At 60.9% G+C, this 461,373-nt stretch carries 398 protein-coding genes, 14 tRNA genes and 1 riboswitch (2 of these 413 only partly in view); of the genes, 178 read left to right on the forward strand and 234 right to left on the reverse strand.

From position 1 onward, the window contains the following. Both lolA and C4J90_RS15815 read right to left on the reverse strand, forming a co-directional pair. A protein-coding gene (lolA, locus tag C4J90_RS15810) for an outer membrane lipoprotein chaperone LolA (protein WP_124363283.1) crosses the window boundary here: on the reverse strand, positions 1-216 show its 5' end (the start). It extends 408 nt beyond the left edge of the window; only the first 216 of its 624 coding nucleotides appear in the window; the start codon lies at positions 214-216; its stop codon lies beyond the left edge, outside the window. A 54-nt stretch (positions 217-270) separates the two neighbouring features. Continuing rightward, positions 271-2,679 (reverse strand): DNA translocase FtsK, encoded by a 2,409-nt coding sequence (locus C4J90_RS15815; RefSeq protein WP_124363284.1) that lies wholly within the window; start codon positions 2,677-2,679, stop codon positions 271-273. A 498-nt stretch (positions 2,680-3,177) separates the two neighbouring features. Here C4J90_RS15815 and aat point away from each other — a divergent pair, with 498 nt between their 5' ends. From aat to infA, 3 genes are all read left to right on the forward strand, one after another. Beyond that, positions 3,178-3,858 carry a leucyl/phenylalanyl-tRNA--protein transferase gene (aat, locus tag C4J90_RS15820; protein ID WP_124367406.1) on the forward strand — a complete coding sequence of 227 codons (681 nt, stop codon included), beginning with the start codon at positions 3,178-3,180 and terminating at the stop codon, positions 3,856-3,858. 56 nt (positions 3,859-3,914) lie between these two features. Then, on the forward strand, positions 3,915-4,622 hold the full coding sequence (locus C4J90_RS15825; RefSeq protein ID WP_124363286.1) for an arginyltransferase: 708 nt from the start codon (positions 3,915-3,917) through the stop codon (positions 4,620-4,622). A 100-nt stretch (positions 4,623-4,722) separates the two neighbouring features. Beyond that, positions 4,723-4,941, forward strand: coding sequence for a translation initiation factor IF-1 (gene infA, locus C4J90_RS15830; protein WP_002553999.1), 219 nt, complete (start codon positions 4,723-4,725; stop codon positions 4,939-4,941). 246 nt (positions 4,942-5,187) lie between these two features. Here the strand turns inward: infA and clpA are convergent, their stop codons facing one another. Next, the gene (gene clpA / locus C4J90_RS15835) at positions 5,188-7,458 is read right to left on the reverse strand and encodes an ATP-dependent Clp protease ATP-binding subunit ClpA (protein ID WP_124363287.1); all 2,271 of its coding nucleotides are present in this window, start codon (positions 7,456-7,458) and stop codon (positions 5,188-5,190) included. Between the two features lie 29 nt (positions 7,459-7,487). Beyond that, on the reverse strand, positions 7,488-7,856 hold the full coding sequence (gene clpS / locus C4J90_RS15840) for an ATP-dependent Clp protease adapter ClpS (RefSeq protein ID WP_124363288.1): 369 nt from the start codon (positions 7,854-7,856) through the stop codon (positions 7,488-7,490). A gap of 224 nt (positions 7,857-8,080) precedes the next feature. On the opposite strand from clpS, the gene cspD reads away from it, so the two are divergent. Beyond that, positions 8,081-8,347 carry a cold shock domain-containing protein CspD gene (gene cspD / locus C4J90_RS15845; protein ID WP_256658872.1) on the forward strand — a complete coding sequence of 89 codons (267 nt, stop codon included), beginning with the start codon at positions 8,081-8,083 and terminating at the stop codon, positions 8,345-8,347. A gap of 74 nt (positions 8,348-8,421) precedes the next feature. Here cspD and icd read toward each other — a convergent pair whose 3' ends face one another. Beyond that, positions 8,422-9,678 carry an NADP-dependent isocitrate dehydrogenase gene (gene icd, locus C4J90_RS15850; RefSeq protein ID WP_124363290.1) on the reverse strand — a complete coding sequence of 419 codons (1,257 nt, stop codon included), beginning with the start codon at positions 9,676-9,678 and terminating at the stop codon, positions 8,422-8,424. Positions 9,679-10,172: 494 nt separating this feature from the next. Between icd and C4J90_RS15855 the strand changes: the two genes are divergently transcribed. The 23 genes from C4J90_RS15855 to C4J90_RS15970 all read left to right on the forward strand — a co-directional run bounded on the left by C4J90_RS15855 (position 10,173) and on the right by C4J90_RS15970 (position 37,143). Next, on the forward strand, positions 10,173-12,398 hold the full coding sequence (locus C4J90_RS15855; RefSeq protein WP_124420284.1) for an NADP-dependent isocitrate dehydrogenase: 2,226 nt from the start codon (positions 10,173-10,175) through the stop codon (positions 12,396-12,398). 223 nt (positions 12,399-12,621) lie between these two features. Then, a complete protein-coding gene (locus C4J90_RS15860) occupies positions 12,622-13,068 on the forward strand; it encodes an NUDIX hydrolase (RefSeq protein ID WP_124363292.1) in 447 nt (148 codons plus the stop codon). Between the two features lie 59 nt (positions 13,069-13,127). Then, entirely contained in the window at positions 13,128-14,252 is a 1,125-nt protein-coding gene (gene mnmA, locus C4J90_RS15865; RefSeq protein ID WP_124420285.1) for a tRNA 2-thiouridine(34) synthase MnmA, read from the forward strand. Beyond that, positions 14,249-14,872 carry a high frequency lysogenization protein HflD gene (gene hflD / locus C4J90_RS15870; protein ID WP_017137510.1) on the forward strand — a complete coding sequence of 208 codons (624 nt, stop codon included), beginning with the start codon at positions 14,249-14,251 and terminating at the stop codon, positions 14,870-14,872. The genes mnmA and hflD overlap by 4 nt, the downstream gene beginning before the upstream one ends. Before the next feature lie 125 nt (positions 14,873-14,997). Next, positions 14,998-16,368 (forward strand): adenylosuccinate lyase, encoded by a 1,371-nt coding sequence (gene purB, locus C4J90_RS15875; protein WP_124363294.1) that lies wholly within the window; start codon positions 14,998-15,000, stop codon positions 16,366-16,368. Positions 16,369-16,452: 84 nt separating this feature from the next. Next, positions 16,453-17,619 (forward strand): cupin domain-containing protein, encoded by a 1,167-nt coding sequence (locus C4J90_RS15880; protein ID WP_124407556.1) that lies wholly within the window; start codon positions 16,453-16,455, stop codon positions 17,617-17,619. Beyond that, positions 17,612-18,034, forward strand: a complete 423-nt coding sequence (locus tag C4J90_RS15885) for a GNAT family N-acetyltransferase (protein ID WP_124363296.1) — start codon at positions 17,612-17,614, stop codon at positions 18,032-18,034. The genes C4J90_RS15880 and C4J90_RS15885 overlap by 8 nt, the downstream gene beginning before the upstream one ends. A gap of 218 nt (positions 18,035-18,252) precedes the next feature. Then, a complete protein-coding gene (locus tag C4J90_RS15890) occupies positions 18,253-18,990 on the forward strand; it encodes a secretin N-terminal domain-containing protein (RefSeq protein ID WP_124420286.1) in 738 nt (245 codons plus the stop codon). Positions 18,991-19,167: 177 nt separating this feature from the next. Beyond that, entirely contained in the window at positions 19,168-20,493 is a 1,326-nt protein-coding gene (aceA, locus tag C4J90_RS15895) for an isocitrate lyase (protein ID WP_034106845.1), read from the forward strand. Positions 20,494-21,664: 1,171 nt separating this feature from the next. After that, complete coding sequence (locus C4J90_RS15905) at positions 21,665-22,078, forward strand: NADH-quinone oxidoreductase subunit A (RefSeq protein WP_003192109.1); 414 nt, start codon at positions 21,665-21,667, stop codon at positions 22,076-22,078. Between the two features lie 10 nt (positions 22,079-22,088). Continuing rightward, positions 22,089-22,763: an NADH-quinone oxidoreductase subunit B family protein gene (locus tag C4J90_RS15910; RefSeq protein WP_003174719.1), complete on the forward strand. Its 675-nt coding sequence runs from the start codon at positions 22,089-22,091 to the stop codon at positions 22,761-22,763. A gap of 71 nt (positions 22,764-22,834) precedes the next feature. Further along, entirely contained in the window at positions 22,835-24,619 is a 1,785-nt protein-coding gene (gene nuoC / locus C4J90_RS15915; RefSeq protein WP_124420287.1) for an NADH-quinone oxidoreductase subunit C/D, read from the forward strand. 2 nt (positions 24,620-24,621) lie between these two features. Further along, positions 24,622-25,119, forward strand: a complete 498-nt coding sequence (nuoE, locus tag C4J90_RS15920; protein WP_003232080.1) for an NADH-quinone oxidoreductase subunit NuoE — start codon at positions 24,622-24,624, stop codon at positions 25,117-25,119. Next, positions 25,116-26,474 (forward strand): NADH-quinone oxidoreductase subunit NuoF, encoded by a 1,359-nt coding sequence (gene nuoF / locus C4J90_RS15925; protein ID WP_057024316.1) that lies wholly within the window; start codon positions 25,116-25,118, stop codon positions 26,472-26,474. The genes nuoE and nuoF overlap by 4 nt, the downstream gene beginning before the upstream one ends. A gap of 136 nt (positions 26,475-26,610) precedes the next feature. Next, on the forward strand, positions 26,611-29,325 hold the full coding sequence (gene nuoG, locus C4J90_RS15930) for an NADH-quinone oxidoreductase subunit NuoG (protein WP_124420288.1): 2,715 nt from the start codon (positions 26,611-26,613) through the stop codon (positions 29,323-29,325). Beyond that, positions 29,322-30,329 (forward strand): NADH-quinone oxidoreductase subunit NuoH, encoded by a 1,008-nt coding sequence (gene nuoH, locus C4J90_RS15935; RefSeq protein WP_003174724.1) that lies wholly within the window; start codon positions 29,322-29,324, stop codon positions 30,327-30,329. The genes nuoG and nuoH overlap by 4 nt, the downstream gene beginning before the upstream one ends. Before the next feature lie 11 nt (positions 30,330-30,340). After that, the gene (nuoI, locus tag C4J90_RS15940; protein ID WP_003174725.1) at positions 30,341-30,889 is read left to right on the forward strand and encodes an NADH-quinone oxidoreductase subunit NuoI; all 549 of its coding nucleotides are present in this window, start codon (positions 30,341-30,343) and stop codon (positions 30,887-30,889) included. A 9-nt stretch (positions 30,890-30,898) separates the two neighbouring features. Next, positions 30,899-31,402, forward strand: coding sequence for an NADH-quinone oxidoreductase subunit J (nuoJ, locus tag C4J90_RS15945; RefSeq protein ID WP_124420289.1), 504 nt, complete (start codon positions 30,899-30,901; stop codon positions 31,400-31,402). Between the two features lie 2 nt (positions 31,403-31,404). Further along, a complete protein-coding gene (gene nuoK, locus C4J90_RS15950; RefSeq protein ID WP_003174727.1) occupies positions 31,405-31,713 on the forward strand; it encodes an NADH-quinone oxidoreductase subunit NuoK in 309 nt (102 codons plus the stop codon). Then, on the forward strand, positions 31,710-33,563 hold the full coding sequence (nuoL, locus tag C4J90_RS15955) for an NADH-quinone oxidoreductase subunit L (RefSeq protein WP_124414984.1): 1,854 nt from the start codon (positions 31,710-31,712) through the stop codon (positions 33,561-33,563). The genes nuoK and nuoL overlap by 4 nt, the downstream gene beginning before the upstream one ends. Before the next feature lie 55 nt (positions 33,564-33,618). Continuing rightward, a complete protein-coding gene (gene nuoM, locus C4J90_RS15960; RefSeq protein WP_003232072.1) occupies positions 33,619-35,151 on the forward strand; it encodes an NADH-quinone oxidoreductase subunit M in 1,533 nt (510 codons plus the stop codon). 7 nt (positions 35,152-35,158) lie between these two features. Beyond that, positions 35,159-36,622, forward strand: coding sequence for an NADH-quinone oxidoreductase subunit NuoN (gene nuoN / locus C4J90_RS15965; protein ID WP_124367423.1), 1,464 nt, complete (start codon positions 35,159-35,161; stop codon positions 36,620-36,622). A 206-nt stretch (positions 36,623-36,828) separates the two neighbouring features. Beyond that, a complete protein-coding gene (locus C4J90_RS15970) occupies positions 36,829-37,143 on the forward strand; it encodes a DNA-binding transcriptional regulator (protein WP_124420290.1) in 315 nt (104 codons plus the stop codon). Between the two features lie 226 nt (positions 37,144-37,369). On the opposite strand, the gene C4J90_RS15975 is transcribed toward C4J90_RS15970, so the two are convergent. Continuing rightward, positions 37,370-38,122, reverse strand: a complete 753-nt coding sequence (locus C4J90_RS15975; protein WP_124420291.1) for an outer membrane beta-barrel protein — start codon at positions 38,120-38,122, stop codon at positions 37,370-37,372. A gap of 251 nt (positions 38,123-38,373) precedes the next feature. On the opposite strand from C4J90_RS15975, the gene C4J90_RS15980 reads away from it, so the two are divergent. Next, entirely contained in the window at positions 38,374-38,610 is a 237-nt protein-coding gene (locus tag C4J90_RS15980) for a DUF6555 family protein (RefSeq protein WP_124363304.1), read from the forward strand. A 43-nt stretch (positions 38,611-38,653) separates the two neighbouring features. Here C4J90_RS15980 and C4J90_RS15985 read toward each other — a convergent pair whose 3' ends face one another. Together C4J90_RS15985 and C4J90_RS15990 are read right to left on the reverse strand one after the other, a co-directional pair. Next, on the reverse strand, positions 38,654-38,848 hold the full coding sequence (locus C4J90_RS15985; RefSeq protein WP_124407560.1) for a DUF6021 family protein: 195 nt from the start codon (positions 38,846-38,848) through the stop codon (positions 38,654-38,656). 14 nt (positions 38,849-38,862) lie between these two features. After that, a complete protein-coding gene (locus tag C4J90_RS15990) occupies positions 38,863-39,042 on the reverse strand; it encodes a hypothetical protein (RefSeq protein WP_124363306.1) in 180 nt (59 codons plus the stop codon). Between the two features lie 114 nt (positions 39,043-39,156). Here C4J90_RS15990 and C4J90_RS15995 point away from each other — a divergent pair, with 114 nt between their 5' ends. Next, on the forward strand, positions 39,157-39,666 hold the full coding sequence (locus C4J90_RS15995; protein ID WP_124414988.1) for a DUF3087 family protein: 510 nt from the start codon (positions 39,157-39,159) through the stop codon (positions 39,664-39,666). On the opposite strand, the gene C4J90_RS16000 is transcribed toward C4J90_RS15995, so the two are convergent. After that, positions 39,661-41,034: an MFS transporter gene (locus C4J90_RS16000; RefSeq protein ID WP_124420292.1), complete on the reverse strand. Its 1,374-nt coding sequence runs from the start codon at positions 41,032-41,034 to the stop codon at positions 39,661-39,663. The genes C4J90_RS15995 and C4J90_RS16000 overlap by 6 nt on opposite strands. Before the next feature lie 134 nt (positions 41,035-41,168). Next, positions 41,169-42,050, reverse strand: coding sequence for a Dyp-type peroxidase (locus tag C4J90_RS16005; RefSeq protein WP_124420293.1), 882 nt, complete (start codon positions 42,048-42,050; stop codon positions 41,169-41,171). Positions 42,051-42,188: 138 nt separating this feature from the next. Here C4J90_RS16005 and C4J90_RS16010 point away from each other — a divergent pair, with 138 nt between their 5' ends. Together C4J90_RS16010 and C4J90_RS16015 are read left to right on the forward strand one after the other, a co-directional pair. After that, positions 42,189-43,805, forward strand: a complete 1,617-nt coding sequence (locus C4J90_RS16010; RefSeq protein ID WP_124420294.1) for an NADP-dependent glyceraldehyde-3-phosphate dehydrogenase — start codon at positions 42,189-42,191, stop codon at positions 43,803-43,805. 43 nt (positions 43,806-43,848) lie between these two features. Beyond that, the gene (locus C4J90_RS16015; RefSeq protein WP_124363311.1) at positions 43,849-44,910 is read left to right on the forward strand and encodes an FUSC family protein; all 1,062 of its coding nucleotides are present in this window, start codon (positions 43,849-43,851) and stop codon (positions 44,908-44,910) included. 166 nt (positions 44,911-45,076) lie between these two features. Here C4J90_RS16015 and C4J90_RS16020 read toward each other — a convergent pair whose 3' ends face one another. Next, positions 45,077-45,829: a TetR/AcrR family transcriptional regulator gene (locus C4J90_RS16020; RefSeq protein ID WP_124363312.1), complete on the reverse strand. Its 753-nt coding sequence runs from the start codon at positions 45,827-45,829 to the stop codon at positions 45,077-45,079. Positions 45,830-46,181: 352 nt separating this feature from the next. Between C4J90_RS16020 and C4J90_RS16025 the strand changes: the two genes are divergently transcribed. From C4J90_RS16025 to C4J90_RS16040, 4 genes are read left to right on the forward strand one after another with little or no spacing between them, the layout of a single operon-like run. Beyond that, positions 46,182-46,889 (forward strand): ABC transporter ATP-binding protein, encoded by a 708-nt coding sequence (locus C4J90_RS16025; protein ID WP_124420295.1) that lies wholly within the window; start codon positions 46,182-46,184, stop codon positions 46,887-46,889. After that, positions 46,886-48,085: an ABC transporter permease gene (locus C4J90_RS16030; RefSeq protein ID WP_124363314.1), complete on the forward strand. Its 1,200-nt coding sequence runs from the start codon at positions 46,886-46,888 to the stop codon at positions 48,083-48,085. Before C4J90_RS16025 ends, C4J90_RS16030 begins: the two co-directional genes overlap by 4 nt. Next, the gene (locus C4J90_RS16035; protein WP_124420296.1) at positions 48,078-49,556 is read left to right on the forward strand and encodes a TolC family protein; all 1,479 of its coding nucleotides are present in this window, start codon (positions 48,078-48,080) and stop codon (positions 49,554-49,556) included. The genes C4J90_RS16030 and C4J90_RS16035 overlap by 8 nt, the downstream gene beginning before the upstream one ends. Beyond that, positions 49,546-50,790: an efflux RND transporter periplasmic adaptor subunit gene (locus C4J90_RS16040; RefSeq protein WP_124420297.1), complete on the forward strand. Its 1,245-nt coding sequence runs from the start codon at positions 49,546-49,548 to the stop codon at positions 50,788-50,790. The genes C4J90_RS16035 and C4J90_RS16040 overlap by 11 nt, the downstream gene beginning before the upstream one ends. Positions 50,791-50,908: 118 nt before the next feature. On the opposite strand, the gene C4J90_RS16045 is transcribed toward C4J90_RS16040, so the two are convergent. From C4J90_RS16045 to C4J90_RS16095, 11 genes are all read right to left on the reverse strand, one after another. Next, on the reverse strand, positions 50,909-52,303 hold the full coding sequence (locus C4J90_RS16045; protein ID WP_124420298.1) for an FAD/NAD(P)-binding protein: 1,395 nt from the start codon (positions 52,301-52,303) through the stop codon (positions 50,909-50,911). Positions 52,304-52,315: 12 nt separating this feature from the next. After that, a complete protein-coding gene (locus C4J90_RS16050) occupies positions 52,316-53,083 on the reverse strand; it encodes an ABC transporter ATP-binding protein (RefSeq protein WP_124367440.1) in 768 nt (255 codons plus the stop codon). Positions 53,084-53,086: 3 nt separating this feature from the next. Beyond that, complete coding sequence (locus C4J90_RS16055; RefSeq protein ID WP_124420299.1) at positions 53,087-54,427, reverse strand: ABC transporter substrate-binding protein; 1,341 nt, start codon at positions 54,425-54,427, stop codon at positions 53,087-53,089. A gap of 21 nt (positions 54,428-54,448) precedes the next feature. Continuing rightward, positions 54,449-55,498 carry a branched-chain amino acid ABC transporter permease gene (locus C4J90_RS16060; protein ID WP_124420300.1) on the reverse strand — a complete coding sequence of 350 codons (1,050 nt, stop codon included), beginning with the start codon at positions 55,496-55,498 and terminating at the stop codon, positions 54,449-54,451. A 4-nt stretch (positions 55,499-55,502) separates the two neighbouring features. Beyond that, entirely contained in the window at positions 55,503-56,384 is an 882-nt protein-coding gene (locus C4J90_RS16065) for a branched-chain amino acid ABC transporter permease (RefSeq protein ID WP_124420301.1), read from the reverse strand. Beyond that, positions 56,384-57,154, reverse strand: a complete 771-nt coding sequence (locus tag C4J90_RS16070; protein WP_124420302.1) for an ABC transporter ATP-binding protein — start codon at positions 57,152-57,154, stop codon at positions 56,384-56,386. The genes C4J90_RS16065 and C4J90_RS16070 overlap by 1 nt, the downstream gene beginning before the upstream one ends. Continuing rightward, positions 57,151-57,999: an AMP-binding protein gene (locus C4J90_RS16075; RefSeq protein ID WP_124420303.1), complete on the reverse strand. Its 849-nt coding sequence runs from the start codon at positions 57,997-57,999 to the stop codon at positions 57,151-57,153. Before C4J90_RS16075 ends, C4J90_RS16070 begins: the two co-directional genes overlap by 4 nt. A gap of 111 nt (positions 58,000-58,110) precedes the next feature. Then, positions 58,111-59,544 (reverse strand): LLM class flavin-dependent oxidoreductase, encoded by a 1,434-nt coding sequence (locus C4J90_RS16080; protein WP_124420304.1) that lies wholly within the window; start codon positions 59,542-59,544, stop codon positions 58,111-58,113. Then, the gene (locus tag C4J90_RS16085) at positions 59,544-59,870 is read right to left on the reverse strand and encodes an acyl-CoA dehydrogenase (RefSeq protein ID WP_124363325.1); all 327 of its coding nucleotides are present in this window, start codon (positions 59,868-59,870) and stop codon (positions 59,544-59,546) included. Before C4J90_RS16085 ends, C4J90_RS16080 begins: the two co-directional genes overlap by 1 nt. A 12-nt stretch (positions 59,871-59,882) precedes the next feature. Then, a complete protein-coding gene (locus tag C4J90_RS16090; protein ID WP_124420305.1) occupies positions 59,883-61,079 on the reverse strand; it encodes an SfnB family sulfur acquisition oxidoreductase in 1,197 nt (398 codons plus the stop codon). Between the two features lie 154 nt (positions 61,080-61,233). After that, positions 61,234-61,797: a helix-turn-helix domain-containing protein gene (locus C4J90_RS16095; protein WP_124363327.1), complete on the reverse strand. Its 564-nt coding sequence runs from the start codon at positions 61,795-61,797 to the stop codon at positions 61,234-61,236. 92 nt (positions 61,798-61,889) lie between these two features. On the opposite strand from C4J90_RS16095, the gene C4J90_RS16100 reads away from it, so the two are divergent. The 7 genes from C4J90_RS16100 (at position 61,890) to C4J90_RS16130 (ending at position 69,050) form a co-directional block, all read left to right on the forward strand. Further along, on the forward strand, positions 61,890-62,819 hold the full coding sequence (locus tag C4J90_RS16100; RefSeq protein ID WP_124363328.1) for a DMT family transporter: 930 nt from the start codon (positions 61,890-61,892) through the stop codon (positions 62,817-62,819). Positions 62,820-63,007: 188 nt separating this feature from the next. Continuing rightward, positions 63,008-65,932 carry a monovalent cation/H+ antiporter subunit A gene (locus C4J90_RS16105; RefSeq protein WP_124420306.1) on the forward strand — a complete coding sequence of 975 codons (2,925 nt, stop codon included), beginning with the start codon at positions 63,008-63,010 and terminating at the stop codon, positions 65,930-65,932. Beyond that, positions 65,932-66,276 carry a Na+/H+ antiporter subunit C gene (locus tag C4J90_RS16110; protein ID WP_124363330.1) on the forward strand — a complete coding sequence of 115 codons (345 nt, stop codon included), beginning with the start codon at positions 65,932-65,934 and terminating at the stop codon, positions 66,274-66,276. The genes C4J90_RS16105 and C4J90_RS16110 overlap by 1 nt, the downstream gene beginning before the upstream one ends. Next, positions 66,273-67,955, forward strand: coding sequence for a monovalent cation/H+ antiporter subunit D (locus C4J90_RS16115; protein ID WP_124415003.1), 1,683 nt, complete (start codon positions 66,273-66,275; stop codon positions 67,953-67,955). The genes C4J90_RS16110 and C4J90_RS16115 overlap by 4 nt, the downstream gene beginning before the upstream one ends. Then, on the forward strand, positions 67,952-68,440 hold the full coding sequence (locus C4J90_RS16120) for a Na+/H+ antiporter subunit E (protein ID WP_124363332.1): 489 nt from the start codon (positions 67,952-67,954) through the stop codon (positions 68,438-68,440). Before C4J90_RS16115 ends, C4J90_RS16120 begins: the two co-directional genes overlap by 4 nt. Continuing rightward, the gene (locus C4J90_RS16125; protein WP_005789171.1) at positions 68,437-68,715 is read left to right on the forward strand and encodes a K+/H+ antiporter subunit F; all 279 of its coding nucleotides are present in this window, start codon (positions 68,437-68,439) and stop codon (positions 68,713-68,715) included. Before C4J90_RS16120 ends, C4J90_RS16125 begins: the two co-directional genes overlap by 4 nt. Further along, positions 68,712-69,050: a Na+/H+ antiporter subunit G gene (locus C4J90_RS16130; RefSeq protein ID WP_124363333.1), complete on the forward strand. Its 339-nt coding sequence runs from the start codon at positions 68,712-68,714 to the stop codon at positions 69,048-69,050. The genes C4J90_RS16125 and C4J90_RS16130 overlap by 4 nt, the downstream gene beginning before the upstream one ends. A 77-nt stretch (positions 69,051-69,127) precedes the next feature. On the opposite strand, the gene C4J90_RS16135 is transcribed toward C4J90_RS16130, so the two are convergent. Together C4J90_RS16135 and C4J90_RS16140 are read right to left on the reverse strand one after the other, a co-directional pair. Then, entirely contained in the window at positions 69,128-70,246 is a 1,119-nt protein-coding gene (locus C4J90_RS16135; RefSeq protein ID WP_124420307.1) for an acyl-CoA dehydrogenase family protein, read from the reverse strand. 64 nt (positions 70,247-70,310) lie between these two features. Beyond that, positions 70,311-71,075, reverse strand: a complete 765-nt coding sequence (locus C4J90_RS16140; RefSeq protein ID WP_124420308.1) for a GNAT family N-acetyltransferase — start codon at positions 71,073-71,075, stop codon at positions 70,311-70,313. A gap of 329 nt (positions 71,076-71,404) precedes the next feature. Between C4J90_RS16140 and C4J90_RS16145 the strand changes: the two genes are divergently transcribed. After that, on the forward strand, positions 71,405-71,527 hold the full coding sequence (locus C4J90_RS16145; RefSeq protein ID WP_256658873.1) for a winged helix-turn-helix transcriptional regulator: 123 nt from the start codon (positions 71,405-71,407) through the stop codon (positions 71,525-71,527). Positions 71,528-71,606: 79 nt separating this feature from the next. Here C4J90_RS16145 and C4J90_RS16150 read toward each other — a convergent pair whose 3' ends face one another. The 3 genes from C4J90_RS16150 to C4J90_RS16160 all read right to left on the reverse strand — a co-directional run bounded on the left by C4J90_RS16150 (position 71,607) and on the right by C4J90_RS16160 (position 75,352). Next, complete coding sequence (locus tag C4J90_RS16150) at positions 71,607-71,933, reverse strand: nuclear transport factor 2 family protein (RefSeq protein ID WP_124420309.1); 327 nt, start codon at positions 71,931-71,933, stop codon at positions 71,607-71,609. Between the two features lie 317 nt (positions 71,934-72,250). After that, positions 72,251-73,633 (reverse strand): cysteine--tRNA ligase, encoded by a 1,383-nt coding sequence (gene cysS, locus C4J90_RS16155; RefSeq protein ID WP_124420310.1) that lies wholly within the window; start codon positions 73,631-73,633, stop codon positions 72,251-72,253. An 18-nt stretch (positions 73,634-73,651) separates the two neighbouring features. Next, a complete protein-coding gene (locus tag C4J90_RS16160) occupies positions 73,652-75,352 on the reverse strand; it encodes a glutamine--tRNA ligase/YqeY domain fusion protein (RefSeq protein WP_124420311.1) in 1,701 nt (566 codons plus the stop codon). Between the two features lie 248 nt (positions 75,353-75,600). On the opposite strand from C4J90_RS16160, the gene C4J90_RS16165 reads away from it, so the two are divergent. Both C4J90_RS16165 and lpxH read left to right on the forward strand, forming a co-directional pair. After that, positions 75,601-76,107 (forward strand): peptidylprolyl isomerase, encoded by a 507-nt coding sequence (locus C4J90_RS16165; protein ID WP_065877469.1) that lies wholly within the window; start codon positions 75,601-75,603, stop codon positions 76,105-76,107. Then, a complete protein-coding gene (gene lpxH / locus C4J90_RS16170) occupies positions 76,104-76,853 on the forward strand; it encodes a UDP-2,3-diacylglucosamine diphosphatase (RefSeq protein ID WP_124363339.1) in 750 nt (249 codons plus the stop codon). Before C4J90_RS16165 ends, lpxH begins: the two co-directional genes overlap by 4 nt. 154 nt (positions 76,854-77,007) lie before the next feature. Here lpxH and C4J90_RS16175 read toward each other — a convergent pair whose 3' ends face one another. The 7 genes from C4J90_RS16175 to C4J90_RS16205 all read right to left on the reverse strand — a co-directional run bounded on the left by C4J90_RS16175 (position 77,008) and on the right by C4J90_RS16205 (position 88,038). Then, positions 77,008-78,537 carry a DHA2 family efflux MFS transporter permease subunit gene (locus C4J90_RS16175; RefSeq protein WP_124363340.1) on the reverse strand — a complete coding sequence of 510 codons (1,530 nt, stop codon included), beginning with the start codon at positions 78,535-78,537 and terminating at the stop codon, positions 77,008-77,010. Further along, positions 78,537-79,736, reverse strand: a complete 1,200-nt coding sequence (locus tag C4J90_RS16180) for an efflux RND transporter periplasmic adaptor subunit (protein ID WP_124420312.1) — start codon at positions 79,734-79,736, stop codon at positions 78,537-78,539. The genes C4J90_RS16175 and C4J90_RS16180 overlap by 1 nt, the downstream gene beginning before the upstream one ends. A gap of 15 nt (positions 79,737-79,751) precedes the next feature. Further along, a complete protein-coding gene (locus tag C4J90_RS16185) occupies positions 79,752-81,203 on the reverse strand; it encodes an efflux transporter outer membrane subunit (RefSeq protein ID WP_124420313.1) in 1,452 nt (483 codons plus the stop codon). Beyond that, a complete protein-coding gene (locus C4J90_RS16190) occupies positions 81,203-81,673 on the reverse strand; it encodes a MarR family winged helix-turn-helix transcriptional regulator (RefSeq protein ID WP_124371113.1) in 471 nt (156 codons plus the stop codon). Before C4J90_RS16190 ends, C4J90_RS16185 begins: the two co-directional genes overlap by 1 nt. 236 nt (positions 81,674-81,909) lie before the next feature. Then, on the reverse strand, positions 81,910-85,596 hold the full coding sequence (locus C4J90_RS16195; protein ID WP_124420314.1) for a translocation/assembly module TamB domain-containing protein: 3,687 nt from the start codon (positions 85,594-85,596) through the stop codon (positions 81,910-81,912). Further along, positions 85,596-87,323, reverse strand: a complete 1,728-nt coding sequence (locus tag C4J90_RS16200; RefSeq protein WP_124420315.1) for an autotransporter assembly complex family protein — start codon at positions 87,321-87,323, stop codon at positions 85,596-85,598. The genes C4J90_RS16195 and C4J90_RS16200 overlap by 1 nt, the downstream gene beginning before the upstream one ends. A gap of 64 nt (positions 87,324-87,387) precedes the next feature. Then, on the reverse strand, positions 87,388-88,038 hold the full coding sequence (locus C4J90_RS16205) for an N-acetyltransferase (protein WP_124420316.1): 651 nt from the start codon (positions 88,036-88,038) through the stop codon (positions 87,388-87,390). A 169-nt stretch (positions 88,039-88,207) separates the two neighbouring features. On the opposite strand from C4J90_RS16205, the gene xthA reads away from it, so the two are divergent. Together xthA and C4J90_RS16215 are read left to right on the forward strand one after the other, a co-directional pair. Continuing rightward, positions 88,208-89,020, forward strand: coding sequence for an exodeoxyribonuclease III (gene xthA, locus C4J90_RS16210; RefSeq protein ID WP_124363347.1), 813 nt, complete (start codon positions 88,208-88,210; stop codon positions 89,018-89,020). 198 nt (positions 89,021-89,218) lie between these two features. Next, positions 89,219-90,550, forward strand: coding sequence for a substrate-binding domain-containing protein (locus tag C4J90_RS16215; RefSeq protein WP_124420317.1), 1,332 nt, complete (start codon positions 89,219-89,221; stop codon positions 90,548-90,550). Between the two features lie 131 nt (positions 90,551-90,681). On the opposite strand, the gene C4J90_RS16220 is transcribed toward C4J90_RS16215, so the two are convergent. Then, on the reverse strand, positions 90,682-91,911 hold the full coding sequence (locus C4J90_RS16220) for an acyl-CoA dehydrogenase (RefSeq protein ID WP_124363349.1): 1,230 nt from the start codon (positions 91,909-91,911) through the stop codon (positions 90,682-90,684). Positions 91,912-92,062: 151 nt separating this feature from the next. On the opposite strand from C4J90_RS16220, the gene C4J90_RS16225 reads away from it, so the two are divergent. The 3 genes from C4J90_RS16225 to C4J90_RS16235 all read left to right on the forward strand — a co-directional run bounded on the left by C4J90_RS16225 (position 92,063) and on the right by C4J90_RS16235 (position 94,422). Further along, the gene (locus tag C4J90_RS16225; protein ID WP_124404584.1) at positions 92,063-92,998 is read left to right on the forward strand and encodes a LysR family transcriptional regulator; all 936 of its coding nucleotides are present in this window, start codon (positions 92,063-92,065) and stop codon (positions 92,996-92,998) included. A gap of 115 nt (positions 92,999-93,113) precedes the next feature. Then, on the forward strand, positions 93,114-93,506 hold the full coding sequence (locus C4J90_RS16230; protein ID WP_124363351.1) for a MerR family DNA-binding transcriptional regulator: 393 nt from the start codon (positions 93,114-93,116) through the stop codon (positions 93,504-93,506). Between the two features lie 16 nt (positions 93,507-93,522). Then, complete coding sequence (locus tag C4J90_RS16235; RefSeq protein WP_124420318.1) at positions 93,523-94,422, forward strand: hydroxymethylglutaryl-CoA lyase; 900 nt, start codon at positions 93,523-93,525, stop codon at positions 94,420-94,422. A 676-nt stretch (positions 94,423-95,098) separates the two neighbouring features. On the opposite strand, the gene C4J90_RS16240 is transcribed toward C4J90_RS16235, so the two are convergent. Next, entirely contained in the window at positions 95,099-96,730 is a 1,632-nt protein-coding gene (locus tag C4J90_RS16240) for an AMP-binding protein (RefSeq protein WP_124420319.1), read from the reverse strand. A 150-nt stretch (positions 96,731-96,880) separates the two neighbouring features. Here C4J90_RS16240 and C4J90_RS16245 point away from each other — a divergent pair, with 150 nt between their 5' ends. From C4J90_RS16245 to C4J90_RS16260, 4 genes are all read left to right on the forward strand, one after another. After that, a complete protein-coding gene (locus C4J90_RS16245) occupies positions 96,881-98,044 on the forward strand; it encodes an isovaleryl-CoA dehydrogenase (protein ID WP_124420320.1) in 1,164 nt (387 codons plus the stop codon). Positions 98,045-98,149: 105 nt separating this feature from the next. After that, the gene (locus C4J90_RS16250; RefSeq protein ID WP_124420321.1) at positions 98,150-99,754 is read left to right on the forward strand and encodes a carboxyl transferase domain-containing protein; all 1,605 of its coding nucleotides are present in this window, start codon (positions 98,150-98,152) and stop codon (positions 99,752-99,754) included. Between the two features lie 133 nt (positions 99,755-99,887). Continuing rightward, positions 99,888-100,694, forward strand: coding sequence for a gamma-carboxygeranoyl-CoA hydratase (locus C4J90_RS16255; RefSeq protein ID WP_124420322.1), 807 nt, complete (start codon positions 99,888-99,890; stop codon positions 100,692-100,694). Beyond that, positions 100,691-102,622, forward strand: coding sequence for an acetyl/propionyl/methylcrotonyl-CoA carboxylase subunit alpha (locus tag C4J90_RS16260; protein WP_124420323.1), 1,932 nt, complete (start codon positions 100,691-100,693; stop codon positions 102,620-102,622). The genes C4J90_RS16255 and C4J90_RS16260 overlap by 4 nt, the downstream gene beginning before the upstream one ends. Here C4J90_RS16260 and C4J90_RS16265 read toward each other — a convergent pair. Further along, the gene (locus C4J90_RS16265; protein ID WP_124421226.1) at positions 102,619-103,254 is read right to left on the reverse strand and encodes a LexA family transcriptional regulator; all 636 of its coding nucleotides are present in this window, start codon (positions 103,252-103,254) and stop codon (positions 102,619-102,621) included. The genes C4J90_RS16260 and C4J90_RS16265 overlap by 4 nt on opposite strands. Before the next feature lie 129 nt (positions 103,255-103,383). Here C4J90_RS16265 and C4J90_RS16270 point away from each other — a divergent pair, with 129 nt between their 5' ends. Together C4J90_RS16270 and C4J90_RS16275 are read left to right on the forward strand one after the other, a co-directional pair. Next, a complete protein-coding gene (locus C4J90_RS16270; protein WP_124363358.1) occupies positions 103,384-103,734 on the forward strand; it encodes a DUF6124 family protein in 351 nt (116 codons plus the stop codon). 465 nt (positions 103,735-104,199) lie between these two features. Next, positions 104,200-105,351, forward strand: a complete 1,152-nt coding sequence (locus C4J90_RS16275; RefSeq protein WP_124363359.1) for a M14-type cytosolic carboxypeptidase — start codon at positions 104,200-104,202, stop codon at positions 105,349-105,351. 7 nt (positions 105,352-105,358) lie between these two features. Here the strand turns inward: C4J90_RS16275 and C4J90_RS16280 are convergent, their stop codons facing one another. The 4 genes from C4J90_RS16280 to C4J90_RS16295 all read right to left on the reverse strand — a co-directional run bounded on the left by C4J90_RS16280 (position 105,359) and on the right by C4J90_RS16295 (position 110,126). Then, positions 105,359-105,898 (reverse strand): cytochrome b, encoded by a 540-nt coding sequence (locus C4J90_RS16280; protein ID WP_124371126.1) that lies wholly within the window; start codon positions 105,896-105,898, stop codon positions 105,359-105,361. Beyond that, positions 105,895-106,977: a catalase family peroxidase gene (locus tag C4J90_RS16285; protein ID WP_124363361.1), complete on the reverse strand. Its 1,083-nt coding sequence runs from the start codon at positions 106,975-106,977 to the stop codon at positions 105,895-105,897. The genes C4J90_RS16280 and C4J90_RS16285 overlap by 4 nt, the downstream gene beginning before the upstream one ends. A gap of 253 nt (positions 106,978-107,230) precedes the next feature. Next, positions 107,231-108,526, reverse strand: a complete 1,296-nt coding sequence (locus C4J90_RS16290) for a hypothetical protein (protein WP_124415022.1) — start codon at positions 108,524-108,526, stop codon at positions 107,231-107,233. Then, complete coding sequence (locus C4J90_RS16295; protein WP_124420324.1) at positions 108,519-110,126, reverse strand: amino acid adenylation domain-containing protein; 1,608 nt, start codon at positions 110,124-110,126, stop codon at positions 108,519-108,521. Before C4J90_RS16295 ends, C4J90_RS16290 begins: the two co-directional genes overlap by 8 nt. A 194-nt stretch (positions 110,127-110,320) precedes the next feature. On the opposite strand from C4J90_RS16295, the gene C4J90_RS16300 reads away from it, so the two are divergent. The 4 genes from C4J90_RS16300 (at position 110,321) to C4J90_RS16315 (ending at position 114,096) form a co-directional block, all read left to right on the forward strand. Beyond that, positions 110,321-110,827 carry an RNA polymerase sigma factor gene (locus C4J90_RS16300; protein ID WP_124363364.1) on the forward strand — a complete coding sequence of 169 codons (507 nt, stop codon included), beginning with the start codon at positions 110,321-110,323 and terminating at the stop codon, positions 110,825-110,827. After that, complete coding sequence (locus C4J90_RS16305) at positions 110,824-111,561, forward strand: anti-sigma factor (protein WP_124415024.1); 738 nt, start codon at positions 110,824-110,826, stop codon at positions 111,559-111,561. Before C4J90_RS16300 ends, C4J90_RS16305 begins: the two co-directional genes overlap by 4 nt. A gap of 99 nt (positions 111,562-111,660) precedes the next feature. Further along, positions 111,661-112,755, forward strand: coding sequence for a cell division protein ZapE (zapE, locus tag C4J90_RS16310; protein ID WP_124420325.1), 1,095 nt, complete (start codon positions 111,661-111,663; stop codon positions 112,753-112,755). A 39-nt stretch (positions 112,756-112,794) separates the two neighbouring features. Next, positions 112,795-114,096, forward strand: coding sequence for a protein kinase (locus C4J90_RS16315; protein WP_124421227.1), 1,302 nt, complete (start codon positions 112,795-112,797; stop codon positions 114,094-114,096). Between the two features lie 123 nt (positions 114,097-114,219). Here C4J90_RS16315 and C4J90_RS16320 read toward each other — a convergent pair whose 3' ends face one another. Together C4J90_RS16320 and C4J90_RS16325 are read right to left on the reverse strand one after the other, a co-directional pair. Continuing rightward, positions 114,220-114,927, reverse strand: a complete 708-nt coding sequence (locus C4J90_RS16320; RefSeq protein ID WP_124367488.1) for a YebC/PmpR family DNA-binding transcriptional regulator — start codon at positions 114,925-114,927, stop codon at positions 114,220-114,222. 99 nt (positions 114,928-115,026) lie between these two features. Continuing rightward, positions 115,027-115,884, reverse strand: a complete 858-nt coding sequence (locus C4J90_RS16325) for a LysR substrate-binding domain-containing protein (protein WP_124420326.1) — start codon at positions 115,882-115,884, stop codon at positions 115,027-115,029. Between the two features lie 111 nt (positions 115,885-115,995). On the opposite strand from C4J90_RS16325, the gene C4J90_RS16330 reads away from it, so the two are divergent. From C4J90_RS16330 to C4J90_RS16340, 3 genes are all read left to right on the forward strand, one after another. Then, positions 115,996-117,105: a 2-aminoethylphosphonate--pyruvate transaminase gene (locus C4J90_RS16330; protein WP_124420327.1), complete on the forward strand. Its 1,110-nt coding sequence runs from the start codon at positions 115,996-115,998 to the stop codon at positions 117,103-117,105. Positions 117,106-117,133: 28 nt separating this feature from the next. Continuing rightward, complete coding sequence (phnX, locus tag C4J90_RS16335) at positions 117,134-117,961, forward strand: phosphonoacetaldehyde hydrolase (RefSeq protein ID WP_124420328.1); 828 nt, start codon at positions 117,134-117,136, stop codon at positions 117,959-117,961. Between the two features lie 111 nt (positions 117,962-118,072). Further along, on the forward strand, positions 118,073-118,627 hold the full coding sequence (locus tag C4J90_RS16340) for a cytochrome b (RefSeq protein ID WP_124415029.1): 555 nt from the start codon (positions 118,073-118,075) through the stop codon (positions 118,625-118,627). Between the two features lies 1 nt (position 118,628). Here C4J90_RS16340 and C4J90_RS16345 read toward each other — a convergent pair whose 3' ends face one another. After that, entirely contained in the window at positions 118,629-119,519 is an 891-nt protein-coding gene (locus C4J90_RS16345) for a 1-aminocyclopropane-1-carboxylate deaminase/D-cysteine desulfhydrase (protein WP_124420329.1), read from the reverse strand. A 67-nt stretch (positions 119,520-119,586) separates the two neighbouring features. Beyond that, positions 119,587-121,626 carry an NADPH-dependent 2,4-dienoyl-CoA reductase gene (locus C4J90_RS16350; RefSeq protein WP_124420330.1) on the reverse strand — a complete coding sequence of 680 codons (2,040 nt, stop codon included), beginning with the start codon at positions 121,624-121,626 and terminating at the stop codon, positions 119,587-119,589. Between the two features lie 211 nt (positions 121,627-121,837). Between C4J90_RS16350 and C4J90_RS16355 the strand changes: the two genes are divergently transcribed. The 3 genes from C4J90_RS16355 to C4J90_RS16365 all read left to right on the forward strand — a co-directional run bounded on the left by C4J90_RS16355 (position 121,838) and on the right by C4J90_RS16365 (position 125,347). Beyond that, positions 121,838-122,968 carry a carbon-nitrogen hydrolase family protein gene (locus C4J90_RS16355; protein ID WP_124407601.1) on the forward strand — a complete coding sequence of 377 codons (1,131 nt, stop codon included), beginning with the start codon at positions 121,838-121,840 and terminating at the stop codon, positions 122,966-122,968. A 4-nt stretch (positions 122,969-122,972) separates the two neighbouring features. Beyond that, positions 122,973-124,007, forward strand: coding sequence for an AraC family transcriptional regulator (locus C4J90_RS16360; protein ID WP_124420331.1), 1,035 nt, complete (start codon positions 122,973-122,975; stop codon positions 124,005-124,007). Positions 124,008-124,339: 332 nt separating this feature from the next. After that, the gene (locus tag C4J90_RS16365; protein WP_124420332.1) at positions 124,340-125,347 is read left to right on the forward strand and encodes a pyruvate dehydrogenase; all 1,008 of its coding nucleotides are present in this window, start codon (positions 124,340-124,342) and stop codon (positions 125,345-125,347) included. Between the two features lie 16 nt (positions 125,348-125,363). On the opposite strand, the gene C4J90_RS16370 is transcribed toward C4J90_RS16365, so the two are convergent. Beyond that, positions 125,364-125,834, reverse strand: coding sequence for a MarR family winged helix-turn-helix transcriptional regulator (locus tag C4J90_RS16370; protein ID WP_124363377.1), 471 nt, complete (start codon positions 125,832-125,834; stop codon positions 125,364-125,366). 145 nt (positions 125,835-125,979) lie between these two features. Here C4J90_RS16370 and aceE point away from each other — a divergent pair, with 145 nt between their 5' ends. After that, positions 125,980-128,640: a pyruvate dehydrogenase (acetyl-transferring), homodimeric type gene (aceE, locus tag C4J90_RS16375; RefSeq protein ID WP_124420333.1), complete on the forward strand. Its 2,661-nt coding sequence runs from the start codon at positions 125,980-125,982 to the stop codon at positions 128,638-128,640. Between the two features lies 1 nt (position 128,641). Here the strand turns inward: aceE and C4J90_RS16380 are convergent, their stop codons facing one another. Further along, complete coding sequence (locus tag C4J90_RS16380; RefSeq protein ID WP_124371140.1) at positions 128,642-129,466, reverse strand: DUF2242 domain-containing protein; 825 nt, start codon at positions 129,464-129,466, stop codon at positions 128,642-128,644. A 233-nt stretch (positions 129,467-129,699) separates the two neighbouring features. On the opposite strand from C4J90_RS16380, the gene nhaA reads away from it, so the two are divergent. Next, positions 129,700-131,049, forward strand: a complete 1,350-nt coding sequence (gene nhaA, locus C4J90_RS16385) for a Na+/H+ antiporter NhaA (RefSeq protein ID WP_124420334.1) — start codon at positions 129,700-129,702, stop codon at positions 131,047-131,049. A 57-nt stretch (positions 131,050-131,106) separates the two neighbouring features. Here nhaA and C4J90_RS16390 read toward each other — a convergent pair whose 3' ends face one another. Beyond that, positions 131,107-132,000 carry a LysR family transcriptional regulator gene (locus tag C4J90_RS16390; RefSeq protein ID WP_124420335.1) on the reverse strand — a complete coding sequence of 298 codons (894 nt, stop codon included), beginning with the start codon at positions 131,998-132,000 and terminating at the stop codon, positions 131,107-131,109. Between the two features lie 120 nt (positions 132,001-132,120). Here C4J90_RS16390 and C4J90_RS16395 point away from each other — a divergent pair, with 120 nt between their 5' ends. Beyond that, a complete protein-coding gene (locus C4J90_RS16395) occupies positions 132,121-132,447 on the forward strand; it encodes a carboxymuconolactone decarboxylase family protein (protein ID WP_124420336.1) in 327 nt (108 codons plus the stop codon). Between the two features lie 110 nt (positions 132,448-132,557). Further along, complete coding sequence (locus tag C4J90_RS16400) at positions 132,558-132,983, forward strand: cupin domain-containing protein (protein WP_124387221.1); 426 nt, start codon at positions 132,558-132,560, stop codon at positions 132,981-132,983. Between the two features lie 146 nt (positions 132,984-133,129). Here C4J90_RS16400 and C4J90_RS16405 read toward each other — a convergent pair whose 3' ends face one another. From C4J90_RS16405 to C4J90_RS16450, 10 genes are all read right to left on the reverse strand, one after another. Beyond that, positions 133,130-135,004, reverse strand: coding sequence for a SurA N-terminal domain-containing protein (locus C4J90_RS16405; protein WP_124420337.1), 1,875 nt, complete (start codon positions 135,002-135,004; stop codon positions 133,130-133,132). Positions 135,005-135,235: 231 nt separating this feature from the next. Further along, the gene (locus C4J90_RS16410) at positions 135,236-135,508 is read right to left on the reverse strand and encodes an HU family DNA-binding protein (RefSeq protein ID WP_003174819.1); all 273 of its coding nucleotides are present in this window, start codon (positions 135,506-135,508) and stop codon (positions 135,236-135,238) included. 149 nt (positions 135,509-135,657) lie between these two features. Continuing rightward, positions 135,658-138,054, reverse strand: a complete 2,397-nt coding sequence (lon, locus tag C4J90_RS16415; RefSeq protein WP_124363385.1) for an endopeptidase La — start codon at positions 138,052-138,054, stop codon at positions 135,658-135,660. Between the two features lie 190 nt (positions 138,055-138,244). Beyond that, positions 138,245-139,528, reverse strand: a complete 1,284-nt coding sequence (gene clpX, locus C4J90_RS16420) for an ATP-dependent Clp protease ATP-binding subunit ClpX (RefSeq protein ID WP_010209414.1) — start codon at positions 139,526-139,528, stop codon at positions 138,245-138,247. Positions 139,529-139,640: 112 nt separating this feature from the next. Beyond that, positions 139,641-140,276 (reverse strand): ATP-dependent Clp endopeptidase proteolytic subunit ClpP, encoded by a 636-nt coding sequence (clpP, locus tag C4J90_RS16425; protein ID WP_124363386.1) that lies wholly within the window; start codon positions 140,274-140,276, stop codon positions 139,641-139,643. A gap of 91 nt (positions 140,277-140,367) precedes the next feature. Next, positions 140,368-141,678, reverse strand: a complete 1,311-nt coding sequence (tig, locus tag C4J90_RS16430; protein WP_124363387.1) for a trigger factor — start codon at positions 141,676-141,678, stop codon at positions 140,368-140,370. Between the two features lie 400 nt (positions 141,679-142,078). After that, a tRNA-His gene (locus C4J90_RS16435) sits at positions 142,079-142,154 on the reverse strand. A gap of 77 nt (positions 142,155-142,231) precedes the next feature. Beyond that, positions 142,232-142,316: transfer RNA gene (locus tag C4J90_RS16440), tRNA-Leu, on the reverse strand. Between the two features lie 55 nt (positions 142,317-142,371). Beyond that, positions 142,372-142,447, reverse strand: a tRNA-His gene (locus C4J90_RS16445). Between the two features lie 32 nt (positions 142,448-142,479). Then, positions 142,480-142,556, reverse strand: a tRNA-Arg gene (locus C4J90_RS16450). Between the two features lie 274 nt (positions 142,557-142,830). On the opposite strand from C4J90_RS16450, the gene folD reads away from it, so the two are divergent. Beyond that, positions 142,831-143,685, forward strand: coding sequence for a bifunctional methylenetetrahydrofolate dehydrogenase/methenyltetrahydrofolate cyclohydrolase FolD (gene folD, locus C4J90_RS16455; RefSeq protein WP_124420338.1), 855 nt, complete (start codon positions 142,831-142,833; stop codon positions 143,683-143,685). 305 nt (positions 143,686-143,990) lie between these two features. Here the strand turns inward: folD and C4J90_RS16460 are convergent, their stop codons facing one another. Beyond that, positions 143,991-144,197 (reverse strand): hypothetical protein, encoded by a 207-nt coding sequence (locus C4J90_RS16460; protein ID WP_124420339.1) that lies wholly within the window; start codon positions 144,195-144,197, stop codon positions 143,991-143,993. Positions 144,198-144,648: 451 nt separating this feature from the next. On the opposite strand from C4J90_RS16460, the gene C4J90_RS16465 reads away from it, so the two are divergent. After that, entirely contained in the window at positions 144,649-146,694 is a 2,046-nt protein-coding gene (locus C4J90_RS16465) for an acyltransferase family protein (protein ID WP_164488023.1), read from the forward strand. Positions 146,695-146,910: 216 nt separating this feature from the next. Here the strand turns inward: C4J90_RS16465 and C4J90_RS16475 are convergent, their stop codons facing one another. Continuing rightward, positions 146,911-148,092: an acyltransferase gene (locus C4J90_RS16475; RefSeq protein ID WP_124420341.1), complete on the reverse strand. Its 1,182-nt coding sequence runs from the start codon at positions 148,090-148,092 to the stop codon at positions 146,911-146,913. A 464-nt stretch (positions 148,093-148,556) separates the two neighbouring features. Between C4J90_RS16475 and pbpG the strand changes: the two genes are divergently transcribed. Further along, positions 148,557-149,480 carry a D-alanyl-D-alanine endopeptidase gene (gene pbpG, locus C4J90_RS16485; RefSeq protein WP_124420342.1) on the forward strand — a complete coding sequence of 308 codons (924 nt, stop codon included), beginning with the start codon at positions 148,557-148,559 and terminating at the stop codon, positions 149,478-149,480. A gap of 114 nt (positions 149,481-149,594) precedes the next feature. On the opposite strand, the gene C4J90_RS16490 is transcribed toward pbpG, so the two are convergent. Next, entirely contained in the window at positions 149,595-150,257 is a 663-nt protein-coding gene (locus C4J90_RS16490) for a peptidase C39 family protein (RefSeq protein ID WP_124420343.1), read from the reverse strand. A gap of 213 nt (positions 150,258-150,470) precedes the next feature. On the opposite strand from C4J90_RS16490, the gene C4J90_RS26920 reads away from it, so the two are divergent. Further along, positions 150,471-150,632 carry a hypothetical protein gene (locus tag C4J90_RS26920; RefSeq protein WP_164484550.1) on the forward strand — a complete coding sequence of 54 codons (162 nt, stop codon included), beginning with the start codon at positions 150,471-150,473 and terminating at the stop codon, positions 150,630-150,632. Here the strand turns inward: C4J90_RS26920 and C4J90_RS16495 are convergent. After that, positions 150,629-151,039, reverse strand: coding sequence for a hypothetical protein (locus C4J90_RS16495; protein WP_124420344.1), 411 nt, complete (start codon positions 151,037-151,039; stop codon positions 150,629-150,631). The genes C4J90_RS26920 and C4J90_RS16495 overlap by 4 nt on opposite strands. Before the next feature lie 205 nt (positions 151,040-151,244). On the opposite strand from C4J90_RS16495, the gene C4J90_RS16500 reads away from it, so the two are divergent. The 4 genes from C4J90_RS16500 (at position 151,245) to C4J90_RS16515 (ending at position 157,708) form a co-directional block, all read left to right on the forward strand. After that, positions 151,245-154,466 (forward strand): efflux RND transporter permease subunit, encoded by a 3,222-nt coding sequence (locus C4J90_RS16500; RefSeq protein ID WP_124420345.1) that lies wholly within the window; start codon positions 151,245-151,247, stop codon positions 154,464-154,466. After that, positions 154,456-155,625, forward strand: a complete 1,170-nt coding sequence (locus C4J90_RS16505) for an efflux RND transporter periplasmic adaptor subunit (RefSeq protein WP_124371147.1) — start codon at positions 154,456-154,458, stop codon at positions 155,623-155,625. The genes C4J90_RS16500 and C4J90_RS16505 overlap by 11 nt, the downstream gene beginning before the upstream one ends. Further along, positions 155,609-157,027, forward strand: coding sequence for an efflux transporter outer membrane subunit (locus tag C4J90_RS16510; protein WP_124420346.1), 1,419 nt, complete (start codon positions 155,609-155,611; stop codon positions 157,025-157,027). The genes C4J90_RS16505 and C4J90_RS16510 overlap by 17 nt, the downstream gene beginning before the upstream one ends. A gap of 222 nt (positions 157,028-157,249) precedes the next feature. Continuing rightward, on the forward strand, positions 157,250-157,708 hold the full coding sequence (locus C4J90_RS16515; protein WP_124420347.1) for a transposase: 459 nt from the start codon (positions 157,250-157,252) through the stop codon (positions 157,706-157,708). 132 nt (positions 157,709-157,840) lie between these two features. Here the strand turns inward: C4J90_RS16515 and C4J90_RS16520 are convergent, their stop codons facing one another. Both C4J90_RS16520 and C4J90_RS16525 read right to left on the reverse strand, forming a co-directional pair. Next, positions 157,841-159,124, reverse strand: a complete 1,284-nt coding sequence (locus tag C4J90_RS16520) for a Zn-dependent hydrolase (protein ID WP_124363399.1) — start codon at positions 159,122-159,124, stop codon at positions 157,841-157,843. Positions 159,125-159,208: 84 nt separating this feature from the next. Next, the gene (locus C4J90_RS16525; protein ID WP_124420348.1) at positions 159,209-160,696 is read right to left on the reverse strand and encodes an NCS1 family nucleobase:cation symporter-1; all 1,488 of its coding nucleotides are present in this window, start codon (positions 160,694-160,696) and stop codon (positions 159,209-159,211) included. 602 nt (positions 160,697-161,298) lie between these two features. Here C4J90_RS16525 and hydA point away from each other — a divergent pair. The 3 genes from hydA (at position 161,299) to preA (ending at position 165,544) form a co-directional block, all read left to right on the forward strand. After that, the gene (hydA, locus tag C4J90_RS16530; RefSeq protein ID WP_124420349.1) at positions 161,299-162,738 is read left to right on the forward strand and encodes a dihydropyrimidinase; all 1,440 of its coding nucleotides are present in this window, start codon (positions 161,299-161,301) and stop codon (positions 162,736-162,738) included. Positions 162,739-162,902: 164 nt separating this feature from the next. Continuing rightward, entirely contained in the window at positions 162,903-164,270 is a 1,368-nt protein-coding gene (locus C4J90_RS16535) for an NAD(P)-dependent oxidoreductase (RefSeq protein ID WP_124420350.1), read from the forward strand. Further along, positions 164,270-165,544: an NAD-dependent dihydropyrimidine dehydrogenase subunit PreA gene (gene preA, locus C4J90_RS16540; RefSeq protein ID WP_124420351.1), complete on the forward strand. Its 1,275-nt coding sequence runs from the start codon at positions 164,270-164,272 to the stop codon at positions 165,542-165,544. The genes C4J90_RS16535 and preA overlap by 1 nt, the downstream gene beginning before the upstream one ends. A gap of 111 nt (positions 165,545-165,655) precedes the next feature. Here preA and C4J90_RS16545 read toward each other — a convergent pair whose 3' ends face one another. Next, positions 165,656-166,276 carry a TetR/AcrR family transcriptional regulator gene (locus tag C4J90_RS16545; protein ID WP_124363404.1) on the reverse strand — a complete coding sequence of 207 codons (621 nt, stop codon included), beginning with the start codon at positions 166,274-166,276 and terminating at the stop codon, positions 165,656-165,658. A 116-nt stretch (positions 166,277-166,392) separates the two neighbouring features. Between C4J90_RS16545 and copC the strand changes: the two genes are divergently transcribed. From copC to C4J90_RS16590, 9 genes are all read left to right on the forward strand, one after another. Continuing rightward, on the forward strand, positions 166,393-166,758 hold the full coding sequence (gene copC, locus C4J90_RS16550; RefSeq protein WP_124363405.1) for a copper homeostasis periplasmic binding protein CopC: 366 nt from the start codon (positions 166,393-166,395) through the stop codon (positions 166,756-166,758). 3 nt (positions 166,759-166,761) lie between these two features. Beyond that, positions 166,762-167,619, forward strand: coding sequence for a copper homeostasis membrane protein CopD (gene copD, locus C4J90_RS16555; protein ID WP_124420352.1), 858 nt, complete (start codon positions 166,762-166,764; stop codon positions 167,617-167,619). A gap of 273 nt (positions 167,620-167,892) precedes the next feature. Further along, positions 167,893-169,155: an OprD family porin gene (locus tag C4J90_RS16560; RefSeq protein WP_124420353.1), complete on the forward strand. Its 1,263-nt coding sequence runs from the start codon at positions 167,893-167,895 to the stop codon at positions 169,153-169,155. A 226-nt stretch (positions 169,156-169,381) separates the two neighbouring features. Further along, positions 169,382-170,197, forward strand: coding sequence for an NAD(P)-dependent oxidoreductase (locus C4J90_RS16565; protein WP_124363408.1), 816 nt, complete (start codon positions 169,382-169,384; stop codon positions 170,195-170,197). A 30-nt stretch (positions 170,198-170,227) separates the two neighbouring features. Next, positions 170,228-171,103 carry an SMP-30/gluconolactonase/LRE family protein gene (locus C4J90_RS16570; protein WP_124415056.1) on the forward strand — a complete coding sequence of 292 codons (876 nt, stop codon included), beginning with the start codon at positions 170,228-170,230 and terminating at the stop codon, positions 171,101-171,103. A gap of 51 nt (positions 171,104-171,154) precedes the next feature. Continuing rightward, complete coding sequence (locus tag C4J90_RS16575; RefSeq protein ID WP_124363410.1) at positions 171,155-172,117, forward strand: TRAP transporter substrate-binding protein; 963 nt, start codon at positions 171,155-171,157, stop codon at positions 172,115-172,117. A 75-nt stretch (positions 172,118-172,192) separates the two neighbouring features. After that, a complete protein-coding gene (locus C4J90_RS16580; RefSeq protein WP_124363411.1) occupies positions 172,193-172,720 on the forward strand; it encodes a TRAP transporter small permease in 528 nt (175 codons plus the stop codon). Between the two features lies 1 nt (position 172,721). Further along, complete coding sequence (locus tag C4J90_RS16585) at positions 172,722-174,002, forward strand: TRAP transporter large permease (protein ID WP_124363412.1); 1,281 nt, start codon at positions 172,722-172,724, stop codon at positions 174,000-174,002. A gap of 63 nt (positions 174,003-174,065) precedes the next feature. After that, a complete protein-coding gene (locus tag C4J90_RS16590) occupies positions 174,066-174,959 on the forward strand; it encodes an aldose 1-epimerase (protein WP_124420354.1) in 894 nt (297 codons plus the stop codon). 64 nt (positions 174,960-175,023) lie between these two features. On the opposite strand, the gene C4J90_RS16595 is transcribed toward C4J90_RS16590, so the two are convergent. The 5 genes from C4J90_RS16595 to C4J90_RS16615 form a co-directional block, all read right to left on the reverse strand. Beyond that, a complete protein-coding gene (locus C4J90_RS16595; RefSeq protein WP_124415058.1) occupies positions 175,024-176,169 on the reverse strand; it encodes an HlyD family secretion protein in 1,146 nt (381 codons plus the stop codon). Beyond that, positions 176,166-177,812 carry an MFS transporter gene (locus C4J90_RS16600; protein WP_124420355.1) on the reverse strand — a complete coding sequence of 549 codons (1,647 nt, stop codon included), beginning with the start codon at positions 177,810-177,812 and terminating at the stop codon, positions 176,166-176,168. The genes C4J90_RS16595 and C4J90_RS16600 overlap by 4 nt, the downstream gene beginning before the upstream one ends. A 109-nt stretch (positions 177,813-177,921) precedes the next feature. Beyond that, positions 177,922-178,725: a sulfite exporter TauE/SafE family protein gene (locus C4J90_RS16605; RefSeq protein ID WP_124363416.1), complete on the reverse strand. Its 804-nt coding sequence runs from the start codon at positions 178,723-178,725 to the stop codon at positions 177,922-177,924. Next, complete coding sequence (locus C4J90_RS16610) at positions 178,726-179,970, reverse strand: FAD/NAD(P)-binding oxidoreductase (protein WP_124415060.1); 1,245 nt, start codon at positions 179,968-179,970, stop codon at positions 178,726-178,728. A 51-nt stretch (positions 179,971-180,021) separates the two neighbouring features. Continuing rightward, entirely contained in the window at positions 180,022-180,357 is a 336-nt protein-coding gene (locus C4J90_RS16615; protein ID WP_005789341.1) for a helix-turn-helix transcriptional regulator, read from the reverse strand. 94 nt (positions 180,358-180,451) lie between these two features. On the opposite strand from C4J90_RS16615, the gene C4J90_RS16620 reads away from it, so the two are divergent. Continuing rightward, positions 180,452-181,315 carry an MBL fold metallo-hydrolase gene (locus C4J90_RS16620; protein WP_124363418.1) on the forward strand — a complete coding sequence of 288 codons (864 nt, stop codon included), beginning with the start codon at positions 180,452-180,454 and terminating at the stop codon, positions 181,313-181,315. 121 nt (positions 181,316-181,436) lie between these two features. Here the strand turns inward: C4J90_RS16620 and bkdR are convergent, their stop codons facing one another. Then, positions 181,437-181,925, reverse strand: coding sequence for a Bkd operon transcriptional regulator BkdR (gene bkdR / locus C4J90_RS16625; RefSeq protein ID WP_122489983.1), 489 nt, complete (start codon positions 181,923-181,925; stop codon positions 181,437-181,439). Between the two features lie 194 nt (positions 181,926-182,119). On the opposite strand from bkdR, the gene C4J90_RS16630 reads away from it, so the two are divergent. The 5 genes from C4J90_RS16630 (at position 182,120) to C4J90_RS16650 (ending at position 188,301) form a co-directional block, all read left to right on the forward strand. Continuing rightward, positions 182,120-183,355: a 3-methyl-2-oxobutanoate dehydrogenase (2-methylpropanoyl-transferring) subunit alpha gene (locus C4J90_RS16630; RefSeq protein WP_124363419.1), complete on the forward strand. Its 1,236-nt coding sequence runs from the start codon at positions 182,120-182,122 to the stop codon at positions 183,353-183,355. 1 nt (position 183,356) lies between these two features. Then, positions 183,357-184,415 carry an alpha-ketoacid dehydrogenase subunit beta gene (locus tag C4J90_RS16635; protein WP_124363420.1) on the forward strand — a complete coding sequence of 353 codons (1,059 nt, stop codon included), beginning with the start codon at positions 183,357-183,359 and terminating at the stop codon, positions 184,413-184,415. Further along, complete coding sequence (locus C4J90_RS16640) at positions 184,416-185,681, forward strand: dihydrolipoamide acetyltransferase family protein (protein WP_124420356.1); 1,266 nt, start codon at positions 184,416-184,418, stop codon at positions 185,679-185,681. A 4-nt stretch (positions 185,682-185,685) separates the two neighbouring features. Then, the gene (gene lpdA, locus C4J90_RS16645) at positions 185,686-187,065 is read left to right on the forward strand and encodes a dihydrolipoyl dehydrogenase (RefSeq protein ID WP_124420357.1); all 1,380 of its coding nucleotides are present in this window, start codon (positions 185,686-185,688) and stop codon (positions 187,063-187,065) included. Positions 187,066-187,281: 216 nt separating this feature from the next. Further along, on the forward strand, positions 187,282-188,301 hold the full coding sequence (locus C4J90_RS16650) for a branched-chain amino acid aminotransferase (protein WP_124420358.1): 1,020 nt from the start codon (positions 187,282-187,284) through the stop codon (positions 188,299-188,301). Positions 188,302-188,429: 128 nt separating this feature from the next. On the opposite strand, the gene C4J90_RS16655 is transcribed toward C4J90_RS16650, so the two are convergent. The 5 genes from C4J90_RS16655 to C4J90_RS16680 all read right to left on the reverse strand — a co-directional run bounded on the left by C4J90_RS16655 (position 188,430) and on the right by C4J90_RS16680 (position 193,891). Then, the gene (locus C4J90_RS16655) at positions 188,430-189,320 is read right to left on the reverse strand and encodes a GNAT family acetyltransferase (RefSeq protein ID WP_124420359.1); all 891 of its coding nucleotides are present in this window, start codon (positions 189,318-189,320) and stop codon (positions 188,430-188,432) included. A 513-nt stretch (positions 189,321-189,833) separates the two neighbouring features. Then, positions 189,834-190,667: a TIGR03915 family putative DNA repair protein gene (locus C4J90_RS16665; RefSeq protein WP_124420360.1), complete on the reverse strand. Its 834-nt coding sequence runs from the start codon at positions 190,665-190,667 to the stop codon at positions 189,834-189,836. After that, on the reverse strand, positions 190,664-191,884 hold the full coding sequence (locus C4J90_RS16670; protein WP_124371175.1) for a putative DNA modification/repair radical SAM protein: 1,221 nt from the start codon (positions 191,882-191,884) through the stop codon (positions 190,664-190,666). The genes C4J90_RS16665 and C4J90_RS16670 overlap by 4 nt, the downstream gene beginning before the upstream one ends. A gap of 66 nt (positions 191,885-191,950) precedes the next feature. Further along, positions 191,951-193,288, reverse strand: a complete 1,338-nt coding sequence (locus C4J90_RS16675; RefSeq protein ID WP_124420361.1) for a lysine N(6)-hydroxylase/L-ornithine N(5)-oxygenase family protein — start codon at positions 193,286-193,288, stop codon at positions 191,951-191,953. 120 nt (positions 193,289-193,408) lie between these two features. After that, positions 193,409-193,891: a sigma-70 family RNA polymerase sigma factor gene (locus tag C4J90_RS16680; protein WP_124363428.1), complete on the reverse strand. Its 483-nt coding sequence runs from the start codon at positions 193,889-193,891 to the stop codon at positions 193,409-193,411. Between the two features lie 256 nt (positions 193,892-194,147). Here C4J90_RS16680 and C4J90_RS16685 point away from each other — a divergent pair, with 256 nt between their 5' ends. From C4J90_RS16685 to C4J90_RS16750, 14 genes are all read left to right on the forward strand, one after another. Next, entirely contained in the window at positions 194,148-195,317 is a 1,170-nt protein-coding gene (locus C4J90_RS16685) for an efflux RND transporter periplasmic adaptor subunit (RefSeq protein WP_124420362.1), read from the forward strand. Between the two features lies 1 nt (position 195,318). Further along, complete coding sequence (locus C4J90_RS16690; protein WP_124415067.1) at positions 195,319-197,292, forward strand: MacB family efflux pump subunit; 1,974 nt, start codon at positions 195,319-195,321, stop codon at positions 197,290-197,292. Beyond that, on the forward strand, positions 197,285-198,697 hold the full coding sequence (locus tag C4J90_RS16695) for an efflux transporter outer membrane subunit (protein WP_124420363.1): 1,413 nt from the start codon (positions 197,285-197,287) through the stop codon (positions 198,695-198,697). The genes C4J90_RS16690 and C4J90_RS16695 overlap by 8 nt, the downstream gene beginning before the upstream one ends. Before the next feature lie 108 nt (positions 198,698-198,805). Beyond that, a complete protein-coding gene (locus C4J90_RS16700) occupies positions 198,806-199,561 on the forward strand; it encodes an alpha/beta hydrolase (RefSeq protein ID WP_124415069.1) in 756 nt (251 codons plus the stop codon). Positions 199,562-199,669: 108 nt separating this feature from the next. Then, positions 199,670-200,437: a FadR/GntR family transcriptional regulator gene (locus tag C4J90_RS16705; RefSeq protein WP_124367538.1), complete on the forward strand. Its 768-nt coding sequence runs from the start codon at positions 199,670-199,672 to the stop codon at positions 200,435-200,437. A 233-nt stretch (positions 200,438-200,670) separates the two neighbouring features. Further along, a complete protein-coding gene (locus C4J90_RS16710; protein WP_124420364.1) occupies positions 200,671-201,873 on the forward strand; it encodes an ABC transporter substrate-binding protein in 1,203 nt (400 codons plus the stop codon). A 41-nt stretch (positions 201,874-201,914) separates the two neighbouring features. Next, positions 201,915-202,775, forward strand: a complete 861-nt coding sequence (locus C4J90_RS16715) for a branched-chain amino acid ABC transporter permease (RefSeq protein WP_124420365.1) — start codon at positions 201,915-201,917, stop codon at positions 202,773-202,775. A 1-nt stretch (position 202,776) separates the two neighbouring features. Then, a complete protein-coding gene (locus C4J90_RS16720; protein WP_124415073.1) occupies positions 202,777-203,787 on the forward strand; it encodes a branched-chain amino acid ABC transporter permease in 1,011 nt (336 codons plus the stop codon). Beyond that, positions 203,784-204,533 (forward strand): ABC transporter ATP-binding protein, encoded by a 750-nt coding sequence (locus tag C4J90_RS16725; protein WP_124420366.1) that lies wholly within the window; start codon positions 203,784-203,786, stop codon positions 204,531-204,533. Before C4J90_RS16720 ends, C4J90_RS16725 begins: the two co-directional genes overlap by 4 nt. Further along, complete coding sequence (locus tag C4J90_RS16730; RefSeq protein WP_124363438.1) at positions 204,533-205,228, forward strand: ABC transporter ATP-binding protein; 696 nt, start codon at positions 204,533-204,535, stop codon at positions 205,226-205,228. The genes C4J90_RS16725 and C4J90_RS16730 overlap by 1 nt, the downstream gene beginning before the upstream one ends. Positions 205,229-205,241: 13 nt before the next feature. Next, complete coding sequence (locus tag C4J90_RS16735) at positions 205,242-206,510, forward strand: Zn-dependent hydrolase (RefSeq protein ID WP_124415075.1); 1,269 nt, start codon at positions 205,242-205,244, stop codon at positions 206,508-206,510. Beyond that, positions 206,507-207,913, forward strand: a complete 1,407-nt coding sequence (locus tag C4J90_RS16740; RefSeq protein ID WP_124420367.1) for an amidase — start codon at positions 206,507-206,509, stop codon at positions 207,911-207,913. Before C4J90_RS16735 ends, C4J90_RS16740 begins: the two co-directional genes overlap by 4 nt. A 147-nt stretch (positions 207,914-208,060) precedes the next feature. Continuing rightward, entirely contained in the window at positions 208,061-208,924 is an 864-nt protein-coding gene (locus C4J90_RS16745) for a LysR family transcriptional regulator (protein ID WP_124367546.1), read from the forward strand. Positions 208,925-208,982: 58 nt separating this feature from the next. Further along, complete coding sequence (locus C4J90_RS16750) at positions 208,983-209,987, forward strand: LacI family DNA-binding transcriptional regulator (protein ID WP_124420368.1); 1,005 nt, start codon at positions 208,983-208,985, stop codon at positions 209,985-209,987. Here C4J90_RS16750 and C4J90_RS16755 read toward each other — a convergent pair. The 12 genes from C4J90_RS16755 to C4J90_RS16810 all read right to left on the reverse strand — a co-directional run bounded on the left by C4J90_RS16755 (position 209,984) and on the right by C4J90_RS16810 (position 224,628). Next, positions 209,984-210,709, reverse strand: a complete 726-nt coding sequence (locus C4J90_RS16755; protein WP_124420369.1) for an SDR family oxidoreductase — start codon at positions 210,707-210,709, stop codon at positions 209,984-209,986. The genes C4J90_RS16750 and C4J90_RS16755 overlap by 4 nt on opposite strands. A gap of 137 nt (positions 210,710-210,846) precedes the next feature. After that, positions 210,847-212,379 carry an FGGY-family carbohydrate kinase gene (locus C4J90_RS16760; RefSeq protein WP_124420370.1) on the reverse strand — a complete coding sequence of 511 codons (1,533 nt, stop codon included), beginning with the start codon at positions 212,377-212,379 and terminating at the stop codon, positions 210,847-210,849. Positions 212,380-212,381: 2 nt separating this feature from the next. Further along, on the reverse strand, positions 212,382-213,461 hold the full coding sequence (locus tag C4J90_RS16765) for an alcohol dehydrogenase catalytic domain-containing protein (protein ID WP_124420371.1): 1,080 nt from the start codon (positions 213,459-213,461) through the stop codon (positions 212,382-212,384). 26 nt (positions 213,462-213,487) lie between these two features. Then, the gene (locus C4J90_RS16770) at positions 213,488-214,480 is read right to left on the reverse strand and encodes an ABC transporter permease (RefSeq protein ID WP_124367550.1); all 993 of its coding nucleotides are present in this window, start codon (positions 214,478-214,480) and stop codon (positions 213,488-213,490) included. Then, a complete protein-coding gene (locus C4J90_RS16775; protein ID WP_124404652.1) occupies positions 214,446-215,954 on the reverse strand; it encodes a sugar ABC transporter ATP-binding protein in 1,509 nt (502 codons plus the stop codon). The genes C4J90_RS16770 and C4J90_RS16775 overlap by 35 nt, the downstream gene beginning before the upstream one ends. A gap of 63 nt (positions 215,955-216,017) precedes the next feature. Continuing rightward, positions 216,018-216,941, reverse strand: a complete 924-nt coding sequence (locus C4J90_RS16780) for a substrate-binding domain-containing protein (RefSeq protein WP_124363448.1) — start codon at positions 216,939-216,941, stop codon at positions 216,018-216,020. A gap of 330 nt (positions 216,942-217,271) precedes the next feature. Continuing rightward, positions 217,272-218,714 carry a hypothetical protein gene (locus tag C4J90_RS16785; RefSeq protein WP_124420372.1) on the reverse strand — a complete coding sequence of 481 codons (1,443 nt, stop codon included), beginning with the start codon at positions 218,712-218,714 and terminating at the stop codon, positions 217,272-217,274. A gap of 215 nt (positions 218,715-218,929) precedes the next feature. After that, positions 218,930-219,310 (reverse strand): hypothetical protein, encoded by a 381-nt coding sequence (locus C4J90_RS16790; protein WP_124420373.1) that lies wholly within the window; start codon positions 219,308-219,310, stop codon positions 218,930-218,932. A gap of 2 nt (positions 219,311-219,312) precedes the next feature. Beyond that, the gene (locus C4J90_RS16795) at positions 219,313-220,305 is read right to left on the reverse strand and encodes a hypothetical protein (RefSeq protein ID WP_124420374.1); all 993 of its coding nucleotides are present in this window, start codon (positions 220,303-220,305) and stop codon (positions 219,313-219,315) included. Between the two features lie 136 nt (positions 220,306-220,441). After that, the gene (locus C4J90_RS16800; protein ID WP_124420375.1) at positions 220,442-221,506 is read right to left on the reverse strand and encodes a lipocalin-like domain-containing protein; all 1,065 of its coding nucleotides are present in this window, start codon (positions 221,504-221,506) and stop codon (positions 220,442-220,444) included. Next, positions 221,496-223,958: an ABC transporter permease gene (locus C4J90_RS16805; RefSeq protein WP_124420376.1), complete on the reverse strand. Its 2,463-nt coding sequence runs from the start codon at positions 223,956-223,958 to the stop codon at positions 221,496-221,498. Before C4J90_RS16805 ends, C4J90_RS16800 begins: the two co-directional genes overlap by 11 nt. A 1-nt stretch (position 223,959) precedes the next feature. Then, complete coding sequence (locus tag C4J90_RS16810; protein WP_124420377.1) at positions 223,960-224,628, reverse strand: ABC transporter ATP-binding protein; 669 nt, start codon at positions 224,626-224,628, stop codon at positions 223,960-223,962. Between the two features lie 280 nt (positions 224,629-224,908). Between C4J90_RS16810 and C4J90_RS16815 the strand changes: the two genes are divergently transcribed. From C4J90_RS16815 to C4J90_RS16830, 4 genes are all read left to right on the forward strand, one after another. Next, the gene (locus tag C4J90_RS16815; RefSeq protein ID WP_177412855.1) at positions 224,909-225,586 is read left to right on the forward strand and encodes a histidine phosphatase family protein; all 678 of its coding nucleotides are present in this window, start codon (positions 224,909-224,911) and stop codon (positions 225,584-225,586) included. A 187-nt stretch (positions 225,587-225,773) separates the two neighbouring features. Further along, entirely contained in the window at positions 225,774-227,429 is a 1,656-nt protein-coding gene (gene arnT, locus C4J90_RS16820; RefSeq protein WP_124420378.1) for a lipid IV(A) 4-amino-4-deoxy-L-arabinosyltransferase, read from the forward strand. Positions 227,430-227,450: 21 nt separating this feature from the next. Beyond that, positions 227,451-228,968, forward strand: coding sequence for a glycosyltransferase family 39 protein (locus C4J90_RS16825; protein ID WP_124420379.1), 1,518 nt, complete (start codon positions 227,451-227,453; stop codon positions 228,966-228,968). A gap of 577 nt (positions 228,969-229,545) precedes the next feature. Then, the gene (locus C4J90_RS16830; RefSeq protein WP_124420380.1) at positions 229,546-229,851 is read left to right on the forward strand and encodes a DUF6124 family protein; all 306 of its coding nucleotides are present in this window, start codon (positions 229,546-229,548) and stop codon (positions 229,849-229,851) included. A gap of 384 nt (positions 229,852-230,235) precedes the next feature. Here the strand turns inward: C4J90_RS16830 and C4J90_RS16835 are convergent, their stop codons facing one another. Next, positions 230,236-231,096: a hypothetical protein gene (locus C4J90_RS16835; RefSeq protein ID WP_256658874.1), complete on the reverse strand. Its 861-nt coding sequence runs from the start codon at positions 231,094-231,096 to the stop codon at positions 230,236-230,238. Positions 231,097-231,206: 110 nt separating this feature from the next. Continuing rightward, positions 231,207-232,133, reverse strand: a complete 927-nt coding sequence (locus C4J90_RS16840; protein WP_256658875.1) for a type III secretion protein — start codon at positions 232,131-232,133, stop codon at positions 231,207-231,209. A 257-nt stretch (positions 232,134-232,390) separates the two neighbouring features. On the opposite strand from C4J90_RS16840, the gene C4J90_RS16845 reads away from it, so the two are divergent. Beyond that, positions 232,391-232,618: a hypothetical protein gene (locus tag C4J90_RS16845; RefSeq protein WP_124420381.1), complete on the forward strand. Its 228-nt coding sequence runs from the start codon at positions 232,391-232,393 to the stop codon at positions 232,616-232,618. Between the two features lie 28 nt (positions 232,619-232,646). Here C4J90_RS16845 and C4J90_RS16850 read toward each other — a convergent pair whose 3' ends face one another. The 9 genes from C4J90_RS16850 to C4J90_RS16890 all read right to left on the reverse strand — a co-directional run bounded on the left by C4J90_RS16850 (position 232,647) and on the right by C4J90_RS16890 (position 239,538). Beyond that, positions 232,647-233,579, reverse strand: a complete 933-nt coding sequence (locus C4J90_RS16850) for a pyridoxamine 5'-phosphate oxidase family protein (RefSeq protein ID WP_124420382.1) — start codon at positions 233,577-233,579, stop codon at positions 232,647-232,649. 80 nt (positions 233,580-233,659) lie between these two features. Then, on the reverse strand, positions 233,660-234,544 hold the full coding sequence (locus C4J90_RS16855) for a LysR family transcriptional regulator (RefSeq protein WP_124420383.1): 885 nt from the start codon (positions 234,542-234,544) through the stop codon (positions 233,660-233,662). Further along, the gene (locus C4J90_RS16860; protein WP_124415090.1) at positions 234,544-235,464 is read right to left on the reverse strand and encodes a LysR family transcriptional regulator; all 921 of its coding nucleotides are present in this window, start codon (positions 235,462-235,464) and stop codon (positions 234,544-234,546) included. Before C4J90_RS16860 ends, C4J90_RS16855 begins: the two co-directional genes overlap by 1 nt. Positions 235,465-235,480: 16 nt before the next feature. Continuing rightward, complete coding sequence (locus C4J90_RS16865; protein WP_124420384.1) at positions 235,481-236,107, reverse strand: glutathione S-transferase family protein; 627 nt, start codon at positions 236,105-236,107, stop codon at positions 235,481-235,483. Positions 236,108-236,248: 141 nt separating this feature from the next. Further along, positions 236,249-236,410, reverse strand: a complete 162-nt coding sequence (locus C4J90_RS16870; RefSeq protein ID WP_256658876.1) for a hypothetical protein — start codon at positions 236,408-236,410, stop codon at positions 236,249-236,251. A 248-nt stretch (positions 236,411-236,658) separates the two neighbouring features. Then, positions 236,659-237,570, reverse strand: a complete 912-nt coding sequence (locus tag C4J90_RS16875) for a DMT family transporter (protein WP_124415091.1) — start codon at positions 237,568-237,570, stop codon at positions 236,659-236,661. Between the two features lie 7 nt (positions 237,571-237,577). Continuing rightward, positions 237,578-238,243, reverse strand: a complete 666-nt coding sequence (locus C4J90_RS16880; protein ID WP_124420385.1) for a 2OG-Fe(II) oxygenase family protein — start codon at positions 238,241-238,243, stop codon at positions 237,578-237,580. Continuing rightward, on the reverse strand, positions 238,236-239,360 hold the full coding sequence (locus C4J90_RS16885) for a ThiF family adenylyltransferase (protein WP_124420386.1): 1,125 nt from the start codon (positions 239,358-239,360) through the stop codon (positions 238,236-238,238). Before C4J90_RS16885 ends, C4J90_RS16880 begins: the two co-directional genes overlap by 8 nt. A gap of 76 nt (positions 239,361-239,436) precedes the next feature. Next, complete coding sequence (locus tag C4J90_RS16890; RefSeq protein WP_218565837.1) at positions 239,437-239,538, reverse strand: pantocin A family RiPP; 102 nt, start codon at positions 239,536-239,538, stop codon at positions 239,437-239,439. 523 nt (positions 239,539-240,061) lie between these two features. Here C4J90_RS16890 and C4J90_RS16895 point away from each other — a divergent pair. The 3 genes from C4J90_RS16895 to C4J90_RS16905 all read left to right on the forward strand — a co-directional run bounded on the left by C4J90_RS16895 (position 240,062) and on the right by C4J90_RS16905 (position 242,324). Then, the gene (locus C4J90_RS16895) at positions 240,062-241,138 is read left to right on the forward strand and encodes an aldo/keto reductase (protein WP_124415093.1); all 1,077 of its coding nucleotides are present in this window, start codon (positions 240,062-240,064) and stop codon (positions 241,136-241,138) included. A gap of 73 nt (positions 241,139-241,211) precedes the next feature. Continuing rightward, positions 241,212-241,448 (forward strand): hypothetical protein, encoded by a 237-nt coding sequence (locus C4J90_RS16900; protein ID WP_124363466.1) that lies wholly within the window; start codon positions 241,212-241,214, stop codon positions 241,446-241,448. A 39-nt stretch (positions 241,449-241,487) separates the two neighbouring features. Then, complete coding sequence (locus C4J90_RS16905) at positions 241,488-242,324, forward strand: 5'-nucleotidase, lipoprotein e(P4) family (RefSeq protein WP_124420387.1); 837 nt, start codon at positions 241,488-241,490, stop codon at positions 242,322-242,324. 46 nt (positions 242,325-242,370) lie between these two features. Here the strand turns inward: C4J90_RS16905 and C4J90_RS16910 are convergent, their stop codons facing one another. Beyond that, positions 242,371-242,859 (reverse strand): type VI secretion system tube protein Hcp, encoded by a 489-nt coding sequence (locus tag C4J90_RS16910; protein WP_124420388.1) that lies wholly within the window; start codon positions 242,857-242,859, stop codon positions 242,371-242,373. Between the two features lie 184 nt (positions 242,860-243,043). Here C4J90_RS16910 and C4J90_RS16915 point away from each other — a divergent pair, with 184 nt between their 5' ends. Further along, entirely contained in the window at positions 243,044-243,958 is a 915-nt protein-coding gene (locus tag C4J90_RS16915) for an NAD synthetase (protein WP_124420389.1), read from the forward strand. Positions 243,959-244,035: 77 nt separating this feature from the next. Here the strand turns inward: C4J90_RS16915 and C4J90_RS16920 are convergent, their stop codons facing one another. After that, a complete protein-coding gene (locus C4J90_RS16920) occupies positions 244,036-244,320 on the reverse strand; it encodes a hypothetical protein (RefSeq protein WP_124420390.1) in 285 nt (94 codons plus the stop codon). A gap of 425 nt (positions 244,321-244,745) precedes the next feature. Between C4J90_RS16920 and C4J90_RS16925 the strand changes: the two genes are divergently transcribed. Together C4J90_RS16925 and C4J90_RS16930 are read left to right on the forward strand one after the other, a co-directional pair. Then, positions 244,746-245,303 carry a helix-turn-helix domain-containing protein gene (locus C4J90_RS16925; protein ID WP_124420391.1) on the forward strand — a complete coding sequence of 186 codons (558 nt, stop codon included), beginning with the start codon at positions 244,746-244,748 and terminating at the stop codon, positions 245,301-245,303. Positions 245,304-245,388: 85 nt separating this feature from the next. Then, on the forward strand, positions 245,389-245,961 hold the full coding sequence (locus C4J90_RS16930; protein ID WP_124420392.1) for an HD family hydrolase: 573 nt from the start codon (positions 245,389-245,391) through the stop codon (positions 245,959-245,961). Between the two features lie 6 nt (positions 245,962-245,967). On the opposite strand, the gene C4J90_RS16935 is transcribed toward C4J90_RS16930, so the two are convergent. The 17 genes from C4J90_RS16935 to C4J90_RS17015 form a co-directional block, all read right to left on the reverse strand. After that, positions 245,968-246,390, reverse strand: a complete 423-nt coding sequence (locus C4J90_RS16935; protein WP_124420393.1) for a RidA family protein — start codon at positions 246,388-246,390, stop codon at positions 245,968-245,970. Between the two features lie 177 nt (positions 246,391-246,567). Beyond that, positions 246,568-248,151: an FAD-dependent oxidoreductase gene (locus tag C4J90_RS16940; RefSeq protein WP_124420394.1), complete on the reverse strand. Its 1,584-nt coding sequence runs from the start codon at positions 248,149-248,151 to the stop codon at positions 246,568-246,570. A gap of 11 nt (positions 248,152-248,162) precedes the next feature. After that, positions 248,163-249,086, reverse strand: a complete 924-nt coding sequence (locus C4J90_RS16945) for an ABC transporter substrate-binding protein (RefSeq protein ID WP_124420395.1) — start codon at positions 249,084-249,086, stop codon at positions 248,163-248,165. Positions 249,087-249,104: 18 nt separating this feature from the next. Next, a complete protein-coding gene (locus C4J90_RS16950) occupies positions 249,105-249,878 on the reverse strand; it encodes an amino acid ABC transporter ATP-binding protein (protein WP_124420396.1) in 774 nt (257 codons plus the stop codon). Next, the gene (locus C4J90_RS16955) at positions 249,871-250,842 is read right to left on the reverse strand and encodes an amino acid ABC transporter permease (RefSeq protein WP_124415097.1); all 972 of its coding nucleotides are present in this window, start codon (positions 250,840-250,842) and stop codon (positions 249,871-249,873) included. Before C4J90_RS16955 ends, C4J90_RS16950 begins: the two co-directional genes overlap by 8 nt. A 19-nt stretch (positions 250,843-250,861) precedes the next feature. Further along, complete coding sequence (locus C4J90_RS16960) at positions 250,862-253,255, reverse strand: TonB-dependent siderophore receptor (RefSeq protein WP_124420397.1); 2,394 nt, start codon at positions 253,253-253,255, stop codon at positions 250,862-250,864. Between the two features lie 524 nt (positions 253,256-253,779). Further along, positions 253,780-255,903 carry a type II secretion system secretin GspD gene (gene gspD / locus C4J90_RS16965; protein ID WP_124421229.1) on the reverse strand — a complete coding sequence of 708 codons (2,124 nt, stop codon included), beginning with the start codon at positions 255,901-255,903 and terminating at the stop codon, positions 253,780-253,782. 5 nt (positions 255,904-255,908) lie between these two features. After that, positions 255,909-256,409: a general secretion pathway protein GspN gene (locus C4J90_RS16970; RefSeq protein ID WP_124420398.1), complete on the reverse strand. Its 501-nt coding sequence runs from the start codon at positions 256,407-256,409 to the stop codon at positions 255,909-255,911. Continuing rightward, positions 256,406-257,008: a type II secretion system protein GspM gene (gene gspM / locus C4J90_RS16975; protein WP_124420399.1), complete on the reverse strand. Its 603-nt coding sequence runs from the start codon at positions 257,006-257,008 to the stop codon at positions 256,406-256,408. The genes C4J90_RS16970 and gspM overlap by 4 nt, the downstream gene beginning before the upstream one ends. Further along, the gene (locus C4J90_RS16980; protein ID WP_124420400.1) at positions 256,983-257,975 is read right to left on the reverse strand and encodes a type II secretion system protein GspL; all 993 of its coding nucleotides are present in this window, start codon (positions 257,973-257,975) and stop codon (positions 256,983-256,985) included. The genes gspM and C4J90_RS16980 overlap by 26 nt, the downstream gene beginning before the upstream one ends. After that, on the reverse strand, positions 257,972-258,673 hold the full coding sequence (locus C4J90_RS16985; protein WP_124420401.1) for a general secretion pathway protein GspK: 702 nt from the start codon (positions 258,671-258,673) through the stop codon (positions 257,972-257,974). Before C4J90_RS16985 ends, C4J90_RS16980 begins: the two co-directional genes overlap by 4 nt. Then, positions 258,670-259,278: a prepilin-type N-terminal cleavage/methylation domain-containing protein gene (locus C4J90_RS16990; RefSeq protein ID WP_124420402.1), complete on the reverse strand. Its 609-nt coding sequence runs from the start codon at positions 259,276-259,278 to the stop codon at positions 258,670-258,672. The genes C4J90_RS16985 and C4J90_RS16990 overlap by 4 nt, the downstream gene beginning before the upstream one ends. Then, positions 259,275-259,607: a type II secretion system protein gene (locus C4J90_RS16995; RefSeq protein WP_124410344.1), complete on the reverse strand. Its 333-nt coding sequence runs from the start codon at positions 259,605-259,607 to the stop codon at positions 259,275-259,277. The genes C4J90_RS16990 and C4J90_RS16995 overlap by 4 nt, the downstream gene beginning before the upstream one ends. Beyond that, on the reverse strand, positions 259,604-260,029 hold the full coding sequence (locus C4J90_RS17000) for a Tfp pilus assembly protein FimT/FimU (protein WP_124410345.1): 426 nt from the start codon (positions 260,027-260,029) through the stop codon (positions 259,604-259,606). Before C4J90_RS17000 ends, C4J90_RS16995 begins: the two co-directional genes overlap by 4 nt. A 7-nt stretch (positions 260,030-260,036) precedes the next feature. Further along, positions 260,037-260,447 carry a type II secretion system major pseudopilin GspG gene (gspG, locus tag C4J90_RS17005; protein WP_124363483.1) on the reverse strand — a complete coding sequence of 137 codons (411 nt, stop codon included), beginning with the start codon at positions 260,445-260,447 and terminating at the stop codon, positions 260,037-260,039. Between the two features lie 19 nt (positions 260,448-260,466). Continuing rightward, a complete protein-coding gene (gene gspF / locus C4J90_RS17010) occupies positions 260,467-261,663 on the reverse strand; it encodes a type II secretion system inner membrane protein GspF (RefSeq protein ID WP_124420403.1) in 1,197 nt (398 codons plus the stop codon). Then, positions 261,660-263,327 carry a GspE/PulE family protein gene (locus C4J90_RS17015; RefSeq protein WP_124421230.1) on the reverse strand — a complete coding sequence of 556 codons (1,668 nt, stop codon included), beginning with the start codon at positions 263,325-263,327 and terminating at the stop codon, positions 261,660-261,662. Before C4J90_RS17015 ends, gspF begins: the two co-directional genes overlap by 4 nt. 663 nt (positions 263,328-263,990) lie before the next feature. On the opposite strand from C4J90_RS17015, the gene C4J90_RS17020 reads away from it, so the two are divergent. From C4J90_RS17020 to C4J90_RS17040, 5 genes are all read left to right on the forward strand, one after another. Then, on the forward strand, positions 263,991-264,326 hold the full coding sequence (locus C4J90_RS17020; RefSeq protein ID WP_124420404.1) for a hypothetical protein: 336 nt from the start codon (positions 263,991-263,993) through the stop codon (positions 264,324-264,326). Between the two features lie 100 nt (positions 264,327-264,426). After that, positions 264,427-265,362, forward strand: coding sequence for a hypothetical protein (locus tag C4J90_RS17025; protein ID WP_124420405.1), 936 nt, complete (start codon positions 264,427-264,429; stop codon positions 265,360-265,362). A gap of 2 nt (positions 265,363-265,364) precedes the next feature. Further along, complete coding sequence (locus tag C4J90_RS17030) at positions 265,365-268,940, forward strand: hypothetical protein (protein ID WP_124420406.1); 3,576 nt, start codon at positions 265,365-265,367, stop codon at positions 268,938-268,940. Next, a complete protein-coding gene (locus C4J90_RS17035) occupies positions 268,937-270,295 on the forward strand; it encodes a hypothetical protein (RefSeq protein ID WP_124420407.1) in 1,359 nt (452 codons plus the stop codon). Before C4J90_RS17030 ends, C4J90_RS17035 begins: the two co-directional genes overlap by 4 nt. 16 nt (positions 270,296-270,311) lie before the next feature. Continuing rightward, the gene (locus C4J90_RS17040) at positions 270,312-280,724 is read left to right on the forward strand and encodes a peptidoglycan-binding protein (RefSeq protein ID WP_124420408.1); all 10,413 of its coding nucleotides are present in this window, start codon (positions 270,312-270,314) and stop codon (positions 280,722-280,724) included. 418 nt (positions 280,725-281,142) lie between these two features. On the opposite strand, the gene C4J90_RS17055 is transcribed toward C4J90_RS17040, so the two are convergent. The 3 genes from C4J90_RS17055 to C4J90_RS17065 all read right to left on the reverse strand — a co-directional run bounded on the left by C4J90_RS17055 (position 281,143) and on the right by C4J90_RS17065 (position 284,714). Then, complete coding sequence (locus C4J90_RS17055; RefSeq protein ID WP_124415111.1) at positions 281,143-282,015, reverse strand: oxaloacetate decarboxylase; 873 nt, start codon at positions 282,013-282,015, stop codon at positions 281,143-281,145. Positions 282,016-282,134: 119 nt separating this feature from the next. Beyond that, positions 282,135-283,442 carry a C4-dicarboxylate transporter DctA gene (gene dctA / locus C4J90_RS17060; RefSeq protein ID WP_124363493.1) on the reverse strand — a complete coding sequence of 436 codons (1,308 nt, stop codon included), beginning with the start codon at positions 283,440-283,442 and terminating at the stop codon, positions 282,135-282,137. Positions 283,443-283,544: 102 nt separating this feature from the next. Continuing rightward, entirely contained in the window at positions 283,545-284,714 is a 1,170-nt protein-coding gene (locus tag C4J90_RS17065; protein ID WP_124363494.1) for a mandelate racemase/muconate lactonizing enzyme family protein, read from the reverse strand. A 99-nt stretch (positions 284,715-284,813) separates the two neighbouring features. On the opposite strand from C4J90_RS17065, the gene C4J90_RS17070 reads away from it, so the two are divergent. Further along, positions 284,814-285,689, forward strand: a complete 876-nt coding sequence (locus tag C4J90_RS17070) for a LysR family transcriptional regulator (protein WP_124420409.1) — start codon at positions 284,814-284,816, stop codon at positions 285,687-285,689. A gap of 460 nt (positions 285,690-286,149) precedes the next feature. Here the strand turns inward: C4J90_RS17070 and C4J90_RS17075 are convergent. The 9 genes from C4J90_RS17075 to thrS all read right to left on the reverse strand — a co-directional run bounded on the left by C4J90_RS17075 (position 286,150) and on the right by thrS (position 293,605). Next, a tRNA-Pro gene (locus tag C4J90_RS17075) sits at positions 286,150-286,226 on the reverse strand. Positions 286,227-286,316: 90 nt separating this feature from the next. After that, positions 286,317-286,673 carry a MerR family transcriptional regulator gene (locus tag C4J90_RS17080; RefSeq protein WP_003219935.1) on the reverse strand — a complete coding sequence of 119 codons (357 nt, stop codon included), beginning with the start codon at positions 286,671-286,673 and terminating at the stop codon, positions 286,317-286,319. Further along, a complete protein-coding gene (ihfA, locus tag C4J90_RS17085; RefSeq protein ID WP_002553164.1) occupies positions 286,654-286,956 on the reverse strand; it encodes an integration host factor subunit alpha in 303 nt (100 codons plus the stop codon). The genes C4J90_RS17080 and ihfA overlap by 20 nt, the downstream gene beginning before the upstream one ends. Before the next feature lie 3 nt (positions 286,957-286,959). After that, entirely contained in the window at positions 286,960-289,338 is a 2,379-nt protein-coding gene (gene pheT, locus C4J90_RS17090; RefSeq protein WP_124420410.1) for a phenylalanine--tRNA ligase subunit beta, read from the reverse strand. A gap of 26 nt (positions 289,339-289,364) precedes the next feature. Then, a complete protein-coding gene (gene pheS / locus C4J90_RS17095; protein ID WP_034099107.1) occupies positions 289,365-290,381 on the reverse strand; it encodes a phenylalanine--tRNA ligase subunit alpha in 1,017 nt (338 codons plus the stop codon). Positions 290,382-290,490: 109 nt separating this feature from the next. After that, on the reverse strand, positions 290,491-290,847 hold the full coding sequence (rplT, locus tag C4J90_RS17100; protein ID WP_005789679.1) for a 50S ribosomal protein L20: 357 nt from the start codon (positions 290,845-290,847) through the stop codon (positions 290,491-290,493). 29 nt (positions 290,848-290,876) lie between these two features. After that, positions 290,877-291,071 (reverse strand): 50S ribosomal protein L35, encoded by a 195-nt coding sequence (gene rpmI / locus C4J90_RS17105; protein ID WP_002553160.1) that lies wholly within the window; start codon positions 291,069-291,071, stop codon positions 290,877-290,879. Positions 291,072-291,131: 60 nt separating this feature from the next. Then, complete coding sequence (gene infC / locus C4J90_RS17110) at positions 291,132-291,683, reverse strand: translation initiation factor IF-3 (RefSeq protein ID WP_015884933.1); 552 nt, start codon at positions 291,681-291,683, stop codon at positions 291,132-291,134. After that, positions 291,683-293,605 (reverse strand): threonine--tRNA ligase, encoded by a 1,923-nt coding sequence (gene thrS, locus C4J90_RS17115; protein WP_124363569.1) that lies wholly within the window; start codon positions 293,603-293,605, stop codon positions 291,683-291,685. Before thrS ends, infC begins: the two co-directional genes overlap by 1 nt. Before the next feature lie 364 nt (positions 293,606-293,969). Between thrS and C4J90_RS17120 the strand changes: the two genes are divergently transcribed. Together C4J90_RS17120 and C4J90_RS17125 are read left to right on the forward strand one after the other, a co-directional pair. Continuing rightward, positions 293,970-294,284, forward strand: coding sequence for a hypothetical protein (locus C4J90_RS17120; RefSeq protein WP_124363570.1), 315 nt, complete (start codon positions 293,970-293,972; stop codon positions 294,282-294,284). A 289-nt stretch (positions 294,285-294,573) separates the two neighbouring features. Continuing rightward, positions 294,574-294,786 (forward strand): cold-shock protein, encoded by a 213-nt coding sequence (locus C4J90_RS17125; RefSeq protein ID WP_003234260.1) that lies wholly within the window; start codon positions 294,574-294,576, stop codon positions 294,784-294,786. A gap of 72 nt (positions 294,787-294,858) precedes the next feature. Here the strand turns inward: C4J90_RS17125 and C4J90_RS17130 are convergent, their stop codons facing one another. Then, entirely contained in the window at positions 294,859-295,179 is a 321-nt protein-coding gene (locus C4J90_RS17130) for an I78 family peptidase inhibitor (RefSeq protein ID WP_124363571.1), read from the reverse strand. Positions 295,180-295,323: 144 nt separating this feature from the next. Then, complete coding sequence (locus C4J90_RS17135) at positions 295,324-295,629, reverse strand: hypothetical protein (RefSeq protein WP_124420411.1); 306 nt, start codon at positions 295,627-295,629, stop codon at positions 295,324-295,326. Between the two features lie 156 nt (positions 295,630-295,785). Here C4J90_RS17135 and C4J90_RS17140 point away from each other — a divergent pair, with 156 nt between their 5' ends. Further along, the gene (locus tag C4J90_RS17140; protein ID WP_124363573.1) at positions 295,786-295,992 is read left to right on the forward strand and encodes a hypothetical protein; all 207 of its coding nucleotides are present in this window, start codon (positions 295,786-295,788) and stop codon (positions 295,990-295,992) included. 33 nt (positions 295,993-296,025) lie between these two features. On the opposite strand, the gene C4J90_RS17145 is transcribed toward C4J90_RS17140, so the two are convergent. Genes C4J90_RS17145 through C4J90_RS17175 form a run of 7 tightly spaced genes read right to left on the reverse strand, consistent with a single transcriptional unit; the run spans position 296,026 to position 302,993 of the window. Further along, entirely contained in the window at positions 296,026-297,054 is a 1,029-nt protein-coding gene (locus tag C4J90_RS17145) for a nucleoside hydrolase (protein WP_124420412.1), read from the reverse strand. Between the two features lie 26 nt (positions 297,055-297,080). Then, the gene (rbsD, locus tag C4J90_RS17150) at positions 297,081-297,485 is read right to left on the reverse strand and encodes a D-ribose pyranase (protein ID WP_124407677.1); all 405 of its coding nucleotides are present in this window, start codon (positions 297,483-297,485) and stop codon (positions 297,081-297,083) included. Beyond that, a complete protein-coding gene (gene rbsK, locus C4J90_RS17155; RefSeq protein ID WP_124420413.1) occupies positions 297,482-298,399 on the reverse strand; it encodes a ribokinase in 918 nt (305 codons plus the stop codon). Before rbsK ends, rbsD begins: the two co-directional genes overlap by 4 nt. A 23-nt stretch (positions 298,400-298,422) precedes the next feature. Next, positions 298,423-299,445, reverse strand: coding sequence for a LacI family DNA-binding transcriptional regulator (locus tag C4J90_RS17160; protein ID WP_124363577.1), 1,023 nt, complete (start codon positions 299,443-299,445; stop codon positions 298,423-298,425). A 3-nt stretch (positions 299,446-299,448) separates the two neighbouring features. After that, a complete protein-coding gene (locus C4J90_RS17165) occupies positions 299,449-300,426 on the reverse strand; it encodes an ABC transporter permease (RefSeq protein ID WP_003174987.1) in 978 nt (325 codons plus the stop codon). After that, positions 300,423-301,976, reverse strand: coding sequence for a sugar ABC transporter ATP-binding protein (locus C4J90_RS17170; protein ID WP_124420414.1), 1,554 nt, complete (start codon positions 301,974-301,976; stop codon positions 300,423-300,425). Before C4J90_RS17170 ends, C4J90_RS17165 begins: the two co-directional genes overlap by 4 nt. A gap of 57 nt (positions 301,977-302,033) precedes the next feature. After that, a complete protein-coding gene (locus C4J90_RS17175) occupies positions 302,034-302,993 on the reverse strand; it encodes a sugar ABC transporter substrate-binding protein (RefSeq protein ID WP_124363579.1) in 960 nt (319 codons plus the stop codon). Positions 302,994-303,443: 450 nt separating this feature from the next. On the opposite strand from C4J90_RS17175, the gene C4J90_RS17180 reads away from it, so the two are divergent. The 3 genes from C4J90_RS17180 (at position 303,444) to C4J90_RS17190 (ending at position 305,643) form a co-directional block, all read left to right on the forward strand. Further along, positions 303,444-304,532, forward strand: coding sequence for an asparaginase (locus C4J90_RS17180; RefSeq protein ID WP_124367653.1), 1,089 nt, complete (start codon positions 303,444-303,446; stop codon positions 304,530-304,532). A gap of 165 nt (positions 304,533-304,697) precedes the next feature. Next, positions 304,698-304,949, forward strand: a complete 252-nt coding sequence (locus C4J90_RS17185; RefSeq protein ID WP_124404699.1) for a DUF1654 domain-containing protein — start codon at positions 304,698-304,700, stop codon at positions 304,947-304,949. Between the two features lie 4 nt (positions 304,950-304,953). Further along, complete coding sequence (locus C4J90_RS17190; RefSeq protein WP_124371242.1) at positions 304,954-305,643, forward strand: endonuclease; 690 nt, start codon at positions 304,954-304,956, stop codon at positions 305,641-305,643. Between the two features lie 27 nt (positions 305,644-305,670). Here C4J90_RS17190 and C4J90_RS17195 read toward each other — a convergent pair whose 3' ends face one another. Continuing rightward, on the reverse strand, positions 305,671-306,036 hold the full coding sequence (locus C4J90_RS17195; RefSeq protein ID WP_124408649.1) for an SPOR domain-containing protein: 366 nt from the start codon (positions 306,034-306,036) through the stop codon (positions 305,671-305,673). A gap of 260 nt (positions 306,037-306,296) precedes the next feature. Between C4J90_RS17195 and csrA (C4J90_RS17200) the strand changes: the two genes are divergently transcribed. Continuing rightward, on the forward strand, positions 306,297-306,491 hold the full coding sequence (gene csrA, locus C4J90_RS17200) for a carbon storage regulator CsrA (protein ID WP_003192511.1): 195 nt from the start codon (positions 306,297-306,299) through the stop codon (positions 306,489-306,491). A 203-nt stretch (positions 306,492-306,694) separates the two neighbouring features. Then, a complete protein-coding gene (locus C4J90_RS17205) occupies positions 306,695-306,958 on the forward strand; it encodes a hypothetical protein (protein WP_124420415.1) in 264 nt (87 codons plus the stop codon). Positions 306,959-306,962: 4 nt separating this feature from the next. Here C4J90_RS17205 and C4J90_RS17210 read toward each other — a convergent pair whose 3' ends face one another. After that, entirely contained in the window at positions 306,963-307,634 is a 672-nt protein-coding gene (locus C4J90_RS17210) for an HAD-IA family hydrolase (protein WP_124420416.1), read from the reverse strand. Between the two features lie 201 nt (positions 307,635-307,835). Between C4J90_RS17210 and C4J90_RS17215 the strand changes: the two genes are divergently transcribed. From C4J90_RS17215 to C4J90_RS17225, 3 genes are read left to right on the forward strand one after another with little or no spacing between them, the layout of a single operon-like run. Further along, on the forward strand, positions 307,836-308,096 hold the full coding sequence (locus C4J90_RS17215; RefSeq protein ID WP_124420417.1) for a DUF2790 domain-containing protein: 261 nt from the start codon (positions 307,836-307,838) through the stop codon (positions 308,094-308,096). A 42-nt stretch (positions 308,097-308,138) separates the two neighbouring features. After that, positions 308,139-308,810: a heavy metal response regulator transcription factor gene (locus C4J90_RS17220; RefSeq protein WP_124367657.1), complete on the forward strand. Its 672-nt coding sequence runs from the start codon at positions 308,139-308,141 to the stop codon at positions 308,808-308,810. Next, positions 308,807-310,207 carry a heavy metal sensor histidine kinase gene (locus C4J90_RS17225; protein ID WP_124420418.1) on the forward strand — a complete coding sequence of 467 codons (1,401 nt, stop codon included), beginning with the start codon at positions 308,807-308,809 and terminating at the stop codon, positions 310,205-310,207. The genes C4J90_RS17220 and C4J90_RS17225 overlap by 4 nt, the downstream gene beginning before the upstream one ends. Before the next feature lie 12 nt (positions 310,208-310,219). On the opposite strand, the gene C4J90_RS17230 is transcribed toward C4J90_RS17225, so the two are convergent. The 4 genes from C4J90_RS17230 to C4J90_RS17245 form a co-directional block, all read right to left on the reverse strand. Next, a complete protein-coding gene (locus tag C4J90_RS17230; RefSeq protein ID WP_124420419.1) occupies positions 310,220-310,666 on the reverse strand; it encodes an anti-virulence regulator CigR family protein in 447 nt (148 codons plus the stop codon). Positions 310,667-310,730: 64 nt separating this feature from the next. Further along, on the reverse strand, positions 310,731-311,360 hold the full coding sequence (gene pcp, locus C4J90_RS17235) for a pyroglutamyl-peptidase I (protein ID WP_124420420.1): 630 nt from the start codon (positions 311,358-311,360) through the stop codon (positions 310,731-310,733). A 7-nt stretch (positions 311,361-311,367) separates the two neighbouring features. Then, positions 311,368-312,318, reverse strand: a complete 951-nt coding sequence (locus C4J90_RS17240; RefSeq protein WP_124415130.1) for a DUF979 domain-containing protein — start codon at positions 312,316-312,318, stop codon at positions 311,368-311,370. Beyond that, the gene (locus C4J90_RS17245) at positions 312,315-313,031 is read right to left on the reverse strand and encodes a DUF969 domain-containing protein (protein WP_124420421.1); all 717 of its coding nucleotides are present in this window, start codon (positions 313,029-313,031) and stop codon (positions 312,315-312,317) included. The genes C4J90_RS17240 and C4J90_RS17245 overlap by 4 nt, the downstream gene beginning before the upstream one ends. A gap of 155 nt (positions 313,032-313,186) precedes the next feature. Between C4J90_RS17245 and C4J90_RS26925 the strand changes: the two genes are divergently transcribed. Beyond that, complete coding sequence (locus C4J90_RS26925; RefSeq protein ID WP_164488024.1) at positions 313,187-313,549, forward strand: hypothetical protein; 363 nt, start codon at positions 313,187-313,189, stop codon at positions 313,547-313,549. 35 nt (positions 313,550-313,584) lie between these two features. Here C4J90_RS26925 and C4J90_RS17250 read toward each other — a convergent pair. Then, positions 313,585-313,661, reverse strand: a tRNA-Val gene (locus tag C4J90_RS17250). A 184-nt stretch (positions 313,662-313,845) separates the two neighbouring features. On the opposite strand from C4J90_RS17250, the gene C4J90_RS17255 reads away from it, so the two are divergent. Further along, a complete protein-coding gene (locus C4J90_RS17255; RefSeq protein WP_124420422.1) occupies positions 313,846-315,129 on the forward strand; it encodes an FAD-binding oxidoreductase in 1,284 nt (427 codons plus the stop codon). A gap of 160 nt (positions 315,130-315,289) precedes the next feature. Here C4J90_RS17255 and C4J90_RS17260 read toward each other — a convergent pair. The 19 genes from C4J90_RS17260 to leuC form a co-directional block, all read right to left on the reverse strand. Then, positions 315,290-315,366, reverse strand: a tRNA-Asp gene (locus C4J90_RS17260). A gap of 106 nt (positions 315,367-315,472) precedes the next feature. Further along, positions 315,473-315,549: transfer RNA gene (locus tag C4J90_RS17265), tRNA-Asp, on the reverse strand. Between the two features lie 56 nt (positions 315,550-315,605). Continuing rightward, positions 315,606-315,681: transfer RNA gene (locus C4J90_RS17270), tRNA-Val, on the reverse strand. Positions 315,682-315,770: 89 nt separating this feature from the next. Continuing rightward, complete coding sequence (locus tag C4J90_RS17275; RefSeq protein WP_124420423.1) at positions 315,771-316,544, reverse strand: SDR family oxidoreductase; 774 nt, start codon at positions 316,542-316,544, stop codon at positions 315,771-315,773. Positions 316,545-316,555: 11 nt separating this feature from the next. After that, positions 316,556-317,767, reverse strand: a complete 1,212-nt coding sequence (locus tag C4J90_RS17280) for an O-succinylhomoserine sulfhydrylase (RefSeq protein WP_124420424.1) — start codon at positions 317,765-317,767, stop codon at positions 316,556-316,558. Positions 317,768-317,833: 66 nt separating this feature from the next. Beyond that, positions 317,834-319,339: an amidophosphoribosyltransferase gene (purF, locus tag C4J90_RS17285; RefSeq protein WP_124363594.1), complete on the reverse strand. Its 1,506-nt coding sequence runs from the start codon at positions 319,337-319,339 to the stop codon at positions 317,834-317,836. Between the two features lie 40 nt (positions 319,340-319,379). Continuing rightward, positions 319,380-319,937, reverse strand: a complete 558-nt coding sequence (locus C4J90_RS17290; RefSeq protein ID WP_003192538.1) for a CvpA family protein — start codon at positions 319,935-319,937, stop codon at positions 319,380-319,382. 247 nt (positions 319,938-320,184) lie between these two features. Continuing rightward, a complete protein-coding gene (locus C4J90_RS17295; protein WP_124363595.1) occupies positions 320,185-320,844 on the reverse strand; it encodes an SPOR domain-containing protein in 660 nt (219 codons plus the stop codon). Then, positions 320,828-322,135 (reverse strand): bifunctional tetrahydrofolate synthase/dihydrofolate synthase, encoded by a 1,308-nt coding sequence (gene folC, locus C4J90_RS17300; RefSeq protein ID WP_124420425.1) that lies wholly within the window; start codon positions 322,133-322,135, stop codon positions 320,828-320,830. The genes C4J90_RS17295 and folC overlap by 17 nt, the downstream gene beginning before the upstream one ends. Next, positions 322,132-323,052 carry an acetyl-CoA carboxylase, carboxyltransferase subunit beta gene (accD, locus tag C4J90_RS17305; protein WP_005789754.1) on the reverse strand — a complete coding sequence of 307 codons (921 nt, stop codon included), beginning with the start codon at positions 323,050-323,052 and terminating at the stop codon, positions 322,132-322,134. Before accD ends, folC begins: the two co-directional genes overlap by 4 nt. 245 nt (positions 323,053-323,297) lie before the next feature. Continuing rightward, positions 323,298-323,930, reverse strand: a complete 633-nt coding sequence (locus C4J90_RS17310; RefSeq protein ID WP_124420426.1) for a phosphoribosylanthranilate isomerase — start codon at positions 323,928-323,930, stop codon at positions 323,298-323,300. A gap of 64 nt (positions 323,931-323,994) precedes the next feature. Continuing rightward, the gene (gene truA, locus C4J90_RS17315; RefSeq protein WP_124416044.1) at positions 323,995-324,819 is read right to left on the reverse strand and encodes a tRNA pseudouridine(38-40) synthase TruA; all 825 of its coding nucleotides are present in this window, start codon (positions 324,817-324,819) and stop codon (positions 323,995-323,997) included. Between the two features lie 168 nt (positions 324,820-324,987). Then, positions 324,988-327,513, reverse strand: coding sequence for a FimV/HubP family polar landmark protein (locus C4J90_RS17320; protein WP_124420427.1), 2,526 nt, complete (start codon positions 327,511-327,513; stop codon positions 324,988-324,990). A 161-nt stretch (positions 327,514-327,674) separates the two neighbouring features. Next, positions 327,675-328,685, reverse strand: coding sequence for an aspartate-semialdehyde dehydrogenase (locus C4J90_RS17325; RefSeq protein WP_124404722.1), 1,011 nt, complete (start codon positions 328,683-328,685; stop codon positions 327,675-327,677). Between the two features lie 243 nt (positions 328,686-328,928). Beyond that, entirely contained in the window at positions 328,929-330,041 is a 1,113-nt protein-coding gene (gene asd, locus C4J90_RS17330; RefSeq protein ID WP_124363600.1) for an aspartate-semialdehyde dehydrogenase, read from the reverse strand. 64 nt (positions 330,042-330,105) lie between these two features. Continuing rightward, positions 330,106-331,188 carry a 3-isopropylmalate dehydrogenase gene (leuB, locus tag C4J90_RS17335; RefSeq protein ID WP_124415136.1) on the reverse strand — a complete coding sequence of 361 codons (1,083 nt, stop codon included), beginning with the start codon at positions 331,186-331,188 and terminating at the stop codon, positions 330,106-330,108. Between the two features lie 53 nt (positions 331,189-331,241). Beyond that, a complete protein-coding gene (locus C4J90_RS17340) occupies positions 331,242-332,006 on the reverse strand; it encodes a class I SAM-dependent methyltransferase (protein WP_124420428.1) in 765 nt (254 codons plus the stop codon). A gap of 124 nt (positions 332,007-332,130) precedes the next feature. Beyond that, a complete protein-coding gene (leuD, locus tag C4J90_RS17345; protein ID WP_124363603.1) occupies positions 332,131-332,772 on the reverse strand; it encodes a 3-isopropylmalate dehydratase small subunit in 642 nt (213 codons plus the stop codon). Between the two features lie 11 nt (positions 332,773-332,783). Beyond that, on the reverse strand, positions 332,784-334,202 hold the full coding sequence (gene leuC, locus C4J90_RS17350) for a 3-isopropylmalate dehydratase large subunit (RefSeq protein WP_124363604.1): 1,419 nt from the start codon (positions 334,200-334,202) through the stop codon (positions 332,784-332,786). Between the two features lie 140 nt (positions 334,203-334,342). On the opposite strand from leuC, the gene C4J90_RS17355 reads away from it, so the two are divergent. Then, the gene (locus tag C4J90_RS17355) at positions 334,343-335,233 is read left to right on the forward strand and encodes a LysR family transcriptional regulator (RefSeq protein ID WP_124363605.1); all 891 of its coding nucleotides are present in this window, start codon (positions 334,343-334,345) and stop codon (positions 335,231-335,233) included. A 65-nt stretch (positions 335,234-335,298) separates the two neighbouring features. Continuing rightward, entirely contained in the window at positions 335,299-338,577 is a 3,279-nt protein-coding gene (locus C4J90_RS17360; protein ID WP_124420429.1) for a PAS domain S-box protein, read from the forward strand. Between the two features lie 66 nt (positions 338,578-338,643). Here C4J90_RS17360 and C4J90_RS26930 read toward each other — a convergent pair whose 3' ends face one another. The 12 genes from C4J90_RS26930 to uvrB all read right to left on the reverse strand — a co-directional run bounded on the left by C4J90_RS26930 (position 338,644) and on the right by uvrB (position 348,471). Continuing rightward, complete coding sequence (locus tag C4J90_RS26930; protein ID WP_256658877.1) at positions 338,644-339,600, reverse strand: hypothetical protein; 957 nt, start codon at positions 339,598-339,600, stop codon at positions 338,644-338,646. Between the two features lie 85 nt (positions 339,601-339,685). Further along, a complete protein-coding gene (locus tag C4J90_RS17370) occupies positions 339,686-340,690 on the reverse strand; it encodes a hypothetical protein (RefSeq protein WP_124420430.1) in 1,005 nt (334 codons plus the stop codon). Positions 340,691-341,075: 385 nt separating this feature from the next. Then, positions 341,076-342,035 carry a tRNA-dihydrouridine synthase gene (locus tag C4J90_RS17375; RefSeq protein WP_124415141.1) on the reverse strand — a complete coding sequence of 320 codons (960 nt, stop codon included), beginning with the start codon at positions 342,033-342,035 and terminating at the stop codon, positions 341,076-341,078. Between the two features lie 55 nt (positions 342,036-342,090). Next, the gene (locus C4J90_RS17380; RefSeq protein ID WP_124363609.1) at positions 342,091-342,525 is read right to left on the reverse strand and encodes a thioesterase family protein; all 435 of its coding nucleotides are present in this window, start codon (positions 342,523-342,525) and stop codon (positions 342,091-342,093) included. A 39-nt stretch (positions 342,526-342,564) separates the two neighbouring features. Next, positions 342,565-343,398 (reverse strand): alpha/beta fold hydrolase, encoded by an 834-nt coding sequence (locus C4J90_RS17385; RefSeq protein ID WP_124420431.1) that lies wholly within the window; start codon positions 343,396-343,398, stop codon positions 342,565-342,567. Between the two features lie 14 nt (positions 343,399-343,412). Continuing rightward, positions 343,413-343,952 carry a TetR/AcrR family transcriptional regulator gene (locus tag C4J90_RS17390; RefSeq protein ID WP_124363611.1) on the reverse strand — a complete coding sequence of 180 codons (540 nt, stop codon included), beginning with the start codon at positions 343,950-343,952 and terminating at the stop codon, positions 343,413-343,415. Between the two features lie 181 nt (positions 343,953-344,133). Then, a tRNA-Glu gene (locus C4J90_RS17395) sits at positions 344,134-344,209 on the reverse strand. Between the two features lie 78 nt (positions 344,210-344,287). Further along, positions 344,288-344,363 (reverse strand) — tRNA-Ala (locus C4J90_RS17400). A gap of 49 nt (positions 344,364-344,412) precedes the next feature. Next, positions 344,413-344,488 (reverse strand) — tRNA-Glu (locus C4J90_RS17405). A gap of 78 nt (positions 344,489-344,566) precedes the next feature. Next, positions 344,567-344,642: transfer RNA gene (locus tag C4J90_RS17410), tRNA-Ala, on the reverse strand. Positions 344,643-344,789: 147 nt separating this feature from the next. Then, a complete protein-coding gene (gltX, locus tag C4J90_RS17415; protein ID WP_124415143.1) occupies positions 344,790-346,271 on the reverse strand; it encodes a glutamate--tRNA ligase in 1,482 nt (493 codons plus the stop codon). Positions 346,272-346,455: 184 nt separating this feature from the next. Continuing rightward, positions 346,456-348,471, reverse strand: coding sequence for an excinuclease ABC subunit UvrB (gene uvrB / locus C4J90_RS17420; RefSeq protein WP_124363613.1), 2,016 nt, complete (start codon positions 348,469-348,471; stop codon positions 346,456-346,458). Positions 348,472-348,812: 341 nt separating this feature from the next. On the opposite strand from uvrB, the gene C4J90_RS17425 reads away from it, so the two are divergent. Together C4J90_RS17425 and C4J90_RS17430 are read left to right on the forward strand one after the other, a co-directional pair. Beyond that, positions 348,813-350,009: an amino acid aminotransferase gene (locus tag C4J90_RS17425; protein ID WP_124420432.1), complete on the forward strand. Its 1,197-nt coding sequence runs from the start codon at positions 348,813-348,815 to the stop codon at positions 350,007-350,009. A 101-nt stretch (positions 350,010-350,110) separates the two neighbouring features. After that, positions 350,111-350,320, forward strand: a complete 210-nt coding sequence (locus C4J90_RS17430; protein ID WP_124363615.1) for a hypothetical protein — start codon at positions 350,111-350,113, stop codon at positions 350,318-350,320. A gap of 168 nt (positions 350,321-350,488) precedes the next feature. Here the strand turns inward: C4J90_RS17430 and C4J90_RS17435 are convergent, their stop codons facing one another. Further along, positions 350,489-351,361, reverse strand: coding sequence for a LysR family transcriptional regulator (locus C4J90_RS17435; protein WP_124369000.1), 873 nt, complete (start codon positions 351,359-351,361; stop codon positions 350,489-350,491). A gap of 104 nt (positions 351,362-351,465) precedes the next feature. Between C4J90_RS17435 and C4J90_RS17440 the strand changes: the two genes are divergently transcribed. Further along, the gene (locus tag C4J90_RS17440) at positions 351,466-352,857 is read left to right on the forward strand and encodes an aldehyde dehydrogenase family protein (protein WP_124420433.1); all 1,392 of its coding nucleotides are present in this window, start codon (positions 351,466-351,468) and stop codon (positions 352,855-352,857) included. 160 nt (positions 352,858-353,017) lie between these two features. Here the strand turns inward: C4J90_RS17440 and C4J90_RS17445 are convergent, their stop codons facing one another. Both C4J90_RS17445 and C4J90_RS17450 read right to left on the reverse strand, forming a co-directional pair. Beyond that, entirely contained in the window at positions 353,018-353,320 is a 303-nt protein-coding gene (locus C4J90_RS17445) for a protealysin inhibitor emfourin (RefSeq protein WP_124420434.1), read from the reverse strand. A gap of 28 nt (positions 353,321-353,348) precedes the next feature. Then, the gene (locus C4J90_RS17450) at positions 353,349-354,410 is read right to left on the reverse strand and encodes a M4 family metallopeptidase (protein WP_124363619.1); all 1,062 of its coding nucleotides are present in this window, start codon (positions 354,408-354,410) and stop codon (positions 353,349-353,351) included. 134 nt (positions 354,411-354,544) lie between these two features. Here C4J90_RS17450 and C4J90_RS17455 point away from each other — a divergent pair, with 134 nt between their 5' ends. The 4 genes from C4J90_RS17455 to C4J90_RS17470 all read left to right on the forward strand — a co-directional run bounded on the left by C4J90_RS17455 (position 354,545) and on the right by C4J90_RS17470 (position 358,593). After that, entirely contained in the window at positions 354,545-355,474 is a 930-nt protein-coding gene (locus C4J90_RS17455) for a DNA/RNA non-specific endonuclease (protein ID WP_124420435.1), read from the forward strand. A 37-nt stretch (positions 355,475-355,511) separates the two neighbouring features. Then, a riboswitch (cobalamin riboswitch) is annotated at positions 355,512-355,706 on the forward strand. Between the two features lie 114 nt (positions 355,707-355,820). Then, a complete protein-coding gene (locus tag C4J90_RS17460) occupies positions 355,821-356,831 on the forward strand; it encodes an ABC transporter substrate-binding protein (RefSeq protein ID WP_124420436.1) in 1,011 nt (336 codons plus the stop codon). Beyond that, positions 356,828-357,832: an iron ABC transporter permease gene (locus C4J90_RS17465; protein WP_124420437.1), complete on the forward strand. Its 1,005-nt coding sequence runs from the start codon at positions 356,828-356,830 to the stop codon at positions 357,830-357,832. Before C4J90_RS17460 ends, C4J90_RS17465 begins: the two co-directional genes overlap by 4 nt. After that, a complete protein-coding gene (locus C4J90_RS17470; RefSeq protein WP_124420438.1) occupies positions 357,829-358,593 on the forward strand; it encodes an ABC transporter ATP-binding protein in 765 nt (254 codons plus the stop codon). The genes C4J90_RS17465 and C4J90_RS17470 overlap by 4 nt, the downstream gene beginning before the upstream one ends. Here the strand turns inward: C4J90_RS17470 and C4J90_RS17475 are convergent. From C4J90_RS17475 to C4J90_RS17485, 3 genes are all read right to left on the reverse strand, one after another. Continuing rightward, positions 358,585-362,424, reverse strand: coding sequence for an ATP-binding protein (locus C4J90_RS17475; protein ID WP_256658990.1), 3,840 nt, complete (start codon positions 362,422-362,424; stop codon positions 358,585-358,587). The two genes, C4J90_RS17470 and C4J90_RS17475, sit on opposite strands and share 9 nt — an antisense overlap. 93 nt (positions 362,425-362,517) lie before the next feature. Then, positions 362,518-363,483, reverse strand: coding sequence for an alpha/beta hydrolase fold domain-containing protein (locus tag C4J90_RS17480; RefSeq protein WP_124420440.1), 966 nt, complete (start codon positions 363,481-363,483; stop codon positions 362,518-362,520). After that, a complete protein-coding gene (locus C4J90_RS17485) occupies positions 363,483-363,923 on the reverse strand; it encodes a TspO/MBR family protein (RefSeq protein ID WP_124415155.1) in 441 nt (146 codons plus the stop codon). Before C4J90_RS17485 ends, C4J90_RS17480 begins: the two co-directional genes overlap by 1 nt. Positions 363,924-364,133: 210 nt before the next feature. Between C4J90_RS17485 and chrA the strand changes: the two genes are divergently transcribed. Beyond that, positions 364,134-365,333: a chromate efflux transporter gene (chrA, locus tag C4J90_RS17490; protein WP_124415156.1), complete on the forward strand. Its 1,200-nt coding sequence runs from the start codon at positions 364,134-364,136 to the stop codon at positions 365,331-365,333. Here chrA and C4J90_RS17495 read toward each other — a convergent pair. After that, complete coding sequence (locus tag C4J90_RS17495) at positions 365,322-365,894, reverse strand: nucleotidyltransferase family protein (RefSeq protein ID WP_124420441.1); 573 nt, start codon at positions 365,892-365,894, stop codon at positions 365,322-365,324. The genes chrA and C4J90_RS17495 overlap by 12 nt on opposite strands. Before the next feature lie 423 nt (positions 365,895-366,317). On the opposite strand from C4J90_RS17495, the gene C4J90_RS17500 reads away from it, so the two are divergent. The 3 genes from C4J90_RS17500 to C4J90_RS17510 all read left to right on the forward strand — a co-directional run bounded on the left by C4J90_RS17500 (position 366,318) and on the right by C4J90_RS17510 (position 369,013). Continuing rightward, positions 366,318-366,530, forward strand: a complete 213-nt coding sequence (locus C4J90_RS17500; RefSeq protein WP_124420442.1) for a DUF6124 family protein — start codon at positions 366,318-366,320, stop codon at positions 366,528-366,530. A gap of 294 nt (positions 366,531-366,824) precedes the next feature. Continuing rightward, positions 366,825-367,118, forward strand: a complete 294-nt coding sequence (locus C4J90_RS17505) for a hypothetical protein (RefSeq protein WP_124420443.1) — start codon at positions 366,825-366,827, stop codon at positions 367,116-367,118. A 1,172-nt stretch (positions 367,119-368,290) separates the two neighbouring features. After that, positions 368,291-369,013, forward strand: a complete 723-nt coding sequence (locus tag C4J90_RS17510) for a hypothetical protein (RefSeq protein ID WP_124420444.1) — start codon at positions 368,291-368,293, stop codon at positions 369,011-369,013. Between the two features lie 791 nt (positions 369,014-369,804). Here the strand turns inward: C4J90_RS17510 and C4J90_RS17515 are convergent. Then, positions 369,805-370,719, reverse strand: a complete 915-nt coding sequence (locus tag C4J90_RS17515) for a LysR family transcriptional regulator (RefSeq protein WP_124420445.1) — start codon at positions 370,717-370,719, stop codon at positions 369,805-369,807. Between the two features lie 141 nt (positions 370,720-370,860). On the opposite strand from C4J90_RS17515, the gene C4J90_RS17520 reads away from it, so the two are divergent. Together C4J90_RS17520 and C4J90_RS17525 are read left to right on the forward strand one after the other, a co-directional pair. Then, on the forward strand, positions 370,861-371,256 hold the full coding sequence (locus C4J90_RS17520) for a RidA family protein (RefSeq protein WP_124420446.1): 396 nt from the start codon (positions 370,861-370,863) through the stop codon (positions 371,254-371,256). A 255-nt stretch (positions 371,257-371,511) separates the two neighbouring features. Beyond that, a complete protein-coding gene (locus C4J90_RS17525; RefSeq protein WP_124420447.1) occupies positions 371,512-371,922 on the forward strand; it encodes a response regulator in 411 nt (136 codons plus the stop codon). A gap of 184 nt (positions 371,923-372,106) precedes the next feature. On the opposite strand, the gene C4J90_RS17530 is transcribed toward C4J90_RS17525, so the two are convergent. Both C4J90_RS17530 and C4J90_RS17535 read right to left on the reverse strand, forming a co-directional pair. Next, entirely contained in the window at positions 372,107-372,475 is a 369-nt protein-coding gene (locus tag C4J90_RS17530; RefSeq protein ID WP_124420448.1) for a response regulator, read from the reverse strand. A gap of 23 nt (positions 372,476-372,498) precedes the next feature. Then, on the reverse strand, positions 372,499-373,941 hold the full coding sequence (locus C4J90_RS17535) for an ATPase domain-containing protein (RefSeq protein ID WP_164488035.1): 1,443 nt from the start codon (positions 373,939-373,941) through the stop codon (positions 372,499-372,501). Between the two features lie 486 nt (positions 373,942-374,427). Here C4J90_RS17535 and hchA point away from each other — a divergent pair, with 486 nt between their 5' ends. The 3 genes from hchA (at position 374,428) to C4J90_RS17550 (ending at position 376,587) form a co-directional block, all read left to right on the forward strand. Next, positions 374,428-375,303: a glyoxalase III HchA gene (hchA, locus tag C4J90_RS17540; RefSeq protein WP_124420450.1), complete on the forward strand. Its 876-nt coding sequence runs from the start codon at positions 374,428-374,430 to the stop codon at positions 375,301-375,303. Beyond that, positions 375,303-376,022 (forward strand): PA1136 family autoinducer-binding transcriptional regulator, encoded by a 720-nt coding sequence (locus tag C4J90_RS17545; RefSeq protein WP_124420451.1) that lies wholly within the window; start codon positions 375,303-375,305, stop codon positions 376,020-376,022. Before hchA ends, C4J90_RS17545 begins: the two co-directional genes overlap by 1 nt. A gap of 265 nt (positions 376,023-376,287) precedes the next feature. After that, entirely contained in the window at positions 376,288-376,587 is a 300-nt protein-coding gene (locus tag C4J90_RS17550) for a hypothetical protein (RefSeq protein WP_124420452.1), read from the forward strand. Positions 376,588-376,671: 84 nt separating this feature from the next. On the opposite strand, the gene C4J90_RS17555 is transcribed toward C4J90_RS17550, so the two are convergent. The 5 genes from C4J90_RS17555 to C4J90_RS17575 all read right to left on the reverse strand — a co-directional run bounded on the left by C4J90_RS17555 (position 376,672) and on the right by C4J90_RS17575 (position 380,762). Continuing rightward, the gene (locus tag C4J90_RS17555) at positions 376,672-377,043 is read right to left on the reverse strand and encodes a hypothetical protein (protein WP_124420453.1); all 372 of its coding nucleotides are present in this window, start codon (positions 377,041-377,043) and stop codon (positions 376,672-376,674) included. A gap of 529 nt (positions 377,044-377,572) precedes the next feature. After that, entirely contained in the window at positions 377,573-378,028 is a 456-nt protein-coding gene (locus C4J90_RS17560; protein WP_124420454.1) for a thiol-disulfide oxidoreductase DCC family protein, read from the reverse strand. Positions 378,029-378,073: 45 nt separating this feature from the next. Next, positions 378,074-378,307 carry a hypothetical protein gene (locus C4J90_RS17565; protein ID WP_124367724.1) on the reverse strand — a complete coding sequence of 78 codons (234 nt, stop codon included), beginning with the start codon at positions 378,305-378,307 and terminating at the stop codon, positions 378,074-378,076. A 148-nt stretch (positions 378,308-378,455) separates the two neighbouring features. Beyond that, positions 378,456-379,172, reverse strand: a complete 717-nt coding sequence (locus tag C4J90_RS17570; protein ID WP_124420455.1) for a hypothetical protein — start codon at positions 379,170-379,172, stop codon at positions 378,456-378,458. Positions 379,173-379,307: 135 nt separating this feature from the next. Then, the gene (locus tag C4J90_RS17575) at positions 379,308-380,762 is read right to left on the reverse strand and encodes an MFS transporter (RefSeq protein WP_124420456.1); all 1,455 of its coding nucleotides are present in this window, start codon (positions 380,760-380,762) and stop codon (positions 379,308-379,310) included. 133 nt (positions 380,763-380,895) lie between these two features. On the opposite strand from C4J90_RS17575, the gene C4J90_RS17580 reads away from it, so the two are divergent. Next, positions 380,896-382,662: a S8/S53 family peptidase gene (locus tag C4J90_RS17580; protein WP_124420457.1), complete on the forward strand. Its 1,767-nt coding sequence runs from the start codon at positions 380,896-380,898 to the stop codon at positions 382,660-382,662. A 145-nt stretch (positions 382,663-382,807) separates the two neighbouring features. Here the strand turns inward: C4J90_RS17580 and C4J90_RS17585 are convergent, their stop codons facing one another. From C4J90_RS17585 to C4J90_RS17620, 8 genes are all read right to left on the reverse strand, one after another. Further along, positions 382,808-384,214 (reverse strand): amino acid permease, encoded by a 1,407-nt coding sequence (locus C4J90_RS17585; protein ID WP_124420458.1) that lies wholly within the window; start codon positions 384,212-384,214, stop codon positions 382,808-382,810. A 180-nt stretch (positions 384,215-384,394) separates the two neighbouring features. Further along, positions 384,395-386,971: a hypothetical protein gene (locus C4J90_RS17590; protein WP_124420459.1), complete on the reverse strand. Its 2,577-nt coding sequence runs from the start codon at positions 386,969-386,971 to the stop codon at positions 384,395-384,397. A gap of 52 nt (positions 386,972-387,023) precedes the next feature. Beyond that, positions 387,024-387,425 (reverse strand): hypothetical protein, encoded by a 402-nt coding sequence (locus C4J90_RS17595; protein WP_124363651.1) that lies wholly within the window; start codon positions 387,423-387,425, stop codon positions 387,024-387,026. A gap of 160 nt (positions 387,426-387,585) precedes the next feature. After that, positions 387,586-389,319, reverse strand: coding sequence for an OPT family oligopeptide transporter (locus C4J90_RS17600; protein WP_124420460.1), 1,734 nt, complete (start codon positions 389,317-389,319; stop codon positions 387,586-387,588). A gap of 84 nt (positions 389,320-389,403) precedes the next feature. Continuing rightward, positions 389,404-390,030, reverse strand: coding sequence for a glutathione S-transferase family protein (locus tag C4J90_RS17605; protein WP_124420461.1), 627 nt, complete (start codon positions 390,028-390,030; stop codon positions 389,404-389,406). Positions 390,031-390,098: 68 nt separating this feature from the next. Then, the gene (locus tag C4J90_RS17610) at positions 390,099-392,156 is read right to left on the reverse strand and encodes a methyl-accepting chemotaxis protein (protein ID WP_124420462.1); all 2,058 of its coding nucleotides are present in this window, start codon (positions 392,154-392,156) and stop codon (positions 390,099-390,101) included. Positions 392,157-392,396: 240 nt separating this feature from the next. After that, a complete protein-coding gene (locus tag C4J90_RS17615; protein WP_124420463.1) occupies positions 392,397-393,092 on the reverse strand; it encodes a tRNA (adenine(22)-N(1))-methyltransferase TrmK in 696 nt (231 codons plus the stop codon). Between the two features lie 13 nt (positions 393,093-393,105). Beyond that, entirely contained in the window at positions 393,106-393,816 is a 711-nt protein-coding gene (locus tag C4J90_RS17620; RefSeq protein ID WP_124407756.1) for a FadR/GntR family transcriptional regulator, read from the reverse strand. 337 nt (positions 393,817-394,153) lie between these two features. On the opposite strand from C4J90_RS17620, the gene C4J90_RS17625 reads away from it, so the two are divergent. Further along, on the forward strand, positions 394,154-395,515 hold the full coding sequence (locus C4J90_RS17625) for an MFS transporter (RefSeq protein ID WP_124420464.1): 1,362 nt from the start codon (positions 394,154-394,156) through the stop codon (positions 395,513-395,515). Between the two features lie 18 nt (positions 395,516-395,533). Then, positions 395,534-396,859 carry a glucarate dehydratase gene (gene gudD / locus C4J90_RS17630; protein WP_124420465.1) on the forward strand — a complete coding sequence of 442 codons (1,326 nt, stop codon included), beginning with the start codon at positions 395,534-395,536 and terminating at the stop codon, positions 396,857-396,859. A 44-nt stretch (positions 396,860-396,903) separates the two neighbouring features. Here the strand turns inward: gudD and C4J90_RS17635 are convergent, their stop codons facing one another. Then, on the reverse strand, positions 396,904-397,281 hold the full coding sequence (locus C4J90_RS17635) for an addiction module antidote protein (protein ID WP_124363659.1): 378 nt from the start codon (positions 397,279-397,281) through the stop codon (positions 396,904-396,906). A gap of 1 nt (position 397,282) precedes the next feature. Next, on the reverse strand, positions 397,283-397,585 hold the full coding sequence (locus C4J90_RS17640; protein WP_124420466.1) for a type II toxin-antitoxin system RelE/ParE family toxin: 303 nt from the start codon (positions 397,583-397,585) through the stop codon (positions 397,283-397,285). A 387-nt stretch (positions 397,586-397,972) separates the two neighbouring features. Between C4J90_RS17640 and C4J90_RS17645 the strand changes: the two genes are divergently transcribed. Together C4J90_RS17645 and C4J90_RS17650 are read left to right on the forward strand one after the other, a co-directional pair. Continuing rightward, the gene (locus C4J90_RS17645; RefSeq protein WP_124420467.1) at positions 397,973-398,584 is read left to right on the forward strand and encodes a transferase; all 612 of its coding nucleotides are present in this window, start codon (positions 397,973-397,975) and stop codon (positions 398,582-398,584) included. An 81-nt stretch (positions 398,585-398,665) separates the two neighbouring features. After that, the gene (locus C4J90_RS17650) at positions 398,666-398,836 is read left to right on the forward strand and encodes a DUF2986 domain-containing protein (RefSeq protein WP_124363663.1); all 171 of its coding nucleotides are present in this window, start codon (positions 398,666-398,668) and stop codon (positions 398,834-398,836) included. On the opposite strand, the gene C4J90_RS17655 is transcribed toward C4J90_RS17650, so the two are convergent. From C4J90_RS17655 to C4J90_RS17675, 5 genes are all read right to left on the reverse strand, one after another. After that, positions 398,808-399,803 carry a GlxA family transcriptional regulator gene (locus tag C4J90_RS17655; RefSeq protein WP_124363664.1) on the reverse strand — a complete coding sequence of 332 codons (996 nt, stop codon included), beginning with the start codon at positions 399,801-399,803 and terminating at the stop codon, positions 398,808-398,810. The genes C4J90_RS17650 and C4J90_RS17655 overlap by 29 nt on opposite strands. Positions 399,804-399,807: 4 nt before the next feature. Further along, positions 399,808-400,350 carry a cysteine hydrolase family protein gene (locus C4J90_RS17660; RefSeq protein ID WP_124420468.1) on the reverse strand — a complete coding sequence of 181 codons (543 nt, stop codon included), beginning with the start codon at positions 400,348-400,350 and terminating at the stop codon, positions 399,808-399,810. A 163-nt stretch (positions 400,351-400,513) separates the two neighbouring features. Beyond that, positions 400,514-401,725 (reverse strand): YeeE/YedE family protein, encoded by a 1,212-nt coding sequence (locus C4J90_RS17665; RefSeq protein ID WP_124420469.1) that lies wholly within the window; start codon positions 401,723-401,725, stop codon positions 400,514-400,516. Positions 401,726-401,863: 138 nt separating this feature from the next. Further along, positions 401,864-401,939: transfer RNA gene (locus tag C4J90_RS17670), tRNA-Asn, on the reverse strand. Positions 401,940-401,993: 54 nt separating this feature from the next. Then, positions 401,994-402,896, reverse strand: a complete 903-nt coding sequence (locus C4J90_RS17675) for a LysR family transcriptional regulator (protein ID WP_124420470.1) — start codon at positions 402,894-402,896, stop codon at positions 401,994-401,996. A 99-nt stretch (positions 402,897-402,995) separates the two neighbouring features. On the opposite strand from C4J90_RS17675, the gene lldD reads away from it, so the two are divergent. Next, positions 402,996-404,150: an FMN-dependent L-lactate dehydrogenase LldD gene (lldD, locus tag C4J90_RS17680; protein WP_124363668.1), complete on the forward strand. Its 1,155-nt coding sequence runs from the start codon at positions 402,996-402,998 to the stop codon at positions 404,148-404,150. A gap of 286 nt (positions 404,151-404,436) precedes the next feature. Next, positions 404,437-405,363, forward strand: coding sequence for a GGDEF domain-containing protein (locus C4J90_RS17685; RefSeq protein ID WP_124363669.1), 927 nt, complete (start codon positions 404,437-404,439; stop codon positions 405,361-405,363). 21 nt (positions 405,364-405,384) lie between these two features. Here C4J90_RS17685 and C4J90_RS17690 read toward each other — a convergent pair whose 3' ends face one another. The 6 genes from C4J90_RS17690 to C4J90_RS17715 form a co-directional block, all read right to left on the reverse strand. After that, positions 405,385-406,158 (reverse strand): TenA family transcriptional regulator, encoded by a 774-nt coding sequence (locus C4J90_RS17690; RefSeq protein ID WP_372237506.1) that lies wholly within the window; start codon positions 406,156-406,158, stop codon positions 405,385-405,387. 76 nt (positions 406,159-406,234) lie between these two features. Continuing rightward, a complete protein-coding gene (locus tag C4J90_RS17695) occupies positions 406,235-408,697 on the reverse strand; it encodes an EAL domain-containing protein (RefSeq protein WP_124415185.1) in 2,463 nt (820 codons plus the stop codon). A gap of 71 nt (positions 408,698-408,768) precedes the next feature. Next, positions 408,769-410,586, reverse strand: coding sequence for an ABC transporter ATP-binding protein (locus tag C4J90_RS17700; RefSeq protein WP_124363672.1), 1,818 nt, complete (start codon positions 410,584-410,586; stop codon positions 408,769-408,771). Next, positions 410,579-411,214: a DsbA family protein gene (locus tag C4J90_RS17705; protein ID WP_124363673.1), complete on the reverse strand. Its 636-nt coding sequence runs from the start codon at positions 411,212-411,214 to the stop codon at positions 410,579-410,581. Before C4J90_RS17705 ends, C4J90_RS17700 begins: the two co-directional genes overlap by 8 nt. Before the next feature lie 3 nt (positions 411,215-411,217). Then, complete coding sequence (locus C4J90_RS17710) at positions 411,218-412,159, reverse strand: rhodanese-related sulfurtransferase (RefSeq protein ID WP_124363674.1); 942 nt, start codon at positions 412,157-412,159, stop codon at positions 411,218-411,220. A gap of 155 nt (positions 412,160-412,314) precedes the next feature. Beyond that, complete coding sequence (locus tag C4J90_RS17715; RefSeq protein ID WP_124420471.1) at positions 412,315-415,221, reverse strand: RHS repeat domain-containing protein; 2,907 nt, start codon at positions 415,219-415,221, stop codon at positions 412,315-412,317. A 193-nt stretch (positions 415,222-415,414) separates the two neighbouring features. On the opposite strand from C4J90_RS17715, the gene C4J90_RS17720 reads away from it, so the two are divergent. The 4 genes from C4J90_RS17720 to C4J90_RS17730 are packed head-to-tail and all read left to right on the forward strand — an operon-like array spanning position 415,415 to position 427,645. After that, positions 415,415-418,243 (forward strand): Tc toxin subunit A, encoded by a 2,829-nt coding sequence (locus C4J90_RS17720; protein WP_124420472.1) that lies wholly within the window; start codon positions 415,415-415,417, stop codon positions 418,241-418,243. Positions 418,244-418,245: 2 nt separating this feature from the next. Continuing rightward, positions 418,246-422,775 (forward strand): neuraminidase-like domain-containing protein, encoded by a 4,530-nt coding sequence (locus C4J90_RS17725; RefSeq protein WP_256658878.1) that lies wholly within the window; start codon positions 418,246-418,248, stop codon positions 422,773-422,775. Next, positions 422,670-423,065: a hypothetical protein gene (locus C4J90_RS27190; RefSeq protein WP_256658992.1), complete on the forward strand. Its 396-nt coding sequence runs from the start codon at positions 422,670-422,672 to the stop codon at positions 423,063-423,065. Before C4J90_RS17725 ends, C4J90_RS27190 begins: the two co-directional genes overlap by 106 nt. Next, the gene (locus C4J90_RS17730; RefSeq protein ID WP_124420473.1) at positions 423,062-427,645 is read left to right on the forward strand and encodes a SpvB/TcaC N-terminal domain-containing protein; all 4,584 of its coding nucleotides are present in this window, start codon (positions 423,062-423,064) and stop codon (positions 427,643-427,645) included. The genes C4J90_RS27190 and C4J90_RS17730 overlap by 4 nt, the downstream gene beginning before the upstream one ends. 73 nt (positions 427,646-427,718) lie before the next feature. On the opposite strand, the gene C4J90_RS17735 is transcribed toward C4J90_RS17730, so the two are convergent. The 3 genes from C4J90_RS17735 to C4J90_RS17745 all read right to left on the reverse strand — a co-directional run bounded on the left by C4J90_RS17735 (position 427,719) and on the right by C4J90_RS17745 (position 431,662). Then, the gene (locus C4J90_RS17735) at positions 427,719-430,706 is read right to left on the reverse strand and encodes an RHS repeat-associated core domain-containing protein (protein WP_124420474.1); all 2,988 of its coding nucleotides are present in this window, start codon (positions 430,704-430,706) and stop codon (positions 427,719-427,721) included. Positions 430,707-430,844: 138 nt separating this feature from the next. After that, positions 430,845-431,138 (reverse strand): BolA family transcriptional regulator, encoded by a 294-nt coding sequence (locus tag C4J90_RS17740; protein WP_124363679.1) that lies wholly within the window; start codon positions 431,136-431,138, stop codon positions 430,845-430,847. Positions 431,139-431,143: 5 nt separating this feature from the next. Beyond that, positions 431,144-431,662 (reverse strand): DUF2059 domain-containing protein, encoded by a 519-nt coding sequence (locus C4J90_RS17745; protein ID WP_003236690.1) that lies wholly within the window; start codon positions 431,660-431,662, stop codon positions 431,144-431,146. Between the two features lie 192 nt (positions 431,663-431,854). On the opposite strand from C4J90_RS17745, the gene C4J90_RS17750 reads away from it, so the two are divergent. Both C4J90_RS17750 and C4J90_RS17760 read left to right on the forward strand, forming a co-directional pair. Further along, the gene (locus tag C4J90_RS17750) at positions 431,855-433,243 is read left to right on the forward strand and encodes a class II fumarate hydratase (protein ID WP_124371345.1); all 1,389 of its coding nucleotides are present in this window, start codon (positions 431,855-431,857) and stop codon (positions 433,241-433,243) included. 569 nt (positions 433,244-433,812) lie between these two features. Then, complete coding sequence (locus C4J90_RS17760; RefSeq protein WP_124420475.1) at positions 433,813-435,114, forward strand: IS4 family transposase; 1,302 nt, start codon at positions 433,813-433,815, stop codon at positions 435,112-435,114. A 148-nt stretch (positions 435,115-435,262) separates the two neighbouring features. Here C4J90_RS17760 and C4J90_RS17765 read toward each other — a convergent pair whose 3' ends face one another. From C4J90_RS17765 to C4J90_RS17815, 11 genes are all read right to left on the reverse strand, one after another. Beyond that, positions 435,263-436,219, reverse strand: coding sequence for a DMT family transporter (locus C4J90_RS17765; RefSeq protein ID WP_124363682.1), 957 nt, complete (start codon positions 436,217-436,219; stop codon positions 435,263-435,265). Between the two features lie 75 nt (positions 436,220-436,294). Beyond that, positions 436,295-437,254 (reverse strand): fimbrial protein, encoded by a 960-nt coding sequence (locus C4J90_RS17770; protein ID WP_124420476.1) that lies wholly within the window; start codon positions 437,252-437,254, stop codon positions 436,295-436,297. Positions 437,255-437,291: 37 nt separating this feature from the next. Beyond that, the gene (locus C4J90_RS17775) at positions 437,292-437,828 is read right to left on the reverse strand and encodes a fimbrial protein (protein WP_124420477.1); all 537 of its coding nucleotides are present in this window, start codon (positions 437,826-437,828) and stop codon (positions 437,292-437,294) included. An 11-nt stretch (positions 437,829-437,839) separates the two neighbouring features. Continuing rightward, complete coding sequence (locus C4J90_RS17780) at positions 437,840-438,319, reverse strand: fimbrial protein (protein WP_124420478.1); 480 nt, start codon at positions 438,317-438,319, stop codon at positions 437,840-437,842. 43 nt (positions 438,320-438,362) lie between these two features. Continuing rightward, complete coding sequence (locus tag C4J90_RS17785; RefSeq protein WP_124420479.1) at positions 438,363-438,845, reverse strand: fimbrial protein; 483 nt, start codon at positions 438,843-438,845, stop codon at positions 438,363-438,365. Positions 438,846-438,855: 10 nt separating this feature from the next. Continuing rightward, positions 438,856-439,437 (reverse strand): fimbrial protein, encoded by a 582-nt coding sequence (locus C4J90_RS17790; RefSeq protein ID WP_124420480.1) that lies wholly within the window; start codon positions 439,435-439,437, stop codon positions 438,856-438,858. A 17-nt stretch (positions 439,438-439,454) separates the two neighbouring features. Continuing rightward, the gene (locus tag C4J90_RS17795) at positions 439,455-440,216 is read right to left on the reverse strand and encodes a fimbria/pilus periplasmic chaperone (RefSeq protein ID WP_124363688.1); all 762 of its coding nucleotides are present in this window, start codon (positions 440,214-440,216) and stop codon (positions 439,455-439,457) included. Further along, on the reverse strand, positions 440,213-442,816 hold the full coding sequence (locus C4J90_RS17800) for an outer membrane usher protein (protein WP_164484558.1): 2,604 nt from the start codon (positions 442,814-442,816) through the stop codon (positions 440,213-440,215). The genes C4J90_RS17795 and C4J90_RS17800 overlap by 4 nt, the downstream gene beginning before the upstream one ends. A 20-nt stretch (positions 442,817-442,836) precedes the next feature. Next, positions 442,837-443,397, reverse strand: coding sequence for a fimbrial protein (locus tag C4J90_RS17805; RefSeq protein WP_124363689.1), 561 nt, complete (start codon positions 443,395-443,397; stop codon positions 442,837-442,839). A gap of 51 nt (positions 443,398-443,448) precedes the next feature. Then, entirely contained in the window at positions 443,449-443,970 is a 522-nt protein-coding gene (locus tag C4J90_RS17810; protein WP_124363690.1) for a fimbrial protein, read from the reverse strand. A gap of 444 nt (positions 443,971-444,414) precedes the next feature. Then, positions 444,415-445,182: a TSUP family transporter gene (locus tag C4J90_RS17815; RefSeq protein ID WP_124420481.1), complete on the reverse strand. Its 768-nt coding sequence runs from the start codon at positions 445,180-445,182 to the stop codon at positions 444,415-444,417. A 110-nt stretch (positions 445,183-445,292) separates the two neighbouring features. On the opposite strand from C4J90_RS17815, the gene C4J90_RS17820 reads away from it, so the two are divergent. Next, on the forward strand, positions 445,293-446,162 hold the full coding sequence (locus C4J90_RS17820) for a LysR substrate-binding domain-containing protein (RefSeq protein ID WP_124420482.1): 870 nt from the start codon (positions 445,293-445,295) through the stop codon (positions 446,160-446,162). A 291-nt stretch (positions 446,163-446,453) separates the two neighbouring features. On the opposite strand, the gene C4J90_RS17825 is transcribed toward C4J90_RS17820, so the two are convergent. Together C4J90_RS17825 and pap are read right to left on the reverse strand one after the other, a co-directional pair. Continuing rightward, the gene (locus C4J90_RS17825) at positions 446,454-447,638 is read right to left on the reverse strand and encodes a thiolase family protein (RefSeq protein WP_124420483.1); all 1,185 of its coding nucleotides are present in this window, start codon (positions 447,636-447,638) and stop codon (positions 446,454-446,456) included. A 228-nt stretch (positions 447,639-447,866) separates the two neighbouring features. Then, the gene (pap, locus tag C4J90_RS17830; RefSeq protein WP_124407779.1) at positions 447,867-449,381 is read right to left on the reverse strand and encodes a polyphosphate:AMP phosphotransferase; all 1,515 of its coding nucleotides are present in this window, start codon (positions 449,379-449,381) and stop codon (positions 447,867-447,869) included. A 154-nt stretch (positions 449,382-449,535) separates the two neighbouring features. On the opposite strand from pap, the gene mnmC reads away from it, so the two are divergent. From mnmC to C4J90_RS17860, 5 genes are all read left to right on the forward strand, one after another. Further along, a complete protein-coding gene (gene mnmC, locus C4J90_RS17835; RefSeq protein ID WP_124420484.1) occupies positions 449,536-451,527 on the forward strand; it encodes a bifunctional tRNA (5-methylaminomethyl-2-thiouridine)(34)-methyltransferase MnmD/FAD-dependent 5-carboxymethylaminomethyl-2-thiouridine(34) oxidoreductase MnmC in 1,992 nt (663 codons plus the stop codon). A gap of 161 nt (positions 451,528-451,688) precedes the next feature. Continuing rightward, positions 451,689-453,461, forward strand: a complete 1,773-nt coding sequence (locus C4J90_RS17840; RefSeq protein ID WP_124420485.1) for an N-acetylglutaminylglutamine amidotransferase — start codon at positions 451,689-451,691, stop codon at positions 453,459-453,461. A 3-nt stretch (positions 453,462-453,464) separates the two neighbouring features. Further along, positions 453,465-455,210, forward strand: a complete 1,746-nt coding sequence (gene ngg, locus C4J90_RS17845; RefSeq protein ID WP_124415198.1) for an N-acetylglutaminylglutamine synthetase — start codon at positions 453,465-453,467, stop codon at positions 455,208-455,210. A gap of 136 nt (positions 455,211-455,346) precedes the next feature. After that, positions 455,347-456,546: an osmoprotectant NAGGN system M42 family peptidase gene (locus C4J90_RS17855; RefSeq protein WP_124367786.1), complete on the forward strand. Its 1,200-nt coding sequence runs from the start codon at positions 455,347-455,349 to the stop codon at positions 456,544-456,546. A gap of 59 nt (positions 456,547-456,605) precedes the next feature. After that, positions 456,606-456,833 (forward strand): YheU family protein, encoded by a 228-nt coding sequence (locus tag C4J90_RS17860; RefSeq protein WP_124363699.1) that lies wholly within the window; start codon positions 456,606-456,608, stop codon positions 456,831-456,833. An 8-nt stretch (positions 456,834-456,841) separates the two neighbouring features. Here the strand turns inward: C4J90_RS17860 and csrA (C4J90_RS17865) are convergent, their stop codons facing one another. After that, the gene (csrA, locus tag C4J90_RS17865) at positions 456,842-457,045 is read right to left on the reverse strand and encodes a carbon storage regulator CsrA (RefSeq protein ID WP_124363700.1); all 204 of its coding nucleotides are present in this window, start codon (positions 457,043-457,045) and stop codon (positions 456,842-456,844) included. 127 nt (positions 457,046-457,172) lie between these two features. After that, positions 457,173-457,988, reverse strand: coding sequence for an SDR family oxidoreductase (locus C4J90_RS17870; RefSeq protein WP_124415200.1), 816 nt, complete (start codon positions 457,986-457,988; stop codon positions 457,173-457,175). Between the two features lie 329 nt (positions 457,989-458,317). On the opposite strand from C4J90_RS17870, the gene C4J90_RS17875 reads away from it, so the two are divergent. Beyond that, positions 458,318-458,470, forward strand: a complete 153-nt coding sequence (locus C4J90_RS17875; protein WP_003192767.1) for a DUF3309 family protein — start codon at positions 458,318-458,320, stop codon at positions 458,468-458,470. A gap of 61 nt (positions 458,471-458,531) precedes the next feature. Here C4J90_RS17875 and C4J90_RS17880 read toward each other — a convergent pair whose 3' ends face one another. From C4J90_RS17880 to C4J90_RS17890, 3 genes are all read right to left on the reverse strand, one after another. Next, a complete protein-coding gene (locus C4J90_RS17880; RefSeq protein ID WP_124420486.1) occupies positions 458,532-460,619 on the reverse strand; it encodes an LTA synthase family protein in 2,088 nt (695 codons plus the stop codon). Between the two features lie 415 nt (positions 460,620-461,034). Next, positions 461,035-461,226, reverse strand: a complete 192-nt coding sequence (locus C4J90_RS17885; protein WP_003172956.1) for a PLDc N-terminal domain-containing protein — start codon at positions 461,224-461,226, stop codon at positions 461,035-461,037. A gap of 67 nt (positions 461,227-461,293) precedes the next feature. Next, positions 461,294-461,373: the final stretch of a hypothetical protein gene (locus tag C4J90_RS17890; RefSeq protein ID WP_124415202.1), read on the reverse strand. It continues 451 nt past the right edge of the window; the window shows 80 of its 531 coding nt (coding positions 452-531); the start codon falls outside the window, past its right edge; it ends in the stop codon at positions 461,294-461,296.

Raw genomic sequence — 461,373 nt, forward strand, 5'->3', positions numbered from 1 at the left:
CCAGTAGAACAGGCCAGGACGCTGCACAGCCATTTCACCCGCGGTTTCCTGCAACTGGGTGCCACCCGCGTCCAGGGTCAGCTGGGAAAAGCGCGCGGTCAGGGTCTGGGATTTGTCCAGCAGGTTCTTCAGGCTGGCCACCGAAGCCGGGTCAGCGTGAGCCGAAGCGGCGGTCAGGGCCAGTACCGGCAACAACAGCATGCGGATAATGCGCATGGGAATCCTCATTGAGTAATCAGGGCGCGCCGCGTGCTGCCACGCGGCGCGGGATCAGTCGCGCATCTGCCCGGGGGCGATGATTTCACGCGAGCCGTTGGTGTTCATTGCGGTGACGACGCCAGCGTTTTCCATGGCTTCGATCATGCGGGCTGCGCGGTTGTAGCCAATCTTCAGCTTGCGTTGCACCGCAGAAATCGAGGCGCGACGGCTTTCCAGCACGAACGCCACGGCCTCGTCGTACAGCGCGTCGGTTTCGGCGTCATCGTCGCCACCGCCGCTGCCGCCGTCGAAGCCGCTACCGGCCTCTTCAACGCCGGCGAGGATCTCGTCGTTATATTCCGGTGCACCACGCAGTTTCCAGGCTTCCACCACGCGATGCACTTCATCGTCGGACACGAAGGCACCGTGCACACGGATCGGCAGGCTGGTGCCGGGCGGCATATAGAGCATGTCACCGTGGCCCAGCAGTTGCTCGGCGCCGCCCTGGTCGATGATGGTCCGCGAGTCGATCTTGCTCGACACCTGGAACGCCATGCGCGTGGGGATGTTGGCCTTGATCAGGCCGGTGATCACATCCACCGACGGCCGCTGGGTCGCAAGGATCAAGTGGATCCCGGCCGCACGGGCCTTCTGGGCGATACGCGCGATCAGTTCTTCGACCTTCTTGCCGACGATCATCATCATGTCGGCGAATTCGTCGACCACCACCACGATGGTCGGCAACTTGGTCAGCAGCGGCGCTTCGTCGTGAATGTTCTCGCGCTTGTACAGCGGGTCGGTCAGCGGTGTGCCGGCGTCCTGGGCTTCCTTGACCTTGGCATTGAAGCCAGACAGGTTACGCACGCCCATCTTCGCCATCAGCTTGTAGCGACGTTCCATCTCGGCGACGCTCCAGCGCAGGGCGTTGGCGGCGTCCTTCATGTCGGTGACCACCGGGCACAGCAGGTGCGGAATGCCTTCGTAGATCGACAATTCCAACATTTTCGGGTCGATCATGATCAGCTTGGCGTCGTCCGGGCCGGATTTGAACAGGATCGACAGGATCATTGCGTTCACGCCCACCGACTTACCGGAACCGGTGGTACCGGCCACCAGCAGGTGCGGCATTTTCGCAAGGTCAGTGATCACCGGCTTGCCGCCGATGTCATGGCCGAGGGCCAAGGTGACCGGCGATTTGAAATTGTCATATTCCGGGGTCGACAGCACCTCGGAGAACCGCACGATCTGGCGGTCTTCGTTGGGAATCTCAATACCCACGGTGGTTTTGCCGGGAATCACTTCCACCACGCGCACGCTGGTCACAGCCAGGGAACGGGCCAGGTCTTTGGCCAGGTTGGAAATACGGCTGACCTTGACGCCCGCAGCCGGCTGGATTTCGTAACGGGTAATCACCGGGCCTGGGTGAATCGAGTCCACCGACACTTCGACCCCGAATTCCTTGAGCTTGATTTCCAGCAGGTGGCCGACGGCCGCCAGGGATTCGGGCGAGTAGTTGAGTTGTTTCTTTTCCGCCGGGTCGAGAATCGAGATCGGCGGCAGGGTGCCTTCGACGGCGCTGTCGATAAACAGCGGGGCCTGCTTTTCTTTCTGCACGCGATGGCTTGGCTCGGGCGCCTTGGGCGGCGCGGGAGCGATCACCGGCGGCACCTGCTTCTCGCGGTCCGACATGTGCTTGCTCAGGGCCTGTTCGCGCTCGATCAGGCGTTCCTTGACCTTGGCCTGCTCGCGGCGGTCCGGCGTGCTGGGGGCCACCACTTCGTTGACGCGGGTGTCCACTTCGCGCAGCTGCGCAACCATTTGCTTGCGCTCGACACGCGCCGCCCACCAGCGATTGGCGGCCCCCTGGAACAACTCGAACAGATCGAGGGTGATCTTGCCGGTCACGTCCATTACCTTGAACCAAGACAGGTCGGTGAACACCGTAAGGCCGAACAGAAACAGCGCGATGAACATCAGGGTGCTGCCCTGGATATTCAGGGTGCGGCGCGCCAAGTCGCCCAGGCTTTCGCCCAGCGCCCCGCCCGCACCCGCTGGCAAACCGGTGGGCGCGTGGAAATGGATATGCGCCAGGGCGGCGCCGGACAACACCAGGAACACCAGCCCAATCAGGCGCCAGGAGAACAGCCAGCCGCTCCACTGCCACGGCTCATGCCGCTGGCGGAAGATCTGCCAGGTCTTGATCGCCAGCAGCAGCGGGAAGATGTAGGCGAAATAACCGAGAATCATGAACAGGATATCGGCGCTGTAGGAACCCACGGGGCCACCGAAATTCTGCACGTCGTCGATTTTGCTGTTATGGCTCCAGCCAGGATCGTCCTTGCCATAGGTGAGCAAGGCCATCATCAGGAACAGGCACAGCGCGCCGATAGCGATCAGCGCACCTTCCTTGAGTCGGTAATGCAGGTGCTGACGCCAGGCCGGCACGACTGCTGCTTTGGGTGTTGCGGCGGATTTCTTCAAAACGGGTCTTTTCCTGCGCCTTTTAGCGCGTCCATCTGTTGAATGACTGCACACGACTGCTCTGTCCCGAGCAGCTGAAAAATGACGAATGTTGCTGAATCTACTTTTAACACTGCGTAACGCATAGGCGAAATGGCGATAACGCCACGATCGCCGCATTGTACGGGTTTGCGTGCGCGATGCCACGCACTTGCCCGTCACCCGGTAGCGTGAACCCTCCAGGTGTTGCAGCCTGTTCAATTTGAGCATGCATTGTCTTTGCTGACAAAGGCTTATGCGCTGTATTTAGCAAACCAGGCAAGCTTGGCAAATAGCCTGCACTGGTCAGACCTGATTACGACCGCGCCTTATGCACAGAGTTGCAGAAACACCCTTACACGCTAATCCGCGCCGAAAACCTATTCGGGCTGGCCCCGTGGCGCTGTGTCGACAATAATCACCGCTTGGGGCAGGCCCAACCACCTGCCACTCCCCTCCCCTTCCGTAAGCCTGGATGCCATGCTGACCTGGTTACAACGCGACACCCTCACATTCCCGCCACTGGCCAAGGCCATGCGCGAACCCAACGGCCTGCTTGCCGCCGGCGGCGACCTCTCAGCCGAACGGTTGATTCAGGCCTATCGTCACGGCTGCTTCCCCTGGTTCTCCGAAGGCCAACCGATTCTCTGGTGGTCGCCGGACCCACGCACAGTGATATTCCCCGACGAGCTGCATGTCTCGCGCAGCCTCGGCAAATTATTGCGCCAACAGCGCTATCGCGTGACCTTCGACCAGGACTTCGCTGCGGTTATTCAAGGCTGTGCGGCGCCACGCGCCTATGCCGATGGCACCTGGATCACGCAAGGCATCCAGAGCGCCTACCTGGAGTTGCATCAGCGTGGTTACGCCCACTCGGTCGAGGTGTGGGACCAGGGGGAGCTGGTTGGAGGCCTCTACGGCCTGGCGATGGGCCAATTGTTTTTTGGTGAATCGATGTTCAGCCGCGCCGACAACGCTTCCAAATTCGGCTTCGCCACGCTGACCCGGCAATTGCAGGCCTGGGGCTTTGTGCTGATTGACTGCCAGATGCCCAACGACCACCTGCACAGCCTGGGCGCACGCGCCATACCGCGCAGTGAGTTTGCGCAGTGGCTGCGCAATCATCTGGACGTGCCCAGCTCTGGGCCGTGGGTTTCTTAGGCGCCATTCGCGCACCTGGCTTACACTTATTTCAAAGCTTATCCCGAGGGTTGATCATGACCGAGCTGGCGCGCTTGAAGTTCTATGCCACTCAAGCCCACTCTTGCAGCTATCTGCCCGACGAGCAGGCCACTACGCTGTTCCTCGATCCCAGCCAACCGATGGACGTGCATGTGTACGCCGACCTGTCGGAGATGGGCTTTCGGCGCAGCGGCGATCACCTGTACCGGCCTCACTGCCAAAACTGCAACGCTTGCGTGCCGGCGCGGATTCCGGTGGCGCAATTTGTGCCGGATCGCAACCAGAAACGCATTCTCAAGCGCAACGCCGACCTGACGGTAAATGCGGTCAAACCGCAGTACAGCGAAGAATACTTCGATCTTTATCAACGCTACATCGAACAGCGCCACGCCGACGGCGATATGTTCCCGCCCAGCCGCGATCAATTCTCCACCTTCCTGGTGCGTGACCTGCCTTTTTCGCGCTTCTACGAATTCCGCCTCGACGGACGGCTACTGGCGGTGGCGGTCACCGACCTGCTGCCCAACGGCCTGTCGGCGGTGTACACCTTCTATGAGCCTGCCGAAGAGCGCCGCAGCCTGGGACGCTTTGCCATTCTCTGGCAGATAGGTGAAGCACTGCGCCTGGAACTGGAGGCGGTGTACCTTGGATACTGGATCAAGAACTGCAAAAAGATGAACTACAAGACCCAATATCGGCCCATTGAACTGCTAATTAATCAAAGATGGGTAACGCTTAACTAGAACCCCTTGGCTTGAACACCCTTTTTCGGGCACAATGCACGCCGCTTTTGCCTGGCGCAGTTGCACCGGGCCATTCACTGGATACCGAGGGCTTTACTGCATGTCGAAAGAAGACAGCTTCGAAATGGAAGGCACTGTCGTCGACACCCTGCCCAACACCATGTTTCGTGTGGAGTTGGAAAATGGGCACGTCGTAACCGCGCATATCTCCGGCAAGATGCGCAAGAACTACATTCGTATTCTTACCGGTGACAAAGTGCGCGTCGAGCTGACGCCCTATGACTTGAGCAAAGGGCGCATCACTTACCGCGCTCGCTAAGCAAGTCAATACAAAACGCCCGGTTCTGCCGGGCGTTTTTGTGTGCATGAGATTTACCTGACACCTGAAAACCACTGTGGGAGGGGGCTTGCTCCCGATAGCAGTGGGTCAGCCAGTACATGGGTGGCTGATGTACCGCTATCGGGAGCAAGCCCCCTCCCACATTGGAATTTCATCGTTTTGGTGATGGTATTCCAGATAGCAAAAAGGCGCCTTTCGGCGCCTTTGTGTTATTGCAGTGAACGATCAGGCCATTTCAGCGGTGGTTTCGAAGTCGAAGGTCAGTTCGCCGTCCTTCAGATCGATGTGCACCACGCCACCATGGTCGGAAAGCTCGCCGAACAGGATTTCTTCGGCCAGCGGCCGCTTGATCTTGTCCTGGATCAGACGCGCCATCGGGCGAGCGCCCATTGCCGCGTCGTAGCCGCCTTCCGCAATCCAGCTGCGCGCCGCTTCCGACACCTCCAGCTGCACGCGCTTGTCTTCCAACTGCGCCTGAAGCTCGGTGAGGAACTTGTCCACCACGCTTTTGATGACCTCATGGCTGAGGCGACCAAATTGGATAATGGTGTCCAGACGATTGCGGAACTCCGGCGTGAAGCTCTTCTTGATCACTTCCATCGCATCGGAGGAGTGATCCTGATGCGTAAAGCCGATCGACGCCCGCGCAGCGGTTTCAGCGCCGGCGTTGGTGGTCATGATCACGATTACGTTGCGGAAATCCGCCTTGCGCCCGTTGTTGTCGGTCAGGGTGCCGTGGTCCATCACCTGCAGCAGCAGGTTGAAGACTTCCGGATGCGCCTTCTCGATTTCATCGAGCAGCAACACGCAATGCGGCTGCTTGGTGATCGCCTCGGTCAACAGGCCGCCCTGATCGAAGCCGACATATCCCGGAGGCGCACCGATCAGGCGCGACACAGTGTGACGCTCCATGTATTCGGACATATCGAAGCGCACCAGCTCGATCCCCATGGCTTTGGCCAATTGGCGCGCCGCCTCGGTTTTGCCGACACCGGTCGGGCCGGCGAACAGGAACGAGCCCACGGGCTTGTCCGGCGACTTGAGGCCCGCACGCGACAGCTTGATCGCGGTGGACAACGCATCGATGGCCGCGTCCTGGCCAAACACGGTCAGCTTGAGGTCACGTTCCAGGTTACGCAGCAGCTCTTTATCGGAGCTGTTGACGTGTTTAGGCGGAATACGCGCGATCTTCGCCACGATGTCCTCGACCTGAGGCACATCGATGCGCTTCACACGTTTCTCGACCGGCTGCAGGCGCTGGTAGGCCCCCGCCTCGTCGATCACATCGATCGCCTTGTCCGGCATGTGCCGGTCATTGATGTAGCGCGACGCCAGCTCAGCGGCTGCACGCAAGGCCTCATCGGTGTACTCGATGCCATGATGCGCTTCAAACCGGCCCTTGAGCCCGCGCAAGATGCCGATGGTGTCTTCAACCGAAGGCTCGGACACGTCGACTTTCTGGAAACGACGCGCCAGGGCACGGTCTTTTTCGAAGATCCCGCGGAACTCCTGGAACGTGGTCGAGCCAATGCAGCGGATATCACCCGACGACAGCAGCGGCTTGAGCAGGTTGGACGCGTCCATCACCCCGCCCGACGCGGCGCCGGCACCAATGATGGTGTGGATTTCGTCGATGAACAGAATCGCCTGCGGGCGTTTTTTCAGCTCGCCGAGCAGCGCCTTGAAGCGCTTCTCGAAATCGCCACGGTACTTGGTCCCGGCGAGCAATGCGCCCAGGTCCAGGGAGTAAACGACGCTGTTGGCCAGCAGGTCCGGCACCTGATTGTCGACGATACGCTTGGCCAGGCCCTCGGCGATCGCGGTTTTCCCCACGCCCGCTTCACCCACCAGCAACGGGTTGTTCTTGCGACGGCGCGCGAGGATCTGCGCTACACGTTCAACCTCGAGCTCACGCCCCACCAGCGGATCGATCCGCCCCTGGCGCGCCAACTCATTGAGATTGCTGGCATAGGCATCCAGCGGATTGCTTGAAGAGGAAGACTCACCGCCCTCGTCGTCCTGCATATCCTGCTCACCCTCGGAATGATCGCCGTGCCCAGGCACCTTGGAGATACCGTGGGCGATGTAGTTAACGACATCAATACGGGCAACGCTCTGCTGCTTGAGCAGAAATACGGCCTGGCTTTCCTGTTCGCTGAAAATCGCCACCAGCACATTGGCGCCCGTGACTTCACGCTTACCGGAGCTCTGTACGTGGAATACAGCACGCTGCAATACCCGTTGGAAGCCCAGGGTCGGCTGGGTCTCACGGTCCTCGTCATGCACGGGGATCAGTGGCGTGGTGGAGTCGATAAACTCCTGCAGGTCATGCTTGAGTTTGTCGAGGTTGGCGCCGCACGCACGTAGAACGGTGGCGGCAGCTTCGTTATCCAAAAGTGCCAGCAGCAGGTGCTCGACGGTCATGAATTCATGACGCTTCGAACGAGCCTCCTTGAAGGCAAGATTGAGGGTGACTTCGAGCTCGCGGTTTAACATAGCTTCACCTCATACCCAAGTGGTCGGCGTTAACCGTCCTTCTCGATTTCACAGAGTAGCGGATGCTGGCTGTCCCTGGCGTACTGGTTGACCTGCATGGCCTTTGTCTCGGCGATGTCGCGGGTAAACACTCCACATACTGCCCGTCCTTCTGTGTGAACGGCCAGCATTACCTTGGTCGCCAACTCGCGGTTCAGGTTAAAAAACACCTCGAGCACTTCGACCACGAAATCCATCGGTGTGTAGTCATCATTGAACAAAACCACCTTGTACATCGGCGGCGCCTGTAAAGCAGGCTTGGCCTCCTGAACAGCAATGCCTGCAGAACCGTCGTCGTCATGTTCCTGATCCGGGCGATCCTGATTGAATGTTAGTCGAATCTGGCTATTTGCATGCATGGAAAGAAAGGTTCGTCAGTGGTTCAAATACAGTGGTGGGGGCGAGCTGTCAGATTTTCAACTCTGACCCTTCGGTCGCCTTGACTATCAGCAAATCGGTGTTACAACCAATAGAGCCCACAGTGGGTAAAAAAGGTCCGCGCAGTCAACCTTATTTATTCGGGTTAGGACGGATAGACGGGATGATACTCCAGTGATGGAGTCTGGTGCAGAGGGATAAGGGAATGGCTAGTGGTAAGGTCAAGTGGTTCAACAATGCCAAGGGTTACGGCTTCATTAACGAAGACGGCAAGGCTGAAGACCTTTTTGCGCATTACTCAGCAATCAAGATGGATGGCTACAAGACATTGAAAGCGGGTCAGACTGTCTGCTTTGAGATCATTCAAGGTCCCAAGGGCAAGCATGCCGTAGAAATTAAAGCACCAGAAGCTACTAAAGACGCGCCGAAAGCAGAAGCGCCTGCTCTGCAATCGACAACGCAACGGGCCTGACCAGCCACTTGGCAAAGTCTTGAGAGCTAAACCGGCCATTCTGAGTTATCAGCACGGCCGGTTTTTCTGCCTGTTTACATATGCTTGATCAGTGCATCACCAAAGCCCGACGACGACACCAGCGTAGCGCCCTCCATCAGGCGCTCGAAATCATAGGTCACGGTCTTCGCCGAAATCGCGCCGTTGGTGCCCTTGATGATCAAATCGGCCGCCTCTACCCAGCCCATGTGCCGCAGCATCATTTCCGCCGAGAGAATCAATGAGCCCGGGTTGACCTGGTCCTTGCCCGCATACTTGGGCGCCGTACCATGGGTGGCTTCGAACATGGCCACGGTGTCGGACAGGTTGGCACCCGGCGCAATACCGATGCCGCCCACTTCCGCCGCCAGGGCGTCAGACAGGTAGTCGCCGTTCAGGTTGAGCGTCGCAATCACGTCATATTCAGCCGGGCGCAGCAGGATCTGCTGAAGCATGGCATCGGCAATCGCATCCTTGACCACCACGTTCTTGCCAGTCTTCGGGTTCTTAAACTGCATCCACGGCCCGCCATCGAGCAGGGTCGCGCCGAACTCCTCGGCCGCCACTTCGTAGGCCCATTCCTTGAAGGCACCTTCGGTGAACTTCATGATGTTGCCTTTGTGCACGATGGTCAGCGAGTCGCGGTCGTTATCCACTACATATTGCAGGGCCTTGCGCGCCAGGCGCTTGGTGCCTTCCAGCGATACCGGCTTGATACCAATGCCGCAATCCTGGTCGAAGCGGATCTTGGTAACGCCCATCTCCTCCTTGAGGAACTTGATCACCTTGATCGCCTCAGGCGAACCGGCCTTCCACTCGATGCCGGCGTAAATGTCCTCGGAGTTCTCACGGAAGATGGTCATGTCCACGTCCCCCGGCTTCTTGACCGGGCTGGGCACGCCTTCAAACCAGCGCACCGGGCGCAGGCATACATAGAGGTCGAGTTGCTGGCGCAGGGCTACGTTCAGCGAACGGATGCCGCCGCCGACCGGGGTGGTCAGCGGGCCCTTGATGGACACCACGTAATCCTTGACCGCATCCAGGGTTTCCTGAGGCAACCAGGTGTCCTGGTCGTAGACTTGGGTGGCCTTCTCGCCGGCGTACACCTCCATCCACGAGATTTTGCGCTTGCCGCCGTAGGCCTTTTCAACAGCTGCGTCGACCACCTTGATCATCACCGGGCTGATGTCGACGCCAATACCGTCACCTTCGATATAGGGGATGATCGGTTGGTCAGGAACATTGAGAGAATGGTCTGCATTGACGGTGATTTTGTCGCCGACTGCCGGAACCTGAATCTTCTTGTATCCCATGCTGAACTCCATCTATGGATTGAACATCTGGCTGCGTTCGAGCCTACTCCAGATAAATGGCGACTGAAACCTTGCGCCATGCTCATTTGCATCGAAAACAGCATAAATTGTCGCCTACTAGCCTGAAAGCAAAGGCAAAATCGCCAATCTTGAGCACAGCGTGCGACTTTAGCCGCACACGCACCCCCTGCGACCTTTAGACCAATGGACGACCCACCTTTTGTATGAAGGCTCAGCGTAAGCATAGCGACCTATGTATAATGCCGCCGCTGACCAAAGAGTCACGACGGTTGACCGCTCTAGACAGTAGCCTTCAGCCAGAAAGCAGGACTATTACAATAGTCCAAACGCTTGACGCTCGACTGATGCAACCCAACATCACCGCGAAGAAACCTCGACATTTCGCTCATGGATGACTTTGAACGAACGCGCTCCACCCGGCGCATCTCGAGTTTCTGCGCACGCTTTCAGCAAAGAAGAGAGTTAATCCGAATATGCCCACCCGCTCGAAGATCATCTACACCTTCACCGACGAAGCCCCAGCCCTCGCCACCTATTCACTGCTGCCTATCGTAGAGGCCTTCACCGCTTCCGCTGATATTGCCGTGGAAACCCGCGATATTTCCCTCGCCGGGCGCATCCTCGCAAGCTTCCCCGAGCAACTGGGCGACAAGGCTATCCCGGACCACCTCGCCGAACTGGGCGACCTGGCCGTTACGCCTGAAGCCAACATCATCAAGCTGCCTAACATCAGCGCCTCGACCCCGCAGCTGCAAGCCGCGATCAAGGAACTGCAGGCCCAGGGCTACGCCCTGCCGGACTACCCGGAAACCGTAACCACCGACGCGGAAAAAGAAACCCGTGCCCGTTACGACAAGGTCAAGGGCAGCGCCGTGAACCCGGTCCTGCGCGAAGGCAACTCCGACCGCCGCGCACCGCTGTCGGTCAAGAACTACGCACGCAAGCACCCCCACAAGATGGGCGCCTGGGCTGCCGACTCCAAGTCGCACATTGCCCACATGAGCAACGGCGACTTCTACGGCAGCGAAAAAGCCGTACAGATCGAAACCGCTGACGCTGTCAAAATCGAGCTGATCGCTCAAGGCGGCACCGCCACCGTCCTGAAAGAAAAGACTTCGGTACAGGCCGGCGAGATCATCGACACCGCCGTACTGAGCAAGAAAGCCCTGCGCGCGTTCATCGCCGCCGAGATCGAAGACGCCAAGAAACAAGGCGTGCTGCTGTCGGTTCACTTGAAAGCGACCATGATGAAGGTCTCCGACCCGATCATGTTCGGCCAGATCGTTGCCGAATTCTATAAAGACGCCCTGGCCAAGCACGCGACCGTGCTGGAACAGATCGGCTTCAACCTGAACAACGGCATCGGCGACCTGTACGCCCGCATCAAGGCCCTGCCTGCCGAGCAACAGGCGCAGATCGAAGCGGACATCCAGGCGGTCTATGCCGCTCGCCCTTCGCTGGCGATGGTCAACTCCGACAAAGGCATCACCAACCTGCACGTACCGAGCGATGTGATCGTCGACGCCTCGATGCCAGCCATGATCCGTGACTCCGGCAAAATGTGGGGCACCGACGGCCAACTGCACGACACCAAGGCCGTGATCCCGGATCGCTGCTACGCCACCATCTACCAGGCGGTCATCGAAGACTGCAAGGCCAATGGCGCCTTCGACCCCACCACCATGGGCAGCGTGCCAAACGTTGGCCTGATGGCGAAGAAAGCCGAAGAGTACGGCTCCCACGACAAGACCTTCCAGATCAAGGCTGACGGCGTAGTCCGCGTCACCGACAGCAAGGGCAACCTGCTGATGGAACAGAACGTCGAAGCGGGCGACATCTTCCGCATGTGCCAGACCAAAGACGCGCCGATCCAGGACTGGGTCAAGCTCGCCGTCAACCGCGCACGCGCCAGCAACACTCCGGCCATCTTCTGGCTGGACCCGCAGCGCGCTCACGATGGCGTGGTGGTCGAGAAAGTTCAGGCCTACCTGAAAGACCACAATACCGAAGGCCTGGACATCCGCATCATGGCCCCGGTCGACGCGATGAAGTTCACCCTGGAGCGTACCCGTAAAGGCCTGGACACCATCTCGGTGACCGGTAACGTACTGCGCGACTACCTGACCGACCTGTTCCCGATCATGGAGCTGGGCACCAGCGCCAAGATGCTGTCGATCGTGCCGCTGATGAACGGCGGCGGCCTGTTCGAAACCGGCGCCGGCGGTTCGGCACCGAAACACGTGCAGCAGCTGCTGGAAGAAAACTTCCTGCGCTGGGATTCCCTGGGCGAGTTCCTGGCCCTGGCCGCGTCCCTCGAGCACCTGGGCGTGACGTACAACAACCCGAAAGCCCTGGTCCTGTCCAAGACCCTGGACCAGGCCACCGGCCAGTTCCTCGACAACAACAAGTCGCCATCGCGCAAAGTCGGCAACATCGACAACCGCGGCAGCCACTTCTACCTGGCGCTGTACTGGGCCCAGGCCCTGGCCGCCCAGACCGAAGACACGGCACTGCAAGCGCAGTTCGGCGAACTGGCCAAGACCCTGGCCGCGAACGAAGCAACCATCGTTGCCGAGCTCAACGCCGTACAGGGCAAGCCAGTGGACATCGGCGGCTACTACGCACCGAACCCGGAGCTGACCAGCAAGGCCATGCGCCCAAGCAACACGCTGAATGCGGCGATTGCCAAGTTGAAGTAAGGTTGTAAGGATGCAAAGAAGCCCCGGCCCTGCGCCGGGGTTTCTGTTTCCAGCGTTCACCTGACGAAACCGAATCCAAATGTGGGAGGGGGCTTGCCCCCGATGGAGGAGTGTCAGGCTCAAATGTACTGGCTGACACACTGCTATCGGGAGCAAGCCCCCTCCCACACTGACCGCAATTCTGCTTGAAGAGCGCGTTGCATCCTGAATCGAGAGGCTTTCCATGACTTGGCTCCCCCACATCACCGTCGCCACGATCGTTGAAGACAATGGCCGTTTCCTGATGGTCGAAGAACTCAAGGGCGGTCGCGCTGTGCTCAATCAGCCGGCCGGCCATCTCGACCCGAACGAAACCCTGACCGAAGCCGCGGTGCGTGAAACCCTCGAAGAGACCGGCTGGGACGTCGAAGCCACCGGCATCGTCGGCATCTACCTGTACACAGCCCCGAGCAATGGCGTGACCTATCAACGGGTCTGCTTCATCGCAAAGGCCCTGAAACACCACCCGGAGTACCAACTCGACGAAGGCATCCTGCGCGCCCGCTGGCTGACCCGTGACGAACTGATGGAACTGCGCGACGACTGGCGCAGCGAGCTGATCATTCGCTGTATTGATGATTATCTGGCCGGCCAGCGTCACAGCCTGGAATTGATCCGTCCTTCTCTTTAGCCTTGCGGGCCCAGGCCTGCTAGAATCGCGTCCTTTTTCAAGACACCCGTTGAAACCCTATGCGTGATCCAGCCCCTTCTGACACACAAAAGAAGCGCGTCATCGTCGGCATGTCCGGCGGCGTGGATTCTTCCGTTTCCGCCGTTCTGCTCATGGAGCAGGGTTATGAGGTGGAAGGCCTGTTCATGAAGAACTGGGAAGAAGACGATGGAACGGAATACTGCACCGCAATGGACGACCTTGCGGACGCCCAGGCCGTGTGCGACAAGATCGGTATCAAGCTGCACACCGCCAACTTCGCCGCCGAGTACTGGGACAATGTGTTCGAGCACTTCCTGGCCGAATACAAGGCCGGGCGCACGCCGAACCCGGACATCCTGTGTAACCGCGAGATCAAGTTCAAGGCGTTCCTCGACTACGCCATGATGCTCGGCGCCGATCTGATTGCCACCGGCCACTATGTGCGCCGCCGCGATATCGATGGCCGCACCGAACTGCTCAAGGGCCTGGACCCGAACAAGGACCAGAGCTACTTCCTGCACGCCGTGGGCGGTGAACAGATCGCCAAGACCCTGTTCCCGGTGGGCGAGCTGGAAAAGCCCGAAGTGCGCAGGATCGCCGAACAACACGGCCTGGCCACCGCCAAGAAGAAGGATTCCACCGGAATCTGCTTTATCGGCGAGCGCCGCTTCAGCGATTTCCTCAAGCAATACCTGCCGGCACAACCGGGCGAGATCAAGACCACCGACGGTGAAGTGATCGGCCGTCACCACGGCCTGATGTACCACACCATTGGTCAGCGCCAGGGCCTGGGCATCGGCGGCTTGAAAGATGCCGGCGAAGAGCCGTGGTACGTGCTGGTAAAGGATCTGGAAAACAATGTGCTGATCGTCGGCCAAGGCAATGAGCACCCCTTGCTGTTCTCCGGCGCCCTGCTCGCTTCAGAAATCTATTGGGTCAACCCCATCGACCTGAGCACACCGCGCCGCCTGACCGCCAAAGTGCGCTATCGCCAGAGCGACCAGCCCTGCACCCTGGAAAAAACCACTACCGGCTACCGTGCCACCTTCGATGACCCGCAGCGCGCAGTCACCCCTGGCCAATCCGTGGTGTTCTATGACGGCGAAGTCTGCTTGGGCGGCGGCGTGATTGAAGTTGCGCAAGCCTGGAGCAACCCGGCATGAGCCCGACCCAGGAGCAATTGACCGCGCTGGGCGGGGTTTTCCTTGCAGCGGTGCTGGTGGACAAGATCGCCAAGACCGGCCAGGTCACCGAGGCGGGCCTGACCTGCATGCTCGGCAGCCTGCTGATCCGCGACCCCAAGGACACCCTGGAAGTCTACGGTGGCGACGACCTGGCGCTGCGCGAAGGTTACCGCGCCCTGATCGGCGCCCTGGAGCGCGACCCCAGCACCCTGCAGCGCGAACCCTTGCGCTACGCCCTGTCGATGCTCGGCCTGGAGCGTCAATTGGCCAAGCGCGACGACCTGCTGGAAACCATTGGCAAGCGCCTGCCGCAGATCCAGTCTCAGGTGGAGCACTTCGGTCCGGCCCACGAGAACGTGATCGCCGCCTGTGGCGCGTTGTACCAGGACACCCTGAGCACCCTGCGCCAGCGCATCCAGGTGCACGGCGACATGCGCAACCTGCAACAACCGAACAACGCCTCGAAAATCCGCGCCCTGCTGCTGGCGGGTATCCGTTCGGCGCGGTTATGGCGCCAGTTGGGCGGCCATCGCTGGCAACTGGTGATCAGCCGGCGCAAATTGCTCAAAGAGCTTTACCCGTTGATGCGCAACGAATAAGTCGCACCAGCAGACCTTTTTCAAGCTGTTACGCGTAATACGCCGGTCAGTTGGCGACGGACCGGCGAATGTTTTCATGTATGATACGCGCCCCATTTCGTTGCCCGACTGTCCGAGAACACCCCATGCAGCTTTCTTCGCTCACTGCGGTTTCCCCTGTTGACGGCCGCTACGCCGGCAAAACCCAGGCCCTGCGCCCTATTTTCAGCGAGTACGGCCTGATCCGTGCCCGTGTCCTGGTTGAAGTGCGCTGGCTCCAGCGCCTGGCCGCTCACCCTGCCATCAGCGAAGTGCCGGCGTTTTCCGCCGAAGCCAACGCTGTCTTGAACACCCTGGCGGAAAACTTCTCCCTGGAGCACGCCGAGCGTGTGAAAGAGATCGAGCGCACCACCAACCACGACGTCAAAGCCATCGAGTACCTGCTCAAAGAGCAGGCGGCCAAGCTGCCGGAACTGGCCCAGGTCAGCGAGTTCATCCACTTTGCCTGCACCAGCGAGGACATCAACAACCTGTCCCACGCCCTGATGCTGCGCGAAGGCCGTGATGAGGTGATGCTGCCGCTGATGCGCCAGACCGCCGAGGCCATCCGCGAGCTGGCGATCCGTTTCGCCGCCGTGCCGATGCTCTCGCGCACCCACGGCCAGCCGGCCTCGCCGACCACCCTGGGCAAAGAACTGGCCAACGTGGTGTACCGCCTGGAGCGCCAGATCGCTCAAGTCGCCGCCGTGCCATTGCTGGGCAAAATCAACGGCGCCGTGGGCAACTACAACGCCCACCTGTCGGCCTACCCTGAGATCGACTGGGAAGCCAACGCCCGCGCCTTCATCGAAGACGAGCTGGGCCTGGGCTTCAACCCCTACACCACGCAGATCGAACCCCACGACTACATTGCCGAGCTGTTCGACGCAATCGCGCGCTTCAACACCATCCTGATCGACTTCGATCGCGATATCTGGGGCTACATCTCCCTGGGCTACTTCAAGCAGCGCACCATTGCCGGTGAAATCGGTTCGTCGACCATGCCGCACAAGGTCAACCCGATCGACTTCGAAAACTCCGAAGGCAACCTGGGCATCGCCAACGCCTTGTTCCAGCACTTGGCCAGCAAGCTGCCGATCTCGCGCTGGCAGCGCGACCTGACCGACTCCACCGTACTGCGCAACCTCGGCGTGGGCTTTGCTCACAGCGTGATCGCGTACGAAGCCAGCCTCAAAGGCATCAGCAAGCTGGAACTCAACGAGCAGAAAATCGCCGCTGACCTGGACGCCTGCTGGGAAGTGCTGGCCGAGCCGATCCAGACCGTGATGCGCCGCTATAACATCGAAAACCCCTACGAGAAGCTCAAAGAGTTGACGCGCGGCAAGGGGATCACCTCCGACGCGCTGCAAACTTTCATCGATGGCCTGGATATGCCAGCCGCTGCCAAGGCCGAGCTGAAACTGCTCACCCCGGCCAACTACATCGGTAACGCTGTAGAGCAAGCCAAGCGCATCTGACCGTCGCACGACCCTTTGAGACGCCCGGCCGCGCCGGGCGTTTTTATTCCTGTCTTAAAAGTGCTTTTTTTCAATAGGTTACACATGAATCCTGATATCCCTCTTCAACTTCTGGGCGGCATCACGGCACGGGAATTTCTGCGCGACTACTGGCAGAAAAAACCGCTGTTGATCCGCCAGGCCATCCCTGATTTCGAAAGCCCGATAGACGCCGACGAACTGGCCGGCCTGGCGCTGGAAGAGGAAGTCGAATCGCGCCTGGTGATCGAACACGGCGAGCGTCCGTGGGAACTGCGTCGCGGCCCGTTCGCCGAAGACGCCTTCAGCACCCTGCCCGAGCGTGAGTGGACCCTGCTGGTGCAGGCGGTCGACCAGTTCGTGCCGGAAGTTGCCGAATTGCTCGAGCATTTCCGCTTCCTGCCAAGCTGGCGCATCGACGATGTGATGATCAGCTTCGCCGCGCCGGGTGGCAGCGTCGGTCCGCACTTCGACAACTACGATGTGTTCCTGCTGCAAGCCCAGGGCAAGCGCAATTGGAAGATCGGCCAGATGTGCAGCTCTGAAAGCGCGCTGCTGCAGCACGCCGACCTGCGCATCCTCGCCGAATTCGAAGAGAGTGCCGAATGGGTGCTCGAGCCAGGCGACATGCTGTACCTGCCGCCGCGCCTGGCGCACTTCGGCATCGCCGAAGACGACTGCATGACTTACTCGGTGGGCTTTCGCGCCCCAAGCGCCGCCGAAGTGCTGACCCACTTCACCGACTTCCTCAGCCAGTACCTGACCGACGAAGAGCGCTACACCGACGCCGACGCCCAACCGGTCAGCGACCCGCACCAGATCCAGAGCGACGCCCTGGACCGCCTCAAGAGCCTATTGGCCGAGCACATGAGCGACGAGCGCATGCTGCTGACCTGGTTCGGCCAGTTCATGACCGAACCGCGCTACCCGGAGCTGGTGGCGGGTGAAGAGTTGGGCGAGGACGATTTCATCAGCAGCCTGCAAGACGGCGCGATCCTGGTACGCAACCCGAGCGCGCGCCTGGCCTGGTCGGAAGTGGACGATGATGTGCTGCTGTTCGCCAGCGGCCAGAGCCGCTACCTGCCGGGCAAACTGCGCGAACTGTTGAAACTGGTGTGCTCGGCAGACGCCCTGCACAACGAAAATCTGGGCGTTTGGCTGGCGGACGAAGACGGTCGCGACCTGCTGTGCGAACTGGTCAAGCAAGGCAGCCTGGGGTTTGCGGATGAATAAGATTCACGTAAGTGTCGCGGACTGGCGAAAGGATATCGACGAGATTCGGCGCATTCGTGAAGCGGTATTTATCGCTGAACAATCTGTCCCACCTGAGCTGGAGTGGGATGCGGACGACGCCGGTGCGATGCATTTCCTGGCATTCGAAGGCGACTTTCCGATTGGCACCGCTCGCTTGCTGCCCAGCGGCGAGATCGGCCGTGTGTCGGTGCTCAAAGACTGGCGCGGGCTTAAAGTCGGCGACAAGCTGATGGAGGCGGTGATCGGCCAAGCCGAGAAGCGTGGCCAGACCCGGCAGTTCCTCAGTGCGCAGGTATACGCGGCGCCGTTTTATGAGCGGCTGGGTTTCAAGATCGTCAGCGATGAATTCCTTGAAGTCGGGATTCCGCATGTTGATATGGTGCGCGAGGGCTGATTCCAGACCGCGTCGCTGCTATCGGGGGCAAGCCCCCTCCCACATTTTGACCTGTGAACCCGATCAAGTGTGGGAGGGGGCTTGCCCCCGATAGCTATCCCAGCCACACCCCAAAATGCCCTGCCAGCCAGGGCATTTTGCCGTCTAGTATTCAACTTGCGACCCGCCGGGCCGACAAACTGGCACTATCCAGCCTTTGACTCGCAGAGATAACGGACATGTCCCTACGCACCCTGCTCACCGCCCTCCTCCTGGCCGTCAGCGCATCGGCCATAGCCGACACCGAAGTGGTCAACCTGAGCAACCGCACCAGCGCCGACCTGCTGCCCGTGGCGCAGAACTTCATCGGCAAGGACGGCACCGTGAATGCCTACGGCAATCAACTGATCATTAACGCTGACCCCGGCAAGATCCAGGACCTGCGCACCCTGCTCTCTCAACTCGACACCCCTGCCAAACGCCTGCTGATCACCGTCGACACCAACGAAAACAACCAGCAGAACAGCGGCGACAGCCAGACCCGCATCATCAGCTACGGCACTACCAGCCGCGACGGGGGCATCCAGCAGATCCAGGCCAGTGAAGGCGTCCCCGCGCTGATCCAGGTCGGCCAGAGCGTACCGCTGACCACCACCCAGCAGGACAGCTACGGGCGCCTGCAGAACCAGACCCAGTATCGCAACGTTACCCAGGGTTTCTACGTGACCGCCAGCGTCACCGGCGAGACCGTTCACCTCGCCATCAGTACCAACCGTGACCGCATGAGCCAGGAACGTCCCGATGTAGTGAACGTGCAAAGTACCGACACAAGCGTCAGCGGGCGCCTCGGTGAATGGATCTCCCTGGCCGGCGTCAACCGCGAAACCCAAGCCGACAAATCCTCTACAACCCGCAGCTACTCTACTCGGGGCCGCGATGACCTGACTTTGCGGGTCAAGGTCGACACGCTGAACTGAAGCACCAAAAACTGACCGTCGAGTCGTCCCGGAACAAATATGTAGTGCCTGAAAAAAAGCACTACAAAACATTTGACGCCCTCAAAAAGGCTGTGCATGATGGCCTCGCTCCCGCTTATCAGGGGCCCTGGCAAGGGCCTTCGAACCCTACAAGACGCGACGACGAGGTTTATCTACATGGCACTGACACGTGAACAGCAAATTGCAGCCCTTGAGAAAGACTGGGCTGAAAACCCACGCTGGAAAGGCGTGACCCGCGCTTATTCCGCTGCTGACGTCGTCCGCCTGCGTGGCTCGGTCCAACCCGAGCACACCTTTGCAAAACTCGGCGCCGAGAAGCTGTGGAACCTGGTCACCCAAGGCGCCAAGCCGTCCTTCCGTCCCGACAAAGATTTCGTCAACTGCATGGGCGCCCTCACTGGCGGCCAGGCAGTGCAACAGGTAAAAGCCGGCATCCAGGCGATCTACCTGTCCGGCTGGCAAGTGGCAGCGGATAACAACTCCGCTGAATCCATGTACCCCGACCAATCGCTGTACCCGGTGGACTCGGTGCCAACCGTGGTCAAGCGCATCAACAACGCGTTCCGTCGCGCCGACCAGATCCAGTGGAAAGCCGGTAAAGGCCCGGGCGACGAAGGCTACATCGACTACTTCGCGCCGATTGTGGCTGACGCTGAAGCCGGTTTCGGTGGCGTACTCAACGCCTACGAGCTGATGAAGAGCATGATCGAGGCGGGCGCCGCCGGCGTGCACTTCGAAGACCAGCTTGCGTCAGTGAAGAAATGCGGCCACATGGGCGGCAAAGTACTGGTTCCGACCCAGGAAGCTGTACAGAAGCTGACCGCTGCCCGCCTGGCCGCTGACGTTGCCGGTACGCCGACCATCATCCTGGCGCGCACCGATGCCAACGCCGCCGACCTGCTGACCTCGGACTGCGACCCGTACGACCAGCCATTCGTCACCGGCGAACGCACCCAGGAAGGCTTCTACAAAGTACGCGCCGGTCTCGACCAGGCGATCGCTCGCGGCCTGGCCTACGCACCGTACGCCGACCTGATCTGGTGCGAAACCGCCAAGCCGGACCTGGACGAAGCACGCCGCTTCGCCGAAGCGATCAAGAAGGAATACCCGGATCAGCTGCTGTCCTACAACTGCTCGCCTTCCTTCAACTGGAAGAAGAACCTGGACGACGCGACCATCGCCAAGTTCCAGCGTGAACTGTCGGCCATGGGCTACAAGCACCAGTTCATCACTCTGGCTGGCATTCACAACATGTGGCACAGCATGTTCAACCTGGCGCACGACTACGCCCGCAACGACATGACCGCCTACGTGAAGCTGCAGGAGCAGGAGTTCGCTGACGCCGCCAAAGGCTACACGTTCGTGGCGCACCAGCAGGAAGTGGGCACCGGCTACTTCGACGACATGACCACCGTGATCCAGGGCGGCACCTCGTCCGTGACTGCGCTGACCGGTTCAACCGAAGAAGAGCAGTTCCACTGAGTGACTGAGTACCCGGCCACTGCGGCCCCAGGGAAGACCTAACCGCAGTGCCGCACAACATCACGCCCCGACTGGTTCGGGGCGTTTTTTTGTTTCAGTCACACCCAAAATCAAATGTGGGAGGGGGCTTGCTCCCGATTGCTGAGTGTCAGTCAGCACATCTGTTGCTGATCCACCGCCATCGGGGCATAGGTATCTACACAACTTTGTAGCAGCCTACGGTAACCACGATGCGAAGCGAGTCGCTCTTGATCTTGCTCTTGCTCTTGCTCTTGCTCTTGCTCTTGATCTTAAGCGCCCCGTTAAACCACGCTGGCCGCAATTCGATAGTGATTTGGGGGGTAAACCGGCAGGGATGCCGGTTTAGCCGCCCCGCGCCATGGATGGCGCGTGGCGGCGGCCCCCAAATCACTGTCGGATTACGGGCACACCGAGCCTAGGCGAGGTGCCGAGTGGTGGGGCAAGAGCCCTTTGGTTACTTTGGGGCTCTTTTCCAAAGTGACCCGCCGTCAGGGCGGAACCCTAAGCCGCCGTTACCGCAGCAACGGATATGTACTCGCTCTGATCCAACATCCTGGTCGGCCCTGAGGCCGCCATCGGGAGCAAGCCCCCTCCCACATTTTGGTCGCGGGGCGTCAGTTAGAGAGGCTTCGGCTCTTGGGCCGCCACAGGTTCAGGACCACGCCAAAGTTGTGTAGATACCTATGGCCATCGGGGGCAAGCCCCCTCCCACATTGGAATGCGATGAGCCTGAAGATTTTGTGCAAAACCTTGATCCAGAGCGGTATTCGCTGCAGATAAATCGGTTACAAAATCCGTTCCATCAACCGGCGACAATCACACAAGTAACGGCAACTTCCCCCGCCACACGAGAAACATTCGCTTAAACCCTGCGCAAACAATATTCATTATCATTTAAACCATGAAAACTTTCTTACCGGTCAAACAAAACGCAATTGTTCAAAAGCTCGCTAATGCCCATGCTGCAAGGGCTACAGCCCCACAACGGTGCACTATGTGCTTATTCCATCGAATAATTTCGCCACAGGAATTTTACTTGCCCGGTGTTTAGCCATAAAATCACCGCGATTGATTGCAGTGCGACATATCGTCACTGCATCGTTACTTTTTCGAGCTCAGAGACCTTTGCTCTCTGTTAAGGATTTCCAGCATGACCGACGCGACAGGACTCATGGCCCACAACTGGGGCTTTGCCATTTTCCTCCTCGGTGTTGTAGGCCTTTGCGCTTTCATGCTCGGCGTCTCCAGCCTCCTCGGGTCAAAAGCCTGGGGCCGCAGCAAAAACGAACCGTTCGAGTCCGGCATGCTACCTACAGGTGGCGCCCGCTTGCGGCTCTCAGCCAAATTCTATCTGGTCGCGATGCTCTTCGTGATCTTCGATATCGAAGCCCTCTTTCTCTTTGCCTGGTCTGTGTCCGTCCGCGAAAGCGGCTGGACCGGATTCGTCGAAGCTCTCGTTTTCATAGCAATTCTGTTGGCAGGTCTTGTCTACCTGTTCCGAGTGGGCGCCCTTGACTGGGCTCCGGAAGCTCGTCGCAAGCGGCAAGCGAAGCTGAAACAATGAGGCTTTGGCGATGCAATACAATCTCACCAGGATCGACCCGGATGCTCCTAACGAGCAGTACCCCATCGGCGAACGGGAAACCGTTTCCGACCCGTTAGAAGACCAAGTCCACAAGAACATCTACATGGGCAAGCTGGAAGACGTGCTGAGTGGCGCGGTCAACTGGGGGCGTAAGAACTCCCTGTGGCCGTACAACTTCGGCCTTTCGTGCTGCTACGTGGAAATGACCACCGCCTTCACGGCGCCCCACGACATCGCGCGCTTTGGCGCCGAAGTTATCCGGGCCTCGCCGCGCCAGGCAGATTTCATGGTTATCGCCGGTACCTGCTTTATCAAGATGGCGCCGATCATCCAGCGTCTCTATGAGCAAATGCTCGAACCCAAATGGGTCATCTCCATGGGCTCGTGCGCCAACTCCGGTGGCATGTACGACATCTACTCGGTCGTTCAAGGGGTGGACAAGTTCCTGCCCGTGGACGTCTACGTGCCTGGCTGCCCGCCCCGCCCCGAAGCTTTCCTGCAAGGCTTGATGCTGTTGCAGGAATCGATTGGCAAGGAGCGTCGCCCGTTGTCCTGGGTCGTCGGTGATCAAGGCGTGTACCGCGCCGAGATGCCGTCACAAAAGGAACAGCGCCGCGAACAGCGAATCGCAGTCACCAACCTGCGCAGCCCCGACGAAGTCTGATCCAGCCCGCTTCTTTTATAGAACGAACACCTGGCCTCATTCTTTACGTTGACCGAAAGCGATAAAAAACCATGACTACAGGCAGTGCTCTGTATATCCCGCCTTACAAGGCAGACGACCAGGATGTGGTCGTCGAACTCAATAACCGTTTCGGCCCTGACGCCTTCACCGCCCAGGCCACACGCACCGGTATGCCGGTGCTGTGGGTGGCGCGCGCCAGGCTTGTGGAAGTCCTGACCTTCCTGCGCAACCTGCCCAAGCCGTACGTCATGCTCTATGACCTGCATGGCGTGGACGAGCGTCTGCGCACCAAGCGTCAAGGCCTGCCGAGCGGCGCCGATTTCACCGTGTTCTACCACCTGATGTCGCTGGAACGTAACAGCGACGTGATGATCAAGGTCGCCCTGAGCGAGAGCGACCTGAGCGTGCCGACCGTGACCGGTATCTGGCCGAACGCCAGCTGGTACGAGCGTGAAGTCTGGGACATGTTCGGTATCGACTTCCCGGGCCACCCGCACCTGACGCGCATCATGATGCCGCCGACGTGGGAAGGTCACCCGCTGCGCAAGGACTACCCTGCCCGCGCCACTGAATTCGACCCGTTCAGCCTGACCCTCGCCAAGCAGCAGCTTGAAGAAGAGGCGGCGCGCTTCCGTCCGGAAGACTGGGGCATGAAGCGCTCCGGCACCAACGAGGACTACATGTTCCTCAACCTGGGCCCGAACCACCCTTCGGCTCACGGTGCCTTCCGTATCATCCTGCAGCTGGACGGCGAAGAAATCGTCGACTGCGTCCCGGACATCGGCTACCACCACCGTGGTGCCGAGAAGATGGCCGAGCGTCAGTCGTGGCACAGCTTCATCCCCTACACCGACCGTATCGACTACCTCGGTGGCGTGATGAACAACCTGCCGTACGTGCTGTCGGTCGAGAAGCTGGCCGGCATCAAGGTACCGGACCGCGTCGACACCATCCGCATCATGATGGCCGAGTTCTTCCGGATCACCAGTCACCTGCTGTTCCTGGGGACCTACATCCAGGACGTCGGCGCCATGACCCCGGTGTTCTTCACCTTCACCGACCGTCAGCGTGCCTACAAGGTCATCGAAGCCATCACCGGTTTCCGCTTACACCCGGCCTGGTACCGCATCGGCGGCGTGGCCCACGACCTGCCGAACGGCTGGGAGCGCCTGGTCAAGGAATTCATCGACTGGATGCCCAAGCGCCTGGACGAATACCAGAAGGCCGCCCTGGATAACAGCATCCTCAAGGGCCGGACCATCGGCGTGGCCCAGTACAACACCAAAGAGGCCCTGGAATGGGGCGTCACCGGTGCCGGCCTGCGTTCCACCGGTTGCGATTTCGACCTGCGCAAGGCGCGCCCGTACTCCGGCTACCAGAACTTCGAATTCGAAATTCCTACAGCCGCGAATGGTGATGCCTACGACCGCTGCATCGTGCGCGTCGAAGAAATGCGCCAGAGCCTGAAGATCATCGAGCAGTGCATGCGCAACATGCCGGCTGGGCCGTACAAGGCGGATCACCCGCTGACCACGCCGCCGCCCAAAGAGCGCACGCTGCAGCACATCGAAACCCTGATCACGCACTTCCTGCAAGTCTCGTGGGGCCCGGTAATGCCGGCCAACGAGTCCTTCCAGATGATTGAAGCGACCAAGGGCATCAACAGTTATTACCTGACGAGCGATGGCGGCACCATGAGCTACCGCACCCGGATTCGCACCCCGAGCTTCCCGCACTTGCAACAGATCCCTTCGGTGATCAAAGGCGAGATGGTCGCGGACTTGATTGCGTACCTGGGTAGTATCGATTTCGTTATGGCCGACGTGGACCGCTAAGCATGAACAGCACGCTTATCCAGACAGACCGTTTCACCTTGAGTGAAACCGAGCGCTCGGCCATCGAGCACGAGCTGCATCACTACGAAGACCCGCGCGCGGCGTCGATCGAAGCTTTGAAGATCGTTCAGAAGGAGCGTGGCTGGGTGCCGGACGGCGCCCTCTACGCCATCGGCGAGATCCTCGGCATCCCCGCCAGCGACGTTGAAGGGGTGGCGACGTTCTACAGCCAGATCTTCCGCCAGCCGGTCGGCCGCCACATCATTCGCGTGTGCGACAGCATGGTGTGCTACATCGGTGGCCACGAGTCCGTGGTCAGCGAAATCCAGGCCAAGCTGGGCATCGGCCTAGGCCAGACCACCGCCGATGGCCGCTTCACGCTGCTGCCGGTGTGCTGCCTGGGCAACTGCGACAAGGCGCCGGCGTTGATGATCGACGACGACACATTCGGTGACGTGCAGCCTGCTGGCGTGACCCAATTGCTCGAGGGCTACCCATGACCCTGACTTCCTTCGGCCCGGCCAACCTGATCAAGCGTTCGGCCGAGACCCACCCGCTGACCTGGCGCTTGCGTGACGACGGCGAGCCCGTGTGGCTCGACGAGTACCAGGCCAAGAACGGCTATGCAGCCGCGCGCAAAGCCTTCGCCGACATGGCCCAGGACGACATCGTCCAGACCGTGAAAGACGCCGGCCTCAAAGGCCGTGGCGGCGCAGGTTTTCCCACGGGCGTGAAGTGGGGCCTGATGCCCAAAGACGAATCCATCAATATCCGCTACCTGCTGTGCAACGCGGATGAAATGGAGCCCAACACCTGGAAAGACCGCATGCTGATGGAGCAACTGCCCCATCTGCTGATCGAAGGCATGCTGATCAGTGCCCGCGCGCTGAAAACCTACCGTGGCTATATCTTCCTGCGCGGTGAATACACCACCGCCGCCAAGCACCTCAACCGTGCCGTGGCCGAAGCCAAGGCGGCGGGCCTGCTGGGCAAGAACATCCTCGGTTCGGGTTTTGACTTCGAGTTGTTCGTGCACACCGGCGCCGGGCGTTACATCTGCGGTGAAGAAACCGCACTGATCAACTCCCTCGAAGGCCGCCGCGCCAACCCGCGCTCCAAGCCGCCCTTCCCCGCCGCCGTGGGCGTGTGGGGCAAGCCAACCTGCGTGAACAACGTCGAGACCCTGTGCAACGTACCGGCGATCATCGCCGACGGCGTGGACTGGTACAAATCGTTGGCCCGTGAAGGCAGCGAAGACATGGGCACCAAGCTCATGGGCTTTTCCGGCAAGGTCAAGAACCCTGGCCTGTGGGAGCTGCCGTTCGGCGTGACCGCGCGCGAGCTGTTCGAGGACTACGCCGGCGGCATGCGCGATGGCTACACCTTGAAAGCCTGGCAGCCAGGCGGCGCCGGCACCGGTTTCCTGCTGCCCGAGCACCTCGACGCACAGATGTATGCCGGCGGCATCGGCAAGGTGGGCACCCGTATGGGGACCGGCCTGGCGATGGCGGTGGACAACACGGTGAACATGGTCTCGTTGCTGCGCAACATGGAGCAGTTCTTTGCCCGTGAATCCTGCGGCTTCTGCACCCCGTGCCGTGACGGTCTGCCGTGGAGCGTCAAGCTGCTGATGGCCCTGGAAAACGGTGAAGGCCGCGAGGGTGACATCGAAACCCTGCTCGGGCTGGTCGGTTTCCTCGGCCCAGGCAAGACCTTCTGTGCTCACGCACCGGGCGCCGTGGAGCCGTTGGGCAGCGCAATCAAATACTTCCGCCCTGAATTCGAGGCCGGCATCGCGCCAACCCGCGCGGGCGAACTCACTCAGGTGGTATCACCGACCATGGTCGGTGCGTAACGCTTAAAGAAGCGAAGGGTTCGTGCCCTTCGCTTTTCTCATGTGCGGACGCCTTGATGGCTGTGTAGATGCACATGAATAACAAGATTCCATTAGCCACGCCCGCTGACAACGGGCCAACGAAGAACTTTGAACCATGGCCACTATCCACGTAGACGGCAAAGCGCTCGAAGTCGATGGGGCAGACAACCTGTTACAGGCATGTCTGTCACTCGGCCTCGACATCCCGTATTTCTGCTGGCACCCCGCGCTCGGTAGCGTCGGTGCCTGTCGCCAGTGCGCGGTCAAGCAGTACACCGACGAAAACGACACCCGTGGTCGTATCGTCATGTCCTGCATGACCCCAGCCACCGACAACACCTGGATTTCCATCGAAGATGATGAATCCAAGGCGTTCCGCGCCAGTGTCGTCGAATGGCTGATGACCAACCACCCCCACGACTGCCCGGTCTGTGAGGAAGGCGGTCACTGCCACCTGCAAGACATGACGGTGATGACCGGCCACAACGAGCGCCGCTATCGCTTCACCAAGCGTACCCACCAGAACCAGTACCTCGGCCCGTTCATCTCCCACGAGATGAACCGCTGCATCGCCTGCTACCGTTGCGTGCGCTTCTATAAGGACTATGCCGGCGGCACCGACCTCGGCGTATTCGGCGCCCATGACAACGTGTACTTCGGTCGTGTTGAAGACGGCGTGCTCGAAAGCGAATTCTCCGGCAACCTCACCGAGGTCTGCCCGACCGGTGTGTTCACCGACAAGACTCACTCCGAGCGCTACAACCGCAAGTGGGACATGCAATTCGCCCCGAGCATTTGCCATGGCTGCTCCAGCGGTTGCAACATCTCGCCGGGCGAGCGCTACGGTGAACTGCGTCGTATCGAAAACCGCTTCAACGGTTCGGTCAACCAGTACTTCCTGTGTGACCGTGGCCGCTTCGGCTATGGCTACGTCAACCGCGAAGACCGCCCGCGCCAGCCACTGCTGGCCGATGGCGCCAAGCTGAGCCTGGACGCGGCGCTGGATAAAGCCGCCGACCTGCTGCGTGGCCGTAACATCGTCGGTATCGGTTCGCCGCGCGCCAGCCTCGAAAGCAACTTCGCACTGCGCGAACTGGTCGGCGCCGAGCACTTCTACAGCGGTATCGAAGCCGGCGAACTGGAGCGCATCCGCCTGGTCCTGCAAGTGCTGAACGACAGCCCGCTGCCGGTGCCGAACATGCGCGACATCGAAGACCACGATGCGATCTTCGTGCTCGGTGAAGACCTGACCCAAACCGCCGCGCGTATCGCGCTGTCGCTGCGCCAGTCGGTCAAAGGCAAGGCCGAAGCCATGGCCGACGCCATGCGCGTGCAGCCTTGGCTCGACGCCGCCGTGAAAAACATCGGCCAGCACGCGCTGAACCCGCTGTTTATCGCCTCCCTGGCTGAAACCAAGCTCGACGACATCGCCGAAGAATGCGTCCACGCTGCACCGGACGACCTGGCGCGCATCGGTTTCGCCGTGGCCCACGCCCTTGACGCCAGCGCGCCTGCCGTCGACGGCCTGGACGCCGAAGCCGTGGCACTGGCCCAGCGTATCGCCGACGCCCTGCTGGCCGCCAAACGCCCACTGATCATCGCCGGCACCTCGCTGGGTTCCAAAGCGCTGATCGAAGCCGCCGCCAACATCGCCAAGGCCTTGAAGCTGCGCGACAAGAACGGCTCGATCAGCCTGGTGGTACCGGAAGCCAACAGCCTCGGCCTGGCCATGCTCGGTGGCGAGTCCCTGGACGCCGCCCTGCAAGCGGTGACCGACGGCAACGCCGACGCCATCGTGGTGCTGGAAAACGACCTGTACACCCGCACCGATGCGGCCAAGGTTGACGCTGCGCTCAACGCCGCCAAGGTGCTGATCGTGGCCGATCACCAGAAAACCGCCACCAGCGAACGTGCGCACCTGGTGCTGCCAGCGGCCACCTTCGCCGAAGGCGACGGTACCCTGGTCAGCCAGGAAGGCCGCGCCCAGCGCTTCTTCCAGGTGTTCGATCCGAAGTACATGGACGCCAGCATCCTGGTTCACGAAGGCTGGCGCTGGCTGCATGCCCTGCGCGCAACCCTGCTGAACCAGCCGATCGACTGGACCCAGCTCGACCACGTCACCGCCGCTACCGCTGCAAGCGCACCGCAACTGGCGCGGATTGTCGATGCCGCGCCGTCCGCCTCGTTCCGCATCAAGGGCCTGAAGCTGGCCCGTGAACCGCTGCGTTATTCCGGTCGTACCGCCATGCGCGCTGACATCAGCGTGCATGAACCGCGGACCCCGCAAGACATCGACACCGCGTTCGCCTTCTCCATGGAAGGTTATTCGGGTTCGGCCGAACTGCGTCAGCAGGTGCCGTTCGCCTGGTCGCCGGGCTGGAACTCGCCGCAGGCCTGGAACAAATTCCAGGACGAAGTCGGTGGGCATATCCGCGCTGGCGACCCGGGCACCCGCCTGATCGAAACCCAGGGCGATTCGCTGAACTGGTTCGCTGCGGTCCCGCGTCCGTTCAACCCGGCGCCGGGTACCTGGCAGGTCGTGCCGTTCTTCCACCTGTTCGGCAGCGAAGAGACTTCTTCCAAGGCCGCGCCGGTTCAAGAACGCATTCCAACCGCCTACGTGGCCCTGGCCAAATCCGAGGCCGACCGCCTGGGCGTCAACGACGGCGCCCTGCTCAGCCTGAACGTGGCCGGCCAGACCTTGCGTCTGCCGCTGCGCATCAACGAAGAGCTGGGTGCCGGCCTGGTTGCACTGCCTAAAGGCATCGCCGGTATTCCTCCAGCGATCTTTGGCCAAACCGTTGACGGTCTGCAGGAGGCAGCGCAATGACCTGGTTCACCCCTGAAGTGATCGACGTGATCATCTCGGTCGTCAAGGCCATCGTGATCCTGTTGGCCGTGGTCGTCGCGGGCGCCCTGCTCAGCTTCGTCGAACGTCGCCTGCTGGGCTGGTGGCAGGACCGTTACGGTCCGAACCGCGTTGGCCCGTTCGGCATGTTCCAGATCGCCGCCGACATGCTGAAGATGTTCTTCAAGGAAGACTGGACCCCGCCGTTTGCCGACAAGGTGATCTTCACCCTGGCACCGGTCGTGGCCATGAGCGCCTTGCTGATCGCCTTCGCGATCATCCCGATCACCCCGACCTGGGGCGTGGCGGACCTGAACATCGGCCTGCTGTTCTTCTTCGCCATGGCCGGCCTGTCGGTGTACGCGGTGCTGTTCGCCGGTTGGTCGAGCAACAACAAGTTCGCCCTGCTGGGCAGCTTGCGTGCCTCGGCGCAGACCGTCTCCTATGAAGTGTTCATGGGGTTGGCGCTGATGGGCATCGTGGTGCAGGTTGGCTCGTTCAACATGCGCGATATCGTCGAGTACCAGGCGCAGAACCTGTGGTTCATCATTCCGCAGTTCTTTGGCTTCTGCACCTTCTTCATCGCGGGCGTAGCCGTGACACACCGTCACCCCTTCGACCAGCCGGAAGCGGAGCAGGAACTGGCCGACGGTTACCACATTGAATATGCCGGCATGAAATGGGGCATGTTCTTCGTCGGTGAGTACATCGGCATCATCTTGATCTCGGCCCTGCTGGTCACGCTGTTCTTCGGCGGCTGGCACGGTCCGTTCGGCATCCTGCCGCAGTTGGCCTTCTTCTGGTTCTTCTTGAAGACCGCGTTCTTCATCATGCTGTTCATCCTGCTGCGCGCCTCGATTCCGCGCCCGCGCTATGACCAGGTGATGGATTTCAGCTGGAGATTCTGCCTGCCGCTGACCCTGATCAATTTGCTGGTGACGGCCGCCGTCGTGTTGTTGAACACGCCAGCAGCCGCGGTTCAGTGAGGATTTGACCCATGTTCAAATATATTGGCGACATCGTTAAGGGTACCGGTACCCAGTTGCGAAGCCTGGTGATGGTGTTCGGTCACGGCTTTCGCAAACGCGACACCCTGCAATACCCGGAAGAAGCGGTATACCTGCCGCCGCGCTATCGCGGCCGCATCGTCCTCACCCGCGACCCGGATGGCGAAGAGCGTTGCGTAGCCTGCAACCTGTGCGCCGTGGCGTGCCCGGTGGGTTGTATCTCCCTGCAGAAAGCTGAAACCGAAGACGGTCGCTGGTACCCGGACTTCTTCCGCATCAACTTCTCGCGCTGCATTTTCTGCGGCCTCTGCGAGGAAGCTTGCCCGACCACCGCGATCCAGCTCACACCGGATTTCGAGATGGCCGAGTTCAAACGTCAGGACCTGGTGTACGAGAAAGAAGATCTTTTGATTTCCGGTCCCGGTAAAAACCCTGATTACAACTTCTATCGTGTTGCAGGTATGGCCGTTGCCGGTAAGCCCAAGGGCGCCGCACAAAACGAAGCCGAGCCGATCAACGTGAAGAGCTTGCTGCCTTAAGGAAGAAAGATGGAATTCGCTTTCTATTTCGCATCGGGTATTGCAGTGGTGTCCACGCTTCGCGTGATCACCAACACCAACTCCGTGCACGCCCTGCTCTACCTGATCATTTCGCTGATCGCCGTGGCCATGACCTTTTTCGCCCTCGGCGCACCGTTCGCCGGTGTGCTGGAAGTGATCGCCTACGCCGGCGCCATCATGGTGCTGTTCGTGTTTGTGGTGATGATGCTTAATCTGGGGCCGGCCTCGGTCGCCCAGGAGCGCGTCTGGCTCAAGCCCGGCATCTGGCTCGGCCCGGTCGTGCTGGCAGCGCTGCTGCTGGGTGAACTGCTGTATGTGCTGTTCGCTCACCAGAGCGGCCAGGCCATCGGCCACACCACCGTAGACGCGAAAGCCGTGGGCGTCAGCCTGTTCGGCCCGTACCTGCTGGTAGTCGAACTGGCGTCGATGCTGCTGCTCGCCGCAGCCATCACTGCCTTCCACTTGGGCCGCAACGAAGCCAAGGAGCAATGACGATGCCTGCTATCCCTTTGGAGCATGGTCTGGCGGTTGCCGGCATCCTGTTCTGCCTTGGCCTGGTCGGCCTGATGGTTCGCCGTAACATTCTGTTCGTGTTGATGAGCCTGGAAATCATGATGAACGCTGCCGCACTGGCGTTCATCGTGGCGGGTGCGCGTTGGGGCCAGCCGGATGGACAAGTCATGTTCATCCTGGTGATCAGCCTGGCAGCCGCCGAGGCCAGTATCGGCCTGGCGATCCTGCTGCAACTGTATCGTCGCTTCCACACGCTTGATATCGACGCTGCCAGTGAGATGCGCGGATGAACATGATCTTTCTGACTTTCGTATTTCCCCTGATCGGTTTCCTGCTGCTGTCGTTCTCTCGCGGACGCTGGTCGGAAAACCTCTCGGCCCTGATCGGCGTCGGCTCGATTGGCCTGTCGGCCATTGTGGCTGCCTACGTCATCTGGCAATTCAACGTGGCGCCGCCGGAAGGCGGTCACTACACCCTGGTGCTGTGGCAGTGGATGTCGGTGGAAGGCTTCAAGCCCAACTTCGCCCTCTACGTCGATGGCCTGTCGATCACCATGCTCGGCGTGGTGGTAGGTGTAGGCTTTTTGATCCACCTGTTCGCGTCCTGGTACATGCGCGGTGAAGCGGGCTACTCGCGCTTTTTCTCGTACACCAACCTGTTCATCGCCAGCATGCTGTTCCTGGTGCTCGGCGATAACCTGTTGTTCCTGTACTTCGGCTGGGAAGGCGTGGGCCTGTGCTCGTACCTGTTGATCGGTTTCTACTACAGCAACCGCAACAACGGTAACGCGGCACTCAAGGCCTTCATCGTCACCCGCATCGGCGACGTGTTCATGGCCATCGGCCTGTTCATCCTGTTCCAACAGGTGGGCACGTTGAACATCCAGGAACTGCTGGTGCTGGCGCCGCAGAAATTCCAGGTCGGCGATTTCTGGATCACCCTGGCCACCCTGATGCTGCTGGGCGGCGCCGTGGGTAAATCCGCGCAACTGCCGCTGCAAACCTGGCTGGCAGATGCGATGGCCGGTCCTACCCCGGTTTCCGCACTGATTCACGCGGCAACCATGGTCACCGCCGGTGTCTACCTGATCGCGCGTACCCACGGCCTGTTCACCCTGGCGCCGGACATCCTGCATCTGGTAGGCATCGTCGGTGGCGTGACCCTGGTACTGGCCGGCTTCGCCGCGCTGGTGCAGACCGACATCAAGCGTATCCTCGCCTACTCGACCATGAGCCAGATCGGCTACATGTTCCTGGCCCTGGGCGTTGGCGCCTGGGACGCGGCGATCTTCCACCTGATGACCCACGCCTTCTTCAAGGCCCTGCTGTTCCTTGCTTCCGGTGCGGTGATCGTGGCCTGCCACCACGAGCAGAACATCTTCAAGATGGGTGGCCTGTGGAAGAAACTGCCGTTGGCCTACGCCAGCTTCATCGTTGGTGGTGCCGCGCTCGCCGCGCTGCCGCTGGTGACTGCCGGTTTCTACTCCAAAGACGAAATCCTCTGGGAAGCCTTTGCCAGCGGTAACCAGAACCTGCTGTACGCAGGCCTGGTGGGTGCGTTCATGACCTCGCTGTACACCTTCCGCCTGATCTTCATCACCTTCCACGGTGAAGCCAAGACCGAAGCGCACGCAGGCCACGGCATCTCCCACTGGTTGCCACTGTCGGTGCTGATCATCCTGTCGACCTTCATCGGCGCCCTGATCACTCCGCCACTGGCCGGTGTACTGCCGCAAAGCGTCGGCCATGCCGGCGGCGCCGACAAGCACAGCCTGGAAATCGCCTCCGGCGCCATTGCCATCGCCGGTATCCTGCTGGCGGCCCTGCTGTTCCTCGGCAAGCGTCGCTTCGTCACCGCCGTTGCCAACAGCGGTATCGGCCGGTTCCTGTCGGCCTGGTGGTTCGCTGCCTGGGGCTTCGATTGGATCTACGACAAACTGTTCGTCAAACCTTACCTTGCGATCAGCCACGTGCTGCGCAAAGACCCGCTCGACCAGACCATCGGTTTGATCCCGCGCGCCGCCAAGGCCGGTCACACCGCCCTGAGCCGCAGCGAGACCGGCCAGTTGCGTTGGTATGCGGCGTCCATGGCAGTGGGTGCCGTGCTGGTGATCGGCGCCATCGTCGTGGTAGCGGTCTGACTATGTTTAAGTGCACTGCGTACTTTGCGAACTTGCGAAAGGAAACGAGCCCGTCATGATTCTGCCCTGGCTAATCCTGATCCCCTTTATCGGCGGCCTGCTCTGCTGGATGGGTGAACGCTTCGGCGCCACCCTCCCCCGCTGGATTGCGTTGCTGACCATGTCCCTGGAACTCGCACTCGGCCTCTGGCTGTGGGCCCATGGCGACTATTCATTCGCCCCCGCTCCGGGTGTCGATCCGACCTTCGCGCTTGAATTCAAGCACGTATGGATCCAGCGCTTCGGCATCAACGTGCACCTGGCCCTCGACGGCCTGTCGCTGTTGATGATCCTGCTGACCGGCCTGCTGGGTATCCTCTCGGTACTCTGCTCCTGGAAAGAAATCCAGCGTCACGTGGGCTTCTTCCACCTGAACCTGATGTGGATCCTGGGCGGCGTTGTCGGCGTGTTCCTGGCGCTGGACCTGTTCATGTTCTTCTTCTTCTGGGAAATGATGCTGGTGCCGATGTACTTCCTCATCGCGCTCTGGGGTCACAGTTCTTCGGACGGCAAAAAAACCCGGATCTACGCGGCGACCAAGTTCTTCATCTTCACCCAGGCTTCCGGCCTGATCATGTTGGTGGCGATCCTCGGTCTAGTCCTGGTCAACTTCAACAGCACGGGCGTGATCACGTTCAACTACGCCGACCTGTTGAAAACCAAGATGTCGCTGACCACCGAGTACATCCTGATGCTCGGCTTCTTCATCGCCTTCGCGGTGAAGCTGCCGGTGGTACCGTTCCACTCCTGGCTGCCTGACGCCCACGCCCAGGCGCCGACCGCCGGCTCCGTGGACTTGGCCGGCATCCTGCTGAAAACCGCTGCCTACGGCCTGCTGCGTTTCGCCCTGCCGCTGTTCCCGAATGCCTCGGCCGAGTTCGCGCCGATCGCCATGACCCTGGGTCTGATCGGGATCTTCTACGGTGCGTTCCTGGCCTTCGCGCAAACCGACATCAAGCGCCTGATCGCCTTCTCGTCCGTTTCCCACATGGGTTTCGTACTGATCGGCATCTACTCCGGCAGCCAACTGGCGCTGCAGGGCGCGGTGATCCAGATGTTGGCCCACGGTGTCTCGGCCGCTGCCCTCTTTATCCTGAGTGGCCAGCTGTATGAGCGCCTGCACACCCGTGACATGCGTGAAATGGGTGGGGTGTGGTCGCGCATCGCGTACCTGCCGGCAATCAGCCTGTTCTTCGCCGCTGCATCGCTGGGCTTGCCGGGTACCGGTAACTTCATCGGCGAGTTCCTGATCCTGATGGGTGCCTTCGTACAGACGCCGTGGATCAGCGCCATTGCTACCTCCGGCCTGGTGTTCGGTTCGGTCTACTCGCTGATCATGATCCACCGCGCCTACTTCGGCCCGGCCAAGTCCGACACCGTCCTGCAAGGGATGGATGCGCGCGAACTGATCATGGTGCTCGGCCTGGCGGTACTGCTGATCTACATCGGCGTATACCCACAGCCGTTCCTGGACACTTCTGCCGCAACGATGCATGGCGTGCAGCAATGGTTCGGCACCGCCTTCTCTCAACTCGCTTCGGCCCGGTAAGAGCGCTATGGAATTCACGATCCAACACTTTATCGCGCTTGCGCCGCTGCTGATCACCAGCCTCACCATCGTGGTGGTGATGCTGGCGATCGCCTGGCGCCGCAATCATTCGCAAACGTTCCTGCTGTCCTGCGCCGGGTTGAACCTGGCCCTGCTGTCGATCATCCCGGCCCTCAAGGTCGCACCACTGGCGGTCACGCCATTGATGATGGTCGATGACTTCGCGCTGCTGTATATCGCGCTGATCCTGGTCGCGACCCTGGCCTGCGTCACCCTCGCCCACGCCTACCTCGGCGAAGGCGGCACCGGGTACCCAGGCAACAAGGAAGAGCTGTACCTGCTGATCCTGTTGGCAGCGGCCGGCGGTATCGTGCTGGTCAGCGCGCAGCACCTGGCCGGCTTGTTCATCGGCTTGGAGCTGCTGTCGATCCCGACCTACGGCCTGGTGGCCTACGCCTTCTTCAACAAGCGCTCCCTGGAAGCCGGCATCAAGTACATGGTGCTGTCCGCTGCCGGTTCCGCGTTCCTGTTGTTCGGCATGGCCCTGCTCTACGCCGAAGCCGGCAGCTTGAGCTTCACCGGTATCGGCCACGCCCTGGCCGCCACCAACAGCCCTGCGCCGATTGCCCAACTGGGCCTGGCGATGATGCTGATCGGCCTGGCGTTCAAGCTCTCCTTGGTGCCGTTCCACCTGTGGACCCCGGACGTGTACGAAGGCGCCCCGGCGCCTGTGGCCGCGTTCCTGGCCACTGCGTCGAAAGTGGCCGTGTTTGCGGTGATGGTGCGTCTGTTCCAGATCTCGCCTGCCGCCAATACCGGCGTGCTGAGCAATGTACTGACTGTGATCGCCATCGCGTCGATCCTGTTCGGCAACCTGCTGGCGCTGACCCAGAACAACCTCAAGCGTCTGCTCGGTTACTCGTCCATCGCTCACTTCGGCTACCTGCTGATCGCCCTGGTGGCGAGCAAAGGCCTGGCCGTGGAGGCCATCGGCGTGTACCTGGTCACCTACGTGATCACCAGCCTTGGCGCATTCGGGGTGATCACCCTGATGTCCTCGCCCTACAAAGGCCGTGACGCTGACGCCCTGTACGAATACCGCGGCCTATTCTGGCGCCGTCCGTACCTGACCGCCGTACTCACCGTGATGATGCTGTCCCTGGCGGGTATCCCGCTGACTGCCGGCTTTATCGGCAAGTTCTACATCGTCGCCACCGGCGTCGAGGCCCACCAGTGGTGGCTGGTCGCGTCCCTGGTCCTGGGCAGCGCCATCGGCGTGTTCTACTACCTGCGCGTGATGGTCACCCTGTACCTGATCGAGCCGAACCTGCGCCGTGTGGATGCCGAGCTGCATTGGGAACAGAAGGCCGGCGGCGTGATGCTGCTGGCCATCGCCCTGCTCGCCTTCTTCCTGGGCGTGTACCCGCAACCATTGCTGACGTTGGTGCAGCATGCGGTGCTGGGGGTTTGATCATTTAGGTTGATGCAGTAAAAGAACGGCGCCTTTGGGCGCCGTTTTTGCGTCTCAGAGGGAAACAATAGAGATGCAGTGCAACCACTATCGTCTTCGCGGGCACTACGGAAGCGCCTTACCTAATACACAACTCCGTCTGACATACGGTCCCAACTTCCTTTCTTAGAGTGACCCGCTCATACGCAATCTACGTAGGAGCGACTATGACTCGCAATACCGCTTCAGAGCTAATCGAAGGCTTTGACGCCCTGGCCGACGAACGCCAGGGCAAAATCACCCTGCGCACCCATAAAGTCCACCTCAACAAACTGGCGCCGCTCACCGCCGAAGAAGTGATCGCAGTGCGCCAGCAACTCAACCTCTCCCGCTCGGTATTCGCCATGTATCTGCGCACCAATACCCGCACCCTGGAGAACTGGGAACAGGGCCGCGCCAAGCCCAATGCACAGGCTGTCACGTTGATACGACTGGTGGCGCGTTTTCCCGAGACCGTGGCGCAACTGGCGGCACTGGGCTGACCTGCAAATTGGTTCACATGATCGTTCCCACGCTCTGCGTGGGAATGCCACCCGGGACGCTCCGCGTCCTGCTTTAAGCGCAAGATCCGGCACTTGCGCAAGGGTGACGCGGAGCGTCACGGGATGCATTCCCACGCGGAGCGGGGGAACGATCAACTGGGCTGATCTGAAACAGCTGCAAAAAAACGCCCCGAATGTTCGGGGCGTTTTTTATAGTGCAATGACGTCAGAACGCGATACCGACCTTGAAGCCATACTCATCACGCTTGAGCTTGGTATTGTCGGCCACATAGGAGTCGTCATCGAGCTTGTACTCGGTACGGGTGTAGTAAAGGCCCGCCATCACCGGCAGGTCGCCCTTCTGGTTCATCAGCAGGCTTACTTCGGCGTATGGGTTGGTGCGGTCCTTGAGGTCGACGCTGTCGCTGCCGACGCCATCCACCTTGAGTTTAGCGCGACCATCGATGGTATGACGGGCGCCGGCTTCAACGCGCAGGGTCATGTCATCGAACTGGTGGTTGTAGCCCAGGGCCGCCTTGGCGAACGGCGATTTGTTGGTGAGCTTCATGTCGTAGCCATTGGTGTCCGGCTCATAACGGGTCCAGGTGTAGCCACCGCCAACAATCACATCGACAAAGTTGCGCGCATCCAGCGCGGCACGCCAGCCGAGGTCGAGGTCGGCCTGGCCTTCCTTGAGTTTGTTGTCGCTTTTCTCACCGTACTTGGCTTCGATACCGGCCTGGTAGATAAAGCCGGATTCAGCGGTGAGCTTGTTGCCGAAATTGTAGAACAGGCCCGCCTCGGGCATGTGCTCCTTGTCGCTTTCGCTACCGCCTTCAAGTTTGAAGTCGTTATAACTGCCGAGAATCCCGAAAGTGGAAATCGGGTCGGTGGACGGCGCAGCGAACACCACGGTTGGCGCGGCCACCAGGGCCAGCAACGAGGTGTTCTTGAGAAATTTTCCGAATAGTTTGGACATCGTTTACATCTCCATTTTTGAGTGGGCAAAGTATTCAGGAATCGGTTCGAACCTCGGCGCTTGCAAAAAGTTCGAACGGATTTGCACCAAAATGGACAAAAAACGGTTCAGCGAAGGCTCTAGTTCAATACTCTTCGCTATCGGGCCGGCCCCGGTGTTCAAGTCCCGCGCAAGTGCCGCTGCGAATTGTGATTTTGAATGAACCTTTCCGCGCCCCTACCTATCCATCTATAACAAGACAGGGAGGCAACATGAGTACCGCTAAGATCTACACCATCCACTATCAACTGCACGGTAAACCCAAGTCTTTCGTGGTACGCGCCGAGGTGATGAACAGCACCGAAGCCTGGCATTGGGCGGCCGTCGATGCCGACATTGCACACGTCAGCCGCATCGGCCGCGTGGGGCACGAGCAAGTAAAGAAAACCACCCGACCCTGGGCTGAAAAGTACGGCATCACTGACGTGAGCTGGAACCCTCCAAAATAACCCCCTCCAAATAAACAAAGCCCCGCAAAGTGCGGGGCTTGGTTCACTTCTTCAAGTCGCCCAGCGGATCGTAGGGCGGCTTTTTTTCCGGCGGCTTTTGCTTGTCCAGCGGCGCGATGGCCGGGCCAACGGGGTCGACCTGCGGGTCAGCCAAATCAGGCGAGTCGGGATCGAATCCCAACTCATCGTTACCGCTGGCGTGTTCGTCGGAACGCGGGCCGTTCGGGGGATTACTCATGAAGACCTCCTTGCTTACAGCGGGCGAGCTTTGTCGTGAAGGTTTTCCAGGTCGTGTTCGACCCGTTCCACGTCGTCGTTGTCTTGACGTTCCGCCGGGTCATTAGGGCGCAGTGCATCGTTATCGCGCTCCTCTTCACCGGGCGTGCGATCAGGATCGGGGGTGCCAGGCGGCGGTTGCTTGTGTTCGGACATGATGGCTTACCTCATGGGGACTTCATGGATTTAGAGGAACCCCTTGTGGCCATCGTTCAACTTGATTGCTTCAAGCATGAGAAGATGCCCTCCCGTGCTGGAGGCCCGACCCGAATGTTCGAACTCAAACCTTGTGACCCCGCTGTCTACCGGCAGCAGACCCGCCGCAGCACGTTGATCGTCGCTGTGGTGTTCCTGGCTCTGGCGATGTTGCTGTCGAGCCTGGCGGTGATGCTGTTCGGTGAACCGGGCGGTGATAACTTACGCTTCAATGTCGGCGGGGTGTTTGCCGGGGTATTGATCACCGTCGCCCTGGTACGCGGCCCGTTCTGGAACCAGGCGTGGTTGGCGCCGGCGGTATACGGCTGGCAGCTCAAGCGTAGCCTGATGAGCGTGACCAATGTGATGCATAAGGTCAGCGAACGGGTCCAGGCCAATGACCCCAGCGCGATCAAGCTGCTGCGCTTCTACCACCTGGGCCTGACGCAGATGCATGCCCTGGATGCCAACTCCAGCGCCCAGGCGCAACTGGCCGATGAGATCGACGCGCATGCGGCGAAAATGCAGGCACTGGGCATCGATACCGGACAAACCCGCCTCGATCCGGCGTGGCTACAGCTATAAAGGCTGATCCGTGCGTTTATAGGGCAATAAACGCAGGCCGCTGGCCACGGCCCCGGCCAGCGCGAACACGCACCCCAGCCACAGTGCGTATTGCGGGCCGCTGTCCACGAACACATGAAAACACAACGCTACCAACGATGCGCCCAACGTCTGCCCCAGCAGCCGCGAGATCGCCACGATGCCACTGGCCCCGCCGCTGCGAGCCAACGGTGCGCTGGTCATCAAGGCCTTGAGGTTGGGCGATTGGAAAAAGCCGAAACCGGCGCCGCAGAGGGCCATGCGCCAGCCGATCTCGAAAGCCGAGGCGTCAGTGCCCAAGGTGGCCAGCGCGGCCATGCCGACGCTGAGCATCAACAAGCCAATGCCGCACAGCAGGCCCAGTGACACGCGATCGGCCAGGCGCCCTGCGATCAAGGCCATGACCGCCACCACGGCCGGCCACGGTGTCATCAGAAAACCAGTTTCCACTTGGCTGTGGCCCAGCGTCGTCTGCAACAGAAACGGCAGCGCCACAAACGCCAGCCCCTGGGCACTGAAGGCACAGATCGCCGTCAGCGAAGACAATGCAAACACCGGGCGCTTGAACAAATCCACCGCCAGCATCGGCGCCGGGTGCCCGGCCTCGCGGCGCAGCAGCAACGCGCCGAACACCAGCGCCAGCGCGATCAGCCCCAGGGTCAGCGCGCCCTGTGCGCCATGCACGGCGGCGCCCAATCCCAAGACCAGCAAGGCGAACAAGCCTGCGCACAACAGCGCCGCCAAGCGGTCGAAAGCGTGACCCATGATTGGCAGCACGGGTAACGAACGCAGACCCAAGCCGAGGGCCAGCAGCCCCAACGGCACATTGATCAGGTATAGCCAGTGCCAGGTGGCGACCGAAAGGATCGCCGACGCAGCGGTCGGGCCCAAGGTAAACGCCAGCCCCACCACCAGCGAGTTATAGCCCAGGCCACGCCCGAGCATGTTTGCGGGGTAGATATGCCGCAGCAACGCGGTGTTGACGCTCATCAGCGCCGCCGCCCCCAGGCCCTGCGCCACCCGTGCGGCGGTCAGGGTCAGTAGCGAATCGGCCAGCCCGCACAACAACGACGAAACAATGAACAGCAGCAACCCGCCCAGGTACACGCGGCGATGCCCCAGTACATCGCTCAGCGCCGCGAACGGCAGCACCGTCGCGACAATCGCCAACTGGTAGGCGTTGACCACCCAGATCACCGAAGCCGAGTCAGTGCCAATACCCTCTGCCAGAGTCGGCAAGGCGGTATTGACGATGGCGGTGTCGAGGGTCGCCATGCCGATGCCCAAGGACAGGGCAATCACGGCCGGCAAGCGTTTATTGAGGGGCAGCCCATCGGCAACAGAAGACATGAACAATCCGCACGGGTGGCAAGGGCGCTTAGATTACGGCCAGTGCGGATTTTTTTCAGCGGTCATTGGCGTGGCTGTCAATTTTTTCATGTTCGCCGAGGCCAGGCCTGGCCCGGGCTTCAGGGGGCAAGCTGTCACCTGTGGATCGGCGTAGCCGGGGTAATCGCGCTCAGGTCCAAATGCCCCTGTTTCAACGGCGGGCACCAGTAGTAGCCACCGGTCAACGGTGTGCTGATGCGATACAAACCATCGACAATCCCGTCTTCCAGGCCACTCATGCGGCGCAGTTGCGCTTCGAATGCATCGAAGGAATGCCCGAACGCGAGAAACATCAGCCCCGCCTGGCCGTTCTCGGCCCATGGCATCGAACGACGCACCACGAAGGCCTGCGGAGTGAAGCTTTCCTGTGCGGTGCGCTTGGTGTGGGCAAATTGGGGGGCGTCGTCGAGCTCTTCGTTGTCGCCATGGCGGCGGCCGATGATGTGGTCGCGCTCCTGGGCCGGTAGCGCGGCGAAACCGTCGAGGTCGTGCTGCCATTGCTGGATAGCGGCGAAGCTGGCGCCGCTGTCCGTCAGGGCCGCTTCAACGGCCGCGTCATCGTGAGGGTTCTCAGTGCCGTCTTCGTAGTCGGTCAGGTCGAAACCGGTCTTGTAGCGAAAGCCTTCGGTCATTTGTACCAGGCGCAACGCCGGCGCCAGGGCTTTTTCGAACGCGCGGCTGCGCAGCAACAATTCTCCCCGGTCCACGCCATGCAGCCATACCCACAGGGCCTGCTGGGTAGAGGGGTTATGCGCACCCGGGCCGCTGAGGGCCGGGAAGCTACGCAGCTCTGCGATGCGTGCACCCAATGCGTTTACCAGCGGCTCACCGAGACCGACCACCGCCGCGGAATCCGTCAACTGCACCAGTGCGTCCAGCGCAGCGGGCAAGGCCTGCGGTAACTCAATGGCAAAAAACAGATGGCGTGCCTGCAACGGCACCGGTGCGGCAAGAATGCCCGGCTGGTACTGACTCATGTGAACTCCTTCAAGAAAGCCGCGCAGTTTATCCCGAAGCACCCGGAATGCGCAGGGGAAAGCGCGCAAGCCTTGCCACAGAGCCTCGGTATGGGTGACTCTCTAGTCATGTTTTGCAACTATTCCAGGGGTAGCGCCATGACCACCAGTAACCTGCTCGCCCAGTTGTTTCCCGCCTCCACCGCCGACATTCCCGAGGCGTTTCGCCTGGGCGCGCCGTTTGAACAGCGTGATTACCTGGTCGACGGCCAGTTGCGGGTGTGGAATGGCCCGTTGGCCCGCATCCAAAGCCCGGTGCAACTTGGCGATGAACGCGTGCACATCGGCAGCACCCCGCTGCTGGATGCCGAGACCGCCCTTACCGCCCTCGACGCTGCCGTGCGCGCGTATGACCGGGGCCAGGGTGAATGGCCGACCCTGCGCGTGGCCGAGCGCATCCAGCATGTGGAAGCCTTCCTGCGGCGCATGCGCGAACAGCGCGACGCGGTGGTCAAGCTGCTGATGTGGGAGATCGGCAAGAACCTCAAGGACTCGCAGAAAGAGTTCGACCGCACCTGTGACTACATCACCGACACCATCAACGCCCTCAAGGAGCTCGACCGGCGCAGCAGCCGCTTCGAACTGGAACAGGACACCCTGGGGCAAATCCGCCGCGTACCGCTGGGTGTGGCGCTGTGCATGGGGCCTTATAACTACCCGCTCAACGAGACCTTCACCACGCTGATCCCGGCGCTGATCATGGGCAATACCGTGGTGTTCAAGCCGGCCAAGCTCGGCGTGCTGTTGATCCGCCCGTTGCTGGAAGCGTTCCGCGACAGCTTCCCGGCCGGGGTGATCAACGTGATCTACGGCAGCGGCCGCGAAACCGTCAGCGCGCTGATGGCCAGCGGCAAGATCGATATCTTTGCCTTCATCGGCACCAACAAAGCCGCCAGCGACCTGAAAAAACTGCATCCTAAACCTCACCGCCTGCGCGCCGCATTGGGCCTGGATGCGAAAAACCCCGGCATCGTGCTGCCCGAGGTCGACCTTGATAACGCGGTCAGCGAAGCGCTTACCGGCTCGCTGTCGTTCAACGGCCAGCGTTGCACGGCGTTGAAAATCCTGTTTGTGCATGAGGCGGTGGTCGACAGTTTTATCGAAAAATTCAACGCCAGGCTGGCCACCTTGAAACCCGGCATGCCCTGGGATGACGGCGTGGCGCTGACCCCGCTGCCGGAAGTGGGCAAAGTCGATTACCTCAACGACCTGGTGGCCGATGCCACACAGCACGGCGCCCGGGTGGTGAATGCCAATGGTGGCACCCGCCGTGGGTCGTTCTTCTACCCGGCGGTGCTGTACCCGGTGAGCCCGCAGATGCGCGTGTACCACGAAGAACAATTCGGCCCCGTCGTGCCGATCGTGCCCTACCGTGACCTGGATACCGTAATCGACTACGTGCTGGACTCGGATTTCGGCCAGCAGTTGAGCATTTTCGGTACCAACCCCGTCGAGGTCGGACGCCTGGTGGATACCTTCGCCAACCAGGTCGGCCGGATCAATATCAACGCTCAGTGCCAACGCGGGCCGGACACCTTCCCCTTCAACGGGCGCAAGAACTCGGCCGAGGGCACGTTGTCGGTACATGACGCGCTGCGTGTGTTCTCGATCCGCACCTTGGTCGCGACCAAGTTCCAGGAGAGCAACAAGGCGTTGCTCAGCGATATCCTGCGCAACCGTGACTCGAGCTTCATCAGCACCGACTACATTTTTTGAGCGCACCGCGCGCGCTCCTGCAATCGAGGCCCCTTTACTACCGATGAACCTGCCTATGCTCGCCCGGCGCCTGCTGCGCCCCGTGCTCGACCCGTACCGACGCTATCGCCATGCCAAGCTGATCCACGCGGTACGCGTGTCCATCGGCTTGCTGGCGACGATCCTGCTGACCACCGGCATCAACCTGCCCCATGGTGAGTGGGCGTCGGTGACCATGCTGATTGTGATCGGCGGGTTGCAGCACCACGGCAATATCGGCAAGAAAGCTGTGGAACGCGCCTACGGCACGTTGATCGGGGCCAGTGTCGGCTTGTTGGTGGTGGTACAACATGCCTGGCTGGGTATGCCGCTGCTCACCTACTTATTGATGTCCGCGGTGTGCGGGTTCTTTTCCTACCACGCCATCGGCAAGGGCGGCTATATCGCGCTGCTGTCGGCGATCACGGTGTTTATCGTGGCCGGGCACGGCGACAACCCGATCTCGGATGGGTTGTGGCGCACCGTCGACATCCTGATCGGCATCGCGCTGGCCCTGGCGTTTTCCTTTGCCCTGCCGCTGTACGCGGTGTACTCATGGCGCTACAACCTGGCCAGTGCCTTGCGCGATTGTGCAGCGATCTACAGCCGGATCATCAATGGCCAATCGGTCACCGATGACGAACACCTCAAACTGCTCAACCGCTTGAACGCGGCCATGCTGCAGCTGCGCTCGCTGATGCCGTCGGTGTCCAAGGAAGTGCGGATTTCCATGACCGAGCTGGATAAACTCCAGCGGCACCTGCGCATGTGCATCAGCACCCTGGAGATTCTTGGCAATACCCGACCGGACCCGCGTGATGAGCAAGCTACCGCGCGGATGCGCGTGATGCTCAAGGCCGAGCATCGGCAGATTCGGGTGCAGTTGGTGGGAATGGCACGGGCGTTGAAATCGGGCGTTACGGAGCGTCTGCAACGCCCCCATACCGCCAGCGGCACCCAAACCACACTGGATGCACCCGTATACAGTGCGCTGGATGGTTATCGATTGTTGACCGTACAACTGGCGGATAACGTGGATCAGATGCGCCAGCGGCTGGCGAAAAGTGCCCCTCGCTGGAAAATCTAGAGAAGGCCGTTGGGTAAGTTTGCTCGCATTAACGTATTCACACTTTCTCTTACATATTTTTCACGTTTTATTCACAAGCCGAGACGTAGTGTGAAGCCTCATCCGTTACAAACGTTGCATATCAAGCCCGCCGCCCCAGCGGGCTTTTTTTTGCCCTGGATTTGACCTAGCGCGCGACCTTGCCGGCAGGTGCCGTCGTCTGCTCACGAATCGCCCGCTGGGTCTCCAGCACTTTGGCCAAGGCCGTTTCGGCCTCAGCGCTCTGCTGCGGCACACGAATGGCCGCCGACACCAGGGTGATCAACTTGGCCATCACTTCGGCATCCGTCGCCGGGCGCCCGAGGCTCATGGAGTTCATCAGCAGGCGCAATTCAGTGCCGGCCATCACCCCGGAAATCGCCTTGAGCGCAAATTGCAGGCGCACGCCCAGTTCATTGCGTGGCAAATCCGGCAATGCCAGGGCGAACGCCTCGAAAAAACGCTGGAACACCGGCTGGTAATGCACCTTGAGGTATTCCTGGATAAACGGCGAGGTGTCGCTGTACACCCGACCGAGAAAACGGATGAAGGAACGCCCTTCCCCACTGGCCGGATCGCTGCGTTCCAGGCCCATGGCCGGGGCGAACAGCACGCCAAGCAGCGTGTCGCAGTCCAGCGGGCCATCGGACTCGGCCTCGCAACGGGCCAGCAATTCCAGGCGCTGCTCGTTGAGCGGCTCCAGACGCTGCATCAGCAGGGTTTTCATCAGGGAGTCCTTGTCCCCGAAGTGATAGTTCACCGCAGCCAGGTTGACCTGGGCGCGCTCGGTAATCTGCCGTAATAAAACCGCGTCATATCCGTACTTAATAAAGAGCGCCTCTGTCGCATCCAGCAGTCGAGTCTTGGTAATGTTTGGAGCGCTGAGCTTCTTCGCGGCCATAAGGGTTCCACGGGGGAAATATTGTTTTAAAAAATAATTTGATTTTTTATACCGGGGCCTTCGTTCGAAAGCAAGTAATGACACGGTGCCATATGAGCAAAAGCCTTGCATGCGAGAATATTCATGGCCGCCAACGGATTTTCAACCCTTCGCGAGGCCTGCGCAAACGTCGTCTCAACGCAACAAACCGCTCTACATCCATAGCTGGCGAAGCCGATTGAACGCGGTTACTATTCAAACAATTTTTTAAAAACAAGAAATTAAACTAGTCGGTGACGGCATCGGCAGCCCCGCAAACTTGTTACAAAGATTTGCAGGGCCACCCAAGACCGTCGAGACTGCAGGCGTAGTCATGATGACCGAGACCCCCGCGCACCCCAGCTTGATTTCCCTGCAAGGCATCGGCAAAAGCTATCAGCTTGCCGGGCAACAGCTGTCGATTCTGAATGACGTGTGCCTGTCCATCGCCAGCGGTGACAGCTGCGGCATCCTCGGCGCATCCGGCTCCGGCAAAAGCACCCTGCTCAATATCCTCGGCCTGTTGGACTTGCCCAACTGCGGCCAGTACCACTTCGCCGGCCATGACATTTTCAACGCCACGGCGGATGAACTGGCGGCGATCCGTAACCAGCAGATCGGTTTCGTGTTCCAGAGCTTCAACCTGCTGCCGCGCCTCAGCGCCCTCGACAACGTCGCACTCCCCCTCAGTTATCGTGGCGTATCTCGCCATGAATCGGTGGAGCAGGCCTTGCGCATGCTCGAGCAAGTCGGCCTGGCCGAGCGCGCCCACCATCGCCCCGCCGACCTCTCCGGTGGTCAACGCCAGCGCGTCGCCATCGCGCGGGCGCTGGTCGGCAAGCCCTCGGTCATCCTCGCCGACGAACCCACCGGCAACCTCGACAGCAGCACCGCCCAAGACATCATGGACCTGCTCCTCACCCTCAATCGCGAGCAACAGGTAACGCTGATCATCGTCACCCACGACGCGCAGATCGCCGGGCGGCTGGAGCGCAAGATCCGAGTGCGCAACGGCGTAGTGCACGAGGACCAGCGCCGATGAGCCTGCGGGTCGAGCAGAGCCTGAGCCAACTGCTGCATGAAGCGTTCATCAGCCTGCGCACCCTGGGCAAACGCTCGGTGCTGGCCCTGCTGGGTATCGTGATCGGCAGTTCATCGGTGGTGGCGTTGATCAATATCGGCCATAACGCCGCGATGGACGCCGCGATGATTTTCAAGGACATGGGCACCGACACCCTGATCGTCCAGTTCCCGCCCAAAGGCACCAGCAACGTAGCGATGCGCAGCCAGATTGACCTGGAACCGGTGCGCCAGGCTGTGCCGGGCATCGCCCATATCGGCGCGCTCAGCCTGTTCAGCGGGCCCATCGTGTTCCATGGCCGCAGCGCCAATGCCAACTTCGTCGGCAGCACCCCCGATGTGCACGCCGCCATGCGCCTGGCGCTGCGCGAGGGGCGTTTCCTGTCCGCCTTCGATGCCAATGAAACCTATGGGGTGATCGGTGACCAGGTCGCCCAGACGCTCGGCGCACCCGGTGAGCCGCTCAAACTGGGCGACCGCGTGCGCATCAACGACTACCTGTTCCTGATCATCGGCATCCTGCACAACCAGCCCCGCGCGATGCTGATGCCGGTGCAAGCCAATGAATCGCTGTTCATTCCCGTCGAGGGCATGCGGCGTATCCTCGCCAGCCCGCAGATCAACAATGTGATCATCCGCGCCCAGCCTGGACAAGACATGGAACGTGTAGCGCGGGACGCCGCCGCTGCGCTGCAACCGCAATTGACCGAGCACACGGTCGACATCACCGTACCCCAGCAAATGATCGACGGCATGACCCGCCAAAGCCGCACCTTCGCCTATCTGCTGTTGGCCCTCGGCGCGATTTCGCTGGTGGGCGGCGGTGTCGGGGTGATGAATGTGATGCTGATGAACGTTTCAGAACGGCGCCGTGAGATCGGCATCCGCATGGCCCTGGGCGCGCGCCAGCGGGATATCCGCAACCTGTTCCTGCTCGAAGCCGTCAGCTTGACTGCCGTTGGCGCATTGTGCGGCGCGGTATTGGGCATGACCGCCGCCTGGTTCTACGCGTGGCTTTCGGGCTGGGCATTTTCCCTGGCGGTGGCCGCCCTGCCCCTGGGCGTCGGCAGTACGTTGCTGGTGGGTCTGTTCTTCGGCATCTACCCGGCGGTTTCGGCCTCACGGTTGCAACCGGTGGAGGCCTTGCGCGATGAATAAAGGGCTATTGCTGCTGGCGCTGATCAGCCTGCCCGGCATGGCGGCCGACGTGGTCGTCAAACCTTCGGCGCCCAGCAGCACCCGCAGCGGCTATGACCGCGGCGTATCGCTGAACGCCCAGGTGACGACCTTGACCCTGGGCGACGCCGTGTACCTGGGCCTGCGCAACAACCCGGCGATCCGCAGCGCTTACCTGCAGCGGGTCGCGCAGAAGTTCGACCTGCGGGTCGCCGAAGACGTGTTCAACCCCAAGCTCATCCTCAACAGTTATTACCGTGGCACACGCGGTTCCCAGGACAGCGCGCGCAACGCCAACCTCGCACCGTCCACCAGCCTGCTCGGCGAATACGGCACCCGTTTGAGCATGGCCTGGACCCAGCAACTGAACAACGCCGACCGTGCCGGCCGTTACCGCAGCGACGGCCTTGACCTGGCCGTCATCCAGCCGCTGATGCGCGGCGCCGGCTGGGACGCCACCACGGCGCCGCTGCGCCTGTCGCGCCTGGCGGAGCAGGCCAACCGTCTCAACCTCAAGGCCACCGTGGCGCAAACCATCAGCCAGATCATCGCGACCTACCGCGAGCTGCTGCGGGCCCAGGAACAACAGGTGATCGTCCAGGATGCGCTCAAGCGTTCCAACACCCTGCTGGAGGTGAACAAGGCATTGATCAGCGCCGGGCGCATGGCCGAGTTCGAGATCGTGCAGACCGAAGCCGACATCGCCACCCAGCAATTGGGCGTCGAAGAAGCGCAGAACCAACTCGATACCAGTCGCCTGGCCCTGCTGCGCCTGCTGGCCCTGGACCTGTCCACGCCGATTCGCGCCACCGAAGCCCTGGAGGCCAGGCCCATGGAAATCGACAGGCGCCAGGCGTTCAACCTCGCGCAAACCCAGCAACCGGAATACCTCGCCGCGCTGCTGGGCAGCCAGCAAGCCGACCTGAACCTGGTGATCGCCAAGGACTCCGGGCGTTGGCAAGTGGACCTGGTAGCCGGTGCGAATCAGGTGCGCGACGCCTACGATAACGATAACGGCCGTACCAATAACCGCACCTGGGACAGCTACGCCGGGGTACAGGTGCAGATCCCGATCGGTGACATCAGCACGCGCCAGGCAGAAGTACGCGCGCGGGTGAATGTCGAGGACCAGGAAATCCGCATCACCGACGCCCGCCAGGAACTGGAACGCAACGTCAACGACGTGGTGCGCGACCTCGGCACCCGCTGGCGCCAATATGAAATCTCCCAGCGCGCCGTGGAGCTGTCGCGGCGCAAGATCGAGATCGAACGGGAAAAACTCAGCGCCGGGCGCTCCACCAACTTTCAGGTGCTGAGCTTCGAGACTGACCTGCGCAACGCCGAAAACGCGCGACTCAATGCGCTGATCGCTTATTTGAACGCTCAGACCCAGCTTGACTTGACGCTGGGCATGACCCTGGAAAGCTGGGAAATCGCCCTCAATGACTACTAATCGCAAACGCCTGCTGGGTGCTGGGTTGATCGTGCTGCTGGCAGCGGTGGGGCTGGCCCTGCGCAGCCCGGCCGAAGGGCCGGCCACCCGTGAACAATGGCTGGCGGTGAAGCCCGACCCGCTGGTGCACCAGATCGGCCTGGTGGGCAAGATCGAGCCTGACACCACCGTTACGCTCACCGCGCCGTTCGACGGCAATGTCTTGGCCAATCTGGTCGAGCAAGGCCAACGCGTCGAGGCCGGCCAGGTGCTGTTGCGCATGGACCCGGCCACCCTCGAAGTGCAACTGCGCGAAGCCCTCTCGGCCCAGCTCAAGGCCCGGCGCACCGTGCAGGAAATGCAGGACTGGGACAGCAGCGCCGCCGTCAGCCGTGCCCGGCGCAGCCTGCGCACCGCAGAAATGACCGCAGGCAATACCCAGCGCAAACTCACTGAGAGCGAAAACCTGTTCAAGCGCGGCATCATCCCGCGCAACGAGCTCGACGACCTCAAGCAACAGACCCAGCAGCAACAGCTGGACCTGACAGCGGCGCGCAGCGAGCTGCAACAGGCGCTGGAGCAGGGTAAGGGCGTATACCGGCAGATCGCCGGTATGGAGCTGACCAACGCCACGGTCAAATATGACGCCCTGCACACCCTGCTCGAAGGCAAGGAGGTCAAGGCGCCCTTCTCCGGCATCGTGGTGCCCGCACCCGGCAACAGCACCTCGTCCCAGGGCGGCAGTACTAACAACGCACCGGTACAAGCCGGCAGCAAGGTCAGCCAGGGCCAGGTGTTGTTCGGCCTGGCCAATATCGAGCGTTTGAAAATCGTCGCCAAGGTCTCTGAGCTGGACATCAACCAACTGCATCAAGGGCAGGCGGTGGAAGTCATGGGCGATGGGTTTGACGGTGAGCGCCTGACCGGTTCGGTAAGCGTGGTCAGTGGCCTGGCGATCGCCAACGACAGCCAGGGCAGCGCGCAGTTTGCGGTGACCTTGTCGATCCCCCGGCTCACGCCGCAGCAATTGCAACGGGTGCGGCTGGGGATGAGCGCGCGCTTGACCATTGTGACTTACAACAATGCGCAGGCGATTGTGGTGCCGAACGAGGCGATCCAGGCGGACATGACAGTGGAATATCGTGAGGCGATGGATAAACCGGTGGAGCGGGTGAAGGTGACGACCGGGCAATCGACTGCTCAAGGGGTTGAGGTGTTCGGCCTCAAGCCCGGACTGGTAAAGACCTCAAGATAAATGAAGATCCAACTGTGGGAGGGGGCTTGCTCCCGATAGCGGTGAATCAGTCAAACATGCTTTAACTGACCCACCGCCATCGGGAGCAAGTCGAATCGTCGCACCGCCCCTCCCACATTTAAATTTGTGTGAGCCTGGCGGCCAGTGCTTTAGCCTGAATCGCCACATCGGTCACCGCCGTACTCTCCCACCACATCCCGCGCAATGGCGGGCCCATGGCGAACAGCCGCCCGCTCACCTGGCCCTGAGCATCGAGCACTGCACCGCAGGCATCCGCCGCAATCCCCAGCGCCAACGGCCCCGGCTGGATCAACCCGCGCTTGAGCAATTGCTGCGGCAACGGCCGGGCCACGCGGCGCCAGTCGTATTCGATGCCGCTGGAGTTGATCAGCGCCGCACCGTGCACCTGGTTGAGCGCCTGCTCGCCGCGATGGCGCAGGCGAATCGCCACACCGCTGGCCGAAGGCACCAGCCCCTTGAACGACGCCGCGTGAATCTTCAGGCGTCCTTCTGCATGCAAGCGTTCCACCAACTGCGCACTCAACGGCGGCGAACGGTGGTGATGGCTTTCCCACCACGGCCGCACATGCCGCACGAACTGGCGTTTCTCGCGGTCGCTGGCCTGGCTCCACAACCTCGCGATGTGCACCCGCACCGTGTCCAGCGGCGCCTGCCAATCGACGTCCTGCTCGAGCGCGATGCGGCATTGCCGCCGCACCTCACGCACCAGTTGCCGAGGGCTGCGCAGCCGGTGATCAGCGCCAAGAAAATCCTCCCAGCCCGGCGGCTGACGGCGCACATGGGGCAACAGACCATGGCGCGAGAACACCTCGATCGGCCCACGGTGCCCGGCTTGTTCAAGGGACACCACGGCATCCACCATGGTCAGCCCGGAGCCGATGATCAGCACGGTCGCATGCGGGTCGAGCTGGGTCATGGCCTGTACGTCCCACGGGTCCAGCGCCGCAGCGTTCAGTCCGCTGGATTCGGTCTGCGGCGTGCGGGCCGCCGGGAACATGCCGGTGGCCAATACCGCAAAGGTGCCACGCAGGCGTCCGCCGTTATCCAGGGACACCAAGGTGCCGGCAGCCTCAACCTGTAAGTCGACCACCTCTGCACGGACATGCTCGACCGTGGAAGCCGACAGCGCCTTGGCCTCAGCCAGGCGCTGCTGCGCGTACAGGCCAAAAATCCCGCGAGGCGGGAACAGCTCGCTGATGGGCACCGGCTGCTGCGCCGCCTGCGGCCACCCCCCGGCGTCGATGTAGGCGGTGAGCCATTGGGTCAGGTCATCGGCATTGTCCGGGTCGACACTCATGCGCGCCGCATTGCCGTTCAAGGTGTGGCCCAGCTCGACCGCACTGTAGGCCTCGCCCCGCCCCAGTTCCGCGCGCGGTTCAATCACCAGGATGCGCCGCAGGCCTGGCAGGCGCAGCAATTGCACCGCCAGCATCGTGCCGCTCAGGCCGCCGCCGACGATCAGTACATCAGCGTTGCGGATGGATTCACTCATGCACGTTCGCCCTTAGCGTTTACCCAGATAAATGTCATGCAAATCACCCCGTGCCAACAGCTCGGCGGCACTGCCACTCAACACCACCCGCCCAGTATCCAACACGTACCCGTGGGACGCATAGGTGAGCGCGACGTTGATGTTCTGCTCGGCGATCAGAAAGCTCACCTGCTCGTCGCGGTTGAGCTGCGCAATGATCGCGAAGATCTCCTGCACGATCATCGGCGCCAACCCCATCGATGGCTCGTCGAGCAGCACCAGCGCAGGACGGGTCATCAACGCCCGGCCAATGGCGACCATTTGCTGCTCGCCCCCGGAGGTCAGCCCGGCGCGGGTGTGGCGCTTGGTCTTGAGCCGGGGGAACCAGGTGTAGATGCGCTCCAGGTCGCTGGCCAGCTCCTTGCGACTCAAGCGCCGCACGAAGCCGCCGCTGCGCAGGTTGTCTTCCACCGTGAGCTGGCCGAACACATGACGGCCTTCCAGCACATGCACCATGCCCTGGCGCACGCGCTGGCTGGGGTCCACACCCGCCAGGTCGTGGCCGGCGTATTCGATCCGGCCACGGCTGACTTCGGCGCGCTCGGCCCGCACCAACCCGGAAATGGCCTTGAGGGTGGTGCTCTTGCCGGCGCCGTTGGCGCCGAGCAACGCAACGATGGCGCCCTTGGGCACACTCAGCGACACCCCGGCCACCGCCAGGATCGCACCGTCATAGATCACCTCGATGTCGTCGACCGTCAGCAACGCCGGGCGCCCTGGCTCAATGGCAGGCTGGTTCATGGTTTATTCATCCCCGTTGCAGGTGCGTGGCGTCAGGTGTTTTTCCTTGGCGAACGCGGCGGATTTTTCATCGATCAGCGGACGCAACAGCGCACGGTCAGCGGCGATCCAGTCGCTGATCAGCGCCCAGTTGGCACCGTCCCACTGCTGCACCCGCGCCGAGCCGCCGCCCTCGTGGTCGCGGCAGGACAGCTTGAGGTTCTGCATCAGGCCCAGGTAGCCCATGTCTTTTAGGCGCGCATCGTCGATATTCAGGTGTTCCAGGCCCCAGCGGCCTTCTTCACCATTGAGCGGGCGCTTGCCGAAGCGGGCCTGGCCGGTGCGGATCGCCTCCACCGCCACGGCGGCGTTCACCAGGCCTGAGTTGTAGTAAACACTGCCGAAGTTTTTCAGGTCCTTGAGGTCGCTGTGGCCCTTGTCGAGGACGTACTGCTTGAGGCGTTTGTGGATCTCGAAGTCGCTGCCTGCCGGGTACGGCGTAAGCGCCAGGTAGCCTTTGGCAGCGGCACCGGCGGGCAACACGTCTTCGCTGGAACTGGCCCAGATATCGCCGATGATATGGTCGACCGGGAAGCCGAAGCGCGCCGCCGTCTTCACTGCCACCGGGGTCGACACGCCCCAGGTGCGCAAGAATACCCAATCCGGATTGGCCTGGCGGACCTGGCGCCACTGCGCCGACTGCTCGTTGCCGGGGTCGGCCACCGGGATCTGGATATTTTCAAAACCGTATTTTTCGGCAAGCAGCTTCAACGGGCCGAGGGTTTCGCGACCGTAGGCCGAGTCGTGATAGACCGTGGCGATCTTCTTGCCCTTGAGTTTGCCAAAGCCGCCTTCGCGCTCGGCGATGTAGTTCACCAGGGTCGAGGCCTCGCTGTAGAAGGTCAGCATCACCGGGAAGTTGTAGGGAAATACCGTGCCATCGGTGGCTTCGGTGCGCCCGTAACCCAAGGTGATCAGCGGGATCTTGTCGACTTCCGCCCGTTCGCTGAGTGCGTAGGCCGCCGGCGCGCCGTTGGGCTGGTACACCGCGACTGGCGCGCCGTCCAGGCCATTCTTGAAGCGCTCGTAGCACTCGATGCCCTTTTCCGCCGTCCATTCGGTCTCGCACTCCTGCCACACCAGCTTCACGCCGTTGATGCCGCCTTCGACTTCGTTGATATAGCGCAGGTAGTCGATCATCCCGGCCCACACCTGTACCCCGCTGGAGGCATAGGCGCCGACACGGTAGGTGGCCAGGGGAATGAATTGCTGGTCGGGCGAGGCCATGGCCTGGGGCACGGCGCCGGCCAAGGCCGCCAGCGCGAATGCGGTGCCGACCAGGGAACGTTTCAGGGATGCACGCATGGAGATTCTCTTGAGGGAAGGTTAGAAGCGCAGCGGCCAGTGCCGCAGACGCTCACGCAGGTTGTGCAACAGGCGAATCAGGCCCTCGGGCTCCTTGATCAGGAACACGATGATCAACACGCCAAAGATGATTTTCTGCAGGTTCTGCAACTGCCCCGCATCCACCGCGCCGCCGAACAGCGCCTGCCCGGCGTGGCTGAGCAGGATCGGCAGCAAGCTGATAAAGGCCGCGCCGACGAAGTTGCCGGCGATGCTGCCCATGCCACCGATAATGATGATGAACAGGATCTGGAACGAGCGGTTGATATCAAAGCTGCTGGCACTGGCCGTACCCAGGTAGGCGAAGGCCCACAGCGCACCGGCCACGCCTAAATAGAACGAGCTGACCGCGAACGCCAGGCGCTTGTAGCGCACCACCAGGATGCCGACCACGGCAGCAGCAGTGTCCATGTCGCGGATCGCCATCCAGTTGCGCCCCACTTGGCTGCGCACCAGGTTGACGGCAGTCCAGGTCAACAGCAGCACCGTGACCAGGGTCAGCCAGTAGCGGCCCAACGGGGTATTGAGGTCGTGGCCGAACAGCGTCAGCTGCGGGGCGGAAATAGTCCCGGAAGAGCCGTAGTTATAGAACCAGGGGAATTTGACGAACAACCATTCAAGGAAAAACTGCGCCGCCAGCGTCGTCACCATCAGGTAGAAACCCTTGATCCGCGAGCTGGGCAGGCCGAACAACAGGCCCACCAGCGCGCTGATAATCCCGCCGCCGAGCAACGCCACCGGCAAGCCCAACTCCGGCAGGCGCAGCAGAAAACCGTAGGTGGCGAAGGCCCCGACCGCCATGAAGCCCGCCGCGCCGACCGATGTCTGCCCGGTGTAACCGGTGAGCAGGTTCAGGCCCAGCCCGGCCAGCGACAGCACCAGAAACGGCACCAGAATCGCATTGAGCCAATAATCATTGCCCCACAGCGGTACCGCGATAAACGCCAGCGCCAGCCAGGCGAACAGGCCCCAGGGCAAGCGACGCGGCACCAGCAGCAGCGGCGCCGTGGGTTGTGCAACAGGGGTCGACATGGCTTCAGACTCGCTCGATAGCGCGCTCGCCAAACAGGCCGGCGGGACGGATATACAGGAAGGCCAGGGCCACGACATAGGCGAACCACGGCGTGATGCCGCCGCCGATCCACGGGCCGATATACACCTCGGCGAGGTTCTCCGCCGCGCCAACAATCAGCCCGCCGACAATCGCCCCGCCAATCGAGGTGAAGCCGCCGATGATCAGCACCGGCAAGGCCTTGAGCACCACCAGCGACAAGGAGAACTGCACGCCCTGGCGCGCGCCCCACAACAGCCCGGCCACCAGCCCGACAATGCCGGCCACTGCCCAGACGATCTGCCAGATGCGGTTGAGGTTGATGCCAATGGACAGCGCCGCCGTGGTGTCATCCGCCACCGCGCGCAACGACACACCGATACGGGTCTTGTTGAACAGCAGCGCGAGCAACGTCACCAGCACCACGGCAGTGGACGCAGCGATCAGGTCGAACTGGCTGAGCATCAGCGGGCCGACGAACAGCGGCACGTCATCGATGCCCAGGTCCAGCGCGCGCACCTGCGAGCCCATCAAGCCTTGCGCCAGGCCCTCGATGATGAACGACAGGCCCAGGGTGGCCATGAACAGGGTGATCTGCGAACGGTTCACCAGCGGCCGCAGCACCAGGCGCTCGATGAGCAAGGCGCCGACGACCATCACGATCACCGTCAGCAGCAACGCCAAGGCAAACGGCACGCCCTGGTCATGCAGGCTGACGAATGTCAGCGCGGCAAACAGCAGCATCGCGCCCTGGGCAAAGTTGAACACACCGCTGGCCTTGTAGATCAGTACAAAACCGATGGCGACCAGCGAGTACAAGGTGCCGGCGAGCAGGCCGCCGAGCAGGGTTTCGAAGAAGAAGGTCATCAATGTGTCACTCCCAGGTAGGCCGCAATCACCTCGGGATTGGCCTGCACCTCGGCGGGTGTGCCGTCGCCGACCTTGCGCCCGTAGTCGAGCACCACCACATGGTCGGACAGGCCCATGACCACGCCCATGTCGTGCTCGATCAACACCACAGTGGTGCCCAGGTCACGGTTCACGTCGGCGACGAAGCGCGCCATTTCCTGTTTTTCCTCGGCGTTCATCCCGGCCATGGGCTCATCCAACAACAACAGACTGGGCCCGGCGATCAACGCCCGGCCCAGTTCCACGCGTTTTTGCAGGCCGTAGGACAGGTTGCCCACCAGCACCTCGCGATGGGCTTGCAACTCCAGGAAGTCGAGGATGGCCTGGGCGCGCCCGCGAAACGCCTCGGCTTCGCGCCGCGCGCGGGGCAAGCCGAGGGCCTGTTCGATGAAGGTGCTGCGCATATGCCGCGACAGGCCGGTGAGCAGGTTGTCCAGCACGCTCATTTTCTTGAACAGCGCATTGTTCTGGAACGTACGGCCAATGCCTCTGCGCGCAGCGCTTAGCGGGTCGATGCGATGCAAGCGTTGTGCCTCGAACAGGATCTCGCCGGCATCGAAGCGATACACACCATTGAGCACGTTAAGCAGCGAGCTTTTGCCGGCGCCGTTAGGGCCGATCAGCGCGCAGATCTCACCGCGCCGCACCTCGAAAGACAACGCGTTGATGGCCTTGACGCCTTTGAACGACAGCGAAATATCACGCACCTGGAGAATGGCCTGGCTCATGCAATGTCCCGTTTGAATTCGGCCAGCCAGGTAGGCTCGGCAGTGGCTTTAAGCGGTTGCCAGATGTAGCCCAGGCGCTGAAAGCCCAGCAGCGTACGCACACGATTCTTCAGCAACCGGCGCAGGCCGCTTTGCGGATGGGCGATGGCCCAGTCACACAGGCGTCGGCGCCAGGTGCCGCGTGGGGCAAGGCGGTTTTCGATGTCGTCGGCCAGGTGCTGCAAGCGTTCGGGCGACAGCAGCAGACCGGTGGGGGCGACTTCGCTGCGGTCGCGCCGCGCCGAGGCCAGGGTCTCCGGGAAGGCCAGGCCGTGGCCGCTGTTCAGCCATTGTTCCAACACCACGGCGAGGCCACCTTGCCAGTGGGTGCCCTCCTCGCTCCACAGCAGGGTTTCGCCGGTGGGGTGCCACCAGCGGCTGATGCGTTGCGCGGGATCTACGGAGCCAAGCAACTGGGCGAAGTCCAACCGTTGGGTGAACTCCCAATCGGGTTGGCGACCCTGCACGTAGGCATGGCTGGGGCGAATGCGCCACAGCTGTTGCTGCAAGGCCTGGGGCTCCAGGCTGTCGGCCAGCGTCAGCACCTGCCCGCCCACCGACTGGGCGGCCAGCGCCAGCAACAATAGGTTCGGCTCAAATGCGCCGCTGAGTGTCAGCCGCGACTGTTCGCTGAAGCCCTGCTGGCGCAAGCCGTCAGCCAAGCGTTCGACGTCGCGCAACGCGTCGATCCAGCGCCAGGCATGCCATTGACCTTGGCGCTTGTGGCGCAGGGCGATGTGCAACGGCGTGAGTTGCGCCCAGTGGTGCAGGCGTTCCAGGGCGGCTTTGGGTTCGGGCACGCTCATAGGGGTGATGCTCCTATCAGGGGTGGGCGTGCGGTGGTCCGCTGGCTGGGTTCTATCAGGCAATGCAAATCAACTGTGGGAGGGGGCTTGCTCCCGATGGCGGTGGTTCAGTTAAACCACCTTTGACTGGCCCACTGCTATCGGGAGCAAGCCCCCTCCCACATTGGTTTTGTGTAAGGTAGATAGGTCACGGTAGCTGGCGCCCGGATGGTTCGGCCCCAGCCGTGCGCCCTCGCCAAACAACTTCTCGCGCAAGGTGCCCTGGGCGTATTCGGTCTTGTACACCCCGCGCTTCTGCAACTCCGGCACCAACAAATCCACCGCGTCGATGAAGGTTTCGTGGGTCAGCGCATAGGCCAGGTTGAAGCCGTCCACATCGGTCTCTTCCACCCATTCCTGGAGCAGGTCCGCCACCGTCTGCGGTCCGCCGACAAACAGCGGGCCAAAGCCCCCGATGCCGACCCAGTCGGCCAGTTCATTCGGCGTCCAGACCTTGTTCGGATCCGCCGTGGAGAAGGCTTCCACCGCCGACTGGATGGCGTTGGTATGCACATGCTTGAGCGGCTCATCGGGCCTGAACCGGCTGAAATCGATACCGGTCCAGCCGGAGATCAGCGCCATCGCGCCTTCGTAGCTGACATAGGACTTGTAGTCGTCGAACTTGGCCTTCGCCTGCGCGTCGGTCTCGCCGACGATCACCGTCTGCAGGTTGAAGATCAGGATTTTGCGCGGATCACGCCCTGCCTCGGCCGCGCGCCGGCGAATATCGGCCACGGTCTTTTTCAGCAGCACCTTGGACGGCGCGGCCACGAACACGCACTCGGCCTGTTCGGCGGCGAACTGTTTGCCACGGCTCGAGGCCCCCGCCTGGTAGAGCACCGGCGTACGCTGTGGCGAGGGTTCGCACAGGTGAATGCCGGGCACCTGGAAGTGTTTGCCCACATGGCGAATCTCGTGGATCTTGCTCGGGTCGCTGAAAATCCGGCGCTCGCGGTCACGCAGCACCGCGCCCTCTTCCCAGCTGCCTTCCCAGAGCTTGTAGCAAACTTCCAGGTATTCCTCGGCGTAGTCATAACGTGCGTCGTGTTCGGTCTGGGCCTTCTGGCCGAGGTTCTTGGCGCCGCTTTCCAGATAGGACGTGACGATATTCCAACCGACGCGCCCCTTGGTCAGGTGATCGAGGGTGGAGAGCCTGCGTGCAAACGGATACGGATGCTCGAAGGACAGCGAGGCGGTCAGGCCGAACCCTAGGTGCTCGGTAACCAGCGCCATCGGCGTGATCAGCGATAACGGATCATTGACCGGTACCTGCGTCGCCTGGCGGATCGCCGCGTCGCCGTTGCCGTGGTAGACATCGTAGATCCCCAGCACATCGGCGATGAACAGCCCATCGAATTTGCCCCGCTCGAGGATTTTTGCGAGGTCGGTCCAGTATTCCAGGTCCTTGTATTGCCAGGAACGGTCGCGCGGGTGCACCCACAACCCAGGCGATTGATGACCGACACAATTCATGTCGAAGGCATTCAAGCGGATTTCGCGGGCCATCAGAGCACTCCGTTGAGGTGGTAGTTGCCGACGACCTGGTATTTCCAGCGCAACGGGTCATCCACCGACGATGGCAGCGCGGTGCGTTGGCCGGTCAGTTCAAATTCAGCGTTGCTCGCAGCGATAAGGGCTTGGGCCGCCGCGATCTGGGCTTCGGTGAGGGCGACCGGGCTGGGGTCGGTTTCGGCACGCTCGAACAGGGCGGCGGCCACGTCGACACGAATCTGCACATCGCCGAAGCGGCTGATCACATAAGGGTCGTCGCTGCGCTCGACGAAGCGGCGGGTGGTTTCCAGCAGTTGGCGTGCCTGGTTCAATGCGGTCATGGGTAGGGTTCCTCAGTTCCAGGCGTGGCGCGCAGGCTTCACGCCGTTGAGCACGAAGTTGCCGATCAGGTGGTACTTCCAGCGCGCCGGGTCGTGCAGGGTGTGGGTGCGTGCGTTACGCCAGAAACGGTCGAGGTTGTACTTGCCCGTGACCGAACGCGTGCCGGCCAACTCGAAGAGTTGGCTGCTGGCAAGCAACGCTGTTTCAGCGGAAAGCACCTTGGCCTGGGCGACGACCAGCGAGGCATTGGCGACGGTGTCTTCAGTCGGTTCGGCGAGGGCCAGGTCGACCGCTCTGCCGGCCTTGGCGAGGATCGCTTCGGTGCCGTGCACGCGCCACTCCAGGTCGCCGATGGCGGCAATAGTGAACGGGTCCTGCCAGCCGTGCTCCTGCTGGCTGTCGATCCAGGGTCGTGCCTGGCGGGCGTGAATCTTCGCCTGCTCCAGCGCTCCCAGCGCGATGCCGGTATCGACTGCGGCCTGGATAATCTGCGAGATCGGGCCGTTGGCGGTGGGTTGATCGAACGCCAGGTGTGCGGGGATGACCGCACTCGAGGGCACGCTCACACCGTCGAGGGTTACCCCACCACTGGCGGTCGTGCGTTGGCCGAAGCCGTCCCAGCTGTCGATCACCGTGAGGCCGGGCGCATCGCGCTCGATGAAGGCAATCAGCGCCTGCCCGTGCTCGTTGTTGCCGACGGTCGGTACGATGTGCGCAAAAAACGCGCCGGTGCAATAGAACTTCTCGCCGTCAATGCGCGCGGTGTCGCCTTCGACGCGAATCTGCGTGTCGAAGGTCCCGGCGTTTTTGCTCTTGGCTTCGGAAAACGCATTACCGAAGCGATAGCCCGCCAGCACCTTGCCGAAGTAGTGGCGCTTTTGCTCCTCAGTGGCGGTTTGCAGCAGGATATCCACCACGCCCAGGTGGTTCTGCGGGATCTGCCCCAGGGAAGGGTCGGCGGCTGAGATCAACTTGATCACCTCGGCCACGGTCACATAGGACACCTCGGCGCCGCCATAGGCTTTGGGAATGGTGATGCCCCACAGGCCGCTGGCGGAAAACTCATCGAGTTCCGCCACCGGCAGGCGCCGCTCACGGTCGCGCTCGCTGGCCTCCAGGGCGAACCGCGCCGCCAGCCGCTTGGCGACCTGGATGGCTTCGGCGTCCGAGCGAATGATATGGGCAGGGTGTTGAGGGTGGGCTGACATGGGCCGACTCCAGGCTCCGAAGGAATAACAGAGCGTTTGCAGGAGTCGTGCCTGAATTTAATCGTCAGCTATATCAAGGTATTACAGGTTAACGAAGGCAGCGGAACGGCTGCCAGGCCAGCAAAATGTCCATCCACTGTTGCCGAGCGAACAGTTAGATCACCACGTTGCGCACAAAACGCACGGTCAGCTCGCCATCGTTGCGATAGCCATGTACCTGACGACTGGCAAACATATAGAACTCACCGGCGGCGACGCGCTTTTCTTCTTCGCCCACCAACAGGGTGAGGCAGCCTTCGAACACAAACAGTTGCACGCTCCAGCCGTCCGGATCGGGGTCCGGGCTGTAGCGGTCACCCGGTGCCAGGTGCATCTCCCACAGTTCGACTTCACGCCGTGCCGTGGCCTTGGCCAGCAACACGGCTTTGCTGCCGGGGATATCACCCGCCCAGGCCAGCTCGTTGATGCGACTGTGGTCGGCGGCATCCGGCGCCTGGATCAAATCGCTGAAGGCGACATCCAATGCCTCCGCGACGCGGTCGAGGGTCGACAGGCTGACATTCTTCTCCCCCGCCTCGATCGCCACCAGCATGCGCCGGCTGACCCCGGATCTTTCCGAAAGCGCGGTTTGGCTGAGGTCGGCGGCATGGCGCAGGCGACGCACGTTCTGGCTGACGTGCTGCAGGACCGAAGCCCGGTGTGGATTTTCTTTGTGCACTATATTGCTCAATGGGTGGGTGTGCGCAGTATACTGCCCAGCGTGCGGCGCATTGTGCGGTCCGTGCCTTTCTCTTGCAAGACCGAGCCGCCATGACTGCCCCGAACTCCCCTTCGCGTTTCAATCGCTTCAGCAAAGCCGAATGCATCCTGGTGGTGATCACCATGATCTGGGGCGCCACCTTTTTGCTGGTGCAGCATGCCATGGCGGTCAGCGGGCCGATGTTTTTTGTCGGCCTGCGGTTTGCGGCGGCGGCCATTGTGGTCGGCGTTTTTTCCTTGCGTACTTTGCGCGACCTGACCCTGTTCGAGTTGAAAGCCGGGGTGTTCATCGGCGTGGCGATCATGTTCGGTTACGGCTTGCAGACCATTGGCCTGCAGAGCATTCCGAGCAGCCAGTCGGCGTTTATCACCGCGTTGTATGTGCCGTTCGTGCCGCTATTGCAATGGCTGGTACTGGGGCGGCGCCCGGCACTGCTGCCAAGTATTGGCATCATGCTGGCGTTTACCGGATTGATGCTGTTAACCGGGCCGGCCGGCGCTTCTTTCAATTTCAGCCCCGGTGAAATCGCCACGCTGATCTGCGCAATGGCGGTAGCCGCCGAAATCATTCTGATCAGCGCTTATGCCGGCCAAGTGGATGTGCGTCGGGTGACCGTGGTGCAGCTGGCCACGGCGTCGCTGTTGTCGTTCCTGATGGTGGTGCCGATGGGCGAGGCATTGCCGGGCTTTTCGTGGTTGCTGCTGTTCAGTGCGGTCGGCCTGGGCTTGACCAGCGCGGTGATCCAGGTGGCGATGAACTGGGCGCAGCAGAGTGTTTCGCCGACCCGGGCTACCCTGATCTATGCCGGCGAGCCAGTATGGGCGGGCGTGGTCGGTCGGCTTGCCGGCGAGCGATTCCCGCCGATTGCGATGGTAGGAGCGGCGTTGATTGTGCTGGCGGTGATTGTGAGTGAGATGAAGAGGAGCAGCCCTAAAGTTGTTGATGCCAGGGCCGAAGTTGAAGGGGAAAGTCAGGGGTGATGTTTTGAGCTGCAAGCTACAAGCTGCAAGCTGCAAGCTGCAAGAAATACGCGGTCGGCTATTCTCTTGCAGCTTGCAGCTTGTAGCTGTTTTCCACTGCTCTTGTAGGATCCTGCCACATCTTGCCGTTTGGTGATCGAGAAAGCGGCACGTATGATGCATCCCAAACTCCCGCAGATTAGAAGCCTATGTCCCTGATAGTTCTACTGCTTCTGCCATTCATTGGCAGCTGTCTGGCGGCCTTGCTGCCGCACAACGCACGCAACACCGAATCCTTGCTGGCCGGCCTGGTGGCCTTGGTCGGCACCATACAAGTCGCGCTGCTTTACCCCCAGATCGCCCATGGCGGCGTGATCCGTGAAGAATTCATGTGGTTGCCCAGCCTCGGCCTGAATTTCGTGCTGCGCATGGATGGCTTCGCCTGGCTGTTCTCAATGCTGGTGCTGGGCATCGGTACGCTGGTGGCGCTGTATGCGCGTTACTACATGTCGCCGGACGACCCGGTGCCGCGTTTTTTCGCGTTTTTCCTGGCTTTCATGGGCGCCATGCTCGGCCTGGTGATTTCCGGCAACCTGATCCAGATCGTGTTTTTCTGGGAACTGACCAGCCTGTTCTCGTTCCTGTTGATCGGTTACTGGCACCACCGCGCCGATGCCAGGCGCGGTGCCTACATGGCGTTGATGGTCACCGGCGCGGGCGGCCTGTGCCTGTTGGCCGGGGTGATGTTGCTCGGGCATATCGTCGGCAGCTATGACCTGGACCAGGTGCTGGCGGCGGGCGACCAGATTCGCGCGCACTCGCTGTACCCGGCGATGCTCGCCCTCGTGTTGATCGGCGCCTTGAGCAAAAGCGCGCAGTTCCCCTTCCACTTCTGGCTGCCCCACGCGATGGCGGCGCCAACGCCGGTGTCGGCCTATCTGCATTCGGCCACGATGGTGAAGGCCGGCGTGTTCCTGCTGGCCCGCCTGTGGCCATCGCTGTCGGGCAGCGAAGAATGGTTCTGGATCGTCGGCGGTGCCGGCGCCATTACCCTCCTCCTCGGCGCTTACTGCGCCATGTTTCAAAACGATCTCAAGGGCCTGCTGGCCTACTCCACCATCAGTCACCTGGGTCTGATCACCTTGCTGCTGGGCCTCAATAGCCCGCTGGCGGCTGTCGCGGCAGTGTTCCACATCCTCAACCACGCCACGTTCAAGGCCTCGCTGTTCATGGCTGCGGGCATCATCGACCACGAAAGCGGCACGCGGGATATCCGCAAGCTCAGTGGGTTGGTGCGCCTGATCCCGTTCACCGCGACCCTGGCGATGGTGGCCAGTGCCTCGATGGCCGGCGTGCCATTGCTCAATGGCTTCTTGTCCAAAGAGATGTTCTTCGCCGAAACGGTGTTTATCTCGGCGACAAAATGGGTGGAAATCACGCTGCCATTGATCGCGACCATCGCCGGCACCTTCAGCGTGGCCTATGCGTTGCGGTTTACCGTGGATGTGTTCTTCGGCCCGCCTGCCACCAACTTGCCCCACACGCCCCACGAACCCCCTCGCTGGATGCGCGCGCCGGTTGAGCTGTTGGTGTTCACCTGCCTGCTGGTGGGGATTTTCCCGGCCCAGATGGTCGGCTCGATCCTCGCCGCCGCCGCGTTGCCCGTAGTGGGCGGCGTGCTGCCCGAGTACAGCCTGGCGATCTGGCACGGCTGGAACGCTCCGTTGATCATGAGCCTGGTGGCCATGTGCGGCGGTGTGGTGCTGTACCTGATGCTGCGCAAACAACTCAAGCGTGGCCGCTTCGCCTACCCGCCCCTGGTCGGCTATTTCAACGGCAAGCGCGGCTTCGAGCGCTGCCTGGTGCTGATGATGCGCGGCGTGCGTCGCCTGGAAAAACGCATCAGCACCAAGCGCCTGCAAACCCAATTGTTCCTGCTGGTGATCGTCGCGGTGATCGGCGCCATGATCCCCATGTTCAACAGCGGCCTGAGCTGGGGCGACCGGCCGAAAATCCCCGGTTCCATCGTGTTCGTCACCCTGTGGTTGCTGGCGATTGCCTGCGCGCTGGGCGCCGCCTGGCAGGCCAAGTACCACCGGCTGGCGGCCCTCACCATGGTCAGCGTGTGCGGCCTGATGACCTGCATTACCTTTGTGTGGTTCTCGGCGCCGGACCTGGCGCTGACGCAACTGGTGGTGGAAGTGGTGACCACCGTGCTGATCCTGCTCGGCCTGCGCTGGCTGCCACGGCGGATCGAAGAAGTCTCGCCGCTGCCCAGCTCGCTGCGCAAGGCGCGTATCCGGCGCCTGCGCGACTTTCTGCTGTCCACTGTGGTGGGCGGCGGTATGGCGCTGCTGTCTTACGCGATGCTGACCCGCCAGACGCCCAACGATATCTCCTCGTTCTACCTCAGCCGCGCCCTGCCCGAGGGCGGCGGCAGCAATGTGGTGAACGTGATGCTGGTGGACTTCCGCGGCTTCGACACCCTTGGCGAGATCACCGTGCTCGGCGCAGTGGCGCTGACCGTGTACGCGCTGCTGCGGCGCTTCCGCCCGTCGAAAGAAAGCATGGAACTGCCGCCTCAACAGCGCCAGCTCGCGCCCGATGTCGCCACCGACCTGGTCAACCCGCGCCAGGCCAGCGACACCGCCCTGGGCTTCATGATGGTGCCGGCGGTGCTGGTGCGCCTGCTGTTGCCGATAGCGCTGGTGGTGTCGTTCTACCTGTTCATGCGCGGCCATAACCAACCGGGCGGCGGCTTTGTCGCGGGGTTGGTGATGTCGGTGGCGTTCATCCTGCAATACATGGTGGCCGGTACGCAGTGGGTCGAGGCGCAGATGAGCCTGCGGCCGATGCGCTGGATGGGTTTCGGCCTGCTGTCGGCGACCCTCACCGGGCTTGGTGCGTTGTTCGCCGGATACCCGTTCCTCACCACCCATACCTGGCACCTGAGCGTGCCGATGCTGGGCGATATCCATGTCGCCAGCGCATTGTTTTTCGACGTCGGCGTCTACGCCATGGTCGTCGGTTCGACCCTGCTGATGCTCACCGCCCTCGGCCACCAATCGGTGCGCGCGCACAAACCGAGCAACCAGCTCAAAGCCGTCGCCAACCCACAAGGAGCTGCCGCCTGATGGAAGAAGTCATTGCAATTGCCATTGGGGTGCTGGCGGCCTCCGGCGTCTGGTTGATCCTGCGGCCACGGACATTCCAGGTGGTGATGGGCCTGTGCCTGTTGTCCTACGGCGTCAACCTGTTCATTTTCAGCATGGGCAGCCTGTTTATCGGCAAGGAGCCAATCATCAAGGACGGCGTGCCCCAGGACCTGCTCAACTACACCGACCCCCTGCCCCAGGCGCTGGTGCTCACGGCGATCGTGATCAGCTTCGCCATGACCGCGTTGTTCCTGGTGGTGCTGCTGGCCTCCCGTGGCCTGACCGGTACCGACCATGTGGATGGCCGGGAGCCCAAGGCATGAATTGGGTCAATCAACTGATCGTTGCGCCGATCCTGCTGCCCTTGCTGACCGCCGCGCTAATGCTGATGCTCGGCGAGAAGCGCCGCCCGCTGAAGGCAAAAATCAACCTGGTCTCGAGCATGCTGGGGCTGGGCATCGCCGTGCTGCTGTTGTACTGGACGCAAAAAGGCGGCCCCGGCTCGATCGGCGTGTACCTGCCGGGCAACTGGCAAGTGCCGTTCGGCATCGTGCTGGTGGTGGACCAACTGTCGGCACTGATGCTGGTGCTGACCGGGATCATCGGCGTGAGCGCGCTGCTGTTCGCCATGGCCCGCTGGGACCGTGCCGGCACCAGTTTCCATGCGCTGTTCCAGGTGCAGATGATGGGCCTGTACGGCGCCTTCCTCACCGCTGACCTGTTCAATCTGTTCGTGTTTTTCGAGGTGCTGCTGGCGGCGTCCTACGGCTTGATGCTGCACGGCTCGGGCCGCGCGCGGGTGTCGTCGGGGCTGCATTACATCGCGATCAACCTGCTGGCGTCGTCGCTGTTCCTGATTGGCGCGGCGATGATCTACGGGGTCACCGGCACGCTGAACTTCGCTGACCTGGCGCTGAAAATCCCGCTGGTGCCGGAGGCCGATCGCGGCCTGTTGCACGCCGGTGCGGCGATCCTGGCCACCGCATTCCTGGCCAAGGCCGGTATGTGGCCGCTGAACTTCTGGCTGGCCCCGGCCTACTCTTCGGCCAGCGCGCCGGTGGCGGCGATGTTCGCGATCATGACCAAGGTGGGCGTGTACACCGTGCTGCGCTTGTGGACGCTGCTGTTCTCCGGCCAGGCCGGCGCTTCGGCGTTGTTTGGCGGTGACTGGCTGGTGTACGGCGGCATGGCCACGATTGTCTGCGCGGCACTGGCAATGCTCGCGGCGCAGCGCCTGGAACGCATGGCGAGCCTGAGCATTCTGGTCTCGGCCGGCATCCTGCTGTCGGCGGTGGGCTTTGCCCAGCCGAGCCTGACGGCGGGTGCGCTGTTTTATCTGGTCAGCTCCACCCTGGCGCTGAGCGCGCTGTTCCTGCTGGCTGAATTGATCGAACGTTCGCGCTCGGCCAATGACCTGCCGCTGGATGAAGAGATCGACGCACTGCCCAAGGCCATGGAATCCCTGCATCCACGCCCCGGCGTCAACCTCGACGATGAACAGAAAGCCGTGGTCGGCCAGGTGATTCCATGGACCATGGCGTTCCTGGGGTTGAGCTTCGTCGCTTGCGCGCTGCTGATCATTGGCATGCCGCCGCTGTCCGGGTTTATCGGCAAGCTCAGTTTGTTAAGCGCGCTGGTCAACCCGCTGGGCCTGGGCAATGCGCTGGATGAACCGATTCGCCCGGCGGCCTGGGGCCTGGTGGCGCTGTTGATCCTGTCGGGCCTGGCCTCGCTGATTGCCTTCGCACGGCTCGGCATCCAGCGCTTCTGGACCCCCGAAGAGCGCCCATCGCCCCTGCTGCGCCGCTACGAATGTATGCCGATCTTCCTGCTGCTGGGCCTGAGCATTGCGCTGACCTTCAAGGCCGAGCCCCTGATGCGCTACACCCTGGCCACCGCCAACAGCCTGAATAACCCTGAGCATTACGTAATGGCAGTGATGGCGACGCGTCCGGTGCCCAGCCCTGAAGCCAAGGCCGCCGCCCTGGAGGTACAGCCATGAAACGCCTGTTTCCCGCGCCGTGGCTGTCGCTGGCCTTGTTGGGCTTATGGCTGGTGCTGAACTTGTCCATCAGCCCCGGCAACCTGCTGCTCGGTGCGCTGCTGGGCGTGCTTGCGCCATTGATGATGGCGCCACTGCGCCCGCAACCGATCAGCCTGCGCCGTCCCGGCGTGATCCTGCGCCTGTTCCTGCTGGTGGGCCGCGACGTGATTGTCTCCAACCTGCAAGTGGCCTGGGGCGTCTTGACCTGCGGTTCACGCGCGCCGCGTTCGCGCTTTATCAAGATCCCCCTGGACCTGCGCAGCCCCAACGGCCTCGCGGCGCTGTCGATGATCACCACGGTGATCCCCGGCACCATCTGGTCCGAACTGGCGCTGGACCGCAGCATCCTGCTCTTGCACGTGTTCGACCTGGACGAGGAAGCGCCGTTTATCGCGCACTTCAAAGCCACCTATGAGCGGCCCCTGATGGAGATCTTCGAATGAGCGCCCTGCTCTCCAATGCGATCCTGTTCAGCCTGTTCCTATTTTCCCTGGCGATGGTGCTGACCTTGATCCGCCTGTTCAAAGGCCCCTCGGCCCAGGACCGGGTACTGGCGCTGGACTATCTGTACATCCTGGCGATGCTAATGATGCTGGTGCTGGGCATTCGCTATGCCAGTGACACCTACTTTGAAGCGGCGCTGTTGATTGCGCTGTTCGGCTTCGTCGGCTCGTTCGCCCTGGCCAAATTCCTGCTGCGTGGGGAGGTGATTGAATGATGCCGTTGTGGATGGAAATCGTCGTGGCGATACTGCTGGTGCTCAGCAGCGTGTTCGCGTTGATCGGAGCGATTGGTTTGCTGAGGATGAAAGACTTCTTCCAGCGCATGCACCCGCCAGCCCTGGCCTCGACCATTGGGGCGTGGTGCGTGGCATTGGCGTCGATTATCTATTTTTCGGTGCTCAAGTCCGGGCCGGTGTTGCACGGCTGGTTGATCCCGATTCTGTTGTCGATCACGGTGCCGGTGACCACCTTGCTATTGGCCCGTACCGCGTTGTTCCGCAAGCGCATGGCCGGGGACGACGTGCCCGCCGAGGTCAGCAGCCGCCGCTGATTTAAAATGTGGGAGGGGGCAAGCCCCCTCCCACATTTGGTTTTGTGCCAAGCGAAAGGTCTGGTTCCCCCAACCTTTTAGCCCAGTTGCTCACATAGAAATGCGCTGCTGGCGACCCTGGAAGTCGGGTGGAACGCCAACACACGCGTTGCCACCAGCAGATAGGCGACTTCTTCCGACGACATGAACGCCATGCCGCCCATGAGTTCGAAGGCACGCGTGCCGATACGATTGACCGCTTCCTGCACCGCGAAGCGTGTGGCCTGTGCACGCGCCAGGTCGGTGCGCAAGAAGCGGTTTTCGTCTATCGAAGTGGCCAACCCCTGCAACGCCATCGTCGCCCCTTGCAGATCGATCAGCAACAGCGCCCGGTCTTCCGGCGTCCCCTTACCGGCCGTCAAGGCGCGCGATGCCAACGCGGACGCCATGCCCAGGTAGGACGCCGCCGCCAGCAACTGGAACCAGATCGCAAACAAATGGTTACCCGTGCCCTGTTGATCCTCATCGAGCTGCTCATCCACGGTTTTGCTGAAATGCATCATGGACTCGGGAACCACCAGGTTATTGAACCGCACCTCGTGACTGTCGGCCGCCTGCAAATGGGGAACAGACCAAAATGTTTTCCGCTCGATACGGGGATCCCCCGCCAACCCCGCGCCAATGCCAAGGTGCATCTGGCCTTGCGGATCAACGTAATTGACGCCAAACGTGATCACATCGAAGTGATGGGTCATGGTGCACGGTTTCTTGCTGCCATTGACCACATAGCCGTCGGCGGTTTTCTCCACGGCCATGGTTGACGCCAAAATATCCGAATGCGCACGTCCTTCGGCGAACCCGGACGCAACCAACAAGTCGTTGCGTGCAACGATGCTCAACAGTCCTTCAAGATCAGGAAAGAAATAACTGCCCGCCATCATGCCGGCCACGGTGTGGTGATGCATGGTCATCATCACCGCCAATGAAGGACAGTGTGCGCCGACCCACGTATGCAACTGCGCCAACTTGCGCGCACTGACACCTCCTCCACCCAGTGTCTCAGCGATGGCAAGCCCAGGCCGGCCCACTGTTCGAAACAGATCGGCCAATCGTTGAGACTCTCCCCGTTCAAGCTCCAAAAGCGATGCGGATTCAAGGAAGGCTGCCATTTGCGGTATCAGCTCAAAAGCCGTATTGCGTTCTTCTGTCAAAAACATGTGCTTAAAACCCTTCAATGATTCGTGCAATATCCCAACCACACTCAACGGAGTGCCCACTTATTCACTTCAAATAATGACGCGCATAACGCTGATCCAAATTCGATAACGGTAACAACATAAAGAAATCAGCCGAATGAAAATCAGCGTCCCACGCCGGTTCGCCGCACACCCAGGCACCACTGCGCAAATAACCTTTTAATAAAGGTGGCATGGGCGCAGGTTGTGCGCTTTTCACTTCATGAAGCACAAAGGGTATATGAGGGATGACACGATATTCAGAGGGCGCAAATTGTTCAGGCTTAAACGCACGATAGATCGCCGATGCGTGATGACCGCCATCCGTCAAACTGACGCTGGCACACCCCATCAAGTAATCACACCCTTCACGTTGCATATAGGCTGCCAGGCCTGACCACAGCATCATGATCACGCTGCCGCTGCGGTAGTCAGGGTGCACACAGGCATGCCCCGCTTCGATAATACGGGCACGCAAATGATCCAGACGGCTCAGGTCGAATTCATTCTCCGAGTAGTAGTGCCCCAAGTGCCGGGCCGCCGTCGGACTCATTACACGATAAGTACCGACCACGCAGTCCGTTGCGGTATCGCGCACAATCAGATGGTCGCAATAGTCATCAAACTCGTCGACATTCAAACCTTGCGCGTTCTTAAGTGCCGTCGCCTGGAAAGTTTCATTGAACACTTTATAACGAAGGGCTTGTACTTCTCGCAGTTGCTCTGACGTACTCGCGAGGCCGACGATCAATTTACCGCCATGTGGCGGCAAGCCTGAACCCGCGTCCCTGGTCTCTGTAAGCATTTGCATATAGTTTCCCTTCTTACAACGACAAGTAATAAACAAAACATTACCTGCCCTGCTTGAGGGGAGACTGTAAGGAAACTCTGAAACCTAGGGTGAATTCGGCAAGACTATAATCAAAGCGAAAGTCAACATTTTGACCGCCAGTCGGTTCCGACAGTGTTTAGGGTGTTACTTAAAAATGGCTGCACACCCTTCGGCGGTCGCCAAATCCATCGACCGCGTTTCGCCGCCCGGTTAAACTTCGAGCGCACAACGCCCGCACCCAGGTAGCGGGCGTTTTTTTATGCCTGAGCTAAAAATGTGCGATCGATGCCAAGCGATGGACCGTATTCGTGCCGCCCATTTTCGCCACCCTCCAGGAATCGGTCGAATACCGCATGACCGAATGGGGCCAGAGCCTGTGCCCGGTGCTGGACGGGCTGCTCAAATGGCAGGCCGCCAAACCCGCGAGCTAGACCGTAGGCGTGGTCCCGCCGTCGATCACGGACTTGGTGCCGCTGTTTGTAGCGACCACGCAGCCCGCGGCGGTCGAACTCATACCAGAATCTCCAATGCAGCGATCCTGCCGCCTTCCAGGCCGAAGACATACCGCAAGTCCAGCGGGCTTCCAGGAAAATCGTCGACCAGATGGCTGGTGACCACGGTTTTATCGCCCTGTACTTCACAGGCGAAGGGTTCGCTGGTGTAGGTGTACTTGTCGGAGGTGCCGTCCTTCCAGGCCTGGATCGCTGGCAACCCGATATAGGTATGGCCCTCATCCTTCACCACCGCGTCGGCGGTGAAACATTCGCTGAAATCGCCTGTTTTGGCGGCGTCTGCGGCGAAGTAAAGGGCGATGGCTGGGGCAAGCGCGAGGGTCATGGTGGGTATTCCTGAAGATTGGATAGGACTCCAGCATAGAAAACTGGCGCGACTCGCCACAAGAACGCACGAAAAGGTAATGGGCTTACTGCAAAGTAAGTATGAGGCCGGCCCAGGCATCAACGCCTGCTCACACGCTGGATCGGGTGAGTTGATCGTTCCCACGCTCTGCGTGGGAATGCCGCCTGGGGCGCTCCGCGTCCCGCTATGCGTACGGGTGACGCAGAGCATCACGGAATGCATTCCCACGCGGAGCTTGGGAACGATCGCCCCGAACCAGTCGGGGCGTTTTTCATTCAGCGTGCAGTAACCAACGCTCAGTCAGCCAACCGCCAGGTCGTCCCGCCCTTCCCGTCTTCCAACACCACACCCATCGCAGTCAGTTGGTCACGGATACGGTCGGACTCCGCCCAATCCTTATTGGTACGAGCCGCCAAACGCGCCTGGATCAGCGCGTCGACTTCAGCTGCGTCCACACGCCCTTCGGCGCCGGCTTGCAGGAAGTCATCGGCTTCCATCTGCAATACGCCCAGCACGCTGGCCAGCTCTTTCAGGCGCGCTGCCAGACCCGCCGCCGCGTCGAGATCAGTCTCACGCAAACGGTTGATCTCACGCACCATTTCAAACAGCACCGCGCAGGCTTCCGGCGTGCCGAAGTCGTCGTTCATGACTTCGGTAAACCGTGCCACAAACGCTTCGCCGCCGGCGGGGGCCACGGCAGGCAGGCCTTTCAACGCATGGTAGAACCGCTCCAGGGCGCCCTTGGCGTCCTTGAGGTTGTCTTCCGAGTAGTTGATGGCGCTGCGGTAGTGGCTGGACACCAACAAATAACGCACAACCTCCGGGTGGTACTTCTCCAGCACGTCGCGGATGGTGAAGAAGTTGTTCAAGGACTTGGACATCTTCTCGCCATTGATGCGGATCATGCCGCAGTGCATCCAGGCATTGGCGTAAGTCTTGCCGGTGGCCGCTTCGCTCTGGGCGATTTCGTTTTCGTGGTGCGGGAACTCCAGGTCGCTGCCGCCGCCATGAATGTCGAAGGTCTCGCCCAGGCAGCAGGTGGACATCACCGAGCATTCGATGTGCCAGCCCGGACGCCCGGCGCCCCACGGCGACTCCCAGCTCGGCTCGCCAGGCTTGGTGGCTTTCCACAGCACGAAGTCGAGCGGGTCCTGCTTGGCCTCGTCGACTTCGATGCGCGCGCCGATGCGCAGGTCTTCGATTTTCTTGCGCGACAGCTTGCCGTAGCCCATGAACTTGACCACGCGGTAGTACACGTCGCCGTTGCCCGGGGCGTAGGCGTAACCCTTGTCGATCAGGGTCTGGATCATCGCGTGCATGCCAGGGATGTGGTCCGTGGCGCGCGGTTCCATGTCCGGCTTGAGGATATTGAGGCGCGCCTCGTCCTCATGCATGGCGGCGATCATGCGCTCGGTCAGCGCGTCGAACGCCTCGCCGTTTTCATTGGCGCGGTTGATGATCTTGTCGTCGATGTCGGTGATGTTGCGCACATAGGTCAAGTCGTAGCCGCTGAAACGCAACCAGCGGGTCACCAGGTCGAAGGCAACCATGCTGCGACCATGGCCGATATGGCAGTAGTCGTACACGGTCATGCCGCACACGTACATGCGCACCTTGTTGCCATCCAGCGGCTTGAAGACTTCTTTGGTCTTGCTGAGTGTGTTGTAGATCGTTAGCACAACGGCTTCCTTAGAGAATCACTGGCCCCACGAATCACGCAAGGTCACGGTACGGTTGAATACCGGATGACCAGGTTTGGAGTCCTTGATATCCGCGCAGAAGTAACCTTCGCGCTCGAACTGGAACCGATCTTCCGGCTGTGCGTCGCCAAGCGATGGCTCGGCACGACAACCCGTGAGAACTTGCAGCGAATCTGGGTTGATGTTGTCGAGGAAGCTTGCGCTGTCTTCGGCTTTCTCAGGATTCGGCGAGCGGAACAGCCGATCGTACAGGCGCACTTCGCACTCGATGCTGGCAGCGGCCGGGACCCAGTGGACCACGCCCTTGACCTTGCGGCCTTCGGGGTTCTTGCCCAGGGTGTCCGGGTCGTAAGAGCAGCGCAGTTCGACGATGTTGCCATCGGCGTCCTTGATGGCCTCATCGGCACGGATCACGTAGCTGCCACGCAGGCGCACTTCGCCATTGGGTTCCAGGCGTTTGTAGCCCTTTGGCGGCTCTTCCATGAAGTCATCGCGGTCGATGTAGATTTCACGCGCGAATGGCAACTTGCGCACGCCCAGCTCTTCTTTCTGCGGATGACGCGGCAGCTCGAGGTTTTCGACCTGGTCTTGCGGATAGTTGGTGATCACGACCTTCAACGGACGCAACACGCACATGGCACGCGGGGCATTGGCGTCGAGGTCCTGGCGGATGCTGAATTCGAGCATGCCGAAGTCGACCACGCCGTCGGAACGGTTGGTGCCGACCATCTCGCAGAAATTGCGGATCGACGCCGGGGTGTAGCCGCGACGGCGGAAGCCCGACAACGTCGACATGCGCGGGTCGTCCCAGCCGAACACGTGCTTTTCATCCACCAACTGCTTGAGCTTGCGCTTGCTGGTGATGGTGTAGTTCAGGTTCAAGCGGCTGAACTCGTACTGGCGCGGCTGTGCCGGCACCGGCAGGTTGCTCAGGAACCATTCGTACAGCGGACGGTGGCTTTCGAACTCCAGGGTGCAGATGGAGTGAGTGATGCCTTCGATGGCGTCCGACTGACCGTGGGTGAAGTCATAGTTGGGGTAGATGCACCACTTGTCACCGGTCTGGTGGTGGTGGGCATGGCGGATGCGGTACATGATCGGGTCGCGCAGGTTCATGTTCGGCGAGGCCATGTCGATCTTGGCGCGCAGCACGCGGGCGCCGTCCGGGAACTCACCCGCACGCATGCGGGCAAACCAGTCGAGGTTCTCTTCTACCGAACGGTCGCGGAACGGGCTGTTCTTGCCCGGCTCGGTCAGGGTGCCGCGGTATTCCTTGGCCTGTTCCGGGCTCAGGTCGTCGACGTAGGCCTTGCCGGCCTTGATCAGCTCGACGGCCCAGTCGTGCAACTGGTCGAAATATTGCGAGGCATAGCGCACTTCACCAGACCATTGGAAACCCAGCCACTTCACGTCGCTTTCGATGGCGTCGATGTATTCCTGGTCTTCCTTGGCCGGGTTGGTGTCGTCGAAACGCAGGTGCGTGACGCCGCCGAATTCCTGGGCCAGGCCGAAGTTCACACAGATCGACTTGGCGTGACCGATGTGCAGGTAGCCGTTGGGCTCTGGCGGGAAACGGGTGACGATCTGCGTGTGCTTGCCCGAATCCAGGTCCGCCTGGATGATCGGGCGCAGGAAATTGACCGGGACGGCAGGTCCGGCCTTGGAATTCGAGGTAGGGTCGACAGTGGGCTTGCTCATAGGATCCTTGAACAGACAGGTTCGTGGCCGGGTGAGGCCAGATAAAACAAAGGGCTTATCATAGCCGAACCTGTCAACCGCCTGACAGAGCGCGGTCAAAAACTGCTGGTTTAATTGCCTTGGCGGTAAAAAACCACCTCGAAATTCCTGCAGGGCACGCTAAACTGCGCGACTTGGCCGCCGTTTAGCCAGGCAGGTAAAGCGTTTATTCGCCCAACCCCACGAATTCCCTGAAAAGAGTAGTGAACATGACTCAAGTCAAACTGACCACCAACCACGGTGACATCGTCATCGAGCTGAACGCCGAGAAAGCGCCGATCACCGTCGCCAACTTCATCGAGTACGTCAAAGCCGGCCACTACGAAAACACCGTTTTCCACCGTGTCATCGGCAACTTCATGATCCAGGGCGGCGGTTTCGAGCCCGGCATGAAAGAGAAGAAAGACAAGCGCCCAAGCATCCAGAACGAAGCGGACAACGGCCTTTCCAACGACAAGTACACCGTCGCCATGGCCCGTACCATGGAGCCGCATTCGGCCTCCGCGCAGTTCTTCATCAACGTGGCCGACAACGCCTTCCTCAACCACAGCGGCAAGAACGTGCAGGGTTGGGGTTACGCGGTGTTCGGTAAAGTCACCGCAGGCACCGACGTTGTCGACAAGATCAAAGGCGTGTCCACCACTTCCAAGGCCGGCCACCAGGACGTTCCAGCCGAAGACGTGATCGTCGAGAAAGCCGAGATCATCGAAGCGTGATATTGCTGATTTCAGATTTGCATCTGGAAGAGGAGCGCCCGGACATCACCCGGGCGTTTCTGGATCTGCTCCACGGCCGCGCCCGTGGCGCCCAGGCGTTGTACATTCTGGGCGACTTCTTCGAAGCCTGGATTGGCGACGATGGGATGACACCGTTCCAGCGCTCGATCTGCGCCGCACTGCGCGAACTGAGCGACAGCGGCACCCCGATTTTCATCATGCACGGCAACCGCGATTTCCTGATCGGCAAGGCGTTCTGCAAAGCAGCAGGCGCAACGCTGCTCAAGGACCCGAGTGTCGTGCAGCTCGCCGGCGAACCCGTGCTGCTGATGCACGGCGATAGCCTCTGCACCCGCGACCTCGGCTATATGAAGCTGCGGCGCATTCTGCGCAACCCGATGGTGCTGTTCATCCTGCGCCACCTGCCCCTGCGTACCCGCCACCGGCTGGCACGCAAGCTGCGCAGTGAAAGCAGTGCCCAGGTACGGATGAAGGCCAACGACATTGTCGACGTCACGCCGGAAGAAGTGCCACGGGTCATGCAACACTTTGGCGTGCGCACCCTAGTTCACGGCCACACCCACCGCCCTGCCATCCATAAACTGCAGATTGGTGAGCAGGCGGCCAAGCGCATTGTGCTGGGGGATTGGGACAAGCAAGGTTGGGCGTTGCAGGTGGATGAGCAAGGCTTTCAACTGGCGGCGTTTGACTTCGTCAATCCGCAGTTGGCATTGCCTGGCGCATGATCCTCAAACACCACTGATCCCATGTGAACAGAGATCAAACTGTGGGAGGGGGCTTGCTCCCGATAGCAGTGAGTCAGTCAGCCAATCTGTAACTGACCCACCGCAATCGGGAGCAAGCCCCCTCCCACATTTGATTGCATTTCACTCTTGAAGGTCAGTGCCCGGACGCCTCTGGCCCGGCCTTGGCGCCAAATGGCGGTTTGGCCAGCCACACCAACAGCATCAACCCCACGAAGACCCACCCCATCAACGTGAAGTAATCCACGGTAGACATCATGTACGCCTGGCTGGTGAGAATCTGGTCCAGTTGCGCATAGGCCTTGTGCCCTGCCCCACCCAGCGCCTGCACGGCATCGCGCGTGGTCGAGTCATAGACGGTCATGTTCTCGCTCATGTAGGCATGGTGCTGGTCGGCGCGGCGAATCCAGATCCAGGTGGTGAGCGACGCCGCGAAGCTGCCGCCCAGGGTCCGCAGGAAGGTCGCCAGACCGGCGCCGTCGGCAATCTGCTGCGGCGGCAGGTCGGACATCAGGATGCTCAAGGTCGGCATGAAGAACAGCGCCACGCCGATACCCATGAACAACTGCACCAGGGCGATGTGCTGGAAATCCACCTCGTTGGTGAAGCTCGCACGCATGAAACAGCTCAAGCCCATCGCCAGGAATGACAGCCCCGCCAGCAGGCGCAGGTCGAACTTGTGCGCGTACTTGCCCACGAACGGCGACATCAGCACCGGCAGAATACCGATCGGCGCCACCGCCAAGCCGGCCCAGGTGGCGGTGTAGCCCATCTGGGTCTGCAGCCATTGCGGCAGGATCAGGTTGATGCCGAAGAAACCCGCATAGCCGCCGACCAACACAATGGTGCCGATACGGAAGTTGCGGTAGGCAAACAAGCGCAGGTTGACCACCGGGTGCTTGTCGGTCATTTCCCAGATGATGAACACCGCCAGGGCGATCACCGAAATGGCCGCACCGATGATGATGAAGTTGGACTCGAACCAATCCAGGTCATTGCCCTTGTCGAGGATGATCTGCAAGGCGCCGACCCCGACGATCAGGCTGAGCAGCCCGACGTAATCCATCGGTTGGTGGCTGGTCTGCACCGGGCGTTTCTTGAGCTGCGCACGCACCACCATCACCGCAAAGATGCCGATGGGCACGTTGATGAAGAAGATCCATGGCCAACTGTAGCTGTCGGTGATCCAGCCGCCGAGGATCGGCCCGGCAATCGGCGCCACCACCGTGACCATCGCCAATAGTGCCAGAGCCATGCCGCGCTTGGCCGGCGGGTACACCGCGATCAGCAAGGTTTGCGTCATCGGGTACAACGGCCCGGCAACCAGGCCCTGCAGCACGCGAAAGCCGATCAATTCGGGCATCGAGGTGGAAATACCGCACAGGAACGACGCCAGCACGAATAGCAGGGTCGCCCACAGAAACAGCTTCACCTCGCCGAAGCGCCGGCTCAACCAACCGGTGAGCGGTAAGGCAATGGCGTTGCTCACCGCAAACGAGGTAATGACCCAGGTGCCCTGCTCCGAACTCACGCCCAGGTTGCCGGAAATGGTCGGCAACGCCACGTTGGCGATAGTGGTGTCGAGCACCTGCATGAAGGTCGCCAGCGACAGCCCGATAGTGGCCATCACCAGACTGGGTGGCGTGAACGAGGCGTTATTGCTCATCAGCGTTGCGCAGCCTTGGGAGCGGCGACGCTGTTGTCATGGATCAACTGGTTGATCATGGCATCGGCTTCGGCCAATTGGCGGTCATACACGTTGGTGGTGAACGAGGCCTTCTGCGGCGCCTGTTGCGCCAGCACCGGGCCGCTCTGGTCATGCAGGTCCACGTTGACCACAGTACTCAAGCCGACCCGCAACGGGTGCTTGGCCAGCTCTTCGGCGTTGATATGGATGCGCACCGGCACCCGCTGCACGATCTTGATCCAGTTGCCGGTGGCGTTCTGCGCGGGCAGCAAGGCAAACGCGCTGCCAGTGCCGGCGCCCAGGCTGTCGACGGTGCCGCTGTACTTCACATCGCTGCCGTAAATGTCCGATTCGATATCCACCGGCTGGCCGATGCGCATATCACGCAGCTGGGTTTCCTTGAAGTTGGCATCGATCCACAGCTGGTCCAGCGGAATCACCGCCATCAGCGCGGTACCCGGTTGCACGCGCTGGCCCAGTTGCACGGTGCGCTTGGCCACATAGCCTGTGACCGGGGCGATCAAGGTGCTGCGCGCGTTGGCCAGGTAAGCCTGGCGCAGTTGCGCGGCGGCCGCCTGCACATCCGGGTGGGACGAAATCACCGTGTCATCCACCAGGGCATTACTGGTTTTGAGTTGCTGCTCAAGGTTGGTTAAGGCGTTTTTGGCGGCGGTCAGGCTGTCACGGGCGTGGGACAGCTCCTCCTGGGAGATCGCTCCGCCCTGGGCCAGGGTCTTACGCCGGTTGTAGTTGTCCTGGGCGGTCTGCACGTCCGCTTTCTGCGCGTTGACCTGGGCTTTCATCCCATCGACGTTGCTGTACAAACCGCGAACCTGGCGCACGGTACGGGCCAGGTTGGCCTGGGCACTTTGCAGGCCGACGGCGGCGTCGTTGGGGTCGAAGTTGACCAACACCTGGCCTTCGTGGACCAGGTCGCCATCGTCGGCGCCAATGCTGACCACGGTGCCGGTGACCAGCGGGGTGATTTCCACCACGTTGCCATTCACATAAGCGTCATCGGTGCTTTCGTTGAAGCGCCCGTAGAACTCGTGCCAGGCCCAGACGCCGACGACACCGAGGATGACGATCAGCGCCAGGCCGATCAGCATGACTTTGCGTTTGCGCGGGTTGTTGTCTTTGGTTTGTTCGGGTGCGGTGTTGCTGTCGGCAGTGGCCATGACAAATACCTCAAATTATTCCGTGCGGTTGGCTGGGGTGGGCGCGGCCACGTTGCTGGCGTTGAACCCGCCACCCAGGGCCTGCATCAATTGAATCGACAGATCGATCTGCGCAGCATTCAAGGACGCCAACTGACGCTGGGCCTGCAGCAATTGCTGCTCGATGCTGAGCACATCCAGATAATTACCGATGCCGGAGCTGTAGCGTTGCACCCCGGTGTCATAAGACTGCTGGGCGATATCGGCGGCGTGTTGCTGCGCCTGGATCTGCCGCCCGGTGTCGCGCAGTTGCGACAAGGTGCTGCCGATGTCACCCAAGGCTTGCACCAGGGTTTTGTTGTACTGGGCCACGGCCAGGTCGTAATCGGCGTCGCGGGCGTCGAGGTCGGCGCGCAGGCGGCCACCGTCGAAGATCGGCAGCGAAATCGTCGGCGCGATATTGAAGAAGCGGCTGGCCGAACCGAACATGGCGTCGCCCAGCAACGATTCGGCGCCGGCGCTCGCGCTCAGGTTGAGGTTGGGGTAGAAACGGGTCTTGCTGGCGGCGATGTCCTTGCTCGCAGCTTCCACCCGCCAGCGCGCGGCGACCAGGTCCGGGCGCCGGCCGAGCAGCTCGGCGGGCAACACCGACGGCACGGCGACCGCCGTGGGTTTCAGTACATTCGGGCGCGCCAGTTCGTTGCCACGGTCCGGGCCTTTACCGAGCAGCACAGCCAGGGCGATCTTGGCGCTTTGCAGTTGTTTTTCCGCATCGATCAACTGCGACTGGGAGCTGGCTTCCAGGCTTTCGGTTTGCTGGTATTGGTATTCGCTGTCGATGCCGGAACTCAGGCGGCGCTTGCTCAGGTCGAGCATCTGGCGGGTGCGCTTAAGGTCGTCGGCAGCCAGGTCACGCACGATATGCGCCTGGCCCAGATCGCTGTAGGCCTTGGCCACATTGGCGGCCAGGGTCAGGCGCGCGGCCTGCTGGTCGACTTCGGCGGCGCGGGCCTGCCCCAAGGCGGCTTCCCAGGCGGCGCGCTGGCCGCCCCACAGGTCGAAGTTGTAATTGAAGCTGGCGCCGATGTTGCGCACCGTCGAATAGGCATCGCCCTCCCCGCGCGGGTCCTGGTCCTTGGCCAGCCGCGAACGGCTGACACCGACGCTGGCATCCACGGTGGGCATGCGCGCGGCGTTGGCGGCATAGGCCGCAGCTTCGGCCTGGTGCGCACGGGCACTGGCGACCTGCATATCGGGGCTGTGTTGCAGGGCTTCCTGGATCAGGCCGTCGAGCTGTGGGTCGCCGAGGCTTTTCCACCAGTCGGCGGCCGGCCAGGCGGCGCTGGACAGGCTCACACCGCTCAGGGATTTGCCGGTGTGCAAGCTATTGGCGTCGAGGCGTTTGCCCTGGGTGTCAAGGCCGCTGTAGTTGGCACAACCGGCCAACGTCATCGCCATCAGCACCAGGCTGAATGCGCGTGTGTTCATCATTGTCCTACCCGCTGAAGGGTGATGGGATCACCCGCAGCTATCAGAATTTTCTTGAGGATCCGCTCCAAGGTTTCCAGCTCGCCCGCCTCAAGCACACCGGCCAGTTGGTTAAGGGCCTGGGCACCGATCTGCGGCAGCATGTCTGCCAGACGCTGGCCGTCGGCGGTGAGCACCAACTGCACCTGGCGGCGGTCCAGGTCGGAACGCTTGCGACTGAGCAGCTTTTTCTGCTCCAGCCGGTCGAGCATGCGCGTCATCGAGCCGCTGTCCAGGGACAGGTTGCGACACAGCTCGGCCGGTGTGTCGACACCGAACTGGGCCATGATGATCAACACCTTGAACTGCGCGGCGGTAATGCCGTGGGGTTCCATATGGGTGTCGATGATGCGGTCCTTGAGGATCGCAGCGCGGCCCAGCAACAGCCCGAGATGGCAGTTGTGGAAGTTTTCAGGGGTGAAATGCGGCATCGGAAGTCACCTTATTACTGCCTAGGCAGTGAATGTGTGACGAGATATTACTGCTTAGGCAGCGAATGTCAAATGGAATAGTTAGGTTGCTTGGTAATCACATGAAAACTTGAGTGAAATACATGCCAATGTGGGAGGGGGCTTGCTCCCGATAGCGGTGGGTCAGGTACAGATAGCTGACTGACACGCTGCTATCGGGGGCAAGCCCCCTCCCACATTTTTTGACCGCGTGATGCTTAGAAATCGCGCTTGTAGAAGATGTCCAGCGAACTGGCCACGCCGGTGGCCACTTCCAGGTACACCTTCTTGCTCAGCAGGTAGCGCAACGCGATGGTGTTGGCCGGTTCGAACACCCCAACCCCGTAACGCAGGCTGAGTTTTTCGTTGATCTTGCCGCTGGCCACCACCGCCGTGCTGTTGCCGCTGCCTTGGGTATCCAGGTCGAAATCCTGGATACCCAACTTGGTGGCGATGTCTGAGGTCACCCCGGCGCTGCCCATTAGGCCCAGGCCCAGGGCGGCTTCGGCGAGCATGTTGTTGTCTTCACCGTTGTTGGTGCGCGAACGCCCCAGCACCAGGTAGGACAACGCGTCCTCCTGGGCCATGGCGGGCTCGGAGAAGATCTGCGTGGTCGGCTGCTCGGCACTGCCGCTCAACCGAATGCCGGCGGTGACCGTGCGGGAAGACTCGGTGGTCACGCGTACCGCCTCGATATCCAGGAACGGCTGATCCAACGGCCCGGCGAACAATAGGCGCGCACGGCGCACATTCAGGCGCTGGCCGTAGGCCCGGTAACGGCCATCGTTGAGCCACAGTTCGCCACGGGTGTCCATGTTGTCGCCAATATGCACGTGGCCTTGCACTTTGGCGGTGAGGCCGAAGCCGGCGAAGTTGAGTTGGTCTTCGCCCACTTCCACGTCGATATCCATGGCCATCGCCATCGGCGGCTTGCCCTCTTCGGTCTGGCTGCCGACGATCACCGTGTCATCGGACACCTTGACCGTCGACGGCGGCAGCTCGCGCACGGTGATATCGCCGCGCGGGATGTGCACCTTGCCGGCAATCGCCAGCTTGTCGTCCTTGAGGCTGATCTTCAGGTCGGGCGCCACTTCCAATACGGCATAGGGCTCGACCGTCACCGGCAGTTGCGAACCCTTGAGGCTCAGGTCCACCACCAGGGCGCGGCCCCAGTCGATCTGGCCCTTGAGGCTGCCCTGCCCGGCCTTGCCGCTGCGCCAGGCGCCATTGAGCTGCACGCTTTCGCCGGCAATCAGCGCCTGCACGTTCAGGCCTTCCAGGCTCACCGGCAGTTCAGGCCCGGAGATTTCGCCATCGACCAGATTCACGCTGCCGTTGACCTGGGGTGCGAGCAGGCCGCCGGAAATCCGCCCGTTGCCATTGAGCTTGCCGCTGAGTTTTTCCACCATCGGCACGAAAGGCCGAGCCACCGCCAGGTCCAGCCCGGTGAGGCTGAAAGTGCCGGTGATCGGCTTGTTGGCCGGCAACGGGTTGATCTGCGCCTGCAACAGCAACTCGCCGAGCTTGCCGCCACGGAAGTTCAACTGGGTGTCGATACGCTTGGGGTTGAGGGTGGTTTCCAGCTTGAGGGTGTCGTACGGGAAATCCAACCACTGATTCTTGTCCTTGACGCGCAGGGTGCCGCCACCGGCGTCCACCGACACCACGCCTTTGGGGCCGCTGGCCGGCAGATCGAGCTGCACGTCGGCATTGAGCCTGCCCTGCCAGGCGAAGTCTTTGGGCAAAAAGCCCGCGAGGCTGTCGAGGGGGAATTGCTTGAGGTGGTACCGCAGCTTCGGCTCGGGCATCAGGCGCTGGTCTTCGCCGCACAGGCTGGCGCCACCGGACACCCAGCAATGGGCGGCAAAGGTCAGCTTGCCATCGGCCAGGCGCTCGATTTTCGCCGGGGCTTGCAGCCTCCAGTCCTGGCCACCCGCTTGCACGTCGCCGCTGGCCAGGCGCCCGCGCCAGTTGCCTTTATCGAGGTTGCCGTCCAGGGCCAGGGCCAGCTTGAGCAAAGGACCGGCCAGGTCCAGCTGGACTTTCTGGCTCTTGATATCACCCTGGGCGCTGGCGGTGAGGGTACCAACTTGGGTCTCGCCGCTCTGGATGCCGCTGCCCTTGAGGTCGATCCTGGCGCGCTGGGCGCTGTCCAGTGTCGCGTCGAGGCTGAGGTTTTGCAGGCGGTTGTCGGCCAATGCCAGTTGCTGGCCCTTGAGATCGAGTTTGCCCTGCGGCGCCTTCAGAGTGCCGGTGACATCGACGCGGCCGTTGATCTGCCCACGCAGTTGCGGCCAGAGCTGGGCCAGGCGGGCCAGCTTGATGTCGATCTGCCCGGCCAGGCGCTGCTGCAGGCTGCCACTGCCGCTGATACGGTTGTCGCCCAGACGGATGTCCAGGTTGGCGAGGGTCCATTGTTCGCCCGCGCCTTCGGCCTTAGCGGCCAGCACGGCGGTTTGCCCGCGCAGACGGCCCTTGAGGTCAAGGTCGGCGTTGAGCTTGAGTTGCTCGTTGTTGAATTCGCCTTTGCTGCGCAGCGGCCCGGCCAGGGTGCCGGGCAATTCGGCGACCCAATAGGCCGGGTTCAACGCGGTCAAATCCAACGCGGTGTCCCAGGCGATGCCGTCTGCGAACTGTACGCTCAAACGCCCTTCGGCCTTGCCCTGGCCGGCCGTCAGCTTCAGCTCGGGCAGAAAAATTTGCTTGAGGTCGCCACTGAACGGTGTGACCACATTGAACTTGCCCGCCGGGCCGTCGAGATCGGCCTTGAGGTTGCCCAGGTAGTTGCCGTCTTTATAGGAAACTTCACCGTTGAAGGTGCGCAAGGTCACCTGCGGTTCGTCGATCAGCGGATACAGGCGATGCCAGGGGAAGTCCAGCCAGGCGACCTTGGCGTCGGCGCTGAAGCCTTGTTGCCAGTCCAGGTTGGCGCTGAGCTTGAGGCTTTGCTGGTCGCCGGCCGTCAGGTCCAGACCGGCGATCTGTGCGCCCTTGGCGTCGACCTTGCCTTGCAGCAGCAGGTCCACCGGGCCTTTTTCCGCCGGTAGCAGCGCTTTGCCCAGCAATTGGTAACCGTTTTTCAGGTCGCCCTTGGCGCTCAGGTCCAATTGATTGAGTTGCAAGGTGTCGGGCAGGTCGGCGCTGGGTTTGAAGGCGTCTGCGGTGATGCGCAATTGCGCCGGCAGATTGTCCACCAGCGGCTGCAACTCGCCACTGAGCTTGGCCGGCAGGTAGCCGCTGCTGTCGGCGTCGAGCTTGAGGGTCTTGAGCAAGTCGCCATCGACCTTGAGGGCCACCGTCCACGGTGCGCCGCCCGGGGCGTAAGGCAGGCTGAGATTACCGCTGGCCGTCAAAGGCCAGTCGCCGACGGGTTGCAGCAGGCCGGCGAGGTCCAGCACCAGGCCGTCGCGTTGCAGGTGCACGGCGTCGATCTGCATACCCGCGGAGGTCCAGTGCGCCGCCAGTTGCAGGCCCTTGAGTTCTTCGCTGCCGTTGAACAACAGGCTACCGACGCGAACGTCGCCCAGCTGGATGGCCAGCGGCAGTTTCAGGTCGGGCAACGCGATGGGCCCGCTGCTGCTCGCTTCGGCGCTGGGGGGAAATTGCAGGCTGACCCGCTCCACATCCAGGCGATCAATACACAGGGTCATACGCAACAGGCACCCCGGCGACCAATCGAACTTGGGCGCATCAAGCTCGACGCGGCTGCTGTCTTGCTGCCATAGCAGGTGATCGGCGCTCCACTGTCCGCCCAGACGCCCCTGGAAGTTTTCCAGGCTCAAACCCGGCACCTGGCCCAGTGCCCAGCGACTGCCCGCCTGGGTTCCCAATACCGACCACAGCGCCAACACCGCCACCGCGAGGATGGCCATCAGGACCAGCCCCGCTATTTTCAAACCACGCATCACAGCTCAGGCCCCATGGAAAAGTGCAATCGAATGCCGCCCGGGTCTTCCAGGGCATGGGCCAGGTCGAGGCGGATCGGGCCAACCGGCGAGACCCAGCGCACGCCCACACCGACACCGGTTTTCAGGCTGGGCATTTCCAGGGTATTGAACGAGTTGCCCTGGTCGATAAAGGTCGCGATCCGCCATTTGTCGGCGATGGAATATTGGTACTCGGCACTCAGCGCCACCATGTAGCGGCCGCCGATGCGGTCACCGCGATCGTTCTCCGGTGACAGGGTCTGGTATTCATAGCCGCGCACGCTCTGGTCGCCACCGGCAAAGAAGCGCAGCGACGGCGGTACCGACTTGTAGCCGTTGGTGGCACTGCCACCCACTTGCGCGCGGCCCAGGAACCGGTGGTTATCCCACAAGGTGGTCAAGCCCTTGATCGTGGCCGTGCCGTACAGCAGATTGGTGTCGGAACCGAGCCCTTCCTTGGCGACCTTGCTGTCGAACATCAGGCGATAACCGTTGTGCGGATCGATGCGGTTGTCGCTGCGCAGGTAGGAGTAGCTGATCCCCGGCATCACCAGGTTGCTCAGGCCCGAGTCATTGCCCAGGCGGTATTCTTCACGCTGGTATTTGAGCGAGATAACCCGCGTCCAGCCGCTGGGCAATTTACTGTGCCATTCGGGCCCGACGGTGAGCAGCTTGCTCAAGGTGTCGGTGTTGGCCAGCTCTTCATTCTGGTAACCGCCGGCGAAGCGCAGTTTGTCGGTGAGCGGTGGGTCGAGCGGGACGTCATACCACAGGCCGACGTTCTGCCGTGGTGCCGAAAGCTCGGCCTCCCAGCCATAACTGTGGCCCTGGGGATTGACCCAGTGGCGCGTCCAGTTGGCCTTGCCGCGCGGGCCGACGTCCGTCGAAAAACCCAGGCCCAGGCCCATCGTGCGTGGCTTGCGCGTGTCCAGTTGCACGGCCACCGGAATCACGTCATTGGTCGAGGCCGTGGGGCTGGCGTCCACGCGCACGCTGTCGAAGAAGCCACTGCCTTGCAGGTTCTGGTTGAGTTCGGCGATCAGTTCGGAGTCGTAAGGGGTGCCACTTTCAAAGGGCACCATGCGTTGCAGCAGTTCTTCATCGAATGGAGTGTCGCCGCTAAAGCTGACCTTGCCCATGCTGTAGCGTGGGCCGCTGTCGTAAACCAACTCGATATCGGCGACGCCCGCCTGGGGATCGACGGAGAGTGTCTGACGCGTAAAGCGCCCGCTGAAAAAGCCGTAGCGCGATGCCTGGTTCTGGATCAGACGCTTGGCATCATCGTAATGGCCGTGGTTGAGCACCGCCCCGGGCTTGAGATCGTCACTGGCAGGCACGCGAAACGCCTTGAGGTTCGCCGCCGGGCCGTCGACCCGCAGGGTGACGTTGCGCAAATGCACGGGCTCGCCGGGGTCGATGGTGAGGATCAGGCGCGGGTTCTTGCCGCCCTGCACATCGCTGGCGATCTGTGGCTGATAGAAGCCCAGGGCCTGGGCCGCTTTGCGCGCCTGCTCCTCGGCGCCACGGCTGAACCGCAGCAGCGCTTCTTCATCACGATCGCCCACCCCGCCGATGTAGCCTTCGATGTTGGCTTTCAGTGCGTCGTTAGAGGGCTTGATCCGCACGTCCAATTCGCTTTGCGCCCATGCGCCGCAGCTCGTGAACAGCAACATCAAGCCGCTGGTAAATCTTCCTGGAACTTTCATAGGCGCGGATGCTACACGAGCGAGAGAGGAACTTTGAACCCGGATTTGTCTGAATAATTCTGTCTCAAGCCGTTGCAGCATGTAACGTCTGGGGGTTGGGATGGAAAAACACATGTTCCAGCACAGGCCCTACGGCAATTTCACCGATTTCTTCATAGCCCTGGCGCTTGTAGAAATCCAGGTAACGGGAATTGCCCGTGTCGAGCACCACGCCCGATGAGTGCGGGTCTTCGGCGCACCAGTTGTGGACCGCCTCCAGCAATTGTTCGCCGTAGTGGTGGCCCTGCAACTGCGGGTGAATGCCCAGCAATGGCAACACATGCACCGACTCGCTGGGCAGGCACGCCATGACGGCCTGATGGTATTCAAGGTAACGCCGCGTGCCGCGTACCCCGGTGCTCAGCCACATGCGGATTTGCCAGGCCCAGCTCTCGGTGATGCCCAGGCGCCGTTGCGGCGGGGCGATCAGGGCAACGCCGACCAGACGGTCGTCGACGAACAGGCCAATGGCCGGAAGCTTCTGGAAGAAATGCTGCTTGACCAGCTCGCGCACGGTGGCGCGCACCCGCTGTTCATAACCGGAGCGCTCGGCTTCGAAGATGTAGGCGAAGGTCGGTTCGTGACGGTAGGCCTGGTACAGCAGGGAACGCGCTTCGCGGGAATAGCCGCTATTGAGCACACGAATTTCGGCAGCGGCCGTCGAAGTGTCAGGCATAACAGTCAATCTCCTGGACGCCACTCAAAGAGGTGGCGTTCTTATGGGTACGAACCTGCGCAGCGCCAGTCGTTCCCAGACATTAGCAGCGCATGCGCCCTACCGCCACGCTGGCCCCCGTCCGACTTGTCGGCTAGCATCGCCCTTTTGCCAGACTGGACTGCCGACCATGAAAATCGTCTCCTTCAATATCAACGGGCTGCGTGCCCGCCCTCATCAGCTGGCGGCGCTGATTGAAAAGCATCAACCGGATGTCATCGGCCTGCAGGAAACCAAGGTCCACGATGACCAGTTCCCGTTGGCCGAAGTCCAGGCGCTGGGCTATCACGTTTATTACCATGGCCAGAAAGGCCATTACGGCGTGGCCCTGCTCTCGCGCAAAGAGGCGTTGAGCCTGCACAAAGGCTTTGCCAGCGATGAAGAAGACGCCCAGCGCCGTTTCATCTGGGGCACCTTCGCCGACGAGAACGGCCACCCGGTCACTGTCATGAACGGCTACTTCCCCCAAGGCGAAAGCCGCGACCACCCCACCAAATTCCCGGCCAAGCAGCGCTTCTATGAAGACCTGCAACAGCTGTTGGAAAGCCAGTTCAGCAATGACCAGGCACTGGTGGTGATGGGCGACGTGAATATTTCCCCGCAGGACTGCGACATCGGCATCGGCGCCGACAATGCCAAACGCTGGCTGAAAACCGGCAAGTGCAGCTTCCTGCCGGAAGAGCGCGAATGGATGGCCCGCCTGAAAAACTGGGGCCTGGTGGACAGCTTCCGGCACTTGAACCCTGAGGTGACCGACCGCTTCAGCTGGTTCGATTACCGCAGCCGTGGCTTTGAGGATGAGCCCAAGCGTGGGCTGCGCATCGACGTGATCATGGCGTCCACCGGCCTGGTGCCTCGGCTCAAGGACGCGGGAGTGGATTACGATTTGCGCGCGTTGGAAAAACCGTCGGACCATGCGCCGATCTGGTTGGAGCTGAGCTGATATCAAGACGGGTGAAGATCAAATGTGGGAGGGGGCTTGCTCCCGATAGCAGTGTGTCAGTCAGCTGATCTGTAGCTGATACACCGCGATCGGGAGCAAGCCCCCTCCCACATTTTGACCCATGGCGTGTCAGTCACATTGCTGTAATCCCCCTGACTTAATCTCCCGGCACTCCCTTTGGCTGACGAAGGTGTCGGCATGATGCTGCGCGCTCTGTTACTGCTGGCCCTTTTCCCTTTCTTCGCGGTGTCCGCCCCGCTGCCCCTGCCTGATCAAGGCCCGGCATTGCGTATCCAGGGCTCCAACACCATTGGCGCGGGTTTGGTCCCGGCATTGGTCAGCGGCTTGATGGAGCAGCAGGGTTTGCAAGGCGTGCACAGCGAACCCGCCGAACGCGCCAATGAACAGCGTGTGACCGGCAAGACCCGTGAGGGCAAGACCGTGAGGGTCGACGTCGCCGCCCATGGTTCCAGCACCGGGTTTGCCGCGCTGAAAAACCACAGCGCCGACTTGGCCGCCTCGTCCCGCCCGATCAAGGACAGCGAACGGCTAGACCTCGCCCCCCTCGGCGACCTGAAAAGCCCCGCCGCCGAACACGTGATTGCCATTGATGGCCTGGCGATCATCCTTAATCCACGCAACCCGCTGAACGGCCTCAACACCGAGCAACTGGCGCAGATTTTCAATGGCGAGATCCGCACCTGGGAAACGCTCGGCGGCAGTGGCGCAGCTATTCACCTGTACGCGCGGGACGATCAGTCCGGCACCTATGACACCTTCAAGGAGCTGGTGCTGAACCGACGCGGCAAACCGCTGGCCGCGTCAGCCCAGCGTTTCGAGTCCAGCGAAGCGCTGTCCGATGCGGTCAGCCAAGACCCCCAAGGCATCGGTTTTATCGGCCTGCCCTACGTACGCCAAGCCAAGACCGTGGCGATTGTCGATGGCGACTCGCAACCGATGCCGGCGCTGAACAGCCTGATCGCCACCGAGGATTACCCGCTGTCACGGCGGCTGTACTTTTATTTGCCGCCGGCGACGCGTAATCCCTGGGCCAAGGCCTTGGTGGACTTTGCTCAAAGCGATCAGGGCCAGGCGATCGTGGCGGCCAACGGCTTTGTCGCCCAGCACGTGCAGGCGATTGGCGTAGCCCCACGCGCCTCGATGCCCGAGGCGTATCAGGCGATTGCGCGCAACGCCCAGCGCTTGACGGTGAATTTTCGTTTCGAGGAAGGCAGCGCCAGCCTGGACAACAAGGCGCGCCAGGACGTGCAGCGGGTGGTGGCGTATCTGCAAAGCCACGGCAAACTGCACAAACAGGTGACGCTGGTGGGCTTTGGCGATGCCAAGAATGATCCGCAGCGGGCGGCCTTGCTGTCCAAGTTGCGGGCCATGGCGGTGCGCAGGGAACTGGTGAAAAGCGGCGTGGTGCTGCGCGATATTCGCGGGTTTGGCGCGCAGATGCCGGTGGCGGCAAATACTGAGGATGAGGGGCGGATCAAGAATCGGCGGGTGGAGGTTTGGGTGTACTGAGGGCTGCAGGATTTTCAGTGGCTGAACTGGCCTCATCGGGGGCAAGCCCCCTCCCACATTTGACCGCATTCTCCTGTTGGAACACGGTCAGTGTGGGAGGGGGCTTGCTCCCGATGGCAGGCGACGCGGTGCTACTGCCCGCCCCGCATCAGCTCCTTGGGCACATACTTGCCAATCTCGAACTTGCCGATCGCCGCACGGTGCACTTCGTCCGGGCCGTCGGCCAGGCGCAGGGTGCGTTGCATGGCGTACATATAGGCCAGCGGAAAGTCGTTGGAAACGCCGGCACCGCCGTGAATCTGGATCGCACGGTCGATCACCTTCAGCGCCACGTTCGGCGCGACCACCTTGATCTGGGCGATTTCGCTTTTGGCGACTTTATTCCCCACGGTGTCCATCATGTACGCCGCTTTCAAGGTCAGCAGCCGCGCCATATCAATCTCCATGCGCGAGTCGGCGATCTTGTCGATATTGCCCCCCAGGCGCGCCAGCGGCTTGCCGAACGCGCTGCGGCTGACCGAGCGCTTGCACATCAATTCCAACGCGCGCTCAGCCATGCCGATGGAGCGCATGCAGTGGTGGATACGCCCAGGGCCAAGGCGGCCCTGGGCAATCTCGAACCCACGGCCTTCACCCAACAGCACATTTTCGTAAGGCACGCGCACGTTGTCGAACAGCACTTCGGCGTGGCCGTGGGGCGCGTCGTCGTAGCCGAATACCGGCAGCGGGCGCAGGATTTTTACGCCGGGAGTGTCCACCGGCACCAGAATCATCGAATGCTGTTGGTGGCGTGGCGCATCCGGGTTGCTCAGGCCCATGAAGATCAGGATCTTGCAGCGCGGGTCGCAGGCGCCGGAGGTCCACCATTTCTTGCCGTTGATCACCCATTCATCGCCCTGGCGTTCGGCGCGGGCGGCCATGTTGGTGGCGTCCGAGGAGGCCACGTCCGGTTCGGTCATGGCGAAGGCGGAACGAATCTCACCGCGCAGCAGCGGTTCAAGCCAGCGTTGTTTCTGCTCTTCATTGGCGTAGCGCACCAGCACTTCCATGTTGCCGGTGTCGGGGGCGGAGCAGTTGAACGGTTCCGGACCCAACAGCGAGCGGCCCATGATTTCGGCCAGCGGTGCATATTCGAGGTTGCTCAGGCCGGCGCCCAGCTCGGATTCCGGCAGGAACAGGTTCCACAACCCTTCGGCTTTCGCCCGGGCCTTGAGTTCTTCCATGATCGCGGTGGGCTGCCAGCGGTCGCCTTCGCTGACCTGGCGTTCGAACACCGGCTCGGCCGGGTAGACGTAAGCGTCCATGAATGCGCTGACGCGTTCACGCAGTTCCTGAACCTTGGGCGAATAGGCGAAATCCATGAGCAGCTCCCTTCTCTGAGAGGTTGTTTAGGTCATGCAATCGATGCTAGAACAGCGCTGATAATTTACCTAGCCTATTCTCGGCGTGTATTAACATTCATCACCGATATATGATCGGCGTATGAATACCTAACAATAAGAGTGCAACGACATGAATCTGAGCAAGGTCGACCTCAACCTCTTTATCGTCTTCGACGCGATCTATACCGAAGCCAACCTGACCCGCGCCGGGCAGATTGTAGGCATCACCCAGCCGGCGGTGTCCAATGCGCTGGCACGCCTGCGCGAGACCTTCAACGACCCGCTGTTCGTGCGCACCGCCCAGGGCATGGTGCCCACGCCGATGGCACAGAACATCATCGGCCCGGTGCGCAATGCGTTGTCGTTGCTGCGGGTTTCAGTGCAGGAGAGCCGGATTTTCAATCCGCAACAGGCGGCCAAGACCTACCGCATCAGCATGACCGACCTGACCGAAGCGGTCATTCTGCCAGCGCTGTTCCAGCGCCTGCGTCGCCTGGCGCCGACGGTGGTCATCGAGAGTTTTTTGTCCAAACGCCGCGAAACCACCAAGGAGCTGGCCGCCGGGCGCTTGGACTTTGCCGTGGATGCGCCGCTCAACACCGACCCGCAGGTGCGCCACGTCAAGTTGATGGAAGACCGCTACGTATGCGCCATGCGCAAGGGCCACCCGATGGCAGGCAAGGACAAATTCAGCCTGGATGACTACCTGTCCCTGACCCATATCCATATTTCCAGCCGCCGCAACGGGCTGGGCCATGTCGACCTGGCCCTGGGCAAGATGGGCATCCAGCGCAAGATCGCCCTGCGCTCCCAGCACTACCTGATGGCGTCGCAGGTATTGCAGCAGACCGACATGGTCATGACCGTGCCCGAACGCTTCGCCCGCCGCCATGAACTGCACTGGTTCAACCTGCCGGTCAATGATGTGCCAGCGGTGGAAACCCACCTGTACTGGCACGAAAGCACCGACCAGGACCCGGCCAACCGCTGGATGCGCGAGCAGATGATCGAGTTGTGCCAGCAGGTAACGGCCCACGAGAAAAAGCTGGATAAACAACAGGCCTGAGGTAGCCGAGTTCCCTTGTGGGAGGGGGCTTGCCCCCGATGGCCTGCGCAGCAGGCCCTTGACGTTCACGTCAACCTGACATTAGCTTAGCGTCAAGACCTTCCTGAGCACCGCCATGAGCACCACCTACAGCATCTCCGACCTAGCCCGCGAGCTCGATATCACCACCCGCGCCATTCGCTTCTATGAGGAACAAGGCCTGCTGGCCCCGGAGCGTCGAGGCCAGGAACGTATCTACTCGGCGCGGGACAAGGTCAGCCTCAAGCTGATTCTGCGCGGCAAGCGCATCGGTTTCTCCCTGGCCGAATGCCGTGAGCTGATCGAACTCTATGACCCCACCAGCGGCAACCATATCCAACTCAACAGCATGCTGGCAAAAATCGCTGAACGCCGCGAGCAGCTCGAGCAACAGTTGCTGGATATCGAACAGATGAAGCTGGAACTGGACACCGCCGAAGAGCGCTGCACCCAGGCCCTGGCAACGACCATGAGCCAGGCCGGCCATTGATCAGAAGGTAACCGTCATGTCCCTCCCCTCACACGTACGCCTGGTGGAAGTCGGCCCGCGCGACGGTTTGCAGAACGAAGCCCAACCGATCAGCGTGTCCGACAAGGTGCGGTTAGTGGACGCCTTGAGCGGCGCTGGCTTGAGCTATATCGAGGTCGGCAGTTTCGTGTCGCCCAAATGGGTGCCGCAGATGGCCGGCTCCGCCGAGGTGTTCGCGCAGATCCAGCGCAAGCCTGGCGTGACCTACGGTGCGCTGGCGCCGAACCTGCGCGGCTTTGAAGATGCGCTGGCGGCCGGGGTCAAGGAAGTCGCGGTATTTGCGGCGGCGTCCGAAGCGTTTTCCCAACGCAATATCAACTGCTCCATCAGCGAGAGCCTGGAGCGGTTTGCACCGATCATGGCGGCGGCCCGGCAGCATGGGGTCAGCGTGCGCGGGTATGTGTCGTGTGTGTTGGGTTGCCCGTATGAAGGCGAAATCGCCGCGCAGCAGGTCGCGGCGGTCGCCCGCGAACTGTATGCCATGGGCTGCTATGAAGTGTCCCTGGGCGACACCATCGGCACCGGCACAGCCGGCGCGACACGGCGGCTGTTCGAGGTGGTCGGTGCACAGGTGCCGCGCGACAAGCTCGCAGGGCATTTCCATGACACCTACGGCCAGGCGATCGCCAATATCTACGCCAGCCTGCTGGAAGGTATCCAGGTATTCGACAGCTCTATCGCGGGCCTTGGCGGCTGCCCTTATGCCAAGGGCGCGAGCGGTAACGTCGCCACCGAGGATGTGGTGTACCTGCTCAATGGGCTGGGGATCGACACGGGTATCGACCTGGAACGCTTGATTGACGCCGGCCAACACATCAGCCGGGTGCTGGGACGGGCGAGCGGCTCACGGGTGGCGAAGGCGCGTAACGCCGGTTGAGTAGCACGGATGTGACAATGTGTTACCGCACGCCGACACAGCGGGTAACGAGGGAACAGAATCCGTCGCGTTTTTTGAAAGATATGACGTGCTAAAAAATCAACTACTTGATTTTAAAGGAATTTAAAAAGTTGGCACGGCTTCTGCTATCTCTACTGCATAACAAAAATAAAAAGCGCCAAACCTAATAAAAATAAGACGAAACGACTCTGACATAACAAAAACAACACGGCAGAGACGCAGCTAACAGATTTTTTTGGAGAAGATGTGCTTCGCAGGGTACGGCATGCCGAAACCCGCAACCGGTCAGAGAAAAATAAAACTACCTCAGGTAGCTACCCACTGGTTGGATCGTTTACGAAGAAGCGGATCAGCGTTCAAAAAAATACGTTTGCTCTTGACCCCGGATGGGGGTCGCCAAAACAGCAGTAAAGGGTAACGGTTGCCAAAAAACAACAATAGACCGCCCCTCAATAATAAAAAAAGAGCACGCAACGACAAATTAAAGGGGACCTTCGGGTCCCCTTTGTGCTTTCTGGCTGATCGTTCCCACGCTCTGCGTGGGAACGCTTCCTGTGACGCTCCGCGTCGCGCCAGCCGCTGCACATTTCGGCTACTACGCTAAGGTGACGCAGAGCGTCAGGGGCTGCATTCCCACGCAGAGGGTGGGAACGATCTAGCGCGCCTGGAGCTCTTCAACCGAGATTTCGCGCATGCGGAATTTCTGGATCTTGCCCGTCACCGTCATTGGAAACGCGTCTACGAACTTGAAGTGCCGGGGCGTCTTGAAGTGCGCAATGCGACCCTTGCACCAGGTCTGCAGTTCCAGTTCGCTCGCCACATGGCCTGGGTGGAGTTTGATCCAGGCGACGATTTCTTCACCATAGCGCTCATCGGGAATGCCGATGACCTGCACATCGGCCACTGCCGGATGGGTGAAGAAAAACTCCTCAAGCTCGCGTGGATACACGTTCTCGCCACCGCGGATGATCATGTCCTTGTTGCGCCCGGCTATGCACACATAGCCATGCTCGTCCATGGTCGCCAGGTCACCGGTGTGCATCCAGCCCTTCGCGTCGATAGCATTGCGGGTGCCCTCGGGGTTGTTCCAGTAGCCGAGCATCACGCTGTAGCCGCGCGTGCACAGTTCGCCTGTCTCACCGCGTGGCACCGTGTGGCCGTCAGTGTCGATGATCTTGTTTTCCAGCTGCGGCTGGGTACGGCCCACGGTGGTCACGCGGCGTTCCAGGTCGTCATCCGCGCCGGTCTGCAACGACACCGGGCTGGTTTCGGTCATGCCATAGGCGATCTGCACTTCACTCATGTGCAACTGGCCAATGACGCGTCGCATCACCTCGATCGGGCAGGTCGACCCGGCCATGATTCCGGTACGCAGGCTGGATAAGTCGAATTCGCCAAGGCGCGGGTGATCGAGCAGCGCAATGAACATGGTCGGCACGCCATACAAGCCCGTGGCGCGTTCTTCGGCGACGGCGGTTAGCGTGAGCAGTGGGTCGAAGCCGTCATTGGGGTAGATCATGGTGGTGCCGTGGGTGATGCAGCCGAGGTTACCCATCACCATGCCGAAGCAATGGTAAAGCGGCACCGGGATCACCAGGCGGTCGTGCGCCGTAAGAACAAGGCTTTGGCCAACCATGTAGCCGTTATTGAGAATGTTGAGGTGACTGAGGGTGGCGCCCTTGGGGAAACCGGTGGTGCCGGAGGTGTACTGGATATTGACCGGTTGGTCGGCGTGCAGACCGGCTTGGCGAGCGTGCAGTTGTTCAGGTGCAACCTGCGCCGCCAACGCCGACAGGTGTGACCAAGGCAGGAATCCTGCGGGCGGGTCGGGGTCGAGACTGACGATGGCGCGCAGGTCGGGCTGGAGCGCTTGCAGCATGGCGTGGTAATCGGAGGTCTTGAACGAACCGGCGCACACCAGCCACGCGCAGCCGGATTGCTTGAGCACATATTCCAATTCACTGCTGCGATAGGCCGGGTTGATATTGACCAGGATCACCCCGAGCTTTGCGCTTGCCACCTGGCAGATCAGCCATTCGGCGCAGTTGGGCGCCCAGATACCCAGGCGGTCGCCGACTTGCATGCCCATGGCCATGAACGCCCGGGCATGCACCTCCACCGCCTCGGCCAGTTGCTGCCAGGTGTAGCGGCAATCCTGATGATGCACCACCAGCGCTTCACCTTCGGGATAACGCGCGACAGTCCGATCAAAGGCCTGCCCAATGGTCTCGGCCAGCAAGGTCTTGTCCTGGGAGCCACGGCTGTAGCTCAGGTTCGCTTGATCCATAACGGCCCCTGTTGTCTTTTTTGTAGGTTAACGTAAACGTAAACTACGATTGACAGCGCCTCAACGCAAGCTTACGTTAACGTAAAGGTGAGCGCCCTCCTCCGCGCCTCGCCGACACAACAACAAAAGCTCACATTAAGGTGCCTGTCCATGAGTTACCCGTCCCTGAACTTCGCCCTCGGTGAGACCATCGACATGCTGCGCGACCAGGTGCAGGCCTTCGTGGCCAAGGAAATTGCTCCCCGCGCTGCCCAGATCGACATCGACAACCTGTTCCCCGCCGACCTGTGGCGCAAGTTCGGCGATATGGGCCTGCTGGGCATCACCGTGCCGGAAGAGTACGGCGGTGCCGGCCTGGGTTACCTGGCGCACGTGGTAAGCATGGAAGAAATCAGCCGTGGCTCGGCCTCGGTGGCGTTGTCGTATGGCGCTCACTCCAACCTGTGCGTCAACCAGATCAACCGCAACGGCAGCCACGAACAAAAACTAAAGTACCTGCCCAAGCTGATCAGCGGCGAGCACATCGGCGCGCTGGCCATGAGCGAGCCGAATGCCGGCTCCGACGTCGTCTCGATGAAACTGCGCGCCGACAAGCAGGGTGACGCTTACGTGCTCAACGGCAGCAAGACCTGGATCACCAACGGGCCCGATGCCCACACCTACGTGATCTACGCCAAGACCGACCTGGAAAAGGGTGCCCACGGCATCACCGCGTTCATCGTCGAGCGTGACTGGAACGGCTTCAGCCGCAGCAACAAGTTCGACAAGCTGGGCATGCGCGGCTCCAACACCTGCGAGCTGTTTTTCGATGACGTGCACGTCCCCCAGGAAAATATCCTCGGTGTGCTCAACGGCGGCGTCAAAGTGCTGATGAGCGGCCTCGATTACGAGCGCGTGGTGCTCTCCGGCGGCCCCACCGGCATCATGCAGGCCTGCATGGACCTGATCGTGCCCTACATCCACGACCGCAAGCAGTTCGGCCAGAGCATCGGCGAATTCCAGCTGATCCAGGGCAAGGTCGCCGATATGTACACCCAGCTCAACGCCAGCCGCGCCTACCTCTACGCGGTGGCCCAGGCCTGCGAGCGCGGCGAGACCACACGCAAGGATGCGGCCGGGGTGATCCTCTACAGCGCCGAGCGCGCCACGCAAATGGCCCTCGATGCGATCCAGATCCTGGGCGGCAACGGCTACATCAATGAATTCCCCGCTGGGCGCCTGCTGCGGGACGCCAAGCTGTACGAAATCGGCGCCGGCACCAGTGAAATTCGACGGATGTTGATCGGTCGCGAACTGTTTAACGAGACGAAATAAATTTCGTCAGCGGCAAGTGACAAGCTTCAAGTGGCAAGAGGACGGTGCTCTTGCTTCTAACTTGTAGCTTGTAGCTCGAAACTTAAAGCTGCTACGGAGTAGCCCATGCTTCTACACACCCAGCTCAACCCACGCTCGGCGGAATTTATCGCCAACAGCGCGGCGATGCGCCAACAGGTCGACGCGCTGCACAACCTGCTCGCCCAGGTACAACAAGGCGGCGGCGCCAAGGCTCAGGAACGCCACACCTCACGCGGCAAGCTGCTGCCGCGCGAGCGCATCGATCGCTTGCTCGACCCCGGCTCGCCGTTCCTCGAATTGAGCCAGTTGGCCGCCCATCAGGTGTATGGCGAAGACGTGCCGGCCGCCGGTGTGATTGCCGGCATCGGCCGCGTGGAAGGCGTCGAATGCATGATCGTCGCCAATGATGCCACCGTCAAAGGCGGCTCCTATTACCCGCTGACCGTCAAAAAACACTTGCGCGCCCAGACCATCGCCGAGCAGAACCGCCTGCCGTGCATTTACCTGGTGGACTCCGGCGGAGCCAACCTGCCGCGCCAGGACGAAGTGTTCCCGGACCGCGAGCACTTCGGGCGGATCTTCTTCAACCAGGCCAATATGAGCGCCCAGGGCATTCCGCAGATTGCCGTGGTGATGGGCTCGTGCACGGCCGGTGGCGCGTATGTGCCGGCCATGGCCGACGAAGCGATCATGGTGCGCCAGCAAGCGACTATCTTCCTCGCCGGCCCGCCGCTGGTGAAGGCCGCCACCGGCGAAGTGGTCAGTGCCGAAGACCTCGGCGGTGCCGATGTGCACTGCAGGATTTCCGGCGTGGCCGACCACTATGCCGACAACGATGAACACGCCCTCGCCCTGGCCCGTCGCAGCGTGGCCAACCTCAATTGGCGCAAACTGGGTGAGTTGCGCCAACGTCCGCCAGTGGCGCCGCTGTACAGCAGCGAAGAGCTTTACGGCGTGATCCCGGCCGATGCCAAGCAGCCGTTCGACGTGCGCGAAGTGATCGCCCGGCTGGTGGACGGTTCGGTATTCGATGAGTTCAAGGCGCTGTTCGGCGCCACCCTGGTCTGTGGCTTTGCGCACCTGCACGGCTATCCGGTGGCGATCCTGGCCAACAACGGGATCCTGTTCGCCGAAGCCGCGCAAAAAGGCGCGCACTTTATCGAGCTGGCCTGCCAGCGCGGGATTCCACTGCTGTTCCTGCAGAACATCACCGGCTTCATGGTCGGCCAGAAGTACGAAGCCGGCGGTATCGCCAAGCATGGCGCCAAGTTGGTCACGGCGGTGGCCTGCGCCAAGGTGCCGAAGTTCACGGTGATTATCGGCGGCAGTTTCGGCGCCGGTAACTACGGCATGTGCGGTCGTGCCTATGACCCGCGTTTCCTGTGGATGTGGCCCAACGCACGCATCGGCGTGATGGGCGCCGAACAGGCGGCGGGCGTGCTGGTGCAGGTCAAGCGCGAGCAGGCAGAGCGCGCAGGCGTGGCATTCAGTGCCAGCGATGAAGCGGCGATCAAGCAGCCGATCCTCGACCAGTATGAAACCCAGGGCCACCCCTACTATTCCAGCGCACGCTTGTGGGATGACGGCGTCATCGATCCGCGGCAAACCCGCGACGTGCTGGCCCTGGCGCTGTCCGCCGCGCTGAATGCCCCTATCGAGCCGAGCCGCTTCGGCGTGTTCCGCATGTAACCTGTAGGAGCGAGCTCGCTCGCGAAAAACGTCCAGTCAACGCGTGCATCCTGGATACCCGCGTTATCGTTGACGACCTTCGCGAGCAAGCTCGCTCCTACAGGAGGCCTCTCATTTTCATGGAGCTTCTTGCATGAGCGATTTCAACACCCTCGAACTGATCACCGACAGCCGTGGCTTTGCCACGCTGTGGCTCAGTCGTGAAGCCAAGAACAACGCGTTCAATGCCCAGATGATCCGCGAACTGATCATCGCCCTCGACCAGGTACAGGCCGACCCGGCCCTGCGCTTTCTGGTCCTGCGCGGGCGCGGCAAACACTTCAGCGCCGGCGCCGACCTGGCCTGGATGCAGCAGTCGGCCGAGCTGGATTATCACACCAACCTGGACGACGCCCGTGAGCTGGCCGAGCTGATGTACAACCTGGCCAAGCTTAAAATCCCTACGCTGGCGGTGGTGCAGGGCGCGGCCTACGGCGGCGCGCTGGGTTTGATCAGCTGCTGCGACATGGCGATTGGCGCCGATGACGCGCAGTTCTGTCTGTCGGAAGTGCGTATCGGCCTGGCGCCAGCGGTGATCAGCCCGTTCATGGTGCAGGCCATCGGTGAACGTGCGGCCCGCCGCTATGCCTTGACGGCCGAGCGGTTTGGCGGCCAGCGCGCGCGCGACATCGGCCTGTTGGCGGAAAGCTACCCGGCCGACACGTTGGACCAGCGGGTGGATGAGTGGGTCGCCAACCTGCTGCAAAACAGCCCGGCGGCGATGCGCGCCAGCAAAGACTTGTTGCGTGAGGTGGGCAACGGCGCCCTCACCCCGGCGCTGCGCCGCTACTGTGAAAACGCCATTGCGCGTATTCGGGTAAGCGCCGAGGGCCAGGAAGGCTTGCGCGCCTTTCTGCAAAAACGCACGCCGAGCTGGCAATCCCGGGAGCCGCGCCCATGAGCACACTCACTACCGTGCTGGTCGCCAACCGGGGCGAAATCGCTTGCCGGGTTATGCGCACCGCCAAGGCGATGGGGCTGACCACCGTGGCCGTGCACAGCGCAATCGACCGTGACGCCCGGCACAGCCGCGAAGCGGACATTCGCGTCGACCTGGGCGGCAGCAAGGCCACTGACAGTTACCTGCAGATCGACAAACTGATCGCCGCCGCCCACGCCAGTGGCGCCCAGGCAATTCATCCGGGCTACGGCTTCCTCTCGGAAAACGCCGGGTTCGCTCGGGCCATCGAGGCAGCGGGCTTGATCTTCCTCGGCCCGCCTGCCTCGGCGATCGACGCCATGGGCAGCAAGTCGGCGGCCAAGGCGCTGATGGAAACCGCCGGCGTGCCGCTGGTGCCGGGCTATCACGGCGAGGCCCAGGACCTGGAGACCTTCCGCGAGGCCTGTGCGCGCATCGGTTACCCCGTGCTGCTCAAGGCCACGGCTGGCGGTGGTGGCAAGGGGATGAAAGTGGTCGAGGATGTCAGCCAGTTGGCGCAAGCCCTCGCCTCGGCCCAGCGCGAGGCCCTGTCGTCATTCGGCAACGGGCAGATGCTGGTGGAGAAATACCTGCTGCAACCGCGCCATGTGGAAATCCAGGTGTTTGCCGATCAACACGGCAACTGCCTGTACCTCAATGAGCGCGATTGCTCGATCCAGCGGCGCCATCAAAAGGTCGTGGAAGAAGCCCCCGCGCCGGGGCTCGGCAGCGAACAGCGCAAGGCCATGGGCGAAGCGGCGGTGCGCGCGGCGCAGGCGATTGGCTATGTGGGCGCGGGGACGGTGGAATTTCTGCTGGATGCGCGCGGCGAGTTTTTCTTCATGGAGATGAACACCCGACTGCAAGTGGAGCACCCGGTCACCGAGGCGATTACTGGCCTGGACCTGGTGGCCTGGCAGATTCGCGTGGCCCAGGGCGAGGTGCTGCCGATCACTCAAGCGCAGGTACCGCTGATGGGGCATGCGATCGAGGTGCGGCTGTATGCCGAAGACCCGGCCAATGACTTCCTGCCTGCAACCGGACGATTGGCGGTGTACCGCGAGCCTGCCCCAGGTCCGGGTCGGCGCGTGGACAGCGGCGTCGAGCAAGGCGACAGCGTCTCGCCCTTCTACGACCCGATGCTCGGCAAGTTGATTGCCTGGGGCCAAGACCGTGAGCAGGCGCGACTGCGCTTGCTGAGCATGCTCGACGAATGTGCGGTAGGCGGGCTCAAGACCAACCTGGGCTTTCTGCGGCGCATCATTGGTCACCCGGCCTTTGCCGCGGCTGAGCTGGATACCGGATTCATTCCGCGCTATCAGCAAGAGCTGCTGCCGGTGGCCGGGGCGCTGGACGATGAGTTCTGGCAGGCAGCGGGTTCGACCTTTATGCAGAGCCTGCCGGCCGGTGACGGGCCGTGGGCAGACACGCGGGGCTTTCGTGCGGGGTTGCCGGCGCAGGTCTCACTGCATCTGAGCTGTAATGGGCAGGATCGGCTGGTCACACTGGCCGGGCAATCGTCGCAGCTCACAGGCGAGCAACTGGTGATCGAACACCAGGGCGTGCGCCGCTCCCACCTGGCCGTGCGCGATCGCGATGAAGGCACGGTGTATCTGCGCTGGGACGGCGAGATGCAGGCGGTCAGCCTGTTCGACCCGATTGCGGCGGCCGAGGCCAGCCACTCCCCTCAAGGCGGCCTCACCGCGCCCATGAACGGCAGCATCGTGCGCGTGCTGGTAGATGTCGGTCAACGCGTCGAAGCCGGCACGCAACTGGTGGTACTGGAAGCGATGAAGATGGAACACAGCATCCGCGCACCTGAGGCGGGTGTGATCAAAGCGCTGTTTTGCCAGGAGGGCGAGATGGTCGCCGAAGGCAGTGCGCTGGTGGAGCTGGAAACGGCGGACTAGAACTTCGCCGTGGCTTGCACGACGACGCCAAGGATGCGGCACTCGTCGGTGAACAGCAGCTTGGGATAGGTGGGATTGAGCGGCGCCAGGTAAAGCTGGCCGCTGTCTGCCTGCAACTGGCGAAAAGTCGCCTGGGGATTGTCGAGCCATTGTGCAACCACCAGTTTACCGGCCTCGGCCTCGATGGCCGGGTCGACCAGGATCAGCATGCCTGCGCTGATACTCAGGCCACTGGGCGCGATCATGGCGTCGCCGACCACCGGCAGCCAGAAGGCGTCGCCGTGGGCATGGTAATCCGTCAATTCGAAACGTGCCGGCCCATAGCTGGCGCGTGCTTCACGCAGCTCGCACACGCCGTTCCAATCGCTGACCGGGTAGCGAAAGTACGGGTTGTGGTGATGCTCCAGTGCCGCCTTGGTGTCCGCCCTCTCGCGAATCTCCAGCGCGACCTCCAGATAGCCCAGCCCCAGTTCCGCCAGTACCCGGTTCATGTCCGCCAGGCTCGGCACGCGGCGCTTGTTGAGCCAGTGGCCCACGCCGCCCTGGGACATGCCCAGGCGCTCCGCCAGTTCATCCTGCGTGACCTTGCGGTCTTTCATGTTGGCTCGTACCAACGCTATCCAGTTATCCATGGCGCTGACAATACGTTGCGTATTTTCCAGGGCAATAAACAGTTTGTAGTAATCCATAAAACGACATAAATACGATACGTACTATCATCGACATAAGGTTTTCGACACCCACCCGGAGTACCGCCTCTTATGACGACGAGCCCGTATCATCTGCCTGAAACACCCGAACACACTGACCTGCATGACATGCGCTGCAGCGGCGCCGCCCAGCGCGCGCTGGACTATTACTTGAAAGAAGATATGTCTGCGCGAGACGTGGACGAGGCCTTTTTCACCATCAAGCCAGGCATCAGCCAGGAAGAAGCGCTGGTGCATGCCTCGGACCTGCTGCGCAGTGCTGCGGCAACGGCCTACGAATCGGCGAGCAGCCATCAAGGCAATCATCGCGACCTGGCGTTTTCGGTGGTTTACTTGATCGATATGGCGAAAGCGATGGTGGAGCGGTCGTTGCGAGCGACTGAGGCGCAGGCGAACATTTAAAGGACGTGCACGAAAAAATTTCTATCGAGCGGATAAAAACATTTGACTTGCAAATGATAATGATTATTATTGGACCCAGCTGATCGCGAGATCAGTCGATAGACCAAGAGACCTTAGGTCGGACTCTTGGAATATCTCCTCATCAGGCTAATCACGGTTTTTGACCCGGCTCTTTGGCCGGGTCTTTTTTTTGCCAGTTTTTCCTGGCGTGGCTTCAGGCTAATGAAGACTGTGTGCTGCTTGATGGCGCGCATGGTAGCAAAAGCCCATCGCGAAAAGAAAGGCGCAGCACCGCTCTAGCCCGGATCTTTGCGATTTAGCGCTTGAGAATCAATCTCATAAACCCTAAGCTGCGGCCGCGTCACGGATGACGCCCCCTCCCCCCGTGCAACAATTTTGCTTCCAGAATGTACCCACCGCCTGTGTAAGATAGCCGCCACATCCTCATATTCAGGCAACCAGACTATGACCGTGGCCTTGACCTCCATCAAGATCAGCACTGCTTTCGACAGCGGCAATATCCAGGTCCTGGATGCCAGCGATGCCTACCAGCTATTGCTGGCCATCAAGCCCGACACTCGTAGCCAGCACTACCAGTGGTTCCACTTCAAGGCCGAGGGCATGCACGTGGGCCACACCCACACGTTTCGCCTGAGCAACGCGGGCCGCTCGTCTTACAAGCATGCATGGAGCGGCTATAACGCCGTAGCGTCTTATGACCATGTCAATTGGTTCCGCGTGCCGTCGCGCTTTGACGGCGAAATCCTGCATATCAGCCTCCAGACCCGGGAAAAACACGCGTGGTTCGCCTACTTCGAACCTTATAGCCGCGAACGCCACGACTGGTTGATCGAGCAGGCCCTGAAGTACGCCGGCGTCAAACTATTGGCCACCGGCAAGAGTGTCGAGGGGCGCGATATCCAACTGCTGCGCCGTGGCAAAGGCGGCGAAGGTCGCCGCAAGGTCTGGATCATCGCCCAGCAACATCCCGGCGAACACATGGCCGAATGGTTCATGGAAGGCGTCATCGAACGCCTGCAACAGGACGGTGACGCCGAGCTGAAAAAGCTGCTGGCGGTGGCCGACCTGTACCTGGTGCCGAACATGAACCCCGATGGCGCGTTCCATGGTCACCTGCGTACCAACGCCATGGGCCAGGACCTCAACCGCGCCTGGCAGAGCGCCAGCCAGGAATTCAGCCCGGAAGTGCTGTTCGTGCAACAGCAGATGGAAAAGCATGGCGTCGACCTGTTCCTCGATATCCATGGCGACGAAGAAATCCCTTACGTCTTCACCGCCGGCTGCGAAGGCAATCCGGGCTACAGCCCGCGTATCGAAGCCTTGGAGAACCGTTTCCGTAGCCACCTGAGCCACCTGACCCGTGACTTTCAGACCACCCACGGCTACACCCGCGACCTACCCGGCGAAGCCAATATGACCCTGGCCTGCAATGCGGTGGGTGAGAAATACGACTGCCTGTCACTGACCCTGGAGATGCCCTTCAAGGACAATGACGACGCACCCAACCCGAGAACCGGTTGGTCCGGCGATCGCTCCAAGCAGCTGGGCAAGGATGTGTTGAGCAGCGTGGCCGATATCATCGGCCACGTGCGTTAACGCTCGGTCAGTGTTTGGTGCCGGTCATGCTTTGCAGCACGCCGTCACGGCGGATCAACCCGTGAAACAGCGCGGCCGCCAGATGCACCAGCACCGTCAGGAACAACAGGTAGGCGAGATAACCGTGGGCCTTGCGCAATAGCGCAAACAACGGCGCATTCGCCGAGACCAATGCCGGCAGTTGCACGGAACTGCTGAGCATCACCGGGTCGCCGGCGGCCGAAATCATTGCCCAGCCCAGCAACGGCAACACCAGCATCAACCCGTACAAAACCACGTGAGACGCCTTGGCCGCCAACACTTGCCACAGCGGCAAGTCCGCCGGCAGCGGCGGTTGGCGCGTGGAAAAACGCACCACCAGCCGCACGATGACCAGCGCCAGAATGGCGATCCCCAGCGGCTTGTGCAGGTGAATCAACCACTCGTGGCGCTCGGAAACCGACGCCGCCAGCCCCGCGCCAATAAACAGCATGGCGATGATCATGAGCGCCATCAGCCAGTGCAGCAAACGCGCCAACGGGGCGAAAAACCTTGGTTGAACATTCATGGCTTCGACTCCTGGGAGGCACTGTGCAACGGGCCGACTTCACCGGCACGCCGCAGGTAGGAACTGGCATAGGCGGCTGAACGTGCAGCCAGCAGCGGGTCATTGGAGGCCTCGATACCGCTGGGCAGAATCAGCGGGTCGAAGTTGATATCGCGGCAATCGCCGTCGGCTTGTGGCTGGCTGCTCTGCAACACCAGGGTGCCGGCATTGAGCACTTTGTGTTCACCGGCCCAGGTCTTGCTGGCGTCATCCAGCGGGTCGCCGGGGTTGGCCAGCATCATGTTCAATTGCCACTTTAGCGGCCCGGCAGCCAGGCGCTGCACCAGGTCTTTTTCCAGGAAGTCGCCGCCCTCGGGCGCAGTATCTCCGGCGGCGTCGCGGCTCTGCGGCACCACGGCCCAGCGCACGGCCTGGCGCTTGCCGTCGGCGCTCACCAGGTAAAACGCGTTGATGCCGTTGTAGGTTTCGGTCGCGTAACTGGCCGATGGCTTGGCGGTTTTAACCCACGCCAGGAACGCTGCGGTCTCCGGGTGTGCGGCAAAAAACGCCGGCATGCTCGACGGGTTCGGCTTGCCGGTGGCGGGGTCCGGCGCGCCGGCCTTGAGCAATTGGTAGAACGCCTCGGGCGTGCCCACCGGGAACACCGGCATGCTGTTCATCCCGGTGCGCCACTGCTGACCATTGGCCTGGCTGAATTGCACGGCAAAACTGCGGATCGGCACGCTGCTGTCCGGTGCATAAGGGTTGCCGCTGGGCAAGGCAAACCGCCCGATCACCGGGGTTTTCGCCACGCTGAACAACTGAGCGCTGGAGTACGTACGCGCCTCGGGGCTGCTCTCGAAGTAGCCGGCTACGCACACGCCCTTGGCATGGTTACGCCGAAATCCCGGGTGCACACCGTTATTGGTTTCCAGGGCATTGACCAGGGTTTTTGGGCGCAGGCGCTGCGGGTCGAGCGTACCGTTGACGTAGGCAAAGGCACCAGCGACAACCGCTACCACAGCACCGATACATGCGAGCCTGGCGAGCAGGTTGGCGGTACTCAGAGGCGGAAGCGGCGGTGGTGAGTGATCAACCATGAAAAGCTCCAGGGCACGTGGCCGCAGGGGAAAAGTGTCATGAGACGAATCCCATGTAGGTTTATTCCCCCTCTACTGTAGTTTTTTTCATGGCAAACGCACGTGCAGGCCAAACGTCCTGCTAACGCTGGTTGAACAATGCAGGTCGTTTATTGAGGAAGGCTTGCATGCCCTCCTGCTGATCCGGGGTGACGCTCCAGCACTACATTCATAAGCACCTCGACAGATTGATATTATTTGCGACACCGCTGTTTCACGAGTCCCAGATTGCGCCATAGGCGGGTATTGCATGGGCTTCGAGCGCTTGCACCACGCGTTGAGTCAGCGCCTGGTTGGCAATGCAGATCACGGCTTCGGCGTCAAAGGTGCGCACCGCGCCGTAGGCCAACTGCACCAGGTCGGGCTTCCCTTGTTTATCGGTGTCCCAGATCAACGCGGTGGGCTGGACGCGCAGAATTTCGTCGACCAATTCATCACCGTAGGTTTTCCTCGGACTGCGGGTGGACCAGATCAAGTGAATCGGCACCTGCGCGGCCAGCAAGTGCGGCATGACCGGGCCAATGCCACTGCCGGTGGCGATGTACACCACCGATTTGAACAAGGTTTCCACATTGGCCACGCCGGCGGTGGTGATGCCCTTTACCCAGACATGGCTGGGCAAATCCTCGATAAACCGTCCGGTCCAATCCCCGGCGCGGGAGATGATCAGGCGAAAGCCCGCCTCGCCCGGCGCTGGAATGTTCGCAAAGGAATGCCACTCAAGCAGCGGATTGCGGCTGATTGCCGTGGACGAACCGGCGAACGGCGTGGTGTGGCCAAGGCGCGTTACCACCGCATGCCCGGAAGGCCGCGCATGTTCAACGGCCACTTTGCGCAACCGCAACCATGGCAGCAGAATGCTCACTGTCAGCAGTACCAGCATCCAGAACGCGCCACTGTGCAGCAGGTCCGATGAGGCTTGCGTTGCCATCAGCACTGTTTGCCACCAGAACAACAGCAACGCACTCCAACCGGCAAAGCGATGAACCCGTTCGAAACCGTTGTGAAAACGACTGCGAATCGGCGGGAGCGCCATAACCACCATGAGCAGCAACAGGCTGAACAGCGCGACGCTGAGCCACAACCCTGTCGACGACACGCTGCCCGGTTGTTGCACAAAGCTCGACATCTGGACACACACCAACGCTGCAAACCAGGCAGTGGCCGCCAGCGCCGCGCCGCTGTGCAGCCCTCCGAAATGGAACACTTTGGCCGCTCGGCGGCGCACCCACAGCGGCCAACACAGCGGAACCCGCGTGGCCAGCCAGAACAGCGCATTGATCACGTATTGCTGGCGTATCAGAATGGCAACCGACAGATTGATCAGCACCAGGTCCGACAGCATCGCTGGCGTGATCGCCAGCAGGTCAACGGCCAGCAGCACGGCGGCGTTCCCCATCAGCACCAATGCCGCCAGGCGGTTGTAGTAAGAAAACACAGGTAGTGACCTCAAGCGCCGCCATAGTGCCGGCTTGGGTGGCAAAACGGCGCGGGTCGATACTTCAGTCATGGCCAGGCTCCGTGGTGGCGCCCGCCCACGTCGCTGCCTGATAGTCCTCGGCCAGTCGCAGCAAAGCGGCCTTGTCGATCTTGCCCCTGGCGGTCATGGGAAACGCCTCCAGCGCGTAGATGAACTTCGGCACGCAGTAGTAGGCCAGGCGCCGGTGACACTCGGATAGGCAGTCCTGCGTGTCGGCACTGGCCGGCGAGACAAAGGCGACCAGGGTGCGGTCGTCCACTTTCAACGTGACCCCCCGCGTGCACCCGGTGCCGGCCTCCAGGGCTGCGGTTACCGCGTCCAGCTCCACGCGAAACCCGCGAACTTTGACTTGGTCATCGACGCGGCCCAGGTGTTCGAGTTGGCCGTCGGCGGTCCAGCGCCCCAGGTCCCGCGTGCGGAACATCACAGCATCGCCCCCCAGAAACGGGTCCGGGCGGTATCGTTCCTGGGTCAACACTGCGTTGTTCAGGTAGCCCGCACTCACCCCCGCGCCGCCGGCCCACATCTCTCCGGTCTCGCCTAAAGCGCAGGCGCGCCCCTGATCGTCGAGCACATACACCGTGTTATTGGGCGTCGGCCGACCAATGGTCAACAGCGTGCCTGGCACGTGGCGGTGCAATGTGTTGACGATCGTGGTCTCGGTCGGCCCGCAACCGTTGTGGAAGGTAGAGTGCTCGGCCCAACGCTCGGCCAGGGCCTGAGCACAAGGCTCTCCGGCCACCGCGACCACGCTCAGGTCTGGGCACTGCAATGGATCAAGGGTGGCCAGTATCGACGGTGTCGCAATCAAGACGTTGCACTGCGCGGCTGTCTGCGCAATGTCCTTGCCACGAATCAGCAAGGTCGCCCCATGGGCCAGGCAACCGAGTATTTCCCAGGCTGCCATATCAAAGCCGATGTTAAGAACCTGCCCTACGGTAATGCCGGGGGCCATGCCCATCTGCCCGGGCGAAGTCAGCAAGATGTTGCACACGTTGCGATGGCTGACACACACACCGTTGGGGCGTCCGGTGGTGCCGGACGTAAACAGCACGAAACACAGGTCATCGGGTTCAGCCAGGGCGCCCACCTGCTCGCTTTCTTCGGCGACCCAGGGCATTTGCGCAAGGAACGTGTCCAGGCACAGACTGCGCGGGACCGCATCAGCCGGCAGGCGTTCGAGCAGGTTCGACAAGGTCAGCACCAACGGGCTGCTCAACGCTTCCAGCACCTGGCCCAATTGCAGGGTGGGCACGATTCTGGCGTCCTGCGGGACATACGCGGCCCCCACCTTCAACACCGCCAGCAACCCCACCAGCATCGCAATCGAACGCTCGACGAACAAGCCCACCGTGTCGCCGCGCTTGACTCCCCGTTCAAGCAGGTGCACCGCCAATCGGTTGGCTTGGCGGTTGAGCTGCTCATAACTGATGCGCTGCCCCGCGCAGATCGCCGCCGTTGCCTGGGGCGCCCGCCGCGCCTGCGCTTCGATCGCGTGGTGCACATTGGAATAGGCAGGTTGGACCGACGGACCACACCCCCATTGTTCGAACAGGATTCGCTCTGAGGCAGCCAGGTGGGTCAGTGCCGCGCCAGAGAGAAAGCGTTTATCCATAGGTGACAACGTCATGAACACACCCTCATTGTTTGGCTGCCGGCTCAGTGCCGACAGGTACAAGGGTGGATGGAGCGCAACACCTGGGATTACAGAACCACCATTCAAAAAGACTGATCCCACTCGAATGGCTAAAAAATCTTTCGATCGAATAAGGAATAACTTACGCGCACGCGCGTCTACCCAGCACAACTGAGTAGACTCAACCCATGCATGAACTCGACGAACAGTTACGTGAACTCATCCCCAGGCTGCGGCGCTTTGCCGTGTCCCTGACCCGTAACGCCAGCAGCGCCGACGACCTGGTGCAGGCCACCCTGGAACGGGCGATCATCGCGTGGGCCGACAAACGCATCGAAGGCGACCTGCGTGCGTGGCTGTTTTCGATCCTCTACCGGCAGTTCCTCGACGCCCACCGGCGCAGCCGCCGCTACGCACGCATGCTCGAATTCTTCACCGGCCGCGATGATGCGCAGCCCTCGGTGGAACGTACGGTAATGGCCCAATTCACCCTGCAAGCCTTCGACCAGCTCACTACCGAGCAACGCGCCCTGCTGCTGTGGGTGTCGGTCGAAGGCTTGAGCTACAAGGAAGTCGCCGAAATACTCAACGTGCCCATCGGTACGGTGATGTCGCGCCTGTCCCGCGCCCGCCAGGCCCTGCGTCAACTCAGCGATGGCGAAATTGCCAGCCCTTCCCTGCGGATACTCAAATGATCAGCCTGCCCCCCAGCGAACGCGACTTACACGCCTATGTCGATCACCAATTGCTCGACAGTGATCGCCGGGCACTTGAAACCTGGCTGGCGAGCCACCCCGACGTGGCTGCCCAAGTGCATGCCTGGCAACAGGATGCGCAATTATTGCGCGCCTCTTTAAGCGGTGCCCTGCAACAGCCGGGCAACCCGGCACTGGACCCGGCACTGATTCGCCAGCGCATCAAGCGCCAGTCCCGCCGCCACCTCGCCACGGCGGCGCTGCTGCTGATTGCCGTCAGCCTCGGCGGGATTGGCGGCTGGCACGCCCGCGATGTCGCCCAACCAGCGCTGCTGCCGATGGCCGATGCCATGCAGGCGTATCGCCTGTTTGCCCAGGACGGCATCATGCCCGCCGACTACAGCGCCCAGGACCGCACCACGATGCAAGCCTGGCTCGACCGCTATTTCAACCAGGCCCATCGCTTGCCCGACTTGAGCCAGGCGGGGTTCACCCCGGTCAGCGGGCGCCTGCTCACCACCGACCAAGGCGCGGCAGCCATGGTGTTGTACGAAGACGCGCAAGGACGGCGCATCAGCTTCTACATTCGTCCGCCAGGCCCGAACAACGGCTTTCTGCCCCGTGGCAGTCGCAGCGCCGACGGCTTGCAGGCCGACTACTGGTCGGGCGGCGGGTACAACTATGCGATGGTCAGCCCGGTGGATCAGGCCGCTGCGCCGCAAATCAGGTTCTAGGGGCCCATGTCCGGGGCGGCTATGCACCGCCTTCTCTATTGGTCAAATCGCATCAAGCGCCCTAAAGTAAGCGACCAACGCAATAACGAGTGAGCTGTATTGGCCGTGCTTTCCCTGATCCGCCGCCTGCTGGGCAGCACCCATCGCATTTCGCGCGCCTCGCCTGTTGCGGCGTTTTTCCACGACAAGGCCCGGCAACAGGGCTACACCCTCAGCGCCGGCCAGGTGCAGACAATTGCAGCCATGGCCCGCGAGGCCCAGCACCTGCTCGCCGGCCGACCCACGCGCAGCCTGTACCTGCACGGCCCGGTGGGGCGCGGCAAAAGCTGGCTGCTCGACGGGTTTTTCCAGGCGCTGCCGATCACCGCCAAGCAGCGCGTGCACTTCCACGACTTTTTTGCCGAACTGCACCGGGGCATGTTCCGGCACCGCGAGCAGAACGACGCGCTGGCCGTCACCCTCGACGAACTGCTGGCGGGCTGCCGCGTGCTGTGTTTCGACGAGTTCCATGTGCACGATATCGGCGATGCCATGCTCATCAGCCGCTTGTTCCAGGCCTTGTTCCAGCGTGGTGTGCTGGTATTGGTGACCTCCAACTATGCGCCCGAGGGCCTGCTGCCCAATCCGCTGTACCACCAACGCTTCAAGCCGGTAATCGATCTGATCGCTGCGCGCATGGACGTGCTGGAAGTCAGCGCTCCCGAGGATTTTCGCCGCCTGCCCCAGGCCCATGCCGAGCAGCGCTTCAGCACTGGCCAGTACGTCTGGCCCGGCAGCGTGGCGCAACGTGCGGCGCTTGGCCTGCCTGCCGTCGACAGCCCGGCGCTGCCCTTGGCCGTCGGCAACCGGCAGTTGCTGTGCCGCCGCCGCGAAGCGCGCAGCATCGCCTTCGCCTTCAACGACCTGTGCGAGCAACTCACCGCCGTGATGGATTACCTGCTGCTGTGCCAGGACTACGACCACTGGGTCATCGACGGCCTGCCCCACCTCGCCGACTGCCCGATCGCCGTGCAGCAACGCTTCATCAACCTGATTGACGTGCTCTACGACCGCGACAAACAGCTGATCCTGATCGGCGAACAGCCGCTGGAGCACGCCTTGAGTGGCGAGGCCATCGACCTTGCCCGCACCGCCAGCCGCTTGGGGCAATTGCACGTGAGCAGCGCGCAACCGGCGCCCGACCCGGTATCATGAGCGCCTTTTCACGCCTCTTGCCGAGTGACCGCGCCGTTGATCAATACCCTCGCCCAACTCAAGGCCGGCCAATTGGCCGGTGCGACACGCCTGGACCTGGCCTGCGGGCTGACCGAATTTCCCCGGGAAATCTTCGAACTGGCCGACTCGCTGGAAATCCTCAACCTCACGGGCAACGCCTTGAGCAGCCTGCCCGACGACCTGCACCGCCTCAAGCACTTGCGCGTGCTGTTCTGCTCGGACAACGCCTTCACCGAACTGCCGGCGTGCCTGGGCCAGTGCGCCGCGCTGAGCATGATCGGCTTCAAGGCCAACCAGATCCGCCACGTGCCCGCCGCCGCCCTGCCGCCGCAGTTGCGCTGGCTGATCCTCACCGACAACTGCATCGGCCAACTGCCCGACGAACTCGGCCAGCGCCCGCTGCTGCAAAAGCTGATGCTGGCCGGCAACCAACTGACGCACTTGCCGCCCAGCCTGGCCCAATGCGAAAACCTCGAGCTGATCCGCATCGCGTCGAACCGCCTGACGCACCTGCCGCACTGGCTGCTGACGCTGGCCAGCCTGACGTGGCTGGCCTATGCCGGCAATCCGGTGGAAATGGCCGTGAACGTGGCCGGCGACGACGAGACAGCGGATATTCCCTGGGCCGAACTGGAACTGGGTGACGTACTCGGCGAAGGCGCCTCGGGGATTATTCGCAAGGCCTTGTGGAAGCCCCGCGCGTTACCCGTCGCGGTCAAACTGTATAAAGGCACGATCACCAGCGACGGTTCGCCGCTGCACGAAATGCAAGCGTGCATAGCCGCCGGGCTGCACCCCAACCTGATCAGGGTGCAAGGGCGCATCGTCGACCACCCCGGCGATCAGGCCGCGTTGGTGATGGACCTGATCGACCCGAGCTACCGCAACCTCGCGGCGTTGCCGAGCCTGGCGTCCTGCACCCGGGATATCTACGAACCGAGCCTGCGCCTGAGCCTCGACGTGGCGCTGCGCATGGCCCGCGGCATCGCCTCGGTGGCGGCGCACCTGCACCGGCACGGCATTACCCATGGCGATCTGTACGGCCACAATATTTTGTGGAACAGCGCGGGCGAGTGTTTATTAGGGGATTTCGGCGCGGCGTCGTTTCATGCCACGGCGGACACCCTGGAAACCAGGGTGTTGCAACGCATTGAAGTGCGCGCGTTCGGGGTGTTGCTGGGGGAGTTGCTGGAGCGGGTTGATACGACGGTCCCCGGCGAACTGGAAGACCTGCGCAAACGCTGCTGCCAGCCCGATGTGCTGGCGCGCCCGAGCTTCGAAGTTATCGAAGCCGTGTTGCAATCTTTCCAACACCACTAACCAATGTGGGAGGGGCGGTGCGACGATTCGACTTGCCCCCGATAGCAGTGGGTCAGACACAGATAGTGTGGCTGATACACCGCGATCGGGAGCAAGCCCCCCTCCCATATTTTTTACCGCGCTTTAACCCGCCAGGCCGACGAACATATCCTGCACATCATCGTGGTTGTCCAGGCCTTCCAGGAAGGCTTCGACTTCCGCCATCTGCTCCTCGCTCAACCCGGTCACCGGGTTCTTCGAGATGTAGCCCAACTTGGCCGACAGCACGGTGAAACCCTGCTCCGGCAAGGCTTTCTGCACCGCATCCAGGTCGGTGGTTTCGGTGATGAACAGGCTGGTGCCGGCTTCTTCGCCATCTTCGAAATCCTGGGCGCCTGCTTCGATGGCGGCCATTTCCGGGTCAGCGTCCGGGGTGTCCGGCGATGCTTCGATCAGGCCGACGTGGTTGAAGTCCCAGGCCACCGAGCCGGAAGCGCCCAGTTGCCCCTTGCGGAACGCCACGCGGATTTCCGCCACGGTGCGGTTGATGTTGTCGGTGACGCACTCGACGATCAGCGGCACCTGGTGCGGGGCGAAACCTTCGTAGGTCACGCGGTGGTACTGCACGGTTTCACCGAGCAGACCGGCGCCCTTCTTGATTGCGCGGTCCAGGGTTTCCTTGGGCATCGAGGCCTTCTTGGCCTGCTCCACCACCAGCCGCAGGTGGGCGTTGGTCGAGGTGTCCGCACCGTTGCGGGCGGCGATGGTGATTTCTTTCACCAGCTTGCCGAAAATCTTGCCCTTGGCATTGGCTGCCGCTTCTTTATGTTTGACTTTCCACTGTGCGCCCATGACTCACTCTCTACTATCCATGGCGCCGAAACGTCTACTGGCCGGCGCTTTGGGGGCAGAGTTTATAGCGCAGCCACGCATCGTTCCACCAAAAAACCCTCAAGGCGCCAACTCGAAAAACGCCTGGATCAAGCGCAGCGACCGGCGCCGCTCCAGGCAGCCGAGACTGTGCCGGTTCAGCAGGCCATCGCCGAGGATCGGCACGGCGTGTACGCGCGGGTCCTGGCTGACCTCCATCGACGACACCACCCCCACGCCCAACTCGGCGGCAACCGCTTCGGTCACCGCTTCCCGGCTGTCGAGTTCCAGCAGCACCCTGGGCCGCACCTGGGCGGCCAGGCACGCGTCATCAAAGGTACGCCGGGTGATGGAACTGGGCTCGCGCAGCACCATGATCACCTCGTTCAACTGCGCCAGTTCAATGCCCTCGGCCTGCGCCGCCCACGGATGCGCGGCCGGCACCAGCGTGCAGATACGCGACTCGCCCAAGGGGTGCAGGTGCAGGCCATTGCGCGGTTCCACTTCGGTCAGCACCGCCACGTCTGCATGCTCCGACAACAAGGCCGCGAGGGTTTCCTGGGCATTGCCCAGGCGCAGGTTCACCGTGATCCCCGGATAGCAGGCCCGCAAGCGGGCGATCATCGGCATCACCAGATGCGGGCCGTCCGCCGCCACTTCCAGGCGCCCGGTGAGCAATTGGCGATTGGCTTCAAGCATGGCCTGCGCCTCGTCGACCAGACCGAAGATCGCGCGGGTGATCGCCGCCAGGCGCGCGCCCTCTTCGGTCAACTCCACTCGCCGCGCGGTGCGACGCAGCAAGGGAATCTGGTAGTGCTCTTCCAGGGCCTTGATATGCCCAGTCACCGCCGGCTGGCTGATGAACAGCCGGGCCGCCGCCCGGGTAAAACTGCCCTCGCGGGCCACGGCATCGAATGCGCGCAGTTGAAACAGGTTCATGGCTATCGGCCTCACTGATAGCTCGCATAACAACAAACAATTTGATTGATGACAAGCCAAACTGCAATTTAGGCGCCGTAGAGTCGACCCGTTGTTTTACGAGGAGCCAAGATGCGCACTGCCGCGCCGATCCTGCTGACCCCAGGCCCCCTGACCACGTCACACCGCACCCGTCAGGCGATGATGGTGGACTGGGGTTCATGGGATGAGCGTTTCAACCAACTCACCGCCAGCGTTTGCGAGCAATTGCTGGCGATCATCCAGGGTGCCGAGCGTCATCATTGCGTGCCGTTGCAAGGCAGTGGCACCTTCGCCGTTGAAGCCGCCATCGGCACCCTGGTGCCGCGCACTGGCAAGGTGCTGGTGCTGGTCAATGGCGCCTACGGCAAGCGTCTGGCGAAGATCTGTGAAGTGCTTGGCCATGCATTCAGCACCTTTGAAACCCTGGAGGACGCACCCACCACCGCCGCCGATGTGGACCGCCTGCTGCACGCCGACGCCGCCATCACCCATGTCGCGCTGATCCACTGCGAAACCAGCACCGGCATCCTCAACCCGCTGGCGCAGATCGCCGAGGTGGTCAAACGCCACGGCAAGCGCCTGATCATCGACGCCATGAGCTCCTTCGGTGCATTGCCGATCGATGCGCGCGAAGTGCCGTTCGACGCGCTCATTGCCGCCTCCGGCAAATGCCTGGAAGGCGTGCCGGGCATGGGGTTTGTCTTCGTCGAAAAAACCGCGCTGGCCGCCGCTCGAGGCAACTGTCACTCCCTGGCGATGGACCTGTTCGACCAGCATCACTACATGGCCCAAACCGGCCAATGGCGCTTCACCCCGCCCACCCACGTGGTCGCTGCCCTGCACGAAGCGCTGCTGCAATACCACGAAGAAGGCGGCCTGAGCGCCCGCTACCAACGCTACGCCACTAACTGCCAGACACTGCTGGACGGCATGGCCCAACTGCACCTGCGCAGCTTCCTGCCAGCGGCGATCCAGGCACCGATCATCGTCACCTTCCACGCGCCGAAGGACCCGCGCTACCAGTTCACGGAATTCTACGAACGGGTCAAGGCCAAGGGTTTCCTCCTGTATCCGGGCAAATTGACCCAGGTCGAGACCTTCCGCGTGGGCTGCATCGGCCAGGTCGATGCGACAGGCATGCAGGCCGCCGTCAACGCCATTGCCCAAGTGCTGCAAGACATGGACGTGCAGGACATCTGATTTCCCCTTTACCGACAGGATCTGCACCATGAACTATCAAAATCCCACCACCCTCAAGGCCGTCATCCTCGACTGGGCCGGCACCGTGGTCGACTTCGGCTCGTTTGCGCCCACGCAGATTTTCGTCGAAGCCTTCGCCGAGTTCGGCGTACAGGTTTCCATCGAAGAAGCCCGTGGCCCGATGGGCATGGGCAAGTGGGACCACATCCGCACGCTGTGCAACCAGCCGCAGGTTGCCGAGCGCTACCGCCAGGCGTTCGGTCGCACGCCCACCGACGACGACGTAACGGCCATTTACCAGCGTTTCATGCCGCTGCAGATCGAGAAAATCGCCGAACACTCGGCGCTGATTCCCGGCGCCCTCGATACCCTCGCCGGGCTGCGCGCGCAGGGCATCCGGATCGGTTCCTGCTCCGGCTACCCCAGGCAAGTGATGGACAAAGTGGTCGCCCTGGCCGCCAGCAACGGCTATGTCGCCGACCACGTGGTCGCCACCGACGAAGTCCCCAACGGCCGCCCGTGGCCCGCCCAGGCCCTGGCCAATGTGATCGCGCTGGGTATTGACGATGTGGCGGCGTGCGTGAAGGTCGACGACACCGTGCCGGGCATACTGGAAGGCCGCCGCGCAGGCATGTGGACCGTGGCGCTGACCTGCTCCGGCAACGCCCTGGGCCTGACCTACGAGCAATTCCGGGGCTTGGACAGTGCCACATTGGCCAGCGAGCGCCAGCGTATCGAAGCGCTGTTCGAAGGCTCACGCCCGCACTACAGCGTGGACACCATTACCGAGCTGCCCCAGGTGATCGCCGATATCAACGCGCGCCTGGCGCGTGGTGAAATGCCACAAAGCGACTGACCGAGGTCAAGGCAACCGCATTCGCAACGGGCGAAGCGCTTGAAACAGGCATACAGTTACCCTACTCCGTCAAAGAACGGAGGCATGCCCTGACAAGTGAGGAACCCAGTAATGCCGTGGAAAAATTCCGATACACGCTACAGCACCATGTCGATTGCGTTGCACTGGTTGATGGTGGTGCTGCTGGCGGTGGTTTACGCCTGCATTGAACTGCGCGGGCAGTTCCCCAAAGGCAGCGGCGCACGCACGCTGATTGTGGAAATGCACTTCATGCTTGGCCTCACTGTGTTCGTGCTGGTGTGGTTGCGCCTGTTTGCGCGCAGCCTGGGCGTTGCACCGAAAATACTGCCGCAGCCGCCGCAATGGCAGAGCCTGCTGGCCACCCTGACGCACGCTGCGCTGTACGCCCTGATGATCGGCATGCCGATTGCCGGTTGGCTGATCGTCAGTGCCGAGGGCCATTCGGTGATGTTCTATGGGATGGAATTGCCGCCGCTGATTGGCGAGAACAAGGCATTGGCCAAGCAGATCGAAGGCTGGCATGTGTGGTTCGGCAAGGCCGGCTATTGGCTGATCGGGCTGCATGCGCTGGCGGGGATCTTTCATCATTATGTGCTGCGCGATAACACGGCACTGCGCATGATGCCGGGCCGAAGCAGTCGCTGAGCTAGGCGTTGAAGCCTCGGCGGCCTTGCAAGCCGCCGGTGTGAACGAAGATCAACCGAGTGCCGGCCGCAAAACGTCCGGCGTCGATCTGCTGCTTCAGCGCCAGCAGCGCCTTGCCGGTGTAGAGCGGCTCCAGGGGTATGCCACACGCCTGTTGCGTGCTGTCGATGAATTCGAGCAGTAGCGGGTCGACGCGGGCAAAGCCGCCACGGCTGGCGTCAAGCAAGTGGTAGCCGTGCTGCACGATGGCATTGACGTTCTGCGCCACGCCGTGATCATCCGGCACCGCCATCGCTCCGTACACCGCATGCGCGCCCGCCTCGGCCAACGCCAGGCCGGCCAGGGTGGTGCCAGTGCCGGCCGCCAGCCACCAGGCGTCGTAGTCGGCCCAGCCCAGGTTCGCCAATTGCGCCCGCGCCTGTTCGAGCAATACCGCGCAACCCAACGCTCCGGTCAATCCGCCACCGCCTTCGGGCACCGGGTACAAATGCGGATACTGCTCATGCCAAGGCAGCCAGAACCCCGGCGCATGCCGCTCGCGATAACCGCCATAGCCCAGCCAATGCAGGTGCATGCCGAAGGCTTTCAGGTCGATCACTGTGGGGGTGTCTTGGGGATGGCCGCGCAGCAGGCCGACAGTGGCGAAGCCAAAGCGCTTGCCCGCCGCCGCCAGTGCATGCAGATGGTTGGAGTACGCCCCGCCGAGGCTGATGATGCCGCTGACGCCGGCCTGTTGCGCCTGGGCCAGGTGGCCGCTGAGCTTGAACCATTTGTTGCCGCTGATCAGCGGGTCGATACGGTCCAGGCGCAGTACAGCCAACTCGACGCCCTGCAGCCAGTCCAGTTGCACGGGTTCAAGAGGAGCATGGGGGAGCCAGTCGAAAGGACCCATGAGGGCGCATCTGCCTGAAAAAGAGCGGCAGTCTACCACCGCTCCTGTTCTTCACAGCTACTGTGCTTCAAAGCTCGGCGGCGAGACGCGAGCCCTGGTTGATGGCGCGCTTGGCGTCCAGTTCGGCCGCCACATCGGCACCGCCAATCAGGTGCACGTGCTGCCCGGCGGCGACCAGGCCGTCGTGCAGTTCGCGCAGCGGGTCCTGGCCGGCGCAGATGACGATGTTGTCCACCACCAGCACCTGGGGCTCGCCCTCGGCGCCGATGCGGATGTGCAGGCCTTCATCATCGATCTTCAGGTATTCGACGCTGTTGAGCATCTGCACCTGTTTGTTTTTCAAGCCGGTGCGGTGGATCCATCCGGTGGTCTTGCCCAGGCCGTCGCCGACCTTGGACGCCTTGCGTTGCAGCAGGAATACCTCACGCGCCGGTGCATGCCGCTCGGGCTTGATCCCGGCCACGCCGCCACGGGCCTCAAGCAGGGTGTCGATGCCCCACTCTTTCCAGAACGCTTCACGGTCCAGGCTGGTAGACACGCCCTGATGCACCAGGAATTCCGACACGTCGAACCCGATGCCGCCAGCGCCGATCACCGCCACACGCTTGCCCACCGGCTTGCGCTCGAGGATCACATCCAGGTAACTCAGCACCTTGGCGTGCTCCACACCGGGGATCGCCGGGGTACGCGGCGCGATACCGGTGGCCAGGATCACCTCGTCATAACCGCCCGCCACCAGTTGCGCCACGTCGACACGGGTGTCGAGGCACAGCTCGACATGGGTGGTCTGCAATTTGCGCTTGAAGTAACGCAGGGTTTCGAAGAACTCTTCCTTGCCCGGCACACGCTTGGCGATGTTGAACTGGCCGCCGATCTCGCTGGCGGAATCGAACAGCGTCACCTGGTGGCCGCGCTCGGCGGCCACCGTTGCCGCCGCCAGGCCGGCGGGGCCGGCGCCGACTACCGCGATTTTCTTGATCTGCTTGACCGGCAGGTAATTAAGCTCGGTTTCATAGCACGCCCGCGGGTTGACCAGGCAAGTGGTCAGCTTGCCGCCGAAGGTGTGGTCCAGGCACGCCTGGTTGCAGCCGATGCAGGTGTTGATCTCGTCGGCGCGCCCGGCCGCGGCCTTGTTGACGAACTCCGGGTCGGCGAGGAACGGCCGCGCCATGGAGACCATGTCGGCGTCGCCTTCGGCGAGGATCTGCTCGGCGACTTCGGGGGTGTTGATGCGGTTGGTGGTGATCAACGGGATCTGTACTGCCCCGCGCAATTTGGCAGTGACCTTGCTGAACGCCCCGCGCGGCACCTTGGTGGCGATGGTCGGAATGCGCGCTTCATGCCAGCCGATGCCGGTGTTGATCAGGGTCGCGCCGGCCTGCTCGATGGCCTTGGCCAGTTGCACGACTTCGTCCCAGACGCTGCCGCCCTCGACCAGGTCGAGCATCGACAGGCGGAAGATAATGATGAAATTCGGGCCTACCGCTTCACGCACCCGGCGCACGATTTCCACGGCCAGGCGCATGCGGTTTTCAAAGCTGCCGCCCCAACGGTCGGTGCGGTGGTTCGTGTGGGCGGCGAGGAACTGGTTAATGAAGTAGCCTTCAGAACCCATGATTTCCACGCCGTCGTACTCGGCGACCTGGGCCAGCCGCGAGCAGGTGACGAAATCCCGGATCTGCTTCTCGATGCCCTCCTCGTCCAGCTCCTTGGGCTTGAACGGGTTGATCGGCGCCTGGATCGCGCTCGGCGCCACTTGCTTAGGGCTGTAGGCATAACGCCCGGCATGCAGAATCTGCATGCAGATCTTGCCACCGGCGTCGTGCACGGCTCGGGTGACGATCTTGTGTTTTTGCGCCTCTTCGTCGGTGGTCAGCTTGGCCGCACCGGCATACACGCCGCCTTCATCGTTCGGGCCGATGCCGCCAGTCACCATCAGGCCGACGCCGCCACGGGCGCGCTCGGCGAAGTAAGCCGCCATGCGCTCGAAACCGCCGGACTTTTCTTCCAGGCCAGTGTGCATGGAGCCCATCAGAGTGCGGTTGCGCAGGGTGGTAAAACCCAGGTCCAACGGGGCCAGCAAATGCGGGTAGGCAGCAGCGGTCATGGTACAGCTCCACAACGGATCATCACGGGACGTGGAGAGCTCGAATGGCACTCCATCGGTTTATGTCCCACAGACTAAGAGGCGATCACCTACCGCTCAATGACTGAAACTGACAAGTTATTGATCCAAATGCACAGCACCCCTTGGCAAGCCAGGCCATGGGCCCTACCCTAGTCGCGAACCCTGCCCCCGGTGTGTTGTCTGTTGCCCCATGCGTAAATTACTCGTGTTCACCGTCTCCATGGCCCTGGTTGCCGCCCTTGCCGCGTATCTGGTCTGGACCCAGGAGCGCCCCGTGGGGCATTACCTGTCAGACCTGCGCATCACCCTCGCCGTCAACGAAGGCCAGCCGGCCGAGCGTGGCAACCTGCTGGGCATCCAGCCGGAGCTGTTCCCTGCCGACTACCAGAGCCTGGAACGCTTGCACTTGAAGCTCTCGGCCTATCTGCAAAAGGCCCGTGAGCTGGGCTTGATCAACGACAAGACCATCGTGGTGCTGCCCGAGCACATCGGCACCTGGCTGATGCTGGGCGGCGAGAAAAACGAGCTGTACCAGGCGCCTCATCTCAGGGACGCGATGAACTGGTTGTCAGTCAGCAACCCGGTGCAGTTCATGCGCGCCTGGATCAGCGCCACCGGCGAGAACCGCATGGACGATGCGTATTTGCGCATGAAAGCGCCGGGCATGGCGCGCGATTACCAAGTGCTGTTTGGCGGCCTGGCCAAGGAGTTCGGCGTGACCCTGGTGGCCGGCTCCATCGCCCTGCCCAACCCGAGTGTCAGCCTGGGGCAACTGCAGGTCGGCCACGGCGCGCTGTACAACGTCAGTCTGGTGTTTGCCGCCGACGGTTTGCCCCTGGGCCAGCCGCAACGTCAGCTGTATCCAATCTACGACGAACGCGGCTTTATCGAGCCGGGCGATGAAAACATCGTCAGCGTGGTCGACACCCCGGCCGGGCGTCTGGGCATCCTGATCGGCAGCGACAGCTGGTACCCGGATAACTACCGCAAGCTCAACGATCAAGGCGCCCAATTGATTGCAGTGCCGGCCTACGTGACCGGGCGCGACACCTGGGACCGCCCGTGGCGCGGCTTCAAGAGCGTGTCGACGCCGTCGGAAGTCAGCCTCAAGCCCGAAGAAACCAGCGAAGGCGAAGCCTGGCGCCGCCTGACGTTGATCAGCCAGCCACCGATCAGCCAAGCCACGGCGGGCATGAGCGTGTTTTTGCGTGGGCAGTTCTGGGACCTGGGCAGCGCCGGGCAAAGCTTCCTCAGCCGCAACGGGCAACTGTTCGCCGATGGCGATGCCCGTGGCGCGCGCCTGCTGAATATCTGGCTGTAACCGCGTGAAGCCGGTGCGCCTGGGGGACTTGTCGGTGGGCTTCGTGCACACCCTGGCCGATGCCGTGCACAGCCACGGCTTGGACCCGCAACCGCTGCTGCTGCAATACGGCCTGGACCCCGCCCGCCTGGCCGAAGCGGGCGCGCGGTTGTCGATACCGCGCTATATGCGCCTGGGCCATGCGGCCATCCAACTGACCGGCGATGCGGGGCTGGGCCTGCGCATGGGCCAGCTCAGCCGCCTGAGCCAGGCCGGGCTCGCCGGTGTCACCGCGGCCCAGGCACCGAATGTGCGCGAAGCCGCGCGTACGCTGACGCGTTTCGAACCCTTGTATGGCTCCAACTACCGTGGGCAATCGAGTTTTCATGAGGACGCCGAAGGCGCTTGGCTGCGGTTCTATTCGATCAGCCCTTACAACGCCTACAACCGCTTTGTGGTGGACTCGATCATCGCCGGCTGGCTGCATCAACTGTCGAGCCTGGCGCAACAAAGGGTGCAGGCCCAGCGCATCGAAATCGAGTTCGAAGCTCCCGAGTACAGTGAGCGGTATGACGTGCTGGGGGCCGCATCGGTGCAGTTCGGTGCCGAGAACAATCAACTGCGCCTCAGCCAACCCACCCTCGCCCTGCGCAACCCGCACCACTGCCCGAGTACCTGGCAGCTGCTGCTGCAACTGTGTGAGCGGGAACTGGAGCAACTGACCCGCACCCGTAGCCTGCGCGAGCGCATTACCCGGTTGCTCGGGCCCATGCTCAATGGCGGCCGGGAACCCGACCTGGAAGAAGTGGCGGCACGTTTGAAGCTGCCCACCTGGACACTGCGCCGCAAACTGGCCGACGAGGGCACCCAGTTCCGTGCGATTCTCAACGACACCCGCCGCGACCTGGCCATGACCTACATTCGCGATACGGAACTGGCTTTCGGCGAGATCGCCTACTTGCTCGGTTTCGCTTCAGCCCAAGCCTTCCAACGCGCCTTCAGGCGCTGGAACAACCAGACCCCAGGGGAATTTCGCCGCAGTCAGCGGCATTCCGCCTGAAGTCGGGCTTACAGCTCGGTGGCATCGTCGACCGGGTCCAGCGGGTCGAATTCGAATGCCTGGTACTCCAATAGTTCTTCCTGGTAATCGTCCATGGGGGACTCCTTGTTGAGTTAAAAGCGGCCGCACGATTAATGACCTGTACGATCAGCCTAAAGTGCCGTCATGACGAAAAAATGTCTGTGCCATGACGTTCCTGCACTCGAAGATTAAACGTGTCGGCGGCGGACAGATTTAGCGGATTAGCGCTGACGCGCAATTGCAATCATTGCAATTGCAATTACAAGTCGAATTCCATTAGGGTAGGCCCTCTGTTGTCAGGAGCCACGCCCATGCCCGCCTCTACCGCGAACGCTGCGCAATTGTGCATCGACGCACTCACCCCCTGCGCATCCACGCGCAACTCGCCGCTGTACACCATCATGACCATGGCCAACACCTTGGAATCGAGCCGCCAAGCCTGGGTGATTCGCGGGCAGTCACGCAGTCGGCGCGTGGGCAGCTGGCCCACCTGGTTTGCGCGCAACACCGGCGAAAAACCGCTGCTCTACCTGCACAGCGTGACGTCGTCCGCGCAGCTGTGCGCATTGTCAGACCAGACCGCCCAGCGCGGCATCTTGTGCAACGCCAGCGAAACCCAGCCATCGCCTTGGCCGAAGGGCGCGCAGCCGTCGTTGCCATTGTGGCTGTCGGCCAATCCACGCTGCACGCCCTACGACCCCGCCTCGGGCGAAGAAGCACAGGCGATCGTTCTGGCGGGGTTGCGCACGTTATATATCGACGGCACGCCGGGTTTTTATTACCTGGCGTTACATGATCAGCAAATCGCCATCGCACCGCAGACGCTGGACCGTGAAGGCATAGTCAAGGGCATGTACTCCGTGCGGCGACCGGGCGCAGGGGCGACAGTGCGCCTGCTCGGTGCCGGCCGGGCACTGGAGGAGGTGATACACGCGGCGCAGTTGCTGGAAGATGAATGGGGAATCGCGGCGCACGTCTGGAGTTGCCCCAGTTACACCCGGTTGGCCCGCGAAGCGGCGGCCGCTGAGCGCTGGAACCGCCTGCATCCGCATGCGCCCAGGCGTAGCTGCCATCTGCGCGACTGCCTGGCGGGGAGCCGCGCCCCGGTAGTTGCCGTCACCGGCTACCCGCAGGCGGTTGTCGATCAGTTGGCGGCGCATGTGGATACGCGCTTCGTGGCACTGGGCGCAGGCTCGGTGCAGGCAGCCGCACCGAACCGGTATTGGATTGCGGTGTTGGCGCTCAAAGCGTTGGCCGATGAGGGGTATCTGGACACACAAAAAGTGAAAGACGCCCTGCAACGCTATGGCCTGATATGAGCGGAAACGCGGCACCTCAGGTTTTGCGTCGACTGCGGGTTTGTACACCCGCCTCCATGGCCAGCCCCGCCGTACGCTCCAGCGCATCGGCAAAGGCCCGGCGATGCTCAGGCTCGATCTGCGACAGGAACAGCTCGTCCACAGTGCTTTCGTAGATCTTCCACATTTTTTTGCGCAGGGTCCGGCCTGCCTCGGTGATTGAGGCAAACGCCGCCCGACCATCACCGTCGGAACGCGAGCGCACCACCAGGCCGTCTTTTTCCAGGCGGTCGACCAGACGCGTGAGGTTGTAACGCTCGATGGCCAGTACATCGGCCAGTTCATGCATACGGCGAGTGCCCTCAGGACCGCTCTCCAGTCCCCACAACGCGTCGTACCAGGCATACGGCGGCAGTTGCGCCTCGGCCAACCGGCGCTCGATTTCACGGATGACCGTCCTGTGGGCCCTGACAAAACGGAACCATACATCAGGCTCTTTCGACGACATGCACCACCATCCGGGGAATTTCAAGAAGGTTGCAATAGTAGCTCATCCCGGGCTAAATTCGGGCATGTCGTTGCAATTGCAACTATAACTGCGCCACGCCCACAAGGCGTTCGCCGCCTGGAATCCGCTTACCCTGGAGCCTCATATGAACCCGAATAACGCCGCGTCCCTGGACAACGATCCGCAGGAAACCCGCGAGTGGCTGGACTCCATCGAGTCGGTGCTGTCGGCCGAAGGCCGCCCCCGCGCCCACTACCTGATCGATCAGTTGCTGGATTTCGACGTCGCGCGCCACGGCGACTTTTACGGACGGGTGACCACCCCTTACGTGAATACCATTGCCGTCGATCGCCAGGTGCCCTACCCCGGCAATCTCGACATCGAACGCCGCACCAACGCATTTATCCGCTGGAATGCCATGGCGATGGTATTGCGTGCAGGCAAACACTCCGGGGTGGGTGGGCATATTGCGACCTATGCGTCAGCCGCAGTGCTGTACGACGTAGGCTTCGACCATTTCTTCCGAGGCCGAACTGACACGTTCGACGGCGACCTGGTGTACATCCAGGGCCATTCCTCCCCCGGCATCTATGGCCGCGCATATCTGGAAGGCCGTATCAACGAAGCCCAACTGGATAACTTTCGCCGCGAGGCCGGCGGCGAAGGCCTGTCGTCATACCCTCATCCACGGCTGATGCCGGACTTCTGGCAATTCCCTACGGTTTCCATGGGGCTCGGGCCGATCACTGCCGCGTACCAGGCGCGCTTTATGCGTTACCTGGAGTTTCGCGATCTCAAGCCACACCAGGGGCGCAAGGTCTGGGCGTTCCTGGGCGATGGCGAAATGGACCAGCCGGAATCCCTGGCCGCCATTTCCGTCGCGGGCCGTGAAAAACTCGACAATCTGATCTTTGTGGTCAACTGCAACCTGCAGCGCCTGGACGGCCCGGTGCGCGGTAATGCCAAGGTGATCCAGGAGTTCGAGAGCCTGTACCGCGCTGCTGGCTGGAATGTGATCAAGGTAATCTGGGGCGGTGGCTGGGATGCGCTGCTGGAAAAGGACCACAGCGGCCTGCTGCGCCAACGCATGATGGAATGCGTGGACGGTGACTATCAGAATTACAAATCCCAGAATGGCGCCTACGTACGCGAACACTTCTTTGGTAAATATCCGGAGTTGCTGGCACTGGTTGCAGATATGTCCGACGACGATATCTGGAAACTCTCACGGGGCGGGCATGACCCGGACAAGGTCTACAACGCCTACGCCGCCGCAGTGCGGCACAAGGGCCAGCCCACGGTGATCCTGGCCAAGACCGTAAAAGGCTTCGGCATGGGCGAAGCGGGCGAAGGCCAGAACATCAACCATCAATTGAAGAAAATGGGGGCCGACGCGGTGAAAGCCTTCCGTGACCGCTTCGGGCTGGAAGTGGCCGATGACCAGCTCGACGAAATCCCCTACCTCAAACCCGCCGCCGACAGTGCCGAAGCCCGCTACTTTGCCGCCCGACGCCAGGCCCTGGGCGGCTATGTGCCCGCTCGGCATAGCAGCGTCGCGCCGTTGACGATCCCGCCGCTGTCCGCCTTCGCCACTCAACTCAAGGACACCGGCGAGCGCGCGCTTTCCACCACCATGGCCTTCGTGCGTATCCTCGGCACGCTGCTCAAGGACCCACATCTGAGCAAGCTGATCGTCCCCATCGTGCCGGATGAGTCGCGCACCTTCGGCATGGAAAGCCTGTTCCGGCAGATCGGCATCCACTCCGCCGTCGGTCAGCTGTACACCCCGCAGGACGCTGGGCAACTGAGCTACTACAAAGAGAGCAAGGACGGACAGATCATGCAGGAAGGCCTGAATGAATCGGGTGCTATTTCCTCGTGGATCGCGGCGAGTACGTCCTACAGCAACCACGGCCTGATGACCGTGCCTTTCTATATCTTCTATTCGATGTTCGGCTTCCAGCGCGTCGGCGACCTGGCCTGGGCGGCCGGTGATGCGCGGGCCCGCGGTTTTCTGCTGGGGGCCACGGCCGGGCGCACTACCCTGATGGGCGAAGGCTTGCAACATGACGACGGGCACAGCCATATCCTGGCGTCAGTGATTCCGTGCTGCGTGGCCTATGATCCGACCTTTGCCTACGAGCTGGCGGTGATCATTCGCGAGGGCATGCGCCGTATGTATGTCGAGCAGGAGGATATCTACTACTACATCACCCTGCTCAATGAAAACTACCCGCACCCGGCGATCCCCGAAGGCGTGGAGGATGGCATTCTCAAAGGTATGTACCCGTTGAGCACACACCCCGACGCACAGGTGCAATTGATGGGCAGTGGTTCGATTTTGCGCGAAGTGATCGCCGCAGCGGCCCTGCTTGAGCAGGACTTTGCCGTACACAGTGATGTATGGAGCGCCACCAGCCTGACTGAGCTGCGCCGTGACGGGCACGCAACAGAGCGCTGGAACCTGCTGCATCCGGAGGCTGAGCCACGCCTGAGCTACGTGGAGCAGTGCCTCGTCGGTAAAGCCGGGCCAATGGTGGTGGCAACGGACTACATGAAATTATTCGCAGACCAGATCCGCCCTTTCGTACACGGCCGCCGCTTTGTGGCGTTGGGAACCGATGGTTTCGGGCAGTCGGATACGCGGGAAGCGCTGCGCGAATTTTTTGAAGTGGATCGACACTTCATCGTGCTGGCGGCCCTGAAGGCACTGGCAGATGACGGCGCAATAGGCCGTGACAAAGTCGTGGAGGCCATCAGCCGCTACGGGATCAATGCCGACAAGGCAGACCCCGTAGCAGTGTGAATCACTGCGCAGGCGTTGGCAGGGGTGGAATCGCCTCTGTCGGCGCTGGCAGGTTCGGGTTGGTCGGTGCCGGTGCAGGTTCTGCTGCCGGGGCCGACGTGGCGTCCGGTACGGGCTCCGGCGCGACGCTCGGCGCGATCGGTGCGGCTTCGGCGGGCGGTGCAAGCGGTTGCGCAGCGGCAGGCGTTGCCGGTGTCTCCTGGGGCGCCTCGACCTTCTCGGCGGCCGGTGCAGCCTTCGGCTCAGGCATACCAAGCTCATCCTTGGGCTTCTCGGGGATGTGCGCAGCCTGCTTCACTTCCTGGGGCAGGAACACATCCACCAATGCAAAGTAACGCTCATAGAACTTGGGCGCCGAAACGGTCTCGCTCGCCACCTTGACCATCGAGTCATCGGTGGAGCCGATCGGCATCGACACCGAACCCAGTACCCCTACTCCGAGACTCGCGGAGTTGTTGACCTTCTTCAGCGCATAGCGGTCCTGCAAGGCGTTGGCAAACATCGTCGAATGATTGCTGCCTTTGCCATCCGCGGCACACACCACGTTGAAACTGATCTGCAGGTGGCTTTCGCCGGTCTGCTGGAAACTCTTGTTACCGGCCACCAACTTCGGGTCGCTGCTGGTGATGATATAGCCCTGGCTCAGCAAGGCACGACGCGCGGCTTCACAGGCCGCCACATCGCTTACCGGGTAATCGCGGGAAAACGTACCGGAATCGTCGAAATTCTCATGTTCGTAAATAGCGGTCTTGGGCGACGAGCAACCCGCCGCGCCCGCCAGCACCAGCGCCAACCCTAGGTTTCGCAAGTGAAATGATGTCGACATCGAAAATCCTGAGAAAAACAGTCCGGGCGGTATTGTGCAACAGAACGAGGCGTTGGCGCGCGCATTCCTGTCGGTAAAACGTCACAGGCTTTTGGGACCGGTGCCGCTGACTATGACAAGTTTGTTTACAACTTATTCCCCAACTTCCTATTATCGCCCTGGGTGCGCTGCTGCATATGGCACAGCGCAGGTTAAAGGATAAGCGTTGGTCGGGCCGCCAATGGAGATCTGTCGTGCCTGATAAACACCCTGCCATCCCTCGTCCTCAGCGTTTGACCGAGGGCGCACTGTCGGCCCTCGAGCGCTTTTCACGAATTGAAGCCGTCAGCGGCATTGTCCTGCTGCTGGCTGCCATCGTCGCATTGATCTGGGCCAACAGCCCGGCGGCCGACACCTATGAGCACTTCTGGAACACGCCGGTCACCCTTGGGTTGGGCGAATACAGCGTGTCGCGCTCCCTGCATTTCCTGGTCAACGACGGCCTGATGACCATCTTCTTCCTGGTGGTGGGCGCCGAGATTCGTCAGGAAATCAAGGACGGCGCGCTCGCCAACCTCAAGCTGGCCACGCTGCCATTGGGCGCTGCGCTGGGCGGCGTACTGATGCCGGCGCTCATCTACACCCTGCTCAACCACGGCACCGCCGCCGCCAGTGGCTGGGCCGTGCCCACCGCGACGGACATCGCCTTTGCCGTCGGCGTGCTGGCACTGTTGGGCAAGTCGATTCCCGGCGGCGTGCGTATTTTACTGCTGGCCCTGGCGATTATCGATGACATCGTGGCGATCCTGATCATTGCCGTTTTCTTCACCGCCAGCCTCGATTACATGGGGCTGGTGATTGCCGTCGCCGGGCTAGCGCTGGTGCTGGTTTTCCAGCGCATGGGCATCAGCAAGGCCGCGATCTACCTGTTGCCAGGGGCGATTGTGTGGTTCGGCCTGCTCAAGACCGGCGTTCACCCGACGCTCGCCGGCGTGATCCTAGGGCTGATGACCCCGGTTAACTCCAAGCCCACCACCGAGCGCCCGCTGGACACCATCGGCCGCACGTTCAACGAATTGATGGAGCGCTTTTCCAAGTCGCCTGAAGGCCCAGGGCACGTTACCCAGCCGTTGAAGCAATTGCGCGAAGCACAGCGGGAAATATTACCGCCAGTGCAGCGGGTCCAATCGGCGCTGCACCCGTGGGTGGCGTTCGGCGTGATGCCGTTGTTTGCCCTGGCCAACGCGGGTGTCAGCCTGAGCGGCTTCAACCTGGACGATCCCCTGCCCCAGGGTGTGTTCATGGGCGTCATCTTCGCCTTGGTGCTGGGCAAACCAATTGGCGTGATGCTGGCGAGCTTCACGCTGGTCAAGCTCAACCTCTGCAAGCTGCCGGACGGCGTTACCTGGACGGGTGTGGGCCTGGTGGGTCTGCTGGCGGGGATTGGTTTCACGATGTCGATCTTCATCTCCTCCCTGGCGTTCTCCGACCCGGATTTGCTGGCGGCGGCCAAGCTGAGCGTATTGACGGCCTCGACCCTGGCGGCAGTCGTCGGCCTGAGCTGGGGCAAGCTCAAGTTCTCAGGCAAGGAATCTGAGAGCTAAGCGCCACCGCCATAAGCGTGCGGCGTAAAAAGCGGCCGACCGGCGCTCCAAACGACGTCAATCGCGATAGCGCAACGCATCCACGAGGAGGCTGAACGCTTGTGTGGGTTGGCGTCGACTTGGGTAGTACAGGTGATATCCGGAAAACGGCGGGCACCAGTCCTCTAGAACACGAATTAAGCTGCCGTGTTCGATGTCCGATCTCACCTGCTCTTCAGGTAGGTACGCGAGCCCTTGACCTGATCGAGCCCCCATCAAAATGAGGGACGCAGATCCAACAACAAGCTGACCGTCCACATGGACGTTTACAGCTCGACCGTTCTTCTCGAATTCCCAAGCGTACAGTCCACCATGTGTAGGAAGTCGCAGGTTGATGCAGTTGTGAAACGTCAAGTCGGAGGGCGCCCGCGGCTGTCCGTACTTCTCCAAGTACACGGGCGTACCGACTACCGCCATGCGCATGTCTGGCCCTATCCGGGTGGCTATCATGCCTTGCGCGACCGTTTCGCCAGGTCGAATGCCAGCATCGAAACGCCCGCCCACGATATCTGTCAGCCCTACATCTACGACAATTTCAATTTTGATTTCTGGGTACAGAGGAAGGAATTTCTCCAGCTTGGGCCAGAGCACGGTGGCCGCGGCGTTTTCGGTAGCCGCGAGGCGCAGAGTACCTCTGGGATTTTCGCCCAATGCAGTAACCGCTTCTAACTCCGCATCGACCTCCGCGAACCGCTGGCCGACCGATTGCAGCAGGCGCTCGCCGGCCTGAGTGGGTGACACGCGTCTGGTCGTCCGAGTGAGGAGCCTTACGCCTAAGCGCGTCTCTAATGCCCGCATCGTTTGGCTCAGCGCTGACTGCGAGACACCCAGTTGCTTCGCTGCTTTGGTAAAGCTTTGTTCTCGTGCAACCACTAAAAACGTGACGAGGTCGGAAGCGGTCTGCTTGTGCATTGATAAGCCTCCCTTATATATCTAATCAATTTTAAACACGTTATCAGAACCAATCGTGGCTGTTAATTTAGTTTCTGATCTAGCGCAGCCTCGCTGCCGAGTGAAAGGAAGGAAATTCTGATGGCATACGAAAAAGGCACAGCCCACAAGGCTTTTGGCGATGTAGCTCCGGCGCTTGCCGAATACACCGATAACCTGCTGTTTGATGATGTGTGGAAACGGCCCGGTCTCTCACCTCGTGACCGCAGCCTTGTAACCATCACCACCCTGATTGTGCTTTACCGTCAAAACGAGTTGCCGTACCACCTTAAGCTTGCCATTGAGAATGGCGTGACCCGTGAAGAAATCATCGAAACGATCACCCATCTGGCGTTCTATGGCGGCTGGCCCGTCGCGGCGACCGCACTGAATATCGCTCGTAAGGTGTTCGAGGAGACCGGTAAATAAGCAGGGCCTATGAATATTTTCCGCAACGCAGGTGCCCACTGACGGCAGCTGCCGCCCACTATCGGTGGCGCATTACGTGCTCAAGCCACCCGCGACTCAGAGAGAATTCCATGAGTGATTCAGACCTGACCATCATCCGCAACGGAACCAAGCCATCTGCAAAGGGCCCTGACACTTGGTTCACTGGCTCGGTTCGTATCGACACTATGTTCCAGGCAACAGCACCTGGTCGAGCAACGGGCGCCATCGTCACATTTGAGCCATCCGCGCGCACCTTTTGGCATTCTCACCCGGCGGGTCAAACGCTAGTGGTATTGACGGGTGTCGGCTGGGTTCAATGCGAAGGTGGCCAGCGAACCGAGATTCGCGCGGGTGACGTAGTCTCCTGTGCTTGCGGGAAACGGCATTGGCACGGCGCTGCTGCGACGACTGCGATGTCCCATTTCGCGGTCACCGAAACGATCGATGGCAAGAATACTGACTGGATGGAGCCGGTGACCGACGAACAATACCTCGGCGGTGCGCTCGTAAGCTGACCACGTTGGCGTCGATGCTGTGATGGATGGCTACGTTGGCAATCGTCGCCCCGGATGGCAGGTATCGCGGGTCAACCTGAGCTTTAAACGGCGCAAAAAAAAGACCCCGGCCTTTTCAGGACGGGGTCTTTTCATTCAAGCCGGCATCAGAACTTCTTGATGTCTGCCTGGGTTTCCAGCTGCTTGCGGTAGGCCGCAAAATCCTGCTGGCCAATACGCGAAGCGAGGGCGCGGCGGTATTGCGCCTTTTCTTCGTCCGTAGGCGCAGCAGCTTCATTGACACCGTTCAAGCGCACGATCACCTGGCTGCCATCGCGCAGGCTGACGGTGGTGAAGCTCGGCTTGTCCTTGCCCGCAGGCTTGGGCATGCGGAACAGCGCTTGCAGCACGGCAGGGTCGACAGCTTCCTGGCCACGGGTAGCGGCTTCAGTCACCTTCCAGGCCTGGCCGTCAATCGGCTGGCTCAGGGCGATCTTGCCATCATGCAGGCCAGCGATCAGCTCGTCGGCATGGGCTTTGGCGGCAGCGCTCGCACGCTCCTTGGTCATCTGTGCGCGAATCGCCGTGGCGACCTTTTCCAGCGGCAACTGGGCAGGCTTGAGGTGCTCTTTGGCGCGCAGCACGATGATGGTTTCCGGGTCGAGCTCAATGGCGCTGCTGTTGGCACCCTCATCCAGCACTTCCGGGCTGAACGCTGCGGTGACCACGGCACGGTTGGCCGCGACGCCTTCGCCACCTTCACGGCCGAACGGCGCGGAGGTATGGACGGTCAGCTTCAGATCGGAGGCCGGCTGGGCCAGGTCGGACGCTTCGAATGCCGCATCTTCCAATTGCTTGGTCGCTTCGACAAACCGCTGTTCAACCTGCTGGGTCTTGAGCTCGCGGGTCAGCTTGTCTTTCAGACTGGCGAACGATGGCACCTCGGGTGCTTCAACGCCCAGCAGCTTGATCAAGTGCCAACCGAAGGACGTGCGCACCGGCACCGACACCTGGTCCTGCTTGAGGCCGTACAGCGCCGTCTCGAAGTCTGGATCGTAGACGCCAGGACCGGCAAACCCGAGATCGCCGCCATTGCTGGCCGAACCCGGATCCTGGGAGAACTCCTTGGCCAGGGCGTCAAACTGCTCGCCCTTGGCCAGGCGCGCCTGGATGTCTTCGATCTTGGCCTTGGCTTGCGCCTCGGTGACCTTGTCGTTGACTTCGATCAGAATGTGCGCGGCACGACGCTGTTCAGCGAGGTTGGCGGTTTCTTTCTCGTAGGCAGCCTGCAGTTCATCGTCCTTGACGGTGACCTGGTCGAAGAACGACGACTTCTTCAGCTCCAGGTAGTCGATGACCACCTGGTCCGGGGTCATGAACTCCTTGGCATGCTGGTCGTAGTACGCCTTGACTTCGTCATCGGTGAGTTTCACCGCTGCCGGGTCGGCTTTAACGTTGACGGTGGCAAAATCGCGCGTCTGTTTTTCCAGGCGGGCAAATGCCAGCACCTCGGCATCGGTCACGAAACCACTGCCGGCGATGCCTGCGCGAACTTGGCCGATCAGCATTTCCTGAGTCAGCATCTGACGGAATTGCAGGCGGGTATAGCCCAGTTGACGGACCACCTGGTCAAAGCGTTCGGCGTTGAACTTGCCGTCTACCTGGAACTCCGGCGTCTGCAGGATCACCTGGTCCAAGGCCGCTTCCGAGAAGCCGAACTTGGCATCAGCAGCACCTTGCAGCAGCAGCTTGCGGTCGATCAGGCCCTTGAGGGCCGCGTCGCGCAGCAGTTTTTCGTCCAACAGGGAAGCATCGAAATCCTTGCCCAGTTGTTGCATCAGCTGGCGCCGTTGCATATCGACGGCCTGGCTCAATTCGGTCTGGGTGATTTCCTCACCGTTGACCTTGGCCACGTCCTGCTTGTTATTACCCGAAGCCTGGAAAATAGCCTCGATACCGGTGAACGCCATCAACGCGACGATGATCCCGATAATGGTCTTGGCAATCCAGCCTTGTGAATTGTCCCTGATATTTTGCAGCATGCGTCCCCCAGAAACGGTTGAACATCAAAAATAGGCAACCGTGGAGCGTGGGTAGAATCCGGATAGAAGAAAGGCGCATCCGAGGATGCGCCTTCTCGTAACTGGCGGAGCGGACGGGGGTTTGAACTCTGACCCCCGGCGTGGCGACCCAATGGATACGTGGGTCAGCTACCGCTCCGCTGCCAGGCCAGACCTACGTCTGACCCGGGTAAGCAAAGGCTTGATCGAAGCTTAGTTAACGGCTTCTTTCAGGGCTTTACCGGCTTTGAAACCTGGTTTCTTGGCAGCAGCGATTTGCAGTGCTTTGCCGGTCTGTGGGTTACGGCCAGTGCGAGCTGGGCGGTCAGTCACAGAGAAAGTACCGAAGCCTACCAGTACCACGGAGTCGCCGGCCTTCAGAGCGCCAGTGACGGATTCGATTACTGCGTCCAGCGCACGGCCGGCAGCAGCTTTCGGGATATCAGCGGATGCAGCGATAGCATCAATCAGTTCCGACTTGTTCACTCTAAGTCCCCTTATATATCTATGAGTATGATTCTAAGTTTTTTGGTAAAAAGCAAAAACCAGTGCTGAATGGCCTACAGACACTTAAGAGCCGCTTTATAACAAGGGCTCTAAAAAGCTGTCAAGGAAGCCCCCCAGGCTTCAACACCTTAATGCGTGCTAATTCTTTCCTTGGAATCCGACTCGCGTTTTTCGTCCTTCGCGACAATCTCCGGAGCCACATCCGGCAAGGGCTCCGGCGCGTATTGCAGCGCAATTTGCAGGACTTCGTCAATCCATTTAACCGGTTTAATCTGAAGATCCTGCTTGATATTGTCAGGAATTTCCTTCAAGTCGCGAACATTCTCTTCAGGAATGATCACGGTTTTGATTCCACCCCGGTGTGCAGCGAGTAATTTCTCTTTCAGCCCACCGATGGCCAATACCTGGCCGCGCAGGGTAATTTCCCCGGTCATCGCCACATCGGCGCGCACCGGAATACCGGTCAATGCCGACACCAGCGCCGTGCACATGCCTACACCGGCGCTCGGGCCGTCCTTCGGCGTCGCGCCTTCCGGCATATGGATATGGGTGTCGTGCTTCTCGTGGAAGTCCAGGGGAATACCCAGGCTCCTGGCGCGACTGCGCACCACGGTCTGCGCGGCGGTGATCGACTCGACCATCACATCGCCGAGAGAACCGGTCTTGATCAACTGGCCCTTGCCCGGGATCACGGCAGCTTCGATGGTCAGCAACTCGCCGCCCACCTGGGTCCATGCCAGGCCAGTCACCTGCCCTACCTGGTCCTGCTGCTCGGCCAGGCCGTAGCGGAATTTACGCACACCCAGGAAATGCTCCAGCGCATCGGCCGTCACCTTCACCGAGAAGCGTTTTTCCAAGGAATGCTCCTTGACCGCCTTGCGGCAGATCTTCGCGATCTGGCGCTCGAGGCCCCGTACACCGGCTTCGCGGGTGTAGTAGCGCACGATGTCACGGATCGCTTCGACGTCAAACTCGATCTCGCCTTTCTTCAGGCCGTTGGCTGCAGTTTGCTTGGGCGCGAGGTATTTGACGGCGATGTTGATCTTCTCGTCTTCGGTGTAACCCGGCAGACGAATCACCTCCATCCGGTCCAGCAATGCTGGCGGAATGTTCATGGAGTTGGAGGTGCACAGGAACATTACGTCAGACAGGTCGTAGTCGACTTCCAGGTAATGGTCGTTGAAGTTGTGGTTCTGCTCGGGATCGAGCACCTCAAGCAACGCCGACGCCGGATCGCCACGCATGTCGCTGCCCATCTTGTCGATTTCATCGAGCAGGAACAGCGGGTTGCGCACGCCCACTTTTGTCATCTTTTGAATCAATCTTCCTGGCATCGAACCGATGTAAGTGCGGCGATGGCCACGAATTTCCGCTTCATCACGCACGCCGCCGAGGGCCATGCGCACGAACTTGCGGTTGGTCGCACTGGCAATCGACTCGGCCAACGAGGTTTTACCCACCCCAGGCGGACCGACCAGGCACAACACCGGGCCGCGAATTTTCTTCACGCGCTTTTGCACCGCGAGGTATTCAAGGATACGCTCCTTGACCTCTTCAAGGCCGTAGTGGTCGGCATCGAGAATTTCTTCGGCGCGGGCCAGGTCCAGGCGTACCTTGGTCTGAGCCTTCCACGGCACCTGCACCAGCCAATCGATGTAGGAACGAACCACAGTGGCTTCGGCCGACATCGGCGACATTTGCTTGAGCTTGTTCAGCTCGGCCGTGGCCTTGGTCAGCGCGTCTTTCGGCAGGCCAGCGGCATCGATACGCTTTTTCAGCTCTTCGATTTCGTTGTGGCCTTCCTCGCCGTCGCCGAGTTCTTTCTGAATGGCCTTCATCTGCTCATTCAGGTAGTACTCGCGCTGGCTGCGCTCCATTTGTTTCTTCACGCGGCCGCGGATGCGCTTCTCAACCTGCAGCAGGTCGATTTCGCCATCCAGCAGCGCCAGCACATGCTCGACACGGGCCGACAGATCGATGATTTCGAGAATGTCCTGCTTCTGCTCGATCTTCAGCGCCATGTGCGCAGCCATGGTGTCGACCAGGCGACTTGGCTCATCGATGCTGTTGAGCGACGAGAGGACTTCAGCCGGGACTTTCTTGCCCAGCTGCACATACTGCTCGAACTGCGAAAGCAGGCTGCGCACAAACACTTCGGATTCACGTTCAGGGGCTTCGACTTCGTCGATCAGCGCCACTTCGGCGCGCAGGTGACCATCCACCTCCATGAAACGTTCGACTGCGCCGCGCTGCTCGCCTTCCACCAGCACTTTGACAGTACCGTCGGGCAGCTTGAGCAATTGCAAAACAGTTGCAACGGTGCCGACCCGATACAGGGCGTCTTCGCCTGGATCATCATCAGCAGGATTCTTCTGGGCCAACAGCAGGATCTGCTTGTCGCCCGTCATCGCGGCCTCGAGGGCTTCGATAGACTTCTCGCGCCCCACGAACAGCGGGATAACCATGTGCGGATAGACGACGACATCACGCAACGGCAGGAGAGGCAATTCGATGGTTGTCTTCATGATTTCGCCTCTATGACAGTTGAAAAATAAGCTTGAAACCAAGATGGGGGTTGCATGCAAAAAAAACAAGCGCAATGCCAGCACTTAAACGCATGAATAAACGCGATTTAATCTGCCACCCCGCAAAAACACCCGAAAAAAACAAGGGGCCCCGAAAGGCCCCTTGCTTGTACCGCCACTGCAAAGACGCTTACGCGTCAGGTGCAGCCTTGGCAGCCGGCTCACTGTTTTCGTAGATATACAGTGGCTTGGACTTGCCTTCGATAACGCTTTCGTCGATCACCACCTTACTCACCTCGGACTGCGAGGGGATTTCGTACATGGTGTCGAGCAACACGCCTTCAAGGATCGAACGCAGACCACGTGCACCGGTCTTGCGCTCCAATGCCCGCTTGGCCACTGATTTGAGCGCGTCGGTACGGAACTCGAGGTCCACACCTTCCATCTCGAACAGCTTGGCGTATTGCTTGGTCAGGGCGTTTTTCGGCTCGGTGAGGATCTGAATCAAAGCCGCCTCATCCAGCTCGTCCAACGTCGCCAGGACCGGCAGACGACCGACGAATTCCGGGATCAGGCCGAACTTGACCAGATCGTCAGGTTCGACTTCACGCAGGGACTCGCCTACCTTCTTGCCTTCTTCCTTGCTACGCACTTCCGCGCTGAAACCGATGCCGCCACGGGTGGAACGCTGCTGAATAACCTTTTCCAGCCCGGAGAACGCACCGCCACAGATAAACAGGATGTTACGCGTATCGACCTGCAGGAATTCCTGCTGCGGGTGCTTACGGCCGCCCTGGGGCGGTACCGAAGCGACCGTGCCTTCGATCAGCTTCAACAGTGCTTGCTGCACGCCTTCACCGGAAACATCCCGAGTGATGGACGGGTTGTCCGACTTGCGCGAGATCTTGTCGATTTCGTCGATGTAGACAATACCCATCTGGGCCTTCTCTACGTCGTAGTCGCACTTCTGCAGCAGTTTCTGAATGATGTTCTCGACATCTTCACCCACGTAGCCAGCCTCGGTGAGGGTGGTGGCGTCGGCGATGGTGAACGGAACGTTCAGCAGGCGAGCGAGGGTTTCCGCAAGCAGGGTTTTACCCGAGCCTGTAGGGCCGATCAGCAGGATGTTACTCTTGCCGAGTTCGACTTCGTCGCCTTTCTTGTCACGCTGGTTCAAGCGCTTGTAGTGGTTGTACACCGCTACGGCCAGAACCTTCTTTGCACGCTCCTGACCAATCACGTACTGGTCAAGGATGCCGCTGATTTCTTTAGGCGATGGGAGTTTGTGCGCACTGCTCTCGGCCTGGGCTTCCTGCACCTCCTCGCGGATGATGTCATTGCACAGGTCGACGCATTCGTCGCAGATAAACACCGAGGGGCCGGCAATCAATTTGCGTACTTCATGCTGGCTTTTGCCACAGAAGGAGCAATAGAGCAGCTTGCCGTTGTCCTCGCCGTTGCGGGTGTCAGTCATTCGTTCGATCCAAATCCGATAGGCTTGCAACACAAGATGAAGGCTTATGCGGGCTTTTTCAAGCCCGCCAGTGGTCGGACATGCCGACCAGCCCTATTTTGAGCGGCTTATATTAAGCGGGGCGCTTTTCGATCACTGCGTCGATCAACCCGTACTCACGGGCGGCTTCAGCGCTCATGAAGTTGTCACGGTTGGTATCACGCTCGATTTCTTCAAGTGTGTGCCCGCTGTGCTTGGCCATCAGCGTGTTGAGGCGCTCACGAATGAAGAGGATCTCCTTGGCATGGATTTCGATGTCCGATGCCTGGCCCTGGAAACCGCCCAGTGGCTGGTGAATCATCACGCGTGAGTTCGGCAGGCAGTAACGCTTGCCCTCGGCGCCGGCGGTCAGCAGGAATGCACCCATGCTGCAGGCCTGGCCAATGCAGGTAGTCGACACGTTCGGCTTGATGAACTGCATGGTGTCGTAGATCGACATGCCCGCAGTCACCGAACCGCCCGGCGAGTTGATGTAGAGATGGATGTCCTTGTCCGGGTTTTCCGCTTCAAGGAACAGCAGTTGCGCACAGATCAGGTTGGCCATGTAGTCCTCTACCGGGCCAACCAGAAAGATCACTCGCTCCTTGAGCAGGCGCGAGTAGATGTCGTAGGCGCGTTCACCACGAGCGGACTGCTCGACAACCATCGGGACCAGGCCGCCAGCGGCCTGGACATCAGAGTTCTGCTGAATATAGGAATTACGGAACATGCTCTGCAGTTACTCCCAAATAGTCATGTCTTGAAAACGCATAAGCCAGCGCGAGGCTGGCTTATGGTTGAATTTCCAACGAGTTGGACAATCAGTCGGCTTGTGCTGCTTCCGCCGGTTTGACTGCTTCTTCGTAAGAGACCGCTTTATCGGTCACCTTAGCCTTCTGCAGAACAGTATCCACAACTTGTTCTTCCAGCACAACCGAACGTACTTCGTTCAGCTGCTGGTCGTTCTTGTAGTACCAGGACACGACCTGCTCAGGTTCCTGGTAGGCCGACGCCATTTCCTGGATCATTTCGCGAACACGGTCTTCGTCTGGCTTGAGGTCGAACTGCTTGACCACTTCAGCCACGATCAGGCCCAGCACGACGCGGCGCTTGGCTTGCTCTTCGAACAGCTCGGCCGGCAGTTGGTCAGGCTTGATGTTGCCACCAAACTGCTGAACCGCTTGTACGCGCAGGCGATCCACTTCGTTGGACAGCAGGGCCTTAGGCACTTCGATCGGGTTGGCGGCCAGCAGACCGTCCATGACTTGGTTCTTGACCTTGGACTTGATCGCTTGACGCAGCTCACGCTCCATGTTCTTGCGAACTTCGGTGCGGAAGCCTTCGATACCGGTTTCCTTGATGCCGAATTGCGCGAAGAACTCTTCGTTCAGCTCTGGCAGCTTAGGCTCGGAAACGCTGTTGACGGTCACGGTGAACTCGGCGGCTTTGCCGGCCAGGTCCAGGTTCTGGTAGTCAGCAGGGAATTCCAGGTTCAGAACGCGTTCTTCGCCGGCTTTGGCGCCAACCAGGCCGTCTTCAAAGCCAGGGATCATGCGGTTGGAACCCAGCACCAGCTGAGTGCCCTTGGCGGAGCCACCAGCGAATACTTCGCCGTCAACCTTGCCAACGAAATCGATGTTCAACTGGTCTTCGTTCTGGGCGGCACGCTCGACCACTTCGAAACGGGTGTTCTGCTTGCGCAGGATTTCCAGCATGTTGTCCAGGTCCGAATCAGCCACTTCGGCGCTCAGGCGCTCGATAGCGATACCGTCGAAGCCCGCTACTTCGAATTCCGGGAACACTTCGAATACGGCTACGTATTCCAGGTCCTTGCCGGCTTCCAGGGACTTGGGCTCGATCGAAGGCGAGCCAGCCGGGTTCAGCTTTTGCTCGACAACGGCTTCGTAGAAGGAAGCCTGGATCACGTCACCTACAGCTTCCTGGCGCGCATCGGCACCAAAACGACGCTTGATTTCGCTCATTGGCACTTTGCCTGGACGGAAACCAGCGATCTTGGCCTTCTGGGCAGTCTGCTGCAGACGCTTGTTGACCGCAGTCTCGATACGCTCTGCCGGCACAGTGATGCTCAGGCGGCGCTCGAGAGCAGTAGTATTTTCAACAGAAACTTGCATGGATATTCCTCGTTGCACAGACATTAGCCGGCCATTTCCGACCCCAATCAAGGGCATGCATTCTAGTGGGTCAAACTCAAGAAGTCACCCTACTGAAAATACACCCGGAAACCGCCGGCAATTTATCGGTACGAAGGCACTGAAGTACCTCGCCCCGGTGACAAATACAGCCAATTGCGCCAGGGCTCTGCGCCGCCCTTCTATATATAGAAGAAGCCGCCATTCATCTCCCTGACGGCCCACCCCGCGAACGGAGCGGACAGGCAACGCGGCATCATCGAGACACACAAATACGACGAAACGCGCTGCCGGTGCGGCCCAGTACCTGCGACCGCCGAGATAATCAAACCGCCAAAACCAAAAAAGGCGCCAGACTGTTAAATCTGGCGCCTTTCGAATATGGGGTGGACGAAGGGGATCGAACCCTCGACAACGGGAGTCACAATCCCGTGCTCTACCAACTGAGCTACGCCCACCATATTGCGTTAACAAAGAAACCAAACCACTTCTTTGTTGAACCCTGCCCTGCCTGACGGCCGAGCAACGTTTTATTTGGTGCGGATGAAGAGACTCGAACTCTTACGCCTCGCGGCGCTGGAACCTAAATCCAGTGTGTCTACCAATTCCACCACATCCGCGCTTGAAGCTCTTAAAGCAAAGGCGCCAGACGATTAATCTGGCGCCTTTCAAATATGGGGTGGACGAAGGGGATCGAACCCTCGACAACGGGAGTCACAATCCCGTGCTCTACCAACTGAGCTACGCCCACCATCTAACGCTACTTGTGCCAAAGCTGCCTAATGGCGCACCCGGCAGGACTCGAACCTGCGACCATCCGCTTAGAAGGCGGATGCTCTATCCAGCTGAGCTACGGGCGCCTGATTAATCTGTACTCTTGGAGGATTACAAACTAAGTGTTTCCAGTCTTGCAGCACAACAATTCTGCTTGACCTTCTAACCAGTGCTAGGCTGTGCCCGACAAGTGCGACGAATAGTATAGAGGGTCCCGAAACCCGTCAAATCTTTTTTGAAAAAAACTGATTTTATTTAAGGGGTTAGGGCAATTTGCAGACCAAGCGCCTTTGCCCTCGCGCCCTGGCGTGCGAGAATGCGCGCACTTTTCTTCCCCCTCTCGATGGTTAATCACGCGTAATGACTGCACAACTTATCGACGGCAAATCAATCGCCGCCAGCCTGCGCCAGCAGATCGCCAAACGCGTCACCGAGCGTCGCCAGCAAGGCCTGCGCACGCCTGGCCTCGCGGTGATCCTGGTCGGCAGCGATCCTGCCTCTCAGGTTTATGTCTCGCACAAGCGTAAAGACTGTGAAGAGGTCGGCTTTATCTCCAAAGCCTATGACTTGCCTTCGGAGACCACTCAACAGGCCCTGACCGACCTGATTGACAGCCTCAACGATGACCCGAACATGGACGGCATCCTGCTCCAGTTGCCGCTGCCCGAGCATCTGGACGCCTCCAAACTGCTGGAACGCATCCGCCCGGACAAAGACGTCGATGGCTTCCACCCTTATAACGTCGGGCGCCTGGCCCAGCGCATCCCACTGCTGCGCCCCTGCACGCCCAAAGGCATCATGACCCTGCTGGAAAGCACCGGGGTCGATCTGTATGGGCTCGACGCGGTTGTGGTTGGCGCATCGAATATCGTCGGCCGCCCGATGGCCATGGAATTGTTGCTGGCCGGCTGCACCGTGACCGTTACCCACCGCTTCACCAAGGACCTCGCCGGCCATGTGGGCCGCGCCGATCTGGTGGTGGTCGCCGCGGGCAAGCCGGGCCTGGTCAAGGGTGAGTGGATCAAGGAAGGCGCGATCGTGATCGACGTCGGCATCAACCGCCAAAATGATGGCAAGCTGGTGGGCGACGTGGTGTACGAGACCGCCCTGCCCCGCGCCGGCTGGATCACCCCGGTTCCCGGCGGTGTAGGCCCGATGACCCGGGCGTGCCTGCTGGAAAACACGCTGTATGCAGCAGAAACCCTGCACGGGTGATAACCAGGCGTACTGAAAAAGCCCTGCTTTATCGCTGGGCTTTTTATTGCCCGCAAAAAACCGGTTTATTCAGTTTTTAAGTACTTTTGTCCGGTTCTGGAACAACATTCGACAGTTTCTTCTCCACACTCCTTATATAAACTCCGTGTAACTCTACGCTTTCCACGTAGCCAAACCTAGTGAATGCAGGGTCTGGCTAAATTTTTGCGTCCGTGCGAAGCATGAAGATCGTTTCGGACTAGCACGACCACCTGCTCGGGGAGAACCAACGATTGCTGATGGAGGTAAAGGTGTATAAGCAGCCGTTAATCTAACTCGCCGGCATGCCGCAACCGCTTCCTCTGTGAACTCACCCATTCGGATTCATTGATCAAGCGCTGCTGCTTCAGGTCATCAGCGAGTGCAAGTCGGGTTTCGTAGCGCTCCTCCGGGGTGGCTAATAGGAATTTTGGATCGTTGCGTAGAGCAAACCACACCTCCAGTGCGTTGATGTGCTGGAGTTTAATACTCATGACGAATACTCGAGGCCATTGCCTACAGTGTAGATATTGACTAGGCGTGAGCTGTTCATAGGCACCGATGAGCGCAGACCACTATGTGCGGAAGACTATCCAAGTGCAGCGGCATCCCGCTTCATTGCAGCGTTCTGCAGCAATATCGGCGGATAGAGTCGTACACCGACGAATAGCGTCTGCATAAAACAATGCATAAAGGATGATTAAGGCCAAGCAAATTGGGGGAGACTATCCTGGTACCAGGGAGATATTGCAATCTCCAGCACCCTGCCAACGCTTACCTAATCACAAGCCTGACATGTTCGATATTCTCTTGTAGAATCCTCCGCTGATCGCCAGTGCTCGACACGCTCAAGAAAAAAAGCTACAGAAAGCAGTTAAGCTTTCAGAGCAAAAGCAAAGCCAGACACTAGTAAAAAAAGGACGTGCTTTATCCATGGAGAAGGAAATGAACTTATCGAAGTACGTTGCAGGCATTGATGGCTTGCGCGCTATCGCGGTGATGACTGTTTTATTGTTTCACATTGGGTTATCAAATTTCGGCGGTGGCTATGTCGGAGTGGATATTTTCTTTGTAATCAGTGGATATTTGATCACAAATCTGATTACTGACGAAGTAAAACAGACAGGAATGTTTTCTTTTAAGATGTTCTACACCCGGCGCATTCGGCGCCTATTCCCCGCGCTATTCGCTACAATTTTACTAACATTCGTATTCGCCATACTAATGTTTACGCCACAGCACTTTCAGCGGTTTGGCAGGGAAGTCATAAGCTCAATACTGTCAGTCTCTAACTTCTTTTTCTGGAGTGAAAGTGGCTATTTCAATACCGCTTCGGAATTCAAGCCATTACTTCATACTTGGTCTCTTAGTGTCGAAGAGCAGTTCTATTTGCTTTGGCCGGCCGCTCTGGTTTTTCTATTAACTAGAAAATCTAGAAGCGCGCCGATAATCGCTATTGTGGTGAGCGGTATCACCAGCCTTATTCTAAATATAGTGGTTACCGACGGTGGTATCGCTTCTGCGGGCTGGTGGCAGAACCTAATGGGTGAGAAAGCCAGCGACACTGTCTCTCTGATATACTTTTTCACACCATTCAGGGTTTTTGAATTTGCTATCGGTGCTGCATTGGTGTGGATACCGAAGGCTAAAGAGCAAACGCTTAAGCTTGACCTCTTAATGGTCATCGGTCTATCGCTTATATTTTTTGCTGTTTTCTCTTATACGGAAAAAACACTATTTCCATGCTACAATGCACTGGCTCCATGTATTGGCGCAGCCTTAGTGATTTATTCAGTAAATGCAAAATACGCCGGCCGGGTTGTACGCAACAGAATCATGGTTAAGATTGGCCTTATAAGTTACTCGGTTTACCTAGTGCACTGGCCGATCATCGTATTCTACAAATATTATACGAAGATAAACCTTGACCTCATAGAGCAGTTAGTCATAGTAACCGCGTCACTAGCCTTAGGATTTATATTCCAGCGTTATATCGAAACTCCTTTCCGCAAAAGTGCAAATGCGAAAAGCATAGCGCCAAAACTCGGCTTCATACCGGCCTGCGGCGGTCTTGCCGCTTTCATAAGCATCACCGCCGTAACTGTTTTAACGGGCCATGGTTGGCAGTGGCGCCTTAGCCCGCTTCCGGCAGGTGTTGCCGAACAGTTGGCAAACTCCAAACAGTTCCATATGGATCAATACGGCGGCGCGGACTACCCATGGAAAGGGTGGATAAGCGGGGGGCAGAACGGTATGGCTGACATGGTTGTGATTGGCGACAGCCATGCGCGACATTACGCGACGGGGCTTGACCTTGAAATCGCCAAGCCCCTCAATAAAAGCATCTACATCAGCGTTTATGGATGCATGATGTTGCCAGGCATGACAAAAATCGTTCCAGGTGAAGACCACGATAAAGGCTGTCAAAGCGCACTGGATAACGCGCTGGACGTAATAGACAAAAGCCCTAATACAATCGTTGTCATTAGCCAGTTTTGGATGGAGCAATTAGTGAGCGCTGCGCCGATAAATACCAAAAAGAAAATATTGAATGGCACAGAAGATGACGGCTACCGATTTGTAACGGAGAAATTGGCAGAGCTAAAAACCCGAATTGGTAACAGACAGCTCGTGATTGTAGGCAACGTACCAGGCGCTGGCAAATCTGATGTAATCGGGTGCTTCAGTCGTCCTAGATTTTTTTCTTCTGACTGCGAACAACATCTGGGGGTTAAGGAGGATGGTATTCCCACCATAAGCGGTAATTCTGCGCTTGAAAGATTTGCCGCCTCAACACCGAGCGTTACCTTTTTAAACCCGTTCAGTGTCTTTTGCGAAGATCGTTTTTGCAAGGCATATGGCGATGAAAAAGTTTACTACAGTGATTCGTTTCACCTATCAAAGGCGGGATCAGTGGTTGCGATCCATGCGTTCAAAGACAAACTTGTCTCGACTTTAAACCACAGCGACTCCCTCAGAGGCAATAACTAGCAGAAGGACGGAAAACCCTGGACCGTCCGACCAGTTGTAGCGGACTAGCACCGATGATGTGAATGTGGGCGCCTCGGCATCGCCATTGTAGCCCCTGAGCGGACCAGGGCCAGCCCGCGTGGAGATGCCGTGAATCATCTCGCAACCCAGGCATTCGAAGAAAAGACCGATCTCCTTAGCCTTTATTCATTTTTCTCTGAGGGCGAAGTGAGAACTCTACACTCCGACAACGCGATTTATAAATTTAATTCTTCTGAGCAACAATATAGCCAGATATGAAGCGACAAAAACAATTACAGAGAGCATGGGTATATTGATGTAAGGGGTACTGAACAACATCGGCAGCAGTGACTCAAGGGCGTTACCACACACATCTAAAAAAATCACATGAATCAAATAAATACCAAAACTACATGCACTAACAGAAGAAACAAGACGATTAATATTTTTTTCTAGCTCAAGAACATATATGCCGGATAAAAATTTGATACAAACAAACCAAGATGCTGATGCAACGACAACCAGCGGAGAGAGATAACCATAAAAATCACCGACAAAAACACCGTTATTGTTTGCCGTCAAATAAGAAGTCATGCATGTAATTATCGAAAAACAAATGAGCATGGATAACACGGCAATAACTGCATGATAAGACTTGTAGTCTTTTTTTCCAAGTAGATAGCCAAGAACAAAATACCCAATATAGCCAGAAACATAAGAAAAATCGAACTGCCATTTTACGCCAAAATACTTATCAACTAGCGGTGATACCGTCATAGACAAAAACCAAAGCGCACAGTAATACACCAGAACATTGTCATCACCTGAGGCGACAACAACTCTGAGCAAAGGCAAAAACATATAGCACCCGATTATTGCATACAGATACCACAGATGATAACTAACGGGGGTAAAGATAAATTTACCGAAATTACCGAAATCGCTAAACTGCGAGCCTTGGTAGTATACTTTCCAGAACACATATATCACCGACCAAAAAACCAGAGGCCACAGGACCCTATTAATTCGCTTGGCAAAAAAAACGGAAACAGATTCACTCTTGCGTAAAAGCAAAAAACCAGAAGACATGAAAAACAATGGTACGCATGAGCGAACAAACGAGTCGTAAATATTTGCGATATTCCATTCACTCTGCGATATCTCGCCTAACTGATAGAGATAGGGTGCAGCAACATGCAATACCACGACCATAGCTATCGCTGCAGCTTTTACATAATGCACCCACAGACACTGATCGTTTTTCAATTTAAACCACGCTATTGACTTTTTACGGCCATGTGAAGACCGTGAGCTTGCCTTAAAAATCGCCTGAATCCAAGACACCAGGTGAGGTGAAAAGTCATTGCTCCTGTCCGCGTGAGCAGTCAAGGGATGCATAACCCTATACTTATTTAGTTCTTCGGCACCGCTTCAGCAATCCACAAAGTTGGCAGAGATGCGGCCATGGCCGTAGCGCTAAATCGACGGACGGTCACTCTTCAGTGATGGCTGTGGGTAGTGGCGTTTCAATCTTCTGCATTTCGAGTCGCACGTCGATCCAGCTGTTCAGCGGCGCGCCTCGGCACTGCCTTCGTCACGGGACAACTTGGACACAGAATCCCAGTACTGCTGACGACCTATGCGAAAGAGCTTTCATCAACGATGGTCTGGTTGACTGCTGGAAAGCTTGAGCAAAGCCTTGATTGGTAAAAGCACGGTACAACCCTAACCAATCATCGGCTTACAGCCTTTATTTAAAGGCTCTCTATCGCTTTCTGATCCATACTCCTAAAATGTAACGCCATTTGTCACCAAACCCGTTCCCAAACGGTACTTCTTACTTTTTTAGCGAGTTCATCCGCGTGAAAATTCGTCTTTCCATTGTCAGCCTATTTTTTGCACTGACGGGCACCTTCGCAAACGCTGCCGAAACCACCTTGGCCCCGCGTGACGCCTCCAAACTGCAAATCGCCTCCGGCAGCGCCATGCTTGTGGATCTGCAGACCAACAAGGTCATCTATTCGAGCAACCCCGATGTGGTGGTCCCCATCGCTTCCGTCAGCAAGCTGATGACCGGCCTGATCGTGCTGGAAGCCAAGCAGAACATGGATGAATACATCGACATCAACATCACCGACACCCCGGAGATGAAGGGTGTGTTCTCCCGGGTGAAGATCGGCAGCCAAATGCCGCGCAAGGAAATGCTGCTGATCGCGCTGATGTCCTCGGAAAACCGCGCCGCCGCGAGCCTGGCCCACCATTACCCGGGCGGTTACGCGGCGTTCATTGCCGCGATGAACGCCAAGGCCAAGGCGCTGGGCATGACCAGCACCCACTACGTGGAACCTACGGGACTGTCGATCCATAACGTGTCGACCGCCCGCGACCTGAGCAAGCTGCTGGCATATGCGCGCAAGTTTCCGATGTTGAGCCAACTGAGTACTACCAAGGAAAAAACCGTGGCGTTCCGCAAGCCCAACTACACCCTGGGCTTCTCCAACACCGACCATTTGATCAACCGGGCCAACTGGGACATCAAGCTGACCAAGACCGGTTTTACCAACCAGGCCGGGCATTGCCTGGTGCTGGTGACCAGCATGGGTAACCGCCCGGTGTCGCTGGTGATCCTGGATGCTTTCGGCAAATTCACCCACTTCGCCGATGCCAGTCGTATTCGCAGCTGGGTCGAAACCGGCAAGGGCGGCGCGGTGCCGGATGTGGCGTTGCGCTACAAGGCTGACAAGAACCTGAAGAACCGTGCAGGTGTGACAGAAGTGCGTCGCTAGTCAACTGACAGCACCGATCAAATGTGGGAGGGGGCTTGCCCCCGATAGCGGTGGGTCAGATACATGAATATCTACTGATCCAGCGCATCGGGGGCAAGCCCCCTCCCACATTTATTATTTTCGTTCTGCCAGGACCTTGATAGCCTGGGCCGCCGCCCCTTCCTGCCCGGCCTGGGCCGTAGCATTCGCCGCCTCGCGCCAGCGCTGCGCATCCACATTCGCCGGCAACTGGCTCGGACGCTGGGTAAGAATCGCCCAATTCCCTGCGCTCTTCCACGCCGACTCAAAGTCGCTGAAGCCCATCATCAATCGCCGCTCCCTGCCGGAACGCAACAGCACCGTGCTCTTCTGCTGGTTGAATCCCACCACCACGACATAGCGCGGGTCGGACCAGAAGCTTGAGTTGATCCGTGCCATCACCGGGTAACCCGCCGCCACCTGCGCCAGCACTGCGGTCAGCCTGGCCTCCAGTGGATACACCATCAGCCCGTATTCGCGCGCCAGCTTCGGCATGTTGCGCTCAAGGTCCGCTTCGGCGCCTGGCAAGTGCAGCGGCTTATCCAGCAACCCTGGTGTCATGACAATGCCTTGTTGCGACAGCATGCTGGCCAGAGCCGTAGGACCGCTCTGATAAGCCTCGCTGCGAAAGGTCGGTACGCCGTTGAGTTCAACCCGCTCCGGCAGGCCGGGGAGTTTCGAAGGATGGCTGGAACAGGCCGTCAGCCCCAGGACGCAGGCCAGCAGGATGGATGCTTTAAGGTTCGACCGTAAGCGCAATTTTTTACTCTCTTGATCAACTGCCGGTGAGGGCCCCGATCATAGGACGCTCTTGGGCGGGGGTATAGCCTTCAGCGTAGGTAAAACGCCGGCGATAGAGCAAACGAGTTGGACAGACACGACCATTGGTCAATAGCAGGCAACCACCGGGTAGCTAGACTGTCCATTGGGAAGACTGTGTATAGACCCCGGATGGGGCGAAGGGAGGCCTGAATGAGCCTTGCAACGACGATTTTCATGCTGATCTGCGGTTGGCTGGCGGTGGCCGCCGCCATGTTGTGGGGGGTCATGCGCGTGACCCGTCGCCATCATCACCCCCACGTCAAACCCACTGCGCCCGCCAAGCCGCGCAAGGCGACGGCGCATCACGCCTAGCCCGGCATGCAGGTAAAATCCTGCGTGGCGGCAACCTCTTTGCCGTGCCCATCCTTGAGCGCTGCGCGCACAGTGGTCCCGAGGCTCGACTCCTCCAGGGTGTAATGCTCACCCGCCTTGAAATGCCTGTACTCGACCCGGCCCTGGCAGTCCTGCTGGTTATCGTCGCCGGGCTCTTCTTCAAACAGCGTCACGTCCAGGCGATGGTCCCCAGGGTTCACTTCAAAGTAGCGCCCGTCATCCACGCGCTGACCGTCGACGCGCTCGGCCAACAGGTCATTCGGTGCTTCTTCTTTCAAGCCGATCCAGGCTTCGCTCGGGTCGGCCTGGGGTATCGGGCCGGCACACGCCGACAACACCAAGGCGGCAGCCAGGACGGGAATCAACAACAGGGTTTTCGGTGACATGGCAGGGCTCCAAAGCACATCAGTAAAAAAGCGTATCCGATGGCTGACAAGCTTGAAGAGCTGCTGTTTGTAGAACAAATGAATACACATGAAAGGATCTTCAGCCGTTACCTAAATCTTCCTTCACCTGGCTGAAAGGTGCGTGTTAGGTGGGTCGGGCAAGACTGCCGGGGTTTGCAACCCTGCTTTTCTCGGAGACTCACGCATGCTCGGGCTGGTAAAGACCGCACTGCACAAGCCGTACACCTTCATCGTGTTGGCCATATTCATCTGCATCATCGGGCCGATGGCGGCCCTGCGTACCCCCACGGATGTGTTCCCCGATATCGGCATCCCGGTGGTCGCCGTGGTCTGGCAGTACAACGGCCTGTCGCCAGACGCCATGGCCGGGCGGGTGATCTACACCTACGAACGCTCCCTGAGCACCACCGTCAACGACATCGAACATATCGAGTCCCAATCCCTGCCCGGCATGGGCATCGTCAAAATTTTCTTCCAACCCGGCGTGGATATCCGCACCGCCAACGCCCAGGTCACGGCGGTGTCACAGACCGTGCTCAAGCAGATGCCACCGGGCATTACGCCGCCGCTGATCCTCAACTACAGCGCCTCCACCGTACCGATCCTGCAAATGGCGTTCTCCAGCCCGAGCCTTTCGGAAGCCAGGATCCGCGACCTGGTGCAGAACAATATCCGCCTGCCGCTGAGCGCCCTGCCCGGCCTGGCGATGCCCACGCCCATGGGCGGCAAGCAGCGCCAGATCACCCTCGACCTCGCCCCCCAGGCCCTGGCCGCCAAAGGTTTGTCGGCCCAGGACGTCGGCAATGCCCTGGCGCTGCAGAACCAGATCATCCCGGTGGGCACCGCCAAGCTCGGCCGCAACGAATACACGATCCTGCTGAACAACAGCCCCAAGGCCATCGATGAGCTCAATGACTTGCCGATCAAGAACGTCGACGGCGCGATCATCACCATCGGCCAGGTCGCTCACGTGCGGGATGGCTCGCCACCGCAGACCAATATCGTGCGCGTCGACGGCCACCGCGCCGTGCTGATGCCGGCGTTGAAGAACGGCAGTATTTCCACTCTGTCGATCATCGACGGCATCCGCCAGATGCTGCCGCGCATCAACGAAACCCTGCCGCCGTCGCTGAAAACCTCACTGCTGGGCGACGCCTCGGTGTTCGTCAAGCAGTCGGTAGGCAGCGTGGCCCAGGAAGGCATCATCGCCGCCCTGCTGACCAGTGCGATGATCCTGCTGTTTCTCGGCAGCTGGCGCTCGACGCTGATCATCGCCGCGTCGATTCCCCTGGCGGTGCTGTCAGCCATTGCGCTGCTGGCGGTCAGCGGGCAAACCCTCAATGTGATGACCCTGGGCGGCCTGGCCCTGGCGGTGGGCATTCTGGTGGACGACGCCACGGTGACCATCGAAAACATCAACTGGCACCTGGAACAAGGCAAGGCGGTGAAGACGGCGATCCTCGACGGCGCCGCACAAATCGTCGGCCCGGCGTTCGTCTCGCTGCTGTGCATCTGCATCGTGTTTGTGCCGATGTTCTTGCTGCAAGGCATCGCCGGGTATCTGTTCCGGCCGATGGCGCTGGCGGTGATCTTTGCCATGGCCAGTTCATTCATTATCTCGCGCACCCTGGTGCCGACACTGGCGATGTACCTGCTCAAGCCGCACACGCCGGAGCAAGGTGCAGGGCATCATCCGGAAGATGAATTCATCAATCACCATGAAGGTGATCAGCACAAGAAACCGCGCAATCGAGTGCTGCAAGCGGTGCTGAATTTCCAGCAGGGATTCGAGCGGCATTTCTCGAACATCCGTGATACCTACCACGGCCTGCTGATACTCGCGCTGGGCGCGCGCAAACGCTTTATCGTCGGTTTTCTCGCCTGCGTGCTGGCCTCGTTCGTGTTGCTGCCGAGCCTGGGCCAGGATTTTTTCCCGGCGACCGATGCCGGTGCGCTGGCACTGCATGTGCGCCTGCCGCTGGGTACGCGCATCGAGGAAAGCGCCGCCGCGTTCGACCGCATTGAAGCGCGGATTCGCGAAGTGATCCCGGCCCAAGAGCTGGACACCATCGTCGACAACATCGGCATCCCCCTCAGCGGCATCGACATGGCCTACAGCAGCAGCGGCACTATCGGCCCGCAGGACGGCGATATTCAGGTCACTCTAAAAAAGGACCACGCGCCCACCGCCGACTATGTCAAAAGACTGCGTGAAGCCCTGCCGCAAAGCTTCCCCGGCAGCCGCTTCGCGTTTCTGCCGGCGGACATCAGCAGCCAGATCCTCAACTTCGGCGCGCCGGCACCGCTGGACGTGAAAATTTCCGGGCGCAGCGATGCCGAAAACCGCGCCTATGCCGTAGAGCTCGAACGCCGCCTGCAACACGTGCCCGGCATCGCCGACCTGCGTATCCAGCAATCCACCGGCTACCCGTCGCTGCAGGTGAATGTGGACCGCCTGCGCGCCAATGGCCTGGGCATCACCGAGAAAGACGTGACCAACAGCATGGTCGCCTCCCTCGCCGGCAGTTCCCAGGTGGCGCCGACGTTCTGGCTGAACCCGGCCAATGGCGTGTCCTACTCGATCGTCGCCGCAACGCCGCAATACCGCCTCGACAGCCTGCCTGCGCTGGAGGCGCTGCCGGTGACCGGTGCCGACGGCCAGTCGCAAATCCTCGGCGGCGTGGCGAGTATCTCGCGGGTACAAAGCCCGGCGGTGGTCACGCATTACAACATCGAACCTACCCTGGACCTGTACGCCAACGTGCAAGGCCGCGACCTCGGCGGCGTCGCCCGTGATGTGCAAAAAGTGCTGGATGACACCGCGTCCATGCGCCCCAAAGGCGCGACGATCAGCCTGCACGGGCAGATCGATGCGCTGCATGAGGCGTTCAGCGGGTTGAGCTTCGGCCTGCTCGGCGCGGTGGTGCTGATCTACTTGCTGATCGTGGTCAATTTCCAGTCCTGGGCCGACCCTTTCGTGATCATCACCGCGTTGCCCGCCGCACTGGCGGGGATCGTGTGGATGCTGTTCCTCAGCGGCACCTCGTTATCGGTGCCGGCCCTCACCGGCGCGATTCTATGCATGGGCGTGGCCACCGCTAACTCGATCCTGGTGGTGAGCTTCTGCCGCGAACGCCTGGCCGAACACGGCGATGCCTTGAAAGCCGCCATGGAAGCCGGTTACACGCGCTTTCGCCCGGTGTGCATGACCGCCCTGGCGATGATCATCGGCATGCTGCCCCTGGCGCTCTCCGAGGAGCAGAACGCACCGTTGGGCCGCGCGGTGATCGGCGGCTTGATCTTCGCCACCATCGCCACCTTGTTGTTTGTTCCCGTGGTTTTCAGCCTGGTCCACGGCCGTCACCCTACCCGCGCAACTGCTGGAGAAATGCCCCATGTCGTCTGATCACAAACCCTCGCGCAAGCGTCTGATGCTCCTGGGTGTCGGCGGCCTGACCCTGGCTGCCCTGCTGGTCGCCAACGGCTTGCACGCGCGTGCGCTGCATGAACAGTCGGTCAGCGCCTGGACGGAAACCGCGGCCATTCCCCAGGTGCTGGTGTTCCAGCCCAAACAGAATGCCGCTGGCGATACCCTGCGCTTGCCGGCGCACCTGGAGGCCTGGAGCAAAGCGCCGATCCATGCGCGGGTCAGCGGCTACCTGAAAGACTGGAAGGTCGACATCGGCAGCCAGGTCAAGGCCGGGCAGGTCCTCGCGCAAATCGACAGCCCGGACCTGGACCAACAACTGGCGCAAACCCACGCCCACCTGGTTCAGGAACAGGCGAATGCGCGCCTTGCCGCCACCACCGCAACGCGCTGGCAAAACCTGTTGGCCAGTCATTCGGTATCGCGCCAGGAAGCCGATGAAAAAACCTCGAACGCCGCCGCCGCCAAAGCCAATGCCCAGGCTGCCGCCGCCGACTATGCGCGGCTGTGCGCGCTGGAAAGCTACAAGACGATCCGTGCGCCGTTCGCCGGCACCATCACCGCGCGCAATACCGATATCGGCCAACTGATCAAGGCCGATACCGACAGTGATCCGGAACTGTTCAGCATCGCCGACACCCACCAACTGCGCCTGTACGTGCCGGTGCCACAGAACTACGCGGCGGTGATCCGCCCTGGTCTGGAAGCCGAGCTGAGCGTGCCCGAACATCCGGGCGAACACTTCAAGGCGCACCTGATCGGAGACTCCACCGCCATCGACCGACGCTCCGGCACCCTGCTCGCGCAGTTCGTCGCCGACAACCCGAACGGTGAGTTGCTGCCCGGCGATTATGCCGAAGCCACCCTGCCGATTCCGGCGGACACCCACGGCGTGAGCATCCCGGCCAGCGCCTTGATCTTCCGTGCCCAGGGCACCCAGGTCGCGGTGCTGGACCCGCACAACCATGTGCACCTGCAAGACATTCATATCGGCCTGGACCTGGGAGAACGCCTGGTGATCGACCAGGGCCTGAAACCCGCCGACCGCATCATCGACAACCCGCCCGACGCCCTGCGCGAAGGCGACCCGGTACAACTGGCCGACGCCACAGGGGGTGCCCATGCGCCCAAGGCTTAAACCTTTTGCGGCCTGCCTGTTGCTGGCGTTGCAAGGCTGCTCCCTGGCGCCCAGCTACCAGGTGCCGTCGGTTGGCCTGCCAGCGGGTTATCGCGAACACACCAGCGATGGCCCGTGGCACAGCGCGCAGCCGTCCGATCAACTGACGCCGCAGTGGTGGAAGCTGTACAACGATCCAACCCTCGATGAGCTGCAGCAACAACTGCTCAAGGCCAACCCGGACCTGGCCGCGGCGCTGGCGCATTTCGATGCGTCCCAGGCGTATGCCAGCCAATTGCATGCCGGGCTTTTCCCACAGATCAGCGCCAGTGCGCAGCCGTTGCGCCAGCGGCAATCGGATTCCAGACCGTTGCGCGGTAGTACGCAGCCGTCGGTGTACAACAGCGACACCGCCGGGTTTTCGTTGAGTTACGACCTGGACCTGTGGGGCAAAATCCGCAACCAGGTCGCGGCCGGCGATGCCCAGGCCCAAGCGTCCGCCGATGACTTGGCGGTAGCGCGGTTGAGCCTGCAACGCCAGTTGGCGACGCTGTATGTGCAGCTCAATGGGCTGGATGCGCAGAGCCGGATTCTCGCCCACTCGCTGGAGGATTTCAGCCAGGCGCTGCAACTCACCCGCAGCCGTTATGAGGGCCAGATCGCGTCGGAACTGGACCTGACCCGTGCGCAGAGTCAACTGGCCGAGGCCAAGGCGCAACTGGATGACGTGCGCGGGCAGCGCAACCTGACCGAGCATGCAATTGGCGAACTGGTCGGCGCGGCGGCCAGCGATTTCTCCTTGGCGCCGAGCCCGCAATTGATTGCCTTGCCCGGCATTCCCTCACAGCTGCCGAGCCGCCTGCTGCAACGTCGCCCGGATATCGCGGCGGCCGAACGGCGCGTGTTTGCGGCCAATGCCAACATTGGCGTGGCCAAGGCGGCCTGGTATCCGGACTTCAGCCTGACCGGATTGATCGGCGGCCAGACCCAGGGCGTGGGCAACCTGCTTGCGGCGGGCAATCAGTATTGGGCGCTGGGGCCGTTGATGAACCTGCCGATTTTTGATGGCGGGCGCTTGAGTGCCAACGAAGGCCAGGCCAAGGCCGAGTTTGAAGAAGCGTCGGCGCAGTACCGCAGCCAGGTGCTGAAGGCCGTGCGCGAGGTCGAAGATAACCTGGCGCAACTGCGGGATTTGCAGCAGGAGGCGCAGGATGAACAAGCGGCGGCGGATGCGGCGCAGCACACACAAGTATTGGCAATGAACAGCTATCAGGCCGGAGCCGTGAGTTATCTGGATGTAGTCACCGCGCAAACGGCGGCGTTGCAGGCGCAGCGGACGTTGCAGGCGGTGCAGACAAGGCAGTTGCAGGCGAGTGTGGGGTTGGTGACGGCGCTGGGTGGGGGTTGGCAGCCGGGCGGCTGAGGCTGTACGTTCGGCAGCGTTAGTTCCGGCCTCATCGGGAGCAAGCCCCCTCCCACATGGGTTCTGTGCCAGACACACAATGTATGAACACCGCCGGCCCCCTGTGGGAGGGGGCTTGCTCCCGATAGCGCCCTCCCAGACACATCCTGCCAAAAGCCTGAACGACATCTTCAGCCCACCCCTTCTAGCCTCTCAGCATCCACTTAGCAGAGAGGCTAAGGAATGCCTGATCTACCCGCTTCACATCGCCTGCGCATCGGCCGGTTCAGCGAACCGAACCGCATCTACTTGATCACCACCAATACCCATGAACGTATTCGCCTATTCAGCGATTTTCACCTCGGGCGCCTGGTCGTCTGGCAGTTTCGGCTAGCCCAATACCAAGGGCTGGCGAACTCCCTGGCATGGGTGGTCATGCCCGACCATTTCCACTGGATCATCGAGTTGAAAAAAGGCTCGCTGGCAAACCTGATGTGCCAGGTAAAATCCAAAAGTACACGAACCATCAACGGCGCAACTGGACGCAAGGGCCGACTCTGGCAGGAAAGCTTCCACGACCGAGCACTGCGCAAAGAAGATGACCTTGTAAAAATGGCCCGGTACGTAGTGGCCAACCCATTGCGAGCGGGATTAGTCGAGCGAATTGGTGACTACCCATTGTGGGATGCCATCTGGGTCTGACGCTGTATCTGAAGCACACCGTTCAAATGTGGGAGGGGGCTTGCTCCCGATGGCGGTGTATCAGCCAAAAACTTATCGACTGACCCACCGCCATCGGGAGCAAGCCCCCTCCCACATTTTTTTAACCGCATTTCACGCCGCAAGCTTGCCGCTGGCAATAGCCGCCGAAGCGGCCAGCATCGCGCGCAACAACACCGCACACCCCGCTGCCAGATCATCCGGCGCGGCGTTCTCGATTTCGTTATGGCTGATGCCGCCTTCACACGGCACGAAGATCATGCCTGCCGGGCCCAGTTCGGCGAGGAAAATCGCGTCGTGCCCGGCCCCGCTGACGATGTCCATATTCGACAAGCCCAAGCCATTCGCCGCATCGCGCACGGCGTCTACGCAGCCCTTGTCGAAGTACAGCGGCGGGAAGTCGGCGGTGGGTTCCAGCTCGAAACTCAACCCATGTTTGGCGCAGGTCTCATCAATCACCGTGCGCACCTGGGCAATCATCGAATCCAGCCGCGCCGGCTCCAAGTGACGAAAATCCAGGGTCATGCGCACTTCACCGGGAATCACATTGCGCGAACCGGGATACGCCTGCAGGCAACCCACGGTCCCACAGGCGTGCGGCTGATGCCCCAGCGCCGCCGCATTCACCGCAGCCACCACCGCTGCCGCGCCGACCAGGGCGTCCTTGCGCAGGTGCATCGGCGTAGGCCCCGCGTGTGCTTCGACGCCACGCAGTTTCAGGTCGAACCATTTCTGCCCGAGTGCGCCAAGCACCACGCCGATGGTCTTTTTCTCATCCTCAAGGATCGGCCCCTGTTCGATATGCGCTTCGAAGTACGCCCCGACCTTGTGCCCGCTCACCGGCCGCGTACCCGCATAGCCGATCGCATTCAACGCATCGCCCACGCTGACGCCGTCCGCATCGACCTTGGCCAAGGTCTCGCCCAGGGTGAATTTCTCGGCGAACACGCCGGAGCCCATCATGCAGGGTGGAAAGCGCGAGCCTTCTTCGTTGGTCCACACCACCACCTCCAGCGGCGCCTCGGTTTCAAGCTTGAGGTCGTTGAGGGTACGCAGGACTTCCACCCCGGCCAGCACGCCGAAGCAACCGTCGAACTTGCCGCCCGTGGGCTGGGTGTCGATGTGGCTGCCGGTCATCACTGGCGGCAGGTCGGGATTGCGCCCAGGGCGCCGGGCGAAAATATTGCCGATGCCGTCGACGGTCACCGTGCAACCGGCCTGCTCGCACCACTGCACAAACAGGTCGCGCGCCTTGCGGTCGAGGTCGGTGAGGGCCAGCCGGCACACCCCGCCTTTTGGGGTTGCGCCGAGCTTGGCCAGGTCCATCAGCGACTGCCACAAGCGGTCGCGGTTGATGTGCTGATGGGTCGATTGCAAAACGTCGAGGGCAGCGTTCATGGGGATCTCCTCAGGCTACATTTCTTATGATTGGACCGCATTCCAATGTGGGAGAGGGCTTGCCCCCTCCCACATTGACTGTGTTCACAAGGATGATTTGGCTGCGACTGGGGTGATCGCGCGCCTGGCATTGAGCGCGTAATACAACAGCCCGCCCAATGCCGAACCGGTAAACCAGCCGTAGCTATAGAACCAACTGAATGCATCGCTGCCCAGGGACAGCAAGGTCAGCACCACCGGCACGCCAAACGCGACGAAGCCGCTCCAGTTCCACGCCGGGTACACGTCGTCGCGGTACAAACCGGCCAGGTCCAGCTGCTGTCTGCGGGTGATGAAGTAGTCCACCACCATGATCCCGGCGATCGGCCCCAACAGGCTGGAGTAGCCGAGCAGCCAGTTGGAATACACCGTCTCCAGGCTGACATCGGACACGATCAGCCCGAGTTTTTTCAGCAGCTCATGGGCCATCAACGCCAGCCCCACCACCCCCGTAAGAATCACCGCCGTGGTGCGATTGATCAGCTTGGGCGCGATGTTCTGGAAGTCGTTGGTCGGCGAGACAATGTTCGCCGCCGTGTTGGTGGACAAGGTGGCGATGATGATCAGCGCCATGGCGATAGCCACCCACACCGGGCTCTGGATATGGCCGATCAGGGTAACCGGGTCGGACACGCTGACCCCCACCAGTTTCACCGAGGCCGCAGTCATGATCACGCCAAGCGCAGCGAACAGGAACATAGTCAGCGGCAGGCCGAAAATCTGCCCGAGGATCTGGTCCTTCTGGCTTTTGGCATAGCGGCTGAAGTCCGGGATATTCAGCGACAAGGTGGCCCAGAACCCGACCATGGCAGTCAGGCCCGCCATGAAATAACCCGTCAGGCTCGCGCCTTCGGGACGCTTGGGTGGAATCGCCATCAGCTCACTGATCGACACATTCGGCATCGCCCACACCAGCAAGCCAATGCCCACAGCGACCAGCAACGGCGCCGAGAGGGTTTCCAGGCGCTTGATCGACTCGGCGCCGCGCAGCACCACCCACAAATTCAGGCACCAGAAAATCATGAAACCGATCACTTCCCCGGTGCCGCCAAGGGATTTCCAACCCTCGAAAATCGAGCCCAGGAACAAGTGAATCGCCAGGCCGCCAAACATCGTCTGGATGCCAAACCAGCCGCACGCCACCAGTGCCCGAATCAGGCATGGCACGTTGGAGCCGAGGATGCCGAACGATGAGCGCAACAGCACCGGAAACGGGATGCCGTATTTCGTACCGGGAAACGCATTGAGCGTGAGGGGGATAAGCACCACGATGTTGGCCAGCAAAATCGCCATCAGCGCCTCGCCCACCGACAACCCGAAGTACGCGGTGAGCACACCGCCCAACGTGTAGGTAGGCACACAAATCGACATGCCGACCCACAGCGCGGTGATGTGCCATTTGTTCCAGGTGCGTTCGTGCACCTTGGTCGGTGCCATGTCGTGGTTGTAGCGAGGGCTGTCGAGGACGTCGGGGCCGGCGTCGAGTTCGTACAGGCCGTTACGTTCGATGACTTGCGATCTGTTCTGTTGCATGGCCGCTCCACGGTTTTTTTAAAATTATTCTTGCTCACCTGCACGGTTAAGGCAGGTGGCCGGAGTACCTCGTCGACAACATGACATCTCGGGCCCGGCCAGCCGCCACTGCACTCAATAACCGTGCCGACCATCGCTTCCCGACCCACACTGCATCTATAACTGGCTGATGTTTATCAGCTTTATCTGGTTGACCGATTGCATCTTCGGAACTTGCCCTGGAACTCAGGGTGAATAGCAAGGAAGTTGTCCGAACCTTCAGGACTCAATCTGGTGCAACACAATTATTTTTATTTATCAGCCCCGTCAAGCGCCATCGTTCAACCGGCTGATTTGCAATAAGAAATGTTGTTCAAATCGACAACCTGTCAAGTGCGTCAAAATGGTGTGAGGCTGCTTCATTTTGGTGAATTTTGATTTTTAACCTTTTAAATCAAATAGTTATATTGGTTATAAGCTTAATAAAAATATTCTTGCTCAATCGAAAAACTCGGGCTAGTTTCTATTCCTGTCACCGATGACAGGAATCAACCAGTTATCGGCGAGCCGTATTACAACACTTAGAACTGGCACAAGCCGGTCAAGCCTGTGAGGAACTCGACATGTCGCTGTTGATCCGTGGCGCTACCGTTATTACCCATGATGAAAGTTACCGCGCCGATGTGTTATGCGCAGGCGGTCTGATTCGTGCTATCGGCACGGACCTGGATATTCCCGCCGGCACTGAAACACTCGACGGCAGCGGCCAGTACTTGATGCCCGGTGGCATCGATCCCCATACCCATATGCAACTTCCGTTCATGGGCACCGTGGCCAGTGAAGATTTTTTCAGTGGCACGGCGGCGGGGTTGGCCGGTGGCACCACGTCGATCATCGACTTCGTGATCCCCAACCCGCAGCAGTCGTTGATGGAGGCGTTCCACCAGTGGCGCGGCTGGGCCGAGAAATCGGCGTCCGACTACGGCTTTCATGTGGCGATCACCTGGTGGAGCGAACAGGTCCGCGAGGAAATGGCCGAGCTGGTCAGCCATCACGGCATCAACAGCTTCAAGCATTTCATGGCCTACAAGAACGCGATCATGGCGGCCGACGATACCCTGGTGGCCAGTTTCGAACGCTGCCTCGAACTGGGCGCGGTGCCCACGGTGCATGCGGAAAACGGCGAGCTGGTCTATCACCTGCAACGCAAGCTGATGGCCCAGGGCATCACCGGGCCGGAAGCGCATCCGCTGTCGCGCCCTTCCCAGGTGGAAGGCGAAGCGGCCAGCCGTGCAATTCGTATCGCCGAGACCATCGGCACGCCGTTGTACCTGGTGCACGTTTCCACCCAGGAGGCGCTGGACGAAATTACCTATGCCCGAGGCAAGGGCCAGGCGGTCTACGGTGAAGTCCTCGCCGGCCACCTGCTGCTGGACGACAGCGTCTATCAACACCCCGACTGGCAGACCGCCGCCGGCTACGTGATGAGCCCACCGTTCCGCCCGCGCGGCCACCAGGAGGCGCTGTGGCACGGTCTGCAATCGGGCAACCTGCACACCACCGCCACCGACCATTGCTGCTTCTGCGCCGAGCAAAAGGCCGTCGGGCGTGACGACTTCAGCAAGATCCCCAACGGCACCGCCGGTATCGAAGACCGCATGGCGCTGCTGTGGCATGAGGGTGTCAACACCGGGCGTCTGTCGATGCAGGCCTTCGTCGCGCTGACCTCCACCAACACCGCGAAGATCTTCAACCTCTACCCGCGCAAAGGCGCGATTCGCGTCGGCGCCGATGCCGACCTGGTGCTGTGGGACCCGGAGGGCACGCGCACCATTTCCGCCAAGACCCATCATCAGCAAGTCGATTTCAACATCTTCGAAGGCAAGACCGTACGCGGCGTGCCGAGCCACACCATCAGCCAGGGCAAGCTGGTCTGGGCCGATGGCGACCTGCGCGCCGAGCGTGGGGCCGGGCGGTATGTGCAGCGGCCAGCGTATCCGGCGGTGTTCGAACAGTTGCGCAAGCGGGCGGAGCATTCCAGGCCCACTGCGGTGAAACGCTGAACATACAGCGCACATGATCATTCCCACGCTCTGCGTGGGAATGCAGCCAGGGACGCTCCGCGTTCCAAGAGCGGACGCAGAGCGTCCAATAAGGCATTCCCACGCAGAGCATGGGAACGATCGCCCATCAGAGGCAGCACCTCAATAACCGTGAGGCCACCACCGTGATCCAGACCCTGACCCACCTCCCCCATCCCCATGACGACGGGCCCACCCTCGCCAGCCATTTCACCGACCTGGCGCCGCCCCTCAACGCCCGCCAGGCCCAGCTTGAAGCCTCGCGCTGCCTGTATTGCTACGACGCCCCGTGCGTGAACGCGTGCCCCAGCGAAATCGACATCCCCTCGTTCATCCGCAATATCCACACCGACAACGTCCAGGGCGCAGCGCAGAAAATCCTCTCGGCCAACATCCTCGGCGGCAGTTGCGCTCGAGTCTGTCCTACGGAAATCCTGTGCCAGCAAGCGTGCGTGCGTAACAACGCCGACGAATGCGCCCCGGTGCTGATCGGCCTGCTGCAACGCTATGCCATTGACAACGCGCATTTCAGCCAGCACCCGTTCCAACGTGCCGCGCCCACCGGCAAACGCATCGCGGTGGTCGGCGCCGGGCCGGCGGGCCTGGCGTGCGCCCACCGTGCGGCCCTGCACGGTCATGACGTGGTGGTCTTCGAAGCCCGGGAAAAAGCCGGCGGCTTGAATGAATACGGAATCGCCAAGTACAAACTGGTGGACGACTTCGCCCAGAAGGAACTGGATTTCCTCCTGCAGATCGGCGGCATCGAGATCCGTCATGGCCAGCGCCTGGGCGACAACCTCACCCTGAGCGAGTTGCACGCGCAATTTGACGCGGTGTTCCTCGGCCTCGGCCTGGCGGCCAGCAAACGCCTCGGCCTGCCCGACGAAGACGCCCCCGGCCTGCTCGCCGCCACCGACTACATCCGCGAACTGCGCCAGGCCGATGACCTCACCCAACTGCCGCTGGCCGACCGCTGCATCGTACTCGGCGCCGGCAACACCGCCATCGACATGGCCGTGCAAATGGCGCGGCTCGGTGCGCGTGATGTGAACCTGGTGTACCGCCGTGGCCTGGATGACATGGGCGCGACCCACCATGAGCAAGACATCGCCAAGGCCAACCAGGTTCGCCTGCTGACCTGGGCCCAGCCCGAGCAGGTGCTGCTCGATGACCAGGGGCATGTACGCGGTATGCGCTTCGCTCGTACGCGCATGAAGAACGGTCGCCTGCACCCCACCGGAGAAACCTTCGAATTGGCCGCAGACGCGATCTTCAAGGCCATCGGCCAGGGTTTTGACAACGACGCGCTGCACGACCCGCTGGCTCAGCAGCTGCATCGCGTGGGCGAACGCATCTTCGTCGACGAACAACTGCGCACCAGCATTCCCGGAGTGTATGCCGGCGGCGACTGCGTCAGCCTCGGCCAGGACCTCACCGTGCAGGCGGTGCAACACGGCAAGCTGGCCGCCGAGGCCATGCACGCTCAACTCATGCTCAACGTGGAGGCCGCGTAATGGCCGATCTATCGATTGTGTTCGCCGGCATCAAAGCGCCCAACCCGTTCTGGCTGGCCTCCGCACCGCCCACCGACAAGGCCTACAACGTGGTGCGCGCGTTCGAGGCCGGCTGGGGCGGCGTGGTGTGGAAGACCCTGGGTGAAGACCCGGCGGCGGTCAACGTATCGTCGCGCTACTCGGCTCACTACGGGGCGAATCGCGAAGTGCTGGGTATCAATAATATCGAGCTGATCACCGACCGCTCCCTGGAGATCAACCTGCGCGAAATCACCCAGGTGAAAAAGGACTGGCCCGACCGCGCATTGATCGTGTCGCTGATGGTGCCCTGTGTTGAAGAATCCTGGAAAAATATCCTGCCGCAGGTGGAAGCCACCGGCTGCGACGGTATCGAGCTGAATTTCGGCTGCCCCCACGGCATGCCCGAACGCGGCATGGGCGCGGCGGTTGGCCAGGTGCCTGAGTACGTGGAGCAGGTGACGCGCTGGTGCAAGACGTATTGCTCGCTGCCGGTGATCGTCAAGCTCACGCCCAACATCACGGATATTCGCGTGGCCGCGCGGGCGGCCTATCGCGGCGGCGCGGATGCGGTGTCGTTGATCAATACCATCAACTCCATCACCAGCGTCGACCTGGAGCGCATGGTCGCCCTGCCCATGGTCGGCAGCCAGAGTACCCACGGCGGCTACTGCGGCTCGGCGGTGAAGCCGATTGCGCTGAACATGGTCGCCGAAATCGCCCGCGACCCGCAGACCCAGGGCTTGCCCATCTGCGGTATCGGCGGCATCGGCAACTGGCGTGACGCCGCTGAATTCGTTGCCCTGGGCTGCGGCGCGGTGCAGGTGTGCACGGCGGCGATGCTGCATGGGTTCCGCATCGTCGAAGAGATGAAGGACGGGCTGTCGCGGTGGATGGACACTCAGGGTTACCAGAGCTTGCAGGAATTTTCCGGGCGCGCGGTGGGCAACACCACGGATTGGAAGTACCTGGACATCAACTACCAGGTGATCGCCAAAATCGACCAAGCGGCGTGTATCGGCTGTGGGCGTTGCCATATCGCCTGTGAGGATACCTCGCACCAGGCCATCGCCAGCTTGAAGCAGGCGGATGGCACGCATAAATATGAGGTGATCGATGACGAGTGCGTGGGCTGCAATTTGTGCCAGATCACCTGCCCGGTGGCCGATTGTATCGAGATGGTGCCGGTCGACACGGGCAAGCCGTTTTTGAATTGGACCCAGGATCCGAGGAATCCCTATCGGGAGGCTGTGTAGTCCTGTAGGCCGCTATCGGGGGCAAGCCCCCTCCCACATTTGATTGGGTTCACACAGCCAAGTGTGGGAGGGGGCTTGCTCCCGATGGGGCCCTCAACCTCACCACACTATTCAAGGCTCCAGCCCAATCCCGCGCAATATCACCCCGGTCACCGTCTGTATCGCCCGCTCAAACTGCATATCCGACAACGGTTGGTGATCATTCAAAATGTTCACCTGATGATCGAAGTCGGCATAGTGCTGGGTCGACGCCCAGATCATGTACAGCAGGCTCGACGGCTCCACCGGCAGGATGCGTTTGTCTTCCACCCAATGGCGAATTTTCGCTTCTTTCATCTTGGCCCAGTCGTACAGGCTTTCATCCAGCGCCTCACCCAGGGTGGGCGCACCGTGGATGATTTCATTGGCCCAGACTTTCGAACCATACGGCCGTGTGCGCGAGCGCTGCATCTTGGCGCGAATGTAGCTGCTGAGCACCACCCGTGGATCATCGAAGGTCTCGAAGCTCAGGGCGTCCTGTTTCCACAGGTCCAGCAGGTCGAACAGCACCGCGCTGTACAGTTCGCTCTTAGTGGTGAAGTAGTAATGCAGGTTCGAGCGCGGCAGTTGTGCCTCTTTGGCGATGTCGGCCATGGCGGTGCTGCCATAGCCTTTTTCAGCGAAGACTTTCTCTGCGGCCAGCAGGATTTTCTCGACGTTGATCCGCCGAATTCCGATCTTGTGATTGCCCATAAGGGCTCCCTGACAACAACACGACCTAGAGACTACCATCCGCTCTAGATCGGGGCGACACGCCGAACCGAAACTTCGTACACTGCTCGCTTCCATCCTCTGATTGGTATTGAACAATGTTGATCAAGAAGTCCCTGACCATCGTCGCCCTGCTCGCCTCCCTGCTGGGCGCGTCTGCAGCCTTTGCCCATGCACACCTGAAAAGCGCCACGCCAGCGGCAGACAGCAGCGTTGCCGCACCGACAGACCTGCGCCTGACCTTCAGCGAAGGCGTCGAAGCGACGTTCACCAAGGTGTCCCTGAGCAAGGACGGCACGGAAATCGCGATCAAGGGCCTGGAAACCCCGGACACCGACAAAAAAACCCTGGTGGTCACCCCTGCCGCTCCGCTGGCGGCCGGTACTTACAAGGTCGAGTGGCACGCCGTGTCCGTCGACACCCACAAGAGCGAAGGCACTTACAGCTTCAAGGTTGGCCAATAATCCATGGCGACCCTGCTGGTGCTGTGCCGCTTTGTGCATTTCATCGTTGTGCTGTTGATGTTCGGGGCCAGTGTGTTCAGGCCCCTGTTGCTCGGCGCGGCCGCGCAACCGGCACTCGACCGGCAAGTGCTGCGCATTACCCGTGGGCTGGCGTGGCTGGGGCTGGGCTCCGGTGTCGCCTGGCTGCTGCTAATCACCGCGAGCATGGCCGGCAGTTGGGATGCGGCGTTGCAGCCAGCCACTGTGGAACTGGTACTGGGCAAGACCTTCTTTGGGCAGGTGTGGGTGTGGCATTTGCTGCTCAGCCTGGCGCTGGTCATTGTACTGGTCAAACCCTGGGCCGCACTGCGCCTGCCGCTGGTCGCGCTGCTGTTGGCGACGCTGGCACCGGTCGGGCATGGCGCCATGCTCGATGGGCTCAGCGGGCGACTGCTGATCCTCAATCAAGTGGTGCACTTGATGTGCGTTGGCGCATGGCTTGGGGGCTTGCTGTTGCTGGTGCTGATCCTCAGGCAATCCTCCCACTTCGCGCTGCAGCCAATCCTGCGGCGCTTCAGTGGCGTGGGCTATGGCTTGGTCGCCGGCCTGCTGGTGACCGGCTTGATCAACGTGCGCGTGCTCACCGGCCAACTGTGGCCTACCCCGCCGTTCGAAGGGTTTGCCTTAATTCTGCTGATCAAGGTGCTGCTGGTAGCGGGCATGTTGGCGCTGGCGTTGCTGAACCGATTGCGCGTGGAACAGTGCGACCAGCGGGTGGGCAGCTTGAAGGCCAGCGTGATGACGGAATGGTTACTAGGTGTTGCAGCGGTGGCTGCGGTATCGCTGTTGGGCACCCTGCCGCCAATGGTCATGGCCGGCTGAAACCCCGCCATTCTCATCTTTGTCACCAATCAAATGTGGGAGGGGGCTTGCCCCCGATGCGGTGTGCCAGTCACTAAACATGTGACTGAATCATCGCTATCGGGGGCAAGCCCCCTCCCACATTTTGAACCGTGTCCACATTTAGATAGGCCGAGCAAGTCATCCTATAACTTCTACTTGACACTCCCTTAAAACCCCGTAAATATCGCGCCCAACGTTGTACGACAACGTATGACGAATAATAAAAACAACAAAAGAAAAGGGAGCCTCACTGTGAGTCAATTCGCCCGTCATTTGTCCTCGCGTCTCGGTTTGATCAGCCTCGGCAGCCTTGCATGTACCTTACCCCTCACGGCGCACGCCGATGGGTTCGTCGACGATGCCAAGGCCACGCTCAACCTGCGCAACGCCTACTTCAACCGTAACTTCACCAACCCCGCCAATCCCCAGGGCAAAGCCGAAGAGTGGACGCAGAACTTCATTCTCGATGCCAGGTCCGGCTACACCCGTGGCACCGTGGGTTTCGGCATTGATGTCCTGGGCCTGTACTCGCAAAAGCTCGATGGCGGCAAAGGCACCGCTGGCACCCAATTGCTGCCGGTGCATGACGATGGGCGCCCCGCCGATAATTTCGGACGCCTGGGCGTGGCATTGAAAACCAAGTTATCGAAGACAGAGTTGAAGGTCGGCGAATGGATGCCGGTGCTGCCGATCCTGCGCTCCGATGATGGCCGCTCCCTGCCCCAGACCTTCCGCGGCGGCCAGGTGACGTCCAACGAGATCGCCGGCCTGACCCTCTACGGCGGCCAGTTTCGCGGCAACAGCCCGCGCAACGACGCGAGCATGGAAGACATGTTCATGAACGGCAAAGCCGCGTTCACCTCCGACCGGTTCAACTTCGGCGGCGGCGAATACACATTCAATGACAAGCGCACCCAGGTCGGCCTGTGGTACGCCGAACTCACCGATATCTACCAGCAGCAGTACCTCAACCTCACCCACACCCAGCCGGTGGGTGACTGGACCCTGGGCGCCAACCTCGGCTTCTTCAATGGCAAGGAAGACGGCAGCGCCCTGGCCGGCGACCTCGACAACAAGACCGTGTTCGCCCTGCTGTCGGCCAAGTACAACGGCAACACCTTCTACGTGGGCCTGCAGAAACTCACCGGCGACAGTGTGTGGATGCGGGTTAACGGCACCAGCGGCGGCACGCTGGCCAACGACAGCTATAACTCCAGCTATGACAACGCCAAGGAAAAATCCTGGCAGCTGCGCCATGACTTTAACTTTGTGGTGCTTGGCATTCCTGGCTTGACCATGATGAACCGCTACATCAGCGGCACTAACGTGCACACCGGGGCAATCACCGACGGCAAGGAATGGGGCCGCGAATCGGAACTCGCCTACACCGTGCAGAGCGGCGCACTGAAGGACCTGAACGTCAGATGGCGTAACTCGACCATGCGTCGGGATTTCAGCAATAACGAGTTCGATGAGAACCGGATCTTTGTCAGCTATCCAATCTCACTGCTTTAAAAGTTGTTGGTGATCTAAAAACCACTGCAAAACCAATGTGGGAGGGGGCTTGCCCCCGATGAGGGAGTGTCTGTGAATACATTTCTGACTGGGCCACCGCTATCGGGAGCATGCCCCCTCCCATATTTGAATCTCACTCGTCTGCAAGAACGTTGACAACCTGGGGATCCCTAACAATACTTCGGCCTAGTCATACGACAACCTACAACAAAAAATTGGACTACCCATGACCACCACGACCCCCGTTCCCTTCAACCGCATCCTGCTCACCGGTGCCGCCGGCGGCCTGGGTAAAGTGCTGCGCGAGCGCATGCGTCCCTACGCCCAGGTGCTGCGCCTGTCAGACATCGCTGATATGGCCCCTGCCGCCGCCCATGAAGAAGTACAAACCTGCGATCTTTCCGACAAACAAGCCGTGCACCATTTGGTGGAAGGCGTCGATGCGATCCTGCACTTTGGCGGCGTGTCGGTGGAGCGCCCTTTCGAAGAAGTGCTCGGCGCTAATATCAGCGGCGTTTTCCACATCTACGAAGCCGCACGCCGTCATGGTGTGAAGCGCGTGATCTTCGCCAGCTCCAACCATGTGATCGGCTTCTACCCACAGGACGAAAAGCTCGACGCCCACTCACCGCGCCGCCCGGACAGCTACTACGGCCTGTCCAAGTCCTATGGCGAAGACATGGCGAGTTTCTACTTCGACCGCTACGGCATCGAGACCGTGAGCATCCGTATCGGCTCCTCGTTCCCGGAACCGCAGAACCGCCGGATGATGCACACCTGGTTGAGCTTCGACGACCTGACCCAACTGCTCGAACGCGCACTGTACACGCCGAACGTCGGCCATACCGTGGTCTATGGCATGTCGAATAACCAGGACACCTGGTGGGACAACCGCTACGCCGCGCACCTGGGTTTTGCGCCCAAGGACAGCTCCGAAGTGTTCCGCGCCCAGGTCGAGGCCCAGCCGCCGGTGGCTGACAACGACCCGGCCAAGCTCTATCAGGGCGGCGCGTTCTGCGCTGCTGGGCCATTCGGTGACTGAGTTCACAGCAACCCAAGGGAATGAGTGGCCATGAGTGCAGAATTGATTGTCGACGCCCGCAACGCCGTGGGCGAATGCCCGGTATGGGTGCCCGAGGAAAACGCCCTGTACTGGGTGGACATCCCCAACGGTCGCCTGCAGCGCTGGGACGCGGCCACCGGCCTCGTCGCCACCTGGCAGGCCCCGCAGGTGCTCGCCTGTATTGCGCGCACCGATAAAGGCAACTGGGTTGCCGGCATGCAGAGCGGTTTTTTCCAACTGACCCCGCGCAGCGATGGCAGCCTTGAGACCATGCCGCTGGCCAGTGTCGAGCATCCGCGCGCGGATATGCGCCTGAACGACGGCCGCTGTGATCGCCAGGGCCGCTTCTGGGCCGGCAGCATGGTGCTGGACATGAGCTTGAACGCCGCCGAGGGCATTCTTTATCGCTACGCGTCAGGTGCGGCGCCTCACGCACAGCTGGGCGGTTTCATCACCCTCAACGGCCTGGCGTTCAGCCCCGATGGCCGCACGATGTACGCCTCCGATTCTCACCCGTTGGTGCAGCAAATCTGGGCCTTCGACTACGACATTGAGACCGGCACGCCGTCCAACCGCCGCGTGTTCGTCGACATGCATCACCACCTCGGTCGGCCCGATGGCGCAGCGGTAGACGCCGACGGCTGCTACTGGATCTGCGCCAACGACGCCGGGTTGGTGCACCGCTTCACCCCGGACGGCCGCCTCGACCAGTCGCTGCCCGTACCGGTAAAAAAACCCACCATGTGCGCCTTTGGCGGCAGTCGCCTGGACACCCTGTACGTCACCTCGATCCGCGACGACGCGAGTGAACAATCGCTGTCCGGCGGCGTGTTCGCCCTCAACCCTGGCGTGCAGGGATTGCCCGAACCCAGCTTCATCCTCTAGCTGCATCGCTGTGCCTTGAATACAACAATAACAAGACAGGAATGACCCCTCATGGACTTCAAACGCACCTTGCTCGCCGCCACACTCGTCGCCCTCAGCAGCGCCGCTCACGCGCTGGAAATCAAGTTCGCCGACATCCACCCCGCCGGCTACCCCACCGTTGTTGCCGAAGAAAACATGGGCAAGGCCCTGACCAAGGAAAGTAACGGCGAACTGACCTTCAAGTACTTCCCCGGCGGCGTGCTGGGCTCGGAAAAGGAAGTGGTCGAACAGGCCCAGGTCGGCGCCGTGCAGATGACCCGCGTCAGCCTTGGCATCGTCGGCCCGGTGGTACCGGACGTCAACGTGTTCAACCTGCCCTTCGTGTTCCGCGACCAGGCGCACATGCGCAAGGTCATCGACGGCGAGATTGGTGACGAGATCCTGGCCAAGATCACCGATTCCGAGTTCGGCCTGGTCGCCCTGGCCTGGATGGACGGCGGCACGCGCAATCTCTACACCAAGAAACCGGTGCGCAAGATCGAAGACCTCAAGGGCATGAAAATTCGCGTCCAGGGCAACCCGCTGTTCATCGACGCCTTCAATGCGATGGGCGCCAACGGCATTGCCATGGACACCGGCGAGATTTTCAGCGCATTGCAGACCGGTGTGATCGACGGCGCGGAAAACAACCCGCCGACGCTGCTCGAGCACAACCATTTCCAGAACGCCAAGTACTACACCCTCACCGAGCATTTGATTTTGCCCGAGCCCATCGTGATGTCGAAGATCACCTGGAACAAGCTCAACCCCGCGCAGCAGGACATGGTCAAGAAAGCCGCCAAGGCCGCCCAGGCTGATGAGCGGGTGCTGTGGGATGCCAAGTCCGCCAGCAGTGAGGAGAAACTCAAGAAGGCCGGGGTGGAGTTCATCACCGTCGACAAGAAACCCTTCTATGACGCCACCGCACAGGTTCGCGCCAAGTACGGCGCGCCTTACGCCGACATCATCAAGCGTATCGACGCCGTTCAATAACGCCCTCCTTCCTGACAAGGCCCGGCGCGGTCCGCTGCTCTCTTGCAGCGGCCGCGCCCGGTTACGGTGAACGCCATGAAGAATCTACTGCTGCGCATCAACGACCGCATCTACATGACCTGCATCTGGGTCGCCGGCCTCTCGGTGCTCGGGGTCGCACTGATCATTCCCTGGGGCATTTTTGCCCGCTATATCCTCGGCACCGGCTCAAGCTGGCCGGAGCCCACCGCGATCCTGCTGATGCTGGTCTTCACCTTCATCGGCGCCGCCGCCAGCTACCGCGCCGGTGCGCATATGTCGGTGGCCATGGTCACCGACCGCCTGCCGACCGCCCAACGCCGCGTCGTCGGCATTGTTTCGCAACTGCTCATGGGCACCATCTGTCTGTTCATGACGATCTGGGGCACCAAGTTGTGCCTGTCCACCTGGAACCAGTTCATGAGCGCCATCCCCACGCTGCGGGTCGGCATCACTTACATGCCAATCCCGATTGGCGGTTTGCTGACCTTGATATTCGTGGTGGAAAAACTGCTGCTGGGCGACCAGAGCAACCGGCGCGTGGTGCGCTTCGACCTGGTTGAAGAAAGCGAAGGGGCCGCCTGATATGGACGCGTTTATTCTGTTGGGCAGCTTTATCGCCTTGATCCTGATCGGCATGCCGGTGGCCTATGCCCTGGGCTTGTCGGCACTGATCGGCGCATGGTGGATCGACATTCCGTTCCAGGCCCTGATGATTCAGGTGGCGGGCGGGGTCAACAAGTTCTCGCTGATGGCGATTCCGTTCTTCGTACTGGCCGGCGCGATCATGGCCGAGGGCGGCATGTCGCGGCGGCTGGTGGCGTTTGCCGGGGTGCTGGTGGGCTTCGTGCGCGGCGGGCTGTCGCTGGTCAACATCATGGCCTCGACGTTTTTCGGCGCGATCTCCGGCTCGTCGGTGGCCGACACCGCGTCGGTCGGCTCGGTGCTGATTCCGGAGATGGAACGCCGCGGCTATCCGCGCGAATTTGCCACTGCGGTGACGGTCAGCGGCTCGGTGCAGGCGTTGCTTACGCCGCCCAGCCATAACTCGGTGCTCTACTCCCTGGCGGCAGGCGGCACCGTTTCGATCGCCTCGCTGTTCATGGCCGGTGTGGTGCCAGGCCTGTTGATGAGCGCGTGCCTGATGGTGCTGTGCCTGATCTTCGCGAGAAAGCGCGATTACCCCAAAGGCGAAGTCATCCCCTTGAAGCAGGCGCTGAAGATCGCCGCCGACGCGCTCTGGGGCCTGATGGCCATGGTGATCATCCTTGGCGGCATCCTGTCGGGTATCTTCACCGCCACCGAGTCGGCCGCGATTGCAGTGCTGTGGGCGTTCTTCGTGACCATGTTCATCTACCGCGACTACAAATGGAGTGAGCTGCCCAAGCTGATGCACCGCACGGTGCGCACCATTTCCATCGTGATGATCCTGATCGCCTTCGCCGCCAGCTTCGGCTACATCATGACCCTGATGCAGATACCGGCGAAGATCACCACGCTGTTCCTGACCCTGTCGGACAACCGCTACGTGATCCTGATGTGCATCAACGTGATGCTGCTGTTGCTCGGCACGGTGATGGACATGGCGCCGCTGATCCTGATCCTCACACCGATCCTGTTGCCGGTGATCCTCGGCATCGGCGTCGACCCGGTGCACTTCGGCATGATCATGCTGGTGAACCTGGGGATCGGCCTGATCACCCCGCCGGTGGGCGCGGTGCTGTTCGTAGGCGCGGCAGTGGGCAAGGTCAGCATCGAGAAGACCGTGAAGGCGCTGCTGCCGTTTTATGCGGTGCTGTTTCTGGTGTTGATGGCGGTGACCTACATTCCGGCATTGTCGCTGTGGTTGCCGAGCGTGGTGCTGTAGTGGACGCAGAGCGTCCAGGGCGGCGTTTCCACGCGGAGCGTGGGAACGATCAAAGGGGTGAAGATGATAGAACTTGAAGATAACCTGACCCACCTCACCTTGAACTCGACCGTGGGAGGCAGCCTCGTCAACTGGACGGTACGCGCCACCGGCCAGCCGCTGTTGCGGCACAGCGATGAGCAGGCGATCAACACCGGACTGCCGGGCAAATTGGGCTGCTACCCACTGGCGCCCTGGTCCAACCGCGTCGCCAAGGGAGGCTTCGCCAACCCCGACGGCTGGCTCGCGCTCAAGTCCAACAGCCTCACCGATCCGCTGCCGATCCACGGCTCGGCCTGGCAGCAAGCGTGGCAGGTGGTCAGCCAGTCCGCGGATGAGGTGCTGCTGGAAGTGCTCTGTGACACGCCGTTCGCCTATCGCGCCGAGCAGCGCATCCGCTTGAGCGGTGGGGTGCTGAGGATCGAGTTGCGCGTCACGCATCTGGCCGAAACAGCCGCATGGCATGGCTTAGGCCTGCACCCGTACTTTCCGCGCCGGCCGGGTACGCGCTTGCAGGCCAAGGCGGCGCAGGTGTGGATGAGTGACGCGGCCAAGCTGCCGACGGGGTTGGCGCCGGTGCCGCAGGAGTGGGATTTCAGGCAACCCCAAACCCTGCCGCAAGGCCTGGTGGACAATGGATTCTGCGAGTGGGATGGGTACTGCTTGATCGAACAACCGGAGCTTGGATATACCCTCGAATGCCAGGCCACCGGCGCCGATTACTTCCTGCTGTACTGCCCGCCGGGGCTGGGGTTTTTCTGCATCGAACCGGTAAGCCATCCGGTCAATGCCCATCATTCGCCGGGCAGGCCGGGCTTGAAGCTGCTGGAGCAAGGCCAGTCAATCCAACTCAATTTCAACCTGAAATACAGTCCAAATGTGGGAGGGGGCTTGCTCCCGATGGCGGTCGGTCAGTAAAAAAACTGCTGACTGATACACCGCAATCGGGAGCAAGCCCCCCTCCCACATTGACCGAGTTCCTTCAGGGCGGGCTGTTTTTAAGCCTTCCTGCCGTGTCGATACTCACCACCACCGACAACCCCGGCCGCAGCCGCTCGCTCTCGGCCTGGTCGGGGTCAACCGTGATCCGCACCGGCACACGTTGGGCGATTTTCACGAAGTTGCCGGTGGCGTTGTCCGCCTGCAACAGGCTGAACTCCGACCCGGTCGCCGGGGAAATATGCTGCACCGTGCCGTGAAACTTGCGGTGGTTCAACGCGTCCACGGTGAAGGTCACCGGCTGGCCGACCTGCACATTGTCCATCTGGGTTTCTTTCATATTGGCGATCACCCACAACTGCTTGGGCACCAGCGCCATCAATTGCGCGCCGGAGTTGACGTAGGCCCCGAGGCGCACGCCAATCTGCCCCAGTTGCCCGTCCCGTGGCGCGGTGATGCGGGTGTTGGACAAGTCGATCCGCGCCAATTCCACCGCCGCCTCGGCGCTGGCCACTGCCGCTTCCAGGGAGCCGCGATTGACGATCACCGTCTGCAGGTCCTGCCGGGCGATCTCCAGGCTGGCCTGGGCCTGGGCCACGGCGGCGATAGTCTGCGCATTGGCAGCGCGGGCCACGTCCAGTTCGCGCCTGGACACCGAGCCGTCGCTGATCAATTCCTCATTGCGGCGCAAGTCAGCGGTGCTTTTACGCGCCTGGGCCTGGCTGTCGACCAGCGCGGCCTGGCGCAATTTGATGGTCGCTTCGGCGCTGTTGCGTTGCTGCACCACATTGGCCAACGACGCTTTCTGCACCGCCAGTTGCGCCAGAGCCTGGTCCAGGCGTTGCTTGTAGATACGGTCGTCAAGGCGCACCAGCAGGTCGCCCGCCTTCACATATTGAAAGTCCTGCACCGGCACTTCGAACACATAACCGCTGAGCTGGGGGCCGATAATCGTCACCTGCCCGCGCACCAAGGCATTCTCAGTGGTTTCCACCGCGCTGCTGAACGGCGGCAGTTGCCAGGCATACAGCACGATCAGCACGCCGACGATGGCAATCGCGGCAAAGCCCAGGGACGAAAGGATGCGCACCCGCAGCGAGCGCGGTTCGGTCACCGCAGCGCCCGGCGGCGTGGTGCCCTCGGGGGTGGAGGCGATCGCATTGGTAGTGGTGGTCGTGGGTTCGGTCATGAAGAGGCGCCGACAGGTTGAACGGGAGGGGTTGCTGCTTTGGTGGTGCTCATCAGCCACAGGCTGCGGATAAAAATCCAGATCATGGTCAGGACCGCGATGATCGCGATCAGCATGAACACATCGTTGTAAGCCATGACGTTCGCCTCACGGGCAGCCGCCGTGGCCAGGCTGCGGATGCCCATGAGGTTGCGCAATTCGGGGTCGGCGACGATACCGCCATAGGCCGAGCCACCACTCTGCACCCGCGCCGCGACACGCGGGTCAAGGAGGGTCAGGTGCTCGGTGATCAGGCTTGAGTGATACTTCTCGCGCACGATCTGGAAGGTGCCGAGCAACGCTGCGCCGATCAGGCCGCCGAGATTCTGGCAAATCCCGAACATCACCGAAAAACTCACCAGGTTGCGCGGGTTGGTCAATACGTTCTTGGTGCCCAGCACCATGGTCGGCCCGAGAAAGAAGGTCCCGCCAAAGCCTAGCAGGAACTGGCTGATGTACAGGTTCTGCGGCCGCGTGAGGTTGCTGGAAAAACTGTCCATCACCGACCCGGTCGCCATCAGCGCCAGGGAAATCACCAGCGGCATCAGCAAGTGCGCCGGGTTGATCGTCAAGGCGCTGACCACCAGCCCGGCAATCGCTCCGGCCAGCATCACCACGTAGAGCGTATGCATCTGCTGGTAACTCATGTTGAGCATTTGCATGAACCCCACCGCGCCAGTGGATTGTTCGGACAGCACCATGCGAATCAGGATCACCGCCAATGCCAGGCGAATCATCGTGCCGCTGCCCAGCCAGCGGGTCATCAGCATCGGGTTGGCGCGGTTATGCTCGATGGCCAGCCCGGCCATGATCAACACCAGCGAACAGGCCGAGGCAACGCCAATCCAGGGCGCCTCCAGCCACCAGTCGATGCGGCCCAGGGACAACACCGCGCAGAGCAAGGCGACGCCGGTGGCCAGGATTGCGAAGGTGAGGAAATCGAGCTTTTCAAAGGTCTTGAAGCGGTCGCCGGGCGGCAACTTGAGCAGGAACACGCAGCCCAGGCAGATCAACGCCAGGCCCAGCTCAAACAGGTACAAGCCACGCCATTCGGCGATCTGCAGCAAATCCTCGGAGAACAGCCGCGCCAGAGGCAACGCCAACTGCGCCGTGCCCAGGCCCAGCACCAGGGCTTTCAAGCGCCATTTGGCCGGGAACGCCTGGATCATGTAGTACAAGCCCAACGAACTCAGCGCCGCCCCCACCATGCCGTGGGCCGCGCGCACGGCGATGGCCGAATTGAGATCGTTGACGAATAAATGGCCGAAGGTCACCAGCGCATACAACACCAGAAACACTTCGGTAAACGCGCGCAGGCCGAACTGCTGGCGAAACTTCACCAGCAGCAGGTTCATGCACACGTTGGTCATTACATAGGCGGCGGGCAGCCAGGCCATTTCCGCCGTGGTCGCGCCCAGGGCGCCTTGCAGGTATTGCAGGTTGGCGATGACCAGCGCGTTGCCCAACCCGCCGGTGATTGCCACCAGTACGCCGACCAGCGCAAACAGCCAGCGCTTGTGAGTGGGGTGCAACGGCGTCGACGGCGAGCCGGGCAGGCTCGGCCGCTCGTGGGGTTGCCAGGCGTGTGGGGTGTATTTATCCATTCGGTGACCTTGATGAACCGACGCGCAAGGCCGGTGAAGCCATGACTCAGAGAACAGTAAACCTGAGCGGGGTTCATTTTGTCACTTTTGAGCACATAACTGAGGGTCCCTAAAAAGCCTTGAGCAGCATGCCTGCGGCCACCATCACACACAGGCTGGCGAAGCCCACCTGCAGCGCACGCGCAGGCATCACCGAGCACAAGCGGCGCCCGGCCAACATGCCGACGATACTCGCGCCGATAAACACCCAGCCCACCGGCTCGATGCTCACCCCGGCGTGAAAGGCCCCCACCACCCCGATCAACGACAGCAGGCTGACAACCATCAACGAAGTGGCGACAATCCCGCGCATCTGCACATCGGTGAGTTGCTTGAACGCCGGAACGATCAGAAAGCCACCGCCCACACCGAGCAGCCCCGACACGGCGCCGGTCACCGCCCCCAGCGCCGCCAGGGTCGCGCTGCATTTGGCGGTCCAGGCCAGGCGGCCGGTCTGCTGGTTGAGCATGCAATTCTTCTGGCCCCAGGAGGCGGCGCCGTGGTCACTCGGCCCGGCCTCGACCTTTTCGCGCCGCAACATGCGCCAGGCCACCAGCACCATCAATGCGCTGAACAGGCCCATCAGCACCGGCTCCGACAGTTGATGGGCGACGAACACCCCCAGCGGCGAAAACAGCGCGCCCAGCAACGCGATCAATAAGGCCGCGCGGTAACGCACCAGGCCGTGGCGCAGGCCGTCGATCGCGCCCACCGCCGCCGCCGCGCCCACCGCGAGCAATGACACCGGCGCAGCTTGGGTCATGGTCAGTCCCAACCCCAGCACCAATGCCGGCACCCCGAGGATGCCGCCGCCCGCACCGGTCAGGCCCATGACCAGGCCCATCAATACACCCAACACACTCGCCAGCAGCATTCAGTCCACCTTGCTCAGGCGGGTCAGCCACTCGCGGCCCTTGAGCATGCCGTTCCAGTAGAACCATGGCAGCAACGTGGCCTTGAGGAACCACATCGAGCGGCGTGCCTGGGTCGGGTCGAGAGGAAAAGTCGGCAGCAGCTTGCCGCCATAACCGAACTCGGCCAGCACCACTTTGCCCTTCTCCACCGTCAATGGGCAGGAGCCATAGCCGTCGTACTTGAGCGGCAGCGGCGCCTGCTTGCGCAGGGCCAGCAGGTTCTCGGCAACCACCACGATTTGCTTGCGCACCGCCGCAGCGGTCTTGGCGTTGGTAGTGCCGCACACATCTCCGAGGCCGAAGATATGCGGGTAACGCAAGTGTTGCAGGCTGTGGGGGTTCACTTCGCACCAGCCGCCGGCGTCGGCCAGCGGGCTTTGGCGGATAAAATCCGGGGAGACTTGCGGCGGTACCACATGCAGCAGGTCGAAGGTTTTTTCAACGAGGCTGACGTTGCCTTCGGCGTCCTTCACTTCAAACCAGGCCTTGCGTGCCGGGCCATCGACCTTGATCAGGTTGGCATTGAACGCCAGGCGAGCGTTGTATTTCTCGACGTATTTCATCAACGGCGGCACGAACGCCGGCACACCGAACAGCGCGGCACCGGCCAGGTTGAATTCCACCTCGATGTTTTTCAGGGTGCCCTGCCTGAGCCAGTGATCGCAGGACAGGTACATGGCCTTCTGCGGGGCACCGGCGCATTTGATCGGCATGGCCGGCTGGGTGAAGAGCGCCTTGCCGCCGTTGAGTTGCTGCACCAGTTGCCAGGTGTAGGCGGCATGCTCGTAGCTGTAGTTGGAGGTGACGCCATGGCGGCCGAGGGTATCTTGCAGGCCTTCGATCTTTTCCCAGGCCAGGCGCAGGCCGGGGCAGACGATCAAGTGGCGCCAGCTGACGCGCTGGCCGCTGTCGAGCACCAGGCTCTGCTCGTCAGGCAACAACTGGCTGACCGCGGCCTGGATCCAGGTGACGCCGTCGGGCAGTACGTCGGCCAGCGGGCGCCGGGTCTTTTGCAGGTTATAGGCGCCGCCGCCAACCAGGGTCCAGGCGGGTTGATAGCAATGGAAGTCGTTGGGTTCGATCAGGGTGATGTTCAGGTGCGGGTCGCGCTTGAGCAGGCTGGCCAGCAGGCCGATGCCTGCCGAGCCGCCGCCGATGACTACGATATCGCCACTGATGGTAGGTCCCCAGTGTTGTTCGGTCATTGTCTACTGCCTTTTTGAGTCAGTGCACACAAGGGTCGCTGCCGGATGGCGTCACGCCCAGCTTTTTATGACCGCGCCGCAGTACAGGCCGGACAGGGTCTTCATCACTTGAATCACTTCGTGGCTGGCCAATCCGTAGAAAATGTATTTGCCTTCCCGACGGGTGGCAACCAACCCTTCGTCCCGCAGGATGCCCAACTGTTGTGACAGCGTGGGCTGGCGTACGCCGGTCAGCGCTTCCAGCTCGCCGACGTTGCGCTCGCCCTGGGTCAGCTGGCAGAGGATCAACAAGCGGTCTTCGTTGGCCAGCGCCTTGAGCAAGGAACAGGCCTTGGACGCCGATGCACGCAACTGGGCGACTTCGCCCTCACTCAACGTAGATTCCATTTGCCTCGGCTCCTTTGTCTCACTTAAGCTCAAAACATTATGTGTAAACGTAAACTGATTGTAACTACTTTTTTCCGCATCGGGGACAGCCGCCATGCCAGCGTTGATTCAAGCCTTTCTGGACGAGGCATCGTCGACCTATACCTACGTCGTCTATGAAGCGCACGGCGGTGCCTGCGCCATCGTCGACTCGGTGCTCAACTACGACCCGGCTTCCGGGCGCACCGAGACCACGCAGGCCGACCAGGTGATTGCCTTTGTCCAAGAGCATGGCCTCAAGGTGCAATGGCTGCTGGAAACCCATGCCCATGCCGACCACCTGTCCGCCGCGCCTTACCTGCGACGCGCCCTGGGCGGCAAGATTGCCATCGGCCAGTCCATCAGCCAGGTGCAGGGCGTGTTCAAGCACCTGTTCAACCTGGAACCGGAGTTTCGCGTCGATGGCTCGCAGTTCGACCACTTGTTTGCGCCGGATGAGATCTTTCACATTGGCGGCCTGCAGGCCCAGGCGCTGCATGTGCCCGGGCATACCCCGGCGGATATGGCTTACCTGATCGACGGGCGCTTGATCCTGGTGGGCGACACCCTGTTCATGCCCGACGTCGGCACCGCGCGCTGCGACTTCCCCGGCGGCGATGCGCGCCAGTTGTACGCGTCGATGCGCAAGTTGCTGGCCTTCCCTTCGGATACCAAACTGTATGTATGCCATGACTACCCACCCGAGGGCCGTGAGGCCAAGTGCCTGACCACCGTGGCGGAACAACGGGCGGGAAATATCCATGTGCATGACGGGGTGGATGAAGCGGCATTTGTAGCGATGCGCACCGCCCGTGATGCCGGGCTGGGGATGCCGACGCTGTTGTTGCCGGCGATCCAGGTGAATGTGCGGGCGGGGAATATGCCGCCGGCGGAAGAAAACGGCGTGACCTACCTGAAGATTCCCCTCAACCAACTTTAGGAACACAGAACCAAATGTGGGAGGGGGCTTGCCCCCGATGTCGGTGGGTCAGCTACAGATAAGCTGACTGTCACACCGCTATCGGGGGCAAGCCCCCTCCCACATTTCGACCTGCGGAGTGTCAGGTACCTAGGCTGATGCCGTTGGCCGGCAGCGGCAGTGCGGTTTTGTAGCGCACTTGCTTCAAGGCAAAACTGGAACGGATATTCGCCACACCCGGCACCTTGGTCAGAAAGTCCATCATGAAGCGCTCCAGGGCCTGGATCGTCGGCACCAGCACCCGGATCAGATAATCCGGGTCGCCGGCCATCAGGTAACACTCCATCACTTCCGGCCGGTCGGAGATCGCCCCTTCGAACTGTTGCAACGCCAGTTCATTCTGCTTTTCCAGGCTGACATGGATGAACACATTCACATGCAGCCCCAGCAGGTCGGCGTCCAGCAGCGTGACCTGCTCGCGAATCAGGCCCAACTCCTCCATCGCCTTCACCCGGTTGAAGCACGGCGTGGGCGACAGGTTGACCGAGCGGGCCAGGTCGGCGTTGGTGATGCGCGCGTTCTCCTGCAGGGCGTTGAGAATGCCGATATCGGTACGGTCCAGTTTGCGCATGAGACAAAATCACCTGTTTATTATGTTTATGCAGATTTTTTATCCGCAAATGATCTTGAGCGCAATGAAACACAGATAAATATTCTTCTACGCCACGCCTATGATTGTTGTAGGACAAGATTTCTTCTACCCGAAGACTGACTGTCAGCTAGCGCGCCCACTACAAGAAATTCACAAGATCGAGCGTAGAAGCCATGACCCAGCCGTACGAACCGCTGCGCCTGCACGTCCCTGAACCCTCGGGCCGTCCAGGCTGCAAGACCGACTTCACCTACCTGCGCCTGACCGACGCCGGCCTGGTGCGCAAACCCGCCATCGACGTAGAACCGGCCGACACCGCCGACCTGGCCAAGGGCCTGATCCGCGTGCTCGACGACCAGGGCCAGGCCCTGGGCCCGTGGGCCGAGGGTGTCAGCGCCGACATCATGCGCAAAGGCATGCGCGCGATGCTCAAGACACGCATCTTCGACAACCGCATGGTGGTCGCCCAGCGCCAGAAAAAAATGTCGTTCTACATGCAGAGCCTAGGCGAAGAAGCCATTGGCAGCGCCCAGGCCCTGGCCTTGAACATTGACGACATGTGCTTCCCCACCTACCGCCAGCAAAGCATTCTGATGGCTCGCGATGTGCCGCTGGTCGACCTGATCTGCCAACTGCTGTCCAACGAGCGCGACCCGCTCAAGGGCCGCCAGTTGCCGATCATGTACTCCGTCAAGGACGCCGGTTTCTTCACCATTTCCGGCAACCTCGCCACCCAGTTCGTACAGGGCGTGGGCTGGGGCATGGCCTCGGCGATCAAGGGCGATACCAAGATCGCCTCGGCCTGGATCGGCGACGGCGCCACCGCAGAATCGGACTTCCACACCGCCCTCACCTTCGCCCACGTCTACCGCGCCCCGGTGATCCTCAACGTGGTGAATAACCAATGGGCCATCTCGACCTTTCAGGCCATCGCCGGTGGTGAAGCCACTACCTTCGCCGGACGCGGCGTGGGTTGCGGTATCGCTTCCCTGCGGGTCGACGGCAACGACTTCATTGCGGTGTACGCCGCGTCTGCCTGGGCCGCCGAGCGTGCGCGCCGCAACCTGGGGCCGAGCCTGATCGAGTGGGTCACTTACCGCGCCGGCCCGCACTCGACCTCCGATGATCCGTCCAAGTACCGCCCTGCCGATGACTGGAGCCACTTCCCATTGGGCGACCCGATTGCCCGTCTCAAGCAGCACCTGATCCGGATTGGCCAGTGGTCCGAAGAGGAACACGCGGCAGTCAGTGCCGAACTTGAAGCCGAAGTGATCGCCGCGCAAAAACAGGCCGAACAGTACGGCACCCTCGCCGGCGGCCAGATTCCAAGCGCCGCGACCATGTTCGAAGACGTCTATAAAGAGATGCCGGAGCACTTGAAGCGCCAGCGTCAAGAGCTGGGGGTCTGACATGAACGATCACAACAACAGCATCGAACTGGAAACCGCCATGACCACCACCACCATGACCATGATCCAGGCCCTGCGCTCGGCCATGGATGTGATGCTTGAACGTGACGACAACGTGGTGGTGTTCGGCCAGGACGTCGGTTACTTCGGCGGCGTGTTCCGTTGCACCGAAGGCCTGCAGACCAAATACGGCAGCTCACGGGTATTCGACGCGCCGATTTCCGAAAGCGGCATCATCGGCGTGGCGGTGGGCATGGGCGCCTACGGCCTGCGCCCGGTCGCGGAAATCCAGTTCGCCGACTACGTCTACCCCGCCACCGACCAGATCATCTCCGAAGCCGCGCGCCTGCGTTATCGCTCGGCCGGCCAGTTCACCGCGCCCTTGACCATGCGCATGCCGTGCGGCGGCGGCATCTACGGCGGCCAGACCCACAGCCAGAGTATCGAAGCGGTGTTCACCCAGGTCTGCGGCCTGCGCACCGTTATGCCGTCCAACCCCTATGACGCCAAAGGCCTGCTGATCGCCTCCATCGAAAACGATGACCCGGTGATCTTCCTTGAACCCAAGCGCCTGTATAACGGCCCGTTCGATGGCCACCACGACCGCCCGGTGACGCCGTGGTCGAAACACCCGCAAGCGCAAGTGCCGGACGGTTACTACACCGTGCCGCTAGACGTGGCCGCCATCGTGCGTCCGGGTTCGGCCGTGACCGTGCTGACCTACGGCACCACCGTGTACGTGTCGCAAGTCGCCGCCGAAGAAACCGGCATCGACGCCGAAGTCATCGACCTGCGCAGCCTGTGGCCGCTGGACCTGGAAACCATCGTCAACTCGGTGAAAAAGACCGGCCGTTGCGTCGTGGTGCACGAAGCCACGCGCACCTGCGGATTTGGCGCCGAGCTGGTGGCGCTGGTGCAGGAACATTGCTTCCACCACCTGGAAGCGCCGATCGAGCGCGTCACCGGCTGGGACACCCCCTATCCGCACGCGCAGGAGTGGGCGTATTTCCCTGGCCCGTCCCGAGTGGGCGCGGCGTTGAAACGGGTCATGGAGGTCTGAATGGGCACGCACGTAATCAAGATGCCGGACATTGGCGAAGGCATCGCGGAAGTTGAATTGTCGCAGTGGCATGTCAAGGTCGGCGACATGGTCGTCGAAGACCAGGTGCTGGCGGATGTGATGACCGACAAGGCGATGGTGGATATTCCCTCGCCGGTCCACGGCAAGGTGATTTCCCTCGGCGGCGAGCCGGGTGAAGTCATGGCGGTGGGCAGTATTTTGATCAGCATTGAGGTGGAAGGCGCCGGTAACGCCAAGGAAGCGCCAGCCGTGGCCGCACCGGTAGAAAAAGCCGCGCCGGTGGTGGAGAACACGCCGCCACCGGTTCAAAGCCAGCCCGCGCCTATCGCGGTCAAGGCACCGGCACCGGCACCGGTAGCGCGTGATGGCAATGAACGCCCGCTGGCCTCCCCGGCCGTGCGCAAGCGTGCGCTGGATGCGGGTATTGCGTTGCGCCTGGTACAGGGCACAGGTCCGGCCGGGCGGATTCTGCATGAAGACCTCGACGCCTACCTTCAGCAAGGCACGAGCAACACCGCGACAGCGGCTAACCCCTACGCCGAACGCAACGACGAGCACCAGATTCCGGTGATCGGCATGCGCCGCAAGATCGCCCAGCGCATGCAGGACGCCACCCGCCGCGCCGCGCATTTCAGCTATGTGGAAGAAATCGACGTCACGGCGCTGGACGAGCTGCGCGTGCACCTCAATGAAAAACACGGCGCCACCCGCGGCAAGCTGACCCTGTTGCCGTTCATCGTGCGCGCCATGGTGGTGGCACTGCGCGATTTCCCCCAGATCAACGCGCGCTACGACGACGAAGCGCAGGTCATTACCCGCCTCGGTGCGGTGCATGTGGGCGTCGCCACCCAGAGCGACGTTGGCCTGATGGTGCCGGTGGTGCGCCACGCCGAAGCCCGCAGCCTGTGGGGCAATGCCGAAGAAATCGCACGCTTGGCCACGGCTGCGCGCACTGGCAAGGCCAGCCGCGACGAGCTGTCGGGCTCGACTATCACCCTGACCAGCCTCGGCGCGCTGGGCGGGATTGTCAGCACGCCGGTACTGAACCTGCCGGAAGTCGCCATCGTCGGTGTCAACCGCATCGTCGAGCGGCCCATGGTGATCAAGGGCCAGATCGTGGTGCGCAAGATGATGAACCTCTCCAGCTCGTTCGATCACCGCGTGGTCGATGGCATGGACGCGGCGCAATTCATCCAGGCCATTCGCAGCCTGCTCGAACAACCCGCCAGCCTGTTCCTGGAGTAAGGGCATGACTTCGACATTACACACCACCCTGCTGATTATCGGCGGCGGCCCGGGCGGTTATGTGGCCGCGATTCGCGCCGGCCAGCTGGGCATCCCGACCATTCTGGTGGAAGGCCAGGCGTTGGGCGGTACCTGCCTGAACATCGGCTGCATTCCGTCCAAAGCCTTGATCCACGTGGCCGAACAGTTCCAGCAAAGCGTTCACCACAGCCAGGGCTCGCCCTTGGGCATCGAAATGGATGTGCCCACCCTGGACATCCGCAAAAGCGTGGAATGGAAAGACGGTATCGTCGATCGCCTGACCACCGGCGTCGCCGCGCTGCTGAAAAAGCACAAGGTGCAGGTGATCCATGGTTGGGCCAAGGTGGTGGACGGCAAGACCGTCGACGTGGGCGACCAGCGCATTCAGTGCGAACACCTGCTGCTGGCCACCGGTTCGAAAAGCGTCGAGCTGCCGATGCTGCCGCTGGGCGGGCCGGTCATTTCGTCCACCGAAGCCCTGGCACCGACCCGTGTGCCGAAGCGGCTGATCGTGGTGGGCGGCGGTTATATCGGTCTGGAGCTGGGCATTGCCTACCGCAAGCTCGGCGCCGAGGTCAGTGTGGTCGAGGCCCAGGAGCGCATCCTGCCGGCCTACGACGCCGAGCTGACCCAACCGGTCAGCGAGTCGCTCAAACGACTGGGCATCAAGCTGTACCTCAAGCACGCCGTTACTGGCTTTACCGACAACCGCCTGCAGGTGCGCGACCCCAATGGCGACACGCTGGCGCTGGAGACCGACCAGGTGCTGGTGGCCGTGGGTCGCAAACCCAACACCCAGGGCTGGAACCTCGAAGCGCTGAACCTGGCGATGAACGGCGCGGCGATCAAGATCGACAGCCGTTGCCAGACCAGCATGCGCAACGTCTGGGCCATCGGCGACCTGAGCGGCGAGCCGATGCTGGCGCACCGTGCCATGGCCCAAGGCGAAATGGTTGCCGAACTGATCAGTGGCAAATCCCGCGAATTCAACCCGGCGGCGATCCCGGCCGTATGCTTCACCGACCCGGAAGTGGTGGTGGTCGGCAAGACGCCTGACGAAGCCCAGGCGGCCGGCGTGGAGTGCATCGTGTCGAGCTTCCCCTTCGCCGCCAACGGCCGCGCCATGACCCTGGAGTCGAACACCGGTTTCGTGCGGGTGGTGGCGCGGCGTGACAATCACCTGATTGTCGGCTGGCAGGCGGTGGGCGCTGGCGTGTCCGAGCTGTCCACGGCGTTCGGCCTGAGCCTGGAAATGGGCGCGCGCCTGGAGGATGTGGCCGGCACCATCCATGCCCATCCGACGCTGGGTGAAGCCGTACAGGAAGCGGCGTTGCGAGCCTTGGGCCACGCGTTGCATCTGTAGAACCGGGGTGCGGCCATCGGGGGCAAGTCGAATCGTCGCACCGCCCCTCCCACATTTGGAATGCGTTCCCCTGTGGGAGGGGGCTTGCCCCCGATAGCGATGGATCAGCCAACAGAGATGTCGAATGGTCCATCCGCCCGCTCCCACACAAGCCAAGAATGCAGTATTGTTGTGCCATCCAGAAAAAAATCCGACTTGACCAAGATAGAGGGTGTCATGGGTAACGAGAGCATCAATTGGGACACGCTGGGTTTTGACTACATCAAGACCGACAAGCGGTTTCTCCAGGTCTGGAAAAACGGCGAATGGCAAGACGGCACCCTGACCGACGACAACGTGCTGCACATCAGCGAGGGCTCCACCGCCCTGCACTATGGCCAGCAGTGCTTTGAAGGCCTCAAGGCCTACCGCTGCAAGGACGGCTCGATCAACCTGTTCCGTCCGGACCAGAACGCCGCGCGCATGCAGCGCAGCTGTGCTCGCCTGCTGATGCCGCATGTAACGACCGACGCGTTCATCGATGCCTGCAAACAGGTGGTCAAGGCCAACGAGCGCTTCATCCCGCCTTACGGCAGCGGCGGCGCGCTGTACCTGCGCCCGTTCGTGATCGGCACCGGTGACAACATCGGCGTGCGCTCGGCGCCGGAGTTTATCTTCTCGGTGTTCTGCATCCCGGTCGGCGCCTATTTCAAAGGCGGCCTGGTGCCCCACAACTTCCAGATCTCCACCTTCGACCGCGCCGCGCCACAGGGCACCGGTGCCGCGAAAGTCGGCGGTAACTATGCCGCCAGCTTGATGCCAGGGTCGGAAGCGAGAAAATCCGGCTTCGCCGACGCGATTTACCTGGACCCGATGACCCATTCGAAAATCGAAGAAGTCGGCTCGGCCAACTTTTTCGGCATCACCCATGACAACCAGTTCATCACACCGAAGTCGCCTTCGGTACTGCCGGGCATCACCCGCCTGTCGCTGATCGAACTGGCCCAGAGCCGCCTGGGCCTTACCGTGGTCGAGGGCGAGGTGTTCATCGACAAGCTGGACCAATTCAAGGAAGCCGGAGCCTGCGGCACTGCTGCGGTGATCTCGCCGATCGGTGGCATCCAGTACAACGGCAAACTGCACGTGTTCCACAGCGAGACCGAAGTGGGCCCGGTTACCCAGAAGCTCTACAAAGAGCTGACAGGTGTGCAGACCGGTGATGTTGAAGCGCCAGCGGGTTGGATCGTCAAAGTCTAATAGCCACAACGCAAAACTCAATGTGGGAGGGGGCTTGCTCCCGATAGCGGTGTATCAGTCACAGACTTATTGACTGACCCACCGCCATCGGGGGCAAGCCCCCTCCCACATTTGATCTCCAGTACTTTTTAAGATTGAGGAATGTTCACCGCAATCTTCTTGCCCATGCTGATCCTCTGTTCCACCCCATACCCCAACGCCTCGTAAAACCCCGCCACCGCATCATTGCCGCTGGTGATCTGCAGGTTGATCTTCATGCAACCCAGCGCCGTCAACGCCTGTTCCGCGTGACGCACCAACGATGATCCCAGGCCGTGGCGACGATAGTCGGCGTGCACCGCCACCGAATACAGCCAGCCACGATGGCCGTCGTACCCGGCGAGGATCGTGCCGATCACGGTTTTTTTGTCGGTGGCGACAAAGAACAGCCCGTCATTGACCGCCAGCTTCTTATCAATCGCCAGGGTCGGCAGGTTATGCGCGGTGTCATAGCCGAACGCTTCCTGCCATAACGCAACCACCTGCGCACGGTGCTGGCGGTCGCGATACGGGCCGATGGGGTGCCGAGACAGCAGCGCCTTTTCCATGACCAGCGTGCGCTCGTTGCCGTGATAGACATCGCGCACAGTATGAAAACCCAGCTTGCTATAGAACGGCTCGGCGGTCAGCGAAGACGGCACGCTCAACACGCTCACCCCGGTTTCACGGGCGCGCAGCTCGATCTCGATCATCAGCAGCCGGCCAATGCCCTGCCCTTGCAGCGCTGGGTTGACGAATACCGAGCGCACCACATTGGCGTCCAGGGCCGCCGTGGCGACGATCACATCGGCTTTTACCGCCACCAGCACCACACGACGCTTGAGCAGTTCCAGCACCGCCTCGGGTGTGAAATTGCTCGCCACGCGAGCGATCACATCCGCCGGGTAATCCCGTGCATTGCTGCCGTGCAAGGCGGCGAGGATGACTTGGCTGATGCCTTCGGCATCTGAGGCTTGGGCAGTACGAACGACGGTAGACATGCTTGCTCCTGGCTGACGGCGCTATAACAAGCACCACAATACCAATGTGGGAGGGGCGGTGCGACGATTCGACTTACCCCCGATTACGGTGGGTCAGCTACAGATAAGCTGGCTGATCCACCGCTGTCGGGGCATGGATATCCACACACTTTTGGCGCGGGGCTCAGGAGTCGAAGCCTCTCTAACTGATGCCCCGCGACCTAATGTGGGAGGGGGCTTGCCCCCGATGGCGGCCTGACAGCCGGCCAGGATGTTGGATCAGAGCGAGTACATATCCGTTGCTGCGGTAACGGCGGCTTAGGGTTCCGCCCTTACGGCGGGTCACTTTTGGAAAAGAGCCCCAAAAGTAACCAAAAGGGCTCTTGCCCCACCACTCGGCACCTCGCCCAGGCTCGGTGTGCCTAGATCAAGAGCAAGATCAAGAGCGGCTCGCTTCGCATCGTGGTTACCGTATGCTGCTACAAAATTGTGAAGATACCTATGGCCATCGGGGGCAAGCCCCTCCGACATTTTTTAACCATGCCCGCCCGCAATTCGTTTGCCCGGCTTGGCACCAACCAGCTTAGCCTGCCCATCTTTCTGCTTGCCCGTACGCGCCTCGCTGATAAGCCCCGGAATCAACTTGCCCTCCGGCAGGTTCTTCCAGAACCGGCTCGGCAAATGCCCTTCCATCACCTTGGGGTTCAATCGCGCCGGGTTGAAGATGTGGCTGTAGTAGGTCAACCACATGGCGCTGTGCGGATCCTCGACATTCTGCGCCAGTTGCTGCCAAGCCTCGGGGCACTGGCGTTGGTGAATCAATTGCTCGCCGTCGTAATACACCCCGTCCAGGGGTGTTGCGATCATCCAGCGATGCCGGCCCATGCGCCCGACAAAATGCTGGCTGGCGCTTTGCAGAATATCGTGGGCCGGTTCGTGCCAGGCCACGTACTCCGGCAGCTGCGGCCCAGCCTCCGGCGGCAAGGCGATAAACCGCACAAATGCGTGCAAGTGGTGGGCTTCACGGCTGACCTGCTTGATGCGCCGCTGCAACTCGCTGCCCAGCTTGTCACCGGCCAGCATCGCGGTGCGATCGCCATGGCTGACCCTCCACAACACCTCGTACAGCAAACTCCAGCGCTGGTCGCCGTGGTAGCAGGCGGCCGACTCCAGCAGGTGCAGCAACGCCTTGGGGATGCGCGCCTGGAACGGGCCAGGCCCAGGCGGAATCGGCTCGTCGGTGGCAAACAGATCCGCCACCTCGGCTTCGCCCCAACTCACCTGGCTGGGGTCGACCTGATGGCTGAGCAGCCAGCGCGCCTGTTCGCGCCAGGTGCTGAACAGGTTGTCGCATTCCAGGCTGATCATCCCCACAACCCCATTTGTTGCGGTTGCGGGCGATCGCGCAGCTGCTCGCGCAGCAAAACGCTGGTGGTGTCCGCTTGTTGGGGGTGGTAATCGCTGGTGATGAAAAACGGCTTGGCCTTGGCCAGCACGCAGCGCATGCGCGCCAGGTCTTCGAAGCGGATCTTGCGTTCGCGGCGCAGGTCGACCAGGCGCTGGGTGGTGCGCAGGCCAATGCCGGGGATGCGCGCGATCAAGGTAGGTTCGGCGCGGTTCAGGTCCAGGGGGAACACCTCGCGATGTTCCAGGGCCCAGGCCAGCTTGGGGTCGATATCCAGGGCCAGGTGGCCGGGGCCTTCGAACAGCTCGTTGGCGCTGAAACCGTAGCTGCGCAACAGGAAATCGGCCTGGTACAAACGATGCTCGCGCATCAGCGGCGGCGCGGCCAAAGGCACGCTTTTAGGGCTGTTGGGGATGGGGCTGAATGCCGAGTAATACACACGGCGCAGCTTGTAATTGCCATACAGGGCTTCGGCACCGTGCAGGATGGTGCTGTCGTCGGTGTCGTCGGCGCCGACGATCATCTGCGTGCTCTGCCCGGCCGGGGCGAAGCGCGGCGCGCGGGGTTCGTTGAGCACGGTCTGCTCACCGGTGTAGATGGTCTGCATGGCCTGCTTGATCGAGACGATCTGCTTTTCCGGCGCCAGGGTTTGCAGGCTCGCATCGGTGGGCAGTTCGATATTCACGCTCAGGCGGTCGGCATAACGCCCGGCCTCGGCGATCAGCGCCGGGTCGGCTTCGGGAATGGTCTTGAGGTGGATATAGCCGCGAAAGTCGTGCTCCTCGCGCAACAGCCTGGCGACCCGCACCAACTGTTCCATGGTGTAGTCGGCCGAACGGATGATGCCGGAACTGAGAAACAGGCCGCTGACGCAATTGCGCTTGTAGAAGTCCAGGGTCAGGGTGACCACCTCTTCCGGGCTGAACCGCGCACGGGGCACATCGCTGGAACGGCGGTTGACGCAATACTGGCAGTCGTAGAGACAGAAATTGGTGAGCAATACCTTGAGCAGCGACACGCAACGCCCGTCGGGCGTATAGCTGTGGCAAATGCCCATGCCATCGGTGGACCCCAGCCCCGCCTTGCCTTCGGAGCTGCGCTTGGGTGCGCCACTGCTGGCGCATGACGCGTCGTACTTGGCGGCGTCGGCGAGGATGCTGAGCTTTTCGATCAACTGCATGGAGAGCTACCGATACTGGTTTTTTGTACAGTATCAGCAGCTACCCCCTGTCACAAGTGCAGCCTGTCAGCTCGCCGTTGCCAACAACAGATCCTGTACCGAACGCGCTGAATCACGGCTGCGGTCATTGGCATACAACGACGCGGCAATTTCATCGGCGCGAATCGGCAGCACCGACAGCAAGGTATCGCTCAAGCCATGGCTGGCCTGGCTGAACCCCTGGATATAGATACCCGCCTTGCAGCGCTCATCGGTGACGATACGGTAGTCGCGGGCCACTTCGAAGTCGCCCATGTAGGCGTGCAGCGGCGCGAGCAGTTCGCGGTGCATCTGGCGTTCGTAACCGGTGGCGAGGATTACCGCGTCGTAGTGATTCACGCAGGTTTCGCCGGTAGCGTTGTTGCGCAACGTCAGTTCGATGCCGAGCGGACCGGGGGTGGCCTTTTCGACCACGGTCATGGTGCGAAACGCCTGGCGCGCGATACCGGAGACTTTCTGGCGATAGAAGATGCCGTAGATGCGTTCGATCAGGTCCAGGTCCACCACCGAGTAGTTGGTATTCTGGTACTCGGCGACCAGGCGCTCACGTTCGGCACCGACTTGCTGGAATACCAGGTCGGTAAAGGCCGGCGAGAACACTTCATTGACGAACGGGCTGTCATCGGCGGGTTTGAGCGCCGAGCCGCGCAGGATCAGGTCAACCTGCACCGAGGGGAAGCTGTCGTTGAGGTCGATAAAGGCTTCGGCGGCGCTCTGACCACCGCCGATCACCGCGATGCGCATCGGCTTGCCGTCGACACAGGGCTGGCCGGCCATGCGCTCCAGGTACTGGGAATGGTGGAACACCCGGCTGTCGCCCTTGAGCGCCTTGAACGCCTCGGGAATACGCGGCGTACCACCCGCGCTGACCACCACCGAGCGTGTGGTGCGCACATGCTGCTCGCCCAGCGCATCGCGGGAAATCACGCGCAGCGCTTCCACCTGCTGCTGGTGCAGGATCGGCTCGATGGCCAGCACTTCTTCGCCATAGCGGGCCTGGGCCTGGAATTGCCCGGCGACCCAGCGCAGGTAGTCGTTGTACTCCATGCGGCACGGGTAGAACGTGCCCAGGTTGATAAAGTCCACCAGGCGCTCGTGGGCCTTCAGGTAATTGACGAAGGAATACGGGCTGGTGGGATTGCGCAGGGTCACCAGGTCCTTGAGGAAGGAAATCTGCAGTTCGCTCTGGGTCACCAGGGTATTGCCATGCCAGCGGTAGTCGGCTTGTTTGTCGAGGAACAGCACGTCCAGTTTGCCCTGGGCCTTTTCACGCTCCTGCAGGGCGATGGCCAGCGCCAGGTTCGATGGGCCGAAGCCGATACCGATCAGGTCGTGAACCGCGGGCGAAGCAATTGCCTGTGTCATTCCAGTGTCCTCTGGATAAGCCCCTTGGCGGTTGGGGCGGGAATACCTTCATGGCCTGCACAACAGGCCGTGTGTTGATAGGAAACGAGGACAGTGAAATAAAATTTAACTAATGCCGCTTCAGTGGGCTTCCCACTCACGCATGCGTGACCGGCAGTGCTTCATGGCATTGACGATGTGCTTTTCCACCAGGCTGCGGGAAATGCTCAGCCGCTCGGCGATTTGCAGATGGGACAGGCCGTCGAGTTTGCGCAGCAGGAAACTGTCGCGACAGGCCGCCGGCAACTCGGCCAGGGCGCGCTCGAGCAGCTCCAGGCGCTGGCCCTGGTCGTGGCTGGCGTGGGGTGAACACGGGGCGAAGCGTTCTTCGCTGTCCAGCACCTCCAGCGGCTCGACCTGGCGCAGGGCGTTGCGCCGATGGCCGTCGATCACCAGATTCAACGCGGTGCGATACAGGAACGCGCGCGGCTGTTCGATCGGGGTGTCACTGGAACGCTCCAGCACCCGCACATACGCGTCATGCACCACATCCTCGGCCACCTGACGGTTGCCCAGCTTGGCGTTGAGGAAACACACCAGCTCACGATAGTAGTTTTCCAACATGACTCCTGGCCCCATGGCCGTGGTGCTAACGATGCCAGTTCGGGTAGGAACAGGCCCATCGATGATGGCAGTTTGAGTAGGTGCAATTTATAGTAATTCTCATCTACTTTTAAAGAAGTCTCGCATCAACGGCCGATTTTTTTCGCCGCGCGAGCTGTAACCGCGCGTGTAACCGCCTAAATCCTGCGACATTTTCTTCGTTTAACTGTCAGCTCTGCGCGACTGCGCCCCGATCTTTCCTGGCTGGAACCTACGCATGAAACGCCCTCGACCTGCCCGACGCGCCCTGCTTGTGGTGGCGTGCCTGATTCCCATCGTTGCGTTTGCCACCTGGCAAGGCCTGGCGCCGGGTCGCGACACCCTGGCCACCGTCACCGTCACCCGTGGCGATATCGAAAACAGCGTCACGGCCCTGGGTACCCTGCAACCGCGGCGTTATGTGGATGTGGGCGCCCAGGCTTCCGGGCAGATCCAGAAGATCCACGTCGAAGCCGGCGACCAGGTCAAGGAGGGCCAATTGCTGGTAGAGATCGACCCCTCGACGCAAAAGGCCAAGCTCGATGCCAGCCGCTACGCCATCGAAAACCTTGAGGCGCAGTTGCAGGAGCAGCAGGCCCAGCATGCATTGGCGCGCCAGAAGTACCAGCGCCAGCAACGCTTGAGCGCCGGCAACGCCACGCGCGAAGAGGATGTACAAACCGCCAAGGCCGAACTGAGCGCGACCCAGGCGCGGGTCGAGATGTTCCAGGCGCAGATCCGCCAGGCGCGGGCCAGCCTGCGCAGCGACGAAGCGGAACTGGGTTACACGCGTATCTATGCGCCGATGGCCGGTACCGTGGTCGCGGTGGATGCGCGGGTCGGCCAGACGCTCAACGCGCAACAACAAACTCCGCTGATCCTGCGCATCGCCAGGTTGTCGCCGATGACCGTATGGGCCGAAGTCTCCGAGGCGGATATCGGCCACGTCAAACCCGGTATGAGCGCTTACTTCACCACCTTGAGCGGCGGCAGCCGGCGTTGGACCAGCACCGTGCGCCAGATCCTGCCGATTCCACCCAAACCCTTGAACGAAACCCAGGGCAGCGGCAGCCCGAGCAGCGCCAGCAAAAGCGGCAGTGGCCGCGTGGTGCTGTACACGGTGCTGCTGGACGTGGACAACGCCGATAACGCGCTGATGGCGGAAATGACCACCCAAGTGTTTTTCGTCGCAAACCAGGTCAAGGACGCCCTCACCGTGCCAGTCGCTGCGCTGCAAGGCACGCCCAACGCGGATACGCAAATCGCCCGCGTGGTGGCGAAGAACGGCAGCATCGAGCAGCGCACGGTGCGCCTGGGTGTCAGCGACCGCCTGCGCGTCCAGGTGCTGGATGGCCTCAGCGAAGGCGATCACCTGTTGATCGGCCCGGCCGACAGCAGCGGGGGTTGAATTGACCACGCCCCTGATCGAACTCAAGCACATCCGCAAATCCTACGGCGGCGGCGACAGCCCGCAGGTCGACGTGCTGCGTGGCATCGACCTGGCGATCCATGCCGGGGAGTTCGTCGCCATCGTCGGCGCGTCCGGCTCCGGCAAGTCCACATTGATGAATATCCTCGGGTGCCTCGACCGCCCGAGCGACGGTGACTACCTGTTCGCCGGTGAAAACGTTGCCCACCTGGGCAGCGACGAACTGGCCTGGCTGCGCCGCGAAGCCTTCGGTTTCGTGTTCCAGGGCTACCACTTGATCCCGTCGGCATCGGCCCAGGAAAACGTCGAGATGCCGGCGATCTATGCCGGCATCAGTGCCAGCGAACGGCACGCCCGCGCCACCGCCCTGCTCACCCGCCTGGGCCTGGCCGACCGCACCGGCAACCGTCCGCACCAGCTCTCCGGCGGCCAGCAGCAGCGGGTGTCCATCGCACGGGCGCTGATGAACGGCGGGCATATCATCCTCGCCGACGAACCCACCGGCGCCCTCGACAGCCACAGCGGCGCCGAAGTGATGAGCCTGCTCGACGAACTGGCGAGCCAGGGCCATGTGGTCATCCTGATCACCCATGACCGCGAAGTGGCCGCACGGGCCAACCGCATCATCGAGATTCGCGACGGCCTGATCATCAGCGACTCGGCCGGCGCCCAGGCCTGCGTGCCTGCCGAAGCGGACAGCACTGCGCTGCAAGCCGTGGACCTGCGTCAGCGCCTGGTCGACGGCGCCGAACACAACGGCGCCTGGAAGGCCGAACTGCTCGACGCATTGCAAGCGGCGTGGCGCGTGATGTGGATCAACCGTTTTCGCACCGCGCTGACCCTGCTCGGAATCATTATTGGCGTGGCCTCGGTGGTGGTCATGCTGGCCGTGGGTGAAGGCAGCAAGCGCCAGGTCATGGCGCAGATGGGCGCGTTCGGCTCGAACATCCTGTATGTCAGTGGTTCGTCACCCAACCCGCGTACGCCCCTGGGCATCATCACCCCCCAGGATGTGGCCGCCCTGGCCACCCTGCCCCAGGTGAAACGGATCATGCCGGTCAACGGCGCCGAAGCCGGCGTACGTTTCGGCAACATCGACTACATCGCCTATGTCGGCGGCAACGACACCCAGTTTCCGAGCATCTTCAACTGGCCGGTGGTCGAGGGCAGCTACTTTACCGAAGCCGACGAACGCAACGCCGCCACCGTCGCGGTGATCGGCGCAAGGGTGCGTGACAAGCTGTTCAAAGGCCGGGTCAACCCCATCGGCCAGTACATCCTGATCGAAAACGTGCCATTCCAGGTGGTGGGCGTGCTCCAGGAAAAAGGCTCCAGCTCGGGCAACAAAGACAGTGATGACCGCATTGCCATCCCCTACTCCGCCGCCAGCATCCGCCTGTTCGGCAGCTATAACCCGGAATACGTGGTGATTGCCGCCGCCGACGCCACCCGGGTGAACGCCGCCGAGCAGGCCATCGATCAGTTGCTCAAGCGCCTGCACCAGGGCAAGGACGATTATCACCTGACCAACAACGCCGCGATGATCCAGGCCGAGGCGCGCACGGCCAACACACTGTCGTTGATGCTCGGTTCGATTGCGGCGATTTCCCTGTTGGTGGGCGGCATCGGCGTGATGAACATCATGCTGATGACCGTGCGTGAACGTACCCGCGAAATCGGCATCCGCATGGCCACCGGTGCCCGTCAGCGCGACATCCTGCGCCAGTTTCTCACCGAGGCGGTGATGCTCTCGGTGGTCGGCGGGCTGTTGGGTATTGCCCTGGCCTTGCTGGTGGGCGGCGTGCTGGTACTGGCCGAGGTGGCGGTGCAGTTTTCCCTGATGGCGGTGCTCGGCGCCTTTGGCTGCGCGCTGGTCACCGGTGTCGTATTCGGCTTTATGCCGGCCCGTAAAGCTGCCCGGCTCGATCCGGTTAAGGCGTTGACCAGTGAATAAACGACCCCTCGCACCGCCGCTGGCGCTGCTCAGCCTGTGCCTGTTGCTCAATGCCTGTGCGGGTAATGCGCCCGCCGTCGACAGCGGCATCGCGCCGCCCGCCGCCTGGCAATACGCCGAGCGCGCGGCCAGCCAAGCCACCAACCAGCGCTGGTGGACACAATTTGGCAGCCCCTCGCTCAACCGCCTGATCGACCAGGCGCGCCGTGACAGTTTCGACGTTGCCGCCGCCATGGCCCGCGTGCGCCAGGCGCAGGCAACGGCGGTGATTGCCGGCGCGCCGCTGCTGCCCGAGGTCAAGTTCAACCTCACCGCCAGCCGTGAAAAGCTGCTGCGCGGCAGCGGCAACTCGGACCTGAACGCCACCGAGAGCAACAGAACCGTCAGCAGCTATGACGCCAACCTCACGGCCAGCTACGAACTCGACTTCTGGGGCGGCCGCGCCGCCGCACGGGACAGTGCACTGCAGAGCCTGCAGGCCAGCCAGTTCGACCAGGCCAACGTCGAGCTGACCCTGCTCAGCAACGTGGCCGACCGCTACGCGCAAACCCTGGCCGCGCGCCAGCGCGTGCAGATCGCCGAGCTGAACCTGGCGAACGCGCGCAATGTGCTGAAGCTGGTGCAAACCCGCTACGACGCCGGTTCCGCCACGGCCCTGGAGCTGGCGCAACAGAAAAGCCTGGTGGCCAGCCAGCAACGGCAACTGCCGCTGATCGAGCAGTTGACCGAAGATTCGCGGATCACCCTTGCCGCGTTGCTCGGCCAGCCCGTGCAGGCGCTGGCGCTGGGCAACGAGGCGTTCCAGGCACTGACTTGGCCAAGCATCGGGCCCGGCGTGCCGAGCCAGTTATTGAGCCGGCGCCCCGACCTGGCCCAGGCCGAGGCACAGCTGGCGGCGGCGAGCGCCGATGTGCGCGTGGCCCGTGCGGCGATGTTGCCTGCCGTCACCCTGGGCGCGACCCTGGGTTCGGGCGCGTACAAAGCCGACGACATCCTGCGCAGCCCGTTCTACACCCTGACCTCGGGCCTGGTGGCCCCGATCTTCAACAACGGTCGTTTAAGCGCGGAACGCGACAAGGCCCGTGCGCGCCAGGATGAGCTGCTGCACACCTACCGAGGGGCGATCATCAACGGCTTTGCCGACGTGGAAAAAGCCCTCAGCAGCATCACCCGGCTGGACCAGCAACGCCAATGGCAAGCCGAGGAGTTGCAACAGGCACAGACCGCGTTCCAGATCGCAGAAAGCCGTTACCAGGCCGGTGCCGAGGATTTGCTCACGGTGCTGGAAACCCAGCGCACCTTGTACGCGGCCCAGGACTTGAACGTGCAACTGCGACTGTCGCGCTTGCAGGCCAGCATCGCGTTGTATAAAGCGCTGGGCGGTGGCTGGAGTAGCGACATCTGATAAACGAAACTCCAGTTTCGTACACAAACCGTTTAATCGCCTTACATTATTAGACCCAAGGTCCTTGGTAAAAAAGCCGCCTTCACACGGCTCGTCCAGGACCTTTTAATGAAACCCTGCGTTGTTGGAAAATGCCTGGTTTGCCTTGGCGCCTGGCTGATCGCCCACCTGGCCTTGGCCGACCCCTTGATCACGCCCACCGCCATTGACTGGTTACTGGATTGCCCCTTCCCGGCGTTTGAACGGCTCGACCCCGAAGTCCTCGCGCGCACCCAATGCGGCCAGGTGACGGTGCCCCGCGACCATGCTGCACCCAGCCGCGGCCGCCTGCGCCTGAGGGTGACACGCGTCGGCGCACGCGACCCGCTCAACCGTGAGGGCGTGGTGTTTATCCAGTCCGGCGACCCGCGTGCAGCTAAAAACGCCACCTTTGCCCTGCATCTCGTCAGCCGCTGGGAGTCTTATGCCACCCAGGCTTACCGCACGTTAGTCGACCGCTACGACGTGATCGAACTGAGCCCCCGCGACCTGCAACAGGCCGCCGCCGTCGAACAGGCGGCGCGGGATATAGAGTATGTCCGTGTGCAATTGGGCGAGGCCCAACTCAACTACGTCGGCAATGCCGACGCGGCGCGACTGGGCAACCGCTATGGCACGCTGTTTCCCGAACGCATCGCGCGCATGGTGCTGGTCAACGCCGGGCGCGGGGAACCTGTGGCTTCCGGCGTCGAGCTGCTGCTGCTCAAGGAACCCGCCCAGGCCAGCGGTGACGGCTGTGTCAGCCGCTGGCTTGGTGATTTTCTGGCTTACGGCAAACAGCCACCGACGCACACACGCTGCCTGGACCGTGGCGGCTGGGACTGACCCTGACGTTTACGACCTGTTGATGCCAGAAACGACACCCTGCGTTGACGCTGCGGCCCGATCGTTATTAAGTGCTATTTATCCGCATTAATACGATAAATCGAAACCATGCTGAGTCGTCCGCTACGCCGCAAGCGCCAGAAGCTGTCCGATGTGATCGTCGAGTCGGTCAAGCGCTCCATCGTCACCGACGCCTTGAAGCCCGGCGACCGCCTGCCCACCGAACGTGAGCTGATGGAAAGCTTCCAGTGCTCCAAGGGCTCGGCCCGCGAAGCGCTCAAGGCGCTGGAAGTCGAAGGCCTGGTGAGCACGCGCACCGGCCCCAGTGGCGGCGCCTACCTGAACCAGGCCGGCACCGAACCCGCCAGCCGCGCACTGCGCAACTACCTGCACTTCCAGCACCTGGACGGCGAGCAGGTGTATCAACTGCGCAAGGTCATCGAGGTGGAGCTGGCGCTGTCGGTGCTCGGGCGCTTGAGCGAGAGCGACTACCAGGCCTTGCAGGACAACGTGGACTTTTGCAGCGCCCCCGAAGACAGCGAAGCCGGCCAGCGCGAACAGCGTCTGGCGGAACTGGAATTTCACAACCTGCTGGCCAAGGCCTGCCCCAACCCGCTGCTCGGTTTCATGGCGCAGTTCCTCAACGACCTGCTGCGCGACCTGGTGGTGCTGAAAAAAGCCTACAAGCCCAAGCGCAAACAGTTCGATGCGGCCAACCTCGACTACCACAAGCAATTGCTGATCGCCTTTCGTGCCGGGGATGAAAGCGCGGTGCGCAGCTTGATGCATGAACACATGTGCGATGCCGAACACCACATGACCGCGCTGGAAGGCCAGGTCAGTCCGCACTTCCTGCTGGAGTTCGATCACTCTTAACCCAAACACCACAAATCCAATGTGGGAGGGGGCTTGCTCCCGATAGCGGTGGATCAGCCACCTGATGCAGTGCCTGACACTCAGTCATCGGGAGCAAGCCCCCTCCCACATTGGGATTTGCATTCCAATCGATAGACCCGCCTCACCTCAATAAAAAACGCCTGCCCACAGGCCCTTGCTTCACCGTATCGCCCTTGCCGCTCCTGCCAATAACTAAACCAGGGAGTCACCCCATGCAGCGTCGTACGTTATTGAAAGCCAGTCTCACCTTCGCCTCCGCCCTCAGCCTCCCGCTGAGCGTGCGTGCGGCATTCGCCGCCGAGCCCTTTACCTTTTACGGCCTCAAGTCCATGTCTGGCGCCTTTGCCAGCTATGGCAAGTTTGCCGACATGGGTTCGCGCCTGGCGGTGGAGCAGCACCCGCAAGTACTCGGCCGCCCGTTGAACTACAAGGTCATCGACACCGAGGGCAATGCCGGCAAGGCGGTGCGCAAGGTGCAGGAAGCGATCCAGCAGGACGGCGCGCGGTTCTTCCAGGGCTGCACGCTGTCCTCGTCGGCCCTGGCAGTGGCCAAGGAAGTCGACAAGGTCGGCGGCGTGTTCATGACCCCGGTGGGCGCCGACGAAGTCACCGGCAAGGACTGCAACAAAGCCACGTTTCGCTGGTCGGTGCCCACCTACGGCGCCATCCGCGAAACCATGCTGCCGCTGATCAAGCTGCTGCCGGACGCCAAGCGCTGGTACACCATCACCCCGCAATACGTGTTCGGTGAAGCCTTGCTCGAAGGCGCGAAAAACGTACTCAAGGAACATGGCCTGGAACACGTCGGCAACAGCTACCACTCCTTGCAGGAGCAGGAATTCTCCGGCTACCTGACCAACGCCATCTCCACCAGGCCCGATGTACTGGTGCTGCTCAACTTTGGCAGCCAGTCATCCAACACCCTGCGCCAGGCGGTAAATTTCGGCATCAAGGAACGCATGAAGGTGCTGCTGGTGTGGTCCGCCGGCCTCGACCAGTTCCAGGAACTGGGCAGCGACATTCTCGAAGGCGTGTACCTCGGCGCGCAGTACTGGCACCAGGTCGATACGCCGCTCAACCGCGAGTTGGTCAAGCTGACCCAGGCCAAATATGGCATCAACCCCACCTACCCGCTCGCCGCCGACTACATCAGCACCAAGGTGATGCTCGAGACCATCGTCGCCACCGGCAGCTTCGACGGGCCGACCGTGGCCAAGGCCCTGCAGGGCCTGAGTTATGAAGGCCCGACCGGCAAGGAATCGATCCGCGCCGGCGACCATCAGGTGATCAAGGACTACTACCTGCTGATCGGCAAGGCCGCCGCCGATATGACCGACAAGGACGACCTGGCCAAGGTGCTCAGCGCCGGCCAGTCCTTCCCGCCGGTGGAAGCCACGGGCTGCACGCTCGCCTGAGTTTCTGACTATCGCACCGGCTTCCTGCTGAGGGCTTGCGCATGCTTAATCTTTACCTGTTCCAGATACTCAACGGCCTCGGGTTGGGAATGATCTACTTCCTGATCGCGGTCGGGCTGACGATCATTTTCGGGCTGCTCAACTTCGTCAATTTCGCCCATGGCGCGTTCTTCCTGCTGGGCGCCTATATCTGCTACACCGCTGTCAGCCTCACCGGTAGCTTCTGGCTGGCGCTGCTGATCGCGCCGCTGGTGGTGGCTGCGCTGGCGTGGGTGATCGAGCGCCTGCTGATCCAGCGCATCTATCACTTGCCGCACATGTTCCAGATTCTGGTAACGCTGGGCATCGCGTTGATCATCCAGGAAGCCAGTGTGATGATCTGGGGCCCGGTGGGCAAGAGCGTCGCGGTGCCGGAACTGCTGCGCGGCGTGCTGGTGTTGGGCGATTTCGTCTACCCCTACTACCGCCTTTTCCTCATCGTGTTTTCTGCGGTGGTGGGCCTGGGCCTGTGGCTGCTGCTGGAACGCACGCGCTTCGGCGCGCTGGTACGCGCCGGCAGTGAGAGCACCGAAACCGTATCGCTGCTGGGCACCAATATCTTCCGTTTGTTCTCCATGACCTTCGCCCTCGGCGTTGGCCTGGCCGGCATGGCCGGTGTGCTGTTCGCGCCGTTGCGCGGTGCGCAGCCGTTCGTGGGCCCGGAGATTCTCGGCATCGCCTTCGTGGTGGTGGTGATCGGCGGCATGGGTTCGTTCAGCGGCGCGCTGGTCGGCGGTTTGCTGGTGGGCGTGGTGCAAAGCCTGATGACCACACTTTGGCCCCAGGGTGCGAGCCTGATGATCTACGGCGCGATGGCCGTGGTGATTCTGGTACGCCCCTACGGCCTGTTCGGGAGAGCCTGACATGAGCGAGAAAAATCCCCTGCCGTTTGCCAAGACGCAATCGCGCGCCATGTTGCTGTGGGTCGTGGCGGTGCTGATCGGCCTGCCGTTGGTTTTGCCCTCGGCCACCCTGGCCAGCGAAATCCTGATCTTTGCCATGGCCGCCCTGGCCTGCAACCTGTTGCTGGGCTACACCGGGCTGTTGTCGTTCGGCCAAGGCATTTTCTTTGGTGCCGGTGCGTATTGCGCGGCGTTGCTGATGATCCACCTGCAATGGGGCCTGTTCACGGCGTTGCTCGGTGCCGCCGTCGTTGGCGGTTTCCTGGCGTTGCTGGTAGGTGCCCTGGCGATCCGCCGCACCGGCATCTACTTCGTGATGCTCACCCTGGCCTTCAGCCAGATGGCTTACTTTGTCGCCTACACCCTGAGCGACTGGACCGGCGGCGACAACGGCCTGCTCAGCGTGCCGCGCCCGGAGATTCGTATCGGTGACACGGTGCTGCTGTCGCTGGCCGACGCCCGCGCCTTCTACGGCTTTGTCGCCGTGCTGTTCCTACTGATTTTTATCGGCGCGCGCCGGGTGATCGCCTCGCCGTTCGGCAGCACCTTGATGGCGATCCGCGAAAACGAAACCCGCGCCTCGGCCATCGGCTACGACACGCGGCATTTCAAGATCCTGGTGTTTGTGTTGTCGGGCGCGGTCACCGGCATCGCCGGGGCGTTGTACGCGATGCTGCTGCACTTTGTGCCGCTGTCGAACATCGACCTGGCGATGTCCGAGAACATCCTGATCATGACCATCGTCGGCGGCACCGGCTCGCTGTTCGGCTCGTTGCTGGGTGCCGGTTCCATCGTACTGCTGGGGGATTTCCTGTCGGACCTGTGGCCGCGCTGGCTGATGCTGCTGGGGGTGATTCTGATCTTGGTGGTGATCTTCATGCGCGGCGGTCTGTGGGGCGGGTTGGCCGCGCTGTACGAAAAAGTACGCGCCAGTCGCAAGCCCAGCGTCGTCACCAAGGAGGACGTGCTATGAGCATCCTGCTGCAAACCCAAGACCTGGAACTGGCCTACGGCGCGTTCCATGCAGTCAATGGCGTCAACCTCAAGGTCGAGGCCGGCACCATCCACACCATCATCGGCCCCAACGGCGCGGGCAAGACCAGCCTGTTCCACTGCCTCACCGGTGAGCGCCAGGCCACTGCCGGTGCGATCCACTTCGACGGCAGGAACCTGATGCGCAAACCCGCCCACGCCCGCGTCGGCCTGGGCATGGCGCGCTCGTTCCAGCTCACCAGCCTGTTCCAGAACCTCAGCGTGCGCGAAAACCTGCGCCTGGCCGCCCAGGGCCGTGACGGTGCGCGCGCCCTGAACTTCTTGCGCCGCGTGGACAGCAAGCGCGAACACCTGGAGATGGCCGACCAGGTGCTCGAGCGCCTGCAACTCACCGCCCGCGCCGATACCCTGGCTGGCGAGTTGTCCCACGGCCAGCAGCGGGTGCTGGAAGTGGGCATGTCGATCTGCTCCAGGCCCAAACTGTTGATGCTCGATGAGCCCACCTCCGGCATGGGCATCGATGACATTCCGATCATGACCCAACTTATCAGCGACCTCGGCCGCGACCACACAGTGCTGCTGATCGAACACAACATGAGCATCGTCATGTCCATCAGCCAACGCATTACCGTGATGAGCCACGGGCAGATCCTCGTGGAAGGCACGCCGGAATTCGTGCGCGCCGATGAACGTGTGCGCAGTGCTTATCTTGGGGAGGCCGCCTGATGCTGATCGTCGAGAATATCCATTCCTACTACGACAAGAGCCACGTGCTCGAAGGCGTGTCATTGACCGTCAACCCCGGCGAACTGGTGACGCTGCTCGGGCGCAACGGCGCCGGCAAGACCACGACCTTGCGCAGCATCCTGGGCATCATCTGCCCGCGCCAGGGCCAGATTCACTTCAACGGGCAGGCGCTGGTGGGCCAGAAGATTTTTCAAATCGCGCGCCAGGGCCTGGCGCTGGTGCCGGAGAACCGTGGGATTTTCCGCCTGCTCAGCGTCGAGGAAAACCTGCGCATCGCCGCCCGCAAGACCAGCCGCTGGCAGCTGGAGGATGTGTACGGCATGTTCCCGCGCCTCAGGGAACGGCGCAAGAACGCCGGCCATGCACTCTCCGGCGGCGAGCAACAGATGCTCGCCATTGCCCGCGCGCTGCTTAACGACCCCAAGCTGCTGATCCTCGATGAACCTACCGAAGGCCTGGCCCCGGTGATCGTCGACGAACTGGTGAAGATCCTGCGCAAGGTCAAGGACGACGGCCTGCCCGTGCTGCTGGTGGAACAGAACCTGATGGTCTGCGACAAGCTTGCCGACCGCCATTACGTACTCGAACAGGGTCGCGTGGTGTACGAAGGCAGCGCCGCAGATTTTCGCGCCGACCCGACCATCAAGAATCGCTACCTGGCCCTGAGTGCCTGACCGGAGAATGCCCATGAACAGCTTTGCGCAACCGCTAACCAGCAACGCCCCGCTGATCGATCGCGACCGCCTGTGGCAATCCTTGATGGACCTGGCCCGGCTTGGCGCCACGGCCAAAGGCGGCGTGTGCCGCCTGGCCCTGACCGACCTGGACCGCCAGGCCCGTGACCTGTTCGTGCAGTGGTGCGAGGCCGCCGGCTGCAGCGTGACTGTGGACGCCATCGGCAATATCTTTGCCCGCCGCGCCGGGCGCAATTCCGCCCTGCCCCCGGTGATGACCGGCAGCCACATCGACACCCAGCCCACCGGCGGCAAGTTCGATGGCTGCTACGGGGTGATGGCCGGCCTGGAAGTGATCCGCACCCTGAACGACCTGCAGATCGAAACCGAAGCCCCCATCGAAGTGGTGGTGTGGACCAACGAAGAAGGCTCGCGCTTCCCGCCGTGCATGATGGGCTCCGGGGTATTCGCCGGTAAGTTCGACCTGCAGGACACCCTCGACAAACAGGACGAACATGGCCTGTCGGTGGGCGCAGAATTGCAACGCATCGGTTATGCCGGCTCCCGCCCTGTGCTGGGCCATCCGGTGGGCGCGTATTTCGAGGCGCATATCGAACAGGGCCCGGTGCTGGAGGACCAGGCCACCACCATCGGCGTGGTGATGGGTTGCCTGGGCCAGAAATGGTTCGACCTGACCCTTACCGGCGTCGAAGCCCATGCCGGGCCGACGCCGATGCACCTGCGCAAGGACGCCCTGGTGGGCGCCGCCGAGGTGGTCAGCGCGGTCAACCGCATCGCCCATCAGCAGCAGCCTCACGCCTGCGGCACCGTCGGGTGCCTGAGCCTGCACCCCGGCTCACGCAATGTGATTCCCGGCCAGGTGCACATGACCCTCGACCTGCGCCACCTGCATGCGGACAAGTTGCACGCCATGGTCGACGAAGTGCGCGGCGTGATCGAAGCCAGCGCCGCCCGGCACGGCTTGACGTTCGAACTGACCCCCACCGCCGACTTCCCGCCTCTGGACTTCAACCCCACCTGCGTGAACGCCGTGCGCGACGGCGCGAAGGCCTTGGGCTTGAGCCATATGGATATCGTCAGTGGCGCCGGGCACGACGCGATCTTCGTCGCCGAACTGGGCCCGGCCGGCATGATCTTTGTGCCGTGTGAAGGCGGCATCAGCCACAACGAAATCGAAAACGCCGCGCCGGATGACCTGGCGGCGGGTTGCGCGGTGCTGCTGCGCGCCATGGTCAATGCCGCACAGGGAGCCCAGCCATGAGCGAGATCGGCCAACTGACGGCGGTGCAACTGCTGCAGCATTTTCGCGACAGGACCTTGTCGCCGGTGGAGGTCACCGAGGACGCGCTGTTGCGTATCGAGCGCTATAACCCGCAGGTGAATGCCTACTGCCATGTGGACCCGGAAGGTGCGTTGAATGCGGCACGCGCCGCCGAGCAACGCTGGCTCAAAGGCCAGCCCTGCGGCGCGCTGGATGGCGTGCCGGCCTCGATCAAGGACTTGACCTTGACGATGGGCATGCCCACCCGCAAGGGTTCGCGCACCACGTCCGCCGAAGGGCCGTGGGACGTCGATGCACCCTTCACCGCCTTCATGCGCAAGGCCGGCGCGGTGCTGCTGGGCAAGACCACCACCCCGGAGTTCGGCTGGAAAGGCGTCACCGACAACCCGCTGTACGGCATCACGCGCAACCCCTGGGACACCCGCACCACGGCGGGCGGGTCGTCCGGTGGCGCCGGGGCGGCGGCGGCGCTGAACCTCGGCGTGCTGCACCAGGGCAGCGACGCGGGCGGCTCGATCCGGATTCCCTGTGCGTTCACCGGCACCTTTGGCATCAAGCCGACCTTCGGTTATGTGCCGCAATGGCCGGCGAGCTCGATGACGATCCTGTCGCACCTGGGCCCGATGACGCGCAACGTGGAAGACAGCGTACTGATGCTGCAGGCCGTGGCGCAGCCGGACGTGCGGGACGGGCTGATCGGTGCGCCAAGGACCACGCCGTGGCTGACGCCAGGTAACGACCTGAAGGGATTGCGCGTTGCCTACAGCCCCACCTTTGGTTACGTGGGTGTGGACCCGCAGGTGGCCAGCGTGGTCGCAGCAGCGGTCGATGGCCTGGTGCAGTTGGGCGCCCATGTCGAACAGATCGACCCCGGTTTCAGCGACCCGTTGGAAGTCTTCAGCACCTTGTGGGCCGCCGGCGCCGCGCGCTTGACTCGCAGCATGAGCGACGCGCAGAAGCAGCTGCTGGATCCCGGTTTGCTGCGCATTGCGCAACGGGGCGAACGCTTGAGCCTGGATGATTTCAATGCGGCCCTGGAAGCCCGTGCGGCGTTGGTCGCGCGGATGGCGGCGTTCCATGAGCACTACGACGTGCTGGTGTCACCGATGATGCCGATCATCGCGTTCGAGGCCGGGCATACCGTCCCGCCGGGTTCGGGCCTGGAGGAATGGACGCAGTGGACGCCGTTCACCTACCCCTTCAACCTCACCCAGCAACCGGCCGCGTCGGTGCCGTGCGGGCTGGCGGCGAATGGGCTGCCGGTGGGGTTGCACGTGGTGGGCGCGCGGTTTGCCGATGAGCAGGTGTTGAGGGTGTGCCACGCCTACGCCAAGGCATTCCCCACCCAACACCTGCAAGCCCCGATCACCCAAACACCCTAGATCCAAATGTGGGAGGGGGCTTGCCCCCGATAGCAGTGGTTCAGCCAACTCATCTGTCACTGACCCACCGCCATCGGGAGCAAGCCCCCTCCCACAGTTTTGACCGCATTCCACTACAATGCCCTCCATTCATTCCCGGGGGGCTTCATGGACATCGAACTGGCACGCACCTTCCTCGAAATCACCCGCTGCGGCAGCCTGGCCGCGGCGGCGGAGAAATTGCACGTCACCCAGACCGCCATTACCGCACGGGTGAAAAACCTGGAAAACCAGCTGGGCAGTACGCTGTTCGTGCGCAATCGCGCCGGGGCCAGGCTGACCGCGGATGGCGAGGCCTTCGTGGTGTACGCCAACCAGCTGCTGCAAACCTGGGAAGCGGCACGCCGTGACCTGCCGTTGCCCGATGGCTATCGCAATGTGCTGCATATCGGTGGCGAAGTCAGCCTGTGCAACCCGTTGATGCTCGGCTGGGCCAAGGCGCTGCGCGAGCGGATACCGGGGCACGCGTTGCGCACTGAAGTGCGTGAAGGCGAGTACCTGTTGCGCCAGTTGGAACTGGGGGTGCTCGACGCCGCGCTGGTGTTCCAGCCGCAGTACTGGCCGGGCTTGCAGGTGGAGCAGGTGCTGGAAGAAAAACTGATCCTGGTGCAACTGGCGAGCAAGCCCGAGCCCTACGTGTATATCGATTGGGGCCCAGGCTTTCGCCAGCAGCACGACGCCGCCCTGCCCGACCGGGCGCGCGCGGCGGTGAGTTTCAACCTGGGGCCGCTGGCGTTGCAGTACATCCTCGAGAACGGCGGCGCCGGGTACTTCCGCACGCGGGTGGTGCAGAGTTACCTGGACAGCGGCGTGATGCAGCGCGTGGCCAAGGCGCCGGAGTTCAGTTTCCCGACTTACCTGGTGTACTCGCGGGCACGGGACTCGGCGGTGCTGCAGCAGGCATTGACGCTGTTGCGCGAGGTGGTCAAGGCCGAAGGTGATTGGTCGCAACGCTGGGATCCGCTGATTTGAAGCACCCTGCCCCTGCGCGCATGCTAGCCTGCGGATGTTTCCTCTCGCAGCCTTACCGATGAACAAGAAAAAGTCCGTCACCATCAGCGACATCGCCAAACGGGTGGGCATGACCACCATCACCGTGTCCCGGGCGCTGAGCAAACCTGACCTGGTCAAACCCGCCACCCTGGCGCGCATTCTGGAAGTGGCGCGCGAGCTCGACTACGTGCCCAACGCCTTCGCGCGCGGGCTCAAGCGCAGTGAAAGCCTGATCATCGGTGTGATCACCGCGTCGGTAGACAACCCGTTCTACAGCGAGATGATCAAGGCGATTTCCCGCGAAGCGAAAAAACACGGCTACACCATCATGCTGGTGGACACCGATGAGCTGGAAGAACTGGAAAGCAAGGCCGTCGATACCCTGCTGGGGTATCGCGTGGCAGGGATCATCCTGTCGCCGGTCTCCGATGAGCCGAGCTACCAGCCCGACTATCTCGAGCGCCTGGGCAACGGCAAGACACCGGTGGTGCTGCTTGACCGCACGCTGCATGACAGCCCATTCAGCCGCGTGGTGCTCGACAACTACCACAGCGGCATCCAGGCCGCGCAGTACCTGTTGCGCCAAACCCCGAACCTTGAGCGCCTGCTGGTGCTGACCGGCCCCGAGCACTCGCGCATCACCGTGGAACGCCTCAAGGGCCTGCGCGAAGTGCTCGCCGGACATCCCCAGGTGCAGGTCGAAGTGCAGGCCGGGGACTACACGTTGATGCCGGCTTACCTGCACACCCTCGACTACCTCGCCGCGCACTCGGCGCCGGACGCGATCATGGGTTTCAACCAGTTGATCACCCTCGGCGCCCTGCGCGCGTTGCGCATGCACAACATCGCCCATGACAGCCTGACCATCTGCGGCATCGACCGCCTGCCCTTCGCCGACATTTTCGGTGTGCCCATCGCCTGTGTGGCCCACGACGCTTCACTGGCTGGCAGCAGCGCGGTGCGCCTGCTGCTCGATCGCCTGCAAGACCCGCACAAACCACGGGACAAGGTGGTTATCGCCGGGCAGCTGGAGAACGGCTAGCGGCTGGTATAGCCGCCATCGATGGGCAGGCTCACGCCGCTGATCATACTGGCGGCATCGCTGAGCAGGAACAGCACGGGCAACGCCACTTCCACGGTTTGCGCAAAACGGCCGAGGGGAATCGCAGCCAGCGCCGGATCGCGCTTGGCCGGATCCGACCAGGCCATGGTCGCCATCGGCGTGAGCGTGACGGTGGGGTTGACGCTGTTGACGCGAATGCCGAAGCGGCCCCATTCAGCGCACTGCACGCGGGTGATCGCATCCAGCGCGGCCTTGGAGGCGCAGTAGCCGAGGTGATCATCCAGGGCCACCAGCGAGGCCTGGCTCGATACGTTGACGATACTGCCGGCGATATTCGCCTCGATCATCCTCGCCGCGACACGGCTGGCCACCTGCGCAGCGGCGCGTGCGTTGACGTTCATCACCTGGTCGAAGGCCGCAGCGCTGATGGAAACGGCGGGCTCCAGGCGTGAAATGCCTGCGCAGTTGACCAGACCGTGCAGGGGCGGCAAGTCTTGCAGTGCTTTATCGAGGGCCGCGCTGTCGGCGATATCCAGGCTCAGGGTATGGCAGCCTAATTCGGCCAGGGCTTGAGCATCGCGGCCCAGGGCGAATACTTCAGCGCCGCTGAGGATGAGCTGCCGGGCGATCTCGCGACCGATGCCACTGCTGGCGCCGGTGACGAGGATACGGTGACGGGTGAAGTCAAAACTGGCCTGCATAAATGAATTCCCAAAATAATGAAGAACCCCTGTGGGAGGGGGCTTGCTCCCGATGAGGACGTGTCAGCCCATGCAACTGTGACTGACCCACCGCCATCGGGGGCAAGCCCCCTCCCACATTTTTGGGCGGTGTTGGCTCAGGTGGCTTGCAGGTTGTGCATGATCGGTTTCAGGGCCGGGTAAAGTTTCAGATATTCGGAAAACGCCTGGTCGTAGATCGAGACGTTCTCGCGCTTGGGCTGTGCGCGCAGCGTCAACTGCACCCAGCCCTTGTCCATCTGCCCATCACTGACCATCCCCACCGTATGCGCCGCCAACAACGCGGCCCCGAGCGCTGCTTCGACTTCCTGGACAAGGGTGTACACCGGGTAGCGCGTCACATCCGCGATGATTTGCATCCACAGATCCGAATGGCTCGCACCGCCCACCACGATCAAACGCGGGTCCAGGGAATGCGCGCCCTGGGTGCCGGCTTCGATGTTGTGGCGCAGGGCAAAACTCACCCCTTCGAGCACGGCGCGGTACAGGTGCAGGCGCGTGTGATACAGGTTCAACCCGACAAAACTGCCACTGGCGCGGTCATCCCATACCGGGCTGCGCTCCCCCATCAGGTACGGCAGGAACAGCAGGCCCTCGCTGCCAGCCGGGATCGCCATCGCGCCCTGTTCCAGCAGCGCCAGGCTGTCCTGGCCGGTGGCCTGGGCCTGTTGCTCCTCGGCCTGGCAGAACTGCTCGCGAAACCAGCTGACCGACGCCCCGGCGGTGATCGCGCCGCCGAAGATGTACAGGTCGCGATGGCCGTTATAGACGTGAGGCATGCTCACCAACCCGTGGTGCGCGTCGACCTGCTGGTTGAGGTAGCCCCAGCACATGCTGGTGCCGATCATCGCCACATGGTTGCCCGGTTGGGTGACGCCTGCGGCCAGGGTCGCCATGGCCGCATCCACGCCACCGGCGAGCACCGGCGTGCCTGCCTGCAAGCCCAGGCGGTCGGCCCAGTCTTCAAGCAGACCGCCCACCACTTCACCGGAATACACCAACCGTTCCGGCATCATCGATTGCGCGATGCCCAGCGCATCGAGCATCTCGCCCGACCAATTGCGCGCAGCCACATCATAGACACCGCCGATATTGCCGGCGCTGCTGTGGTCCACCGCCAGCGCGCCGGTCAGGCACCAGTTGATGTAGCTGTTGGGCGGCAGCAAATAGTGCGTTTTGGCCCACACCTCAGGCCGATACTGCTTGAGCCAGAGCATCTTGGTGAAGCCGTAGTAACTGTCCACCGAATTCCCGGTGATCGCGAACAGCCGCTCCAGGTCCATATGCTCGCGCACCCACTGCACCTGCTCGCCAGCGCGCCGGTCCATCCAGATCAGGCACGGGTGCAGCGGGGTGATCTGCGCATCCACCGCAATCCCGGAACCGCCATACAGGCTGCTGATGCACAGCGCTTTTACCTGCGCCTGCTCCACACCGGCCTTGACCATGCACTGCGCCACGCACGCCTCGACCGCCACCAACCAGACCTGCGGCCATTGCTCGGCCCAGCGCACTTTCGGGGTATCCACGCGATACCCCTGGCTGTGCTGGGCGATGAGCGTGCCGTGGGCATCCACCAGCAGCGCCTTGGTGCTCTGGGTTCCGATATCGACCCCGATCACGTAGTCCATGGTCAGAGCACCGGCTTCAACAAGACCTTGATCGACTTCGTGGAGTTGGCCAGCTCAAAGGCTTCGGCAAAGTCATCCAGCGGGAAGTCATGGGTCACGATGCCCTGGGAGGTGACCAGGCCGCGTTCGAACAGGTCGATGGCAATCGGGTAGCAATACGGGCCGAGGTGGGCGCCGCGTACGTCAAGCTCCTTGCGGTCACCGATGATCGACCAGTCCACGCTGGTCTCGGCGCCGAACACGCTGAACTCGACGAAACGCCCGAGCTTGCGGATCAGGTCCAGGCCCTGGGTGACGCCGGCCGGTACGCCGGTGGTCTCGATGTACACGTCGCAGCCGTATTTATCAGTAAGGCCGTTGATGATCTCGCGGGCGTTGTCGCGGGACGGATTGATCACCACATCGGCACCGAACTTCTTCGCCAACGCCAGGCGCTCGTCGACCATGTCGATCACCACCAATTTCTTCGGCGTCTTCAGCGCCGCCACCTGCACCATGCACAGGCCCAGGGTACCGGCGCCGGCAATCACCACCACATCATCGAGCTGAATATCGCCACGGTTGACCGTGTGGATCGAGCAGGCCATCGGCTCGACCAGCGCCGAGTCTTCCAGCGACACCGACTCGGGAATCCGGTGCACGATGGCGGTCTTGGGAATGCGCATGTACTGCGCCATGCCGCCCTCGGCGACTTCACGCTGGAAGCCGAAGATATTGTGCACTTCGCACATCCAGTATTTGCCCGACTTGCAGAAACGGCACTTGGCGCACGGCACGATTTGCTCGGCGATCACCTTGTCACCCACCGCCACTTCGAAGTGTTCCTCGGCGCCCTCGCCCAGCTCTACCACATAGCCGAAAAACTCGTGGCCCGGCACCACCGGCGCCTTGACCCAGGGGTTGTCGCCGCCCCAGAACATCGCCGCGCCGGAATGGCACTTGCAGTCGCTGGCGCAGATACCGCACGCGGCGATACGGATCACCAGTTCATTGGCGCGCGCCTGGGGTTTGCCGATGCGCTCCAGGCGGTAGTCTTTGGGGCCGTGGCAGACGACGGCTTGCATCTCTGTGTGCTTGTCCATGGTGTTCGTCCTGTGTGGATCAGTGTTTATCGATGGCGCTGACGGCTGATAAAGATCGCCAGCAAAATGATTGCGCCCTTGATCACGCTCTGCACGTAAGGCGAGACGCCGAGCATGTTCAGGCCGTTGTTCAATACGCCGAGCAGCATCGCGCCCAGCAACGTGCCGACGATCACCCCGCGCCCACCGGCAATCGACGCACCGCCCAGTACCACGGCGGCAATCGCATCCAGCTCGAACGACACGCCGGCATTCGGCTGGCCGCTCATCAAGCGCGACGTCAGCACCAGCCCGGCAATCGCGGCGGTGAGGCCGCTGATGCCGTACACCAGCAACTTGAAGCGCGCCGCCCGCACCCCGGACAAGCGCACCGCCTCTTCATTGCCGCCGATGGCGTAGATGTAGCGACCGATGCGCGTGTGCTGCAGCAGCACATAAGCCGCCAGGTAGGTGAGCAGCATGATCAGGATCGGCACCTGGATGCCCCACACGCTGGCGCGGCCGAAGACCGCGAACCACTCCGGCAGCCCGGAAATCGGGTAGCCGTCGGTGTACATCAGCCCGAACCCACGGGCGATGCCCATGGTCGCCAGGGTCACGATGATCGGCGGCATATGCAGGTAGGCCACGAACAGGCCGTTGCCGATGCCGAACGCCACCCCCACCAGCATCCCCGCGCCGATGGCCAGGCCCGGCGGCACACCCGCGACCATCAAGCCGGCCGTGAGCGTGCCGGACAACGCCATCACCGGCCCCACCGACAGATCGATGCCGCCGGTGAGAATCACGCAGGTCATGCCCACCGCGATAATCGCGTTGATCGATACCTGACGGGCGATGTTCGACAGGTTGCTGGCGGTGAGAAAGGTGTCACTGGCCAGGATCATCACCAGGGTCACTACCACCAGCCCGACGAAGGGATAAAACGCCGGCGAGCGCAGCAGCCGCGCCAGGTTCAGGCGCAACCGGCCGCTGCCTGCAAGGTTAATGGACGTATTCACTGGAGCCCCCTGTTGCATGGCGCATGACCTCTTGAGGATTGACGGCGGACGCTTCCAGCACCTTGACGATCGCGCCCTTATGGAACACCGCGACGCGGTCGCACATGCCGATGACTTCGGGCAGCTCGGAGGAAATCATGATGATCGCGTAGCCCTGTTCGGTCAGGCTGCGCATCAGCGCATAGATCTGCGCCTTGGCCCCTACATCGATGCCACGGGTGGGTTCGTCGAACACCAGCACGTCGCAGTGGTGGTTGATCCAGCGGGCGATCACGACTTTCTGCTGGTTGCCGCCGCTGAGGTTGAACACTCGGCTTTCAGCGCTGGGCGCCTTGATCGATAGCTGGCGCATCAGGGCTTCGACGCTGGCGCATTCCCTGGCCTTGTCGATCAGGCCCGTGGCGTTCTGGTATTTGGGCAGGTTATTCAGCGAGATATTTTCGCGAATGCTGAAGTCGGTGATCAGCCCTTCGCTCTTGCGGCTTTCCGGCAGCAGGCCAATGCCATGGGCAAGTGCCTGGGCCGGGTCGTCGAGGCTGACCTTTGCGCCGCGCAGCCAAACGTCTTTGCTCACAGAAGGCAGCGCGCCCATCATGCCCAGGGCCAGCTCGGTGCGGCCGGAACCGACTAGGCCGGCAAAGCCGAGAATCTCACCCTGGTGCAGGTTGAAGCGGTTGTGCGGGCCGTTGCGCACCAGCTGAATGTCCTTGACCTCCAGCAGCAACGGCCCGCGTTCGGTGGTGGGTTTGGGCGGAAAACTGCAGGCCAGGCGGCGGCCGACCATCATTTCGACCAAGCGGTCGATGTCGCTGTCGGCCACATCGGTGACGCCCACGTTAGCGCCGTCGCGCAGCACGCTGATGCGGTCGCACACCTGGAAAATCTCCTCCAGATGGTGCGAGATAAAGATCACCGCCACGCCCTGGCGCTTGAGCTCGCGCATGATCTCGAACAGCAGCTCGGCTTCGCTGGGGGTCAGCGTCGCGGTGGGTTCATCGAGCACCAGCAAACGCGCATCCAGGGCCAGGGCCTTGGCGATTTCGACGAACTGCTGCTCGGCCACGCTCAGGTGCTTGACCGCGCAATCAAGGTTGATCGACACACCCAGGCGCTTGAACAGCGCTTCGCAGGCCTCACGCATGTCGCGCTTGCGCAACAGGCCGAAGCGGTTGCTCAGCTCATGGCCGAGAAAGATGTTTTCCACGGCCGTGAGGTAGGGAATCAGGCTGAACTCCTGGAACACGATGCCGATGCCGGCGGCAATCGCGTCCCGGTAGGTCGCGAATTGCCGGGCCTGGCCGTCGATCAGGATCTGCCCTTCATCTTGATGCTCGACGCCGCCGAGGATTTTCATCAGGGTGGATTTGCCCGCGCCATTTTCCCCGAGCAACGCGTGGATTTCGCCGCGCTCCACTTGCAGGTTGATGGACGTGAGGGCCTGTACCCCCGGGTAACGCTTACAGATGTTTTCCAGCTTCAGAAGACTGCTCATACCACCGACCTCGCATTCAGAAGGACAACCCGAGCCCCACGGCGGGCGTGGGGCGCGGGCGATTTACCAGCTGAAGTCCTTGGCCTTGGCCTGGTCGATCAAGGTGATGTCCACCGGCAGCGTGGCGGGCACTTGCGCGCCCCACTTCCTGGCCAGGGCAATGCCCAGGGCAAGGCGGATCTGGTCGCGCGGGTATTGGGCCGAGGTGGCGATGAACTTGCTGCCGGGTTTCTGGATCGCCTTGATCGCTTCCGGCGCGCCGTCGACGCTGACCAGCTTCACATCCAGGCCGCTGGCCTCGATGGCCGACAGCGCACCGAGGGAGCCGTTGTCGTTCACGCTGAAAATGCCCTTGAGGGTGGGCTGGGCCTGCAACATGTTTTCGGTGACGGTCAGCGCCTGGTCACGTTCCTGCTTGCCGTTCTGGATGCTGACAATCTTGATCTGCGGGTGCTTGGCCACCGCCTCCTTGCAACCGCGCACACGTTCCAGGATCGGTACCACGGCGATGCCGTCGAGGATGGCGATGTTGCCTTTGTCGCCGATGTTTTTGGCCAGGTATTCGCAGGCCTGGAAACCGGCGTCGTAGTTTTTCGAGCCGACGAAGGAATCCAGCGGGCCATCGGCCTGGGCGTCTACCGCCACCACGACCACACCGGCGGCATGGGCGGACTTGACCGCCGATTGCACGCCCACCGAGTCGGTTGGGTTGATCAGCAGGATATCGATGCCTTTTTGCAGCATGTCTTCGACATCGCTGACTTGCTTGGACACGTCATGGCGGGCGTCGGTGATGATCAGCTTCGCACCGATGCTCGCGCCGGCTTCTTCCAGGGCGTTTTTCATGGTGACGAAATAAGGATTGTTGATTTCCTGGAACGAAGCGCCGATGCGGATCGGTTTGGCGGCCTCGGCAAAAACGGAGGAAACGCTGCCCAGGGTGATGCTGGCAGCCAGTAAACACAGGGTTTTCGGGAGCATTTTCATGGCGTGGGTCTCTGTTTTGTTTTTATTTTTAGAGCAAATGTTATCGTTAACATTTTGCGAGAAGCTAGCAAGTAAATCAGACCTGCGCAAGCCTCCGCTGGTCGGCAGCAATCAAAATATGGGAGGGGGCTGATCGTTCCCACGCTCTGCGTGGGAATGCCTTCTGCGACGCTCCGCGTCGCGCCAACCGCTGCACGTTTCGGCTACCGCGCACAGGTGACGCAGAGCGTCACGGGCTGCATTCCCACGCGGGAGCGTGGGAACGATCTATACACACGAAGCAAAAGGGGCAGCCTCTGGAGGCTGCCCCTTCTGTTTCACATCACGCTGTCAAGGGATGATGGTCTGGGTGCAGATATGCCCCAGGCTGACGTATGGCTTGCTATCACCGCCGACGCCCACGCCGGGGAACTCGGCCAGTTCGATGCGCCAGCCACCCTCGTTGTAGGTGGTTCTCCACCGGTACGGCACACCGGTGCTGCTGTCGTTGATCACCGTGGTGTAATCACCGAAGCAGGTGCCGATATTGGCCGTGGCCGTGGACGCACCGGCGCTGTTGGTGGTCGCCGGGTAGTCAACCCAGTGGAAGTTCAGGTCAACGAAGTGGTTGTCCACGCGCAACACCGGGGTGACGCCCAGCAGCGGCGCGCCGGTGGAGTCAGACCACTGGGTCGACCAATTCAACAGCCGCGCGGTTTGGGTGGCCAGCGGAGCCTCGCTGACCGGCACCCGCACGATGTTGTCACCCTTCACATCAAACGTCTTCAGGCTCGGCGTGGAACCCAGGCTCAACTGGTAATACTTGCTCGGGTCCTGCGCCACCGCCGGGTTGGCCCGCACCCGCACCTTCACCGTGGTGCCCGGCGCGACGCTCGGGTAGGTCGAGGTGGAACCCGCCGGCACGGTGATCCAATTGGCACCATCGAAGCGATCGAAGATCCACTGCTCACGGCTGCCGTTCTCGTCGCCCGCCAAGTACATGCTCACGCTTTGGCCACGGACCGCCTTGAAGTCGAAATAATCGACGTCGCCGGCATTGTCGAGGTTGCCGCTGAGCTTGTTCATCGAGTCCGGCAAGACGAACGCGGTTTGCGCGCTGTCATTGGGCTCAAACGCGTCGACGTTGCTGTCCACCGCCACGCCGAAACTGAACTGCGCGTTATCGGCGACATTGGCCACCATGTACCAGTAATAATCACCGGCCGGCAGTACACCGTTGAGGTATTCATCGGCATTGCCCGCGGCATCCGAAGTCCCCACCACACTCAGGTTGCCCTGGCCGTCGTCCTGAAACAGGGTCAGCGCCATATCCGCGCCTGCGCTCTGGTTGACCAGCTGTACCTGCACTCGCGCGTTCTGCGGCAGGTTGAAGTGGTAGGCAAATTCGTTACCGGCCTGCACTCCATCGACGGTGTAGAGCGTGTTGATATCCAGGGTTGGGAACAGCGGCTCAAACGCTGCAACCGCCGCGTTTTTCAGCTCGCTTTGCGCCGGTTTCTTCAGCTCACCGACCACGCTGTCGAACGGCGCGGACTTGAGGGCTTTGGTCACTGCCTTGGATTGGCCGGACTTGGCCACCGACAGTTTCTTTTTGAGTTGCGGCGGGACCTGCGAGGCGTCCAGCTTGCCGCCGGACTTGAGCGCTTTGTTCGCGGCCTGCTTGACCGCTTCGGCACTGAGTGTCCGAGGCGCTTGATCAGCGAGGGAGAAGGCCGAGACGAAGCAGGAGGCCATCACGGCCGCACTTAGCATAAGGGCTTTTTTCGATTTCATTTTTTTATCCATCCATAGTTAAAAAATTGAAGCTCAGGTGAGCGGTGACATCCGGTCACCTGGGATGGACTGTAGGACACTACTGTTTATATGTACAGTATTTTTTCACAACTGATGAGTGCCTCCTACCCAGATGACCGAAAAGCGAGACGGCCACAAGGCTCAACTTCAGAGGGCTAAAGGAACGGATTCGAACTCAGCGTGCAGAAGCAATCCTACAAAATGGGGATATCGCACCACCGGCGCCAAACCTCCCAGACAACCATTTCGATGGCGCAGATACCCGCGAGGCGATACGGCCACAAAGCCCAGCGCTTAAGCGTCAAAGGAACAGATGCCAGCTCAGCTTCGGTCACAAGGCCTGCCTTTAGATAAGCTTTCGACCCTGACAAGATGTCGATCATCAGGCTCATGCGATGATATCTATCGATCGGATCATATCCTTCCCTGAAACGCTTATTTCTACGAACCTTCTCGTTCTCACTGAAGTAACTCTCCAGTTCATCCAGCTTTGCGTATTCAGCAAACACTATCAGTCCGAAGACGACAAACATCCAAGCGAACACCACAATGCTATATGCAAGAAAAAGGGACATCGTTATGTTCCCTCGGGTTGGAATATCAGATCGCCGTCGACTTCCAATACTCTTCCCCCCAAAAACGCACCAAGCTCACCAAAAAAAGAGCCTCCCGCAGACCCGCCAACCGTCCCTCCGATAATTCCACAAGCCAGTTCACCATTGCCTTTCAGTGAAACACCCAATGCAATACGGCATGCACTGCGAGCAATATTTGCAGCATGCTTGCCCACAACAGCGGCCCCGAATACTCCACCCGCCAACCTTCCCGTCTCCACATACTTGGCCCGGCGACACTGCGCCTCCCTTCCCACCACACACGCCTCCCTGACTTCCAACCCCGCCACGCTCACATCCAACGCCATCCCAAGATATGTTCCTTGCTTCAACCACTTCGACGTCTGCGTAATCGTCCGAACCCGCTGCGCATACCCCGCAATCTCACCCTGATGCAGGTAGCTTTTGGTCGAGATCTCAAGCGCCCCTTTCAGCCGTTGATTGCCACGCAATTGCGAACCAAATCGTGCCGCCCCTTGCAGTTGCATATCCAAAACACCAAACATCTTTTGACGCTGCCGTATAAACGCCTCTCTGTCTAAACCACCGTCCTTCAATCGCCGATGCAGTTGCTCGATCTCCTCCAGGGTGTTTGTGACCTCATTAAGATGCCGACTCCAAGCCGTTGTCGCACTGCCCATCCCAATCGAGGCGTAACCCAGAATGCTCTGCACCAAGTCATAGTTTTTGTTTCCAGCTCCATCAAGTTGCATATTCTGGTCCAACTGGCGACCAATTTCTTGAGCATGACGCATCAACCAGGCTTCTTCGATAGTGCAGTGGGCACTGGACGCTTGTGGAACGATCACCAATTCTCCCGGCCTCACCAATCCGTGGCTCAGATGTTGATTCAACACATCAAAATGATCTCGGCCCGGCGACAAGCCTGCGCGCCATAGCTGCGATTTCAAAAATGAGTAGGGTGTAGCCTGTTGATTGATGTAGCCGTACGCCATGTCCTAGGTTCCGGTACCGAGAGATGGCATCGAAATATAAGCAAGCGCCTACGCCCCGAACACAAGCCCGAGAGAGTCAAAAATACGTTTGGGAAGTTACCTACGCAGTGAAAGATGAGTGCCTACAGAAATCATCCTAATACCCCGTCATCTCCAAATACCCCACCCCACCATCGAACTTCACCGGCCCTTCCCAATAGGGAATTCCCAGGTTCATCCACGCCTTCGAGTTGACGGCTTCGGTAGTGATATCCAGGTGTTTGCCGGGAATTTTCAGCGACCAGCGCGTGGGGATATTGCGCCCCTCGATCTGGGTGGTGGTCAGCGGCGCCAGTTGGATATCGGCGTTATGCAAGGTCTCGGTACGGCCTTGTGCGTCGATCCAGGTGCCGGTGAGGTAGCCGCCACCGTCCTTCTGCCGCACGCGAAACAGCATCAGGTGTTCGCCTCGGTCCAGGTGCAGGGAGAACCAGTCCCAACCGGTCTGGTTCGCGGCCAGTGGCTGGCTGCTCCATTCGCGGTCGAGCCAGGCAGGGCCGCTGACCTGGTAGGTCTGCCCGTCGATGCTGAGGCTGCCGTTGGCGCTGAAGAACGGCTGGCTGTAGTAGTAGGACGCCTGGCCCTGGTCGGATTTGCGGCTGTAGCCGTTGTCGCCTTGCAGCACCAGCGGGCGGCTGGAGGTCAGCTGCAGGTCGTAGGCGAACTGCGCGCCATGGGCCTTGAGTTGCATGGCGGCCAACGGGTTGGCGGCGCCAGGGCGGGTGGCGAAGGTCCAGTCGTCGATCCAGGCGCTGAAGGGCTGCGCCTGCGCCCCGGCCTGGCCGACGCCACCCCGGGCGAAGCGCTCGGCGGCGTAGTGCCGGGTGGCGGAGGTGACGGCGGCATGGCCGAGCCAGATCGTAGGGTCGCGCCAGCCCGCTTGCGTCGGCCCCGCTTTCACGGCATTGCGAAACAGCGTCCATTGCACGCCGAAGGCATTGCCTTGGGCGTCCTTGAGGTTGGCGGTGACGTACCACCATTCAATGCGAAAGCCCGGATGGGGGCCGTGGTCTTCGGGGAAGGTGAAGACCTTGCCGGGCACCACTTGGACGAAGTCTGCCGCGTCGCTGCCCAGGCCGGCGAAGCTCTCCTGGGGCGCCGGCGCCTGGTCGCAGGCGCTCAGCAGCAGCAACACCGCCCACCCCAACGCTTTAATCTTCATGGGCAAAGGTCCTCAACAAATCCGCCGGGCGGCTGCGATACAGCTGCCACAACGGCCAGGCCGAGGCGAGCAAGGTGGCAAGCATCGCCAGCCCCATCAATTGCGCCAACTGCCACGGGAACACCTGCAACGGCAGGCGCCAGCCAAAGGCTTGCACGTTGATCACCGCATCCAGGCACCACGCCAGCAGCAGCCCCAACGGCAACGCCAGTACCAGGGTGAGTACCGCCAGCAGCCAGGTCTGGCCGAGGTTGAGCAGCATCAGTTGGCGCCGCGTCACCCCCAGGGCCCACAGCGGCGCGAGTTGGCCGAGGCGGCTCTGGCTTTGGGTCAGCAGGCTGATGAACAGCGCTACACCGGCCACGCCGAGGGTCAGGCTGTTCAACGCGGCGGTGGCGGCGAAGGTGCGTTCGAAGACCTGGCTGGACCAGCCCTTGAGTTGCTGTTGATCGACGATGCGGCTGTCTTCCAGGGCGAATTCACGCTGCACTTCACGTATCAGCGGCTGCACGTCCTGGGGCGCCACGCGCAAGTTGAAACGCACCGGTGACAGGCTCGGCCAATGCGCCAACAGGTGCTTGGCGTTGACCAGCAGATGGCCCTTGGGGTTGCCGTAATCGGCGTAGATCCCGACGATTGTCGGCGCCCATGGGCCCTGGGGCGTGGGGACTTGCACCCTGTCGCCCAACCGGACGTTCAAGCGCCGCGCCAATTGCTCGCTGAGCATCACGCTGTCGTCCTGCAGCAAGCGGTCCCAGGGCGTACTCGCTGCCTCCAGCAACGGCCAGTGCTGGCGATAGGTGGGGTCGTCGACCACGCCAAACACCTCCGCCGGCCAGCCTTGCAGCTGCACCGCGACCTGCCAGCTGGGCAGCACCGCCCGCACCAGCGGTTGTTGCGCCAGCCACGCCTGCAGGTGCTGCGCCTGGGCCGGATTTTGCGGGTTGAGGTACAGCTCGGCAGTGAGGCGCTGCTCCAGCCAGTTATTGAACGTGCTGCGAAACCCCGAAGTCATCGAGCCTGCACCGATATTCGCCGCCAGGGCCAACAGCAGCGCCATCAGTGCCAGGCTCAAGGCCGGCAGTTGCTGGCGGCAATCGGCCAGGAACCATTGGCCCAGCACCGAACGGCTGCGCCCCAGCACGCCCTTCAACAGCGCATTGAGCAGTACCGGCAAGCCGAGTGCGGCGCCCAGCAGCAAGGCCGCCATCAGTACGAACCCGGCGGCCAGGCTGTTGCCCCAGACCAGCGCCAGCAAGGCGATGAGCAGGGCCGCAGCCGCCACCCAGCCCTGGCGCCGCAACCAACGCCCATGGGCCTCGTGCCAGGCCTGGGCGTTGGCCAGCGCCAGCAGCGGCAAGCGTGCCGCACGCCACAGGCTGCTGGCCCCGGCGAGCAACGCACCGAGCAGGCTCAAGCCCAGGCCGGCCAGCCACCACCACGGGCTCAAACTCAGTTGGCCGGCGACTTCGGCACCGTACAGGCCGCGCAAACTGGCCGCGACATCCGGCAGCAACAGGCTGGCGAGCAGGTAACCGCTGGCCACACCGAGCACGCCGCCGAGCAACGCGAGGAACCCCAGCTCAACGCCCAGGCTCAGGATCAGCATGCGTGCGCTGACCCCGCAGGCGCGCAGGGTGCGCAGCAGGCCCCGGCGTTGCTCCAAGGCCAGGCCGATGGCCGCGTGCACGATGAACAGCCCCACCACAAAGGACAGAAAGCCCAAGGCGTCGAGGTTCAGGTGAAAGCTTTCGGTGAGGCGCGAGAGGTTATTGTCGTCGCCCTGCTTGAGTTGCAGCCCGGCGGGCGGCGTGGGATGAGCGGCGGCGAAGCGGTTGTCCAAAAGCAGGCGCGACAGCCGCCCGTGCATGTCGAGCAAGGGCTGGGCAAAGCCGATGTCGGTGAGCAGCATGCCGGGGGCCATGTCCGGCTGCACCTGCAACGGCGGCAGGCGTTGCCCGTTAGCCGTCAGTGGTTGTTCGCCTGGGCGCAAGCCAAGGGCCTGCAAGGTCTGCGCGGCAATCCAGGTACGCCCCGGCGCCTCGAAAAATGCGAGCATCTGCGCCTGGCTCAAGCGTTGCCCCGCCACGCTGCCGCTGCCGGGCAACGACACCGGCTCGATGCCCATCAATTGCAGGCGCTGTTCTTCATGCCCTTTGAGCACTACCCGCCCCTGCACCACCGGTGACACCGGCCATCCGGCACGGCGCAGTTCGGCGAACAACGCCTGCGGGAAGCCGGCACCGTCCGGCGCACTCAGGCTGGCTTGCGGTGCGCCGCCAATCAACTGGCTGGCGCGCGCGTAGCCGTCCCGCGCCTGGCTGTTGAGGGCCTGCACCCCGGTCAATAACGCGGTGGCCAGCCACAGGCCGGTCAGCACGCTGAAAAACTGCACGGGGTGGCGCCGCCAATGGCTCAACAGCGCCCGCAGCGCCCAATGGAACACCGCCATCTCAGCGCGGGCCCATCGGCACGACGCGGCCGTGTTGCAGCACCACCTGCCGATCCAGGCGCGCGGCGAGACGCGGGCTGTGCGTGACCATCAACAGGCTGGTGGGGCTGTCGCGCAGCAGGTCGAGCAGCAGTTGCAGCACCTCATCACTGGTGGTTTCGTCGAGGTTGCCGGTGGGCTCGTCGGCCAAGAGCAGGCCGGGGCGCGACGCCAGTGCGCGCCCCACTGCCACCCGCTGTTGCTGGCCGCCCGAGAGCTGCTCCGGATAACGCTTGAGCAGCTCGCCCAGCCCTAGACGCTCCACCAACTGCGCCTGCCACAGCGGATCGAAACGCCCGGCCAGGCGCGCCTGGAACGCCAGGTTTTCCTCGACGCGCAAACTGCCGATCAGATTGAACTGCTGGAACACCAGGCCGATTTCGGTACGTCGCCAATGGGCCAGTTGCCCTTCGTTGAGGCGATCGAGGCGCTGGCCGCCAATCAGGATGCTGCCGCCATCCACGCGGTCGAGCCCGGCCACCAGGTGCAGCAACGTGCTCTTGCCGCTGCCCGACTCGCCCATCAGCGCCAGGCTGCTGCGCGCCCCCAGGTGCAGATCGACGCCTGCCAGAACGGCCAGCGGGCCTTGAGGGGTGGCGTAATGTTTAACAACACCTTCTACCTGCAACATCACCAACACTCGGGTTAAGGACTGCAAACGAGAATAACGGCTGCGGGGCCTTTCTACGCAATTTTTTCACATTGATTTCACCGCTTGCCCACTCCGAACACTTTAAATTCCCCACCCAAGCATGATTAACCCGACACTTCAAAGTTAATCAAAACGGTGTTTCTTAATATCCACATGTTCAGCTAAAAGACAGCAGCCCTATGACAGGCTTTTGCTCCACCAAGGGCGTCTGCCGTATTAGTTGCGCCTGTCTTTTAACAATAAACAATCACTCGTGCCAATGGTGAACTGCGTGGCAGACATTACCCTGACCAAACCCCCTCGGGCCAGGTTAAAGCGCCTGAAGAAATTCCGCGTGCCAGTAGCAAGTATCATTGTGTTCGCACTGCTCTTGACCGGTTTTGTATTCTGGCCACGCTCACCGCAAGATCTGGGCATCGGCAACCGCCTGGTCACCTCCGGGGTGCTGGCCAGTTGGCGCAACGGCGACCTGGTCGTGCTGGTGCGCCACGAAGAGCGCTGCGACCGCTCGCACAATCCCTGCTACGGGCCCGCCGACGGCCTGACGGTCAATGGCACGCAACGCGCGGCCAACCTGGGCATAGCCTTTGAAACACTGGGCATGGAGCGCACCGACGTGCTCAGCAGCCCCACCACGCGCACTGCGCAGACGTCGCTGTTCATGTTCGGCAAGACCGAGCTGTCCCCTGGCCCCCTCGCTATCTGCGGTGATGCCATGGGCGAAGAGATCCTCAGCCATAAACAGGCGGATCGCAACCTGATGCTGATCACCCATAGCGCCTGCATGAGTGACTTCCAAGCCGCACTTGGCTACCCCCATGCGCAGGCCGCCGAGTATGGCAGCGCACTCTTCGTCCAGGTATTGCCCAACGGCACACTCAAAGCAATCGGCACGATGAAAATCCAGGAATGGGCTGCCGCGCTGAAGCAACTTTAAATACAATTTTTTACATATTACCCAGTAGTGCGTTCAGCAAGACGACAGCCTGCGTCTGGCATTTTAAGTGCGCCTGTTAGTTCAGGACGCCCTAACTTTCCAATGAATTAGTGACCCTCTTAATGCCTGACGTCTTTAACTGTTCAAACTTCGCACGCACGACTGAACGCCATGGCGTGACACGGTCATGAGCCGATTGCAGCCCTTGCCGGTATTCTTGCTTGGCCTGGTCATTTTCTTCGTGCTGCCGTTGGGTTTGCACGGCTTATGGATCCCGGATGAAACCCGCTATGCCCAGGTCAGCCAGGAAATGCTGATGAGCGGCAACTGGGTGGCGCCGCACTTCATGGGGGTGCGTTATTTCGAGAAGCCAGCTGCGGGTTATTGGTTGATCGCCCTGGGCCAGGCGGTGTTTGGCGAGAACCTGTTCGGCGTGCGTATCGCCTCGGTCCTGACCACAGCGCTGAGTGTGCTGTTGGCCTACGTGATTGCACGCCGCCTGTGGAACGAGCCGCGTAAAAGCTTCGCCTGCGCTCTGCTGTACATGAGCTTCGGCCTGGTGGCCGGGCAAGCGGGCTATTCCAACCTCGATCCGCAATTCACGTTCTGGGTCAACCTGAGCCTGGTCGCGCTTTGGTTTGCGCTCGACAGCGCCACGCCACGCGGTCGCCTGGGTGCCTGGGCCTTACTGGGGCTGGCCTGCGGCGTGGGCTTCATGACCAAGGGCTTTCTGGCGTGGCTGCTGCCGGTGCTGGTCGCCGTGCCCTACCTGGCCTGGCAACGTCGCGTCGGCGAGTTACTGCGGTACGGCCCTTTGGCGATCCTGGTCGCGGTGTTGGTCTGCTCGCCCTGGGCGTTGGCGATTCATGTGCAGGAACCGGATTACTGGCGCTTCTTTTTCTGGCACGAACACATCCGCCGCTTCGCCTCGGACACGGCGCAGCATGCGCGGCCGTTCTGGTTTTTCCTGCCGATCATGGTGGTGGCGTGCCTGCCCTGGTCAGCCCTGTTGCCCGTTACCCTGCTCAAGGCCTGGAAAGACAAACGCCAGCCCGCCATTGCCTTTCTCGCCCTGTGGCTGTTGCTGCCCCTGGGTTTTTTCAGCCTGAGCAGCGGCAAGCTGCCGACCTACATCATGCCGTGCCTGTTACCTTTGGCGCTGCTGATGGGCCATGCCTTGATCGACCTGATCAACCAACACAAGCCCCGTGCGATCTTCATCAACGGCGCGCTCAACTTCATCCTCGGCATGGCGGCCATGGTCACGCTGATTTACCTGCAGATCGCCAACCCGATCTACAGCAACAGCCACGCCGAGATGTTCAGCCTGTCCCTGACCTTTATCGTGCTGCTCGGCTGGATCCTGGCCAACCTGCTGCAAGCAATGCGCCCGTTGACCTTATGGGCGATGCCGGCCCTGGGTATCGGCCTGCTGGTGGCGCTGCTGCCGGCGGGCATGCCACACCTCATCGCGGCGAACGAAATGCCCGACCAGTTCGTGCTTGAACATCTGGATGAACTGCAACACACCCATGCTTTGCTGAGCAATGAACTGGGCTCGGCGTCTGCCCTTGCGTGGCGCCTGCGCCGGCCGGACGTGGCGTTCTACAACACCGCGGGCGAACTGCGCTACGGCCTGGACTACCCGGCTTCGCAGCCGCGCAAGGTCACCCTGGACAGCGTTCAGTCCTGGGTGATCGAGGCCCGCCGCCAAGGTTCGGTCGGCGTGCTGATGCGCGTCATGAGCACCAGCGAACACCTTGAGGAAGGCCAACTGCCGCCCGGTGGCAAGCGCTACCGCAAAGGCGACCTGGTACTGACGATTTACCCCCAACAACCTTGATCGCCTCGAAGGAACAGCCCCATGCGCTTCTGGAAAACCGAACGCGGCGCCCTGGCTTTATTGCTGGGTGTCTCGGCCTTGCTGCTGTTGCTGGGCCTGGGCAGTCGCGAGCTGTGGGGGCCGGAGACACGCTGGGCGAACATCGCCCTGCAAATGCTGCAAAGCGGTGACTATTTCGATCCGTATCTGAAGGGCACACCCTATTACGACAAACCCCTGCCCTCCTACTGGTTGATCACCGGCTTCGCCAACCTGATGGGTGGCCTTGGCCCCTGGTCACTGCGCCTGTCCTCGGTGATCGCGGCCTGGCTGAGCATCTGGCTGGTGTACCTGATCGGCGAACAGCTGTTTCGCAAAGGCACCGGGCTGATCGCCGGCTGGATGCTCGCCACCACCTTCTACTTCCTGTTCTGGGCCCGCGTGGCCACGGCCGATGTGCTGACCGTGTGCGGCGTGCTGGCGGCGGTCTGGTGGTACTGGCGCGGGCCGGATGACACCCGGCTGGGCCGCTATACCGTATTCTTCCTGCTGTTGGCGGCCACGTCGCTGTTCAAGGGCCTGATCGGGTTCGTGCTGCCGGGGCTGGCGCTGCTGCCGCATCTGCTCAGCGAACACCGCTACAAACGCCACCTCAACCTGCGACTGGTACTGGCCCTGCTCATCGCCGGCGCGTTCTACGCCATTCCCTTCGTACTGTCCCACCTCTACGGCGCCCCCACCTACGGCGAGAGCGGCCTGGAATTGGTGTTTCGCGAAAACGTGGTGCGCTTCTTCGACCCCTTCGACCATATGGGCCCGATCTACACCTACCTGATCTACCTGCCGGTCTACACCCTGCCGTGGGCGCCGTGCTGGATGCTCGGCGCGTGGCTCGCCCTGCGCCACTGGCACCGCACGCCGCCCAACGTGCGCTGGCTGGTGTGGAGCCTGGGCCTGTTGTTCGTCTTCTTCACCGCCAGCGGCAGCCGACGCAGGTACTACGTACTGCCCCTGGTGCCCTTCGCCCAATTACTCGCGGCCTGGTGGCTGAGCGAACACCTGCGCCAACACCCGGCCCGTTGGCCGCGCTGGCAAACAGGCTTCGGCCTCGCCGCAGGCTTGATGGTGTTGGTGCTGGGCGTGATCTACCCCTGGACCACGCGCAACGGCGGCGTGACCCGCTTCGCCGAGAACGTCCAAGCCCAGGCGGTGAAGAGCGCGCCCTGGAACCATTGGCAACTGGTACTGGTGGAAGTCGACAACAAGTTGCCGATGTACCTGCAAAACGGCGGCAAACCGTTCTACTACGTGAGCGAAACCCAAGACTTCCCGCGCCAGGGCGACAGCGCCGCGTTCATGGCCTGGCTGGAAAAGACCAGCGGCCAGGGGTTTGATCCAAGGCACACGATTATCGTCGCGCAGTACTCCAAAGAAGATCCGACGCCACTGGCGTTTCTGGGGGCGGATCATCAGGTGGTCACGACGCAACCGGATAATGGGGAGCGGTTGTTTCAGAAGCGCTCGGGGGGAAGTGTGGCGTTTATTCCCGCAGGGCCTTGAGACGCGGGCAATGCATAAGCGAGCACGGCCACTGTTGGGTCACACAATAAAAGACCGGGCCGCTTCGCGCCCCAGCGGGAGCAAGCTCCCTCGCCACAGGGGACCGAGAGGTGTCAGGGCTGCCTGCGATCGTTCCCACGCTCCGCGCGGGAATGCAGCCCGTGACGCTCTGCGTCACCTGTAGGCAGTAGCGGTTGGCGAGACGCGGAGCGTCCCAGGAGGCGTTACCACGCAGAGCGTGGGAACGATCCCCTGTCGTTCACCCGCTGAAACATTTTCAAAGGGCCAGCAAGCCACATCTCTTTAAATTGCAGGACGTTTCCGAGACAATCCCCGCCGCCTTGTGCCGGTTGGAATCGGTGGCTAGTCTGCGGCCTGTCACTGCTCATCAGTGATCGGGTTTAGTCGCTCGGTATGTCACAAGGCGCATGGTCACATGGAGTTTTATGGTGGCTGTGCGCAGGGCGCCTTCGGGCGCGCCGGATTTCCTTGTGGCCGGTCGACTAACCTGCGTACAGCCGCCACCTTCGTTTAGTCGCGAGAGGCGTCGGCTCCAATACTCACAAGGAGCTACACCATGAACAAAGTCCTCCCCGATCCACCCTTCGATCCCGCCAAAGACCGTGCCGCGTTCAACCGGGCCATCGACCATTACCTGCCCACCCAAGGATTCCACAGCGTCAACGAAGACCTGAGCTTCGAAGATGCGCTGCTCTACACCGCCAGCTTGCTCGACAGCGCTTCGGCGACGGCGTTGGATTGCGGGGAGTTGCTGAGCAGCCCTGAGCGGGCGAAGATCCTGGCGGTGTGGCATTTGCTGGAGATTGCCAAAACAACCGTGGATCGCTCTATCGAGTGCATGAAGCCTCCGAAAACGGCCTGATATGCAATATTTTCGTCGGCTGTCAGGCCGCCATCGGAGGCAAGCCCCAATGCCAGTCAGTTAAGGCTTTTTTGTAGGAGCGAGCTTGCTCGCTCCTACAGTGGCATTGGGGCAAGTCCCCACAGTTGGATCGTGGAGTCTCAGTTGGATACCCGGCGGTTATCAAGCCCACCCGCCAAGGCGATCGTTCCCATGCTCCGCGTGGGAAAGTAGCCCGTGACGCTCTGCGTCACCTGTGTCCAGTAGCGGTTGGCGGGACGCGAAGCGTCCCAGGAAGCGTTACCACGCAGAGCGTGGGAACGATCCCATGTGGTTCACCCGCTGAAATCTTTATACCGCGCTGGGCGGCGCGTGGGGCGAGCCACCGAGCCTGGCGGTCGCACGCTAGAGCAGTTTCAGTCCAATGACTGAATGGCGGTTCCAGTCGCGCTTATCCAGTTGCTGTTTGTACCCATAACTGTCCAGAAAGCCGTCCACCACCGCCATTGAGTGAAACGCGTCGGCGATCGTGCCGATAGCCCCGTCCATGAAGTCCTGGAGGGTTGCGGGCGCAACGAAGTCCTTTAAGCCCAGGCGTCGCAGGGCCTGCCCCGGATACTCACCGTCATTCAACGTGCGCATGGCGGCGGCGAAGCTCTCATTGGCCTCGCCGTCATTATTTTCGAGATACGCGCGCTTGGCGCTCACGGCATATAAGAACTGCGCATTGACCAGTACATCATTGGGTCGGTCGGCGCCGAAGTTCGCGCCGGCCCGGGCCTGTTTCAGCTCATCATGGGTGATGTCCAGCTTGAAGCCATCACGCATGACGACACGATAGCCGGTGTTGATGGCGTGTATGGACGTGTAAATACCGTGGGGGTTGTGACCGAACTTCATCATGGCGGCTTTGATGGCGGATACCGTCACGCAATTGCCTTCGGTCAACTGATAGAAGTTCTGGAAAATATCTTTGGGTTTGGCGCCCGTATTCGCAGGTGTGCCTTTCAGAAACTCGTCACGGTTTACATCACGCTTATCGACGCGCCGTTCATTCAGATTATCAAGGGGGGACGGTGAGGGTTTTACGTCGACTTCCGGTTTAAGCCGCGCCGCTAAAAGCGCCAATAAACGTTCCAACTCTCCCACCAGGTTATTCAACTGCTCGGCTGCTCCGGCGGGTGCAGCCTCATTTGCAGCACCTGAAGAAATTACCGTACCACTCGCCTCGGCGAAGCCAGGGACAGCATACTTAACGTTAGACACTAACATCCACAATCACTCGCATAGCTGACTTAAAAAAGGCGCATAAACACTCAGCGCCATGAACACTACGGCCACTGTTCTAATGAGAATAAGCAGATAAATATGTGGTTTTACTCAACTTGATCGCGAAGCGTTACAACCTTCAACGACGGCAAAACGGGCTGGTTGTATAACTGCCCCTCCATGACCCCATCAAAGAGCGCACCATTCTTGTGTCGCTCGCCCTTGTCCAATGGCACCCCGACGCGCTCGCCCAGTGCACTGGCGTCGATGATCTGCATATGTTCTTTGAGGCCCAGGTACGACAACGCCATACCGCCGCCGATGCCCTGTGCCGCTGCCGCCAGCACCCCCGGATAAGTACGGTGGGCGTGGTAAGCGCTGTCCTTGCCATAAATGCTGTAGAACGGGTCCGTTGCATTGTTGCGCGCCTGCTCCAGGTGCTGACGCTTGCTCATTACCCCAAACAGAAATTGCGCGTCCTTGACCATGCCTTCATCACCGCCACTGAATTTCGCCGCCTTGGCCGCCAGTTGCAGCTCTTCACCGGTGATATGCAGTTTGAAGCCGTCTTTCATCGTGACGTTATAGCCATCCCCACTCTTGACGACGTGCGTGAACACCCCGGTTGGACTTTGCCCGAAGGTGGCCATGGCCACCTTGATCGCCGCCACGTGTTCTTCTCTGCCCGTGGTGCCCAGGTAGGGAAAGTTCTCATAGGTGGCGCGCAGCCCGTTGCGTATATCGTCGGGTTTTTGCCTTGGGGCTTTTTCAGACAAAAACGTGTTCGACGGCTCGCTGTTTTTATCGGAAAAAATTTCAATAAGTTCAGTATCGAAAGCGTTTCGGCTACTGGCCAGATCTGACCGATTCATGAACGGTGCCAGTTGTTCTTTCCATCGGCTTTTACCGGGCTGCACAGTCTCAGGCGTTGGCACGACGTCGATCTGGGGTTTGGGAATGATATTCACGAATGGTTTGGGTATTACGGCCACCGGGGGGGTGGGGCGGGTGGCGTATTCTGCTCGTTCATCCATGTTTTAAGTGTTGTTACGAGCGTATTGAGCAAGGTCAACAGTTCAGCTGTTCCCCGATCATTACCACCCGGCTGAACTGTTCGAGCAATCGCCTGATGAGCCGGTACTTGTCCGAAGCGATTGAGTCGATCGGACGTTGACGGCCCCTGTGTGTTATCAAACTGCTCAGAAGTTGCATAGGCGGAATAAGCCTGTTTAGTGTCAGACGTGTTAAGCGTGACCATCTTGTTTAGCCTCATTTATCAGAAGGAGTCCTCATGCGTGGCAAGCCAGTGGGAAACGTTCCTGATATCAGAGGCGTAACAGGTAACAACGTCCTTCTATTTCAGCTGATTTCTATCGGACAATTCCTCAACGGCGACGTTTTCATCCGAACAGTCCTCAGCGTAATTCCAGCTGCCGCAAGCGATTTGATGGCGGTGCATCAGCCACAAATGAGCCAGCTGAACCGCCGCTATCGGGGGCAAGCCCCCTCCCACATTTGACCTCCAGCGCCGGGCAGACCGCGCCTGGCTACCAGCTTCCCATCGCCAGGCTATAGGGCGAAAACTCGGCGAACTGCCAGCGCAAGGCCAATGCTGCCGGACGGCGGACCACCTGTTCCACAGTCACCGTCCATAACCGCTGCGCCCCTTCGAACTCGGCCACTTGCGGCCCGCTGAGGATCAGCGAAGTACGCCCGGCCACTTGCAGCATGTCCCCCGTTTCAAAATCGATGAACAACAACCCCGCCACCGGGTTGGTTTGCAGGTTGCCGAGGGTGTTGAAGAACAGGTTGCCGGCAAAATCCGGAATGGTCAGCACATTGCCCTCGACCCGCACAAAACCGGTGCTGCCGCCGCGATGGGAAACATCCACCGAGCGTTCGCCGTGCAGGTCGACATAACTGGCGACGAAGAAGGTGTCGGCATTGCGGATCAACGTATGTGCAGCGCCATCCAGGCTGTCGCTGCGCTCAGCCACGCTGCCAGGTTTGCGCGCAATGGTATCGACAGGTCGCAGTTGGATGTATTTGGGACAGTTGCCGAAGCTCTGCACCACGTCCACCGCAAAGCCGTCGTGATCCAGCGCGCCGATGCGCCCATTCATACGATTGCGACGGCGTGTGTTCAGGTCGATACCGAGCACGCCGACGGCCGCGCCGACCGTTAGCCCCGCCCGGGCGGGGTCGCTTTTGCAGGGCAGGCTGTCGATTTGCAACCGCTGCGGATCAGGCGAATGCGCGAAGCCTGGCGCGCCTTCGAGCATCGTTGCCCATGGAATGCCGTGTTCATCCACCACGCCCAGCATCAGGTAAGGCAGCAAGGGAAAGAAATCGCGATGCTGCTCCGGCAGGTGATCGCGTATGACCTTGGGGCCGATCACGGCCATGCGTTCGGCCACGCCGGCACTTTCCTGCAGTTGCCTTTCGCCGCTATGCCAGGGGGATACTTCGATCGCGTTCATGGCGTTCACCTCTCGTTGTGATAGCTGAATGCTGCGCCTGACCTGTCGCCGAGAGAATGACCACCCCAGGCAATCCACTGTTACGCCAACTGAAACGCCGGGTGCTCGCGCAAGGCCGCTACACAGTCATCGACAAAACTGCGCACGCGCATGGACGCATGGCGACCTTCGCGATACACCACCTGCACCGGTACCGCAGGCAATTCAAAGCCAGGCAATACGCGAAGCAGCCGGCCGCTCAGCAAGTGCTCGTGCACCGGGTAGCTCAGGCAACGCAGCAGCCCTGCCCCCCTTAAGGCCGCATTAATGGAACCCTGCACCGTGGCGCAGCGCAGCCGTGCGCGGGCCTTGAGCTGATAGTGCGCGAAGTCCCATTGCACCGGGTCGGCATTGGCGATCAAATGATGCTGCTTGAGGGCGGCGGGATGCTGCGGTTCTCCGTGGGCGGCCAGGTAACCGGGGCTGGCGCAGAGGATATGCCGCACATGCCCCACCGGCCGTGCGATCAATGACGAGCTGGGCAACTCGCCTACCAGCACCGCCACGTCCAGCCCTTCTTCGTGCAGGTTCGGGTAGTAGTCGTGGTAGTGGGCGACCACACGCACTTGCGGGTAACGGTCCATATACGCGGCCAGTACCGGCGCCATCACATAGCGGCTGAACAGCAACGGCAAGAATACCCGCAGATTGCCCTGGGCCTGGCTATGCAACCCTTTGGCCGAAGCTTCAGCCGCCTCCACCGCAGCCAGCAGCCGCACACAGTCGGCCATGTAGGCATCGCCCGCGTCGGTCAGGCTGACCCCACGGGTACTGCGCTGCAACAACGTTACGCGCAAACGCCCTTCCAGACGTGCAATCGCCCGCACCAGGGTCGGGCCGGAGACCTGCGCCAAGCGCGCCGCCGCCGCCAGGCTCGGTTGCCCGGCCAGCGCCGCGAACAACTGCATATCGCGATAACGCTCCATCAGTCGCGCGGCTTTATCAGCGGTTTCAGGGCCGCGTCATGCCCCAGCCGATCGGCAAGGAAATCGACGAAGGTGTGGACCTTGGCCGGCACTCGCCCGTTGTTCTGGAATACCACCTGCACCGGCAGCGCTGCCGGCTCGAAATCCTGCAGCACAAGCTCCAGCTCACCCGCCGCCACCGCCGCCGCCACCTGATAGGACAGCACCCGCGTCATGCCCCAGCCCAGGCGCGCCAGGTTGATTGCGGCGTTGTTCGCAGTGACCACCAGGCGCGGTTCGATAGCTACCGTCAGCGCCTGGCCGGCGTCGACAAACGCCCATTCATCCAGGCGTTGGCTGGCGGATGAGGCCACGATCTTCGCTTGACGCAAGTGTTCAGGCCGTTGGGGTCGCCCATGCCGGTCGAGGTAAGCGGGCGACGCGCACACCACCCGGCGCACTTCGCCGACCTTGATCGCCTGCTGCCCCGGCTCGTGCAGATGACCGATGCGCACGGCCACGTCGACGCCTTCGTCGCTCATATTGACCACACGGTCGACCAGCAGCGCATTGATGTTCACCTGGGGAAAGCGGTCGAGATAATCGCCCAGCGTCGGCGCCACGAACAGCTCGCCGAACAGCACCGGGGCGGTCACGTTCAGTTGCCCGCAGGGGATCGAATAACTGCCCGCTGCCGCTTCCTCGGCCTCGTCCAGCTCGGCGAGGATACGCCGACAGTCTTCCAGGTAACGCTGCCCGGCTTCGGTCAAGTGCAGGCTGCGGGTGGTGCGCGCCAGCAGCTGGGTGCCGATGCGTTGTTCCATGGCGGCAATCGCCCGGGTCACGCTGGGCGGCGAGGTGTTCAGACGCCGTGCGGCGGCGGCAAAGCCGCCCTCGTCGGCCACCGCGAGGAACACCTGCATTTCATGAAAACGGTCCATCGACGCCCCTTGCTGGTTACTCTGATTGCAGACCCGCCGCCGTGCGCGGCATGCCGACGAAACCCGGCAGTGCTTCAATGCTGGCCAGCCAGGCGCGCACCTGGGGATAGTCAGCCAGCGACACATTGCCTTCCGGCGCATGGGCCGTGTAGGTGTAGAACGCGATATCGGCAATGCTCGGCGAATCGCCAGCCAGGAAGCGGCTCTCACCCAGTTGCTGCTCCATTACGTTCAGCAGTGCATGGGCATGGTTGATGGCGACGTCCGCGTCCACGTCGGCGCCAAACACCGTGGCCAACCGCGCCGTGGCAGGCCCGGCATGCAACTGACCGGCCGCAGCCGAGAGCCAACGCTGCACCCGTGCCTGCCCGACCGGATCAGCGGGCAACCACTGGCCGTTGCCATAGGTGGCGGCCAGGTAGACCAGGATGGCATTGGAGTCCGCCAGTATCGTCCCGCCATCGTCGATCACCGGCACTTGGCCGAAGCGGTTGAGGGTGGCGATGAATTCGGGCGATTTATGCGCGCCTTGCTTGAGGTCCACCAGGATAAATTCCATCGGCAACCCCAGCATGGACAGCATCAGCTCGGCTCGATGGGAGTGGCCGGACAAGGGGAAACCATACAGTTTGATTGCGGGCATGACGGACTCCAGAGCTTTGTCGACCGGATATCGTGTCGATGGCTGCAATCTTCTTATGTACCAACCGCCAGCGGAATTACCAGATTGTACAATCCAGCATTTCAGATAATGAAACAATAACGCGATTCCGCGCTGACGCTGCTAGCCGGCAATCAGATAAGCTCCCTGGAATTCGAGTGCGCGAATCCTGCGGTAATCCGCCTCGATCACCACTGGGTCGGTATGAACCAGATACACCGTGCCCGGCTGACTGAATACATCCTGGGTCACGCCGATCGGCTGGCCGTTCTCAACGTAAAACACTGCCTCGAAAAACGACTCGACTGCTCATGGGTTTCCGCACATTTAAGTGCAGCGGTCAAATCGCATGATTCCATTAGCTCGACAAGATTATCGCGGCGCAAAGCATTGAGTGTTGCTAGAGGCTGGATTCGTGCAGCTATAGGTGCGATTTCCCACCAAGTGATTGATCCCAGTCAGCTGGCTTTACCGCATGGCGTAACAGGTGATCCTTATAGAAGTGCTGATTGACTGGATCAATAGCCCCAGTGTCATGTTGCCGCCTGATTGGTTTTTGAAATTAATGCAGGTCTAACAATATTTACTATCAATGCACTGATTAGAATTAATGAAAAACCGATCATTGTGCTAGTTGATGGCGTCTCACCGAAGTAAGCTATAGCTAGTATTATAGAAATTATCGGAGAGAATAACGTTGCGTAGCTCGCATATTCTGCATTCTGAAGCTTGATCAAATAAAACCAAATATAAAATACGATCGCCCCTCCTACAACCCCCATAAATAAAATTGAAGCAACAACAGGTAATGAAAAACTCCTGGAAAATTTTATGATTTCGGTAGGCCAACTTATAAATAGCGGAGATACCAAGAAAACGCAAAGGCAACCGAATGTTACCTGCCAGAACACTTTTACCCGGAAATCCACATTGGTCTCTAACCTTTGTGAGATGATAGAACCGATCGACCAAGCTATTGCGCTTGACAGAATGATAAGGTGGCTCGAAGAAAACTCAAAACTACCTATTATCAGCCCAACCCCTGATAAACAAAAAGCTAGCGAAGCAATAGAAAAAGCATCTAGTTTCCTATTCAGGATCATCGCAAAAAAAGATGTAAAACAAGGCATTGTGTAAATGAGAGACGTAGAGTCGGAAATACTTAAGCGCTCCAAGGCTATATTGTTCAAAACTGGGACGAGGAAAACATTAGGAACGGCGATGATGAAAAATTTAAAATAGAGTACAGGCTCTAAACTTATGCCGATTCTATTTACTGGGTTCCAAAATATTGCGTAGAGGAAAAGAACGCTGATAGAAGCGCATGCCAATCGAAATGGCCAAGCGCCCATAGCTTGAACACCTATTTTGGAAACTGGCAAGCCAGCCCCCCAAATTAGGGCCATGCCAGCGATAAGAAGCAAACTTTTTTGAAATGGCGACATAATTTAATTAACCATAACGAGCAATGAGAGCGATCCTGGCTTGATCCGGATTAGCTGTTACCATTGATACAAAATGCGGAACTTTTCGCTTTGAAGTATCGAACACAAATAGCTGGCCGTAAGTTGGCGTCAATGTATCATTAACCGACGAATGGGTTTTATTTAAAATGAAGGTAAGCCCGCCAAAATTCGGATTCCATTGGGGTGTTATGTTCAGTGCTATTCCAAGATTTGAACCTGGGTCGCAATGAGTTGTTAAAAAATCACCTTGGTCGAAACGATTTATGTAGCGAGCCTCCATTGCTCCAATTGTTCGTTCTGATAGCTTCGATAATAATTCTAGAAAATCGTCTCTCATAAGGTAATCATCGAAGAGTTTCATTGCCGAATGAACCGGCGCACCCTCCAATTCGACCAGCCTGCGAAAGCTAAAAGCAAAACCTCCCTCATGGTATATTTTAAGTGCGTCGGCTTTAGCATGCTTTAAACGCGAGTGTGGCACGTTGTATGGCAAATCAACTTCTTCAGTAGAATTGCGGATTATATACGTCCAATCTTGTTCTTCGATGCTTGCGCACGCATCTTTACAGCCATGCACAAGGTCTGGAATGCGTGAACATAGATCGATTGAGCAGTAACCTCGCTCTCTAAAGCACTGTGATTTCTTATTCATGTTCGAAGACGGTCTCTTCTCGCTTATCCAGGGTTTGCATTGATAGATAAATCCTCTTACCTATTACCGTTGGCAGATCGTAGCCAGTAATATGCTTGACGATTTGATCGCATGCTAATCCAGCCATTGCTGACAAGGAGGGAGCGCTTTGCCACGCATTAACTGTCCGATCCCCATCCAAAAAATTATGCTTGAGCCGAGCTCGCTGAAATTTCTCTATATTAGATTTACTGCTGTAATAAGTTTGTCGTGCGGATTGTTTTACATCTTCGAAAGATTTGTGTGACCCATCATTTAGGTATAACGGCCCAATGGATATTTCAAGCGGGTCTCCTCCTAACTCCATTACTGGAATGCCACGCTCTTTGGCCATAGTGTGGATCACTTCTTCTGGTGTGTGTTTTCGATAATAGCCCAAGCTTGCCCAAGCAAGTACGATCAAATCAACACCGTCTAATAGCTTGCTAATTTGTGAGGGGTCTGGAGCAACAAATTCACAAAAGGCTTCCACTATTACATTAGGATTGTACTCATAAATTCTTTCTTTGGCCGCTGACACCTTCTCTTTTCCAACATCTGAAGTAGTGTATAAAATTTGACGATTTATGTTAGATAATTCAACGTCATCACCATCAACCAAGCGCAGTTTTCCTATGCCGGCCATTGCAAGAAGTAGAGAACACCAAGTCCCCCAACCTCCCATTCCAAACATAACGACACTGCTGGACTTTAGACGCTCCTGATAAATTTGCGAATGTACATGTCCCTTGTCGATCAGCGAAAATTGAAGCATTTGACGGTCATATCGCTCGACCTCTTCACTCGTCAACGCATTTGAAAAAAAAGCGTTATCTTCTAGCAGATTCATCTCATGAAGTATTGCGATAAAGCCGGTGAGGTCCTGCTCAGAGACCTCAATATCCTGATGCCCTAACTCTTTGGCAATCCGCGGCACTGTGCGGGTTCCATCCAACTTCCCTAGGACATCTTTCACCCACTCTGGCGGTGCAACAATGATCTTGGATACTCCCGGAATCTCTCCGATGCAAATATCACCGTCCTCAGCCAGTATGATGTGATGTGATCGCTTGATAAGAGGCTTGGTGTTGATATTCATACGAGGACTCGCAATTATTTTTGGCATAAAGAAAGGGGCTGCAGTAAGCAACCCCTTACCGAGAAACGTAACTTAATTAATCTTCCAGTTCGATCTCTTCGCCTTCAGAATACATAGCTTTCTCCTCAGAGATAGCCGATACGCGCTCTTCAAGCTCTTCAAATTGTACGTTCTGCATGATTCACCTCGCTCATTTATAAATTAAATCAGTTCAAACCATACGTCGTTCAACGCATTTAATGTATAGAACAAGAATTGATATTCTGCGGCGTTACTTTGTTGCCAAATACTTCAGCTTTCCTAAAATAGTATTTTTAATTCCGAATGATATTGCGGATTAGACTTCCTGTCAGAACACTCAGAAACTACATCTTATGTTAATTATTAGTACGCATACCAAGGAACTTTCCTACGGCACTTTTAACTTACAAGCGCACTCCTCAAACCGCTCCTGCAAAGTCCGATGACTGCCCGAGAACCACCGGTGGTACGTCAACAGCATTACCCCTGCAGTGCCCAACGCCGACGCTGCCGCAAAAATCAATCACGAGTCGAACCGCGCCAGTCCTTATACCGGGGAGGCGGTGGGAATCCTGATTGCCTCACCAACAACCCGTGGCGCGAAGTTTTCATGAAAAAATTCAAACTATCGCCACCCTCATCGTTCACACCTTCACGTGCAACGCAAAGTAGGAGGCAACATGCAATACCGACAACTGGGTCATTCCGGCCTGCTGGTCTCGGAAATCATCCTGGGCACCGTGCCTTTTGGCGGTCGCGCCGAGTTCGAGAAATGCGGTGCGGTGGACGTGCCCCAGGCCAGGCGTATGTTCGATATCGCGTTCGATGCCGGGGTGAATATGATCGATACCGCCGACCTGTACTCCCATGGCCTGGCCGAGGAAGTGGTCGGTAAAGCCCTGGGCGACAAGCGCAACGACATCCTGCTGGCGACCAAGGGCCGCAGCCCGGTGGACCAGAACCCGAACAATTCCGGCTCATCGCGCTATCACTTGATTCGCGCCTGTGAAGCCAGCTTGAAGCGCCTGGGCACCGACCATATCGATTTGTACCAACTGCACAACTGGGACGGCCTGACGCCCATCGAGGAGACGCTCGAGGCGCTGCGCCTGTTGGTCGGCTCGGGCAAGATCCGCTATTTCGGCACCAGCAACTTCACCGCCTGGCAAATGATGAAAACCCTGGGCAAGGCCGAGTTGCACGGCATGCTCAAGCCGATCACCCAGCAGATCTACTACACCCCCGAATCCCGCGAGGCCGAGTACGAGCTGCTGCCGCTGGCATTGGACCAACAGGTCGGCACGCTGGTGTGGGGGCCGATGGGTGAAGGCCTGCTGACCGGCTCGACGCGGCGCGGACATAAGCCACCGGCCAATACCCGCCAGGGCAGCGACTGGCCGGAACCCTACGTGCACGACCAGGAACGCGCGCTGGACATCATCGAAACCCTGGCTGCCGTGGGCGATGAACACGGGGTCTCGGTGGCGCGCACTTGCCTGGCGTGGCTCAAGGATCGCCCGGGGATCACCTCGCTGATCGTCGGCGCCCGCACCGAGGCGCATCTGCGCGACAACCTTGCCGCCACCGAGCTGAAGCTGACCGAGGAACAATCCTCACGTATCGAGGCCGTGACGCGTCGCCAGCCGCTGTATCCGTACTGGCACCGGTTTACCGCAGGGATCGATCGCTTCGATCCGGCGGAGCAGCCGTTCCTTGCCGAGCATCAAAAAACCATGGATGCGCGCGAGGACAAATAGCCCTTCGGCGACACACTGCCGTTTAATAGGTGGGAGAGGCCCGTGCCCTCTCACCTTGATCAAGGAGACAGCTTTGATCGCGCAAATCATGATCGCCGCCCTCGGCGTCGTCGCTATCTGGTTCAGCCAAAGCAAACGCCTGCACGTTCGCCGCTACGCCTGCCTGTTCGGCATGGCCGGCCAGCCGTTCTGGTTCTGGTCGTCGATCAATGCCGAGCAATGGGGCATCGTGCTGCTCAGCTGTTTCTATACGGTGGCGTGGGCCAAGGGCATCAAGACCCATTGGATTGATCGCAAGGCCGATGGGTAGCGCTTATGATTGAGCCTACCCATCGCTGAGAGCCTTTCAATGCGCAACCTGATTTTCGCCAGCGCCTGCCTTTTATCCATTGCCCTCACCGGTTGCCAGCAAACCCCACCGGCCAACGACCAACTCGACGCCGTGCTCTGGACCCAGACCTCCATCGAGCACGAGCTGATCTACCGCCAGCTGTTCGCCAATGCGACCCGCCAACTCGATGCAGCGCTGGCCGATCCTACCTGGGACGCCCTGCCCTTGCGTGCCCGGGATTTGAAAGGATTGCCCCCGGCCGTGGTGGTCGATATCGACGAAACCCTGCTGGACAACGTGCCGCTCAATGCCCGTGACATTATCCATAACCAGGTCTATTCCTATGACCGCTGGAACACCTGGGTCGATCAAGCCAAGGCCAAGGCGCTGCCTGGTTCGGTGGCGTTCCTGCGGGCGGCTCGGCAAAAAGGCATCAAGGTCTATTACCTCACCAACCGCGAACACAGCCAGGTGGCGGCCACAGCGAGAAACCTGCGCTTGCGTGGTTTCCCGATCGAGCGCGACGAACAGATCCTGGCAGCCAGCACCCCCATCGGCCATTGCGAAAGCGCCGGCTACGGCAAGACCTGCCGGCGCCAATGGGTCGCCAGCCACGCGCGCGTGCTGCTGATGGCCGGCGATTCCCTGGGGGATTTCGTACAGGCCGAGCACAACACGCTGGCGGCCCAACGCAAGGCAGTGGCGCCCTATGTGAACTGGCTGGGGCAGCGCTGGTTTCTGCTGCCCAATCCGACTTACGGCAACTGGTACAGCGCGCCGTATGGGGATAATGAAACGTTGCCATTCGAGCAAAAGCGCAGGCTTAAACAGCAGGCGTTGCAGTTGCAGGAATAGGTGGTCAGTTCAAAGCGCGGGAACGATCAAATTCGACAGGCGATGTTCAGGCTTTGACGTTCTGCCGGATATTCCAGCCGAACTTCACCGGCCCACCCTCCTTGGCGCCATCGGCCTTCTGCGGCTGGTAGCTCACATCGACAGTTGCGAAGTTCAAGGCGATGCGGTTGTACAACACATCGCCGGCCCGTTCCGCGCTGGTGCTGTAGGACACCACCATGACTTCCTTGAGAGTGATCACCAGATACTCCACCGGGCTGGCCCCTCCTGCCTTGCGTACTACCAGCCTGGCCTCGGGATAATGCTTGCCACTGGCACAAGCCATCATGAGATTTGGGCTGGACTTATCCAGCGGTTTTGTCAGGTTCAGATTAGCGAAATCCGCCTTGCCTGCTCCCCCTCCAGTACCGGCGTGCATCGAACCCGTCTGCGACAATCCCCATGCCCATTCGAAGATATCAATTTCATCGCGATGCGCCTGGTCGCGTGACTCACCCTTGATGTCGCCCAGTTTCAAAAACATATCAACGGCCATGTTGGCTCCTTGTCCTGATGTGCGCCGGGAGTGACGTGGGGCGCACTGTTCCTGAACCAGCGGCGTACTCACAAGACGGCAAAGCGGGATTGGGAAGCGCCTGTCCGTAGATGGCGAAACATCCGACATTAATTTGCGCCAACGCATCTTTACCCTTTCGACTCCCACAATCAGGAGTTAAGGAATGACGGCCAGTCTGTTCAAGGATGGATTCCCCTCAACCCACCGTACAACCCGCCAACGGATCGAAAGCAGTATCGACCTACGTCGGTTGTTCTTTGCCATCGACAGCGACCCGGCCCTGATGGGTGCGGGGGTGGTGTATATCGATGACACGTTCAACGTGGTGATACTGCGCGAGTTTCAAGCGATTTGCAGTTTGCGGCCGATCAAGGTGGTGCTGCGTGAGGCGCCTCGATATGTGGGGCCAGTGGAGTTCAAGCGAATGCTGGAGCATGAGCCGCGGGAGTCGAGGTTGGTGGCAGAGGCGCTGAATACCGCGGTGACATGCGCTGGGGCGCTGCTCAGTTGGGTGGTAATTACAAGTGGTGTTGCGCTAATGCCGTTTACTGCAGGGGCCAGCGCGGTGATCACATTTATTGGTCAGGCAGCTCTACTCGCAAGCGGCGCGCAATGTTTTATCGGCCTAGGTCGAACGAGCGTTGAAGCACTAGCTCCTGAGCATCTTGATCGACTGGATAACGAAGCTTGGTTTCAAGCCGTGTCCGCAACGTTAGATACCATTGCGTTGCTCGGCGTCGTCACCTCAGCCTCAACCGTAATAAAAACAGTCAACACAACAACAAGAGTTACTGGCAAACCACTCATTCAAGTGCTGAAAGGCCTGAACCGACAGGAAAGGGCGAGGCTGAATAATGAGCTGCTCAGGCTCCAAGATCCCCGCCTAACGCTAAAGCTGCTCAAAATAAAACAAGCCAACAGGGTGCTTCCAAAGCGAATCAGCGCCACAAATATGCAACTGGCTACCGCCAACAATATACGAGAGTCGCTAGCCGCAGCGTTAGGTCTTACCGGTAGCGCAGTGTCTGGGAACGTAAAGACGCTGGCAATTGGTATCTACGAGGAAGTCATCCAATAAACAATTTTTCGGTAACACTGCGCAGCTGCGTTGATGTTAGCGACCTGGACGCTCAAGGATGCCGGAAGTCCTAGCAATTAGCCTCCCTTGGCTTTTTCATTTTTAGATATTGCGCTGGAGATCCATGCAACACCAAGAGTCATAGCAATCAGAAAAGCTTCAACAATAGCGAGCCAGCCCAAGGTCATCCAATATTGCTTTGGTTGCTCCAAAAGCGTGTAAGTGCTCGAAGGCCCTACGCGGCTGAAAGCCACAATCACACCGCGAATTAAACCATCAACTATTTGATAGCCTAAAAGCCCTACAACAACGATCAGAACCGCTGTGATGCACCAGAACGATCGACTGTCTGAACGTTTCATAGAGTTTCTCCAAAGATCCAGGAATCATTTTGCCTGGATGGGCTGAGGAATTTGCCACTGAGTGGCATCAATTTCATCACGGTGCGCGTAGCCCGTGATTTACCTTTGATGTCGCTCATTTTCAAACACATATCAACGGCCATGCTGACTTCTTATCCTCATGTGCGTCAGGAGTGACATGGGGCGCACTGTTCCTGAACCGGCGAAGTAATCACAAGACGGCAAACGAGATCGGGAAACGCCTTTCTGTAAATGGCGAAATATCCGACATCAACCTGCGCCGATGCATCTTTACCCTTTTTCCTCCCCATCAGGAGTTAAGGAGTGACGGCAAGCTTGTTCAGGTGACCTGGTTCCCTCAATTTGCACAACCGCCCCCTACTCATCACACTCATCATCTCTACCGCCTATGTCAGGAACCACAGATGCCTCACTCCGTGCTCAAGCCTGCCTTGCCCGGCGTTGCGCTGCGGCGATGGCGTTTGCTGCATCGCATCAAGCAAAGTTATGCGGCGCAATTGTTCAACGTCACGCAATCGACTATTTCGCGCTGGGAAAGTGGCGTACAAGCGATGGATCCGACTGCGCACCAGCAGCTTGAGCAGTTGTTGGCAGCCCGGCTCGATGCAGCCGCCGATCAGGCATTGGCCCGGCTGGTCAGTGAGAGTTCGCAAGCCATGCACCTTGTGTGCGACCTGACTCACCGCCTGCTTGCGTGCTCGCCCTCCCGCGCCCGCCAATTCGGCAGCCCGCTCGCCGACCTTATTGGCCAGTCGCTGTGGCGCTTCGCAACGCCGGAAATCCAGTTGATCGAAGCCAGCCTGGAGCACACCGGCTGGCGCGAAACCCAGGCACCACGGGCCCTTGAGTTCACCACGGGAAGCAACGATTCCAACCTGGTGCCCATACGCCCAAGCCTGTGTCGCTGGACACGTATGACCCTGAGCGATGGCAGCGCAGCACGCCTGGTCGAAACACTCTGAAGCCCACCGCGCATACTTTATGCGTGGACGATCTGCGCTCCCGCACCTAGGCTTACCTGCACAACCGACCTTGCTGGGCAGCATCATGGACATGGAAACAATCAACGGCCGCCTCGACTTTCTGCGCGAAGCCGAGAAGCTCAAGGACGTGCTCAGAAGCGCCCACACCGCTTCGGGACGCACGGAAAGTACCGCTGAACACAGTTGGCGCCTGTGCCTGATGGCGATGGTGTTCGCCGATCAACTGCCCGGCCTGGACCTGCTTAAAATCCTCAAGATGTGCGTGATCCATGACTTGGGCGAAGCCATTAACGGTGACATTCCAGCAGTCAGCCAGGCGGCGTTTCCCAACAAGGGCGAGCAGGAGCGGCGCGACCTGCTGCAGTTGACCCAAGCCCTGGATGAGCCGCTGAAAAGCCAGATCCTGGCGCTGTGGGATGACTACGAGAACGCGCTGTCGCCGGAAGCCAAAGCCGTCAAGGCGATGGACAAGCTGGAGACCCTGCTGCAGCACACCCAGGGCCTCAACCCGCCGGATTTCGATTACGCTTTCAACCTGGCATACGGCAAGAAACATACGGATGCGGCGCCATTATTCGAGGCGCTGCGCGCGTTGATCGACCGTTCTACCCAGGAACGCCTCGACGCCGCGCAGTGACTGACATCACCCGGCCCTGGCCGCCACCGCCTCCACTTCCACCAACGCCCCCGGCAGGGGCAGCGCCACCACCTGCAAAGCGGTGCGCGCCGGTTTGTTCGGTTGTTCGGGGGTGCCGAAGAATTGCGTGTAACCGCGCTGCAGCCCGGCGAAATCCAGCTTGCCGTCGGTTTCAGCAGCGCCGACCAGAAACACCCGCAACTGCACGATATCGCCCAGGTCCAGGTCCTGCTGCTGAAGGATTTTGCGCAGTTTGTTGAACACCGAAACCGTCTGCACTTCGGTGTTGCCGTAAACCCCAGGGACGTTCGGCTCGGCCAGGTCCGGCAAGGTGCCGCTGACGAAGATCAGGCTGGCCGAGGCCGGTACGGTCACGGTTTGCGAGATGGGGAAATCGCCGACGCTGGTGCGTTGGATACTGTCGCTCATGGTGTTGCTCCTTGATTGAAGGTTTACACAAATCTCGAAGGCTGCCCCATACCCTTTGTGGCGAGGGAGCTTGCTCCCGCTGGGCCGGGATGGCGGTCACCTAGCTCCCAGCTCAACACGATTGGGACCGCTACGCAGTCCAGCGGGAGCAAGCTCCCTCGCCACGACAGCGCAGTCTCATGACGCCGCCAATGCCGTGATCTGGCGCTGTTGCGTCACGCGCTCGGCCAGTTGCGCAACCACATGCCGCGCCGAATTGGCCGCCGATTCCTGCCAGATGCCCACGCCGCTTTGCACCAGGCCGTCGCCGGCGAAGTACACGCGGCCGTGGGCCTGTTCCAGCAGCGCGCTGGCATCGGCCGGGAAGTGTTCGCGTTGCAGCCACGGGCCTTCGCTGTAGGGGATCTGCTCCCAGGACACCGCCAACGGATGGCGCAGGTGCCTGGAATAACCGGGGTGCAGCAACTCCACGGAGTGCCGGGAGGTGGCGTATTGCGCGTCGAACGACTGCGCGCCGAACACGTCGGCGTCCTCCCCGGTGACGTAACCGGCCACCAGCACGCCTTCGCGGGTATTGAGGTCGTTGCTCGGGTACCACAGCAAGCGCGCCGGGTGTTCGACCCAGGACAGGCCGCCATAAGTGCGGTAATCGGTTTCCCAGAAGCGCGGCGATTGCCACGCCACTTTGGTTGCCTGGTCGCTGCGGGTGCTGAGCAAGGCCGCCTTGATCGGGTCGCTGAAGTCGGTGTCGAGTTTGGCCAACAACGGCAGCGGCAAGGTGCAGACCAGGTAATCGGCGCGCACCACCTGTTCACGGCCGCTGTGCTGGTCGTGATAGGTCACCGCGACGCCGTCTTCCAACTGGCGAATCTGCCGTACCTGTGCGCCCAGCTGCACCTGCTCGCGCACGCGCCGGTAGAACGCCTCGGTGATCCGGTCCATGCCGCCCACCGGCTGGAACATGGTTGCCGAAAACTCCGGGAATTCGGTGTGCAGCAGCGCGCCCCACAGCTCTGGATGCAGCAGGCGCTCAAGGTCGAGCGGCCGCGCGCTGGCCGGCAGTGCGCCGGGATGCGCAGGCGATTCCAGGTGGCCGGAACGCAAACTGCCCTCGTACGCCAGCGCTTGGGAAAGGTCGCCATACACCTGCAGGAACGCGAGCAACCGCGTGCGTTCATCAAGGGTCAAGACATCGTCGAGCGCATCGCGCTGCACTGCCTTGGCGAGCAAGCCGGACAGATGCCCGCGTGCATCGTTGACCGCCTGGCCGACGGTGAACGCCGGTTGCTGCAAGTCGGGCCGCACCTGGGCGCCATGGCTGCTGTTGACCAGCACTTCCAGGGGCACGCCCAATTCGCTGCAATAGTCGAGGATCGTGCGATGCTGGCTGGGAATACGCGCAGGGCCGGCGTTGAAATACTGGCCCGGATCGAACGCCACAGTTTGCGAGCGGCCATCCTTGTAGTCCACGCGGTCGCCGTTGCGCAGGGTCCAAGTGCGCCCACCCACGCGGTCGCGCGCCTCCAGCACCTGCACGGTGAACCCGGCCCGGTTCAGTTCCAGCGCAGTGACCAGCCCGGCAATCCCGGCGCCCAGCACCAGCACGCGGGTGCCCTGGCCCAGGCCATCCTTGAGTTTCAGCGGTTGCGGCCGCCGGTGTGAAGACGGCCCCAGGCCCAATGCGGCCAGCGCATCCTTGACCGCCTTTTCGCCGCCGACTGCGGCGATGCTGGACAGCGCTTCACGTCGTGTCAGTGTCATGTTCGCGACTCCTAATCCGGCAGGCCCGGTGGGTTGATCAGCGATTTATCCACGCGCTCCACATCCAGCCCCCAGCGCTGCAGCACCTGCGCGTATTGCCCTCCGGCAATCGCACCTTCCAGGGCGGTGTGGATCGGCTTGACCAGGCCGTTGTCCTTGCGCGTGGTCACGGCGATATCCGCCTGCAACGGCCAGCCGCCGTTGACGGTGCCGACGCGCTTGATACCGCCGGTGATCGCCGCCGAATAGGCGTACACCGAGTTGGGCCCGAACAACGCATCGCTGCGCCCCGACTGCACCGCCAGCTGCGCGGCGGCCTGGTCGTCGAAGTACTGCAACAGCGCAGGCTTGAGGCCGGCCTTTTCATTGGCCTCGTTCCACGCCAGCAAGACCTTTTCCTGATTGGTCCCGGAGCCGACGATGATCTTCAGCCCGGCAATGTCGGCGGCCTGTTTGATCTCGCTGATCGGGCTGGTGCTCTTGACGTAAAACCCGAGCACATCCTGTCGATAGGTGGCGAAGTCAAAGCGCTTCTTGCGCGCCTCGGTCACGGTGACGTTGCTGATCACCGCGTCGTACTTGCCCGAGCTGACGCCCAGGGGCCAGTCCTCCCAACTGGTCTGCACAACGTTCAGTTGCAGGCCGAGGCTGTCGGCGACCAACTGCGCGGTGTCGGCTTCGCTGCCGATGGTGGTCTTGTCATCGCTGGCCAGCAGCGCCAATGGCGGCCCGGCCACACCGGACACGGCCACGGTGAACTTGCCCGCCTGGGCGAACTTGAAGCCCGGCGGGATTTGCGCGATGGCCGCCTCGTTACGTGGCGCATGAATTCGCGGGCGGTCGGGGCTGAGGTCGACCTGCTGCACAGCGAGCGCGTGTTGTGCGGTGCCGACGGCAAGCGCCAGCACGGCCAAGCGCAGGGGATGGTTAAACATGGGCAGTCACTCCTTGAACTAAAGCACCTTGCCGAGAAAGGCCTGGGTGCGGGGATGTCGGGGTTGGCGCAAGATCTGTTCGGGCGGGCCTTCTTCGATCAACTGGCCGTCGCAGAGAAACACCACATGGTCGGCCACCTCGCGGGCAAAGCCGATTTCGTGGGTGACGATCACCAGGGTCACGCCCAATCGCGTCAGGCCCTTGATCACGTCGAGCACTTCGCCCACCAGTTCCGGGTCGAGGGCCGAGGTGGGTTCATCGAACAACAACACCTTGGGGTCCAGCGCCAGGGCACGCGCAATGGCGACGCGCTGTTGCTGGCCGCCGGAGAGCTGGCGCGGGTAGGCGTCGAGTTTGTCCGCCAGGCCGACCTTGGTCAGCAGTTCGGCAGCTTTGCCCTGGGCTTCGGCCCTGCTCCAGCGTTTGTGGGCCAACGGCGCTTCGGCAACGTTTTCCCAGGCGGTGAGGTGCGGGAACAGGTTGAAGTTCTGGAACACGAAGCCCACGTCGATGCGCCGCTTGAGAATTTCGCGCTCTTTGAGCTCGTAGAGCAGGTCACCCTTGCGCCGATAGCCGACGTACTCGCCGTCGATGGTGATATGCCCGCTGTCGATCTTTTCCAGGTGATTGATGGTGCGCAGCAAGGTGGATTTGCCCGAGCCGGACGGCCCGAGGATCACCGTGACTTTGCCCGGATCGATCGTCAGGTCGATGTTATCGAGCACCTGCTGGTTGCCGAAACGCTTGCCCACGCCCTGGATCTGGATGCGCCCTGCGCGTGCTTCAGCCATGGGATGTCTCCTTGAGCCAATGGCGCAGGCGTTGCAGCGGTGTCGGCGGCAGCACGCGCGCGGTGCCACGGGCGAAATGGCGCTCGACGTAATATTGGGCGCTGGTCAGCACCGTGGTGATGATCAGGTACCACACCGTGGCCACGATCAGCAGCGGGATCACCGCCTGGGTACGGTTGTAGATGACCTGCACGGTGTAGAACAGCTCCGGCAGGGCCAGCACGTAGACAATGGACGTGCCCTTGACCAGGCCGATGATTTCGTTGAAACCCGACGGCAGAATCGAGCGCAAGGCCTGGGGCAAAATGATCCGGAAAATCCGCCGCGAGGCCGGCAGCCCCAATGCCGCTGCGGCTTCATGCTGGCCGGCATCCACCCCGATCAAGCCGCCGCGGATGATCTCCGCCGCGTACGCCGCCTGCATCAGGCTCAAGCCCAGCACCGCCACGGTGAACTGGCTGAGCACATCCACGGTGGACCATTGCGCGAACACCTGCTCGGTGAACGGCACACCGATCACGATGTGGTCGTACAGGTAGGCAAAGTTGTAGAGGATGATCAGCACCAGCAGCGCCGGCATCGAGCGGAAGAACCAGATATAACCCCAGGCCAACGCCGCCAGCAGCGGCGAGCCCGACAATCGCGCCAGGGCCAGCGCGGTGCCGAGAATGACGCTGAACAGCGTGCTCAGCAGCGTCAGCAACAGGGTCTGCCCCAGGCCGCGCAGCACCGACGGCGAGAAGAACCACTGGCCGAACACGCCCCACTCCCAACGCGGGTTGGTGGCCAGGGAGTGCACGATGGCGAGCAGCACCAGCGCGGCGAAGATCGACCCAGCCCAGCGCCACGGATGCCGGGCCGGCACCACCTGCAGGGCCTTGATCGGCGTGGAGGCGCGGCGCGTGCGGATCGGGTAATGGTTGACCTCATCGATCAGGTCGTAGGGTTTGGCGACAATGGGCATGTTCTATTCCTCGCAGGCCTCAGAAGGCATAAGTCAGCCGGGTGTAGTAGTACCCGCCGGTAAAACCATAGGGCGAATAGGTGCCGTAGCTGGCGAGCATGGTGCTGCTCGGCACGCCTTGTTTCTTGGGGTAAATGTCGAAGAGGTTCTTGGCGCCGATGGCCAGGTTGAGGTCTTTGGTGAGGTTGTAGCCAAGGTCGAGGTCGGTGATCCATTTGGCGCTGTAGACGCGGTCCAGGTCGCGATTGGCCGATGCGTTGACTTCCTTGTAGGCGCCGTAGCGCGTCAGGGCCAGGTTGAGGTTCACGCGCCCGATGCTCCAGTCACCGCCGAGGATCAGCTTGGTGTTGGGTTGCACGTCGGTGATCAGGTTGCGCGCCTCGCGGTCCATCAGCTCGTAGGAGGTGCCGAGGATAGTGGTCGATTCTTTGTAATTGAGGATCTTGGTCTGGTTCCAGTTGAACGCGGCCGTCCACTTCACGGCACCGAACGCGCCCAGGTCGTGGTTGTAGCTGCTGACCAGGTCCAGGCCCTTGGTGCGGGTGTCGGCACCGTTGATGAAGTACTGGCCGCCAGAGGTGGAGTTGACGCCGTTGTTCTGCAGCACCTGGGTAACTTCCGGCCCGAGCAAGGTGCCCGTGAGGGTGATGCGGTCGCGCAGGTTGATCACGTAGGCATCGGCGGTGAAGCTCAGGCGGTCGGTAGGGGTGAGGGTGAAACCGAGGCTGAAGTTGGTGGAGCGTTCGGGCTTGAGGTCCTCGGCGCCCAACGCCTTGGCCGCCGCCGAACCGACTGGCAATACGCCGTAGTTGATCGACTGGTACACCCCGTCGACCACGCCATAGGTGGTCGAGCGTGCACTGAACAGGCTGTTGGCCAGGGACGGCGCACGAAAGCCATTGCTCACCGTGGCACGCACCGCGAATTGCGGCGTGAAGTCATAACGCGTGGTCAGTTTGCCGCTGCGAGTAGCGCCCACGCCCTGGTTGTAATGCTCATAGCGCACGGCGGTGCCCACGTACCAGTCCGGCAGCGGGTTGAAGCCCGCATCCACGTAACCGGCGACGCTGTTGCGCGAGGCGGTGCTTTCTTCGTCCGGGGAAATGCCGTTAGTGACCTGGGCCCCGGACGACGCGCAATTGCCCGGTGCCACGCAGTAGCCGCCGTTGGCATAGGACGCGTAGTCACCGGCTTGCACCTCATAGGTGTCGCGTCGGTGCTCGAGGCCATAGGACAGGTCCAGCGGCTTTTGCAGGCCGATATCGAAGCCGCGCTTGACGTCCAGGTTGGTGGTCAGCTCGGTAGAAATCCAGGTGCCGGAGGTGAAGCTGTTCGGCGTGGCCTCGCCCAGGGACGGGTTCTGGTTATGGGTGGTGCCCTGCTCCGCTTCGTTGCGCCCGTAGGTGGTGGACAGGTCCCAGTCCCACTCGCCCACGGTGCCTTTGCCGCCGAAGGCGGCCTGGAAATCGTCTTCGTCGATGTACCAGGTGGGCGTGTAGCCGGCCGGATAACCGTTGGGCCCGGTGGTGATGGTGTTGGTGATGGTCGGCAGGCGAAAGTTCTGGCCCTGCTCGGCCTTGCGCCGTGAGTAAGTGGTGAAGGAGTACAGGCTCAGGCTGTCGTCGATCGGCAGTTCGGCGTTGTAGCCCAGGGTCAGCAGGTTGGTCTTGGGCGTGCCGTAGCCGCCGTAGGTGGACTTGCCGGCCAGGCCGTAGGCTTGTTCGTAGGTGTAGCCGTTGGCGCTGGCCTTGTTGTCGTCATTCTGGCTGCGCGCATCCAGGGCCAGTTGCACGATGCCGCCGTCGCCGATTTCAAAGCCTTTGTTGAGGCTTTGCTGCACGGTCTGCTTCTTGCCGTCATAGCCAAGGCCGGCGTTGGTCACCGAGGTGCCGCTGGTGTCGGCCTTGAGGATCACATTGATCACCCCGGCGATGGCGTCGGAACCGTACTGGGCGGCGGCGCCGTCGCGCAGCACTTCCACATGGTCGATGGCGCTGATGGGGATCAGGTCCAGGTCGGCCGGTGCGGCGCCGGTGTTGATGCCGTTGATGTTCAGGGTCGCGCTGGTATGACGCCGCTTGCCATTGACCAGTACCAGCACCTCGGCGGCGCTCAAGCCACGCAAGTTGGGCGCGCGGGCAATGCCGCTGGCGTCCCAGCCGGTTTTTTCCGGGAGTGTCAGCGATGGAATCACCGCACTGAGCGCTTCCATCAAACCGGGTTTACCGGTGCTTTGCAGTTGTTTGGCGCTGACCACATCGATAGGCACCGGGCTGCTGGTGACCGTGCGTTGCTCGGCGCCACGGTTACCGGTGACGACCACGGTGGACAGGGTGCTGTCGCCCTGGGCCTGGGCCGCGGCGGCCAGCAGGGAAAAAGTCAAGGCTGCGGTGGGGGGTAGAACATGCTTCATCGCTGATCCCGGTTTTTCAAATCGCAGGGTCGGGCAGGCACGCGTCAGACGCGGCATGGCCGGTGTTCAAAGGGTGGGTGCGGTTTGAATTAGGTGTGGGGCGAGCGAGGGGCTTGAAGGGGCAACATACGTTGAACTCCGTTCCAACGATTCTGCTGCCGGGGATTACCCGGTCAGGTGCGCAGAATCTGAATCACGCTGGGTACCATCCGGGGTCTGGGGTAGGCTGTTGAGACCAAACATAACGGAATGGATTTTAAAAATACAATGCTATTTGGGCATAAGCTAATATTTGTTAATTTCATTATTTATAAATGTCTTTATTCATATAAATAATGTCTCAGCCACATTGGTACGGCGTTCGAAAATCGTTCCCACGCTCCCGCGTGGGAATGCAGCTCGTGACGCTCTGCGTCACCTGTACGCAGCAGCATCGGCCGGAAGCTGGACGCGGAGCGTCCCGGGAGGCGTTACCACGCAGAGCGTGGGAACGATCAAAATTCCAGATGTGGGAGGGCTCGCTCCTACAGGGGCCGCAACAGCTGCATCTGCTGGCGGTAATCATCCGTCACCTGCCGTGCCTGGCTGCTGCTGGTAATCACCCTTGGGGTAATCAGCACGATCAACTCGGTGCGGTCCTTGGATTTGCTGGTGTTGCCAAACAACCAGCGCAGGCCGGGGATCTTGCCCAGGTACGGCACGGCGCTGACGCTCTCGGCGTTGTCCTGCTTGATCAGCCCACCCAACAACACGGTCTGCCCGCTTTGCACCGCGACCTGGGTCGACACTGAGCGCGTGGAAATCCGTGGATTGACCGGCGTTTCACTGTCGCTGCCCGCGCTCTGTGCATCGCTGACCTGCTGCTGGATATCCATGTACACCAGCCCGCCCGGATTGATGCGCGGCACCACGTCGAGGATCACGCCGGTCTGCACGTATTCGACGCTGCTCAAGGTGGTATCGGCGTCGCCTGTGTTGACGGTGGTCTGGCTGATGGGAATGTTGTCCCCCACCTGAATCTGCGCCGGCTGGTTGTTCATCACCACCAGCGACGGCGCCGACAGCACCTGGGTGCGGCCGTTGGTTTCCAGGGCGTGCAGGGCCACTTGCAGGTTGGAGCTGACGAAGGAATAGAACAACGAATCCGCCGCCCCCAGCCCTGCCCCGCCACCGCCCAATGCGCCTTGGCTGCCGGAGGCGTTGGCCACCGTGGTGCTGGTGGAGTTGCCGGCCAGGCGGCCGAGGTACCACTGCACGCCAAGGTCGAGTTCGCCGGTCAGTTTGACTTCGAGAATGCGCGTTTCGATCTGCACTTGGAGCGGTGGGTTGTCGAGGCGCTTGATCGCCGCTTCGATTTCTTTCCATTGCGCCGGACGCGTGCGCACCAGCAGTTGGTTGCTGCTTTTTTGCGCGGTGATGCGGGTGCCTGTTTCGAGGTCGCTGATGGGCGGCGCCGGAGTCTCCTCGCTGCTCTCCTGCGTGGGTTCCTCGGCGGCGGGCGCGGGGGTGTTGGCCTGCAGCCCTGCGCTGGTGGACGAGGACAGCGTGGTGGTGCGCAACCCCGGCGCGACCTTGGCCGGGGTGTCGTCCTTGATCGCGCCATTGCCGTAAATCTGCCGCAGGTACCTGGCCAGGTCCGCGGCCTTCATGTTGCGCACGTCGTACACGTACATCTGCGGCTCATTGCCGCCGCCCTCGTCGATGGTGCGAATCCAGTCACCCACTTCGCTGAGATACTGGGGCTGGGAAGAAATCGCCACCACCGAGTTGGTGCGCTCCACCGGCAAGAACCGCAGCATGCCCGCCAGGGGCGTGCCGCTGTCGGCGCCGAACATGGCTTGCAGCTCGGGCATCAGCTCGGCCACCGAGGCGCGTTGCAGGCCGAACACGCCCACCGACATGCCCTTGAGCCAGTCCACATCGAAGGTGTCGATGGTGTCCTGGTAGTTGGCCAGTTCTTCCGGGGTGCCGGCCAGGCTCAGCACATTGCGCGCCGGGTCCACCAGCAGGAAAGCGTTATCCCGGGCGAAGGGCTTGAGCAGTTTCTGCATCTCGGTGGCGGAGATATAGCGCAGCGAGAACAGGCGTGCCGAGAGGCCGCTGGCGGGCTGCGCCACGCGCATCTGCGGCACCAGCTTGCCGGCCACCGCCTGATTGGCCGGTAGGATTACATAGCGGTTGCCCTGGCGGATCATGGCGTTATCGGTCCAGGACAACAGGGTTTCGAGGATCGACAGCGCCTGCTGCTTATCCACCGGCCTGGAGGTGGAGAAGCTGACGTTGCCCTTCACGCCTTGGGCGATGCTGTAGTTTTCGTGCAGCAGGTCGCCCATTACGCTGTTGATCACCGCTTCGATGGGCTGGTCCTGAAAGTTGAACACGATGTCGCCGCCCGCCTCCTTCACCGCAGGCGTTGATGCAGGCGCGCGCAGGAACTGCTGGTTGCCGCGAATCAACTGGCGCGGCGCGGGTGATTTCGCCTCGGGCTGGGAGCTTTGCAGCACGGGCGCCTCGCTGGGCGGGCGTTGCGAACCGGTGCCCTGCAGGGCTTCGTGGAGCAGTTCTTTATCCGGGTCGAGGCGGTCGGGCAACGCACCGCAGCCGCCGAGGGCGACGGTGGTGGCCAGGCAAAACAACGGGGTGCGCATATCAATCAAGGGAGTGGCTCGCGAGAAGGAGAAATCGAGGGCAGCCGCTTGCCGTACAGGCTCAGGGTCTGGGTGCGTCCGTCCAGGGCGAAGCGCGCCGATTGCGGGGTGAGGTGTTCCAGGCGCCAGCCGTTGGGCAGGCTCTGGCCCAGGCGCACCGTCAGGGGTGGGCCGTCGGCTTGTTTAAGCATGGCCATTTGCAGATTGCCGGTGATCATGATGCCGCTGAGGCTCAGGTTCGACAGGCTGGTGACCCGCGTCCTGCCCGCCACACGGTCAGGGCTGCGATCCGGGCTGAACAGCGGCGCTTGCCAGGTACCGGCGAGGTCGGCCAGGGCCACCGTCGGCGGCGCCTGCAAGTTGACGGCGGGCTGCGCCGGCGCAGGCTCCTCGGGCAACCACTGCGGTTCATCGCCGATGCTGCTGAGGATCACCGCCATCAACAGTCCCAGTAACCCGGCCAGGCCGAGCAAGCCCCATTCCAGGGGGCGCAGTGTGCCGTTCATGGCGCCACCCGCGCCGGTTGCAAGTAGCCGCGCACCAGCAGGTTGACCACCAACTTGCCCGCGCCGCCACGGGCGGGCGCTTCGCGACTGCGCCGGATGCGCAGCTCATCGACGAACAGATACGGCGGCTGATACTCCAGCGCATGCAGGATAGCGGTCAACGGTTCGATGGCGCACTCAAGGGTCAGGCTGACCTTGACCTGTCGATACGGCTCGCCAGCGTCCTGCCCGGCAGTGATGGGTTTGCGCTGGGTCAGGCTGCAACCGCCGCCACGACTGGCCTGGCTGGCGATGAGGTCGGCGAGGCGCTGCATCAGGTCGGCGGCGACCACGTCGGGGTCATCCCCCGGCAACAGGCTGGCGCTGCTGGCCGGGTCCTGCCGTGCCTGCTCCAGCTGCTGGCGCAGCGCATCGCCCTGGCGCAACAGGCTGGCATAGCGTTGCTGTTGTTCGCGCAACTGTTCGGCGTGGGCGCCCATACTGCGCAGCGGCCCGGCGAACCAGCTGTCGATCAGCAGCCAATAGGCCGCGCCCAGCACGGCGGCCAGCACCAGCAAGGCGGCCCCACGACGTTCACGGGGTGTGAGGGGTCGGCGCATCGGCAGCCTCCTGGCGCAAGTGGGCACGCAGGGCAAACTGATCCTTGCCGGTGCGCGCATCGGGTTGAATCACCCCTTCGAACTGGGCGTTTTCCAAACGGTGGCAGCCTTTGATCCGGGTAATCAGGCCGCTGGCCTTGGCACTTTGACCGGCGATGGAAATCTCACCGTCCTTGACGTCCAATTGCTCGAGCCAGGTGTCGGTCGGCAGGCAGCGGGTCAAGTCATTCAGCAGCCCGGCCAAGGGCGGCTGTGCCAGTTTGCGGCGCGTAAGGTACTGCGCCGCGCCCTGGGTATTGAGCAGTTGCTGGCGCAGGGCATGCACCTGGGCCACCTGGGCTTTTTGTTGCTGGACGCTGTGCTGCATGGCATCGAGGACGCGCTGGCGGTCGTTGAGCCACAGCAGCATCGCCGCGATCAGCAAGGCGCCGCACAGCCACGGCAGGCTGCGTTGCAAGCCCATGCCCGATGGGTGTTGACGCGGGCGCAGGCTGGCGGGCAACAAGTCGATGCCCATGCCTGCCACATCCACCCGATGAGGCCGCAGGCCCAGGGTGGCGCAGTCGGCGAGAATCTGGTCCAGGCGTTCGCGCAGGATCGCTACCAGCGTCACCTCAAGGTGCGTAGCGGTGCGCTGTTCCTGGCGCACGACGAAGTACACCTGCTCGGCATCGAACGGGGTATAGCGGTCCAGTTCATACCCCACCACATTGGCCAGGTTGCGCGCCGCGGCCAGGGGCAGGTGCACGGTTTGGCGCAGCACGTCGTCAGGGCCGAGCATCAGCACTTGGCGCGCTTGGCCCAGTTCGAGCGGCGCGCTCAGCGGCCAGTGATGGATGCGCTCCGGCGGTTCCTTGAGTGCCAGCCAGCCCGGCACACAGCCGCGCAACTCCGTGAGCCACAGGCGCCAGGCCTGTTGGGCCAGGCTGCCGCGCCAATGGCGGGCGATAGGTTCGAGTCGATTCATTCTTGCCACCGCAGCACCCGATAGGGCTGTGCGCTGTCCTCCGCTGGGCTCAGTGAAACGGTAATGCGCACGCGCGCCTGGTAACCGCCGGGGCGCTCGGCGCGGCTGTCGATTTCCACGACCTGGCCGGGGTCGGCGCCCTCGGCATTGCGGCTTGGCAGGTTGAGCGCCTTGCGCATCAAGGGGCTGGCGAACGCCGGATCGGGTCGATCCAGGTCGCTCCACAAGGTGATTTCGGGCAGCAATTGGCTGTAGAGCGCCTGGGTCATGCCCGGCAGCTGGCGCACTTCTTCGAGCACCCGAAATGGCGCCAGGCCCTGGCGGCGCCGGGCCTCGAGCGCCTTGACCCATTGCTGCGCCTGGGCCGGCGTGGCGCCGCAGGCCAGGGCCAGGCGCGTGAGGTCATCGGCCGAGGCGTTGATCAGGTACAACTTGCCGCGCTCGCTGCGCAGCCTCACCTGCAGCCGCGCATCGTCAAAACCCAGCGCCATAGCGCGCCCATCGGCCACCCAATGCTGCTGCGCCATCACCATGGCGATGCCGGCCTGGGCCGCCAATTGCGTCTGGGTATGCTGTTTGAGCCACAGGGCCTGGCGACTTTGTAACTGCACCCAACCGGCCAGGCCGCCGAGCAACACGCTGAGCAATGCCAGCACCCACAGCACCAGCAGCAACGCCGCACCGCGCTGGCGCTTCATTCTTCCAGGCTCCCACTGGACAGGTTCAGGCGCAGCGCGATCACTTGGGTGACCCACGGCACCGGCCCGTTGACGTTGGCCACGATGCGCACCGCATACGGCAAGCGCCTCGGCCAGGGCCATTCAGCGACCCAGCCGGTCGGCTGGCCCAGGGGCGACAGGCCGCGGTAGCTGAACTGCATCTGCTCGACGTGGTTGAGCAGCACCTGCGGTTCAACGCGGGCCGGGTTGATGTGGGATTCCAACTGTGCGAACTGCACCTGCAAGGCCTGGTCGACCCGCTGCAGGGTAAAGCGCTGGATGCCGCCGCCGAGCACACCGGGTAAGGTCGACACAAACTGCAGGCGCTCGGCCGTGCCGCTGAAAAAGCCCTCGGCCTGGCTGTCGTCTTCCGTCACATCCAGGGGCAGTGCCTCGCTGATGGCGGTGCGCAGGAACTGCTGGGCAGCACGCATTTCGTCCAGGCTGACGGTGTAGAGCTGGGCCTTGGTCACCGCACGATTGGCGCCCAGCAAGGCACCGCCGACCAGCACCAGCAGCACCGCGAGCAAGCTGAGTACCACGAGGATTTCCAGCAAAGTGAAGCCCTGCTCGCGGCGCTTCACAGGCGCGCCTTCAAGGTACTGAAATGCGCCTGGTGCGGGCCTTCGCTGACGGTCAGCTCGAGGCGATACAGCTGCGGCTGTTGGCGGCTGACGGTCAGTTGCCAATGGATGCCATCCAGTTCGCCCTGGCGCACACCGCTGTCGAGGCGGCCGGCGGTTTCCTGATCGAGCACCGTGAGCGCCGCATGGGCCAGCCGATCACTGCGCGCCACCTGCGCCAAGGAACGCGCGCTCTGGCCGAAGGCGACCAGCAACACGCTGCTGCACACCGCCAGCAGGGTCAGGGCGGCGAGCATTTCGAGCAGGGTGAAACCAGCCTGGCGCTTCATGGCAACGCCTTGGACTGCACGCTGCCGGTCAGCCAGCCGATATCAATACGCCAGCGCCGGGTGCCGCTGGCCAACAACAGGTTGCCGCCGGTTGAACTGCCGTCAGGGTAGAACTCAACCGCCGAGCCGGCCTGCTCGGCGGTGTGCATGCTCAGCTGCAGCGCTTGCGGCCAGTGCAGCGGTGGCCGGCCAGGCGCGCTGAACGCACGGTTGGGCAGATCGAATTCGGTACGCGCCGCCTGGCCGCTGATAATCGCCCCGGCGCGTGTAGCGCGCAGCGCCTCGACCATCTGCCCGACCACCCGACGCTCCTTGGCCGCTTGCAGGCCCTGGCGCAGCCCGACGCTGAGCAAGCCGGCAGCGAGGCTGATCAGCAGGATCACCACCAGCATTTCCAGCAGGGTAAATCCACGCTGGGCCATGGGCCGCTTATTCCCAATTGCCCAGGTCGGCACTGTAGCCCTCGCCGCCGGGTTGGCCGTCCTGGCCGTAGAAGATCAAGTCAAAGGCGCCATGCTCACCGGGAAAGCGATAGCCGAACGCGTGGCCGAACGGGTCTTTCAATTCCGACGGCTTGGCGTAGGGCCCGGCCCAACCGGAGGCCGTCGCGGGCTTGTCCACCAGTTGTTGCAGGCTGGTGGGCGGCGAGCCAACGTCCAGCGCGTAGCTGTCGATCTTCATGCTCAAGCCGGCGAGTTGGGCCTTGCCCGCGCCGTACTTGCCCTTGTCCACATTGCCGCCGACCTGGCGTACCACGATGGTCGCGACAATGCCCAGCAGCACGATCACGGCGAGCATTTCCAGCAGGGTAAAACCGCTTTGGCGGCGTCGGGCATTCATCGTTATAGCTCCTTGAAGTTCATATATGGCTGGTGAGGCTCATCAGCGGCAGCATGATCGCGAGCATGATCACCGCCACCAGCACCGCCATGACCACGGTCAGGGTGGGCACCAGTGCGGCGAGCAATCGGTCGATGCCGCGCTTGGCCTCGACGTCGAAAATATCGGCGACCTTGAGCAGCATGCTGTCCAGTTCACCGGCCTGTTCACCGACCTCGATCATTTGCAGCGCCAGTTCGGGCAGCAAGGGTTGGCCGCCAAACGCCTGGCCGAGGCTGCCACCGGCTTTCACCGATTCGGCGGCCATCGCCACCTGCGCCTGCAGCGCTCGGTTGCTGCAGACCTGCCGGGCAATCACCAGCGCCGGCAGCAGCGCCACGCCATTGCTGAGCAAGGTGCCCAGGGTGCGCGTCAGCCGTGCCGCTTCGACCCGTTGCAGCAGCGGGCCGAGCACGCGCAGGCCGAGCACGCGGCGATCACAGCGCTCGCGGCGGCGCGGGTCGCGCAGGCCGATGACCACCGCCCACAGCAGGGCGATCAACCCGGCCAGCACCAGCAGCCCATAGGCGCCGAGAAACTCGCCAAGCCCCAGGATCACTTCGGTGATCAGTGGGATCGGCACGCCCAGGTCCTGGAAAATCGGCACGAATTGCGGCACCACGTACGCCAGCAACAGCGCCAGCGAAGCCAACACGCCCACCACCAGGAATGCCGGGTAGATCAGCGCGTTGATCACCTCGCCACGCAGGCGCTGGCTGCGCTCCAGGTAGTCGCTGAGCTGGCGCAGGGTGCGTTCCAGCGCGCCGCCCGCCTCACCGGCGCGCACCATGCTCAGGTACAGCGGCGAGAAGCTGCCGCCCTCCTGTTCCAGCGCGGCCGATAACAGTTGGCCGGCCTTGACCTCATCGCGGATGCGTTCGATCAAACCGCGCACCTGGGGCGAGCCGGGCTGCTTGAGCAGCAGGCCGAGGCAGCGTTCAAGGGGCTGGCCGGCGCCGAGCAAGGTCGCCAGTTGTTGCGTGAAGCTGACCAGGCCCGCGCCTTTCAATGCTCCGCGCGCGGGGCTCAACAGGGGCCGGCCCGCTGTTTCGATCTGCAACAACAGCAGGCCGCGCTTGTGCAACGCGGCGACGGCAGCGGCTTGGTCCCTGGCTTGCAGGGTGCCGTTGTGGGCGACACCCTGGCTGTCGAGCGCACGAAACTTGAACAGCGTCACGCCGGTTCCCCACGGGTGACGCGCAGCACTTCTTCCAGGCTCGTGACGCCGTCCAGCGCCTGGCGCAAGCCCTCTTCATACAAGGTGCGCAAGCCGGCGCGGCGAGCGGCTTGCTCGAGGGTGGCGGCGTCAGCGTGGCGCATTAACAGGCCGCGCACCTCATCGTTCATCACCAGCAACTCGGTGAGGGCGCTGCGGCCATGGTAATCGCCGTGGTAGAGCAGAATCGGGCGCTGGTCGGTCAGACGGTCCAGGCCGTGTTCTTCGATCAACGCGGCTGGCGCTTCGAACGCCACGCGGGTGGCCGGGTCCAGGCGGCGCACCAGGCGCTGGGCAAGGATGCCGCTGACGGTCGAGGCGATCAGGTAGCTTTCGACGCCCATATCCAGCAGCCGCGTGATGCTGGCGGCGGCGCTGTTGGTGTGCAGGGTGGACAGCACCAGATGACCGGTGAGCGCGGACTGGATGGCGATGCGGCAGGTTTCCAGGTCACGGATCTCGCCGATCATGATCACGTCCGGGTCCTGGCGCACGATAGAGCGCAGCACGCCGGCAAAGTCCAGACCGATGGCCGGTTTTACCTGGATCTGGTTGATGCCTTCGAGCTGGTATTCGACCGGGTCTTCGACGCTGATGATTTTGCGCTCAGGGGTGTTGAGGCGCGACAACGCGGTGTAGAGCGTGGTGGTCTTGCCGGAACCGGTCGGCCCGGTCACCAGCAGAATGCCGTGGGGCCGTTCCAGCAGTTCAAGAAAGGTGGCCAGGCGCTGACCATCGAAGCCCAGGCTGGGAAAATCGAACTGCACGGTCTGTCGGTCGAGCAAGCGCATCACCACCGATTCGCCGAAAGCGGTGGGCACCGTGGACACGCGCAAATCCAATTCCTTGCCCTGGATACGCAGCATGATGCGACCGTCCTGGGGCAGGCGGCGCTCGGCAATGTCTAGGCGCGCCATGATCTTCACCCGGGAAATCACCGCTGCCGAGGAGCTGGCCGGCGGCGCCTCGGCGTCGTGCAGCACGCCATCGATGCGGTAGCGCACCTTGAGCTGGTGTTCGAAAGGTTCGATATGAATATCCGAGGCGCGCTGCTCCACGGCGCGCTGCAGGATCAGGTTGACCAGGCGAATCACTGGCGCTTCGGAGGCCATGTCCTTGAGGTGCTCGATATCTTCCAGCGCACCGCCCTGCTCGCCCAGGTTCTCCACCAGCGTGCCCATGGCGGATCGGCCCTGGCCGTAGTAGCGCTCGATCAGGCTGTCGACTTCCGTGCGCGGGCCGATGGCCAGCCAGATCGGCACCTGGCAGGCATAGGCCAGGGCCTGGAATGGATACAACTGGGCCGGGTTGGCCGCGAGTACGCGCAACCCGCCATCGGCCCAACCGATGGGCACCAGCTGGTAGTGGCGCATGAAGCGCTCGGTCAGCGCGGGGATCGGGTCGAGCAACGGCGGCGCCGCCTCGGCGTGCATCAGCGGCGCATCGAGCAAGGCGGCCCAGGCGCGGGCCAGTTCGATTTCGCTGACCAACCCCAGGCGCGTGAGCAGACCGAGCAGGTCGCTACCCTCGGTGGATAAGCGTCTGGCGCGGTCCAGGTCGACGGTCTTCAGCCCTGCATGCACCATCAACCATGCGCACACCTGCTCGGTGTGCGGGACAGGCATCTGGCAGGCATTGATGGGGGCTGACGACATAATGAAGTGATATCTGATAGGGCGAAAAGTATGGCTATTTGGAACTACCGAACAATGCCATTAGTTCGCCATAGCCCTGCCGGGAGTTAGCCGGGGGTATCGACTGGAAGTTATAGCGCTAGTTCCTGTGCGAGGGAAATATAAATACAAAACATTGCTGAATGCACTGATTTAGAGCGTTGGCAGCCAATTGCCACTAGTTGCACATAGCCATACGCCTTAATTATTCACACACTTTCTCTTAAATAACCGGCAAGGAAAAACAGGCAAGCGTTTTTACTCCGGCACCACGCGCGAAGGTGTTTCGCCGGGAAGGGATTTTTACACTTTCTTCCATAGCCAATACTGCTTTTTCCCATGGGCGTGCCCAGGGAGCTGATCGAACGACTATTTCGGCCTAACGATGCTTATAAAACGCTATTAGAGGCATTTAGCCATACCCTGCCCCATTCCAAAAAGCCATCTGATTACAGTCAGTTGGACGCTAAGCAAGCCACGCGCTCGTCGCAAAACTGGCGAAAAAACGCACCAAATTCTGTTAACGCCCTTCCTTTACAGGCGAAGAAGCACGCCTAGACTCTCACTCGATTCAGCTCCCTGGATCATGACCAACACTGGAAAAGGATATTCAAAATGAACGCCTTCACTTCGGTAAATACCGTCACCACGCCCCTCACCATCAACTGCAACTCCGTGACCACGTATAACGGCGATCCCAACGAAACCACCAAGGTCACGTTCAACTACCAGAACAACCTGCTGTGGGCGACCCAAGTCAATAACACTGCCTCAACGCAAATTCTCGCCGCCGACGCCCCTGCCGGACCGGTGATCCTGCGCGCGGGCGCCAAGGTGACGCTGCAAAACGTCGGCTCGGGGTTCAGCATTCTGTTCACTGGCGTCATCGTCGACAGCGGTTCCGAGACGCCTTTCACCAGCACCAACATCGGTACATTCAGCCTTTCCTGATCCATACGGGTTCTTTAGCCAGACCCCATCCTTGAAGCCGGCGGACGCGCACGTACGCCGGTTTCATTAACGCAGTACGGGACATGGACGGTACCCTCGCGTGACAAAGCATCGGATGCTTTATACCCGGGTTTGCTGGTTAACACTGGGCGCGATTCTGGCAACCATCCTGTGGGTAATGGCGACCGGCAGACATGCGCTGACGGGTTTGCCTGACGGGTTCAGCCACACTTTTTCCAGCGTCGAGTTCGCCTCCCTGACCTCGGGCTGCGCCGACCTCGTTCCCGATCCTTCCGCCTCTTCGGCGCCCCCGGCACCGTGCCTGCCAGGGCCGATACTGCTGCCCGGCATGAACGTCAGCCGTCAGGTGGGTCCGGTGCTGTTCGTTCTGATCGTCGACAGTCGCGAGGCCCGGGTGAACGCCGAACTGTCCATGGGCGGCGCTGGCCTGACCGGGTTGAGCATGACGGCCGACACACCCACTGCCACCTTTGACCTGGCCAGCGATGGGCAACGCATACATGGCAGCCTGGGCGCATTTTTCTGTGCCCCTCCGAACACTTCGCATGTGCTCGCCGACTTCAATATCGAAGGCACGCACGAGGACAACAAGGACAGCGCGCAAGCCTATCGCGGCGACCTTATCCGCTGGCAGAGCCCAACCACCAGCGTGATTGCCCAGTACCGCCAACCCTTGTTGCCGGACCTGCAAGTGACCGTGGAACTGCTTGATCCCTACAAACCCGACAGCAGCAACGCGTTGACGGCCCAAGTGAGTTTCTACTACGCCACGAACCTGATCGACCGCTACACCGTGATGGCCACCGCCAGCCCCGTGACCCTGCGCAAATCCAGCGTCGGGCCGGTACATATCCAGGGTGGAGCCTTGTCGTTTCGTCCCGCTACCCAGGAACAGCGGGGGCAGCTCAGCCTCGATGGCACTTTCCAGTCTGGCCATAACCTGCCCAACCACTACGCCGGCAGCATCGCCGACTGGTCGTGGATTCGTGGGCGTGCCGACAATTGCAGGGGATAGACATGACCAGCCGCGCCGCCACCCCGTCCGACTATCAGCAAATTGCCAACAGCGCGGCCTATGCGCTGCCCGATGACAGTGGTTATGGCTGGCGCGGCTACGTGATGCCCCAAGGCACCCTGCCCGCCAATTTGCCGGCCAGCCTGAGCCCCGCCGATGCGTTCGATAAGCAGGCCGGCCATTACCTGTTCGCCCCCAGCGAGCCGGTCAGCCTAAGCAGCGACCCGTCGGCGTTTGTCACCGCCCTCTATGCCTTTCTGTTTGCCGTCGAGCAGCGCAACTTCGTCGGCAGGGCGCTACTCTGGTTGCCGGGCAGCAACCTGCCGGCGCCCAAGAACTTCAACGACTATGGGTTGCGCATCAGCCTGGGGACATCCTGCCAAGTGCAGAACAACCTCAACATAAAGCTCGGCGACCGCCTGACCTTCTTCATCAACTTCGGCACCTTCGTCAAATACGATGCCGACCTCAACGCGTTGCGCCTGAAGTCCAGTACCGGGATCAGCATGGGCTTCAACGACAAACTGCAGGCAGACAGCGGCCTGCAACTGACTCCCCCACTGCAGCCGTTGGCCTATGTACCGCTGGACGGAAGCCAGGCCGCCAGCCTGGTTTATGCTTCGACCTACAACCCCGTGGCTGCGCTGCGGTATTTCCAGACCGGCTTTGCCTATGTGGTCAACACCGGGAACGGCAACACCCTGCTCAACTACCCGGTGTTCAACCCGATCGGCATGCCGGCCACGTTGAACATGGGCGGTGTCCTCGACCCGCTGGACCGGCTGAACCAGCACATCAGTGCGACGCAACTGGCCGCCGGGTTGATCCGAACCGGCCTAACCTTCGCCGCTGCCGGCAGCACTTCGCTGCCCAGTCAATGGCGCAGCACTGCCGGCAACCCCATCAATCTGGTCCCGCTCAATGGCCTCGATGCCAATGGCTGGCCGCTGCCCCACGCGGCCAGCCTGGTGTTCTGCGATGATGGTGCGAGCTACAGCCTCACCCTGAGCGGTGACTATGGCTTGAGTGTGCCGACCCTTCCCGCCGCCGTCGGGCAATCGCTGTTGTGCGGTATCTTCGGTACCGAATGGCTGAGCTTTTCCAATTACAATCCCGCGGCCAGCCCCACCGAAAATGACCGCATACGCCTGCTCGCCGCTCAACCGGCGTATGCACCCATCTTTCCATTCCCGACCAGCAGCCTGGTGTCCCCCACCAGCGGCGCGGTCACCGCCCTGCTGACCGGCGATTACCGGACCTCCTGGAGCAGCCTGATTGCCGGCGCCTCTATCCCGGCCTACAGCGCACAGCCCGACGGCAGCCCGCTTTATGGCCAGGCCGCGGCCGCTGGCGACACCGTGATGCTGGCCCCCGCCGCGCCACGCACACCGCTCCCGCAAACCCCCGGCTTCGCCTTCCCTCTGGTGCCGTATGCCGGCATGCCCAATACAACGGGCGTCAACCTGACCCAGTTCGAGAGCGAGATTCTTGCCGCCTCGCGCAAGAGCCTGATCAGCGCCGCCACCCTGCCGGGCAAGCGGGCTGCACGGCTCAAACGCCTGCAACGGGGCCCGGCTGGCGCGGCCGAAAAAACCGATCGGGCGACCACACCGCAAGGCTTGCTGGTGGACCTGGACCCGGACGGTATCGGCTACCGCAAAGTGCTGCTGGCACGCTCGAAATCTGCCGAGAGCATGCTGGATTTTGCCTTCGAACAGCCCACCGAGGCGCTGCACGAGGCGCTGCAAACCAATCAGTTATTTCTCGTCGGCGTCAACCCGCAACCTTTTTTCACCCAGGGCGCAACGTTCAGCAACCACCTGGAGATCGCCGACTGGCACTTCATCGCCAATATCGGTGCCGGCGTGCAAACCACCAGCTACCGCAACGTGCTGATCATGAAATATTGCAGTGGCAGCCTGAAAGAGCGCATCGACAATCCCAACCGCTGGACCCTGCCCGAGACGTTCTCGAAAACCGCAGACCTGGTGCCGGGGCTTGAGACCCTGGCCTACACCGGTTTGTCCCAGTGGCTGCAGGACTTCATCAGCGCCGCCGAGCTCAAGGCCGCCGCCACACCGGACAGCCTCTATGCGGACTTCGTCGCCCAGGTCAACGACCCCGAATGGAAAGGCTTTATGGTGCTCAACGCCGACCTGCCCTTGGACAGCCTCCCCGAGCAATTGGCCGGGATCGCCGCCGGCATCGATTACAGCCGCTTTCTCGCCCACCACTTCGGCGCCAGCGTCAGTCGCATCAGCCATCAGGACGACACCTTGGATATCCAGGGCATTTCCAACCTCTTCGGACTGATCGACTATCAGAACCCGGCTTATGAACAGGCCCGGGCCAACGGCGCGGACGCCGACATGCCCATCGCCCTGGCCACGACCGAAGGTTATGCCTTCAGCGTCCTCCAGCTCCAGGCACTGTTTCGTCAGTCCAGGCTGGTGACCTTCAACAGTCGTATCCAACTGAGCCTGGACCGCCTGTTCGGTTCAGCGATCCAGGCCACACGACGCGCCGAAGATCCGAGTGCCGTAAATGCCATGGTCCTCGACGGCAGCGCCCTGCAACAAAACGACACCACCACCTATGTCTTCGAACAAAGCCAGAGCTACCTGTTCAACCTGGACAGCAACGTGCTGCCGGCCGCATCCGTCAATCGCATCCAGTTCAACACCCTGGGCAGCCCGGACAGCGGCGTCACCACCGCCAGTCGTTTCCTGTTGTGGGGCAAGCTGGACTTCGCCCTGCTCGAGACCTCCGCCGGGCCATTCGACCTGTTGTCCTTTGGCAGCGAAGACGGCAGTGCGCGCAACGAGGGCCTGGCTTATACCAACCTGCAGATCGGCATGAGTTTTCCCAGCGCCACACCCAACGCCGTGAGCTTCAGCTTCAATCCCGGCAACCTGGGATTCGATCCGGTCACCAGCCAGGTTCGCGGCAAAAGCCTCTACAAGGGTTTGACCCTGCAGCTCAAGCAATTCATCCAGGCGCCGGAACAGAAGAAACCCGCGGATTACGGTTTTCTCCCGGTCCTGCCGGAGAACCTGTCGCTCAAGCCTATGTCCGGAGCCTGGTCGGGCATTGTCTACAAAGTCACCATGGGATCGCCCGGCGCGTTGGTCTCGGGCGCTGGTTTCGAGTCCGACCTGTTGGTTGCCTGGTCGCCCGACAGCCAGAGCACCGACGCCAACCCCATGCTCTTCGTTGGCTTGAGCCTGCCGGGCGCCGCGCCATCCGCCAGCGTGTTTTCCCTGCAGGGAATCATCAAGGTTTCCACCGGACCGATCAAACTGCTCTACCAGACCATTCCGGGGCAGCCCGATCCGCAGGCGAAATTCTTCAACCTGCAACTGACCGATATCGGCATCAAGATCCTCGGCATCGCCAAGTTGCCCCCGGGGGCGACCCTGCAGTTTTTCCTGTTCGGCGACCCTCAGTCCTCCGGCAGCCTGGGCTGGTATGCCGCCTACGTCAAAGATCCGGACAGCGACACCGAACGTCTGCAGGCCCTGGCGCCGGATACGTCCACGCATCCGGCACTGACCGGGCCATCGGAGACCGCCTCATGACGCGCGTCCTGTACTGGAACATCGAGAGCTTCGGCTATAACAAGATCCGCCCCTTGAGCACCAAGCGGAACCGCGCCGGGGCGTTTATTCCCGACCTGAACGCTGCCGACCGACTGGCGCTGATCCTGGCCCATATCACCGCGTTCAACCCGGACATCTTTGTGGTGGTAGAGACCGCCAGTGGCCCGAGCCACGGCCCAGGCTCACTGATTTCGCCAACCGGCGGCTGGCAAGGTTGCGTGGAGCTGTTGTTGCGCATCCGCAACCTGACCGGCCTTGACTGGAACCTGGTGCCGCCTCTGGTGGTCGGCCAGGCCGGGCGAGCCGAGGGTGTCGCGGTGTTCTACAAACCGGTGATCCCGGCGGGCCCCGGCGTGGCGGCCGGCAGACGCTTGTTCACCGGCCCCAACGCCTGGTCACCGGCGGCCAATGGCATCAGCTTCAACCCCACCGTTTTGCCCGCGCCCGCCGCCGGCAACTACCCGCCGCTGCAGACCAACGCTTGTTTTACCGTCGCCGGTCGCGCTATTCCCCCTGCCGCCCTGAACCCCGGCAACCTGTCCGAAAGCCGGTGCGCGGCGCGGGTCGATTTCGTCGATAACCTCGGCGCGCCCCTCAACTATGGCGGCCTGCGCGAACCCTATATGGTGACGTTCTGTGAAACCGTCGACGGCCCGCCCGTGGTGGTGCAGCGCAACCTCACGCTGTTTGCCATCCATTCGCCCCCGCAGTACGTGGCGGCCAATGCCTACCTCAACGGTCTGGCCAACGTGCGTGACATCAGCGCCGCCCTGGGCGCGTTGGAGACCCGGGTCATCACCGGTGATTTCAACGTCAACCTGCTGAGCCAGACCGGCAATGATCCACTGCGCTACGCCCCGCTCACGGGCCTGGGTTACGCCCTGCAACTGCAGCCACCGGCCGCGGCCCCGCCTCCAGCCCTGGATGCCTACATGGGCTATTTCGCCACCCACCTCAAGAGCAAGAAATCGACGATCTTCTGGTCGACCAACGTGGGCGCCGTGCCTTATCCGGGTTACCGCTACATCGGTTCGTCGAGCAGCAGCAACCTGTATTCGATCGACAACATCCTGGTACGTGGCGGCGCGGCCGGGAACTTCACCATCGCCAACACCGTGGTCGGCACGCCGCTGAATGTGGTCAACCCCGCGCCTGGCGGTGCGCCCGTGGGCATGGTGGCCATCGCCAGCGATTTCCAGGCGCCTCCGCTCGGCTGGCCGCCATCACCGGCGCCGGCATTCGCCGCTGGCGACCGGCAACGTTTTCGTGGCTGGCGAAACATGGGGCACATCCGCTCCACCAGCGATCACCTGGCCCTGTTCGTGACGATCTGATTCAAGGAGAAGACAGATGGCCAACAACCCACTGAGCAACCTCGCCGCGGCACTGACTCGCGATGCCGGCGCCCCGATCCTCCTCACCCGTGACTACCTGATCGCAGGCCTGGCGGATGCCGGCGTCAGCGTTTCCGACAGCCTGGACAGCGACCTCAACGCGGCCTTCCAATCGTCTGTCGCCGGGTTGTCGATCAGCCTGACCGCGCAAAGCGTGCAACCGCTGAACCCGACCAGCCAGACGTTCAAGGTCACGGGCGTCAGTGCGCGGTTTCTGCAACAGGACGTGCAGCAGGGGCTGGTGCTGACCTTCGGCCTGAGCGGCATCGACGGCGCGCAGGCCCTGAGCCTGGAGATCGTCACCACGCCGGCCAGTTGGACTTGGTCCGATCTGTCGAGTTTTGCCACCGGGATTCCCTTCAAGTGGGCAGCGATCAGCAACGCGGTGTTCACCTTCAATGACAACCTGGGTCCCTGCCAGGGTTTTGCCGCCAACCTGACGCCGCCCGCCCAGCTCAGCAATGCGGTCGCGGTGGTGCAGGGCCTGGGCTTTCCCACCCTCGCCCTGCCCTTCAGCGGCAGCATGGATTTCGCCAAGGTCGACGGGATCGATATCTTCATGCCGACCACGACCCTGCAGGCGCCTTTCCTCGGCACGGACAGCGGCCTGAAACTGTTGTACCTGAGTGTCGATGCACCGGTTTTCGGGTTGATCATCGGCCCACCGGAACTGCAGGACGGCGACGACCCGGCGCAAGCCTTCTACGACCAGCAGGTCAGCCTGTATCTGGGCCTCGACCTGAGCCTGACGGATCAGCGCGGTCAATCCATCGACTACCAGATGCGCGCCCTGGCCCAGATCAACAATGGCAACGCGTTCAATTTCTACCTCGGTCACAGCGACGACGGCAGCGCCCTGTTGACCCCGGCCACGGTCATCGGCCTGCTGGACAACAAAGGCAGTTTTTTCACGGGGACGCCACCGGTCTTGCAGCAGTTCCTCTCCGGGATCGGCCTGCGCAGCCTCAGCCTCAGCGGCACCACCAGCCCCAGCCTGGCCCTGAGCAGCGCCAGCGTGACCTTGGGCGCAGACCCGGCGGTGATCAATGTCGAGCACCCTTGGGTCCCCTTGCAGGACCCGACCAACCAGTTGGTGTTCGGCGTCACCGATTTCGAGTTGGTATGGGGCATCAACTATCTTCCCCAGGGCAGTGCCTATAGTTTTCTGTTCCAGACCCAGTTCCTGTTGTTGCCCGAGGTGTTCAAGGGCAAGACCACCGGCGAAAACGGCCTGTTCTTCGTCCAATTCAATTCCGACCTCCAGTTGCTTGCACGTTTCGACGGTACCGCCAATCTCAACGACCTGATTGCCGCGCTCACCCTGGGTTTGATCTGCATTCCCAAAAGCTTCGTCGATGCCTCGCTGTCCGACGTAGGCCTGAGCCTTGACGTGGGCGCCAAGAGCTACGCCTTCAACGCCGGCTTCGAACTGGACCTGAACCTGTTCACGCTCGACGGCCTGCCGATACTCTCGGTCACCGACGGTCAGCTTTATATCAAGGCCACCACCCCCACCAGTGCCAGCGGTGTCGCCAATACCGCGCCGGTCACCACTTACCAGGCAGGCATCGGCGGACTGGTTGGCATCGGGCCGTATTTCGCCAACGCCAGCATCGACTATGACGGCACCGAGTCCCCAGCCACCTGGACCGTCGCCGCACGGCTGGCGCAACCGGTGGATGTGCAACAGCTGGTCAGCCAATTCCTCAGCTTCGGTGGCGCCTTCACATTCCCCGACTTCCTGCCCGGCACCCTGCTGGTCGACACGCTTGAGGTGGACGCCACTCTTGCCACCGGTGCGACGCCGATCGACCGCTACACCGTCGCCGGTAGCCTGCGCTGGACCTTCAACCTGGGCCAGGCGTTCAGCGTCGACACCCTGGCCACCCTGAGCCTGAGCTACGACGCCAGCAAACCCGCCCAACAGCAGTACAGTGGCAGCGCCACTACGCTGTGGGATTTCAGCTTCCTCAACGACAGCGTGCTGCTGGGCTATAGCTTTGCGCCCGACAATCAGGGCAGCAATGCCCAATTGAGCCTGTCCTGGGAAGGCTTGACGGCGATTTATCAGGTCGACAAGAAAACCCTGACCTTCACCCTGAAAAACTGGAGCCTGGGGCGTCTGATCCAGAAACTCATGCAGTCCCTGGGCGACCCCTACTTCACGCTCGACTCACCCTGGGACGTGCTCAACCAGGTTTCCCTCGACGGCCTGTCGCTGGTCATCAGCCTGGAAACCAGCAACGGCAGCACGCCGACCATCGCCGCCAAATACACCCTGGCGAGCAAGATCGACCTGGGCTTCATGAGCATCGACGGCCTGGTGTTCGAGCGCAAGAAGGTCGACGGCGTTGACAAAATCACCCTGGGCATCGACGGATCTTCTGTGTTCAAAGGCAACAATCCCGAGGAACAACAGGATTGGAGCAACCTGCTGGATCCCCAGAAAGGCCAGCCTGTGGACAAGCTGCCTTCGGTTCCAGGCCAAGGTACGGACTATTTCAGCCTACCGTTGCTGGTACTTGGCCAACGCGTGGCCATCAGTGGCTACGACAGCTTCGCTAATACCAAAGCGGTGATCGACGCCTTGAAAGCGGTGCCTTCAACCACCGGTTCCAGCAACCCGCTGAACCCTGGCGACAGCGGTACCAAGGGCACGCCGTACTACAACCGCAACAGCGACTGGCTGATCGCCGGGCAACTGTTGCTGCTCAAGACCGGCAAGGACTGGACCGTCGACCTGATGCTGGTATTCAACGACCCCAACCTCTACGGCCTGCGCCTGGCCCTTGCCGGAGAGAAGGCCAAGGCGCTGGGTAATCTGGTGCTCGACATCCTCTACAAGAAAATCACCGACGATGTGGGCGTCTACCAGATCGAATGGACCTTTCCCGACAGCATCCGCAACCTGAACTTCGGTGCGGTATCGATCGTGCTGCCGGAGATCGGAGTGAAGATCTATACCAATGGCGATTTTTTCATCGACATCGGCTTCCCCTACAATCTCGACTTTAGCCGCTCGTTCTCGATTAGCGCGATCGTCTACGGCGTGCCGGTGCTGGGTGCCGGTGGTTTCTACCTGGGCAAGCTCTCGTCGGTCACTGCGACCCAGGTACCGAAGACCACCCAGGGCACTTTCGACCCGGTGATTGTCTTCGGCCTGGGCCTGCAACTGGGCCTGGGCTACAACTTCGTCAAAGGGCCGCTCAAGGCCGGCTTCGCGCTGACGGTATTCGGCATCCTGGAGGGCACTATCGCAGCCTTTCACGCCTATCGCCCGTCCACCGCGCTGGTCACGGCCAACGGCAGTGTGCAGGACGACTACTACTTCAAGATCCAGGGCACAGTCGGGGTCATCGGCCTGCTCTACGGCAGTATCGACTTCGCGATTATTTCGGCGGCGGTCAACGTGCGCATCACCCTGTCGCTCTCGCTGACGTACGAGAGCTACATGCCAATTCCTATCGCGGCCCGAGCCACGGTGGAAGTCAGCGTCAAGGTCAAGATCGACCTGGGATTGTTCAGTTTCAGCATCAGCTTTTCATTCCATGCCGACGTCTCGGCGCGCTTTGAGATCAATGCCCTCAACAGCGGCCCGGCTCCCTGGGCCGAGCCGACCGCGCTGCTGGCTCGCCAGGCTCGGCATCTGCAGCTCGCCGGCCAGCGACGGGCCGTCACACCCAAGGCAATGACGGTGCCGCGCAGTGCAACCAAGCCGGCATTGAACCTGTACGCGACGCCGCAATTTACCGTGATGTGCAACGAAGGCGTGAACAGCTACAGCGGCCAGCAAGGTGCTTTCGTGTTCCTGTTGACCATGGACGCACCGTCCCCGACTCAACAGACACGGCAGGCGGTTGGCTCCAGCAGTTTCGAGCGCTTGTGCGCCGATTACCTGCCGTGGCTGATCGGCACCCTGGGCTCGGCCAGAAGCGAGCAGGACACCTTGGCCGACATCCTCGGCACGTTGGTGGACAAGGCCCTGCTGGAGGTGGATATCGAACGCCTTGCCGACCTGGCCAACCCGCCGTTCGGCATCAGCGAGTTGTTGACGTTCCTGTCGTCCTTCGACGTCAGCATCACCTTGCCCGACGCTGCCAACCAGGCGCAGATCAAGCAGGTGCTGGAGGCCGGCTCGGTGCTGTTCCCGGTCTTCGACGGCCTGTCCCTGAACGTCCCCCTGGCGAACGCCGGTAGCGCGACCCTGGACTTTCTCCAGTACGTGGGCACCAACAGCACCTATCGCAGCAACGTCGCGCAGTTATTCAAGGAACTGGCGGCCGTTGTCACGGCCAAGGATGAGCGCAGCGCGCCGCCGCTGCGCGCTGCAGACGATGCCAACGAATCGATGGCCGCCGTGATTTTTACCGATGCCTTCATGGTCATCGGCCGGCAACTGTTGCAGGTCGCCCTCAATGCCTTTGACGACTACGCCTATGCCACGGCCAACGGCAACTCCATCGAGCAGATTCTGCAATGGACCAATGAAGCACGTGGCAACAGCCTGACCCTCGACGATATTGTCCGGCCCAATGCTGAAGTCGCCTTGACCGGTGGGCTGACTCTGAACATCCCTCTGCCCGCCTATACCCTGCAAAGCAGCGACACCCTGGCAAGCGTCGCACGGGCCTGGTCCGACAGCGCCGTGCCAGCCCGTTGGACGACCACTGCGGCGGGTTTGATCCTGGCCAACGGCAACTCGACAGTGATTGCCGCCGGTCAACTCATCAGCCTGATGGTGGGCAACGACATTCACCAATACACCACGGGCCCCGGAGAAACGTTCAACAGCCTGGCCAGGGCCCTGGGAATCGACCTGTCCGTACTGGCCCGGGACAGCGCGCTGTACATCATGGCCGACCTGCTGTTGCCGGGCCAACCGTTGCTGCTGCCGAGCCTGGCGTACCAGACCGCCGCCGGCGACAGCCTGAACAGCAGCGGCGCACGCTTTGGCGTGAGTGCCATGGCCCTGTTCAGCGATCCGCTGTCCGCCAACGTCAGTGTCGGGCCGCTATTTGCCACGCAACAGATCACCCTGACAGCCCTCAATAGCCTCTTTACCCAAGACCTGTGGGCCGTGGTGGTGGGCACCGATCAACTGGCCCAATTGGCCGGCATGCTTTCGCGCTTTTTGGCCTATGGCCTGCGCTTGCCGTCAAACCCGGCGGGCATGGGCGGCCTGAGCCTGGGCGCGCAATTTCTCTACCCAAACAACCAGAGCGCCTATGGTCTCTATCAACTGACCGGCCAGCAGTTCCCCACGCCAACCGACCAGATGCCCGGGACTGACTTCCCCATCATCCTGAGCCGGGACGCCAGCAGCCATGGTGTCGACTTGTCGTTCGTAACGATCGCCGGCGGCAGCAGCGGCTCAATGAACCTGAACGAGGCCTACAGCAACCTTTGCGTGGTGCTGGCCTACGCGCAAAACCGCAAGTTCCAGCCGGCACCGAGCATCAGCCTGCTGCCGATCGTTGCCCGCAGCCCGAAAGACTATGCGGTTAAAAGCATCTCCCTGTGGTCGACCGCTGACCTGCAGCAGTTGCGTGACCTCTGCCAGCCGAACCTGCGAGCCTCAACCGAAGAGGCGCCCAGCGTGCAACCGATACTCTGGTCCCTGCCGGATGGCCTGGTCCGGCTGAGCAACCAGCGGGTGGGCTGTCTCGCCCCGCAACTGCCTGATCTCTCGCAGCAACTGCCCTACCTGCCGGCCTTCACCCCCTGGGAAGTTTCAACCGACCCCGCGACCCTCGAAACCACGCGCCGCGAAATAGCCTCCTACAGCTACGCGACCCGGGTTGACTTCACCATCAAGCGGCTGCCCCAGGCCCAGCCCGGCGTCATTGCCAGCGATGGCAGCAGCCTGGCGTATACCTACCAACTGCTCGGCCCTTCGGCTACCGATGCGCAATTACTGGAGCGCCTGTTGAGCGCGGTGAGCGAGCTGGGTACGTCAATCATCAGCGGCCAGTTCCTGCTGATGCCCCAGGGCAATGCCAAGGCCAGCAACCTGCTGAGTCAGGCACAGAGCGACTTCCTCGCGTTCCTGACGCAGACCAACCTGTCGACCGAAACCAACCCGCCACCCGACTTGATGAGCCCGCGCACAGCCGACGACGCGGGGCCGCGTGGCATCCTCAATCCTCCCCAGGAAGTGGTAAAACTGCTCTGGGAACTGTCTACCGTCCGTTCGGGCGGCTACTACTTGAGCTATTACGACGTGATCGCCGCCAGCGGGTTGCCCGATGGGATTTTCGACGACAGTGGCACGGCGACCCTGACCCTGGTAATGACCTATCCACGGGGTGCCCTGCAAGGCCGCCTGTGCAACTTCATCAATGCCTTTGTCACCACCGATACGGTGATCCAGCAAGGCAGCCACATGGCCCTGCGCTCGGCCAGCACCGCCGATCTCAGCCAGCCGACCCGCGCCAGTGACAGCCTGGAAAGCCTGGCGACGTTCTACGGTATCGGCTCCGGACGCATTGGCGAACTCAATCCGGGCGCGACCCTGACCACGAACGCACAAGTACCCATAGACGGCATCATTCACTTGGTGACACCGGCCGATTCCAGCGCAGGCAATGGCGTGCCCGCGGCAATCCTCGACAATCTGGCCCGCTACTACTCGGTGGGGGCACTGCAACCGGTCAGTTCCGCGCAGATCGCGGCCCTCAACCCCGGTGTCAGCGCCGCCAGCACCGTGGCGCTGTTCATCCCGGCACTGGTCTATGTCGTTGACGGCAGCCTTGCACCGGGCAACAGCCTGCGGTCCCTGGCCGACTACTACGGGCTCGATCTCGATGCACTGGCGGTCGGCGCCGAGCGGGTAGTCGGGCTGCTGGCCAGCGGCAGTGCGTTGACGCTGGATACCCGGACCTTCGATTTGCAAGCGGTGTTCAACCAAGGCAATGCCGCTTTCAGTGTCCTGCGTGACAACCCGCCACCGGTGGATTCCCCGAGCGTGGACCCGGACGGTTATGCCAGTGCCTACCTGTACAACCTTTACTCGGTGCTGAGTGCAGGCATCGACGGCTCGCCCTGGTTCATCGCCAGCGACCTGGCCCTGCCCTTCGGGCCACAGCGGCCGGACATCGGGGCGGATGAACTTGAGGCGCAAATCCATCGTCGAGCCATGCGCAACCCGCAGAGCCGACGCGAGGCCCTCAACGCTCTGGCCGAGGACAGCCAGTACTTCTATCAGCAAACCCTTGGCCTGGCCCGCCGCGCTACCAGCAATGCCGCCCCGCAGCCGGTGGACCCAGGCCTGCCGTCCGCCTCCGACAACCCCTATCGAGGTGTGGGCAGCTTCGCCCAGGTGAACCTCTCCTGGCTGGACATCTTTGGCAACATCACCGTGACGCCCTTCCAGCAGCCACCGCCCGGCTACAGTGGCAGCCTCAACCATCCTCCGCTGCCGTTGCGCTACAACGACCGCCTGATCGCCCTGTCGGCCTGGCCCAACACCCGCGCCTTCTACACCTATGAAGCCGCTGCCGGCGGCGTGCAACTGGTTATCCACCTGAGCCTCGACACCTCCAGCTACGACCCGGCCGGCGGCGGCGACATCAAGGTCCAGGCCGGTAAGGATCTGGAGATGTTCAGCCTGATCTACTACCAACTGAACCAGTCCTACCAGGACTTGAACCTGCCCTGGTGCAACGGCCGCGCAGTCAGCGTGGAACTGGTCAACAGCCTGTTCGCCCAGCCGCTGAGCCAGCTTGACGTCAGCCAGTCGCAGCCGTTGCTGGACTACATCAACGGGGTGATTCTGTACCTCGGGCAATTGACCCAGGGCGCCGCTGCAGCACCACCCGCTACCGTGCGCCTGTGCCTGGCGGTGGATATCGATAACCTCGCGCCCGGCTCGATCCTGCCCCTGAGCCTGACCCTCGGCCTGCGGCGGGTCTCGACCCTGGTGGCGCCGGATGTCGCCGGCCTGGCCGGCGGCGTGGCGGTGACCAGTACGCTGCTGCCGGTTCCCGATCCAGTGACCGCCAGCACCAGTGGATATAGCGTGTTCGCCGCAGCCTTCGAGGCGCTGTTCCTGCGCCCCGGCGCCTGGCTGACACGGGTCGGCAGCGGCACCGCAGACCCCGGCAGCACGCCGGACGGGCGCAGCCAGACGCTATGGGCCGTCCGTTTCGCCGAGCAGGACGGCGCGGCAGGTATTCGCTACCGCATCGATCCGGTCCCAGGCTACTTCGCAGCCCGGCCGATCGCTAACAGCCTGACCTCTGACAGCGTGCAGATCTACCCCACCTACCGGCCGGACCAGCCGTTCCCTGGCGATGACCTGGCGACACTCAACCTCACGGGCGTCGATCAGAACCTCTGGTTCGAAACCGCCCTCAAGGCCATCGACGGCTTCCTGTCACCGACCTATGCCCCCTCGGTGTTCCTGCTCGACACCCTGCTGGGCAGCAAGGACCCGCTCAAGGACGGTTATCTCGGCAAAATCCTCAGCGCCAAGCAGGCGTTGGCTGACGATATCGCGTCCACGCTGGAACCGGTGCTATCGGCAGGTCCGCAAGACGGGGCAACCCGGGCCGCAGCGGCTGAAAAACTGCGCCAGGCCCTGCTCAACCAGCTGTACTCGGCCTACAGCACCACCGCTATCGTCGGCTTCTGCGTGCAAGGCAGCGCGACCGACCAAACGTTGTCGCTGTACGGCCAGCCGACCGTTTCGGGTTCCAGTCAGTCAACGCCCGGCACAGGGAACGACAACTACGCCTTCGGCAGCGGCCGCATTCGCTTGCAGGCTTCGGTTGGCGAAAGCGCCCTTGCGTTTGTGTTCAATTCCCGCAACGAGGCAGCAAGGAGCTATGTACCACTGGAACTGGCGTTGCAGGTCAGTCACCTGGAACACGACATGCGCAGCGTCCCGGGGATCAGCGGCTACACCCAGTCGAACTGGATCTCATTGATCAGCGGGCCATTGCTGATCCCCTTGGCCGGAGGGCAGACCATGAACCTGCCGGTGCTGCTGCGATCCTTGCCTGAACCACCGACGGTCCAGCGCCAGACGGCGACAGCCTGGGCACAGCCGGCGCAAAGTGCTTCGGACCTGAGCAAGTGGACTTATGCCTTTGACTCCCTGGTCCGGGGTGCCGCCCAGGACAGCCTCAACGTCGCCATAGCCCTGAACACCCCGACAACCAACGGCGCGTTGCGCAGCACCGGTAAAAGCCTGGTCGCGGCGTTGGCCCAGTTCGTCACTGTTTACCCGAGCATCGAAGTGGCCATGCAGCAAAACCTCACCGGGATCAATGTCAGCCAGCCGACCGAAGTGCAAATCGCTGCGGCCCAGCATGCAGTGGCGGCCTTCGTGTACATCGTCCAGGAGGTCACCGATGCCTACCATGCCTGGGCCAGTCCGATCCGCAGTAAAACCGCGTTTGTGCCCCCCCAGGCGCTGACTTGCGCCTTCAGCCAGGTGCTCACTTGGGTGATGGTCGACGGGCAAGAGGCGGCCCAGACCCTGCTGCTGGACATGACCATCAACGATGTGGCGGCCAGCTACGATCCAGGTACCGGCCGAATCAGCGCCACCCTGGCGCAATGGGGCGAGGTCAGCCTGCCGGCGCCACGGGTGGAAATAGATCCGACGCAGTACGAGGCGGTGAATGTCATCGATCCGGACATCCCCGGGGCGGTCGCCTACCGTTATCGCCTCAAGAATGTGGTGCCGGCAGAATGGCTCGATTATGCGCAAGCGCTGCTGGTCAACGAGCGCTGTACCAGCCTGCCGGCCCTCAACGTGTTCGATCATCAGGACGCGTGGGCTTCGCTGTCGGTGGAGCGCAACCGCATCCTGTTCCCCGCCGCGCAGATCGGCACCTTGCACACCAACCCGTTGTTCCGCTTCTCCACACCGGTCGTGCGTTTTGTCGACAGCATCAGCCCCCACATCATCCAGGACAGCTTTTCCCTGGACAGCCTGCCAGTGGCGAAGGCGAGTCTGGAGGATTACTTGAATGTGTTTTTTGCCGCCCTGGGTTCAGGCAGCAACGGCACCACGGTCCAGGTGGGCATGGAGGGGCGCTACAGCTACGACATCGCCGGGCAGGGAGTCGTCGCGCGTACCGTGCTGCCGGCCGCGCTGATGTTGCCGGTGAGCACTTCGCTGAACACCCCGCCCGCCTTCATCAGCACATTCAGCCAGGCCATCGATCGCTGGCGCCTAGCCGAAAAAGCCACGGTCCAGGGCAACGCCCGGATCGACCTGACCCTGCGCGCGTTCAGCGCCGACGATCCGATCCAACTGGCACAGGGAGCATTGCCCTCAGACAACCAGCCGCCGTTGCTGAGCATCGAAAATCTTTGGATATCGGCCAACAAGGTTCCCCCGGAACAAGGAGGTCTATGAGGCGAAAATGCTGCTGACCAGGCAGGTCGCTTTCAGCGGAGCAACGAGATGGTCATGAACCTGGCGTCGAGGCCATCCAGCTAGAACGTCCTGCCTATCGGGCCAAGTGGCGAATAGATCAGCAAGCGCCAGGCGGAATGCCGTCTTTGTTGAAGTCCTTCAAGCGCTCACGCTCTTGCTCAGTGGAGTGCGCTGGGGTTTCCTGCTCGGGCTCTTTCTTCTTTTCTTCAGTCATCGCTATATCCTCTGGGTGGTAGCTGTTTCGGCACCTAGTGGAATCAGCAGTTCAAATCAATCCACTTGTAGTGGTCAACTAATCCCGGACACGACGTTCAGTCTTTCTTCGGCCCGAGCTGGCGCCAGCCCTCCGTTGAACGGATGCGGTCGAATCCAGTTGTATCAATGCATCAAAAGTTTTTTAGCCGAAGTCGTGTCCTGACTTCAAATAGGTTTTCGCCCACTCACAGTAATTGTCCGAGAGTGTGTATTTAGAAAGCAGATCAGGAAGCGAAAGCTCGCTTCCCTCTGTGCCGCTTTGTTCGCGCAGCGCCTCGTAACTCGCTTTGATAGCGGCCAAAAATGGAGCATGCCCATTGACCACGATCCTCACATTGGCTGCGCTCAGTTTCTCAACATCGCTCAGTGCCGGGTTTCCATAATTGATCAGCATGATCGGCACGCAAAGATGCGAGGTGAGTGCCTCCAAATGTTGGAAGTCCTTTACTCCGACAAGGCAAATCGCGTCAGCCCCAGCCTTTTGATAGGCCGTGGTGCGTGCAATGGAGTTTTCCAAAGTGGTAACGGCCGCATTCGTACGGGCGATGATGCTGAGGGCATCATCTGAACGGGCAAACCGCGCAGCGTAAATCTTGCTTGCGGCTTCTTCCATTTCAATAAGTACGTGCGACTGCTCGTCGTATCTGGCCGGTAGGTGGGTGTCTTCCAGCGTCAGGGCAGCAACACCGGCTTTCTGCAGCTCGGTCACTGTTCGCATTACATTGAGTGCGTTACCAAACCCATGATCAGCATCCCCAATGATTGGGATCTGGCTGGCCCGACCGACTCTGGAAACCTGCTCGACATATTCATCAAGCGTGATCAGAGAAATGTCCGGAGCTCCGAGCACTTGAAGCGAGGCGACGGAGCCACCTTGAATGGCAACCTCAAAGCCAAGGTCGTATGCCATACGAACCGAGATAGGATCGAACACGGAAGCAGCAAATTTGCAGATGGTTCCCTGGAGTAAATCACCAAACGCCTCGCGCAGTTCATGATGTGATCGCTCAATCATTTTTGGCTCCACCAAGTTCTTACAAGTAATTTATTTTTCTCATTCGAGTTGAACGAAACCTGCAAGGCACTACCGGTCATATCCGTTTCTAAGGCGAGCTGACCGGCTCTCTTTGCAGGCTATTTCTGCGCCAGCAATGCCTTCCTGGCCGTCTTTTCGTGTTTCATTGCGGCAATCTCACGCTCGCAGGCTTCGGCGTCAAAGGAGTTGTCCCATTTGGCAATGGCGAGGGTGCCGATACCGTTGCCGATCAGGTTAGTCACGGCTCGCGCTTCGTTGAGGAATCGGTCGATGCCCAAAAGCAGGACAAGGCCTACCAACGGAATGGAGTGGATGGTTGTTAGCGTTGCCGCAAGGGTTATGAACCCGGCACCCGCTACGCCAGCGGAGCCTTTTGAGGTCAGCAGGAAGACACCCAGCAGAATCATCTGATCCATAAACGTCAGGGGCGTATTGGTTGCCTGTGCGATAAAAATCGCCGCCATGGTGAGGTAGATGCAGGTGCCATCTGCATTGAAGGCATATCCAGTGGGTAGCACCATGCCCACCACTGACTTCTTGCAGCCGAGCTTTTCAAGTTTCACCATCATTCGCGGAAGCACAGCCTCGGTTGAGCAGGTGCCAAGCGTGATGAGAATTTCATCTTTGAAATAACGCAGAAATTGCATCAGCGGCATGCCCGACCATCTGGCAACCGCCCCCAGTACGACCACGATAAAAATCAAGGTAGTGATGTAGAGCGCGACCAGCAACTGGCCGAGTGACAGCAAGGTACCAATGCCGTACTTGCCTATAGTGAACGCCATCCCGGCGCCGGCACCAAGGGGAGCCAGGCGCATCACCATTGCGACGATCTTGAACAGCCCTTGCAGAAACAAGTCGATGGTATTGATCAGCGGTTTGCTGGTTTCGCCCATTTGAACGAGGGCAATGCCCATCAATACCGAAATCAGAATGACCTGAAGCATGACGCCATTGGAGAATGCGCCAATGAAGGTGCTCGGGATGATGTTGAGAAAGAAATCGATAGTGCCGCCCTGTTCACTGGCGGCTTGGCTGTACTTGGCGATAGCGCTGGCATCAAGCGTGGTAGCGTTGATATTCATCCCGGCGCCTGGCTTTACGACATTGACCACAATAAGGCCGATGACCAGCGCAATGGTTGAAAGGATTTCAAAGTAGAGCAGCGCCTTGACGCCGATCCGCCCGACCTCCTTGATGCTGCCCATCTTGGCGATACCCACCACGACAGTACCGAAAATAATCGGCGCCAACAGCATTTTGATGAGTTTGATAAAGCCATCCGCAAAAGGTTGAAGCCTGGCTCCGAATTGCGGTTCAAAGTGACCAATTGCAGCGCCGATGACGATACCGATCAGCACCTGCACATACAGCTGGCTGTACCAGCGGGACTTGGACATTTCCACGGTAGCACCTCATTTTATTTTTGTGATGGGCATGTGGTTTGGCGTCAGTGGATGACGCCTGAGTCTGCGGCCCCTTTAAAAGGAACCGCAGATCGGGGTTGATCAGCCTTCGCCTAACTCGCGCATGACTGCGTACAAGGCGGACTTGGCTTCGAAACCAACACCTGGAATATCCGGCAGGCCGACATAACCATTTTCCACCTTGATTCCGTCGGCAAAGCCGCCGAAAGGCTGGAACACGTCGGGGTAAGATTCGTTGCCACCCAGGTGCAGACCGGCTGCGATGTTCAGGGACATCTGGTGGCCACCGTGCGGAACTACGCGGCGGGAAGACCAGCCCATTTCTTCCATCACTTTCAGGGTGCGCATGTACTCCACGAGCCCATAGGACAGCGCGCAGTCGAACTGAAGAAAGTCGCGATCAGGGCGCATGCCGCCGTGGCGCAGAAGGTTACGAGCATCCTGGTGGGAGAACAGGTTTTCCCCGGTCGCCATAGGCAGCTCATAGTGATTGGCAAGCTCAGCCTGAAGTGCGTAATCGAGCGGATCGCCGATTTCCTCGTACCAGAAGAGGTTGTACTTCTTGATGGCTTGCGCGTAAGCAATACCGGTCTGAAGATCGAAACGACCGTTGGCATCGACCGCCAGTCGACGACCGTCCCCAACCACCTCTAGTACCGCTTCGATGCGACGGATATCTTCGTCCAGTGGCACCGCACCGATCTTCATTTTGACAACGTCGTAGCCACGATCCAGGTAGCTCTGCATTTCTGCTTTGAGTTTGGTCTGGTCTTTGCCTGGATAGTAGTAGCCACCTGCTGCGTAGACCCAGACCTTGTCATCGGCCACGCCGTTACGGTAACGATCAGCCAGCAGGCGATAGAGAGGTTTGCCTTCGATCTTGGCGACGGCATCCCATACAGCCATGTCGATAGTGCCAACTGCTACTGAGCGCTCACCGTGACCTCCAGGCTTTTCGTTGGTCATCAGGGCTTTCCAGATGGCAAACGGATCCAGGTTGTTGTTTTCATGATCGACGAGCGTGTCTGGATCAGCTTCGGTGATACGCGCCAGGAAGCGATCACGCATCAAAGCGCCTTGACCATAGCGACCGTTGGAGTTGAAACCGTAGCCGATGACAGGTTTACCATCGCGAATTACATCAGTGACAACAGCGACGACCGAGCAGGTCATTTTGGAGAAATCGATATAGGCGTTGGCAATTGGGGAGGCAATAGAAACAGTTTTTTCGCGGATGTCTACGATACGCATAACGGGTTCCTCTTGTTGTTTGTGGCCACACGTTATGCTTTGCGATGACACCCGCCCAATGCTATTAATGCCGCGCCCTATGCACAGGAGGCATTGCCCTTGGAACTCGTTTGGCTTGAGGATTTTTCAGCGCTTGCGGAATACGGCAGCTTTGTTAGGGCGGCTGAAGCACGGCATGTTACGCAGCCAGCATTCAGTCGCAGAGTGCGCTCATTAGAGAATTGGATGGGGGTACAGCTGTTCGTTCGCACGCCTCAAGGTGCGACCTTGACCGAAGCAGGGAGGCAAATTCTGCCAAGTGCTCAGGAAGCCGCCAGGCGCTTGTACAGAATGCGCAACGAAGCTCAAGAAGTGGCGGGAATGGCCGCTAAATCGCTGCAATTCGCTGCAACCCACTCCTTGTCGTTTACATTTTTTCCAAGGTGGCTTCGAAGCACAGAAAACGGCGCCCCAATCGAGGCTGTGCAATTGCACTCGGATAGTATGGCTGTTTGTGAGCAAATGCTAATACATGGACAGGTTCAGTTTCTGCTCTGCCACCGCCATCCCGACGTTCCCCCCTTACTGGCTCCTGACCAGTTCATGGGTAAGAAAGTTGGAGAGGACGTTCTCGTTCCTTTGGCGAGTGCTTCTGCCAACTTCGGCACCTCCCCAGCGGCATTGCCATATCTGGCTTACAGCCATGAGTCAGGATTGGGGCGCATAGTCGCTCACCGACTGCGTGGCAAGGAAGATTACCTTCACCTCAAACCACTTTTCAGCAGCCACCTCGCGGCAGTTCTGATGTCCATGGCACTGGAAAGCAAAGGAGTTGCATGGTTGCCCAAAAGTCTCACCGAGCAAGAAATACTGGATGGCCGCTTAGTCAGAGCACTCGACGAAAGCTGGGATATCCCCTTGGACATTCATCTGACCCGTCCGATAGCGCCACTCAGTCAATCTGCCGAAGAATTCTGGGCGAGGATGGGCGGCTAGATCCATTTAGCTACCTACAGTTCTCATTCATCAATGGCATTCTAGTGGCTAACAAAACCAGATACGTCACGTATTCGTGAAGTATCTGATCACTGAATCGCCATTGTTTGAAGTCAGCAACCTGATTCATCAGATTATCGCCAAATTGAACCCCTACTGTGGGGCACTGCGAAGCATTGACGCATGCGCGACCGTGAAACAGACCTAATCCCAGGTGCAAAGTATCCGAGGTGCTATTCAGTGCATCGGCCACCTGTTCTTTGCGCGGCTGATTGATTCACAGATAACGGTAGGGCCTTGGGTGAACCTCGAGTGGTACTTCCTGCGCCCTGTTCTCATGCCTCTCCAGAATTTATGCGCCAGCTAAGATTCCACCTAGAGCTAGCGGTTTTGCAGGGGTGAAAACTAATAAAAATAAAAAAGGGTCGCGAGATAAAATCTCGCGACCCTTTGAAATATATGGTCGGGACGGAGTGATTCGAACACTCGACCCCTAGCACCCCATGCTAGTGCGCTACCGGACTGCGCTACGCCCCGACTAGGCGTGTTACTGGGTTTGCTTCTTAACGAAGCGAACCGGAATATACCGCAAGCTTTTGAAATGTGGAAGTATTTTTAAAGCCTGAATCACTTCTTCAGCACCACCAGCACATCTTCGAGTTCGGAGATCATCTGGCGGATCATTTGCTTGTATTGGGTGGTGTCGTCTTTGGCTTCATCACCGGACATGCGCTGGCGTGCGCCGCTGATGGTGAACCCCTGGTCGTACAGCAACGCGCGGATCTGCCGGATCATCAGCACATCCTGGCGCTGATAATACCGGCGGTTCCCAGTGCGTTTGACGGGGTTGAGTTGAGGAAACTCCTGCTCCCAGTAGCGCAGCACGTGCGGTTTTACCGCACACAGCTCGCTGACTTCACCGATGGTGAAGTAGCGTTTGCCCGGGATGACGGGTAGTTCGTCGTTATGACTTGGTTCCAGCATAAGCCTCAACTCGGGCCTTCAACTTCTGCCCTGGACGAAAGGTGACCACACGGCGAGCCGTGATCGGGATTTCTTCTCCCGTTTTTGGATTGCGGCCAGGCCGCTGGCGTTTGTCCCGCAGGTCAAAATTGCCGAAACCGGACAATTTGACCTGTTCGTTGTCTTCCAGAGCGTGCCTGATCTCTTCAAAAAACAGCTCGACCAATTCCTTGGCCTCGCGCTTGTTCAGACCCAACTCTTCGTACAGACGTTCCGCCATCTCAGCTTTCGTCAAAGCCCCCATACGTCACTTCCTTAACGTGGCGTTCAACCTTTGTTCGAGCGAGGTGAGGATATTTTGTGTCGTGGTATTCACCTCATCGTCATTAAGAGTGCGCGATGGATGCTGCCAGGTCAAGCCAACCGCAAGGCTTTTTCTATGCGGATCAATGCCTTTACCCTGATAGACGTCAAATAGCCTGAGGTCTGTCAGCCATTCCCCTGCATTTTCTCGGATTACATCCAGAACCGCAGTGGCAGCGACTTCACGGTCGGCGATCAGGGCCAGGTCGCGGCGTACTTCAGGGAAGCGCGAAAGCTCGCTGAATTTTGGCATTTTGCCCGAGGCAACTTCAGCCAGGACCAGCTCAAAAACGAAGACTGGACGGTCCAGGCCCAGGGTTTTCGACAGCTCCGGGTGAATGGCACCGACAAAGCCGACCAAACGACCTTCGCGCTCGATACGCGCCGTCTGGCCTGGGTGCAACGCAGGGTGTTTGCCTGGCAGGAACGTGAAGGCGTCCAGCGCACCGGCAAAGCCCAGCACCGCTTCCACGTCAGCCTTGACGTCAAAGAAGTCCACGGCATCACGGCCTTGTGCCCAGCCTTCCGGCAGGCGGCTACCGCAGACCACACCCGCCAGCATCGGCTCTTGCTTCAAGCCATCGAGCTGACCGACAAAGCGCAGGCCGCTTTCGAACATGCGCACGCGATCTTGCTGACGGTTCAGGTTGTGGGACAACGCCTTGATCAACCCTGGCCACAGCGACGAACGCATGGCCGCCATGTCGTTGGAAATGGGGTTGGCCAGTAACAGCGGCTCAACACCTGGGTTGAACAGCTCGAACTGCTTTGGATCGATGAAGCTGTAAGTCACTGCTTCCTGATAACCACGCGCAACCAGCAGGCGACGCAGTTCAGGCAGATGCGCACGGGCTTCAGCTTTCGGCTGCGGGGCCAGACGCGCTTGCGGGTAACGAACCGGCAGACGGTTGTAGCCGTACAGGCGGGCCAGTTCTTCGATCAGGTCAACTTCCAGGCTGATATCGAAGCGATGGCTTGGCACTTCAACGTGCCACTGCCCTTCCCCACCCGTCGAAATGGCGAGGCCAAGGGCTGACAGCAGTTGCTCGATCTCGGCAGGCTCGATCACCAGGCCGAGCATTTGCTCGACGCTTTTGGCGCGCAGCGTGATTGGCGCAACGGACGGCAGGTATTGTTCGCTGACAGTCTCGGTGATCGGGCCGGCTTCGCCACCGGTGATTTCCAGCAGCAGGCCAGTGGCGCGCTCCATGGCTTCACGGGCCAGCTTCCAGTCCACGCCACGCTCGTAGCGGTGCGACGCGTCGGTGTGCAGGCCGTATGAACGAGCCTTGCCGGCGATGGCGATCTGGTCGAAGAACGCGCTTTCAAGGAATACGTCGCGAGTGGTCGCAGATACGCCGCTATGCTCTCCACCCATCACGCCGGCAATCGCCAAGGCACGGGAATGGTCGGCGATGACCAGCGTGTCGGCGCGCAGGCTGACTTCCTGGCCGTCGAGCAGTACCAGCTTCTCGCCTTCCTCTGCCATGCGCACGCGGATGCCGCCATTGATTTCGGCGAGGTCAAATGCGTGCAGCGGTTGGCCCAGCTCCAACATCACGTAGTTGGTGATATCGACGGCCGCATCGATGCTGCGTACGTCAGCGCGGCGCAGGCGCTCGACCATCCACAGCGGAGTCGGCCTGGACAGGTCGACGTTACGGATTACGCGCCCCAGGTAACGTGGGCAGGCGTTTGGCGCCAGCACTTCAATCGAGCGCACTTCGTCGTGCACGGCAGGCACGCTGGCAATCACCGGGCGCGTAACAGGCACGTTGTACAGCGCTCCCACTTCACGGGCCAGACCGGCCAGGGACAGGCAATCGCCACGGTTCGGGGTCAGGTCGACCTCGATGCTGGCGTCTTCCAGCTCCAGGTAAACACGGATGTCCTGGCCCACTGGCGCGTCGCCCGGCAGCTCCATCAAGCCATCGTTACCCTCGCCTACCTGCAGCTCGGCCTGGGAGCACAGCATGCCGTTGGACTCGACGCCGCGCAGCTTGGCCTTCTTGATCTTGAAGTCGCCCGGCAGTTCGGCACCGATCATGGCGAACGGAATCTTCAGGCCCGGGCGCACATTGGGCGCTCCGCACACGACCTGGAAGGTTTCGGCGCCATTGCTGACCTGGCACACCCGCAATTTGTCGGCATCCGGGTGCTGCTCGGTGCTCAGCACCTCGCCCACTACCACGCCGCTGAATACACCGGCGGCCGGGGTAACGCTATCGACCTCAAGACCGGCCATCGACAGACGAGCAACCAGCTCGTCGCGATCTACCTGCGGGCTTACCCAGCCACGCAGCCATTGTTCACTGAATTTCATCCTGCTCTCCTAAAGATTCGTTACGACTAGCGAAATTGCGCGAGGAACCGCAAGTCGTTGTCGAAGAACAGACGCAAGTCGTTCACGCCGTAACGCAGCATGGCCAGACGCTCAACGCCCATGCCGAAGGCAAAGCCCGAAAACTCTTCCGGATCGATCCCGGACATGCGCAGCACATTGGGGTGGACCATGCCGCAGCCCATCACTTCCAGCCAGCCAGTCTGCTTGCACACGCGACAGCCTTTACCGCTGCACATCACGCATTCCATATCGACTTCAGCGGACGGCTCGGTGAACGGGAAGAAGGACGGACGGAAACGCACCGCCAGCTCTTTCTCGAAGAACACCCGAAGGAACTCTTCGATGGTGCCTTTGAGGTCGGCGAAATTGATATCGCGATCAACCAGCAGGCCTTCGACCTGGTGGAACATCGGCGAGTGGGTAATATCAGAGTCGCTACGGTACACACGGCCTGGGCAGACGATGCGGATCGGCGGCTTGTTCGCTTCCATGGTGCGGACCTGTACCGGCGAGGTATGGGTGCGCAGCAACATGTTCGCGTTGAAATAAAAGGTGTCGTGCATCGACCGGGCCGGGTGATGGCCTGGGATGTTGAGCGCCTCGAAGTTGTGATAGTCGTCTTCGACCTCAGGGCCTTCGGCAATGCCGTAGCCAATGTGGGTGAAGAACTGTTCGATACGTTCCAGAGTCCGGGTGATCGGGTGCAAACCGCCCGAGGCCTGGCCACGGCCAGGCAAGGTCACGTCAATGGACTCGGCGGCGAGCTTGGCCGCAAGATCGGCCTCCTCGAGCGACGCCTTGCGCGCATTGAGAACCTCGGTGACGCGCTCCTTGGCAACGTTGATCAGCGCACCGACCTGCGGGCGCTCTTCAGCCGGCAAATTCCCCAGGGTCTTCATCACCTGAGTCAATTCACCCTTTTTACCAAGGTAGTGAACCCGGATTTGCTCCAGGGCATTGATATCTTCAGCGCTTTGCACAGCCTCAAGAGCTTGAGCGACGAGCGCGTCCAGGTTTTCCATGTACAGACTCCAGATACAAAATAGGGGAAGAGCTTGAAGGCTCTTCCCCTATTTATGACGTTTACCACCTTGGGCTACAGGAGTAACCCAGGGTGACTGTCGGGGGTACTTAAGCCAAGGAGGCTTTAGCTTTCTCGACAATCGCAGCAAACACCGCTTTTTCGTTCACGGCCAGTTCAGCCAGAACCTTACGGTCGATTTCGATGGACGCTTTTTTCAGGCCAGCGATGAAACGGCTGTAGGACAGACCGTTAACACGTGCACCAGCATTGATACGAGCGATCCACAGGGCGCGGAACTGACGTTTTTTCTGACGACGGTCACGGTAGGCGTATTGGCCTGCCTTGATTACCGCTTGTTTGGCAACACGGAATACGCGTGAACGCGCGCCGTAGTAGCCTTTAGCAAGTTTCAGAATTTTTTTGTGACGCTTACGGGCAATGACGCCACGCTTTACACGAGCCATGAGTTACTTCCTCTATTCTTGATCCAAAATTAACGAAGGCGCAGCATGCGCTCGACTTTTGCCACGTCAGACGGATGCAGCAAGCTGCTACCGCGCAGTTGACGCTTACGCTTGGTCGACATTTTGGTCAGAATGTGGCTCTTGAAAGCGTGCTTGTGCTTGATACCGTTAGCAGTTTTCAGAAACCGCTTAGCAGCACCACTTTTAGTCTTCATCTTTGGCATGTTCGGATACTCCGCATTCAGTTGATAAACATAATCAGAAGGCCTGCCGTGCCCTGTTGATTACTTCTTCTTTTTCGGGGCGATGACCATGATCAGCTGGCGTCCTTCCATCTTAGGATGCTGTTCGACCGAACCGTACTCGAGCAGGTCAGCTTCAACCCGCTTGAGGAGTTCCATTCCCAGCTCCTGGTGGGCCATCTCACGGCCGCGGAATCGCAAGGATACCTTGGCCCTGTCCCCATCACTCAGGAAACGTACCAGGTTGCGCAGTTTTACCTGGTAATCCCCTTCCTCCGTCCCTGGACGAAACTTGATTTCTTTTACTTGAATCTGCTTCTGGTTCTTCTTCGCTGCGGCAACCTGTTTCTTCTTCTCGAAGATCGACTTGCCGTAGTCCATCACCCGGCAAACGGGTGGGATTGCATCGGCGGAAATTTCCACCAGGTCCAGCTTGGACTCTTCTGCAATACGAAGCGCTTCATCAATCGAGACGATGCCAATCTGCTCGCCATCAGCGCCAATTAACCGAACCTCGCGTGCCGAGATATTCTCGTTGATCGGGGCTTTCGGTGCAGCTCGTTTATCTTGTCTCATTTCACGCTTAATAATAATTACTCCGAATCTGGGCGACCACGCCGGGAAACCGCTTGCGCGAGGAACTCAGCGAACTGGGCGACGGGCATCGAGCCCAGGTCAGCACCTTCACGAGTACGCACAGCGACAGTCTGCATCTCGACTTCCCGATCTCCGATAACCAAAAGATAGGGAACCTTGAGCAAAGTATGCTCGCGGATTTTAAAGCCGATCTTTTCATTTCTCAAGTCGGACTTGGCACGAAATCCGCTTTCGTTGAGTGTTTTTTCAACTTCAGCGGCAAAATCTGCCTGTTTATCAGTGATATTCATGATCACTGCCTGAGTCGGAGCCAGCCACGCCGGGAATGCACCCTCGTAGTGCTCGATCAGGATCCCGACGAACCGTTCGAACGAGCCGAGGATCGCCCGGTGCAGCATAACCGGGTGTTTACGGCTGTTGTCTTCGGAGACGTATTCGGCTCCCAGACGGATCGGCAGGTTAAAATCGAGCTGCAGGGTACCACACTGCCAGACGCGGCCAAGGCAATCTTTCAGCGAGAACTCGATTTTGGGCCCGTAGAACGCGCCCTCTCCCGGCTGCAGGTCGTACGCAAGGCCCGCGCTGTCGAGTGCGGCGGCCAGTGCAGCTTCGGCGCGATCCCAGAGCTCGTCGGAGCCGACGCGCTTTTCCGGACGAGTGGACAGTTTCATCTCGACCTCGGTGAAACCGAAATCGCGGTAAACGTCCATGGTCAACTTGATGAACGCGGCGGACTCGGCCTGCATCTGCTCTTCGGTGCAGAAGATATGGGCGTCATCCTGGGTGAAGCCACGCACACGCATGATGCCGTGCAGCGCACCCGATGGCTCGTTGCGGTGGCAGGCACCGAATTCGGCCAGGCGCATCGGCAACTCGCGGTAGCTCTTCAGGCCCTGGTTGAACACCTGCACGTGGCATGGGCAGTTCATCGGCTTGATGGCGTAGTCGCGGTTTTCCGACTGGGTGGTGAACATATTGTCGGCGTAGTTGGCCCAGTGCCCGGATTTCTCCCACAGACTGCGATCAACCACCTGCGGGGTCTTGATCTCGAGGTAACCGTTTTCACGCTGAACCTTGCGCATGTACTGCTCGAGCACCTGGTAGAGCGTCCAGCCGTTCGGATGCCAGAACACCATGCCCGGCGCTTCTTCCTGGAGATGGAACAGGTTCAGGCGCTTGCCGATCTTGCGATGGTCGCGTTTCTCGGCTTCTTCGATACGCTGGATATAGGCGGCCAGCTGCTTCTTGTCGGCCCAGGCGGTGCCGTAGATCCGTTGCAGCTGCTCGTTCTTCGCGTCGCCGCGCCAGTAGGCGCCGGACAATTTGGTCAGCTTGAACGACTTGAGAAAGCGCGTGTTCGGCACGTGCGGGCCACGGCACATGTCGACGTATTCTTCGTGGTAGTACAGGCCCATGGCCTGCTCGTCCGGCATGTCTTCCACCAGGCGCAGCTTGTAGTCTTCGCCACGGGCGGTGAACACATCGATCACTTCGGCACGCGGGGTGACTTTCTTGATGACGTCGTAATCTTTTTCGATCAGCGCGTGCATGCGCTGCTCGATCGCCGCCAGGTCGTCCGGTGTAAAAGGACGCTCATAGGCGATGTCGTAATAGAAACCTTCGTCGATGACCGGGCCGATCACCATTTTCGCGGTGGGATACAGCTGCTTGACCGCGTGGCCGATCAGGTGCGCGCAAGAGTGGCGAATGATCTCCAGCCCCTCCTGATCCTTGGGCGTGATGATCTGCAGGCTGGCATCGGCGGTGATCAGGTCGCTGGCGTCAACCAGCCTGCCGTCGACCTTGCCGGCCACGGTGGCCTTGGCCAGGCCAGCACCAATGGATGCGGCGACCTCGGCTACGGAAACCGAATGATCGAACGAACGTTGACTGCCGTCGGGTAGAGTAATAGTTGGCATGGCGCCTCCTCTCCTAGTGGTGACCCCTACCAAAGGTCACGTGGGTTGGGATGAGCCAGTACAAGATCCAACACCAGGCCGCTCAATGCTGAACGCCTGCCTTACAGCGGCAGGAGCCTTTCGGCCAACCGATAATCGAACCAGAGTGACTGGATTAAAAAAAATAACCTGGCAAGGCGGCAAATGGCGCACCTGGAAAAAGCCAAGCCCAGGATGCTAGCACAGATGAACGGTCATCGCGCCGACACGACCTGCGGTAGAAGTAAATTCGATGCCTTATGGTCGCAAAAGTGAACTTGAGCTGTACGCCACGCCTCAAACACCCCGAGAATCGCCGTTCGTCCTCGACCCAAAGGAGCATCCCATGATGCGTTTTACTTCGACACTCGCCCTCGCCGCTTCCCTGGCATTCCTTTCGTTTGGCGCGCAAGCCGCAGCACCATCGAACTGGCCGGAAGGCGCCCGTGACGCCTTCGTCAAAGACTGCAGCGCTGCGGCCAGCCAGAACGTGGACGTCAAAACCGCCAAAGCCCATTGCGAATGTGGCGCCGACAAGATCAACGCCGAATTGAGCACTGCGGAAATCAAAGAATTGATGACCAACCAGAACGCCAGCCCAGAGCTTAAAAACAAAGCGGTTGCGGCTATTTCGTCTTGCAAAGTGGTCAAGAAAAAGTAAGAACGCTCACTGATCGGGCGTCTTTTTTGCCAGAAAAACAGCCTGAAAACGGCTGTTTCTCACAAATTACGTAGCTTTTACGGCTTTTTTTAACAGCTGATATTTCGCTCCAAAGCCCCGTAGAACGGGGCTTTCAGCCAAAACAGGCACGCAACGCAACGCGATTGATTAGCAAACAATGCCTTGGGGGGGCTCCCAAGCCGAACATTTCGACTATGATAGCCCTGTGTGCCCAGTTGGCCTGAGCAGCACAGCACTACTGAAAATATATGTTTCTTGGAGATACACCATGTCTAATCGCCAAACCGGCACCGTTAAATGGTTCAACGATGAAAAAGGCTTCGGCTTCATCACTCCTCAAGGTGGCGGTGACGACCTGTTCGTACACTTCAAAGCTATCGAAAGCGACGGTTTCAAAAGCCTGAAAGAAGGCCAAACCGTTTCCTTCGTGGCTGAGAAAGGCCAAAAGGGTATGCAAGCTGCACAAGTTCGCGGCGAGTAATTCTCCGCTGAGCTAAAAAAACCCCGTCCATGTGACGGGGTTTTTTATGGATGCTGCAAAAGCCAGTGGCTATCAGCCGCAATTGACCCGCGTGATCACCAGGTTATCGTCGGTGTTCAGGTTCAGGCGGTCGGAGCGATACTCCAGCGTGATCATGTCGTTGGGTTTGAGGATGCGTGCGTTCTGCGCACCGGCACGCGTACGCGCCTGCTCCAGCAGTTGAGGCGAGGCTTTCTGGCCGATCGTGAACTCGGCAGCCTTCGACTCACAGCGGCTATGACCAGCATCGGTCACGGTGGCATCTTTGCCTGGCTCAGAGGCACCCGGGGTGCTGCAACCCGCCAACGCGAGCGCTGCCAACAAAGTACCGAATGATGCGAGCTTCCAAGGCATGAAGCCTCCTATGATTAAAAATGGACAGAGATCGTGCGACAGCGAGTAAGCCGATTGGTTTCAAGACGTTAACGCCTGACGCCCAAGTCTGCCTGAGTCACGCCCGGCAAGCGCCCCGTCAATCGTGACTAGATATGAACATGCTCAGTAGATATCGATGTAGTCAGACGATGGCTTTGGCCAATTCTGCTTGAGCGCATTGAAAATCTGCATCACCCAGACTTCGTCGTTCGCGGCCACGTTACCCACATAACCGGAACCCTTTGCCCAGGTCTCCAGGCGAAACAGCAAACCACCTATATCAGCGCCCCCGACCACGCCTGAAGAAATGTAGGCAATACCCGCCTTGCTGACCCGCAGCTGGGTGTGTTCATCGTCACTGGCGCTGGCCAGCAGTTGGCGCACAGCGGCCAGCGTAAGACTCTCGGGGTTATTCAAATCGATCTGCACGCAGTGTTTCCCGGCCAATAAACAGGCGGACAGTGTCGCACACCCCCTTCCTCATGCCTAAGTAGGAGTGCCAACTTGCGCGCAAAATGGTTAACTGCGCCCGCTGCAGCCACACGCCAGCGCATTGCCCAGTACCTACAGCCCGCGAGATTTCCCATGACCACCGTAACGCTCCAAGCCGATATCAAAGCCAAATGGCCCCAAGGGCAAAGCTCCTACAGCCCCGGGAGTCCGGAGGAATTGGCGATCATCGGTATCGACCTGCTGGTCAAGGAGCTCGGCACCAAGGGCGCGCAAGCATTCATCAGCCAGGTATTCGAGAAATACCCGGCCGACCACATGGGCGCACCCGAGCGCGAATAAGAACCGGCCGGCGAACGCCGACCGGTAAGGGGGTTACTTCAAACGCGCCAGGCGCTCGGTCAAGAGATCGAAGAAGCCCTGGGCGTCGCCGTTTTCGACCCAGAACGCATTCTTGTCCTGCTTCAGCCCATCGTACCAATCGACAATGGTTTGGCCGAAGGTCGGGCCTTCCCGACTGTCGACAACCACATTGACCTGGCGACCGCTGAACAGCGACGGCTTGAGCAGGTAGGCGACCACCGTGGCGTCATGCACCGGCCCGCCAGGAATGCCGTAGTGCTCCATATCGCCTTTGACGTATTCGTTAAGAATATTGCTCACAACCTTGCTTGCGTTGTTGTTCAGGTCGGCAATTTTCTTCAGGCGAGCCTCGCTGGTCAGCACCTTATGGGTCACGTCCAACGGCAGGTAGGTCAACTTCACGCCGCTTTTAAGCACGATCTCAGCGGCCACCGGGTCGGCGAACAGGTTGAACTCGGCCACCGGCGTGATATTGCCGCCATTGAAGTGCGCACCGCCCATCACTACCACTTCCTTGATGCCCTGGGTGATTTCTGGTGCCTGGGTCAATGCCAGGGCCAGGTTGGTCTGCGGGCCGAGCATGGCAATAGTGATGCTGTGGGGCTTGGCGGCCGTCAGGGTCTTGATCAGGTAATCCACGGCGTTGCCGTCCGCCAGGCCTTGTTTCGGCTCGTGCACGGTCACACCGGAAATCCCTTCCTTGCCATGGATATTCTCGGCATAGATCGGCTTGCGCAGCAGCGGTGCCGGAGCCCCCGCGTATACCGGGATGTCCTCGCGCCCTGCCCACTCGCGCGCCAGGCGTGCATTGCGCGAGGTTTTGTCCAGGCGCACGTTGCCGGCCACGGTCGTCAGCGCGCGGATGCTCAGCTCTTCCGGCGACGCCATGGCGAACAGCAAGGCAACCACGTCATCGGCACCTGGGTCGGTATCGATGATCAGGTCGATTTTTTCTGCCGCCTGGGCGCTTGCAGTTGTGAGTGCGGACAAAAGCAGAACACTCCGAAACAGGTTTTTCAGGGATGGAAGACCACGTTGCATAAAACACTCCTTGTCGTAGGGGGACTCTAGAAGGTTACGCCGGAGACCAGCGCGATATTGCAGTACGGTTGACATTCACCGGTGCGCACCACGGCGCGCGCCTTGCCACTCAGTTGCTTGAACGCATCATGGCTGAGCAGGCGTCGTTCGCCCAGCGCAGCCTGTTCGGCCAGCGCATTGAGCTCGGTCAGCGCCGGCGGCTGTTTGAGCAGGATTTCTTCAGCCAGCACGTGGCTTTCCACCTGCATTTCGCTGAGCACAACGCGCAGGGTGCTGATGAAATCCGGGATGCCCTGGGTCAGCGCCAGGTCGATCAACTCGACGCCAGGTGGCACCGGCAGGCCGGCATCACCGATCACCAGGATGTCGCCGTGCCCCAGTGACGCGATCACGCGCGACAGGGCGATATTGAGCAGAGGGGTCTTTTTCATGAGGGCACAAAACCTTGTACGTCGTGCAGGGTAGGAATAGAAGGTTGGGCGCCGGCACGGGTCACCGACAACGCTGCCGCGACCTGGCCAAACCGGATCGCCTCGGCTTCGCTCTTGCCTGCGGCCAATGCCGCAGCAAAACCACCTACGAAGGTATCGCCGGCAGCCGTGGTGTCCACCGCCGTGACCTTGGGCGCGACCAAGTGTTCGAAGCTGTTGCCATCGGCAAACAGTGCACCCTGGGCGCCAAGGGTGATGATGACTTTAGCGGCGCCAGCCTTGATCAGCGCGGTAGCCGCGAGCTTGGCGCTGTCGAGCGAATCAACCGTCACGCCGCTCAAGGCGCTGGCTTCACTTTCGTTGGGGATCAGGTAGTCAATCGAGGCATACCACGCGGCCGGCAAGGGCCCACTGGCGGGCGCCGGGTTGAGGATCACCGTCTTGCCCAGCTCGCGGCCGCGCTTGAGCGTATGCCCGACGGTTTCCATCGGTACTTCAAGCTGGCAGATGATCACGTCGGCGGCCTGCAACACTGCATCGCAGTCCGTCATCGAGTCGGGCGTCAACTGACCGTTACTGCCCGCCACAATCACAATCGCGTTCTGGCTGCTGTCATCCACCACGATCAGTGCGACACCGCTGGAGCCTTCGACGGTGCTGACGGCCTGACAATCGATACCTTCGACCACCAGTGCATCACGCAGTTGGCCGCCGTAGGCGTCAGTGCCGACGCAACCGATCATTGCCACATCGGCCCCCAGGCGCGCCAAGGCTACGGCCTGGTTGGCGCCCTTGCCACCGGGTACGGTGGAAAATGTCTGGCCGATCAGTGTTTCACCGGCACGCGGCAAGCGACTGGCGCGGGTGACCAGGTCCATGTTCAAGCTGCCTACTACCACTACTTTTGCTGGCATACATCAGTACTCATCAATTCGGTTCAGCGGTATTGGGCGAACACACCGGCCAACGGCGCCGTCGACTCACGCAAGACAATACTCGGCGTCACGATACGTTGATCGATCGGGCGTTGGGGTGTCGCTATACGTCGCAATAATAATTCAGCCGCCGTCTCGCCCAGTTGCAGGATCGACTGCCCGACCGTGGTCAGCGCCGGATAAACATACCGGCCCATTTGAATGTCATCGAAACCAATCACCGACAGCTCGCCCGGCACGCGGATATTCTGCTCTGCCGCAGCGCGCAGCACGCCGAAACCGATCATGTCGTTGCAGGCAAATATCGCACTGGGGGGTTGCTGCGCAAGCAATTGCACAGCGGCGGCATAGCCGCCGGTGCTGGTGAAATCACTTTCCCGAATGCGCTCAGCCGCTATTTCGACCCCGGCTTCGCGCAGCGCACGCCGATACCCTGCCAGACGCATTTGCGCCACGCGAGTATGGGCCGGGCCGGCGATGCAGGCGATGTCGCGATGGCCCAATTCAAGCAAGTGCCGGGTCGCCAGGTAAGCCCCCTCTTCATGATCGATACGCACCAGGTCGACGTCGATACCGTCCAGCGCCCGGTCGACTATCACCATGGGCGTGCGCACCGCACTCAAGCCAGCGGCGAGGCCACTGTCATCGCCGCCCACCGAGGTCACGATCAAGCCATCGACGCGTTTCTCCAGCAGCACGCGCAAATAGCTGCGCTGCTTTTCGGCATTGTCGTCGGAGTTGCAGAGGATCACGCAGTAGCCATTGCGCTCGCAATAGTCCTCAATGCCCCGGGCCAGTTCGGCGAAATACGGGTTGAGGCTGTTGGGCACCAGCAGCCCGATCGTCGCGGTGGTTTTGGCCTTGAGCGAGCGCGCGACCGCACTTGGCACATAGTCCAACTGCTTGATCGCCGCCTCGACCTTGATGCGCACCGGCTCGCTGACCGGGCGCGTCTTGTTCACCACATGGGACACCGTGGTGTAGGAAATCCCCGCCAGCGCTGCCACATCCTTGATCGTTGCCATGGTTCAGCCCCGCCGACTGGCGCGCTGGCTGCGGTAAGTATCAAGGACCACGGCGATCACGATCACCGCACCGGTAATGATGCGCTTGGTCGGTTCTGTCGCGCCGATCTGCGCCAGGCCCGCAGCCAATACCGAAATAATCAGCACACCAAAAAAGGTACTGATGACCGAACCGCGCCCGCCCATCAGGCTGGTACCGCCGATCACCACAGCAGCGATCACTTGCAGTTCCAGGCCCGAGCCGGCATTCGGATCCGCCGCTTCCAGGCGCGAGATCTGGAACAGCGCGGCCACGCCGGCCAGCAGGCCCATCAGGCTGAACACCAGGATCTTGTAGGGCTTGGGGTTGATACCGGCCAGGCGCACCGCTTCTTCGTTGGTACCGATACCGATCAGGTAGCGACCAAACACGGTGCGGGTCAGCACCAACTGGGCGGCGATGATCACCAGCAACGCAATGATGAACGACGGCGAGATCCCGAACGCAATCGGGTTGGACAGCCAGGCAAACGAATCACCGATATAAGCGGTGCGCGAGCCGGTCATCTGGTAGGCCACGCCCCGGGCCATCTCCAGCACGCCGAGGGACACGATAAAGGAAGGGATCCGCCAGGCCACGGTGATGGAGCCGGTGAGTGTGCCGGCCAATGCGGCGCAGCCCATGCCCAGCACGGCGGCCGGCAATACGCTCCAGCCCCAGCTCAGAATCGCCACGCTGACCGCCGACGCCGCCAAGGCCAGTACCGAGCCCACCGACAGGTCGATGCCACCGATGATCAGGATGAAGGTCATGCCCACCGCCAGTACCATCAGGTCTGGAATCTGGTTGGCCAGAGTGCTGAATGTGTCGTAGGACAGGAAGTGATCGCTGAGTACCGAGAACAGCGCAATCATCGCCAGCAACGCACCTGCCAGCCCCAGGTAGGTACCCAGGCCGTAGAAGTTGCCGCCAGTCTTACCGGGGGAAGTGGTTGTTTTCATGGGGTATTCCTAGGCGCTGCATCGTTGAGCAGCGCATCACGTTTCTGATAGCCGGCAAAGGCGGCGGCGAGCAATTCGTCCTGGGTCCAGCTGTCGCGCTCGAAAGTCTCGATCAGGCGCCCGGCGGACAATACGCCGATGCGGTCACAGATCAGCATCAGCTCGCGCAGGTCACTGGAGACCACGACCAGCGCTTTGCCCTGGCGCGTCAACTCGCCGAGCAAGGCATAAATGTCGAACTTGGCACCGACGTCGATACCTCGGGTGGGCTCATCGAACAGCATCACCGAACAATCACGCTCCAGCCAGCGGCCAATCACCACCTTCTGCTGGTTACCGCCCGACAGTTCGGAGACCAACTGCGCCGGGCTGGAACTGCGGATACGCATGGCGTCGATCTGGCGCCTGGCCAGGGCGGTTTCATCGCGGCTGTTCACCAGCCCCCCAGCGGAGATTTCCGGCATGTTGCCCAGGGCGATGTTGGCGCTGATCGACTGGGTCAGCAGCAGGCCTTCACCCTTGCGGTCTTCGGTGATCAGGGCAATGCCATGACCGACCGCATCGACCGGGGAGCGAATGCTCACTACATTGGCCTGCGGCCCCAGCGCCACGGTGCCGCTGTCGGCCGGGTCGGCGCCGAAAATCAGGCGTAGCAACTCGGTACGACCGGCGCCGATCAGGCCGGAAATACCGTAGATCTCACCGGCGCGCACCTGGAACGACACGTCACGGACCTTGTCCGAGCGCGTCAGGCCTGTGACCGTCAGGGCCGGTCCGCCGATGGTGCGCGGGCCCAGGTCGATATGCTCGCCCAACTCGCGCCCCACCATCAGCGTCACCAATTGTTCGCTGTTGTAATTGGCCATCGGCTCGACACACACCAGCTTGCCATCGCGCAATACCGCGATGCGCTGGGCCACACGGGCCAACTCTTCCAGCCGGTGCGAAATATAAATGATCGCCACGCCTCGGGCCTGCAGGCGAGTGATTTGTTCGAACAGCATCTCTACTTCACGGGCAGTGAGCATCGCCGTAGGTTCGTCGAGAATCAGTACGTGGCAGTCGCCGATCAGGTTGCGGGCAATCTCGACCATTTGCTGATGGCCAATGCCCAGGCTGCCCACCAACGTGTCCGGGTCGATGGCGTCCAGGCCGACCTGGGCCATGGCTTCGGTCGCGGCTTTGCGCAGCTGTTTGCGGCTGATCCAGCCACCGCGGCTGGGCAGGTTATGCAGGAACAGGTTTTCAGCCACCGTCAGCGTTGGCAGCAGGTTAAGTTCCTGCATGACCATGCGCACACCCAGCGCTTCGGCCTGGGTGCGGCTGGCGGGGTGATAGGCCTGGCCATTGAACTGCATGTTCCCGGTGGTTGGCGTGACCAACCCGCCGATGATCTTCGACAAGGTGCTTTTGCCTGCGCCGTTTTCACCGGTCAACGCCAGCACTTCACCGCGATTGAGTGTGAGCGTGATGTCGGACAGAACCGGTTGGGCATAGGTCTTACCGATACCGCTGACCGAGAGGACAGCGTTCGGGGCGGAAGATGACATAGGAAAATCTCCAGGCGCCCGCTCAGGACGAGCGGGCGCTGTTGGCTACTGCCGGGATTACTTCTTGAGGACGAGTTCGACTGGGGTTTCGATCACACCGTCGGTGGCGTCGACCTTCTCGCCCTTGACCAGCTTGAGCGCGTTCTGGATGCCGAACACGGCTTGCTGGGCAGCGGCCTGGTCGGCGGTCGCCAGTACGCGACCGTCCTGCAGCATCGGCTTGATGGCTTCGATGTTGTCATAGCCCACCACCAGCACTTTACCGGCCTTGCCTGCCGCACGTACGGCGGAGACCGCGCCCAGGGCCATGTTGTCGTTACCGGCCAGGAGTGCCTTGAGGTCGGGGTATTCGCTCAGCATCGCCGATGCGACTTTCTGGCCCTGGTCGATTTCCCAGTTACCGGATTGGGTGGAGACGATCTTCATGCCGGCGGCATCCATCGCATCCTTGAAGCCTGCGGTGCGCTGCTGGGCGTTGGTGGTGGTCGGTACGCCTTCGATGATACCGACCTTGTCGCCTGCGGCCAGTTGCTTGGCCAAGTAGTCACCCACCAGCTTGGAGCCTTTGCGGTTGTCCGGGCCGACGAAGGGAATATCGAGTTTTTTGCTTTTCAGCACGTCCGGGTCCAGACGGTTGTCGATGTTGACCACCTTGATGCCGGCATCCGAGGCTTTCTTCAGCACGGTGACCAGCGCTTTGGAGTCGGCGGGTGCAATGACGATGGCGTTGACCTTGGCCAGAATCATCTGGTTGACGATATCGATCTGCGCGCTGGTGTCGGTTTCGTTCTTGATGCCGTTGGTGATCATGTCGAAATCGGCGGCGTGGTCTTTCTGGTACTCCTTGGCGCCCTCTTGCATGGTCACGAAAAATTCGTTGGCAAGGGACTTCATCACCAGGCCAACCTTGGGTTTGGCGGCGGCGTCGTCAGCGAAAGCAGAAGAGAGAGGCAGGGCAGCGGATGCGGCGGCAAGCACAGCGACAGCGAGAAGACGTCCTGCAAATGGCAGCTTCATGGGTGTACTCCGATCTTATGATTATTGTGAGCAACGCTCGCGTCGAAGAAACATCTCGCAAACGTTTGCGTTATCAGAACTATGAGAACCTTGTCGAGATTTGTCAACGGCAGTCATTCACCTTTCATCCTGAACACACCCTGCCCTTTCCCCGTTGGTTGAAACGGCAGGCGCAACGACGATCTCATACATAACCTGCGCCAACCCGACCCGGCTTTCGGACAACCGAACAGCGAAGCGCCTTCCGTTCGGAAAGCCGGACGGCGTCGCATCAGCTCAGACTGAAAACTCCAATTAAATTGTTTTAAATCAATAGCTTATTTTATCGATCCGAGCATGATTGGCTTGGTACAAATCCTGCTCTTTCTCAGCACCTCGAGGCGTTCAGAGTCGCCCGGGTGTTCTGGATGAACCTGCTACCGCACTCATCAAAAACCAGAGAGAAAAATAATGAAATCTGCATTGAAGACCTTTGTTCCTGGGGCGCTGGCCCTCCTGCTGCTGTTCCCGGTTGCCGCTCAGGCAAAAGAAGTCGACACCAAGACCAAGCTTTCCAACGTGGTGATCCTCGCCACTGGCGGCACCATTGCAGGGGCTGGCGCCAGTGCGGCCAACAGCGCCACTTACCAGGCCGCCAAAGTCGGCATCGAACAATTGATCGCGGGTGTTCCTGAGCTTAGCCAGATCGCCAATGTACGCGGCGAACAAGTGATGCAAATTGCTTCGGAAAGCATCAACAACGACAACCTGCTGCAACTGGGTCGCCGCGTCGCCGAACTGGCCGACGACAAGGATGTGGACGGCATTGTGATCACCCACGGTACCGACACCCTCGAAGAAACCGCCTACTTCCTCAACCTGGTTGAAAAAACCGACAAGCCTATCGTAGTGGTCGGTTCCATGCGCCCTGGTACCGCCATGTCGGCAGACGGTATGCTCAACCTGTACAACGCCGTTGCCGTCGCGGGCAGCAAGGATGCACGAGGCAAAGGCGTGCTGGTGACCATGAACGACGAGATCCAGTCGGGTCGCGACGTGAGCAAGATGATCAATATCAAGACCGAGGCTTTCAAGAGCCCATGGGGCCCGCTGGGCATGGTCGTTGAAGGCAAATCCTACTGGTTCCGCCTGCCGGCCAAGCGTCACACCATGGATTCGGAATTCGACATCAAGACCATCAAGAGCCTGCCCGACGTCGAAATTGCCTACGGCTACGGCAACGTGAGCGACACTGCCTACAAGGCCCTGGCCCAAGCCGGCGCCAAGGCGATCATCCATGCCGGCACCGGCAATGGTTCAGTGTCGTCCAAGGTCGTTCCCGCGCTGGTGGAATTGCGCAAGCAAGGCGTGCAGATCATTCGCTCTTCCCACGTCAACGCCGGCGGCATGGTGCTGCGTAACGCCGAGCAACCAGACGACAAATACGACTGGGTCGCCGCCCTTGACCTGAACCCGCAGAAAGCGCGCATCCTGGCGATGGTCGCCCTGACCAAGACCCAGGACAGCAAAGAGCTGCAACGGATGTTTTGGGAGTATTGATTCCAGGCTTTATCTGTAGGAGCGAGTTCGCTCCTACAGTTCCTCGCAAAAAATCACAGCAAATTTCCAAATTCGCTGTCAGACGGAGTTCTTTGAATTTAAGCAGTTGCGAAATTACCTACAGTTAAATACTGTATGTGCGTACAGCTTACTAAGGAATACTCCGTGGCAAAGCCCTCCTCCGCAGCACCCGCACCGCCAGATGCCTACCAGCGCCTGGCTATTCGCGTCCAAAAAATCATTAACTCGACCAACGCGCAGAAGGCCAAGGCGGCGCTGATCTTCCGCCTGCCGGATGAGCCCGAAGACGAATGGGCGCGCTTGCTTGAAGAGATTGCGGAAAACGACAACGTCACCCTCGCCTACAGGGATGACGGCGGCGTGCAGATTTTCTGGGTTGTGCCGAAGGAAGATTGATTGAATGAGTGTCCGTTTTTTTGCTGTGTGCTGCCTGTTGTTTGCTGTCACCGCCAACGCCCAAGCCCCCCGAACCTTCAGTGAAGCCAAAAAAATCGCCTGGAAGCTCTACGCTCCGCAGTCCACCGAGTTCTACTGCGGCTGCAAATACACCGGTAACCGTATAGACCTGAAAGCCTGTGGCTACATCCCGCGCAAGAACGCCAACCGTGCCGCACGCATCGAGTGGGAACACATCGTGCCCGCCTGGCAGATCGGCCATCAACGTCAGTGCTGGCAAAATGGCGGGCGTAAAAACTGCACGCGCCATGACGACGTATTCAAGCGCGCCGAAGCGGACCTGCACAACTTGGTGCCGAGCATCGGCGAGGTGAATGGCGACCGCAACAACTTCAGCTTCGGCTGGCTGCCGGTGCAAAGCGGGCAATACGGTTCATGCCTGACGCAAGTGGACTTCAAGGCCAAGAAGGTCATGCCGCGTCCGTCCATCCGCGGAATGATCGCGCGCACCTATTTTTATATGAGCAAGCAATACGGCCTGCGCCTGTCGAAACAGGATCGCCAGCTGTATGAAGCCTGGAACAAGACCTATCCGGTGCAAGCCTGGGAGCGCCAGCGCAACCAGACGGTGGGCTGTGTGATGGGCCGTGGCAATGAGTTCGTCGGCCCGGTGAATCTGAAGGCCTGTGGCTGAAGGTGGGCGCAACACCCACCCGGCTCGTTACTGGGTGGCCTTGTGTTCGATGACCTCTGACACGGTGTCGTTTTTCTTGGCCCGCGCCATCTTTTCGTTGAGCAGGGTCTGCTTCGCCTCAGCCTCGGCCTTGCTCGCAAACGGACCCAGCAGGACCTGATCCTTGCCGTCGACCTTGACGATATAAAAATTGAAACCATGCTCAAGCAACCAGGCGGTCAAGTCCGTGATCGCCTGCAGCTTGTGATCCGGCGGGCCCACCCATACATCCCATTCTTGAGCGGCAATCGCACCGGTTTGTGGCTGGCTTTGGGTCACGACAGGCTTGGCCTTGGGCGCATCGACAGGTTTACCTTCGCCGCATCCCGCCAACGCCAACACCGCAATTGCCATCGCTACTTTACGCACTGCCCTGCTCCTTTGAAGATAAAGAGGCGACTTTACCATTCACTGTCTATTCTGGCCGTCATAAACATTGGCTTAAACAATGCGAATGATGTATCGCGACCTGTATGATGCCGCCATGGGAATTAATGTCGCCTCTATGCGTCCTAAAAGAGGCAGTCACAGGGAAGCGCTTCGCAGTAAGCTACGCACATCCGACACCTGCCCTGTCTGAACATGTGTCCTTAAAAGTAATCAAGGAGAAGTCCATGCTTATACTCACCCGCAAAGTTGGTGAAAGCATAAACATCGGTGATGACATTACGATCACCATCCTGGGCGTTAGCGGCCAGCAAGTACGAATCGGCATCAACGCCCCCAAGGATGTTGCCGTGCACCGCGAGGAAATTTATCAGCGCATCCAGGCCGGCCTCACTGCGCCGGACAAAAACCAGACGCCTTGAAGCACCTCCAGTAGCCAGCCTTTTGCTTCACCGTAACGGCTGGCGAAAACCTGATTGACCCGTTCTTTTTCTACCCGAGCTGTGCGCCTCGTACATCGGCCTGCGCTGCAAGATGAAACTGCCATGCTCTCCGGAACTTGTTGCATCATTTGCAGCCAAATCCCACGTCATCCTGCGGTCCGAGTGCATTCAGGAGCACGTCGATGAGGCCAACCGTTACGCAGCCCATGGTTTCCCTTTCCTGGACGATCGCCTTACTGATAGGGCTGGTCTTTCTGGCGCTCGGGTATGGCCTGCGATTGGAAGTCGAGGCGACGGTCGACACCGCAGACCACTCTTGGCTGGACCTCGCGTTACTCTTGTGCGCCTACCTGTTTGCGTTCTGTCTCAAGCCGATTCAGAAGACTATCTTGCGTAAGCTTTGCCAGCGCGAGGCGCATCGCGCTGATCAAAAAACAGCACGCTGACGGTTTATTTCTCTCGCAGCGTCAGCAGGCCATCCGCTTCTTGCACCACTTGCAAACCCTCATACCCCTCGATACAGGCATGTTCAGTCGCCATGGGCGCCAGGTGCGTCGAGGTCACTACCATCACGTCCGCTCCCGCCGCTTCTGCTGCTCGGATACCTACCGTCGCGTCCTCGAACACCAGGCAATCCTGCACCGGCACGCCCAGGCGCTGAGCGCCAAGCACGTAACACGCAGGATCCGGCTTGCCGCTGGCGACATCTTCGGCCGTCACCATTACCGCCGGCATGGCAATACCGGCCGCTTGCATTCGGCGCAACGCCAGTGTCTTGGGCGCAGACGTGACCAGTGCCCACTGATCGGCCGGCAAGCGGTTCAGGAACGCGACCGCACCGGCAAGCGCCACGACACCCTCGACGTCGTTCAATTCAGCCTCGGTAATCCACGCCGCCTCCGCCTCGGGATCCACACCCGGCAACGCCTGGCGCGTGATCGTATCAATCGCGCGGGCGCCATGAATGGTCGTCAGGAAAGCCTGCACATCCAGCCCATGGCGTTCAGCCCAGCGGCTCCATACACGCTCGGCAGCGGCGATGGAATTGAGCAGGGTGCCGTCCATATCGAACAGGAAGGCACGGTAACGCTGACTGAATACGGCTGGATTTGGACTGGACACTACGCGGCTTCTCCATGGGTTCAAGCAATGATCGACCCACGCAATCTACGGTTCACCTCGGCACTTGTAAACGCTGCGAGGCGCCAGCGTTAAACCTTGAATGACGAACTTGTCATCATCCTGTTGGTTAGCTGTTCGGGTCGCCTGGTTACTGTGAACTCACTGCCAACCCCGGCAGCCACTTTAAACAGAGATCTCGCCATGAAACGCTTTGCCCTCGCCTTTGCTGCGTTGCTCGCCACCGGCTCGGTATTCGCTGCCGGCACCGCCCAAGCCGCTCCCGTGATCCATGATCAGACCGGCTTCTTCGTCCACCTGGATGTCGCCAAGGTTTTGTCCAGTACCGACTCCTACGGCCAATGCGGTATCGTCCCGGCACAACTGCGCTACCTGGACCATCAGGCCCGTGAGCATGTGCTGGACTACCGCGTGCTGGGCACCGGTTGCGCCAGTGACAATTGATCAGGCTAAACTTGCGCAACCCATCGAACCAGGGCTTTTCCCATGAACATCCTCGTAGTCGAAGACGAACCCAAGGCCGGTAATTACCTGCTTAATGGCCTGCAGGAGCTGGGCTACAGCGTGAGCCTGGCCCGCGATGGCGTGGATGGTTTGCACCAGGCCCTGGAAACGCCGTTCGACGTGATCGTGCTCGACGTGATGATGCCGAAGATGGATGGGTGGGAAGTGCTGCGCCGCTTGCGCAAGGAAGCCGACACGCCGGTACTGTTTCTCACCGCCCGCGATGACATCGCCGACCGCATCAAAGGCCTGGAGCTGGGCGCCGACGACTACCTGATCAAGCCCTTCTCCTTCGCCGAGCTGGTCGCACGCCTGCGAACCCTGACCCGACGCGGCCCGACGCGAGAAGAAGAACACCTGCACATCGCCGACCTGCAAATCGACGTGCTCAAGCGCCGCGTCACCCGCGCCGGCACGCGCATCACCCTGACCAATAAAGAGTTCGCCCTGCTGCACCTGTTCGCCACCCACCAGGACCAGGTGCTGTCGCGCTCGTTGATTGCCTCGCGGGTATGGGACATGAATTTTGACAGTGACACCAATGTGGTCGACGTGGCCGTGCGGCGCCTGCGCTTGAAAATCGACGACCCATTCCAACTCAAGTTGATCCACAGCGTGCGTGGCATCGGCTACCGCTTCGATACCCAGCCATGAGCCGCGCTCGCCATTATTCGCTGACCCTGCGCCTGGCACTGATATTCGCCTTGCTCGCCTTTGCCCTGCTGGCCACCCTGGGCGTGGCCCTGTACCGCGAGCTGGAGCGCGAACTGGTGCGCCGCGACGACACCGCGCTGATATCCCGAGTGGATCAACTGCGCAACCTGCTCAACGACAGCAATACCCTGGGCCTGATCCAGACAAAGCCCGAGTTGTTCCAGAACATGCTGGGCAACCGCGAATCCGTATTGAGTATCGGCGCCCCCGGCCAACAACCGTTGCTGTTGGTGAACCCGGCGAATATCGAGCTGCCGTCGATCAAACCGGTGCCCAAGGATCACGTACTGGCGCTGAGCGATGTGCAGCATCTGCCGGGGCTTAACGGCATTCCTTTTTCAACCGTGGCCGCGACCATCGACTCCGGCGATCTGGGCAGCCTGCAAGTCACCAGCGGCCGCCTGATGACCGAGCGCACCGCCGTACTCGCCAGCTATCGGTTGAGCGTTTATATCCTGGCGAGCATCGCTGCGATAGTCCTCGCGTTGGCCGGTTACCTGCTGGTGCATCGCGGCTTGCTGCCCTTGCGCCGCCTCGCCCGCCACGCGCAAGGGATCGGCGTCGGCAACCTGGCCGAGCGCCTCGACGGCCAGGGCGCACCCAAAGAATTGCTGCCAATGATCGAGTCGTTCAACACCATGCTTGAACGCTTGTCCAAGGGCTTTGTGCAGTTGGGCCAGGTCTCCACCGACATGGCGCATGAACTGCGCACGCCAATCAATAATCTGCTCGGCGAAACCCAGGTTGCCCTGCAACAGCAGCGCAGTATCGAAAGCTATCAGCAGCTATTGGCCTCCAATGTCGAAGAACTCGAACGCCTGGCGCGAATGCTCGACAATATGCTGTTTCTGGCGCGCACCGACCCTGCCAGCGCATTGCGTCAACGCCAGGCGCTGGACGCTGCGGATGAAGTGGAACGCATCGCGGATTATTTCGAAGGGCTGGCCGCTGACGCGGGCATGCACATCGTGGTCGAGGGCGAAGGCGTGATCTGGGCGGAGCCGATGCTCCTGCGGCGCGCCCTGGCCAACCTGTGCGCCAACGCCATCAAGTATGGTTCGCCGGGCTCGGAGCTGCGCATCCAGGCCATTGCAAATGACGAGGGCGTCAACCTGAGGGTCAGTAACCACGGTGAAACCATTCCCGCCGAGCACCTACCGCGGTTGTTCGAACGGTTTTATCGGGTGGATGAATCCCGCGAGCGGTCCTCCCAATCCAATGGGCTGGGGCTGTCGATCGTGGCAACCATCATGCAATTGCACAACGGGCGGTATGGCGTCAGCAGTGAAGACGGCGTCACGCGTTTCGAGTTGTTTTTCCCCGCTCGGGAAGCGTGAGGCACCGCCGGGTCAATCAAAAGCCCCGTTGAGCACTTCGTAGATGATACCGGTGGCGATGGTTACCAGAATCAAGTCAGTGCCGGCTTGCTGCCATTCATACCCGTCGTAGTGAGGCAGGCGCCCCGCCAGGCGACCATCGAGTTTCTTGGCGATACCGGGAGGCAGCGGTTTGCCGCGCGCCAGATTTTTCTGAATACCCGGAGGCAACGCAGGCCCAGGGCTCCAGTAATCGCGGTTACCGCCCACTAGGCTCAGCACACTGCCCCGATCAACGCTGGGGCCGTGATTACCCACCGAACCTTTGCCACCAGGCTTGCCGTGGCCCTGCCCCGCCTGGTTATTCCCTTTGTTATTGCCCTGGCCTTTGCCATTGCCGGGATCAGCCAAGGCAATACTGCTGCCTGCAAACAATGCGAGCGACAACACTACGGACACACACTTCGGGCACTTGATCATGATGTAGTTTTTCCAGGGGGATACCTGATCAACTGTAGTCGAGGTTATGCCACCGAGCACGGCATCAGCTCACCCGCCCGCCTGTTTCCACAATATCCACCTGAGTCTGCCAGGCCGCCGCGACCGCCAGACGCAAGCCTTCCACCAACATCGGCAGCGCCATCGACGGCTCACCCGACTCAGGCAAGCCCGGCACATGGATAAACCCACTGCGTACCTCAGAACCCGCCAGCGCATGCTGCAATCGATAAAACACCTGATTACACACAAACGTGCCCGCCGTCTGCGAAACCGAGGCAGCAATACCCGCTTCCCGCACCGCCCTGACCATACGCTTGATCGGCAATGTCGAGAAGTAAGCGGCCGGGCCACCCTCTACCACCGCCGTGTCAATCGGCTGGGCACCCAGGTTGTCCGGGATGCGTGCGTCATTGACATTGATTGCGACCCGCTCGATGGAAATGTCGCTGCGCCCAGGGCCCAAGCCTGTGGCGATGACCATGACCGGATGTAATTCGTCGATCAACGCCATCAAGGTTTCGGCAGCAGTGGCAAAGGCACAGGGCAACCGGCGTGCGATGATCCGCACGTCATCGCTCAGTTGCATTCCCTCCAGCTGGCGCACCGCTTCCCAGGATGGGTTGACGTCGTCGTGATCGAAAGGCTCGAAGCCTGTCAGCAATAGGGTATTCATCCTGGCCTCACATCAATAGATAAAGCAGCACGATATTGACCACCAGCATCATCAAGGCGGTCGGCAATTGGGCCTTGATCACCGCGTTCTTGTCTGGCAATTCAAGCAGCGCGGCCGGCACGATATTGAAGTTGGCCGCCATCGGCGTCATCAGCGTACCGCAGTAGCCGGAGAACATGCCGATCGCCGCCATTACCGCCGGGTTGCCGCCGTAGATACCCACCAGCACCGGCACGCCGACGCCACCGGTCATCACCGGAAAAGCGGCAAAGCCGTTACCCATGATCACGGTAAACAAGGCCATGCCCAGCACATACACCATGACCGCCACCAACTTGAAATCCAGGTTGATGTAAGTGGTAGTGACATGAGCAACCGCCGTGCCTACCCCGGCTTCATTGAACAACAGCCCGAGCATCGCCAGCATCTGCGGCAGCACCATGGCCCAGCCGAGCGCTTCGGTCAGGCGACGCGATTCGCGCAAGGCTTGCACCGGCGTATCGCGGGTCAGCCAGCAGGCCAGTCCCAGGGCGATCAGGCAGCCGATGCCGAGCGAGACGAAAGTAGTGTTCTTCGGATCGAGTAGCGGTACACCGCCAATTTCGGTGTGCTTGAGCAATACCGAGCCAATCACCGTGGTCAGCGGAATCGCCAGCGCGGGGATAAACAGCTTGTGACCCAGGCGACCGGCACTGGCACGGGAAGCCTTGACATGCAATTCGGCGTGCTGGCCACGGCCAACGCCGCCCAGGCCCGCAATCAACGCCATCACCACAACGCCGACACCGATGGCTACCGAGGGCAGGCGCTCCCCCACCAGAAACGGAATGGCAAACAGCAGCCAGAACAGCGCGCTGGACCAACGCTTGGGGTGGGTGCGATCCAGCACGATCATGCCGGCGGTGATCAGCAACAGCACGCCGGCCAGCCAGTACAGGTATTGAATGGAAATAATCATTGCGCGGCCTCCACCGACGGGGCGGCGGCGGTCATCTCACGGGTCAACCTGCGATCGAACCGATGCAGGCGAATGGCGTGAATGATAAAGGCACAGATCGCCGTCGGGATGCCCCACACCGCAATATGCAGCGGATCTACATCAATCCCCGAGCCGAGCAGGAAGGTGTGCATCAAGGCGATCGCACCAAAGGCGACGAAGATGTCCTCGCCAAAAAACAACCCCACGTTGTCGGTGGCGGCGCACATGGCCAAAACCTTGTGGCGCAGCTTGTCCGGCAGCTTGCCATAGCGTTTTTCCGCCGCACCTTCGGCCATCGGTGCCAGCAATGGCCGTACCATCTGCGGATGCCCGCCCAGGCTGGTCAGCCCCATGGCCGCGGTAGACTCACGAACAAACAGATAGATGATCAGCAAACGCCCGACCGTCGCGCGCTCGAAGCGGGCGATCCAGTTCTGCGCATGCAGACGCAGGCCATGACGCTCCAACAGGCCAATCACCGCCAGCGGTAATAACAGGATCAATTGCAACGCACGGGTTTGAAGGAAGCCATCACCCATGGTTGCGAGAATTTTTTCCAGCGGGAACTGGGCGGCGAGCCCGGTAGCGATAGCGGCGGCGGTAACCACCAGCAACGGATTGAAGCGCAATACAAAGCCGACCACGATGACAAGTACGCCGATCAACGGCCATAAGTTCACAACAGTTTGCATAGCGGAGAGGTCCTTTAGTGCGCGCTGCGGCGCCATTACAGCAGGATGTGAGCAAAGGGCTCACAGCATGAAAGTGGCGTGCAGTCGGCTCGGTTTTTTATTGTTGACCCGGAAGGTCGAGCGGTGACGGCAACTTTGCTGCCTTGAGGCGGGAGGTGTCCAACAAGAAAAATTGTTGCTGCAGACCAATAAATTTTGTGGAGATTGGCAGCGCTGGCCCCGGCAACTGGAGGGATTCGGGATTGGCCCTATACTCAGCCATGATGGTCCTGCGGATCATCCACGGTGCGATTGCCGACAATGAGGGCTCCAGCTATGTATGCCGGTCAAATGAGCAGTATGGCGACAACGATTGGCGAGATACGCTGCCAGATGGCGGTCCAGATCATTTGCCTGCTGTCGGTGGCTACGCTTTTCTGTTGATCGAGATGCGTAGCCCTCAAGTGCGCCGCGAGGTGTCACTTTGGCAAGGTATTGCCCGAATTCCGAGCAACAAAAAAGGGCCCACCTTTCGGTGAGCCCTTCTAGACCGCCCAGCAGAGCGGATTTTGTTTGGTAGGCGCGATTGGACTCGAACCAACGACCCCCACCATGTCAAGGTGGTGCTCTAACCAACTGAGCTACGTGCCTGCTGTGAGGCGGCATTCTACGGAATTCCGTAGGGGTGTCAACATCTTTTTTGCAGCTAAGCCTATGAATATGCGAATTTTTTATTCGCGGGCGACATGCCCACGATTTACGGGCGGCTGGCAGGCAATTTTCAACTCAGGTAGGATCGCCGCACTCGTAAAAAATATAAAACAGAGGTTCCAGGATGGCGAACACCCCCTACCCCCAGTCCTATTACGCCGCCTCCGCGAACGCGGTTCCGCCGCGCCCGGTGCTGCAAGGTGAGATCGAAACCGATGTCTGTGTGATCGGCGCCGGTTACACCGGCCTGTCCAGCGCGCTGTTTCTGCTCGAGAACGGCTTTCGCGTGACGGTGCTGGAAGCCGCCAAGGTAGGTTTTGGTGCGTCCGGCCGTAATGGCGGGCAGATCGTCAATAGCTACAGCCGCGACATTGATGTCATCGAACGCAGCGTCGGGCCCAAGCAGGCGCAGTTGCTGGGTGAGATGGCGTTCGAGGGCGGCAGGATCATTCGTGAGCGCGTGGCCAAGTATCAGATCCAGTGCGACTTGAAGGACGGCGGTGTGTTCGCCGCCCTCAACAGCAAGCACATGGGCCACCTGGAATCACAGAAGCGCCTGTGGGAGCGCTACGGCCATACGCAACTGGAACTGCTGGACGAGCGCCGGATTCGCGAAGTAGTGGCTTGTGACAACTACGTAGGCGGCCTGCTGGACATGAGCGGCGGGCATATCCACCCGCTCAACCTGGCCTTGGGCGAGGCGGCGGCCGTTGAGTCCCTGGGCGGCACGATCTATGAGCAATCGGCAGCGGTGCGCATTGAGCGTGGCGCCAATCCGGTGGTGCATACCGCCGAAGGTAAAGTCATGGCCAAGTTCATCATCGTCGCGGGGAATGCCTACTTGGGCAACCTGGTGCCGGAGCTGGCGGCGAAATCAATGCCGTGCGGCACCCAAGTCATCACTACCGCCCCCTTGGGCGATGAACTGGCCAACACGTTGTTGCCCCACGACTACTGTGTCGAAGACTGTAACTACCTGCTCGATTATTACCGCCTCACCAGCGACAAGCGCCTGATCTTCGGCGGTGGCGTGGTGTATGGCGCGCGGGACCCGGCAAATATCGAAGCGATCATCCGGCCGAAAATGCTCAAGGCTTTCCCGCAGCTCAAGGACGTAAAGATCGACTACGCCTGGACCGGCAATTTCCTGCTGACCCTGTCGCGCTTGCCTCAGGTTGGCCGCCTCGGCGACAACATCTATTACTCTCAAGGCTGTAGCGGCCACGGCGTGACCTATACGCATCTGGCGGGCAAGGTATTGGCCGAAGCCCTGAGAGGCCAGGCTGAACGCTTTGACGCGTTTGCCGACCTGCCCCACTACCCGTTCCCGGGTGGCCAGCTCCTGCGCACGCCTTTTGCCGCAATGGGCGCGTGGTATTACGGGCTACGGGACAAGCTGGGCTTTTGACGTACAACGGGGAGCCGGTTCGCCGGCTCCTTGCCTAGAAAAAGCCAAATCGCAGACACAAAAAACCCCGGTCTTTCGACCAGGGTCTTTGCTATCGGATCAAAGTCAGCCAATGGCTTTCCTTGTGCTTCAAGGCGTTCAGTGGGCCTTGAGGCAGATATGGCGCAGCGGACGGGACTCGAACCCGCGACCCCCGGCGTGACAGGCCGGTATTCTAACCGACTGAACTACCGCTGCGTATCGCTTGGCTGACTGAGACTAAAACCCTCAATCACCTTTAAACATCTGACTGATCAGCTTTTGCTGTTCAACCTCAAGCCCGACACATCGGACCTGGAAAATATGGCGCAGCGGACGGGACTCGAACCCGCGACCCCCGGCGTGACAGGCCGGTATTCTAACCGACTGAACTACCGCTGCGCGTCGGTGCAACCTTTAACGTTGCGTCTTGCCACAAGGGCAAAACTCTCAAGAACTGGTGGGTGATGACGGGATCGAACCGCCGACCCTCTGCTTGTAAGGCAGATGCTCTCCCAGCTGAGCTAATCACCCTTTGCTTCGTTGAGGCCGCGAAATTTACGCAGGTAGCGGACCTAAGTCAATAGCCCGCTTGAAGTTTTTCTGAAAAAGACAAAAAAGCTTCAAGACCGCCCTACTCGCTGTATCATCTTCTTGCTCATGCCACCGTCCACCACGAACTCTTGCCCGGTGACAAACCCGGCCTGGCGCGACAGTAGCCACGCCACCATGGCTGCTACGTCCTCCACCGTGCCTACCCGGCCCGCCGGATGCTGGGCATGATCGGCATCGGTGAGCGGTTCGGCACGCCGCGCAGCGGGATCACGCGCATCGATCCAGCCAGGGCTGACCGCATTGACCCGCACTTCCGGGCCCAAGCTCATCGCCAGCGCGTGAGTCAGCGCCAGCAGGCCACCCTTGCTTGCCGCGTACGCTTCGGTGTCCGGCTCCGATTGGCGGGCCCGTGTCGAGGCCAGGTTGACGATAGCGCCACCATGGGCGCGCAGGTACGGCGCACAGTGCTTGGCCAGCAGCATCGGCCCACTGAGGTTCACCGCCAGCACGCGGTTCCAGTACGCCAGGTCGAGGCTTTCCAGGGTGATATTGCGCGGATCGGCCACCGCCGCATTGCACACCAACGCATCCAGGCGCCCGAACTGTCCCAATACCTCAGCGACCCCTTGAGCCACCTGCTTCTCGTCGGCCACGTCCATGCTGATAAACCAGGCATTCTCGCCCAGCACCTTGGACACCTTGGAGCCGCGCTCGCGGTCCAGGTCGGTCAACACCACCTGCCAACCTTCGCTGATCAGCCACGCCGCGATCCCGAGGCCAATGCCCCGCGCCGCGCCGGTCACCAGCGCCACGCGCCCGTTACTGGCCGTTGCGGCCTCCATGGACCACTCGATCACAAGGCCGCCAGCCCGCGGGCCAGGTCGGCCTGCAAGTCAGCCACGTCTTCCAGCCCGACTGCGATGCGAATCAGGCTGTCACGGATGCCTGCCGCTTCACGCTCCTGCGGCGCCAGGCGCCCATGGGAGGTGGTGCTCGGGTGCGTGATGGTGGTTTTGCTGTCACCCAGGTTGGCGGTGATCGAGATCAGGCGCGTGGCATCGATAAAGCGCCAGGCGCCCTCTTTGCCGCCCTTCACCTCGAAACTCACTACCGCGCCGAACCCACGCTGCTGGCGCTGCGCCAATGCGTGCTGCGGGTGGCTCTTGAGGCCGGCGTAATGCACTTTCTCGATCCCGTCCTGCTGCTCCAGCCACTCGGCCAGCGCCTGAGCGTTGGCGCAATGGGCCTTCATACGCAGGCTGAGGGTTTCCAGGCCTTTGAGGAAAATCCACGCGTTGAACGGGCTCAGGGTCGGCCCGGCGGTGCGCAGGAAGCCCACCACTTCCTTCATCTGCTCGCTGCGACCGGCTACCACACCGCCCATGCAACGGCCCTGGCCGTCGATGAACTTGGTGGCCGAATGCACCACGATGTCCGCGCCCAACTTCAACGGCTGTTGCAGAGCCGGGGTGCAGAAGCAGTTGTCGACAACCAGCATCGCGCCCTTGGCGCGCGCCACTTCGGCCAGCGCGGCGATATCCACCAGTTCAGCCAGCGGGTTGGACGGCGACTCAACGAACAGCAGCTTGGTATTGGCCTTGATCGCCGCCTCCCAACCGGACAGATCCGCCAGGGGCACGTAGTCCACTTCGATACCGAAGCGCTTGAAATACTTCTCGAACAGGCTGATGGTCGAACCGAACACGCTGCGCGATACCAGCACATGGTCGCCAGCACTGCACAGGCTCATCACCACCGCCAGGATCGCCGCCATGCCGGTCGCCGTGGCCACCGCCTGCTCAGCACCTTCCAGGGCGGCGATACGCTCTTCGAACGCACGCACGGTCGGGTTGGTATAGCGCGAATAGACGTTGCCCGGCACTTCACCAGCAAAGCGCGCAGCAGCGTCGGCCGCCGTGCGGAACACATAACTGGAGGTGAAGAACATCGGATCACCGTGCTCCCCTTCCGGGGTGCGGTGCTGGCCGGCGCGCACAGCCAGGGTATCGAAAGCTACGCCATCGAGGTCGCTGTCCAAACGACCGGCATCCCATTCCTGACTCATGCTGCGACTCCTTACTCGAATTCTTTATTTAAGATACAAAACCGGCCCCTCAGGGCCGGTGTTCACTCAGTTGTTGTACAGATCGATGATCGCACTGACCGCCTGGGTCTTGATCTTCGACGAGTCGTTGCGCGCCTGCTCGATCTTGTTCAGGTAGGCCTCATCGACGTCACCGGTTACATACTTGCCGTCGAACACGGCGCAGTCGAACTGGTCGATCTTGATCTTGCCGCCGCCGACCGCTTCGATCAGGTCAGGCAGGTCCTGGTAGATCAGCCAATCGGCACCGATCAGGTCGGCCACGTCCTGGGTCGAACGATTGTGGGCGATCAGTTCGTGGGCGCTCGGCATGTCGATACCGTACACGTTCGGGTAGCGCACGGCAGGCGCGGCGGAACAGAAGTACACGTTCTTCGCTCCGGCTTCACGGGCCATCTGGATGATCTGCTTGCACGTGGTGCCGCGCACGATCGAGTCATCCACCAGCATCACGTTCTTGCCACGGAACTCAAGCTCAATGGCGTTGAGCTTCTGGCGCACCGACTTCTTGCGCGCCGCCTGGCCGGGCATGATGAAGGTACGGCCGATGTAGCGGTTCTTGACGAAGCCTTCGCGGAACTTGACGCCCAGGTGGTTGGCCAGCTCCAGCGCGGCGGTACGGCTGGTGTCCGGGATCGGGATGACCACGTCGATGTCGTGCTCGGGACGCTCGCGCAGGATCTTCTCGGCCAGCTTCTCGCCCATGCGCAGGCGCGCCTTGTACACCGAAACGCCGTCGATGATCGAATCCGGACGCGCCAGGTAGACGTGTTCAAAGATGCACGGCGTGAGTTTCGGCGCAACGGCGCACTGGCGGGTGTGCAGCTTGCCGTCTTCGGTGATGTACACCGCTTCGCCCGGCGCCAGGTCGCGAATCAGGGTGAAGCCCAGTACATCCAGGGACACGCTTTCGGAGGCGATCATGTACTCGACGCCTTCGTCGGTGTGGCGTTGGCCGAACACGATCGGGCGGATGCCGTGCGGATCGCGGAAACCGACGATGCCATAACCGGTGATCATCGCCACGACGGCATAGCCGCCCACGCAACGGTTATGCACGTCGATCACGGCGGCAAACACGTCTTCTTCGGTCGGCTGCAGCTTGCCGCGCTGGGCCAGCTCATGGGCGAACACGTTGAGCAGCACTTCCGAGTCGGAACTGGTGTTGACGTGGCGCAGGTCAGATTCGTAGATCTCCTTGGCCAGTTGCTCAACGTTGGTCAGGTTACCGTTGTGCGCCAGGGTAATGCCGTAAGGCGAGTTGACGTAGAACGGCTGAGCTTCGGCCGACGTCGAGCTACCCGCAGTCGGGTAACGCACATGGCCAATGCCCATGTGGCCGACCAGGCGCTGCATGTGACGCTGATGGAACACGTCGCGCACCAGGCCATTGTCCTTGCGCAGGAATAACCGGCCGTCGTGGCTGGTCACAATACCGGCAGCGTCCTGGCCGCGGTGCTGGAGGACGGTTAGCGCGTCATACAGCGCCTGATTGACGTTCGACTTACCGACGATACCGACGATGCCACACATGCGACGCAACCCCTACTTAATGGATCTTGACTGAACACTCTTACTGAGGCGTTTTGGCCGGCAAGAGGTGTTCCTTGAACGGAAGATCAGCGGGTACGCTGATTCCGCTGGCCAGCCACTGACTGCTCCACCCCAATATGAGGTTCTTGGACCAGTCTGCAACCAATAGAAATTTTGGCACGAGCACCGACTCCTGCCACCACGAATCCTGCTGTACCGGCCCCAGGCTCAACAGCCCGACCGCCACGACCACCAGCAACGCGCCACGCGCGGCGCCGAAGGCCATGCCGAGAAATCGATCGGTCCCGGAGAGACCGGTAACACGTATCAACTCGCCAATAAGATAATTGACCATTGCCCCCACCAGCAGCGTGGCGATGAACATGATGGCGCAGCCCGCGATGACGCGAGCCGAGGGTGTCTCTATGTACCCGGCCAGGTAGACCGACAGTGAACCACCGAACATCCAGGCTACGACTCCTGCGATGATCCAGGTCAGCAACGACAGTGCTTCTTTTACGAAGCCGCGGCTCAGACTGATCAAAGCGGAGATGGCGACGATTGCAACGATCGCCCAATCAACCCAGGTAAATGGCACAGTGCAGCCTACGTACGGATAAGGCGGCGCATTTTAGCAGAGCGCCGGGCTATCGGTAAGCGGTGATTGCGGGTGCCTTGCAAATCAATAGATTGGGCAGTGCGAACGCTATTTCAAGACCGCCGGAGACCAATGTGGGAGGGGGCTTGCTCCCGATGGCGGTGGTTCAGTGCCAGATGTACTGACTGACCCACCGCTATCGGGAGCAAGCCCCCTCCCACACTTGACTGCATTTCAAGTCTCGAAATCAGCCGCGCTCAGGCTGAAAGCGAGTGACGAAACCCTTGAGGTTCTGCTGACGATCCAGTAGATCCCGCAGGCGGTCGGCTTCGGCGCGCTCGATCAGCGGCCCGATAAACACGCGGTTCTTGCCGTCGGCGCTACGGATGTAGGCGTTGTAACCCTGGGCGCGCAGCTTTTTCTGCAAGGCGTCGGCGCCTTCGCGGTTGCCCAGGCTGGCCACTTGGATCGACCAGCTGATCGGCAAGCCATTCGGGTCGATACGGCTCTGCCCCACGTCAGGCTTGCCCGGCGCGGCAGGCTGTGGCGCTACCGGTTTGGGTGCAGGCGCTGGCGTCGCCGGCTTGGCGGCAACAGCCGGAGCGGGTGTCGGCTTGACCACCGGCACGCTTGGCTGCACCGGCATGGACGGCGCCTGTTGCGCGGCGACCTCTTCGTCGCTCGGCACCGGCTCCTCTTCAGGCAGCGCCTGCGGCTCAGGCACCACCACCGGTTCAACCTGGACCTGAGGCACCACCGGTGCCTGGGGCGCAGCCGGAGCCTCGACGACCACCTGGCGCTGCTCGTCCTGACGGGAAAACAGCATCGGCAAGAAAATCACCGCCAATGCCACCAACACCAGGGCTCCGACCATTCGCTGCTTGTATGCGCTATCCAGTAATGCCATGTGCAGCTTCCTCCGTGGAGCGCCGGGCCAGCCATTCGAGCGCCTCGGCAACACAATAAAATGATCCGAACAACAGAATCTCGTCCTCGGCCGTCGCTACCGCACACTGCGCCTCGAGGGCCGCGGTGATGCTTGCATACGACGTCACCGACGCACCAAGGTTCTGCAAGGCAGTTTCCAGCTCAACTGCCGGACGGCTACGTGGCGTATCCAGCGGCGCAACGGCCCAGGACTGAACCCCGCTCAGCAACGGCGCAAGCACGCCGTCGAGATCCTTGTCGGCCAGCAAGCCAAACACCGCCAGGCGGCGGCCGGACGGCGGCGTGCGCGCCAAGCGCTGCGCCAGATACTCAGCGGCGTGAGGGTTATGGCCCACATCCAGCAGCAGGTTCAGGCGCTTGCCCTGCCACTCCACGGCACGTCGATCCAGGCGCCCTACTATGCGCGTTGCCAGCAGGGTTGCGGCTATTTGCCCGGCATTCCACGGCAGATCCAGTAGCAGATAGGCTTGCAGCGCCAGCGCGGCATTCTCCATCGGCAGGTTCAGCAGCGGCAAATCGCGTAACACTACCGGCTGGCCCCGCGCATCGCGCCCGGACCATTGCCAATGCTGATCGCCGATTTCCAGATTGAAGTCGCGCCCGCGCAGGAAGAACGGGCAGTCGAGCTCACGCACCTTGTCCAGCAAGGGTTGCGGAGGGTCGAGATCGCCGCACAACGCAGGCTTGCCCTGGCGAAAGATCCCGGCCTTTTCGTATGCCACGGATTCGCGGGTGTCACCCAGGTAATCGACATGGTCGACGCCGATGCTGGTGACCAGCGCCATGTCCGCATCCACCACGTTGACCGTGTCCAGACGCCCGCCAAGGCCCACTTCCAAGACGACGACATCGAGTTGCGCACGCTCGAACAGCCACAACGCCGCCAGGGTGCCCATCTCGAAATAAGTCAGGGAAATCTCGCCACGCCCTGCATCGAGGGCGGCGAAGGCTTCGCAGAGCTGCTCGTCGCTCGCTTCGCGGCCATTGAGCTGCACCCGCTCGTTGTAACGCAGCAGGTGCGGCGAGCTGTAGACGCCGACGCTCAGCCCTTGAGCCTGCAGCAGCGCCGCGACAAAGGCACAGGTGGAGCCTTTGCCGTTGGTGCCGGTGACCGTGATCACACGCGGTGCCGGCCGCCCCAACCCAAGGCGGGCCGCTACCTGTTGCGAGCGCTCCAGGCCCATGTCGATGGCGGACGGATGCAACTGCTCAAGGTAGGCGAGCCATTCGCCCAGGGTACGTTGGGTCATAGGTTTGCTGGCACCGGTGGCACGACGATCGGCTCGACCTTGGGCGCGACGTAGACAGGCGTCGGCAGGCCCATCATTTGCGCCAGCAGGTTACCCAGGCGTGGGCGCAGCTCACCGCGCGGGATGATCAGGTCGATGGCGCCGTGTTCCAGCAGGAACTCGCTGCGCTGGAAACCTTCCGGCAGCTTTTCACGCACGGTCTGCTCGATGACGCGTGGGCCGGCAAAGCCGATCAGGGCTTTTGGCTCACCGACGATCACATCGCCGAGCATCGCCAGGCTGGCGGAAACGCCGCCGTAGACCGGGTCGGTCAGTACCGAGATGAACGGAATGCCTTCTTCGCGCAGACGCGCCAATACCGCCGAGGTCTTGGCCATTTGCATCAGGGAAATCAGCGCTTCCTGCATACGCGCGCCACCGGAGGCGGCGAAGCAGATCATCGGGCAGCGGTTTTCCAGGGCATAGTTGGCGGCGCGCACGAAACGCTCGCCGACGATGGCACCCATGGAGCCGCCCATGAAGGAGAACTCGAACGCCGAAACCACCACCGGCATGCCCAGCAGCTTGCCGCTGACGGAGATCAGCGCGTCTTTCTCGCCGGTCTGCTTCTGCGCACCGACCAGACGGTCCTTGTACTTCTTGCTGTCGCGGAACTTGAGGCGGTCGACCGGCTCCAGGTCAGCGCCCAGCTCGTTGCGGCCGTCGGCGTCGAGGAAGATGTCGATACGGGCGCGTGCGCCAATACGCATGTGGTGGTTGCACTTGGGGCAAACGTCCAGGGTCTTTTCCAGCTCCGGGCGATACAGCACCGCGTCGCAGGACGGGCACTTGTGCCACAGACCTTCAGGAACCGAGCTTTTCTTCACCTCGGAACGCATGATCGAAGGGATCAGTTTGTCTACTAACCAGTTGCTCATGCTTTCTTTCTCCAGTACCGGTGGCTTGAACACAGCCCCGCGTATGCCCTTGAGCTAAATTCATATGTGGCGATGAGGCCGGCGGGACGGGGTCAGAGGTTCGACCAGCCATTTCCCGCCTGCATCCTCAGCCTTCCAGACAACCTGCCAGCGCAGGGTTGCCACTTCGTTTCCGGGCCTCCCGCAGGCGGCGCCGGTGCTGTTTTACACAGTGGTAGTTATGGACGGCGGCAGACTGCCAGCCGTCACATAACACCACTGCTGTTGCGCACGGTCTGCAGGAATGCGCGAATCTTGTGGTGATCCTTGATGCCCTTGCCCTGTTCCACCCCGCCGCTGACATCCACGGCATACGGCCGGACCTGCTCGATGGCGGCGCCGACATTCATCGGGTTGAGCCCCCCGGCCAGGATGACCGGCTTGCTCAGGCCCGCCGGGATCAGCGACCAGTCGAAGGCTTCTCCAGTGCCGCCAGGAACACCTTCGACGTAGGTGTCCAGCAGAATCCCGCGCGCGCCCGCATAGGCGGCACAGGCGGCGGCGATGTCATCGCCGGCCTTGACGCGCAACGCCTTGATATAGGGGCGCTGATAGCTGTCGCATTCGTCCGGGGTTTCGTCGCCATGAAACTGCAGCATGTCCAGCGGCACGGCATCCAGGGTTTCATTGAGTTCACAACGGCTGGCATTAACGAACAAACCCACGGTGGTCACGAACGGTGGCAGCGCGGCGATGATGGCCCGCGCCTGCGACACATTCACCGCCCGCGGGCTGTTGGCATAAAACACTAGGCCAATGGCATCCGCCCCCGCCTCGACCGCCGCCAACGCGTCTTCGATGCGGGTAATCCCGCAAATCTTGCTGCGAACGGCTGACATATCGTAGAAACCTCAGGGATTGAACCGAGAAAGTCCCGGATGGTAACAAAAGCTTTTCCAGGCGTCAGCCGCCAAGTTCACTGAAACCTGTGAGGAAGTGTGGCCCGATAAAACGCTGCGGCAGCTCGAACTCGTCGCGGTACTCCACATCCACCAGATACAGGCCGAACGGATGCGCCGTAACCCCACCGGTACGACGGATGCGGCTTTGCAGCACTTCCCTGGCCCATTCCACCGGGCGCTCGCCGGTGCCGATGGTCATCAGTACGCCCGCAATGTTGCGCACCATATGGTGCAGGAACGCCCCGGCACGGATATCCAGCACAATCATCTTGCCATGCCGGGTCACGCGCAGATGGTGGACTTCCTTGATCGGCGACTTGGCCTGGCATTGGCCGGCACGGAACGCGCTGAAATCATGCACACCCACCAGATGCTGCGCAGCCTCGGCCATGCGTTCGGCATCCAGCGGGCGGTGGTTCCAGGTGATTTCCTGGTTCAGGTGCGCCGGGCGGATCTGATCGTTGTAGATCACGTAGCGGTAGCGTCGGGCGATGGCCTTGAAGCGCGCATGAAAATGCGCCGGCATCACCTTGGCCCAGGTGACGCTGACGTCATGGGGCAGATTGATATTGGCGCCCATCACCCACGCCTTCATCGAGCGTTCGGCCTGGGTGTCGAAATGCACCACCTGGCCACAGGCGTGCACGCCGGCGTCGGTACGCCCGGCACACATCAGCGATACCGGCGAGTCAGCGACTTTCGACAGAGCGTTTTCCAGGGTTTCCTGCACCGTCAGCACACCGGAGGCCTGGCGCTGCCAGCCGCGATAGCGCGAGCCTTTGTATTCCACGCCGAGGGCGATGCGGTGAAAGCCTGCGGCCGCCATTTCGGCGGCCGCGTTATCTATATTTGCCAAGAACTGAGAGCCTGATGAGTTGCGCGAAGACGGGGATTATAAAGGCGCCGGCTGCGCGACGGGCGCTTTTGTTGGGGGGGACGCGGCGCCAACGGTGGCAGGGAGCAAGCCCTCCCCCCGTTGGGCGCGTATCAGCCTTCAGATTCGGCCAAGCATTTCCTTGGCTTCGCCGCGCTGGGTCTCATTGCCCTCGGTCAGCACTTCGGAAAGGATGTCCTTGGCGCCATCGGCATCGCCCATGTCGATATACGCCTGGGCCAGGTCCAGCTTGGTGGCGACTTCATCGGAGCCCGACAGGAAGTCGAACTCGGGCTCGTCGTCACCGAGCGCCGCATCTTCAGCCGTGAAGGACGGCTCGATGGAGGGATGCTCCAGGCTCTGGGACAGACGGTCCAATTCAGCATTGACGTCGTCCAGCTCCGAAGCGAAGGCATCGGGCTTGACCGTCGATTCGGGCTCGTCCGCCAGGGAGAGGTCGAAATCTTCCGGCAAATCGAAGTCATCCAGCGCTGCCGGGGTCAAGGTCGGCGGCTCGGCGGCTGGTACGTCTTTCATCTGTTCTTCGAGACCGGACAGGAAGTCGTCATCGGACTGCGCGGACGCCGGCGCATCCAAATGCAGATCCAGGTCAAAATCCGACAGGTCATCTGCGCTGGCGTTGGCGGCCGCCTGCTGCTCAAGAAGCGCCTCGAATGACTGATCACCCTTGACCTCTGCCGGCGATGCCGCCTCCAGGTCGTCCAGGCTCAGGTCAAAATCGGTATCCAGAGGCTCTGGCTGCGGCGCAGCCGGCTTGTCTTCCAGCAGGTCCTTGACGTACTGGGCGTCCAGGGCGGCGGCGGCCACTGCGGCACTCACGCCCGCCGCCAACACCGCCATGGCCGGGAAACGGCCCTTGAGCTGCTCGACCTGAGCGTGGTTTTCACCCGTGGCCACCAGCTGACGCTCCTGGCTGACAAAACCGTTCTTGTCATTCTGCAGGCCGTAGACTTCCATCAGCTTCAAACGCAGGTCGCTGCGTTTGGGCTCCTGCTTGATCGCTTGCTCAAGCACATCCGCCGCCTGGTTCAGGTGGCCCCGGTCGATATGGGACTGGGCTTGGGAGAGCGCATCGCTGGAAGTCGGGGCGACGGCAGCCGCCAGCGGTGCCAGCACGGAGGCGACGGTGGGCACTGCAGGCTCAGCCACCGGAACGGGTGCAGGCGCGGGGGCCCGCGTGACGCTCGGCGGCGGCACTTCCAGGCCTTCGAAACTGTCGGGTGGCAGGTCGCGATCGATATTCGACGTGAATTCCGGCTCTTCAGCCAGCGCGCGCGCCATGCGCAGGTGCTTTTCTTCTTCAAGACGGGCGTTGCGATGGCGCACCCACAGCAGCAGGAGCAACAGCGCCAGAATCACGGCCGCGCCACCGAGCACACCGAGCACCACAGGGTTGGTCAGCAGCTCATTGAATTTGCCTTCGGTGGTTGCAGGCGCGGCAACCGGCTTGGCCGGCTCGGGAGCAGGTGTCGCTACCGGAGCTGCCGGGGCCGGGGCTGGCGCCGGTTCATCAGCCAACTGCGCAGGCGCTGCTGCCGCTGCCGCGGGCACAGCCGCATCGCCCTTCTCGGCCTGCAGACGGGCCAACTGATCATTCTTCAGTTGAATCAGCTTTTGCAGCTTGTCCAACTGGCTTTGCAGATCTGCCGCACGGCTTTTGAGCTCTTCATTGTCACGACGGGTGGTGTCCAACTGTTCTTGGGTCATCGCCAGCTTGTCGTTCAACGCGCGGCTATCACCGGCCTTGCCTGCTGCACCTTTTTTAGCAGACTCGGCCGACACCAGGCTCAAGTTGTCCTTGGCGCCGGTGCTCGACGGGGCATTGCCAGTCTCGGTGCGCTTGGTAGCATCCAGCTGGGCCTTACCCGCCACTTGCTGGGCGGCAGTGCGGCGGCCCTGACGCCAGGCGGCGTTCTGCGCCGTCACTTCGGCGATCGCTTGCGGCTGCCCGAGCGCGGTGCTTTGCACGGTGTCTGGCAGGCGCAGGACCTGGCCGGTTTTCAGGCGGTTGATGTTGCCATCGATAAACGCATTCGGGTTGAGCGCCTGAATGGCCAGCATCGTTTGCTGCACAGAGCCACCATTGCGGTTTTTCTCGGCAATTTCCCACAAAGTATCGCGAGCAGTGGTGGTATGTTGCGCTGGCTTGCTGACGGCGGTCGCGGTACCGGCCGGCGCACTCAAGCGCGGCGCTGGCGCACTGGCAGCCGGTGTGGACTGGTCGAATTTGGCGGGATCGAGCAGCACGCTGTAGTCACGCATGAGTCGGCCGTTCGGCCACTGCACCTGCAACAGGAAGCGCACATAGGAATCGGGCAACGGCTTGCTGGAGGTGACACGCACCACGCTGCGGCCGTTGGGATTGACCACCGGCGTGAAGGTGAGGTCGTCGAGAAAGGCCTGGCGATCGACACCGGCATCGACGAATGCCTGGGACGAGGCCAGGCTCGGGGTGATCTCGGAAGCCGTAAGGCCGCCGACGTCGAGCAATTCGATTTCCACCGACAGCGGCTGGTTCAACTTCGACTTGAGGGTCATCTCCCCGAGTTGCAGCGCCTGCGCCATACCGGAGGACAGCGCCGAGGCGGCCGCTATTGCTAACACCAGTTTGCGAACTTGAACCATAGCCTCATCCTTTGTCTGAACACTCCCCGGCTTTCGAGAAGGTTGGTAACCGCTGCCATAAGGCATGGCGAGCCGATAGGTTACCGACGCGCTTGTGTTCCGCTTTTGGCCAAGCATAGCGCTTGGTGAGAATCAATCTACAAATTGGCGCCAAGTATCTTTTACGCAAGGTCTTTTATCAACAACCGCGCCAGCTGCACGGCGTTGAGCGCAGCGCCTTTGCGTACGTTATCTGACGTCAGCCACACATTTAGTTCCGCCGGGTCGTCCACACCTGCGCGCACTCGCCCTACATATACAACGTCCTGACCCACCGCATCGCCTACTGCCGTTGGGTAGTCGCCCGCCTCGACCAGCTCGATACCCGGCGCCGCATCGAGTACACGGTTCACCTCAACCAAATCGGCCGGCGCCCCCAACTGCAGCGACACAGTCAGGCTATCGCCAAAAAACACCGGGGCTTGAACGCAGGTTGCGGAAATCTTCAGCAACGGAGTTTCCAGCACGGCCCGCAGTTCATGTACGAGACGTTTCTCCAGGGCTGTGTGACCTTGGGCGTCTGGCGTGCCGACTTGTGCCAGCAGGTTGAAGGCCACCTGCCGATCAAAGAAGGTCGGCTCCAACGGACGTACATTCAACAGCTCGGCCGTCTGGCGGGCCAATTCGCTGACGGCTTCGCGGCCCAGGGCCGACACGGCCAGGTTGGCGGTGACGCTCACGCGCTGGATATCCAACAAACCGCGCAACGGCGCCAGCAGCACCGCCAGGTTGGTGGCGGACGGGCTCGGGCTGGCGATTTGAAAGGGTTTTTTCAAGCCCTTGAGCACATGGGCGTTGGCTTCCGGCACCACGGGCGGCGCCTGTTCGGCAGGTAATGCGCCAGACAAGTCGATCACCGAGCAACCGGCGGCGATGGCACGTGGGGCGAAGCTCAGGGTCACCGCCGGGCCAGCCGCGAAAAAGGCCAACTGCGCCTTGCTGAAGTCGAATTCATCGACTTCCTTGACCCGCACGTTCTTGCCCCGGAACGGTACCGATGCACCGGCGGAGTTGTTGCCAGCCAGCAAATACAGGGTGCCTACCGGGAAGTCCAGCTCTTCGAGAATCTGCACCAGGGTTTCGCCAACGGTACCGGTGGCGCCGATCACGGCGATTTCAAAGGTCTGGGTCATGGGGCTGCCTCGGGCATTGCGGGGGGAGCGGCACTTTACCGGGTGGTTGGGGGTGAGGCAATTGGGGTGGAGCTGATGGCCCCATCGGGAGCAAGCCCCCTGCCACACTTGAATGTGTGCACAGGTCAACATGTGGGAGGGGCGGTGCGACGATTCGACTTGCCCCCGATAGCGTCCGAAAGAACAATAAAAAAACCCCGCGCCTGTCACCAGAACGCGGGGCTCTTCAAAGCCTGCAAGCGATCAACGCTCCAGCAGAATCCGCAGCATGCGACGCAACGGCTCAGCCGCGCCCCACAACAGCTGGTCGCCCACGGTGAACGCACCGAGGAACTGGCTGCCCATGTTCAGCTTGCGCAGGCGGCCCACCGGTACATTCAGGGTGCCGGTAACCTTGGTTGGGCTCAGCTCCTGCATGCTGATCTCACGGTTGTTCGGCACCAGCTTGACCCAGGGGTTGTGCTGGCTGATCAGCCCTTCGATATCGGCAATCGGCACGTCTTTGTTCAGCTTGATGGTCAACGCCTGGCTATGGCAGCGCATGGCGCCAATGCGTACGCAGATGCCGTCCACCGGGATCGGGTTCTTGAAGCGCCCGAGGATCTTGTTGGTCTCGGCCTGGGCCTTCCACTCTTCGCGGCTCTGGCCGTTCGGCAGTTCCTTATCGATCCACGGGATCAGGCTACCGGCCAACGGCACGCCGAAGTTTTCGGTCGGATAGGCGTCGCTGCGCATGGCTTCGGCCACGCGGCGGTCGATATCGAGGATCGCACTGGCTGGGTCGGCCAGTTGATCGGCCACCGCTGCGTGGGTTGCGCCCATCTGCTTGATCAGCTCTCGCATGTTCTGTGCACCGGCGCCGGAGGCCGCCTGGTAGGTCATGGCGCTCATCCACTCGACCAGGCCGGCTTCGAACAAGCCACCCAGGCCCATCAGCATCAGGCTGACGGTGCAATTGCCGCCGACGTAGTTCCGGGTGCCGGCATCCAGTTGCTGGTCGATGACCTTGCGGTTGACCGGGTCGAGGATGATCACCGCATCGTCCTGCATGCGCAGGCTCGACGCGGCGTCGATCCAGTAGCCCTGCCAGCCGGCTTCGCGCAGCTTGGGGAAGACTTCGCTGGTGTAGTCGCCGCCCTGGCACGTCAGGATCACATCGAGGGTCTTCAGCTCTTCAATGCTATAGGCGTCTTTGAGCGGGGCAATGTCCTTGCCCACGGACGGCCCTTGGCCACCTACGTTCGAAGTGGTGAAAAACACCGGCTCGATAAGATCGAAATCCTGCTCTTCCAGCATCCGCTGCATGAGCACGGAACCGACCATACCGCGCCAACCGATCAGACCTACACGTTTCATCGCAACTACACCTTGTTAAAAAGTGGGCCGCCTTGCAGCGATAACTGCAAGCGGGCCCGAGAGATTACAGATTCCGCAGCGCGGCGACTACAGCGTCGCCCATTTCTTGCGTGCCGACCTTGGTGCAACCCTGCGACCAGATGTCGCCGGTGCGCAAACCCTGGTCCAGCACCAGACTCACGGCCTTCTCGATCGCGTCGGCCGCGTCAACCAGGTTGAAGCTGTAACGCAGCATCATCGACACCGACAAAATGGTCGCCAGCGGGTTGGCAATACCTTGGCCGGCAATGTCCGGCGCCGAGCCGTGGCAAGGCTCATACATGCCTTTGTTGTTGGTATCCAGGGACGCCGACGGCAGCATGCCGATGGAGCCGGTGAGCATCGAGGCCTGGTCGGACAGGATGTCGCCGAACAGGTTGTCGGTGACGATCACATCGAACTGCTTCGGCGCACGCACCAGTTGCATGGCGGCGTTGTCGACGTACATGTGGCTCAGTTCGACGTCCGGGTAGTCCTTGGCGACTTCTTCAACGATTTCCCGCCACAGTTGGCTGGAGGCCAATACGTTGGCCTTGTCCACCGAGCAGACCTTCTTACCGCGCACGCGGGCCATGTCGAAACCGACACGGGCGATACGGCGGATTTCGCTCTCGCTGTACGGCAGGGTGTCGTAGGCCTGGCGCTCGCCATTTTCCAACTCACGCACACCGCGAGGCGAGCCGAAATAGATACCGCCAGTCAGCTCACGCACGATCAGGATGTCCAGGCCCGCCACCACTTCCGGCTTGAGGCTCGACGCCTCGGCCAACTGCGGGTAGAGAATCGCCGGACGCAGGTTGCCGAACAGGCCCAGTTGCGCGCGGATTTTCAACAGGCCGCGCTCAGGGCGGATATCACGCTCGATCTTGTCCCACTTCGGCCCGCCCACGGCGCCCAGCAGCACGGCGTCGGCGGCGCGGGCGCGTTCCAGGGTCTCGTCGGCCAGGGGCACGCCGTGCTTATCGATGGCTGCGCCGCCGATTACGTCGTGGCTCAGCTCGAAGCCCAGGCTGTACTTGCTGTTGGCGAGCTCCAGGACCTTGACCGCTTCGGCCATGATTTCCGGACCGATACCGTCGCCAGGGAGAATCAGAATCTGCTTGCTCATGGGTTCCTCATTTCATCGAGCGACCTGCCCTTGGGCAGGTCGGAAAAAATCAATCAGCGTTCGGCCCACGCCACCAGCACGTCGGTGCTGAAGGTGCCGTCGGCTTGAATTTCGTAATAATCGCGCACTTCCTGGCCCATCGCCTGTTGCAACTCCAGGATCGCCGCGCGCAAGGCCGGCGGGGTGCGCATGCGCTCGACCCACGAGGTGTATTCCAGGCGCAGGCGTTGGCGGCTGCTGTTGCGTACATGCAAACCGGCTTCGCTGAGCTGGCGCATCCACTCGGCGGCAGAATAATCGCGCACATGGCTGGTGTCGCGCAGCACTTCAACGGTTTGCAGGTAAGTGTCCAGCAACGGGCTGCCCGGTGACAACACATCCACGAACGCCGCCACGCCACCGGGTTTGAGCACCCGACGCACTTCGCGCAGGGCCAGGCCGAGGTCGCTCCAATGGTGGGCGGAGTAGCGGCTGAACACGAAGTCGAATTCGCCATCGGCAAACGGCAGGCGTTCAGCCGCGCCGTTGACGGTGCTGATATTGGCCAAACCGCGATCTTGCGCAGCGGCGGCGACCACATCAAGCATCTGCTGAGACAGGTCGTAGGCCACCACTTCCTTGACCAGCGGGGCCACCTGGAAACTCACATGCCCGGCACCGCACCCCAGGTCCAGCAGTCGCGCCGCGCCCTGCCCGGCCAGTTCGGCCTGGAGCAGCGCGAATTCGGTGCCCTGGGCGTGCACGGCACTGCTCAGGTAGGCCGAGGCTTGCTCGCCGAATTGTTTTTGCACGACTTGGGTGTGGGCAGTGCTGGTCATGGGGGCTTTCCTTGGGTTTTGTGGTGTTAACACTGGCCTCATCGGGGGCAAGCCCCCTCCCACATTTGGAATGCGTACACCTGTGGGAGGGGGCTTGCCCCCGATGGCGGCGGTCCTGCCTGCATCAATCGCGAAATAACCAGGGCTGGCTTGCCCGGTGCCTGGTTTCAAACGCTGCAATCGCGTCGCCGTCCTGCAAAGTCAGGCCGATATCGTCCAGGCCATTGATCAGGCAGTGCTTGCGAAAGGCATCCACCTCGAAGTGATACACCTTGCCGTCCGGACGGGTCACGGTCTGCGCGGCCAGGTCCACGGTCAGTTGGTAGCCCACATTGGCTTCCACTTGCTGAAACAGCTCATCCACTTCGGCGTCGCTCAAGATGATCGGCAGCAAGCCGTTCTTGAAGCTGTTGTTGAAGAAGATGTCGGCGTAGCTCGGCGCGATGATGCTGCGAAAGCCATATTCTTCCAAGGCCCACGGCGCGTGTTCACGGCTGGAGCCGCAACCGAAGTTTTCCCGGGCCAGCAACACGCTGGCGCCCTGGTAACGCTCGGCGTTGAGCACGAAATCCTTGTTCAGCGGGCGCTTGGAGTTGTCCTGGTAGGCGTAGCCCACGTCCAGATAGCGCCATTCGTCGAACAGGTTGGGGCCAAACCCGGTGCGCTTGATCGACTTCAAGAACTGCTTGGGGATGATCTGGTCGGTGTCCACGTTGGCACGGTCCAACGGCGCTACCAGACCGGTATGCTGGGTAAAAGCTCTCATCGGGTTTTCCTTTAGATCAATTCGCGAACGTCGATGAAACGACCGTTGACGGCAGCGGCGGCAGCCATGGCCGGGCTGACCAGGTGGGTACGGCCACCGGCGCCCTGACGCCCTTCGAAGTTACGGTTGGAGGTCGATGCGCAATGCTCGCCGGATTCCAACCGGTCCGGGTTCATCGCCAGGCACATGGAGCAGCCCGGCTCACGCCATTCGAAACCGGCTTCGAGGAAGATCTTGTCCAGGCCTTCGGCTTCGGCCTGGGCTTTGACCAACCCCGAACCTGGCACCACGATGGCCTGCTTGATGGTCGAGGCCACCTTGCGGCCCTTGGCGATCACGGCGGCGGCGCGCAGGTCTTCGATCCGCGAGTTGGTGCAGGAGCCGATGAACACGCGATCCAGCTGGATGTCGGTAATCGCCTGGTTGGCCTTCAGGCCCATGTACTTGAGGGCGCGCTCGATGGAGCCGCGCTTGACCAGGTCGGTTTCCTGGGCCGGGTCCGGCACGTTCTGGTCGACGGCCAGCACCATTTCCGGTGATGTGCCCCAGCTGACTTGCGGTTTGATCTGGGTCGCGTCGAGCTCGACCACGGTGTCGAACACCGCATCGGCGTCGGACACCAGGTCTTTCCAGGCGTGCACCGCTGCGTCCCAATCGGCGCCTTTCGGTGCGAATGGGCGACCCTTGACGTATTCGATGGTTTTTTCGTCCGCCGCCACCATGCCCACGCGGGCACCGGCTTCGATGGACATGTTGCAGATGGTCATGCGGCCTTCGATGGACAGGTCGCGAATGGCGCTGCCGGCGAACTCGATGGCATGCCCGTTACCGCCGGCGGTGCCGATCTTGCCGATCACCGCCAGCACGATGTCCTTGGCCGTCACGCCGAACGGCAACTGGCCTTCGACGCGTACCAGCATGTTCTTCATCTTTTTGGCGACCAGGCACTGGGTGGCGAACACATGTTCCACCTCGGATGTGCCGATGCCATGGGCCAAAGCACCAAAGGCACCGTGGGTCGACGTGTGCGAGTCACCGCACACCACCGTCATACCCGGCAAGGTCGCGCCCTGCTCCGGGCCGATCACGTGGACGATGCCTTGACGCACGTCATTCATCTTGAATTCGGTGATGCCATATTCGTCGCAATAGTCGTCGAGGGTCTGCACCTGCAAGCGCGACACGGTGTCGACAATGGCGTCGATCCCGCCCTTGCGCTCCGGGGTGGTCGGCACGTTGTGGTCCGGCGTGGCGATAATGGAGTCGACGCGCCATGGCTTGCGCCCGGCCAGCCGCAGGCCTTCGAACGCTTGGGGCGAGGTCACTTCATGGATGATGTGACGGTCGATGTAGATCAGCGACGACCCATCATCGCGCCGTTTCACTTCATGGGAATCCCAAAGCTTGTCGTAAAGCGTTTTGCCGGCCATCAGTCGGTCCTCATCAGCGGTGTTTCTTTGCGCCGGGCTTTTCTATAACCCTTTGGCTTGTGAGGCTGATGGTATGGCGCTAGATTAAATAACTCAAATTCATATTTTTCATGCTTTGGATTACCAACTGGAATACCACCATGGACCTGGCCAACCTCAACGCCTTTATCGCTATTGCCGAGACCGGCAGTTTCTCCGGCGCCGGTGAGCGCCTGCACCTGACCCAACCGGCCATCAGCAAACGCATCGCCGGCCTGGAGCAACAATTGAAGGTGCGCCTGTTCGATCGCCTCGGCCGTGAAGTGGGCTTGACCGAAGCCGGGCGGGCTTTGCTGCCGCGTGCTTATCAGATCCTGAACGTGCTGGACGACACCCGTCGCGCCCTGACCAACCTCACCGGAGAAGTCAGCGGGCGCCTCACCCTGGCGACCAGCCACCATATCGGCCTGCATCGCCTGCCGCCGGTCCTGCGTACCTTCACTCGGCAGTACCCGAACGTCGCGCTGGATATTCAATTCCTCGATTCAGAAGTGGCCTACGAAGAAATCCTCCACGGTCGCGCCGAAGTGGCAGTGATCACCCTGGCGCCCGAGCCGCACAACCTGGTGCGCGCGACGCCGGTATGGGACGACCCGCTGGATTTCGTGGTGGCCCCCGAACACAGCCTGATCAGCAACGGCTCCGTCAGCCTGGCCGATATTGCCGGGCACCCTGCGGTGTTTCCCGGAGGGAACACCTTTACCCACCATATTGTCAGCCGTCTATTCGAGGCCCAGGGGCTGACGCCGAACATCGCCATGAGCACCAACTACCTGGAGACGATCAAAATGATGGTGTCCATCGGCCTGGCCTGGAGCGTGTTGCCACGCACCATGCTCGACGCCCAGGTGGCAAGTATTGCTTTGCCGGGCATACAGCTCAGTCGCCAGCTAGGCTATATCGTGCACACCGAAAGGACGCTGTCGAACGCTGCGCGGGCTTTCATGAGCCTATTGGATGCACAGGTCGATCTGCCAGGGATACCGGCATGACATTGTGCGGCCTCGGGTTTCAGGTAAACCGCGCTGTCTTCCATCGAGCCAAGGCCCTTTGAATAATGCCCAACCCCGTTGATTCCGTGCCACCGCTGCCCCGCATCTATGCCCTGGACCCTCAAGAGGCGGAACAACGCTGGGACAGCGCCCCGCAACTGCTGTCGGCGCTCAATGCCGCGCGGCTGGGCGCATGGTGCTGGGAAATCGACACGGGCAAAATCAGCTGGTCGCGAGGCACTCAGGCATTGTTTGGCTACGACCCGCGCCAGCCGCTGCCCAACGACCTCAATTACCTCGACCTGTTGGCACCGGAAGACCGTGCCCGCGTGGTACGGGCGTTTCATGCGGTGCTGGCCGGCGAACCGGTCGAACAGGCCATGCATCACCGCATCCAGTGGCCCGATGGCAGCCTGCACTGGCTGGAAATCAATGGCAGCCTGGTGCCGGACAAAAACGGCAGGCGCCGGATGATCGGGGTGATCCGCGAGATCACTCACCAGCGCGAGCGGGAACAGGCGCTCAGCCACTCTGAAAAGCGCTTCGCCACGCTCTTCCACCTGTGCCCGAACATGGTGCTGCTGACGCGCCAGGCCGACGGCCTGATCAGCGAGGCCAACCAGCATTTCGAGATGCTGTTCGGCTGGCCGGTGGCTCAAGCCATCGGCCGCACCACTCTGGAGCTGGGCCTGTGGCGTGACCCGGAGCAGCGCGCGCACCTGGTCAAGGCCACCCAGCGCAAAGGTGAATCCATCACCATGGAAGTGCAGTTCTGCGCCAGCAACGGGCAGATCCACGATGGCACGCTCAGCGCGCAAAAGGTCGAACTGGAGGGCGAGGCCTATCTGATCAGCACCTTCCTCGACACCACCGAGCGCAAAAACGCCGAGCAAGCGTTGAAAGACAGTCAGGAACGCCTGGATCTGGCGCTGGACTCGGCGCAGCTGGGCACCTGGGACTGGCACATTCCCACCGGCATGCTCTACGGCTCGGCCCGCGCCGCCCAACTCCACGGCCTGCCGTGCGAACCGTTCCATGAGTCCTTCGATGCTTTTTTTGAAGGCATGTCCGATGAGGACCGCGAGGGCATGCGCCATGCCTACCGCAACCTGCGTGAAGGCCCGGGCGACAATTACCAGTTGACCTATCGCGTGCCGGTCGAGGACGGCAGCTCGCGCTATCTGGAAAGCCGCGCACGCCTGTACCGCGATGAATCCGGCAAGCCCCTGCGCATGGCGGGTACCTTGCTCGATATCACCGATCAGGTGGAGCGCGAACAACGCCTGAGTGCTTCCGAGGAGAAATTCGCCAGCCTGTTCCAGGCCAGCCCCGATCCAATCTGCGTCACTTGCCTGGACAGCGGCGCGTTTATCGAGATCAACCCGGCGTTCACCCAGACCTTTGGCTGGACCGCCGCCGAAGTGTTCGACAAAAGCGCCGAGCAGATCGGCTTGTGGGATGAGTCGAGCAAGCGCCTGCAACGCATCGAGCGGGTGATTCGCGAGCAGTCATTGAGCAATGTGGCCATCGTGGTGCATGCCAAGAACGGCCAGAGCCTGACCTGCGTGATTTCCAGCCGCCTGGTCAAGGTCAATGAGCAGCCGTGCATCGTCACCACCCTGCGCGACATCACCCAGCAGCAACGCTCGGAGGCGGCGCTCAAGGCCAGTGAAGAGAAATTCGCCAAGGCCTTCCATTCCAGCCCCGATGCCATTTCGATCACCGAGCGCGACACGGGTCGATATGTGGAGGTCAATGACGGGTTTTGCCGCCTGACCGGCTATCGCGCCGAAGAAGCCATCGGCCTCACCCTGTACCAGATTGGCATCTGGGCCGATGAAAACCAGCGTACCGCGCTGTTGGCCGAGCTGCAGATCAAGGGACGTATCCATCATCTGGAAATGCTATGGCACAACAAACTGGGCGACGTGCTGGCGGTGGAGGTGTCGGTCGAACCGATCACCTTGAATGAAACGCCGTGCCTGCTACTGACCGCGCGTGACGTGAGCCTGCTGAAAAACGCCCAGGCACAGATCCGCCACCTGGCCTATCACGACCCGCTGACCAACCTGCCCAACCGGGCGCTGCTGATGGACCGCCTGAGCCAGCAGATCGCCCTGCTCAAGCGCCACAACCTGCGCGGCGCCTTGCTGTTTCTCGACCTCGACCACTTCAAGCATATCAACGACTCCCTCGGCCACCCGGTGGGCGACACCGTACTGAAAATCGTCACCGCACGCCTGGAAGCCAGCGTGCGCATGGAAGATACGGTGGCGCGCCTGGGCGGTGATGAGTTCGTGGTGCTGCTCAGCGGCCTGGAGGGCTCACGCACGCAAGTCAGCGGCCAGGTGCAGGAACTGGCCGATACCCTGCGCGAATTGCTCTCTGAGCCGATGTTCCTCGACGGCCACCGCCTGCAAGTAACGCCAAGCATCGGCGTGGCATTGATCCCCGACCATGGCACCACGCCCGCCGATTTGCTCAAGCGCGCCGACATCGCCCTGTACCGCGCCAAGGATTCCGGGCGCAACACCATTCAGATGTTCCACAACAGCATGCAGAAAACCGCCAGCGAGCGCCTGCGCATGGAAACCGACCTGCGCCTGGCCTTGTCCCGCGGGGAGTTCAGTGTGCATTACCAGCCCCAGGTGGATGCGCGCGGCAACAAGATTGTCGGCGCCGAGGCTCTGGTGCGCTGGCAGCATCCCCAACTGGGTGCGCAGTCGCCGGCCGAATTTATCAAGGTGCTGGAGGACAGCGGCTTGATCCTGGAGGTCGGCACCTGGATCCTCGACGAAGCGTGCAGCGCATTTGCGCAGTTGATTGCCGACGGCCTGGTTGACCCGCTGAATTTCAGCCTGTGCGTGAATATCAGCCCCCGGCAGTTTCGCCAGAACGACTTCGTGGAACGGGTCGAGCGCAGCCTCACGCAGCACCAACTGCCCTACAGCTTGCTGAAGCTGGAAATCACTGAAGGCATCGTGATCCAGAACCTGGACGATACGGTGTTGAAAATGCGTCGCCTGAAAAAACTCGGCATAAGCTTTGCGATGGATGACTTTGGTACGGGCTATTCATCCCTGACTTACCTCAAGCGCCTGCCGGTGGACGCGTTGAAAATCGACCAGTCGTTCGTGCGCGACGCGACGCACGATCCCAATGACGCTGAAATCATCCGCGCCATTGTCGCCATGGCCCGCAGCTTGAATCTGGAGGTGATTGCCGAAGGCGTGGAAACTGCCGAGCAACTGGCGTTCCTGCAAAAGCTCGGCTGCCATTTGTACCAGGGGTATTTGCATAGTCGGCCATTGCCGATAGAGGGGTTCAGGCAGTTACTGAAATAGATGTTGTTTGAAACACAGCATTGAAACTAATGCAGCCTGGGTTATCCCTGCCCAGGTGCATCACGGTCACATCAGTGCGACGGCATGACCATGCGTCGGGACTCGTCCCTGTTTCCCCCATAACTCCTCGCGGCCGTTGATGACGGCCACAGAATGCCCGGTCCGGTTGCACATGCCTATCTGCCCTTGGGCGAGCTCACGTACCGACACTCTTTTCATGTGGCCTTTCAACCCAAGGCGCAGAAAGCCTTCTCCCGGACCGCTCTCATCCTCTCCATCGTTCAGACTACGGATCGCGGCCTGAAAACTGCGACCGGCCGTACGATCGTTGTTTTCCATCTGCGCACGCTTGGCGCTGACGGCGAACAGGAACTGAGCATCCTTCAGCATACCTGTGTCAGGCCCGCTGAACTTGGCGCCCCGGGCGCCGTCCGCCAGCTCGCGGTCGGTCAATGTGAGCCGAAAGCCATCACGCATAAGCACCTGATAACCGTCGTTCGTCTTGGTCACCTCCTTGAAAATATCCGTGGGGCTTTGACCGAATCGATACATCGCAGCCTTGATAGCCGACACTGTTACACAATTACCGTCCGGGCCCTGGCGGAAGCCACTCCAGATATTGTCCGGCTTCGCACCGCCGCGCTTGTTCGACAAACCCGGAATGTTCGCTGCGGCATCAGGCCTGGGTAATACCGGTTGAGGTGTTACCTGCGGAATAATAAGCGGGGGCAAAGGATTAGTGTCAGGAACATGCTTGTCTTTTTTATCAGCCACGAGAGCGAGCAGCTGAGTAAAGAGGGAATTAAATAAAGCCACAATTGCATTGACCAATGGCAAGTCAATCCCGACATTTGGCAAACTTTGCGATCTATCACCATATGCCATGACAGGCATTGTCCTGACCGACTCGCGACCGACATTGGGTCTGATCGCAGTTTCATTACTTGCAGTGAGTGCATCGATTGGCAGGGACGGCCTTACATCAATGACTCGCGCAATATTATTAATTGGAAAGAGTGACATAGAGTTCTCCACACAGGCATCTCCTCGAAACGAACTTTCGAAAAGATGCCTGCACTTATAAAAGATTGAAACGCGACAGCTATCGTTAGAACCTGGAACTTAGCCGATGATTAAAGCGTCCATGCCTGCCAGCGTCGACAGGACCTGGACTGGTCAGATCCGGGGCGGGAGTGTCGGGCAAAGGCGTCGGTTTTGTATCCGGCAACACCTGGGGTTGAGGCTTGATATCCATCGGCACGTTCGGCCTCGGGATATTGCCCGGAAGCACCGCTGGCTGGGGCTGGACGTCTGGCAGTATGGGTGGCTGAGGCCGCGTATCCGTGGAAACCCTCGGTGTCGGCAGTCGGTCCGGCGACACCTTTCCATCCGGGCAGTGGCAATGATTAAGGACCACATTCACCTGAACGTTTGTCTTGGGGTCATTGTTCACGCTTATCTCGGGCTTGGGCACCGTTGGCGGAAATGGCGAGGGGCGCGGCTTATTCCCGTCGGGCACGATGACCGAAACATCAGCAGGTTGCGGCAGCACTCGCACCGTGGCGGCGTCCGGCTTGACCAGCTCCTTGCGGGCATCCGGTAGCACCGGCAACTTGCCTGCGTCCGGCTTGACCAGCTCCTTGGGGGCATCCGGCAGCACCGGCAACTTGCCTGCATCCGGCTTGACCAGCTCCTTGCGGGCATCCGGCAGCACCGGCAACTTGCCTGCATCCGGCTTGACCAGCTCCTTGCGGGCATCCGGCAGCACCGGCAACTTGCCTGCATCCGGCTTGACCAGCTCCTTGCGAGTGTCCGGCGCAACCGGTTGTTTGTCCGGATCGGGCTTAATCGCAGTCTTGCCTGAAAATATGTCGCGCATGGTCCTGAAGATGCCTTCCAGCATATCGAACAGTTGCCGCAAAGCAGTCTCGGGGGTCAGCGCCGTATTGCGCAAACCTTGAGTATCGTCAAGACGCAATGACGTCTGAAGCACCGTTGCACCAGGGGTCTGAGCGTTCGGCTTTACAATAAGCTTATTGTTCGAAACTGCTGGCTGATCAAGGCCAGATGTATCGCCCCTTACCAAAGGCGGAGTGTGAATCGACATAGACATTCGCGAGTTCCTTTATTCCATACAACCTGACCGGTTAATGGCCAGAGGGGGTGATAGTTTTAAGACTGAGTAACCACAGCGCTGTTTCGCAGTCCCCCCATTCGTGGGAAGTTAGGCTATCGAGTTCCGAAATTCGCAGTTCATATAAGGAAACCAAAGCGCATTATCAGACTTTGCCTCATGGACAATTTCCGCCAAGCCTTGATTCATGGCTTATTTGAGGTTCAAGTGTGGTCACACGCGCTAATACTCGGTAGGCAAGTCACTCATCGATAACATTTCGTGCATCTACTCGTCGGTGGTTTGTGTTAACTCGCCGACAAAAAAAAGGCGCCTGCAGTGGCGCCTTCTTTAGATGGATATAAGCAGTGGTCGTTGACTGGCGTCAGGCAGCCAGTGGATGAGGCATCCCCAACAGGCGACTGACCTGCTCCAGGTCGGTCTCGCGGCGCATCGCCGTAAACAGCTGCACCGCTTCGGGGTAATTGCGCGTCAGCATCGCCAGCCATTGCTTCAAGCGGCCGGGCGCCTGGCGCTCAGTCAATTGCGCCACCGATTGGGTCCAGAACTCCTGGAGCATCGGCTGCATTTCGGCCCAGGTCATTTCCACCACCTCTTGCCCTGCGCGCGCCGCCGCGATCTGCCGCGCCAGGTCAGGGCGCGCCACCAGGCCACGGCCCAGCATGATGTCTTCGGCGCCGCTGACTTCGCGGCAACGTTTCCAATCTTCGACGCTCCAGATGTCACCATTGGCAAACACCGGCACCTTGACCACTTCCTGCACCCGCGGGATCCACTCCCAATGGGCTGGCGGCTTGTAGCCATCGGTTTTAGTACGTGCATGCACCACAATATGCGCGGCGCCGCCTTCGGCCAGCGCCGTGGCGCAGACCAGCGCGCCATCCGGGCTGTCGAAGCCCAGGCGCATTTTAGCGGTGACCGGAATATGGGCCGGCACCGCACGGCGCACATGCTCCACGATCCGGTTGAGCAGCTCCGGCTCCTTGAGCAGTACGGCACCGCCTCGGGACTTGTTGACGGTCTTGGCCGGGCAGCCGAAATTGAGGTCGATCACCTGCGACCCCAACTCGCAGGCCAGGGCGGCGTTTTCCGCCAGGCATACCGGGTCAGACCCCAGCAATTGCACGCGCAACGGCACGCCCGCCGCAGTCTGGGCGCCGTGCAGCAGTTCCGGGGCGAGCTTGTGGAAATAGGCAGGGGTGAGCAGGCGGTCGTTGACGCGGATGAATTCGGTCACGCACCAGTCGATACCGCCCACGCGGGTCAGCACGTCCCGCAGGATGTTGTCGACCAACCCCTCCATGGGCGCCAAAGCAATTTGCATGGAAAACACTCAACAAAAATCGTGACGCAGTTTACTGGTTTTCCCCCAACAACCGTTAACCCCCTGTCAGCGCAGGCCCGTAGCCTTCGATAAACTCGACAGGCATGCGTTTGGGCCGGCCGCTGGACAGCTCGATGCACACAAAGGTGGTTTGCGCACGCAACAAGGTGGCGCCGTCACGCGGGCGTACCAGCTGGAAACGCCGCGTCATCTTCAGGCGCTGGTCCCAATCGACGATCCACGTGGCCAGTTGCAGTTCATCGCCTTCGTAGCCGGCCGCAAGGTAGTCGATCTCATGACGCACCACGGCCATGGCGCGGTCCAGGCGCCGATACTCGGTGAGGTCCAGCCCCAGGCGCTGGGAATGGCGCCAGGCGCAACGCTCCAGCCAGGACACGTACACCGCGTTATTGGCGTGCCCCAGTCCGTCGATGTCCTCAGGGGCGACCTGCAGATCGATGATAAACGGCGTTGCCAAATCCCAGCCCATGCCTTGCTCCAGTCGATTGATGTCGGCGGGCGCAGTGTATCAGGCGGTTTGGCGCGCCTGTACATGGCAGCTCGCCAATAGGGCAAGTACGCCTTCGATCACACGCGGGTCGGCCAGGACCTTCTGATGCCCGCCCTGCTCCAGGCGCAGCAGGCGGCTGTCGAACCAGGCCTCGTGAATGGCTTGAGAGGCTTTGACCGGGACGAACGTATCGTCTTCGGCGTGCACGATCAGGCCGGGAAGGTTCATGTGGTAATGGGCGACATCCAAGTGCTTGAGCTGCATGCCGAAAGACAGCTCCACCGCGTGGATAAACGCCGAACGTGCGCGCGGCGGCAACCCTACCATTCGCGTGAAACCGCGCAGCGCATCGAGGAACCGCGATGGTGCAGCGATGCTCACCAACGCCTGCGTGCGCAGCCCCAGTTGCACCGCCAGCATCGCGCTGGCGCCGCCCATCGAGTGGCCGACCACCGCATGCAGCGCAGGCAACTCAGCCGCCGCCTCGAGCATGGCACGGGCGAACAACAGCACGTTTGCTTCGCGCCCCGGCGAATGCCCATGGGCCGGGCCGTCCAGCGCAATCACCGAATAGCCGTTCTCTACCAATGCCGTAATCAGGCTGGCGAACTGGGTAGGCCGCCCTTCCCAACCGTGCATCAGTAACACCGCTGGCCCCTGCCCCCAACGCAGGGCCGACAGGCCGAAACGCAAGGTGACGCGCTCCGCTTGCGCCAGCAACGGCAGCTCCCACGCGCGCGGCGGCAGCTCACGGGGCGTCATGAAAGTGCGACGCATCCTGTTGGCCGCTATTCGCGGTGCAAGTCGGCCGACAGTGCCGTTGAAGCCACGAACCCAGGTCAAGTCGCCCATGCGGTGAACCCTCTTCAGCGTACCGCCGACTTGGCGGCGCGCAGCACACGATCGGATAGCTCGCCGGGGCCGAGGGCCCGCGCCAGTGTCAGGCCGCCGATCATCAGCGCCATGTCGGCCAGCGCCTTGTCGGTGTCTTCCGGGCTGGCCGCCAGTTGGGCCGCCATCAGCTCGCAGTGTTCGCTCAAGGCCTGGCGGAATTCGTCCGGCAAACGACCCATCTCGCCGACGGTCGCCGGCAGCGGACACGCCTGGGCCGTGGAGTCGCGATGTTTGCGCGACAAGTAAAACGCCGCCACCAAGCTGCGGCGCTCTTCGCCGGCCAGTGTAGAGTCGATGTCTTCGATCGCCGCGCGGCGCTTGGCCAGTAGTTGAGTGAACGCCTCCAGCATCAGTGCGTCCTTGCTTTCAAAGTGCGCGTAAAAACCACCGACCGTCAGCCCCGCCGCCCCCATGACTTCGCCGACGCTCGGCTCAGCCGGGCCACGCTGGACCAAGGCCGCGCTGGCAGCCTGCAATATGCGTTCGCGAGTTTGCGCTTTCTTGTCGCTCATCAAAGCCTCCGTCTGTCATGGGTTGAATATTATTACCATAATAATATTGCGCAAGCGAGAAGCGTAACCGCTGGTCAGAACGCAAAAAGGAAGTAAGGAGAGAGTTGGCCAAACGCCAGACAAACAAAAGGGCCATTCAATAATTGAATGACCCTTAAAAATCCCGCAAAGCGGGTAATCGTGGCGTCCCCTAGGGGACTCGAACCCCTGTTACCGCCGTGAAAGGGCGGTGTCCTAGGCCACTAGACGAAGGGGACACAAACCTTCTGTACAGTGATCGGTGTTTGGGCCGATCGATTCAAGGACGGTGTGGCCGGAACCTTGAACCTGTAAATTGGTGGAGCTAAACGGGATCGAACCGTTGACCTCTTGCATGCCATGCAAGCGCTCTCCCAGCTGAGCTATAGCCCCGATTTTTCGCCTGGCGGCGCAGCAGACCTTTCGAACTGCTTGTTGAAACTGGCGTCCCCTAGGGGACTCGAACCCCTGTTACCGCCGTGAAAGGGCGGTGTCCTAGGCCACTAGACGAAGGGGACAAAACCTTCTGTACAACTGATCGGCGCTGAGTGCCGATCGATTCAAGGACGGTGTGGCCAGACCTTGAACCTGTAAATTGGTGGAGCTAAACGGGATCGAACCGTTGACCTCTTGCATGCCATGCAAGCGCTCTCCCAGCTGAGCTATAGCCCCTCATTGGTGAGGACGGGGCGAATCTTAATGGCGGTTTCGAAACGTGTCAAATTTATTTTCAACAATTTTCAAAATTTTTTGCCGGGATAACAATCACTTACCGACGAAACCCCGGAAAACCGGGGTTTCGTGCTTACAGCCGCCTGCTTAAGCGATAGCGCCCAGCAGTTTTTCCCACTCTTTGTTTTCTTTCTTTGAAACACCACCAAGCAAATCAAGGGCTTGGCGCAGACGGAAACGCGTGAGGTCCGGGCCGAGGATTTCCATCGCGTCGAGCACCGACACCGAACTGGCCTGCCCGGTAATCGCGGCAAACATCAGCGGCATGGCATCGCGCAACTTCAGTTCCAGGGACTCGACCACCGCCTGGATCGTCGCCGTGATCGCATCCTTCTCCCACTGGCGCAGGCTTTCGAGCTTCCACAGGATCAACTGCATCAGTTGGCGCACCTGGTCGCCCGAGAGCTTTTTCGATTCGAACAGCTTGACGTCCGGGTTCACACCACCGGCGAAGAAGAAGCTGGCCAACGGCGCAACCTGGCTGAACGTTTCCACCCTGCCCTGCACCAGCGGCGCGATCTTCATCATGTACTCGGGGTTGAGCGCCCATTGCTGCACGCGGCTGGCGAACTCTTGCACCGGCAGGTCACGCAGCCACTGGCCGTTGAGCCACGACAGCTTCTCGATATCGAAAATCGGTCCGCCCAGGGAGACGCGGGACAGGTCGAAGTGATCGACCATTTCCTGCAGCGAGAACTTCTCGCGCTCGTCGGGCATGGACCAGCCCATGCGGCCCAGGTAATTGAGCATCGCCTCGGGCATGAAGCCCATGCGCTCGTAGAAGGTCACCGACGTCGGGTTCTTGCGCTTGGACAGCTTGCTCTTGTCCGGGTTACGCAGCAGCGGCATGTAGCACAGCTGCGGCTGTTCCCAACCGAAGTATTCGTAAAGCAGGATCAGCTTGGGCGCCGACGGCAGCCATTCTTCGCCGCGCAGCACGTGGGTGATGCCCATCAGGTGATCGTCGACCACATTGGCCAGGAAGTAGGTCGGCAGGCCGTCGGTCTTCATCAGCACCTGCATGTCCATGCGATCCCACGGGATTTCGACGTCACCGCGCAGCATGTCCGGCACCACGCATACGCCTTCGCTCGGCACTTTCATGCGGATCACATGGGGCTCGCCGGCGGCCAGGCGCGCGGCCACTTCTTCTTTCGATAGCAGCAATGCACGGCCGTCGTAGCGCGGCGTCTCGCCACGGGCCTGTTGCTCGGCACGCATCTGGTCGAGTTCTTCGGCGGTGCAGAAACAGGGGAACGCATGGCCCATGTCCACCAACTGCTGGGTGTACTTTTTATAGATGTCGCTGCGCTCGCTCTGGCGATACGGGCCGTGAGGGCCGCCGACGTCCGGGCCTTCGGCCCAGGTGATACCCAGCCAGCGCAGCGCATCGAAAATCTGCTGCTCGGACTCACGGGTGGAGCGCAGTTGATCGGTGTCTTCGATCCGCAGGATGAATTCACCGCCGTGCTGCTTGGCAAAGCAGTAGTTGAACAAGGCGATGTAAGCAGTGCCGACGTGGGGATCCCCAGTAGGCGATGGCGCAATGCGCGTGCGGACGGTGGTCATGGCAGGTCTCGAATGGGCGATATAACTGAAAATTGAAACAAGGGGCGAATGGTAACAGCCCAAAGCGCCTTATTGTAGGAGCGAGCTTGCTCGCGAAGAACGCAAGGACACCACGTTTAGCCAGAAGACCCCGCGTTATCGTTGACGATTTTCGCGAGCAAGCTCGCTCCTACAGTGAGTGGTTTTATACGGTGAGCAAGCGCTCGCGCAACTTGCCAATCTCATCCCGCGTCTGCGCCGCGGCCTCGAACTCAAGATCGCGCGCCAACTGGTACATCTTCTCTTCCAACTGGCGAATCCGCTTGGTGATCTCACTCGGCGAGCGCAGTTCGTTCTCGTACTTGGCGCTTTCTTCGGCGGCCTTGGCCATGCCCTTGCGCTTCTTGCTGCGCGAGCCGGGCACGGTGGCGCCTTCCATGATGTCGGCGACATCCTTGAACACGCCTTTGGGCGTGATGCCATGCTCCAGGTTGAACGCGATCTGCTTCTCGCGACGGCGATCGGTCTCGCCGATCGCCCGCTCCATCGACCCGGTGATGCGGTCCGCATACAGGATCGCCCGGCCATTTAGGTTACGCGCCGCACGGCCGATGGTCTGGATCAGCGAGCGCTCGGAGCGCAGGAAACCTTCCTTGTCCGCGTCCAGGATCGCCACCAGCGACACCTCCGGCATGTCCAGGCCTTCGCGCAGCAGGTTGATGCCCACCAGCACATCAAAGGTACCCAGGCGCAGGTCGCGAATGATTTCCACACGCTCCACGGTGTCGATGTCCGAGTGCAGGTAGCGCACGCGCACGCCGTGGTCGGCCAGGTAATCGGTCAAGTCTTCGGACATGCGCTTGGTCAACGTGGTGACCAGCACGCGCTCTTCCAGGGCCACGCGTTTGTTGATTTCCGACAGCAGGTCGTCAACCTGGGTCAGCGCCGGGCGGATTTCAATTTGCGGGTCCACCAGGCCAGTCGGGCGCACCAACTGCTCGATCACCCGGCCGGCATGTTCGGCCTCATAGTTGCCGGGCGTGGCGGACACAAAGATGGTCTGCGGGCTGATGGCTTCCCATTCGTCAAAGCGCATCGGCCGGTTATCCAGCGCCGACGGCAGACGGAAGCCGTATTCCACCAGGGTTTCCTTGCGGGAGCGGTCGCCCTTATACATCGCGCCCACTTGCGGCACGCTGACGTGGGACTCGTCGATCACCAGCAAGGCGTCCGGCGGCAGGTAATCATAGAGGGTCGGCGGCGGCGCACCGGACTCGCGGCCCGACAGGTAGCGCGAGTAGTTTTCGATGCCGTTGCAGTAGCCCAGCTCCAGGATCATCTCCAGGTCGAAGCGGGTGCGCTGCTCCAGGCGCTGGGCCTCCACCAACTTGTTGTTGGCGCGCAGGTATTCCAGGCGCTCGGCCAACTCGACCTTGATGCCCTCGATGGCGCCCATCAGGGTTTCACGCGGGGTCACGTAGTGGCTTTTCGGGTAGAAGGTGAAGCGCGGCAGTTTGCGGATCACTTCGCCGGTCAACGGGTCGAAGGCCGACAGGCTTTCGACTTCGTCGTCGAACAGCTCGATACGGATCGCTTCCAGGTCGGATTCTGCCGGGTAGATATCGATCACATCGCCGCGCACGCGGAATGTGGCGCGGGCAAAGTCCATGTCGTTGCGGGTGTACTGCAGGCTCGTCAGGCGCCGCAGCAGTTCGCGCTGGTCGAGTTTGTCGCCACGGTCGACGTGCAGCACCATTTTCAAATAGGTTTCCGGGCTGCCCAGGCCGTAAATGCACGACACCGTGGTGACGATGATCGCGTCCTTGCGTTCCAGCAGGGCTTTGGTCGCCGACAGCCGCATTTGCTCGATATGGTCGTTGATCGACGCATCCTTCTCGATAAACGTATCGGAGGACGGCACATACGCTTCCGGCTGATAGTAGTCGTAGTAGGAAACGAAATATTCGACCGCGTTGTTCGGAAAGAACGCCTTGAACTCACCATACAACTGCGCGGCGAGGGTCTTGTTCGGCGCCAGCACCAGGGTCGGGCGCTGCACCTGCGCGATCACATTGGCGATGCTGAACGTCTTGCCTGAACCGGTCACCCCGAGCAACGTCTGATGCGCCAGGCCGGCCTCGATACCTTCGACCATCTGGCGAATGGCTTCCGGCTGATCGCCGGCGGGTTCAAAACGGGTGACGAGCTGGAAATCCGACATAACGTACCTCGTGTGGTCACCCCAGACTCAACACCGCCAGGGACGAAATAGCTCAGCAACCCGCGAATAGTCATCGCAGGCTGCAGGAAAAAACCATGATAGCCGTAGTAGTGGTGGCGAATGTGACGGGTTTCAAGGCAATCGTCGTGCCTTCGTCCGGATCAATATTGCAATAAGACTAACGGTCGGCAAATAAACCGAAAAACTTGGCCGAAAAGCCATTTCGGCTGTCGCCCTCAGCAGTGATGGCCTCTATACTAGCTCCCCGTTTGTGCACCGCTCTAGTGCATCCGGCTGGAGCGCGACACGTCCCTCCCTTCCCCCATAGAGCTGCCGCAAAAATGAGCCTGTTCTCCGCTGTCGAAATGGCACCACGCGATCCAATCCTGGGCCTCAACGAAGCATTCAACGCTGATACACGAACCACCAAGGTCAACCTTGGCGTGGGCGTTTACTGCGACGAGGAGGGGAAGATTCCACTCTTGCGTGCCGTTGCCGAAGCGGAAGCCATTCGTGTGGCGCAACACGCTGCCCGTGGCTACTTGCCGATCGACGGGATCGCCGCCTACGACAAGGCCGTGCAGACCCTGCTGTTCGGCGCTGAGTCGCCGCTGCTCGAAGCCAGCCGCGTGGTTACCGTGCAGGCCGTCGGCGGGACCGGCGCGCTGAAAATCGGCGCTGACTTCCTCAAGCAGCTGCTGCCCGACGCCGTCGTCGCCATCAGCGACCCGAGCTGGGAAAACCACCGCGCGCTGTTCGAAACCGCCGGTTTCCCGGTGCAGAACTACCGCTATTACGACGCCGCCACCCACGACGTCAACCGTGCCGGCCTGCTCGACGACCTCAACGCCCTGCCGCCGCAGTCCATCGTGGTGTTGCACGCCTGCTGCCACAACCCGACCGGCGTCGACCTGAGCCCGGCCGACTGGCAGAACGTGCTGGACGTGGTCAAGGCCCGCAACCTGGTGCCGTTCCTCGACATGGCCTACCAGGGCTTTGGCGACGGCATCCACGAAGACGCCGCCGCCGTGCGCCTGTTCGCGGAATCGGGCCTGACCTTCTTTGTGTCCAGCTCGTTCTCCAAATCGTTCTCCCTGTACGGCGAACGCGTGGGCGCCTTGTCCATCGTCAGCGAATCCAAGGAAGAAAGCGCGCGCATCCTGTCCCAGGTCAAGCGTGTGATCCGTACCAACTATTCCAACCCGCCGACCCACGGCGCGGCGATCGTTGCAGCGGTACTGAACAACCCTGAGCTGCGCGCCCAGTGGGAAGCCGAACTTGCCGAAATGCGCCTGCGCATCCGCGGCATGCGCGAGCAGATGGTGGCCGAACTGGCCAAGGCGGCTCCCGGCCACGACTTCAGCTTCGTTGGCCGCCAACGCGGGATGTTTTCCTACTCCGGCCTGAGCGTCGAGCAAGTCACCCGCTTGCGCAGCGAGTTCGGCATCTATGCGCTGGATACCGGGCGTATCTGTGTGGCGGCGTTGAACCAGTCCAACATTGGTGCTGTGACCAACGCGATCGTTCAGGTGCTGTAAATCTGCCAGCGTTATACGAAGGGGGAAGCCAATGGCTTCCCCCTTTTTGCTGGCGAACCCACTAGACTGGACACCAACTGCCCTTTTGCTGCGAGAACCCTATGAGAAACGACGACCTGGACCTGCGCGCCGACCGCGACGAACTGGACCACTTCACCCCACGCGCGCCCCAAGCCAAGCGCCAGAAAAGCCTGGTGCTGCAAGTGGCGCTGGGTGTGTTTCTCGGTGGCCTGGCGTTGTGGCTGGTGCAATTGGGCGCCACGGCGATTATGGCGAAGCTGGCCATGGGCACCTTCCAGTTCGGCGGCTGATGAAGGTCAAACTGTGGGAGGGGGCTTGCTCTCGATGTTGTAGGAGCGAGCTTGCTCGCGAAAAACTCACAGCCACCGCGTTTATCCAGGAATTACGCGTTATCGTTGACGTTTTTCGCGAGCAAGCTCGCTCCTACAAGATTAGGGCCTGCCCCTCCCACATTGGATTCAGGCTGCTACTAACCCGCGTTCCTCCAACAGCTTTACGAAGCTGTTCAAACTCTGCGACACCGTGCCCCTGCGCCAGATCAGCCAGGTGTTCAGCACGCGGTAGCTGTCGGCCAGCGGCCACACGCTCACCGCCGCAAACCCCGGCATGCTTTCCAGCATGCTGCGCGGCATCAGCGCCAGCCCTGCTCCGGCGCTGACGCACGCCAGCATGCCGTGGTAAGACTCGATCTCGAAGATCTTGCCCGGCATCGCGCCATCCTGTGAGAACCAACGCTCGAAGTGATGCCGGTAGGAGCAGTTCGAGCGGAAGGTATAGATATTCTCGCCATTCACCTCCCGCCCCCGCGTAATGGGCGCATGGTGCAGCGGTGCGATCACCACCATTTCTTCCTCGAATACCGCAACCCCCTCCAGGGTGGAGTGCAGCACCGGGCCATCGACAAAAGCCGCCGTCAGCCGCCCGGACAGCACGCCTTCGATCATCGTGCCCGACGGCCCCGTGCTCAGGTCCAGCTCGACCTTGGTGTGTTTCTGGTTATACGCCGCCAGTAACGCGGGAATACGCACCGCCGCCGTACTTTCCAGCGAACCAAGGGCAAACGCGCCCTGGGGTTCCTCCCCCGCCACCGTTGCGCGGGCTTCTTGCACCAGATCGAGAATACGCCGCGCATAGCCAAGGAAATTCCACCCGGCCGGAGACAGGCGCAGGCGGCTCTTCTCGCGGATGAACAACTCCACGCCCAGATCCTGTTCCAGTTGTTTGATGCGGGTGGTCAGGTTTGACGGTACCCGATGGATCAACTGCGCGGCGGCGCTGATGCTGCCTTGCTCGGCAACGGCCTTGAAGATTTCCAACTGCACCAGATCCAAATCATTCTCCAATCGTGAACGTATTGCTTAATATTATTCAGTTTCCAGAAAAGATACAGCCCATACGCTGGGCTCCATTCCAATCATCCCAGCAGGACGGTGCCATGAACGCTATTTCTCACCAGACCCACGCCTTGTCGATCAACCCGGCCAACGGCGAAACCGTTGCCAGCTATGCGTACGAAAGCCAATTGCAGTTGGACGCCGCGCTTAACCGCTCCACCGCTGCCTTCCGCACCTGGCGCCGCCAACCCGTCGGCCAGCGCGCCGAATTGCTGTTGGCACTGGCCAGCGCCCTGCGTGACCAGGCCGAAGCCATGGCACAGATGATCACCCTGGAAATGGGCAAACCGATTGCCCAGGCCCGCGCCGAAATCGAGAAGTGCGCCCAGCTCAGCCAGTGGTATGCGCAGCACGGCCCCGCCATGCTCGCACCGGAGCCAACCCTGGTCGACAACGGTACCGCCCACATCGAATACCGCCCGCTGGGCCCGATCCTTGCCGTGATGCCGTGGAACTTCCCGGTGTGGCAAGTGCTGCGCGGCGCCATCCCGACCCTGCTCGCCGGCAACACCTACGTGCTCAAGCATGCGCCGAACGTGATGGGCAGCGCCTACCTGATCCAGCAGGCGTTCCAAAAGGCCGGCTTCGCTGAAGGCCTGTTCGAGGTTATCAATGTCACGACCGAGGGCGTGTCCAGCGCCATCGCCGACCCACGCATTGCCGCCGTCACCCTCACCGGCAGCGTGCGCGCCGGTATCGCCATCGGCTCCCAGGCCGGTGCGGCACTGAAGAAATGCGTGCTGGAACTGGGCGGCTCCGACCCGTTCATCGTGCTCAACGACGCCGACCTCGACGCAGCCGTACAGGCCGCGCTGATCGGCCGTTTCCAGAACAGCGGCCAAGTCTGCGCCGCCGCCAAGCGCCTGATCATCGAAGAAGGCGTGGTCGACGCCTTTACCGCCAAGTTCCTCGAAGCCAGCCGCAACCTGGTGATGGGCGACCCGACCTCGGCGGCCACCTACATCGGCCCCATGGCGCGCTTCGATTTGCGCGATGAACTGCACGGCCAGGTCCAGGCCACCGTGAAAGAAGGCGCGACCCTGTTGCTCGGCGGCAACAAAGTGGACGGGGCCGGCAACTATTACGAGCCCACCGTACTGGCTGACGTCACCGACCAGATGACTTCGTTCAAACAGGAACTGTTCGGCCCCGTCGCGTCGATCATCACCGCACGCGACGCCGACCATGCAGTGGCACTGGCCAACGACAGCGAATTCGGCCTGACCGCGAGTATCTTCACCCGCGACTCGGCGAAGGCACGGGACATCGCCAACCAACTGGAAACCGGTGGGATCTTCGTCAACGCGTTCAGCGTCTCCGACCCTCGGGTGGCCTTTGGTGGCGTGAAGAAAAGCGGGTTCGGGCGCGAACTGTCGCACTTTGGCGTACGCGAATTCTGTAATGCGCAGACGGTGTGGTTCGATCGTAAATAAACAGCCCTGGCTTCAACACACATCAAATGTGGGAGGGGGCTTGCCCCCGATGGCGGTGGATCAGCCAGGCATCTGTCACTGACACACCGCGATCGGGGGCAAGCCCCCTCCCACATTTGGATCCAGGCAGCCCTGAAGGGCCGTATCAGACCTTAAGCAATCAGCGAATATGCCGTCGCACGCACTGCACCAACCCGTCCAGCGCCTGCGACTTCACTGGCGCCAGGACGCACACCGTGTGTTCACGCTCACCTTCACTCACGGTGAGCGTGTAATGCACCTGCCCCGGGTTGTCGGAGGAAGGTTGGGTGCTTTGCGGCAACTGGAAAAAGTCCGATTTCTCGATCAGTTGCCGCAATTCCAGCTGGTCCTGCTCGGGCAATTTGTCCAGCTCGACACTGCGCGGCTGGGCCAGGCCCGGAAAAAACGCCGGGCCGCCGTTTTCCTTGATCGAGATGCGCATGGCTGTTCCTCTCCGCCCTGGCGGATTGTCAGACGTTAATGCCCACTGCTTTCCAACCTTCCTTGACGGCCTTCTGCTCATCCTTGTTCGCGCCGTACAGGCGCCCGGCCACATCGTAAGTGATACGTGCAAAACGCAGAAACCCTGAGTTCGGCCGCAACCGCGCGTCGCGCAACGCGTCGTACCAGATGCGCCCGGCACGCTCCCAGGCAAAGCCGCCGATCCGGGTGGCAACCTGATAGAACGCATGGTTGGGAATACCGGAATTGATATGCACGCCGCCGTTGTCGTCGTAGGTGTGCACAAAATCATCCATGTGCCCCGGCTGCGGGTCCTTGCCCAGCAACTTGTCGTCAAACGCGGTGCCGGGCGCCTTCATCGAGCGCAGGGCAGTGCCTTTGATTTTTTTAGTGAACAGCCCCTTGCCGATCAGCCAATCGGCGTCTTCGGCCTTTTGCTGCAGTGCATATTGCTTGATCAATGAGCCGAACACGTCCGACAGCGACTCGTTCAACGCACCGGACTGGTTGAAGTACATCAGTTTGGCTTCGTCCTCGGTGACCCCGTGGGCCAATTCATGGCCGATCACATCGAGTGCCACGGTGAAGCGATTGAACAGCTGCTGGTCGCCATCGCCAAAGACCATCTGGGTCGAATTCCAGAACGCATTGTTGTAGTCCTGGCCGAAGTGCACGGTGGCATCCAGCGCCATGCCGGCATCGTCGATGGAATTGCGGTCAAAGACCTGGTCGAAAAAGTCGAAAGTCGCGCCCAGGCCGTCATAGGCCTCGTCCACCGCCGCATCACCGCTGGCGGGTTGCCCTTCGCTGCGGATCAGCTTGCCTGGAAGGCTGTCGGTGTTGTCGGCGCTGTAGATCGAGCGCTGTTTCTCGGCACCTGCCACCAGCGCCATGCGCGCCGGGCCTCTGGCGGGCACGGCGACCATGCGCAACGAGCGGAACGTGCTGTCCTTGGCGCGCGTACGCAGCGCCACTTCGCGTTGGGCTTTATCGCCGTGGCGTGCAATCTGGTCGAGCATGTACGGCGGGATCAGGCAGAAAATCGGGTTGCGCGATTGGCGAACACACATAAGCTGGCTCCTTTTTGGCGTGTGGTGAACGGCCGTTTAACGACTTCAGGATAGACCGGAGTCTGCCGCCTGGGCCAAATTGTCATGAAATCATGTTGCAGTCGTGTTTATCCGATCCGCATAAGGAATACCCCATGCCCGCACGCAACGTCAAAATCGACCTGGCCTACCGCCCAAGGCTCGCCGACCTTCGCCCCTTGATCACGCCTACGCCCTCGCTGCTGGAAGCCAGGGCCGCAGCGCCCCGCGTCACCGCAGCCAAGGACCTGCAAGACCGGCGCGGCTACGCCGAGGATTTTCTCGGCAGCTTCGCGGTGCCCTGGCCCACGCTGGACCCGGACCAGGCAAGCGACGCCCAGCCCGGGCGCCTGGACTACATGCACTTTTCCATCAGCATGTCGCGTTCCCGACGGTTGGCGCTGTATGTCGGTGTCAACATCGACGGCGCCAAGCACGTGGATATCGTGCGCAGCAACGACACCTGGGCCTACGATGGCCGCCTGCCGATCGACGCCCAGGTGGGCGAAGACCTCTACGTCGGCAACGGCCTTGACCGTGGCCACCTGGTGCGGCGCCAGGACCCCAACTGGGGCGCCGACGCAAACACCGCCAACGGCGACACCTTCCATTTCACCAACTGCTCGCCGCAGATGAGCGGCTTCAACCAGAAAACCTGGCTGGAACTGGAGGACTACATTCTCGACAACACCCAGCGCTGGAAAGCCCGCGCCACAGTGTTTACCGGCCCGGTGTTCGCCGATGACGACCGCCTGTACCGGGGCGTGAAAATCCCCAAGGCGTTCTGGAAAGTCGTGGCCTACCTTAGTGACGACGGCAAGCCTTCCGCCAGCGCCTATATGATCGACCAGAGCCGCGAGCTGGGCCAACTGGACCTGGTGTTCGGCCCGCTCAGAACCTACCAGCGCAGTGTGATCCAGATCGAGCGGTTGACCGGTATCCGCTTCGGCAACCTGGCCGACTACGACGGTTTCAGCAACGAAGAGCGCGCCACCGGAACGCGGATCGAAGCGCTGATCCGGGGGCCTGGGGACATTCGCCTGTGACCGGCGTCACTTCAACCTCCCTCTCGTGGGCCGAATCAACTACCATAGCGCCGCCGGTTCCCCCACGGGACTAATAGGGAATTCGAAACGCCGCCCGCGACGTCAATCGAAACTGCCCCCGCAACTGTAGGTGCCGAGCCTGCTCCCCACTGCCACTGGACGTTGTCCGGGAAGGCCGGAGCCGGGCGATGACGCATCAGTCAGGAGACCTGCCGGCCCAGTGACTCACTAACCGGCGGGGTGTCCGGGAAGGCCATCCTTGCCCTGCCCGGCCGGCAGCGTTCGTGGGTGTATTTCCGTACCGTACCTGCCCTGCTTCACCGACGGTTCAAACGGAGATTGCCCCATGCTGCCACGCGTTACGGCCCTGATCATCGGCCTGGGTTGCTGTGCCCTGGCCCACGCCGCGCCTACCCACTACCCGCTGACCCTGGAAAACTGCGGCAGCCCCGTCACGTTCCAGCAGGCGCCCGCGCGCAGCGTGACCATCGGCCAGGCCGCCACCGAGATGCTGTATGCGTTGGGCGTGGGCGATAAAGTGGTCGGCACTTCGCTGTGGTTCAACACCGTATTGGCGCAGTACCAGGCGCAGGACGCGCGCATCGAGCGCCTGGCCAATAACGAACCGAGCTTCGAAGCAGTGATCGCCAAGCGCCCGCAACTGGTGGCCGCCGAGCTGGAATGGGTGGTCGGGCCCCAAGGCGTGGTGGGCACCCGCGAGCAGTTTCAGGAACTGAACATTCCGACCTACTTGCTGCCCTCCGACTGCGAAGACAAAGACAACCGGGTGGGCGCCGATGGCACGCGACTGCAGCCGTTTCGCATCGAGACGATCTACAAGGGCCTCAGCCAATTGGCCGAGATCTTCGACGTACAGGCGCGCGGCCAGCAACTGACCGATGAACTCAAGGCGCGCCTGGCCACGTCCATCGCCACCGTGCAGCGCAAAGGCTTGAAGCAAGCCAGCGCGCTGGTGTGGTTCTCCAGCGCCGAAATGGCCAGCGACCCCTACGTGGCCGGCCATAAAGGTGTACCCGAATTCATGCTGCACACCCTCGGCCTGCGCAACGTGGTGCAGTCCGATGAAGAATGGCCCGCCGTCGGCTGGGAAACCCTCGCCAAGGCCAACCCCACCTTCCTGGTGATCGCGCGCATGGACCGGCGCCGCTATCCCGCCGACGACCATGAAAAGAAGCTGGCCTTTCTGCGCAGCGACCCCGTGACCCGCAACATGGACGCAGTCAAACACAACCGCATCATCATCCTCGACGCCCTGGCGCTGCAGGCCAGCCTGCGCACATTCGACGGCCTTGACCAACTGGCTGCGGCCATCGACGGCTACGACCTGGCGCAATGATACGGACCCTGCTCGCCCTCACACTGCTGCTGATCGCCCTGCTTGCCGGCGTGGCCATCGGCGAAACGGCCATCTCGCCGCAGGTGGTGCTCCAGGTGCTCGCCAACAAACTCTGGGCGGCCGGCTACGCACTCGACCCCATCGATGAAGGCGTGGTGTGGAACTACCGCCTGACCCGCGCCCTGGTGGCCGGCGCCTGCGGTGCGGGCCTGGCGACGTGCGGGGTGATCCTGCAATCGTTGCTGCGCAACCCGTTGGCCGATCCGTACCTGTTGGGCATCAGCGCCGGGGCTTCGACCGGCGCGGTGCTGATCGCGTTGATCGGGGTGGGCGGCGGATTGGTTTCGTTGTCGGCGGGGGCATTTGTCGGCGCCATGGCCGCGTTCGCGCTGGTGATTCTGCTGGCGCGGGCCAGCGGCTCGTCCAGCGGCACCGGGCAGATCATCCTCGCCGGCATCGCCGGCTCGCAGCTGTTCAATGCGCTCACCGCGTTCCTGATCACCAAATCCGCCAGCTCCGAACAGGCGCGGGGCATCATGTTCTGGCTGTTGGGCAACCTCAGCGGCGTGCGTTGGCCGTCGGTGTGGCTGGCGGTGCCGATGGCGGTCGTGGGGCTGGTGGTGTGCCTGTGGCACCGTCGCGCACTGGATGCGTTTACCTTCGGCACGGATTCGGCGGCCGCCCTCGGCATTCCGGTGCGGCGCGTGCAGTTCGTGCTGGTGGGCTGCGCGGCGGTGGTGACGGCGGTGATGGTGTCAATTGTCGGCTCCATCGGCTTTGTCGGGCTGGTGATCCCCCATGCCGCACGCTTGATACTCGGCACCGGGCACTCCCGTCTGCTGCCCGCCAGCGCCCTGGGCGGCGCGTTGTTCCTGATCGCCGCCGATGTGCTGTCGCGCACCCTGATCAAAGGCCAGGTGATTCCGGTGGGGGTGGTCACCGCGCTGGTCGGCGCGCCGGTGTTTGCGCTGATCCTGATCGGTCGGAGGAATGCACGATGAGTGTGTTGAGCTGCAGTGGGCTCGGCTTCAAGGTGCGCGAGGCCGAGTTGCTGTGCGACGTCCACCTTGAGGTTGCGGCGGGTGAAACCCTGGGTATCGTCGGGCCGAACGGGTCGGGCAAATCGACCCTGCTCAAGTTGCTCGCGGGGTTGCGTACGCCGGCCAGCGGTGAGGTGCGCCTGGGCGACAAGCGTTTAGTCGACTTGTCGCGCCGCGCCATCGCGCAGCACGTGGCCGTGGTGGAACAACAGGCCGATACCGACGACGCCATCCGCGTGTTCGATGCGGTCGCCCTGGGCCGCACGCCCTGGCTGTCGGCGCTGAGCCCCTGGTCGAGCGAAGATGACACTATTGTGCGCCAGGCCTTGCACGACGTGGACGCCACGCACCTGAGCCATCGCGCCTGGCGCAGCCTCTCCGGCGGCGAACGCCAACGCGTGCATATCGCCCGCGCACTGGCGCAACGCCCGCAGATTCTGCTGCTGGACGAGCCAACCAACCACTTGGACATCCAGCACCAACTGACGATTCTCAAAGGCGTGCAGGCGCTTCCCGTCACCACCTTGATTGCCCTGCACGACCTCAACCAGGCGCTGACCTGTGATCGCCTGGCCGTGCTCGACCGGGGCCGGCTGGTGGCGCTGGGTAAACCGCTGGAGGTACTGACCCCGCAACGGTTGCAGGCCACCTTCGGTGTGCAGGCGCATTACCTGACCGACCCGTTCGACGGCGCGCAGATTCTACGCTTGCGCTCAGCCTGAGCCCGCAGGTGTCGAACAGACCCTGCGCAGAATCAGCAGCAGTTGGTGAATGGAATACGGCTTGTGCAGCAGGTCGAAACCGTGGGTGCCTTGTTGCGCCAGCACATGGCTGTAGCCACTGGTAAGCACGATGGGCAACGCGGGCCACAGCCGTTGGATTTCCTTGGCCAGCTCGAGCCCGTTCATGCCGGGCATCATCACATCGGAAAACACCACGTCGAACGCGTCGGCTTCATCGGACAACAACTTGAGGGCCTGCTCGGCATTCGTCGCCCAGGTCGCCTGAAAGCCAAGTTCCTCCAGGGCCTGGGTGGCAAAGGTGCCCACTTCGACGTTGTCTTCCACCACCAGCACATGGGTGCCACGGCCCTCGGTCATCGGCGCCGCCTCAAGCTCCACCTCGGGTTCCCGTGGCCGCGCAATGACTTTGGGCAGGTACAACGTAAACGTCGAACCTCGACCGAATTCGGTGCTGACCCGCACTTCGCCGCCCGATTGTTTGGCAAAGCCGAACACCTGGCTAAGGCCAAGCCCGGTGCCCTGCCCGACGTTCTTGGTGGTGAAAAACGGCTCGAATATGCGCTCCAGATGCTCAGGGCGTATGCCGCTGCCGGTGTCGCTCACCGCGATCGCCACAAACGCCCCCGGCACCGCAGGCTGGCCGCGCAGGGCCGGGAGAGTGTCGACGGAGGCTACCGCGACGGTCAGGGTACCCACGCCCTTCATCGCATCACGGGCATTGACCACCACGTTGACCAGCGCCGAGTCGAACTGGCTGGAGTCGGCATAGACAAAACAATCGTAGGGCGCAAGCTCAGTGATGACGCGGATATGGGCACCACACAGCGATTCGATCATTTCCACCAGCGAGGTCACGCTGTGGCTGACGTCGAACGCCTGCGGCTTCAATGCCTGGCGACGGGCGAACGCGAGTAACTGCCCGGTGAGACGCGCCGCTCGGTTGACCGTGTCGGAAATCGCCGCCAGGTAACGGCTGCGCCGCGCTTCGGGCAGTTCCGGACGCTCCAGCAGGTCGAGCGAAGAGCGAATCACCGTCAGCAGGTTATTGAAGTCATGGGCCACGCCGCCCGTGAGTTGGCCAAGGGCTTCGAGTTTTTGCGCCTGGCGCAGTTGTTCTTCGGCCTTGCTGCGCTCTTCCATGGCCTCGGTGATGCGCTGTTCGAGGGTTTCATTGAGCGCCTGCATGCCCAGCTCGACCCGTTTCTGATCGGTGATGTCCTGCACCAAACCGAACATTTTCAGGGTGCGCCCGTGGGCGTCGAGTTGCGGCATGCTGCGCACCAGGATCCAGCGCACCTGCTGGTCATCTACGCGGCGGATGCGGCACTGGAAATCCCAGCTGCTGCCCTGCTGCACCGCGCGCTTGAACGCCGCCTCGACCGCGTCGCGGTCTGCGGGAAGCACATGTTCCAGGAAGGTCTGCATGCCCCAGTGCGGCACCCGCTCGTGGTAACCGAAAATCTGGTCATGTCGCTCGGCGCGCACCGAGCTGTCGGCGACGATATCCAGTTCCCATTCGCCGATCTGCCCGGCGTCAATCGCCAGGCGCAGCCGCGCTTCGCTTTCACGCAATGTCGCCACGCGGCGGTTGCGGGCGCGCTCCAGATGCGAGGTGACACGGGAGACCAGCTCGCGCGCCAAAAACGGTTTGATCAGGTAGTCATCGGCGCCGGCGGCCAGGCCCTCGGCGCGGGCTTCTTCACCCGCACGGGCCGACAGCAGAATCACCGGCGTCGCCTGCAAGCGCGGGTCTTCACGCACGGCGCGCAATAGGCCAAAGCCATCGAGGACCGGCATCATCACGTCGGTAAGGATCAGTTGCGGCGGGTTTTCGCGGGCCGCCTGCAGCGCGGCCTGCCCATCGGTCACGGTTTCCACGTCCAGGCCGGCGGCGTACAGCAAGCGCGCGACGTAAGCGCGCATATCGGCATTATCGTCCGCCAGCAGCACGTGGCCCTGGAAGGACTCGGCCTCAGGCTCAGGGTGTGTCTGGGCCTCGTCAACCAGCGCTGACGCATCCGGCAACCAGCCAAGCGCCTCCTCCACGTAGGCACTCACATTGGTGGTAGAACCGTACTGCAACGCCTCGGTATGCAGCGGCTTGGGGACATGCCGGTTGCCCAGCGGCAGCCGGATGCTGAACGTCGTGCCGACCCCCACCTCACTGCTCACTTCCAGCGTGCCGCCCTGCAGCCTGACCAGTTCATCCACCAGCGCCAGGCCGATCCCCGAGCCTTCGAACGAGCGGCCGACGGGGTTTTCGATCTGGTGGAAGCGCTCGAACAAACGCGGCAGCTCATGGGCCGCGATGCCGGTGCCGGTGTCACTCACGCGCACCTGGGCAGCGCTGCCATCGGCGGTGGGCGCAACGCTGACGCGGATGTGCCCGGCCAGGGTGAATTTGAAGGCGTTGGAGATCAGGTTCAGCACCACCTTTTCCCACATGTCGCGGTCGACGTAGGCCGCCTCGGGCAAGGGCGTGGTGTCAATGAGCAACGCCAGGCCGGCGCGCTCGCAGGCCGATCGGAAGTTGGAGGCCAGGTCAGCGGTGAGTGCCGGCAGGTCCACCGGCGCATAGGTCGCCTGGGCGCGGCCGGCCTCAATGCGGGAAAACTCCAGCAGTGAGTTGACCAGCTTGAGCAGGCGCTGGCCGTTGCGATAAGCCAGCGTGACCCGCTCACGCTCATCCTCGGGCAGCGTATCGCCCAAGGCCAGCGACTCTTCCAGCGGCCCGAGCATCAAGGTCAGGGGCGTGCGAAATTCATGGCTGATGTTGGTGAAAAAGGTGGTCTTGGCCTGGTCGATAGCCGCCAGGGCGTCGGCACGCTGGCGCTCATACTCGCGCGCGCGCACGGTGGCCAGTGCCGCCGAGAGCGCTGCCCCTAGCAGTTCGTAGAGCCCTCGGTAAATGTCGTTCATCGGCAAGCGGGGTGACGCACCGGCCACCAGAATCAACGGGGCCTGCGTGTCGTCCGGCACCACCAGCGGCAACACAAAGGCGGTCTGGGACGGCTCCGGGTAGGGCCCGCAAGCCACGCCGGCAAACAGCGCCTCGATGTTGTCCACCTGCAGCGTGCGCTTTTGCTCGCACGCGGCGCCCAACGGCCAGGGCGTGGTGTCGGCCGCGTCGATCCAGGCCGGTGATGCGGCAGTGTCGGCGGCGATACCGCTGTGTTGTGCCAGGCGGTAACCCTTGCCTTGGGCGTCCCACTCATAAAACAGCAGGAACGGAATATCAAAGTTGAACCCCGCCAGCGTCTGCACCGTCAACGCGATCAGTTTGGGCAAGTCATCGGCAACTGCCAACTGCCCGGTCAGATCGCGCAACGCACGGGTGCGCCGCTCGGCGAGGATGGTCACCGTGGTTTCCGTCACCGGGTGAAACAGTCCGCCGATGCCACCGGTTTCATCACGAATGGGCGAAATGGAAAAGGTGAAGAACGTCTCTTCCAGGTAACCATTGCGCGTGAGGAACATGCGCTGGTTCTCCAGAAAACTGGTTTGTCCCTCCAGCGCCTCGGTGAAGGGCCCGCCAATGGCCGGCCACGCACTGGCCCAGGTCACGTGGTAGCCCTCGCCCAAGGCGCGTGGATGCGACTCGCCGCACAGCACCTTGTAGCCGTCGTTATAGATCTGGGTGTTCTCGGGGCCCCAGATGATATTGATCGGGAAATTAGACGCCAGGCACAGGCTGACGGTGGTGCGCAGGCTCTGTGGCCAGGATTCGATCGGCCCTAACGGGGTTGCCGACCAATCTTTGGACTGGATCAGGGAGGCCAGTTCGCCACCGCCCGACAAGAAGGAATGCATAATCACGGGTTTGGACCACCAACAGATTTAGGCGATTGCAAAGGCATGTATCTGTCACTGTGACCACCGCCGAATGAAAACCTCCCATTGAACTCATTCAGCGCCAGGGTCGACGGCGTCGCAGGGCGCCGAGAGTTGCGGGGTGTGCAGACGCGCCGTTATCCAGCCCCGGCTGTATACCAAAACGCTGTCCGCCATCGCCACGGGAAAATGAATGAACCCATGGGCCGACTCCGGCAACAGATGCGCCTCCACCTGACTCCAGCGTTCGGCGATCAGCAGCGTGTCGTCCTTGAGCGGGTCCAGTTCGCCCACGAACATCAACGCTGGCGGCATGCCGGCGAAGTCGCCATACAAGGGTGACAACGGCGGCTGTCGACGCTCGTCGTCGCTGATCCCCGGCGTGAGCAAGCGCAGCGCCGTGACCATTCCCGGCCCATCGAGCAACAGCGTTTGCGGCCCGGCGTTGCGCACGCTCGGCGTGCCGGTCAAGTCATACACCCCGTAGTACAACACCGCGCCATGGACACGTTGGAGCAACAGCGGCCATTGCTTCAACGCCAGCAATGTGGCCGCCGCCAGATGCCCGCCGGCTGATTCGCCGACAAAAAACACCGGCAGGCCGGCAAACTCCGCGCAGTCCGCCAACAGCCAGCGCGCAGCGGCCAGGCAGTCTTCCAGCAACCCTTCCACCGGCGTGTTAACCGCCAGCCGATAGTCCACCGACACCACCGCCACGTCGCACGCGCGCACCATGCCGAGGTTGAGGTCGTCATTCATCTGCGCATTGCCAATCACCCAGCCGCCGCCGTGGATATCCAGCACCACGCCTTTGGGCGCACCGGCGGGCCGCAGGATACGCACGGGCACGGAGCCGATAAGCCGGATTTCCACCACAGGCGGTTTCTGGAACCTTTGCCGGGTGCGCAGCAGTGCCTGGATCACACGCGGCGTGACGCGGTTGCGGATCTTGAAGCGCGGCAGCCACGCGAGCGTGCGATTGAAGCGGCGCATCTGGGCCAATTCGGTCTCGCTGGCGGGCCAGTGTTGGTAAGCCATCAACGGTTATTCCGCAGGATCGAGAAGTTCAACGCCGCCGCTACGCACAGCCAGGCCAGGTACGGAAACAGGATCAGGCCGGTAATCAGGTCCAGACGCACTGCCAGCACCACCATCGCCGCCACGGTCAGCCACAACAGCACAATGATCACCATCCCGGCGAGCAAGCGATGCGCGCCGAAGAACACCGGCGTCCACAGCGTATTCAATGCAATCTGCGCGGCCCACAGCGCCAACACCATCTCGCTGCCCGGGATCAGGCTCAAGCGGTAACCGGCCCAGGCCAGCAACAGGTAGATAATTGTCCACGCCACCGGGAACAACCAGTTGGGCGGGGTGAAGCTGGGCTTGACCAGGGATTCGTACCAGGCGCCGGGTTTGAAAATCACACCGGTACTGGCGGCGGCAGCGCAAGCGAGCAGGAAGATGAAGAAGATCATGGTCGGTCCTTGAGGTTAAAGGAGTGGAAGGCAAGGCTGTGCTTCAAGTGACTCAGCTTTAATGACTCAAATCGGCGCCGATAAATTCAATGTGCACGGCAAAAATGACAGGCAGGCCGTCTCTTCTGCGCGTCATGAAAAATCGGTAAAGTGCCCCACCAGCCCACATCGATTTGCCGGGTTCTTCACACGCCACCCGAGAGCCTCACCTTGCCCGCACCCCTTGCCGATCACCGCAGCAGCCTTGGGTCAGTGTTCCTGATCTTCCTGCGCCTGGGCCTGACCTCCTTCGGCGGGCCGATTGCGCACCTGGGTTATTTTCGCGAGGAATTCGTCACCCGCAGACGCTGGCTCAGTGAACACAGCTATGCCGAACTGGTCGCCCTGTGCCAGTTCCTGCCCGGCCCGGCCAGCAGCCAGGTCGGCATCGCGTTGGGCCTGTCACGCGCAGGTTACGCGGGTGCCGCGGCTGCCTGGGCCGGGTTCACCTTGCCGTCGGCCATCGCGCTGATCCTGTTCGCCCTGGGCCTTTCTCACTATGGCAGCGCCCTGCCCGCCGGCGCGCTGCATGGCCTCAAGGTCGTCGCCGTGGCGGTGGTGGCCCAAGCTGTGTGGGGCATGGCGCGCACCCTGTGCCGGGGCTGGGCGCGGATAATATTGATGCTGGGCGCCGCCGGTTGGGTACTGCTGCAATCGTCTGCCTGGAGCCCGGTGGCAGTGATCGTCGTGGCGGGGGTGGCCGGCCTGCTGCTGTTCAAGCCCGCGCCCCGTGCCGAGCCCGACGCATTGCCCATCGCCATCAGCCGCCGTGCCGCAACGCTGTGGCTGGCGCTGTTCCTGCTGTTGCTGGTGGGCTTGCCGCTCCTTGCCGACTGGGTGAGCGATCCCACGCTGGCGCTGGTGGACGCGTTCTACCGCACCGGCTCACTGGTGTTTGGCGGCGGCCATGTGGTGTTGCCGTTGCTGCAAGCCCAGGTGGTGCCCAGCCAATGGGTGAGCAACGACGTTTTCCTCGCCGGCTACGGCGCCGCCCAAGCCGTGCCCGGCCCGCTGTTCACCTTCGCGGCCTTTCTCGGCGCCTCGATGACCCACGCCCCTACCGGCTGGCTGGGCGGCCTGATCGGCCTGCTGGCGATCTTCGCGCCGTCATTTTTGCTGATCTTCGGCGCGCTGCCCTTCTGGGCCAGCCTGCGCCACAGCCCCCGCACCCAGGCCGCGCTGGCCGGTGTGAACGCGGCAGTGGTGGGCTTGTTATTGGCGGCGTTGTACCGACCGGTGTGGACCAGCGCGATTTTCAGCGTTTACGACCTGGCCCTGGCATTGCTCGCCTTGGCGGCACTGATGCTGATGAAGTTGCCGCCGTGGCTGGTGGTGATCGGGTGCAGCGTGCTCGGCGGGTTATTCGGCTGACCCCGGCGGCACAATCCTGAGCCAAGGCCAGCGTTGCTGATAGCTCCTGGCCTTGTGCAAAAACAGTTCGGGCTCGGCATGCAGCGGGTTAATGCGCAGCACGCCCTGCTCCACATCCGCCAAGCCATACGGCGCATACACCTCCCCCGTGGCAATGTCCAAGGCAATGCATGTACCCGCCACCAGGTAACGGTCCACCCCTTGCCTGGCCGAATGCAACTGAGGGTACGGCCGGCCAAACCGCTGCCCATACCACAGATGAACCCGCGCCTGATTCTTCACCTCCACGTTAACGCCCAGGTCCAGGAACAACGACTCGGCCCTGCGGATCACCACATCCTCAGCCTCGTAGGACACATCCTGGTCGAAGTAGAAAACGTCATAGTCCTTCACCCCCGCATCAACCGGCCGACTCGCCTGATGAGTCCACACCGCCTGGAACAGACAGCCCGCCGTGAGCATGCACTGCTCCAGCCCGAGCGACGGCAAACGCGCGGTGACTTCAGCGTTGACGGGGTTGGCCATGGCCAGTTTGAGCAAGGTGTCGACGGTCAATGTCATGGGGTCCCTGGGTGGTCAATTCGATGTGCAGAGACTCTACAACAGCGTGGTGAAGGATTTGATGAGGCGCTGAATATTCTTGTGGGTTCAAAGGGGTACAGCGTTCGCTACCGTGCGGCACCTTGCTCCATTGCCTACGCTTGCGTCAGAATCCGCCGGCTTGTGCGCTGGGGTGGCCGTATTTAAGGTGGCTCGGTCGCTGAATTTCTCGGCGATCGGGTTTAGTAGCCTGACGGTTTATCCAAACTAAGTGCATAAGCTCCATCAATCAGACATTCCTGTCTGTACTTGATGGCGGCTGTGTGTAGGGCACCTTCGGGTGCGCCGGCTTTCGTTTGGATTCCCCGGTCTACTAACCTGCGCACAGCTGCCACCCTTCTGTTTAGTAGCTAAAGGGCGGTAGCCACACTCAGGAATTCAAACATGCTATTCACCGTCGCATCCGACGCCAGCAACGAAGCCCTCCTCACCAACAGCTACGAAACCTTTACCAGCGTCAGCACCCTGCTGCTCGATCTGTCCGAAGACCTCAACGGCAAACACCGCGACGTCGCGCTGGCGATTCATCAATTGAGTGAACTGGGCGTACTGCTCACCGGCAGATTGCTTGACCGTGAGGCGCCGTGTACGGGTTGATTTACTGTATTTAACTCAAAAAGCCCGATTAATCGCTGAGTCGTTGCACGCCATATGCAACGGCTCGGCGATTTGCTTTTTGATGGGTTTGGTGGAGGGCCGGCTGCAATACAAAATGAGGTAGTCATTTCGGCTCGCCCTCGACCCGGCACTAGCGATTCGCGGGGGAAGCGGGCCATTTCCAGTTTCTTGCCTGCCATGCATCCAGCGTGTAGTAATGTCGGTGACAGGCTTGGAAGTGCTGCAGTAGCGTTGTGCTTTCTCAACTTTGCAATGGATTATGGAGTGGGCGCTATGAAGTTCCTCAAAACTACATTGAACAACCGGAAGAAAAAGAGGGCCTGGGCGGAGCTTAGCGACTGGGCGCTAGCCTTCATAGGCGCCCCGAGCTTTCTGGTTGGCAGCTTTTACCTATGGGTGGTCGGTACAACGACACCTGATCTGTTAACCCTGTCTCGCGAACACGGCTTACCGCTGGAGGCCATTTTAGCTTTCGCCTTCTTGGGAGGCCTAGCATTGAGCAGCTGGTTTTTTCTATGCGTCGCGCGGCGGTGCAGCGAACTGCTTTACGAACGCAACTTCAAATAAGCAAAGCCCAAGCCAGGCCCGCCGGGCTTTTAGTGCCGGATATCAAAAAAATCTATGCTTCCGACCTATACCTTTAGCCTTCCTTTCTCATACACAACTATCAAGAGCGACATCATCACCATGGATGAATGGACTACCAATCCTCAATTTTGGATTAGCAGCGCTGTATCGGCTATCACTGGCTTTCTACTCCAGTATTTGTACCGGCTTGGGCACAGCAGGATCCAGCCCCTACTCATTGGAGCAAGAGGTCGTATGCGATCTTTTTTCCGAGGCCGCAAGCTTAAAGATTTGAAATGTATAAAGGCGGCAAGGTTCGACTCCGTCAGAGTCAATCGAGAGATTGCTCTGAGCTACGCCATGCTGACACTTTTCATTTTGAGCATTGTGGCATGCGTAATTAGCTTCGGGTTCGCACCCACCGAAACCCACAAGAGCCATGTCTTGGCAATTCTATATGGATCGATCACCGGAATTCCGCTACTAATTTTTGAGTTTGCTTGGTTGGTCACATCGACCCGAGTAGATGAAATTCTGAAGTATCGACGCCGCATCAAACAACGTGGTCGCCGCCTCTGCTAATTTAAAACTCTGCGCATCACCCAGCTTTTCATCTCTGTCCAATGCACAAAGCCCCATTCTATAGGGTATAGAATGGGACTTTGTGTATGCCGAATTCAGCCTTCCAATATAGGAGATCAGCGTGTCAGAACCCACCCTTAGTTTCAATGCCTCGGCCACAACAAGCGGGTGACTTGATTGAGTCCTACCACTTGGAAGTGGTCGACACCCGCGATGGCACGACTTTAGAGATCTCAGTCTCGACGAGGCATCTTATTTCAGCTCGTAGTATAGAGAGCATCCTTCAGACCGGAAAATGTTCTACTCCGTTGCGCAGCCTACGCACGCCAGGATACTTAGCGAGATGTTCGATCAGCAACTGCTTGAAGCAACCTTAGACTAGCCCGGCCCACCTGGCTTTTTCATGCCTGCTAGAGTCAAAAACTCGTGCACGCAAGTCTTGGCTGGCGGTCGAATTAAGATGTTGAGCCTATACGGTTGCTACATACTTTCCAATCCAATGCGACGAAACGCTGCAGGCCGTTAGCGCGAAAGCTCAAACTGATCGGATATTTCCCTAGGTCGATTGTTAATTCACCATGGAGTTTTTGATGGCCCTAACCCAAATGCAGATAATTCAGTCACTAGGTGAGGCTATGGCCTGGTTTGAACGGGAGCGTCAGTGGGGAGTACCACCAACAGAGCTTAGACATCTTTGCGGTCGCATCGGTGAGCTGTATGCAGCGCTGATAACAAATGGCCAAATGGCCGTATCTGTTAACCAGAAAGGTTATGACGTTGTCAGCGCACAGGGCGAAAAGGTGTCCGTTAAAACGACCGCAAAAATGGACCACGCAGGTCATATATCCTTCAACCCGAGGTCACTTTCCGAGGTGGACAGGGTGATTATTCTGCGAATCAATACGGATGACATGGAGGTTGAAACGCTGCTCGATGCATCTCTTCAGGATGCACTGCTGATGATGGGCCCAGAAGCCCAGGGAAAGCGCTCAATCCCGTTGAGCCGCCTTTTGAAACGGTCGAAACCTCAAAGCGAACTGGCGACAGTCAACCAGGTTAGCTACTACGGATATGTCATACGAGAACTTGAGACCGGCACCATTGCTGTATTCCGGGACGGCCAACCGATACAACCGACAAAACCAGCCCTCAGAGAGATGGCGATAAATCTCAACATCTCGCTTGTTAATTCAAACGGTAACCCGTTCAACACTAGGCAACTGGGTAGCTTAATCATCCAGAGTGTGAAGGCGCTCATGGAAAGCGTGCCAGCGCCTCCCGCACCTATAACTCAAGGCAAATCCTGGCCTTGATAAAAATGGGCCGGGCGTGGAGCGCCCGCGCTTGGCACGCACGCGCAAGCAGCAAATCACAGGCGACGTTTTTTCATGTCCACCAGAAACAACAAAACCCACATTAGTGGGTTTCGTTGCATAGGTCTGGGATCAGAAAACGGAGGTGATCTCGATGATCGCAATCCTCGGACTGCAGATTCGGATCCAACTTTTGTAACTGCTCGATGAGATCCTTCACTTTGATAATGCTCCTTATGTTTGACCGCCACTGCCGAGAAGCCATCAACGTAACAGCCCAAACACAGAGCCGCTAACCAGATGCAAAAAGCCCAGCGCGAGACTGGATTCGTATAGGCTAATTAGCCAATCTGCTTCAGTACATAGGTCTGGTCGTTCTGACCATGGTTAACTATCCATTCCACTGTCCGGAATGGTGCGAGCGGTCCCCTCACCCCTTGCGGGTCTACCAGGTGATCGCCCGCCAACCTGAAAATCGGCCCTCCTGGAGCGATAGGTACTCCAGTTCCATCGATCAGAATCCCAATAGGCTCTTGTGCAGCGGTGTTCTTGAACACCCCCCAGCGCCCCTGCAAATATGTTTGGTTCATATCAATTTTCCATTCAAAGCAACAGGGGCAGAAGAGTGCTTCAAGATGTCCGAACGGGCAAGAGTCTGTGGTGCGCTCCGCGTGGATCTATGACTAGCATATTAAAAAAGCCCCGAGCGGGGCTGGACTATTTCTGAGGCAGCTTTCGGTCAAAAAGCGGACGTTTAGACCGTCCAGTCCTAAATTGAGCTTACACCCGCTTCACTCAACCACCGGCGCATGCTCGGCCATCAACGCTATCACCCAGTCGATAAACACTCGCACCTTGGCGCTGACATGCCGATTCGGCGGGAATGCCAGATACATCGGCATCGGCGCCATATGCCAGTCCTCGAACAGCGGCAGCAACTCGCCGCTGACCAGGTGCGGTTTGGCCATGTACTGCGGTAGCCAAAGCATGCCCAGACCCGCCAGGCCGGCGGCCAGGTATGCATTGCCATCGTCGACCGTCAGTTGCGGGCGACCCTGGACCTCAATGCGTTCCTCACCACGCTGCATCGCGTAGGGCAAGGATTTACCTGTGCGAAACCAGAGGAAGCCAACGGTACTGTGCCTGCCCTCCTCCAGCTCATGGGGGTGCGCAGGCGTACCGAAACGCTGCAGATAGCCGGGCGCGGCATAAATGCCGATGTGCAGATCGCCCACATGCCTTGCCATCAGCGACTGATCGGTGATTTCGCCGCCGCGCACCACGCAGTCGACGTTTTCGCCAATGATGTCGACAATCCGATCGCTCACGCCCAGGGTCAGCTGGATTTCCGGGTAGCGTGCAAAGAACCCCGGCAACGCGGGTATCAGCAGCATTCGCGCAAACGGGCTGGGTACGTCCACCCGCAGGCGCCCGCGCGGTGTCATCGACGCGCTGGACAGGCTGGTTTCGGCATCGTCCATATCGACCAATAGTCGGATGACGCGCTCGTAGTAGGCCGCGCCATCGGCGGTGACGTTGACCTTGCGTGTGGTGCGGTTGAGCAAGCGCACACGCAGCCTCGCTTCCAGTTGCTGAACGAGCTGCGTCACGGTGGTCTTGCTCATGTGCAGGGTAGCGGCCGCCTTGGTGAAGCTGCCGGTTTCCACCACGCGGGCAAAGGCCTGCATTGCATCGAAACGGTCCATTTCACGCCTCACTAGGGTTCTGGATAGTTTGGATTCTACAAACAGTCATGACCAGCGTTGCGCGTTTATTCAGATCGCCCGTCTTTTTACACTGACTCCATCGTAAACAGCGGGCCGCCCTGGCCCCGAAGGAGAGATGCAATGACCAGCAAACGCGATGTGGTTTTCCCGCCTGACCGCCATGCACTGTACGAGCTCCACCGCTACTCACCGGCGATTCGTTCCAACGGTTTTCTGTTCGTATCCGGTCAGGTCGGCAGCCGCAAAGATGGCTCGGCCGAGCCGGACCTCGCGACACAGGTTCGCCTGGCCTTCGCCAACCTCAACGCAATCCTGACCGAGGCCGGCAGTAGTTTCGAGGATGTGGTCGACACGACCATCTTCATGGTCGACCCCGACTCGACATTCGAAACAATCTGGGAAGTGGTGGCCGAGTACTGGGGCGAAGCGCCCTACCCGACGGCGACCGCTGTTGGCGTGACCTGGTTGTCCGGTTTTGATTTCGAGATCAAGGTGATTGCCAAATTACCCCAATAAACTCGACTCAGCCCTTCTCCGACCGTCAAAGGAGGCCATCTTGTTTTTTCTGGGGTGACCCTCCGCGCCCTACCGTTCTCTGCTTGCTTTCACCGTCTGCTTCTGGCCGATTTCTGCCGCTAGTGACGGGCAGCAATCGGCCAATAGCGAACTTTCGAATTGTTTCACTACGTCCAAGATCTAATCTTCAGCGAGGTCTACAATCAACTCCACGAATCGAGCTGTAGCACAATTGGTCAGTTTAGGAATGATCTCATGAATGAGGAATGCGAAAAGCCTTCGCCTCTGTCTGAGCCGGTAATAGTCGTGGAGGACGACCAAATAATTCGCGGTCTAATGATAGATATTTTGTCAGAAATAGGTTTGCGCTCGCTGGGCTTTGATAGCGCTGATGGTGCTTTAATTCATATGCTCAGCACGCCGCACACGTACCCACTGGTGATCGCGGATCACGGTTTGCCTGGCAAGCTCAAAGGTTCGGATTTTATCGCGGTGGTGAAGGCAAGATGGCCTAGCACTGCCACGATTCTTACCTCTGGATACTCGTTGGATCCTACCATCGTGCCGCCCTCTACAACGTACTTGGAAAAGCCGTGGTCGATGGACGAGCTAGTGACAGCGGTGGCAAATTCACTTCATACAGATCCTCCACGTCGCAAGATGTGAATGCGTCTTTGCCATACCTTTTCCTTAGGTTTTAACTCCCTGAGTATCCTTTCTCAAAAAACGGTGTGGGCGGTTATAGCCCACGGCCGGAGAAGACACCGGGCAACCTCGTCAGCAGAGCTGGCGTCGCCAATTGCAATTGGGGTTTCACCTTGGTCAGCGCACATTAATAACCCTAGTTAGGTCAGCGCTGGTCTTGGACCAAGAGCTTTTTAACTTCGGCAATGATCAAGTCGATATTGAATGGCTTTGCCAAAACCGCATCAAACAGATCCGATCTCTTCATACCAATGTGTGCTTGAGCGCCGCTCATAAGGATGATCGGCAAATGCTTGACGGATGGAAGAGCTCGGACGGCTGTAGCGAATTCCAAGCCATCCATCACCGGCATCATAAAGTCTGTGATGATCAAGGCTGGCCCCTCTCTATCCAACACCTCAAGCCCTTTTCGACCATTGCTGGCAGTTACCACCATGAACCCCTCATCCTCCAGCGCGAAGCTGAGAATGTCAGCGATCAAATACTCGTCGTCGACGACCAAGATGGTGGTCATGTTAATTCAACCCGCGTAAAGGCTTAAGATTTTGAACCGGACGATGTCTCGACGTGGACTGAAGGTTCATGTCTCGAAGCCTTTTTCAGGAAAACGTCTTGATCACGAATGACGACCTCGAATCGCGAAGGGTCGTAAGAGCTGTCTCGTACTTTAAGAATGGAAAGCGTCCTGCTAAGTTCAGAGTGATTCTCATAGAATCGCATCAGCATCAGGTTGTCGACGATGCTGGACAGGTCAGAGTTCGGCGCGCTTACCTCTGAACCGAATAGATCGCGCATTTCCCAGGATGCAAATACCGTAACGCCTCTGGATCGCAGTTCGTTCATCAGAGCACTGAAGAAGTCAGTAATCCGCGCTGGATTGGTCGTGACTCGCGTCATGCCGCTTAGGCTATCGATGAACAAACGCTTGATGCCCTTTTCTTCGACGATACTCAACAGTCGTGCACCCAGCCCATCGAGAAGCCCCTCTGTGGTGGGCTGCCAGGCTATGTTCAACGCACCGCTATCTTCCATGCCCTTGATATCGATACCCAGTGATTGGCCTTTGAGTCGCAGCCGTTGTGGGCTTTCGTAGAAGCCAAAATGTAGGCCCGGCGCTTCCACAGTCGACTCAGCCAGGAACTTAAGACCCAGCGTCGTTTTACCAATCCCAGAGGGGCCTATGACCAGAGATACACTAGAGCTGTGCAGACCTCCACCTAATATGTCGTCCAGTGATTTAATGCCACTGGCGATACGCGTCATGTTAGCGCTATCGGGAGAAGACGGGTGGCTGTAGAGACTTTCGAGTCGCGGGTAAACCACCAAGCCCTTGTCGGTAATTTCACACTCGTGAAGACCGGTCATGGCTCCGCTGCCGCGAGTTTTGCGCAGTTGAATTCGACGCACTGAGCGAGTGCCATATAGCTCTTCGCCCATCTCTATGACGCCATCAACCATGGTGTGCTCAGGACTGCCGTCGTCGAGGCGGGAGCTGGTAAGAAACAGCACTGTGCAACCCGCAAAAGCGGCGTGGCCTTGCAGTTCAGAAATGAATTTCTTGGTGTCTATGTGTGAATCAGCTTTTGAGCGCGCATTGAGCAAACCGTCCACAACCATAACGGTGGCTTTCTGACGGCTTATCTCACGTCGAAGTAGTTTCACTACTTCATCCAAACCTTCGTTTTCCAGGGTGTCAAACGCGCTAACGAACTGGATTTCAGCCCCGACTTTGGACGAGTCGAAAAAGCTTAGAGTTGAAAGAAACTGAAAAAGGCGATCATGCGATTCAGCCAGCAGTGTGGCGACCAGAACCCGCCCCCCGCTATTCGCATGATGAAAACCAAGCTGGTTGGCGAGGATCGTTTTTCCAGACCCAGGGCGCCCTTGGATTATGTATGAAGCGCCTGCTACCAGCCCGCCCTTGAGCAGAGCGTCGAGCCCTTCGATTCCACTTTGGAGGCGTTTTAGCTTTTCCACGATGCGACCCTGATCTAAAAAACAGGCTGTTTAAGCCGAGTGGACAGAATGCTAACGCCAATTCTTCTTCGGAGCCATTCTGGTTGAGTATAAAGGTGGAGCGTTCTCGCACTCTGGTGTCATAAAAGCTGCCGACGAGCGGCTGCTTTTGGCCGACTGCTGCCCTTCGCGGCAGGCAGCTTAGGATCCCCTACGCACGCAGGGAAGCCAGCTAAACCACCGTCCGATGATGGATTGGAACTGCTAATCCTGCAGGCCTTGCATTCCTTGCCCTACAGAGCCACCTGAAAGCCGCGTACCACTTTTGTACCAACACAACTTCCAGGCATTGACGCCTTGCCCTTTACGAAAGGCTGCAATCGGCCAAAAGCAGCCGATCGGCGTACTGTATGGGTGCGGAAAATTCTTTGAGGGAAAACCCTCATTGCTGGGCCTGCGTCACGCTATTAGCATTGATTTCGACAATCGGCCCATTCGTAGGAGAAAACCATGACTACCTTGCAGAGTGACGACAAGCGCCCCACTCCGGATCAGGCAGAGGACAATGCCTTTTTCCCCTCTCCATACTCGCTAAGCCAATTTACCTCCCCAAAATCTGATTTGAGTGACGCGGATTACCCTAATCCTTACCAAGGTGGCCGCTGGAAGATATTGCTGATCGGCGCCGACGAGCGCTATTTACTGACCGACAACGGCACCATGTTTTCCACCGGTAATCACCCGGTCGAGACGTTGCTACCCATGTACCACCTCGACAAAGCCGGTTTCGCGTTCGACGTTGCGACCCTGTCAGGCAATCCGGTGAAGTTTGAGTTCTGGGCCATGCCTTCCGAAGATACCGAGGTTAAAAATTTCTACGCCAAATATCGCGAACAGTTCAAAAAACCATTGAAGCTTTCCGATGTGGTCGAAAAGGCACTGGGCGGGGATTCGGATTACATCGGGGTTTTCATACCTGGCGGACACGGCGCGCTGATTGGATTGCCGGAGAGTGCCAACGTGAAAGCGGCTTTGCATTGGGCAATCACCAACGACAAATTTGTGATTTCCCTATGTCACGGCCCAGCAGCAATGCTCGCAGCGGGTATTGGGGAGTCGAGGGATTCCTACATTTTCAACGGCTACAAGATCTGCGCATTTCCAGACAGTCTCGACGCAAAAACGCCCGACATCGGTTATATGCCTGGGCATTTGACCTGGAAATTTGGGGAGCAATTGAAAGCCCTGGGAGTTGAGATCGTCAACCAGGATATTTCAGGTGCAACACTCCAAGACCGCAAGTTGCTGACCGGCGACAGCCCACTGGCAGGCAATAATCTGGGCAAGTTGGCAGCTGAAGCATTGTTGAAAGAGGTCGCATCGTAGTGAGCGACGGGCCGGCCGAAACAGCGATGCGAGCTGCTCTGGAGATAGAGACGTCGCGCACACTTGAATCAATCAAGAAAGCCGTCAGGGGTTTTGCCACACCCTACGGCTATAATCGATTCGTGTTGTTTTCTGCATCGCCGGCAAGTGAAGAAGTGGTTGAGCATATCTACTGGGTCGAAGGCGATTGGTTCGATAACGGTCGATCGGTGGATGCCGAGACTTATGTTCGACATTGTCCGGTGACTCGCCACCTTCTGAATGCTCGGCAATCCTTCTTCTGGCAGAAAGAGCAGGTCAAGGGAGAAGAGCGCTACCGGGTGATTCGTTCTCCAGGTGACCCAGGGATTCAGGGGTTGCAGGTACCAGTTTTCGGCCCGCAGGGGCTTGAGGGCGCGATGAGCTTTGGGGGTGAGCCGGTGGATGGAAGCGCGCGGGTTCGCATGGGACTAAGCCTGGTTGCGACGGCCGCTTTTTTCGCAGCTAGGCGGTTGCTTGAGGCTCCACTGGACGAAACGTTACAAAGCCTTTCCCCGCGAGAGCGCGAAGTCATGGAATGGACGGCTGCCGGAAGACGGCAAGCGGATATTGCAGCAACTCTCGGTTTGTCGGAGCGTACGGTTGAAAATCACCTGCGCTCAGCGCGCCGACGTCTGGGCGTGACAACGACAGCACAAGCCATCAGGATGGCCATCCGTAACGGCGATATCGATGGTTAAGGACGCGGCGAGATCGAGTGGTAGAACGTTTGGACCTCCGAGTAGTTTCCTCAATGGGCTGATCTGAATGTCGGCTATTGGCCGTTAGCTGTCAGTCGCTCCATAGCCCCCACATCACCGCGAACCGTGCCGCAACTGCTGATCGCCCCACCCATGCTCCGGCGCGTGACTCACCACCACTGATGCAGTTGCACTCCCGAAACTGGGAACAACCCACTGCGCCGGTAAGTCTACCCGTCTCTACCCATCGTTAAGGCGCAGCGCAATGGACAAGACAATCACTCTGGATCAACTTGCTACCACTGACCTTCGATCGATCAACGAGATATGGCTCGGCGGGGCTCATACCCCGTTATGTCTATGGCGGGGTGAGCAAGTCTTCACCCATGAAATGCTCAGCGAAGGCACTCACGATCAGAATGTCCGGCGCCTGTGCTTGCAGTTGGTCAAGGCTGACGATCAAGGTGAAGTCGCCAGCGTTGAGTCGATCGCGCGCCAACGGCTGGAGGAGATGGGTAAGAACGGCGAGTTCTATCCGGCTGAGGATGTGGACACTCATCAATAGTTGCCTCGCCACTCTAAAGGCCTCAGCACGTTACATGAGCGTCAGTTGCTACCCAACGAACTCTCGATACTTTTGGCCACGGCCCTACCCCTTTACCGAATGCCGCTTGGCCAGGCGCAGACGCCAATTCCCACCATGTTGGAGATGGCATTCCTCCTCGGAATCGAATCCTACGCAGCGGTGCAGTAACGGCAGATCCACACCGGCATCGCTCAGCGCGGTGCCTGTCAGTTCACGCATTCGCTGGTCTTCTCCCTTGGCCAGGGCTTGCTCCTTGCTTGTTCGGGTATCGAATACCCAGATCACTCGCAGGCTTTGGGGGAAAGCGGCGTAGTCGACTTCATGGGTCAGCCATTCAAAGCCGGGGATTTCAGCCTTGGCGGTTTCACAGGCTTCGGTCAGGGCGGCAACCAGACGACGTTCGATACCTGCGCTGTCGCGTTTGGTGGAGGGCATTGCGGGCTCCGGTGGGAAAGCGAAAGATGAACCAATAAAAAATATCACAGAGTGGCTTTATGCGATCTAGTCTCTATCAGGCAAAACAGCAGCTCATAGGGACGGTAAACAGTACTCATCGCTTAACTAATCGAGGGATCGAACATGTTGAAGTCACTCAATATCATGGCAACTGCATTGGTGTTGGCCGGAATAATCTCCACCAGTACTTATGCAGCCGACACACCAAAAGCTGAAGCGGCGGCGCGCGGTCAGAGTATCGGCACCGCAACAGTTGCAGCGAATGCTCCAATGCCATGCCCACCTGCAAATCGAGGGGCCAGCGCGACGGGAACCGCGCCTGGCACCGATCATGCCGCCTGCACAGCCGCCAAGAACAATGCGAGACAGGCATTGCGCGCCCGAGTGCCTCAAACCTGCGCGGCTTACATTTCGTCAACCAGACCCTGCGAAGTCGTTAACTAACGCACCCTGGGTTCAGCTTGAAAAGTCCGCCGCAGAACCTGCGGCGGCAACCAACATCACAGGTTTAGCAGGCGCCCCCCTTCAAAAAACGTTCTTCATGATCGGGGTCGGGCAACAGGCAGGTGTCATATTTTCCGAAGAGTCGATAGCGGTTTAAAGCAATGCGATCATAGGCCCAATCCCGAATTGGGCGTGGGATGCCACGCAACAGCCCCAGTGGGCGCCAGCCGGCAGGCAGTTGGGCAATGATTTCGAAAACCGCATTTGAGCGCACCCAGTAATGCCGGTCACGAATTACCGCCATGGTATCGAACTGATCCAACGGCAGCCCTGCCCAGGCGAGCAGCGCCTGGCCCTCTGGCGACTGTACAGCCGCCAATCGCACGCGCCGTTGACGATCATGGCGAATCAGGAACCGAGCCCAGCCATTGCACAGCTTGCACACGCCGTCGAAGAGCACCACGGTCTCGCCTGGATTGAGGAAAGGCGCGGGAGAGGGGCGGGTTTGGGACGCTGGCATGAGCATGGGTCCAATCGGGCCGGCTTCATCAGGACCGACTGACCCTCAGCCCTTCAACTCACTGGCCCGATTGCTCGCCGCATCATCGTAAGCCACATACAACGACTCGGCGATTTGGCTCTTGATAGCCTTGCTGGATTCCAGGCCCAACACAAAACCCTCGGCTTTGCCGCCCGCACGGTTGAGTTCTTCGTGGGTGGCAGCGCCGGTGATGGCGTCGAGGAGTTTGGCAGCAACGGGGCCGACGCCTTTGGGCAGGGAGATTTGGTCGATGGACATGGCGGTACCTTTAAAAAATGAACGGTAGCGCATAGATCACTGCCGGGAGAGGCATGGTAGACCAGCTGGCAAGGAAAGGGGCTACTTTGCGCCGAAAGTGGCTAAATACCTGCCCCGCTCGCTGAGCCTCACACAACCCATTGCGCCGTTAGTACGCCTGCGCCGCACGCCGCGCATACATCGCCTGCTCCGTCTCCGCCGTGGCCCGCTCACCTTTGTAGGTCAGTTGAATGATAAAAAACCGTTCCCTGCCACCCTTCACATCCGAAGGGTCATAGGTTCTGAACAACGGCGCCAGATCAATGGTCTTGGCGAAATTTTCGTTGGTCAGGCTGTAGTAGCCCATGCCGCTGCCGGACCAGGGCGAGCCGGCGTCTGTCATGTCGATGGCGGCGTTGCGGAAGGTCACGGCGGCCGCTTTCAAATCAGCGGAGCCATTGAGCAGTTCGGTGAGCCGCTTGATATTCGCGTCGCTCAGCTGACCGGCCTTGTCGATGACTTTCAGGCGGCCATCGGCTTCGACGGTAAAACCATAATCGGTTCTGGCCAGGTCGGGGGCGGTGCTCTTAAGGGTGGATGCGAACGCGGTGAAGGCACTTTTGAGCACCGCCTGGGCACTATGGAAGCGGTCGACGAAGCGAGGAAATTCCGGTGATTCGGAGCGGCCGACCCACACGTCGGTCACCTGCGGTGGCTCGCTCGCGGTTTGGGCGGTTTCGCTGGGATGATAGACCGCCGCCGGCCCGGCATTTGCCAAAGGTTGCTTGGCCGCCTCCGGCAATGCCTGGGGCGTCAGTTTCTGCTCGGAAGGCGCAAGTCGGATATTGGCAGGGGCTATAGTGGTAGCGCTGATGGAGAGTGTCATTTCAATCGGTCCATGATCGGCGGGTTCATGGAGGTTATCGACGTGAAAGGCTCGATCTTTAGGCCCGCTGGGGACGTAAACAATCGTCGTTGCACCTCGAGCACCAACGGCCTGGGCGCGCCCACCTGCCTGCCCTCAATCAGCCGCCTGCGACAATGGTCGCGCCACCTGCTCCAATGCCTTGCGCTCGGCCGCCACACCCCAAATTGCCTGCACCAGGGCAGCCGCACACATCAACGCTGCCCCGATCAAATACCCCACAAACAAACTCCCGCGCTGTTGCGTCTGTATCAACTGCCCAAACAAGGTCGGCCCGATGATCCCGCCCAGCCCCGTGCCGAACGCATAGAACACCGCAATCGCCAGCGCGCGTATTTCCAGCGGGAAGGTCTCGGCCACGGTCAGGTACGCTGAACTCGCCGCTGCCGAGGCGAAGAAGAAGATCACCATCCAGGCCACGGCTTGCTGGGTCACGTCGAACCAGCCTTGCTGGAACGCGTAGCCACTGAGCGCCAGCAACACGCCGGAGGTGGCGTAGGTGAAGCTGATCATCACGCGCCGGCCGACCACGTCAAACAACCGCCCCAGCAGCAGCGGCCCGCAGAAGTTGCCGAGGGCGAGCGGCAAGACGTACCAGCCGACGCGCTCGGCGGGCACGTCGTAGAAGTCGGTGAGCACCAGCGCGTAGGTGAAGAAGATCGCGTTGTAGAAGAATGCCTGGGCGGTGAGCAGGGTCATGCCGACCAGGGCGCGACGGCGAAAGCTGACGAACAGGGTGTGGAAAATCTCCGCCAGCGGTGTGTGGTCGCGCGCGTGCAGCCGCAACGGCGGGGCGGTCACTGGGGCCAGTGCGTGGCCTTGTTCGCGCAGGCGCGCTTCGATGCCGTCGACGATGCGCCGCGCTTCGTCGTGTTGGTCATGGATCAACAACCAGCGCGGGCTTTCCGGCAGCCACAGGCGCATCACCAGGATGACCAGGCCCAGCGCGGCACCGATGCCGAAGCACAGGCGCCAGCCGAGGTCGCCGCCGACGATCTGCGGGTCGAGCAACACAATGGCGCCACCGGCCCCCAGGGCGGCACCCAGCCAGAAGGTGCCGTTGATGGTCAGGTCGACCCAGCCGCGATAACGCGCCGGGGTGAATTCCTGGATGGTCGAGTTGATTGCGGTGTATTCGCCACCGATGCCCATGCCGGTCAGGAAGCGGAACAGCAGGAAGGTTTCCAGGTTGAAGGAGAACGCCGTGGCTGCGGTGGCGCCCACGTAAAGCCACAGAGTGATGAAGAACAGCTTGCGTCGCCCCAGACGGTCGGTGAGCCAGCCGAACAGCAGCGCACCCAGCACGGCGCCAGCGATGTAGACGCCACCGGCAAGGCCAATGTCGACGTTGCTGAAGTTCAGGCCGGTGCTGCTTTTCAGCGCGCCGGACACCGAGCCGGCCAAGGTCACTTCCAGGCCGTCGAGCAGCCAGGTGATCCCCAGGGCGAACACCAGCAAGGTGTGGAAACGGCCCCAGGGCAAGCGGTCCAGGCGCGCGGGCAGGTCGGTCTCGAACAGCGTGCCAGGGGTGTTTGAGTGTGGCTGGGTCATTGTCACATCCGTCCATGTGCACTGCCTCGTCCAGTTAGGAGTGAGGCTGTGGCAAGGGAGTTCAACGTGGTCGCGCTGAACGAACGGCGGGTGGGTGGAGTCGCAGTATCAGGCCCCGGCAAGGAACCCACTGATGCCTCTGAATAATGCTGCCCTCGCGATGCTGCTCACCCTGGCCGCCAGCACGGCGGCCATGGCACAGGAACCGCTGCGACTGGAAAACCTGAAACGCTGCGGCGACCTGCTGCAAAGCCGGGAGCAGGATTGGTGCCTGAGTGCGCGCGGGCTGGGTGAAGCAACGCCGCAGGTGAAACTGGCGGGCAAGGCGCTGCCGGCACAAGCCCTCCAGCGTGACGGCGACCAGTTGCGCCTGCGCCTGGACAGCACGCGCTACCAGAGCGGCCCGTTGTGGCTCGAAGACGGCCCGCGCGCCAGCAACGCGGCCTGGCTGACCCTGCGCAATAGCCATGTCGTCGCCGCCGGGCCCAGCGAAGTGGCGAAGAACATGGACGGCCTGACCACCTATGTCGACCTGGTCAGCGTGCTGATCGAGGAAGACCGCGATGGCCGCCAGGAAGCCGAGCGCCTCGCGCGCAAATATGGCGCGAGCGTGGTCGGCAGTATCGTGCCGCTGAACCTCTTCCAACTGCGCCTGCCGGCCATCGACCTGCTGCAGCGCGACGCGTTGGTGCTACGCCTGGGCAGCGAGACCAGCGTGGATGCGGTGGTGATCGAAGAATCCGCCGCCGAAGAGGCCGAGCACGCCGCCACGCGCCACGAAAAACCGAAGAAGCCATCGCCCGACTCCGATGAATGGGCCGCCAACCGATTTCTCGATGCGGTGGCCTATTATCAGCGGCGCATCCCGGGCCAACACACACCTATCACGCCGCAACCGGTGCGCATCGGCCTGATCGAGCGCGGCGTGGATTTCGACACCGCAGATTTCGCTGACTACCTGGGCGCCTGCGCCCCCAGGCGTACCTGCGTCTACGCCCGCGATACGGGTGCGGCGAGCGGCCATGGCACCACCGTCGCCGGTATTCTCGCGGCAGGCTGGGACAACGGCGGCAACACCGGTTTTTTACGTGGGCTGGACAAGGCCAGCGGTGGCTTTGACGTGATTGTCGAGCGCAACTCCGATGCCGGTATCACTGCCAACATCGCCGCCTCGGTCAACCTCGTGGAGGACGGGGTGCGCGTGCTCAACTGGAGCTGGGGCATTCATCGCGTCGGAACCAAGGACGTCAATGGCAATGACGTCGACTCGCTGGTGCGCTCGGGAATTGCCATGAGTGGCTACGAAGAATTGCTCGAAGAGTTCTTCCTGTGGCTGCGCAAGGAACACCCTGATGTGATCGTGGTGAATTCCGCCGGTAACGGTTCGGCATTCTCTGGCAGCGACGAGTACCGCCTGCCCTCCTCCTTCATCACCGAGCAGTTGCTGGTGGTGGGCGGACACCAGCGTAACGTGCGTGGCGGCGTTGCCGTCGATGACCCGGCCTATGCCCTTACACGCAGCTCCTCGAATGTGGACATGCGCGTCGACATCACTGCTGCCGCCTGCGCCCACGCGTCCACGCCCGACGCCGGCCAGGAAGGCGCCGTGCATTGCGGCACCTCCTACGCCACGCCGATGGTCGCAGGCTTGCTGGCGGCGATGCTGTCGATCAATCCGCAGCTGCAACCCGAACAGCTGCGCATGCTGTTGCGCCGCAGCGCCATGGCGATCGGCGAGAACCACGACTTTGAACGCAGCGACGCCCAGGACCTCACCGCGCCGATCCTTCCGTCGGAGCGCAACTACCAGCTCAACGACAAGGACGTCGGGCGCTCGGCTCGGTTGGATATGCAAAAGGCGCTGGACCTGGCGGTGCAAAGCCGGACGCGGGTGCGCTGAACCGCACCTGATCGTTCCCACGCTCTGCGTGGGAATGCCTCCTGGGACGCTCCGCGTCCCACCTACTGCGTACAGATGACGCAGAGCGTCACGGCCTGCATTCCCACGCGGGAGCGTGGGAACGATCTTTGAACCGGGCACATGATCAGGAGTGTTCCAGCGCCACCGGTTTGACCGCCTGCCCCTGCTGACGCGAAGTGACCAGGCCGATAAACGAGATCACCAGGGCCAGGCCAATCGTCGAGGATACTTCGGTGCGGTGTTCCGGCGTCACCATCATCACGGCCAGCGCCGCGCAGATGAACACGATGACCAGATAAGTCAGCCAGGGGAACAGCCACATGCGAAAGGTCAGCTCGACGTTCTGCTTGAGCAGCAGCCGACGCATGCGCAGTTGCGAGATGGCGATGACCAGGTACACCAGCAACGCGATGGCACCGGAACTGGCAAGCAGAAACTGGAACAGGCCAGCGGGCATGAAGTAACTCAGCAGCGTCACTCCCGCACCCAGGATGGTGCTGGCAATCACCGCCGCCCTGGGCACGCCCGCCGCAGACGTACGTTTAAGGGCGCGTGGCGCATCGCCGCGTTTACCCAGGGAGAACAGCATGCGCGAGGAGATGTAGATCGAGGAGTTCATGCAACTGGCCACGGCGATCAACACCACCAGGTCGACCATGAACTTGGCGTTGGGAATGTTCATCAACTCCAGCGCACGCTGGTAAGAGCCCACGGATGCCAGCAGGGGATCGTTCCACGGCACCACGGAAATAACGATCGAGATCGACAACAGGTAAAACACGCCGATGCGCCAGATTACCGAGCGGGTCGCCTTGGCGATGTTTTGCGCCGGGTTGCTCGATTCGGCCGCGGCGATGGTCACCGCCTCGGTCCCGATGAAACTGAACATGATGGTGATGAATGCCCCCACTACGGCCGATAGGCCATTGGGTGCAAAGCCGCCGTGCTCTTGCATCAAGCGGCTCAAGCCGCTGGCTTCACGATCCGGAATCCAGCCCATCAGCACGCTGAACCCCAGGCCGATGAAACCGACGATGGCGATGATCTTGGCCATCGCGAACCAGAACTCGAACTCGCCATATTTGGCAACGCTGAACAGGTTGGTGATCACCAGCAAAATGATCGACAACAACGCAAACAACCATGCATCGACCTGAGGAAACCACTGATTGAGCACATGCCCGGCAGCCAGCGCCTCGATCGGAATCACCAACACCCAGAACCACCAATACAACCAGCCGATGGTGAAGCTTGCCCAACGGCCAATGGCCTGGTCGGCATAGGTGGAAAACGAGCCGGTGTCGGGGCGCGCCACCGCCATCTCCCCGAGCATGCGCATCACCAGCACCACCAGCAGGCCGGAGCACAGATAAGCCAGCAACACCGCCGGCCCCGCCGCCGCGATGGCATGCCCGGAACCGACAAACAACCCCGCGCCGATGATGCCTGCGATGGACAACATGGTGACGTGGCGCGGCTTGAAACCCTGCGCCAGCTGAGCGTTGGAATCGTTGGAGTTGAGACTATTCATTGTTTTTGTGGTTCTCGGGCGACCAATACCCCTCACCTTAAGTGCGCAGGACAACGCCAAAGTAGCCTGAGTGCGGCATCATCGTGTCTGATCTCGACATCGGCCAATGGACTGCAACGTTTGAGGGCACAGCATGCGCACCGGGCAATCAATGGGGACGCATGATTGCCCGACAGCCCATCACGCTGCTGTACCGGACTTGAATAGCTCGCTCATGAGGTCAGTTGCCGCCCCATGCCCGAAGACATCAGCGGAATCACGCTGGGAAGGATCCAGTGTGCCTTCGGCTCTGATGCTTTGCCCGGTATAAACCAACGTTCCTTCCAGCACTTCGACTGCGCTGTGATAACCCAAGCCGACCAAAAATGCACCCGCCCCTGCCGCACGCGCATAGCGCTGGTCCTGCTCGGCCGGCGCCAAGACCGACATAGGCATGATGGTGCCACCGTCTTGAGCGCGCGGACCGTCGGGCAGCGCACCCACGTATTGATCGTGTGCGCTTACGCCACGCAGCATGTCCCAAGCCTGTAAAATCTCGGCCGGCGACGCTGACATATGCCCGACAAGCGGCTCGGTCGTTTCTTTGACACGGGCCGTCCCAATGTCAAAAACCGCCCAGCGATTGTCAGGAATACGTTCAGATGCGGGGACATTAAGCGCCTTATCCGCTTCCAGCCCGTTGTTATGTACGCCTGCTCGAAAAGGCATGTCGGCTGGCGAATCGAACGCACGGACTTTTCGTTCAGCGCGCTTATTCGGGCCTACCGCCGCAGAGCCGCCGTGCTCGCGCATACGCTGGACAGCGGCGGCATCGGGCACCTCCAGCCCCTGTGCCTGGAACTGACGGTTGAGCGCCGTCATCAGCCCCTGGTCCGCGTTGCCGGGAGTAGTGTAAAACCCGCCGATATCGCCCATCAACGCGATGGCCACCGCTCTGTCGGTGGCGCTCGCCGCCCCGCTACCGGCGCGCGCCAACGCAGCCAGCAAGTCATCGGTTGTTTGTCCTGCCAGCAGCCTGCCTTCTCCCAATAAATGAGCCCCCAGCAGGTTTTGATGCTGGGGGCTCAGGTTCGAGACCACCCGGTGCAATACGCCGGCGGCGCCGGCCAGCTCTTGAGTCAGGACGTCGCTGGGTTTGTAGAGCACGTTTCTCGCTGCGACGGTTTGCGCCAGCGCCAGCGCCTTGGTGGCCGTTCGAGCGGGCTGGCCCGCCGGGTTGCCATGGGTGATCTGTTGATGCGTGGCGTCCTTGGCCTTGAGCACATCATTAAAGACCGCAGCGTCCTTGGCGGCGTTTTCCAGGGCGCGGGCATTCATGAAAAGCTTATCGCCGATATGCTCGAAGCCGGGCCGTTCGGAAAAGGCGTGGTGCAGTTTGTCCTGCACAGCCGGATGGGTCAGCGCATAAGTAATTTCATCCATCGAATGCCCACCATCCACATAAATGAACAGCAAGGCTTGAATGGCCAAATAGGTCTCAAGGTCCTCAGGGCGGGTATTGGCATGCACATCCTTGCACGCACGCACTGCTCCCTGCTCAATCACAATTGAACCCGATGGTCCGTTGACGTAGGTCCCCGTGCCTTTTTCAAAAAACGTCTTCAGGTAAGAACCCGGTTTGGATGCATCGGGATGCGCGGGGTCCTGCATCTCTAGTCTGTCGGGGCAACGGGTGCTGGCGCTGGCCAGCAATTGGCTCTGGTAATCGCTTTCATACTTGATGTTGAAAGGGTCGTTCAGGCGCAAGTCCCTGGGCGTCGCATCGATATTTCGCAAGATGCCGACGTTATGACTGTCTGCCTGTCTGAACAAGTTACCTTCTCGAGCGTTGAGTTCAATACGGCCTTTTCCGGGTGCCCTGATGGGATCAAACACGCCGCCCCAATGGCCTGACGGAAGTTTTGCCTCGACATCCGGTTCATTCTTCAGCGCGTAGCTGAGATAGCGGTGTTTGTAGATATCAAACAAGGCCGTCCTGGCCTCGGGCGAGATATTCAAAGTTTCCAGGGTTTTCTCGGCACGCGTATAGAACCCCTGGAGTTGATCCAGGCCCACGATGCTTGTGTCGAAACTCTGATTTTTCCAAGCCGCCTCATACTTCTCGAACAACGGCGCAGACACGTAGTTGTCCTTGATGTAATTCACTTGGTTATTTGAAATATCGACAAATTTTTTATAGGTGTCCGGCGAGCGGAAATAATCTTGCAGGGCATGCTTGGCATAGTAGCTTTCGAATGCGCGCCGTACCGGGTCGTTGACCATTTTCAGCCTCATCGAACCTTCGGCAGCTTGCGTCGAGCCGTTGGCGACCAGCTTGGTCAGCTCTGTTCTACGCTGCTCTGGATCGGTGATGCCACGCAGTCGGCTAAGGATCTTCTGGGTTTCGGTGTCAGCCGGACTCGCGATTCTGAACCGGTTCAAACCCAGGCTCAGCGCACCATCCTTGATGGACGCCTTGCCCGGCGCGATACGGTCCTGGGAGTGTTTTTCAACGATGTCGCTGTCAATCACGGCGTTATAAATAGCGCCGTTTCTGATTTGCGCGACCTGCGTGTCGCCATAAAGAAAACTGACCGGGCGTTCCCGCCCGTCGGCTTTGAGCGTTACCGTGGGCAGGGCGTTAGAGGTGACATCTATAGGCTTGTTTTTTATGTAGTCGAAGTTCTTCACAAACTCGACATTCTTCAACACTTGGCTATCTGCGTTAGCCTGTAACTCGGCCGCCGCGCGGGAGGCGTTATCATTCGTGATCGGCATAATAGTGGTTGCCTCTAGCCATGAATAAGATAGCGAACGTCGTAGCGACTGGTTATTTGAAAATACTGTGCAGCGATGTCATCAGTTTGAAAAATCCATCCAGCGCTACCTGCAATGTTTTGGCTGAACCCATGCATGCATCGTCCAACAGGGCTTTGACTTCGTAACCGCGCAGACCTTTGCCTAACACGGGCTGGCCTGTCACCACGAATGGCAACGCATGCTGCAGTAAAAGCAGCAGTTTTTCCGCGTGGATATTCAGCGTGGCGCTGTTCAGATTGTTTAACTCACTCCACATCCACACCCCACGACGGTCGGCAGTGAGCATGATCGGGCTGATCGTTTTGAAGTTAAGTGCGATCGATGAGTGGCGATCAAAGTAGCCGATGTGTTCCTGGGGTACGCCGAGGTCCACCAGGGTTTCGCGTAGTGTTTTCGCAATATCAGAACTCACAGCCTATCCCTTCAAGCGTAAGCAACCTTGCTTCTGGAGTTATAACTGGCGTCCCTGAGTTATCTCTTGGCGCCCCGCTCAGTGAATATGAGAGAGGCGAGAGATGAGTGGCGGCCGTCCACCAATAGTTCCATCGGGCAATAGCAGCGCGATTCGCTTATCAACTCGCCTGCATCATCATCTGCCACAAGGAGGCCCCCACGCCGGTGATGCTCTCGCCGGCGATAAGCCCGGCCGCTGCGGTAATCGCAAAACGCTCGGTAAGGCTTGGCCAACGGCAGCTGATCACCCAGGTCACCACCGCCCCCAACGCCATCATCAGCGACACGGAGGCCGGCAATACAAACGCCAGTCCCAATGCCGCAGCGCTGGGCAGATAGCGGGCACGATCGACAGGCAACATGCTGTCGAGCACACCCAGCACTGCACCGATCAAGGCCGCGATGGCAATCGCCCAGCGAATGCTCGGCGACAGTGAGTCCAGCCCGTGGGTCAGGGTTTGCGCCACGGCTTTCCAGGTGGCCACGGCCGGGGCCGGCCATTGCTCGGTGAGCAGCATGCTCTGGGGGTCGGGGATCAGTGCCAGGTAGGCGAATACGCCGACGATGCTGCCGACGAAAATCCCCAGAATTTGCGCGATAACCTGCTTGTGTGGGGTGGCGCCAATCGCCTTACCCACCTTGAAGTCGTTCATCAAGTCCGTGCATTGCCCGGCCGAACCGCCGGCCGTGTTGGCGCTCATCAGGTTGATCGGCACCTGCCCCGGTGCGGCGATGCCGAAGCTCAGTTGGGACAGCTGCCCGATGGCGCCAATCGGCGGTATACCAGTGGCCCCCACCACCCGCGCCGCCACGGCAGCCAGGCAGATTGCCAGGGGAATGGTCAACAGCGCCATCCACAGGTTGATACCGAACAACAGCGCCTGCAGGCTCACCACCAAGCCGATCGCCAGGATGAAGCCGGCGGCAGGGCCCGGTTTGGGCAGCGTCCACGGGGTGCCGCCGCCAGCCCGGGTGGAGCGGTGCAGCGCCCACAGTCGAATCGCCAATGACGCCAGGGTGGAACACACCATCAGGCTCACCCCCGGCCACAGCAGCCATTCCACCAGCGCGGCAAATTGGGGGCCGCTGCTACCCGCTGGAATGCTCACCAGCCCTTGGGCCAACAGCCATGGCCCCAGCCCGCCCCAGGCCAGCACGGCGCCGAGCAGCAAGGTCAGGCCGACGCGAATGCCGATGATGCCGCCGAACCCCAGTAACAAAAGCGAAGGGTCTGCAGTAAACGTCAGTCGCTCAAGCTGCGCGGTCGGCGACCAGCGCGGCAGCGCCCACAGGAAGGTGTCCACCCACTTGACCAGCCCCGACAACATGGCGCCGCTGAGCAGCACTTTCAAGCGTGTCGCGGCTTCGCGCCCGTGGTTGTAAATATGCAGCAAGGTCTCCAGGGTGGCCATGCCTTCGGGAAACTTCAGCGCCTTGTCATTGAGCAATGAGGGCCGCAGGTACCACGCGATCCAGATGCCCAGGAAGCTCACCGAAAACACCCAGGCAATCATCGGGATCGCCTCCAACTGGTTGCCCGTGAGCAAGGTGTAGGCCGGGATGGGCGCGACCAGCCCGCCGGAAATGATCGACGCGGCGGCCGAAGCGACGGTCTGGTTGATGTTGCTTTCGTGCAGCGTCCACGGCACCGCCGCAGCAGAGCGTTTGGCCAGTCCCTGCCAGACCGCATAGCCAATCAGCAACGCGATGATCGACATGTTGAACGACCAGCCGATCTTGAGGCCCGCGTACACATTGGACGGGGTCAGCAGGATACCGAGCAGGATCCCGGTTATGACTGCCCGCAGGCTGAGTTCGCGTTCTACGGGGTGGGTTGACGAGATGGGATGCATGCAGATTCCTTTCGACCAGAAGACAGCGCCACTGGTTAAGTGAGCGCTGCCTGGCGCAAAGGTTCAGCGGTCCTTCATGCGCCTCTATTTGGCGAACGCATACTCACCGCCCTGCTCCACCGCCTTGCGATAAGCCGGTCGTTGCTGGAGCTTGTCTACCCATGCCGCCAGGTTCGGGTATGCCTGCAGCTTGCCCTGCGCCTTGGCAATCTCGCCGATAAAGCTCATCTGGATGTCCGCACCGGTCAGCTCGTTACCCACCAGGTACGGGGTGTGCCCGAGCACGTCATTCAGGTAACCGAGGTAGTTGGCCAGCTCCGATTCAATGCGCGGATGCAGCGGTGCGCCGGCTTCACCCAGGCGCCCGACATAGAGGTTGAGCATCAGCGGCAGCATGGCCGAGCCCTCGGCGAAATGCAGCCACTGCACGTATTGGTCGTAGCTGGCGCTGGCCGGATCAGGCTGCAGTTGGCCGTTGCCGTGGCGGCGGATCAGGTAGTCGATGATCGCGGCCGATTCAATCAGTACACGGGAGCCGTCCTCGATCACCGGCGATTTGCCCAGCGGGTGAATGGCCTTGAGCTCGGGAGGCGCGAGGTTGGTTTTCGGGTCGCGCTGGTAGCGCTTGATCTCGTAGGGCAGGCCCAGCTCTTCGAGCAACCAGAGGATGCGCTGGGAGCGCGAATTGTTGAGGTGGTGAACGGTAATCATAGGGGGGCAGCTCCGTTAGGGTTAAGGAGAAGACTACACGACGGCGGCAGAGTGCCCTGAATGGGCGCTCAGTCCAATCGAAACCGCGCCGTGTTGGCACTCAACGCCCGGCTGCCCTTGCTCAGGCTGTCGGCGGCCTGATTGACCGCCCGTGCGCCGTCGAGCAAGCGCCCGGCCGCCTGGTCCACCTGCTGGATATTGCCGCTCACCTCGTCGGCCGTCGTGGCCTGTTCTTCCACGGCGGCGGCGATTTGCGCCAGGGTGTCGGTGACGTTCTGTACGGCACCGGCGATTTCGCCGAGGCGCGTGCCCAGGCCGGTGACGGATTCGGCGTCACTGAGCGCCTGGTTGCAGGCGGCGCCCATCAGGCTGACGGCCTGGCTGACCGTGGCGCGCAGGCTGTCCACGGTGCTGGCGATCTGCGCGGTGGACGCCTGAGTGCGTTGCGACAGGCTGCGCACCTCATCGGCGACCACGGCAAATCCGCGGCCTTGCTCGCCGGCGCGGGCGGCTTCGATGGCGGCATTGAGGGCCAGCAGGTTGGTCTGCTCGGCGATCCCGCGAATGGTGTCGACCACCGATTGAATCTGCTGGCCCTGCTGGCTGACTTGTTCCAGCGCGTTGGCGGTGTCGGTCAGGCGCTGGTTGAGTTGCTGGATGCTGGCCGTGGTGCGCTGGCTGTCGCGGCTGCTGTCCTCGGCGATACGCCGGGTCTGCTGGGCGCTGTCGGCAGCCTGCTCGCAGCTTTTGGCGACGCCCAGGGAGGTGGCAGCCAACTGGGTGGCGGCCGCGGCAATCTGGCTGATCTGGTGTTGCTGGTCTTCGACTTCGGTGAGGGTGCTGCCCGATTGCGCGTTGAGGGTGAGCACGGTGGCACCCAGCTGCTGGGTTTCATGATTGACGCCGAGCAGGCTGGCGCGCAGTTGCACCACGGCGACGTTGAGCGCCGTGCTGATGGCGGCCAGTTCGTCGCGCCCCTCCACCGCCACTTCGACGCGCAGGTTGCCGTCACGCAAGGACTCGGCCAGCGTCGTGATGCCGCTGGCGCTGCGGCGGATCGACGCTTGCAGGCAGACGAACAGGTACAACGCCGCCAGCGCCAGCAGGCTGAACGTCGCCGCCACGGGGATGAAGTGCTGCAGCGAGCGCTCACGGTAGTAACTCAAGCGCGCGTCGAGCGAATGCAGCGACTGGCTGCGCAACGCGCCCAAGGCCGCGAGCATGGCGTCAACGCTTTGGTCGAACGCGGCGGTGTCGAGCTTGATGGTACCGCCGAAGACACCGTCGTCCAGGGTCTTCAGCTCGCTGTCCAGGCGTTGCAGGCTGGTTTCGTACTGCACCGTCCAAGGCTCCAGGCCTGGGTATTGCCTGGCTTTGAGCGCGCCTGCCGCCTTGACCAACTGGTCGCGCGCATCACCGATGCGGCCGCGCAGGTCGCGCATCTGCAAACGGCTTTGCAGGGTGAACTGGCCCGAGGCGATCGAGGATTGGCCGACGCTGGCCGTGCGCCCGATACGCTCGATCAGGTCCGGGGTGTGCTGGCTGGAAATCTGCATCAGCAGGTAGGTTTCCAGCCACGGATCGAGGATCAGGCCGGCGTCCAGGGTGATCTGTTCGCGCAGCGATTGCATCGCAGTCAGAGCGGCGGTGAAGCGGTCATAGCCATCCGGCCACCAGCCGACGGTGCGCAGGGCCTGGGTGTCCATGCCCTTGACCGCAGCCTGCAAGGTGTCGAAGCGCGCCAGGGTATCGGCGCTGGCGTTATGGGTTCTGAGCGCGTCGCCCAGGGTTTGCAGGCCTTGCTGGATCACTGGGCTGCCAGCGTCCACCTTGTCCATCGCGGCCTGGGCGGCAGGGGTTGGCGTATGCAGAATATCCAGGGCTTTCCAGCGGGCGGCCAGGTTGCGTTGGGCGGTCAGTTGCACATCGAGCGAGTCCAGCGCCAACAGTTGGCGCACACCGGACTGTTCGCTGGAGATTACCGCGAGTTTGTCGCGGTAATCCTGGCCGATCATCCACAAGCTCCCGGCCAGCGGCAGCATGAACAGGAAGAACAGCACCTGGAACTTGCGCGCGAAACCGAACCGTCCAAGCAGGCGGATACCCGGTGATAAAAGTCTTTGCATGCCCTGCAACTCCCCTGAACAAACTCAAGCTTCACAGCGTGTGAAATAACTAACGGCAAAATGCCATGTCATTGATTAGCAAGATATGGGCCGCAGGTTGAAACCTTGGCGATAGGCGTAATGGAACCGCGAAACCGACCGACGGTGCGCGAAAATGGGGCAAAAGCACTCAGTGGCGGGCAGGCCCTGTAACCGCCGGGGACAAAAGTTTCGGGGGAGCTACGCTGTACGCGGCGGCGTTCAGCCCAGCACATGGGTAATCCATTGGATGTGCTGGGCAATTTCTTGCCGTTTTGCTTGCGGCACCGACTGCCTGGCCTTCTCGAAACCGGCAAGCGTCTTGTGTTTCTCGCGCAGCAGGCGTTGCCATTTCGCCACGAACATCGGGGTGCGCGCCTGCAGGTGCAGCGGTCCGAAGTACAGCTGCTCATCGGTGTAGCTCACCGGCCCGCTACGTTCGGCGACGATGATTTCGTAGTAGAAGCGGTTCTCATGCAGCAGCTCCTCGTGCAGGATTCGGTAGCCGTTGTCCATCAACCAGTGGCGCAACGGTTGCTCGCCGCCGTTGGGTTGCAGGATCAGGCGTTCCTGGCCGCTCAACCGCGCTTTACCGCTGTCGAGGATGTTGCGGATCGTCTCGCCGCCCATGCCGCACAGGCTGACGGCGGTGATGGCGTCGTCTGGCTCGATCGCTGCCAGACCATCGGCCCGGCGTACGCGGATGCACTGCTCCAGGTCGTTGGCGTGTACGGTGCGCTGGGCCGCGCGAAAGGGCGTGGCCGCGACCTCTCCCGCCACGGCTCCGGCAATCACACCACGACGCATCAGCGCCACCGGCAGGTAAGCATGGTCCGAGCCGATATCAGCCAGGCGCGCGCCAACCGGCACCCATGCCGCTACGCGCTCCAGGCGCATGGACAATGTGTGTTCGTTCAACAGGGATTCCTTGTCATTCGCCGGAAAATCGATCCCGGCTATTGGTCAAATGCAGCACCATCGCCGCCCGCGCGGCATCCGGATCCTGGCGCTTGAGCGCATTGAAGATCGCCTCATGCTCCAGGTTCGCCAGTTGCCCCAGCTTGGCAAAATCCGCGCCGCCGCGCTCGGCGCCCAGCACCAGGGTGCGGGGGATCATGGCAGTGCCCAGGTGCTGCATGATTTCGCTGAAAAACGTGTTGCCGGTGGCCTCGGCGATCAGTTGGTGAAAGCGCTTGTCTTCTTCCACGCAACTGTCGTTGTTGGCCAGGGAGGCCTGGTAGTCGTCCAGCGCCTGACGCATGTGCGCCAGTTGCTCGTCGGTACGGCGCAGCGCGGCCAGCGCCACGGCTTGCACCTCCAGGCCCAGGCGCAGCTCCAGCATGTTGCGCACGCTGGCGACCGTGTCCACATGCAGGCGCAAGCCTTGCTGGGGCTGTTGCGCCAGCACAAAGGTGCCGATGCCGTGGCGCGTCTCCACCAGGCCAGAGGCTTGCAGCTTGGAGATGGCTTCGCGCACCACCGTACGGCTGACCCCGTGCTCAAGCACGATGGTGGATTCGGACGGCAGTTTTTCACCGGGTTTGAGCTGCCCGAGCAGGATGCGCTGGGTCAGTGCGTCGACCACGCCCTGGGCCAGGTTGGTGGAGCGTTTGCGCACAGCGGGGGCGTTTTCAATGGGCATTGCCAGGTTCCACGGGGTTGGGCAGGTGGGAGCTTAACACTGGGCTCAGGCGCGGCGCTGAGTTGATTCATGAAACGATTAACTTGTATGACAACCAACCTGAAACACTTCAGTACCATTTCTGTATCGGGGATTTTTTGCCGGGGGCTCCGACGGCTACAAGGCTCCTAAGACCCATTAAAAATCTAACAAATAACCAAAACAACGCCTGCTAGCCGCTTTTATAAGAATAAATACAGATCCCAACGCATTGCGGTTTTCAAAAAATCACTTGTATGATGTCTGGCAACAAAACACGCAAACCCGCATAAAAACAAATCAGGGGGAGTTTTGAATTGTGAACAATTCAAGCCATGCATCTGCCACACCAGAAACTGATTCGGTGCTCATCCGCGCCGTGAGCAAAGTGAAGGGCCACGTGCTCCCACTGTTCGTGATCATGTTCATCCTCAACTACATCGACCGGGTCAATATCGGCTTCGTGCGCACGCACATGGAGCACGACCTGGGCATCGGCGCGGCGGCCTATGGCTTCGGTGCCGGGCTGTTCTTCATCGGCTACGCGATCTTCGAAGTGCCGTCGAACATGCTGCTGCAAAAAGTCGGCGCGCGCATCTGGCTGACCCGCATCATGTTCACCTGGGGCATCGTCGCCACGATGATGGCGTTCATCCAGAACGAAACCCACTTCTACATCCTGCGCTTTTTGCTGGGCGTGGCTGAAGCGGGCTTCTTCCCAGGCGTGATCTACTACTTCACCCGCTGGTTGCCAGGCGTGGAGCGCGGCAAAGCCATTGCGATTTTCCTGAGTGGCTCGGCGGTTGCTTCACTGATCTCCGGTCCGCTGTCGGGTGCGCTGTTGCAGATCGAAGGCTTGGGCTTTCACGGCTGGCAATGGATGTTCGCCATCGAAGGCCTGGCCTCGGTGGCGCTGGGCTTCTTCGTGTGGTTCTGGCTGGACTCCAAGCCCCATGACGCCAAGTGGCTGAGCCGCGAAGAACAGGACGCACTGGTGGGCGCCATCGATCAGGAACAGCGCGATCGCGAAGCCCTGACCACGGTCAAACCGACCATCGGCAAACTGCTCAAGGACCGCCAGATCATGCTGTTCTGCGCCTTGTATTTCTGCATCCAACTGACGATCTATGCGGCGACGTTCTGGCTGCCGAGCATCATCAAGAAAATGGGTGACCTGAGCGATGTGCAGGTCGGGTTCTTCAACTCGATTCCCTGGCTGATCTCGATCATCGCCATGTACGCCTTCGCATCGCTGTCGGGCAAGTTCAAATTCCAGCAGGCCTGGGTCGCGGCAGCCTTGTTGATCGCGGCAGCCGGGATGTTCATGTCCACTACTGGCGGGCCGATCTTCGCCTTTGTGGCCATCTGCTTTGCGGCCATCGGTTTCAAATCCGCTTCTTCGCTGTTCTGGCCGATCCCACAGGGCTACCTCGACGTGCGCATCGCCGCCGCAGTGATCGCGCTGATCAACTCCATCGGCAACCTGGGCGGCTTTGTCGCGCCGACCACCTTTGGCTTCCTGGAACAAACCACCGGCTCGATCCAGGGCGGGCTTTACGGCCTGGCCGGCACCTCAGTGCTCGCGGCCATCCTGGTGTTTTTCGCTAAGACGTCACCGTCTGCCGGCTTGATGTCGCCCAGCGTTGCGCCCACCGGAACCGCCGTCAGCAAATCTATTTGAGCGTATAAGGACTTTGCCATGAACACGCCTGTTGTCACCCATTTCCAAGTTATCCCGGTCGCCGGCCACGACAGCATGCTGCTGAACCTCAGCGGCGCCCACGGCCCTTATTTCACCCGCAATATCGTCATTCTCAAGGACAGTGGCGGCAACACCGGCGTAGGCGAAGTGCCCGGTGGCGAGCGCATCCGCGAAACCCTGGAAGACGCGCGCGGCCTGGTGATCGGCCAGCCCATCGGGCAGTACCAGCGCATCCTCAATCAAATGCGCACCACCTTTGCCTCGCGGGACGCGGCCGGTCGTGGGCTGCAAACCTTTGATCTGCGTATCACCATTCACGCCGTTACCGCGATGGAGGCCGCCCTGCTCGACTTGCTCGGGCAATTCCTTGAAGTTCCGGTGGCGGCCTTGCTCGGAGAGGGCCAGCAACGCGATGCGGTGAAAATGCTCGGTTATCTGTTCTACGTCGGTGACCACAGCGCAACGGACCTGGCCTATCGCAACGAGGCCGACGCCGACGACGACTGGTTCCGCCTGCGCCACGAGAAAGCCCTGACCGCCGACGCCGTGGTACGCCTGGCCGAAGCCGCCAAAGCCAAATACGGTTTCAACGACTTCAAGCTCAAGGGCGGCGTGCTGAGTGGCGATGCAGAAATCGAAGCCGTTACGGCCCTGGCCGAACGCTTCCCCGATGCGCGCATCACCCTCGACCCGAACGGCGCCTGGTCACTCAAGGAAGCGATCCGCCTGTGCCGTGACCAGCATCACGTACTCGCCTATGCCGAAGACCCCTGCGGTGCGGAAAACGGTTACTCGGGCCGCGAAGTCATGGCCGAATTCCGCCGCGCCACGGGCCTGAAAACCGCCACCAACATGATCGCCACCGACTGGCGTGAAATGGGCCATGCGATCCAGCTGCAATCGGTGGACATTCCCCTCGCCGACCCGCATTTCTGGACGATGCAGGGCTCGGTGCGGGTGGCGCAACTGTGCAACGAGTGGGGCCTGACCTGGGGTTCGCATTCCAACAACCATTTCGATATTTCCCTGGCCATGTTCACCCAGGTGGCCGCCGCCGCACCCGGCGAGATCACTGCCATCGACACCCACTGGATCTGGCAGGACGGCCAGCGCCTGACCAAGGCGCCCCTGCAGATTGAAGGCGGCTACGTAAAAGTGCCGGCCAAGGCGGGCCTCGGGGTGGATATCGACATGGATGCCGTGGCCAAGGCCCATGAGTTATACAAAGGCATGGGGCTGGGCGCGCGGGACGACAGCGTGGCGATGCAGTACCTGATTCCAGGTTGGAGCTTCAACAACAAGCGACCTTGCCTGGTGCGGTAAGGCCTCAAGGCAAAGCCGGCCACTGTCTTCAGTGTCATAGTCGATTATTGGCCGGCGGTCGCCGGCTTTGCCCCAGGCGCTTGCCTGCTCGCAATCGGCTGCACCGTCAGCTCCACCCCCAATGCCACCATCAACTTCTGGATCGTCTCATAGCGCGTTTTGGAGCCGCCTTTGAGGGTTTTATAAAGACTCTCCCGATTAACTCCCGCCGCCTCAGCTACCTTGTTCACGCCCTGGGCCTTGGCCACCTCGGCAAGGGCCTTCATGAGGACGTGCGGGTCCTGAGACTTCATGCTCTGCGCCAGATAAGCGCTGATAGCCTGCGGATTGTCGAGGAAGCGTGAAGCTTCGTAGACGCGGGTACCGGATGTATCCAGATCGAGGATCGGCATGTCCTCCGGTTTGAATTTCGATTTGCTCATTTCATCTACCTCTCAGGGCATCGAGGATCTCTTTTGCCCGCTTGATTCCTCTTTTCTGGTCGGTTTTATCGCTTCCCCATAACATCAAGTAAGCGGTGATGCCCGTGCGTACAAAATAAATCCTGTAGCCTGGCCCGACAAAAACACGCATTTCGCTCAGGCCGTCGCCGACAGGCGCACAGTCGCCAAAATTGTTCTCTTCGGCGCGGTCGAGACGGGTCAGCACCGCTGCTTTCCCCCAAACATCCTTCATACCGTCGAGCCATGTATCGAACTCGGGCGTCCTGCCAATCATATTGATCACAAAGCCACATGTAGCCTACTGGCTACTCCCTGTTGATGCCAGTGAATTTTTAATTGCGATGAAAGCCGCAAGCAAAACCCTAGTCCAGCACCCGCCCGAGCGGCCGATCGATACTATTAGCACCTGTTTCCCCCGCGTTTAAAGCGGCCGATCAAACAACGGCGCCCCGGCGTGGCGCCCTGATCGCCCGGTGACACAGCATAAATCCAATGTGGGAGGGGGCTTGCCCCCGATAGCGGTCTATCAGTTAAAAAATGGCTGACTGGCACACCGCAATCGGGGGCAAGCCCCCTCCCACATTTGGATCGGCGTAGGCCAACCCATGTAAAAAGTCACCTGGCTCGCATTATTCTGTCCTGACGCTCGCAGCCCGAACCGGAGGCTTCCATGAGTTCACCCAAAATCAGCACCTTCATTACCCAATGGCCCTCACTCGGCCTGGCTCCCCCAACCGCCTGGCAGGTGTCCCAAGACTGCGAGAACCAGGTGCTATCCCTGCTTTCGCGCCTAGGCCCAGGCTTTCGCCGCCACGGTAACTGCGCCATCCATGAAAGCGCCATCGTCGAAGAAGGCGCAGTGCTGAAGGGCCCGATTATCATCGGCGAAGGCTCATTCGTGGCAGCGGGTGCATACCTGCGGGGAGGCGTTTATTTGGGCAGCCATTGCATCGTAGGGCCCAGTTGCGAATTGAAAAGCACCTTCATGCTGGATGGCAGCAAGTTGGCGCACTTCAATTTTGTCGGCGACTCACTGATTGGCGAAGGCGTGAATATCGAGGCCGGCGCGATCATCGCCAATTATCGTAACGAACTGAATGGAGCAGCGATCAGGATCCGCCATGCAACCGGCGTGATAGAGACAGGCGTGAACAAATTCGGTGCCTTGGTGGGCGACGGCTGCAAGATTGGCGCAAATGCAGTCATCGCTCCCGGCGCGCTATTGCTCCCCAACAGCCATGTTCCACGCCTGGGGTTGGTTGACCAGTTCGCTTACGATTGAGCTGCAGGCGGCTGAGTGCGTTGAACGGTCAGGCTTTTCAAGCTGGTATCATCCGCGCCCTCCCCCATCAGGCCAACACACATGAACCGCCAGAAAAAACTCAAGCAGCTCTTCAAGGCCAAGGCCAAAAAGGCCAGTGCCAAACTGGCGCCGAAGAGCAAAGATACATACGTCAGCAAGGCGGACCGTTTAAAGCTGGCGGCCGAGACCGGCCAGGAGTCGGTTACGCCCCCTGAGACGCTGGCTGAATAAGGCGCATCGCTGAAGGCGTGCCCGTTTCATATTTGCCCCAGATACGCCGCAGGTGGCGCGCCGAACCAAAGCCTGCGCGTTCGGCGACGGTTTCGATGTCCAGGCTCGACTCCACCAGCAGCTCGCGAGCCACGGCCAGGCGCAGACGGTGCAGGTAATCCAGCGGGCTGATGCCGACATGCTCGTGGAACAGGCGCGCCAGATGGCGGCTGCCGGTGCAGGCCAGGTCCGCCATGCGGGTGACGGTCCAGGCGTCGCAGGGGGCGGCAGCAATGGCGTCTTGTACACGATGGACTGCCGGGTGCAGGTGATTACGTCCGGCTATCCACGGCGATAACTGCGGGTCTGCGCCGCCGCGACGCAGGTACACCACCATGTCCCGCGCGACGGCGCACGCCAGCCTTGGCCCGGCACGCTCGGCGATCAAGTGCAGCATCATATCGATACCGGCGGTGATCCCGGCGCTGCAACTGACCCGACCGTCGGTGACGTACAGCCGGTTTTCCAGGACCCGGGCCTTGGGCGCGAGGGCCTGGAGGGTGGCGCACAGCGTGTGATGCGTGGTGCATTGGCGCCCGTCGAGCAGGCCGGCACGGGCGGCAGTCAGCGCACCGGCACACACGCATATCAAACGCTCGGCAGAGGGCGCGAACACCGTCTGCAGCCACTGCACCAGGCTGTCGCTGGCGGATTCGAAGGCCTGCTGGCGTGCTTTGTCCACCTTCATGCTGGAGCCGACCAACACCACCAGGGTGCCCGGCGCCAAGCGGGTCGGCAAGGGCGCCAGACCGGTTAACGGCAAACCGATGGAGCTGTGCAGGGATTCCACCGGGCTGACGTACTGCAGCTCGAAATCCACCGCCGCCGGGTCGTCGGCCTGCGCGGCCAGGCGCAGCACTTCGGCAGGCCCCGCCAGGTCGAGCATCAGCACATTGGGCAACAGCACGAACAGCACCGGCACGCTCATGGATTCACCCCGCCAATGCCTGGGCGACGGTGACGATGCGCGCAAACCGATCCTCCAGCACCAATTCCGTACGCTCGCGTATCTCCGCCGAGGTGTACACCCGGCCGCTGCGTGCGTGAGTCATCGGGAAGGTCAGCGTAGCCTCACTGACGAAGTCGACGCTAAACCCGCTGTCCGAAGCCTGCCGCGTGGTGGTTTCACAGCACTGTTCGGTACGAATGCCGCTGATGATCAATGTGGTGACGCCCATTTGCGTGAGGCGCGCGGCCAGCGATGTACCGGCGAAGGCGCTGTGGTAGTGCTTAAGAATGACCAGCTGCGGATCGATCGATAACTCGCTCAATGTCTTGACGTTACCCGATGCCATCGAAAAGTGCCCTTGGTCTTCCACATGAAAGACTTGTACCACCGGGATGCCCTGCTGAACACAGCCGTCGATGAGGGCCTGCTGGTTTGCCAGGTAATCCGGCAGGTCGTTTTCGGACCAGTAGGGTGAATGACGGAAAGAATGCTGGGCATCAATCACGATCAGGGCTTTGCGGTTCATGGCGGGTCCTTTTGGCTTATGTATGGAGGCAGTGTTGCAAGCCATGGTAAAGACCCTGCCGGATGCACAACAGGCGCAAGGCGGACCGGTTCAGGACCGATTCGGACATACATACCATGCCATGACGTCGCAGCTGCCAGCCAGCCAAATATGCACCGCTCGTTCAGCAACCACTCAGGGCTACCTGAGGCCGTTCGCCGGCGAAGAAAAACGGTCGCAGGCGTACGCCCACGCTATTGCCGATAAACGCCGCCACCAGCCACAGCCAACCATGCAAGCTCCCCGAGGCAATGCCGCTGAAGTAGGCGCCAATGTTGCAGCCATACGCCAGGCGCGAACCATACCCGAGCAGCAAGCCGCCGATGACCGCCGCGATCAACGAGCGCGCCGGGATCTTCAAGCTCGGCGCGAAACGCCCGGCCAGGCCGGCGGCCAACAGCGCGCCAAGAATAATGCCGATGTCCATGACGCTGGTGATGTCTTCCCAAACCGGTGCGGCCAGGGCCTTGGCATTGCCCGGCACCTGCCAGAACGCCCAACTGGCCACGTCCACCCCCAGCTCACTGGCCACCTTGGCGCCCCACAGCGCGAACGCTGAAGTAATGCCCCATGGCCGCCCGGCCAAAGCCAGCGTGGCGTAGTTGAGCAAGGCCAAGCCAATCGCCCCCCACACCAACGGCCACGGCCCGCGCAGGAAGCGACGCAGCCCCCGATGTTCGCTGGTCACGCCGGCTTCAAGTTGGCCATGGCGGCGCTTCTCCAGGCGCACGGTCACCCACGCAATGAGCGCGAACACAGCCAGGCTCAGGAGCAACGCCGGCAATACGCCGAAACTTTTGACGATTGAAACAGGCGGGAACGACGGCAGGGCAAACCACCAGTCAACGTGGTGGGTGGCGATCAACGATCCGCAGATAAAAAACAGCAGAGTCACCAGCATGCGCGCATTACCGCCGCCCACGGTGAACAGGGTACCTGACGCGCAACCACCGCCCAACTGCATGCCGATGCCGAAGATAAACGCGCCGAATATCACCGACACCCCGGCCGGCGCCACCAGCCCGACCACCGGCTGGCCGAACAAGGTGCCCGCGCCCAGCGCCGGGAAGAACAACAACACCGCCACCGCCAGCATCACCATCTGCGCGCGCAAGCCGGCGCCGCGCCGATCATTGATAAACACGCGCCAGGCCGAGGTAAAACCAAAGGCGGCGTGGTACAGCGTCAAGCCCAATGCGGCGCCGACGCCCAGCAACAACACCTGGCGCACACCCACTATGTTTTGCAGGAATACGGCGCCCGCCATCAGGACGATAAAGGCCACCAATGGCGCGAACGGCTTGCGCGCCGGGGTTACGGAAAGGGAAGTGCTCATGGGGACCTCAATGTGTTTGAAGCTGGCCAGTATAAACCCGGAGCGATGCCGGGCAGGCGCGGTCGTTCTGGTACCCGCTGTTGCCGGGTCAAATTTTAAGCAAAAAAAAGCCTGCATCTCTGCAGGCTTTTCTCTATCTGGCTCCACGACCTGGACTCGAACCAGGGACCCAATGATTAACAGTCATTTGCTCTACCAACTGAGCTATCGCGGAATGCGCCGTATGTTACTGATTAAAAAGAAGAAGTCAAGCCTCCTCTGACGTGTGTCACAACGTGGCGGGATGACTGGTCGAAACCGCCTGCTCCCTGGCCAGTTCCAGCCAGGCGCGCGCGGCGGGGGGCAAGTGGGCACTGGCGCGCCAAGCCAGGGCGATATGCCAGTCAGTGTGGGGCTCGTCCAAGGGGATCAATGCGATGCCGGCGTGTTGGTGTGTGTGCGCCAGCATCCGTGGCAGGAAGGCGACGCCCAGGCCGGCGGTGACCAGGTCGACGATAAAGTCGATCTGCCCGCTACGAGCAGTCACCTTTGGCACTACGCCCTTGCGTTCGCAGGCGGCGAGGATTTTCGCGTTGAGGGCGAAACCGGCTTCGAACAGGATGAACGGCGAGTCTGCCAGGTCGGTGAAGTCGATGCGTTCGCGGCGCGCCAATGGGTGGCTGACAGGTAATACGGCGATCAACGGTTCGTTGCGTACAGGCTGGTAGTCGAAGCCTTCATCCACCGGCAGCAGCAGGGCCGCCAGGTCAACCTCCCCGGCTTCCAGGCATTCGCGTAATTTTTTGCTGCCGTATTCGGTGAGTTCGATGTCGATGTCGGGGTAGCGCGTGCGGTAGGTGGCGAACATTGTCGCAAACAGTACGCCGCAACCTACCGGTGGCAGACCGATGCGCAGCACGCCGCGCTTGAGACCGCGCAGGTCGTTGATCTCCACCACCAGGTCATTGTGTTCGGCAAGCAGCACCAGGGCGCGGCGGTAGGTAATTTCGCCGGCGGCGGTGAGTTCGTTCTTGTGGCCAAGACGATTGAGCAGCGGTGTGCCCAACTCCTCTTCGAGGGTCTTGACCGCCTTGCTGACCGTGGACTGGGTCAGGGATACCACCTCGGCCGCCTGGGAAAAACCGCCCTGGCGCACCACTTCGACAAACGCTCGCAGGGTTCGCAGGTTCATCAGTATTCCTTTTGCGACTGGATTGCAGCGATAAAAGTTGTTTTTATCATGCCAGAACTTTGCTTATCGTGGGCCACTTTGCCGAGTGGAGCCCATACCATGATTATTTCGTCCGCCTCCGATTACCGTGCTGCCGCCAAGCGCAAGTTACCGCGCTTTCTGTTTGACTATATCGATGGCGGCGCCTATGCCGAACACACCCTGCGCGCCAATAGCTCGGACCTGGCAGAGATCAGCCTGCGCCAGCGCATCTTGCGCAATGTCGACAACCTGAGTTTGAAGACCTCGCTATTTGGCCAGGAGCTGGCCATGCCGGTCATTCTCAGCCCGGTCGGCTTGACGGGCATGTATGCACGACGCGGTGAAGTGCAAGCGGCCAAGGCGGCGGCGAACGCCGGTGTGCCCTTCTGCCTGTCGACGGTGTCGGTGTGCCCGATCGAGGAAGTCGCCTCGCAAAGCCCGCAGTCGATCTGGTTCCAGCTGTATGTGCTCAAGGATCGCGGCTTTATGCGCAATGCCTTGGAGCGGGCGCAGGCGGCAGGCGTGACGACACTGGTGTTCACCGTTGACATGCCAACCCCCGGCGCGCGTTACCGTGATGCGCATTCGGGCATGTCCGGGCCGTATGCGGCGCAACGGCGGATATTGCAGGCCGTGACTAAGCCGCAGTGGGCGTTCGATGTGGGCTTGATGGGCCGCCCCCACGACCTCGGCAATATTTCCAGGTACCTGGGCAAACCCACGCACCTGGAAGACTACATCGGCTGGCTGGCCACCAACTTCGACCCGTCGATCAGTTGGAAAGACCTGGAGTGGATCCGCGACTTCTGGAAGGGCCCGATGATCATCAAAGGCATTCTGGACCCGCAGGATGCCAAGGATGCCGTAAGTTTCGGCGCCGACGGCATCGTGGTCTCCAACCATGGCGGCCGCCAGCTCGATGGCGTGCTGTCGACCGCCAAAGCGTTGCCGCCGATTGCCGAGGCCGTTGGCGATGACCTCACCGTGCTGGTGGATTCCGGCATTCGTTCCGGGCTCGACGTAGTGCGCATGCTCGCGCTCGGCGCCAAAGCCTGCCTGCTGGGGCGCTCCGCGGTTTATGCGCTGGCCGCCGATGGCCAGCATGGCGTGGAAAACCTGCTGGAGATTTTCGCCAAGGAAATGCGCGTCGCCATGACGCTGACAGGGGTCACTTCCATCGCGCAGATTGACCGTTCTACGTTGGTAACCCCCTCTTCAAACATTCAATATTAGTCAGAGAAATGACGCGACTGTTTGTCGACGGTTTTCATGAAAAATCAGTTCATTGATTTATATAGGTATTTATTAATTCAAACGATTGGCACGAATCTGGCTCTAACCCACTCACGCAGGTCAAGCGATGACAAGACGTGTGGCAGTGCCCTGGGCTTATAACCCGGCGTAAAGCGGTCTAAACTGTTTCCAATGTTTTACGGAACTGAAGGAACAGTAAGACGCTTGGCACTTGCCACTCTCATCCCGCCTGTAAGACAGTCATGTGCTTAGAGGCCGCCTACGTATGAAAACACCGACCCAGACCAACGCAATTGACTTTGACAGTGCCAAATTGCAACGCCTGGGGTTTGGTCAGCCGTCCCTTCGCCCCCATCGCCCCGCCACCCTCGGTCAGCTTCGCCAGCAACTGAACCAGCAATTGCAGACCAGCCTGGAACCGGAACGCATCCTCGGCTTGTTCTTCCGTGAAGTGCAACGCCTGGTGCCGCTGGACGCGCTGCAATACCGCTACGCGATCAGCGACCTGCGCCTGGAGTTCGGCCATCGCGGCCATCATTCGGTGAGCTACACCTTGAGCCACGAGGGCGAACACTTGGGTGAGCTGGTGTTCCGTCGCAACCAACGCTTCCTCGAAGAGGAACTGGGCCAGCTCGAGTCCCTGCTCGCAACGTTGCTTTACCCAATGCGCAACGCCCTGCTCTACCGCGCCGCCACCCGCAGTGCCCTGCGCGATCCTTTGACCGAAACCGGCAACCGCGTGGCCATGGACCAGACCCTGCAACGGGAAATTGACATGGCTCGGCGCCATATGCACCCGCTGTCCCTGTTGATGCTGGACATCGATCACTTCAAGAAGATCAATGACACCCATGGTCATGCCGCCGGCGACAGCGTATTGCGCGCCGTGGCCGCAGCGATCAAAAGCCAGTTGCGCAACGTGGACATGGTGTTTCGGTTCGGCGGGGAAGAATTTCTGATCCTGCTCTCCAACACCGGGCGCGATGCGGCGCGGATGGTCGGCGAGCGCCTGCGCCAGGCGGCACAAGCCCATGATTACTGGGTGGAGGGTACGCGGGTCGACTTGACGGTGAGCCTTGGCTGTTCGACGTTATTGGCGGCCGAGTCGGCGGAAAGCCTGCTGCGCCGGGCCGACAATGCCTTGTACGTGGCCAAGCGCGAAGGCCGCAACCGCTTGGCAATGGCGGGGTAAAACCCCGCCATTACGGGTGCATCACGCCTCGCTGGCGACGCGCGCCTGGCGCTCACGAACGAGTACGGGCGCCTTTTCTTTCTCTTGTTCCAGGCGCATGCAGCTTTCCAGGAACAGGTACATATAGTCGTAGCTCTTGCACACCGCCTGGCGCAACTCCACCTGCAGGGCCTTGCTCGGGTTCGTGCCAGCCAGTGTGCAGATGATTTCCAGGGCTTCCCAAGGGTGCGCGTCATCATACTGGGCGTGCATCTTCAGCCACTTCATCGCGCGCTTGCGTTCTTCCTCCGGGAAGGCGGCAGCATACACGCCGGTGGAACAGACCACGGCAGACCACTCGCCAGTGGCGCCCTCGATGGCGTAGTTGGTGGCGGCAATCGCAACGATCAATGAATCCGCCGAACTGGTGTGCCAACACCAATGACTCAATGCGTGCAACTCCGGTGGCACATCCTGTGCCTGCAGCTCTTCAAGACTGACGCCGTGGGCACGCGCCCAATGCACCCAATAATCGGCGTGGTTCAATTCCACGCGGATATTGCGCATCAGCCAGCGTCGCGCCATATCCTCCCCCGGATGGCGGGCAAACTTGGTCTTGGTGAGGTTCTGTGCCATGTACAAGGCGAACTGCTCCACCACGGGCCAGCCACCGATCAGGTAGTGGCGCATGGTCTTGGCGCTGAGCGTGTTATCGCGCATGCGTTGGTACAGTTCGTGTTCGACAACCCGACGCTTGCTCTCGCTACAGTCCAGGATCAATTGCTGCGCCCAGGCGGGGTAACTCGAGGCTTCCATAAGCGGGCCGGTTCTGTTGAAGGTGTCGATCACTGTAGGGCTCCTTTTTAAGTGTGATGTACAGACCAGCAAAGTTTCAGCGGAATGTGCCGGGCGCCTTGAATAACAGGGGCTGCGGCCGCGCAGGTCGGCATTGCAGGCTATCGAAGGTAAACAACTGCGGACGTTCAATCAGATAGCCCTGAGCGTAGTCCACGCCTATCTCAAGTAATGCCTGTTCGATCTGCGACGTTTCAACAAACTCGGCGATAGTGCGCTTACCCATCACATGGCCTATGTGATTGATCACTTCGACCATGGCGCGGTTAATCGGGTCGTCCAGCATATCCTTTACGAAACTTCCATCGATCTTCAGGAAGTCTACAGGTAAATGTTTGAGATAGGCGAACGAGGACATTCCGGCACAAAAGTCATCCAGGGAAAAATGGCAACCTAACGCTTTGAGTTCATTAATAAAACGAATGGCACTGCCTAAATTGGCGATAGCGCTTGTCTCGGTTATTTCAAAACAAATCATTTCCGGAGGGATGTTGTAAGTGCCGAATTTCTCACGTAAAAAACCAAGAAAATCGTCATCGCCAATGGTTATTCCTGACAGATTAATCGCACACATGGCCATAGGTCGGCCCGGACGCTCGTGCATGCAACGCGCGATGATCTTGAAGACGTTCTCCACCACCCACCGGTCCAGGGAAGTCATCAAGCCGTAACGCTCGGCCGCCGGAATAAAACTGTCGGGCAGAATGATTCGCCCCGCCTCGTCGTGCAGCCGCAGGAGAATTTCGATGTGCCCATTGCCCGCTTCGGTATGGCCCAGAGGCGAGATTTCCTGGGAGTACAGGCAAAACCGATTCTCTTCCAACGCCATGTGCAAGCGCTGTACCCAGGCCATTTCACCAAAGCGCAGGGACAGCTCCGAGTCATCGGCGTGATACACCTGCACCCGGTTACGCCCCTTTTCCTTGGCCATGTAGCACGCCATATCGGCGGCGCGCAGGGACGTTTCCAGGGTGGTCGGGGTGTGTGAGATATGCACCAGGCCGATGCTGACGGTGGTCATGAACGGCCGGCCCTTCCACACGAAATGCAGGTTCTGCACGGTGTGACGCAGGCTCTCGGCGATCTTCTCGGCCACCGGCGCCGGGCAATTCTCCAGGAGGATGCCGAACTCATCGCCGCCCAGCCGCGCCAGGGTATCGCCTTCGCGCAAGTCCGATTGCAGCAACGCACAAATGTGTCGCAGCAACTCGTCGCCCGCAGCGTGGCCGCAGGTGTCATTGACCAGCTTGAACTGGTCCAGGTCGAGAAACATCAAGGCATGGCGGCCGTTTTGCTGGCGCGCTACCTGCTGCAGCACCTGCTCCAGGCGGTATTCGAATTCACGGCGATTGGCCAGGCCGGTCAGGGCGTCATGGGTCGCCTGCCAGGACAGGTTGGCGATGTACTGGCGCTCCTGGGTCATGTCATGCAGCACCAGCACCGCGCCACTGACCTTGCCGGCGCTGCGAATCGGCGCGCCCACCAGGGTCACGGAAACGGTGCTGCCGTCCAGGCGCTGGATCAACTTGGAATGTTCACTGCCGCCACTGAGTTCGCCCTTGATGATGTGCTCGATCAGGGTGAAGCCGTCCGGCTCGGCGTTTTCATCCAGCAACTTGAACAACGCCGCCAGCGGCAGGCCCTGGGCCTGGGCCGACTGCCAGTGGGTCAACGCTTCGGCGGCGGGGTTCATGTAGGCAATCGCACCGTCCACGTCGGTGGTGATGACACCGTCGCCGATCGACTCCAGGGTAATCTGCGCCCGCTCCTTCTCCGCCTGCAGGGCATCGGCAAACGCATGACGCTGGGTCAGCAACTTGTGCGTGCGCAGCAACGCCAACACGATCAGGCCCAGGGCCGTGGCCAAGTTGGTGATCAACAACAGGCGCAGGATCATCCGCGACCCTTCACCCAGGGCATCACTGAACGCCTTGGCCGCCGGTGTCACACCTTCGTTGATGGCCGTGATGCGCGCCTTCCACAGGCGCACATCGTCAGCATTGACCCGATCAGCAGCAACGGCGCCATGCATTGCCTGGGCGAGGTCGTCCAGCTGCAACAAGTAGCCGTCGCCCACCGTCCAGAGTTCGATGGCTTTTTCCAGGTAACTGAAATGGCGGAAGTTGAGGTACAGCCAGATCAGGCTGGAGACGTCGTCGGGGTGGTTGCCACCCTTGATGATGCCCTGGCGTGCGGCGGGAATATCCGGTGTGGGACGGTCCAACGCAACGCGCAATTCATGCCCGCCCTGGGGCACGGCAATCGCTTGCTGATATTTGAGGTAAGTGGCGGCTTCGCGGTTATCGGCGTAAAGGGTCAGGTAGTAGATGGCGTCCTTCTGGCCCTTGGACCACAGACTTTCGCCAGCCACATAGCCACGCACCGCCGAGAGCACGTAGAGACTGACGCAGCCTAACAATGCCTGGAACAGCACGACGGCAATGAAGGGCCAGACAATGCCCAGCAACCGTGGCGTTCCGAGAGTCCGCTTTTGCTTCATGAAGTCCCTTGCACATGCACAGCTCAATACGCACGCGAAAATCCGCTCCCGATCGCACAACCTAAGCCAAATCACCGCACTTGTTGCAAGTGTCCATACAATTTGGCGTACAGCCCCCCGTCGGCAATCAATTGCTGATGGTCGCCATCCTCGGCGATACGCCCGCCATCGAACACCAACACCCGATCCGCCTGTTTCACCGCTGAAAGGCGGTGGGCGATGATCAGTGTAGTACGCCCGCTGAGAAACCGCGCCAGTGCCTGGTGCAGGTTGTACTCGGTGGCCGCGTCCAGCGCCGAGGTGGCTTCATCCAGGATCACCACCTTGGGCTCGGCCAGCACCATGCGCGCGATGGCCAGGCGTTGCCGCTGGCCGCCGGAAAAGCGCACGCCAGAGCGACCCACTATGCTGTCCAGGCCCAACGGCAATGCCTTGACGGTCGCCTCCAACTGGGCGATTTCCAGCGCCTGCCAGCACGCCTGATCCGTACGCTCGCGGCCCATTGTCAGGTTGGCGCGCACGGTATCGTTGAACAGTGCCGGGTGTTGCAGCACCACCGCGACGTTTTCGCGAATGGTCGCCAGGCCGATGTCCTGCTGGGTCGCGCCGCCAAAACGGATACTGCCGGCCTGGGGTGTGTAGAGGCCCAGCAACAGTTGCACCAGGGTACTTTTGCCGCCGCCGCTGGCGCCGACAATCGCCACCTTTTCCCCCGGTGCGATGGCCAGGTTCAATTGGTCGAGCACCAGGTCATCGCCGTAGCCGAAGTCCAGGCCGCGCACGTCGATGCCAACGGTTGCACGCCCGGTGAACGGATCGGTCCCCCCGGCGTACTGCGGCTCGTCGGCGCGGGCCAGCAGCTCGTTGATGCGCGTCAACGCGCCGCCTGCCGCGTAGTAGGCATATTGCAGGTTCAGCAATTGCTCCACCGGGCCGATCATGAACCACAGGTAGCTGAACACCGCCAGCATCTGGCCGATGGACAGGTCGGAAAACAGCACGGTGAGCATCGCCGCTGCGCGAAAAATGTCGATGCCGAACTGGAACAGCAAGCCACTGGCACGGCTGGACGCGTCGGTCTTCCATTGCGAGTGAATGGCGTAGTCGCGCACTTCCTGGGCACGCTGGCCCAGACGCCCGAGGAAAAAGCCCTGGCGGTTGCCGGCGCGCACTTCCTGGATGGCGTCCAGGGTTTCGGTCAGCGCCTGGGTGAAGCGCGAGGTGCTGTCGTTTTCCAGTTTCTTCAAGTGTTTGACGCGCTTGCCCAACTGCACCGTGGCGTAGATCACCAGCGGGTTGAACAGCAGGATCAACAGCGCCAGTTGCCAGTGCATCCACACCAGGATGGCCGAGGTGCCAACCAGGGTCAGCATCGCCACCAGAAAGCGGCTGAGGGTTTCGCCGACGAATTTGTCCAGTGTGTCCAGGTCGGTGACCAAGTGGGTGGTCACCGTGCCGCTGCCCAGGCTTTCGTATTCGCCGAGGGAGATGCGCTTGAGCCGCTCGATCAGCCGCACGCGGATGCGGTAGACAATGTCCTTGGCCAATCGCGCAAACAGCCGCGCCTGCACTACGTTGAACACCAGCGCGCCGCAGCGCAGGGCCAGGGTGATCACCAGCATCAGGCCGATATAGCCGGCGGCCTGCTGCCAGCCCAGCGGCAAGGCGTGGTTCATCACCTTGAGCGCGGCATCGCCACGGCCCAGCAGCACTTCGTCGACCAACAGCGGTAACAGCAACGGGATGGGTACGCTGCACAAGGTCGCGAGCACGGCCACGCTGTTGGCGATCCACAGGGATTTCCTGTGGCGCAGGGCCAGGCGGCGAATTTCCGCCCAGGTCAGGCGGTCGGTGCGCTTGGGTTCAGGCGTGTCGGGCTGATCATGCACAGGTGGCGCGCTCCAGCCATCGCCCCAGCAATGGCGACAATTCGGACAAGGGCTGGTAGCCATTGGTCAGCAGCGCCAACTGGCCATTGCGCTCGGCCAGCAAGGTCGGGAAGCCTGCGATGCCCAGGTCCTGTACCCAGGTGAAATCGGCGGCCGTGGCGGCGTGCTGTTCGGCGCGGTCGAACTCGCCGGCAAACTCGATACGCGGAATACCGGCCTGCTCGGCCAGTTCCACCAGCACATGGGCAGAGGTGACGTCGCGGCCTTCTACATAGAACGCGTGCTGGATCAGCCCAAGCAGCTTCCAGGCGCAATCGGGCGCCAGGCTGCGCGCCGTGACGATGGCGCGGCACGCAGGCTCGGTGTCATAGACAAACCCGTCGGGCAGCGCGCCTTCGCGCTTGAACGGCTGGCCGGTGGCGTCAGTCACCGCCTGCCAGTGCTCGAGGATATAGCGCCGGGTGTTCGGCTCCAGCGCCGCGCCGCTGCCGGTGCGCAAGCCACCCACCACCAGGTGCAACTCCACACCGCTCGCCCGGGCCTGCTCAACCAGCGCCTGCGCCACTGGGGAAAAGCCCCAGCACCAGGAACACATCGGGTCCATCACATAGAGCAGGCGCGCGGGCATGGTTCAAGCCTCGGAAGGGGTTTGCTTGTAGTTGAAGCCAATCGGGTGCGGCATGTTGCGGGCCTTGGCCAGTTCGATCTGCTTTTGCCGGTCGATGGCGCTGCGACGGGTTTTCTCCGGCAGCTTATCCCAGCAATGCGGGCAACTGATGCCGGCCACGTAGTGCTCGGACGCGCGGTCTTCTACGCTGACCGGTGTGCGGCAGGCATGACATTGATCGTAGTCGCCTTCGCTCAAGTCGTGGCGCACCGTCACGCGATTGTCGAAAACAAAGCAGTCGCCCTGCCACTTGGTCTCTTCCTGCGGCACTTCTTCGAGGTATTTGAGGATGCCACCCTTGAGATGATAGACCTCGTCGAAGCCTTCACTGAGCATAAAGCTCGAGGCTTTCTCGCAGCGAATGCCACCGGTGCAGAACATGGCGACTTTCTTGTGCCTGGCCGGGTCGAAGTTGGCTTTGATGTAGTCGGGGAATTCGCGAAAACTGGTGGTTTTCGGGTCGATCGCGCCTTCAAAGGTGCCAATCGACACTTCGTAGTCGTTGCGGGTGTCGATCAACAGCACTTCGGGGTCGCTGATCAGCGCGTTCCAGTCTTTTGGATCGACGTAGGTGCCGACCTGTTTGTTCGGGTCGACGCCGTCGACGCCCAGGGTCACGATTTCTTTCTTGAGCTTGACCTTGGTGCGGTAGAACGGCTGCTCGTCGCAGTACGACTCTTTGTGGTCGATGTCGTCCATGCGTGGATCGTTCTTCAGCCAGGCCATCAGGCCATCGATGCCTTCGCGGCTACCGGAAACAGTGCCGTTGATGCCTTCCTCGGCGATCAGCAACGTGCCTTTGATGCCGTTGTCGACCATCGCCTGCAACAGTGGCTCGCGCAGGGCGACGTAATCTTCAAGGGTGACGAACTTGTACAGTGCCGCCACGACGATAGGTTGGGTCATGGGTGTTCTCTCCAGGTGGCTACCCTCGTAAGGGGTGAACCGGATAAAAAAACGCGCCGGCCAGGCGGCGCGGCGCGCATTCTAGCAAAACCACGCCGCCGCCGCATCGACACACAGCCGCTGATATTGCCTCAACATCCTGGCGGCGATCGGCTTCAGCGGTGTGGGTTGCGTACGCCCTCCACTCGGTACTTCTGGCCGCCGAGGTGTTTGAACATCAAACGATAGGCACTGCGACCACGAGAAGCGGCGTAACCGTGCAAGTCAGCAGACCACAGTTGATCTCTGTGGAGATGCCAATGAACCGCGCCAAAACGCCCTTCCCGCAAATGACTGAGGGTAAGGGCGATACTGCGGTCCTCGCGGCTCGACGAACTGATATCTCCAAGCACCTCGGTATTGATCTGCATCCGTGGAGCAGCGCCTCTTATCGCCCTCGGCGCCCTCATCGGCAGTTGGGCCTGCGCTTGCCGACCACCGCGTGCGCGACTGGAACCGGCAACCTGTGTCGTCGCCCCCACCTCGAACGTGCTTGCCCCCGCCTGCTGACCGCTCGCGGCAGCGGACTCACGCCCTGGTCTTCGCAGCAGTACCGCGCCATAGCCCATGCGTTTCAACTCAGGCATCGGGTTACGACTGTCCATCAGTATGCCCTCGATGCCCGCCGATTCACCCACAGGTCCCGCATAGCCATAGATGTCCCCTTCCGATGCATTGAGGTAAAGGGACATGCCTCCCTCGGCAGGGCGGCGTGCATAGGCAAAATTCACCAGCCGCTCCGTTTCTTCGTGACTCAACCGCGCCCGCTGCGCCAACTTGATCGCCATCTCCGAAATATCCCTGGCGAATTGTTCTTCCACTTGTTCCGCAGCCCTTGCCACGGCCTGCGGTTGCATTTGCAGATAGGCATTCAGGCGACTGGTGCCAAACAGTACACCGCCCACCAGAGCCCCGATGGAAGCCCCCACCGTCGCATTCCCAAGCAGCGCCCCCACGCCCAGGCCCAGCAAGACCAAAAGCAGGAGGATTACAGTACCGCCCTGTATTTGGGTATTTTCCACATCGGCCGGCAGCAGCCCCATTGAATCAACGAATGTCATCGGGTTGTTGAACGCCATGAGATAGGGATTCAACTCTGCCCCGCCCCCTAGGGGGTCGGGGTTTATCCAGCGCTGTAACCAAGGGGCGTAGTAGCGGAAACCGTAGTAATACAAGCCGCTGCTGTCCCGCTCTTTGCCTGAATATCGGCGCGTCTTGTAGCGACCCTCCACCTCGCTGCGCGATGCCCACCACGCCGTCCCTCCATAGGGAAAATAACTCTCCTGGCTCAATAACTCTGCCTGTTCGCCCAACTCCAGCCCATGACTCGATTGCTGATCCGTCAGGCAAAAACGCAGGGTTGCATCGGCTGCTCCCTCATCGAGCCCCAGCTCCCATTGCAAGACCTCAACCGTGCACCGCGCCACTTCAAGACGCACAACACTCAGCCGGCGCAACGGTCGATGGCGAATTTCCAGGCCTGGCAGGTAATACACACGCGCCGTCTGCCGGCTGCCGGCGACCTGCTGGTGCGTGAGCTTGAGCGCGCGCTGGCCGTCGCCTGCGTACACATAGGCCTCCTCATCCGGGTCCCCCTCCTCTCGCAGAATCGTCGTGACCTTGGTCAACTGATTACGCACGTTCCACGCCATCGGCAGGCCGCGCCCCAGCTGTTGCTGATTGCCATTGGCATCAAAACCCTGCGCCCACTCGCCAACCGGATGCTCGCTCGACAACGCACGATTACTGCCAGTTGCGACCTGCATGTCGCGGGTATAGCCGACACCACTGGACGGCACATGACGCAGCCGGGTCAGGTTACCCCCCTCGTCATAGGCATAGTGCTGGGTATAGTTGCGCCATAAACCGGCGTCGGTCGAACCGAACGAAATACGCGCGGGCAGTGCCGGGCCGATGGCGGCGGCAGTACTTTCCCGGCCTTTGGCCTGGGTCAGTTGGTACAGCGAGTTGTACTCATAGCGACAGGAGGCAGCTACTTGCGTGTTGTGGCTCCACCTGGTCGGTTGTGCCTGATCCTGCAGGCTTGAAACATTTCCCACGGGATCATAGTCGTAGCTCAAATCCTGTAGCGGCGCCGCCCGCTCGTTTTTGCGGTACGCCATCAGCCGGCGCATACGGCCATCCTCGGCCCGATAGGTGGCCAGGCTACTCACGCCATTGCCCAGCAGGGCCGTCTCCACCTGGCCGGCGGCAGTGTAGACGTAGCCCTCTACCACGGTCTTGCGCGTACCACTCTTCAAGGTGAGGTGAATGTTTTTCGCCTGCCCGTCCAGCCCATAGGCGAACTGTCGGGCATTGCCCTTGGCGTCGAGCTGTTCCACCGTGGCACCCAGGGCGTCAAACGCCCAGCGTGTGGTGTAAAGCTCAGGTTGCAGTTGCTGGTCCTGATCGGCCGGGGCAAGCGGCCAGTCAACAGTGCCCGGGGCCTCGCGAAACCGCCGGATTTGGCGCAGCACCTGCCCGGTCATCCCATAGGCGTCGAACACCTGCGTGCCCGCCGGGTCGGCATGGCGTACCAGGCGGCCACTGCGGTTAAGTGCGCGGTGCTCAGGCGTTGGCGCGGCATACACTAGGCGTTCGACACACCGGAGTCGCGCTTCGTCGGCAGTTTGTTCGAACACCGCCACCGGACGCTGCAAGGTGTCGTAGTCGTGGCGCTGATAGGCACCGCGGCCGTCCCAGGCATGCAACAGCTGTCCCGAGGGCGCCGCCAGCATCAGCCGCATGCCGGCGTCCACATCGTTGCTGCGGATCAAGGTACCAGACAGGCTGTACACCGAGGCCTGATTGGCCTCGGTCAACGGTTCGCGCGATTTAAGGGTAGAAAGGCGCGGGTCCCACTGCTCAAGCAAAAGGCCGCTGGCCCCATAGACCTGACGCCTGACACGGGCCGTCGGCGCAGCCTGGGAGGTAGCGCACAGATAAGCGACGCTGCGCACGGTCAATCCACGGGGGTCGAAGGCCGCAAGCGAGGGCGTGTTTCGATGAAGTGAAGCAGACATGATCACATGACCTCAATTGCACAATGGTCAGCAAAGCCTAGGGTTCATGCCTGCACAGAGGTGGTATCGGTGTATGGATGCCTCAACCGGCGGGGGCCGACGATGCCTGTAAATAGCTATGCCTGGCCCCGTTAACCTGCGTGATAGCGTTTTTCATTGCCCGCCGGCCCCATCGGCAGGCGTGAAGGAACGTATGAATATGCAAGCCGACAGCAGCTCCTTGCTCGCTCAACTGATTGATCACGCACACCCTCCCGCCCCGGGTCGGGACGATTTCAACACCGCGCTGCAGCGCCTCGACATTCATTCGGTATTCGACATCGTGCGCCTCAGCGAAAAGGCCTTCGCAGAGCAACTGGCCACCTGCAACGATGACGATGCCCACGCGGTATACCGCAAGGCCAAGAGCGCTGCAGCGCAACTGGAAAGGTTGTTTCGCGAACAGCAGGTCTCGTCGCAGCGCCCTACCCTGCGCGCTAAACGCGATGTCGCCGCCGATACCGATGCCACCTACCAGGCCTTGTTCAACGAAAATCGCGAACAATTCTGCGCCAACGCGTCCATTGCCGCAGTCGATTCGCCGGCTGCCTACCTGCGCGCGCTGTATCTGTTCGCCCTGCAACTGGAACAGAATGCCAAGGGGGCCGACGTGCTCAAGCTGTCGGCCCGGCGTGCAGACCTCAAGGACCTGTTGATCGACCAACACAGCGTTACGGGCCAGGTGCCCATGTTGTCGATCATCAATCAGACCTTGCTCAGCAATATCGCAGACGCCAACGACGCCTACTCGCTGCTGAGCAACAGCTGGTACCCGTTTTCGCTGCCGTATCATTTCCACCACCAGCAATGCCGGCTGGGCTTGTCGGGCGACAAGCCGATGTTGGGTGAGTTGAACTATCGCATCAGCCGCCAGTTGCCCCTGGCGGGAGCAACCAGCACTTACGGGCAAGTCGTTACCCGCAACAATGAGGTGCAATGCCTGTTATCCGGGCTGAGCCCTGAACAACAGGCCCTGCTGAAAAGAGACTGGGTAACGGCGCAGGGCGCGCCAACCTTCTATCGCACGTACTTCAACTGGACGGCTGAACAGGGGCCGGAAGACGTCACTGATTTCCTGCAGCATACGCAACTGGATGCCGAACAACTTCAAGCGCTGCTGGCACAACAGACACAAGCACCGCGCCAATCGCCAAACTGCAAACAGCCCACCGGCCTCACTTACGGTGCCTGTTACATCAACGGCGCGCTTGCATCTGCCCCCACACTCGCGATCAGCCTGAACAAAGACGCCCCCGCCAAGCTGGTCAACGTGAGCCTTGAACGCTTCGACAGGCTGCAACGGATGATTCGCCTGCAGCGCTGGCTCGGCCTGCCTTTCGCGCAACTGGACACGTTGCTGGTCAGCGCGATGCGCTGCGAAGGCGCCAGCAACCGCGCGCTGCTGATCACCCATAACACCCTTCGGGCGCTGGGGGTCTTTTGCTATCTGAGCAAGCGCTACAGCCTGCAAGCCGAAGAGTTTGCCGCCTGGCTCCATCAGTTGCCCGTTCACGGTTCGGGTGAGCGCGTGTCGTTGTTCGATCAGGTGTTCAACCGCGCGGGTTCGGCCCTGCCTGCGCTGTGTCTGGACGAGCAGGCATTCGACGCAACCACCCGGCAACAACTCTGCGCCGCGCTGGGCCTGCAAGACACCCAGGACTCGCTGCAACTGCTGATCGCCGATGAGCCCGAAACCCGCACGGTCGAGACCGTCAGCGCACTCTATCGGCAAGCGCGAATCGCTCGGCTGTTCGGCTTGTCGGTCATGGAATGCCAGCAACTGCTGCAGTTGCCCGGCGCGACGCCCTTTCTTGCGCAACTGCGTCACCCAACGCTGAGACGCAAGCCGAAGGGCGCGGCTGACTTTCTCGATATGCTCATGCACCTGGAATGGGCCAGCCGTTGGCTCAAGGAGAATGGCAACAGCCTGTCACTGTTGAGGCACCAGCTATTGCTCGATCAGCAGGTCCAGGACCCGGCCATCAACCTGCTGTTGAAAGAGTTCGCGGCCTACGATCAGGCTTCTCTCTCCAAACAGCTGAACCTGCTTGAACTTCCCCAACAACCCGCTGATGAAGCAGTTCGCTTGCCCGCCGTGGACTGGGAAGCCCTGGCCCAGCAAGTACTGCAACGGATGCGCTCAAACACGAGCATTGAGGTGGCGGTCGAGGAAGCGCTGTCCGCCATTGCCATCAGCTCGGACACTAATCGCACAACCTACTATATCGAGAGAGCCAAACCCAAGCTTCGCACCCTGATGGAGACGGTGCGTAATGAGTTCTGGGCGCTGTATCTACGCCTCAAAGAGATCATCCGCGCCGTACCCCAGCTGCCAGGCGGTGCCAATGGTCATCAAAAATATGACCATCACAGCCATTTCCTGCGCCTGCACGCGCCTGCAGCCCCACCCCTGCAAACCCTCGGCTATCTGATATTGCTTCTCCCCCACGCCGTCGATGTTCTGCAATTGCCGCTCAGCCGCCAGGCGCTTGATCAGTTTCTGATAAACCCGCACTGGCTGGACAGTGGCTATCAAGCGTCTTCGGTCCTTGAACTGACCCCGCACACCCTATGCCTCATTCAGCAGTTCAACCATTGCATTGAGCGTTTTGGCCTGACGGAAGGACAAATTCTCGATTACTTCGGACAGGCCAACGCGCGGCCCAATCGCGCGGCACAACACAACACTGAAGAAACCAGCGAGCATCTCGCCCGACTTTTTGGCTGGAGTGCCAGCGAAATAACCGTCTTCAGCAGCCAACTGAACCCTCCACGCATTACCTCCATGGATCGCCTGGACTGGCTGCTGCGCTGCCGCCAAGCCAGCACCGCAACCGGCCTGTCGGCCACCCTGCTGATTGCAGCCAGCCAACTTGAAACCAACTCGACGTTCGCTCAATGGAAGGCCGTCGGTGAGGCGCTCACGAGTGCCCATGCCTCTCTCGTCAACACGCCTTTTTCTACCGACCTGCTCAAGGACTGATCATGTCTCACTCGCTTGACCAACAGCTTAATGAAAGCCTGCGCGACGCCATGCTCGCGTACTACCTCACCCATAAAGTGCCTGATGCGCTTAAGGCAACCATCGGCAATGCCGATGACCTTTACGCGTATTGGCTACTCGACGTACAAGTCAGCCAAGCCGTGCCGACCAGCCCGGTAGCCTGTGCCATTTCCAGCCTGCAGCAATACATCAGCCGTATTGAACTGGGCCTGGAGCCGGGCTATGCCCATCTGGGCATGACCGCGCAACAAAGCAAGATCTGGCGCGAACAGTTGCACACCTACCCGCTGTGGAGTGCCAGTCAGCAATTGCATTACCATCCGGCCAACTATCTGGACCCGACGTTACGACGGGACAAGACCGACAGTTTTCAACAGTTACAAAACGACCTCAGCCAATACCGAATTCAAGCGGACACCATCACCACGGCGGTTCAGCAGTATCTGGCCAGGTTCGAGGAAACTGCCAACATACGCACGCTCAACGGCTATATAGACGCCGACTTGAACAACCTGCACAGCGGCACTTATTACTTCATCGGTAAATCGACCTCCGAGAACACCTATTACTGGCGCTCGCTGGACATGTCCAGGCGCTCCGGCGCGGTGCTCTTGCAGGATGCCTGGTCAGACTGGAAAAAAATCAACCTGTCAGTCTCCGACGCCACCGCCGAGCAAAGTATCCGGCCGGTGTACTTCAATAGCCGGCTATTTTTCATCTGGGCCGAGTGCATCAAACCCACGCCGTCCAATTCGTTTAAGCCGGCGCGACGGGATTCGGAGGAAAAGGACCATCTGGACGATTGGATCAACACCCACTATGTCAAATTCCGGCTCAATTTCTCGTATAAAAAACATGATGGCAGTTGGAGCGTGCCCCAGGCGTGCATTGAGCAATATTGTGCGACCGAAGACGTTAACGCATCGAGCGCGGAGCTGCTCAAAAGCATTACGCAAACGGTGGCAATCGTCGACAGCAAGAGCACGCCCGTACTTTTCTTAAGTGTGCTCGCTACCAGCCGTAAAGATCCTAGACAGCAGGATAATTTCATTGGCAGGTTTTTCCAGGCCGTTCATATCGACCAGTCCTTCACTATCACCACCGTCGCCGATGGCGGCAGCCCCGAACGCTATAGCGTGCTGCCCGGCTCAGAGGTGGCCGAAGAAATAAACCGGCTGCTGGAACCCTTCGATCCGTCCCAGAAGACCAAAGTACAGGCCATACTCAAGGGCGAGGCGCACAGCACTAACGGGTATTACAGCGAATTGCTGCCTGACAGGGCCAGGCAATTTCTCACGCTCTTCGCAAGCAAGAACCAAGGCAACTTGCAGTTCAAAATAGCGCCGCCAACCGAGCACACGATTGCTATCGCGTCGCAAATGATTTTTGAAAACAAAGAACATTGGAATTTCGAAACGAACCAGAAAAAAATAAAAAACACCGACGATACTAATGTCTCCTTCGATTCAAACACCCAAGAACTTGTGTTTTCTTCTACTCTCAGTGGCCGTTTCCAAGAGCCGTACAGCGTCACCTTGACTAAACAGCAGGGCGCAACTATCACGCTGATAACCAATGATGCACTGGATGACCCCAAAGCGACTCAACTTAAACTGAGCAAGGGCTCTATCATCACCGATTCCTCAACACCGCTGAAAACTGACTACTACGCACTATATTTAAAAAATTCGACCACCCATGAAGAATTTCCTAACGCTGTAAATAATATTAGCGGCGCACTGTTTACCCATACAACAGACCCGCAGAACTCAAACACCCTCTTATTGGAAGGTAATTTCATCGACAAAAACGCCTTCGTAAACTTATACACACATAAAGATTTCCATGTCATCCTCAACCGTTATGGCATTTATACCAGTCAAGAAGATAAAAAAAACAAGCTGCATTCACAAAACGCACTGATAATGAAAAGGGCAAGGGTTACCCCGCCCAAATTACGTGCCTATAAACACGTCATCATGAGTGCGAATTTCAAAGACTACCCATTCACCGAAACCATCAATGCCAACTCTCATCGCATCATCAACTTTCAGGACACAGCTCACGAAAGCCTGACCGGATCAAGCCCCGAATTGCCCGTCGGGCATCGGGTCACGGCGCGCATTCCGGTGACGCAGGAGCAGATGAAGTCCGGCTTCACCCTGATACATGGGGTGGTGACGCTTGAGCCTGGCGAAGACGGCACGAAAATCCTCGGCTATGCGTTGAATACGGCAACCCTCAAGCTGACAACACCAGTTTCTGACCCCGCGCTCAACCCGCAACTGGCGCCGACGATCAAAAGACGCGAATCGGGCACACTCGGCACCGCTGAATTCATCGACTTTTCCAACAATTCGGCAAGCCTGCCTGCCGACATGCCCGCTACCCTGCGCATGAATACCTGCATTGCCGCCAAGCTGGTCCAGGCGGCCAATGTCAGCCTTGACCATTTGTTCTCGTTAACGCCAGAAACCTGGAAAGAGCCGCCACTCACACCTGGCGGCACAGCAGAAGGCATCGACTTCACAGGTGCTAACGGCAAGTACTTCTGGGAGCTGTTCCTGTACGCGCCCTGGCTGATAGCCCATCGCCTGAATCAGGAGCAACGGTATGCCGAAGCGCAAGCCTGGCTCGGCTATCTGTTCGACCCCGGGCGTGCCGCCGAGGCGTCCAGCAAACGGCCTGCCTTTTGGGGTTTGCGCGAACTGGCCCGTGAAGAACGGCTGCCCGGGTACACCAGCCACGATCCCCACGAACTGGCGATACGCTCACCCGTGCATTTTCGCAAGGCGATCTACCTGTTTTACCTGGACATCCTGCTCAATCGCGGCGATGCCGACTATCGCCAGCTCACCCCGGACAGCCTGACCCAAGCCAAACTCTGGTACACCCGAGCCCAGCATTTCCTTGGCCCACGCCCCAGGGTCACCACCACTGAACCGTGGGCGCAAATCACCCTTGGCGCGCTGGCAACGCAGGGCTCTCAGGCCCTGGCCAAACTTGAGCAAACCAACCCGACCATCGACGTCAACCTGTCGGTCGAAGGCGATGCACTGCCTTGGCTCACGGACACCGATAATCTGCGCCTGCCTTTCAACGCCGAACTGGTGGCGCGCTGGGACAAGCTCGAAAGCCGTCTGCATAATCTGCGGCACAATCTGGACATCACCGGTAAACCCTTGCACCTGCCGCTCTACGGGGCGCCGCTGTCGCCTCTCAAACTGCTGGCCGCCCAAGGCCAAGGGGCTTTCGGCGAAAGTGGTGCCGCGCCGTTCGTCGACGCGCACGTCGGCCATTATCGCTTCCAGGTCATGTCGGGCCACGCGCTCACGGCCGCCGAAGCGGTGATTCAATTCGGCAGTACGGTGCTGACCCTGGTTGAACGCAAGGAACAGGCGGAATACCTGGAGTTACAGCAACAACAGGCGTGGGACTTGGCCAATATCGTCGTGACCCAGCAAACCCAGGCGTTGCAGATCGACGCAAGGAACCGCCAGGCACTCGACGCCAGCCGACGCATGATCGAGTCGCGGATGCACTACTACGCACACCAGCTCACCGAAGGCATCAGCCCCGGCGAATCCCAGGCAGGCTTGCTCTACCTGATCAGCACCGGGTTCGACACCGCCGCTTGCGCCGCCGCCGCAGCGGCCGGCGTCGCGATGGTGGCACCCAATATCTTCGGTACCAGTGTCGGCGGCTCGCGTTGGGAAGGCCCGTTCTATGCTGCCCAAGCCATCGCCCAAGGCGTTGCCACGGCGCTGCGCGGCACCGCCGCAGACTTGGATCGTTCCGAGCAATTCAACCGCCGGGCGCAAGAGTGGGCCCATGCCCAGGATCAGGCCCGACTCGAACTGGCCCAGGTCGATGCCCAATTACAGGCCTATGCCGAGCAGGAAAAAGCCACGCGCCTGCAATTGCGCCTGGCCCAGACCTCCCTGGCCCAAGCCTGGTCGAACTATCAATTGTTGGCCAAGCGCTTTTCCAAGGCACAACTGTATGACTGGCTCAACGCTCAGTTGAGCACGTTCTATTACCAAGTCTATGACCTTAGCCTTTCCCTGTGCCGCAGCGCCCAGGCGTGCTGGCAGTACGAGATAGCGGACTATGCGCGCACGTTTATCCAGCCTGGCGCCTGGAACAACAACTACCGGGGCTATCTGGCAGGTGAAGCCCTGAAGCTGTCGCTGTTGAACATGAACGCGGCCTATTTGAACCATAACGTGCGGGATCTGGAGATCGTCAAGACCATTTCCCTGCGCCACCGCCTGCACGAGTGCGAGCTCTCCCCCCACCAACCGACACCTCTCAGACGCCGCCTCCCACGACTGAAGAGAAGTGGACCGCTCATAAACAACAACTGGTCACTAAAGGCACGCTGTGCTTCAAATTACCCGCGGCACTGTTTGAAGAGGATTACCCCGGGCACGTCCTGCGACGGATCAAAGGCATCAGCGTATCGTTGCCCGCGACCCTGGGCCCTTATGAAGACATCAAGGCGATACTGACCCAGACCCGCAGCCAAATGGTACTGTCCAGCGGCGAGCTGCGCACGGACCAGCGTGCCCATCAGCAAATCGCACTGTCCACCGGGCTGGATGACAACGGCCTGTTCACCCTCACGTTCGACAGCAACGAGCGTTACTTGCCGTTCGAATACACGGGGGCCATCTCCGACTGGACCCTGGAATTTCCCAACCCGAGCCGGCAAAAAGCCGTCCTGGAATCCATCAACGATATTGTCATTCACCTGCGCTACACCGCCAGGGCAGTCGCTGCCAGTGGGGGACAGGCATGAGCGACGACACTTCCATGCTACAGGTCAATACCCCGGCCCTGCCCAAAGGCGGTGCGGCCATCCAGGGCACCGGCAAGGGCTGGGGCGATATCGGCTCCAGCGGTACGGCAAGCTTTGAAATTGCCTTGCCGATTTCGCCCGGGCGTGGCTACGCGCCGGCCATGTCGCTGACCTACCACAGCGGTGCCGGTAACGGCCCCTTCGGTCTGGGCTGGGGGGTGCCCCAGCCTGCCGTCAGCCGGCGCACCTCTCATGGCGTGCCTGGCTACACGATGCACGATGTGCTGGTGGGCCCCGACGCGCAAATCTGGCTACCGGAACGCGATGCCGAGGGCGCGATCATCAGCAACAGCCACGCGGCATTCAATGGTTTGCCACTGCCCATCGCGTATACGGTCACCCGCCACTTCCCCAGGGTCGAGGGCCGCTTCGACCGTATCGAACACTGGCAATCGGCAACCGACACGGCTGGCTTCTGGTTGATACAGGGTGCCGATGGCAGCCAGCACCTTTACGGAAAAACCGCGCTGGCCCGGATTGCCGATCCAGACCAGGCGCACCATGTGGCGCAGTGGTTGTTGCAGGAAAGCCTGAACGCCCACGGCGAGCACATTTATTATCACTACACGAAAGAAACCGACACCGCGCGCTACCCCAGGGACTGCCGCGCCCAGCATTACCTGCAAAGCGTCTGCTACGGCAACTTCACCGCCAGGGAGCAGGAGCAGCTTTACCTCTGGCAGACCGACGATAAACCGGACGTGGGCTGGCACTTTCAACTGCTCTTCGATTATGGCGAACGCGCCCTCGAACTGGATAAGCGCCCGACGTATCTGAAAATCCAGGACTGGCCGACACGGCCCGACCCTTGCTCGGATTTTGCCTTCGGCTTCGAGTTACGCACCCTGCGCCGCTGCAGCCAGATCCTGATGTTTCACCACTTCCCCAAAGAAACGCAAATGGGCGCCGACCCGGTGCTGGTCAAGCGCCTGCTGCTGGAATACCGCATCTCCTCGCAAGTCAGCCTGTTGAGCGCGGTGCATGAGCAAGCCTTCGACAGCGCGGGCAATAGCGTAAGCCGCCCGCCGCTGGAGTGCCTTTATGAGTCGAGCCAGCTCAAGGTTGACCCTGGCCGCTACCAGGCATTCGCTGCATTGCCCAGGCTGCATGGCGGCGCTCTTTATCAACTGGTGGATCTGTATGGCGAAGGCCTGCCCGGTGTGTTGTACCGCGCAGACAAATGTTGGTATTACCATGAACCGCTCAGGCCGCAACACCCGCGCACCAGCAACGAGGTGACCTACGGCGCGGCCGTGGAGTTGACGCGGCTGCCGGTGGCCGACAGCACCCGGCCCATCCACCAGGCGCTGGCCGATGTGACCGGCGACGGGCGTTTGGACTGGCTGGTGGCGGGGCCCGGGATGAACGGTTTTTTCAGCCTGGATGAACAGCGCAACTGGTCAGCCTATACGCCGTTCGATGCATTCCCGTCGGAGTTCTTCCACCCGCAGGGCACGCTCGCTGACTTGATGGGGGCAGGCCGTCATGATTTTGCGATGATCGGCCCGCGTAGCGTGCGCCTGTATGAACATCGCCGGGCATCCGGCTTCGCACCCGCCACCGAGGTGCCGCACGGGCCCGACGATGGCTTGCCGGTCATTTCCTCCTCGCCCAACGAACTGGTGGCGTTCAGCGATGTACTCGCCACCGGCCAACAGCATCTGGTGCGTATCCGGCATAACGAAGTGAAATGTTGGCCGAACCTGGGTCGCGGCCGTTTTGGCCAGGGGTTCGTATTGGCCACGTTGCCGTTGCGTTATCAAACGTTCAACGCGGCGCATGTACTGCTCGTCGACCTCAATGGCGGTGGCGCGGCAGACCTGCTGTATTTGAGCGCCGCTCACCTGAGTATTTTCCTCAACAAAGGCGGCAACGGCTTCGAGACACAAGCGATCAACGTCCCATGGCCAGAGGGCGTGCAGTATGACGACCACTGCCAGGTCAGCGTTATCGACGTGCTCGGCCTGGGCTGTCCGAGCCTGATCCTGACCGCTGCCCACCAGACCTCCATCCACTGGCGCTATGACTTTTTCAGCCACAAGCCCTGGCTCCTCAGGCGCACCGATAACAACATGGGCGCCCAGGCGTTGATCAACTATCGCAGCAGTGCTCAGGAGTGGCTGGACGAAAAACGCGAACTGCATGCCACGGGTCAGCCTGCGATCAGCCGGTTACCCTTTGCGCTGCTGCTGGTCAGCCAACAAAACCAATGGGACGAGATTACCGGCAACCAACTGACCCAGCGCGTGAGCTATCGCCAGGCGTATTACGACCGCCTGGATCGCGAGTTCCGTGGCTTCGGGCTGGTGCTGCAAACCGACACCGAACGCCGCAAGGACGCGCGCAACCCGCCAGGCTCCAGCGCACCCTTGCGCAGCAAAACCTGGTTTCATACCGGGCGCTCCCTTGACATGCCCACCCTCGACCAAAGCCCTCACGACCCGCATGCCAAAGCCCTCGGGCGCACGCTGGTAAGCCGCTACAGGGCGATGGCCCAGGCAGGGCCGCTGGATCATCACGACGACTTGATCAGCGATCCTGCGCCGGCGCTGGCACGCGAAGTGGCGCGTGCACTGAGTGGCAGTGTGTTGCGGGTCGAGGTGATGGCGGCGGACCCGGCGCACGACGCCGTGCCCTACTCGGTCAAACACCAGCGGTATCTGGTCCGCGAACTGGCGCCGGCGAGTGCCCATACGTCCTACGCGCGGTTGCTGCCATTAGCCCTGGAGTCGATCAGCTACCAATATGAAGGTGTGGCAGACGACCCCCTCTGCCAGCACCAGATCAACCTGCGCTGGGATACCTATGGTTGTCTGGTGCATAGCGTGGCCCTGCATTATGCCCGCCGTACCACCGCCAGCGACCCGCCACCCACTGTGCTGGTGAATGAGCACCAACAGCGCTGGTGGCGCGATACCCATGACAGCGCGCAACAGTTTTATTACCTGAGCGAAACGCTGGCACAGCCGATTCACCTGGACGGCGCACAGCAGTGGCGCCTGGCCTTGCCCTACCGCCAACGAGACAACGCCCTGGTGCTCGGCAAAGCGCCGGCGACTGGCGGGCTGGCCCCCGCGCGCATCACCTATGAACGGTTCATCGACACTCGCGACGGGCCATTGGCCGCAGGGGCCTTGCGCACACTGAGCGGCTTGTCGGTGCAGCGCTACCGGCAGGCCGGTGGCTTGGGTAAAACCCTGGACCCCGGCGTCGCCACAGCCCAGGCATTGACCGATTACCTGGAAACCGCCGAGCTGGATGACCAGGCCTTGAAGGTTTACAACGACATCCCGGCCATGCCCAACCAACCCACCGTGGACCTGGTGCAAACGCTCACCGAGAGTGGCTATCGCACCATGGCGATGTTTTTTCTGTTCGACGGCGAGGCGCCGCCCGCGCAAAACCGCCTGTGGTCGATTTGCCGCTACTTTCCCCGTTATGACAAGCCCAGCCGGTTTTGTCGGTTGAGGGCGCTGCGGGCCACCAAGGCCCACGGCGAAACGACCCTTCAATACGACGCCTACACGCTGCAAACCCTGCGGGTGAAAGCCCCCGACGATTGCGTGACCGTAGCCGAATACGACTATCGATTGCTGCTGCCGACAAAAATCGTCGACCCAAACGGCACGGTTCAAGAGGCGCTTTATGACGGTTTTGGGCAGTTACTGGCCAGCAGCTTTCACGGCCATGAACAAAACCTCAGGGTGGGCTTCGCCGCGCTGGACAGCTACCGCCCGCTCAAGCATGTAACGCCTGGGTCTGCCATCGAACAGGCGCAAAGCGTGTTGCAAGACATGGCCAGCGCGCACTGCTACGCCCCGTTCAGTTGGATGGGCAGCATCGACCCGGCCCAGGTCAAGCCGGAGTGGATTACCAAAGGCTACCTGCTTCCCGACGGGCATATCCGCATGAGCGCGCGATTGCGCCTGAGCGGCGATCGTCAAACGCTCAGCGACAGCGAAGTACAACTCAAGGCGTTGATCGATACGGCCAGCCGGACGCCGGTACATGGGCTTGTGCTGCAAGCCGACCGCTACCCCGGCGATGCCGAACGACAGGTGCGCATGACCTTGACCTGCTGGGATGGCTTCGGCCGTTCATTGCAGACCAAGCAGAAGACCGAACCAGGCCCGGCCCATGCGGTCGACGAGAAGGGCGACCTGTTGGTCGACAAGCTGGCGGATGCATCCGGCATCTTGAAGCAGCAGCTGCGCCAAGTGCATGCCGACCCCCGATGGCGCGTCAGCGAGCGTGTCGAATACAACAACAAGGGCTTGGTCATACGCCTCTACCGCGCCTACTTCGCCAACAGCCACGCCTACGTCAACGATCACTCCATGCGCGAGCTGGGCCACAGCGACCGGCAATTGTATGACCCCCTCGGTCGCCCGACACAGACACTCACCGCAGGAGGATTCATGCGGCGTACCACCTATTGGGCCTGGTACACCGTCAATGAGGACGAAAACGACACCTACGACGAGCTGCACCCCGCCCAGGCACTGACTGACAACCCCTAAGGGCTGTCGATATGTAAACAACTTTTGGTAACACGCAAACATGGGCCGCCGCGACGGCCCATCCTTGTACTTGTCAGGATCGCCGGGCTGCGCTCCAGTTCGAGGCTAGGCTTGTGTACCCGCGCCTGGCATACACTACGAAAAAGCCGCGCCATTCGGTCAGTGCTGCCATCAGGCCGCGGGCCACCCTCACTATCGTGCGAGCGCTCCCGCTTTGCGCAGCCTGGGGCTGGCCCGTCAGCGCAACGGCCAATGCCTCAATCCCGGTCGCGGCCCAGTACGTCCACACCTGATTGAACATTCTGCTCAGCCCGCCGTGCATCAGCGCCGCAGGGTCCGGCGTCTGCACGGTCAGGCCATGGGCATCGTGGACGGCCGTGGAGTGGCCGCTACGAATCATCGCTCCCATCGCCCCGTCGTAGGCTTCAACTGCGGGTGACACATTGGGTTGCATCAGCGCAGGCACTTCGCCGCCGTACACCGCGTTGGCGACGGTGGCGACCGCGTACGCCGCAGTCGCGCCGGCGGTGCGGCCGAGCCTGGCCCGCAGGGGCGTGCTGCCCCAGGATGACCCGGTACCGTGACCACGCATGATCTGCTGCACCAGTTCCCTGGAGAGCGAGCGAACATGCCCGCTCAACCGTTGCACCGCTACGGGGTCCCACTGCTCCTCGGCTTGAACGCTCAGCGTGTCAACCTGGACGGCGTAAGCAACGCCCACGAGGCTTGCCGAAATAGCACCGATCTGTGGCGCCATGCGGGTCCAGTTACCGACGATACCGGTGCTCATATGGAACGTGGCCAGGGCATCCAGCGCGGCGACGCTATAGCGCAAGGCCTGATTGCGTTCCGGCGTGGGCTGGAGGGTGCTGAATACCGCCAGCTCGACACCCGTCGCGACGGCATTGGCGATATAGGTGGATAAACCATCGCGAATCGCGGCCGACGAGGCCGCTTGTATCCTCGAGCGCATAATCCACCCTATATTCGCCAGCCTGCGGCTGATGGAAAGCCTGCGTATTTGTTTGTCCCGGGGCGCCTCCAAAGCCGGGGTTGCGGCCAGCCCTTGCGCATCGTCCCTGGTGACCGGGTTACCGCCAACCATCGCGTACAGGTTCAAGCCATCGGCATCGCCGGTCGGGTCCGGGCTGATCCAGCGGCATAACCACGGTGCGTAGTACCTGTAGCCGTAGTAAGACAGCCCGCTGGCATCGCGCTCCTTGCCTGAATAACGGATGAACCGGTAGCTCACCTCGCTGGCGTTTTTCGCCGCCCACCACGCGGTCCCACCATAGGGGTAATAACTTTCCTGGCTGAGTAGTTGCGCCTGCTCGCCCAGTTCCAGGGTGCTGCTGCCCAAGTGGTCCGACAAGCCGTAACGGATCTGCGCGTCCTGGCGCCCTCCCGAAGGGTGGCGATCCCAAAGCAGGACACGGACGGTGGTGGTTCCGGCATCGAGGTTGAGGACATTCAGTTGCTCCCCCGTTGCGCTGTCATGGCGAATTTCCAGTCCTGGCAAGTAGCGCACCTCGGCGGTGTGCATCACGCCCCGGGCCTGGGCGACCCGGCGTTTGAGGATGCGCTGGCCGGTAGCATCATAGGCGTAGCGTTCTTCATCGTCGTTGCCGCCCGCACGCCGTACCTGCGTAAGGCGCACCAGTTGATTGCGCACATCCCAGCCCATCGGATGGTCGCCTGCCAACGCCTGCAGGTTGCCGTTGTGGTCAAAGCCCTGGCCCAACCCCGGCGCGCTGTTGCCATCGGCCTGGGGCAGAAAATGATTGCTGCCTGCGGCCACGCTCATCTGCCGCGTGAAGCCCGTGCCGCTGCTGGACACATGTTGCAACGTGAGCACGTTGCCGGCGGCGTCATAGCTGAACCGCTGGGTGTAGCGACGCCATACACTGTCGTCAGTCGAGCCAAACGCTACCCTGGCCGGTAACGCCGAACCTTCCGGGTTACCGGCGGTTTCGCGGCCGGTGGCCTTGGTCAGTTGCGACAACGTGTCGTACTCATAAAGGCTGGCCGAACCGACTTGGGTGTTGCTGGACCATTGCGTCGGCTGGGCAAGGTCGTCGATCCGCACGACGTTGCCAACGCCGTCATAGGCGTAGCGCAGGTCTTGCAGCGCCGCGCCCGGTTGTGCGGGCAGATGGGCAGTCATTTGCCGCAAGCGACCATCGAACTCACGGTAGTGCATGGCCCGCACAACGCCATTGCCGGCGCGCTCGCCAAGCACCTGGCCGGCGGCGTTGTAGCGGCGCTCGCCCAGCACCTGCGTACGCACGCCGCCGCTGGGCGTCACAGCGATACTCGCCGGTTGGCCGTCAATGCCGTAGGCGTAGTCGAAGCGATTGCCCTTGGCGTCCGTGTGATGCAACCGCTCACCCAGGGCGTTAAACCCCACGGATGTCTGGAACGTCTCGGGCTCCAGGCGCTGCTCGCGTTGTGCATCGGGCTGCGGCCAATCCAGCGCGGCACCCGCCAGCCGGAAGCGTCGGGTTTGCTGCGCAACCTGCGCGTGCAGCCCATACGCCTCGTGGAACAACGAGCCGCCGCCGTCATCGTGGCGAATCACCCGGCCACAGCGGTTGCGTGCGGCCTCTTCAGCCGAGGATAAAGCATAGGCAAGACGCTCGACGCACCGCGCTTGCTCGTCACTGGCCGCCTGCTCGAACACGGCGACCAGACGCAGATACTGGTCGTAGCGATGAGCCTGGTGCGCGCTCCGCCCATCCCATTCTTCCAGTAAATGCCCGGCCTCCCCCATCAGCGTCAGCCGCCAGCCGGCATCCACGCTGTCGGTGCGCAACGCTTGTCCGCCAAGGCTATAGACCGTGCGTTGGTTGGGCGCAGTGTCCGGCTGTACGCGGGCCAACTGCAACAAACGCGGGTCCCATTGTTCAATCATCAAGCCCGTACTGCCAAACACCTGACGATGAACGCGCACCTGCGGTTCAACCTCTGGACTTGCGCGGTGGTAGTTGATGTTACGAACAATTAACCCACGCGGGTCGACTGCGGCCAGGGACGGCGTGTTTCGATGGATGGAATCAGGCATGACCTCAAGACCTTATTGCTGAATAAGTAGTCCTGAAAGCCTAGGGATGCGGGGGTGGAGCAAGGTGGTGCTGGAGGATGTTTTATGTATCCGGGTACTGGCATCGCCCCGACCCGCTCGCGCGGGTCGAGGCTGCGCTCAATGCCCGCCGGCGCAGGTCGGCGAAGCCGGCGCTGCGTCGATGTTCGCCCATTCTTCAGGCGTGTAGGTATGCAGCGCCAGCGCATGAAACTCGTTCATCAGGTCACCCAGGCTGGCGTAGACCTTCTGGTGGCGCTTGACGCGGTTGAGCCCCTCGAATTGCTGGCTGACCAGCACGGCCTTGAAGTGGGTCTGCAACCCACGGCTGTGCATGTGGCTCTCATCCAGCACACTCAAGTGTTGCGGGTTCAGGGCGGCGAGTGCCGTTTCGATACGCTGTTGCATGGTCATCCTGCTTACTTCTTCTTGGCCGGTGCGGCGGCTTTGGGCGTCAGCTCGTTGGTCATGTCTTCCAACAGCTTGTTCACCACCGGCACGGCGCTTTCCAGCTTGGCCTGGGTCATCTGGGCCGATTGCTGGGTCAGTTGCGGCATTTTTTCCAGGACTTTCTTGCCCAGTGGCGACTGGTAGAAGGCAACCAGGTCCTTGAGCTCCGATTCGCTGAAGTTGGTGGTGTAGAGCTTGACCATGTCCGGCTTCAGCTTCGGCCAGCCGATAGCCTGGTCCAGGGCGGCATTGGCCTTGGCCTGGTAGCTGTCGAGGACCGACTGCTTGGCGGCAGGCGCCTTGGTCTGTTCGAAACGCTGGGCGAACATTTGTTGCACTTGCATGTATACCGGGGTACCCAGCTTGTCAGCGTGGGCCAGGGTAAGGAAGGCTTCGGCACTGGCGTTGTGGCTGGCGGTATCGGCAAAAACCTGGCCGCTGGCGCAAACCAGAGCAACCGCGGTACAGATGGCACGAAGACGAGTCATCGAGTTTCCTTTCTAGCAGGCGAGGTAAAACCCCAAGGGCGACCATTCTGCGCCTAAAAAACCTCGCGGCTCAACCCCAGGCCTTGTCGGGCCTGGTTTTGCGGGGGGCAAATCCGATGAAGCGTGTTTTTTGGAACCCCCTGGGCCGATCACAGCCTAAACTGCGCAAACGAACCTGAAGGAGTGTGCCCGATGAGCCGTATCGAAACTGACAGCCTGGGAGACGTCCACGTCCCGGATGACGCTTACTGGGGCGCCCAGACCCAACGTTCGCTGGTGAACTTCGCCATCGGCGAACAGCGCATGCCGCTGGCGGTGCTGCATGCCCTGGCCCTGATCAAGAAGGCGGCTGCACGGGTCAACGACCGTAACGGCGACTTGCCCGCCGACATCGCCCGCCTGATCGAACAGGCCGCCGACGAAGTGCTGGACGGCCAGCACGACGACCAGTTCCCACTGGTGGTGTGGCAGACCGGCAGCGGCACCCAGAGCAACATGAACGCCAACGAAGTGATCGCCGGTCGCGCCAATGAACTGGCCGGCAACAACCGCGGCGGCAAAAGCCCGGTGCACCCCAACGACCATGTGAACCGCTCGCAGAGCTCCAATGACTGCTTCCCAACGGCCATGAGCATCGCCACCGTCAAGGCGGTTCACGAGCAATTGCTGCCGGCCATCACGGTGTTGTCCGGCGGCCTGGCGGAACTGGCGGCGCGGCATATGAAGCTGGTCAAGACCGGCCGCACCCACATGATGGACGCAACGCCGATCACTTTCGGTCAGGAAGTCTCGGCGTTTATCGCGCAGTTGGACTACGCCGAACGCGCCATCCGCAGCGCCCTGCCCGCCGTGTGCGAGCTGGCCCAGGGCGGCACCGCCGTCGGCACCGGGCTCAATTCGCCCCACGGCTTTGGCGAGGCGATTGCCGCCGAGCTGGCGGCGTTGTCGGGCTTGCCGTTCGTCACAGCACCGAACAAATTCGCCGCCCTCTCCGGCCATGAGCCGCTGGTGACCTTGCACGGCGCGCTGAAAACCCTCGCCGTGGCGCTGATGAAACTCGCCAACGATCTGCGCCTGCTGGGCTCCGGCCCTCGCGCCGGGCTGGCCGAAGTCAAATTGCCAGCCAACGAACCGGGCAGCTCGATCATGCCCGGCAAGGTCAACCCCACCCAGTGCGAAGCGCTGTCGATGCTGGCCTGCCAGGTGCTGGGCAATGACGTGACCATCGGCATCGCCGCAAGCCAAGGGCACCTGCAGTTGAACGTCTACAAACCGGTGATCATCCACAACCTGCTGGAATCGATCCGCCTGCTGGCCGATGGCTGCAACAACTTCCAGGAACACTGCATCGCCGGCCTAGAGCCAGACGCCGAACAGATGGCCGAACACCTGGAACGCGGGCTGATGCTGGTGACCGCGCTGAACCCGCATATCGGCTATGACAAATCCGCGCAGATCGCCAAGAAGGCCTATGCCGAAGGGCTGACATTGCGCGAAGCGGCGCTGGCGCTGGGCTATCTGACCGATGAGCAGTTCGACCAGTGGGTACGCCCGGAGAATATGTTGGAAGCCGGGCATTAAGCGCCAAAGGCAAATGTGGGAGGGGCTTGCTCCCATGGCGGCTCGACAGCCGAAGCCTCTCTAACTGACGCCCCGCAACCAAAATGTGGGAGGGGGCTTGCCCCCGATGGCGGTGGTTCAGTTGCCAATGCGCACACTAACCCACCGCTATCGGAGCATAGGTATCTACACAACTTGGTAGCAGCAGCCTACGCTAACCACGATGCGAAGCGAGCCGCTCTTGATCTTGCTCTTAGGCGCCCCGTTAAACCACGCTGGCCGGAATTCGACAGTGATTTGGGGGGTAAACCGGCAGGGATGCCGGTTTAGCCGCCCCGCGCCATGGATGGCGCGTGGCGGCGGCCCCCCCAAATCACTGTCGGATTACGGGCACACCGAGCCTAGGCGAGGTGCCGAGTGGTGGGGCGAGGACCTTTTGGTTACTTTTGGGTCCTTCCAAAAGTGACCCGCTGTAAGAGCCAGCCCTTTCAAGGTCTTTGATAAAATCCCGCAAAACTCCGATCAGGGTGACGAAAGCGATGTGGGCAGAGGTTCTAGCGCGGTTTGAGAAAAAAGCACCGACCAGTGTCATGACCAGAGTGGTATTGGAGCAGGCTGTTCCTGCTGAGTGGGTCGACCAGGTGTTCGAAGAGCACCGTCAGCGGCAGTACCCACGAGAGCTTTTGTTTTCAACCATCGTTGAACTGATGTCCCTTGTTTCATTGGGTTTGCGACCTTCGCTGCATGCCGCCGCGCGACAGATGGAAGATCTTCCTGTCAGCTTGGCGGCGCTGTATGACAAGGTCAGTCGTACAGAGCCTGCGCTACTGCGCGCCCTGGTTACCGGTAGCGCAGAGCGTTTGGCACCGACGATAAAAGAACTGGGGCACACAGCCATTTTGCCTGGCTGGCAACTACGGGTCGTTGACGGTAACCACCTGCCTTCCAGCGAAAAGCGTCTGGGCGCTTTGCGCCGTGAACGAGGCGCCGCCCGGCCTGGTTTTTCCGTTGTGGTTTACGACCCCGATCTGGACCAGGTCGTTGATCTTCAGCCTTGTGAAGATGCCTATGCCAGCGAACGCGTCAGCGTGCTGCCGTTGCTGGAAAAGGCCAACGCGGGGCAACTGTGGATGGCTGATCGACTCTACTGCACGCTCCCAGTCATGGAGGCCTGCGAAGATACCGGGGCCTCGTTCATCATTCGCGAACAGAGCAAACATCCACGCCTGCTTAAGGAAAGCGACTGGCAGCTGCCTATTGCGGTCGCGGCAGGCAGCGTGCGTGAGCAAATCATCGAAGTAAAAGGTGGACGCCAGTGGCGGCGAGTCGAACTGAGCCTGCAAAACCCCACCGAATCCGGCGACACCACGCTGCTGTTCTGGAGCAACTTGCCCGACTCTATCAGTGCTGAGCAAATCGCCGATTTGTACCGCCGTCGCTGGAGCATTGAAGGGATGTTCCAGCGCCTGGAAGCGGTGTTGGACAGTGAAATCGAAACCTTGGGCAACCCTAAAGCAGCCCTGTTGGGATTTGCATCAGCCGTGTTGGCTTACAACGTTCTGGCCGTGCTCAAACGCAGCGTCGAGCAGGCTCATCGCCAGACTTTGCCCGACGATTGGGAGGCATCGATTTTCCACCTGACGGTGCAGGTACGCAGCGGTTACGAGGGAATGCAAATAGCTTTGCCAGAATATTTATCCATCCCTATCCCCGCAGAGGGATTGGCCCAGTACCTGCTTGCACTTGCTCGAAATATCCAGCCCAAAGCGGTCGTCAAGAGCAAACGGGGGCCGAAGGTGCCTAAACCCAAGGAATGGCTGGAAGGCAAAGCCGCGAATGCCCATGTGTCGACGGATCGGGTGCTCAAGGCCGCTAAAATCAAAAGACCTTGAAAGGGCTGGCTGTAAGAGCGGAACCGCCAGCCGCCCTTACCGCAGCAACGGATATGTACTCGCTCTGATCCAACATCACGGTCGGCTGTCAGGCCGCCATCGGGGGCAAGCCCCCTCCCACATTTGGATCGGCGTACCGCTCAAATACTCATGAAGCCATGCGCAATCGCCGGGCCCTGAGCCCGGCCATCAATGACGGCGCCAACGCCACCATCGCCGAGCCGATCACCACCACCAGAGCGCCAAAATATCCCAAGGCATTGATCGCTTCGGCCTGCACGAAATCCGGCCACAGCCACGCCGCCAACGCCACCGCCACAAAGGTCACCAGCGGTGTCAGCGCCAGGGTCGCGCTGACCCGCGAGGCCTCCCAGTGGGCCAGCGCCTCGGCAAACGCGCCGTACGCCACCAGGGTGTTCATGCAACACGCCAGCAGCAGCCAGCCCTGCAGCGGGCTCAGTTGCAGCGCCTCCAGCGGGTGCGCCCAGGGTGTGAGCAACACGGCGCACGACAGGTAGATCACCATCATCACCTGCAGCGAATTCCACACGGTCAACAACTGCTTCTGGCCCAGGGCGTAAAACACCCAGATGCTGGTCGCCAGCAGGACGGTCAATACCCCGGCGGTGTAGCTGCCCATCGAGGTGAGCAGTTCCAGCAGGCGCTGGTTGAAGAACAGCCCGAAGCCAACGATCAATATCACCAGCCCCGCGCCCTGCCCCAGGCTGAAACGCTCCTTGAACACAAATACACTGGCAACCATCAGAAAAATCGGCCCCATCTGCACCACCAGTTGCGCGGTACCGGGGCTGAGCATTTTCAGGCCGACCAGATACAACACGTAGTTGCCGACCAGCCCACACACCGCCATCGCCACCAGCCAGCCGCCCTTGGGGCCGAGCACCTTGCGGCTGGGCAAACGCCTGGTCGCCGCAAGATAAATAAACAAGCAACTGCCGGCCACCACCAGGCGAAACCAGGTGACGGTGATCGGGTCCATCACCTGCAATACCTGTTTGAGCTTGATCGGCAGAATGCCCCAGAGCAGCGCGGTCAACAGGGTCAGGAAAAAACCGTAGACCCAGCGGCCGGAAGAAATGTGCATGAGTGCCCCGAATGCCAGAGGAAGTGGAACCGGCATTCTATGGGCAGGCGGTGAGCTTTGGGTATCACGCTGTGTTCATGGCACGCCCATCACCAGTACCCCGCTGCCGCTGATGGGGCCGGCGGCCGGCAATGAACCCGCTCGACGTACCAGGGAAAACGTCACGTCGTCCCCGCCCGTACTGTTGGTGATTTGGGTCAGGAACGAACCGTTCACGGGCACCGCCGCCCCTCCACGAACGAGGGCCGTGCCCACGTCGGCATTGGTCATCATCAGTAAGCGCGAATCGAACCCGGTGCCGGTGCCTTTGTAAGTGATGGTGATGGGTGAATTGATCCCGCCATCCGGGCATGAATAGGTGAGCCTGCGGTTGCTGACGATGGACGATGTCAGCGGGTCGGTGCCGATGGCGCGCTGGTGCACGTTGCCGAAGTTGATTTCGATGGGATTGTTGTTATTGATCGTGCAGGTAGACGGGGAAACGGTGAAGTTGTTGTTGGCGGTGTAGGTGACAGTGAGTTGCGGCCGGCTGCCGTCGAAGTTATTCGAACTGGTGAGACGTAACACACCAAGATTATCTCCCCTTTGAACATTGATGGGCTTCGTCGGAGAGTTACGCATCAAAATATAGGGAATGACATCAATAGGGTAACTTGCCAGGTTGTCAGGCAATGTGGCGATAAGTATTGCATTCGGGACTGGCGTATTTAGGTGTGCCCCGTTTATTCGTAAACCCGTGCCTTCATCGCTGAATTTGGGGCCAGGCGTCCAGGCGGTTCCTGCAGCGTTGCCCGTTCTCCAATAATCAATCCACCAGGACGGGCTCTGGGAGCCAGGTGAAAATCTACATTCAAGCCGCGCACCTTCCATCAGGATTCTCGTCCGATCTTCCGTCAAACGAACGGTAACGGGCACACTCAAATTTGGATTTCCGGTTTGCCAGCCACCTCCATTAACCCGACAGTCAACAGCCTGCGCGGTCGTCGTAACGCCAGTCAACACAAGAAGCGCCATCGCGCCAAACAGTCGTTTCATTTTGATCTCTCGCTGCTCTGCTCTACCCGGCCACAGCCTATGGATAGTCCAGCGTAAAAGTTGAGGTCACCGTGTACGCACCGTGCCCGATGGTTTGATTCTGGAGGGCTCTCGGCTCGCCTTGCACATAGGCCTTGAGCTCGATGGCATTGCTGCCGTCGCTCAAAACCTGTCTGTCGCTGACGGCATTCAAGGGCAAGGGTTTATCGCTCAGCGTCTCGATGCCGACGCCAATGCCAGAGGCGCCGCTGCCACCGTCCAGCGCGAGCAAGCCGGGAAGCTCGCGGTTTTCGACTCCACCGAAGGTGATGGTCACCGAGTTGCCGATCGTGGTGTCACAGTCTTCCAGGTGCAGCTTGAAACGCTTACCCACCGAGCGCGTGTTGATATAGAGGTGTTTGCTGGTCAGGTCCCAGAGTTCCAGCGTAATTGCCTCGTCGCCAGGGCGCAGGGTGCACGCCTCTTCGACCAGGTTGCCTTTGAAACGCAGATTGTCCGCCGCGTGCCCCATGGGGATCAGGCCGCAGATGAGCAAGAGTGCCAGGCCGTGCTTGTGAACCCTTTGATATCGCATCGATTCAGCTCCTACTGGTATTCGGCCAACAACGTGGCCACCGCCGTGAAACTGGCGGGAGGCAGTGTTGCGCCGGGCTGTTGCACCGGCACCACCTCCAATGTCGGCGGTGACGACAGGGTGATATCCAGCGGCGTATTGAGTGAAAATGGCAGGTTATTCTGAAAAACCCGAATGCCCAGCGCAGGCACACTGGTCTGCACCGCTGCACCATCAAACGCCGTGGGGGTGCCGTTGACGCTCAGTTTCAGCGCCCACGGCAGCGTGTCGGTGCCGCAGTTGATCGCGTAGCCGACGCCCCTGCGATATCTCACGCCGTCGACGCGCTTCACCCCGACATCGCCAAAGTCGACTTCAATGGTGTTGCCCGCGTCGATGGTGCAGGGCGGCGGCTCATTCAACGTGCCGCTGAACGTCACGTTGGCCGACGCGCCACTGCACAGGCCGATGGCCCACAGGGCGAGCAACGCTCGCGGCTGCCAAGCTGTCATGGGTCGTTCCTCTTGTTATCCGTAGCCGTTTTATCGGTAGCCATCATTGGTAATCGACCACCAGGGTCGCGGTCGCGTCGAAGGCCCCGCCGGTCAGCGTGCTGCCCGCACGCTTGACCGGCACCGCCTGCACCACAGGGAAATTGGGGTAGGTAAAATTCACCGCCGTGTTCAACGGCCAGTCAGCGCCATTCACAAACAGCCTGACCCCAAAATCGGCCTTGCGGGTCGAGAGCACGCGATTGTCAAACGACGCCACCGTGCCCTTGAGTTCCAGGGTCAGCGCATTGCTGAACGGCGAATCACAGGTGACGGTATACGGCACACCGCGACGGTAGTTGACCCCGTCGACCCGTGACGTCTGCAGGTCATTGCCAAACGGCACATCGAGGGTGCTGCCACCGTTGATGACGCACGGCGGAGGCGCAATGATCACCGCGCGAATGGTCAAGCTGGTCTCGGCCTGTACGCCCTGGCTGACCGCCAGCAACACGCCGCCGGCGATCAAACCGATTGATTTAGCCATCGCTGCACCCTTATTCATAATTGAGCCTGACTTCCACGACGGCCCCGAATGCCCCGCTGGTCAACGGCGCAGCGGTGCGCGTGGGCCGCACATTCCAGGTCTGGGTATTGCGGCCCACGGGCAAAAACAGCGGCTGGCCGCGTGTGCCCAGTTGCACGTCCCGGCCGAGGGCATCGGTCAACTGCAGGCCCATACCGGTGACGCCCTGCACTTTGACCAGCCGTGGATCGTCGGCATCGGCCGGCGCCTCGAACAGCACCGACAGCACCGGTTGGTAGGCGCTCCAGATCAGGTTCCCCGTACGCTCATTGCGTATGCGGCCGGCGGTGCGCAGACAATCGGTGAACCGCAGCTGAAAGGCCTTGGCGGTCGCCTGGTCACCGGGGCGTTGCAACTGGCTAGTCGATACCGCGTCCAGATCGACGGTCTGGTGCAGGGAGCTCATTTCCAGGCTGCAAGGCGACTCATGCATGGAGCCGAGCACATTGAGCATGCCGCTCATGCCTTCGATATCCTCATCATCCGCAGCCTGTGCCCCCATCGCCATGACCCATAACAGGCCGCCCAGGACCTTCACTTTTTGCGACTTCATGACGTTCTCCAGCAGCATTACTCATTCGCCGGCGCGGCCTGGGGGTTCACCTTGCAAGTGTCGCCCGTGCAACTGAAGGCCAGCACCGGGCGCCCGCCGTAATCGTTTACATAGGCCAAATAAGGGCTTGTCCCCAGCGCCTTGGCCGTGGCCCCCAGGGTCAGGACGCCCTTGGGTGGCACCATCAGTGGCGTAAAGCCGGGCACGGTTTTACCGTCCTTGCTGCTGCGCGCATCCACCAGGGTCACGTAGTACGGCGTCGGGTTATTCACCCGGTATTGATCGCCTTCGCGGGTCAGGGTCAGTTTCTCCTGCCAGGGGTTGGACAAGTCCTGCTGACTCGGCGCGATGGCTTGCGGTCGGTAGAACAACTTGATGCGGGTTTGCAGGGCAATCTGCAGGGTGTTGGACTTATCGCTGCGCGGCGGGATCTCCCGCAGGTTGAAGTAGTACACCGTCTCCCGATCCTGCGGCAGCGCCTTGGCCGCCGGCAATGCCTGGACTTTCACCTGGCTCTGTTTGCCCGGCTCCAAGCGTTGCACCGGTGGGAGCACGATCAACGGTGTGGTGATTTTCTGACCGGCTTCATCCTCGATCCAGCCCTGGGCCAGGTACGGCAGCTGGGTGTTGTTGTTGGTGATGTTCACGCTGGTGGCGTCTTTGCCACCGTCGAAAATCACTCGGGTACGGTCCAGGCCCACCGCCGCGTTGGCGCTCTGGCTCAAGCCCAGGGCCAACAGCGCGAAGGCCGGGAATGTGGAACGTGTGGTCGGTCTCATGAGGCTGTGTTCTCCGTATCGGTAGGCTTGCCGGTCAGCCCGGCGGGCTCGGGCAAGGTTGGGTCAGCGGCTACCACCTGGCAGCGCAATTGCAGGGCGTCGGTCAAGCCATCGGCGGGCAAGGTGGCGGGCAGTGTGAGCAGGCAGCGCTCGTCGCCGCCCCAACTGACGGACATCTGCTCGCCGGCCTGGATGCCGCTCAGGTAGACGTGGCCGCCGTCATTCACAATGCCGGTGTCTTGTTGCTTGAGGTTCTTCACCGTCGCGCCGAAGGGCGGCGAACTGCCATCCGCCAGGCGCAGCACCGCCATGGCCTTTTCGCCGGCAATCACGTCCAGCGAGCGATAACCGATCGCCCCTTCGGTGAGCGTCAATTGGGTGACCGATTGAGTGGCTTCGACGTTGCTCGGCAAGCGCTCCAGATCGACGCTGGCGGCGGTACGCTGGTAACTGCTGATATCCGAGATCACGGCCTTGCCGAAGGCATTGCTGCGGGTCGGCGCGCCATAACCGCGTACGGGCACATCGGGCACCCCGGTGGTGTCGACCATCAGGCGGGTGCCGCCGGTGCTGGTGGTTCGATGGAGCGCGGCACCGTGGGCCGTGAGCGTGGCACCGCCGCGCGCAGAGACACTGAGGCTGCTGGAACCGCCCTGCTGCCGGCTGGCGCTTAGATCGACATCAGCGTGATCGCCCATATGGCTCAGGTAACCGCTGGCAGACGTATCGCTCGCGCTGAGCTGGTAGCTGTTGCGCTCATCGAGGCGATCGCTGTAGCGCGTGGCAATATTGTTGTTGCCGGCGCCTCGACTGGCATCCATCGAGAGTGTGCCGGTACGCCCCAACGGCAGGCTGACCGTCAGCGCCATGCCGTTATCCTTATAGTTATATTCCTGAGTGCGGTACATGTTCAGGGACAGGCTCATGTTCTTGACCGTGCCCACATTGAAGTAGCGCGACAGCGACAGGTTCCAGCGCTGCGTGTCCGGCCGGTCCCAGTAGGTTTGCTTGTTGTAACTGGCGTAGACGGTGGCGCCCAGGTCACGAAACTGCTTGTTGACCGTCACCGTATACAGCGCCTTGCTGCCGCCGATAGGCTTCCACCCCTCATTGGGGTCCCGATAATCGCCACGCCCGCCGAGTTCGCCGTTCAACCCGTAATACCGGGCGTCCAGGTATTCACTCATGCTCAGGAAGTTCTTCTCGGAAAAGCGGTAGCCGGCGAATGTCACCTGGCTGTCGTACTGTTCGAAATTCTTGGAATATTGAAGGCGGTAGGATTTACCCGAGAGCGTCTCGTTCCACACGCTGGCATGGGACTGCGTGACATCCAGCGAGACGGCGCCGAACGCCAGCAAGTCGCGGCCCGCGCCCACGGATAACGCCCGATAGTTGTTATCGGTGATCCCCCCACCGAACAACGACCAGCCATTGCTCACGCCCCAGGAAAACTCTCCGGTCCCGAAGACGTTTCCATCGGAGCCGTTCTGCAGATTGGAAGGTCGCCCGCTCGCCAGCTTGTAGCGGACCTGGCCTGGACGCGTCAGGTACGGCACACCGGCCGTGTTGAGTTGGAAGGTATGGACCGAACCGTCCTGTTCTTCCACGCGCACATCCAGCTTGCCGGTCACCGCATCATTAAGGTCCTGAATGCGAAAAGGACCGGCCGCGACCAGCGTCTCGTAGAGCACACGCCCCTGCTGGCTGATGATGACCTTTGCATTGGTCTTGGCCACCCCGACCACTTCCGGCGCGTAACCGCGCAAGTTGGGTGGCAGCTGGCTTTGATCCGAGTTAAGCGAGGCGCCGGTGAAGCGGAAGCTGTCGAACAGGTCCGAATACAGGTAGCTCTCACCCACCACCAGGCGCGCCTGCAGCGCCGGAATGGCGCGATACGCGTAGTAGCGGCTCCACTCCAGCTTCTGCGGCCCGGCCGCCTCTTGCCGGCCACTCTCCACCCGCCCCTGCCAATCGGCCCTTATGCGCCAGGCGCCGGCATTGGCCCCGACGGTGCCGTTGCCGCTGAGATTTTTGCGCTGGCCGTCATTCTTCTGGTAGTTGGACTGCGCCGTCAGGCTGTAGTCCACCAGTAGCCCCGGCACCCCCTCGTCCCAGCGCGAAGGCGGGTCCCAATTGATGGCGTTGTACTCAAGGTAAGCCTGGGGCAGGTTAATGCTCAGGCTCGAGGTGGCCAGGTCGCCACTGACTTCCATGCCCGGCAGGCTGGTGATATCCAGGCATTCGCCGTCCCTCCACCAGGTCAGTTTGCCGGCATCCGCCGCTTTCAGGCCCAGTTGCTCGACAAGACTGTGCGACAAGCAGGCCTGGCTGCCCTTGGGATCGTTATCGGGGGGATAGAACGCTACCGATTGCTCAGGAATAGATTGGGCGTTCAGCTGCACCGCCATCGAATAAGTGCCAGGCAGAATGAACCCGCTGCGTGCAAATTGAGACAAGTCAATATTAGTGCGATCACTCAGATCAAGAACGTCGGTATTGAACTCGATATCTGCGGCGCCCATTGCAGTGCCCGCCAATGACATCAACCCGCCCAACAGTCCGGGACGGAACGTATTTTTGATTTTCGACGTATTCAACATGCAAGCCTGTCCATCACTGTTCAAAAGTATTCCAACTTGAACCGCACCGCGGCACTGTGAGCCCCAACCGCCAATGGCAAGCCGTTGCCGACCAGGAAAAACCGGTAGTTGAGTGTCATGTCGCCCTCCGCCAGTGGCACCGGTGCCATGCGTTGCCCCGGACGGCTTTCCTCGCCGGCAGCGTCCACGATGTGCAGGGCAACCCCCTGCGACTCGCCAAAGACCGCGAAGGAAAGCCCTGCCCTGTCGGTGGGGCCATCGAACGTCACGCGCATGTGCTCCCAGTCCGGCAGGGTTTCACCTGGGCGCAACGGGTCGGGGCGGGTCAACGAGCAATTGACCAGACGCAACTGGAAGGGATGGTCTTCGCCCCGTGTGTTGCGCAGGAGCCGGCCAACCGGTTCGGGCGGCATTTCGATGGTTTGATCGATACTGCCCAGTTCCAGCCCGCAGGCAGAATCGATCACTTCCCCTCCCAGCAGCACGACCCCATCGCCTTGCGCAGACGCCTGGGCGACCACGCAAGGGCTGATGAACGTCGTCAATGAAGAGGCGATAGCCAGACGTATGAATGTTTTCACCTGGATCTCCCGTCAGCGCTCCCCCGCCACACTGGGTGGCGGGGGCACGACTTACTGATAAGCCAAGGTGAAATTGGTGACCGCGCTGAAATCGCCAGGCACGATCGGGGCTGAGGCGGCGCCTTGTACATATGCACCGAACTCCAGGGTGTTATCCCCGGCGGAAATGATTTGCGGGGCGGTAGGCACCCCCAACTCAACCGGGGCGCCGCCATGGGTCATCATGATGCCCACGCCGCCAGCACCGCCGACCGTACCGATCGCGCCCGGTACAGCGCCGGATGGTGCGCCGGTGAAGGTGGTGGTGACGGTGTTGTCAGTGAGGCCCGTCAGATCGCAACCTTCCAGTTCAATCAGCACACGCCGGGCCTCCGACTTGCCCCCCGATTGCAACTGATGCTTGGCAATCGCCCCCAGGCGAACAGTTTGATCAACGGAGTCAGGCTTGATAGAGCAAGCGCCCGAATGGACCGACCCCAAAAACGTAACCGTTCCATCCGCCGCATGCGCCATGGACATCGAACCGGCCAGCAGACCGACAGACAACAGCACAGCTTTCATTTTGGTTTTCATCTACAGATTCCCACTTAACAAGTGTCATTAAGAAGCCCTGTCACCGTTAGGCACAGGGCTGGTTAAAAAGCGGTTTCACCCATGCATTGAGGGGGGTGTTCCTGAGCTGCTTTTCCAACTTTTTGTATTGCATTTCAGGACCACACTCAACGCCGGGCAAGTGTCCGCCTCACACTTGAAGAAGTAAGCCAGCTGTTTCGTTTAACGATGTAGCCTTTGCATATCAAGGCGCGCAGGAAAATTATGGCACTTTGCCAAAACTTTGAAAACGACTGAAGGAATGGGACTACACGCGAGTTAATGCGAATAGTTTAGAGCAGGACATAGCCGTAAGAATAGGGCTACACGCACTAAACAAACAACAAACTTTATTGGGGATTTGCAACCAAAGAATATAGCTGCGGAGCGAGGGGTATGTCCGAACGGATAGGTGATGGCAACGGACTACGAACCGAGAGCCAGCCCCATTCTTCCTATTAAAAATATCAGCAGAATCAAAAAAAACACCCTGATAAACCTGCTGCCATATCTTAGCGCCAGGAAAACCCCGGTCAGGGAACCTGCAATATTACACAGGGCAACCACTCCACCTATCGCCCACAACACGTTGCCGGACGGCACAAAAAATATAAGGGCCGCGCTGAACGTGCCTAAGTTAACCAGTTTTGCAGAAGCTGAGGCGTTTAGAAAATCAAAACCGAAATATTTGACGAATACAAAGAGTAATAGACTGCCGCTACCGGGCCCAAACACGCCGTCATAGAAACCAATTACACCACCGAAGAAAATGCCCAACAAAACTTCCCTGGTGCCGCAGTGCTTGTGTGAGCTCGCCAATCCTAAATCTTTCTTGATAAACGTGTAGCCTGCCATAGCTATCAAAAGAAAGAACACAACGTACTCCATCAACCTTTTAGGGATAATAGAGACGGACATGGCCCCAACAAACGCAAAAATAAAAGCCGAGACCATGGTGGGAAGCATTAATTTCCATATGATCTTTATTCTTTTCAGGTAGCTAAATATAGAGGAACAATTCCCTGCCAATACAGCAAGTTTATTTGTTCCAAACACCGTGGCGAGACTGTACTGAGGTAAGGCGTGCAGCAGCGCTGGCAATTGTACAAGCCCTCCGCCGCCAACCGCAGCGTCTATTAACCCGCCGCAAAAAGCAAAAAACCCTAATGCAATCACAGCGTATTCAAAATCCATATAATATATCCGACCAGCATTTGGGTTCAGGGCTAATAACATAATTTATTGATTAGCTTGCAACAAGTAACTTATACTGAGCCCATCATTCACTTTTAGTGAGCAATGGAATGGAACTCTCACAACTGACTATGTTCAAGGTGGTTGCCGATCAAGGCAGTATCATTCGGGCCTCCGAACTGTTGCATTGCGTTCCGTCAAACATAACAAACAGAATAAAAGCGCTAGAGAAGGAGCTTGGCGCTTCCTTATTTATACGAAAGGGCCGAGGGCTTGTTATCAGCCCTTCCGGACGATTGTTTCTAGAATACACAAATAAAATCTTGTCATTGTGCCAGGAATCTCGAAGAGCGCTTGACCCTGCATCAGTGGCTTGCGGGGTATTGAAGATTGGTGCAATAGAGTCTGCTGCGACAGGAAGACTGCCCAAGCTGCTGTCCACTTATCATCAACACTACCCCGCCGTGCAAATGGAATTCAGTACGGCAACCTGGCCACAGTTGGTGAATGATGTGGTTGACCTTAAGCTGGATGGCGCGATCATTGCTATGAGCCCTGAGCACGCAGATATTGAATGTGTGGAAATCTACCAGGAAGAGCTCGTGCTAATTGCGTCGGCGTCTGCAGGGACAATTCGAGGGCCGCGGGATCTTGGCGGGAAAAACATATTCATGTGGCCCGAAGGATGCCCTTACAGGAAGTCGCTGGAAAACTGGCTGGCTGATTGCGGCGTAGCGAACGCCATAACAAGCATTGCCAGTTATGGCACCATACTCGGGTGCGTCAGTTCAGGGGCGGGCGTATCGTTAGTGCCTAAGGGCGTGTATGAGCAGTTTCGGAAAATGGGTGGAATCAGCGGTTATGAATTCAGTGAGTTACTACCTATAACAAACTATTTCATCTGGAATAAAAACGTTAAAGTTCATCCTGCAAAAGATAAGTTTGCAGCCTTGCTGACGGAACAGTTAAAAAACCTTTGATCTTTTCCATGCAGGATGGCTTACGTGCAACGCTGCCCGTTCTTGATCGAACATCATGGTCGGCTGTCAGGCCGCCATCGGGAGCAAGCCCCCTCCCACATTTAGGTCGCGTGGCATCAGTTAGAGAGGCTTCGGCTCCCGAGCAATCACAGGTTCAGGGCTGTGCCAAAGTTGTGTAGATACCTATGACCATCGGGGGCAAGCCCCCTCCCACATTTGGATCGCGGGGGCATCAGTTCAGGCAGTCGTCGGCTGCCGAGCCGTCAGACTCCTGCCTTCAGTGGCCGCGCACTAGCGCACAGCTTCAAACAACCCGGTTGCCCCCATCCCGCCGCCCACGCACATAGTGACGATGCCATAGCGTAAATCACGTCGTTGCAGTTCCCGCACCAGGTGCCCCACTTGCCGCGACCCGGTCATGCCGAATGGATGGCCGATGGCGATGGAACCGCCGTTGACGTTGTATCGGGCATTGTCGATTTCCAGGCGATTACGGGCGTACAGGCACTGTGAGGCAAACGCTTCATTGAGTTCCCACAGGTCGATATCCGCCACCTGCAAGCCTTTGGCCTTGAGCAGTTTAGGCACCGAGAACACCGGGCCGATGCCCATTTCGTCCGGCTCGCAACCGGCCACGGTAAACCCGCGAAAGAACGCCTTGGGTTTGAGCCCCAGCGCCAGGGCTTTTTCCAGGCTCATCACCAGGGTCATCGAGGCGCCGTCGGACAGCTGCGACGAGTTACCCGCCGTCACCGAACCGTCTTCGGCAAACACCGGCTTCAGGCCACTGAGGCTGGCCAGTGTGGTGTCGGGGCGATTGCAGTCGTCGCGGTCGACCACGCCATCGAGTACCTGCACCTGACCGGTGTGCTTGTCTTCGACGCTGTACTTGACCGCCATCGGCACGATTTCATCGTCGAACAGGCCATCGGCCTGGGCCTGTGCCGTGCGCTGCTGGCTTTGCAGGGCGTACAGGTCCTGGTCCTCGCGGCTGACCTGGTAGCGCCGCGCGACGATTTCGGCGGTCTGGCCCATGGGCAAGTAGATACCCGGCACCTGCTCTTTGAGCAGCGGGTTGATCAGGTGGTCGGTGTTGACGCTCTTCATGGTCAGGCTGATGGATTCGACGCCGCCGGCGACGATGATGTCGCTGCAACCCGAGGCAATCTGGTTGGCCGCGATCGCAATCGCTTGCAAGCCCGACGAACAGAAACGGTTGAGCGTCATGCCCGCCGTGCCGGTGCCCAGGTGTGACAGCACCGCCACGTTACGCCCGATGTTGTAGCCTTGGGCGCCTTCGTTGGAGCCGGCGCCGACGATGCAGTCCTCCACCGTCGCCGGGTCGATGCCATTGCGGCTCAGCAGCGCGTTGACGCAATGGGCGGCCATGTCATCAGGGCGAGTCTGGTTGAACTTGCCGCGAAAAGACTTGGCCAGGCCGGTTCGCACGCTGTCGACGATCACTACTTCACGCATGGGGCTACCTCGATCTTGTGGTTGTGGATCGAGGATAGAGCCGGGCCCTGGGCAGGCGCGATGATCATTCACTGCATGGATGCAAAAGCATGAGGCCGGGATGATGTGTGGAGATCAAATGTGGGAGGGGGCTTGCTCCCGATAGCGGTGGGTCAGCTTCGAATATGCTGGCTGATACACCGCTATCGGGAGCAAGCCACCTCCCACATTATCGAGCGAGGCGGCCCGCTATTTCTTTTTCTTCTTGTCGTGCTTGTCGCTCTTGGCAAACGCGTCTTCCAGTGCGCGGTTGAGGGTGCGCAGCACCTTGATCCGCGCCCAGCGTTTGTCGTTGGCTTCCACCAGGGTCCAGGGCGCGATTTCAGTGCTGGTGCGGTCGACCATGTCGCCCACCGCCGCACGGTAGTCGTCCCACTTGTCACGGTTGCGCCAGTCGTCTTCGGTGATCTTGAAGCGCTTGAAGGGAATCTCTTCGCGGGCCTGGAAACGCTCCAGCTGGGTGTCCTTGTCGATGGCCAGCCAGAACTTGACCACGATCACCCCGGCATTGCGCAACTGCTCTTCGAAATCATTGATCTCGCCATAGGCGCGCATCCAATCGGTCGGGGTGCAGAAGCCTTCGATGCGTTCCACCAGCACCCGGCCATACCAGGAGCGGTCGAACACGGTGAACATGCCCCGCGCCGGGATCTTCTGCCAGAACCGCCACAGGTAGGGCTGGGCGCGCTCGTCTTCGCTGGGCGCGGCAATCGGCACGATGTGGTACTGGCGCGGGTCCAGCGCGGCGGCCACGCGGCGGATCGCCCCGCCCTTGCCGGCCGCGTCGTTGCCCTCGAACACACTCACCAGTGCGTGCTTGCGCATGCGTTTGTCGCGCATCAGACCGGAGAAGCGTGCCTGCTCGGTAATCAGCTGTTCTTCGTAATCGTCCTTGTCCAGACGCAGGCTCAGGTCGAGGCTGTCGAGCAGGCTTTTCTGGTCCACCGACGCGATCAACGGCGCCGGGTTCATGCCGCTGGCCTTGCCCTTGGGCAGTTTCAAGGCATTTTGCAGGCCCTCGAGCAGAATCTTGCCCACGGTGAGCCCACGGTAATTGGGGTCGACCCCTTCGATCACATGCCACGGCGCATAGTCGCGGCTGGTACGGCGCAGCACGCGTTCGCCAAAATGCACGAATTTGTCGTAGGTCTCGGACTGCTGCCAATCCAGCGGGCTGATGCGCCAACTGTGCAGCGGGTCATCGGCCAGCGCCTTGAGCCGCGCCTTCATCTGTTTCTTGGACAGGTGGAACCAGAACTTGAAGATCAGCGCACCTTCATCGCAGAGCATTTTCTCCAGGCGCTCGGCCCCGGCGATGGCCTGGTCAAGACGGGCGTCCTTGATCTGGTCGTGAACGCGGCTTTGCAGCATCTGGCTGTACCAGTTGCCGAAGAAAATCCCCATGCGCCCCTTGGCCGGCAATTGCCGCCAGTAGCGCCAGGCCGGTGGGCGCGCCAGTTCCTCATCGGTCTGCTGGTCGAAGGTGCGCACTTCGATCAGGCGCGGGTCCATCCACTCGTTGAGCAACTTGACCGTCTCGCCCTTGCCCGCGCCCTCGATACCGTTGATCAGGATGATCACCGGGAAGCGCTTCTGCTGTTGCAGCTCGTACTGCACTTCCAGCAGGGCTTCGCGCAGGGCCGGCACTGCGGCCTCAAAGGTGTCTTTGTCGATGGCGTGACCGATTTCGGCGGATTCGAACATGGGCAGCTCCGTTTCAAGATGGCTCAAGACTAGCGGATTGGGCAGCGGCACGCGGCAGGAAATTCCACCGAGGCTTGCCATGGCTCAATTCATGGCGTGTCGATCGGCTAGAATGGCCGCCTGTGTTTGCCCGCTGTCTATTTATGAGCCGCCCATGACCCCCATCGCCCACGCCCAGCTCGACTGGGACGACCACGGCCGCCCGCATTCGCGGATGTTCGACGACGTGTACTTCTCCACCCAGTCGGGCCTTGAAGAAACCCGCTATGTGTTCCTGCAACAGAACCGCTTGCAGGAGCGCTTCGCCGCCTTGCCGGCGGGCGGGCGGCTGGTCATCGGCGAGACCGGCTTCGGCACGGGCTTGAATTTTTTGTGCGCCTGGCAGCTGTTCGACCAACACGCGGTAGCCGGGGCCCGACTGCATTTTGTCAGCGTGGAGAAATACCCGCTGAGCCACGCTGACCTGCGGCGCGCCCTGGCCCTGTGGCCGGAGCTTGAACCTTATGCCGAGCAATTACTGGCGCAGTACATCGCCATCCATCCAGGCTTCCAGCAGTTGGTGCTGGACCACGGCCGCGTGACCCTGACGCTATTGATCGGCGATGCCCTGGAGCAATTGCCGCAACTGGATGCACAGGTCGATGCCTGGTTTCTCGACGGCTTCGCCCCGGCGAAAAATCCTGACATGTGGACCGCCGAGCTGTTCGCCGAACTGGCGCGCCTGGCAGCACCGGGCTCGACCATCAGCACCTTCACCAGCACCGGTTGGGTACGGCGGCTGATCAACGCCGCCGGGTTCAAGATGAAACGCACGCCGGGCATCGGCCATAAGTGGGAGATTTTGCGCGGGGAATTTCTCGGTTGGCCTGAACACACACCGCGGCCCGTCACTGGCGCGCCGTGGTTCGCACGGCCGGCGCCCGCGCCGAGCGAACGCCGGGCCCTGGTGATCGGCGGTGGGCTAGCTGGTTGCTGCACCGCAGCCAGCCTGGCCGCGCGGGGCTGGCAGGTGTGCCTGCTGGAACGTCACGCGGCCTTGGCCCAGGAAGCCTCGGGCAATCCGCAGGGCGTGCTGTACCTGAAACTGTCGGCCCATGGCACGGCGCTGTCACAGTTGATTGTCAGCGGCTTCGGCTACACCCGTCGGCTGCTGGAGCATTTGCAGCGCGGGGTGGACTGGGACGCCTGCGGTGTACTGCAACTGGCGTTCAATCCCAAGGAGGCCGAACGCCAGGCCCAACTGGCCGAGGCCTTCGCGCCGGACCTGCTGCACCGCGTGGATGCGGCCCAGGCCCAAGCCCACGCGGGTATACCGCTGGAGATGGGCGGGCTGTTTTTCCCCGAAGGCGGCTGGGTCAATCCGCCCGCCCTGTGCGCGTGGCAGACGCGGCATCCCGGCGTGGACGTGCGCTTGCATCAGGAGGCGCTCACCTTGCACCGCGTCGACGGCCAATGGCAGGCCCGCAACGGTGACACGCTGGTCGCCAGCGCGCCCGTGGTGGTGCTCGCCGGCGCCGCCGAGATCAAGCGCTTTCCCTTCAGCGCCGCGCTGCCGCTCAAGCGGATTCGCGGGCAAATCACGAGCCTTGCGCAAACCGTCGAAAGCCGAGCGTTGAGCACGGTTGTGTGCGGGCAAGGTTATGTTGCGCCGGCCCGTTTGGGCGAACACACCCTGGGCGCCAGTTTCGATTTCAAGAGCGAGGACCTCACGCCTACCCTCGCCGAACACGCCGATAACCTGACGCTGCTGCGGGAAATTTCCCCAGCCCTGTTGCACGCCTTGCACGCCGACACTCAGCCGCTTGAAACCCTGGAAGGCCGAGCGGCCTTCCGCTGCACCAGCCCCGACTATCTGCCCATTGTCGGCCCGCTGGCCGATGCGAGCGCGTTTGCCGAGGCGTATGGCGTATTGGCCAAGGACGCCCGCCAGGTACCCGATACGCCGTGCCCGTGGCTGGACGGTGTGTACATCAACAGCGGCCATGGTTCTCGCGGCCTGATCACCGCGCCTTTATCGGCGCAACTGCTGGCGGCGTGGCTGGATAACGAACCGCTGCCGTTGCCCGTCAGCGTTGCCCAGGCCTGCCATCCCAACCGGTTTGCCCTGCGCGAATTGATTCGCGGCAAAGCGCGACCAGCGCCCTGAGCGCGAAACGGCGAAAGCGGCGGTGCCATTAGCTAAAGTCCACTTATAACTTATCGTTCTAAAACTCCCGGGTTGTGCCTGGGGTCAGTTTCTGGGTAAGCGCCCTTTTGGTGCGTATTGAGTATTGACCCCTCCCCAACGGAAAAACCGGTAAGGAACTTATGTGTGGATTAGCTGGCGAGTTACGCTTTGATCATCAACCTGCCGACCTGGCAGCCGTGGAACGCATCACGCATCACCTCGCCCCTCGTGGCCCCGACGCCTGGGGTTTCCATGCCCAAGGGCCGATTGCCCTGGGCCATCGCCGCCTGAAAATCATGGATCTGTCGGACGGCTCCGCCCAACCGATGGTCGACGCCCAACTGGGCTTGTCACTGGCATTCAATGGCGCGATTTACAATTTCTCGGAACTGCGCCAAGAGCTGGAAGCCTTGGGCTATGCCTTCTATTCCGGCGGCGACACCGAAGTGCTGCTCAAGGGCTATCACGCCTGGGGCGAAGCGCTGTTGCCCAAGCTCAATGGCATGTTTGCCTTTGCCATCTGGGAGCGCGATGCCCAGCGGCTGTTCATCGCCCGCGACCGCCTCGGCGTAAAGCCCCTGTACCTATCGCGCACCGGCCAGCGCCTGCGCTTTGCCTCGGCGTTGCCGGCGCTGCTCAAGGGTGGCGATATCAACCCGATTCTCGATCCGGTCGCACTCAACCATTACCTCAATTTTCACGCCGTGGTGCCCGCGCCGCGCACGCTGCTGGCGGGCATTGAAAAGCTGCCGCCAGCGAGCTGGATGCGCATCGATGCGAACGGCAAGACCGAACAGCAAACCTGGTGGACCCTGCCCTATGGTCCCCGTGATGACGAAAAAAACCTGAGCCTGGAAGACTGGACCGACCGCGTGCTCGACAGCACCCGCGAAGCCGTGGCCATCCGTCAACGCGCGGCGGTCGACGTCGGCGTGCTGCTTTCCGGTGGCGTCGACTCGAGCATGCTGGTCGGCCTGCTGCGCGAAGTGGGCGTCGAAGACTTGTCGACCTTCTCCATCGGTTTTGAAGACGCCGGCGGCGAGCGCGGCGACGAGTTCCAGTACTCGGATTTGATCGCCAAGCACTACGGTACCCGCCACCACCAACTGCGCATCGCCGAAAGCGAGATTATCGAGCAGCTGCCAGCGGCCTTTCGCGCCATGAGCGAGCCGATGGTCAGCCATGACTGCATCGCCTTCTACCTGCTGTCGCGGGAAGTGGCCAAGCATTGCAAGGTGGTGCAGAGCGGCCAGGGCGCCGACGAACTGTTCGCCGGTTACCACTGGTACCCACAGGTTGACGGCGCCAGCGACCCGTATGCGGCGTATCGCGAGGCATTTTTCGACCGCAGCTACGACGACTATGCCGCCACCGTCGCGCCGAAATGGCTGACCGCCAACGACGCCGCCGGGGACTTCGTGCGCGAACATTTCGCGATGCCGGGCGCGGACGCTGCGGTGGACAAGGCCCTGCGCCTGGACAGCACGGTGATGCTGGTGGACGACCCGGTCAAACGCGTCGACAACATGACCATGGCCTGGGGCCTGGAAGCGCGTACGCCGTTTCTCGACTACCGCCTGGTGGAACTCTCGGCCCGCGTGCCGGGCAAGTTCAAGTTGCCCGACGGCGGCAAGCAGGTGCTCAAGGAGGCCGCGCGCCGCGTGATCCCCAGCGAGGTCATCGACCGCAAGAAAGGCTACTTCCCGGTGCCGGGCCTCAAGCATTTACAGGGCGATACCCTCAACTGGGTGCGCGAGCTGTTGCTGGACCCCAGCCAGGACCGTGGCCTGTTCAACCCCGCCATGCTCGACCGCTTGCTGACGGACCCACAGGGCCAGTTGACCCCGTTGCGTGGCTCCAAGCTGTGGCAACTGGCGGCGTTGAACCTGTGGCTCAGCGAACAAGGAATCTGATTGATGAAACCTAACGCTGCGGCATATAGCCAACGCTTACTCAAGGGCCAGGCGCCGACCTACGAGCGCCTGCAGGCCCGGCTTGCCGAAGACGGCAGCGCCCAAGGCCCCGACCCGATTGCCGTGCACTGCGGCTGGGGCCGCTTGCTGATCGGGCATACCTTCCCAGACCCCGCCAGCCTCGCCCAGGAGTTGCTCAACGAGCAACCCGGCGAGCGTGACATCGCGCTGTATGTAGCCGCGCCCCAGCAGATCCTGGGGATCGATCCGCAGCAGCTGTTCCTCGACCCTTCCGACACCCTGCGCCTGTGGTTCAGCGATTACCGCCCGGCCACGCGGGTGTTTCGCGGCTTTCGTATCCGTCGGGTACAAAGCGAGGCCGACTGGCAGGCGGTGAACCTGCTGTATCAGGGACGCGGCATGCTGCCCATCGACCCCGAACGCCTGACCCCGCGCCATCAAGGTGGCCCGGTGTACTGGCTGGCAGAAGATGAAGACAGCGGCGCGGTGATCGGCAGCGTGATGGGCCTGAACCACCAGAAGGCCTTTCACGACCCGGAAAACGGTTGCAGCCTGTGGTGCCTGGCGGTAGACCCGCAATGCACACGCCCCGGTGTGGGTGAAGTGCTGGTGCGCCACCTGGTGGAACACTTTATGAGTCGTGGCTTGAGCTACCTGGACCTGTCGGTGCTGCACGATAACCGCCAGGCCAAGAGCCTCTACGCCAAGCTCGGTTTTCGCGCGCTGACCACCTTTGCGATCAAGCACAAGAATGGCATCAACCAGCCGCTGTTTCTCGGCCCTGGGCCACAGGCGGGGTTCAATCCTTATGCGCGCATCATTGTCGAAGAAGCCCATCGGCGCGGTATCGATGTGCACGTGGACGATGCCGATGCCGGGCTGTTCACCCTCAGCCACGGCGGGCGCCGCGTGCGTTGCCGGGAGTCGTTGAGCGACCTGACCAGCGCCATCAGCATGACCTTGTGCCAGGACAAGAGCCTGACTCACAAAGTGCTCAAGGCCGCCGGTTTGCAGTTGCCTTCGCAACAGTTGGCAGGCAGCGCCGATGACAACCTGGAATTTCTCGACGAGCACCAACGCATCGTGGTCAAGCCGCTGGATGGCGAGCAGGGCCAGGGCGTGGCGGTGGACCTGCGGACTATCGAGGAAGTACAAGCGGCGATTGAAGCGGCGCGCCAGTTCGACAGCCGGGTGCTGCTCGAAAGCTTCCACGAAGGCCTGGACCTGCGCATCCTGGTGATCGGCTTTGAAGTGGTCGCCGCCGCGATTCGTCGCCCGGCCGAAGTGATCGGCGATGGTCAGCATTCGATCCGCGCCTTGATCGAAGCCCAGAGCCGGCGGCGCCAGGCCGCCACCGATGGCGAAAGCAAGATCCCGCTGGACGCGGAAACCGAGCGCACCCTGAAAGCCGCCGGGTATGACTACCACAGCGTCCTGCCGCGCGGCGTGCAACTGGCCGTGCGTCGCACCGCCAACCTGCATACTGGCGGCTGCCTGGAAGATGTCACGGCGATCCTGCACCCGACCCTGGTGGACGCCGCCGTGCGCGCCGCCCGTGCGCTGGATATTCCCATGGTCGGCCTCGACCTGCTGGTGCCCGCCGCCGACCAACCCGAGTACGTGTTCATTGAAGCCAATGAACGGGCCGGATTGGCCAATCATGAACCGCAACCTACCGCTGAGAAGTTTGTGGATTTGTTGTTTCCGCACAGTCAGCCGGCCACCTGACCTCTGATCGTTCCCACGCTCCGCGTGGGAATGCCTCAAGGGACGCTCCGCGTCCGCTGTTGTGACGCAGAGCGTCACGGGCTGCATTCCCACGCAGAGCGTGGGAACGATCGCCCTCAACCCATCAGGAGTTTCCATGACCCGAACCATTCCCGAACCGGATCTCGCCTACCTGCAGAAAGTCCTGCTGGAAATGCTCGCCATTCCCAGCCCCACCGGGTTTACCGACACCATCGTGCGCTACGTCGCTGAACGCCTGGAAGAACTCGGCATCCCGTTTGAAATGACCCGGCGCGGCACGATTCGCGCCACCCTCAAGGGCCAGAAGAACAGCCCTGACCGCGCCGTCTCCGCGCACCTGGACACCATCGGCGCCGCCGTACGCGCGATCAAGGACAACGGCCGCTTGACACTGGCGCCGGTCGGCTGCTGGTCGAGCCGTTTTGCCGAAGGCAGCCGCGTCAGCCTGTTCACCGACAACGGGGTGATCCGCGGTAGCGTGTTGCCGTTGATGGCCTCCGGGCATGCGTTCAACACCGCCGTGGATGAAATGCCGGTGAGCTGGGACCACGTCGAATTGCGCCTGGACGCCTACTGCGCAACCCGCGCCGACTGCGACTCCCTGGGGGTCAGCATCGGTGACTACGTGGCGTTCGACCCACTGCCGGAGTTCACCGAAAGCGGTCACATCAGCGCGCGTCACCTGGACGACAAAGCCGGCGTCGCCGCCCTGCTCGCCGCGCTCAAGGCGATTATCGACAGCGGCGAACCCTTGCTCATCGATTGCCACCCGCTGTTCACCATCACCGAGGAAACCGGCAGCGGCGCGGCCGCCGCCCTGCCCTGGGATGTCAGTGAGTTCGTCGGTATCGATATCGCCCCGGTCGCCCCCGGCCAGCACTCCAGCGAACACGCGGTGAGCGTGGCGATGCAGGATTCCGGTGGGCCTTATGACTATCACCTGTCACGGCATTTGCTGCGCCTCGCGGCGGATAACGACCTGCCGGTGCGCCGTGACCTGTTCCGCTATTACTTCAGCGATGCGCATTCGGCAGTGACCGCCGGGCATGACATCCGCACGGCCCTGCTGGCGTTCGGTTGCGATGCCACCCACGGTTACGAGCGCACCCATATCGACAGCCTGGCGGCCCTCAGTCGTCTGCTCGGTGCCTACATCCTCAGCCCACCAGTCTTTGCCAGCGATGCGCAACCGGCCCAGGGCTCCCTGGACCGCTTCAGCCATCAGATCGAGCATGAGACGCACATGGAGAGCGATACCCGCGTGCCGTCGGTGGACAGCCTGGTCGGCCAGAAGTCCGACGCCGACAACAGCTGATACTGGCAACCAAGGTCCTGGCGCAGTAGCATCGCCGGGACCTGACACCTGAGGCTTGTATGCTGATTCCCTACGACGCGCTTGAAGTCGACACCCTGACCCGCCTCATCGAAGATTTCGTTACCCGCGATGGCACCGACAATGGCGACGACACGCCGCTGCAAACCCGCGTATTGCGCGTACGCCAGGCCTTGACCAAGGGCCAGGCGTTGATCGTGTTCGATCCGGACAGCGAACAATGCCAGTTGATGCTCAAGCACGACGTGCCCAAGCACCTGTTTGACTGAAGGCGACGCTAAGGGTTAGGCACCGGCACCGGATGAGCGGCGCCGGCCTGGCGTTCGAGGATTTTGCGGTAGACCTCGGCGCGATGCACGCTGATCCCTACGGGCGCTTCGATGCCGAATTTCACCTGGCGTCCGTTGATTTCGAGAATGTGCAAGACGATGTCATCGCCGATGGCGATGGTTTCGCCTACAACACGGCTTAAGACCAGCATGGCGGGTGTCCTTTTCGAGTGTCTGGCCCCCGACCTTGCTCGCTTGAAGCTTAACCAGCAATGGCACGCGGCCAAATCAGGCGTCCCCTACATGGAGAGGTAATTTACCTGACAGACCGCATCCGAATCAGGCTTTGGTAGCCTGCGCCTTGGCGCGCATTTTGTCGGCCATCAGCGTCATCTCGTCATACAGCAACTGCGGGTTTTTCTGTTTGAGCGTCCACGCCATCCGTCCCTGCTCGTGGGGCAGAATCATGAACTCACCGGCAGCCACGCGCTGATAAATGTAGTCGGCGATCTGCGTCGCCGAGATCGGTGAACTCTCGAGCAACTTGCCCACCTGCGCCTTCATTGCCGGGGTCGGCCCACGGAATGAATCGAGCAGATTGGTCTGGAAAAACGACGGGCATACCACATGCACGCCGATTTCCTGCTGCTTGAGTTCCACCAGCAGACTTTCCGACAGCGCCACTACACCGGCCTTGGCCACGTTGTAGTTGCTCATGGCCGGCCCCTGCATCAGCGCGGCCATCGAGGCGATGTTGATGATGCGCCCCTTGCTCTTTTCCAGCAGCGGCAGGAACGCCTTGCAGCCCTTGACCACGCCCATCAGGTTGATTGCAATCTGCCAGTCCCAATCCTCGAGAGACAGCTCGGCAAAAAAACCACCGGAGGCCACCCCGGCGTTATTGACGATGACATCGATGCCGCCAAGCTTCACCTCGCAGGCCTGGGCGAACGCGGTGAGCTGGCTGTAGTCACGCACATCGCAGCGCTGGGTGAAACCGTCGCCACCGGCTTCGCGCACCAGCCTGAGGGTTTCCAGCAGGCCGGGCTCGCTGACATCCGACAAGGCCAGCTGCCAACCCTCGCGGGCCCAGCGCAGAGCGATTTCACGACCCAGGCCGGACCCGGCGCCAGTGATCATCATGCGGTTTTGCATAGGAAGTAGCCTTGTGGTTCACCAGAGGAGTGACCGGCAGTGTAGCGAAGGTTTTTGCCGCGCCCACGCACCATCAGAGTGATGAATGCCCCAGGCAAACCGCGGGCTCGGTCGGATGCGCGCGCATAGCCTAAGTTCAATATTTTTCAACTAACTTGATGTATTTGCGCGGGTGTTAAAAGAAATAAGCGAGCAACCAAATTGCTTTAAAAAAATACGGAATTTTCTGTGAAGTGACAGAGTCGGAGTTGTTAAGCCGTCCATAATCAAGTGGACGAGACTCCCGCTGAATAACCGGTCTTTACGCAAGGCCTATAAGGAATAAAACCATGAGCCTGATCCTGATCATTATCCTGATTCTACTGTTGGTCGGCGGCCTGCCAGTGTTCCCGCACTCGCGTAACTGGGGTTATGGCCCGTCGGGTATCTTGGGCGTAGTGCTGGTCGTTCTGCTGGTGCTGTTGTTACTCGGCAAGATATAAACGCTGCGTACGCAGATAAAAAAAGAGGCCTCGATTGAGGCCTCTTTTTTTTGCCGATGCGTTAGTCCGGCTTACCGTCTATGACGCCTGCGGTGTTATCCAGCAGGCTCTTGGTGGCGGTTTGCAGGAACGACTCGAGCTTCTGCTTCAGCGCCGCTTCGTCGGGCGATTCGGCGATTACTTTGCCGGTCGGGTTGGCGCCCAGTTCGTATTGCCACAGTTTGGGTGGCATTTCCTTGGGCAAGACCAGCACACGGTCAGCCGTGAGCAGGGCGACGGTCTGGTCGCTGCCCGACGGTTTGATCACGCCGAAGCCTTTGTCGCCTTCCGGCAGGTTGAGCAGGTCGCGGCCCCAGCACTGGTGCAGGGTGTCACCGCCCAGGCGGCCCATGATGGTCGGGACGATATCAATCTGGGTGCCCACGGTGTGGTCACGCTCGCCGAACTTTTCCTGCATGCCCGGCGCGATCATCAGCATCGGTACATTGAAACGGCCCAGGTCCATCTCGGTGATCTGCTGCTCGTTACCGAAGCCGTGGTCACCCACCACCACGAACAGGGTTTCCTTGAAGTACGGCTCCTTGCGGGCCTTCTCGAAGAACTGGCCCAGCGCCCAATCGGAGTAACGCATGGCGGTCAAATGCTCGTTGAGGCTGCCACGGTCAGTGACTTTCTCGACCGGCAATGGCGTCGGCAACGCGTACGGCGTGTGGTTGGACAGGGTTTGCAGCAGCGCGTAGAACGGCTTGCCGCCTTCGCGGGCTTTCAGTTCTTCCAGGCCACGGTTGAACATGTCCTGGTCGGAAACGCCCCAGGTCGGGTCGGAAAACACCGGGTTGACGAAGTCATTGCGGCCAATGAAGTTGGTCATGCCCTGGTTGCTGAAAAAGCCCGACTGGTTGTCCCAGGCAAAGTCGCCGTTGTAGACATACACATCATTGAAATCCCGCGCGCTGAGCAACTGCGGCAGGCCCGACAGCTTGTGGCTGCCTTCGGGGGTCTGCATCAGGTATTCGAAGCCCGGCAGGTTCGGGAAGCAGGCCATGGTGGCGAACATACCCTGGTGGGTGTGGGTACCGTTGGAGAAGAAGCGATCGAACAGCAGGCCTTCCTTGGACAACTTGTCGAAGTACGGCGTGATGTTGCCTGGACGGCCCAGGGCGCCCACCGAGTGACCGGCGAAGCTTTCCATCAGGATCACTACCACGTTCTTGATCGGCAAGGTCTTCTCGGCCGGTGGCGTGAAATCACGGCGCACGGCAGCGGTGTCGGTATCCACCAGTTTTTCGCTCGGCAGTACCAGCATGTCCCGAACGGTCTGGGTGGCCAGCGGTTGCTCCAGGGTGGCCTTCCAGATGTTGGAGCGATCTTCGGAGAAGCGCGACTTGGCCGCAGCGATCAGCGACAGCGTGCCATTGAGGCCAAGCTGGTTGGCGAAGTTCGAATCAGTGGTGTAGACATCCCCCCAACGCAGCGGCGGACCCTGGCGCAGGGTGCCGCGGATGGCGACCACCGCGACCAGCAGGCACACCACGAACACGGCGATGCGGCTGTACCACGGCGCCACCGGGCGCGTGCCGATGCTGCCGCCACTGAACGGGCCACGCGGGCGCGTTGCGCGGTCGGCGCCCTTGAAGGCCATGCTCAGGATCAGCGTGCCCACGGCCCAGGCCAACAGGTAACGCACCACCGGGAATCCGTACCAGAGCATGCTCATCACGGTTTTCGGGTCTTCCTTCACATACTGGAAGACCAGGCCGTTGAGGCGCTGGTGGAACTCACGGTAGAAGTCCATCTCCATCAGGCCGAGGAACAGCGCAATGCCGGACGCGACGGTCAACCACAAGCGGAAGAACCCACGCGCCGCCATGGCCCGTACGCTGAACAACGCCAGCAGCAGCGGGATCAGCAGGTACATCACCAGGCGGATATCCAGGCGCAGGCCATTGGCGAACGCTTCCAGGAAGGTCGAGGCCGGTGTGTCGAGGATCATCTCGCGGTTGTAGACCAGCAACGCCAGGCGCAGCAGGGAGAACATCACCATCATGACCAGTGCGCAAAGCAGCGTGTACGCCAGATGGGATTTGACGGTCGGTTGCAGCAGGCGATTTGAAGCGCGCGGCTGATTCAGGGCGTCCGGGTTTGCCATGTCGTTTTAGGACCCATTGGAAGTTGAAGTTGCGAAATAATGCAGTGGCGTCCGTCCCTCGCCCAGGCTGGCCGGGGTGGGCGGTTAACGCGGTGGGGCAAATGGTGCCCGATCAACGGCATCAACGCTATAAATTACTGAACGAGCGCCGCCGCCGTGCCTTTATGGGCACTCGGGGGGTAGAGCCTTGGCAGCGGAATAAAGCGGGCGAATTGTCTTGGATGGGATGTGAAAATTTCGTGCAGCGAATATTTCGACACACAAATCTCTCAAACACACCGGAGGCAAATGTGGGAGGGGGCTTGCCCCCGATGGCGGTGGGTCAGCACTGGATAGAGTGACTGTCACTACGCCATCGGGAGCAAGCCCCCTCCCACATTGCTGTGCTCACTCTGGATTTGAAGTGAGCGAACGATCAGATGCGCACGTTACCGCGCGGCCCGGCGATCGCCCAGATGATCAGGCCCAGTACCGGCAGCAGCAGGATCAGCAAAATCCACAGCACCTTGGCGCCCGTGCTCGCGCCGCTTTTGAACACGTTGATGATCGCCCAGATATCCAGCGCGAGGATGATCAGGCCAATCAGGCCGTTGAAAGTGGAACCCATGGTGTCGCTCCTAAGTGAGGGCATGCCCTTGTAGGATAGTCAGCCCTGGCCGGGGTTCCGTTTTATTTCAGACGTGTACGGCTATCTTCAGGGCTTCCAGCGACGGTTCGGCCTGGATGCCGACCTCGGCGCACAGCTCCAGCACGC

It is taken from the genome of Pseudomonas sp. R2-60-08W (genome assembly GCF_003852335.1).
Classification (GTDB): Bacteria; Pseudomonadota; Gammaproteobacteria; order Pseudomonadales; family Pseudomonadaceae; genus Aquipseudomonas.

Excerpts from the sequence above, each read along its gene's own strand:
- aat (WP_124367406.1), top strand. The coding sequence starts at position 3,178 with ATGCTGACCTGGTTACAACGCGACACCCTCACATTCCCGCCACTGGCC.
- C4J90_RS15825 (WP_124363286.1), top strand. The coding sequence starts at position 3,915 with ATGACCGAGCTGGCGCGCTTGAAGTTCTATGCCACTCAAGCCCACTCT.
- infA (WP_002553999.1), top strand. The coding sequence starts at position 4,723 with ATGTCGAAAGAAGACAGCTTCGAAATGGAAGGCACTGTCGTCGACACC.
- clpA (WP_124363287.1), bottom strand. The coding sequence starts at position 7,458 with ATGTTAAACCGCGAGCTCGAAGTCACCCTCAATCTTGCCTTCAAGGAG.
- clpS (WP_124363288.1), bottom strand. The coding sequence starts at position 7,856 with ATGCATGCAAATAGCCAGATTCGACTAACATTCAATCAGGATCGCCCG.
- cspD (WP_256658872.1), top strand. The coding sequence starts at position 8,081 with ATGGCTAGTGGTAAGGTCAAGTGGTTCAACAATGCCAAGGGTTACGGC.
- icd (WP_124363290.1), bottom strand. The coding sequence starts at position 9,678 with ATGGGATACAAGAAGATTCAGGTTCCGGCAGTCGGCGACAAAATCACC.
- C4J90_RS15855 (WP_124420284.1), top strand. The coding sequence starts at position 10,173 with ATGCCCACCCGCTCGAAGATCATCTACACCTTCACCGACGAAGCCCCA.
- C4J90_RS15860 (WP_124363292.1), top strand. The coding sequence starts at position 12,622 with ATGACTTGGCTCCCCCACATCACCGTCGCCACGATCGTTGAAGACAAT.
- mnmA (WP_124420285.1), top strand. The coding sequence starts at position 13,128 with ATGCGTGATCCAGCCCCTTCTGACACACAAAAGAAGCGCGTCATCGTC.
- hflD (WP_017137510.1), top strand. The coding sequence starts at position 14,249 with ATGAGCCCGACCCAGGAGCAATTGACCGCGCTGGGCGGGGTTTTCCTT.
- purB (WP_124363294.1), top strand. The coding sequence starts at position 14,998 with ATGCAGCTTTCTTCGCTCACTGCGGTTTCCCCTGTTGACGGCCGCTAC.
- C4J90_RS15880 (WP_124407556.1), top strand. The coding sequence starts at position 16,453 with ATGAATCCTGATATCCCTCTTCAACTTCTGGGCGGCATCACGGCACGG.
- C4J90_RS15885 (WP_124363296.1), top strand. The coding sequence starts at position 17,612 with ATGAATAAGATTCACGTAAGTGTCGCGGACTGGCGAAAGGATATCGAC.
- C4J90_RS15890 (WP_124420286.1), top strand. The coding sequence starts at position 18,253 with ATGTCCCTACGCACCCTGCTCACCGCCCTCCTCCTGGCCGTCAGCGCA.
- aceA (WP_034106845.1), top strand. The coding sequence starts at position 19,168 with ATGGCACTGACACGTGAACAGCAAATTGCAGCCCTTGAGAAAGACTGG.
- C4J90_RS15905 (WP_003192109.1), top strand. The coding sequence starts at position 21,665 with ATGACCGACGCGACAGGACTCATGGCCCACAACTGGGGCTTTGCCATT.
- C4J90_RS15910 (WP_003174719.1), top strand. The coding sequence starts at position 22,089 with ATGCAATACAATCTCACCAGGATCGACCCGGATGCTCCTAACGAGCAG.
- nuoC (WP_124420287.1), top strand. The coding sequence starts at position 22,835 with ATGACTACAGGCAGTGCTCTGTATATCCCGCCTTACAAGGCAGACGAC.
- nuoE (WP_003232080.1), top strand. The coding sequence starts at position 24,622 with ATGAACAGCACGCTTATCCAGACAGACCGTTTCACCTTGAGTGAAACC.
- nuoF (WP_057024316.1), top strand. The coding sequence starts at position 25,116 with ATGACCCTGACTTCCTTCGGCCCGGCCAACCTGATCAAGCGTTCGGCC.
- nuoG (WP_124420288.1), top strand. The coding sequence starts at position 26,611 with ATGGCCACTATCCACGTAGACGGCAAAGCGCTCGAAGTCGATGGGGCA.
- nuoH (WP_003174724.1), top strand. The coding sequence starts at position 29,322 with ATGACCTGGTTCACCCCTGAAGTGATCGACGTGATCATCTCGGTCGTC.
- nuoI (WP_003174725.1), top strand. The coding sequence starts at position 30,341 with ATGTTCAAATATATTGGCGACATCGTTAAGGGTACCGGTACCCAGTTG.
- nuoJ (WP_124420289.1), top strand. The coding sequence starts at position 30,899 with ATGGAATTCGCTTTCTATTTCGCATCGGGTATTGCAGTGGTGTCCACG.
- nuoK (WP_003174727.1), top strand. The coding sequence starts at position 31,405 with ATGCCTGCTATCCCTTTGGAGCATGGTCTGGCGGTTGCCGGCATCCTG.
- nuoL (WP_124414984.1), top strand. The coding sequence starts at position 31,710 with ATGAACATGATCTTTCTGACTTTCGTATTTCCCCTGATCGGTTTCCTG.
- nuoM (WP_003232072.1), top strand. The coding sequence starts at position 33,619 with ATGATTCTGCCCTGGCTAATCCTGATCCCCTTTATCGGCGGCCTGCTC.
- nuoN (WP_124367423.1), top strand. The coding sequence starts at position 35,159 with ATGGAATTCACGATCCAACACTTTATCGCGCTTGCGCCGCTGCTGATC.
- C4J90_RS15970 (WP_124420290.1), top strand. The coding sequence starts at position 36,829 with ATGACTCGCAATACCGCTTCAGAGCTAATCGAAGGCTTTGACGCCCTG.
- C4J90_RS15975 (WP_124420291.1), bottom strand. The coding sequence starts at position 38,122 with ATGTCCAAACTATTCGGAAAATTTCTCAAGAACACCTCGTTGCTGGCC.
- C4J90_RS15980 (WP_124363304.1), top strand. The coding sequence starts at position 38,374 with ATGAGTACCGCTAAGATCTACACCATCCACTATCAACTGCACGGTAAA.
- C4J90_RS15985 (WP_124407560.1), bottom strand. The coding sequence starts at position 38,848 with ATGAGTAATCCCCCGAACGGCCCGCGTTCCGACGAACACGCCAGCGGT.
- C4J90_RS15990 (WP_124363306.1), bottom strand. The coding sequence starts at position 39,042 with ATGTCCGAACACAAGCAACCGCCGCCTGGCACCCCCGATCCTGATCGC.
- C4J90_RS15995 (WP_124414988.1), top strand. The coding sequence starts at position 39,157 with ATGTTCGAACTCAAACCTTGTGACCCCGCTGTCTACCGGCAGCAGACC.
- C4J90_RS16000 (WP_124420292.1), bottom strand. The coding sequence starts at position 41,034 with ATGTCTTCTGTTGCCGATGGGCTGCCCCTCAATAAACGCTTGCCGGCC.
- C4J90_RS16005 (WP_124420293.1), bottom strand. The coding sequence starts at position 42,050 with ATGAGTCAGTACCAGCCGGGCATTCTTGCCGCACCGGTGCCGTTGCAG.
- C4J90_RS16010 (WP_124420294.1), top strand. The coding sequence starts at position 42,189 with ATGACCACCAGTAACCTGCTCGCCCAGTTGTTTCCCGCCTCCACCGCC.
- C4J90_RS16015 (WP_124363311.1), top strand. The coding sequence starts at position 43,849 with ATGAACCTGCCTATGCTCGCCCGGCGCCTGCTGCGCCCCGTGCTCGAC.
- C4J90_RS16020 (WP_124363312.1), bottom strand. The coding sequence starts at position 45,829 with ATGGCCGCGAAGAAGCTCAGCGCTCCAAACATTACCAAGACTCGACTG.
- C4J90_RS16025 (WP_124420295.1), top strand. The coding sequence starts at position 46,182 with ATGATGACCGAGACCCCCGCGCACCCCAGCTTGATTTCCCTGCAAGGC.
- C4J90_RS16030 (WP_124363314.1), top strand. The coding sequence starts at position 46,886 with ATGAGCCTGCGGGTCGAGCAGAGCCTGAGCCAACTGCTGCATGAAGCG.
- C4J90_RS16035 (WP_124420296.1), top strand. The coding sequence starts at position 48,078 with ATGAATAAAGGGCTATTGCTGCTGGCGCTGATCAGCCTGCCCGGCATG.
- C4J90_RS16040 (WP_124420297.1), top strand. The coding sequence starts at position 49,546 with ATGACTACTAATCGCAAACGCCTGCTGGGTGCTGGGTTGATCGTGCTG.
- C4J90_RS16045 (WP_124420298.1), bottom strand. The coding sequence starts at position 52,303 with ATGAGTGAATCCATCCGCAACGCTGATGTACTGATCGTCGGCGGCGGC.
- C4J90_RS16050 (WP_124367440.1), bottom strand. The coding sequence starts at position 53,083 with ATGAACCAGCCTGCCATTGAGCCAGGGCGCCCGGCGTTGCTGACGGTC.
- C4J90_RS16055 (WP_124420299.1), bottom strand. The coding sequence starts at position 54,427 with ATGCGTGCATCCCTGAAACGTTCCCTGGTCGGCACCGCATTCGCGCTG.
- C4J90_RS16060 (WP_124420300.1), bottom strand. The coding sequence starts at position 55,498 with ATGTCGACCCCTGTTGCACAACCCACGGCGCCGCTGCTGCTGGTGCCG.
- C4J90_RS16065 (WP_124420301.1), bottom strand. The coding sequence starts at position 56,384 with ATGACCTTCTTCTTCGAAACCCTGCTCGGCGGCCTGCTCGCCGGCACC.
- C4J90_RS16070 (WP_124420302.1), bottom strand. The coding sequence starts at position 57,154 with ATGAGCCAGGCCATTCTCCAGGTGCGTGATATTTCGCTGTCGTTCAAA.
- C4J90_RS16075 (WP_124420303.1), bottom strand. The coding sequence starts at position 57,999 with ATGAGCGTGCCCGAACCCAAAGCCGCCCTGGAACGCCTGCACCACTGG.
- C4J90_RS16080 (WP_124420304.1), bottom strand. The coding sequence starts at position 59,544 with ATGGCCCGCGAAATCCGCTTGAATGCCTTCGACATGAATTGTGTCGGT.
- C4J90_RS16085 (WP_124363325.1), bottom strand. The coding sequence starts at position 59,870 with ATGACCGCATTGAACCAGGCACGCCAACTGCTGGAAACCACCCGCCGC.
- C4J90_RS16090 (WP_124420305.1), bottom strand. The coding sequence starts at position 61,079 with ATGTCAGCCCACCCTCAACACCCTGCCCATATCATTCGCTCGGACGCC.
- C4J90_RS16100 (WP_124363328.1), top strand. The coding sequence starts at position 61,890 with ATGACTGCCCCGAACTCCCCTTCGCGTTTCAATCGCTTCAGCAAAGCC.
- C4J90_RS16105 (WP_124420306.1), top strand. The coding sequence starts at position 63,008 with ATGTCCCTGATAGTTCTACTGCTTCTGCCATTCATTGGCAGCTGTCTG.
- C4J90_RS16110 (WP_124363330.1), top strand. The coding sequence starts at position 65,932 with ATGGAAGAAGTCATTGCAATTGCCATTGGGGTGCTGGCGGCCTCCGGC.
- C4J90_RS16115 (WP_124415003.1), top strand. The coding sequence starts at position 66,273 with ATGAATTGGGTCAATCAACTGATCGTTGCGCCGATCCTGCTGCCCTTG.
- C4J90_RS16120 (WP_124363332.1), top strand. The coding sequence starts at position 67,952 with ATGAAACGCCTGTTTCCCGCGCCGTGGCTGTCGCTGGCCTTGTTGGGC.
- C4J90_RS16125 (WP_005789171.1), top strand. The coding sequence starts at position 68,437 with ATGAGCGCCCTGCTCTCCAATGCGATCCTGTTCAGCCTGTTCCTATTT.
- C4J90_RS16130 (WP_124363333.1), top strand. The coding sequence starts at position 68,712 with ATGATGCCGTTGTGGATGGAAATCGTCGTGGCGATACTGCTGGTGCTC.
- C4J90_RS16135 (WP_124420307.1), bottom strand. The coding sequence starts at position 70,246 with ATGTTTTTGACAGAAGAACGCAATACGGCTTTTGAGCTGATACCGCAA.
- C4J90_RS16140 (WP_124420308.1), bottom strand. The coding sequence starts at position 71,075 with ATGCAAATGCTTACAGAGACCAGGGACGCGGGTTCAGGCTTGCCGCCA.
- C4J90_RS16150 (WP_124420309.1), bottom strand. The coding sequence starts at position 71,933 with ATGACCCTCGCGCTTGCCCCAGCCATCGCCCTTTACTTCGCCGCAGAC.
- C4J90_RS16160 (WP_124420311.1), bottom strand. The coding sequence starts at position 75,352 with ATGAGCAAGCCCACTGTCGACCCTACCTCGAATTCCAAGGCCGGACCT.
- C4J90_RS16165 (WP_065877469.1), top strand. The coding sequence starts at position 75,601 with ATGACTCAAGTCAAACTGACCACCAACCACGGTGACATCGTCATCGAG.
- C4J90_RS16175 (WP_124363340.1), bottom strand. The coding sequence starts at position 78,537 with ATGAGCAATAACGCCTCGTTCACGCCACCCAGTCTGGTGATGGCCACT.
- C4J90_RS16180 (WP_124420312.1), bottom strand. The coding sequence starts at position 79,736 with ATGGCCACTGCCGACAGCAACACCGCACCCGAACAAACCAAAGACAAC.
- C4J90_RS16185 (WP_124420313.1), bottom strand. The coding sequence starts at position 81,203 with ATGAACACACGCGCATTCAGCCTGGTGCTGATGGCGATGACGTTGGCC.
- C4J90_RS16190 (WP_124371113.1), bottom strand. The coding sequence starts at position 81,673 with ATGCCGCATTTCACCCCTGAAAACTTCCACAACTGCCATCTCGGGCTG.
- C4J90_RS16195 (WP_124420314.1), bottom strand. The coding sequence starts at position 85,596 with ATGCGTGGTTTGAAAATAGCGGGGCTGGTCCTGATGGCCATCCTCGCG.
- C4J90_RS16200 (WP_124420315.1), bottom strand. The coding sequence starts at position 87,323 with ATGAAAGTTCCAGGAAGATTTACCAGCGGCTTGATGTTGCTGTTCACG.
- C4J90_RS16205 (WP_124420316.1), bottom strand. The coding sequence starts at position 88,038 with ATGCCTGACACTTCGACGGCCGCTGCCGAAATTCGTGTGCTCAATAGC.
- xthA (WP_124363347.1), top strand. The coding sequence starts at position 88,208 with ATGAAAATCGTCTCCTTCAATATCAACGGGCTGCGTGCCCGCCCTCAT.
- C4J90_RS16215 (WP_124420317.1), top strand. The coding sequence starts at position 89,219 with ATGATGCTGCGCGCTCTGTTACTGCTGGCCCTTTTCCCTTTCTTCGCG.
- C4J90_RS16220 (WP_124363349.1), bottom strand. The coding sequence starts at position 91,911 with ATGGATTTCGCCTATTCGCCCAAGGTTCAGGAACTGCGTGAACGCGTC.
- C4J90_RS16225 (WP_124404584.1), top strand. The coding sequence starts at position 92,063 with ATGAATCTGAGCAAGGTCGACCTCAACCTCTTTATCGTCTTCGACGCG.
- C4J90_RS16230 (WP_124363351.1), top strand. The coding sequence starts at position 93,114 with ATGAGCACCACCTACAGCATCTCCGACCTAGCCCGCGAGCTCGATATC.
- C4J90_RS16235 (WP_124420318.1), top strand. The coding sequence starts at position 93,523 with ATGTCCCTCCCCTCACACGTACGCCTGGTGGAAGTCGGCCCGCGCGAC.
- C4J90_RS16240 (WP_124420319.1), bottom strand. The coding sequence starts at position 96,730 with ATGGATCAAGCGAACCTGAGCTACAGCCGTGGCTCCCAGGACAAGACC.
- C4J90_RS16245 (WP_124420320.1), top strand. The coding sequence starts at position 96,881 with ATGAGTTACCCGTCCCTGAACTTCGCCCTCGGTGAGACCATCGACATG.
- C4J90_RS16250 (WP_124420321.1), top strand. The coding sequence starts at position 98,150 with ATGCTTCTACACACCCAGCTCAACCCACGCTCGGCGGAATTTATCGCC.
- C4J90_RS16255 (WP_124420322.1), top strand. The coding sequence starts at position 99,888 with ATGAGCGATTTCAACACCCTCGAACTGATCACCGACAGCCGTGGCTTT.
- C4J90_RS16260 (WP_124420323.1), top strand. The coding sequence starts at position 100,691 with ATGAGCACACTCACTACCGTGCTGGTCGCCAACCGGGGCGAAATCGCT.
- C4J90_RS16265 (WP_124421226.1), bottom strand. The coding sequence starts at position 103,254 with ATGGATAACTGGATAGCGTTGGTACGAGCCAACATGAAAGACCGCAAG.
- C4J90_RS16270 (WP_124363358.1), top strand. The coding sequence starts at position 103,384 with ATGACGACGAGCCCGTATCATCTGCCTGAAACACCCGAACACACTGAC.
- C4J90_RS16275 (WP_124363359.1), top strand. The coding sequence starts at position 104,200 with ATGACCGTGGCCTTGACCTCCATCAAGATCAGCACTGCTTTCGACAGC.
- C4J90_RS16280 (WP_124371126.1), bottom strand. The coding sequence starts at position 105,898 with ATGAATGTTCAACCAAGGTTTTTCGCCCCGTTGGCGCGTTTGCTGCAC.
- C4J90_RS16285 (WP_124363361.1), bottom strand. The coding sequence starts at position 106,977 with ATGGTTGATCACTCACCACCGCCGCTTCCGCCTCTGAGTACCGCCAAC.
- C4J90_RS16290 (WP_124415022.1), bottom strand. The coding sequence starts at position 108,526 with ATGACTGAAGTATCGACCCGCGCCGTTTTGCCACCCAAGCCGGCACTA.
- C4J90_RS16295 (WP_124420324.1), bottom strand. The coding sequence starts at position 110,126 with ATGACGTTGTCACCTATGGATAAACGCTTTCTCTCTGGCGCGGCACTG.
- C4J90_RS16300 (WP_124363364.1), top strand. The coding sequence starts at position 110,321 with ATGCATGAACTCGACGAACAGTTACGTGAACTCATCCCCAGGCTGCGG.
- C4J90_RS16305 (WP_124415024.1), top strand. The coding sequence starts at position 110,824 with ATGATCAGCCTGCCCCCCAGCGAACGCGACTTACACGCCTATGTCGAT.
- C4J90_RS16320 (WP_124367488.1), bottom strand. The coding sequence starts at position 114,927 with ATGGGCGCACAGTGGAAAGTCAAACATAAAGAAGCGGCAGCCAATGCC.
- C4J90_RS16325 (WP_124420326.1), bottom strand. The coding sequence starts at position 115,884 with ATGAACCTGTTTCAACTGCGCGCATTCGATGCCGTGGCCCGCGAGGGC.
- C4J90_RS16330 (WP_124420327.1), top strand. The coding sequence starts at position 115,996 with ATGCGCACTGCCGCGCCGATCCTGCTGACCCCAGGCCCCCTGACCACG.
- phnX (WP_124420328.1), top strand. The coding sequence starts at position 117,134 with ATGAACTATCAAAATCCCACCACCCTCAAGGCCGTCATCCTCGACTGG.
- C4J90_RS16340 (WP_124415029.1), top strand. The coding sequence starts at position 118,073 with ATGCCGTGGAAAAATTCCGATACACGCTACAGCACCATGTCGATTGCG.
- C4J90_RS16345 (WP_124420329.1), bottom strand. The coding sequence starts at position 119,519 with ATGGGTCCTTTCGACTGGCTCCCCCATGCTCCTCTTGAACCCGTGCAA.
- C4J90_RS16350 (WP_124420330.1), bottom strand. The coding sequence starts at position 121,626 with ATGACCGCTGCTGCCTACCCGCATTTGCTGGCCCCGTTGGACCTGGGT.
- C4J90_RS16355 (WP_124407601.1), top strand. The coding sequence starts at position 121,838 with ATGCGTAAATTACTCGTGTTCACCGTCTCCATGGCCCTGGTTGCCGCC.
- C4J90_RS16365 (WP_124420332.1), top strand. The coding sequence starts at position 124,340 with ATGCCCGCCTCTACCGCGAACGCTGCGCAATTGTGCATCGACGCACTC.
- C4J90_RS16370 (WP_124363377.1), bottom strand. The coding sequence starts at position 125,834 with ATGTCGTCGAAAGAGCCTGATGTATGGTTCCGTTTTGTCAGGGCCCAC.
- aceE (WP_124420333.1), top strand. The coding sequence starts at position 125,980 with ATGAACCCGAATAACGCCGCGTCCCTGGACAACGATCCGCAGGAAACC.
- C4J90_RS16380 (WP_124371140.1), bottom strand. The coding sequence starts at position 129,466 with ATGTCGACATCATTTCACTTGCGAAACCTAGGGTTGGCGCTGGTGCTG.
- C4J90_RS16390 (WP_124420335.1), bottom strand. The coding sequence starts at position 132,000 with ATGCACAAGCAGACCGCTTCCGACCTCGTCACGTTTTTAGTGGTTGCA.
- C4J90_RS16395 (WP_124420336.1), top strand. The coding sequence starts at position 132,121 with ATGGCATACGAAAAAGGCACAGCCCACAAGGCTTTTGGCGATGTAGCT.
- C4J90_RS16400 (WP_124387221.1), top strand. The coding sequence starts at position 132,558 with ATGAGTGATTCAGACCTGACCATCATCCGCAACGGAACCAAGCCATCT.
- C4J90_RS16405 (WP_124420337.1), bottom strand. The coding sequence starts at position 135,004 with ATGCTGCAAAATATCAGGGACAATTCACAAGGCTGGATTGCCAAGACC.
- lon (WP_124363385.1), bottom strand. The coding sequence starts at position 138,054 with ATGAAGACAACCATCGAATTGCCTCTCCTGCCGTTGCGTGATGTCGTC.
- clpX (WP_010209414.1), bottom strand. The coding sequence starts at position 139,528 with ATGACTGACACCCGCAACGGCGAGGACAACGGCAAGCTGCTCTATTGC.
- clpP (WP_124363386.1), bottom strand. The coding sequence starts at position 140,276 with ATGTTCCGTAATTCCTATATTCAGCAGAACTCTGATGTCCAGGCCGCT.
- tig (WP_124363387.1), bottom strand. The coding sequence starts at position 141,678 with ATGCAAGTTTCTGTTGAAAATACTACTGCTCTCGAGCGCCGCCTGAGC.
- folD (WP_124420338.1), top strand. The coding sequence starts at position 142,831 with ATGACTGCACAACTTATCGACGGCAAATCAATCGCCGCCAGCCTGCGC.
- C4J90_RS16460 (WP_124420339.1), bottom strand. The coding sequence starts at position 144,197 with ATGAGTATTAAACTCCAGCACATCAACGCACTGGAGGTGTGGTTTGCT.
- C4J90_RS16465 (WP_164488023.1), top strand. The coding sequence starts at position 144,649 with ATGAACTTATCGAAGTACGTTGCAGGCATTGATGGCTTGCGCGCTATC.
- C4J90_RS16475 (WP_124420341.1), bottom strand. The coding sequence starts at position 148,092 with ATGCATCCCTTGACTGCTCACGCGGACAGGAGCAATGACTTTTCACCT.
- C4J90_RS26920 (WP_164484550.1), top strand. The coding sequence starts at position 150,471 with ATGAGCCTTGCAACGACGATTTTCATGCTGATCTGCGGTTGGCTGGCG.
- C4J90_RS16495 (WP_124420344.1), bottom strand. The coding sequence starts at position 151,039 with ATGTCACCGAAAACCCTGTTGTTGATTCCCGTCCTGGCTGCCGCCTTG.
- C4J90_RS16500 (WP_124420345.1), top strand. The coding sequence starts at position 151,245 with ATGCTCGGGCTGGTAAAGACCGCACTGCACAAGCCGTACACCTTCATC.
- C4J90_RS16505 (WP_124371147.1), top strand. The coding sequence starts at position 154,456 with ATGTCGTCTGATCACAAACCCTCGCGCAAGCGTCTGATGCTCCTGGGT.
- C4J90_RS16510 (WP_124420346.1), top strand. The coding sequence starts at position 155,609 with ATGCGCCCAAGGCTTAAACCTTTTGCGGCCTGCCTGTTGCTGGCGTTG.
- C4J90_RS16515 (WP_124420347.1), top strand. The coding sequence starts at position 157,250 with ATGCCTGATCTACCCGCTTCACATCGCCTGCGCATCGGCCGGTTCAGC.
- C4J90_RS16520 (WP_124363399.1), bottom strand. The coding sequence starts at position 159,124 with ATGAACGCTGCCCTCGACGTTTTGCAATCGACCCATCAGCACATCAAC.
- C4J90_RS16525 (WP_124420348.1), bottom strand. The coding sequence starts at position 160,696 with ATGCAACAGAACAGATCGCAAGTCATCGAACGTAACGGCCTGTACGAA.
- hydA (WP_124420349.1), top strand. The coding sequence starts at position 161,299 with ATGTCGCTGTTGATCCGTGGCGCTACCGTTATTACCCATGATGAAAGT.
- preA (WP_124420351.1), top strand. The coding sequence starts at position 164,270 with ATGGCCGATCTATCGATTGTGTTCGCCGGCATCAAAGCGCCCAACCCG.
- C4J90_RS16545 (WP_124363404.1), bottom strand. The coding sequence starts at position 166,276 with ATGGGCAATCACAAGATCGGAATTCGGCGGATCAACGTCGAGAAAATC.
- copC (WP_124363405.1), top strand. The coding sequence starts at position 166,393 with ATGTTGATCAAGAAGTCCCTGACCATCGTCGCCCTGCTCGCCTCCCTG.
- copD (WP_124420352.1), top strand. The coding sequence starts at position 166,762 with ATGGCGACCCTGCTGGTGCTGTGCCGCTTTGTGCATTTCATCGTTGTG.
- C4J90_RS16565 (WP_124363408.1), top strand. The coding sequence starts at position 169,382 with ATGACCACCACGACCCCCGTTCCCTTCAACCGCATCCTGCTCACCGGT.
- C4J90_RS16570 (WP_124415056.1), top strand. The coding sequence starts at position 170,228 with ATGAGTGCAGAATTGATTGTCGACGCCCGCAACGCCGTGGGCGAATGC.
- C4J90_RS16575 (WP_124363410.1), top strand. The coding sequence starts at position 171,155 with ATGGACTTCAAACGCACCTTGCTCGCCGCCACACTCGTCGCCCTCAGC.
- C4J90_RS16580 (WP_124363411.1), top strand. The coding sequence starts at position 172,193 with ATGAAGAATCTACTGCTGCGCATCAACGACCGCATCTACATGACCTGC.
- C4J90_RS16585 (WP_124363412.1), top strand. The coding sequence starts at position 172,722 with ATGGACGCGTTTATTCTGTTGGGCAGCTTTATCGCCTTGATCCTGATC.
- C4J90_RS16590 (WP_124420354.1), top strand. The coding sequence starts at position 174,066 with ATGATAGAACTTGAAGATAACCTGACCCACCTCACCTTGAACTCGACC.
- C4J90_RS16595 (WP_124415058.1), bottom strand. The coding sequence starts at position 176,169 with ATGACCGAACCCACGACCACCACTACCAATGCGATCGCCTCCACCCCC.
- C4J90_RS16600 (WP_124420355.1), bottom strand. The coding sequence starts at position 177,812 with ATGGATAAATACACCCCACACGCCTGGCAACCCCACGAGCGGCCGAGC.
- C4J90_RS16605 (WP_124363416.1), bottom strand. The coding sequence starts at position 178,725 with ATGCTGCTGGCGAGTGTGTTGGGTGTATTGATGGGCCTGGTCATGGGC.
- C4J90_RS16610 (WP_124415060.1), bottom strand. The coding sequence starts at position 179,970 with ATGACCGAACAACACTGGGGACCTACCATCAGTGGCGATATCGTAGTC.
- C4J90_RS16615 (WP_005789341.1), bottom strand. The coding sequence starts at position 180,357 with ATGGAATCTACGTTGAGTGAGGGCGAAGTCGCCCAGTTGCGTGCATCG.
- C4J90_RS16620 (WP_124363418.1), top strand. The coding sequence starts at position 180,452 with ATGCCAGCGTTGATTCAAGCCTTTCTGGACGAGGCATCGTCGACCTAT.
- bkdR (WP_122489983.1), bottom strand. The coding sequence starts at position 181,925 with ATGCGCAAACTGGACCGTACCGATATCGGCATTCTCAACGCCCTGCAG.
- C4J90_RS16630 (WP_124363419.1), top strand. The coding sequence starts at position 182,120 with ATGACCCAGCCGTACGAACCGCTGCGCCTGCACGTCCCTGAACCCTCG.
- C4J90_RS16635 (WP_124363420.1), top strand. The coding sequence starts at position 183,357 with ATGAACGATCACAACAACAGCATCGAACTGGAAACCGCCATGACCACC.
- C4J90_RS16640 (WP_124420356.1), top strand. The coding sequence starts at position 184,416 with ATGGGCACGCACGTAATCAAGATGCCGGACATTGGCGAAGGCATCGCG.
- lpdA (WP_124420357.1), top strand. The coding sequence starts at position 185,686 with ATGACTTCGACATTACACACCACCCTGCTGATTATCGGCGGCGGCCCG.
- C4J90_RS16650 (WP_124420358.1), top strand. The coding sequence starts at position 187,282 with ATGGGTAACGAGAGCATCAATTGGGACACGCTGGGTTTTGACTACATC.
- C4J90_RS16655 (WP_124420359.1), bottom strand. The coding sequence starts at position 189,320 with ATGTCTACCGTCGTTCGTACTGCCCAAGCCTCAGATGCCGAAGGCATC.
- C4J90_RS16665 (WP_124420360.1), bottom strand. The coding sequence starts at position 190,667 with ATGATCAGCCTGGAATGCGACAACCTGTTCAGCACCTGGCGCGAACAG.
- C4J90_RS16670 (WP_124371175.1), bottom strand. The coding sequence starts at position 191,884 with ATGCAGTTGATCGAAAAGCTCAGCATCCTCGCCGACGCCGCCAAGTAC.
- C4J90_RS16675 (WP_124420361.1), bottom strand. The coding sequence starts at position 193,288 with ATGACACAGGCAATTGCTTCGCCCGCGGTTCACGACCTGATCGGTATC.
- C4J90_RS16680 (WP_124363428.1), bottom strand. The coding sequence starts at position 193,891 with ATGTTGGAAAACTACTATCGTGAGCTGGTGTGTTTCCTCAACGCCAAG.
- C4J90_RS16685 (WP_124420362.1), top strand. The coding sequence starts at position 194,148 with ATGAAACGCCCTCGACCTGCCCGACGCGCCCTGCTTGTGGTGGCGTGC.
- C4J90_RS16700 (WP_124415069.1), top strand. The coding sequence starts at position 198,806 with ATGAAACCCTGCGTTGTTGGAAAATGCCTGGTTTGCCTTGGCGCCTGG.
- C4J90_RS16705 (WP_124367538.1), top strand. The coding sequence starts at position 199,670 with ATGCTGAGTCGTCCGCTACGCCGCAAGCGCCAGAAGCTGTCCGATGTG.
- C4J90_RS16710 (WP_124420364.1), top strand. The coding sequence starts at position 200,671 with ATGCAGCGTCGTACGTTATTGAAAGCCAGTCTCACCTTCGCCTCCGCC.
- C4J90_RS16715 (WP_124420365.1), top strand. The coding sequence starts at position 201,915 with ATGCTTAATCTTTACCTGTTCCAGATACTCAACGGCCTCGGGTTGGGA.
- C4J90_RS16720 (WP_124415073.1), top strand. The coding sequence starts at position 202,777 with ATGAGCGAGAAAAATCCCCTGCCGTTTGCCAAGACGCAATCGCGCGCC.
- C4J90_RS16725 (WP_124420366.1), top strand. The coding sequence starts at position 203,784 with ATGAGCATCCTGCTGCAAACCCAAGACCTGGAACTGGCCTACGGCGCG.
- C4J90_RS16730 (WP_124363438.1), top strand. The coding sequence starts at position 204,533 with ATGCTGATCGTCGAGAATATCCATTCCTACTACGACAAGAGCCACGTG.
- C4J90_RS16735 (WP_124415075.1), top strand. The coding sequence starts at position 205,242 with ATGAACAGCTTTGCGCAACCGCTAACCAGCAACGCCCCGCTGATCGAT.
- C4J90_RS16740 (WP_124420367.1), top strand. The coding sequence starts at position 206,507 with ATGAGCGAGATCGGCCAACTGACGGCGGTGCAACTGCTGCAGCATTTT.
- C4J90_RS16745 (WP_124367546.1), top strand. The coding sequence starts at position 208,061 with ATGGACATCGAACTGGCACGCACCTTCCTCGAAATCACCCGCTGCGGC.
- C4J90_RS16750 (WP_124420368.1), top strand. The coding sequence starts at position 208,983 with ATGAACAAGAAAAAGTCCGTCACCATCAGCGACATCGCCAAACGGGTG.
- C4J90_RS16755 (WP_124420369.1), bottom strand. The coding sequence starts at position 210,709 with ATGCAGGCCAGTTTTGACTTCACCCGTCACCGTATCCTCGTCACCGGC.
- C4J90_RS16760 (WP_124420370.1), bottom strand. The coding sequence starts at position 212,379 with ATGGACTACGTGATCGGGGTCGATATCGGAACCCAGAGCACCAAGGCG.
- C4J90_RS16765 (WP_124420371.1), bottom strand. The coding sequence starts at position 213,461 with ATGGACAAGCACACAGAGATGCAAGCCGTCGTCTGCCACGGCCCCAAA.
- C4J90_RS16770 (WP_124367550.1), bottom strand. The coding sequence starts at position 214,480 with ATGCAACAGGGGGCTCCAGTGAATACGTCCATTAACCTTGCAGGCAGC.
- C4J90_RS16775 (WP_124404652.1), bottom strand. The coding sequence starts at position 215,954 with ATGAGCAGTCTTCTGAAGCTGGAAAACATCTGTAAGCGTTACCCGGGG.
- C4J90_RS16780 (WP_124363448.1), bottom strand. The coding sequence starts at position 216,941 with ATGAAAATGCTCCCGAAAACCCTGTGTTTACTGGCTGCCAGCATCACC.
- C4J90_RS16785 (WP_124420372.1), bottom strand. The coding sequence starts at position 218,714 with ATGAAATCGAAAAAAGCCCTTATGCTAAGTGCGGCCGTGATGGCCTCC.
- C4J90_RS16790 (WP_124420373.1), bottom strand. The coding sequence starts at position 219,310 with ATGTCCCTTTTTCTTGCATATAGCATTGTGGTGTTCGCTTGGATGTTT.
- C4J90_RS16795 (WP_124420374.1), bottom strand. The coding sequence starts at position 220,305 with ATGGCGTACGGCTACATCAATCAACAGGCTACACCCTACTCATTTTTG.
- C4J90_RS16800 (WP_124420375.1), bottom strand. The coding sequence starts at position 221,506 with ATGAAGATTAAAGCGTTGGGGTGGGCGGTGTTGCTGCTGCTGAGCGCC.
- C4J90_RS16805 (WP_124420376.1), bottom strand. The coding sequence starts at position 223,958 with ATGGCGGTGTTCCATTGGGCGCTGCGGGCGCTGTTGAGCCATTGGCGG.
- C4J90_RS16810 (WP_124420377.1), bottom strand. The coding sequence starts at position 224,628 with ATGTTGCAGGTAGAAGGTGTTGTTAAACATTACGCCACCCCTCAAGGC.
- C4J90_RS16815 (WP_177412855.1), top strand. The coding sequence starts at position 224,909 with ATGGTGAACTGCGTGGCAGACATTACCCTGACCAAACCCCCTCGGGCC.
- arnT (WP_124420378.1), top strand. The coding sequence starts at position 225,774 with ATGAGCCGATTGCAGCCCTTGCCGGTATTCTTGCTTGGCCTGGTCATT.
- C4J90_RS16825 (WP_124420379.1), top strand. The coding sequence starts at position 227,451 with ATGCGCTTCTGGAAAACCGAACGCGGCGCCCTGGCTTTATTGCTGGGT.
- C4J90_RS16830 (WP_124420380.1), top strand. The coding sequence starts at position 229,546 with ATGAACAAAGTCCTCCCCGATCCACCCTTCGATCCCGCCAAAGACCGT.
- C4J90_RS16840 (WP_256658875.1), bottom strand. The coding sequence starts at position 232,133 with ATGGATGAACGAGCAGAATACGCCACCCGCCCCACCCCCCCGGTGGCC.
- C4J90_RS16845 (WP_124420381.1), top strand. The coding sequence starts at position 232,391 with ATGCGTGGCAAGCCAGTGGGAAACGTTCCTGATATCAGAGGCGTAACA.
- C4J90_RS16850 (WP_124420382.1), bottom strand. The coding sequence starts at position 233,579 with ATGAACGCGATCGAAGTATCCCCCTGGCATAGCGGCGAAAGGCAACTG.
- C4J90_RS16855 (WP_124420383.1), bottom strand. The coding sequence starts at position 234,544 with ATGGAGCGTTATCGCGATATGCAGTTGTTCGCGGCGCTGGCCGGGCAA.
- C4J90_RS16860 (WP_124415090.1), bottom strand. The coding sequence starts at position 235,464 with ATGGACCGTTTTCATGAAATGCAGGTGTTCCTCGCGGTGGCCGACGAG.
- C4J90_RS16865 (WP_124420384.1), bottom strand. The coding sequence starts at position 236,107 with ATGCCCGCAATCAAACTGTATGGTTTCCCCTTGTCCGGCCACTCCCAT.
- C4J90_RS16875 (WP_124415091.1), bottom strand. The coding sequence starts at position 237,570 with ATGTCGCCATTTCAAAAAAGTTTGCTTCTTATCGCTGGCATGGCCCTA.
- C4J90_RS16880 (WP_124420385.1), bottom strand. The coding sequence starts at position 238,243 with ATGAATAAGAAATCACAGTGCTTTAGAGAGCGAGGTTACTGCTCAATC.
- C4J90_RS16885 (WP_124420386.1), bottom strand. The coding sequence starts at position 239,360 with ATGAATATCAACACCAAGCCTCTTATCAAGCGATCACATCACATCATA.
- C4J90_RS16890 (WP_218565837.1), bottom strand. The coding sequence starts at position 239,538 with ATGCAGAACGTACAATTTGAAGAGCTTGAAGAGCGCGTATCGGCTATC.
- C4J90_RS16895 (WP_124415093.1), top strand. The coding sequence starts at position 240,062 with ATGCAATACCGACAACTGGGTCATTCCGGCCTGCTGGTCTCGGAAATC.
- C4J90_RS16905 (WP_124420387.1), top strand. The coding sequence starts at position 241,488 with ATGCGCAACCTGATTTTCGCCAGCGCCTGCCTTTTATCCATTGCCCTC.
- C4J90_RS16910 (WP_124420388.1), bottom strand. The coding sequence starts at position 242,859 with ATGGCCGTTGATATGTTTTTGAAACTGGGCGACATCAAGGGTGAGTCA.
- C4J90_RS16915 (WP_124420389.1), top strand. The coding sequence starts at position 243,044 with ATGACGGCCAGTCTGTTCAAGGATGGATTCCCCTCAACCCACCGTACA.
- C4J90_RS16920 (WP_124420390.1), bottom strand. The coding sequence starts at position 244,320 with ATGAAACGTTCAGACAGTCGATCGTTCTGGTGCATCACAGCGGTTCTG.
- C4J90_RS16925 (WP_124420391.1), top strand. The coding sequence starts at position 244,746 with ATGCCTCACTCCGTGCTCAAGCCTGCCTTGCCCGGCGTTGCGCTGCGG.
- C4J90_RS16930 (WP_124420392.1), top strand. The coding sequence starts at position 245,389 with ATGGACATGGAAACAATCAACGGCCGCCTCGACTTTCTGCGCGAAGCC.
- C4J90_RS16935 (WP_124420393.1), bottom strand. The coding sequence starts at position 246,390 with ATGAGCGACAGTATCCAACGCACCAGCGTCGGCGATTTCCCCATCTCG.
- C4J90_RS16940 (WP_124420394.1), bottom strand. The coding sequence starts at position 248,151 with ATGACACTGACACGACGTGAAGCGCTGTCCAGCATCGCCGCAGTCGGC.
- C4J90_RS16945 (WP_124420395.1), bottom strand. The coding sequence starts at position 249,086 with ATGTTTAACCATCCCCTGCGCTTGGCCGTGCTGGCGCTTGCCGTCGGC.
- C4J90_RS16950 (WP_124420396.1), bottom strand. The coding sequence starts at position 249,878 with ATGGCTGAAGCACGCGCAGGGCGCATCCAGATCCAGGGCGTGGGCAAG.
- C4J90_RS16955 (WP_124415097.1), bottom strand. The coding sequence starts at position 250,842 with ATGCCCATTGTCGCCAAACCCTACGACCTGATCGATGAGGTCAACCAT.
- C4J90_RS16960 (WP_124420397.1), bottom strand. The coding sequence starts at position 253,255 with ATGAAGCATGTTCTACCCCCCACCGCAGCCTTGACTTTTTCCCTGCTG.
- gspD (WP_124421229.1), bottom strand. The coding sequence starts at position 255,903 with ATGCGCACCCCGTTGTTTTGCCTGGCCACCACCGTCGCCCTCGGCGGC.
- C4J90_RS16970 (WP_124420398.1), bottom strand. The coding sequence starts at position 256,409 with ATGAACGGCACACTGCGCCCCCTGGAATGGGGCTTGCTCGGCCTGGCC.
- gspM (WP_124420399.1), bottom strand. The coding sequence starts at position 257,008 with ATGCGCCGACCCCTCACACCCCGTGAACGTCGTGGGGCCGCCTTGCTG.
- C4J90_RS16980 (WP_124420400.1), bottom strand. The coding sequence starts at position 257,975 with ATGAATCGACTCGAACCTATCGCCCGCCATTGGCGCGGCAGCCTGGCC.
- C4J90_RS16985 (WP_124420401.1), bottom strand. The coding sequence starts at position 258,673 with ATGAAGCGCCAGCGCGGTGCGGCGTTGCTGCTGGTGCTGTGGGTGCTG.
- C4J90_RS16995 (WP_124410344.1), bottom strand. The coding sequence starts at position 259,607 with ATGAAGCGCCAGGCTGGTTTCACCCTGCTCGAAATGCTCGCCGCCCTG.
- C4J90_RS17000 (WP_124410345.1), bottom strand. The coding sequence starts at position 260,029 with ATGGCCCAGCGTGGATTTACCCTGCTGGAAATGCTGGTGGTGATCCTG.
- gspG (WP_124363483.1), bottom strand. The coding sequence starts at position 260,447 with ATGAATGCCCGACGCCGCCAAAGCGGTTTTACCCTGCTGGAAATGCTC.
- C4J90_RS17015 (WP_124421230.1), bottom strand. The coding sequence starts at position 263,327 with ATGCCTGTCCCGCACACCGAGCAGGTGTGCGCATGGTTGATGGTGCAT.
- C4J90_RS17020 (WP_124420404.1), top strand. The coding sequence starts at position 263,991 with ATGAACGCCTTCACTTCGGTAAATACCGTCACCACGCCCCTCACCATC.
- C4J90_RS17030 (WP_124420406.1), top strand. The coding sequence starts at position 265,365 with ATGACCAGCCGCGCCGCCACCCCGTCCGACTATCAGCAAATTGCCAAC.
- C4J90_RS17035 (WP_124420407.1), top strand. The coding sequence starts at position 268,937 with ATGACGCGCGTCCTGTACTGGAACATCGAGAGCTTCGGCTATAACAAG.
- C4J90_RS17040 (WP_124420408.1), top strand. The coding sequence starts at position 270,312 with ATGGCCAACAACCCACTGAGCAACCTCGCCGCGGCACTGACTCGCGAT.
- C4J90_RS17055 (WP_124415111.1), bottom strand. The coding sequence starts at position 282,015 with ATGATTGAGCGATCACATCATGAACTGCGCGAGGCGTTTGGTGATTTA.
- C4J90_RS17065 (WP_124363494.1), bottom strand. The coding sequence starts at position 284,714 with ATGCGTATCGTAGACATCCGCGAAAAAACTGTTTCTATTGCCTCCCCA.
- C4J90_RS17080 (WP_003219935.1), bottom strand. The coding sequence starts at position 286,673 with ATGCTGGAACCAAGTCATAACGACGAACTACCCGTCATCCCGGGCAAA.
- ihfA (WP_002553164.1), bottom strand. The coding sequence starts at position 286,956 with ATGGGGGCTTTGACGAAAGCTGAGATGGCGGAACGTCTGTACGAAGAG.
- pheT (WP_124420410.1), bottom strand. The coding sequence starts at position 289,338 with ATGAAATTCAGTGAACAATGGCTGCGTGGCTGGGTAAGCCCGCAGGTA.
- pheS (WP_034099107.1), bottom strand. The coding sequence starts at position 290,381 with ATGGAAAACCTGGACGCGCTCGTCGCTCAAGCTCTTGAGGCTGTGCAA.
- rplT (WP_005789679.1), bottom strand. The coding sequence starts at position 290,847 with ATGGCTCGTGTAAAGCGTGGCGTCATTGCCCGTAAGCGTCACAAAAAA.
- rpmI (WP_002553160.1), bottom strand. The coding sequence starts at position 291,071 with ATGCCAAAGATGAAGACTAAAAGTGGTGCTGCTAAGCGGTTTCTGAAA.
- thrS (WP_124363569.1), bottom strand. The coding sequence starts at position 293,605 with ATGCCAACTATTACTCTACCCGACGGCAGTCAACGTTCGTTCGATCAT.
- C4J90_RS17120 (WP_124363570.1), top strand. The coding sequence starts at position 293,970 with ATGATGCGTTTTACTTCGACACTCGCCCTCGCCGCTTCCCTGGCATTC.
- C4J90_RS17125 (WP_003234260.1), top strand. The coding sequence starts at position 294,574 with ATGTCTAATCGCCAAACCGGCACCGTTAAATGGTTCAACGATGAAAAA.
- C4J90_RS17130 (WP_124363571.1), bottom strand. The coding sequence starts at position 295,179 with ATGCCTTGGAAGCTCGCATCATTCGGTACTTTGTTGGCAGCGCTCGCG.
- C4J90_RS17140 (WP_124363573.1), top strand. The coding sequence starts at position 295,786 with ATGACCACCGTAACGCTCCAAGCCGATATCAAAGCCAAATGGCCCCAA.
- C4J90_RS17145 (WP_124420412.1), bottom strand. The coding sequence starts at position 297,054 with ATGCAACGTGGTCTTCCATCCCTGAAAAACCTGTTTCGGAGTGTTCTG.
- rbsD (WP_124407677.1), bottom strand. The coding sequence starts at position 297,485 with ATGAAAAAGACCCCTCTGCTCAATATCGCCCTGTCGCGCGTGATCGCG.
- rbsK (WP_124420413.1), bottom strand. The coding sequence starts at position 298,399 with ATGCCAGCAAAAGTAGTGGTAGTAGGCAGCTTGAACATGGACCTGGTC.
- C4J90_RS17160 (WP_124363577.1), bottom strand. The coding sequence starts at position 299,445 with ATGGCAACGATCAAGGATGTGGCAGCGCTGGCGGGGATTTCCTACACC.
- C4J90_RS17165 (WP_003174987.1), bottom strand. The coding sequence starts at position 300,426 with ATGAAAACAACCACTTCCCCCGGTAAGACTGGCGGCAACTTCTACGGC.
- C4J90_RS17170 (WP_124420414.1), bottom strand. The coding sequence starts at position 301,976 with ATGTCATCTTCCGCCCCGAACGCTGTCCTCTCGGTCAGCGGTATCGGT.
- C4J90_RS17175 (WP_124363579.1), bottom strand. The coding sequence starts at position 302,993 with ATGAAGCTGCCATTTGCAGGACGTCTTCTCGCTGTCGCTGTGCTTGCC.
- C4J90_RS17180 (WP_124367653.1), top strand. The coding sequence starts at position 303,444 with ATGAAATCTGCATTGAAGACCTTTGTTCCTGGGGCGCTGGCCCTCCTG.
- C4J90_RS17190 (WP_124371242.1), top strand. The coding sequence starts at position 304,954 with ATGAGTGTCCGTTTTTTTGCTGTGTGCTGCCTGTTGTTTGCTGTCACC.
- C4J90_RS17195 (WP_124408649.1), bottom strand. The coding sequence starts at position 306,036 with ATGGCAATTGCGGTGTTGGCGTTGGCGGGATGCGGCGAAGGTAAACCT.
- csrA (WP_003192511.1), top strand. The coding sequence starts at position 306,297 with ATGCTTATACTCACCCGCAAAGTTGGTGAAAGCATAAACATCGGTGAT.
- C4J90_RS17205 (WP_124420415.1), top strand. The coding sequence starts at position 306,695 with ATGAGGCCAACCGTTACGCAGCCCATGGTTTCCCTTTCCTGGACGATC.
- C4J90_RS17215 (WP_124420417.1), top strand. The coding sequence starts at position 307,836 with ATGAAACGCTTTGCCCTCGCCTTTGCTGCGTTGCTCGCCACCGGCTCG.
- C4J90_RS17220 (WP_124367657.1), top strand. The coding sequence starts at position 308,139 with ATGAACATCCTCGTAGTCGAAGACGAACCCAAGGCCGGTAATTACCTG.
- C4J90_RS17225 (WP_124420418.1), top strand. The coding sequence starts at position 308,807 with ATGAGCCGCGCTCGCCATTATTCGCTGACCCTGCGCCTGGCACTGATA.
- C4J90_RS17230 (WP_124420419.1), bottom strand. The coding sequence starts at position 310,666 with ATGATCAAGTGCCCGAAGTGTGTGTCCGTAGTGTTGTCGCTCGCATTG.
- pcp (WP_124420420.1), bottom strand. The coding sequence starts at position 311,360 with ATGAATACCCTATTGCTGACAGGCTTCGAGCCTTTCGATCACGACGAC.
- C4J90_RS17240 (WP_124415130.1), bottom strand. The coding sequence starts at position 312,318 with ATGATTATTTCCATTCAATACCTGTACTGGCTGGCCGGCGTGCTGTTG.
- C4J90_RS17245 (WP_124420421.1), bottom strand. The coding sequence starts at position 313,031 with ATGCAAACTGTTGTGAACTTATGGCCGTTGATCGGCGTACTTGTCATC.
- C4J90_RS17255 (WP_124420422.1), top strand. The coding sequence starts at position 313,846 with ATGGCGAACACCCCCTACCCCCAGTCCTATTACGCCGCCTCCGCGAAC.
- C4J90_RS17275 (WP_124420423.1), bottom strand. The coding sequence starts at position 316,544 with ATGGAGGCCGCAACGGCCAGTAACGGGCGCGTGGCGCTGGTGACCGGC.
- C4J90_RS17280 (WP_124420424.1), bottom strand. The coding sequence starts at position 317,767 with ATGAGTCAGGAATGGGATGCCGGTCGTTTGGACAGCGACCTCGATGGC.
- purF (WP_124363594.1), bottom strand. The coding sequence starts at position 319,339 with ATGTGTGGCATCGTCGGTATCGTCGGTAAGTCGAACGTCAATCAGGCG.
- C4J90_RS17295 (WP_124363595.1), bottom strand. The coding sequence starts at position 320,844 with ATGGCATTACTGGATAGCGCATACAAGCAGCGAATGGTCGGAGCCCTG.
- folC (WP_124420425.1), bottom strand. The coding sequence starts at position 322,135 with ATGACCCAACGTACCCTGGGCGAATGGCTCGCCTACCTTGAGCAGTTG.
- accD (WP_005789754.1), bottom strand. The coding sequence starts at position 323,052 with ATGAGCAACTGGTTAGTAGACAAACTGATCCCTTCGATCATGCGTTCC.
- C4J90_RS17310 (WP_124420426.1), bottom strand. The coding sequence starts at position 323,930 with ATGTCAGCCGTTCGCAGCAAGATTTGCGGGATTACCCGCATCGAAGAC.
- truA (WP_124416044.1), bottom strand. The coding sequence starts at position 324,819 with ATGGCGGCCGCAGGCTTTCACCGCATCGCCCTCGGCGTGGAATACAAA.
- C4J90_RS17320 (WP_124420427.1), bottom strand. The coding sequence starts at position 327,513 with ATGGTTCAAGTTCGCAAACTGGTGTTAGCAATAGCGGCCGCCTCGGCG.
- C4J90_RS17325 (WP_124404722.1), bottom strand. The coding sequence starts at position 328,685 with ATGACCCAGACCTTTGAAATCGCCGTGATCGGCGCCACCGGTACCGTT.
- asd (WP_124363600.1), bottom strand. The coding sequence starts at position 330,041 with ATGAAACGTGTAGGTCTGATCGGTTGGCGCGGTATGGTCGGTTCCGTG.
- leuB (WP_124415136.1), bottom strand. The coding sequence starts at position 331,188 with ATGAGCAAGCAGATTCTGATTCTCCCTGGCGACGGTATCGGTCCGGAA.
- C4J90_RS17340 (WP_124420428.1), bottom strand. The coding sequence starts at position 332,006 with ATGACCAGCACTGCCCACACCCAAGTCGTGCAAAAACAATTCGGCGAG.
- leuD (WP_124363603.1), bottom strand. The coding sequence starts at position 332,772 with ATGAGAGCTTTTACCCAGCATACCGGTCTGGTAGCGCCGTTGGACCGT.
- leuC (WP_124363604.1), bottom strand. The coding sequence starts at position 334,202 with ATGGCCGGCAAAACGCTTTACGACAAGCTTTGGGATTCCCATGAAGTG.
- C4J90_RS17355 (WP_124363605.1), top strand. The coding sequence starts at position 334,343 with ATGGACCTGGCCAACCTCAACGCCTTTATCGCTATTGCCGAGACCGGC.
- C4J90_RS17360 (WP_124420429.1), top strand. The coding sequence starts at position 335,299 with ATGCCCAACCCCGTTGATTCCGTGCCACCGCTGCCCCGCATCTATGCC.
- C4J90_RS26930 (WP_256658877.1), bottom strand. The coding sequence starts at position 339,600 with ATGTCACTCTTTCCAATTAATAATATTGCGCGAGTCATTGATGTAAGG.
- C4J90_RS17370 (WP_124420430.1), bottom strand. The coding sequence starts at position 340,690 with ATGTCTATGTCGATTCACACTCCGCCTTTGGTAAGGGGCGATACATCT.
- C4J90_RS17375 (WP_124415141.1), bottom strand. The coding sequence starts at position 342,035 with ATGCAAATTGCTTTGGCGCCCATGGAGGGGTTGGTCGACAACATCCTG.
- C4J90_RS17380 (WP_124363609.1), bottom strand. The coding sequence starts at position 342,525 with ATGGGCTGGGATTTGGCAACGCCGTTTATCATCGATCTGCAGGTCGCC.
- C4J90_RS17385 (WP_124420431.1), bottom strand. The coding sequence starts at position 343,398 with ATGGGCGACTTGACCTGGGTTCGTGGCTTCAACGGCACTGTCGGCCGA.
- C4J90_RS17390 (WP_124363611.1), bottom strand. The coding sequence starts at position 343,952 with ATGAGCGACAAGAAAGCGCAAACTCGCGAACGCATATTGCAGGCTGCC.
- gltX (WP_124415143.1), bottom strand. The coding sequence starts at position 346,271 with ATGACCACCGTCCGCACGCGCATTGCGCCATCGCCTACTGGGGATCCC.
- uvrB (WP_124363613.1), bottom strand. The coding sequence starts at position 348,471 with ATGTCGGATTTCCAGCTCGTCACCCGTTTTGAACCCGCCGGCGATCAG.
- C4J90_RS17425 (WP_124420432.1), top strand. The coding sequence starts at position 348,813 with ATGAGCCTGTTCTCCGCTGTCGAAATGGCACCACGCGATCCAATCCTG.
- C4J90_RS17430 (WP_124363615.1), top strand. The coding sequence starts at position 350,111 with ATGAGAAACGACGACCTGGACCTGCGCGCCGACCGCGACGAACTGGAC.
- C4J90_RS17440 (WP_124420433.1), top strand. The coding sequence starts at position 351,466 with ATGAACGCTATTTCTCACCAGACCCACGCCTTGTCGATCAACCCGGCC.
- C4J90_RS17445 (WP_124420434.1), bottom strand. The coding sequence starts at position 353,320 with ATGCGCATCTCGATCAAGGAAAACGGCGGCCCGGCGTTTTTTCCGGGC.
- C4J90_RS17450 (WP_124363619.1), bottom strand. The coding sequence starts at position 354,410 with ATGTGTGTTCGCCAATCGCGCAACCCGATTTTCTGCCTGATCCCGCCG.
- C4J90_RS17455 (WP_124420435.1), top strand. The coding sequence starts at position 354,545 with ATGCCCGCACGCAACGTCAAAATCGACCTGGCCTACCGCCCAAGGCTC.
- C4J90_RS17460 (WP_124420436.1), top strand. The coding sequence starts at position 355,821 with ATGCTGCCACGCGTTACGGCCCTGATCATCGGCCTGGGTTGCTGTGCC.
- C4J90_RS17465 (WP_124420437.1), top strand. The coding sequence starts at position 356,828 with ATGATACGGACCCTGCTCGCCCTCACACTGCTGCTGATCGCCCTGCTT.
- C4J90_RS17470 (WP_124420438.1), top strand. The coding sequence starts at position 357,829 with ATGAGTGTGTTGAGCTGCAGTGGGCTCGGCTTCAAGGTGCGCGAGGCC.
- C4J90_RS17475 (WP_256658990.1), bottom strand. The coding sequence starts at position 362,424 with ATGCATTCCTTCTTGTCGGGCGGTGGCGAACTGGCCTCCCTGATCCAG.
- C4J90_RS17480 (WP_124420440.1), bottom strand. The coding sequence starts at position 363,483 with ATGGCTTACCAACACTGGCCCGCCAGCGAGACCGAATTGGCCCAGATG.
- C4J90_RS17485 (WP_124415155.1), bottom strand. The coding sequence starts at position 363,923 with ATGATCTTCTTCATCTTCCTGCTCGCTTGCGCTGCCGCCGCCAGTACC.
- C4J90_RS17495 (WP_124420441.1), bottom strand. The coding sequence starts at position 365,894 with ATGACATTGACCGTCGACACCTTGCTCAAACTGGCCATGGCCAACCCC.
- C4J90_RS17500 (WP_124420442.1), top strand. The coding sequence starts at position 366,318 with ATGCTATTCACCGTCGCATCCGACGCCAGCAACGAAGCCCTCCTCACC.
- C4J90_RS17505 (WP_124420443.1), top strand. The coding sequence starts at position 366,825 with ATGAAGTTCCTCAAAACTACATTGAACAACCGGAAGAAAAAGAGGGCC.
- C4J90_RS17510 (WP_124420444.1), top strand. The coding sequence starts at position 368,291 with ATGGCCCTAACCCAAATGCAGATAATTCAGTCACTAGGTGAGGCTATG.
- C4J90_RS17515 (WP_124420445.1), bottom strand. The coding sequence starts at position 370,719 with ATGGACCGTTTCGATGCAATGCAGGCCTTTGCCCGCGTGGTGGAAACC.
- C4J90_RS17520 (WP_124420446.1), top strand. The coding sequence starts at position 370,861 with ATGACCAGCAAACGCGATGTGGTTTTCCCGCCTGACCGCCATGCACTG.
- C4J90_RS17525 (WP_124420447.1), top strand. The coding sequence starts at position 371,512 with ATGAATGAGGAATGCGAAAAGCCTTCGCCTCTGTCTGAGCCGGTAATA.
- C4J90_RS17530 (WP_124420448.1), bottom strand. The coding sequence starts at position 372,475 with ATGACCACCATCTTGGTCGTCGACGACGAGTATTTGATCGCTGACATT.
- hchA (WP_124420450.1), top strand. The coding sequence starts at position 374,428 with ATGACTACCTTGCAGAGTGACGACAAGCGCCCCACTCCGGATCAGGCA.
- C4J90_RS17550 (WP_124420452.1), top strand. The coding sequence starts at position 376,288 with ATGGACAAGACAATCACTCTGGATCAACTTGCTACCACTGACCTTCGA.
- C4J90_RS17555 (WP_124420453.1), bottom strand. The coding sequence starts at position 377,043 with ATGCCCTCCACCAAACGCGACAGCGCAGGTATCGAACGTCGTCTGGTT.
- C4J90_RS17560 (WP_124420454.1), bottom strand. The coding sequence starts at position 378,028 with ATGCCAGCGTCCCAAACCCGCCCCTCTCCCGCGCCTTTCCTCAATCCA.
- C4J90_RS17565 (WP_124367724.1), bottom strand. The coding sequence starts at position 378,307 with ATGTCCATCGACCAAATCTCCCTGCCCAAAGGCGTCGGCCCCGTTGCT.
- C4J90_RS17570 (WP_124420455.1), bottom strand. The coding sequence starts at position 379,172 with ATGACACTCTCCATCAGCGCTACCACTATAGCCCCTGCCAATATCCGA.
- C4J90_RS17575 (WP_124420456.1), bottom strand. The coding sequence starts at position 380,762 with ATGACCCAGCCACACTCAAACACCCCTGGCACGCTGTTCGAGACCGAC.
- C4J90_RS17580 (WP_124420457.1), top strand. The coding sequence starts at position 380,896 with ATGCCTCTGAATAATGCTGCCCTCGCGATGCTGCTCACCCTGGCCGCC.
- C4J90_RS17585 (WP_124420458.1), bottom strand. The coding sequence starts at position 384,214 with ATGAATAGTCTCAACTCCAACGATTCCAACGCTCAGCTGGCGCAGGGT.
- C4J90_RS17590 (WP_124420459.1), bottom strand. The coding sequence starts at position 386,971 with ATGCCGATCACGAATGATAACGCCTCCCGCGCGGCGGCCGAGTTACAG.
- C4J90_RS17600 (WP_124420460.1), bottom strand. The coding sequence starts at position 389,319 with ATGCATCCCATCTCGTCAACCCACCCCGTAGAACGCGAACTCAGCCTG.
- C4J90_RS17605 (WP_124420461.1), bottom strand. The coding sequence starts at position 390,030 with ATGATTACCGTTCACCACCTCAACAATTCGCGCTCCCAGCGCATCCTC.
- C4J90_RS17610 (WP_124420462.1), bottom strand. The coding sequence starts at position 392,156 with ATGCAAAGACTTTTATCACCGGGTATCCGCCTGCTTGGACGGTTCGGT.
- C4J90_RS17620 (WP_124407756.1), bottom strand. The coding sequence starts at position 393,816 with ATGCCCATTGAAAACGCCCCCGCTGTGCGCAAACGCTCCACCAACCTG.
- gudD (WP_124420465.1), top strand. The coding sequence starts at position 395,534 with ATGAACACGCCTGTTGTCACCCATTTCCAAGTTATCCCGGTCGCCGGC.
- C4J90_RS17635 (WP_124363659.1), bottom strand. The coding sequence starts at position 397,281 with ATGAGCAAATCGAAATTCAAACCGGAGGACATGCCGATCCTCGATCTG.
- C4J90_RS17645 (WP_124420467.1), top strand. The coding sequence starts at position 397,973 with ATGAGTTCACCCAAAATCAGCACCTTCATTACCCAATGGCCCTCACTC.
- C4J90_RS17650 (WP_124363663.1), top strand. The coding sequence starts at position 398,666 with ATGAACCGCCAGAAAAAACTCAAGCAGCTCTTCAAGGCCAAGGCCAAA.
- C4J90_RS17655 (WP_124363664.1), bottom strand. The coding sequence starts at position 399,803 with ATGAGCGTGCCGGTGCTGTTCGTGCTGTTGCCCAATGTGCTGATGCTC.
- C4J90_RS17660 (WP_124420468.1), bottom strand. The coding sequence starts at position 400,350 with ATGAACCGCAAAGCCCTGATCGTGATTGATGCCCAGCATTCTTTCCGT.
- C4J90_RS17665 (WP_124420469.1), bottom strand. The coding sequence starts at position 401,725 with ATGAGCACTTCCCTTTCCGTAACCCCGGCGCGCAAGCCGTTCGCGCCA.
- C4J90_RS17675 (WP_124420470.1), bottom strand. The coding sequence starts at position 402,896 with ATGAACCTGCGAACCCTGCGAGCGTTTGTCGAAGTGGTGCGCCAGGGC.
- lldD (WP_124363668.1), top strand. The coding sequence starts at position 402,996 with ATGATTATTTCGTCCGCCTCCGATTACCGTGCTGCCGCCAAGCGCAAG.
- C4J90_RS17685 (WP_124363669.1), top strand. The coding sequence starts at position 404,437 with ATGAAAACACCGACCCAGACCAACGCAATTGACTTTGACAGTGCCAAA.
- C4J90_RS17690 (WP_372237506.1), bottom strand. The coding sequence starts at position 406,158 with ATGGAAGCCTCGAGTTACCCCGCCTGGGCGCAGCAATTGATCCTGGAC.
- C4J90_RS17695 (WP_124415185.1), bottom strand. The coding sequence starts at position 408,697 with ATGAAGCAAAAGCGGACTCTCGGAACGCCACGGTTGCTGGGCATTGTC.
- C4J90_RS17705 (WP_124363673.1), bottom strand. The coding sequence starts at position 411,214 with ATGCCCGCGCGCCTGCTCTATGTGATGGACCCGATGTGTTCCTGGTGC.
- C4J90_RS17710 (WP_124363674.1), bottom strand. The coding sequence starts at position 412,159 with ATGACCCAACCTATCGTCGTGGCGGCACTGTACAAGTTCGTCACCCTT.
- C4J90_RS17715 (WP_124420471.1), bottom strand. The coding sequence starts at position 415,221 with ATGTCTGCTTCACTTCATCGAAACACGCCCTCGCTTGCGGCCTTCGAC.
- C4J90_RS17720 (WP_124420472.1), top strand. The coding sequence starts at position 415,415 with ATGAATATGCAAGCCGACAGCAGCTCCTTGCTCGCTCAACTGATTGAT.
- C4J90_RS17725 (WP_256658878.1), top strand. The coding sequence starts at position 418,246 with ATGTCTCACTCGCTTGACCAACAGCTTAATGAAAGCCTGCGCGACGCC.
- C4J90_RS17730 (WP_124420473.1), top strand. The coding sequence starts at position 423,062 with ATGAGCGACGACACTTCCATGCTACAGGTCAATACCCCGGCCCTGCCC.
- C4J90_RS17735 (WP_124420474.1), bottom strand. The coding sequence starts at position 430,706 with ATGCCTGATTCCATCCATCGAAACACGCCGTCCCTGGCCGCAGTCGAC.
- C4J90_RS17740 (WP_124363679.1), bottom strand. The coding sequence starts at position 431,138 with ATGACCATGCAACAGCGTATCGAAACGGCACTCGCCGCCCTGAACCCG.
- C4J90_RS17745 (WP_003236690.1), bottom strand. The coding sequence starts at position 431,662 with ATGACTCGTCTTCGTGCCATCTGTACCGCGGTTGCTCTGGTTTGCGCC.
- C4J90_RS17750 (WP_124371345.1), top strand. The coding sequence starts at position 431,855 with ATGAGCCGTATCGAAACTGACAGCCTGGGAGACGTCCACGTCCCGGAT.
- C4J90_RS17760 (WP_124420475.1), top strand. The coding sequence starts at position 433,813 with ATGACCAGAGTGGTATTGGAGCAGGCTGTTCCTGCTGAGTGGGTCGAC.
- C4J90_RS17765 (WP_124363682.1), bottom strand. The coding sequence starts at position 436,219 with ATGCACATTTCTTCCGGCCGCTGGGTCTACGGTTTTTTCCTGACCCTG.
- C4J90_RS17770 (WP_124420476.1), bottom strand. The coding sequence starts at position 437,254 with ATGAAACGACTGTTTGGCGCGATGGCGCTTCTTGTGTTGACTGGCGTT.
- C4J90_RS17775 (WP_124420477.1), bottom strand. The coding sequence starts at position 437,828 with ATGCGATATCAAAGGGTTCACAAGCACGGCCTGGCACTCTTGCTCATC.
- C4J90_RS17780 (WP_124420478.1), bottom strand. The coding sequence starts at position 438,319 with ATGACAGCTTGGCAGCCGCGAGCGTTGCTCGCCCTGTGGGCCATCGGC.
- C4J90_RS17785 (WP_124420479.1), bottom strand. The coding sequence starts at position 438,845 with ATGGCTAAATCAATCGGTTTGATCGCCGGCGGCGTGTTGCTGGCGGTC.
- C4J90_RS17790 (WP_124420480.1), bottom strand. The coding sequence starts at position 439,437 with ATGAAGTCGCAAAAAGTGAAGGTCCTGGGCGGCCTGTTATGGGTCATG.
- C4J90_RS17795 (WP_124363688.1), bottom strand. The coding sequence starts at position 440,216 with ATGAGACCGACCACACGTTCCACATTCCCGGCCTTCGCGCTGTTGGCC.
- C4J90_RS17800 (WP_164484558.1), bottom strand. The coding sequence starts at position 442,816 with ATGTTGAATACGTCGAAAATCAAAAATACGTTCCGTCCCGGACTGTTG.
- C4J90_RS17810 (WP_124363690.1), bottom strand. The coding sequence starts at position 443,970 with ATGAAAACCAAAATGAAAGCTGTGCTGTTGTCTGTCGGTCTGCTGGCC.
- C4J90_RS17815 (WP_124420481.1), bottom strand. The coding sequence starts at position 445,182 with ATGGATTTTGAATACGCTGTGATTGCATTAGGGTTTTTTGCTTTTTGC.
- C4J90_RS17820 (WP_124420482.1), top strand. The coding sequence starts at position 445,293 with ATGGAACTCTCACAACTGACTATGTTCAAGGTGGTTGCCGATCAAGGC.
- C4J90_RS17825 (WP_124420483.1), bottom strand. The coding sequence starts at position 447,638 with ATGCGTGAAGTAGTGATCGTCGACAGCGTGCGAACCGGCCTGGCCAAG.
- pap (WP_124407779.1), bottom strand. The coding sequence starts at position 449,381 with ATGTTCGAATCCGCCGAAATCGGTCACGCCATCGACAAAGACACCTTT.
- mnmC (WP_124420484.1), top strand. The coding sequence starts at position 449,536 with ATGACCCCCATCGCCCACGCCCAGCTCGACTGGGACGACCACGGCCGC.
- C4J90_RS17840 (WP_124420485.1), top strand. The coding sequence starts at position 451,689 with ATGTGTGGATTAGCTGGCGAGTTACGCTTTGATCATCAACCTGCCGAC.
- ngg (WP_124415198.1), top strand. The coding sequence starts at position 453,465 with ATGAAACCTAACGCTGCGGCATATAGCCAACGCTTACTCAAGGGCCAG.
- C4J90_RS17855 (WP_124367786.1), top strand. The coding sequence starts at position 455,347 with ATGACCCGAACCATTCCCGAACCGGATCTCGCCTACCTGCAGAAAGTC.
- C4J90_RS17860 (WP_124363699.1), top strand. The coding sequence starts at position 456,606 with ATGCTGATTCCCTACGACGCGCTTGAAGTCGACACCCTGACCCGCCTC.
- csrA (WP_124363700.1), bottom strand. The coding sequence starts at position 457,045 with ATGCTGGTCTTAAGCCGTGTTGTAGGCGAAACCATCGCCATCGGCGAT.
- C4J90_RS17870 (WP_124415200.1), bottom strand. The coding sequence starts at position 457,988 with ATGCAAAACCGCATGATGATCACTGGCGCCGGGTCCGGCCTGGGTCGT.
- C4J90_RS17875 (WP_003192767.1), top strand. The coding sequence starts at position 458,318 with ATGAGCCTGATCCTGATCATTATCCTGATTCTACTGTTGGTCGGCGGC.
- C4J90_RS17880 (WP_124420486.1), bottom strand. The coding sequence starts at position 460,619 with ATGGCAAACCCGGACGCCCTGAATCAGCCGCGCGCTTCAAATCGCCTG.
- C4J90_RS17885 (WP_003172956.1), bottom strand. The coding sequence starts at position 461,226 with ATGGGTTCCACTTTCAACGGCCTGATTGGCCTGATCATCCTCGCGCTG.